The 452,927-nt window shown below is 67.0% G+C and carries 405 protein-coding genes, 18 tRNA genes, 2 other RNA genes, 7 pseudogenes and 2 riboswitches (1 of these 434 running past the window's edge); of the genes and pseudogenes, 291 read left to right on the top strand and 141 right to left on the bottom strand.

Annotation, left to right across the window (positions count from 1 at the left end):
- Positions 1 to 194, top strand: the 3' portion of a protein-coding gene (locus PV764_RS10975) for a winged helix-turn-helix domain-containing protein (protein WP_046273817.1). Its footprint begins 529 nt before the window's first position; the window shows 194 of its 723 coding nt (coding positions 530–723); the start codon falls outside the window, past its left edge; its stop codon occupies positions 192 to 194.
- Complete coding sequence (locus tag PV764_RS10970) at positions 191 to 1,657, top strand: sensor histidine kinase (protein WP_046273818.1); 1,467 nt, start codon at positions 191 to 193, stop codon at positions 1,655 to 1,657. The genes PV764_RS10975 and PV764_RS10970 overlap by 4 nt, the downstream gene beginning before the upstream one ends.
- Before the next feature lie 94 nt (positions 1,658 to 1,751).
- On the opposite strand, the gene PV764_RS10965 is transcribed toward PV764_RS10970, so the two are convergent.
- Both PV764_RS10965 and queD read right to left on the bottom strand, forming a co-directional pair.
- The gene (locus PV764_RS10965; protein WP_346472206.1) at positions 1,752 to 2,117 is read right to left on the bottom strand and encodes a phasin family protein; all 366 of its coding nucleotides are present in this window, start codon (positions 2,115 to 2,117) and stop codon (positions 1,752 to 1,754) included.
- Between the two features lie 199 nt (positions 2,118 to 2,316).
- Positions 2,317 to 2,670, bottom strand: a complete 354-nt coding sequence (gene queD / locus PV764_RS10960) for a 6-carboxytetrahydropterin synthase QueD (RefSeq protein ID WP_046273820.1) — start codon at positions 2,668 to 2,670, stop codon at positions 2,317 to 2,319.
- A gap of 188 nt (positions 2,671 to 2,858) precedes the next feature.
- Between queD and PV764_RS10955 the strand changes: the two genes are divergently transcribed.
- The 4 genes from PV764_RS10955 to PV764_RS10940 all read left to right on the top strand — a co-directional run bounded on the left by PV764_RS10955 (position 2,859) and on the right by PV764_RS10940 (position 11,809).
- Complete coding sequence (locus PV764_RS10955; RefSeq protein ID WP_421116664.1) at positions 2,859 to 5,504, top strand: TonB-dependent receptor; 2,646 nt, start codon at positions 2,859 to 2,861, stop codon at positions 5,502 to 5,504.
- Positions 5,505 to 5,610: 106 nt separating this feature from the next.
- Entirely contained in the window at positions 5,611 to 8,193 is a 2,583-nt protein-coding gene (locus PV764_RS10950; RefSeq protein ID WP_421116596.1) for a M14 family zinc carboxypeptidase, read from the top strand.
- A 286-nt stretch (positions 8,194 to 8,479) separates the two neighbouring features.
- On the top strand, positions 8,480 to 9,331 hold the full coding sequence (locus PV764_RS10945; protein WP_421116595.1) for an EF-hand domain-containing protein: 852 nt from the start codon (positions 8,480 to 8,482) through the stop codon (positions 9,329 to 9,331).
- A gap of 174 nt (positions 9,332 to 9,505) precedes the next feature.
- Positions 9,506 to 11,809 carry a TonB-dependent hemoglobin/transferrin/lactoferrin family receptor gene (locus PV764_RS10940; protein ID WP_284128424.1) on the top strand — a complete coding sequence of 768 codons (2,304 nt, stop codon included), beginning with the start codon at positions 9,506 to 9,508 and terminating at the stop codon, positions 11,807 to 11,809.
- 138 nt (positions 11,810 to 11,947) lie between these two features.
- Here PV764_RS10940 and PV764_RS10935 read toward each other — a convergent pair whose 3' ends face one another.
- Positions 11,948 to 13,336: a DEAD/DEAH box helicase gene (locus PV764_RS10935; protein WP_070426556.1), complete on the bottom strand. Its 1,389-nt coding sequence runs from the start codon at positions 13,334 to 13,336 to the stop codon at positions 11,948 to 11,950.
- Between the two features lie 441 nt (positions 13,337 to 13,777).
- Here PV764_RS10935 and PV764_RS10930 point away from each other — a divergent pair, with 441 nt between their 5' ends.
- The gene (locus PV764_RS10930; protein WP_421116594.1) at positions 13,778 to 14,767 is read left to right on the top strand and encodes a fumarylacetoacetate hydrolase family protein; all 990 of its coding nucleotides are present in this window, start codon (positions 13,778 to 13,780) and stop codon (positions 14,765 to 14,767) included.
- Positions 14,768 to 14,787: 20 nt separating this feature from the next.
- Complete coding sequence (maiA, locus tag PV764_RS10925) at positions 14,788 to 15,441, top strand: maleylacetoacetate isomerase (protein WP_421116593.1); 654 nt, start codon at positions 14,788 to 14,790, stop codon at positions 15,439 to 15,441.
- Between the two features lie 95 nt (positions 15,442 to 15,536).
- Here maiA and PV764_RS10920 read toward each other — a convergent pair whose 3' ends face one another.
- Positions 15,537 to 16,664, bottom strand: coding sequence for a PilT/PilU family type 4a pilus ATPase (locus tag PV764_RS10920; RefSeq protein ID WP_046273783.1), 1,128 nt, complete (start codon positions 16,662 to 16,664; stop codon positions 15,537 to 15,539).
- 97 nt (positions 16,665 to 16,761) lie between these two features.
- Here PV764_RS10920 and PV764_RS10915 point away from each other — a divergent pair, with 97 nt between their 5' ends.
- The 11 genes from PV764_RS10915 to PV764_RS10865 all read left to right on the top strand — a co-directional run bounded on the left by PV764_RS10915 (position 16,762) and on the right by PV764_RS10865 (position 30,792).
- Entirely contained in the window at positions 16,762 to 17,145 is a 384-nt protein-coding gene (locus PV764_RS10915; RefSeq protein WP_037553012.1) for a DUF4398 domain-containing protein, read from the top strand.
- Positions 17,146 to 17,159: 14 nt separating this feature from the next.
- Positions 17,160 to 18,041 (top strand): hypothetical protein, encoded by an 882-nt coding sequence (locus PV764_RS10910; RefSeq protein WP_421116663.1) that lies wholly within the window; start codon positions 17,160 to 17,162, stop codon positions 18,039 to 18,041.
- A gap of 364 nt (positions 18,042 to 18,405) precedes the next feature.
- Positions 18,406 to 18,624 (top strand): YdcH family protein, encoded by a 219-nt coding sequence (locus PV764_RS10905; protein ID WP_019182593.1) that lies wholly within the window; start codon positions 18,406 to 18,408, stop codon positions 18,622 to 18,624.
- 191 nt (positions 18,625 to 18,815) lie between these two features.
- Positions 18,816 to 20,186 carry a pyridoxal-phosphate dependent enzyme gene (locus PV764_RS10900; RefSeq protein WP_019182592.1) on the top strand — a complete coding sequence of 457 codons (1,371 nt, stop codon included), beginning with the start codon at positions 18,816 to 18,818 and terminating at the stop codon, positions 20,184 to 20,186.
- Between the two features lie 118 nt (positions 20,187 to 20,304).
- Positions 20,305 to 21,498: a cystathionine gamma-synthase gene (locus PV764_RS10895; protein WP_421116592.1), complete on the top strand. Its 1,194-nt coding sequence runs from the start codon at positions 20,305 to 20,307 to the stop codon at positions 21,496 to 21,498.
- Between the two features lies 1 nt (position 21,499).
- Positions 21,500 to 22,294 carry an ABC transporter permease gene (locus PV764_RS10890; RefSeq protein WP_046273785.1) on the top strand — a complete coding sequence of 265 codons (795 nt, stop codon included), beginning with the start codon at positions 21,500 to 21,502 and terminating at the stop codon, positions 22,292 to 22,294.
- Positions 22,284 to 23,648 (top strand): ABC transporter ATP-binding protein, encoded by a 1,365-nt coding sequence (locus tag PV764_RS10885; RefSeq protein ID WP_046273786.1) that lies wholly within the window; start codon positions 22,284 to 22,286, stop codon positions 23,646 to 23,648. The genes PV764_RS10890 and PV764_RS10885 overlap by 11 nt, the downstream gene beginning before the upstream one ends.
- Positions 23,645 to 27,205, top strand: coding sequence for a glycosyltransferase (locus PV764_RS10880; protein WP_421116591.1), 3,561 nt, complete (start codon positions 23,645 to 23,647; stop codon positions 27,203 to 27,205). Before PV764_RS10885 ends, PV764_RS10880 begins: the two co-directional genes overlap by 4 nt.
- A gap of 49 nt (positions 27,206 to 27,254) precedes the next feature.
- Positions 27,255 to 29,492, top strand: coding sequence for a hypothetical protein (locus PV764_RS10875; protein WP_421116590.1), 2,238 nt, complete (start codon positions 27,255 to 27,257; stop codon positions 29,490 to 29,492).
- Positions 29,489 to 29,956, top strand: coding sequence for a GtrA family protein (locus PV764_RS10870; protein WP_070426563.1), 468 nt, complete (start codon positions 29,489 to 29,491; stop codon positions 29,954 to 29,956). The genes PV764_RS10875 and PV764_RS10870 overlap by 4 nt, the downstream gene beginning before the upstream one ends.
- Positions 29,956 to 30,792, top strand: a complete 837-nt coding sequence (locus PV764_RS10865; RefSeq protein ID WP_070426564.1) for a glycosyltransferase family 2 protein — start codon at positions 29,956 to 29,958, stop codon at positions 30,790 to 30,792. Before PV764_RS10870 ends, PV764_RS10865 begins: the two co-directional genes overlap by 1 nt.
- A gap of 97 nt (positions 30,793 to 30,889) precedes the next feature.
- Here the strand turns inward: PV764_RS10865 and PV764_RS10860 are convergent, their stop codons facing one another.
- The 4 genes from PV764_RS10860 to PV764_RS10845 form a co-directional block, all read right to left on the bottom strand.
- Complete coding sequence (locus PV764_RS10860) at positions 30,890 to 31,846, bottom strand: glycosyltransferase family 2 protein (RefSeq protein WP_421116589.1); 957 nt, start codon at positions 31,844 to 31,846, stop codon at positions 30,890 to 30,892.
- On the bottom strand, positions 31,836 to 32,531 hold the full coding sequence (locus tag PV764_RS10855; protein WP_046273791.1) for an NAD-dependent epimerase/dehydratase family protein: 696 nt from the start codon (positions 32,529 to 32,531) through the stop codon (positions 31,836 to 31,838). Before PV764_RS10855 ends, PV764_RS10860 begins: the two co-directional genes overlap by 11 nt.
- A 178-nt stretch (positions 32,532 to 32,709) precedes the next feature.
- Positions 32,710 to 33,651: an electron transfer flavoprotein subunit alpha/FixB family protein gene (locus PV764_RS10850; RefSeq protein WP_046273792.1), complete on the bottom strand. Its 942-nt coding sequence runs from the start codon at positions 33,649 to 33,651 to the stop codon at positions 32,710 to 32,712.
- Complete coding sequence (locus tag PV764_RS10845) at positions 33,651 to 34,397, bottom strand: electron transfer flavoprotein subunit beta/FixA family protein (protein WP_070426566.1); 747 nt, start codon at positions 34,395 to 34,397, stop codon at positions 33,651 to 33,653. The genes PV764_RS10850 and PV764_RS10845 overlap by 1 nt, the downstream gene beginning before the upstream one ends.
- 260 nt (positions 34,398 to 34,657) lie before the next feature.
- Here PV764_RS10845 and rfbB point away from each other — a divergent pair, with 260 nt between their 5' ends.
- The 4 genes from rfbB to rfbD are packed head-to-tail and all read left to right on the top strand — an operon-like array spanning position 34,658 to position 38,073.
- Positions 34,658 to 35,713: a dTDP-glucose 4,6-dehydratase gene (rfbB, locus tag PV764_RS10840; protein WP_046273794.1), complete on the top strand. Its 1,056-nt coding sequence runs from the start codon at positions 34,658 to 34,660 to the stop codon at positions 35,711 to 35,713.
- Positions 35,714 to 35,744: 31 nt separating this feature from the next.
- On the top strand, positions 35,745 to 36,632 hold the full coding sequence (gene rfbA, locus PV764_RS10835; RefSeq protein ID WP_046273795.1) for a glucose-1-phosphate thymidylyltransferase RfbA: 888 nt from the start codon (positions 35,745 to 35,747) through the stop codon (positions 36,630 to 36,632).
- The gene (gene rfbC, locus PV764_RS10830) at positions 36,629 to 37,186 is read left to right on the top strand and encodes a dTDP-4-dehydrorhamnose 3,5-epimerase (RefSeq protein WP_019182577.1); all 558 of its coding nucleotides are present in this window, start codon (positions 36,629 to 36,631) and stop codon (positions 37,184 to 37,186) included. The genes rfbA and rfbC overlap by 4 nt, the downstream gene beginning before the upstream one ends.
- Positions 37,183 to 38,073: a dTDP-4-dehydrorhamnose reductase gene (gene rfbD, locus PV764_RS10825; RefSeq protein ID WP_421116588.1), complete on the top strand. Its 891-nt coding sequence runs from the start codon at positions 37,183 to 37,185 to the stop codon at positions 38,071 to 38,073. The genes rfbC and rfbD overlap by 4 nt, the downstream gene beginning before the upstream one ends.
- A gap of 137 nt (positions 38,074 to 38,210) precedes the next feature.
- On the opposite strand, the gene PV764_RS10820 is transcribed toward rfbD, so the two are convergent.
- Both PV764_RS10820 and PV764_RS10815 read right to left on the bottom strand, forming a co-directional pair.
- Entirely contained in the window at positions 38,211 to 39,614 is a 1,404-nt protein-coding gene (locus PV764_RS10820) for a mannose-1-phosphate guanylyltransferase/mannose-6-phosphate isomerase (protein WP_046273797.1), read from the bottom strand.
- Positions 39,615 to 39,629: 15 nt separating this feature from the next.
- On the bottom strand, positions 39,630 to 40,979 hold the full coding sequence (locus tag PV764_RS10815; RefSeq protein ID WP_421116587.1) for a phosphomannomutase: 1,350 nt from the start codon (positions 40,977 to 40,979) through the stop codon (positions 39,630 to 39,632).
- Positions 40,980 to 41,139: 160 nt separating this feature from the next.
- Between PV764_RS10815 and PV764_RS10810 the strand changes: the two genes are divergently transcribed.
- From PV764_RS10810 to PV764_RS10800, 3 genes are read left to right on the top strand one after another with little or no spacing between them, the layout of a single operon-like run.
- Positions 41,140 to 41,874 (top strand): 3-oxoacid CoA-transferase subunit A, encoded by a 735-nt coding sequence (locus PV764_RS10810; protein WP_019182573.1) that lies wholly within the window; start codon positions 41,140 to 41,142, stop codon positions 41,872 to 41,874.
- A gap of 1 nt (position 41,875) precedes the next feature.
- Positions 41,876 to 42,508, top strand: coding sequence for a CoA transferase subunit B (locus tag PV764_RS10805; protein ID WP_019182572.1), 633 nt, complete (start codon positions 41,876 to 41,878; stop codon positions 42,506 to 42,508).
- Positions 42,509 to 42,566: 58 nt separating this feature from the next.
- On the top strand, positions 42,567 to 43,157 hold the full coding sequence (locus tag PV764_RS10800; protein WP_421116586.1) for an alpha-ketoglutarate-dependent dioxygenase AlkB family protein: 591 nt from the start codon (positions 42,567 to 42,569) through the stop codon (positions 43,155 to 43,157).
- Here the strand turns inward: PV764_RS10800 and PV764_RS10795 are convergent.
- From PV764_RS10795 to PV764_RS10780, 4 genes are read right to left on the bottom strand one after another with little or no spacing between them, the layout of a single operon-like run.
- Positions 43,135 to 43,794, bottom strand: coding sequence for an ABC-type transport auxiliary lipoprotein family protein (locus PV764_RS10795; protein WP_019182570.1), 660 nt, complete (start codon positions 43,792 to 43,794; stop codon positions 43,135 to 43,137). The genes PV764_RS10800 and PV764_RS10795 overlap by 23 nt on opposite strands.
- Complete coding sequence (locus tag PV764_RS10790; RefSeq protein WP_019182569.1) at positions 43,791 to 44,717, bottom strand: MlaD family protein; 927 nt, start codon at positions 44,715 to 44,717, stop codon at positions 43,791 to 43,793. Before PV764_RS10790 ends, PV764_RS10795 begins: the two co-directional genes overlap by 4 nt.
- Before the next feature lie 3 nt (positions 44,718 to 44,720).
- On the bottom strand, positions 44,721 to 45,551 hold the full coding sequence (locus PV764_RS10785) for an ABC transporter ATP-binding protein (RefSeq protein ID WP_019182568.1): 831 nt from the start codon (positions 45,549 to 45,551) through the stop codon (positions 44,721 to 44,723).
- A 3-nt stretch (positions 45,552 to 45,554) separates the two neighbouring features.
- On the bottom strand, positions 45,555 to 46,706 hold the full coding sequence (locus tag PV764_RS10780; RefSeq protein WP_421116585.1) for an MlaE family lipid ABC transporter permease subunit: 1,152 nt from the start codon (positions 46,704 to 46,706) through the stop codon (positions 45,555 to 45,557).
- 120 nt (positions 46,707 to 46,826) lie between these two features.
- Here PV764_RS10780 and PV764_RS10775 point away from each other — a divergent pair, with 120 nt between their 5' ends.
- Positions 46,827 to 48,086 carry a threonine/serine ThrE exporter family protein gene (locus PV764_RS10775; RefSeq protein ID WP_019182566.1) on the top strand — a complete coding sequence of 420 codons (1,260 nt, stop codon included), beginning with the start codon at positions 46,827 to 46,829 and terminating at the stop codon, positions 48,084 to 48,086.
- A gap of 90 nt (positions 48,087 to 48,176) precedes the next feature.
- Here the strand turns inward: PV764_RS10775 and PV764_RS10770 are convergent.
- The 3 genes and pseudogenes from PV764_RS10770 to PV764_RS10760 form a co-directional block, all read right to left on the bottom strand.
- Positions 48,177 to 48,551: pseudogene (locus PV764_RS10770) on the bottom strand (H-NS family nucleoid-associated regulatory protein); the annotation flags it as partial.
- Positions 48,552 to 48,703: 152 nt separating this feature from the next.
- Positions 48,704 to 50,395: a proline--tRNA ligase gene (locus PV764_RS10765; protein ID WP_019182564.1), complete on the bottom strand. Its 1,692-nt coding sequence runs from the start codon at positions 50,393 to 50,395 to the stop codon at positions 48,704 to 48,706.
- 96 nt (positions 50,396 to 50,491) lie between these two features.
- Positions 50,492 to 50,863, bottom strand: coding sequence for a DUF4124 domain-containing protein (locus PV764_RS10760; protein WP_421116584.1), 372 nt, complete (start codon positions 50,861 to 50,863; stop codon positions 50,492 to 50,494).
- Positions 50,864 to 50,998: 135 nt separating this feature from the next.
- Here PV764_RS10760 and pssA point away from each other — a divergent pair, with 135 nt between their 5' ends.
- From pssA to rimI, 3 genes are read left to right on the top strand one after another with little or no spacing between them, the layout of a single operon-like run.
- Positions 50,999 to 51,778 (top strand): CDP-diacylglycerol--serine O-phosphatidyltransferase, encoded by a 780-nt coding sequence (pssA, locus tag PV764_RS10755; protein WP_019182562.1) that lies wholly within the window; start codon positions 50,999 to 51,001, stop codon positions 51,776 to 51,778.
- A complete protein-coding gene (locus PV764_RS10750; protein WP_046273802.1) occupies positions 51,775 to 52,257 on the top strand; it encodes a hypothetical protein in 483 nt (160 codons plus the stop codon). Before pssA ends, PV764_RS10750 begins: the two co-directional genes overlap by 4 nt.
- Positions 52,254 to 52,751: a ribosomal protein S18-alanine N-acetyltransferase gene (gene rimI / locus PV764_RS10745; protein WP_070426579.1), complete on the top strand. Its 498-nt coding sequence runs from the start codon at positions 52,254 to 52,256 to the stop codon at positions 52,749 to 52,751. The genes PV764_RS10750 and rimI overlap by 4 nt, the downstream gene beginning before the upstream one ends.
- Before the next feature lie 32 nt (positions 52,752 to 52,783).
- Here the strand turns inward: rimI and PV764_RS10740 are convergent, their stop codons facing one another.
- The 5 genes from PV764_RS10740 to PV764_RS10720 form a co-directional block, all read right to left on the bottom strand.
- On the bottom strand, positions 52,784 to 53,608 hold the full coding sequence (locus PV764_RS10740) for an SMR family transporter (RefSeq protein ID WP_421116583.1): 825 nt from the start codon (positions 53,606 to 53,608) through the stop codon (positions 52,784 to 52,786).
- A 94-nt stretch (positions 53,609 to 53,702) separates the two neighbouring features.
- Positions 53,703 to 56,471, bottom strand: coding sequence for a valine--tRNA ligase (locus PV764_RS10735; protein ID WP_421116582.1), 2,769 nt, complete (start codon positions 56,469 to 56,471; stop codon positions 53,703 to 53,705).
- Positions 56,472 to 56,514: 43 nt separating this feature from the next.
- Positions 56,515 to 56,721: a YqaE/Pmp3 family membrane protein gene (locus tag PV764_RS10730; protein ID WP_421116581.1), complete on the bottom strand. Its 207-nt coding sequence runs from the start codon at positions 56,719 to 56,721 to the stop codon at positions 56,515 to 56,517.
- A 45-nt stretch (positions 56,722 to 56,766) separates the two neighbouring features.
- Positions 56,767 to 57,192, bottom strand: coding sequence for a DNA polymerase III subunit chi (locus PV764_RS10725; RefSeq protein ID WP_046273804.1), 426 nt, complete (start codon positions 57,190 to 57,192; stop codon positions 56,767 to 56,769).
- Positions 57,193 to 57,277: 85 nt separating this feature from the next.
- On the bottom strand, positions 57,278 to 58,756 hold the full coding sequence (locus PV764_RS10720) for a leucyl aminopeptidase (RefSeq protein ID WP_266084195.1): 1,479 nt from the start codon (positions 58,754 to 58,756) through the stop codon (positions 57,278 to 57,280).
- Between the two features lie 104 nt (positions 58,757 to 58,860).
- On the opposite strand from PV764_RS10720, the gene lptF reads away from it, so the two are divergent.
- Entirely contained in the window at positions 58,861 to 59,940 is a 1,080-nt protein-coding gene (gene lptF / locus PV764_RS10715) for an LPS export ABC transporter permease LptF (protein ID WP_046273806.1), read from the top strand.
- Positions 59,937 to 61,046 carry an LPS export ABC transporter permease LptG gene (lptG, locus tag PV764_RS10710; RefSeq protein ID WP_019182553.1) on the top strand — a complete coding sequence of 370 codons (1,110 nt, stop codon included), beginning with the start codon at positions 59,937 to 59,939 and terminating at the stop codon, positions 61,044 to 61,046. The genes lptF and lptG overlap by 4 nt, the downstream gene beginning before the upstream one ends.
- 23 nt (positions 61,047 to 61,069) lie before the next feature.
- Here the strand turns inward: lptG and PV764_RS10705 are convergent, their stop codons facing one another.
- On the bottom strand, positions 61,070 to 61,579 hold the full coding sequence (locus PV764_RS10705; protein ID WP_421116580.1) for an RDD family protein: 510 nt from the start codon (positions 61,577 to 61,579) through the stop codon (positions 61,070 to 61,072).
- A 59-nt stretch (positions 61,580 to 61,638) separates the two neighbouring features.
- Between PV764_RS10705 and xerD the strand changes: the two genes are divergently transcribed.
- Positions 61,639 to 62,616 carry a site-specific tyrosine recombinase XerD gene (gene xerD, locus PV764_RS10700; RefSeq protein WP_421116579.1) on the top strand — a complete coding sequence of 326 codons (978 nt, stop codon included), beginning with the start codon at positions 61,639 to 61,641 and terminating at the stop codon, positions 62,614 to 62,616.
- A gap of 104 nt (positions 62,617 to 62,720) precedes the next feature.
- The gene (locus tag PV764_RS10695) at positions 62,721 to 63,500 is read left to right on the top strand and encodes a thioredoxin fold domain-containing protein (RefSeq protein ID WP_046272725.1); all 780 of its coding nucleotides are present in this window, start codon (positions 62,721 to 62,723) and stop codon (positions 63,498 to 63,500) included.
- Positions 63,501 to 63,590: 90 nt separating this feature from the next.
- Here PV764_RS10695 and PV764_RS10690 read toward each other — a convergent pair whose 3' ends face one another.
- Positions 63,591 to 65,699 (bottom strand): glycosyl hydrolase family 18 protein, encoded by a 2,109-nt coding sequence (locus PV764_RS10690; protein ID WP_421116578.1) that lies wholly within the window; start codon positions 65,697 to 65,699, stop codon positions 63,591 to 63,593.
- 292 nt (positions 65,700 to 65,991) lie between these two features.
- On the opposite strand from PV764_RS10690, the gene purL reads away from it, so the two are divergent.
- The 26 genes and pseudogenes from purL to bcsZ (PV764_RS10560) all read left to right on the top strand — a co-directional run bounded on the left by purL (position 65,992) and on the right by bcsZ (PV764_RS10560) (position 107,506).
- Positions 65,992 to 69,876, top strand: coding sequence for a phosphoribosylformylglycinamidine synthase (purL, locus tag PV764_RS10685; protein WP_343312274.1), 3,885 nt, complete (start codon positions 65,992 to 65,994; stop codon positions 69,874 to 69,876).
- A gap of 450 nt (positions 69,877 to 70,326) precedes the next feature.
- A pseudogene (locus PV764_RS10680) lies at positions 70,327 to 76,224 on the top strand (ESPR-type extended signal peptide-containing protein); the annotation flags it as partial.
- A 27-nt stretch (positions 76,225 to 76,251) separates the two neighbouring features.
- Positions 76,252 to 77,070: pseudogene (locus tag PV764_RS10675) on the top strand (cell surface protein); the annotation flags it as partial.
- Positions 77,068 to 78,954 carry a YadA family autotransporter adhesin gene (locus tag PV764_RS10670; protein ID WP_421116662.1) on the top strand — a complete coding sequence of 629 codons (1,887 nt, stop codon included), beginning with the start codon at positions 77,068 to 77,070 and terminating at the stop codon, positions 78,952 to 78,954. The pseudogene PV764_RS10675 and the gene PV764_RS10670, both read left to right, overlap by 3 nt.
- Positions 78,955 to 79,111: 157 nt before the next feature.
- Positions 79,112 to 80,965 (top strand): S8 family peptidase, encoded by a 1,854-nt coding sequence (locus tag PV764_RS10665; protein WP_026069677.1) that lies wholly within the window; start codon positions 79,112 to 79,114, stop codon positions 80,963 to 80,965.
- A gap of 125 nt (positions 80,966 to 81,090) precedes the next feature.
- Positions 81,091 to 82,818, top strand: a complete 1,728-nt coding sequence (gene gspE, locus PV764_RS10660; RefSeq protein ID WP_019182544.1) for a type II secretion system ATPase GspE — start codon at positions 81,091 to 81,093, stop codon at positions 82,816 to 82,818.
- Between the two features lie 37 nt (positions 82,819 to 82,855).
- Complete coding sequence (xpsF, locus tag PV764_RS10655; protein WP_343312272.1) at positions 82,856 to 84,076, top strand: type II secretion system protein XpsF; 1,221 nt, start codon at positions 82,856 to 82,858, stop codon at positions 84,074 to 84,076.
- A 48-nt stretch (positions 84,077 to 84,124) separates the two neighbouring features.
- The gene (gene gspG / locus PV764_RS10650) at positions 84,125 to 84,556 is read left to right on the top strand and encodes a type II secretion system major pseudopilin GspG (protein WP_421116577.1); all 432 of its coding nucleotides are present in this window, start codon (positions 84,125 to 84,127) and stop codon (positions 84,554 to 84,556) included.
- A 24-nt stretch (positions 84,557 to 84,580) separates the two neighbouring features.
- Positions 84,581 to 85,066, top strand: coding sequence for a type II secretion system protein XpsH (xpsH, locus tag PV764_RS10645; RefSeq protein ID WP_102789000.1), 486 nt, complete (start codon positions 84,581 to 84,583; stop codon positions 85,064 to 85,066).
- The gene (xpsI, locus tag PV764_RS10640; RefSeq protein WP_046272731.1) at positions 85,063 to 85,479 is read left to right on the top strand and encodes a type II secretion system protein XpsI; all 417 of its coding nucleotides are present in this window, start codon (positions 85,063 to 85,065) and stop codon (positions 85,477 to 85,479) included. Before xpsH ends, xpsI begins: the two co-directional genes overlap by 4 nt.
- Complete coding sequence (locus tag PV764_RS10635) at positions 85,476 to 86,114, top strand: type II secretion system protein J (RefSeq protein ID WP_026069676.1); 639 nt, start codon at positions 85,476 to 85,478, stop codon at positions 86,112 to 86,114. The genes xpsI and PV764_RS10635 overlap by 4 nt, the downstream gene beginning before the upstream one ends.
- On the top strand, positions 86,111 to 86,974 hold the full coding sequence (locus PV764_RS10630; RefSeq protein ID WP_046272732.1) for a general secretion pathway protein GspK: 864 nt from the start codon (positions 86,111 to 86,113) through the stop codon (positions 86,972 to 86,974). The genes PV764_RS10635 and PV764_RS10630 overlap by 4 nt, the downstream gene beginning before the upstream one ends.
- Positions 86,971 to 88,119, top strand: coding sequence for a PilN domain-containing protein (locus PV764_RS10625; protein ID WP_421116576.1), 1,149 nt, complete (start codon positions 86,971 to 86,973; stop codon positions 88,117 to 88,119). Before PV764_RS10630 ends, PV764_RS10625 begins: the two co-directional genes overlap by 4 nt.
- Positions 88,094 to 88,837 carry a type II secretion system protein GspM gene (gene gspM / locus PV764_RS10620; RefSeq protein ID WP_019182536.1) on the top strand — a complete coding sequence of 248 codons (744 nt, stop codon included), beginning with the start codon at positions 88,094 to 88,096 and terminating at the stop codon, positions 88,835 to 88,837. The genes PV764_RS10625 and gspM overlap by 26 nt, the downstream gene beginning before the upstream one ends.
- Complete coding sequence (locus tag PV764_RS10615) at positions 88,827 to 89,621, top strand: hypothetical protein (RefSeq protein ID WP_421116575.1); 795 nt, start codon at positions 88,827 to 88,829, stop codon at positions 89,619 to 89,621. The genes gspM and PV764_RS10615 overlap by 11 nt, the downstream gene beginning before the upstream one ends.
- 9 nt (positions 89,622 to 89,630) lie before the next feature.
- Positions 89,631 to 91,832, top strand: coding sequence for a type II secretion system secretin GspD (gene gspD / locus PV764_RS10610; protein WP_070471697.1), 2,202 nt, complete (start codon positions 89,631 to 89,633; stop codon positions 91,830 to 91,832).
- 115 nt (positions 91,833 to 91,947) lie between these two features.
- Positions 91,948 to 92,814: a glycosyltransferase family 2 protein gene (locus PV764_RS10605; RefSeq protein WP_261997659.1), complete on the top strand. Its 867-nt coding sequence runs from the start codon at positions 91,948 to 91,950 to the stop codon at positions 92,812 to 92,814.
- Complete coding sequence (locus PV764_RS10600; protein WP_284128378.1) at positions 92,811 to 93,647, top strand: glycosyltransferase family 2 protein; 837 nt, start codon at positions 92,811 to 92,813, stop codon at positions 93,645 to 93,647. The genes PV764_RS10605 and PV764_RS10600 overlap by 4 nt, the downstream gene beginning before the upstream one ends.
- Positions 93,648 to 93,753: 106 nt before the next feature.
- A complete protein-coding gene (pncB, locus tag PV764_RS10595; RefSeq protein ID WP_019182531.1) occupies positions 93,754 to 94,932 on the top strand; it encodes a nicotinate phosphoribosyltransferase in 1,179 nt (392 codons plus the stop codon).
- Between the two features lie 247 nt (positions 94,933 to 95,179).
- Positions 95,180 to 95,638, top strand: coding sequence for a cellulose biosynthesis protein BcsD (gene bcsD, locus PV764_RS10590; protein ID WP_026069674.1), 459 nt, complete (start codon positions 95,180 to 95,182; stop codon positions 95,636 to 95,638).
- A 24-nt stretch (positions 95,639 to 95,662) separates the two neighbouring features.
- The gene (locus PV764_RS10585; RefSeq protein WP_046272739.1) at positions 95,663 to 96,037 is read left to right on the top strand and encodes a hypothetical protein; all 375 of its coding nucleotides are present in this window, start codon (positions 95,663 to 95,665) and stop codon (positions 96,035 to 96,037) included.
- A 100-nt stretch (positions 96,038 to 96,137) separates the two neighbouring features.
- Entirely contained in the window at positions 96,138 to 98,288 is a 2,151-nt protein-coding gene (gene bcsA / locus PV764_RS10580) for a UDP-forming cellulose synthase catalytic subunit (protein ID WP_019182528.1), read from the top strand.
- A complete protein-coding gene (bcsB, locus tag PV764_RS10575; protein WP_200899493.1) occupies positions 98,285 to 100,630 on the top strand; it encodes a cellulose biosynthesis cyclic di-GMP-binding regulatory protein BcsB in 2,346 nt (781 codons plus the stop codon). The genes bcsA and bcsB overlap by 4 nt, the downstream gene beginning before the upstream one ends.
- A gap of 2 nt (positions 100,631 to 100,632) precedes the next feature.
- Positions 100,633 to 101,796: a cellulose synthase complex periplasmic endoglucanase BcsZ gene (bcsZ, locus tag PV764_RS10570; RefSeq protein ID WP_019182526.1), complete on the top strand. Its 1,164-nt coding sequence runs from the start codon at positions 100,633 to 100,635 to the stop codon at positions 101,794 to 101,796.
- Complete coding sequence (locus PV764_RS10565) at positions 101,778 to 106,259, top strand: cellulose synthase subunit BcsC-related outer membrane protein (protein WP_421116574.1); 4,482 nt, start codon at positions 101,778 to 101,780, stop codon at positions 106,257 to 106,259. Before bcsZ (PV764_RS10570) ends, PV764_RS10565 begins: the two co-directional genes overlap by 19 nt.
- Positions 106,260 to 106,351: 92 nt before the next feature.
- A complete protein-coding gene (gene bcsZ, locus PV764_RS10560) occupies positions 106,352 to 107,506 on the top strand; it encodes a cellulose synthase complex periplasmic endoglucanase BcsZ (RefSeq protein WP_026069670.1) in 1,155 nt (384 codons plus the stop codon).
- A gap of 31 nt (positions 107,507 to 107,537) precedes the next feature.
- Here bcsZ (PV764_RS10560) and PV764_RS10555 read toward each other — a convergent pair whose 3' ends face one another.
- Both PV764_RS10555 and ettA read right to left on the bottom strand, forming a co-directional pair.
- Positions 107,538 to 108,854: an NCS2 family permease gene (locus PV764_RS10555; RefSeq protein ID WP_019182523.1), complete on the bottom strand. Its 1,317-nt coding sequence runs from the start codon at positions 108,852 to 108,854 to the stop codon at positions 107,538 to 107,540.
- A 125-nt stretch (positions 108,855 to 108,979) separates the two neighbouring features.
- A complete protein-coding gene (ettA, locus tag PV764_RS10550; protein ID WP_019182522.1) occupies positions 108,980 to 110,644 on the bottom strand; it encodes an energy-dependent translational throttle protein EttA in 1,665 nt (554 codons plus the stop codon).
- A 235-nt stretch (positions 110,645 to 110,879) separates the two neighbouring features.
- Between ettA and PV764_RS10545 the strand changes: the two are divergent.
- From PV764_RS10545 to PV764_RS10480, 14 genes and pseudogenes are all read left to right on the top strand, one after another.
- A pseudogene (locus tag PV764_RS10545) lies at positions 110,880 to 111,349 on the top strand (RcnB family protein).
- Between the two features lie 202 nt (positions 111,350 to 111,551).
- Positions 111,552 to 112,805 carry a serine hydroxymethyltransferase gene (gene glyA, locus PV764_RS10540; protein ID WP_102789012.1) on the top strand — a complete coding sequence of 418 codons (1,254 nt, stop codon included), beginning with the start codon at positions 111,552 to 111,554 and terminating at the stop codon, positions 112,803 to 112,805.
- Position 112,806: 1 nt separating this feature from the next.
- Positions 112,807 to 113,229, top strand: a complete 423-nt coding sequence (locus PV764_RS10535; protein ID WP_019182519.1) for a hypothetical protein — start codon at positions 112,807 to 112,809, stop codon at positions 113,227 to 113,229.
- Between the two features lie 108 nt (positions 113,230 to 113,337).
- On the top strand, positions 113,338 to 113,859 hold the full coding sequence (gene nrdR / locus PV764_RS10530) for a transcriptional regulator NrdR (protein WP_019182518.1): 522 nt from the start codon (positions 113,338 to 113,340) through the stop codon (positions 113,857 to 113,859).
- Positions 113,860 to 113,929: 70 nt separating this feature from the next.
- The gene (gene ribD, locus PV764_RS10525; RefSeq protein ID WP_421116573.1) at positions 113,930 to 115,012 is read left to right on the top strand and encodes a bifunctional diaminohydroxyphosphoribosylaminopyrimidine deaminase/5-amino-6-(5-phosphoribosylamino)uracil reductase RibD; all 1,083 of its coding nucleotides are present in this window, start codon (positions 113,930 to 113,932) and stop codon (positions 115,010 to 115,012) included.
- A gap of 189 nt (positions 115,013 to 115,201) precedes the next feature.
- Positions 115,202 to 115,341: riboswitch (FMN riboswitch) on the top strand.
- A gap of 75 nt (positions 115,342 to 115,416) precedes the next feature.
- On the top strand, positions 115,417 to 116,019 hold the full coding sequence (locus PV764_RS10520) for a riboflavin synthase (protein WP_046272747.1): 603 nt from the start codon (positions 115,417 to 115,419) through the stop codon (positions 116,017 to 116,019).
- Positions 116,016 to 117,131, top strand: a complete 1,116-nt coding sequence (gene ribB / locus PV764_RS10515; protein ID WP_019182515.1) for a 3,4-dihydroxy-2-butanone-4-phosphate synthase — start codon at positions 116,016 to 116,018, stop codon at positions 117,129 to 117,131. Before PV764_RS10520 ends, ribB begins: the two co-directional genes overlap by 4 nt.
- Positions 117,132 to 117,315: 184 nt before the next feature.
- Positions 117,316 to 117,783, top strand: coding sequence for a 6,7-dimethyl-8-ribityllumazine synthase (ribH, locus tag PV764_RS10510; protein ID WP_019182514.1), 468 nt, complete (start codon positions 117,316 to 117,318; stop codon positions 117,781 to 117,783).
- Positions 117,780 to 118,259, top strand: coding sequence for a transcription antitermination factor NusB (gene nusB, locus PV764_RS10505; RefSeq protein ID WP_019182513.1), 480 nt, complete (start codon positions 117,780 to 117,782; stop codon positions 118,257 to 118,259). Before ribH ends, nusB begins: the two co-directional genes overlap by 4 nt.
- Before the next feature lie 8 nt (positions 118,260 to 118,267).
- Entirely contained in the window at positions 118,268 to 119,230 is a 963-nt protein-coding gene (gene thiL / locus PV764_RS10500) for a thiamine-phosphate kinase (protein WP_019182512.1), read from the top strand.
- A 196-nt stretch (positions 119,231 to 119,426) separates the two neighbouring features.
- Positions 119,427 to 120,161 (top strand): CS1 fimbrial subunit B flags: Precursor, encoded by a 735-nt coding sequence (locus PV764_RS10495; RefSeq protein WP_421116572.1) that lies wholly within the window; start codon positions 119,427 to 119,429, stop codon positions 120,159 to 120,161.
- 109 nt (positions 120,162 to 120,270) lie between these two features.
- Positions 120,271 to 120,765, top strand: coding sequence for a CS1 type fimbrial major subunit (locus PV764_RS10490; protein ID WP_026069669.1), 495 nt, complete (start codon positions 120,271 to 120,273; stop codon positions 120,763 to 120,765).
- Positions 120,766 to 120,927: 162 nt separating this feature from the next.
- A complete protein-coding gene (locus tag PV764_RS10485) occupies positions 120,928 to 123,333 on the top strand; it encodes a TcfC E-set like domain-containing protein (protein ID WP_421116571.1) in 2,406 nt (801 codons plus the stop codon).
- A 34-nt stretch (positions 123,334 to 123,367) separates the two neighbouring features.
- Complete coding sequence (locus PV764_RS10480) at positions 123,368 to 124,555, top strand: hypothetical protein (protein ID WP_421116570.1); 1,188 nt, start codon at positions 123,368 to 123,370, stop codon at positions 124,553 to 124,555.
- Positions 124,556 to 124,599: 44 nt separating this feature from the next.
- On the opposite strand, the pseudogene PV764_RS10475 reads toward PV764_RS10480, so the two are convergent.
- The 3 genes and pseudogenes from PV764_RS10475 to PV764_RS10465 all read right to left on the bottom strand — a co-directional run bounded on the left by PV764_RS10475 (position 124,600) and on the right by PV764_RS10465 (position 126,722).
- Positions 124,600 to 125,010, bottom strand: a pseudogene (locus PV764_RS10475) (hypothetical protein).
- A 416-nt stretch (positions 125,011 to 125,426) separates the two neighbouring features.
- Entirely contained in the window at positions 125,427 to 126,149 is a 723-nt protein-coding gene (locus PV764_RS10470; RefSeq protein WP_046272751.1) for a fimbrial biogenesis chaperone, read from the bottom strand.
- A 57-nt stretch (positions 126,150 to 126,206) separates the two neighbouring features.
- A complete protein-coding gene (locus PV764_RS10465) occupies positions 126,207 to 126,722 on the bottom strand; it encodes a fimbrial protein (protein ID WP_019182506.1) in 516 nt (171 codons plus the stop codon).
- Positions 126,723 to 127,217: 495 nt separating this feature from the next.
- Here PV764_RS10465 and PV764_RS10460 point away from each other — a divergent pair, with 495 nt between their 5' ends.
- From PV764_RS10460 to PV764_RS10445, 4 genes are all read left to right on the top strand, one after another.
- Positions 127,218 to 129,674 (top strand): fimbria/pilus outer membrane usher protein, encoded by a 2,457-nt coding sequence (locus PV764_RS10460; RefSeq protein WP_421116661.1) that lies wholly within the window; start codon positions 127,218 to 127,220, stop codon positions 129,672 to 129,674.
- Positions 129,675 to 129,708: 34 nt separating this feature from the next.
- Positions 129,709 to 130,218, top strand: a complete 510-nt coding sequence (locus PV764_RS10455; protein ID WP_421116569.1) for a fimbrial protein — start codon at positions 129,709 to 129,711, stop codon at positions 130,216 to 130,218.
- Between the two features lie 37 nt (positions 130,219 to 130,255).
- Positions 130,256 to 131,251 carry a fimbrial protein gene (locus tag PV764_RS10450; protein WP_421116568.1) on the top strand — a complete coding sequence of 332 codons (996 nt, stop codon included), beginning with the start codon at positions 130,256 to 130,258 and terminating at the stop codon, positions 131,249 to 131,251.
- 208 nt (positions 131,252 to 131,459) lie between these two features.
- Complete coding sequence (locus PV764_RS10445; RefSeq protein WP_421116567.1) at positions 131,460 to 134,411, top strand: autotransporter outer membrane beta-barrel domain-containing protein; 2,952 nt, start codon at positions 131,460 to 131,462, stop codon at positions 134,409 to 134,411.
- An 87-nt stretch (positions 134,412 to 134,498) separates the two neighbouring features.
- Here PV764_RS10445 and PV764_RS10440 read toward each other — a convergent pair whose 3' ends face one another.
- The 3 genes from PV764_RS10440 to PV764_RS10430 form a co-directional block, all read right to left on the bottom strand.
- Positions 134,499 to 135,884 carry an FAD-binding oxidoreductase gene (locus PV764_RS10440; RefSeq protein WP_421116566.1) on the bottom strand — a complete coding sequence of 462 codons (1,386 nt, stop codon included), beginning with the start codon at positions 135,882 to 135,884 and terminating at the stop codon, positions 134,499 to 134,501.
- Between the two features lie 85 nt (positions 135,885 to 135,969).
- Positions 135,970 to 136,395, bottom strand: a complete 426-nt coding sequence (locus PV764_RS10435; RefSeq protein WP_399618624.1) for a YraN family protein — start codon at positions 136,393 to 136,395, stop codon at positions 135,970 to 135,972.
- Complete coding sequence (locus PV764_RS10430; protein ID WP_046272762.1) at positions 136,344 to 138,065, bottom strand: penicillin-binding protein activator; 1,722 nt, start codon at positions 138,063 to 138,065, stop codon at positions 136,344 to 136,346. The genes PV764_RS10435 and PV764_RS10430 overlap by 52 nt, the downstream gene beginning before the upstream one ends.
- Positions 138,066 to 138,144: 79 nt before the next feature.
- On the opposite strand from PV764_RS10430, the gene rsmI reads away from it, so the two are divergent.
- Positions 138,145 to 138,966: a 16S rRNA (cytidine(1402)-2'-O)-methyltransferase gene (rsmI, locus tag PV764_RS10425; protein WP_421116565.1), complete on the top strand. Its 822-nt coding sequence runs from the start codon at positions 138,145 to 138,147 to the stop codon at positions 138,964 to 138,966.
- Between the two features lie 323 nt (positions 138,967 to 139,289).
- Here the strand turns inward: rsmI and rnpB are convergent.
- An RNA gene (gene rnpB / locus PV764_RS10420) (RNase P RNA component class A) lies at positions 139,290 to 139,640 on the bottom strand.
- Positions 139,641 to 139,666: 26 nt separating this feature from the next.
- Complete coding sequence (locus PV764_RS10415) at positions 139,667 to 140,443, bottom strand: NRDE family protein (protein WP_421116564.1); 777 nt, start codon at positions 140,441 to 140,443, stop codon at positions 139,667 to 139,669.
- Positions 140,444 to 140,767: 324 nt separating this feature from the next.
- Here PV764_RS10415 and mraZ point away from each other — a divergent pair, with 324 nt between their 5' ends.
- The 15 genes from mraZ to lpxC all read left to right on the top strand — a co-directional run bounded on the left by mraZ (position 140,768) and on the right by lpxC (position 157,767).
- Entirely contained in the window at positions 140,768 to 141,214 is a 447-nt protein-coding gene (mraZ, locus tag PV764_RS10410) for a division/cell wall cluster transcriptional repressor MraZ (RefSeq protein WP_019182494.1), read from the top strand.
- A 14-nt stretch (positions 141,215 to 141,228) separates the two neighbouring features.
- Positions 141,229 to 142,197, top strand: coding sequence for a 16S rRNA (cytosine(1402)-N(4))-methyltransferase RsmH (gene rsmH / locus PV764_RS10405; protein ID WP_284128366.1), 969 nt, complete (start codon positions 141,229 to 141,231; stop codon positions 142,195 to 142,197).
- Positions 142,194 to 142,457: a cell division protein FtsL gene (ftsL, locus tag PV764_RS10400; RefSeq protein ID WP_019182492.1), complete on the top strand. Its 264-nt coding sequence runs from the start codon at positions 142,194 to 142,196 to the stop codon at positions 142,455 to 142,457. Before rsmH ends, ftsL begins: the two co-directional genes overlap by 4 nt.
- Complete coding sequence (locus PV764_RS10395; protein WP_019182491.1) at positions 142,454 to 144,298, top strand: peptidoglycan D,D-transpeptidase FtsI family protein; 1,845 nt, start codon at positions 142,454 to 142,456, stop codon at positions 144,296 to 144,298. Before ftsL ends, PV764_RS10395 begins: the two co-directional genes overlap by 4 nt.
- The gene (locus tag PV764_RS10390; protein ID WP_421116563.1) at positions 144,295 to 145,797 is read left to right on the top strand and encodes a UDP-N-acetylmuramoyl-L-alanyl-D-glutamate--2,6-diaminopimelate ligase; all 1,503 of its coding nucleotides are present in this window, start codon (positions 144,295 to 144,297) and stop codon (positions 145,795 to 145,797) included. Before PV764_RS10395 ends, PV764_RS10390 begins: the two co-directional genes overlap by 4 nt.
- Positions 145,794 to 147,188: a UDP-N-acetylmuramoyl-tripeptide--D-alanyl-D-alanine ligase gene (locus tag PV764_RS10385; RefSeq protein WP_421116562.1), complete on the top strand. Its 1,395-nt coding sequence runs from the start codon at positions 145,794 to 145,796 to the stop codon at positions 147,186 to 147,188. Before PV764_RS10390 ends, PV764_RS10385 begins: the two co-directional genes overlap by 4 nt.
- Positions 147,178 to 148,263, top strand: coding sequence for a phospho-N-acetylmuramoyl-pentapeptide-transferase (gene mraY / locus PV764_RS10380; RefSeq protein ID WP_019182488.1), 1,086 nt, complete (start codon positions 147,178 to 147,180; stop codon positions 148,261 to 148,263). The genes PV764_RS10385 and mraY overlap by 11 nt, the downstream gene beginning before the upstream one ends.
- Entirely contained in the window at positions 148,263 to 149,591 is a 1,329-nt protein-coding gene (ftsW, locus tag PV764_RS10375; protein WP_421116561.1) for a putative lipid II flippase FtsW, read from the top strand. The genes mraY and ftsW overlap by 1 nt, the downstream gene beginning before the upstream one ends.
- The gene (gene murG, locus PV764_RS10370) at positions 149,588 to 150,682 is read left to right on the top strand and encodes an undecaprenyldiphospho-muramoylpentapeptide beta-N-acetylglucosaminyltransferase (protein ID WP_421116560.1); all 1,095 of its coding nucleotides are present in this window, start codon (positions 149,588 to 149,590) and stop codon (positions 150,680 to 150,682) included. The genes ftsW and murG overlap by 4 nt, the downstream gene beginning before the upstream one ends.
- Positions 150,683 to 150,719: 37 nt before the next feature.
- The gene (gene murC, locus PV764_RS10365; RefSeq protein WP_019182485.1) at positions 150,720 to 152,156 is read left to right on the top strand and encodes a UDP-N-acetylmuramate--L-alanine ligase; all 1,437 of its coding nucleotides are present in this window, start codon (positions 150,720 to 150,722) and stop codon (positions 152,154 to 152,156) included.
- Positions 152,153 to 153,136: a D-alanine--D-alanine ligase gene (locus PV764_RS10360; protein ID WP_421116559.1), complete on the top strand. Its 984-nt coding sequence runs from the start codon at positions 152,153 to 152,155 to the stop codon at positions 153,134 to 153,136. The genes murC and PV764_RS10360 overlap by 4 nt, the downstream gene beginning before the upstream one ends.
- A complete protein-coding gene (locus tag PV764_RS10355; RefSeq protein ID WP_019182483.1) occupies positions 153,133 to 153,894 on the top strand; it encodes a cell division protein FtsQ/DivIB in 762 nt (253 codons plus the stop codon). Before PV764_RS10360 ends, PV764_RS10355 begins: the two co-directional genes overlap by 4 nt.
- Positions 153,891 to 155,126: a cell division protein FtsA gene (ftsA, locus tag PV764_RS10350; RefSeq protein WP_017355446.1), complete on the top strand. Its 1,236-nt coding sequence runs from the start codon at positions 153,891 to 153,893 to the stop codon at positions 155,124 to 155,126. The genes PV764_RS10355 and ftsA overlap by 4 nt, the downstream gene beginning before the upstream one ends.
- Positions 155,127 to 155,406: 280 nt before the next feature.
- Entirely contained in the window at positions 155,407 to 156,639 is a 1,233-nt protein-coding gene (gene ftsZ, locus PV764_RS10345) for a cell division protein FtsZ (protein WP_019182482.1), read from the top strand.
- A gap of 216 nt (positions 156,640 to 156,855) precedes the next feature.
- On the top strand, positions 156,856 to 157,767 hold the full coding sequence (gene lpxC, locus PV764_RS10340) for a UDP-3-O-acyl-N-acetylglucosamine deacetylase (protein ID WP_019182481.1): 912 nt from the start codon (positions 156,856 to 156,858) through the stop codon (positions 157,765 to 157,767).
- A 295-nt stretch (positions 157,768 to 158,062) separates the two neighbouring features.
- Here the strand turns inward: lpxC and PV764_RS10335 are convergent, their stop codons facing one another.
- Positions 158,063 to 158,503, bottom strand: a complete 441-nt coding sequence (locus PV764_RS10335) for a DUF721 domain-containing protein (protein ID WP_026069663.1) — start codon at positions 158,501 to 158,503, stop codon at positions 158,063 to 158,065.
- Positions 158,504 to 158,515: 12 nt separating this feature from the next.
- Here PV764_RS10335 and PV764_RS10330 point away from each other — a divergent pair, with 12 nt between their 5' ends.
- The 3 genes from PV764_RS10330 (at position 158,516) to PV764_RS10320 (ending at position 163,604) form a co-directional block, all read left to right on the top strand.
- On the top strand, positions 158,516 to 159,466 hold the full coding sequence (locus tag PV764_RS10330) for a M23 family metallopeptidase (protein ID WP_019182479.1): 951 nt from the start codon (positions 158,516 to 158,518) through the stop codon (positions 159,464 to 159,466).
- 168 nt (positions 159,467 to 159,634) lie between these two features.
- On the top strand, positions 159,635 to 162,367 hold the full coding sequence (gene secA, locus PV764_RS10325) for a preprotein translocase subunit SecA (RefSeq protein ID WP_019182478.1): 2,733 nt from the start codon (positions 159,635 to 159,637) through the stop codon (positions 162,365 to 162,367).
- Positions 162,368 to 162,644: 277 nt separating this feature from the next.
- Positions 162,645 to 163,604 (top strand): Nudix family hydrolase, encoded by a 960-nt coding sequence (locus PV764_RS10320; RefSeq protein WP_019182477.1) that lies wholly within the window; start codon positions 162,645 to 162,647, stop codon positions 163,602 to 163,604.
- Here PV764_RS10320 and PV764_RS10315 read toward each other — a convergent pair.
- A complete protein-coding gene (locus PV764_RS10315; RefSeq protein WP_421116558.1) occupies positions 163,594 to 164,160 on the bottom strand; it encodes a hypothetical protein in 567 nt (188 codons plus the stop codon). The two genes, PV764_RS10320 and PV764_RS10315, sit on opposite strands and share 11 nt — an antisense overlap.
- 50 nt (positions 164,161 to 164,210) lie before the next feature.
- On the bottom strand, positions 164,211 to 165,038 hold the full coding sequence (metF, locus tag PV764_RS10310; RefSeq protein ID WP_019182475.1) for a methylenetetrahydrofolate reductase [NAD(P)H]: 828 nt from the start codon (positions 165,036 to 165,038) through the stop codon (positions 164,211 to 164,213).
- A gap of 124 nt (positions 165,039 to 165,162) precedes the next feature.
- On the opposite strand from metF, the gene PV764_RS10305 reads away from it, so the two are divergent.
- The 5 genes from PV764_RS10305 (at position 165,163) to PV764_RS10285 (ending at position 169,534) form a co-directional block, all read left to right on the top strand.
- Positions 165,163 to 166,053, top strand: a complete 891-nt coding sequence (locus PV764_RS10305; protein ID WP_019182474.1) for a TIGR01777 family oxidoreductase — start codon at positions 165,163 to 165,165, stop codon at positions 166,051 to 166,053.
- Positions 166,054 to 166,173: 120 nt separating this feature from the next.
- On the top strand, positions 166,174 to 167,094 hold the full coding sequence (locus tag PV764_RS10300; RefSeq protein WP_421116557.1) for an alpha/beta fold hydrolase: 921 nt from the start codon (positions 166,174 to 166,176) through the stop codon (positions 167,092 to 167,094).
- Positions 167,095 to 167,111: 17 nt separating this feature from the next.
- Positions 167,112 to 168,185, top strand: a complete 1,074-nt coding sequence (locus PV764_RS10295; RefSeq protein ID WP_421116660.1) for a sensor histidine kinase — start codon at positions 167,112 to 167,114, stop codon at positions 168,183 to 168,185.
- Positions 168,182 to 168,922, top strand: coding sequence for a LytR/AlgR family response regulator transcription factor (locus PV764_RS10290; RefSeq protein ID WP_019182471.1), 741 nt, complete (start codon positions 168,182 to 168,184; stop codon positions 168,920 to 168,922). The genes PV764_RS10295 and PV764_RS10290 overlap by 4 nt, the downstream gene beginning before the upstream one ends.
- Positions 168,923 to 168,976: 54 nt before the next feature.
- Complete coding sequence (locus PV764_RS10285) at positions 168,977 to 169,534, top strand: DUF3228 family protein (RefSeq protein WP_421116556.1); 558 nt, start codon at positions 168,977 to 168,979, stop codon at positions 169,532 to 169,534.
- Between the two features lie 171 nt (positions 169,535 to 169,705).
- Here PV764_RS10285 and PV764_RS10280 read toward each other — a convergent pair whose 3' ends face one another.
- Positions 169,706 to 170,221: a hypothetical protein gene (locus tag PV764_RS10280; protein ID WP_421116555.1), complete on the bottom strand. Its 516-nt coding sequence runs from the start codon at positions 170,219 to 170,221 to the stop codon at positions 169,706 to 169,708.
- Positions 170,221 to 170,694: a Cys-tRNA(Pro) deacylase gene (gene ybaK, locus PV764_RS10275; RefSeq protein WP_421116554.1), complete on the bottom strand. Its 474-nt coding sequence runs from the start codon at positions 170,692 to 170,694 to the stop codon at positions 170,221 to 170,223. The genes PV764_RS10280 and ybaK overlap by 1 nt, the downstream gene beginning before the upstream one ends.
- Before the next feature lie 17 nt (positions 170,695 to 170,711).
- Here ybaK and PV764_RS10270 point away from each other — a divergent pair, with 17 nt between their 5' ends.
- Positions 170,712 to 171,614: a tetratricopeptide repeat protein gene (locus PV764_RS10270; RefSeq protein WP_421116553.1), complete on the top strand. Its 903-nt coding sequence runs from the start codon at positions 170,712 to 170,714 to the stop codon at positions 171,612 to 171,614.
- Positions 171,615 to 171,687: 73 nt separating this feature from the next.
- On the opposite strand, the gene ahcY is transcribed toward PV764_RS10270, so the two are convergent.
- On the bottom strand, positions 171,688 to 173,133 hold the full coding sequence (gene ahcY / locus PV764_RS10265) for an adenosylhomocysteinase (RefSeq protein WP_046273657.1): 1,446 nt from the start codon (positions 173,131 to 173,133) through the stop codon (positions 171,688 to 171,690).
- Positions 173,134 to 173,168: 35 nt separating this feature from the next.
- Positions 173,169 to 173,257: riboswitch (S-adenosyl-L-homocysteine riboswitch) on the bottom strand.
- 126 nt (positions 173,258 to 173,383) lie between these two features.
- Here ahcY and PV764_RS10260 point away from each other — a divergent pair.
- Both PV764_RS10260 and ppc read left to right on the top strand, forming a co-directional pair.
- Positions 173,384 to 175,918 carry an alpha/beta hydrolase family protein gene (locus PV764_RS10260; protein ID WP_070426635.1) on the top strand — a complete coding sequence of 845 codons (2,535 nt, stop codon included), beginning with the start codon at positions 173,384 to 173,386 and terminating at the stop codon, positions 175,916 to 175,918.
- 311 nt (positions 175,919 to 176,229) lie between these two features.
- Complete coding sequence (gene ppc / locus PV764_RS10255; protein ID WP_019182464.1) at positions 176,230 to 178,941, top strand: phosphoenolpyruvate carboxylase; 2,712 nt, start codon at positions 176,230 to 176,232, stop codon at positions 178,939 to 178,941.
- Between the two features lie 41 nt (positions 178,942 to 178,982).
- On the opposite strand, the gene PV764_RS10250 is transcribed toward ppc, so the two are convergent.
- Both PV764_RS10250 and metK read right to left on the bottom strand, forming a co-directional pair.
- On the bottom strand, positions 178,983 to 179,501 hold the full coding sequence (locus PV764_RS10250) for an acyl-CoA thioesterase (RefSeq protein WP_026069660.1): 519 nt from the start codon (positions 179,499 to 179,501) through the stop codon (positions 178,983 to 178,985).
- A gap of 275 nt (positions 179,502 to 179,776) precedes the next feature.
- A complete protein-coding gene (gene metK / locus PV764_RS10245) occupies positions 179,777 to 180,988 on the bottom strand; it encodes a methionine adenosyltransferase (protein ID WP_019182462.1) in 1,212 nt (403 codons plus the stop codon).
- A 352-nt stretch (positions 180,989 to 181,340) separates the two neighbouring features.
- Here metK and PV764_RS10240 point away from each other — a divergent pair, with 352 nt between their 5' ends.
- From PV764_RS10240 to PV764_RS10230, 3 genes are read left to right on the top strand one after another with little or no spacing between them, the layout of a single operon-like run.
- Positions 181,341 to 182,183, top strand: a complete 843-nt coding sequence (locus PV764_RS10240; RefSeq protein ID WP_046273660.1) for a UDP-2,3-diacylglucosamine diphosphatase — start codon at positions 181,341 to 181,343, stop codon at positions 182,181 to 182,183.
- A 48-nt stretch (positions 182,184 to 182,231) separates the two neighbouring features.
- A complete protein-coding gene (locus PV764_RS10235) occupies positions 182,232 to 183,308 on the top strand; it encodes a metal-dependent hydrolase (RefSeq protein ID WP_399618555.1) in 1,077 nt (358 codons plus the stop codon).
- Entirely contained in the window at positions 183,305 to 183,745 is a 441-nt protein-coding gene (locus PV764_RS10230; RefSeq protein ID WP_421116552.1) for a hypothetical protein, read from the top strand. The genes PV764_RS10235 and PV764_RS10230 overlap by 4 nt, the downstream gene beginning before the upstream one ends.
- Positions 183,746 to 183,758: 13 nt before the next feature.
- Here PV764_RS10230 and PV764_RS10225 read toward each other — a convergent pair whose 3' ends face one another.
- The 6 genes from PV764_RS10225 to PV764_RS10200 all read right to left on the bottom strand — a co-directional run bounded on the left by PV764_RS10225 (position 183,759) and on the right by PV764_RS10200 (position 189,449).
- Positions 183,759 to 184,586 (bottom strand): methyltransferase domain-containing protein, encoded by an 828-nt coding sequence (locus tag PV764_RS10225; protein ID WP_046273661.1) that lies wholly within the window; start codon positions 184,584 to 184,586, stop codon positions 183,759 to 183,761.
- Between the two features lie 10 nt (positions 184,587 to 184,596).
- Positions 184,597 to 185,589 (bottom strand): tRNA dihydrouridine synthase DusB, encoded by a 993-nt coding sequence (gene dusB, locus PV764_RS10220; protein WP_341986920.1) that lies wholly within the window; start codon positions 185,587 to 185,589, stop codon positions 184,597 to 184,599.
- Between the two features lie 220 nt (positions 185,590 to 185,809).
- On the bottom strand, positions 185,810 to 186,556 hold the full coding sequence (locus PV764_RS10215) for a SagB/ThcOx family dehydrogenase (RefSeq protein ID WP_421116551.1): 747 nt from the start codon (positions 186,554 to 186,556) through the stop codon (positions 185,810 to 185,812).
- A 14-nt stretch (positions 186,557 to 186,570) separates the two neighbouring features.
- On the bottom strand, positions 186,571 to 187,908 hold the full coding sequence (locus tag PV764_RS10210; protein WP_421116550.1) for a YcaO-like family protein: 1,338 nt from the start codon (positions 187,906 to 187,908) through the stop codon (positions 186,571 to 186,573).
- Positions 187,905 to 188,483: a hypothetical protein gene (locus PV764_RS10205; protein WP_046273664.1), complete on the bottom strand. Its 579-nt coding sequence runs from the start codon at positions 188,481 to 188,483 to the stop codon at positions 187,905 to 187,907. The genes PV764_RS10210 and PV764_RS10205 overlap by 4 nt, the downstream gene beginning before the upstream one ends.
- Before the next feature lie 51 nt (positions 188,484 to 188,534).
- On the bottom strand, positions 188,535 to 189,449 hold the full coding sequence (locus PV764_RS10200) for a hypothetical protein (protein ID WP_421116549.1): 915 nt from the start codon (positions 189,447 to 189,449) through the stop codon (positions 188,535 to 188,537).
- Positions 189,450 to 189,525: 76 nt separating this feature from the next.
- On the opposite strand from PV764_RS10200, the gene PV764_RS10195 reads away from it, so the two are divergent.
- Positions 189,526 to 190,110 (top strand): phosphatase PAP2 family protein, encoded by a 585-nt coding sequence (locus tag PV764_RS10195; protein ID WP_019182452.1) that lies wholly within the window; start codon positions 189,526 to 189,528, stop codon positions 190,108 to 190,110.
- Positions 190,111 to 190,491: 381 nt separating this feature from the next.
- Here PV764_RS10195 and PV764_RS10190 read toward each other — a convergent pair whose 3' ends face one another.
- A complete protein-coding gene (locus PV764_RS10190; protein WP_019182451.1) occupies positions 190,492 to 191,457 on the bottom strand; it encodes a ribokinase in 966 nt (321 codons plus the stop codon).
- Positions 191,458 to 191,483: 26 nt separating this feature from the next.
- Positions 191,484 to 192,782, bottom strand: a complete 1,299-nt coding sequence (locus PV764_RS10185; RefSeq protein WP_019182450.1) for a NupC/NupG family nucleoside CNT transporter — start codon at positions 192,780 to 192,782, stop codon at positions 191,484 to 191,486.
- A gap of 248 nt (positions 192,783 to 193,030) precedes the next feature.
- Between PV764_RS10185 and PV764_RS10180 the strand changes: the two genes are divergently transcribed.
- The 3 genes from PV764_RS10180 (at position 193,031) to PV764_RS10170 (ending at position 195,235) form a co-directional block, all read left to right on the top strand.
- Positions 193,031 to 193,999: a potassium channel beta subunit family protein gene (locus PV764_RS10180; RefSeq protein ID WP_421116548.1), complete on the top strand. Its 969-nt coding sequence runs from the start codon at positions 193,031 to 193,033 to the stop codon at positions 193,997 to 193,999.
- A gap of 275 nt (positions 194,000 to 194,274) precedes the next feature.
- The gene (gene hemP / locus PV764_RS10175) at positions 194,275 to 194,472 is read left to right on the top strand and encodes a hemin uptake protein HemP (RefSeq protein WP_019182448.1); all 198 of its coding nucleotides are present in this window, start codon (positions 194,275 to 194,277) and stop codon (positions 194,470 to 194,472) included.
- Between the two features lie 172 nt (positions 194,473 to 194,644).
- Positions 194,645 to 195,235 carry a hypothetical protein gene (locus tag PV764_RS10170; protein ID WP_019182447.1) on the top strand — a complete coding sequence of 197 codons (591 nt, stop codon included), beginning with the start codon at positions 194,645 to 194,647 and terminating at the stop codon, positions 195,233 to 195,235.
- A 92-nt stretch (positions 195,236 to 195,327) separates the two neighbouring features.
- Here PV764_RS10170 and PV764_RS10165 read toward each other — a convergent pair whose 3' ends face one another.
- The 3 genes from PV764_RS10165 to PV764_RS10155 form a co-directional block, all read right to left on the bottom strand.
- Complete coding sequence (locus tag PV764_RS10165) at positions 195,328 to 195,681, bottom strand: DMT family protein (protein ID WP_019182446.1); 354 nt, start codon at positions 195,679 to 195,681, stop codon at positions 195,328 to 195,330.
- A 73-nt stretch (positions 195,682 to 195,754) separates the two neighbouring features.
- Entirely contained in the window at positions 195,755 to 198,241 is a 2,487-nt protein-coding gene (locus PV764_RS10160; protein WP_421116547.1) for an ABC transporter permease, read from the bottom strand.
- Entirely contained in the window at positions 198,238 to 198,912 is a 675-nt protein-coding gene (locus tag PV764_RS10155; RefSeq protein ID WP_399619003.1) for an ABC transporter ATP-binding protein, read from the bottom strand. The genes PV764_RS10160 and PV764_RS10155 overlap by 4 nt, the downstream gene beginning before the upstream one ends.
- Positions 198,913 to 198,960: 48 nt before the next feature.
- Between PV764_RS10155 and PV764_RS10150 the strand changes: the two genes are divergently transcribed.
- The 3 genes from PV764_RS10150 to PV764_RS10140 all read left to right on the top strand — a co-directional run bounded on the left by PV764_RS10150 (position 198,961) and on the right by PV764_RS10140 (position 201,840).
- The gene (locus PV764_RS10150; RefSeq protein WP_026069656.1) at positions 198,961 to 199,611 is read left to right on the top strand and encodes an arylesterase; all 651 of its coding nucleotides are present in this window, start codon (positions 198,961 to 198,963) and stop codon (positions 199,609 to 199,611) included.
- Between the two features lie 77 nt (positions 199,612 to 199,688).
- Positions 199,689 to 200,402: a response regulator transcription factor gene (locus PV764_RS10145; protein WP_019182442.1), complete on the top strand. Its 714-nt coding sequence runs from the start codon at positions 199,689 to 199,691 to the stop codon at positions 200,400 to 200,402.
- 166 nt (positions 200,403 to 200,568) lie between these two features.
- A complete protein-coding gene (locus PV764_RS10140) occupies positions 200,569 to 201,840 on the top strand; it encodes a sensor histidine kinase (protein WP_019182441.1) in 1,272 nt (423 codons plus the stop codon).
- A gap of 31 nt (positions 201,841 to 201,871) precedes the next feature.
- On the opposite strand, the gene PV764_RS10135 is transcribed toward PV764_RS10140, so the two are convergent.
- Positions 201,872 to 202,579, bottom strand: coding sequence for an SGNH/GDSL hydrolase family protein (locus tag PV764_RS10135; protein WP_019182440.1), 708 nt, complete (start codon positions 202,577 to 202,579; stop codon positions 201,872 to 201,874).
- 231 nt (positions 202,580 to 202,810) lie between these two features.
- Between PV764_RS10135 and PV764_RS10130 the strand changes: the two genes are divergently transcribed.
- From PV764_RS10130 to PV764_RS10095, 8 genes are all read left to right on the top strand, one after another.
- Positions 202,811 to 203,191, top strand: a complete 381-nt coding sequence (locus tag PV764_RS10130) for a diacylglycerol kinase (protein ID WP_019182439.1) — start codon at positions 202,811 to 202,813, stop codon at positions 203,189 to 203,191.
- A 42-nt stretch (positions 203,192 to 203,233) separates the two neighbouring features.
- The gene (locus tag PV764_RS10125; RefSeq protein WP_046273668.1) at positions 203,234 to 203,983 is read left to right on the top strand and encodes a TerC family protein; all 750 of its coding nucleotides are present in this window, start codon (positions 203,234 to 203,236) and stop codon (positions 203,981 to 203,983) included.
- A 94-nt stretch (positions 203,984 to 204,077) separates the two neighbouring features.
- Positions 204,078 to 204,728, top strand: coding sequence for a LemA family protein (locus PV764_RS10120; RefSeq protein WP_319624183.1), 651 nt, complete (start codon positions 204,078 to 204,080; stop codon positions 204,726 to 204,728).
- Positions 204,729 to 204,738: 10 nt separating this feature from the next.
- Positions 204,739 to 205,626 carry a TPM domain-containing protein gene (locus PV764_RS10115; protein ID WP_421116546.1) on the top strand — a complete coding sequence of 296 codons (888 nt, stop codon included), beginning with the start codon at positions 204,739 to 204,741 and terminating at the stop codon, positions 205,624 to 205,626.
- Positions 205,626 to 206,114 (top strand): TPM domain-containing protein, encoded by a 489-nt coding sequence (locus tag PV764_RS10110; protein WP_421116545.1) that lies wholly within the window; start codon positions 205,626 to 205,628, stop codon positions 206,112 to 206,114. Before PV764_RS10115 ends, PV764_RS10110 begins: the two co-directional genes overlap by 1 nt.
- 84 nt (positions 206,115 to 206,198) lie before the next feature.
- On the top strand, positions 206,199 to 207,089 hold the full coding sequence (lgt, locus tag PV764_RS10105) for a prolipoprotein diacylglyceryl transferase (RefSeq protein WP_019182434.1): 891 nt from the start codon (positions 206,199 to 206,201) through the stop codon (positions 207,087 to 207,089).
- On the top strand, positions 207,086 to 207,880 hold the full coding sequence (locus PV764_RS10100; protein ID WP_421116544.1) for a thymidylate synthase: 795 nt from the start codon (positions 207,086 to 207,088) through the stop codon (positions 207,878 to 207,880). Before lgt ends, PV764_RS10100 begins: the two co-directional genes overlap by 4 nt.
- A gap of 11 nt (positions 207,881 to 207,891) precedes the next feature.
- Complete coding sequence (locus PV764_RS10095; RefSeq protein ID WP_421116543.1) at positions 207,892 to 208,383, top strand: dihydrofolate reductase; 492 nt, start codon at positions 207,892 to 207,894, stop codon at positions 208,381 to 208,383.
- Positions 208,384 to 208,426: 43 nt separating this feature from the next.
- Here the strand turns inward: PV764_RS10095 and PV764_RS10090 are convergent, their stop codons facing one another.
- The 9 genes from PV764_RS10090 to PV764_RS10050 form a co-directional block, all read right to left on the bottom strand.
- Complete coding sequence (locus PV764_RS10090; protein ID WP_421116542.1) at positions 208,427 to 209,464, bottom strand: symmetrical bis(5'-nucleosyl)-tetraphosphatase; 1,038 nt, start codon at positions 209,462 to 209,464, stop codon at positions 208,427 to 208,429.
- A gap of 13 nt (positions 209,465 to 209,477) precedes the next feature.
- Entirely contained in the window at positions 209,478 to 209,861 is a 384-nt protein-coding gene (gene apaG / locus PV764_RS10085; RefSeq protein WP_046272001.1) for a Co2+/Mg2+ efflux protein ApaG, read from the bottom strand.
- A 120-nt stretch (positions 209,862 to 209,981) separates the two neighbouring features.
- Positions 209,982 to 210,818: a 16S rRNA (adenine(1518)-N(6)/adenine(1519)-N(6))-dimethyltransferase RsmA gene (gene rsmA / locus PV764_RS10080; RefSeq protein ID WP_421116541.1), complete on the bottom strand. Its 837-nt coding sequence runs from the start codon at positions 210,816 to 210,818 to the stop codon at positions 209,982 to 209,984.
- Positions 210,815 to 211,795 carry a 4-hydroxythreonine-4-phosphate dehydrogenase PdxA gene (pdxA, locus tag PV764_RS10075; RefSeq protein ID WP_046271998.1) on the bottom strand — a complete coding sequence of 327 codons (981 nt, stop codon included), beginning with the start codon at positions 211,793 to 211,795 and terminating at the stop codon, positions 210,815 to 210,817. The genes rsmA and pdxA overlap by 4 nt, the downstream gene beginning before the upstream one ends.
- A gap of 3 nt (positions 211,796 to 211,798) precedes the next feature.
- Positions 211,799 to 213,145, bottom strand: coding sequence for a peptidylprolyl isomerase (locus tag PV764_RS10070; protein WP_019182427.1), 1,347 nt, complete (start codon positions 213,143 to 213,145; stop codon positions 211,799 to 211,801).
- Complete coding sequence (lptD, locus tag PV764_RS10065; protein ID WP_019182426.1) at positions 213,142 to 215,595, bottom strand: LPS-assembly protein LptD; 2,454 nt, start codon at positions 215,593 to 215,595, stop codon at positions 213,142 to 213,144. The genes PV764_RS10070 and lptD overlap by 4 nt, the downstream gene beginning before the upstream one ends.
- A gap of 116 nt (positions 215,596 to 215,711) precedes the next feature.
- Positions 215,712 to 216,623 carry a histone deacetylase family protein gene (locus PV764_RS10060; RefSeq protein ID WP_019182425.1) on the bottom strand — a complete coding sequence of 304 codons (912 nt, stop codon included), beginning with the start codon at positions 216,621 to 216,623 and terminating at the stop codon, positions 215,712 to 215,714.
- Positions 216,624 to 216,657: 34 nt separating this feature from the next.
- Positions 216,658 to 217,212, bottom strand: coding sequence for a cob(I)yrinic acid a,c-diamide adenosyltransferase (locus tag PV764_RS10055; RefSeq protein ID WP_070426656.1), 555 nt, complete (start codon positions 217,210 to 217,212; stop codon positions 216,658 to 216,660).
- Positions 217,213 to 217,230: 18 nt separating this feature from the next.
- On the bottom strand, positions 217,231 to 217,815 hold the full coding sequence (locus PV764_RS10050; RefSeq protein ID WP_284128348.1) for a hypothetical protein: 585 nt from the start codon (positions 217,813 to 217,815) through the stop codon (positions 217,231 to 217,233).
- Between the two features lie 94 nt (positions 217,816 to 217,909).
- Here PV764_RS10050 and ubiH point away from each other — a divergent pair, with 94 nt between their 5' ends.
- Complete coding sequence (ubiH, locus tag PV764_RS10045) at positions 217,910 to 219,115, top strand: 2-octaprenyl-6-methoxyphenyl hydroxylase (protein WP_421116540.1); 1,206 nt, start codon at positions 217,910 to 217,912, stop codon at positions 219,113 to 219,115.
- Positions 219,112 to 220,287 (top strand): UbiH/UbiF family hydroxylase, encoded by a 1,176-nt coding sequence (locus PV764_RS10040; protein WP_019182421.1) that lies wholly within the window; start codon positions 219,112 to 219,114, stop codon positions 220,285 to 220,287. Before ubiH ends, PV764_RS10040 begins: the two co-directional genes overlap by 4 nt.
- Before the next feature lie 9 nt (positions 220,288 to 220,296).
- Here PV764_RS10040 and PV764_RS10035 read toward each other — a convergent pair whose 3' ends face one another.
- The 4 genes from PV764_RS10035 to PV764_RS10020 all read right to left on the bottom strand — a co-directional run bounded on the left by PV764_RS10035 (position 220,297) and on the right by PV764_RS10020 (position 224,387).
- A complete protein-coding gene (locus PV764_RS10035; RefSeq protein ID WP_019182420.1) occupies positions 220,297 to 220,692 on the bottom strand; it encodes a hypothetical protein in 396 nt (131 codons plus the stop codon).
- Between the two features lie 112 nt (positions 220,693 to 220,804).
- A complete protein-coding gene (gene rlmM / locus PV764_RS10030) occupies positions 220,805 to 221,851 on the bottom strand; it encodes a 23S rRNA (cytidine(2498)-2'-O)-methyltransferase RlmM (RefSeq protein ID WP_019182419.1) in 1,047 nt (348 codons plus the stop codon).
- 24 nt (positions 221,852 to 221,875) lie between these two features.
- The gene (locus PV764_RS10025; protein ID WP_019182418.1) at positions 221,876 to 222,436 is read right to left on the bottom strand and encodes a nucleoside deaminase; all 561 of its coding nucleotides are present in this window, start codon (positions 222,434 to 222,436) and stop codon (positions 221,876 to 221,878) included.
- A 202-nt stretch (positions 222,437 to 222,638) separates the two neighbouring features.
- A complete protein-coding gene (locus PV764_RS10020; protein WP_019182417.1) occupies positions 222,639 to 224,387 on the bottom strand; it encodes a glutamine--tRNA ligase/YqeY domain fusion protein in 1,749 nt (582 codons plus the stop codon).
- 145 nt (positions 224,388 to 224,532) lie between these two features.
- Between PV764_RS10020 and PV764_RS10015 the strand changes: the two genes are divergently transcribed.
- Both PV764_RS10015 and msrA read left to right on the top strand, forming a co-directional pair.
- Positions 224,533 to 224,799 (top strand): DUF2007 domain-containing protein, encoded by a 267-nt coding sequence (locus tag PV764_RS10015; RefSeq protein WP_019182416.1) that lies wholly within the window; start codon positions 224,533 to 224,535, stop codon positions 224,797 to 224,799.
- 30 nt (positions 224,800 to 224,829) lie between these two features.
- The gene (msrA, locus tag PV764_RS10010) at positions 224,830 to 225,483 is read left to right on the top strand and encodes a peptide-methionine (S)-S-oxide reductase MsrA (RefSeq protein ID WP_026069653.1); all 654 of its coding nucleotides are present in this window, start codon (positions 224,830 to 224,832) and stop codon (positions 225,481 to 225,483) included.
- A gap of 236 nt (positions 225,484 to 225,719) precedes the next feature.
- On the opposite strand, the gene PV764_RS10005 is transcribed toward msrA, so the two are convergent.
- The 5 genes from PV764_RS10005 to ahpC form a co-directional block, all read right to left on the bottom strand.
- Complete coding sequence (locus tag PV764_RS10005; protein ID WP_046271992.1) at positions 225,720 to 226,682, bottom strand: transaldolase; 963 nt, start codon at positions 226,680 to 226,682, stop codon at positions 225,720 to 225,722.
- A 53-nt stretch (positions 226,683 to 226,735) separates the two neighbouring features.
- Complete coding sequence (rnk, locus tag PV764_RS10000; protein WP_421116539.1) at positions 226,736 to 227,143, bottom strand: nucleoside diphosphate kinase regulator; 408 nt, start codon at positions 227,141 to 227,143, stop codon at positions 226,736 to 226,738.
- A gap of 138 nt (positions 227,144 to 227,281) precedes the next feature.
- A complete protein-coding gene (gene oxyR, locus PV764_RS09995) occupies positions 227,282 to 228,238 on the bottom strand; it encodes a DNA-binding transcriptional regulator OxyR (RefSeq protein WP_019182412.1) in 957 nt (318 codons plus the stop codon).
- Positions 228,239 to 228,329: 91 nt separating this feature from the next.
- A complete protein-coding gene (gene ahpF / locus PV764_RS09990) occupies positions 228,330 to 229,922 on the bottom strand; it encodes an alkyl hydroperoxide reductase subunit F (RefSeq protein ID WP_399618493.1) in 1,593 nt (530 codons plus the stop codon).
- Between the two features lie 151 nt (positions 229,923 to 230,073).
- Positions 230,074 to 230,637 (bottom strand): alkyl hydroperoxide reductase subunit C, encoded by a 564-nt coding sequence (gene ahpC, locus PV764_RS09985; RefSeq protein WP_019182410.1) that lies wholly within the window; start codon positions 230,635 to 230,637, stop codon positions 230,074 to 230,076.
- Positions 230,638 to 231,065: 428 nt separating this feature from the next.
- Here ahpC and prmC point away from each other — a divergent pair, with 428 nt between their 5' ends.
- On the top strand, positions 231,066 to 231,914 hold the full coding sequence (gene prmC, locus PV764_RS09980) for a peptide chain release factor N(5)-glutamine methyltransferase (protein WP_421116538.1): 849 nt from the start codon (positions 231,066 to 231,068) through the stop codon (positions 231,912 to 231,914).
- Positions 231,915 to 232,016: 102 nt separating this feature from the next.
- Positions 232,017 to 232,961 (top strand): prolyl aminopeptidase, encoded by a 945-nt coding sequence (pip, locus tag PV764_RS09975; RefSeq protein ID WP_019182408.1) that lies wholly within the window; start codon positions 232,017 to 232,019, stop codon positions 232,959 to 232,961.
- 138 nt (positions 232,962 to 233,099) lie between these two features.
- Here the strand turns inward: pip and PV764_RS09970 are convergent, their stop codons facing one another.
- Positions 233,100 to 233,987 carry a LysR family transcriptional regulator gene (locus PV764_RS09970; protein WP_046271989.1) on the bottom strand — a complete coding sequence of 296 codons (888 nt, stop codon included), beginning with the start codon at positions 233,985 to 233,987 and terminating at the stop codon, positions 233,100 to 233,102.
- 110 nt (positions 233,988 to 234,097) lie between these two features.
- Between PV764_RS09970 and PV764_RS09965 the strand changes: the two genes are divergently transcribed.
- Positions 234,098 to 235,543 (top strand): MFS transporter, encoded by a 1,446-nt coding sequence (locus PV764_RS09965; protein WP_421116537.1) that lies wholly within the window; start codon positions 234,098 to 234,100, stop codon positions 235,541 to 235,543.
- 15 nt (positions 235,544 to 235,558) lie between these two features.
- Here the strand turns inward: PV764_RS09965 and PV764_RS09960 are convergent, their stop codons facing one another.
- The 4 genes from PV764_RS09960 to PV764_RS09945 are packed head-to-tail and all read right to left on the bottom strand — an operon-like array spanning position 235,559 to position 238,451.
- Positions 235,559 to 236,368, bottom strand: a complete 810-nt coding sequence (locus PV764_RS09960) for an N-formylglutamate amidohydrolase (RefSeq protein ID WP_421116536.1) — start codon at positions 236,366 to 236,368, stop codon at positions 235,559 to 235,561.
- Positions 236,361 to 236,912 (bottom strand): NUDIX hydrolase, encoded by a 552-nt coding sequence (locus tag PV764_RS09955; protein ID WP_019182404.1) that lies wholly within the window; start codon positions 236,910 to 236,912, stop codon positions 236,361 to 236,363. The genes PV764_RS09960 and PV764_RS09955 overlap by 8 nt, the downstream gene beginning before the upstream one ends.
- On the bottom strand, positions 236,909 to 237,874 hold the full coding sequence (locus tag PV764_RS09950) for a 5'-3' exonuclease (protein WP_237393507.1): 966 nt from the start codon (positions 237,872 to 237,874) through the stop codon (positions 236,909 to 236,911). The genes PV764_RS09955 and PV764_RS09950 overlap by 4 nt, the downstream gene beginning before the upstream one ends.
- A gap of 1 nt (position 237,875) precedes the next feature.
- Entirely contained in the window at positions 237,876 to 238,451 is a 576-nt protein-coding gene (locus tag PV764_RS09945) for a nitroreductase family protein (protein ID WP_421116535.1), read from the bottom strand.
- Between the two features lie 331 nt (positions 238,452 to 238,782).
- On the opposite strand from PV764_RS09945, the gene PV764_RS09940 reads away from it, so the two are divergent.
- Both PV764_RS09940 and PV764_RS09935 read left to right on the top strand, forming a co-directional pair.
- Positions 238,783 to 241,104, top strand: a complete 2,322-nt coding sequence (locus PV764_RS09940; RefSeq protein WP_284128342.1) for a DUF1631 domain-containing protein — start codon at positions 238,783 to 238,785, stop codon at positions 241,102 to 241,104.
- A 72-nt stretch (positions 241,105 to 241,176) separates the two neighbouring features.
- Positions 241,177 to 242,259, top strand: a complete 1,083-nt coding sequence (locus PV764_RS09935) for an NAD(P) transhydrogenase subunit alpha (protein WP_019182400.1) — start codon at positions 241,177 to 241,179, stop codon at positions 242,257 to 242,259.
- A gap of 89 nt (positions 242,260 to 242,348) precedes the next feature.
- On the opposite strand, the gene PV764_RS09930 is transcribed toward PV764_RS09935, so the two are convergent.
- From PV764_RS09930 to PV764_RS09920, 3 genes are read right to left on the bottom strand one after another with little or no spacing between them, the layout of a single operon-like run.
- A complete protein-coding gene (locus PV764_RS09930; protein WP_019182399.1) occupies positions 242,349 to 242,777 on the bottom strand; it encodes a DUF3106 domain-containing protein in 429 nt (142 codons plus the stop codon).
- Positions 242,777 to 243,112, bottom strand: a complete 336-nt coding sequence (locus tag PV764_RS09925) for a hypothetical protein (protein WP_421116534.1) — start codon at positions 243,110 to 243,112, stop codon at positions 242,777 to 242,779. The genes PV764_RS09930 and PV764_RS09925 overlap by 1 nt, the downstream gene beginning before the upstream one ends.
- A complete protein-coding gene (locus PV764_RS09920; protein ID WP_070426673.1) occupies positions 243,109 to 243,684 on the bottom strand; it encodes an RNA polymerase sigma factor in 576 nt (191 codons plus the stop codon). Before PV764_RS09920 ends, PV764_RS09925 begins: the two co-directional genes overlap by 4 nt.
- Before the next feature lie 130 nt (positions 243,685 to 243,814).
- Here PV764_RS09920 and PV764_RS09915 point away from each other — a divergent pair, with 130 nt between their 5' ends.
- The gene (locus PV764_RS09915; RefSeq protein ID WP_019182396.1) at positions 243,815 to 244,123 is read left to right on the top strand and encodes an NAD(P) transhydrogenase subunit alpha; all 309 of its coding nucleotides are present in this window, start codon (positions 243,815 to 243,817) and stop codon (positions 244,121 to 244,123) included.
- The gene (locus PV764_RS09910) at positions 244,120 to 245,574 is read left to right on the top strand and encodes an NAD(P)(+) transhydrogenase (Re/Si-specific) subunit beta (protein ID WP_421116533.1); all 1,455 of its coding nucleotides are present in this window, start codon (positions 244,120 to 244,122) and stop codon (positions 245,572 to 245,574) included. Before PV764_RS09915 ends, PV764_RS09910 begins: the two co-directional genes overlap by 4 nt.
- 335 nt (positions 245,575 to 245,909) lie before the next feature.
- Here the strand turns inward: PV764_RS09910 and PV764_RS09905 are convergent, their stop codons facing one another.
- Positions 245,910 to 246,329, bottom strand: coding sequence for a hypothetical protein (locus tag PV764_RS09905; RefSeq protein WP_421116532.1), 420 nt, complete (start codon positions 246,327 to 246,329; stop codon positions 245,910 to 245,912).
- 118 nt (positions 246,330 to 246,447) lie between these two features.
- Here PV764_RS09905 and sufT point away from each other — a divergent pair, with 118 nt between their 5' ends.
- The 3 genes from sufT (at position 246,448) to PV764_RS09890 (ending at position 250,474) form a co-directional block, all read left to right on the top strand.
- Positions 246,448 to 246,999 (top strand): putative Fe-S cluster assembly protein SufT, encoded by a 552-nt coding sequence (sufT, locus tag PV764_RS09900; protein WP_019182393.1) that lies wholly within the window; start codon positions 246,448 to 246,450, stop codon positions 246,997 to 246,999.
- Between the two features lie 57 nt (positions 247,000 to 247,056).
- Complete coding sequence (locus PV764_RS09895) at positions 247,057 to 248,154, top strand: branched-chain amino acid aminotransferase (protein WP_019182392.1); 1,098 nt, start codon at positions 247,057 to 247,059, stop codon at positions 248,152 to 248,154.
- 574 nt (positions 248,155 to 248,728) lie between these two features.
- Entirely contained in the window at positions 248,729 to 250,474 is a 1,746-nt protein-coding gene (locus PV764_RS09890) for a S8 family peptidase (protein ID WP_019186093.1), read from the top strand.
- Positions 250,475 to 250,550: 76 nt separating this feature from the next.
- Here PV764_RS09890 and PV764_RS09885 read toward each other — a convergent pair whose 3' ends face one another.
- From PV764_RS09885 to wrbA, 3 genes are all read right to left on the bottom strand, one after another.
- Positions 250,551 to 251,036, bottom strand: a complete 486-nt coding sequence (locus tag PV764_RS09885; RefSeq protein WP_026070231.1) for an asparaginase domain-containing protein — start codon at positions 251,034 to 251,036, stop codon at positions 250,551 to 250,553.
- Positions 251,037 to 251,139: 103 nt separating this feature from the next.
- Positions 251,140 to 251,487: a DUF2069 domain-containing protein gene (locus PV764_RS09880; protein ID WP_019186095.1), complete on the bottom strand. Its 348-nt coding sequence runs from the start codon at positions 251,485 to 251,487 to the stop codon at positions 251,140 to 251,142.
- Positions 251,484 to 252,074 (bottom strand): NAD(P)H:quinone oxidoreductase, encoded by a 591-nt coding sequence (wrbA, locus tag PV764_RS09875; RefSeq protein WP_019186096.1) that lies wholly within the window; start codon positions 252,072 to 252,074, stop codon positions 251,484 to 251,486. The genes PV764_RS09880 and wrbA overlap by 4 nt, the downstream gene beginning before the upstream one ends.
- 132 nt (positions 252,075 to 252,206) lie before the next feature.
- On the opposite strand from wrbA, the gene PV764_RS09870 reads away from it, so the two are divergent.
- Both PV764_RS09870 and PV764_RS09865 read left to right on the top strand, forming a co-directional pair.
- Positions 252,207 to 253,481, top strand: coding sequence for a YihY family inner membrane protein (locus tag PV764_RS09870; RefSeq protein WP_019186097.1), 1,275 nt, complete (start codon positions 252,207 to 252,209; stop codon positions 253,479 to 253,481).
- On the top strand, positions 253,478 to 254,041 hold the full coding sequence (locus tag PV764_RS09865; protein WP_019186098.1) for a TlpA family protein disulfide reductase: 564 nt from the start codon (positions 253,478 to 253,480) through the stop codon (positions 254,039 to 254,041). Before PV764_RS09870 ends, PV764_RS09865 begins: the two co-directional genes overlap by 4 nt.
- A gap of 86 nt (positions 254,042 to 254,127) precedes the next feature.
- Here the strand turns inward: PV764_RS09865 and ppk2 are convergent, their stop codons facing one another.
- The 4 genes from ppk2 to hemA are packed head-to-tail and all read right to left on the bottom strand — an operon-like array spanning position 254,128 to position 259,054.
- Positions 254,128 to 254,907, bottom strand: coding sequence for a polyphosphate kinase 2 (gene ppk2, locus PV764_RS09860; RefSeq protein WP_421116659.1), 780 nt, complete (start codon positions 254,905 to 254,907; stop codon positions 254,128 to 254,130).
- Between the two features lie 50 nt (positions 254,908 to 254,957).
- Positions 254,958 to 256,667 (bottom strand): tetratricopeptide repeat protein, encoded by a 1,710-nt coding sequence (locus PV764_RS09855; RefSeq protein ID WP_421116531.1) that lies wholly within the window; start codon positions 256,665 to 256,667, stop codon positions 254,958 to 254,960.
- Positions 256,668 to 256,692: 25 nt separating this feature from the next.
- Complete coding sequence (gene prfA, locus PV764_RS09850; protein WP_019186101.1) at positions 256,693 to 257,778, bottom strand: peptide chain release factor 1; 1,086 nt, start codon at positions 257,776 to 257,778, stop codon at positions 256,693 to 256,695.
- Positions 257,756 to 259,054: a glutamyl-tRNA reductase gene (hemA, locus tag PV764_RS09845; protein ID WP_019186102.1), complete on the bottom strand. Its 1,299-nt coding sequence runs from the start codon at positions 259,052 to 259,054 to the stop codon at positions 257,756 to 257,758. Before hemA ends, prfA begins: the two co-directional genes overlap by 23 nt.
- Before the next feature lie 65 nt (positions 259,055 to 259,119).
- Here hemA and PV764_RS09840 point away from each other — a divergent pair, with 65 nt between their 5' ends.
- From PV764_RS09840 to ychF, 8 genes are all read left to right on the top strand, one after another.
- Positions 259,120 to 260,808 carry a tetratricopeptide repeat protein gene (locus PV764_RS09840; RefSeq protein WP_174704368.1) on the top strand — a complete coding sequence of 563 codons (1,689 nt, stop codon included), beginning with the start codon at positions 259,120 to 259,122 and terminating at the stop codon, positions 260,806 to 260,808.
- Positions 260,805 to 261,464 carry a lipoprotein insertase outer membrane protein LolB gene (lolB, locus tag PV764_RS09835; RefSeq protein ID WP_284128339.1) on the top strand — a complete coding sequence of 220 codons (660 nt, stop codon included), beginning with the start codon at positions 260,805 to 260,807 and terminating at the stop codon, positions 261,462 to 261,464. The genes PV764_RS09840 and lolB overlap by 4 nt, the downstream gene beginning before the upstream one ends.
- Positions 261,461 to 262,330 (top strand): 4-(cytidine 5'-diphospho)-2-C-methyl-D-erythritol kinase, encoded by an 870-nt coding sequence (gene ispE, locus PV764_RS09830; RefSeq protein ID WP_284128338.1) that lies wholly within the window; start codon positions 261,461 to 261,463, stop codon positions 262,328 to 262,330. The genes lolB and ispE overlap by 4 nt, the downstream gene beginning before the upstream one ends.
- Positions 262,331 to 262,339: 9 nt before the next feature.
- A tRNA-Gln gene (locus tag PV764_RS09825) sits at positions 262,340 to 262,416 on the top strand.
- A 136-nt stretch (positions 262,417 to 262,552) separates the two neighbouring features.
- A complete protein-coding gene (locus PV764_RS09820) occupies positions 262,553 to 263,512 on the top strand; it encodes a ribose-phosphate diphosphokinase (protein WP_026070235.1) in 960 nt (319 codons plus the stop codon).
- Positions 263,513 to 263,624: 112 nt separating this feature from the next.
- Entirely contained in the window at positions 263,625 to 264,239 is a 615-nt protein-coding gene (locus PV764_RS09815; protein ID WP_019186107.1) for a 50S ribosomal protein L25/general stress protein Ctc, read from the top strand.
- A gap of 80 nt (positions 264,240 to 264,319) precedes the next feature.
- Entirely contained in the window at positions 264,320 to 264,898 is a 579-nt protein-coding gene (gene pth, locus PV764_RS09810) for an aminoacyl-tRNA hydrolase (RefSeq protein WP_019186108.1), read from the top strand.
- Between the two features lie 53 nt (positions 264,899 to 264,951).
- Positions 264,952 to 266,043 (top strand): redox-regulated ATPase YchF, encoded by a 1,092-nt coding sequence (gene ychF / locus PV764_RS09805; protein ID WP_019186109.1) that lies wholly within the window; start codon positions 264,952 to 264,954, stop codon positions 266,041 to 266,043.
- Positions 266,044 to 266,532: 489 nt separating this feature from the next.
- Here the strand turns inward: ychF and PV764_RS09800 are convergent, their stop codons facing one another.
- Complete coding sequence (locus PV764_RS09800; RefSeq protein ID WP_421116530.1) at positions 266,533 to 269,280, bottom strand: TonB-dependent receptor plug domain-containing protein; 2,748 nt, start codon at positions 269,278 to 269,280, stop codon at positions 266,533 to 266,535.
- A 168-nt stretch (positions 269,281 to 269,448) separates the two neighbouring features.
- Here PV764_RS09800 and PV764_RS09795 point away from each other — a divergent pair, with 168 nt between their 5' ends.
- From PV764_RS09795 to PV764_RS09565, 47 genes are all read left to right on the top strand, one after another.
- Complete coding sequence (locus PV764_RS09795; RefSeq protein ID WP_421116529.1) at positions 269,449 to 270,465, top strand: cyanophycinase; 1,017 nt, start codon at positions 269,449 to 269,451, stop codon at positions 270,463 to 270,465.
- Between the two features lie 109 nt (positions 270,466 to 270,574).
- Positions 270,575 to 271,585: an isoaspartyl peptidase/L-asparaginase family protein gene (locus tag PV764_RS09790; RefSeq protein ID WP_284128336.1), complete on the top strand. Its 1,011-nt coding sequence runs from the start codon at positions 270,575 to 270,577 to the stop codon at positions 271,583 to 271,585.
- Positions 271,586 to 271,723: 138 nt separating this feature from the next.
- Positions 271,724 to 271,809, top strand: a tRNA-Tyr gene (locus PV764_RS09785).
- 28 nt (positions 271,810 to 271,837) lie between these two features.
- Positions 271,838 to 271,911: transfer RNA gene (locus PV764_RS09780), tRNA-Gly, on the top strand.
- A 47-nt stretch (positions 271,912 to 271,958) separates the two neighbouring features.
- A tRNA-Thr gene (locus PV764_RS09775) sits at positions 271,959 to 272,034 on the top strand.
- 41 nt (positions 272,035 to 272,075) lie between these two features.
- Complete coding sequence (gene tuf, locus PV764_RS09770) at positions 272,076 to 273,266, top strand: elongation factor Tu (RefSeq protein ID WP_019186113.1); 1,191 nt, start codon at positions 272,076 to 272,078, stop codon at positions 273,264 to 273,266.
- 102 nt (positions 273,267 to 273,368) lie between these two features.
- Positions 273,369 to 273,444, top strand: a tRNA-Trp gene (locus PV764_RS09765).
- Between the two features lie 44 nt (positions 273,445 to 273,488).
- Positions 273,489 to 273,896 carry a preprotein translocase subunit SecE gene (gene secE / locus PV764_RS09760; protein ID WP_019186114.1) on the top strand — a complete coding sequence of 136 codons (408 nt, stop codon included), beginning with the start codon at positions 273,489 to 273,491 and terminating at the stop codon, positions 273,894 to 273,896.
- A gap of 10 nt (positions 273,897 to 273,906) precedes the next feature.
- Positions 273,907 to 274,467: a transcription termination/antitermination protein NusG gene (gene nusG, locus PV764_RS09755; protein ID WP_019186115.1), complete on the top strand. Its 561-nt coding sequence runs from the start codon at positions 273,907 to 273,909 to the stop codon at positions 274,465 to 274,467.
- Between the two features lie 243 nt (positions 274,468 to 274,710).
- Positions 274,711 to 275,139, top strand: a complete 429-nt coding sequence (rplK, locus tag PV764_RS09750) for a 50S ribosomal protein L11 (RefSeq protein ID WP_019186116.1) — start codon at positions 274,711 to 274,713, stop codon at positions 275,137 to 275,139.
- A 4-nt stretch (positions 275,140 to 275,143) separates the two neighbouring features.
- Complete coding sequence (gene rplA / locus PV764_RS09745) at positions 275,144 to 275,842, top strand: 50S ribosomal protein L1 (protein ID WP_019186117.1); 699 nt, start codon at positions 275,144 to 275,146, stop codon at positions 275,840 to 275,842.
- A gap of 387 nt (positions 275,843 to 276,229) precedes the next feature.
- Complete coding sequence (gene rplJ / locus PV764_RS09740; protein WP_019186118.1) at positions 276,230 to 276,763, top strand: 50S ribosomal protein L10; 534 nt, start codon at positions 276,230 to 276,232, stop codon at positions 276,761 to 276,763.
- Between the two features lie 62 nt (positions 276,764 to 276,825).
- The gene (gene rplL, locus PV764_RS09735; protein WP_019186119.1) at positions 276,826 to 277,194 is read left to right on the top strand and encodes a 50S ribosomal protein L7/L12; all 369 of its coding nucleotides are present in this window, start codon (positions 276,826 to 276,828) and stop codon (positions 277,192 to 277,194) included.
- 296 nt (positions 277,195 to 277,490) lie between these two features.
- Positions 277,491 to 281,645 carry a DNA-directed RNA polymerase subunit beta gene (gene rpoB / locus PV764_RS09730; protein ID WP_019186120.1) on the top strand — a complete coding sequence of 1,385 codons (4,155 nt, stop codon included), beginning with the start codon at positions 277,491 to 277,493 and terminating at the stop codon, positions 281,643 to 281,645.
- Positions 281,646 to 281,734: 89 nt separating this feature from the next.
- Positions 281,735 to 285,982, top strand: a complete 4,248-nt coding sequence (gene rpoC / locus PV764_RS09725) for a DNA-directed RNA polymerase subunit beta' (protein WP_046272763.1) — start codon at positions 281,735 to 281,737, stop codon at positions 285,980 to 285,982.
- A 346-nt stretch (positions 285,983 to 286,328) separates the two neighbouring features.
- Positions 286,329 to 286,703 (top strand): 30S ribosomal protein S12, encoded by a 375-nt coding sequence (rpsL, locus tag PV764_RS09720; protein WP_017356008.1) that lies wholly within the window; start codon positions 286,329 to 286,331, stop codon positions 286,701 to 286,703.
- A gap of 12 nt (positions 286,704 to 286,715) precedes the next feature.
- Entirely contained in the window at positions 286,716 to 287,183 is a 468-nt protein-coding gene (rpsG, locus tag PV764_RS09715; protein WP_019186122.1) for a 30S ribosomal protein S7, read from the top strand.
- 136 nt (positions 287,184 to 287,319) lie between these two features.
- The gene (fusA, locus tag PV764_RS09710; protein ID WP_019186123.1) at positions 287,320 to 289,461 is read left to right on the top strand and encodes an elongation factor G; all 2,142 of its coding nucleotides are present in this window, start codon (positions 287,320 to 287,322) and stop codon (positions 289,459 to 289,461) included.
- 53 nt (positions 289,462 to 289,514) lie between these two features.
- The gene (gene tuf / locus PV764_RS09705; protein WP_019186113.1) at positions 289,515 to 290,705 is read left to right on the top strand and encodes an elongation factor Tu; all 1,191 of its coding nucleotides are present in this window, start codon (positions 289,515 to 289,517) and stop codon (positions 290,703 to 290,705) included.
- A gap of 333 nt (positions 290,706 to 291,038) precedes the next feature.
- On the top strand, positions 291,039 to 291,350 hold the full coding sequence (gene rpsJ, locus PV764_RS09700; protein WP_010341589.1) for a 30S ribosomal protein S10: 312 nt from the start codon (positions 291,039 to 291,041) through the stop codon (positions 291,348 to 291,350).
- Positions 291,351 to 291,361: 11 nt separating this feature from the next.
- A complete protein-coding gene (gene rplC / locus PV764_RS09695) occupies positions 291,362 to 292,012 on the top strand; it encodes a 50S ribosomal protein L3 (RefSeq protein ID WP_019186145.1) in 651 nt (216 codons plus the stop codon).
- Between the two features lie 12 nt (positions 292,013 to 292,024).
- Positions 292,025 to 292,630: a 50S ribosomal protein L4 gene (rplD, locus tag PV764_RS09690; RefSeq protein ID WP_019186146.1), complete on the top strand. Its 606-nt coding sequence runs from the start codon at positions 292,025 to 292,027 to the stop codon at positions 292,628 to 292,630.
- Entirely contained in the window at positions 292,627 to 292,926 is a 300-nt protein-coding gene (rplW, locus tag PV764_RS09685; protein ID WP_019186147.1) for a 50S ribosomal protein L23, read from the top strand. Before rplD ends, rplW begins: the two co-directional genes overlap by 4 nt.
- Before the next feature lie 10 nt (positions 292,927 to 292,936).
- A complete protein-coding gene (gene rplB / locus PV764_RS09680; RefSeq protein ID WP_017355408.1) occupies positions 292,937 to 293,764 on the top strand; it encodes a 50S ribosomal protein L2 in 828 nt (275 codons plus the stop codon).
- 6 nt (positions 293,765 to 293,770) lie between these two features.
- A complete protein-coding gene (gene rpsS, locus PV764_RS09675) occupies positions 293,771 to 294,040 on the top strand; it encodes a 30S ribosomal protein S19 (RefSeq protein WP_019186148.1) in 270 nt (89 codons plus the stop codon).
- Positions 294,041 to 294,052: 12 nt separating this feature from the next.
- Positions 294,053 to 294,388 (top strand): 50S ribosomal protein L22, encoded by a 336-nt coding sequence (rplV, locus tag PV764_RS09670; RefSeq protein ID WP_017355410.1) that lies wholly within the window; start codon positions 294,053 to 294,055, stop codon positions 294,386 to 294,388.
- Between the two features lie 17 nt (positions 294,389 to 294,405).
- Positions 294,406 to 295,140 carry a 30S ribosomal protein S3 gene (gene rpsC, locus PV764_RS09665; protein ID WP_019186149.1) on the top strand — a complete coding sequence of 245 codons (735 nt, stop codon included), beginning with the start codon at positions 294,406 to 294,408 and terminating at the stop codon, positions 295,138 to 295,140.
- 5 nt (positions 295,141 to 295,145) lie between these two features.
- Positions 295,146 to 295,559: a 50S ribosomal protein L16 gene (gene rplP, locus PV764_RS09660; protein ID WP_019186150.1), complete on the top strand. Its 414-nt coding sequence runs from the start codon at positions 295,146 to 295,148 to the stop codon at positions 295,557 to 295,559.
- Positions 295,559 to 295,744, top strand: a complete 186-nt coding sequence (rpmC, locus tag PV764_RS09655) for a 50S ribosomal protein L29 (RefSeq protein ID WP_019186151.1) — start codon at positions 295,559 to 295,561, stop codon at positions 295,742 to 295,744. The genes rplP and rpmC overlap by 1 nt, the downstream gene beginning before the upstream one ends.
- A gap of 11 nt (positions 295,745 to 295,755) precedes the next feature.
- Entirely contained in the window at positions 295,756 to 296,025 is a 270-nt protein-coding gene (rpsQ, locus tag PV764_RS09650) for a 30S ribosomal protein S17 (protein WP_019186152.1), read from the top strand.
- Positions 296,026 to 296,038: 13 nt separating this feature from the next.
- Entirely contained in the window at positions 296,039 to 296,407 is a 369-nt protein-coding gene (gene rplN, locus PV764_RS09645; protein ID WP_019186153.1) for a 50S ribosomal protein L14, read from the top strand.
- Between the two features lie 16 nt (positions 296,408 to 296,423).
- A complete protein-coding gene (rplX, locus tag PV764_RS09640) occupies positions 296,424 to 296,741 on the top strand; it encodes a 50S ribosomal protein L24 (RefSeq protein WP_017355416.1) in 318 nt (105 codons plus the stop codon).
- An 11-nt stretch (positions 296,742 to 296,752) separates the two neighbouring features.
- On the top strand, positions 296,753 to 297,295 hold the full coding sequence (gene rplE, locus PV764_RS09635; protein WP_019186154.1) for a 50S ribosomal protein L5: 543 nt from the start codon (positions 296,753 to 296,755) through the stop codon (positions 297,293 to 297,295).
- Between the two features lie 18 nt (positions 297,296 to 297,313).
- Positions 297,314 to 297,619 carry a 30S ribosomal protein S14 gene (gene rpsN, locus PV764_RS09630; RefSeq protein WP_019186155.1) on the top strand — a complete coding sequence of 102 codons (306 nt, stop codon included), beginning with the start codon at positions 297,314 to 297,316 and terminating at the stop codon, positions 297,617 to 297,619.
- 262 nt (positions 297,620 to 297,881) lie between these two features.
- Complete coding sequence (gene rpsH, locus PV764_RS09625) at positions 297,882 to 298,280, top strand: 30S ribosomal protein S8 (protein WP_019186156.1); 399 nt, start codon at positions 297,882 to 297,884, stop codon at positions 298,278 to 298,280.
- 18 nt (positions 298,281 to 298,298) lie between these two features.
- Entirely contained in the window at positions 298,299 to 298,826 is a 528-nt protein-coding gene (rplF, locus tag PV764_RS09620; protein ID WP_019186157.1) for a 50S ribosomal protein L6, read from the top strand.
- Between the two features lie 31 nt (positions 298,827 to 298,857).
- Entirely contained in the window at positions 298,858 to 299,211 is a 354-nt protein-coding gene (gene rplR, locus PV764_RS09615) for a 50S ribosomal protein L18 (protein WP_019186158.1), read from the top strand.
- Positions 299,212 to 299,369: 158 nt separating this feature from the next.
- Positions 299,370 to 299,909: a 30S ribosomal protein S5 gene (rpsE, locus tag PV764_RS09610; RefSeq protein ID WP_019186159.1), complete on the top strand. Its 540-nt coding sequence runs from the start codon at positions 299,370 to 299,372 to the stop codon at positions 299,907 to 299,909.
- Positions 299,902 to 300,093 carry a 50S ribosomal protein L30 gene (rpmD, locus tag PV764_RS09605; protein ID WP_019186160.1) on the top strand — a complete coding sequence of 64 codons (192 nt, stop codon included), beginning with the start codon at positions 299,902 to 299,904 and terminating at the stop codon, positions 300,091 to 300,093. The genes rpsE and rpmD overlap by 8 nt, the downstream gene beginning before the upstream one ends.
- Before the next feature lie 4 nt (positions 300,094 to 300,097).
- Complete coding sequence (rplO, locus tag PV764_RS09600; protein WP_019186161.1) at positions 300,098 to 300,541, top strand: 50S ribosomal protein L15; 444 nt, start codon at positions 300,098 to 300,100, stop codon at positions 300,539 to 300,541.
- Between the two features lie 3 nt (positions 300,542 to 300,544).
- Complete coding sequence (gene secY, locus PV764_RS09595; RefSeq protein WP_019186162.1) at positions 300,545 to 301,900, top strand: preprotein translocase subunit SecY; 1,356 nt, start codon at positions 300,545 to 300,547, stop codon at positions 301,898 to 301,900.
- A gap of 345 nt (positions 301,901 to 302,245) precedes the next feature.
- Positions 302,246 to 302,602, top strand: coding sequence for a 30S ribosomal protein S13 (gene rpsM / locus PV764_RS09590; protein WP_019186163.1), 357 nt, complete (start codon positions 302,246 to 302,248; stop codon positions 302,600 to 302,602).
- Between the two features lie 12 nt (positions 302,603 to 302,614).
- Complete coding sequence (gene rpsK / locus PV764_RS09585; protein WP_017355427.1) at positions 302,615 to 303,004, top strand: 30S ribosomal protein S11; 390 nt, start codon at positions 302,615 to 302,617, stop codon at positions 303,002 to 303,004.
- 14 nt (positions 303,005 to 303,018) lie between these two features.
- Complete coding sequence (rpsD, locus tag PV764_RS09580) at positions 303,019 to 303,648, top strand: 30S ribosomal protein S4 (protein ID WP_019186164.1); 630 nt, start codon at positions 303,019 to 303,021, stop codon at positions 303,646 to 303,648.
- Positions 303,649 to 303,702: 54 nt separating this feature from the next.
- Positions 303,703 to 304,701, top strand: coding sequence for a DNA-directed RNA polymerase subunit alpha (locus PV764_RS09575; RefSeq protein ID WP_019186165.1), 999 nt, complete (start codon positions 303,703 to 303,705; stop codon positions 304,699 to 304,701).
- A gap of 201 nt (positions 304,702 to 304,902) precedes the next feature.
- Positions 304,903 to 305,289 (top strand): 50S ribosomal protein L17, encoded by a 387-nt coding sequence (gene rplQ, locus PV764_RS09570; RefSeq protein WP_019186166.1) that lies wholly within the window; start codon positions 304,903 to 304,905, stop codon positions 305,287 to 305,289.
- A 370-nt stretch (positions 305,290 to 305,659) separates the two neighbouring features.
- On the top strand, positions 305,660 to 306,169 hold the full coding sequence (locus tag PV764_RS09565) for a disulfide bond formation protein B (protein WP_399622147.1): 510 nt from the start codon (positions 305,660 to 305,662) through the stop codon (positions 306,167 to 306,169).
- A gap of 111 nt (positions 306,170 to 306,280) precedes the next feature.
- Here PV764_RS09565 and PV764_RS09560 read toward each other — a convergent pair whose 3' ends face one another.
- Positions 306,281 to 308,407, bottom strand: a complete 2,127-nt coding sequence (locus tag PV764_RS09560) for a TonB-dependent receptor (RefSeq protein WP_421116528.1) — start codon at positions 308,405 to 308,407, stop codon at positions 306,281 to 306,283.
- Positions 308,408 to 308,619: 212 nt separating this feature from the next.
- On the opposite strand from PV764_RS09560, the gene PV764_RS09555 reads away from it, so the two are divergent.
- Both PV764_RS09555 and PV764_RS09550 read left to right on the top strand, forming a co-directional pair.
- The gene (locus PV764_RS09555) at positions 308,620 to 310,011 is read left to right on the top strand and encodes a class II 3-deoxy-7-phosphoheptulonate synthase (RefSeq protein WP_019186169.1); all 1,392 of its coding nucleotides are present in this window, start codon (positions 308,620 to 308,622) and stop codon (positions 310,009 to 310,011) included.
- Positions 310,012 to 310,115: 104 nt separating this feature from the next.
- Positions 310,116 to 311,261 (top strand): mechanosensitive ion channel family protein, encoded by a 1,146-nt coding sequence (locus PV764_RS09550; protein ID WP_399622140.1) that lies wholly within the window; start codon positions 310,116 to 310,118, stop codon positions 311,259 to 311,261.
- 191 nt (positions 311,262 to 311,452) lie between these two features.
- Here PV764_RS09550 and PV764_RS09545 read toward each other — a convergent pair whose 3' ends face one another.
- From PV764_RS09545 to typA, 3 genes are read right to left on the bottom strand one after another with little or no spacing between them, the layout of a single operon-like run.
- Positions 311,453 to 313,075 carry an amidase gene (locus PV764_RS09545; RefSeq protein WP_421116527.1) on the bottom strand — a complete coding sequence of 541 codons (1,623 nt, stop codon included), beginning with the start codon at positions 313,073 to 313,075 and terminating at the stop codon, positions 311,453 to 311,455.
- A 55-nt stretch (positions 313,076 to 313,130) separates the two neighbouring features.
- On the bottom strand, positions 313,131 to 313,616 hold the full coding sequence (locus PV764_RS09540; protein ID WP_019186172.1) for a DUF2127 domain-containing protein: 486 nt from the start codon (positions 313,614 to 313,616) through the stop codon (positions 313,131 to 313,133).
- Between the two features lie 12 nt (positions 313,617 to 313,628).
- Entirely contained in the window at positions 313,629 to 315,476 is a 1,848-nt protein-coding gene (gene typA, locus PV764_RS09535) for a translational GTPase TypA (RefSeq protein ID WP_026070244.1), read from the bottom strand.
- A gap of 340 nt (positions 315,477 to 315,816) precedes the next feature.
- Here typA and PV764_RS09530 point away from each other — a divergent pair, with 340 nt between their 5' ends.
- The 5 genes from PV764_RS09530 to PV764_RS09510 all read left to right on the top strand — a co-directional run bounded on the left by PV764_RS09530 (position 315,817) and on the right by PV764_RS09510 (position 321,521).
- Positions 315,817 to 316,311: a peptidylprolyl isomerase gene (locus PV764_RS09530; protein ID WP_319623797.1), complete on the top strand. Its 495-nt coding sequence runs from the start codon at positions 315,817 to 315,819 to the stop codon at positions 316,309 to 316,311.
- Between the two features lie 63 nt (positions 316,312 to 316,374).
- Positions 316,375 to 317,361, top strand: a complete 987-nt coding sequence (locus PV764_RS09525; protein ID WP_019186175.1) for a malate dehydrogenase — start codon at positions 316,375 to 316,377, stop codon at positions 317,359 to 317,361.
- 348 nt (positions 317,362 to 317,709) lie between these two features.
- The gene (prpE, locus tag PV764_RS09520) at positions 317,710 to 319,587 is read left to right on the top strand and encodes a propionate--CoA ligase (protein ID WP_070426694.1); all 1,878 of its coding nucleotides are present in this window, start codon (positions 317,710 to 317,712) and stop codon (positions 319,585 to 319,587) included.
- 305 nt (positions 319,588 to 319,892) lie between these two features.
- Positions 319,893 to 320,387: a hypothetical protein gene (locus PV764_RS09515; RefSeq protein ID WP_046272399.1), complete on the top strand. Its 495-nt coding sequence runs from the start codon at positions 319,893 to 319,895 to the stop codon at positions 320,385 to 320,387.
- Between the two features lie 72 nt (positions 320,388 to 320,459).
- Complete coding sequence (locus PV764_RS09510) at positions 320,460 to 321,521, top strand: suppressor of fused domain protein (protein ID WP_019185844.1); 1,062 nt, start codon at positions 320,460 to 320,462, stop codon at positions 321,519 to 321,521.
- A gap of 80 nt (positions 321,522 to 321,601) precedes the next feature.
- Here the strand turns inward: PV764_RS09510 and PV764_RS09505 are convergent, their stop codons facing one another.
- From PV764_RS09505 to PV764_RS09485, 5 genes are all read right to left on the bottom strand, one after another.
- On the bottom strand, positions 321,602 to 322,213 hold the full coding sequence (locus tag PV764_RS09505; protein ID WP_019185843.1) for a glutathione S-transferase family protein: 612 nt from the start codon (positions 322,211 to 322,213) through the stop codon (positions 321,602 to 321,604).
- 89 nt (positions 322,214 to 322,302) lie between these two features.
- Positions 322,303 to 322,761, bottom strand: a complete 459-nt coding sequence (locus PV764_RS09500; protein WP_019185842.1) for a cell wall hydrolase — start codon at positions 322,759 to 322,761, stop codon at positions 322,303 to 322,305.
- 314 nt (positions 322,762 to 323,075) lie between these two features.
- Positions 323,076 to 325,109, bottom strand: coding sequence for an FAD-dependent oxidoreductase (locus PV764_RS09495; protein WP_019185841.1), 2,034 nt, complete (start codon positions 325,107 to 325,109; stop codon positions 323,076 to 323,078).
- A gap of 105 nt (positions 325,110 to 325,214) precedes the next feature.
- On the bottom strand, positions 325,215 to 325,826 hold the full coding sequence (locus tag PV764_RS09490; RefSeq protein WP_399622123.1) for a YitT family protein: 612 nt from the start codon (positions 325,824 to 325,826) through the stop codon (positions 325,215 to 325,217).
- A 98-nt stretch (positions 325,827 to 325,924) separates the two neighbouring features.
- Positions 325,925 to 326,950, bottom strand: coding sequence for a zinc-binding alcohol dehydrogenase family protein (locus PV764_RS09485; protein WP_421116526.1), 1,026 nt, complete (start codon positions 326,948 to 326,950; stop codon positions 325,925 to 325,927).
- Positions 326,951 to 327,322: 372 nt separating this feature from the next.
- On the opposite strand from PV764_RS09485, the gene PV764_RS09480 reads away from it, so the two are divergent.
- The 4 genes from PV764_RS09480 to PV764_RS09465 all read left to right on the top strand — a co-directional run bounded on the left by PV764_RS09480 (position 327,323) and on the right by PV764_RS09465 (position 330,434).
- The gene (locus PV764_RS09480) at positions 327,323 to 328,414 is read left to right on the top strand and encodes an OmpA family protein (RefSeq protein WP_019185837.1); all 1,092 of its coding nucleotides are present in this window, start codon (positions 327,323 to 327,325) and stop codon (positions 328,412 to 328,414) included.
- A 191-nt stretch (positions 328,415 to 328,605) separates the two neighbouring features.
- Positions 328,606 to 329,115, top strand: a complete 510-nt coding sequence (locus PV764_RS09475; protein WP_046272397.1) for a hypothetical protein — start codon at positions 328,606 to 328,608, stop codon at positions 329,113 to 329,115.
- Between the two features lie 19 nt (positions 329,116 to 329,134).
- Positions 329,135 to 329,986 (top strand): pseudouridine synthase, encoded by an 852-nt coding sequence (locus PV764_RS09470; RefSeq protein WP_070473739.1) that lies wholly within the window; start codon positions 329,135 to 329,137, stop codon positions 329,984 to 329,986.
- A gap of 91 nt (positions 329,987 to 330,077) precedes the next feature.
- Positions 330,078 to 330,434: a hypothetical protein gene (locus tag PV764_RS09465; RefSeq protein ID WP_421116525.1), complete on the top strand. Its 357-nt coding sequence runs from the start codon at positions 330,078 to 330,080 to the stop codon at positions 330,432 to 330,434.
- A gap of 234 nt (positions 330,435 to 330,668) precedes the next feature.
- Here PV764_RS09465 and kbl read toward each other — a convergent pair whose 3' ends face one another.
- Entirely contained in the window at positions 330,669 to 331,880 is a 1,212-nt protein-coding gene (gene kbl / locus PV764_RS09460; protein WP_019185833.1) for a glycine C-acetyltransferase, read from the bottom strand.
- Between the two features lie 193 nt (positions 331,881 to 332,073).
- Here kbl and PV764_RS09455 point away from each other — a divergent pair, with 193 nt between their 5' ends.
- Positions 332,074 to 332,775 carry a TorF family putative porin gene (locus PV764_RS09455; protein ID WP_019185832.1) on the top strand — a complete coding sequence of 234 codons (702 nt, stop codon included), beginning with the start codon at positions 332,074 to 332,076 and terminating at the stop codon, positions 332,773 to 332,775.
- 187 nt (positions 332,776 to 332,962) lie between these two features.
- Here PV764_RS09455 and tdh read toward each other — a convergent pair whose 3' ends face one another.
- Positions 332,963 to 333,985: an L-threonine 3-dehydrogenase gene (tdh, locus tag PV764_RS09450; protein WP_026070190.1), complete on the bottom strand. Its 1,023-nt coding sequence runs from the start codon at positions 333,983 to 333,985 to the stop codon at positions 332,963 to 332,965.
- A gap of 220 nt (positions 333,986 to 334,205) precedes the next feature.
- Between tdh and PV764_RS09445 the strand changes: the two genes are divergently transcribed.
- The 7 genes from PV764_RS09445 (at position 334,206) to PV764_RS09415 (ending at position 342,907) form a co-directional block, all read left to right on the top strand.
- A complete protein-coding gene (locus PV764_RS09445) occupies positions 334,206 to 336,368 on the top strand; it encodes a S46 family peptidase (protein ID WP_070473743.1) in 2,163 nt (720 codons plus the stop codon).
- 281 nt (positions 336,369 to 336,649) lie between these two features.
- Positions 336,650 to 337,294, top strand: coding sequence for a histidine phosphatase family protein (locus PV764_RS09440; RefSeq protein ID WP_019185829.1), 645 nt, complete (start codon positions 336,650 to 336,652; stop codon positions 337,292 to 337,294).
- A 51-nt stretch (positions 337,295 to 337,345) separates the two neighbouring features.
- A complete protein-coding gene (gene folC, locus PV764_RS09435) occupies positions 337,346 to 338,623 on the top strand; it encodes a bifunctional tetrahydrofolate synthase/dihydrofolate synthase (protein WP_421116524.1) in 1,278 nt (425 codons plus the stop codon).
- A 98-nt stretch (positions 338,624 to 338,721) separates the two neighbouring features.
- Positions 338,722 to 339,750: an SPOR domain-containing protein gene (locus PV764_RS09430; RefSeq protein WP_046272392.1), complete on the top strand. Its 1,029-nt coding sequence runs from the start codon at positions 338,722 to 338,724 to the stop codon at positions 339,748 to 339,750.
- Between the two features lie 58 nt (positions 339,751 to 339,808).
- Positions 339,809 to 340,540, top strand: coding sequence for a CvpA family protein (locus PV764_RS09425; RefSeq protein WP_019185826.1), 732 nt, complete (start codon positions 339,809 to 339,811; stop codon positions 340,538 to 340,540).
- A 30-nt stretch (positions 340,541 to 340,570) separates the two neighbouring features.
- The gene (gene purF / locus PV764_RS09420; RefSeq protein ID WP_019185825.1) at positions 340,571 to 342,037 is read left to right on the top strand and encodes an amidophosphoribosyltransferase; all 1,467 of its coding nucleotides are present in this window, start codon (positions 340,571 to 340,573) and stop codon (positions 342,035 to 342,037) included.
- A 9-nt stretch (positions 342,038 to 342,046) separates the two neighbouring features.
- Positions 342,047 to 342,907 carry a ferritin-like domain-containing protein gene (locus tag PV764_RS09415; protein ID WP_046272391.1) on the top strand — a complete coding sequence of 287 codons (861 nt, stop codon included), beginning with the start codon at positions 342,047 to 342,049 and terminating at the stop codon, positions 342,905 to 342,907.
- Here PV764_RS09415 and PV764_RS09410 read toward each other — a convergent pair.
- The 10 genes from PV764_RS09410 to PV764_RS09365 all read right to left on the bottom strand — a co-directional run bounded on the left by PV764_RS09410 (position 342,880) and on the right by PV764_RS09365 (position 357,853).
- Positions 342,880 to 344,367 (bottom strand): phospholipase effector Tle1 domain-containing protein, encoded by a 1,488-nt coding sequence (locus PV764_RS09410; protein ID WP_046272390.1) that lies wholly within the window; start codon positions 344,365 to 344,367, stop codon positions 342,880 to 342,882. The genes PV764_RS09415 and PV764_RS09410 overlap by 28 nt on opposite strands.
- Before the next feature lie 87 nt (positions 344,368 to 344,454).
- Positions 344,455 to 345,198 carry a UDP-2,3-diacylglucosamine diphosphatase gene (lpxH, locus tag PV764_RS09405; protein ID WP_421116523.1) on the bottom strand — a complete coding sequence of 248 codons (744 nt, stop codon included), beginning with the start codon at positions 345,196 to 345,198 and terminating at the stop codon, positions 344,455 to 344,457.
- 85 nt (positions 345,199 to 345,283) lie between these two features.
- The gene (locus tag PV764_RS09400; protein WP_019185821.1) at positions 345,284 to 345,817 is read right to left on the bottom strand and encodes a phosphatase PAP2 family protein; all 534 of its coding nucleotides are present in this window, start codon (positions 345,815 to 345,817) and stop codon (positions 345,284 to 345,286) included.
- Positions 345,798 to 346,937, bottom strand: a complete 1,140-nt coding sequence (locus PV764_RS09395; RefSeq protein WP_046272388.1) for a glycosyltransferase family 4 protein — start codon at positions 346,935 to 346,937, stop codon at positions 345,798 to 345,800. Before PV764_RS09395 ends, PV764_RS09400 begins: the two co-directional genes overlap by 20 nt.
- A gap of 147 nt (positions 346,938 to 347,084) precedes the next feature.
- A complete protein-coding gene (locus tag PV764_RS09390; protein ID WP_421116522.1) occupies positions 347,085 to 349,994 on the bottom strand; it encodes a TonB-dependent receptor plug domain-containing protein in 2,910 nt (969 codons plus the stop codon).
- A gap of 230 nt (positions 349,995 to 350,224) precedes the next feature.
- Positions 350,225 to 351,751, bottom strand: a complete 1,527-nt coding sequence (ppx, locus tag PV764_RS09385; RefSeq protein ID WP_019185818.1) for an exopolyphosphatase — start codon at positions 351,749 to 351,751, stop codon at positions 350,225 to 350,227.
- 122 nt (positions 351,752 to 351,873) lie between these two features.
- Positions 351,874 to 353,955, bottom strand: a complete 2,082-nt coding sequence (gene ppk1, locus PV764_RS09380; RefSeq protein WP_046272386.1) for a polyphosphate kinase 1 — start codon at positions 353,953 to 353,955, stop codon at positions 351,874 to 351,876.
- Positions 353,952 to 355,292 (bottom strand): phosphate regulon sensor histidine kinase PhoR, encoded by a 1,341-nt coding sequence (gene phoR, locus PV764_RS09375; protein ID WP_399622076.1) that lies wholly within the window; start codon positions 355,290 to 355,292, stop codon positions 353,952 to 353,954. Before phoR ends, ppk1 begins: the two co-directional genes overlap by 4 nt.
- 98 nt (positions 355,293 to 355,390) lie before the next feature.
- The gene (gene phoB, locus PV764_RS09370) at positions 355,391 to 356,080 is read right to left on the bottom strand and encodes a phosphate regulon transcriptional regulator PhoB (protein WP_019185815.1); all 690 of its coding nucleotides are present in this window, start codon (positions 356,078 to 356,080) and stop codon (positions 355,391 to 355,393) included.
- Between the two features lie 132 nt (positions 356,081 to 356,212).
- Positions 356,213 to 357,853: a M48 family metalloprotease gene (locus PV764_RS09365; RefSeq protein WP_070426710.1), complete on the bottom strand. Its 1,641-nt coding sequence runs from the start codon at positions 357,851 to 357,853 to the stop codon at positions 356,213 to 356,215.
- 141 nt (positions 357,854 to 357,994) lie between these two features.
- Here PV764_RS09365 and grxC point away from each other — a divergent pair, with 141 nt between their 5' ends.
- The 6 genes from grxC (at position 357,995) to PV764_RS09335 (ending at position 362,526) form a co-directional block, all read left to right on the top strand.
- Positions 357,995 to 358,294, top strand: coding sequence for a glutaredoxin 3 (gene grxC, locus PV764_RS09360; RefSeq protein ID WP_019185813.1), 300 nt, complete (start codon positions 357,995 to 357,997; stop codon positions 358,292 to 358,294).
- Positions 358,291 to 358,683, top strand: a complete 393-nt coding sequence (locus tag PV764_RS09355) for a carboxymuconolactone decarboxylase family protein (protein ID WP_019185812.1) — start codon at positions 358,291 to 358,293, stop codon at positions 358,681 to 358,683. Before grxC ends, PV764_RS09355 begins: the two co-directional genes overlap by 4 nt.
- Before the next feature lie 405 nt (positions 358,684 to 359,088).
- Positions 359,089 to 360,096 (top strand): isocitrate dehydrogenase, encoded by a 1,008-nt coding sequence (locus PV764_RS09350; protein ID WP_019185811.1) that lies wholly within the window; start codon positions 359,089 to 359,091, stop codon positions 360,094 to 360,096.
- A 126-nt stretch (positions 360,097 to 360,222) separates the two neighbouring features.
- Positions 360,223 to 360,657 (top strand): hypothetical protein, encoded by a 435-nt coding sequence (locus PV764_RS09345; RefSeq protein WP_421116521.1) that lies wholly within the window; start codon positions 360,223 to 360,225, stop codon positions 360,655 to 360,657.
- 159 nt (positions 360,658 to 360,816) lie between these two features.
- Positions 360,817 to 361,560, top strand: coding sequence for a cysteine hydrolase family protein (locus PV764_RS09340; RefSeq protein WP_421116520.1), 744 nt, complete (start codon positions 360,817 to 360,819; stop codon positions 361,558 to 361,560).
- A gap of 57 nt (positions 361,561 to 361,617) precedes the next feature.
- Positions 361,618 to 362,526: a LysR family transcriptional regulator gene (locus tag PV764_RS09335; RefSeq protein WP_421116519.1), complete on the top strand. Its 909-nt coding sequence runs from the start codon at positions 361,618 to 361,620 to the stop codon at positions 362,524 to 362,526.
- A gap of 114 nt (positions 362,527 to 362,640) precedes the next feature.
- On the opposite strand, the gene PV764_RS09330 is transcribed toward PV764_RS09335, so the two are convergent.
- Positions 362,641 to 363,399: a Bax inhibitor-1/YccA family protein gene (locus PV764_RS09330; RefSeq protein ID WP_070426714.1), complete on the bottom strand. Its 759-nt coding sequence runs from the start codon at positions 363,397 to 363,399 to the stop codon at positions 362,641 to 362,643.
- Positions 363,400 to 363,577: 178 nt separating this feature from the next.
- Between PV764_RS09330 and PV764_RS09325 the strand changes: the two genes are divergently transcribed.
- The 17 genes from PV764_RS09325 to PV764_RS09245 all read left to right on the top strand — a co-directional run bounded on the left by PV764_RS09325 (position 363,578) and on the right by PV764_RS09245 (position 374,388).
- A tRNA-Pro gene (locus tag PV764_RS09325) sits at positions 363,578 to 363,654 on the top strand.
- A 45-nt stretch (positions 363,655 to 363,699) separates the two neighbouring features.
- Positions 363,700 to 363,776 (top strand) — tRNA-Arg (locus tag PV764_RS09320).
- Positions 363,777 to 363,811: 35 nt separating this feature from the next.
- Positions 363,812 to 363,888 (top strand) — tRNA-His (locus tag PV764_RS09315).
- A gap of 81 nt (positions 363,889 to 363,969) precedes the next feature.
- Positions 363,970 to 364,045: transfer RNA gene (locus tag PV764_RS09310), tRNA-Lys, on the top strand.
- Between the two features lie 161 nt (positions 364,046 to 364,206).
- Positions 364,207 to 364,282: transfer RNA gene (locus PV764_RS09305), tRNA-Lys, on the top strand.
- A 188-nt stretch (positions 364,283 to 364,470) separates the two neighbouring features.
- On the top strand, positions 364,471 to 364,737 hold the full coding sequence (locus PV764_RS09300; RefSeq protein WP_421116518.1) for a hypothetical protein: 267 nt from the start codon (positions 364,471 to 364,473) through the stop codon (positions 364,735 to 364,737).
- Positions 364,738 to 364,843: 106 nt separating this feature from the next.
- Positions 364,844 to 364,928, top strand: a tRNA-Leu gene (locus tag PV764_RS09295).
- A gap of 234 nt (positions 364,929 to 365,162) precedes the next feature.
- Positions 365,163 to 366,455, top strand: a complete 1,293-nt coding sequence (gene tig, locus PV764_RS09290) for a trigger factor (RefSeq protein ID WP_019185805.1) — start codon at positions 365,163 to 365,165, stop codon at positions 366,453 to 366,455.
- Between the two features lie 65 nt (positions 366,456 to 366,520).
- On the top strand, positions 366,521 to 367,147 hold the full coding sequence (gene clpP / locus PV764_RS09285; RefSeq protein WP_019185804.1) for an ATP-dependent Clp endopeptidase proteolytic subunit ClpP: 627 nt from the start codon (positions 366,521 to 366,523) through the stop codon (positions 367,145 to 367,147).
- A 126-nt stretch (positions 367,148 to 367,273) separates the two neighbouring features.
- Positions 367,274 to 368,563, top strand: coding sequence for an ATP-dependent Clp protease ATP-binding subunit ClpX (clpX, locus tag PV764_RS09280; protein ID WP_019185803.1), 1,290 nt, complete (start codon positions 367,274 to 367,276; stop codon positions 368,561 to 368,563).
- A gap of 142 nt (positions 368,564 to 368,705) precedes the next feature.
- Complete coding sequence (gene lon / locus PV764_RS09275; protein WP_421116517.1) at positions 368,706 to 371,180, top strand: endopeptidase La; 2,475 nt, start codon at positions 368,706 to 368,708, stop codon at positions 371,178 to 371,180.
- Between the two features lie 207 nt (positions 371,181 to 371,387).
- Positions 371,388 to 371,660, top strand: coding sequence for an HU family DNA-binding protein (locus tag PV764_RS09270; protein ID WP_019185801.1), 273 nt, complete (start codon positions 371,388 to 371,390; stop codon positions 371,658 to 371,660).
- A gap of 11 nt (positions 371,661 to 371,671) precedes the next feature.
- Positions 371,672 to 371,746: transfer RNA gene (locus PV764_RS09265), tRNA-Val, on the top strand.
- A 28-nt stretch (positions 371,747 to 371,774) separates the two neighbouring features.
- Positions 371,775 to 371,851: transfer RNA gene (locus PV764_RS09260), tRNA-Asp, on the top strand.
- Between the two features lie 107 nt (positions 371,852 to 371,958).
- Positions 371,959 to 372,035: transfer RNA gene (locus tag PV764_RS09255), tRNA-Asp, on the top strand.
- A gap of 90 nt (positions 372,036 to 372,125) precedes the next feature.
- A tRNA-Asp gene (locus PV764_RS09250) sits at positions 372,126 to 372,202 on the top strand.
- Positions 372,203 to 372,414: 212 nt separating this feature from the next.
- Entirely contained in the window at positions 372,415 to 374,388 is a 1,974-nt protein-coding gene (locus PV764_RS09245) for a peptidyl-prolyl cis-trans isomerase (protein WP_070426717.1), read from the top strand.
- 71 nt (positions 374,389 to 374,459) lie between these two features.
- On the opposite strand, the gene PV764_RS09240 is transcribed toward PV764_RS09245, so the two are convergent.
- Complete coding sequence (locus PV764_RS09240) at positions 374,460 to 375,674, bottom strand: transglycosylase SLT domain-containing protein (RefSeq protein WP_421116516.1); 1,215 nt, start codon at positions 375,672 to 375,674, stop codon at positions 374,460 to 374,462.
- Complete coding sequence (gene gloB, locus PV764_RS09235; RefSeq protein WP_421116515.1) at positions 375,671 to 376,438, bottom strand: hydroxyacylglutathione hydrolase; 768 nt, start codon at positions 376,436 to 376,438, stop codon at positions 375,671 to 375,673. Before gloB ends, PV764_RS09240 begins: the two co-directional genes overlap by 4 nt.
- 11 nt (positions 376,439 to 376,449) lie before the next feature.
- Between gloB and PV764_RS09230 the strand changes: the two genes are divergently transcribed.
- The 3 genes from PV764_RS09230 to dnaQ are packed head-to-tail and all read left to right on the top strand — an operon-like array spanning position 376,450 to position 378,294.
- Entirely contained in the window at positions 376,450 to 377,094 is a 645-nt protein-coding gene (locus PV764_RS09230) for a methyltransferase domain-containing protein (protein ID WP_046272374.1), read from the top strand.
- An 11-nt stretch (positions 377,095 to 377,105) separates the two neighbouring features.
- Positions 377,106 to 377,558 (top strand): ribonuclease HI, encoded by a 453-nt coding sequence (rnhA, locus tag PV764_RS09225; RefSeq protein WP_019185795.1) that lies wholly within the window; start codon positions 377,106 to 377,108, stop codon positions 377,556 to 377,558.
- Positions 377,559 to 377,562: 4 nt separating this feature from the next.
- A complete protein-coding gene (dnaQ, locus tag PV764_RS09220) occupies positions 377,563 to 378,294 on the top strand; it encodes a DNA polymerase III subunit epsilon (RefSeq protein ID WP_421116514.1) in 732 nt (243 codons plus the stop codon).
- A 48-nt stretch (positions 378,295 to 378,342) separates the two neighbouring features.
- On the opposite strand, the gene PV764_RS09215 is transcribed toward dnaQ, so the two are convergent.
- Entirely contained in the window at positions 378,343 to 379,047 is a 705-nt protein-coding gene (locus PV764_RS09215; RefSeq protein WP_019185793.1) for a PP2C family protein-serine/threonine phosphatase, read from the bottom strand.
- A gap of 165 nt (positions 379,048 to 379,212) precedes the next feature.
- Between PV764_RS09215 and PV764_RS09210 the strand changes: the two genes are divergently transcribed.
- Together PV764_RS09210 and PV764_RS09205 are read left to right on the top strand one after the other, a co-directional pair.
- Positions 379,213 to 379,303 (top strand) — tRNA-Ser (locus PV764_RS09210).
- Positions 379,304 to 380,009: 706 nt separating this feature from the next.
- A complete protein-coding gene (locus PV764_RS09205) occupies positions 380,010 to 380,417 on the top strand; it encodes a DUF6165 family protein (RefSeq protein ID WP_019185792.1) in 408 nt (135 codons plus the stop codon).
- Here PV764_RS09205 and PV764_RS09200 read toward each other — a convergent pair.
- Positions 380,396 to 381,451, bottom strand: a complete 1,056-nt coding sequence (locus PV764_RS09200) for a glycosyltransferase family 9 protein (RefSeq protein WP_080341564.1) — start codon at positions 381,449 to 381,451, stop codon at positions 380,396 to 380,398. The genes PV764_RS09205 and PV764_RS09200 overlap by 22 nt on opposite strands.
- 21 nt (positions 381,452 to 381,472) lie before the next feature.
- Between PV764_RS09200 and PV764_RS09195 the strand changes: the two genes are divergently transcribed.
- Genes PV764_RS09195 through PV764_RS09185 form a run of 3 tightly spaced genes read left to right on the top strand, consistent with a single transcriptional unit; the run spans position 381,473 to position 383,360 of the window.
- Entirely contained in the window at positions 381,473 to 382,222 is a 750-nt protein-coding gene (locus PV764_RS09195) for a 3-deoxy-D-manno-octulosonic acid kinase (protein WP_019185790.1), read from the top strand.
- Entirely contained in the window at positions 382,222 to 382,989 is a 768-nt protein-coding gene (locus tag PV764_RS09190) for an MBL fold metallo-hydrolase (RefSeq protein WP_019185789.1), read from the top strand. Before PV764_RS09195 ends, PV764_RS09190 begins: the two co-directional genes overlap by 1 nt.
- A 2-nt stretch (positions 382,990 to 382,991) precedes the next feature.
- A complete protein-coding gene (locus tag PV764_RS09185; RefSeq protein ID WP_421116513.1) occupies positions 382,992 to 383,360 on the top strand; it encodes a DUF4440 domain-containing protein in 369 nt (122 codons plus the stop codon).
- Between the two features lie 46 nt (positions 383,361 to 383,406).
- Here PV764_RS09185 and ffs read toward each other — a convergent pair.
- Positions 383,407 to 383,503, bottom strand: an RNA gene (gene ffs, locus PV764_RS09180) — signal recognition particle sRNA small type.
- Positions 383,504 to 383,781: 278 nt separating this feature from the next.
- Between ffs and PV764_RS09175 the strand changes: the two genes are divergently transcribed.
- Entirely contained in the window at positions 383,782 to 384,099 is a 318-nt protein-coding gene (locus tag PV764_RS09175) for a DMT family transporter (RefSeq protein WP_019185787.1), read from the top strand.
- A 90-nt stretch (positions 384,100 to 384,189) separates the two neighbouring features.
- On the opposite strand, the gene PV764_RS09170 is transcribed toward PV764_RS09175, so the two are convergent.
- Positions 384,190 to 384,642: a GNAT family N-acetyltransferase gene (locus PV764_RS09170; protein ID WP_399622035.1), complete on the bottom strand. Its 453-nt coding sequence runs from the start codon at positions 384,640 to 384,642 to the stop codon at positions 384,190 to 384,192.
- 284 nt (positions 384,643 to 384,926) lie between these two features.
- A tRNA-Ser gene (locus tag PV764_RS09165) sits at positions 384,927 to 385,019 on the bottom strand.
- Between the two features lie 136 nt (positions 385,020 to 385,155).
- Between PV764_RS09165 and dnaX the strand changes: the two genes are divergently transcribed.
- The 4 genes from dnaX to PV764_RS09145 all read left to right on the top strand — a co-directional run bounded on the left by dnaX (position 385,156) and on the right by PV764_RS09145 (position 388,656).
- Positions 385,156 to 387,192, top strand: coding sequence for a DNA polymerase III subunit gamma/tau (gene dnaX / locus PV764_RS09160; protein ID WP_421116512.1), 2,037 nt, complete (start codon positions 385,156 to 385,158; stop codon positions 387,190 to 387,192).
- A 6-nt stretch (positions 387,193 to 387,198) separates the two neighbouring features.
- Complete coding sequence (locus PV764_RS09155) at positions 387,199 to 387,519, top strand: YbaB/EbfC family nucleoid-associated protein (protein ID WP_019185335.1); 321 nt, start codon at positions 387,199 to 387,201, stop codon at positions 387,517 to 387,519.
- 96 nt (positions 387,520 to 387,615) lie between these two features.
- Positions 387,616 to 388,215, top strand: coding sequence for a recombination mediator RecR (gene recR, locus PV764_RS09150; RefSeq protein ID WP_019185336.1), 600 nt, complete (start codon positions 387,616 to 387,618; stop codon positions 388,213 to 388,215).
- A gap of 81 nt (positions 388,216 to 388,296) precedes the next feature.
- Positions 388,297 to 388,656: a histidine triad nucleotide-binding protein gene (locus PV764_RS09145; protein WP_019185337.1), complete on the top strand. Its 360-nt coding sequence runs from the start codon at positions 388,297 to 388,299 to the stop codon at positions 388,654 to 388,656.
- 88 nt (positions 388,657 to 388,744) lie between these two features.
- Here PV764_RS09145 and PV764_RS09140 read toward each other — a convergent pair whose 3' ends face one another.
- Genes PV764_RS09140 through PV764_RS09125 form a run of 4 tightly spaced genes read right to left on the bottom strand, consistent with a single transcriptional unit; the run spans position 388,745 to position 393,122 of the window.
- Positions 388,745 to 389,269: a Slp family lipoprotein gene (locus PV764_RS09140; protein ID WP_019185338.1), complete on the bottom strand. Its 525-nt coding sequence runs from the start codon at positions 389,267 to 389,269 to the stop codon at positions 388,745 to 388,747.
- On the bottom strand, positions 389,266 to 391,218 hold the full coding sequence (locus PV764_RS09135) for a transglutaminase TgpA family protein (protein ID WP_421116511.1): 1,953 nt from the start codon (positions 391,216 to 391,218) through the stop codon (positions 389,266 to 389,268). Before PV764_RS09135 ends, PV764_RS09140 begins: the two co-directional genes overlap by 4 nt.
- Complete coding sequence (locus tag PV764_RS09130) at positions 391,211 to 392,167, bottom strand: DUF58 domain-containing protein (protein ID WP_421116510.1); 957 nt, start codon at positions 392,165 to 392,167, stop codon at positions 391,211 to 391,213. Before PV764_RS09130 ends, PV764_RS09135 begins: the two co-directional genes overlap by 8 nt.
- A 1-nt stretch (position 392,168) precedes the next feature.
- On the bottom strand, positions 392,169 to 393,122 hold the full coding sequence (locus PV764_RS09125) for an AAA family ATPase (protein ID WP_046273892.1): 954 nt from the start codon (positions 393,120 to 393,122) through the stop codon (positions 392,169 to 392,171).
- Between the two features lie 40 nt (positions 393,123 to 393,162).
- On the opposite strand from PV764_RS09125, the gene PV764_RS09120 reads away from it, so the two are divergent.
- Positions 393,163 to 395,004, top strand: coding sequence for a glycosyltransferase family 39 protein (locus tag PV764_RS09120; protein WP_046273893.1), 1,842 nt, complete (start codon positions 393,163 to 393,165; stop codon positions 395,002 to 395,004).
- A 16-nt stretch (positions 395,005 to 395,020) separates the two neighbouring features.
- Entirely contained in the window at positions 395,021 to 396,730 is a 1,710-nt protein-coding gene (locus PV764_RS09115) for a hypothetical protein (RefSeq protein ID WP_399622391.1), read from the top strand.
- A gap of 2 nt (positions 396,731 to 396,732) precedes the next feature.
- On the opposite strand, the gene PV764_RS09110 is transcribed toward PV764_RS09115, so the two are convergent.
- Entirely contained in the window at positions 396,733 to 397,305 is a 573-nt protein-coding gene (locus PV764_RS09110; protein ID WP_284128298.1) for a Maf family protein, read from the bottom strand.
- A gap of 114 nt (positions 397,306 to 397,419) precedes the next feature.
- Between PV764_RS09110 and PV764_RS09105 the strand changes: the two genes are divergently transcribed.
- From PV764_RS09105 to PV764_RS09040, 14 genes are all read left to right on the top strand, one after another.
- Positions 397,420 to 397,929, top strand: coding sequence for a YceD family protein (locus PV764_RS09105; RefSeq protein WP_019185345.1), 510 nt, complete (start codon positions 397,420 to 397,422; stop codon positions 397,927 to 397,929).
- A 108-nt stretch (positions 397,930 to 398,037) separates the two neighbouring features.
- The gene (rpmF, locus tag PV764_RS09100) at positions 398,038 to 398,235 is read left to right on the top strand and encodes a 50S ribosomal protein L32 (protein ID WP_017357626.1); all 198 of its coding nucleotides are present in this window, start codon (positions 398,038 to 398,040) and stop codon (positions 398,233 to 398,235) included.
- 88 nt (positions 398,236 to 398,323) lie between these two features.
- Positions 398,324 to 399,301 (top strand): beta-ketoacyl-ACP synthase III, encoded by a 978-nt coding sequence (locus tag PV764_RS09095; protein WP_019185346.1) that lies wholly within the window; start codon positions 398,324 to 398,326, stop codon positions 399,299 to 399,301.
- A gap of 75 nt (positions 399,302 to 399,376) precedes the next feature.
- The gene (locus PV764_RS09090) at positions 399,377 to 400,159 is read left to right on the top strand and encodes a serine/threonine protein kinase (RefSeq protein WP_019185347.1); all 783 of its coding nucleotides are present in this window, start codon (positions 399,377 to 399,379) and stop codon (positions 400,157 to 400,159) included.
- 81 nt (positions 400,160 to 400,240) lie between these two features.
- Complete coding sequence (fabD, locus tag PV764_RS09085) at positions 400,241 to 401,185, top strand: ACP S-malonyltransferase (RefSeq protein ID WP_261997757.1); 945 nt, start codon at positions 400,241 to 400,243, stop codon at positions 401,183 to 401,185.
- Between the two features lie 74 nt (positions 401,186 to 401,259).
- Positions 401,260 to 402,003, top strand: coding sequence for a 3-oxoacyl-ACP reductase FabG (fabG, locus tag PV764_RS09080; RefSeq protein WP_399622395.1), 744 nt, complete (start codon positions 401,260 to 401,262; stop codon positions 402,001 to 402,003).
- A 153-nt stretch (positions 402,004 to 402,156) separates the two neighbouring features.
- Positions 402,157 to 402,396: an acyl carrier protein gene (gene acpP, locus PV764_RS09075; RefSeq protein ID WP_017357544.1), complete on the top strand. Its 240-nt coding sequence runs from the start codon at positions 402,157 to 402,159 to the stop codon at positions 402,394 to 402,396.
- 136 nt (positions 402,397 to 402,532) lie between these two features.
- The gene (gene fabF / locus PV764_RS09070) at positions 402,533 to 403,795 is read left to right on the top strand and encodes a beta-ketoacyl-ACP synthase II (protein WP_421116509.1); all 1,263 of its coding nucleotides are present in this window, start codon (positions 402,533 to 402,535) and stop codon (positions 403,793 to 403,795) included.
- A gap of 95 nt (positions 403,796 to 403,890) precedes the next feature.
- Complete coding sequence (locus PV764_RS09065) at positions 403,891 to 405,246, top strand: aminodeoxychorismate synthase component I (protein WP_261997759.1); 1,356 nt, start codon at positions 403,891 to 403,893, stop codon at positions 405,244 to 405,246.
- 66 nt (positions 405,247 to 405,312) lie between these two features.
- Entirely contained in the window at positions 405,313 to 406,374 is a 1,062-nt protein-coding gene (gene mltG, locus PV764_RS09060; protein ID WP_421116508.1) for an endolytic transglycosylase MltG, read from the top strand.
- Complete coding sequence (gene tmk / locus PV764_RS09055; RefSeq protein ID WP_421116507.1) at positions 406,371 to 407,039, top strand: dTMP kinase; 669 nt, start codon at positions 406,371 to 406,373, stop codon at positions 407,037 to 407,039. The genes mltG and tmk overlap by 4 nt, the downstream gene beginning before the upstream one ends.
- Positions 407,032 to 407,991 (top strand): DNA polymerase III subunit delta', encoded by a 960-nt coding sequence (locus PV764_RS09050; protein WP_019185354.1) that lies wholly within the window; start codon positions 407,032 to 407,034, stop codon positions 407,989 to 407,991. The genes tmk and PV764_RS09050 overlap by 8 nt, the downstream gene beginning before the upstream one ends.
- A complete protein-coding gene (locus tag PV764_RS09045; protein WP_421116506.1) occupies positions 407,988 to 408,341 on the top strand; it encodes a PilZ domain-containing protein in 354 nt (117 codons plus the stop codon). The genes PV764_RS09050 and PV764_RS09045 overlap by 4 nt, the downstream gene beginning before the upstream one ends.
- A 65-nt stretch (positions 408,342 to 408,406) precedes the next feature.
- Positions 408,407 to 408,481: transfer RNA gene (locus PV764_RS09040), tRNA-Val, on the top strand.
- 120 nt (positions 408,482 to 408,601) lie between these two features.
- Here the strand turns inward: PV764_RS09040 and PV764_RS09035 are convergent.
- Positions 408,602 to 410,293, bottom strand: coding sequence for a hypothetical protein (locus PV764_RS09035; protein WP_421116505.1), 1,692 nt, complete (start codon positions 410,291 to 410,293; stop codon positions 408,602 to 408,604).
- An 88-nt stretch (positions 410,294 to 410,381) separates the two neighbouring features.
- A pseudogene (locus PV764_RS09030) lies at positions 410,382 to 410,573 on the bottom strand (transposase); the annotation flags it as partial.
- 265 nt (positions 410,574 to 410,838) lie between these two features.
- On the opposite strand from PV764_RS09030, the gene PV764_RS09025 reads away from it, so the two are divergent.
- Positions 410,839 to 411,750: a CPBP family intramembrane glutamic endopeptidase gene (locus PV764_RS09025; protein ID WP_284128294.1), complete on the top strand. Its 912-nt coding sequence runs from the start codon at positions 410,839 to 410,841 to the stop codon at positions 411,748 to 411,750.
- Between the two features lie 60 nt (positions 411,751 to 411,810).
- Here the strand turns inward: PV764_RS09025 and PV764_RS09020 are convergent, their stop codons facing one another.
- Positions 411,811 to 412,701 carry a LysR family transcriptional regulator gene (locus PV764_RS09020; RefSeq protein WP_070473895.1) on the bottom strand — a complete coding sequence of 297 codons (891 nt, stop codon included), beginning with the start codon at positions 412,699 to 412,701 and terminating at the stop codon, positions 411,811 to 411,813.
- A gap of 112 nt (positions 412,702 to 412,813) precedes the next feature.
- On the opposite strand from PV764_RS09020, the gene PV764_RS09015 reads away from it, so the two are divergent.
- From PV764_RS09015 to PV764_RS08985, 7 genes are all read left to right on the top strand, one after another.
- Positions 412,814 to 413,872 (top strand): alpha/beta hydrolase, encoded by a 1,059-nt coding sequence (locus tag PV764_RS09015; RefSeq protein ID WP_102789132.1) that lies wholly within the window; start codon positions 412,814 to 412,816, stop codon positions 413,870 to 413,872.
- Positions 413,869 to 415,077, top strand: a complete 1,209-nt coding sequence (locus PV764_RS09010; RefSeq protein WP_070473891.1) for an MFS transporter — start codon at positions 413,869 to 413,871, stop codon at positions 415,075 to 415,077. Before PV764_RS09015 ends, PV764_RS09010 begins: the two co-directional genes overlap by 4 nt.
- A gap of 137 nt (positions 415,078 to 415,214) precedes the next feature.
- Positions 415,215 to 415,562, top strand: a complete 348-nt coding sequence (locus PV764_RS09005) for a cyclophilin-like fold protein (protein WP_284128292.1) — start codon at positions 415,215 to 415,217, stop codon at positions 415,560 to 415,562.
- A 158-nt stretch (positions 415,563 to 415,720) separates the two neighbouring features.
- On the top strand, positions 415,721 to 416,389 hold the full coding sequence (locus PV764_RS09000) for a carboxymuconolactone decarboxylase family protein (protein WP_284128291.1): 669 nt from the start codon (positions 415,721 to 415,723) through the stop codon (positions 416,387 to 416,389).
- Positions 416,390 to 416,438: 49 nt separating this feature from the next.
- Entirely contained in the window at positions 416,439 to 416,816 is a 378-nt protein-coding gene (locus PV764_RS08995) for a putative quinol monooxygenase (RefSeq protein WP_284128290.1), read from the top strand.
- A 652-nt stretch (positions 416,817 to 417,468) separates the two neighbouring features.
- Entirely contained in the window at positions 417,469 to 418,494 is a 1,026-nt protein-coding gene (locus PV764_RS08990) for a DJ-1/PfpI family protein (RefSeq protein ID WP_421116504.1), read from the top strand.
- A gap of 14 nt (positions 418,495 to 418,508) precedes the next feature.
- Positions 418,509 to 419,513, top strand: coding sequence for a GlxA family transcriptional regulator (locus PV764_RS08985; RefSeq protein ID WP_421116503.1), 1,005 nt, complete (start codon positions 418,509 to 418,511; stop codon positions 419,511 to 419,513).
- Positions 419,514 to 419,841: 328 nt separating this feature from the next.
- On the opposite strand, the gene PV764_RS08980 is transcribed toward PV764_RS08985, so the two are convergent.
- Together PV764_RS08980 and PV764_RS08975 are read right to left on the bottom strand one after the other, a co-directional pair.
- Positions 419,842 to 420,546 carry a LytR/AlgR family response regulator transcription factor gene (locus tag PV764_RS08980; protein WP_284128287.1) on the bottom strand — a complete coding sequence of 235 codons (705 nt, stop codon included), beginning with the start codon at positions 420,544 to 420,546 and terminating at the stop codon, positions 419,842 to 419,844.
- Positions 420,534 to 422,243, bottom strand: a complete 1,710-nt coding sequence (locus tag PV764_RS08975) for a histidine kinase (RefSeq protein WP_421116502.1) — start codon at positions 422,241 to 422,243, stop codon at positions 420,534 to 420,536. Before PV764_RS08975 ends, PV764_RS08980 begins: the two co-directional genes overlap by 13 nt.
- Positions 422,244 to 422,402: 159 nt before the next feature.
- On the opposite strand from PV764_RS08975, the gene PV764_RS08970 reads away from it, so the two are divergent.
- From PV764_RS08970 to PV764_RS08955, 4 genes are all read left to right on the top strand, one after another.
- The gene (locus PV764_RS08970; protein WP_421116501.1) at positions 422,403 to 423,920 is read left to right on the top strand and encodes an alpha/beta hydrolase; all 1,518 of its coding nucleotides are present in this window, start codon (positions 422,403 to 422,405) and stop codon (positions 423,918 to 423,920) included.
- A 97-nt stretch (positions 423,921 to 424,017) separates the two neighbouring features.
- Complete coding sequence (locus PV764_RS08965) at positions 424,018 to 424,314, top strand: hypothetical protein (RefSeq protein ID WP_421116500.1); 297 nt, start codon at positions 424,018 to 424,020, stop codon at positions 424,312 to 424,314.
- A 121-nt stretch (positions 424,315 to 424,435) separates the two neighbouring features.
- On the top strand, positions 424,436 to 424,819 hold the full coding sequence (locus PV764_RS08960; RefSeq protein ID WP_421116499.1) for a YbjQ family protein: 384 nt from the start codon (positions 424,436 to 424,438) through the stop codon (positions 424,817 to 424,819).
- An 86-nt stretch (positions 424,820 to 424,905) separates the two neighbouring features.
- The gene (locus PV764_RS08955; RefSeq protein ID WP_284128283.1) at positions 424,906 to 425,784 is read left to right on the top strand and encodes an SDR family NAD(P)-dependent oxidoreductase; all 879 of its coding nucleotides are present in this window, start codon (positions 424,906 to 424,908) and stop codon (positions 425,782 to 425,784) included.
- Between the two features lie 73 nt (positions 425,785 to 425,857).
- On the opposite strand, the gene PV764_RS08950 is transcribed toward PV764_RS08955, so the two are convergent.
- The 5 genes from PV764_RS08950 to PV764_RS08930 form a co-directional block, all read right to left on the bottom strand.
- A complete protein-coding gene (locus PV764_RS08950) occupies positions 425,858 to 426,670 on the bottom strand; it encodes a sugar phosphate isomerase/epimerase family protein (RefSeq protein ID WP_421116498.1) in 813 nt (270 codons plus the stop codon).
- Positions 426,671 to 426,758: 88 nt separating this feature from the next.
- A complete protein-coding gene (locus tag PV764_RS08945) occupies positions 426,759 to 426,941 on the bottom strand; it encodes a hypothetical protein (RefSeq protein WP_152663795.1) in 183 nt (60 codons plus the stop codon).
- A complete protein-coding gene (locus PV764_RS08940) occupies positions 426,938 to 428,074 on the bottom strand; it encodes a PepSY-associated TM helix domain-containing protein (protein ID WP_421116497.1) in 1,137 nt (378 codons plus the stop codon). The genes PV764_RS08945 and PV764_RS08940 overlap by 4 nt, the downstream gene beginning before the upstream one ends.
- A gap of 137 nt (positions 428,075 to 428,211) precedes the next feature.
- Complete coding sequence (locus tag PV764_RS08935) at positions 428,212 to 429,582, bottom strand: sensor histidine kinase (RefSeq protein ID WP_152663796.1); 1,371 nt, start codon at positions 429,580 to 429,582, stop codon at positions 428,212 to 428,214.
- Positions 429,575 to 430,258, bottom strand: a complete 684-nt coding sequence (locus tag PV764_RS08930) for a response regulator transcription factor (RefSeq protein WP_046274040.1) — start codon at positions 430,256 to 430,258, stop codon at positions 429,575 to 429,577. The genes PV764_RS08935 and PV764_RS08930 overlap by 8 nt, the downstream gene beginning before the upstream one ends.
- A 177-nt stretch (positions 430,259 to 430,435) precedes the next feature.
- Between PV764_RS08930 and PV764_RS08925 the strand changes: the two genes are divergently transcribed.
- From PV764_RS08925 to PV764_RS08915, 3 genes are all read left to right on the top strand, one after another.
- Positions 430,436 to 431,644, top strand: a complete 1,209-nt coding sequence (locus PV764_RS08925; RefSeq protein ID WP_421116496.1) for an efflux RND transporter periplasmic adaptor subunit — start codon at positions 430,436 to 430,438, stop codon at positions 431,642 to 431,644.
- Positions 431,645 to 431,651: 7 nt separating this feature from the next.
- The gene (locus tag PV764_RS08920; protein ID WP_421116495.1) at positions 431,652 to 434,765 is read left to right on the top strand and encodes an efflux RND transporter permease subunit; all 3,114 of its coding nucleotides are present in this window, start codon (positions 431,652 to 431,654) and stop codon (positions 434,763 to 434,765) included.
- 112 nt (positions 434,766 to 434,877) lie between these two features.
- Positions 434,878 to 435,096: a hypothetical protein gene (locus PV764_RS08915; protein WP_143592064.1), complete on the top strand. Its 219-nt coding sequence runs from the start codon at positions 434,878 to 434,880 to the stop codon at positions 435,094 to 435,096.
- On the opposite strand, the gene PV764_RS08910 is transcribed toward PV764_RS08915, so the two are convergent.
- On the bottom strand, positions 435,093 to 435,503 hold the full coding sequence (locus PV764_RS08910) for a GFA family protein (RefSeq protein WP_421116494.1): 411 nt from the start codon (positions 435,501 to 435,503) through the stop codon (positions 435,093 to 435,095). The two genes, PV764_RS08915 and PV764_RS08910, sit on opposite strands and share 4 nt — an antisense overlap.
- Positions 435,504 to 435,714: 211 nt before the next feature.
- On the opposite strand from PV764_RS08910, the gene PV764_RS08905 reads away from it, so the two are divergent.
- Positions 435,715 to 436,692: a DUF4105 domain-containing protein gene (locus tag PV764_RS08905; protein ID WP_421116658.1), complete on the top strand. Its 978-nt coding sequence runs from the start codon at positions 435,715 to 435,717 to the stop codon at positions 436,690 to 436,692.
- Entirely contained in the window at positions 436,689 to 438,638 is a 1,950-nt protein-coding gene (locus PV764_RS08900; protein ID WP_421116493.1) for an esterase/lipase family protein, read from the top strand. The genes PV764_RS08905 and PV764_RS08900 overlap by 4 nt, the downstream gene beginning before the upstream one ends.
- Positions 438,639 to 438,659: 21 nt before the next feature.
- Here the strand turns inward: PV764_RS08900 and PV764_RS08895 are convergent.
- Positions 438,660 to 440,032: pseudogene (locus PV764_RS08895) on the bottom strand (MFS transporter).
- A 90-nt stretch (positions 440,033 to 440,122) separates the two neighbouring features.
- Here PV764_RS08895 and soxR point away from each other — a divergent pair.
- Positions 440,123 to 440,557 carry a redox-sensitive transcriptional activator SoxR gene (gene soxR, locus PV764_RS08890; RefSeq protein ID WP_172838051.1) on the top strand — a complete coding sequence of 145 codons (435 nt, stop codon included), beginning with the start codon at positions 440,123 to 440,125 and terminating at the stop codon, positions 440,555 to 440,557.
- A gap of 66 nt (positions 440,558 to 440,623) precedes the next feature.
- Here soxR and PV764_RS08885 read toward each other — a convergent pair whose 3' ends face one another.
- From PV764_RS08885 to PV764_RS08875, 3 genes are all read right to left on the bottom strand, one after another.
- The gene (locus PV764_RS08885; protein ID WP_019185382.1) at positions 440,624 to 441,226 is read right to left on the bottom strand and encodes a short chain dehydrogenase; all 603 of its coding nucleotides are present in this window, start codon (positions 441,224 to 441,226) and stop codon (positions 440,624 to 440,626) included.
- 150 nt (positions 441,227 to 441,376) lie between these two features.
- Complete coding sequence (gene proC, locus PV764_RS08880; RefSeq protein ID WP_421116492.1) at positions 441,377 to 442,198, bottom strand: pyrroline-5-carboxylate reductase; 822 nt, start codon at positions 442,196 to 442,198, stop codon at positions 441,377 to 441,379.
- Between the two features lie 27 nt (positions 442,199 to 442,225).
- The gene (locus PV764_RS08875) at positions 442,226 to 442,906 is read right to left on the bottom strand and encodes a YggS family pyridoxal phosphate-dependent enzyme (RefSeq protein ID WP_046274048.1); all 681 of its coding nucleotides are present in this window, start codon (positions 442,904 to 442,906) and stop codon (positions 442,226 to 442,228) included.
- A gap of 108 nt (positions 442,907 to 443,014) precedes the next feature.
- On the opposite strand from PV764_RS08875, the gene PV764_RS08870 reads away from it, so the two are divergent.
- From PV764_RS08870 to PV764_RS08855, 4 genes are all read left to right on the top strand, one after another.
- Positions 443,015 to 444,052: a type IV pilus twitching motility protein PilT gene (locus tag PV764_RS08870; protein ID WP_019185385.1), complete on the top strand. Its 1,038-nt coding sequence runs from the start codon at positions 443,015 to 443,017 to the stop codon at positions 444,050 to 444,052.
- Between the two features lie 51 nt (positions 444,053 to 444,103).
- Entirely contained in the window at positions 444,104 to 445,240 is a 1,137-nt protein-coding gene (locus PV764_RS08865; protein ID WP_019185386.1) for a PilT/PilU family type 4a pilus ATPase, read from the top strand.
- 111 nt (positions 445,241 to 445,351) lie between these two features.
- On the top strand, positions 445,352 to 445,915 hold the full coding sequence (locus tag PV764_RS08860; RefSeq protein ID WP_046274049.1) for a hypothetical protein: 564 nt from the start codon (positions 445,352 to 445,354) through the stop codon (positions 445,913 to 445,915).
- Between the two features lie 276 nt (positions 445,916 to 446,191).
- Entirely contained in the window at positions 446,192 to 447,175 is a 984-nt protein-coding gene (locus PV764_RS08855) for an aldo/keto reductase (protein WP_046274050.1), read from the top strand.
- 103 nt (positions 447,176 to 447,278) lie between these two features.
- On the opposite strand, the gene PV764_RS08850 is transcribed toward PV764_RS08855, so the two are convergent.
- A complete protein-coding gene (locus PV764_RS08850) occupies positions 447,279 to 448,100 on the bottom strand; it encodes an alpha/beta fold hydrolase (protein ID WP_046274051.1) in 822 nt (273 codons plus the stop codon).
- Between the two features lie 204 nt (positions 448,101 to 448,304).
- Between PV764_RS08850 and PV764_RS08845 the strand changes: the two genes are divergently transcribed.
- Positions 448,305 to 449,012 (top strand): YitT family protein, encoded by a 708-nt coding sequence (locus PV764_RS08845; protein ID WP_421116491.1) that lies wholly within the window; start codon positions 448,305 to 448,307, stop codon positions 449,010 to 449,012.
- Between the two features lie 6 nt (positions 449,013 to 449,018).
- Here PV764_RS08845 and PV764_RS08840 read toward each other — a convergent pair whose 3' ends face one another.
- Positions 449,019 to 450,158: a hypothetical protein gene (locus PV764_RS08840; protein ID WP_152663797.1), complete on the bottom strand. Its 1,140-nt coding sequence runs from the start codon at positions 450,156 to 450,158 to the stop codon at positions 449,019 to 449,021.
- Positions 450,155 to 450,691: a DNA-3-methyladenine glycosylase I gene (locus tag PV764_RS08835; RefSeq protein WP_019185392.1), complete on the bottom strand. Its 537-nt coding sequence runs from the start codon at positions 450,689 to 450,691 to the stop codon at positions 450,155 to 450,157. Before PV764_RS08835 ends, PV764_RS08840 begins: the two co-directional genes overlap by 4 nt.
- A 109-nt stretch (positions 450,692 to 450,800) precedes the next feature.
- Here PV764_RS08835 and PV764_RS08830 point away from each other — a divergent pair, with 109 nt between their 5' ends.
- From PV764_RS08830 to PV764_RS08820, 3 genes are read left to right on the top strand one after another with little or no spacing between them, the layout of a single operon-like run.
- Complete coding sequence (locus tag PV764_RS08830) at positions 450,801 to 451,367, top strand: YqgE/AlgH family protein (RefSeq protein WP_019185393.1); 567 nt, start codon at positions 450,801 to 450,803, stop codon at positions 451,365 to 451,367.
- The gene (gene ruvX / locus PV764_RS08825) at positions 451,360 to 451,857 is read left to right on the top strand and encodes a Holliday junction resolvase RuvX (protein WP_019185394.1); all 498 of its coding nucleotides are present in this window, start codon (positions 451,360 to 451,362) and stop codon (positions 451,855 to 451,857) included. Before PV764_RS08830 ends, ruvX begins: the two co-directional genes overlap by 8 nt.
- 16 nt (positions 451,858 to 451,873) lie before the next feature.
- Positions 451,874 to 452,824 (top strand): aspartate carbamoyltransferase catalytic subunit, encoded by a 951-nt coding sequence (locus tag PV764_RS08820; RefSeq protein WP_019185395.1) that lies wholly within the window; start codon positions 451,874 to 451,876, stop codon positions 452,822 to 452,824.
- Positions 452,825 to 452,927 lie beyond the last annotated feature (103 nt).

Here is a 452,927-nt window from a genome sequence, read left to right as displayed (position 1 = left end):
AGGTGTATTCGCGCATGGACCTGCTCAACCAGGTCTGGGGCTACCAGCACGACGGCTACGAACACACCGTCAACACCCACATCAACCGGCTGCGCAACAAGATCGAGCGCGATGCGGCCAATCCGCAGCGCATCCAGACGGTTTGGGGACGGGGCTACAAACTGGTCGATGGCAACGAAGGGGGCGGCGCATGATCCGGCTCACGTTGTCGCAGCGCCTGTCCGCGGTGTTCTTCGCGCTGCTGCTGTTGTGCTGTGGCGCGCTGGTGTGGATCCAGATGCGCAGCACCACGGTGCATGAGCAGGAAACCGTACAGCGCCTCTCGCGCGGGCTGGCCGAACACATCGCGCGCAGTGGCGAGTTGATGGATGGCCGTGGCATGCGCAACGGCGAAGTGCGCGCGCTGTTCGGCAAGCTGATGGCGGTCAACCCGAGCGTGGAGGTATACCTGCTCGACGACCAGGGCCGCATCCTCGGCCACGATGCTCCGGACGGTCATCTCAAGCGCAGCCGGGTCGATCTGGCACCGGTAAAGGCGCTGCTGCGCGACGAGCCGCTGCCGATCCTCGGCGATGACCCGCGCAGCGCCACCGGCCGCAAGGTGTTCAACGCGGCGCCGCTGTGGGTGCAGGGGCATCAGGCCGGCTACATCTACGTGGTGCTGGTCGGTGAACAGCGAGAAGCACTGGCGGCCAACATCGCCGCAAACAGTACGCTGCGCACCACGCTGTGGTCGTTGGCGATCGTCGCGGTGGTGGGCCTGCTGGCCGGCCTGGTCGCGTTCCGTTGGGTCACCCGCCCGCTGCGCCAGCTGACCCGGCGCATCCAGTCCTTCGATGTCGATGCCGCCACTCCCGATGCCGCCCCGCCGCCGGCGCCGCTGCGCAGCGGCGAGCGCGATGAACTGGCCATCCTGCAGCACAGCTTTGGTCACATGGCCCAGCGCCTGGGCGAGCAATGGCAACAGTTGCGCCAACAGGACCTGCAGCGGCGCGAGCTGGTGGCCAATATCTCCCACGACCTGCGCACGCCGCTGTCCTCGCTGCACGGGTATCTGGAAACGCTGGCCCTCAAAGACGCCACGCTGGGCGCCGACGAGCGCCAGCGCTATCTCTCGATCGCGCTGTCGCAGAGCCACAAGGTCGGGCGCCTGGCCCAGGCGTTGTTCGAGCTGGCCCGGCTCGAACACGGCGGTGTCGTACTGGACCGCCAGGCGTTCTCGCTGCCGGATCTGATCCAGGATGTGTTCCAGAAATTCGAGCTGGCGGCCGAGTCCCGCCGGCAGACACTCAGCGCCGACATTCCGCCGGGTATTCCGCCGGTGATCGCGGACCTGGCATTGATCGAGCGGGTGCTGACCAACCTGCTCGACAACGCGATCCGCCATACGCCGGAAGGCGGGCGCATCACGGTCACCCTGCGCGCGGCCGATGGCCAGGTGCAGGTCAGCGTGGCCGATACCGGCCCGGGCATTGCCGCCGAACGCCGCGCCACCCTGTTTACCGCGATGCCGGCGTTGAGCAGCCAGCGGCCGGACAGCGGTGGGCTGGGCCTGCTGATCGTGCATCGCATCGTGCAGCTGCACGGGCGTGAGATCCGCCTGCTGGAGAGCCGGGAAGGGGCGTTGTTCGTGTTCTCGTTGCCGGCAGCGCGGTAACAGCGCCCAAAAAAAAGACCCGACAGAGGGAGGGTTCTGTCGGGTCTGGGATTGCGTGGGGGGAGGGACCCACGCAAATTCGATGTTCTTCGGCTCAGCCGCGGGTCTTGCCCGCGCTGGGCGTGGCGGCCGCGAACGGCTGCCGGGCGAGTTCGCTGAAGGCTTCGGAGGCCTTCAACCCCAGGCCGGCCACTTCCTGGCTGGCGCTGGTCCAACGGGCGAGGTTGTCACGTGCCAGTTGCGCGCCCTTGGGCAGCAGCGACTGCAGCGTGCCGGAATCCTGTGACTGCACGATTTCACCGAAGAATCCGCTGGTGGCGGTGATGTTCTTTTCCAACGTCTTCAACTGCACCCCGAACATGCTTTCGGCATTTTCAAGCGCGAGCCGGTTGGCGCGCGTGGCCGTGGCGGCCAGCTGGCGGGTGTAGTCGCTGAAGGAATCGGTGAACGCGGACGCCATGGTCAGGACGGCTCGAGAACGTTGATGCAATGCAGCATACGCCGAAAATATTGCATTGCAACATTTCGTTGCCAGTTGTGGTCCGGTTTCACCTGAACCGCTTTCCGATCAATGGGTTGCGTGGGTCGGGGGCCGCGATGACTGGCGGGCAGCCGACCAACGGTCGGCTCTACCGCGCTGTGCACCCGCGCGCCGCCAATCAACCGCGGTAGCGGCAGCCGGAGGTGCAGGTTTCGTGCACCGTGACTTCGCTCAGCTCGGGCAGGGCCGGCTTGAGTTCGTTCCAGATCCAGACCGCCAGCCGCTCGCTGGTCGGGTTCTCCAGGCCGGGGATGTCATTGAGGTAGTGGTGGTCCAGGCGGTCATAGATCGGCTGGAAGGCGGCTTTGACGTCGCCGAAATCCATGATCCAGCCGGTCTGCTCACCTGGCTCGCCCTCCACTTTCAGTTCCACCCGAAACGAGTGGCCGTGCAGGCGCGCGCACTTGTGGCCCGGCGGCACATTGGGGAGGTGGTGAGCGGCCTCGAGGGTAAAGACTTTGAAGATTTCCATGGCCGCATTGTAGCGGTGGCCCGGGGGCGCGGCAGCGCCAGGCCGTTAATTGTTGCTAACGAAAACATTTCCATCCGGATGAAGAGATGTTAGTTTCTCTTATATCCGTATGAAGAGATGTTATTGGCCGTGGTTCAGCCAGACATGGACTACTGCGGAACTTGTCGTCCACCACCCCACTGAAGTTCATGCCCAAGCCCACTCTTCTTGTAGCGGCGTTGTCCGTCGCTCTGGCAACGCCTTTGACCGCGTTCGCCGACGCCGCCCCCGATGCCGCCGCCGCCGGCGACAGCAAGACCCTCGCCGCCGTGCGGGTCACCGGGTCCAACATCAAGCGCACCGATACCGAGTCGGCCAACCCGGTGCAGGTGATCGAGCGCCAGCAGTTGGAGGAGACCGGCAAGGCCACCGTCGCCGACCTGCTGCGCTCGATCTCGGCCAACACCGGCAACGCCAACAACGAGACCACCAACAACGGCTGGGCCTCCGGTTCGGCCGGCATCGGCCTGCGCGGCCTGTCGCAGAAGAACACGCTGGTGCTGCTCAACGGCCGTCGCCTGGCCAACTACGGCTTCCCGGCCGGCGGCCTGTCGGACACCTTCGTCAACCTCAACGCGCTGCCGCTGGTGGCCGTGGAACGCATCGAAGTGCTCAAGGACGGCGCCTCGGCGGTGTACGGCTCGGACGCGGTGGCCGGCGTGGTCAACATCATCACCCGGCAGAATTTCCAGGGCGCCGAACTCGGTGGCAGCCTCGGCACCGCCGACCAGGGCGGGTTGGACGAGCAGAACCTGAAGTTCATCGGCGGCATCGGTGATCTGGACACGGATGGCTACAACATCCTGGTCAGCCTGGAAGGCTACAACCGCGAGCGCCTGGACCAGGACCAGCGCGACCTGACCAAGTCGGGCATCTACACCGACAAGCCCGGCGGCCGCTGGAACGGCTGGTCGGCCAAGGGCGCGCGGTATCTGGTCAACGGCACCTCGGTGCCGATGCTCGATGCCAACGGCAACTGCCCGGAGGGCACCACCCTGGTCGCCAGCGCGCCGATCGATGGCCTGGCCGGCAACACCTGCGGCTTCAACCAGGCGCCGTACACCACGCTGATCCCCTCGACCAAGCGTTACCAGGCCTACGTCAACGGCACCTTCCGGGTGAACGACAACGTCGAAGCCTTCGGTGAAGTGCTCTACAGCGACATCAAGGGCGTCTCCTGGTTCGGCAGCAGCCCGTTCTTCACCCTGGAAAGCGGCCGCTTCGCGCTCAACGCCGATACCGGGCTGGCCGAGCCGGTCTCCTCCAATCTGCCGGCGAGCAGCCCGTACAACCCCTACGGCCGCGCCGTGCCAATCGAGTACACCTTCTTCAACCTCGGCGCGACCATCAAGACCAACCGCTCGCAGGCCTACCGCGGCCTGGTCGGGCTGCGCGGCAGTCTGCAGAACTGGGACTGGGAAGTGGGTGCATTCGGTGCGCGCAGCAGTGAGCGCGAGACCGTCTCCGGTGGCTTCGCCAACCGCTATGCGCTGGCCGATGCGCTGGCCACCGGCAGCTACAACCTTCTCAATCCCGCGGCCACCCCGCAGGACGTGCTCAACGCGATCAACATCAGCACGCTGCGCCCGGCCGAGTCGGTGCTGCAGGGCGTGGATGCCAAGATCTCCGGCGCGATCGGCCACACCTGGGCCGGCGAGATCGGCTTTGCCGCCGGTGCCGAGTGGCGCCGCGAGAAACTTGATTCCAACAATCCCTGGCAGATCGATGCGGGCCTGCAGATCCGCCCGGCGATCGCCGAGGTGCACGGTGAGCGCAAGGTGACCGCGGCCTATGCCGAAGTGAACGTGCCGCTGGCCGAGCGCCTGGAGCTGCAGGCCGCTGCGCGCGCCGATCATTACAGCGATTTTGGCGATGCTTTCTCGCCCAAGCTGAGCCTGCGCTGGCAGCCGTGGGACATCCTGCTGGTGCGCGCGGCCGCCTCCAAGGGCTTCCGTGCGCCGTCGCTGTCGGAGAATTCCAACAGCACCAGCATCGCCTACGGCAGCGTGATCGATCCGCGCGATCCGGATGTGCCGGGCTCGCGGCAAAACCCGACCTTCTTCACCGTGGGCAACAACGACCTCAAGCCCGAGCGCACCAAGAGCTTCAACGCCGGCATCGTGCTCTCGCCGTGGTCCAACACCAGCCTGAGCGTGGACTACTACCGCATCGAGCTGGAGAACCTGGTAGGCACCAACAACACCCAGACCCTGGTCACCGACGACGTGCCCGGTGCGGTGCTGCGCGATGAGCGTGGCAAGCTGCTGGCGGTCTACAACCGCTATCAGAATCTGAGCGAGCTGAAGACCTCCGGCTTCGATGTCGAACTGCGCCAGCGCTTCCCCACCGAGCGTGCCGGCAACTTCGGCCTGAGCACTGCCTTCACCCACGTGCGCGACTACAGCCGCCCCACCGTGGTCGGTGGTCCGCTGGTGGATTACGCCGGCAGCAACCTCGGCGCCACCCTGCCCAAGAACAAGGCGACCACCACCTTCGATTGGAGCTATGGCGATTTCCGCACCGCGCTGACCTGGTACTACACCAGCGGCTACGACCAGAAGGCCAGCGCCGCGGCCACCGCCGTGCAGGACCGCGTGGATGCCTACAACCAGTTCGACCTGTACCTGGGTTACACCGGCATCGACAAGCTGACCCTGTACGCGAAGATCCAGAACCTGGCCGATGAGGAACCGCCGTACGACGCCTCGTTCCCGGGCATCCGCGCGCCGTACGACTTCAGTCAGTACGACCTGCGCGGCCGCTACTTCACGGTCGGCTTCGACTACCGCTTCTGAACCTGCGGGCCGGTCGCCTTCGCGCCGGCCCGGCACCTGGCTGCACCGGAGCGTGCGCATCCAACGGGGCCGGCGGAGATGCCGGCCCGCTTCATGGGGAACTGCTGTGTCTTTGCATCGTGTCGTGTCACGTCCCATCACCTGGCTGGTGGGCGCGTTGTGGTTGCTGGCCGCGCCAGCGTTCGCGCAGAGCGCGTATTTCTTCCCGCAGGGCGGCGAGTTCGATCCGTCCATTCCAACCCCGCAGCAGTTCCTCGGCTATGAGATCGGCAGCCGCTACACGCGGCACGACCAGCTGGTGGCGTATTTCAACGAACTGGCCAAACACTCCGACAAGATCAAGGTCGAAGAGATCGGGCGCAGTTACGAGGGCCGCCCGCTGCTGATCGCCACGGTGACCTCGGCACAGAATCTGCAGAACCTGGAGGCGCTGCGCCGCCAGCACGTCACCCTGGCCGATCCGGCGCAGCCGCTGAGTGCGGCCGGCAGCAGCCCGGTGGTGGTGTGGCTGGGCTACAGCGTGCACGGCAATGAAACCTCCAGCGGTGAAGCAGCGATGCTCACCGCCTACTACCTGGTCGCCAGCCGCAGTGCGGAAACCGCGCAATGGCTGCAGCAGGCGGTGGTGCTGTTCGATCCGGCGCAGAACCCGGACGGGCGCGACCGCGCGGCGAGCTGGCACAACGCGTATGCGTCCTCGCCGGCCTCGGCCGATCCGGCCGACAAGGAACATGTCGAACCGTTCCCGCAGGGCCGTACCAATCACTACTTCACCGACCTCAATCGCGACTGGCTGGCGCTGACCCAGCAGGATACGCGGCCGAAGATCGCCTATTTCCACCAGTGGTATCCCAACGTCCAGATCGATTTCCACGAGATGGGCAAGGACAGCACTTACTACTTCGAACCGTCGCCGGCCAGCATGCACAGCCCGCTCATCCCGGCGTCGTCGTATGCGTTCAACAAGACCCTGGCCAAGTACCACGCACAGTCGCTGGATGCGCTGGGCTCGCTGTACTACACCGGGGAGAACTTCGATAATTTCTCGCCGGTCTATGGCTCGACCTACCCGGACTTCCACGGTGCGGTGGGGGTGACCGTGGAGCAGGCCAGCTCGCGCGGCCGCGTGCAGGAATCGGTCAACGGCCTGCTGACCTTCGGCTTCACCATCCGCAACCAGGTGGCCACCGGCCTGGGCACCGTGCGCGGCGCGGTCACCGAGCGCGACGGGCTGCTGAAGCTGCAGAAAGATTTCTTCCAGTCGGCCCTGAAGCAGGCCAACCAGCAGCCGGTGAAGTCGTTCGTGTTCGGCGACGCGGCCGATCCGGGCCTGACCCGGCGCCTGCTGGATCTGCTGCTGCAGCACCAGATCACCGTGCAGGCATTGAGCGCCCCGGTGACGGTGGACGGCCAACGCTTCGAGCCGGGCAGCGCCTACGTGGTCCAGGCCGCGCAGCCGCAGTTCCGCCTCGTCCATTCGATCTTCGCCGACACCCCGCCGATCAAGGGCGATGTGTTCTACGGCAGCACCTCCTATGCGATCGCACCAGCCTACGGCGTCGCATTCGCCGCCAGCCGCAGCCGGATTGCCGGTGGCGAGCGCGTGGCCAGCGTGCCGAACGCGAACGGTGGCGTGGTCGGTGGCCAGGCGGGCTATGCCTACGTGTTTGACTGGCGCGATTACAACGCCAGCCGCGCGCTGTACGCGCTGCAGGCCAAGGGCCTGCTGACCCGCGCGGCCTTCCAGCCGTTCACGGCAGCCACCGCGCAGGGCGAGCAGTCGTTCGGCTACGGCAGCGTGGTGGTGCCGGTGGCGGGCCAGCCGCTGGCCGGTGCAGAACTGCTCGCGGCGGTCGACGCCGCGGCACGCAGCAGTGGCGTGCATATCCAAGCGCTGTCCAGTGGGCAGAGCCGTGGGGGTATCGATCTGGGCAGCGACAGTGTCAAGGCACTGCGCAAGCCGGCGGTCGCGCTGGTGATGGGCGAGGGCGTGAGTGCCACCGAGATCGGCTCGGCCTGGTTCCTGCTTGATCAGCACCTGCAACTGCCGGCCAGCAAGATCGATCCGGCCCAGCTCGGCAAGGTCGCCCTGGATCGCTACACCACGATTGTCCTGGCCGGGGGCACGTACGGTGGCGTCGATGCCACCGCCGTGGCCGCGCTCAAGCGCTGGATCAATGCTGGCGGCACGTTGATCACCTATGGCACCGCCGCGCGTTGGGCGATCGAGCAGAAGCTCAGCGACGAAGTGCTGGGGCCGGAGGAGAAGGAACCGGAGGCGGCACGACGCGCCTTTGGCGATCAGCGCGACATCGCCGCGATCGAACGCGTGAGCGGCAACATCCTCAGCGCCGACGTGGACACCACGCATCCGCTGGGCTTCGGCGTGCCGCGCCGGCAGCTGGCGGTGAACAAGGAAAACGGCCTGAGCTTCCAGCCCAGCCGCAACCCGTTCTCCACGGTGGTACGCATTGACGAAGCGCCCAAGGTCAATGGGTATCTGTCCGAGCGCAACCGCAGCCGCGTCGCTGGTGCGGCCTGGCTGCTGGTCTCGCCGCAGGGGCAGGGCAACGTGGTGCTGTTCGCCGATGACCCGGCGCATCGCAAGTACTGGCACGGCACCGAGCGCCTGCTGTTGAACGCGATCTTCTTCGGCAACCAGCTCAACCCGACCAAGCCGCGCGGCTGACGCCTTCGGCAGCGGTAGTGCCGGCCGCTGGCCGGCTCCCGACCACACCCGGGGTGACACGCCGGCCTCCCCCGCTATGTGTCCGACACAGCCGACCAACGTCGGCTGTGTCGGTTGCTGGACACCATCACACCCCATGTGAAAATTCCGTATTGCGAATCATTCGCAATAAGAATAGGATGGCGCCCGCCGCGATCGCCCGGCTGTTTCCGCGAGAAGCCGCCCGCCTGATCGCTGCGCGTCCACGTTGTCGAACCGTAACCGTCCTTTCTCCAGGGGAACCACCATGAAGATCGTCCCGCTCACCGCGGCCCTGCTGGCACTGGTGCTGGCGCCGGCCGCCCGTGCACAACCGGCCACCAAGGCCACCCCTGTGTCCCCAACCGCGGCCGCCTTCCTGGCGCAGTTCGCCACCGAAGGGACCGACAGCGTCAGCTGGGCCCAGTTCGAGGCCTTCCGCAAGCAGCGTTACACCGACACCGACCGCAACCAGGACGGCCACGTTGACGAACAGGAATACGTCGATGAGTACCTGCAGCGCTTCGATGTGCGCCTGGCCGACGCGCGCGCTGGCCACCTGCGCCAGACCGACACCCGTTTCAAGGCACTGGATCGCGACGGGAACGGGGCGATCAGCCGCGCCGAGTACGATGCCGCCGGCGAACGCACCTGGGCCGGCTACGAGGCCTCGCAGAACGCCACGCAGGAGACGGCCGCGGCGTCTTCGCGCGATCCGCTGAAGATGCCGACCTCGCACACCGCCAACGGCATGCTGGAACTGTACGACCGCAACCAGGATGGCGCGGTGGATCGCGAAGAGTTCGACGCAGTGCGCGCTGCGGGCTTCGCCGCCACCGATGCCGACGGCAACGGTACGCTGTCGCTGGCCGAATACACCGCCGAGTTCAGCGGCCGCCTGGAGCAGCAGCGCCAGCGTGTCCGTGCCGATGCCGCGCGCCAGGCCCGCGTGCGCTTCGCCTCGCTGGACAAGGACACCGATGGCCGCATGACCTTTGCCGAGTACCAGCTCTCGGGCAAGCGCATGTTCGACCGCGCCGACAGCAATGGCGACGGCGTCGTCGATGCACGCGATCCCGAGCCGGTCGCCGGCGCGCATTCGGCCAACGGCAACCGCTAGCGGCCTGGACGTGCCCTGCACGTCGCACGCCTGCACCCACGGATGAACCCGGCGCGCGCCCCCTGCGCGCCCTTGCCCCCCAGCCCCGCTCGATCCACCGATCGCCGCAGCCAGGAACGGCCCGCCGCCACCGCGGCCTCACGCCATTTCTTTCCCCTCCTGCGGAGCTTGATCATGAAGTCGTCCCTCACCCTGCTGGCGCTGGCGGTTGGCGCCAGCCTGTCCGTCACCGTGCATGCTGAAACCGCTGCCGATGCCAGCACGCTCGATACCGTGCGCGTGCAGGCCGAGCGCGCCAAGAAAACCCGTTCGACCAACCAGAACGTCACCGTCCTTACCGCGGCCGATCTCGACAACGAGATGGCCAACACGATGGAAGAAGCGATCCGCTACATCCCCGGTGTCAGCATCGTGGACATGGGCCGATTCGGCGACAACGGCTTCAATATCCGCGGCCTGGAAAGCGACCGCGTCGCGATCACCGTCGATGGTCTGAGCCTGGGCGAATCGGTGGAAACCGCGCGTTCCTACGAGTTCTTTCGCGGTGGCCGCGGCGATGTGGACATCGATACCCTCAAAAGCCTGGCCGTGATCAAGGGCGCCGACTCGATCAGCGCCGGCAGCGGTGCGCTGGGGGGTGCGGTGGTGTTCACCACCAAGGACCCGGCCGACTACCTCACGCGTACCGGCAACGATACCCACCTTGGGTTCAAGGCGGGGTACTCCGGTGCCAATGACGAAACCATGGGCACGCTGACCTTTGCCAACCGTACCGGCATCGTCGAATCGATGCTGGTCTACACCCGCCGCGAAGGCCATGAATCCGAGTCGTGGTATGACACCACCAACGACCGCATCGGGGTCGGTCGCCGCACGCCGGATCCGGTGGACAGCACCCGCGACAATCTGCTGGGCAAGTTCGACCTGCAGCTCGACGAGGCCAACACGCTGGGCTTCCTCTACGAGCGTGGCCGCGCCACCAACGACGTGGACAACCTCTCGCGCGTCTACGCGCCGGGTTACCTGTCGCGCAAAGGTCATGACACCAACGACCGTGACCGCTACGGGGTGAACTACCAGTGGCGCGCTGACAACGCGCTGTTCGATACGCTGGATGCACAGCTGGACCGCCAGGTCACCGACAGCCGTGGCATCACCACCATCGTGGCCGGCAGCGGCTGCCCCGGCGGCACGACGCCATGCCTGCGCAGCGAGAACCGCTCGACCAAGCAGACCCTGGACCGCGCCGCGGCCGACTTCAGCAAGGTCTTCGCCACTGCCGGCGCGCGCCATGACGTGGTCTACGGCCTGGCCTGGCAGCAGCGCGACATCGATTTCACTGCGGTTGATACGCGCTGGAACGCGGCCGGCGCGGTCGCCTCGGTGGAGATCGACCCGCGGCAGGTGCCCAAGACCGACGTGACCGCCTGGAACCTGTACCTGCGCGACAGCGTGCAGCTGCTGGACGAACGGCTGACGCTCAGCGCCGGTGCGCGCTACGACCGTTACGATTACTCACCGCAGGTGGATGCCACCTTCGTGGACCGCACCGGCACCGTGCGCGATGTGAGCTTCGCTTCGCCGAGCTGGCAGCTGGGCGCCGAGTACCGCTTCCTGCCCGATCACGCGCTGTGGGCCCAGGTGGGTCGTGGCTTCCGCGCACCGACCGTGGCGGACATGTATTCGCCGACCAGCGCCACCCAGGTCATCAACGCGCAGAACGGCCAGCCGCTGCTGCTCAACGACACCGTCTCCAACCCGGACCTGGAGGCGGAGAAGAGCCTGAATCTGGAGTTCGGCTACCGCTGGAGCACCGATCGCGCGCAGCTGGGCCTGTCGGTGTTCCGCGACCGCTACGAGAACTTCATCGAGTACACCAACCTGGTCCAGTCGGTACCCGGCGGCTTCCGCACCACCGCCACCGGCCCGGTGCTGTATTCGCGCAACTACACGATGCCGACCAACGCGGGCGAAGTGACGGTGAAGGGCGTGGAGCTGGAAGGGCGCTGGCAGATCAGCGACGCCTGGTCCTCGCGCCTGGCGGCCTCCTACAGCGAAGGCGAGAAGCGCAACGGCGACCCGCTGGAGAGCATCGTGCCGGCCAGTGCGGTACTGGGCGTGCGCTACGCACCGTCGCCGGTGTGGAACCTCACCGCCAGCGTGACCCACGCCGTGGCCAAGAAAGCGAAGGACGCCTACACCACCGACGCCACCGGCAAGGTCATCACGCCCGCCTTCGTCGACAAGGCCGATGGCTACACCGTGCTGGATCTGTACGGCACCTGGAACGTCACCCCGCAGTGGAAGCTCAGCGCCGGTATCTACAACCTGACCAATGAGGAGTACTACCTCTGGCAGCGCGTGCGCAACATCAACAAGGGCACCAACACGCTGTACGGCTACGTCAACGATGAGGGCATCGGCCGCTACAGCGAGCCCGGCCGCAATGCGCGGATCACGGTGGCCTACAGCTTCTGAGTCGGGGCGCCGAGCCACTGCCGGACAGGCGCCAACGACCGGGCCGGTAGTGCCGGCCGCTGGCCGGCTCCCGAGACACACAAAAAAGGGCGACGCAGACGCGTCGCCCTTTTTGCGTTTCAGCGATGCCCGTAGGAATCAGCTGGCGCGACCGCCGCCGCCACCCTGGCTGCGACCGGCACCGCCACGGCGCTGGCCCTGCGGCTGGCCACCGCGCGGTGCACCGCGACCGGCGCCATCACGCTGGCCGCCACCGGCCTTCTTCGGGCCGGCATGGGCGTGGCGCGGGGCCTCGCTGTGCGGACGACGCGCATGCTTGCGCGGCGAACGATCGCCACCCGGCACTTCGGCCTTGCCCGGCGCACTGTTGCCCCAGCGGATCGGGGTCTGCGGCTCGAAGCCCGGCACGTCGCGGATGTCCATGTCCTTGTCGAGCAGGCGCACGATCTGGCGCAGCAGCTTGGCTTCGTCCTGGGCCACCAGCGAAATCGCCTGGCCGGTCGAACCGTTGCGGCCGGTACGGCCGATGCGGTGCACGTAATCCTCGGCCACCATCGGCAGGTCGTAGTTGATGACCTTCGGCAGTTCGTTGATGTCGATACCGCGTGCGGCGATGTCGGTGGCCACCAGCACGGTCACGCGGCCGGCCTTGAAGTCACCCAGGGCACGCAGGCGCTGGCCCTGGCTCTTGTTGCCGTGGATCGCCGCGGTCTTGATGCCGGACTTGTCCAGGAACATCGCCAGCTTGTCGCAGCCATGCTTGGTACGGCCGAACACCAGGGTCTGCTCACGGCTGTCCTGCGCCAGCAGGTGCAGCAGCAGTTCGCGCTTGCGCGCGCCATCGACCGGATGCACGCGGTGGGTGATGGTCTCGGCGACGGTGTTCTTCGGGGTCACCTGGATCTGCGCCGGATCGCGCATGAATTCCAGGGCCAACTGCTTGATGCTCTCTTCGAAGGTGGCCGAGAACAGCAGGGTCTGGCGGTTCTGGCGCGGCAGCTTGGCGAGGATCTTCTTGATCGACGGCAGGAAGCCCATGTCGAGCATGCGGTCGGCTTCGTCCAGGACCAGGATTTCGATGCCGGACAGGTCGACGCTGCGACGCTCGATGTGATCGATCAGGCGGCCCGGGCAGGCGACCAGCAGGTCCACGCCACGGCGCAGCACGTCGAACTGGTTGCCCATGCCGACGCCGCCGTAGATGCAGGCGCTCGGGATACGCAGGTACTTGCTGTAGCCGCGCAGGCTGTCATGCACCTGGGTGGCCAGTTCGCGGGTGGGGGCGAGCACCAGTGCACGCGGCTTGCGCGGGCCATTGACGGCCTGCGGGTTGGTACCCAGGTGCTGCAGCAGCGGCAGGCCGAAGGCGGCGGTCTTGCCGGTACCGGTCTGTGCGCCGGCCAGCAGGTCGCGACCTTCCAGGGCGAGCGGGATGGCCTGCTCCTGGATCGGCGTGGGGGTATCGTAGCCCTGCTCGGTCAACGCGCGCAGCAGGAACGGGGCAAGGCCCAAGGATTCAAAAGACATCGGGTGGAAGCTCCAAAGACAAAGTAACGCCAGGCCGAATGGCCGGACGCGAGGCAGATCAATGTGATCGGCTGACTCGGAGCGTTCCCGTGAACCGCGCTGCGAGAATTGGGTGCAGTCGACGCGGTGCGAAGACTGGAATGCATGACGAATGGCGTCGGAGTGGGGGCGGGCGACGGATCGTTGATCCATATCGCCGGCGATCCCGAAGGGAAACGGACGGCCGCTGCAGACCCAGATAGTCTAACGGATGTTTGAGACCCATACCAAACCCCCCTGTTCAGCTTGGGAGGAGGGCGGAACGATAGAGCCACGCCATGCGTGGCTGCTCCTGCGCGTAGGCAATGCATTACGGTAAGGCGATGCGGCGGTGCAGCTGGTCGGCCCGCCAGCCATTTGATTACACTTGAAACCTATTTTCGCGATCCCGGATACCCACCCATGAAGCTTGGTTCTTTGAAGGAAGGCGGCCGCGACGGCACCCTGATCGTGGTCTCGCGCGACCTGCGCCAGGGCGTGCGCGCCACCGGCATCGCCGCGACCCTGCAGCAGGCCCTGGAAGACTGGAGCCACCTGGCCCCGCGCCTGAATGCCCTGTACGAATCGCTGAACGATGGCGACGCCGACGGCGTGTTCGACATCGACCTGCAGGCGCTGGCTGCGCCGCTGCCGCGTGCCTATGAATTCGTCGATGGCAGCGCCTACCTGCCGCACGTGGCCCGCGTGCGCCGCGCCCGTGGCGCCGAAGTGCCGGAGAGCTTCTACACCGACCCGCTGATGTACCAGGCCACCAGTGCCGGTTTTTACGGCCCGCGCGACGCGGTCAAGGTGATCAGCGAGGAATACGGCATCGATCTGGAAGCCGAGCTGGTGGTGATCACCGACGACGTGCCCATGGCGGTGACGCCGGAGCAGGCCGCCGGCCACATCCAGCTGATCGGCCTGGTCAACGATGTCTCGCTGCGCAACCTGATCCCGGGCGAGCTGGCCAAGGGCTTCGGGTTCCTGCAGTCCAAGCCGCGCTCGGCGCTGTCGCCGGTGTTCGTCACCCCCGATGAGCTGGGTGACGCCTGGCAGGACAGCAAGGTCCACCTGCCGCTGCTCACCCATATCAATGGGGAATGGTTCGGCGCGCCGGAAGCCGGCGTGGACATGCAGTTCAACTTCGCCCAGCTGGTCGCGCACGCCGCCAAGACCCGTCCGCTGGGCGCCGGTGCGATCGTCGGCTCGGGCACCATCGCCAACGAGGACACCAGCAAGGGTGCGTCCTGCTTCGCCGAACAGCGCACCGTGGAAACCCTGCGCGATGGCAAGCCGAGCACGCCGTTCATGTCCTTCGGCGATGTGGTGCGGATCGAGATGTTCGATGCGGCCGGCGAGAGCATCTTCGGTGCGATCGAACAGCGCATCGAGCAGGCGGCCAAGCCCTGAGCAACGGCCGGGAGACCGCCATGGAACCGATCGAGCTGTTCAGTTACTGGCGCTCCAGCGCAGCCTACCGCGTGCGCATCGGGCTGAATCTCAAGGGCCTGCCGCACCGGATCACCCCGGTGCACCTGGTCCGCGAGGGGGGCGAGCAGCACGGCGCGGCCTATGCCGCGCTCAACCCGCAGGAGCTGGTGCCGACCCTGCGCCATGGCGAGCGCGTGCTGCAGCAGTCGATGGCGATCCTGGAGTATCTGGACGAGGTGTTCCCGGCCCCGCCGTTGCTGCCCGCCGATGCGGAGGGCAGGGCACGGGTGCGTGCGCTGGCGCAGCTGGTGGCCTGCGACATCCACCCGCTCAACAACCTGCGGGTGATGCAGTATCTGGAGCGCACGCTGCAGGCCGGCGCCGAGGCACGCACCCAGTGGACGCTGCACTGGATGGCGGAGGGGTTCGCGGCGATGGAAACGCTGTTGGCCCGCGATGCCAGGACGGGCACGTTCTGCCAGGGCGACCAGCCCGGCCTGGCCGATGCCTGCCTGGTGCCGCAGCTGTACAACGCGCACCGGTTCGGGCTGGATCTGGCGCCGTACCCGACGCTGCAGCGGATCGAAGCCGCGTGCCTGGCCCTGCCGGCATTCGATGCAGCCAGGCCCGAGCATCAGATCGACGCAGGATGACGGTGGGCATCGACAGATCGACGCGGGGAGACGGGTAGGCATCGACCGTTGGTCGATGCGCCGTGTCAGATGCCCCCACCAACGGTGGGGAACCGCTAGAACCCGTGCGTGATCGCCGGTGCGGAGGCAGCCGAGTAATCTGCGTACGGATCGTGTTCGCTGCCGCCTTCGGACAGCCGGAATTTCAACGCCAGGCCATCGCGCGAGTCGGCCGCGCGCAGCGCCTCCTCCTGCTCGATGATGCCGTTCTTGGCCATCCGGAACAGGCACTGGTCGAAGCTCTCCATGCCTTCTTCCAGCGAGGCCTCCATCGCCGCCTTGATCTCGTGCACCTGGCCGCGGCGCAGCAGGTCGCGGATCATCGGCGTGTTGATCAGCACTTCGGTGGCCGGCAGGCGGCGCCCGTCCTTGCCCTTGACCAGGCGCTGGGAGACGACCGCACGCAGGTTCAGCGAGAGGTTCATCAGCACGTTGCGGTGCGCGCTCTCGGGGAAGAAGTTGAGGATGCGCTCGATGGTCTGGTCGGCGTTGTTGGAGTGCAGGGTGGCCAGGCACAGGTGCCCGGTTTCAGCGAAGGCGATGGCCGCCTCCATGGTTTCCGCATCCAGGATCTCGCCGATCAGGATCACGTCGGGCGCTTCACGCATCGCGTTCTTCAACGCGTCGTGGAAGGTGTGCGTGTCCAGCCCGACCTCGCGCTGGTTCACGATCGACATCTTGTGTTTGTGCAGGTACTCGATCGGATCCTCGATGGTGAGGATGTGCCCGGTCGTGGTGCTGTTGCGGTGGTCGATCATCGAGGCCAGCGAGGTCGACTTGCCCGAGCCGGTCGAGCCGACCACCAGCACCAGCCCGCGCGGGGTCATGATGACGTCCTTCAGGACCTGGGGCAGGTTGAGTTCTTCGATGCTGGGGATCTTGCTGCGGATCGCGCGGATCACCATGCCGACCTCGCCGCGCTGCTTGAACACGTTGACGCGGAAGCGCCCGGCGTCGGGCAGGGCAATGGCCATGTTGAGCTCGAGCTCGCGCTCGAACTGCGGGGCCTGGCCCTCATCCATCAGCGAGTAGGCGATCTTCTTGACCATCCCGGGCGGCAACCCGGTATTGCCCAGCGGATAGAGTTTCCCCTCGATCTTGATGTATACCGGTGCTCCGGTCGTCAAGAACATGTCCGACGCGTTCTTTTCGGTCATCAGCTTCAGGAAATAGCCGATATCCATGCGAAATGTTTCCCCAACAATCAGCGGCTTGCCATTGCAAGCGCACCGCAGGCTTCCGACAATGGCCGCGCACACAACTCTGGCGACGGCACCCCCAATGAAACCTAGCTTCGCACAAATACGACGGGCCCTGTATGTGACGGTGTGCGCATTCGCGCTCTCTGGTGCCGCACAGGCGCAGGATGGCGCGCTGGAACTGATGCAGGCCCGGCAGGCGGTCGACAAGGCCACCCAGGCCGATGCCGACCAGTACGCCCCGGACCTGATCGCCGTGGCCCGGCAGGGCCTGGAGCAGGCCCAGCGCGCCGCCGGTGACCGCCGCGAGCGCAAGAACGCGCCGATGCTGGCCGTTCGCGCCACGGTCGACGCCGACCTGGCCCGCGCCCGCAGCGAGGAAGCCACCGCTACGGCCCAGCTGCAGCTGCGCCGCAATGAAGTCACCCAGCTGCAGCGCCAGCTCGCCACCGGGGAAGACCGCTGATGATCTCCACCAAGATGCGCATGCCCTGCCTGCTGCTGGCCGCCAGCCTCAGCCTGCCGCTGATGGCCCAGGCCGCCGATGACCCGGCGGTGGCCCAGCTCACCCAGCGCCTGATGGCGATCCAGGCCAACCCGGATGCCGCCCAGCTGGCCGCCTTCGAGCGCCTGCAGGCCCAGCAGGCCGTGGCCGACCTGGCCAAGGCCAAGCGCCGCGATCTGGACCAGGCCCGTTACCTGGCCGAGCGCCGGGTCGAGATCGCCGAGACCAGCGTCCGTGCCGCGTTGGCCCAGCGTGAGGTCGACCAGCTCGAGCGCACCCGCAGCGAGTTGTTGATCGAAGCCAGCCGCCGCGATGCCCAGCGGGCGCGCCAGGAAGCCGAGCGCCTGCGCGTCCAGGCCCAGATCCAGGCCGAGGAAAGCGAGCGCCTGCGCCAGGCGGCCGAGCAGGAAGCGTTGGCCCGCCAGGACGCCGAAACCGCGCTGACCAGCGTGGCCGGCAAGCAGACCGCGCGCCTGAGTGCGGCCCAGCAGAATGCCGCCAAGCTGGTCCGTGAAGAAGCCGAGCTGGTGTCGGGCAGCAAGCTGCCGGGCTCGAAGTTCGAGTCCCGCGGGGAAGTGTTCACCTTCAGCGGCGACGCCTTTGCCGCCGGCAAGGGCAGCCTGTCCGGCGGGGCCAAGGGCCAGGCCAAGGCCCTGGCCGAGTACCTGAACATCGGCAAGAAGGGCCGGGTCCGGATCGAAGCCTATGACGCGGCCGCCGGCGTCGGCCAACAGCGCGCCGAGGCGCTGCGCGATGCACTCGTGGCCGCCGGTGTCAGTGCCAGCCGGCTGCAGGTCAGCGGCAAGAAGGCCGCGGCGACCAAGGCCCGTTCGGCGGAAGTCATCATCGCGCCCTGATGCCGGGCCGGTGTTGCGTCATGACCGCGGGTCATGACGCAACTGGTTGTTTTTGTTTAATTTCCGTTGTTCTGCGCGTTCAGCCTGAACCCTGCCTAGGCGCGGTCGACGATATCGTTTGAAAGGGTTGAACCGGTCCCGAAGCAAGCGTAGGGTCAGTTGTCCGGGTCGCCTTCCGCGGCCTGGACGATTGGAGGGCCGGCAATGCACCAGCGCCACGAACCACAGCAGTCGCAGGTCCAGTACGCACTGGACGCCGCCGCGGGTTCGCAGGTCACGGTTGCCCGGCACTCCGCCCCAAGCAGCGCCCCGTGCCGTCAGGCCGGGGCGTTCTTGTTTCTGCAGAAGCGATAGGAGGTTCATCATGTTTGAAGGTCAGCCCCAGAGCGATATCGACGCACGGCGCAAGCAGGATCCCGAATTCAAGGCGCTCTACGAACGGCACCAGAAGTTGAACAAGAAGTGCATGGATGCCGAGCTGGGTGTGCTCCCGATAGACAGCCTCACCCTGGGACAGATGAAGCGTGAAAAGCTGCTGGCCAAGCAGAAACTGGAACGGATGTACGCCTCCCCCGTGCACTGACCCCTCTTGCCACCCTACGTCGCGGGCGGTTCCGGTCTCCTCGTCGACCGGTGCCGTCCGCGCCGCTCCGGGTCCGTTCCCGCAGCGGCAATCCGGCCGCAGGGCCGATGAACGCGGCAACCTGACTTTCGCCGCCAACCGTCGGATAATCACCGGTCCGGCCGCATTGCGGCGCGAATCGATGTGAACCGATGGCAATCCACTCCTCCGTACTCGAACTCATTGGCCAGACCCCGATCGTCAAGGCCCAGCGCCTGGATACGGGGGTCTGCGAGCTTTACCTGAAGCTCGAGAGTGCCAATCCCGGAGGATCGATCAAGGACCGCATCGGCCTGTCGATGATCGAAGCCGCCGAGAAGCGTGGCGACCTCAAGCCGGGCGCGACCCTGGTCGAGGGCACCGCCGGCAACACCGGCCTGGGCCTGGCGCTGGTCGCCCAGCAGAAGGGCTACAAGCTGATCCTGGTCGTGCCGGACAAGATGAGCCGCGAGAAGATCTTCAACCTCAAGGCGATGGGCGCCGAAGTGCGCCTGACCCGTTCGGACGTGGCCAAGGGCCACCCGGAGTACTACCAGGACATGGCCAAGCGCGTGGCCGAGGAAACCCCCGGCGCGTACTTCATCAACCAGTTCGGCAACCCGGACAACCCGGCCGCGCACGAATTCGGCACCGGCCCGGAAATCCTGGCGCAGATGGACGGCGACCTGGACGCGATCGTGTTCGGCTGTGGCAGCTCGGGCACCATGACCGGCCTGTCGCGCGCCTTCGCCACCCTCTCGCCGAAGACCGAGCTGGTCCTGGCCGATCCGGTCGGCTCGATCCTGGCCGAGTACATCAATGATGGCGTGCTCAACGACAAGTCGGGCAGCTGGCTGGTGGAAGGCATCGGCGAAGACTTCCTGCCCTCGATCGCCGATTTCAGCCGCGTCACGAAGGCCTACGCGATCAGCGATGCCGAGAGCTTCCACACCGCCCGTGAACTGCTGGGCAAGGAAGGCATCCTCGGCGGGTCCTCCACCGGCACCCTGCTGGCCGCGGCGCTGAAGTACTGCAAGGAGCAGACCACCCCGAAGAAGGTCCTGGTGCTGGTCTGCGACACCGGCAACAAGTATCTGTCCAAGATGTACAACGACTACTGGATGCTGGACAACGGCTTCTTGGAGCGCCCGCAGTCGGGCGACCTGCGCGACCTGATCCTGCGCCCGTACGGCCAGCGCGACACTGTCGTGATCGGCCCGAACGACCTGCTGACCACCGCCTACCAGCGCATGAAGCTGTATGACGTGTCGCAGCTGCCGGTGATGGACGGCGACCAGCTGGTCGGCATCGTGGATGAAAGCGACGTGCTGCTGCATGTCTACGGCGATGAAGCCCGTTTCCGCGACCCGGTGGCCACCGCGATGGTCAGCAAGCTGGACCGCCTGGACGTGAAATCCCCGATCGAGGCCCTGCTGCCGGTGTTCGACCGTGGCCAGGTGGCCATCGTGATGGACGGCGCCAATTTCCTTGGCCTGATCACCCGGATCGACCTGCTGAACTACCTGCGTCGCCGCGTACAGTAAGCCGTAGTGTCGCAATGAACCCATGTTTATCCGCGTCAACGGCCGATTAAGCCACCGCTGATAGACTTCCGCTCCTTTTGCGGGGGCCCCCTTGGGGCTCCTCTTGCTGGGAAACAACATGTCCGATCACGCTTCTTCCGGGCACGGCGACCGCTCGCTCGCCCTGGCTACCCTGGCCATCCACGGCGGCCAATCGCCGGACCCGAGCACCGGCGCGGTGATGCCGCCGATCTACGCGACCTCCACCTACGCCCAGTCCAGCCCCGGTGAGCACCAGGGCTTCGAGTACTCGCGTACCCACAATCCCACCCGCTTCGCCTACGAGCGTTGCGTGGCCTCCCTGGAAGGCGGCAGCCGCGGCTACGCGTTCGCCTCGGGCATGGCCGCCAGCTCCACGGTGATGGAACTGCTGGATGCCGGCAGCCACGTGGTGGCGATGGACGACATCTACGGCGGCACCTACCGCCTGTTCGAGCGCGTGCGTAAGCGTACCGCCGGCCTGCAGTTCAGCTTCGTCGATCTGACCGACCTGGCCGCCTTCGAGGCCTCGATCACCCCGCAGACCAGGATGGTCTGGATCGAGACCCCGACCAACCCGATGCTCAAGATCGTGGACATCGCGGCAGTGGCGGCGATCGCAAAGCGCCACAACCTGCTGGTGGTGGTCGACAACACCTTCGCCTCGCCGATGCTGCAGCGCCCGCTGGAGCAGGGCGCCGACCTGGTCCTGCACTCGGCCACCAAGTACCTCAACGGGCACTCGGACATGGTCGGCGGCATGGTCGTGGTCGGTGACAATGCCGAACTGGCCGAACAGATGGCCTTCCTGCAGAACTCCATCGGCGCCGTGCAGGGGCCCTTCGACAGCTTCCTGGCCCTGCGCGGGCTGAAGACGCTGCCGCTGCGCATGAAGGCGCATTGCGCCAACGCGCTGGCCCTGGCGCAGTGGCTGGAAAAACACCCGGCGGTCGAGAAGGTCATCTACCCCGGCCTGACCTCGCACCCGCAGCACGAACTGGCGACGCGCCAGATGAACGGCTACGGCGGCATCGTCTCGCTCGTCCTCAAGGGCGGATTCGATGCAGCCAAGCGTTTCTGCGAGAAGACCGAACTGTTCACTCTGGCCGAATCGCTAGGTGGTGTGGAAAGCCTGGTCAACCATCCTGCGGTGATGACGCATGCCTCGATCCCGGTCGAGCGCCGCGAGAAGCTGGGCATCAGCGACGCGCTGGTGCGGCTGAGCGTGGGAGTGGAGGAACTGGGGGATCTGCAGGTGGATCTGGAGCGGGCCCTGGGTGCCGAGGCCGCTTGAGATGGGCATCCTTTCGGTATTCGGAAAGAACCGCTCGCTTGCCTACGAACTGACTCAGCGTGAAGTGCTGGGCCGGTACCGTGGCGCGAGCTTCGGTCTGCTGTGGTCGTTGATCAGTCCATTCCTGATGTTGCTGGTCTACACGCTGGCCTTCGGCTTCGTGATGAAGGGGCGCTGGCCCGGTTCGAGTGGTTCCACCACGGATTTCGCCCTGATCCTGTTTGCCGGCCTCACCGTGCACGGGTTCTTCGCCGAATGCTTCATCCGCGCACCGCAGCTGATCGTGGGCAATACCGGTTATGTGAAGCGCGTGGTGTTCCCGCTGGACATCCTGGTCTGGAGCATGACGTTCTCGGCGTTGTTCCACCTCGCCATGAACATGGTGGTGCTGCTGATCCTGTATGTGTGCGTGAAGGGCAACATCCATCCCACCGCGCTGCTGCTGCCGGTGGTGCTGGCACCCCTGGTGATCCTGACCGTGGGCGTGGGCTGGGCGGTATCGGCGCTGGGCGTGTACCTGCGCGACATCGGGCAGATCGCCGGCGTCGTCGCCACCGCCATGCTGTTCCTGTCGTCGGCCATCATCCCGGTCGAATCGGTGCCGGAGAGCTACCGCATCGTGTTCGAACTCAATCCGCTGACCTTCATCATCAACCAGGTGCGTGAAGTGGTGATCTGGGGCCGTCTGCCGGATTGGACCGGATTGGCGATCTATACCGTGATTGCCTGCGCGATCGCATTCATCGGGCATCGCATTTTCACCAAGCTGCGCGTGGGGTTCGCCGATGTCCTCTGAAATCACTCCGGCGGAAACCGTCATCGAGGTCCAGGGCGTCGGCAAGGCGTACCACATGTACGAGCGGCCCTCGCATCGCCTGTGGCAGGCGCTGGCCGGCAAGCGCAAGTCGTTCTACAAGGATTTCTGGGCGTTGCGCGGGGTCAGCTTCTCGATCCGTCGTGGCCAGACCGTGGGTATCGTCGGTCGCAACGGCTCGGGCAAATCGACCCTGCTGCAGATGATCGCCGGCACCTTGAACCCCACCGAAGGCCATATCTCGGTCAAGGGGCGCGTAGCTGCCCTGCTGGAACTGGGCAGCGGCTTCAACCCGGAGTTCACCGGGCGCGAGAACGTCCTGCTCAACGCCACCATTCTCGGGTTGCGCCGTGAGCAGATCGAGCAGCGGATGGAAAGCATCCTGGCGTTCGCCGACATCGGCGAGTTCATCGATCAGCCGGTACGCAGTTACTCCAGCGGCATGTCCGTGCGCCTGGCGTTCGCGGTGATTGCCCATGTGGACGCGGACATCCTGATCATCGATGAGGCGCTTGCGGTCGGCGATGCGTTCTTCTCGCAGAAGTGCATGCGTTTCCTGCGCGAGTTCCAGAAACACGGCACCCTGCTGTTCGTGAGCCACGATGCCGCGGCCGTCACCAACCTCTGCGAGAACGCGGTATGGCTGGAGAACGGCAAGATGCGCCTGGCCGGGACCTCGCAGGAGGTGGTCGAGGCCTACATGACCGAACAGCACGTCGTCGGCCGGCGCGAAGCAGCGGCCGAAGACATCGTCGTGGCGGCGAAGAAGAAGCCCCGCCGGCTGTCGACCGATCATGCCGATTTCCGCCAGGACGCCTTCAATGACGCGGGCGTGCAGAATCGCATCGCGTTGTTCGAGTTCGATCCGGAGAATGTGGGCCAGGAGTTCGGTGCTGACGGTGCGCGCATTGTCGATGTGCGCATGACCGATGCCGAAGGCACGCCGCTGTCGATCCTGGAAGGTGGCGAGCTGGTGCGCCTGGAGGTGCGGGTCGCCCTGCGCGAAACCCTGGACAACCTGATCGTCGGCTTCTACGTGAAGGATCGACTGGGCCAGCGCCTGTTCGGCGACAACAGTTACTTCGCCTGCAAGGATGCGCCCGTGTCCGGCGAGGCGGGCGAGACCGTGGTGGGGGCATTCGTCTTCCGGATGCCGATCATGCCGTCCGGTTCCTACATGGTCGATGTTGCCGTGGCCTCAGGCGACCAGCACGACCATACACAGCAGCATTGGATCCACGACGCGCTGGAGTTCCGCGCGCTGGATGAAACCATGCGGTTCGGCCTGATCGGGTTGCCGATGCTGTCCATTGAAGTTTCCAAGGAGTCGCGATGATCGAGTTTACCGGCGAGCGCTTTGTGCCCACTGAGCACGGCGTGATCAGGCAGGAACACCTGCATCGCTATGCGTGGTGCCTGCCGCTGGTGGAAGGCAAGGACGTGCTCGATGTCGCCAGTGGCGAAGGCTATGGCAGCGCCATGCTGGCCTCCAAAGCGCGCTCGGTGCGCGGCGTGGATATTTCCCACGATGCAGTGAACCATGCTGCCGAGCGGTATGCCGCGCTCGGCAACCTGCAGTATCTGCAGGGTTCGGCAGCGGCCATTCCGCTTGCCGATGACAGCGTGGATGTCGTGGTGTCCTTCGAGACCATCGAGCACCTGCTGGAGCAGGATGAAATGATGGCCGAGATCCGGCGCGTGCTGCGCCCGGACGGCATTCTGGTCATGTCCTCGCCGAACAAGGAGGTCTACTCCGACCAGGCCGGCTACCACAACGATTATCACGTCAAGGAGCTCTATCTCAACGAGTTCCGGGCCCTGCTGGAGAAGTACTTCCCGGCAGTGGAACTGTCCGGCCACCGGATGGCGGTCTGCTCCACGATCACGCCCCTGGATGGCGCGCCGGAACAGCAGGTGTTCCAGGCGTTGGCCGATACCGGCGAACGCGTGGAGCAGCGCGTGGCGCGCATGCCGGCGGCGGTCTACTTCGTGGCCATCGCCGCGGCGGACCGTGGGCTGATCCCGGTGCTGCCTGCCTCGGTGCTGTATGCCGAAGGCGAAGATCTTTACAACCACCATCATGAAGTGGCCCGGTGGGCGAAGGCGCAGGATGCGGAAATCGCGTCGTTGCGCGGTCACGTGCAGCGTGAGCAGGCCGAGGTCGCGTCGTTGCGCGGTCACGTGCAGCGCGAGCAGGCCGAGGTCGGGTCGTTGCACGGGCACCTGTCACAGCAGCAGAACGCGCTGGAGAAGCTCGCAGACGAATTCGAGCGGCAGCGACAGACGGTCGAGAGCCTCGCAGGGGAGCTCGAGCATCAGCGCCAATTGATGAACTCACGGGGGATTGAGCTTCAGCAACAGCAGCATCATGCTGAAGTCCTCGAGCGCAACCTGGCGCACGCGCAGAATGTGCTGAGCGCCGAGCGCGATCACGCCCGCCGGCTTGAAAGCGCCATCGCGGCGCTGTGGGAAGCGAAGATCCAGCTGGAAGTCGAACTGTCCACTCTCCTGGGCAGCGCACGGGATGACCTCCACAGGCATCACCTTGATATCGGCCAGTTGATGGCCTCGGCGGGGGGAGTACCCACTGAATCGCCCGCCGCGGACGTGACCGCTGATCGTCGGCGCGAACAGGAACTGGCCGACGTCGTGCAGCGCTATCGTGGTGAGTTGTCGTCGCTGCAGGCGTTCACCAGCACGTTGTTGCAGTCGAAATCGTGGAAGGTCACGCGGCCGCTGCGGTTCCTGTCCCGTGTCGTGCGGGGTGACAGCGATGCGGTGTTGAATTCACTGCGTGCCACTGGCCTGGCACGGCATCGCCTGCTCGCGCCCCTGGTGCCGACGATAAAGCGGTTCTTGATGCGTCGCCGGGACGCTGTCGTGGTTCCGGTAGAGGGCCTCAAGCTGGATCAGATTCTCCAGAATCCCGACCAGGCGCTGCAGGACCTGCGTTTCGAGCCGGTCGAGGCGCCGGTGGTCAGCATCGTCATCCCCACCTACGGCAATTACGAACAGAGCCTGGCGTGCGTCGCATCGATCGCCCGCGCCGGTGCGGAGGTGTCGTTCGAGGTACTGGTCCTGGAGGATGCTTCCGGCGATCAGGACATCAAGAAGCTCGCCCGGATTCCGGGCCTGCGGTTCCACGACAACCCGACGAACCTCGGCTTCCTGCTGTCATGCAATCAGTCCTTGACCCTGGCCAAGGGCGAGTTCATCTACCTTCTCAACAACGACACCGAAGTGACACCCGGCTGGCTGGACGCGCTGGTGCAGGTCTTCCGGACACACCCGGACGCCGGCATGGTCGGCTCCAAACTCGTCTATCCGGACGGGCGGCTGCAGGAGGCCGGTGGCATTGTCTGGGCCGACGGCAGCGCCTGGAATTTCGGCCGTCTGGATGTTCCCGGCAGAGCGATCTATTCCTACCTGAAGGAAGTGGACTACGTCTCGGGTGCATCGATCATGCTGCCGGCGACCTTGTTCCGGACGCTCGGTGGCTTCGATGAGCGCTACGTACCGGCCTACTATGAAGATACCGACCTTGCCTTCCGGATCCGCGAACAGGGGTTGAAGGTCTATCTCCAGCCGGCATCGGTGGTCGTGCATTACGAAGGTCTGTCCAGCGGCACCGATGAAACGACTGGCGTGAAGGCGTTCCAGGCGGTCAACCGCGAGAAGTTCCTGGCACGCTGGGGAAACACGCTGCGCGACGAACAGTTCCCGAATGCCCAGGATGTGTTCCTGGCGCGCGACCGCTCCCGCAACCGCCGACACGTGCTGGTCGTGGACCATTACGTGCCGCAGCCGGACCGCGATGCGGGGTCACGGGCCACCTGGCAGGTGATCCAGACCCTCGTCCGCCAAGGCTGCCAGGTGTCGTTCTGGCCCGCCAATGCGTACGAAGACCCGATCTATACCCCGCCGCTGCAGCAGCTCGGCGTCGAGGTGCTGTGTGGCTCGGAGTATGTCGGACGCTTCGACGCATGGCTGACCGAGCACGGAAGCTACCTTGATGCGGTGGTGCTGAACCGGCCGCATATCTCGGCCGAACTGGTGGGCAGCGTACGCCGGCACAGCCGCGCGAAGGTCGTCTACTACGGGCACGATATCCATCACCTGCGCATGCAGCAGCAGCTGGCGCTGCATCCGGATCGTGAACTGGAGGAAGAGACTCGTCGCTTCCGCGACTTTGAACACGGTCTGTGGAAGCAGGCAGATGTGGTGCTGTATCCATCCACTGACGAAACGGCCCATGTCCGCAGTTGGCTGGCCGAGCATGAGCCGGGTGTCGACATCCGTGCGGAAACCATTCCGCTGTACGCGTATGACCCCGTGCCCGAGGCTGATATGGCCGGGCCGGAGGGCCGCGAGGGCATCCTCTTCGTTGCCGGTTTCGCTCACGCGCCCAACGTCGATGCTGCGTTGTGGTTCGTTCGCGAGGTCCTTCCGCTGGTCCGCCGTGAGGTCCCCGGCGTCCGGTTGAGCCTGGTCGGCTCCAATCCACGGCCGGAGGTCCTGGCGATGGCTTCGGAGCATATCGAGGTTACCGGTTACGTCAGCGATCAGGTCCTGACCCAGCGATACCAGCACGCACGCGTCGCGGTGGCCCCGCTGCGTTTCGGCGGTGGCGTGAAGGGGAAAGTGCTGGAAAGCCTGCAGCATGGTCTCCCCTGTGTCACCACCTCGATCGGCATGCAGGGCCTCGGCGCTGCGTCTTCTTTCATGCCGGTGGGTAATGCGGCGGAGGAAATGGCCGCCCATATTGTCACGCTGCTGCGTGATGACGAGGCTTGGCGGCAGGTCTCTGATGCGGAACGGATGTTCATCCGGAGTTTCTACTCGCACGACGCTCTTTGGCGTGTACTGTCTGCGGCCATCGAGCCGCGCTTGTAACCAACCTGGTCGCATTGGCTGGCCGGGGTACGCGATGTCGCGCTGTGTGATGGCTGACGATCAGTCAGGAATTGATGTGACAGGAGTAAAAATTGGCATGAACAAGGCGACGCGCAACCTCATGGGTGCGGCGACGGTGGCGGTGATCGTACTGGTGGTTGCTGTCGCAAGGTTTTCCGGCATCGCGATCCTGCATGGTCCGGACGCCGACGACGTGCTTGTACCGATGTACTTCGACATCAGTCGATCGATAGGTGAGCACGGGCTGTTTGCCGGCATGTACGACTCCGGCCTGGTGGCAGGCCTGTCGTACTGGGGCAGCCCGAGTTTTCATCCCCTGTATCCGTTCTATTTCAACTGGCTGGGCAGTGATTCTACGATTCTCGATACGCTGGATCGCCTGAAGCTGGTTTTCATTCTCCACATGGGGATCTACGGCGTCGGCAGCTATCTGCTCGGGCGTTGCCTGGGCCTGCGGCAGCTGCTGGCGATCTCCGTTGGCCTCGTCGCTCCCTTCCTGCCTGCGTTCCAGAGCGTCGGAGTGTGGCCGCCCATTTCGGCTTCACTGGCATGGTTGCCGTGGATCCTGTTCTTCCAGGCGCGGATCTACCAGCGAGGTTGGGCGCCCGGGGCGGCCATCGGCCTTGCGGCCACGGTGACGCTACTTATCTATGCGCAGCCAGCGCAGAATCTGGTGCTGGCCTTCATTGGCTCGGCAATCGTCGGGGCGGTCTACAGCGCCGTCGTGCTGAGGCAGCGGGGGTGGCAGGAAGCTCACGTCCACCTTCGGCCTATCTATGCGTCACTGGCGTTGGCCGCGGCGGTGATCGTCGTCGCTTGTTATCCGTACCTGTCCGGGGTGATGGACTTCCACAGCGATTCGATCCGGTGGCTGGGTGATGGTCGGGACATCAGCGGAAAGGACAAACTGCCCCTGTCCGCGCTGACGGCCCATGGGCTGGGCTGGAAGGCTGTTTTTGCACCCTTCGCCTTCGCTCATCAGTACAGCATGGTGGTGGGCAACCTTTATCTGGGCGCTCCCCTTGCACTGGCCTGTCTGTCCTATCCATGGTTGTTCAGGACGAGGCCGCTGATTACTGCCCTGCTTGCATCAATCGCAATCAGCGCCATCTTCTGTTTTGCTGCATTCGGCTGGCTGCTGTATCTGTTGCCGATTGCCAACAAGGTGCGCGAAGTAAACTGGTGGTCGCTGTACGTCGTCATGCTGGCTCTTCCGGTGGGTGCGCTGTGTCTGCAGCGGCTTGTGTCGTTGATCCGCCGCAAACAGCAGCGTCAGTGGATCTGGTGGCCCGAGATCTCGGCAGCGGCCATTGTCGTCATGGCATTGCTGGGCGTGCTGGTCAGTGGCGAGTTCTATTGGCAAATAATCCCTGTGGTGCTGGGCGCTGCGCTGTTGTGGTGGTCGGCCAGCAGAGGTGTCGTGATCAACAAGGCGCTGCTGAGCTTGGTCGTCATTGTTTCGGCTGCGGTACCGGTTGTCGTTGCCAAGACGCCGAGCCTGGGGCAATCGATGATCGTGCGGGGCGAACGGATAGAACAACGCCATTCGATGGCGGCCGTGTTTGCAGCCTTGGAGAGTCCGGAGAACTACCGCGTCGCCGTAAGCGAGAAGCTGCCTGATTTCAAAATCCTTGGCCACCAGCTGGCCAATCTCGGTGCCCGGGGCATTCGCGGGGACCTGAATCCACAGCGACGTTCAAAGTTCGAACTGCTTTACTTCCCCAAGCCTGCGGTGGCCCAGCTGTATGGCGTCCGCTACACGGTGGTTGCGGCAGGCACCGAGGGCGCGCGAGCCATTGATGATCGCTACGCGCTCCTCGACGATCCTGCAGCGCTGCCTCGTCTTTTCGTTGCGGAGGGTGGCCTGGCGGTCGTCCCTTCGCCTGCTGCATCACTTCAGGCAGCGGACGGCGCTCAGGTCGACCACATCTATGCCACCCCCAGGGCGGTCGAGAGACTGGGAGTAGGGCAGACGACGCTTGGCGAAGGGACATTCTCGGCGCGTCCGGTTGCTGCCTGGCATAACTCGGCTGTGATGCTGCAGGCGATCGTGGAGACCAGTGGTCCCGCCCTGCTGGTGTTGAACGAAGACAGCGACGGCAGGTGGTATGCCATCGTCGATGGCGACGTTCGACCAGGGGTGGCCGTGAATGGCTTCCAGACGGCATTCGCATTGCCGGCGGCGGGAAAGCATAGCGTCATCATCCGTCGACCTGCCGGCTTTGCCGATTACTTTGCCGGGCTGCCCGTGGGTGGACAGCAGTGAACGGTGAGCGCTCGCCGCTCGCTGGATCGGGCGCTCCCGGCCCACTGCAGCGCTTCTTCAAGGATCAGCGCGTCCTCTTCCTGATCGTCGGTGGAGCAAATACAGCGTTCAGCACGGCGTTGTTCGCGGGCCTGGTGCTGCTGCTTGGCCCCAGCGTTCCCTCCGTGACCAGCCTGGTGATCGCATGGGTTGTGTCGCTGGTGCTGGTGTTTTTCGTCTATCGCCGTTTGGTGTTCCGGGTATCAGGTCATGCGTGGCGTGACTTCGCCCGCTTCGCCAGTGTCAACCTCGGCAGTCTGATGATCAACATGGCAGCCCTGGCACTCCTCGCGGATGTGCTGGGTCTGCCCCCCATTCCGACGCAGATCCTCATCACGGTGGTCGTGGTGATCTTCAATTATGTCGGTCACAAGTATTTCTCGTTCCGGCGACGCCCGGAGCCTGGTTCCAAGGAGGAACGTTGATGACTCCTCGAGTGTCGGTCGTTGTACCTGCCTACAAGAATGCGGACTACCTGCAGCAGACCCTGGATTCGATCCTGGCGCAGGATTATCAGGATTACGAACTGGTCATTGCCGATCATTCATCCGCTGATGGAACCGAGACACTGTTGGCGCAGTATGCCGAGCACCCGCGCGTACGTGTTCTGTCACCGACCCCACCGGGCGGCGGTGCCAAGGCCAACTGGGACCGGGTAACTCAGGCCGCACGTGGTGAGCTGTTGAAGCTGGTGTGTGGTGACGACCTCATCGCACCGGATGCGCTCAGCAAGCAGGTCGCCGCGCTTGATGCCCACCCTTCTGCGGTGTTCGTCGCCTGTAAGCGGGATCTCATCGACGCGCAGGGGAAGGTGGTGATCGGTGCCCGTGGGCTCGGCGCTCTCAATGGCCTGGTCTCGGGCCGTGACGCCGTGCGCGCTTCGGTGATGGCCGGAACAAATCTGTTCGGCGAGCCCGGGTGCGTGATGTTCCGGCGCGAGCTGCTGCCTGCCAGCGGATGGGACAACAGTCATCCCTACCTCATCGATCAGGCGAGCTACACCAGCGTGATGCTGCAGGGGGACATGGTGGCGCTACGCGAAAGTCTGGCCAGCTTCAGGATCAACGCCGGGCAGTGGAGCGTGCGTCTGATGCATGAACAGGCGAATCAGGCTATCGCATTCCACAACGCGCTGGCTGCGGCAGATCCCACGCTGTTGCCAGGCCTGACGCTTCGCGTGGGGAATCTCAAGGCGCGCTTGATGGCCCATGCGCGCCGCTTGACCTATGTCTGGTTGGGTCGCCGAATGCAGGCCGGTTGAGGCCGGTTGCCGGAGTGAAGCCCCTGAGGGATGAGCGGATGACCTGCTTGCTCTCCAGGGGCGCAGTGGCGACGTTCCGCCGGCAACGTCAACGCGCTCAGCTCTCTGGCGCGTCATCCACGTTGGCGGTTTCGCCAATGATGTACTGGGGGCGATTATTGATGTTCAGCAGGATTCTGCCGGTGTACTCGCCAATCGCACCCAACGCCAGCAACTGCAGACCGCCCATGAAGAGAATGGTGATGATCAGCGAAGGCCACCCGACAGCAACCTGAGGGGAGTGCAGTTTCTGCCACAGGACGATGATCGCAAGCAGAAAGGCGATGCACGAGGCCACGATACCTGCGAGGGATACGAACCTCAGCGGAACGATCGAGAAGCTGGTGGCCATCTGCAACCACAGCGAGATGGACTTGCTGAAGCTGTAACCGGACTGCCCATCCCCACGTGCATGGTGCTGCGCGGTGACTGTTGCGATGCGTTTGTGGCTGGTGCTCTGGATCAGCAGCCCATCAAGGTAGACAAACGGTCCGTTGTACCTCCGTGCCTCTTCGCCGAGTTCGCGGACGAATCCCCGGAACGGAGAGAGGTACAGGCCCTTTGGCTTCTTGAGCAGGCGCGCGGCAACCATGTCGTTGAAGCGGCTGCCGAGCCGCTTCCATAGCGCGTGCTGCTTTTCCGGAAACTGCGCGTAGCACAGGTCTGCGCCTTCACGCAGTTTGGCGACGATCCGAGGAATGTCGGCAGGGTCGTGCTGGAGGTCGTCGTCCATCGTCACGATGTATCGACCGCGCGCTATGCCCAGCCCCGCCATGATCGCATTGTGCTGCCCTGCGTTTCGTCGTAGATCCAGGCCACGCAGCCAAGGGCGTGCCTGGGCCTGCTGCACGATGACCGACCATGCGTCATCGGGGCCGGCGTCATGCACCAGAATGACTTCAAAGCCGCCGTCCCCGAACGCCGGGAACAGTGTCTCCTCCAGTCTGGCCACCAGGTTGGGCAGGATGCCAGCGCTGCCATAGACAGGTATGACGACGGAGATTTCAGGATTCATGGGGCTGGCCGTAGTACTTGTGGATCACGCGGAGAGGGTAGTCTGGACCAAAATCCAGCCCGATGTCGCGCGCCGTGCGCTCGGCCAGCGCGGTATCAATCACCATCTCCTCCCCCCTGTCCACCGCGATGACCTGCGCGCGGCGTCCCAGTACGGACTCGAACAGGCTCACGATCTCCGTCATCGGCAGCGACCATGGGGATGCGATCGAGGCCACCTTGGGCACCGGTCCCGCGCCGGAAAGCAGCTGCGCGGCGATGCGGACGACGTCGTCGATATCGATCAGATTGCGGCAGGCGCGTGTCCAGACGGTCACCGGATCGCCGGCCAGGATGCGGTCACGCAGGAAGTTGGTGAGGGTGTTCGGATTGCGGGTATGCCCGACCACCTGCGGAAGGCGCAGCACGATACCGGCCGGATGCGCGGCGACCAGCGCTTCCATGGCACGTTTGTGCCGGAAATAGGGGGAGTCCTGCAGCGGGTTGACCACATTGCAGCTGCCGAAATAGACCAGCCGGGTGATGTCGCCGGCCAGGTACTGCGCCAGCATGGCACGCTCGCGCGCGAAGGCGGCCGGGTCTGTTTCGCTGGAGTTGGAGACCCCGGAGGCGAATATGACGGTTCTTGCGTCGTCTGCGAACAGGGGCGTGAACGCTCGGGCCACCAGTCCCGAACCGACGATCATCGCAGGTCCCCGGTCGGTAGGCAGTGGCGGAAAGGTACGGGCATATCGAATCACGTCCATGCTGGGCGGCCGGTGGCAGCGCTGTGGCCACCCGGGGGGCTTACCTTACGCGGCCTGGACGGCCCGCGGAAAGAGGCAGGGCGTGAGGGACGAGGCCATCACGCCCTGCGGGGCGGGCTCAGCCCAGCGCCGCTTCCAGCTCCGGCAGCAGGGTGAACAGGTCGCCCACCAGGCCGATATCGGCGATCTCGAAGATCGGCGAGTCCGGATCCTTGTTGATCGCCACGATGGTGCCGGCGTCCTTGATCCCGGTCAGATGCTGGATGGCACCGCTGATGCCCACGGCCACGTACAGCTCCGGCGAGATGATCTTGCCGGTCTGGCCCACCTGCAGGTCGCTCGGCACATAGCCGGCGTCCACGGCGGCGCGCGAGGCACCCACGGCGGCGCCGAGCTTGTCGGCGAGCTGGAAGATCACCTTGAAGTTCTCTTCCGAGCCCACGCCACGGCCGCCGGAGACCACGCGCTTGGCGCTCTGCAGGTCCGGTCGGTCGGTCGCGCCGGCGGCCAGGCCGATGAAGCGGGTGTGGCTCGGCAGGGCCGCATCCACGTTGGCCGCTTCCACGGAGGCGCTGCCGCCCTTGGCCGCTTCCGGCCACGAGGCAGCGCGCACGGTGGCGACCACGATCTGGTCGGCCGGCACCTCGACGGTGATGATGGCGTTGCCCGCATAGATCGGGCGCTTGAAGGTGTGGCTGCCTTCGACGGTCATCAGGTCGGAGACCTGGTTGACGCCCAGCAGGGCGGCCACGCACGGCATCAGGTCCTTGCCGAAGGTGGTGGAGGGGCCGAACACGTGGGTGTAGCCGGTGGCCAGCTGCGCGATCTGCGGGGCCAGGACCTGGGCCAGCGCCTGCGCGTTGGCGGCGTTGGTCACGGTCAGCACCTTGGCGACGCCGGCCAGCTGCGCTGCTTCAGCGGCGGCTGCGGTCGCGTCGGCGGCCAGCACCAGCACGTCGATGCTGGCGCCGCTGATCGCAGCGGCCGCACTGACGGTCTTGGCGGTGGCGGCGTTGAGCTTGCCGTCGTGGTGTTCAGCGACAACGAGGATCTTGGTCATTACAGCAACCCCTTCTGCTTGAGTGCAGCGACCAGTTCGGCCGCGTCCTTGACCATCACGCCCTTGCTGCGCTTGACCGGCGCGGCGTACTGGGTGGTCTTGAAGGTATCGGCGGCTTCAACGCCGAGGTCGGCCAGCTGCAGGGTCTCCAGCGGCTTGGCCTTGGCCTTCATGATGTCGGGTAGCTTGATGAAGCGCGGCTCGTTCAGGCGCAGGTCCGTGGTGACCACGGCCGGCAGGTCCACTTCCAGCGTTTCCAGGCCGGCGTCGACTTCACGGGTCACCGTGGCCTTGCCGTCGGCGATCTCCAGCTTGCTGGCGAAGGTCGCCTGCGGGCGCCCCCACAGCGTGGCCAGCATCTGGCCGGTCTGGTTGGCATCGTCGTCGATGGCCTGCTTGCCGAGGATCACCAGGTCCGGCTGTTCCTTCTCCACCAGCTTGAGCAGGGTGCGGGCGGCCGTCAGCGGCTGGATCGCCTGGTCGGTCACGACGTGGATGGCGCGGTTGGCGCCCATGGCCAGGCCGTTGCGCAGGTGCGCCTGGGCATCGGCCGGTGCGATCGTGGCGACCACGACCTCGGTGGCGATGCCCTTGTCGCGCAGGCGCAGCGCTTCTTCCAGGGCGATTTCATCGAACGGGTTGGGGGACAGCTTGACGCCGTCGGTGACCACGCCGGAACCGTCCGGCTTGACCTGAATGCGGACGTTGTAGTCCACCACGCGCTTGTACGCGACGAGGATTTTCATCTGGTGCTGGATCCTTCAATAACGGGAGAACGTCCGGTTCTTTGAGTAGCAACCGGTTCGGGGGTGGGACCGCGATTCTAACTGGCCCGGGGGGACCATGCGAATGCGTATGGTTATGCTGCATTGCGACATGAAATTGCGGGGTGAGGTCTGTTGTTCACACTGCGCGGGCAGTCGTGAAGACGGCCGCCATGTATCCTGTGGCGCTGAGTCGGGGCGCCATCAGGCCCCTGCGCGCATATCGAACAGGAGAATGGGTAGTGCCCACATGGCTTGTCACCGGCGGAGCCGGATTCATTGGCGGTAACTTTGTCCTCGAAGCGGTCGCCAAAGGCGTGCGCGTCATCAACCTCGATGCGCTGACCTACGCGGGCAACCTCAAGACCCTGGCCACGCTTGAGGGCAATCCGGACCACGTGTTCGTCGAGGGCGACATCGGCGACCAGGCGCTGGTATCGCGCCTGCTGGCCGAGCACCAGCCCGACGCGGTGCTGAACTTCGCCGCCGAAAGCCACGTGGACCGTTCCATCGACGGCCCGGGCGCGTTCATCCAGACCAACGTGGTCGGCACCCTGGCGCTGCTGGAAGCCGTGCGCGATTACTGGAAGGCACTGCCGGCCGACAAGGGCCAGGCGTTCCGCTTCCTGCACGTATCCACCGATGAGGTCTACGGCACCCTCGGCGAGACCGGCAAGTTCAGCGAGACCACCCCGTATGCGCCGAACTCGCCGTACTCGGCGTCCAAGGCGGCCTCGGACCATCTGGTGCGCGCGTTCCACCACACCTACGGGCTGCCGGTGCTGACCACCAACTGCTCCAACAACTACGGCCCGTACCACTTCCCCGAGAAGCTGATCCCGCTGGTGATCGCCAAGGCCCTGGCCGGCGAACCGCTGCCGGTCTACGGCGATGGCAAGCAGGTGCGCGACTGGCTGTTCGTGAGCGACCACTGCGAAGCGATCCGCACCGTGCTGGCCAAGGGCCAGGTCGGCGAGACCTACAACGTCGGCGGCAACTCCGAGAAGCAGAACATCGAAGTGGTGCAGGCGATCTGCGCACTGCTCGATGCACGCCGCCCGCGTGAGGATGGCCAGCCGCGCGCCAGCCAGATCACCTATGTGACCGACCGCCCCGGCCATGACCGCCGCTACGCGATCGATGCCTCCAAGCTCAAGGACCAGCTGGGCTGGGAACCGAAGTACACCTTCGAGCAGGGCATCGGCTTCACCGTGGACTGGTACCTGGACAACCAGGACTGGGTCAACGGCGTACTCGACGGCAGCTACCGCCTGCAGCGCATCGGCACCACCGCCTGAGTGCGGTGATCACCAGACTGAGGACAACCGCATGACTCAACGCAAGGGCATCATCCTCGCGGGTGGTTCGGGCACGCGCCTGTATCCGATCACCAAGGGCGTCAGCAAGCAGCTGCTGCCCGTGTACGACAAGCCGATGATCTACTACCCGCTCAGCGTGCTGATGCTGGCCGGGATCCGCGACGTGCTGATCATCAACACGCCGCACGAGCAGGCGCTGTTCCAGAGCCTGCTCGGCGACGGCTCGCAGTGGGGCATGAACATCGAGTACGCCGTGCAGCCGAGTCCGGACGGGCTGGCGCAGGCCTACCTGATCGGCAAGGAGTTCATCGGCGGCAAGCCGAGCTGCCTGGTGCTGGGCGACAACATCTTCCACGGCCATGGCCTGCGTGAAGTGCTGCGCAATGCCGACCAGCGCGATACCGGTGCCACGGTGTTCGGTTACTGGGTCAATGATCCGGAACGCTACGGCGTGGCCGAATTCGACGCCGCCGGCAAGGTCATCGACCTGGTCGAGAAGCCGGAGAAGCCGCGGTCTAACTATGCCGTCACCGGGCTGTACTTCTACGACGGCAACGCCAGCGATTACGCCGCCGAACTGAAGCCCTCGCCGCGTGGCGAGCTGGAAATCACCGATCTCAACCAGCGTTACCTGCGCGAGGGCAACCTGCATCTGGAAGCGCTGGGTCGTGGCTATGCGTGGCTGGATACCGGCACCCACCAGTCGCTGCTGGAAGCCTCCAACTTCATCGAGACCATCCAGACCCGCCAGGGCCTGCAGGTCTGCTGCCCGGAAGAAATCGCCTTCGGCCAGGGCTGGATCAATGCCGAGCAGCTGGAGAGGCTGGCAGCGCCGTTGATCAAGAACGGCTACGGCCAGTACCTGCACACGCTGGCTGTGCGAGGAGTAGTGCCGTGAAGATTGTCGAAACCAAGCTGCCCGGTTGCGTGGTGATCGAGCCTGCCGTCTTCGGCGACGAGCGCGGGTTCTTCTTCGAGACCTGGAACGCGGCCCGCTTCGGTGAGCATGGACTGCCGACGAAATTCGTACAGAGCAACGTCTCCAGCTCGTCCAAGGGCGTGCTGCGCGGCCTGCACTATCAGTGGCCGCGGCCGCAGGGCAAGCTGGTCAGCGTGCTTGAAGGCGAAGTCTACGACGTGGCCGTGGATATCCGTCGCGGCTCGCCGACCTTCGGCCAGTGGGCCGCCGTGGTGCTGAGCGCGGAGAACAAAAAGCAGTTCTGGATTCCGGAAGGCTTCGCGCACGGTTTCGCCGTGCTCTCCGAACGCGCGATCTTCAGCTATCTGTGCACCGAGGTGTACCTGAAGGACTTCGACGCCGGCGTCCGCTGGAACGATGCCGACATCGCCGTCGACTGGCCGATCAGCGCACCCACGCTGTCGGCCAAGGACGAGTCCGCGCCGTTCCTGAAGGACATCGCCGAGGACCGCCTGCCGGTCTACCAGCCGTGACGATCCTGCTGCTGGGGGCCAATGGCCAGCTTGGCCAGGAACTGCGACGCGCGCTGGCCCCGCTGGGGACGATCGTGGCGACCACGCGCAGCGGCGCGCTGCCCGATGGCAGCGCGTGCGAAGTGGCCGACTTCGACCAGCCCGCCTCTCTGACCGCATTGCTGGACCGCGTCCAGCCGACGGTGGTGGTCAATGCCGCCGCGTACACGGCGGTCGACCGTGCCGAGGGCGACCGCGATGCCGCGTTCCGCGCCAATGCCGAAGCGCCGGGCGTACTGGCGAAGTGGTGCGCGCAGGCCGGCGTCCCATTGGTGCATTACTCCACCGATTACGTGTTCGACGGGCAGGGCACGCGCCCGTACCGGGAAGACGATGCGACCGCCCCGCTGGGCGTGTATGGCGCCAGCAAGCTGGCCGGTGAGCAAGCCATCCGTGCGGCCGGTGGACGCCACCTGATCTTCCGCACGGCCTGGGTATACGCCTCGCACAGCGCCAACTTCCTGCGCACGATGCTGCGGGTGGGGGCCGAGCGCGACGTCCTGCGTGTGGTGGCTGATCAGGTCGGTACGCCGACGCCGGCAGCGTTGATTGCCGATGTGACCGCGCAGGCGCTGCAGCACGACGGCGCACTGTCGGGCACGTGGCATCTGACCGCCAAGGGCGAGACCAGCTGGCACGGCTTTGCCGAAGCGATCTTTGCGGAGGCGGTGGCAACAGGCGTGCTGCCGCGGGCGCCGAAAGTCGAGGCGATCACTACGGCCGAGTACCCGACGCCGGCCAAGCGCCCCGCCTATTCGCACCTGGATGTGGCGAAGCTGGAGCAGGACTTCGGCGTTGTGCTGCCGAGCTGGCAGGACGGCCTGAAGCGGGTCATCGCGGACGGTTGAGCCAGACGTGGAGCCACGCCATGCGTGGCTGACGCGGTGTCAGGATCCCAGGCAGGGCAGCCACGCATGGCGTGGCTCTACCCGCAATAAAAAAACCCGGCCTTGGCCGGGTTTTCTGTTTATCTGCCTGCCGTCGATCAGGTACGGCCGTAGGTATCTTCAAACCGCACGATGTCGTCCTCGCCCAGATAGCTGCCGGACTGCACTTCGATCAGTTCCAGCGGCAGCTTGCCCGGGTTCTTCAGGCGATGGGTCACGCCCAGCGGAATGTACGTGCTCTGGTTCTCGGTGAGCAGCAGCACTTCCTCGCCGCGGGTCACTTCGGCCGTGCCGCTGACCACGATCCAGTGCTCGGCACGGTGGTGGTGCATCTGCAGGCTCAGCGTTGCACCCGGCTTGACGGTGATGCGCTTGACCTGGAAGCGGGCACCGTTGTCGATCGAGTCGTACGCGCCCCAGGGGCGGTACACCTTGCGGTGCCAGGTTGCTTCGGGGCGCCCATCGGCCTTGATCTGCGCGACCACCTGCTTGATCTCCTGCATGCGGTCGCTCTTGCCGACCATCACCGCATCATCGGTTTCCACCACGATCACATCGTCCAGGCCGACCAGGGCGATCAGCCGCTCGCCGTAGGCGAAGGTGTTGCGGCAGTCGATCGCGATCACATCGCCGTGGTGCGCGTTGCCATCCCCATCCTGTTCGGATACATCACGCAGCGCGGTCCACGAGCCCACATCGTTCCAGCCGGCATCCAGCGGCACGACCACGGCATCAGCGGTCTTTTCCATCACTGCGTAGTCGATGGAATCCGAGGGCACGGCGGCGAAGGCGTCCTTGTCCAGGCGGGTGAAATCACTGTCACGACGCGCCTGCTGCCAGGCGGTGCGGCTGCCGGCCAGCATGGCGGGGTGGAACTTCTCCAGCTCGGCCAGGAATCGGGACGCCTTGAACAGGAACATGCCGCTGTTCCAGAAGTACTCGCCCGACTGCACGTAAGCGGTCGCGGTCTGTGCATCCGGCTTCTCGACAAACCGGTCCACGGCGCGGACATCGCCGCCGGAGGCCGCCTTGATGTAGCCATAGCCGGTTTCCGGGCCGGTCGGCACGATGCCGAAGGTCACCAGCTTGCCGGACTCCGCGGCCGGCACCGCACGCAGCACCGCAGCGCGGAACGCATTCTCGTCGGCAATCACGTGGTCTGAAGGCAGCACCAGCAGCAGCGCATCATCACCGTCACGGGTCGCTTCCAGTGCCGCCACCGCGATGGCAGGTGCGGTATTGCGGCCGACCGGCTCCAGCAGGATCGCCTGCGGCTGCACGCCCAGCTGCTGCAACTGCTCGGCGGCCACGAAGCGGTGTTCCTCGTTGGCGACGATCAGCGGCGCGCGCCCAGCGATCGCTGCTACGCGCTGCCAGGTCGCCTGCAGCATGGTCTGTTCGCCGGCCAGGGCCAGGAACTGCTTGGGGTAGGACTCGCGCGACAGCGGCCACAGGCGGGTGCCGGACCCACCGGAAAGGATGACGGGAAGAAGGTTCTGCATGGTGGGGTATTCGCCTCAGGCGTCCTTGAGCAACTGGGAAATTTCGTCGGTGCGTGCGCGCAGCAGCGCTGCGTCGCCGCGGGTTTCAACATTCAGGCGCAGCAGCGGCTCGGTATTGGAGCTGCGCAGGTTGAAGCGCCAGTCGCCGAAATCGGCGCTGATGCCATCGGTGTGGTCCAGCGACGGTGCCTGCGCAGCGTAATGCTCCATCACGCGGGCAACGGAACGCTTGGCGTCGGCCACCTTGAAGTTGATCTCGCCGCTGCACGGGAACTTCTGCATGCGCGCCTCGACCAGGTCGGCCAGCGAGCGGCCGGACTCGGAGACCAGCGCGGCGATCAGCAGCCACGGGATCATCCCGGAATCGGCGTAGGCGAACTCGCGGAAATAGTGGTGCGCGCTCATCTCGCCGCCATAGACGGCATTTTCCGAGCGCATCTTCTCCTTGATGAAGGCATGGCCGCTCTTGCACAGCACCGGCTGGCCACCGGCTTCCTCGACCATTTCCACCGTGTTCCAGGTCAGGCGCGGGTCGTGCACGATCTTGCCGCCGGGCTGGCGCGCCAGGATCGCCTGGGCGAGCAGGCCGACCAGGTAATAGCCTTCGATGAAGCGGCCATTGTGGTCGAAGAAGAAGCAGCGGTCGAAATCGCCATCCCAGGCGATGCCGAAGTCCGCGCCATGCTCGCGCACGGCCTGCGCGGTGACCTCGCGGTTCTCCGGCAGCAGCGGGTTGGGGATGCCGTTGGGGAAGCTGCCGTCGGGTTCATGGCAGATGCGGATGAACTCCAGCGGCAGGTGCGGGGCGAGCAGATCCACGATCATGCCGGCGCCGCCGTTGCCGGCATTGACCACCAGCTTCAGCGGCTTGAGCGCCTTGGGCTCGATGTAGCTCAGCAGGTGGGCGATGTAGGCGCTCTTGTCCGGATGCGACTGCAGGCCGGCGCTCGGCTCGGCTGCGGGGGCCTGGTCGGCCTCGACCGCGTCGGAGATCGCGAACAGGCCGGTATCGGAGCTGATCGGACGGGCCTGCTCCTTGACCAGCTTCATGCCGTTGTAATCCATCGGATTATGGCTGGCGGTGACCATTACCCCGCCGGCCGCCTTCAGGTGGTCCACCTGGAAATAGACTTCTTCGGTCCCGCACAGCCCGATGTCGAGCACCTCGCGGCCGGCGCCGCGCAGGCCGGCTGCCAGGGCATCCTGCAGGGCCCCGCTGGTGAGGCGGACATCGTGGCCCACCACCACCGTGCCGGGCGACAGCTGGGCGGCCAGGGCCACGCCGATGCGGCGGGCCAGATCTTCGTTCAGTTCATCCGGAACCCGGCCGCGGATGTCGTACGCCTTGAATGCGGGGAGCGTCATCTATTCAGTCCTTCTGACAGTCAGCGCACTAGTTTAGCCGCTGCCGTGTATGGGAATCGTTTTCACCGGCGCGGGCCGGGTCAACGCCGGACCCCGGGGGCAGGGAAAGCCCCGGGCAATGGCTACAATGGCCGCTTACATCAACGAGGTGAGGGCGTAGATGAGCAAGTCCCCAGACAACGCCGGGCGACGTGGCAAGCAGTACGCCAGTGCGGCTGAAGCGCTGCAAGGCGCCATCGCCGATGGCCAGACCCTGGCGGTCGGCGGGTTCGGCCTGTGCGGTATTCCCGAGGCCCTGATCGCCGCGCTGCGCGATACCGGTGCCAAGGACCTGACCGTGATCTCCAACAATGCGGGCGTGGATGGCTTCGGCCTCGGCCAGCTGCTGGCGACCCGCCAGATCCGCAAGATGATCTCCTCCTACGTGGGCGAGAACAAGGAGTTCGAGCGTCAGTACCTGGCCGGCGAGCTGGAGCTGGAGTTCAACCCGCAGGGCACCCTGGCCGAGCGGCTGCGCGCCGGCGGTGCGGGCATTCCGGCCTTCTTCACCGCGACCGGCTACGGCACGGTGGTGGCCGAAGGCAAGGAAACCCGCGAGTTCGACGGCAAGCACTACGTGATGGAGACCGCGTTGCGCGCCGACATCGCGCTGGTCAAGGCGTGGAAGGCCGACGAGGCCGGCAACCTGGTGTTCCGCAAGACCGCGCGCAACTTCAACCCGGCCTGCGCGATGGCCGGCAAGCTGTGCATCGTGGAAGTGGAAGAGGTGGTGCCGGTGGGCAGCATCGACCCGGACCAGGTGCATCTGCCGGGCATCTACGTGCACCGCATCGTGCACAACCCGCACCCCGAGAAGCGTATCGAACAGCGTACCGTGCGCCAGGAGGCGAACTGAGATGGCCTGGACCCGTGATGAAATGGCACAGCGCGCCGCGCGCGAGCTGACCGACGGTGCGTACGTGAACCTGGGCATCGGTCTGCCGACCCTGGTGGCCAACCATATTCCCGACGGCGTGGACGTGTGGTTGCAGTCCGAGAATGGGCTGCTGGGCATCGGCCCGTTCCCGACCGAAGCCGAAGTGGATGCCGACCTGATCAACGCCGGCAAGCAGACGGTGACCGCACGCGCGGGCGCCAGCTACTTTGGCAGCCACGACAGCTTCGCGATGATCCGTGGCGGTCATATCAACCTGGCCATCCTCGGCGCGATGCAGGTCACCGACAAGGGCGATCTGGCCAACTGGATGGTGCCCGGCAAGATGGTCAAGGGCATGGGCGGGGCGATGGATCTGGTCGCAGGCGTGCAGCGCGTGGTGGTGCTGATGGAGCACACCGCCAAGAACGGCGAGCACAAGATTCTGTCCGAGTGCAATCTGCCGCTGACCGGTGTTGGCGTGGTCGATCGCATCATCACCGACCTGGCCGTGTTCGATGTCACCGACAAGGGCCTGGTGCTGATCGAGTCCGCGCCGGGCGTGGGTATCGATGAGCTGAAGGAAAAGACCGGCGTGGCCTTCGGCCAGGCCTGATCGCTGTCGCCGCCGTGGTGCCCGTGCGACGGGCACCACGATAGTCGTTGAGGATTCCATGGATCTGCATCTGCGCGAGGCCGAGGTGAGTTGGCACCGCCACTGGCTGCCCCGCGACGCCGCCGACACCCTCCAGCGCACGCTGCGCGAGGATGTCCCGTGGGAGGTACACAGGATCCGCATGTTCGGCCGCCAGGTCGATTCCCCGCGGCTGAGCTGCTGGATGGGCGACCCGGCCGCCCGTTACCGCTATTCCGGTACCGAGTTCGTGCCGCAGGCGTGGCATCCGGCGCTGCTGCCGCTTCGGGATCAGCTGGCCGCATTCTGTGGCCACGCGTTCAACAGCGTGCTGCTCAACCGTTACCGCGATGGTGATGACGGGATGGGCTGGCACAGTGACAACGAGCCCGAGCTGGGGCCGGCGCCGGTGATCGCGTCACTGAGCCTGGGCGCCGGGCGGCGGTTCCTGCTGCGGCGTCGGGACGACCATGCGAAAAAGGCCGAGGTCCTGCTGGACCATGGCGATCTGCTGGTGATGGGTGGGCAGACCCAGCGCCATTACCAGCATTGCCTGCCGAAGAGCGCCCGGCCGCTGGCCGAGCGCCTCAATCTGACCTTCCGCTGGATCAACGCACCCGGGCAGGGGTAACCGCGCTGCGGGCGTGATCCTGCTCGCCGGTCACCAGCGTCCAGCCCACCACGTTCGTGGTCAGTGTCTGCAACCCCTGTTCCAGCGCGGCGGTGACCTGGGCGACGTCGGTGCTGCCGACCGGGTTTTCCTGGCGGAAGGTGCGGTCGGCGACCACGCGCTGGTCGATCACGTGGATCAGTTTGGCGTTCACTTCGATCAGCGCGGTCGGCGTGGCCTGGCCGCGGTAATCGGCTTCGAAACGGCGCACGTCCATGGCCAGTTTGTAGTCGGCGCGGATGCCGGTGGTGACCCGGGCCACGCCGTTGATGCGGCCGGAATCCTCGAAGCCGCGCACCAGCGCGTCGTCGAGCATGTCGGTGGCCGGCTGGGCCCAGCTCACGCCCTTGTAGACCTCCAGCTCGGAGGGGGTCGGACGTACGTTGATGCGCGGGCTGTCGACCACGCGGGCGGCGCTGGGCTTGACCAGCACCAGCTGCCAATCGACGGTCGGCCAGCTCGGGTCGGCCTGGATGCGCACCACGGGCGAATAGATCGTCACCGCGCTGCGTTCGTTGCTGCCCAGCAGCGAGCAGCCGCCAAGCGCGGCGATCAGGGCGATCGGCAGCAGGGGCCGGAAGAAGGTCGCGTGGCTCATTTGGGTTCGAACTCCTTGGGTGCGTCACGGCCGAGCAGATAGCGTGCCGGGTTGTTGTCCAAGCGGTCGCTGACCCGGCGCAGGTCGCGGATCAGGCCGCGCAGCTCGGTGAGGGTCGGGCCGAGCTGGGCCAGGCCATCATTGGCGAAGCTGTTGATCGCGGCACGGTTCTCGCCAAGGATCGAGTCGGCATTGCCGGCGGCCGAGTCCAGCTTGCTCAGCGTGGTTTCCAGCTTGTCCAGGATCGGCGGCAGCTGCTGCACCAGATTCTTGTCCAGCCGCTGGATGGTGCCGTTGGTGCTCTTGAGGGTCACATCCAGGCTGCGGGCGGCATCACGCGCGCTCAGCAGCAGCGCCTGGGTACCCTGGTCGCGGTCGGCCAGGCCGCCGCTGATGGTTTCCAGGTTGGCCAGGGTGGCGTTGATGCTGGCCACGTTGCGGTCGCTGAGCACCTGATCCATGCGCTCGACGATGCGGTTGGCCACGTCGGTGATGTTCTGCAGCGCCGAGGGGGTGGTCGGGATGATCGGCGCCGGATCCTTGTTGACCGCGGTCAGCGCGGGCGACTGCGGCGTGCCGCCACTGAGCTGGATGATCGACGGGCCGGTCAGGCTGGTGATCGCCAGCTTGGCGCGGGTGTCGGTCTTGACCGGCGTATTGGAGTTCAGGCGGATCCGTGCGACCACCTGGCGCGGATCGTCCGGTACCAGGTTCAGTTCGGTGATCGAGCCGACCGCGATGCCGTTGTACTGCACCGGGCTGCCGACCGACAGGCCGGTGACGGCCTCGCGGAACACCACGCGGTACTCGGTCCAGGTGCGATCGGAGGAGTACTTGGCGGCCCACAGGCCGAAGGCCAGCAGCGCCAGGCCCACTATCAGGGTGAAGGCGCCGATCAGGACGTAATTGGCTTTGGTTTCCATGGCTTACTCGCTCTCGTGCTTTGCATCGCGCGCAGCACGCGCGCGCGGTCCGTGGAAGTACTCCTGGATCCACGGGTGGTCCAGTTGTTCGATCTCGTGGAGCGGGGCATTGGCGATGACTTTCTTGTCGGCCAGCACCGCCACCCGGTCACAGATCGCATACAGCGTGTCCAGATCATGTGTGATCAGGAAGACCGTCAGGCCCAGCGCTTCCTGCAGGGTCTTGATCAGGCGGTCGAAGGCGGCCGCGCCGATCGGATCCAGCCCGGCGGTGGGCTCGTCCAGGAACAGCAGCGGCGGGTCCAGCGCCAGCGCCCGGGCCAGGCCGGCGCGCTTGCGCATGCCGCCGGACAGCTGCGAGGGCAGCTTGTTGATCGCATCGGCCGGCAGGCCGGCCAGCTTCACCTTGAGCAGGGCCAGCTCGTAATGCCAGCGCTCGGGCAGCTCGCCGTGGTGTTCCTTCAGCGGCACCTGCACGTTCTCGCCCACGGTGAGCGAGGAGAACAGGGCGCCATCCTGGAACAGCACGCCGGTGTTGCGTTCGATATGCAGGCGGTTGGCCGGGTCACTGGAGCGGGCGTCGACGCCGAGCACCTCGATCTGGCCGTCATCGGGCGTGCGCAGGCCGAGGATGCTGCGCATCAACACCGACTTGCCGGTACCCGAGCCGCCGACCACGCCGAGAATCTCGCCGCGGCGCACGTCCAGGTCCAGCCCGTCGTGCACGACCTGCGCGCCGAAACGGTTGGTCAGCCCGCGCACGCGGATCAGCAGTTCACCATCACCGGTGGCGGCGTCGTCGCGGTCAATGGCCGGGGCGGTATCGGTGCTCATCGGTTACCAGCCCATCTTCATGAACCACAGCGCGGCGAACGCGTCGAGGATGATCACCAGCGAAATCGCCTGCACCACGCTGGAGGTGGTGCGCTCACCGACCGACTGCGCGGTGCCTTCAACCTTGAGGCCTTCCAGGCAGCCGATCAGGCCGATCACCAGCGCGAACACCGGGGCCTTCGACAGCCCGACCAGCATGTTGCGCACTTCCATGGTGTCGTGCATCCGCGCGATGTACATCTGCGGCGGGATGTCCAGATCGAACGCGCCGACGGTGATGCCACCGGCCAGGCCGGCGATCATCGCGATGAAGGTCAGCAGCGGCAGGGTGATCAGCAGGGCGATCAGGCGCGGCAGCACCAGCAGGTCGACCGGGTCCAGGCCGAGCGTCTTCATCGCGTCGATTTCTTCGCGGGCCTTCATCGCGCCGATCTGCGCGGTGAACGCACTGGCGGTGCGGCCGGCCAGCACGATGGCGGTCAACAGCACCGCGAACTCGCGCAGGAAGGCGATGCTGACCAGTTCGACTACATAGATCTCCGCGCCAAAGTCGCGCAGGATCGTGGAGCCGAGGAAGGCGATCACCGCGCCGACCAGGTACGACAGCAGGGCCACCAGCGGCACCGCGTCCAGGCCGACCTGCTCCATCTGCGCGACGGTGGCAGTGAGACGGAAGCGGCGCGGTTCCTTGATCAGGCGCGCGCCCTTGACCAGGTTCTCGCCCAGGAAACTGGCCAGCGCCACGATGTTGTGGCCCATGCCGTGCACGCTGACACCGAGCCGCTCAAGTGCGGCTAGCACGCCGAAGTCGCGCTTGGCCTTGGGCCGGTCGTCGGCGACTTCCTCGATGGTGGAGACCAGCGCGCGATGCTCCTCGCGGAACGTCACCGCGTCCTCGCCCAGGTCGGCGCGGTGCGCGACACGCAGCAGCTGCAGCACGCCGGCCGAATCGAGCAGGGTGATGCCGCTGGCGTCCAGGCCGGTCACTTTCTCCGGAAGGCCGCGCAGCACTTCGGCCGCGTCCAGCGCGGTGCGTAATGTCCAATGGCCAGACAACCGGATCAGGCCGGGGTCCTGGGCATCCTGCTCGAGATGGGGGGCTTGGTCTGAGGTCATGTAGGCGTCCTGCGCGCAGCATACCCTGTCCGGGTGCATGGCTCGCGTATGCGCCGGACCGGTCCGTACACGCCGCTCGGCACTGCCGGGCATGCGCGCGCCAGCATCATGACACCGGGATTCTTCAGGCCGGGGCGTGTTCGGGTAATACTACGGCGCATGTCTGCCGACGCCCCCACCATCGTTGCACCACCGGCCACCTACGCTCAGCGCGTGGCCTTCGTTTCGGAAATGGCCGGGCGCCTGCACAGCTATGGCACCACCGCGCAGCGGCTGGAGGCGGCGGTGGTCGCCCTGGCGCAGCGGCTGGACCTGGATTGCGAGCCGTGGTCGAACCCGACCGGCCTGATCCTGAGTTTCAGCGACCCCACCAAGGCGATCGGTTCGTCGGACATCACCCGCGTGATCCGCCTGGCCCCCGGCGAAAACGATCTGCATAAACTCAGCATCGCCGACCAGATCACCGATGCGGTGGCCAACGGCACCATGAGCATCGCGCAGGGGCATACCGCGCTGCGGCAGCTGGACAAGGACCCCGGGCGCTGGGGCAAGGTCCGCACGATTCTCTCCTACAGCCTCGGCGCGGCCGGCGTGGCCGGGCTGTGGAAACTGCCGTGGCTGGATATCGCCACCGCCGGCGTGATCGGCCTGCTGATCGGCGTCATGGGCATGTACACCGACCGCCGCCCGGCCACGCGCGAGGCCAACGAAGCCCTGGCGGCGCTGCTGGCCGGTTCGGTGGCAACGCTGGTGGCCTCGTTCATCGGCGCGCTCAACCTCAATACGGTGATCATTGCCTCGCTGGTGGTGCTGCTGCCCGGGATGTCGCTGACCAATGCGGTCAACGAACTGGCCAGCCAGCACTGGGTCTCGGGGACGGCACGCTTCGCCGGTGCGGTGACCACGATTCTGAAACTGACGGTGGGCGCGGTGATCGCGGTGACCCTGTCCGGCATCGTCGGGCTGGAACCGCTGGTGCGCGCGTCGCGTCCACAGGCCGATTGGGTCGAGTGGGGTGCGTTGCTGCTGGCCGCCTTCGCGTTCGCGATGCTGTTCAAAGCCAACCGGCGCGATTTTCCGTGGGTGATGGCCGCGGCGGTGGCCGGCTATGCGATTTCAAAATTCGCGGGCCAGGCGTGGGGCATACCGGCCGGCATTTTCATGTCGGCGATGCTGCTCACGGCCGCAGGCAACCTGTTTGGTCGCCTGGCGCAGCGCCCGGGCGCGATCATCCGCTTGCCCGGCATCATCATGCTGGTGCCCGGCAGTACCAGCCTGCGTGGCGTGCTGACCCTGGTCCAGCAGCAGGACATGAGCGCCGGCCAGACCGTGCTGATGACCGTGCTCAACGTGGTGATGGCACTGGTGGCCGGGCTGCTGTTCGGCAATCTGCTGATCCCGGCACGCAAGAATCTTTGACCGCCGCGGCCATCGCGCAGGTGTGCGCCAGGAACGAAAACGCCGGCGCGAGGCCGGCGTTTCCATGTGCGTCAGTAACTGACCGGCTTACTTCTTGATCAGGAACTCTTCGACCTTCTTGCCCTTGGCGGTATGCGCGGCCAGCCAGCGCGGCTGCTTGCCACGGCCGGTCCAGGTTTCCTTCGGGTTGGCCGGATTGCGGTACTTCGGGGCCACCTTGCCAAGCTTGCGCACGGCCTTGGCCGGGGCCTTGGTCGCTTTGCCCGCGGCACGGCCGCGTGCGGCCGGCGCGGCGCCGCCGAACAGTTCTTCCACCGAATAGCCCTGGGCCTTGGCCAGCTTGGTCAGCTGCGCGCGGACCTTGCTGATCGCCGGACGCTTGGCCACGATGGTCTGCTGCTTCTTGGCGTTCTTGATCAGCGCGCCCAGCTCTTTGGCGGACAGGCCGCTCAGGTCAATGCTCATCTACTACTCCGCAATATATTAAGGACAGGGTGAGCCGGTCCTTGGCATCGGAAACAGCATACATTCTCTTTTGCGAAATACACAAACAAAACGGAGATATTGAAACCGGGTCCGCCATTGAAAAGGCCGGGTTATTCACCCGGCCTTTGTCATTACTGCGTCAACTTCGCCAGCAGTGCGTCCTTGTCCAGGACTTCGGCTTCGGCCGCGCTGCGCGCGCGGTACTCGAACGTGCCGGCGGCGACACCGCGTTCGGACACCACGATCCGGTGCGGCACGCCGATCAGTTCCATGTCGGCAAACATCGCGCCCGGGCGCAGGCCGCGGTCGTCCAGGGCCACGTCCAGGCCGGCGGCCTGCAGCTGTGCAAGCAGCTCGGCGGCAGTGGCCGACACGGTCTCGTCCTGCTTCGGGTTGATCATGCAGACCACTACCTGCCACGGCGCCATCGCGTCGGGCCAGATAATGCCGGCGTCGTCATGATTCTGTTCAATCGCCGCAGCCACGATGCGCGAAATGCCGATGCCGTAGCAGCCCATCGCCAATACCGCAGCCTTGCCGTTCTCGTCGAGCACGGTCGCATTCAACGCCTGCGCATACTGGCGGCCGAGCTGGAACACGTGGCCGACCTCGATGCCGCGCGCGATTTTCAGCTCACCCCCATCGGCGGCGCGATCACCGGCCTTGGCGTTGCGGATATCCGCCACTTCCGGTTCGGGCAGGTCACGGCCCCAGTTGACGCCGGCGATGTGGAAACCGGCTTCGTTGGCGCCGACGACGAAATCGGCCAGCGCGGCGACGTCGCGGTCGGCGACGATGCGGATCGGCTGGGCCGGATTGAGCGGGCCGAGGAAACCGGGCTGGCTGCCCAGGTGCGTGGCGATCTCCGCCTCGCTGGCCATGCGGTAACCCTGCAGGCCCTCGACTTTACCGAGTTTGATTTCATTGACGTCGTGATCGCCACGCACCAGCGCCAGCACGAAGCCGCCCTCGCTCATGATCGCGATCGACTTGACCGTGCGCTCCAGGCCCAGGCCGAGCAGGGCGGCCACCGCTTCACAGGTTTTCTGCGTGGGCGTGTCGACCTTGCGCAGTGCTTCGCTGGCGGCCGGGCGCTCGCCCGGGGCCGCGGCGATGGCCGCTTCCATGTTCGCGGCGTAATCCGAGCCGGTGGAAAACACCAGCGCGTCTTCGCCGGACTCGGCGATCACGTGGAATTCCTGCGAGGCGTCGCCACCGATCGCGCCGGAGTCGGCCTGCACCATGCGGAAATCCAGGCCGAGGCGGGTGAAGATGCGGGCATAGGCCGACTTCATGTTTTCGTACTCGCGCACCAGGCACTCATCGTGCAGGTGGAAGGAGTACGCATCCTTCATCAGGAACTCGCGCGCGCGCATCACGCCGAAACGCGGGCGGATCTCGTCGCGGAACTTGGTCTGGATCTGGAAGAAATTGACCGGCAGCTGCTTGTAGCTGGACAGCTCCTGGCGCGCGAAATCGGCAGCGGCCTCTTCGGCCGTCGGGCTGTAGCAGAAGACCTGCTCCTTGCGGTCCTTGATCTTCAGCAGCTGCGGGCCGAACTTTTCCCAGCGGCCGGTGGCTTCCCACAGTTCCTTGGGCTGGATGGTCGGAATCTGGAATTCCACCGCGCCGGCACGCTCCATTTCCTCACGCACGATGCGCTCGACCTTGCGCAGCACGCGCAGGCCCAGCGGCGACCAGGTGTACAGCCCCGAGGCCAGCTTGCGGATCATGCCCGCGCGCAGCATCAAGCGGTGGCTGGTCAGCTCCGCGTCGCTGGGGGTTTCCTTGGTGGTGTGCAGGTGGAACTGGGAGAGGCGCATCGTCGGCTTCGCTGAACGGCAGAAGCCGATATTCTGCCAGTCCGGCCGCCGCGATGGGTGCTGGCGGTGGTTTTGACCCTTGCGGGGACCGGCGGCTCAGGCCTTGGGCGTGCAGTACGCCTGGATGGCGGCCTCGGCCAGGGTCCTCTGGGCGCTGCGCTGCGCGTCGGTCAGGGCGGTATCGGCCTTGCCGTCGCCATCGGTGTCCTGCATGACCTTGCCCGGCCCATCGAGCAGGACGATATTGCCGCGGGCGGTGGTGCAGGCGCTGTTCTCGGCCGGGGCGGCCGCCGCCTCGCGCGGGGCCGGGTCGTGGTGTTGGACCTGGCGGGCCTCGTATTTCTGCCCGGTGGGCGGCTTCTCCGAATACTGGGTCACGCCATGGGCGTCTTTCCACTTATAGACGTTGCCGGCACTGGCCGTCGCACTGGCGAGCAGCAGGGCGCTCAGACGGGACAGGGCACGCATGGCGACTCCGGAGACGGGGCAGAAGCGCGATTGCAGCACCCCGGGCCGGCGCTGGCAAGCCGATCACGGCAGCAATGGCAGGGCGCGGCGCGCTGGCACTGCCCCAAAGGGCACCGCAGCCACTAAACTGGCCGCATGGATCAACTGAAACCCCCGCCGCGCTCGCGCAGCATCTACCTGCTGCCCAACCTGTTCACCACTGCAGGCCTGTTCGCCGGCTTCTACGCGATCATCGCCGCGGCCAACGGCGACTTCGTCAATGCCGCCATCGCCGTGTTCGTCGCGGCGGTCATGGACGGCCTGGACGGCCGCGTGGCCCGGCTGACCGGGACCAGCAGCGAATTCGGCGTGCAGTACGACTCGCTGGCCGACCTGGTCAGTTTCGGCATGGCCCCGGCCCTGGTGATGTACCACTGGTCGCTGTCCTGGCTGAAGTTCGACGACCCGGTACTCGGCCGCGTCGGCTGGGCGGTCGCCTTCCTGTATGCCGCCTGCGCCGCGTTGCGCCTGGCCCGCTTCAATACCCAGGTCACGGTGGTCGACAAGCGCTGGTTCATCGGGCTGGCCAGCCCGGCCGCCGCCGGCCTGATGATGTCCTTCGTCTGGGCCTTCGCCGATGGCAACCTGGGCTGGGACGGCAACCAGCTGCGCTACGTCGCCCTCGGCGTGACCCTGGTCTCGGCCCTGCTGATGGTCAGCCGGATCCGCTTCTGGAGCTTCAAGGGCAGTGGCGAGAAGGGGCCGCGCGCGGATCGCGTGCCGTTCCTGGCGCTGGCCCTGGTGCCGATCGCCATCGCGATCATGGTCATCGATCTGCCGCGCGTGCTGTTCGCGGTGGGCTTGGTGTATGCCCTGTCCGGCCCGTGTTACTGGGTGTGGCAACGCACCCGCAGGCCGGTCGAGCCGAACGCGTGAGCGGGCAGGCGCTGCCGCCATTGTGGTCGCCGGCGCAGCAGTCCTGGCTGCAGGCCATGGGCTACACGGTGTTTGTCGACGGCAGTGTCGCGCCCGAGGCGGTGGTGATGCCGGAGATCGAGCTGCGCGCGGCCCCGGTGGACGAGCCGTCGGTGCCCGTACGCCCCGCACGGCCGGCGCCATCGGCGGACGCGCCCGCACCGGTACGGCGCAGTGCCCCGCGCACGGTGGACGAAGGCGCGCCCAGCAGCCCGCCGGCCGCGACACCCGTGCGCGCGAGCGGTGGCCGCCGCGCCGCGGTGCGGATGCCTGATCGCCTGCAGATCGCGCTGCTGCGTGCCTCCGGCTGCAACCCCGCCGAACCGGATACCCAGGCCTTGATGGCCAGCTGGAACCTGGATGAACTGCGCGGCAGTGCGGCCGCCAAGCGTGCGTTGTGGCCGCAGTTGCGTGCCCTGCGCAGGAAGAACCGCCCGTGAGCGCGGTGAGCTCGCCACGGCCGTTGTCGCTGCGCGCGCTGCGCGAAAGCGACCTCAATGCGGTGATGGCGATCGAGGTGCGCGGGTATCCGTACCCGTGGACCCGCGGCATCTTCCAGGACTGCCTGCGCGCCGGTTATCCCGGCCTGGCGATGGAAGAGGACGGCCTGCTGATGGGCTACGGCCTGCTCAGCATCGCCGCCGATGAAGCCCATATCCTCAATATCTGCGTGGACCCGCTGTGCCAGTCGCGCGGCCACGGCCGGCATCTGCTGCGCGCGCTGGTGAAGCTGGCCCGCGACCACGGCGCGCACCGCGTGTTCCTGGAAGTGCGCCCGTCCAATACCCCGGCGGTGGCGCTGTACCACAGCGAGGGCTTCAACGAGATCGGCCGCCGGCCCCGCTATTACCCCGCCCGCGAGGGGCGCGAGGATGCGCTGGTCATGGCCATCGAGCTGGTCGACGACGATATCCAGGTGATGCCGCCGCTCTGACCGCGTGGTGTAGAGCCACCCATGGGGTGGCCCTACGTGATCCGCAGTACCACTGCGCCCACCACGATCAGGCCTGCAGCGAGCCAGCGCTGGCGGGTGATGCGTTCGCGCAGCAGCCAAGCCGAAATCAGGATCCCGAACAGGATCGAGGTTTCGCGCAGCGCGGAGATCATCGCGATCGGCGCGACCGTCATGGCCCACAGCGCCAGTCCGTAGGAGACCAGCGTGCCGATGCCACCGATGATGCCGTAGCCCCAGTTGCGGCGCGCATAGTCGCGCAGCGCGCTGGCCCGGGTGCACAGCGCCCACAGTGGCAAGGGCAGGCCGGAGAGCAGGAACAGCCACAGCGTGTAGCTCACCGCAGCGCCGGAGTGGCGTGCGCCCCAGCCGTCAACCAGCGTGTAGGTGGCGATGACACCGGCATTGAGCAGCGGCAACCAGAGATGTTGGCGCGAGATGCCGCGTGTCATGCACAGGATGCCCAGGCAGATCAGCCCAATGCCGGCCCAGGCGACCCACTCAAGGCGCTCACCGAGGAACAGTGTGCTGACCAGCGCGACGAGGATGGGCGCGCAGCCCCGCATCAGCGGGTAGGACGCGCTCATCTCGGTCAGCTGGTAGGTGCGGGCGACCAGCAGGTAATACCCGACCTGGAGCAGTGTGGAGGTCGCCAGCCACGGCCAGCTCTGCGGCGCGGGTACGGGCAGGAAGGGCAGGCCGATCGCGGCGATCACCGCCGCCGAGCCGGTGACCAGCAGCGTGGTCATCAGCTTGTCCGTGCCGCGTTTGACGATCGCGTTCCAGCTGGCATGCAGCAGGGCGGCGAACAGCACGATGCAGAAGATGGACAGCGACATCATCGGCCCAAGGTGGAGCCACCCATGGGTGGCTGCGCGTCATCCCGCCCCGGAAGGCAGCCACGCATGGCGTGGCACTACCTCCCCCCAGCGCTTACAGCTTCGCGCGCTGCGAACGCAGGCCTTCCAGCTGCGCGGTCCACTCGACCAGGCGCACGCGCTCCTGCTCGACCACGGCCGCCGGCACCTTGTCGGTGAACTTGGCCAGCTTGGTCCCGCTCTTTTCCTTTTCCGATTCCACCCGGGCGATTTCCTTGTCCAGGCGCGCGCGTTCGGCGCCCAGATCGACCAGGCCCTCCAGCGGCACCAGCAGGGTCAGGTCGCCCACGATCGCGGTGGCGGCTGGCGGCGTGTCGCTGCCGTTGGCCAGCCACTCGATGCGCTCCAGCTTGAGCAGGAACGACAGCGAGGCGGTGAAGCGGGTCATGCGCGCGCGGTCGTCGTCATTGCCGCCCTGCAGCAGCAGCGGCACCAGCTTGGACGGCGGCACGTTCAACTCGCTGCGCACGCGGCGCAGCGCATTGACCATCGACTTCAGCCATTCCACGTCGGCTTCGGCGCGGGCGAAGTCACCAGCGAATTCCTCCGCGGTCGGATACGGGCGCTGGGAGAGGGTGTCATCGGTGATGCCCAGGCGCGGGGCGACCTGGCCCCACAGCTGCTCGGTGACGAACGGAATCAACGGGTGCAGCAGGCGCAGCAGCGCCTCGAGCACGTACAGCAGGGTGTGGCGGGTGCTGTTGGCATCCTCGGCGTCGGCGCCGTTGAGGGCCGGCTTGGTCAGCTCCAGGAACCAGTCGCAGAACTCGTTCCAGGCGAATTCGTACAGGCACTGCGCCAGCAGGTCGAAGCGGTAGTTGGCGAAATGCGTCTGGGCTTCGGCCGAGACCGCGGCCAGGCGCGCGAGAATCCAGCGCTCGGCGTCGGTCCGCGGCTGAGGCACACCGGTGAACGTGCTGCCCTCGGTGTTCATCAGGGTGAAGCGGCTGGCGTTCCACAGCTTGTTGCAGAAATTCTTGTAGCCCTCGGCGCGGTTCATGTCGAACTTGATGTCGCGGCCGTGGGTGGCCAGGGCCGCGATGGTGAAGCGCAGCGCATCGGCACCGTGGGCGATGATGCCCTCCGGGAACTCGCGGCGGGTCGCCTTCTCGATCTTCGGCGCATCCTTGGGCTTCATCAGGCCAGTGGTGCGCTTGGCGACCAGGTCTTCGATGGAAATACCATCGATGATGTCCAGCGGGTCGAGCACGTTGCCCTTCGACTTGGACATCTTCTGACCCTGCGCATCGCGGATCAGGCCGGTCATGTAGATGTCCTTGAACGGAATCTTCCCGGTGAAGCTGTCGGTGGCCATGATCATGCGGGCCACCCAGAAGAAGATGATGTCAAAGCCGGTGACCAGCACCGCAGACGGCAGGTAGCGCTCGAAACCGCGCTCGGCCATCGCCTGTTCGTTCGGCCAGCCCAGCGTGGAGAACGGCCACAGCTGCGAGGAGAACCAGGTCTCCAGCACGTCGCTGTCCTGGTGCAGGGCGAGGTCGGCGGCGAGGTTGTTCTTCGCGCGCGCTTCGGCTTCGTCGCGGCCGACATAGCAGTTGCCCGCGTCGTCGAACCACGCCGGAATGCGGTGGCCCCACCACAGCTGGCGGCTGATGCACCAATCCTGGATGTTCTCCATCCAGTGGCGGTAGGTGTTGATCCAGTTGGCCGGCACGAACTGGATGCTGCCGTTCTCGACCATCTCCAGGCCGCGCTTGGCCAGCACGTCCATCTTCACGAACCACTGGTCGGTCAGGTAGGGCTCGATCACCTGCTGGGTGCGGTCGCCACGCGGCACCTGCAGCTTGTGTGCCTTGGTCTCGACCAGGATGCCGAGGTCTTCCAGCTCGGCCAGGATCACCTTGCGCGCGTCGTAACGGTCCAGCCCGCGGTACTTCTCCGGCGCGTTGTCGTTGATCGCCGCGTCCGGGGTGAACAGGTTGATCATCGGCAGGTTGTGGCGCAGGCCGACCTGGTAATCGTTGAAATCGTGTGCGGGAGTCACCTTGACCACGCCGGTACCGAACTCGCGGTCGACGTAATCATCGGCGATCACCGGAATCTCGCGATCGGTCAGCGGCAGCTTCACCTTCTTGCCGATCAGGTGCGCGTAGCGCTCATCGTCCGGGTGCACCATCACCGCGGTGTCGCCCAGCATGGTTTCCGGGCGGGTGGTGGCCACGGTCAGGGTGCCGCTGCCATCGGCCAGCGGGTAGCTGATCGACCACAGGAAACCGTCTTCCTCCACGCTCTCCACTTCCAGATCGGAAATGGCGGTCTTGAGCACCGGATCCCAGTTGACCAGGCGCTGGCCACGGTAGATCAGGCCCTGCTCGTGCCAGCGCACGAAGGCCTCGATCACCGCTTCGGACGGCTGCGGGTCCATGGTGAAGGTGCTGCGCGACCAGTCGCTGGAGGTGCCCAGGCGGCGCATCTGGCGTTCGATGGTGTCACCGGACTGCGCCTTCCACTCCCACACCTTTTCGATGAAGCCGTCGCGGCCCAGCGAATCGCGGGTTTCGCCCTGGCCGGCCAGCGCCAAGTTGCGCGACACCACCATCTCGGTGGCGATGCCGGCGTGGTCGGTACCCACCTGCCACAGCGTGTCGTAGCCGCGCATGCGGTGGTAGCGCACCAGCGCATCCATCAGGGTCTGCTGGAAGGCATGGCCCATGTGCAGCGTACCGGTCACGTTCGGCGGCGGCAGCAGGATGGTGTACGGCTCGCCCTTGCCGGACGGCTTGAAATGGCCGGCCTTCTCCCACGCGTCGTACAACGCGGTTTCAAAGGATTTGGGGTCGTAGCTGGAGGCGAGTTGGGTCATGCGGGAACCAGGATCGAATACGGAAGGTGGGGGTGCCGGAAGCTCAACGCCCTAAGGCGCGACGGATCTTCTGGCCGGTATGGAACGGTGAGACCGCGCAGGCGGCCCAGATCGCGGCGGGCCGCCTGCCAGACAAGGACAGCCGACTGGTAGTCGGCGCTACCTTCGAGACGTTGAGGATGCCTGCGATCGGGCGGCCGATGGTGAAGAAGGCGGACCAGGGAAAGATCAGGGCGATCAACAGGCGCATCAAGGGTCTCCGGGGGCGGCGGCGACCGGACGGACGCCACGCGGGTTACATGTCGTACTTGTTCAGCTCAAAGCCCAGCGCCTTGTACTGGCGCCAGCGCTCGCGCAGCGGTTCGCGCGCTTCCGGGTCGGCCGGGACCACCTCCAGCACGCGGTCGCAGGCGGCCAGGTAAGGATCGTCACGCAGGTTGATGACCAGCGGCCGGGCCGGGGCCTCGGTACCGGGAACGGCGATCAGCACCAGCGCCTCTTCCTCGTCCATGTCTTCGCCGGCGATCTGGTGCGGGATGTAGGCATCGTTGTCGAACGCCCACAGCAGTTCGTCCAGTTCTTCGGCCTGGGCCTGGTCGCGCGCCAGCACCAGGGTGAACAGCCCGGCGTCGTTGGCCTTGCGGGCCAGCTCACAGACCAGCCGCAACGGCTCGGTCAGGAAGCGGGGCTTGGCGATCAGGTAGAAATCAGCACGGGACATGGCAGGGCCTGGAGCGAAGGGAGAACCCGGCGCCAGGCCGGGCGGGATCGCGGCCACCGATGGGCGGCCGCGATCGGGCAGGGCATCAGGCGCGGGCGACCTGGTCCAGCAGCCACTGGCTCAGCAGGCCGACCGGGCGACCAGTGGCCATGCCGCGCTTGCCTTCATCGCTGGCCACGCCGGCGATGTCCAGATGCGCCCAGCGCTGGCCTTCGGTGAAGCGCGACAGGAAGCAGCCGGCGGTGATCGCACCGGCCCAGCGGCCGCCGATGTTGTAGATGTCGGCGAAGCTGGAATCCAGCATCGGCTGGTACTCGTCCCACAGCGGCAGGCGCCAGGCGCGGTCGAACACGTGCTCGCCGGCGGCCAGCAGTTCGTTGGCCAGGTCGTCGTGCTTGGTCATCAGGCCGGCGGTCTGGTGGCCCAGGGCAACCAGGCAGGCACCGGTCAGGGTGGCCACGTCGATCAGCGCGGCCGGCTCGAAGCGCTGCGCGTAGGTCAGCGCGTCGCACAGGATCAGGCGGCCTTCGGCGTCGGTGTTGCCGACTTCGATGGTCTTGCCCGACATCGAGGTGATCACGTCCGAGGGGCGGTAGGCGTTGCCGTCGATGGCGTTTTCCACCGCCGGCACCACCACCACCAGGTTCAACGGCAGCTTGGCCGTCACCGCCGCGACAAAGGTGCCGATGACGTTGGCGCCACCGCACATGTCGTACTTCATCTCTTCGATGCCGCCCTGGGTCTTCAGGTTGACACCACCGGTATCGAAGGTGATGCCCTTGCCGACCAGCACGTAGGGCTTGGCGTCGCCGCCGTTGCTCCACTTCAGCACCACCAGGCGCGGGCGGTTGGCCGAGCCACGGGCCACGGCCAGCAGCGAGCCCATGCCCAGCGCTTCCATCTGCTGCTCGTCCAGGATCTCCGCTTCGGCGCCGTCATGGGCCTGGGCGAAGGCGACCGAGGACTCGGCCAGGTAGGCCGGAGTGCAGACGTTCGGCGGCAGGTTGCCCAGTTCGCGGGCGTACTGCACGCCGGCGGCGATCGCCTGGCCCTGGGCCAGCGCCTGGGTGTCGGTGCCGGCGATGGCCAGCGTGGTCAGGCCGGGTTCGTCGGCCTTCTTCTTGCCCAGCGTGGCGCTGTAGCGGTAGGCGGCGTGGTCGGCGGTGATGATGGCCTGGCGGATGTTCCAGGCGGCATCGCGGCCCTTGACCTCGATCTCGGTCAGGGTGAACAGCGCGTGGTGGTTGACCCCGCTCTTCAGGGCGCGGCTGGCATCGCCCACGGCCTTGAGGTACTGCGGCACGCCGAACTTGGCCGGCTCACCGAGCCCGACCACCAGCACGCGTGCGGCGGCGACGCCGGGCAGATCGTGCAGTACGGTGGTGTTGCCGGTCTTGCCGCCCACGTCGCCGCGGGCGATCAGGGCCGACAGGCGGCCGCCGGACGCGGTGTCCAGGGCCTGTGCCGCCGGGCTCAGGGTCTGGTCGGCATAGGCGCCGACGATGACGCAATCGCACTCGGCCGAGGCCGGGGCTGCGTGGTTCAGGGTGAATTCCAGGGCCATTGATCAGATTCCGTTGGCAAATCCGTACAATCGCGAGCTGTTTACGTCCCGTCAGTAGACTGGGCAGCACCGCGAACGAATCCGAGAGTTTAAACCACCGCCCCATGTCGAAGCTCGATCGCTATCTCCTGCGTGATTTCGTCCAGAGTTTCCTGGCCACCCTGATCGTGTTGCTGGTGGTGAGCGTCGGTGGTGTCCTGGTGGACATCCTCGGCAACATCGCCGACGGCCGCCTGCCTGCCCGCCTGCTGTTCTCCCAGCTGGGCCTGCAGTTCATCGTCTATATGCCGCTGATCCTGCCGCTGGCGCTGATGCTGGGCCTGCTGCTGGCCACGGCCCGGCTGTACCGGGACTCGGAAATGGCGGTCATCACCGCCATCGGGGTCGGCCCCAAGCGCCTGCTGCGCCCGCTGCTGATGCTGGTGGTGCCCGTGGTCGGGCTGATCGCCCTGTGCTCGCTGTGGCTGGGCCCCTGGGCCGATCGCACCGGGGAGACGATGATCGACGAGGCCAACCGCAGCGTGGTCATGGCCGGCCTGGAGGCGGGCAAGTTCACCCCGCTGCCCAATGGCGGCGTGGTCTACCTCTCTTCGGTCTCCCCGGATGGCACCCAGCTGGGCAAGGTCTTCCTGCAGCGACAGAAGGAGGATCGCCTCGAAGTGATCTCCGCCGATCACGGCCGGATGTACTTCGAAGGCGCCAAGCAGCGCTACCTGGAACTGGACGATGGCCACCAGGTCGAAGGCCCGGCCAATGGCGCGCTGGACTACAAGCTGATGACCTTCGCCCGCAACGACGTGGCCATGCCCGACGGTGCCGAGACCCGCAAGGACGATGACCCCGAGCTGCTGCGCACCACCCAGCTGTTCGGCGATGAACGCCCCGAGGCCCAGGCCCAGCTGCACTCGCGCATCGCCCCGCCGCTGATCGCACTGGCCTTCGCCCTGATGACCCTGCCGCTGGCCCGCAGCTCGCCGCGCCAGCAGCGCTACGGCCGGATGATGCTGGCCTTCCTGGCCTACATGGTCGGCATGAACCTGATGTTCATCGGCACCCGCTGGATCGCCGATGGCAAGATCCCCGCCGTGGCGGGCCTGTGGTGGCTGACCCTGCCGCTGCTGGGCCTGGCCCTGTGGATGTATTTCCGCGACGGCAAACTGTCGCGCCCCCGGAGGACCGCATGAACGTGTTGCGCCCCATGCGGTTTGATCTGTACCTGGGCCGTGCCGTGTTCGGCACCGTCCTGCTGACCTGGGCGGTGCTGGTCGGCCTGGACGTGGTGATGGCCTTCTCCGGCGAGTTCAAGGACGTCGGCAAGGGCAGCTATACCCTTGGCCACGCCGCCGCCTGGGTGCTGTACACCGTGCCCCGCCGTGCCTACACCTTCTTCCCGACCGCCGCCGTGATCGGCGCGCTGATGGGGCTGGGCCAGCTGGCCGCCACCTCTGAGCTGACCGCGCTGCGTGCGCTGGGCCTGTCGCGCAAGCGGCTGAGCGTTTCGGTGGCGATCGCGTTGTCGCTGATGACCGCGGTGATGGTGTTCAGCGGCGAAACGCTGGGTCCGTGGGGCCAAAGCAAGGCCGACGACATCAAGATCAGCGCCAAGTGGGGCAGCAGCCTCAGCGCGGCCCGCTACTCGGGCGTATGGGCGCGCGAAGGCGATACCTTCCTCAACGCCCAGAGCGGCGATGAGCAGTTGCAGGCCGGCGGTGGCACGCGCCTGATCCTGCACGACGTGCGCCTGTACAAGATCGCCGACGACGGCCGCCTGGCCTCGCTCACCTATGCGACCACCGCCGAGCACGGCGCCGACGGCTGGGTCCTGAACAAAGTCCGCCGCGACACGTTCGGTGAGCGTTCGGCCACCCGCGAGACGGCCGAGTCCGAGCCGTGGGATTCACGCCTGGATGCGGCGGCGCTGGCCAGCGGCATTTCCAAGCCGCGCAATCTGACGGCGATGGATCTGCGCACCAGCATCGAGTACCGCAAGCGCAATGGGCTGGACGCGCGCGATTACGAGGATGTGTACTGGAGCCGCTGGTTCTATCCGATCAACGTGCTGGCGCTGTGCCTGGCGGCGGTGCCGTTCGCGTTCGGTTCGCTGCGCAGTGGCGGTATGGGGAAGCGCTTGTTCCTGGGCATTCTGTTCGCGCTGGGCTTCTGGTTGCTGCAGTTGTTCTTCGGGCGCATGGCAGGTGCGTTGAAGTTCGATTACCGGATTGCGTATGCGTTGCCACCGATCGTGATGATGGTGGTATCCGGGTTGTTGTTCCGACGAAAGTCGGGCTGATTTTTCTGCTCGATCGGAAGATGTCAAACGCTGGAAGGGTTGGCGCAGTGCTTCGGCAACCGCACAACCCGTGTCCCGCTGGCCCGGTCATGCCAGGTCAGCCGCTGCCGATCCACCAGCGCCCACCAGAACCCCAGCCCGGCCGCCAGCACCGACAACGTCCCCACTGCATACCGCCGCCACAACTGCCCGCGCGTCGGTACCGTGCCGTCCAACGACACCACCTGCAACCGCCACGGCCGCATTCCCAGCGTCTGCCCACCGCGGCGCCAGCTCATCGTCGCGTACAGCCCCGTCACGCCCCAGCAGCACGCCCACAACGCCCACTGCCACGCACTGAACGGCGCGATGTTTTCCCGCTCCGCGTGACCGCTCAACGTATAGACCGCCACGAACACCGCACCGAGCAGCATCCACAGCGCCAGCGCCGGGAAGAAGTCGTATAACAGTGACAACAGCCGCCACGGCAGCAACGATGCAGGGCGATCAGCAGCGGGGGACGACAGCGCGGTATCGGTCATGACCCGGAGCATACCCGGCCCGCTGCCCCCGTTCGATGGCCCACGCACGGTCTGCTCCGTATGCTGTCCGCATGTCCGACGCCACCACTCCCGCCCTGCGCCGCCAGCTCATCCAGCACCTGCCCGAGCTGCGCGATGACGACACCCTGCGCATCCAGCGCTTCCTCGACACCGCCTGGGCTGAACACGGCCTCGCGCGTGCCAGTCTGGACAGTTACCGGCGCGATCTGGAAGGTCTCGCGCGCTGGCGTGATGGCGCGGCCGGGGGGCTGGCCGGTCTCGATCGCGCTGGGCTGTTCGACTACCTGGCCTGGCGCTCCCGCCATGGCTGGTCGCCGCGCAGCAATGCCCGCCTGCTTTCCGCGCTGCGGGCCTTCTTCGCCGATGCCGTGCGCCGCGGCGAGCGCACGGACGACCCAAGCGCGCTGCTCGACCCGCCCAAGCTGCCCCGGCTGCTGCCCAAGGCGCTGGCCGAAAGCCAGATCGATGCGCTGCTGGCCACCCCCGATATCGAGACGCCGCTGGGGCTGCGCGACCGCGCCATGCTGGAGTTGATGTATGCCGCGGGCCTGCGCGTCAGCGAACTGGTCAACCTGCCGGCCAATGCGGTGAACCTGCGCCAGGGCGTGCTGCGCGTGACCGGCAAGGGCAGCAAGGAACGCCTGGTTCCGCTGGGCGAGGAGTCCCAGCACTGGCTTGAGCGTTATCTGGCCGAATCGCGGCCGCAGCTCACCGGCAAGCGCAACGTGCCGACGCCGCAGGACGGCGCCGTGCCGATGTTCCTGGAGCCCTCCCTGCATCCGCTCAGCCGCCAGCAGTTCTGGGGGCTGGTGAAAAAGTACGCGGTGCTGGCCGGGATCGACCCGGCCCGGATCAGCCCCCACGGCCTGCGCCACAGCTTTGCCACCCACCTGCTCAACCGTGGCGCCGATCTGCGCGCGCTGCAGATGCTGCTGGGCCACAGCTCGCTGTCCACCACCCAGATCTACACGCTGGTCGCCCGCGAGCACCTGCAGAAGCTGCACGCCAAACACCACCCGCGCGGCTGAGGCGGGGCCAAACCCGGCCGCGCGTCACCGTTCCACTGCGGTCCAGCTGCGTGGGCAGGCAGCTGTGCGAGAATCCAGCCTGACCTCTTACACCGGAATGCTCGATGCTCCGTGTTGCCATTGCGGCGCTCTTCGGCGCGCTCAGCCTGACTGCCTGCGCGCAGCAACCGTCCGCTCCGGCGGCCACATCCACTGCCGCCGCCCCGGCCGCCGCCGGTGATGCCGACCAGCGCGTGCGCACCGCGCTGCAGCAGCTGGACCCCAACTTCAAGCCCGATTTCATCGGCGCCGCCCCGTTCCCCGGCTTCCGCGAAGTGCTGGTCGGCGGCCAGGTGCTGTACGTTTCCGATGACGGCCGCTACCTGATGCAGTCCCAGCCGTACGACATCCAGAACAAGGCCCCGGTCAGCAGCCAGGGCCTGCTGAGCTACCGCCGCAAACTGCTCGATGGCGTGCCGCATAACGAGCGCATCGTGTTCGCCGCGCCGAATGCCAAGTACACCGTCAGCGTCTTCACCGATATCGAATGCGGCTACTGCCGCAAGCTGCACCAGGACATCGCCGAGCTCAACCGCAACGGCATCACGGTGGAGTACCTGGCGTTCCCGCGCATGGGCCTGGGCAGCCAGGACTACACCGACATGATCTCGGTCTGGTGTGCGGCCGACCGCAAGCAGGCCCTGACCGCAGCCAAGACCGGCAAGGCCGTCACCCCGAAGAACTGCACCAACCCGGTGGCCATGCAGTACAAGCTCGGCCAGCAGATGGGCGTCAACGGCACCCCGGCGATCTTCGCCGCCGATGGCACCCAGCTCGGTGGCTACCTGCCGCCGGCCCAGCTCAAGGCGGCGCTGGAACGTGTCTCTGCAGGCGGCAGCCGCTGAAACAGAACGCCCCGGCCAGGCCGGGGCGTTTTTTTTTACTCCGCGCGAGCGCCCTGTTCGATCAACGGGGCTGCGTCCGGCGCGACGGCATCACTTCAAACCGTCGCTGATCGCCTTGGTCAGGGTGCCCTGCGCATCATCGCCGCTGAACTCCCAGAAGAACGCGCCGCCCAGGCCCTGGGTTTTCACATAGCCCATCTTCTCGGTGACCATCGCCGGCGTGTCCACGCTCCAGAACGTGGTGCCGTTGGAGATCCACGTGGCCTTGGCGACGCTGTCGGTGTAGACCGGCCAGTTGAGGTTCTTGAGCACCTTCCAGTCTTCGATCCCGGCCTCGTACGTGCCCGGTGCCGCGCCGCTGGCGCTCTTATAGAGCCCGTTGTTGCCACTGGCCACGCCGGTCCAGCCGCGCCCGTAGTAGCCGATGCCCAGGTTCAATTTGCTGGCCGGCACACCGCGGCTGAGGAAGGCCTCCATCGCATCATTGCTGTTGTAGAACTTCTGGTCGCCCGTGGAAGGATCGGCCGGTGAATCGAACAGCGCCGAGTGATGGTTGGTCTGCGGATCCCACGCGCCGTGGAAGTCGTAGGTCATCACGTTGATGAAATCCAGGTACGGGTGGTAGCTGGCCGGATCGGTCACGCGGATCTTGTCCACGCCTGCGCCCACGGCGACCGTCAGCAGCAGGCCGGGCCGCACTGCGTCGAGCTGGCGGCGGAATTCGGCCAGCAGGGCGGTGAAGTTGGCATTGTCGGCCGGTGTGCCGCAGCTCAACCCGCAGGCCACCGGGTACTCCCAGTCGATGTCGATGCCATCGAACACGCCGAGTGCCGCACCCGCGCCGCCGGCACCATCGGCGACCGGCAGGTTGCCCTTGATGTAGGCATCGATGCACGAGGCCACGAACGCCTGCCGGTTGGCCGGCTGCGCTGCGCTGGAGAACCCGCGCGACCAGGTCCAGCCGCCGAGCGAGATCAGCACCTTGATGTTCGGGTGTTTGGCCTTGAGCTGCTTGAGCTGGTTCCAGTTGCCACGCAGCGGCTGGTCCCAGGTATCGCCGACGCCACTCACGCTGGCCCCGGCAGCGAAGGATTTGCCGTAATCAGCGTACGCATCGCCGCCCACGCCGGTGTTCGGGTCCGAGGCCTGGGTCACGCCCACTTCGCAGCGGTTGTTGCGCACATTGCCGAAGGCGTAGTTGATGTGGGTCAGCTTCGCTGCCGAGCCGCTGGTATCGATGTTCTTGACCTGGTAGTTGCGGCCGTAGATGCCCCATTGGGTGAAGTAGCCGATCACCCGCTTGTTGCCGCCGCCCCCGCCACCGGCGGCCGTGGTCACGCTGATCGAACTGCTCTGCGCCGACGCATTACCGGCGTTGTCACGCGCGCGCACCGTGTAGGTGTAGGCCGTGCTCGCGGTGAGGCCGCCGTCGGTGTACTGGGTGGCACTCGGCGAGCCGACCAGGCTGCCGTTGCGGTACACGTCGTAGCCGGCCACGCCGCTGCCGCCGCTGTTGTCGGTGGCGGCATTCCAGGCCAGGTTCACCGTGGTGGCGGTCCTGGAAGGTGAAGCCAGCCCACCCGGCACGCTGGGCGGCGTGGTGTCGTTGCTGGCTGCGGTGACGGTCACGCTGACCGTGGCCGAGGAGGTCACCGCATTGTTGTTGTCGGTGGCCACCGCCTTGAAGGTGTGGCTGCCCGCCGAGGCATTGCTCCAGACCACGCTGTACGGCGCGCTGGTGTCGATGCCCAGCGAGGTGCCGCCGCGGAAGAATTCCACCTTGCTGACGCTGCCGTCGGTATCGCTGGCGTTGGCGCTCACGGTGATGCTGCTGCCGGCGGTGAAGCTGGCCCCGGCGGTGGGCGAGGTCAGGCTGACGGTGGGCGGTTGGTTGCTGCCGCTGCCATCGCAGGCGCCCAGGTTGGTGTAGTAGGGCGCGCCGGCCGGGTGGTCCGGCGGTGCGTTCCAGATGTCCTGGTTGGCGCGGTACAGCACGCCTCCCTTCTGCAGGGTCTGGCCGGCCAGATAAATGGCCGCGCCGTTCCATTCGGGCGCCCCGGTACAGTTCGCGGCCTGCACCAGGGTGGGCGTGCCGGCCGCAGCGGCCAGGGCCAGGGCCAGCAGCCAGCGCCGCGGGCGCAGGGTGGGGGCTGGGGAGGTAAACGATGTCACTGCACGGCGCGCAATCGGGTCTGGCATGGTGGTCTCCGATCAGGTGGTGTGCGCATGCCGCCGGGATGGCGGCATGCGTGCAGCAGTTCCGGACGCCGGTGAGAGAGGCCGGCAACGACATGGGGGACAGACGGCACCTGGCCGTGGGCCAGGTGGTGATAACGTTGTCATGTAATCGGCGGCCAATCCGTGAACCAGTGCATGGTTCGGGTGTGAACTGGGCTGGGCACCGCCTGGGCCTGCCGAACCCCGGGGCCGGGCCGCGGCGGCCGAGTTGGGTACAATAGTGGGCCCCGTTCCCAACCACGGTTCCCCGGACATGATGGTCCTCGAGGGCGCATCCGCCCTTTCGCCGTTCCGCCGCGAACGTCTTGAATCCCGCCTGCAGTCCCTGGCCGCCGATCTGCGCATCACCGGTGCCTGGCATGTCTACTTCATCCAGACCGAGGGCGATGCGGCCCCGGACCCGGCGATCCTGAGCCGGATCCTGGAAGCCCAGCCCGCGCTGGCCGGGCGTGAGGACGGGGCGGTATCGCGCTTCGTGGTGCCGCGGTTGGGCACGCTGTCGCCGTGGTCGAGCAAGGCCACCGAGCTGGTCCGCGGTGCCGGGCAGCCGATCCGCCGGGTCGAACGTGGCCTGCGTATCGATCTGGCCGGATGGCCGGCCGACGCGGCCGCGCAGGAAGCGGTGATCCGCGCGCTGCACGACCCGATGACCCAGTCCGTGCTGGCCGAGACCGCGCAGGCGCAGGCGCTGTTCAGCGCCCCGGCCCGCGGTGAGCTGGAACGGATCGCGCTGGATGACCTGGAAGCGGCCAACACCCGCCTCGGCCTGGCGATGGCCCAGGACGAGATCGACTACCTGCGCCAGCGCTTCGGCGAACTGGGCCGCAAGCCGTCGGACGTGGAACTGATGATGTTCGCGCAGGCCAACTCCGAGCACTGCCGCCACAAGATCTTCAATGCCAGCTGGACCATCGACGGTGCCGAGCAGTCGCACTCGTTGTTCCGGATGATCAAGAACACCCACCAGCAGACCCCGCAGCACACGTTGAGCGCCTACAGCGACAACGCTGCGGTGGTCGCCGGTTTCCCGGCCGCGCGCTATCGCCCGGACCCGGCCAGCGGCCAGTACCGCAGCGAGGCTGTGGTCGATTCGGCGTTCTGCATCAAGGTGGAAACGCACAATCACCCGACCGCGATCGCCCCGTTCCCGGGTGCGGCCACCGGTGCGGGCGGCGAAATCCGCGATGAAGGCGCGACCGGCCGCGGCGGCAAGCCCAAGGCCGGCCTGACCGGCTTCTCGGTCTCGCACCTGCGCATCCCGACCCTGCCGCAGCCGTGGGAAGCGCCGCGCGCGCTGAACCCGCGCATGGCACCGGCGCTGGACATCATGCTGGACGGCCCGCTCGGCGGCGCCGCCTTCAACAACGAGTTCGGCCGCCCGAACCTGCTCGGTTACTTCCGCAGCTTTGAACTGCCCGAAGGGCAGGGCCTGACCCGCGCCTACGACAAGCCGATCATGCTGGCTGGTGGCCTGGGCGCAATCGACCAGAACCAGGTCGAGAAGCTGCGCCTGCAGCCCGGCGATGCGGTGATCGTGCTTGGCGGCCCGGCGATGCTGATCGGCCTGGGCGGTGGTGCCGCCAGCTCGGTGGCCTCCGGTGAGAGCGCCGAAGACCTCGATTTCGCCAGCGTGCAGCGCGACAACCCGGAAATGGAACGTCGCTGCCAGGAAGTGATCGACCGCTGCGTCGCCCTCGGCCTGGACAATCCGATCCGCTGGTTCCATGACGTCGGTGCCGGTGGCCTGTCCAACGCGATTCCCGAACTGCTGCACGACTCCGGCGTGGGTGGCGTGATCGATCTGGGCAAGGTGCCCGCCGATGACCCGTCGCTGTCGCCGATGCAGCTGTGGTGCAACGAATCGCAGGAACGCTATGTGCTCGGCGTGCCGCAGGCGCGTCTGGCCGAGTTCGCCGCGCTGTGCGCGCGTGAACGTTGCCCGTTCGCCGCCGTTGGCGTCGCGACCGCGGAGGAGCGTCTGGTCGTGGCCTATGGCGCGACCGTGGGCAACATTCCGGCCGATGCCCCGATCGACCTGCCGATGGACGTGCTGTTCGGCAAGGCGCCGAAGATGCACCGCGACACCGTGCACCCGCCGGCGCCGCGCTGGCCGGCGCTGAAGACGGCCGGCCTGGACCTGCATGAAGCGGGCCTGCGCGTGCTGGCCCATCCTTCGGTCGCCTCGAAGAACTTCCTGGTCACCATCGGTGACCGCAGCGTCGGTGGCCTGACCGCACGCGAGCAGATGATTGGTCCGTGGCAGCTGCCGCTGGCCAACGTCGCCATCACCCTGGCCGGCTTCGATACCGTCGCCGGTGAAGCGATGGCGATCGGCGAGCGCACCCCGCTGGCCCTGCTGGACGCGGCCGCCTCGGCGCGCATGGCGGTGGGTGAAGCGATCACCAACCTGTGCGCGGCCCCGGTCGACGCGCTGGAAACGGTCAAGCTGTCGGCCAACTGGATGGCTGCGGCCGGTCATCACGGTGAAGACGCGCTGCTGTACGACGCGGTGCGTGCGGTCGGCATGGAGCTGTGCCCGCAGCTGGACCTGAGCATTCCGGTCGGCAAGGACTCGTTGTCCATGCAGGCGCAGTGGCAGGCCGATGGCCAGGCACACAAGTCGGTCTCGCCGGTCTCGCTGGTGATCTCGGCGTTCGCGCCGGTCGCCGATGCCACCGGCCAGCTGACCCCGCTGCTGGACCGTGACGCCGACAGCGAGCTGTGGCTGATCGGCCTGGGCGCCGGCAAGCAGCGCTTGGGCGGCTCGATCCTGGCCCAGGTGCACGCCGACCATTCCGCGCTGCCGGCCTTCGCCGGTGCGGTGCCGGACCTGGACGATGCGCAGCGCCTGCGTGCCTTCTTCGAACTGATCCGTGATGCACGCCAGGCCGGCCTGCTGCTGGCCTACCACGACCGCAGCGATGGCGGCGCGTTCGCCGCGTTGTGCGAAATGGCCTTTGCCTCGCGCCTGGGCCTGGACATCACCCTGGATGCCTGGGGCGATGATCCGTTCCGCAGCCTGTTCAATGAAGAACTGGGTGCGGTGGTGCAGATCGCCAAGGAAGACCGCGCGGCCTTCGCTGATCTGGTCGAGCGTCACGCACTGACCGAATGCGCCCAGCGCATCGCGCGTCCGACCACCGCGCCGGTGGTACGCGTCTCGCTGCAGGGCGAAAGCCTGGTCGAGTGGCGCTGGGAAGCGCTGTTCGATGCGTGGTGGTCGGTCACCCATGCCATGCAGAAGCTGCGCGACAACCCGGACAACGCCGACCAGGAGCGTGCCGTCGCGCGCAACTTCAACGCGCCGGGCCTGAAGCCGAAGCTGACCTTCGATCTCAACGAAGACGTGGCGATGCCCTTCATCAACACCGGTGCGCGCCCGCGCGTGGCGGTGCTGCGCGAGCAGGGTGTCAACGGCCAGATCGAAATGGCGAACGTCTTCGAACGTGCCGGCTTCAGTTCGTTCGATGTGCATATGAGCGACCTGATCGAAGGCCGTGTCGCGCTGTCCGATTTCACCGGCCTGGTGGCCTGTGGCGGTTTCAGCTACGGCGACGTGCTCGGTGCCGGCCGCGGCTGGGCCACCTCGGTGCTGGAGCGCAGCGCGCTGCGCGATGCCTTCGCGGCGTTCTTCGCCCGCGAAGACAGCTTCGCGCTGGGTGTGTGCAACGGCTGCCAGATGATGAGCCAGCTCAAGGACATCATCCCCGGTGCCGAGCACTGGCCGCAGTTCCGCCGCAACCGCAGCGAGCAGTTCGAAGCGCGCACTGCGCTGCTGGAAGTGGTGGAATCGCCGTCGATCCTGCTGCGCGGCATGGCCGGCTCGCGCCTGCCGGTCGCGGTGGCGCATGGTGAGGGCCAGGCGGTATTCGCCAATGCGGTCGATCAGGCGGCGGCGCGCGTGTCGCTGCGTTACATCGATGGCGACGGCAACGTAGCCACCCAGTACCCGCTGAATCCGAACGGCTCGCCCGACGGCATCACCGGCCTGACCACCACCGATGGCCGCACTACGATCATGATGCCGCACCCGGAACGCACCCCGCGTGCGATCAACCACAGCTGGCATCCGGACGAGTGGAACGGCGATTCGCCGTGGCTGCGGATGTTCCGCAACGCAAGAGTATGGTGCGGCTGATACTGCGCATCGCCTCCCAGTCGAGGCAGTGAAAACCGCGTGAAGAAACCGCCGGCTTGCCCGGCGGTTTTCTTTTGTACGCCCGACAACATGATCGGCAGCAATGAGTTACATCGCGTTACAACGTGAAATGACGTTATCGCCGTTACTCACATGCATCTAACAAAATCCTTCAATAACGCGTGGTTTTTGTGACGCACTTCGCGGTCATATGAATTTCAATGTCAAAGTCTTGACGTTGTTCAAACTGTACGTTAACACTGCATCCTCATTTCGACAGCGTTCAGTTCCACAGTAACCGCATGGATGGCGTGCACGCTGTAGGTATCTGCCAGCCATTGCGCACAACGCAGTAAATCAAGCGAAAAAACGCCCCCAGGGGACGTTGGACCACGCGGTCCGGCGTTGGCGTCGCTTTGCCTAAAACCAGCCTAATCAGGAGCCGCATCGATGAATCGGATTTATCGCAAGGTCTGGAACAAAGCACTGGGGCAGATGGTCGTCGCCTCGGAATTGGCCAGCAGCCAGTCCTCGGGTGTCGTCATCGATCAGCGCCGAACCTCTGGCGGACGCAACACCGCACTGCTCTGCGCCGCCATCGCGTTGACGCTGGGAGTGGGCATGGCAGGCGGCGCGCAGACAGCGCGTGCGCAGTCGGTGGAGGTGGGTGGGAACGCGAACTGCGTGGTTCTGAACAGCACGGTCATCGACAGCTGTGTCGTTGATGGCAATGCCACCGCCTCGGGCAGCAATGCGGTGGCGATCGGCAGCAACAGCACGGCCTCCGGGGCGAACAGCGTGGCGCTAGGCGCCGGCTCGAAGACCAACCGCGCCAACACGGTATCGGTGGGTGATGCGGGCAAGGAACGGCAGGTTACCAACGTGGCCGCCGGCACCGCCGCCACGGATGCGGTGAACAGGGCGCAGCTGGACAAGGTTGCGGTGGCAGCCGAAGGCGCGACCCGCTATTTCAAGGCCGACGGTGACGGCAACGATGCCGACGCGGCGAAGATCGATGGCGAAGGTGCACTGGCCGCAGGGGCGAGCGCCAACGCGGACGGTGACGGCGCAACGGCGCTGGGCCACAGCAGCCAGGCCATCGGCAATGCGACCACCGCAGTGGGCAGCGAAGCACTCGCGGTCGGCCTCGGGGCGAGCTCGTTCGGCCAGGGCAGCCTGGCCTTCGGTGATGCGAGCATCGCGCTCGGCCAGAGCGCCGCGGCGTTCGGTCTGGGCGATGTCGCGCTCGGTGCATCGGCAGTGGCGGCCAGTGAAAACGGCGCGGCCACCGCGATTGGCGGTCTTGCCGAAGCCAGCGCCGATGGCGCGACCGCGATTGGTGGCGGCGCACTGGCTATCGGCCCGGGCAGCACCTCGCTGGGCCGCGGTGCGGCCAGTGCCGGCGAAGCGTCGGTGGCGGTCGGTGCGTTCAGCGTTGCGGTCGCCGATTTCAGTGCGACGCTGGGTGCGAATTCCGCTGCGGTTGCGGTAGGCAGCGTGGCGCTCGGCGCCGGCTCGTACGCCGATCGCGTCGACACGGTGTCGGTCGGCAATGCGCAGAACGGGCTGCGCCGCCAGATCACCAATCTCGCCGACGGCACCGATGACAGCGATGCGGTGAACAAGGCGCAGCTCGATGCCGTCGGCGGCGTCGCCGCCAACACGGACAAGTACTTCCAGGCCACCGGCAGCAGCGACAGCGATGCCGGTGCCTTCGCGGCAGGCGACAACGCTACGGCGATCGGTGAAGCATCCAACGCGCTGGCCGACGGTGCGACCGCGCTCGGCAGCGGCGCCACGGTGACCGCGCAGAACGCGACGGCGGTCGGTTACAACGCCAGCGCCACCGGCCAGAACAGTGCGGCCTTCGGCACCAATGCGCAGGCCAACGGCCCGGGCAGCGTGGCGGTCGGCGGTGCTGCGGTGGATGCCGATGGCAATCCGCTGATCACCAATGGCGGCGTACCGGTTGATACCGGCGCGACCAGCGCCGGCGTGGGCGGCACGGCGGTCGGTGCAAGTGCGGAAGCCTCCGGGTTTGCCGCGTCGTCCTACGGCGTCGGCGCGTACGCAGCCGGTGCACAGGCGTCGGCCTTCGGCGCGGTGGCCAACGCCACCGGTGACTATTCCACTGCGGTCGGTACGCAGAGCGTGGCGACCGGCAACAGCAGCACGGCCATCGGTGGTCCGGCGGATCTGCTGCCGGGGCTGGGCTTCTTCGTACAGACCCAGGCCAGCGGCGAAGCCGCCACGGCCGTCGGCGCAGGTGCGATCGCCAGCGGCGATTACGCCGTGGCCAACGGCACCCTGAGCGAAGCCTCGGGCACTGAAGCCACCGCCGTGGGCTACTTCGCCTATGCCCCGGGTGAGGGCGCCACTGCACTCGGCGCGGAGACCTGGGCCAGCGGTGAGCTGAGCACGGCGGTCGGTTTCTACAGCACCGCGCGCGGTGCCAACAGTGTCGCGCTCGGCGCCAACTCCACTGCCACCCGTGACAACACCGTCTCTGTCGGCGACGTTGGCAATGAGCGGCAGATCACCCATGTCGCGGCCGGTACCGAAGCGACCGATGCGGTCAACAAGGCACAGCTCGATGCCGTCGCGACGTCGGCCTCGGCCACATCGGCGCAGTTCAAGGCGAACGGTGCGGCCGGCGGTGCGGTCGGAGCTTACGCGCAGGGTGAGGATGCGCTGGCGGCTGGTGAGGCCAGCAACGCATTGGGGGCCGGTGCAACGGCAGTGGGTGGCGGCGCGGCCGCCGTTGGCGATGACACCGTCGCGCTGGGCCGCAACAGCAGCGCCACCGGCAACGGCAGCGTCGCCATCGGTGGGCTGGGCCAGGCCTATGACGAATACAACCAGCCGCTGGTCGATGAACAGGGCAATGCGATCCTGATCGGTGCGACCGCGGCGCCGGACAGCGTGGCGGTCGGTGCCGGTGCACAGGCTACCGGCACCACCAGCAACGCCTTCGGCAGCGGCGCGCAGGCCACCGGCAGCAACAGCCTGGCCAGCGGCTACAAGGCGCGCGCGACCGGCGACTACAGCGTGGCGCAGGGCGACAACGCCTTCGCCAGTGGCGAAGAAACCACGGCCACCGGTGCCTATGCATGGGCTACTGCCGATGGCGCCACCGCCTTCGGTTCCAGTGCATGGGCGACCGAAGCCAACGCGACCGCAGTCGGCCAGTCGGCCTGGGCCAGCGGCACCGGATCGACCTCGATCGGCTACAACAGCTGGGCGCGCGGCAGCAGTTCCACCGCGCTCGGCCGTGGTGCCTTCGGCTACGGCGACAACAGCGTCGCCGTCGGCTTCCAGGCCCTGGGCAACAGCATCAACACCATCGCCATCGGCACCAATGTGGTGGCCGGCGGTGAAAGCGCGATCGGTATCGGCGCCGGCAGCAATGCCAGTGCGTCCAACAGCGTGGCGCTCGGCGCGGGTGCGGTCGCTGATCGTGCCTACACCGTCTCGGTCGGCAACGATGGCCGGCAGCGCCAGATCACCCAGGTCGCCGCCGGTACCGAAGGCAGTGATGCGGTCAATCTCGATCAGCTGAGCGCAGCCACCGATCAGTTCCAGGCCAGCGGTGACGGTGTTGCCGTCGCCGGTGGCGAGGAGAGTGTGGCCGCCGGTGCAAACGCGGCGACCGATGGCGATTACGCCACCGCAGTCGGTTCGAGCAGCTTCGCAGCCGGCACCGGTGCAGCGGCGATCGGCAGCGGCGCGTTTGCCCTGGCGGACAACGCCAGTGCCGTCGGCTTCAACGCCGTCGCCAGCGGTGCCAACGCAAGCGCAACCGGTGCCAACGCACAGGCGACCGCCGAATACGCAACAGCCAGCGGTGCCGAAAGCTTGGCCTCGGGTGAGCAGAGCACTGCGACCGGTGCGGCCAGCGTCGCCTCCGGCGCCGGCAGCCTGGCCGGTGGCGCGCTGTCCGACGCGGCCGGTGAAGAGTCCGTGGCGTTGGGCTACTTCAGCACTGCCAGTGGCGACGGCGCGACCGCGGTAGGTGCCGAAAGCGTGGTCAGTGGCACGTTATCGGCCGGTTATGGCTTCGCCTCCGAAGCCACCGCCAACTACACCACCGCGATCGGCGGGTATGCCGTGGCCTCGGCTTTCAACGCCACCGCGCTGGGCAGCTTCGCGCAGGCGACCGGCTCCAACAGCGTGGCCCTCGGTGGTGATGCCGAAGCGTCCGGTGCGTACAGCACCGCCACCGGCCAGGGCAGCCTGGCCAGTGGCATCAACAGTGTGGCCGTCGGTGGTGCGCTGTTCGGCCTGCTGCCTACCGAAGCGTCGGGCAATTACTCCACGGCTGTCGGTGGTGGAGCATGGTCGCCCGGCGTGAACAGCACCGCGCTCGGCAACGCAGCAACCTCCACCGGGGCCAACAGCGTTGCGCTGGGCGCGGACTCGATCGCCGACCGCGATGACAGCGTCTCCGTCGGCAGTGCCGACGCGCAGCGCCAGATCACCCACGTCGCCGCCGGTACCGACGGCACCGATGCGGTGAACGTGAACCAGTTGAATGCGGTGGCCGATGCGGCCGCCACCACCAGCAAGTACTTCCAGGCCAGTGGCAGTGCCGACAGCGATGCCGGTGCCTACGTGGAAGGTGACAACGCGCTGGCGGCAGGGGAGGCCGCCAATGCCATCGGCAACGGCGCCACCGCGCTGGGCAGTGGCAGCACCGTGATCGCCAATGAATCCACCGCCCTGGGCTTCAACGCCACGGTCACCGGGGACAATGCCGTGGCGATCGGCAGCAACGCCAGCAGCAGTGCTGCCGGGGCAGTCGCCATCGGCGATCTGAGCGCGGCATCCGGTGCAGCCTCCGTCGCCATCGGCGGGGGTTCTTTGTCGCAGGGCTTCGGTGCAGTCGCGATCGGCGCTGGCTCGGAGGCGGCAGGTCTGGCCGCGACGGCGGTCGGGTACGGTGCGTGGGCGCTGGGCCGCGAGTCCACCGCGATCGGCAACTTCGCCACCGCCGACGGCTGGCAGGCCAGCGCGTTCGGCGCCAATGCCAGCGCCGCCTTCTTCGGCACCGCGCTGGGCAGCAATGCGCAGGCGGGCGAGGTCGCCACGGCGGTCGGCCAGGGCACGCGTGCGGACATCGCCGGCGCCGCCTTCGGCGTGCAGGCCAACGCGGGCCAGTATGGTGTGGCGGTCGGCAACAACGCCGCCACCGCCGAGGACGGCGTGGCCGTAGGCTTCAACGCGTTGGCCGGTGCGGATGCAGGCAGCGTCACCCAGGGCATCCAGACCACGGCCATCGGCAGCGAAGCCTGGGCAACCGAAGACGGTGCCACCGTGGTGGGCTACAACAGCTACGCGCAGGCGCTGAACTCCACCGTGGTCGGCAGCAACACGTGGACCACCAAGGACGCCGACAACAGCGTCGCGCTCGGTGCCGGTTCGCTGGCCGACCGTGCCAATGCCGTGTCGGTCGGCGCCGCAGAAGCCTGGACAGACGCCGCAGGCGTGGTGCATGCGGCCATCGACCGGCAGATCACCAATGTGGGTGCCGGTACCGAAGACACCGATGCGGTCAACGTTGCGCAGTTGAAGGAGGTGGCGGCCACCGCCGAAGCCACCAGCAAGTACTTCCAGGCCAGCGGCAGCGACGACAGCGACGCCGGTGCCTACGTGGAAGGCGACAATGCGCTGGCTGCCGGTGAGGCCGCCAACGCCATCGGCAACGGCGCCAGCGCACTCGGCAGCGGCGCCACCGCCATCGCGGACAACGCCACGGCCGTCGGTTTCAATGCCCTGGCCAGCGCTGACGGCGCCGCGGCCCTGGGCAGTGACGCCCAGGCGACCGGCGAAGACAGCGTGGCGATCGGCAACGGCGCCAGTGCCAGCGAGATCGGTGCGAGCGCCACCGGCGCCGGCGCGCAGGCCGGCGGTGCATACGCCACAGCGACCGGCAGCCAGTCCACGGCGGCGGGCCAGCAGGCCACCGCCAATGGCTTCCGCGCCAATGCCTCCGAAGCCGGTGCATCGGCCTTCGGCAGTTACAGCGAAGCGACCGGCCAGCTGTCGTCCGCGCTGGGCTACGGGGCGGTCGCCTCCAACGCCTACGCCGTGGCGGTGGGTGCGGCCTCGACGGCCTCCGGCGCTGGTGCGGTGGCGGTGGGTGAGTACTCCGAAGCCACCGGCGATGAAAGCGTGGCGATCGGTGGCACGACCTTCTTCGGTCTGCTGCCGTCGCGCGCATCGGGTACCGGTGCCTCGGCCTTCGGTGCGGGCGCGTGGGCAACCGATGATTACGCCACGGCGATCGGCTGGAACTCGTGGGCCGATGCGGGCAATGCCACGGCACTGGGTGCCAGTGCCAGCGCGGAAGGCGTGAACAGTGTTGCGCTCGGCGCCGGTTCCACCGCGGATCGCGACAACTCGGTCTCGGTCGGCACCGCCACCGCGCAGCGGCAGATCACCAACGTTGCCGCTGGTACGGAAGGCACCGACGCGGTGAACGTCGATCAGCTCAGTGCGGTCGCCGATGTGGCCGAAACCACCAGCCGGTTCTTCCAGGCCTCGGGCAGCGGCAACGGCGATGACGTCGGCAGCTTCGTCGACGGGGCGTATGCCACTGCGGCGGGTGAGGCGGCCAATGCGTTCGGTACCGGGGCCTCGGCCTACGGCAGCGGCGCGCTGGCGTCGGGGCGCCACGCCTCTGCGTCGGGCTTCAACGCCTCGGCCACGGCCGACTCGGCGACCGCCATCGGTGGTGCGTTGTATTACGAAGATGAGAACGGCAACGTGTTGCTCGACAAGGCCACCAGCGCCAGCGCCGTCGGTGCCACCGCGCTCGGTGCGGGGGCGCAGGCCGACGGAAGCTTCAGCACTGCGACCGGTGCCGGTGCCACGGCGGCCGGGCTGCAGTCCTCGGCCTTCGGCTACAGCGCCGAAGCCGGCAGTGACTACAGCACCGCCGTCGGTACGTTCAGCGCGGCCAGCGGCGCGCGCACCACGGCGTTGGGCTACGGGGCCGAAGCCAGTGGCGATTACGCCTCCGCACTGGGCTGGGGCAGCGCCGCCTCGGGCAGCTACGCCAATGCGATCGGCTACGCATCACAGGCCAGCGGCGACAACAGTGTGGCTGCCGGTTCCAACGCCTGGGCAACCGCGGCACGCACCACGGCGGTCGGGCAGCTGGCCTGGGCGACCTCGCAGGGGTCCACCGCCATCGGCCAGGACAGCTATGCCTACAGCGGCATCAATGCCACCGCACTGGGCACCAGTTCGTCGGCCAGTGGTGCCGGCAGCGTCGCGCTCGGCGCCGGTGCCCGCACCAGCGAAGCCAACGTGGTCTCGGTCGGTGGCGGTAACGGCACCACCGGCCCGGCGACGCGGCGCATCACCAATGTCGGAGATGCGGTCAATGCCAGTGACGCGGTGACCAAGTCGCAGCTGGATTCGGTCGCTGCCACGGCCGATGCGGTCGGCAAGCACTTCCAGGCCAGCGGCAGCGGCGTGGCCACGGCCAGTGGCAGTGATGCGCTTGCCGCCGGTTCCGGTGCCACCGCCAGTGCCACCCGCAGCAGCGCGCTGGGTACCGCGGCGGTCGCCTCGGCCACTGGCGCCACCGCGGTCGGTGCCGATGCCTCGGCACGCGGTGCCAACAGTACGGTGCTCGGTCGCCAGGCCTCCACCAATGCCACCAACGGCGTGGCGATCGGCAACGGGGCGTTCGCCAGCAACGGGGCCAACAGCATCGCGATCGGGTCGGCGGCAGGCGTCTCCGGTGCCAACGCGGTGGCCTTGGGCGCCGGCTCGCGCGCGGTCGAAGCCAATGTGGTCTCGGTCGGTGGCGGCAACGGCACCGATGGCCCGGCCACGCGCCGCATCGTCAACGTGGGTGCTGGTCGCATCGCGGCGGGCAGCACCGATGCGGTGACCGGCGGCCAGCTCAACACCACCAACCAGCGCGTGGGTGCGGTGGAAACCCAGGTCGGTGACATCGACACCCGGATCGGCTCGGTCGAGAACGTCACCGCCAATGCGCTGACCTACGACGACAGCAGCCGCGACACGCTCACCCTCTCGGGTCTGCAGGGCACCACGCTGGACAACGTCGGCAGCGGTTCGATCGCGTCCGGCAGCCGCCAGGCGATCAACGGTGGGCAGTTGTTCCAGTCGCTCACCGATGTCGCCACCTTCCTCGGCGGCGGGGCCAGCGTCGGCATGCAGGGCGTGTTCGTTGCGCCGAACTATGTGATCCAGGGCGCGACGTACAGCAACGTAGGTGATGCACTGGGTGCGCTGGACCGCAAGGTCAGCGACCTCGATCAGCGTGTTGCCGGTGGCAGTAGTGGCAGTGCACGTGCACGGACTGCCTCGCTGGCGACTGCCAGCGTCGCAGCGGACACCAGCGCTGTGCAGGAGGCCAGCGTCATCAGCGCTGCCAGCGAAACCGCCGTCGCCAACGTGCAGGGTGCGCCGACCGCTGCAAGTGTCGGCAGCAGTCAGCCGATCAACGCGCCGGCCGCCGCACCTTCCCCCGTCAACGCGGTGGCGATGGGTGACGGTGCCGTGGCCAGCGGGGCCTCGGCCACGGCCATCGGCCAGGGTGCGACCGCCTCGGCGGCCAACTCGGTGGCGCTGGGCCAGGGCTCGGTCGCCGATCGTGCCGACACCGTCTCGGTCGGCAGCGTCGGCAACGAGCGACAGGTCGCCAACGTCGCGGCCGGTACGCAGGCCACCGATGCGGTCAACAAAGGCCAGCTGGATGGCGGCATCGCGACCGCCAACAGCTACACCGACCAGCGCTTCACCTCGATGGCCGACAGCTTCGACATCTACAAGGGCGAGATCGACCAGCGCCTGCGTCACCAGGACCGCCGCATCGATCGCCAGGGCGCGATGAGCGCGGCGATGCTCAACATGGCCACCAGCGCCGCCGGCGTGCGCACCCAGAACCGCGTCGGTGTCGGCGTCGGTTTCCAGGGCGGCGAATCGGCCCTGTCGCTGGGCTACCAGCGTGCGCTCAGCGAGCGCGCCACGGTGACCCTGGGCGGTGCCTTCAGCAGTGATGACAGCTCGGTCGGCGTGGGTGCCGGCTTTGGCTGGTAAGCCGTGTCAACGCGGGGCCGTGCGCGGCCCCGCCGCTACGCAATGCAAGGCCTGAGGGGGCGGGTCACGGGAACCCTGGCCAGGGCCGGCCAGGGAGCTCGCATGGAGTGTTGGCCTGAACAGTCGTTTGATCCATGACCTTGAAGAGGACGTCAACGTGACCAGTAAGCAGAACCTTCGCATCAATGTGCTGGCAGCCGCCGTGCTGTCGTTGTCCGCAGGCGCCAGCGCCTATGCCGCGGGCCTGCCGGCCAAGGAGCCGGTGCGCCAGCCGGCTGCCGCCCAGGGCGCAGAGCGCATCATCGTCAAGTACCGCCCCGGCAGTGCCGCGGCCACGGATCGTTCGGCCAAGCTGACGGCCGTGCAGTCGGCGGTCGCCCGCGCCAGTGTCGGTGGCTCCGCCGCCGGGCGTGCCAGCGCGGTGAACCCGCAGATCGTGCGCAAGCTCGGTGTCGGTGCCGATCTGATCCGCCTGCAGGGCCGTCTGAGCCCGGCCGAACTGCAGAAGGTGCTGGCCGAGATCAAGGCCGATCCGTCCGTGCAGTACGCAGAAGTGGACGTGAAGCTGCAGCGCACCGATGTGCGCCCGCGCGACGCGACCCCGCAGCTGGTGCCGAACGATCCGTACTACGCGCAGTACCAGTGGCATCTGAACAGCGCTACCGGCGGCATCAATGCGCCGGCCGCGTGGGACATCGCCCAGGGCGAAGGCGTGGTGGTGGCGGTGCTCGATACCGGCATCCTGCCGCAGCATCCGGACTTCTCCGGCAATCTGCTGGAAGGCTACGACTTCATCAGCGACGCGGAAACCTCCCGCCGCGCCACCGATGACCGCGTGCCCGGCGCGCTGGATTACGGTGACTGGGTGGAGAACGACAACGAATGCTATGCCGGCTCGCTGGCCGATGACAGTTCCTGGCACGGCACCCACGTGGCAGGAACCATCGCCGAGTCCACCAACAATGGCGTCGGCATGGCAGGCGTCGCGTACAAGGCCCGCGTGCTGCCGGTGCGCGTGCTCGGCAAGTGCGGCGGCTACCTCTCCGACATCGCCGATGCGATCACCTGGGCCTCCGGCGGCACCGTAGCCGGCGTCCCGGCCAATGCCAACCCGGCCGAGGTCATCAACATGAGCCTGGGCGGTGGTGGCGCATGCGATGCGCTCTACCAGGATGCCATCAACGGTGCGGTATCGCGGGGCACCACCGTGGTGGTCGCCGCCGGCAACTCGGCCTCCAACGCGGCCAACTTCCGGCCGGCCAGCTGCGCCAACGTGGTGGCGGTCGGCGCCACCCGCATCACCGGCGGCATCGCCTACTACTCCAACTTCGGCCCGGTCGTGGATCTGTCCGGCCCGGGCGGTGGCGGCAGCGTGGACGGCAACCCGGGCGGTTACGTGTGGCAGTCCGGCTACAACGGCTTGACCACGCCGACCTCCGGTGCCTACAGCTACATGGGCATGGCCGGTACCTCGATGGCCTCTCCGCACGTTGCGGCGGTGGCGGCGCTGGTGCAGGGCGCGGTCGCCGCGGCCGGCAAGGATCCGCTCACCCCGGCCGCACTGGAAGCACTGCTCAAGCAGACCGCGCGGGCGTTCCCGGTGACCATCCCGACCGCCACCCCGATCGGCACCGGCATCGTCGATGCCAAGGCGGCCCTGGACAAGGCGCTGGAAGAAGAGTGCACCGAGAACTGCGGTCCGGTGGCGACCCCGCTGACCAACAAGGTCGCCGTGGGCGGCCTGAGCGGCGCCGGTGGCAGCGAAGTGCTTTACAGCTTCGAGGCGCAGGCCGGCAAGGTACTGAGCCTGCTCACCTACGGCGGCAGCGGCAACGTCTCGGTGTATGTGAGCCAGGGCAAGGAGCCCACCGCGACCGCGTTCGATGCCAAGTCCACCCGGCCGGGCAACAGTGAAACCGTGCGCTTCACCGCACCGGTGGCCGGAACGTATTACATCAAGGTGGTGGGCGAGTCCGCGTTCAGCGGCGTGAGCATTCTCGCCAACCAGTAATACGGGTAAAACGCCACGGGAGTCCGTCATGTGACGGGCTCCCGTTTTTGCATCTGGACGGTGTGGAATCCCGCGTACGATCGCGGTGAACTGCTAAAGTCGCAGCGGTTGCCAGGAGAAGCTTCTTGAACGCGGTTGCCCAGGACCCCACTGCAGAATCCACCGCTGAATCCCGCATCGTCGGGGTATTGCTGGAGAAAGGTCGGCTCAAGGACAGCGATCTGGCCCGCGCGCGTCCGCTGCACCGTGAATCCGGTGGCAGCCTGCTCGGCCTGCTGGTCCGCCTGGGGCTGGTATCAGAGCGCGACCATGCACAGACCTGCGCCGAGGTTCTCGGGCTGCCGCTGCTCGACGCCAAGGCCGTGCCGGAATCGCCGCCCGAAGCGCTGCTGGACGGGCTGCCGCTGACGGTGCGATTCCTCAAGCAGTTTCATGTCTGCCCCCTCGCATTGCAGGACGACGCGCTGGATCTGTGGCTGTCCGACCCACAGGACCCGTATGCGGCCGACGCCGTGCAGCTGGCGATGGCGCTGCCGGTCCGCCTGCATGTCGGCCTGCGCTCGGAAATCGATGATCTGATCGAGCGCTGGTTCGGCCAGGGCCGCAGCGCGATGGGCGCGATCATCGAAACCGCGGACGGTGAAGGTGCGGCGGTCGACGACATCGAACACCTGCGCGACCTGGCGTCCGAAGCGCCGGTGATCCGGCTGGTCAACCTCGTGATCCAGCGGGCAGTGGAACTGCGCGCCTCCGATATTCATATCGAACCGTTCGAGAATCGCCTGAAGGTGCGCTACCGCGTAGACGGCGTGCTGATCGAAGGGGAAAGCCCGCCGGTGAATCTCACCGCTGCGGTGATCAGCCGCATCAAGATCATGGCGCGGCTCAACATCGCCGAACGTCGCCTGCCGCAGGACGGCCGCATCATGCTGCGCGTGCAGGGCAAGGAACTGGACCTGCGCGTGAGCAGCGTACCGACCGCGCACGGCGAAAGCGTGGTAATGCGTCTGCTCGACCGCGACACCGTTGTGTTCGATTTCCATCGGTTGGGGTTCACCGAGGCGTTCCTGCCGCAGTTCCGCAAGGTGCTGGAACAGCCACACGGCATCCTGCTGGTCACCGGCCCGACCGGTTCGGGCAAGACCACCACGCTGTACACCGCGCTGAGCCAGCTCAATACCGCCGACGTCAAGATCATCACCGTCGAAGATCCGGTGGAGTACCAGATCGAAGGCATCAACCAGATCCAGGCCAAGCCGCAGATCGGGCTGGATTTCGCCAATGCGCTGCGCAGCATCGTGCGCCAGGACCCGGACATCATCATGATCGGTGAAATGCGCGACCTGGAAACCGCGCGCATCGCGATCCAGTCCGCGCTCACCGGCCACCTGGTGCTGTCCACGCTGCACACCAACAACGCCGCTGGCGGCATCACCCGCCTGCTCGACATGGGCGTGGAAGATTATCTGCTCACCTCCACCATCAACGGCATCCTGGCCCAGCGCCTGGTGCGCAGGCTGGAGCCCCAGCACGCCCAGCGCTATCGCGCATCGCCCGAAGAGATCGAGAAATTCGGCCTGCGCCGGCTGCAGCCAGAGGGCGAGATTTTCCTGTATCGCGCGCAGCCCTCGGCGATCGCACCGACCGGATACCTGGGTCGGACCACCATCGTGGAATTCCTGGTGATGAACGATGCGCTGCGCAGTGCGGTGATGCGTCGGGCCGGGATGGGCGAGATCGAGCAGATCGCGCGTGCCGCGGGCATGCGCACCATGTACGAAGACGGGCTGTCCAAAGCCCTGCAGGGCCACACCACGCTGGAAGAAGTGCTGCGCGTGACGGAGGATGCCTGATGCGTGCCGGCGGCCAACACCGGGTGGGCGGCTGAGCATGCCCCAGTACCGCTACAAGGCGCTCAATGCCCACGGCGAACTGTTCGATGGCCAGATGGAGGCAGCCAGCGAAGCGGAGGTCGCCGCGCGGTTGCAGGACCAGGGCCACATGCCGATGGAGGCACGTCTGGCCAGCGAGGGTGTCGCTGGGGCGTCGTCGTGGCTGGCGCTGCTGCGCCGCAAGCCGTTCGATGGCGGCGCGCTGGTGCAGTTCACCCAGCAGCTGGCCACGCTGCTCGGTGCCGGCCAGCCGCTGGACCGCGCGCTGAGCATCCTGCTGGAACTGCCCGAAGACGAGCGTACCCGCCGCGTCATCACCGACATCCGCGACATCGTGCGCGGTGGCGCACCACTCTCGACCGCGCTGGAACGCCAGCACGGATTGTTCTCCCGGCTGTACATCAACATGGTGCGCGCCGGTGAGGCCGGCGGCAGCCTGCACGACACCCTGCAGCGGCTGTCGGATTACCTTGAGCGCAGCGCCGAGCTGAAAGGGCGCGTGATCAACGCGCTGATCTACCCGGCGATCCTGCTGGCGGTAGTTGGCGGTGCGCTGCTGTTCCTGCTGGGTTACGTCGTGCCGCAGTTCGCGCTGATGTACGAGAGCCTGGATGTCGCGCTGCCCTGGTTCACCCAGTGGGTGCTCACCGCCGGGCTGGTGGTGCGCGAAGGCTGGCTCATCATGATCGTGGTGCCGGCCGTGATCGCGCTGGTGGTGGAGCGGCGGCTGCGGCAACCGGCCGCGCGTCTGGCCGTGGATGGCTGGCTGCTGCAGCGCAAAGGCATCGGCCCGCTGCTGGGCAAGCTGGAGACCGCACGCCTGGCCCGCACGCTGGGCACGCTGCTGCGCAACGGCGTGCCACTGCTGTCCGGCCTGGGCATCGCGCGCAATGTGTTGAGCAACCGCGCGCTGGCTGCCGACGTGGATGCCGCCAGCGACGAGGTCAAGAATGGCAACGGGCTGTCGGCCTCGCTGTCGCGGGGCAAGCGGTTTCCGCGGCTGGCACTGCAGATGATCCAGGTCGGCGAGGAATCCGGTGCGCTGGATACGATGCTGCTCAAGACCGCCGATACGTTCGAGCAGGAAAGCGCGCGCGCGATCGACCGTCTGCTGTCGGCACTGGTGCCGGTGATCACCCTGGTGCTGGCCTCGGTGGTCGGCCTGGTGATCGTGGCCGTGCTGGTGCCGCTGTACGACCTGACCAATGCCATCGGCTGACCGGCCGCTGGTCAACACCCCTACGATTCGATGCAAGGAGCCTGCCACATGCAACGCCGCCGCCTGTCCCGCTTCTCTTCCGCGCGCCACCAGTCCGGCATGAGCCTGCTGGAAATCATCATCGTCATCGTGCTGATCGGCGCGGTGCTGACCCTGGTCGGCAGCCGAGTGCTCGGCGGCGCCGACCGCGGCAAGGCCAACATCGCCAAGGCGCAGGTGCAGACCATGGCCGGAAAGATCGACAACTACCAGCTGGACACCGGCAAGCTGCCGGCCAAGCTGGAGGATCTGGTCACCCAGCCCAGCGGCAGTGCCGGCTGGCTCGGTCCGTACGCCAAGCCGGCCGATCTCAACGACCCGTGGGGCCACGCGCTGGAGTACCGCGTCCCGGGCGAAGGCCAGCCGTACGACCTGATCAGCCTGGGCAAGGATGGCAAGGTGGGCGGCAGCAGTTACGACGCGGACATCCGGTACGAGTAATCGGCATTGGGAGCACTGTGGTCCATGCCGAGCAGACCGCCGCGCCGCGTGCCCACGGGCATGCATGCGCGTGGCCTGTCGTTGCTGGAAATGCTGCTGGTGGTCGCGCTGATCGCCATCATCGGCGTGGTCACCGCCACCGCGATGAACGGCGGCATCGACGGCATGCGCCTGCGCAATGCCGGCAAGGAAATCGCCACCCAGCTGCGTTACACGCGTACCCAGGCGATCGCTACCGGGCAGACCCAGCGCTTCGTGATCGACCCGCGTGCGCGGACGTGGCAGGCGGCCAACGGCCGCCACGGGCAGATTCCGGCCGCGTTGGATGTACGGTTCCGTGGCGCCGGCCAGCTTGGTGCCGCACCCGGGCAGGGCGCGATCGCCTTCTTCGCCGACGGCGCCGCCAGTGGCGGCACCATCGAAGTGAGCACGCGGGGCGCAGCGTGGGACATCCACGTGGGCTGGATCACCGGCGAAGTGCGTGCCGGCCCGCGCCGGGAGGGCCGATGAAGCGCCAGCGTGGCTACTCGCTGCTGGAGGTGATCATCGCCTTCGCGCTGCTGGCGCTTGCGCTGACCCTGCTGCTGGGCAGTCTGTCCGGCGCGGCGCGCCAGGTCGGGCAGGCCGACGTGCGCAGCCGCGCGACACTGTATGCGCAATCATTGCTGGCCAGCACGGGGGTGGAAAGCCCCTTGCAGGAAGGCAGCACGCAGGGAGAGTGGGAGCAGGGCAGGTACCGCTGGCAACTGCAGGTGGCGCCCTACCAGGAGCCCCGCAGCGCTACCGGTCCGGTCACGGTGGACCTTGGCGGCCCGACCCTGGCACAGATCACCCTGCAGGTACGCTGGGGCGAGGGCAATGGCGAGCAGCTGCAATGGCGCAGCCTGCGCCTGTTGCCGCCGGTGCCGGGCGCACCACGATGACAGCACGCGCACGCCGGGCCGCCGGCTTCACCCTGATCGAAATCCTGCTGGCGACCGCCTTGCTCGTCGGCGGCCTGGCGTTGGCCTTCGCCACCGTGCGTTCGGCCATGGCGATCAGCCAACGCGGCGAGCGCATGGCCGCGCAGAACGAGCGCATGCGCGCGGTGGAAGGTTTCCTGCGGCGGCGCCTGTCCACTGCACTGGTGATCGCGACCACCCCGCCGGACCCGACCCGCGATCCGGTGTATTTCATGGGCGAGCCGCAGCGCATGCTGTTCGTCTCGGATCTGCCGGGCTATCTGGGTCGCGGCGGGCCGTATGCACACGAGCTGCAGGTCCGCCACGCGGCGGGCGCCGAGCAGCTTGAGGTCGCGCTGACCCTGCTGCAGAACGGCGAGGCGATCGAGGAAGATCCGCCACGCCCGCCGGAAATGCTGGCCGATCAGCTGCGCGAGGTGCGCTTCCGTTATCGCGGCACCGACCCGCGCACCGGTCAGTTGACGCCGTGGCTGGACCGCTGGGATGACACCCGCCGCCTGCCGTTGCTGGTCTCGATCGAGATCGTGCCGCTGCAGGGGCCGGCCTGGCCGCCGATGATCGCCGCACTGCCACCGTCACGTGGGGATCGCCCATGAGGCCGGTACGTGGCGCCGCGCTCGTCCTGGTGTTGTGGCTGATCGCCCTGCTGACCGCGGTGGTCGGCGCGTTCGCCCTGAGCGCGCGCGTGGAGCATATGCAGCAGCGCGTGATCGGTGACGATGCCATCGGGCAGGAGTACGCGCGCGCAGGGCTGGAGTACGCGCTGCACCGCCTGCAGCCGCGTGCCGCCCAACCGGCCTGGGTTGCCGATGGCCGCCGCTACCGGTGGACGTTCGATACGCGCCGGATCGATCTGACGATCCTCGATGAAAACGGCAAGATCAATCTGAACCTGGCTGACGTGAGCCTGCTCAACGCGTTCCTGCGTGCGATGGGGGAGGAGCCCGGGCGCGCCCAGCAGTTGGCCGGCGCCATCGTCGACTGGCGTGACGCGGACAGCCTCAAACAGCCCGGTGGCGGCGCGGAGACGCCCGATTACCTCGCCGCCGGGCTGCCCTACGGCGCACGCAACGCGCGCTATGAGACGGTCGGCGAGCTGCAGCGCGTGCTCGGCATGGAGGCGGACCTGTATGCGCGGATCGAGCCGATGCTGACCCTGTACAGCCGCCAGGCACGGCCTGACCCGCGCGTTGCCGCAGGCCCGGTGCTGACCGCACTGGGGCTGGATGCAGAGCGCCTGCTGGCCGAACGCGAACGGGCGGCTGCCGCTGATGAAGCTGGATTGCCGGTCGCGCCGCTTGCAGGTGGCAGTGGCACCTATAGTATCGAGAGTCGCGCCACAGACGAACGCGGCCGGGTATCGGTACTGCGCGCCGTGGTGAGGATGGGGTCGGCAGGCACGCCGGGAACGGCATACACAGTACTTCGCTGGGAACAGGGAATGGCAGCAAGATGACGGCATGGCGTGACAGTCTGGTGCGGGCCCGCGGGCGCGTGTCGCCCGGCGTGGGCAGCAGCCTGCGCTGGTGGCGGCAGTCGTTGCTGGCCTGGCTGCCGGTGCGGTGGCAATGGGCGATGGGCTGGTCGCGTTCGCGCCTGCTGCTGCTGCACGAGGGCGAGGTACTGCGCCTGCAGCGACAGACCGGCGAGCAGATCGAGGCCATCGCGGAGCTGCCGTGGCCCGTCCCGCCCGCCGCGCTCGATGGCGTGCTCGATGCGCGCCTGCGCAGCCTGCCCCGGCACTGGTTGCTGCCGGTCGGGAGCGTGCTGCGCCGTCCGCTGCGCTTGCCGGCGGCCGCCGCCGAGCGGTTGCGCGATGTGGTCGGATTCGAAATCGATCGGCAGACCCCGTTCGATGCCAGCCAGGTCAGCTATGACGTGCGCGAGCTCGGCGCCTTGCCGGATGGCCAGCTGCAGGTCGAGCTGGTGGTGATCCCGCGCGCGCAGCTGGACCAGTGGGCGCAGCAGGCCGGGCCATGGGCACAGGCGGTGGCCGGCGTCGATGCAGCGGATGCCGCTGGCCGGCCGCTCGACGTCAACCTGCTGCCGCTGGCGCAGCGGCAGCCCTATCGCGACCCGATGGCACGCTGGAACTGGCTCCTGGCCGCGAGCACGATCGTGCTGCTCGCGTTGGCCGGCCACCAGCTGCTGGACAACCGCCAGGCCGCGGCGGACCAGCTGCGCGCGCAGGTGGATGACGCCGCGCGTGATGCGCGCCGGGTCGCGGCCGAGCGCCAGCAGTTGCAGAGCCTGGTCGAAGGCGCCGCGTTCCTGGAAGGCCGGCGCGGCGAGCACGCCAGTACCGTGGAACTTTGGAACGAGCTGACCCGCCTGCTGCCCGATGGCACCTATCTGGAAAAACTCTCGATCGATGGCAACACACTGCAGTTGATCGGGCTCAGCCGCGAAGCCTCGCAGCTGGTGCCGCTGCTGCAGGACTCGCCGCTGTGGCGCAAGGTCAACCTGACCGGCGTGCTGCAGGCCGATGGGGCAACCAGCGGCCGCGACCGTTTCACGCTGACGGCCGAGCTGCAGCCGCTGCCCGGTGCGGCCCCGCCCGCGAAGGAGGTTGCCGATGGCAGCACAACCGACGCGCCGTGATCGCTGGCTCGCGCTGGGCCTGCTGCTGGCGGTGATCGCCGTGGCATACCTGGTGCTCGTGCACCCGTGGTTGACCCGCCCCCTGCTGGCGATCAATGCCGACATCGCCGCCGTGCAGGAGCGCCAACAGCGCGTGGATGCGCAGCTGGCGCAGCGCGGGCAGATCGCCGCCCAGCTGCGCGAGGTGCAGGCCGCCCTCGAGGGCCGCCCCGGCTTCCTGCGCGAGGCCACTGCCGAATCGGCCGCCGCGGCGCTCTCCAGCCGCCTGCAGGATGCGGTGGCGTCGGCCAGCCCGGGTAACCGCAGCTGCACGATCAGCAATCGCACCCCGCTGCCCGATGCCAACCGCGAGGCTGCTTTCCCGCGTGTGGCCCTGCAGGTGCGCCTGCGCTGCGGCGTGCCGGAAATGGCGGCCGTGCTGCACACACTGGAGACCGGCAGCCCGCGCCTGTTCGTGGAGAACCTCAACCTGCTCGCGCAGCGCTTCCAGCAGTCGCCCAGCGAAACCGGCACCGGCCTGGATGTGTCCTTCGAACTGGTCGGTCATCTGCGCCCCGGCGCAGCGCTGGCGCCTGACGCACCCGCGCCGGCCCCACTGCCACCGCCGTCCGGGCAGGACGGCGGGCAGGACGTTGGCCCGGATGCGGCCCCACCCAGCGATGCAGCCGAGCCCGCGCCCGCACCCGACGCTGCCGGGGAGGCCCAGCATGAAGCTTGAAGCAGCTGGCCTGCGGACCTGGTGGCTGGGCGGCATCGCCCTGTGGGCGCTGGCGATCTGGATCGCCACGCTGTTCGGCCTGGGCCAGCGCATCGCGCCGGCCACGGACGGCGATATGGGCCCTGCGCCGCTGCCCCACCTGGCTCCCGCCGCGCCCGAGCGGATGAGCTCGGCCAGCACCTATGCCCAGATCGGCGCCCGCCCGCTGTTCGCCGAAGATCGCCAACCGCGCCCGTACCTGCTCGGTGGCACCGAACAGGGCACCGCCAGCAGCGTGTCACTGACCGGCGTGCTGCTTACACCGGGTTTCGGGATGGCGATCCTGACCACCGACCAGCGCCAGTCGCTGCGACTGCGCCTGAATGGTGAAGCGGTGAACGGCTGGCAGCTGCTGGCGCTGGAACCGCGCCGCGCCACCGTCAGTGGCCCCGGTGGCACGCAGGTCCTGGAATTGCCTGTGTTCAATGGGCAGGGCGGTGAACCACCGACGGTGCTGGGCGCTACGCCGCTCACCGCGGTGCCTCCGGCCGGTGCCGGCGCGCGCCCGATCAATGGCGCCGCAGCGATGCTCGCACCGGCGCCGGGCGCATCACCTGCGCCGCAGGCAGCGACGCCATCGAATGCGGGGGCCCCCCCGCAGAACGCGCAGGGTCCCAGCGAAGCCGACATGAAGGCGATCCGCGAGCGCATCCAGGCGCGTCGCCAGCAATTGCAGCAGCAACAGCAACAACAACAGCAGCAGTCGCAGCAACCGCCCGCGGGCGGCTCCGGCCACAACCCTTAGAGTGACAGCATGACCCTGCGCCTTTTTCCCGTGTCTTTCCTTGTCGCCCTGCTGGTGGGCTGCACCACCGTGCCCGCGCCCGAGGTACGCCGCGATGCGGTGCTCGACAGCCACCAGGTGGTCGCCGGCGACGGATCCCGTGAAGGCGTCGAGGCCGAGCCGCTGGGCAGCGCCGGCACCCCGCAGGCGGTGATCCGCCGTGGCACCGGCACCATGATCAACCGCAGTGCCGCGGCCGCGCCGCAACCGTCGCTGGGCAATGCCTCCACCGGCAACGCCACCTTCAACTTCGAAGGCGAATCGGTGCACGCGGTGGTCAAGGCGATCCTCGGTGACTTCCTGGGCCAGAACTACGTGATCGCGCCGGGCGTGCAGGGCACCGTGACCCTGGCCACGCCCAAGCCGGTTTCCTCGGCGCAGGCGTTGAACCTGCTGGAAATGGTGCTGGGCTGGAACAACGCGCGCATGGTCTACAGCGCCGGCCGCTACAACATCGTGCCCGCCGACCAGGCACTGGCCGGTACGGTCTCGCCGAGCACGGCGTCGCCGGCCAATGCGCGCGGCTTCGAAGTGCGCGTGGTGCCGCTGCAGTACATCTCGGCCACCGAAATGAAGAAGGTGCTGGAGCCGTACGCGCGCCCGAATGCCATCGTCAACGTCGACAACGGCCGCAACGTGATCACCCTCGGCGGCACCCGCAGCGAGCTGGAGAACTACCTGCGCACGGTGGAGATCTTCGACGTGGACTGGCTCTCGGGCATGTCCGTGGGCGTGTTCCCGATCCAGTCCGGCAAGGCCGAACAGGTTGCCGCCGATCTGGAGAAAGTGTTCGGCGAGGAGAGCAAGACGCCCAGCGCCGGCATGTTCCGCTTCCTGCCGCTGGAGAATGCCAATGCGGTGTTGGTGATCACCCCGCAGGCGCGCTACCTGGACCAGATCCAGCAGTGGCTGGACCGCATCGATACCGCCGGCGGCAATGCGCGGCTGTTCTCCTATGAACTGCGTTACGTCAAGGCCAAGGACCTGGCCGAACGCCTGGCCGAAGCCTTCGCCAACGAGAATGGCCGCAGTGGCCGTGGCAGCAGTTCGCTGGCGCCGGGCGCCTCGCCGATGGATATCGGCAGCCGCGATGGCAACAACAACACCAACGGCAATTTTTCCAACACCGGCAGCAGCACGGGGAGCAGCCGCGGCGGGCTGGGCGATGGCACGATGAACCTGCCGCAGCGCCAGTCCGGCAACGCCAGCTTCAGCCTGGAAGTGCAGGGCGATACGGTCGGCGTCTCGGCGGTGGAGGAAACCAACACCCTGCTGGTGCGCTCCACCCCGCAGGCCTGGCGCTCGATCCGCGAAGTGATCGAGAAGCTCGACGTGATGCCGATGCAGGTGCACATCGAAGCGCAGGTCGCCGAGGTCGCGCTGACCGGCGACCTCAGCTACGGCGTGAACTGGTTCTTCGAACAGGCCGTGACCACCGGCAAGACCGAGAGTGGCATCGACCTGCCCAGTGCTCTGGGTCGCTCGATCTGGGGCAGCATCTCCGGCACCGTCGGCGATGGCGGGGTGGGCTGGACCTTCCTCGGCAAGAATGCCGCCGCCGTGGTCAGCGCACTGGACAAGGTCAGCAACCTGCGGCTGCTGCAGACGCCGTCGCTGTTCGTGCGCAACAACGCCGAAGCCACCCTCAACGTCGGCACCCAGATCCCGATCAACTCGGTCTCGGTCAATACCGGCATCGGCGGCGACAACACCTACAGCCAGGTCCAGTACCTGGACACCGGCGTGATCCTCAAGGTGCGCCCACGCATCACCCGCGATGGCGTGGTGTTTCTGGATATCGTGCAGGAGGTGAGTTCGGCCGGCGCGATCCCGAGCGGCTGCGACCCGACCCGCACCACCTGCAACCCGCCGATCAATACCCGCAAGATCTCCACCGAAGCGGCCGTGCAGAGTGGCGACACCATCATGCTTGCCGGGCTGATCACCAATTCCGACGATGATGGCGCCAATGGTGTGCCTGGCCTGAGCAGGATCCCGGTCATCGGGGCGCTGTTCGGCAGCAAGACGAAGAAGTCCGGGCGTTCCGAAGTGATCGTGCTGCTGACCCCGACCATCGTGCGCAACGCGCAGGAGTCGCGCAACCTGACCGACGAGTACAGCAGCCGCTTCCGCGCGATGGAGCCGTTCCCCGAGCACAAGGGCAAGCGCTGAGTGCTGCCCGGCCCCGGCTGTCACCGCAGGGGCCGATCTTGCTACGCTGGCCCCGCCCAGGGGAGCCCGCGATGACACAGCGACACGGCGAAGACGGCAGTACGCAGAGGTCCGCATGAGCACGGTCGTCCTGCTGCCGATCGGGGTCGACGATGCCGCGCTGGACCGTTGCCTGGCTGCCCTGGACGCCGGTACCGCGCCGGGGACCGCCATCTGGCTGGCCGATGATGGCCAGGCCGGGCCGCGGGCCCAGGCCGTGATCGAGCACTGGCTCACGCACACCCCGCTGCAGGCCGAGTACACCCGCCGTGCCCGCGCCATCGGCGAAGTGGCCCATCTGGATGAAATGCTGGCTGCCTGCGCCGGGGCCGATGTGGTGGTGCTGGCGCCGGACGCGATTCCGGCACCGGGCTGGCTGCAGCAGCTGCAGGCCTGCCTGGCCCGCGATGCCTCGATCGGCTCGGCCACGCCGTGGTGCAACGCCGGCGAGACGGCGGCCTGGCCGCGCCTGGGGGAAATCAACCCATTACCGGATGACCTGGATCTGGCCCCGTTGGCGCAGGCCTGCGCGGCGATGCCGCCGCTGCATCCGGAGTTGCCGTGTGCCGTGACCCATGCAGTGCTGTTGCGCGGCAATGCGCGGCGCAGGGCCGGCGGGCTGGACATGCACAGCTATGCCTCGTGGAATGCCGCGCTGATCGACCTGAGCCTGCGCATGGCCGGGCTTGGCTGGCGCAACGCGCTGTGCGAGACCGCCTTCGTCGCCCGCGTGGCCGAAGGCGTGACCGGCGAGGGCGACATGGACGCGCTCGCCACGCGCTGGCCCGGTTGGCCGCCGCGGTTGGCGGGCTTCCTGATGGCTGATCCACTGCAGCAGGCACGCCACGATCTGCAGCAGCATCACCGGCAGGCGATAATGCCCAAGGCGCAGGGCGATCTGTTCGCGCCGCCTGTCACTGCCGCCCCGGAGCCGCCCGTTTGAGTCCTGCCATCGCCGCCATCATCGTCAGCTACCAGAGCGCCAGCACGCTGGATGCCTGCCTGCTGCGCCTGCGCGAGGCGCGCGACATCGCCGAGATCCGCGTGGTCGACAACGATTCCACCGATGGCACCCTGGAGATCGTGCAGCGCCACGCCAGCGCCGATCCGCGGGTGCGCTTCATCGCCAACCCGGACAACCCCGGATTCGCCGCCGCCAACAACCAGGGCGTGGCCGACAGCCAGGCACCGTGGCTGGCCTTCATCAATCCGGACCTGATGGTCGGTCCCGATACCCTGGCCCTGTTGCGCGAACGCGCGCTGCCGCTGGGCGACTGCCTGCTGGGCGTGGAACAGGTCGACGAAGACGGCCGCCCGGACGATGCGGTGCGCCGCCGTGACCCGGATTTCGCCGCGATGCTGCGCCGCCCGGGGCAGGGCGGCAAGCTGGCGATCCCGGTCGATCGCCGCCAGCCGCTTCAGGTCGTGCCGGCCCTGTCCGGCGCGCTGCTGCTGATGCCGCGTGCGCTGTTCGAGCGGATCGGCGGCTGGGATGCCGGCTATCGCCTGCACGCCGAGGACCTGGACCTGTGCCGCCGCGCGCGTGAGGCCGGCGCGGTGATCGCGATCGCCAACGACCTGCAGGTCACCCATGTCCGCGGCGTCTCCAGCCGCTCGCGGCCATTCTTCGTGGAGTGGCACAAGCATCGCGGGTTGTGGCGGTACTTCCAGAAATTCGAGGCACCACAGCGTGCCTGGCCGGTGCGTTGCGCGGTGTGGGGCGCGATCTGGGCGCACGCGCTGGTGCAGGTCCCGCGCCTGCTGCGCCGCCGGTAGCGCCCGCGCACCGCATGCGCCCAGGCGCGATGCGTGCCGTGAACGCATTCCATCCCGAGGGGGCCGGGCGTTGGTCGGACCCCCTGGCAGGCGCATAATCCCCTGCATGATCATCCAGTCCCTGCTCGACACCGACCTGTACAAATTCACCATGATGCAGGCGGTGCTGCATCAGTACCCCGGCGCGCAGGTGCAGTACCGGTTCAAGTGCCGGACCCCAGGCATCGACCTGGCGCAGTTCATCGACCAGATCAACGCCGAGATCGACCACCTGTGCAGCCTGCGCTTCAGCCCCGAAGAGCTGGACTACGTGCGCGGCCTGCGTTTCGTCAAACCGGACTTCGCCGATTTCCTCGGCCTGTTCCACCTGGACCGCAAGTACATCGCGCTGCGCCCCTCGGCCACCGTCCCGGGTGAGATCGAGCTGGACATCACCGGCCCCTGGCTGCACACCATCCTGTTCGAGGTGCCGCTGCTGGCGATCATCAACGAGGTCTGGTTCCGCAATACCACCGATTCGGACTTCAGCGAGGGCGAGCGCCGCCTGCAGGCCAAGACCGCGCTGCTGCGCGATACGCCCGGTTTCGAGCTGTGCCGGATCGCCGATTACGGCAGCCGCCGGCGCTACTCGCGCGAGTGGCACGGGCGCATGCTGCCGATGCTGCGCGATGCGCTGGGCGCGCAGTTCGTAGGCACCAGCAACGTGCACTTCGCCCGCCTGTACGGCATGACCCCGCACGGCACCATGGCCCACGAGTACCTGCAGGCCTTCCAGGCGCTCGGCCCGCGTCTGCGCGATTCGCAGGTGGCGGCGCTGGAATCGTGGGCACGCGAGTACCGCGGCGACCTGGGCATCGCGCTGTCCGATGTGGTCGGCCTGGAGGCCTTCCTGCGCGACTTCGACATGTATTTCTGCAAGCTGTTCGATGGCGTCCGGCATGATTCCGGCGACCCCTTCACCTGGGGCGACCGCATGCTGGCGCACTTCCACAGCCGCCGCGTGGACCCGCGCAGCAAGGTGCTGGTCTTCAGCGACGGGCTGAACATCGAAAAGGTCATGCAGCTGTTCGATTATTTCCGCGGCCGCTGCCAGGTGGCCTTCGGGGTGGGCACCCACCTGACCAACGACCTGGGCCCGACCCCGCTCAACATCGTGATCAAGATGGTCCGCTGCAACGGCCAGCCGGTCGCCAAGCTGAGCGACTCGCCCGGCAAGAGCATGTGCGATGACCCGGGGTACCTGGCCTACCTGCGGCAGGTGTTCGAGCTGCCGGCCGAGGCCTGACCCCGGCACCGGGTGGCACCCTTGGCCGCCGTCCGGCTCCGGCGCCGGGGCGGCCCGGTACGCACATCCGTTCAGCGAAGCGGTGGCGGGTGACGCGGCGGGTCAGGAAGCGACGCAGGGCGCTCGCTATGCAGGAAAGCCAGATGTGCCACAATATTGTGAGGCGTAGTTCACACTTTTGACCGACATCGATGCCGGTAATTGCCCGTATACCGCCTCTGCATCGTGGTTCGTCTAGGCTTTCCACATGAAGTCATCAGCATTGCTCGATTACTACCGGACCCACGCGTGCTCACGCCAGTGGCGCGGCTTCCTGCTGGCGCTCTGCGAAGAGTTCGACAGTGCGTTGCCCGATGCCGAACTGTCGCGGTTGATGGCGCGTATCGGTGAGCGCTTCGGCCGTGACCATGCGCTGCCGGCGGTCGCCACACTGGACGAACTGCAGCAGGCGGCCAATGCGGTGTGGTCCTCGACGGAATGGGGGCAGGTCGTGTTCGAGGAAGCCCCCGAACAGGTCCGCATCCACCACGCCGCCTCGCCGCTGTCAGCCGTCCTCGGCGCCCGGGCCGGGTGGGACACTGGGTTTCTGGAAGGTGTGTACCGCCAGTGGTTCCGGGCCGCCGGGATGATGTCGGTGCTGGATGTGCGCTATCTGCAGAGTGATCATCCCGATGTAGCTACCTACACGCTGTCGCGTGTGTTCTGACCCTCTCCCCCTTTCGATGGTGCCATGAGCAAGTTTCAGCAACCTGCCGATGCCGAGAGCCACGACGACGTGGCTGGTCTCTTCAACCGCCTGGGGGATCGCGATGACACGCGCGCTTACCGGGATTTCTCCCACAGCCAGTCCCGCGTGAGCACGGTGGCCAAGCCGCGCGATGAGGTGCCGCCGCCGATTCCGGCCGCGACGAACCTGCCGCCCGCGGTCACTCTCGCGCCGGTGACCACGTCGGTGACCACGCCGGTCCAGGCGACCACCGTGGAGACGCCGGCCACGGCCGCACCGGGGCGCAAGACCCCGCTGGAGCAGTTGTTCCAGCGCCTGGCGGAGGCACGTAGCGCCACGCCGGGGCACAGCCCGCTGAGCCGGCTGCGCCAGGGTTGAAACGTAGTCGGTGATCGTCCGTCGCGCCCAGCCGGGTGCGGCAACGGGACCGGCTGATGCAAGGGGATGCCGCGATCTGCGGCCGTGTTGGGGGAACATCATGAGCAAGTCATCCACCCCGAGAGGGGATGCCATTCTGGCCCGCCTGGCGCTGCTCGCGCTGGCGGTCGGCGGCGCCGTGCTGCTGGCCTTTGTGGTTACCGTCCCGATGGAGATCGGCCAGCAGTTCCTGTTCTCGGCCGTGGTGTTCCTGATCGCCCTGTGCCTGCGCAACCGCGAGAACCGGTTGATCCCGCTGGTGCTGATGGGGCTGTCGCTGGTGATGTCCACGCGCTACATGTACTGGCGCCTGACCGACACCATGGGCATGAGCAGCTTCGTCGACCTCACCCTGGGCCTGGGCCTGGTGGCCGCCGAGGTGTACTCCTTCATCGTGCTGGTGCTGGGCTACTTCCAGGTGGCATGGCCGCTGCATCGCAAGCCGATGCCGCTGCCCGAAGACCAGTCGCTGTGGCCGAGCGTGGACGTGTTGATCCCCACGTACAACGAGCCGCTTTCGGTGGTGCGTACCACCGTGCTCGCCGCGACCGTGCTGGACTGGCCGGCCGACAAGCTCAACATCTACCTGCTCGATGACGGCCGCCGCGACGAGTTCCGCGCGTTCTGCGAAGAAGTCGGGGTGCAGTACATCACCCGTACCAACAACAACCACGCCAAGGCCGGCAACATCAATGCGGCGTTGAAGAAGACCAGTGGCGAGTACGTGGCGATCTTCGACTGCGACCACATGCCGACCCGCTCGTTCCTGCAGATGTCGATGGGCTGGTTCCTTCATGACGAGAAGATGGCGGTGGTGCAGACCCCGCACTACTTCTTCTCGGCCGATCCGTTCGAACGCAACCTGGGCAACTTCGGCCGCGTGCCCAACGAGGGCGAGCTGTTCTACGGCCTGCTGCAGGACGGCAACGACCAGTGGAATGCGACCTTCTTCTGCGGTTCCTGCGCCGTGATCAAGCGTGCCCCGCTGGAGGAAGTGGGCGGTGTGGCGATCGAGACGGTGACCGAGGATGCGCATACCGCCATCCGCCTGCACCGTGCCGGCTACCGCAGCGCCTACATCCCCGTGCCGCAGGCGGCCGGCCTGGCCACCGAGAGCCTGTCGGCGCACGTCGGCCAGCGCATCCGCTGGGCACGCGGCATGGCGCAGATCCTGCGGGTGGACAACCCGATGTTCGGCAAGGGCCTGAGCTTCGTGCAGCGGCTCTGCTACACCAACGCGATGCTGCACTTCTTCTACGGCCTGCCGCGGATCATCTTCCTGACCGCGCCACTGGCCTTCCTGTTCTTCGGTGCGCACGTCATCCACGCCTCGGCGCTGATGATCCTCGCCTACGCGCTGCCGCACATCGTGATGGCCAACCTGACCAACCTGCGCGTGCAGGGCAAGCACCGCCATCTGCTGTGGAACGAGGTATACGAGACCACGCTGGCCTGGTACATCCTGCGCCCCACCCTGATGGCCGTGATCAACCCCAAGTTGGGCAAGTTCAACGTCACCGCCAAGGGCGGCCTGGTGCAGCGCAGCTACTTCGATGCGCAGATCGCCCGCCCGTACCTGTTGCTGCTGCTGTTGAACCTGGCCGGCGTGATCGCCGGCATCGTGCGGATGGTGATGGCCCAGACCAGTGGCGAGGTCAATACGATCTGGTTGAACCTGGGGTGGACCGTCTACAACATGATCATGCTCGGGGCGGTGATCGCCACCTCCAGCGAGCAGCGCCAGATCCGCCGCGCGCACCGGGTGCCGCTCAACATGCGCGCCGTGCTGCACCTGCCTGATGGCCAGGCGCTGCCGTGCCGCACGCTGAACTTCTCCACCGGTGGCATGGCGATCCGCCTGGACCAGGCACAGCCGGTGCAGCCGGGCACGCGCGTGGAGGTCGAGCTGGCTCATCGCCAGCGCAGCCAGCGGCTGCCGGCCGAAGTGCGGCATGACCGCGACGACCAGGGCATCAGCATCCAGTTCGGTGAGCTGAGCCTGGAGCAGGAGCGCTGGCTGGTCACGTCCACCTTCGCCCGTGCCGACATCTGGGTGAAGCTGTGGGGCCGCCACGACCGCGACACCTTCCTGCGTTCCACCACTGACGTCCTCAAGGCCAGCATGCGCGGCTTCCACCGCCTGGGCCAGTTCGTTTTCGCGGGCGGCCGCAAGGATGCCCCCACGCCGCCGCGCACCGGAGATTCCGCATGACCCGTCGTCACCGTTCCCTGTTCCGCCCGGTGCGCCTGCCGCGCCCGTCCGCCGCAGCGGTGGCGTTCACCCTGACCCTGCTGTGCGGGGCGGTCTATGCGCAGAGCCCGCCCGTGCCCGCGACAGCGCCCGCTGCCGTGCCAGCGACCACCCCGGCCGACGCTGCGCCGGCGGCGATGATGCCCGCCACGCCGGCTGCAGGGACCCGGCAGAGCCGCTCCACGCTCAAGCAGCTCGGCATCGACTATGAGATCACCCTGCGCGGCATCCAGGGCACGGCCGGCGTGCCGTTCTCGATCCGCAACGACCAGGTCGTGGACCGCGCATCGCTGCATCTGAAATACAGCTATTCGCCAGCGCTGCTGCCAGACCTGTCGCACCTGAAGGTGACCGTCAATGACGTCACCGTGGCGACCCTGCCGACGCCGGTGGACCAGGCCGGCCGGATGATCGAGCGCGATATCGATATCGACCCGCGCATGATCATCGACTACAACCGCATCAACCTGCAGTTGATCGGCCACTACACACGCGAGTGCGAAGATCCCGATCACACCAGCCTGTGGGCCAACATCGACAGCGCCAGCTACCTGGAGCTGGGCTGGGCGCCGCTGCAGCTGACCAATGATCTGTCGCTGCTGCCGGTGCCGTTCTTCGACGCACGCGACACCAACCGGCTGGAACTCCCGTTCGTGTTCACCGGCCAGCCGGGGCAGGGCCTGCTGCAGTCGGCCGGCATCGTGTCGTCGTGGTTCGGCGCACTGGCCGGTTACCGCGGCGCGCTGTTCCCGGCCTCCATCGATACGGTGCCCATGGAAGGCAATGCGGTGGTCGTGGCCACCCCGCGCAATCCACCGGCCGGCCTGGTGCTGCCCGACATCAGCGGGCCGACCCTGGCCGTGATCGCCAACCCCAACGATGCCAACGGCAAGCTGCTGCTGGTGCTGGGTCGCGATGATGCCGAACTGCGCATCGCCGCCACCGCGTTGACCTTGGGCGCGCCGCTGTCCGGCCCGACCGCAAGCATCGGGGACTTCAAGGAGATCGCGCCGCGCAAGCCGTACGACGCGCCGAACTGGATTCCCAGCGACCGGCCCGTGCGCGTGTCCGAACTGGTGCGGCAGACCAGCGAGTTGAACGTCGTCGGCTACCACCCGGACCTGATCCGCATCGGCCTGCAGCTGCCGCCGGATCTGTTCGTGTGGCGCCGCGACGGCATTCCACTGGACCTGCGTTACCGCTATACGCTGCCCGAAGGGGCGGACAAGTCGGCGCTGAACATCAGCATCAACGACGCCTTCGTTACCACCCTTCCGTTGAATGGTCGGCCGGCACCGCGCTCGGTCTCGGACATGGTGTGGAACAAGCTCAAGGCACCCGGCGCGATGCCGATCCAGCAGAAGGTGATGCTGCCGACCGGCCCGTTCTCGTCCAACAGCCAGCTGCGCTTCCACTTCTTCTTCGACCGCCCCCAAGCCGCCGAGTGCAAGAACACCTTCCCGGATGTCTCCGCGGCGATCGATGGCGACACCAGCATCGACCTGAGCGGTTTCGACCATTACATGGCGATGCCCAACCTGGCCGCCTTTGGCAACGCCGGTTACCCGTTCACGCGCCTGGCCGATCTGTCCGAGACCGTGCTGGTACTGCCGGACAACCCCAACGCCGATGACGTCGGCAATGTGCTGACCCTGCTCGGCCGCATGGGTGCCTCGACCGGCTACCCGGCGCTGCGCAACCGCATCATCGCCGCGCGCCAGGTCGGCGAGCACGCCGACCAGGACCTGGTGGTGCTCGGCTCGCGCCGCAGCCAGCCGCTGTTCGGCGAATGGGCGGCGCACCTGCCGATCGGCGAGGCGGGGCAGTCGCGCCGCGTGCAGCTCTCGGACTGGGTGTTTGAACGCATGCCCTCGTTCCTGTCGCCGGATGCGCGCCGCACCGATCTGCCCACCACGGCCGAAGTCTCCGTGCGTCCCGATGCCGGCGACGTCGTGTTGATGGGCTTCGAGTCGCCCCTGCGCAAGGGCCGCAGTGTGATCGCGGTGATGGCCGACGACCCGGCCCAGGTCAACCGCCTGTTCGAAGCATGGTTTGATCCGGACCGCCTGCGCGATTTCCAGGGCAGCGTGGTGCTGCTGCAGAAGGACAAGGTGCGCAGCTTGGCCGGCAACCAGAGTTACTACGTCGGCCACCTGCCGCCGCTGACCTGGCTGCGCTGGTACTTCTCGCAGAGCCCGCTGCTGCTCGGCGCCCTCGTCGGCCTGGCCTGCCTGTTGTTGGCGCTGATCGCGCGCTGGCTGCTCAAGCGCAACGCCAGGGCACGCATCGGGATGTCCGGCTGAGCATGCGCGACCCGTCCGTCCCCGCGCCGGCGCCTGCGCGCCGTCGCTTCCTGCAGGCGATGGCGGCCGCTGGTGCTGCCGCCGTGCTGCCGCTCGACGTTCTGGCACAGGCCTGCGGCACGCCGTGGCGTGAGTGGCGTGCGTTTGTCGATCGGCATATCGAGCCGGATGGCCGCGTGGTCGATCATCTCAATACCGACCTGCGCAGCACCTCCGAATCGCAGTCCTACGGATTGTTCTTCGCACTGGTGGACAACGATCCAGTGCTGTTCGACCGTATCCTGGCCTGGACCCGCCGCCACCTGTGCCGCGGCCGTGCCGACCTCAATCTGCCTGCGTGGTTGTGGGGGCGTGCCGCCGATGGCCAGTTCCGCGTGCTCGACCCCAACACCGCCGCTGATGGCGAGCTGTGGATCGCCTACGCGCTGCTTGAAGCGGGCCGCTTGTGGAAACGGCCGGGGCTGGTCGAAGCCGGCCGGCAGACGCTGGCGCTGATGCGCACGGCTGAAGTCGTCGAGCTGCCCGGCTTCGGCCCGATGCTGCTGCCCGGCAACCGCGGGTTCGTGCAGGCCGACCGCTGGACGCTCAATCCGAGTTACCTGCCGTTGTTCGTGCTGCGTCGTTTTGCCGCCGTCGATGCACGTGGCCCGTGGGCGCGGCTGGCCGAACGCAGCGTGGCGATGACGCGTGCCAGTGCGCCGGTCGGGTTCGCGCCGGACTGGATCGCCTGGAACGGCAAGGCTTTCGTAGCCGACCCGGGCAAGGGCGCGATCGGCAGCTACGACGCGATCCGCTGCTATCTGTGGGCAGGCATGACCGATCCGGCCGATCCGTTGCGGCGCACCTTGCTTGATGGCCTGTCTGGGCCGGCATCGATGTTGCGCGCGCAGAGCGGCTTTGCCGAAAAGATCGACACACGGCTTGGTGTGGGCACCGGTACGCCGTCACCGGGCTTTGCCGCGGCCCTGCTGCCGTATCTCAGTGCACTTGGCCAACCCGCATTGGCCAAGGCGCAGCTGGCGCGGATTCCCGCCGCCGGCACCCTCAACTATTACGATCGTGCCCTGGTGCTGTTCGGCAAGGGCTGGATGGATCGCCGCTACCGTTTTTCTGCCGATGGGCGACTGCTGCCCGCGTGGAGTTCGCCATGTTCCGCAAGACCCTGACACCTCTTTGCCTGGTTGGCCTGTGCGTGCTGACCGTGCCGGCCTTCGCGCAGAACGCGTCGTCGACGCAGCAGCTGGTCAGCCAAGGCAACTACTGGCAGGACCAGGGCCGCGAGGATCTGGCCGCCGATGCCTGGCGCAAGCTGCTGGCCACCGACCCCAACCAGGCCGATGCACTGCTCGGCCTGGGCCTGATCGACCTCAACCAGGGCCGCCGTGCCGAGGCGCAGAAGCGGCTGCAGCAGCTGCAGGCACGCCACCCGTCCTCGGCGCAGACCACGCGCCTGCGCATGGCGCTCGGCGGTGGCGGTGGCGGGAACCAGCTGCAGACCGCGCGTCGCGCAGCGGCGGCCGGGCGCTATGTCGAAGCGGTACGTGCCTATGACGAGGCCTTCGGCGCAGGCGGTCCGCCCAATGATCTGGCGCTGGAGTACTACCAGGTGCTGGCCGGTACGCCGGAAGGCTGGACGCGCGCGCGCGATGGCCTGCGCCGCATCGCCACCGGCAACAACAACCCGGCCAAGTTGGCGCTGGCCCAGGTGCTGACCTACCGCGAACCCACCCGCCGCGAGGGCATCGCCCAGCTGCGTACGCTAAGCCAGGCCACCGATACCGCCGGCCCCGCGCGTGCGGCCTGGCGCCAGGCGCTGCTGTGGCTCAACGCCACCACCGCCGATGCACCGCTGTACCAGGCCTTCCTGGACGTGGTGCCGAACGATCGCGAGGTGGCGGCCAAGCAGGCGCAGCTGCGTGAACAGGCCATCGCCAACCGTCCGGTGCCGCAGGACCCGAACCAGCGGCTGCTGGGCGAGGGCTTCCGTGCCCTGGACAGCAACAACCTGGCCCAGGCCGAAGCCCGTTTCGCCCAGGTGCTGCGCGCGCGTCCGCGCGATGCCGAGGCACTCGGTGGCCTGGGCTCTGTGCGTCTGCGCCAGGAGCGCTTCGGCGAAGCCAATGAACTGCTGCGCCCGGCGGCTGCGATCAACGGCAAATGGCGCAGCGCGGCCGATGCCGCGCGCTACTGGCTGACCCTGCAGGAGGTGCGTCGCCAGCCCAGCGGCGATGCCATCGCCCGGGTGCAGCAGGTCATCGCGCTGCAGCCGAAGGAGCCTGCGGGTTACGTCGCGCTGGCCGACCTGCAGAGCGGGAGCGATCCGGCCGCGGCCGAACGCGGCTACCGCAAGGCACTGGAACTGGATGCCGGCAATGCCGGTGCGCTGCAGGGCCTGGTCGGCCTGCTTGGTCGTCTTGGCCGCGCCGATGAAGCGGCCGCACTGTTCGACCGGCTGACCCCGGCCCAGCAGGAAAGTGCCGGCGGCCAGTCGGTGCTGCGTGCCAACCTGGCGCGTGCCCGCGCGCAGCAGGCGCTGGCCGAGGGCAGCATCGAGATGGCGCAGATCGAGCTGGAAGATGCATTGCTGGTGCAGCCGCGTGACCCATGGCTGCGGTTGGAACTGGCGCGCCTGTACACGCGCGCGGATCGTCCGGACCAGGCCAACGGTGTCATCGAAGGGCTGCGCGCGCTGGACGACAGCTCGGCGACCTCGCTGTATGCGCAGGCCCTGTTCGCTCAGGAGAACAGTGACTGGCCGCGCGCGTATGCGTTGCTGGAACGCATTCCCACCGCTTCGCGTGATTCGGAAATGACCGCGTTGCACGACACCGCGTGGGTACAGGTGCAGGCCGCCCAGGCGCGTTCGCTCATGCAGCGCCAGCGCAGCGGCGAAGCGCAGCTGTTGCTGGCCCGCGCCGAAGCCGCACTCGGCGACCGGGTCAAGAACCCGGCCATCGTGGCCGCGTTGGCCGGTGCCTACGCCGACATCGGCAGCCAGCAGCGCGCCCTCGTGCTCGCGCAGCGCCTGATCGAAGGCGGTTCGCCCAGCGTCGACAACCGCCTGGAATATGCCTCGGTGCTGCTGCGCGCCGGTCGCGATGGCGAGGTCGCCGCGATCCTGCGCCAGCTCGCCGACGTGCCGCTCTCGGCCAGCCAGCAGATCCGCTTGAACGATCTGCGCAGCGGTTACGTGCTGCGCCAGGTCGATGCCCTGCGGGAGCTTGGCAATCTTGAAGGCGCATACGCGGTGTTGGCCCCGGCATTGGCCGAGCGCCCGCAGGACCCGCGCAATATCGCCGCGCTGGCACGGCTGTATGCCGCCGCGGGCGACAACGGTCAGGCCCTGGCGCTGTATCAGCAGCAGCTGCAGTTGGCACCGGGCGATCTGGATGCGATGGTTGCCGCCGCGGGCAGTGCCGCGGCGATGCGTGACATGGATCTGGCCGAACAGTATCTGGAGCGCGCGCTGAAGCAGGCCCCGGAATCGCCGGATGTGTTGGCGGCGGCAGGGCGCGTGTATCGCGCGGCCGGCAAGAACCGCCGCGCCGAAAGCTACTTCCGCGCGTCGCTGGCCGCCGCCGCGAAGAGCAGCGGCCAACTCGACAATGGCTACCCGCAGGCCAGCACCGCGATGCTGGCCAGCGGTGGCAGCTTCAATCCGTTCGCCGGTCTCAACCGTGGCGGTGGCACCCGTACCGCAGCGCTGCGCGATGGTGGTCTGCCACTGCCGGCCGCGACTGCCCGCCTGGCTGCCCAACCCCTGCCGATGGACGCCGGCCCGGCGATGGGCATGAGCCTGGGCCCGGCAAGCGTCACTCCAGTAATCGATGCCGATGGCCTGCCGGAACCGGTCATGGCGACGGCTGCGGCCAGCGGCGGTGTCGCCCTGCCGTTGCCGGTGCCCGGCTCGCGCCAGGTGCCCAGCCAGGCGAGTGCGCCGCGCGCCTCGCGCAATACCGCGCTAGGTCCGCTGCCGCCAGCCACCACCGGCAACGGCGTGCTCGACGAACTGCGCGCGCTCAAGGCCGAGAACAGCAGCAGCCTGGCGGTCGGCGCGGCGTATCGCACCCGCGCTGGCGAAGCCGGCATGGGCCAGCTCGATGACCTGCAGGTGCCGCTGGAAGGGCAGTTCGCGGTCGGCGACGGCAAGCTCAAGGTGGCAATCACCCCGACCGTGCTCGATGCCGGGCGCCCCGATCCGGAATACACCAGTGCCAGCCGCTTCGGCGGTGGCCCGCAGGCCGCTTTGGCCGGTGCACTGGCCGCTGACCGCACACCGGTCGATGACCTGGTCGGCTCGTCGCTGTACCAGACGCTGCTGACCCGTGGCGAGAGCAACGCGACCCGCAATCTGATCTACGACCGCGCGCTGGACAACGGTCGTTACCAGGAACTGTTCAACCAGACCGACGGTTCGCTCACCCAGGCCGAACGGGCCGCTGCCGCACGTGCGCTGCTGTTCGCCGATCCGCTGCCGAGTTACATCCTCAGCCGCGATCTGGCCAATACCCCGATCAGCGACATCGCCACCCAGGTACTGGGCAATGCCGGCCTGGTGCGCGGGCTGAGCGCGGCCGAGCAGGCCCAGCTCAAGACGCTGGCCCAGGGCGGCGGTGGCTCACAGACACCGCAGGCGTTCCAGGACACTTTGTACGCGATGGTGGCCAATGCCGCCGGTGCCCGCCGCATGAGCTCCCAGGATGCCAGCGGCGCCGGTGTTTCGGTGGGCTATGAGCGGGGTGGCTTCCGCGCCGATGTCGGCAGCACGCCGCTCGGCTTCGATGACACCCAGATCGTCGGCGGCATCGGCTACCGCGGTCAGATCGGCGATGCGCTGACCTGGTCCGGTGAGGCCTCGCGCCGTGCGGTGACCGACAGCCTGCTGTCCTTCGCCGGCGTGGAAGACGGGCGCAACGGGCTGCGCTGGGGCGGGGTGACCGCGAGCGGCGCCAAGCTCGCCGCGACCGTCGACAACGGTCAGTTGGGCGGCTACGCCAGCGCGTCCTGGCATCGCCTGGAAGGCGAGAACGTGGCCGACAACGATCGCCAGGAAGTTGGCGTGGGCGTCTACGTGCACGCCCTGGAGACCGACAACCAGTCGCTGACCGCCGGCCTCAACCTGACCGCGATGCAGTACGACCGCAACCTCAGCGGCTTCACCTACGGACATGGCGGTTACTTCAGTCCGCAGCGCTATGTGGATGTCGGCTTCCCGGTGCACTGGAACGGGCGTACTTCCAGCGGCCGCGTGGCGTGGCAGCTGGATACCAGCGTCGGCGTACAGCACTTCAAGGAAGACGCTGCGCCGTACTTCCCGACCGATCCGGCGATGCAGCAGGCTGCTTACGAGGCCGCCTCGATGGCTGCGTTGCTGGGACTGACCACCGAGTACGTGGACCCGGTCTATACCGGCCAGACCAAGACCGGCGTGTCCTACAACCTCAGCGCCGCGGCCGAATGGCAGCTGTCTTCGCAGCTGTTCCTGGGCGGGCGCATGGAGTTCAACAACGCGCGTGACTACCGGCAGTTCGGTACCAGCCTGTACCTGCGCTTCCTGCTCGACCGCCTCGGCGCCGGGCTGGGCAAGCAGCCGCAGCCGCTGCGCTCGCCGTACGCGTCGGGTGAATGATTACCGTCATGCGTTGATGACCGGCCCGCTGCCAGGCTTTACCTGGCCGCGGGCGTCCCGCAGGCTTCCCAGGTCCCGCTGCGAAGAGGCTGATGTCCGTGACTGAATCCCCATCGTTCCATCGGATGCGCCGCCGCCTGCTGCAGGCGCTGGCCGTTACTCCGCTGCTGGCCTGCTCGGCCAACGGCCCGGCGCGCGGGCCCGGCCCGTGGACGGCGTGGCAGGTGATGCGTGCCTCCAGCGTGACTCCGGACGGGCGCATGGTCGACCACAACAACGCCGACCAGCGTTCGACCTCCGAAGGCCAGTCCTACGCGCTGTTTTTCGCGCTGGTGGACAACGATCAGCCGCTGTTCGATCGCCTCCTGCGCTGGACCGAGGACAACCTCGCCGGCGGCAGCATGGCCCAGCGCCTGCCCGCCTGGCTGTGGGGGCGCGACACCACGGCCAATGCATGGAAGGTGCTGGACGACAATCCCGCCAGCGACTCGGATGTCTGGCTCGCCTATACCCTGCACGAGGCAGCGCGGTTGTGGAAACGGCCGGCGCTGCGGCAGACCGCCGAAGCGATGCTGGCGGCGATCCAGGTGCAGGAGCTGGTCGATGTTCCGGGCCTGGGCACGATGTTGATGCCTGGGCCCAAAGGATTTGCGACGGAAGACACGTGGCGGTTCAACCCCAGCTACCTGCCGTTGCCGCTGCTGCGCCGCTTCGCCGCGCTTGATCCGAGCGGGCCGTGGACCACCGTGATCGGCAACAGCGTTCGCCTGCTGCGCGATACCGCACCCCACGGCTTTGCGCCGGACTGGACCGCGTGGCGCGACGGCGGCTTCATCGCTGATCCGGACAAGGGTCCGCTCGGCAGTTACGACGCCATCCGCTGCTATCTGTGGGCAGGCATGACCGCCGTGAACGATCCCAGTTTCCGCTCGGTTCTGGATGCGCTGCACGGCCCGCTGAGCACCCTGCGCGAGGGCCAGCCGATGCCGGAGAAGGTCAACACGCTCACCGGCATACGCGAAGGCACCGGCAACTACGGTTTCCAGGCGGCCCTGGTGCCGTACCTGCAGGCGCAGGGCGAGGCCGAACGCACCAAGGCAATGGTCGCTGCGCTGCCGACACCGGAGCAGCAGCGCGCCGCGCCGCCGCGCTATTACGAGCAGGTGCTCAGTCTGTTTGCCCTGGGCTGGTACGAAGGCCGCTATCGCTTTGCCGCCGACGGCCAACTGCGCCCAGCCTGGGCCTGACCAGCACCGGCACACGGCCGGTGCCGGTCGATCATTCCAGCGCGTAGCGCAGCACGAACAACCCGGCCACCAGCCACACCGCCGGATGCACGTCGCGCCAGCGCCCGGTGCCGGCCTTGAGCACCGCATAGGCGATGAAGCCGAAGGCCAGGCCGTTGGCAATGGAGTAGGTGAACGGCATCGCCAGCGCGCACAGCGCGGCCGGCACCGATTCGGTCAGGTCGCCCCAGTCCACATCGACCAGCTCGCGCAGCATCAACCCGGCCACGAACAGCAGGGCAGGGGCGGTGGCATAGCCGGGTACCATCGCCGCCAGGGGCGAGAACAGCAGCGCCGCCAGGAACAATGCCGCCACCACCAGCGCGGTCAGACCGGTACGGCCACCGGCCTGCACGCCCGAGGCGCTTTCAGCGAAGGCGGTGGTGCTGCTGGTCCCGAGCAGCGAACCGGCCACGATCGCGGTGCTGTCGGCCAACAAGGCACGGCCAAAACGCTTCTGCGCACCGGGCAGTTTCAACAGGCCCGCACGACCGACCACACCGTACAGCGTGCCGGTGGCATCGAACACTTCCACCAGCACGAACACCAGCACCACCTGCAGCAGCACCGCGATCGGCGCGCCACCGTCGTGGTGCAGCAGGCCCGGCAGGTCCAGCTGCAGGAACGTCGGCGCCAGGCTCGGCGGCAGCGAGATCAGGCCATGGAACTGTACGTCTCCGAGCAGCCAGGCCGCCCCGGTCACCGCCAGGATGCCGATCAGGATTGCGCCGCGCACCTTGCGTGCCTCCAGGATCGCGATCAGCAGAAAGCCAGCCAGCGCCAGCAGCGGTGGGGCGGTATTGAGCGGCCCAAGCGCGACCAGGGTGTCGGTGTTGGCGATGATCACGCCGGATTTCTGCAGCGCGATGATCGCCAGGAACAGGCCGATGCCGGCCACGATCGCCGCGCGCAGCGAAGCGGGGATACCCGCCACCAGCCAGGCGCGTACGCCGGTCAGTGACAGCACCAGAAAGACCAGGCCGGAGATGAACACCGCCGCCAGCGCCTGCTGCCACGGCAGGCCGGCCGCGCCCACCACGGTGAAGGCGAAGAACGCATTCAAGCCCATGCCTGGGGCCATGCCGACCGGGAAGTTGGCCGCGAACGCCATCACCAGCGAGCCCAGCGCGGCGGCCAGGCAGGTGGCGACGAACACCGCGCCCGGGTCCATGCCGGTGGTGGCCAGGATGTCCGGGTTGACGAAGACGATGTAGGACATCGTCAGGAACGTGGTCAGGCCGGCCAGCAGTTCGGTGCGCACGGAGGTGCCGTGCTGCTGCAGCTGGAACAGGCGTTCGGGGAGGGACATCGCGAAATCTCAAACCGTTGGTGGTGGGTACTGACCGTTGGTCGGTACGCTTCAAAGCGTCACCAGCAACGGTGGTGACCTACCGAAATGAGAAAGGCCGCGCGAGCGCGGCCTTTCCGGTTGCCTTATTTCAGCGCCTTGAAGCGCAGGCGCTTCGGCGCAGCGTCGTCGCCCATGCGGCGGCGCTTGTCTTCTTCGTACTCGCGGTAGTTGCCCTGGAAGAACTCCACGTGCGAATCGCCTTCGAACGCCAGGATGTGGGTTGCGATGCGATCCAGGAACCAGCGGTCATGCGAAATCACGAAGGTGTTGCCCGGGAACTCCAGCAGCGCATCTTCCAGCGCACGCAGGGTTTCGATGTCCAGATCGTTGGACGGTTCATCGAGCAGCAGCACGTTGCCACCCTGCAGCAGGGTCTTGGCCATGTGCAGGCGGCCACGCTCACCACCGGACAGCGAACCGACCAGCTTCTGCTGATCCTGGCCCTTGAAGTTGAAGCGGCCGATATAGGCGCGCGACTGGATCTCGATGCCGTTGATGTTGAGGATGTCCAGGCCGCCGGCGATTTCCTGGAAGACGTTGTGGTTGCCTTCCAGCGCGTCGCGGCTCTGGTCCACGTAGGACAGCTTGACGGTCGGGCCGACGGTGATTTCGCCCGAATCCGGCTTTTCCTGCCCGGTGATCATCTTGAACAGGGTCGACTTACCGGCACCGTTGGGGCCGATGATGCCCACGATCGCGCCGGCCGGCACCAGGAAGCTCAGTTCGTCGAACAGCAGGCGGTCGCCGAACTTCTTGGAGACGTTCTTGAACTCCATCACCGAGTTGCCCAGGCGCTCGCCCGGCGGGATGAAGATTTCATTGGTCTCGTTGCGCTTCTGGTAATCCACCGACTGCAGCTCTTCCAGGCGGGCCAGACGGGCCTTGCCCTTGGTGCGGCCACCCTTGGCGTTCTGGCGCGACCACTCCAGTTCCTTCTGGATCGCCTTCTGGCGGGATTTTTCCTGGTTGTCTTCCTGCTTCAGGCGCTCGTCCTTCTGCATCAGCCAATCGGTGTAGTTGCCCTTCCACGGAATGCCGCGGCCGCGATCCAGTTCCAGGATCCACTCGGCGGCGTTGTCCAGGAAGTAGCGATCATGGGTGACCGCCACGACGGTGCCGGTGTAGCGCGCCAGGAACTGTTCCAGCCACTCGACGGACTCGGCGTCCAGATGGTTGGTCGGTTCGTCGAGCAGCAGCATGTCCGGCTTCTGCAGCAGCAGGCGGCACAGTGCCACGCGGCGCTTTTCACCACCGGAGAGCTTGCCGATCACCGCATCCCACGGCGGCAGGCGCAGCGCATCGGCGGCCACGTCCAGCTGGTTTTCCAGGGTGTGCGCATCGCCGGCGGCGAGGATCGCCTCCAGGCGCTCCTGTTCCTTGGCCAGCTTGTCGAAGTCGGCACCTTCCTCGGCATAGGCCAAGTAGACCGCGTCCAGCTGGGCCTGCGCCTGCAGCACTTCGCCGACGCCTTCCTCGACTGCTTCACGCACGGTCTTGGTCGGGTCCAGCTCCGGTTCCTGGGCCAGGTAGCCGACCTTGATGCCGGGCTGCGGGCGGGCTTCGCCCTCGAAATCGGTGTCCACGCCGGCCATGATCTTGAGCACCGTGGACTTGCCGGCACCGTTCAGGCCCAGCAGGCCGATCTTGGCACCCGGGAAGAACGACAGCGAGATGTCCTTGATGATCTGCCGCTTGGGCGGGACCACCTTGCTGACGCGGTTCATGGTGTAGATGTATTGCGAGGACATGAGCTCTCCGAAGGCGCAACCCTGCGCCCGTTCCGGACGGAACAGGAACAGAGGAAGAAAAGGATGCCCCGATTATAGCCGGAAGCGATCAATGCCGCCGGGAGCCAAGGGCGCCGGGGCTTGCCGCCGCCTGAATGCGGGGTCAAAGCCCTTGAATTGGAAACCGTTTCCAGCCGGAGACCGTTCAGATGGGGTCCGCATGATGGAGCCATCAACCCACCAAGCGAGGCCAGTCATGCGCATGAATCGATTTGTGGTCGGGGCCGTTGCCTCGCTGCTGGCCTTGGGCACCGTGGGCGCGGTCACGACCGCCGCGAGTGGCGTGATGACCGCCGTGACAACCGCCACGATCGCCATGACCGGCACGATCGTCATGACCGTCGCGATCGTCATGACCGTCGCGAAGTCCGCCATGACCGCCGTTACGACCGCCGCTATGACAACCGCGGCTACTACCGCCCGGGCCCGCCGCCGCCGCGGGTGGTCTATCGCCCGGCGCCGGGCTATGGCTCCTACGGCTGGGCCCGCGGCCACCGCTACCGTGAGTACTACGGCGGCCCGGTCTATGTGGTCAACGATTACAGCCGCTACTCGGTGCGCCGCCCGCCCCGCGACCATCACTGGATCCGCGACGACCGCGGCAACCTGCTGCTGGTCGCCATCGCCACCGGGATCATTGCCGACTACGTGATCAACAACCGGTAAGACCGGGTCCAATCGCGGCGGTACCTCACACGGACGGCGCCCTTCGGGGCGCCGTTCTGGTTTCCGGGGCGGGCCGCTGCGGCTGGCGCCCTGGGCAGCATGCGGTGGTGCCGGCGATCGGCGGCACAATTGGTCAGCCCCGCGCCCGGGGACTACAATCCAAGGCTCGCGCTGTACCCCCTCTGCCTGCCTGGAGTAAACGATGTTCCCGCGTGACGTCCGCATCGAAACCTACGATCCCGAACTGGCCAAGGCCATCGCCGCCGAAACCCAGCGCCAGGAAGACCATGTCGAGCTGATCGCCAGCGAGAACTACACCAGCCCGGCCGTGATGGAGGCCCAGGGCAGCCAGCTGACCAACAAGTACGCCGAAGGCTATCCGGGCAAGCGCTACTACGGTGGCTGCGAATATGTGGACATCGCCGAACAGCTGGCGATCGACCGCCTCAAGCAGCTGTTCGACGCCGACTACGCCAACGTGCAGCCGCACAGCGGTTCGCAGGCCAACCAAGCGGTGTACTTCGCGCTGCTGCAGCCCGGTGACACCATCCTGGGCATGAGCCTGGCCCACGGCGGTCACCTGACCCACGGCGCCAAGGTCAATGCCTCGGGCAAGCTGTTCAACGCTATCCAGTACGGTGTCGACGAAGCCGGCCTGATCGACTATGACGAGGTCGAGCGCCTGGCCCTGGAGCACAAGCCGAAGATGGTCGTGGCCGGTTTCTCGGCCTACTCGCAGGTGGTGGACTGGGCACGCTTCCGCGCCATCGCCGACAAGGTCGGTGCCTACCTGTTCGTGGACATGGCGCACGTGGCCGGCCTGGTCGCCGCCGGCGTCTACCCGAGCCCGCTGCCGCACGCCCACGTGGTCACCTCCACCACCCACAAGACCCTGCGCGGCCCGCGTGGCGGCATCATCATCGCCAAGGGGGCAAGCGAAGAACTGCAGAAGAAGCTGCAGTCCATCGTGTTCCCGGGCATCCAGGGCGGCCCGCTGATGCACGTCATCGCCGGCAAGGCCGTGGCCTTCAAGGAAGCGCTGGAGCCGGGCTTCAAGGCCTACCAGCAGCAGGTGGTCAAGAACGCCCAGGCGATGGCCAACACGCTGATCGCGCGTGGCTACAAGATCGTGTCCGGCGGCACCCAGAACCACCTGATGCTGGTCGACATGATCGGCAAGGATGTCTCGGGCAAGGATGCCGAAGCCGCGCTCGGCCTGGCCCACATCACCGTCAACAAGAACTCGGTGCCCAACGACCCGCGTTCGCCGTTCGTGACCTCGGGCCTGCGCCTGGGCACCCCGGCGGTCACCACGCGCGGTTACGTGGAACAGGACTGCGTGGACCTGGCCAACTGGATCGCCGACGTGCTCGATGCCCCGGCTGACGAGGCCGTGATCGCCCGCGTGCGCGATGCGGTCAGCGCGCAATGCCGCAAGTACCCGGTCTACGGCTGATATGGACGAGGGCCGGCAACGGCGTATCTACGCCGTGCTGGCCCTGGTCTGCGGCATCGTGGGGATGGCTGGCGGTGGCACCTTCGCCGCCATCGGGGTCTGGGTCGCATGGGTCGAGCCGGCCTATCTGGACCGGGCCTCGCGCCTGGTGATTGGCGGCTGGGGGGCGGCCGGCCTGATCGGGATCGTGGGCTGGCTGTGGTTGAGTGGCCGCTATCTCCGAAAGGGACGCACCGGCCTGCGCGATGCCGGGCCTTGGCCGTGGGCTGCATTGGGCCTTGGCGTCCTTGCCGCCCTGGCGGTGGTCGGCATGGCATTCTGGCAGGCCGTCGCGAGTCCGATGGCACTGGTTCTGCTGCTGGCCGGGCCGCCGATGCTCTCCTGCGCGGCGCACCTGCTGTGGCTGCGCCGGCAGCCGGCCTAGGCTGGGCTGGCCTCTGCCCCCTGCCATTTGCTGTTGCCTGTCTCTCTCAGGTACCGTTGCGACGCTGCCGTGACCGCGGCATGACGTTTTCCCGATGCAAGGCGTTCCATGTACTGTCCGTTCTGCCAGCATGCCGATACCCGTGTGATCGATTCGCGCGTCTCTGAAGACGGCGCGACGATCCGGCGTCGCCGCGAGTGCGAGGCCTGCAACGAGCGCTTCAGCACCCTGGAAACCATCGAACTGAAACTGCCGGCGATCGTCAAAAGCGACGGCAGCCGCGAGGCCTTCGATGCGCGCAAGGTCCGCAGCGGCTTTGATCGCGCGCTGCAGAAGCGTCCGGTGCCTGAAGACAAGATCGAGCTGGCGGTGCGCGCGGTGATGCAGCAGGCGCGCATCTGTGGCGAACGCGAAATCCCCTCGATCAAGGTCGGCGAGTTCGTGATGAACGAACTGCGCAAGCTGGACCATGTGGGTTACGTGCGCTTTGCCTCGGTGTACCGCAGCTTCGAAGACGTGGCCGATTTCCGCGAGGAGATCGAGAAGCTCGAACGCGAGCTGCCCTCCAGCACCGAGCAGTTGCAGTTGCTCGGCGATGTGATCGCGCTGACCAAGAAGAAAAAGGGCTGAGCCCCGGCCGCATCGCGGCCACCCCGGCTGGGCTACCATCGCGGCTGCACGCCGCCAGATGATCCCCGCCATGACCGATTTCTCCGCTCTCGACCATCAGCACATGGCGCACGCGCTGCGCCTGGCCGAACGTGCCGCGTACACCGCGCGGCCCAATCCCATGGTGGGGTGCGTGATTGCCCGCGATGGGGTCGTGGTGGGCGAGGGCTGGCACCAGCGCACCGGCGGCCCGCACGCCGAAGTGTTCGCGCTGCGCCAGGCCGGTGAGCAGGCCCGCGGCGCCACCGCCTACGTCACCCTGGAGCCCTGCGCGCACCACGGGCGCACACCGCCGTGTGCACTGGCCCTGATCGACGCCGGTGTCAGCCGCGTGGTGGCCGCGATGCGTGATCCCTTCCCGAAGGTCGACGGGGGCGGCTTCGTGCTGCTGCGCGAGGCCGGCATCGAGGTGGCCGAAGGCCTGATGGCCACGCAGGCGCGCGAGCTCAACAGGGGCTTCCTGTCGCGCATCGAGCGCGGCCGGCCGTGGCTGCGGGTGAAGCTGGCCGCCAGCCTGGATGGCCGCACCGCGATGGCCGACGGGACATCGAAGTGGATCACCGGCGCGGCCGCGCGCGAGGATGTGCAGCACTGGCGCGCGCGTGCGGGTGCGATCCTGACTGGCGCCGACACCGTGCTGACCGACGACCCGATGCTGACCGTGCGCCTGGCCGACACCGACGTCGTGCCGCCGCTGCGCGTGGTGCTCGATTCACGCCTGCGTTCGCTGGAATGCGCGCGGGTGCGCGAGGGTGGGGCGCCGACACTGTATGTGCATGACGCCGCGGTCAGCCCACCGGATGCGGCTGATGCCGAATTCGCCACTGCGCCCAGCGTCGATGGCCGCCTGGATCTGGGGGCGGTGCTGGCGCTACTGGCTGAGCGTGGCATCAACGAAGTGCACACCGAAGCCGGTGCGACGCTGGCCGGTGCATTGCTGGCCGGCGGTTGGGTCGACGAACTGCTGCTCTACCAGGCGCCCACGCTGCTCGGCGAACATGGCCGGCCGCTGCTGTCCGGCCTGGGCATCCACGCGATGGAGCAGCAGCGTCGGCTGCGGGTGGTGGACCAGCGGCAGGTGGGGGCAGACGTGAGGCTGTTGATGCGCCCATAAAAAACGGGCCCCTTGCGGGACCCGTTCGATCATGGCGCGGCGCGGACGCTGCAGCTCGATCAGTAACCGACGTGTGCGCCGTCATATCCACGCGGCGCAGCACTCAGTCGCGTAGCTTAACACTTATTTAACTTAAAGCCCCCAGTCAGGGTGCCCTGTTACACTAGCCGGGCCGGTTCGCCGGTACATAAACGTCTTCAGGGCGGGGTGCGATTCCCCACCGGCGGTAGGTGCGCAAGCACGAGCCCGCGAGCGCTTCCCGGCCCCCGGTCAGCAGATCCGGTCCAATGCCGGAGCCGACGGTATAGTCCGGATGAAAGAAGACGGTGCGGCCGGGCCTTGTGCCCGGCGTGCACCTATATGCCTTGCGGCGTTTTTCGCTCACTTTCCGCGGAGAACGTTACGTGTTTACTGGAATCATCGAAGGCGTCGGCCGTCTGGCCGCACGCGAGTCCCTTGGCGGCGATGTCCGCTTCACCTTCAACGTGGGCACCCTGCCGTTCGAGAACGTGCAGATGGGCGAGAGCATCGCCATCAACGGGGTCTGCCTCACCGTCATCGCATTCGACGCCAGCAGCTTCCAGGCTGACGCCTCGACCGAGACTCTGGGCCTGACCACGCTGGGTCGGCTGGCCGACGGCGCCGTCATCAACCTCGAACGCGCGATGCGCCCGACCGACCGCCTCGGCGGCCATCTGGTCAGTGGCCATGTTGATGGCCTGGGCCAGGTGTTGTCGGTGCATGACGACGCGCGTGCCCAGCGCTGGCGTTTCGCCGCGCCGGCCGCGTTGCTGCGCTACATCGCCAAGAAGGGCTCGATCTGCGTGGACGGGGTCAGCCTGACCGTCAACGAGGTGGACGAGCAGGGCTTCGAGGTCGCGCTCATTCCGCACACCGTCGCCAACACCGCCTTCGCTGCCACCGCCGTGGGCAGTGCGGTCAATCTTGAAATCGATCTGGTCGCCCGCTACGTCGAACGTTTGCTGGGTGCAGGAGCACGCGCATGAATTTCGCCCCGATTCCCGAGATCCTCGAGGACATCCGCCTCGGCCGCATGGTCGTCATCGTCGATGACGAAGACCGCGAGAACGAAGGCGACCTGATCATGGCCGCCGAGCTGGTCAAGCCGTCGGACATCAACTTCATGGTAACCCATGGCCGTGGCCTGGTGTGCCTGCCGCTGACCCGCGAGCGCGCTGCCGATCTCGGCCTGGCGCCGATGGTCCAGGCCAACACCGCGCAGTTCCAGACCAACTTCACGGTCAGCATCGAGGCCGCCGAGGGTGTCACCACCGGCATCTCGGCCTACGACCGCGCGCACACCATCCGCACCGCGGTGAAGCCGGACGCCAAGCCGGCCGACCTGCACCAGCCGGGCCACATCTTCCCGCTGATCGCCCAGCCGGGCGGCGTACTCACCCGCGCCGGGCATACCGAGGCGGGCGTGGACCTGGCCATGCTGGCCGGGCTGGAACCGGCCGGCGTGCTGGTGGAGATCCTGAATCCGGACGGCAGCATGGCGCGCCGCCCGGAGCTGGAGGTGTTCGCCCGCGAGCACGGCCTGAAGATGGGTTCCATCGCCGACCTGATCGCCTACCGCCTGGCCACCGAGAAGACCGTCGAGCGGGTGGACGAGCGTGAGATCGAGACCGAGTTCGGCCCGTTCACGCTGGTCACCTACCGCGACCGGATCGCCCACGACCTGCACTTCGCGCTGGTCCGCGGCACCCCCGATACCGAGCCGACCCTGGTCCGGGTGCAGGTCGAAAACCCGCTGGCCGATCTGCTGCACTGGCGTCGCGACGATTTCGGCGTGGCCTCCACCGATGCCCTGCGCGCGATCGCGGCTGCCGAGCGTGGCGTGATGGTGGTGCTGTCGGCCCCGCGCGACACCAACAGCCTGCTGGCCCGCCTGCGCCAGCAGCCGCAGCCGGTGGTGCCGGGCAAGGACAAGGATGTGAGCCAGTGGCGCCGCAACGGCGCCGGGGCCCAGATCCTGTCCGATCTGGGCCTGGGCAAGCTGCGCGTGCTGGGCACCCCCCGCCGCCAGATCGGTCTGGCCGGGTATGGCCTGGAAGTGGTCGAGACGGTGGGGAACACGTCATCGCATTCGCGCTGACGCCCCACGATCTGCTTTGCAAACTGCGGGTCCTTCCTGGCCTCATCCAGACTCCCGCCGCTTCGCGGCAGCCCCCTGACCCAGGGGGGCTGCTGCACCCGACCCGTCCCGTAACGCGCAGCGGCCCGGCTACACGCGGCCATGCGCTAGAATATTCACCTATTAAATGGACCCCACGCCGAACATGAGCCATTACGAAGGCGACCTCCGTACTCCGGAAAAGGCCCGTTTCGCCATCCTCGCCAGCCGCTGGAATGCCCGCATCACCGACGTGCTGGTCGCCGGTGCGCGGCAGAGCCTGGCCGGCAATGGGATCGACGAGTCCGCCATCGACGTGATCCGCGTGCCCGGCGCGTGGGAACTGCCGCTGGTCGCCGCGCGCCTGGCCGCCGCCCATCAGCATGCCGCGATCATCACCCTGGGCTGCGTTATCCGGGGCGATACCCGTCATTACGAACACGTCGCCGACCGCTGCGCGGAAGGCCTGATGCGCGTGCAGCTGGATTTCGGCGTGCCGGTGCTCAATGGCGTGCTGGCGGTGGAGCGGGTCGAGGATGCCGAAGCCCGCGCGGGTGGCAGCCACGGCAACAAGGGTGAGGAAGCCGCACTGACGGCGTTGGAAATGGTCAATCTTCTGGAGCAGCTGCCATGAACAAGTCAAACCCGGGCAAGCCCTCCGGTAAGCCCGTCCGCCGTGATGGCGTCGATCCGGTGCTGCGTTCGCGCGCCCGCCGTCGTGCGCTGCAGGCAATCTATGCGTGGCAGATCTCGGGGGGCAACGCGCAGAGCGTGATCGCCCAGTTCGCCCACGAACAGGCCCGCGAGATCGCGGATCTGGCCTACTTCGAAGCGCTCGTGCACGGCGTGCTCGACAACCGCAAGGACCTGGACGCGGCGATCGATCCGTACCTGGACCGCGGCATCGAGGAAGTGGATGCGATCGAACGCGCCGCGCTGCGCGTGGCCGCTTATGAAATGCGTTACCGCCTGGACGTGCCGTACCGCGTGGTGATCAACGAAGCGATCGAATCGGCCAAGCGCTTCGGTTCCGAGCACGGCCACACCTACGTCAACGGGGTGTTGGATCGCGCCGCCGTGGAATGGCGCAAGGTCGAAAACGGGGGCTGATCGGCCCCATGTCCCTGGCTGAATTTGCCCTCATCGACCGCATCCGGGCGCGCACCGTCGAGCGCGACGACATCGTGCTCGGCATCGGCGATGACGCTGCACTGCTGCAGCCGCGCCCGAACGAACAACTGGTGGTCACCGCCGACACCCTCAACAGCGGGGTGCATTTTCCGGCGGAGACCCCGGCGTTCGACATTGGCTGGAAGACGCTGGCCGTCAACCTGTCCGACCTCGCCGCGATGGGCGCACGCCCGGCCTGGTGCACGCTGGCGCTGTCGCTGCCCGAGGCCAGCGAAGACTGGATCGATGCGTTTGCCGATGGCTTCTTCGCCCTGGCCGACCAGCACGACATCGCGCTGATCGGCGGCGACACCACGCGTGGCCCGCTGTCACTGTCGGTCACTGCGATGGGGCAGGTGTCACGCGGCCAGGCACTGCGCCGCGACCGCGCACAGGTGGGCGATGACATCTGGGTGAGCGGCACACTCGGCGATGCCGCCGGTGCGCTGCGCCTGTGGCAGCAGGGCGCATTGAACGTGGCCACCGCCACCTTGCTGGCCGACTACGAATGCCTGCGCCTGCGCCTGCTGCGGCCCACCCCGCGCGTCACCCTGGGCCTGCGCCTGCGTGCATTCGCGCACGCAGCCGTGGATATCTCCGATGGGTTGCTGGCCGATCTGGGCCACATCGCGGCGCGCAGCGGTGTCCGCGCCGACGTCGATGCCGATACGCTGCCCATCTCACCGGCGTTGCGTGAACTGCTGGGCCGCGACGCGGCCCGCGAGTGCGCGCTGCGCGGCGGCGATGATTACGAACTGTGTTTCACCGCCGCCGCCGACCAGCGCGACGCGCTGCACTTCGTGGCCGAATCGCTGGACCTGCCGATCACCCGCATCGGCCGTATCGCCGAGGGGCAGGGCGTGCACACCGAAGGCCACGACGGCCCGAGCGGATACGAGCACTTCGCCTGAGTGCGGCAGGGATTGGTGTCCTGCCGGTACGCGGCTGCGGGCAAGGGGCCATGGTGGCCGGCCATGCTGGCAGCACGGGCGATGAGCATTTAGGAATTCTCCGAATTCGCCGCTGCGCGCTTCGGCTTACAACTATTTTCATAGCCGTGCGTTTGACGCGACGACACACTTCACGCTCCTGAAAACGAGCGGTCCCATGTCACGTGTCGTCCACGTCCTGCTGCTGTGTGCGCTGGCGTTCCCCAGTCACGCCAGCGCACCGCAGATCAATGTCGGCGTCCTCTTCGACTACCTGCAGCCCGGCAGCAGCAACCTGCTCAAACGCATCCGCAATACCGGCGCCGGCACCGCCTACGTCCGGGTGGAAGTGGCAGAGATCGTTTTCGATGCCGATGACAAGCCCGTCGAAGTTCCGGTGGATGCGCCATCGCTGGTGCGCAACGCGCCTGGGGCGCATGGGGTCATCGCCAGTCCCAGTCGCCTGATCATCGCAGGCAACGGCCAGCAGGCCACACGACTGGTGTATCGGGGCCTGCGCGACGAGGAACGCTACTACCGCCTGCGCTTCGTGCCGGTGGCGCCGAGTGCCGAGGAATTCTCGCTCAGCGAGGAACAGGCACAGCAGGCCGCAGAGCTTTCCTCGGCCATCCGCGTGTTCACCGGCTTCGGCACCGTGCTGTTCATCGCGCCACAACACCCGCGCTATGACACCCGCATCGAATCCGGCCAGATCCACAACCACGGCAACGCCACCATTGTTCTGGAAAACCTGCGCCAGTGCGAGCGGGCCAAGGTCGACGCCTGTACGCCCGGAATCATCGTGCACGTACGCCCCGGTCACTCTCACGTGCTGGCGTCTGACGATACGCATTTCATCCGTTACGACCTGAAGGAGGGCGAACACCAGCGCAGCATCGACAGCCGCCGCTGACCGTCCTTTCCCCACCAACGCCATTGTCCCGCCCGGGCCCGCCAGGAGTCCGATGGGACAGCTTTGCCCTTGTCCTGGCTTTTTTACCCACTCACCCAGGAGTATCTGAATGTCCTTCTTGAAACACGCGATGGCGGCTGCGGCAGTCCTGCTCATCGCCCCGGCCGTCAGCTTTGCGGCTACCGAAACCAAATCGATCACCGTCAATGTGTCGGCTGACGTGCCCAACGTTGCCGGCCTGCAGGTGTCCACGCCGGACGGCTGGGAAGGCCTGCCGCAGAATCTGCCGTGGGATACCGCACGCCAGGTGCTCGGCGAACTGACCGGTCGCGTGATCAACGTGAAGTCGCCGGCTGCCATCACCGCCTATCTGTCCGCGCCGGCGCAGATGGCCTCGGCCGCGGATGTCGTAGATCTGGCGGTGAAACTGGACAACGTGGTCGTGCCGGCAACGGCCGCCGCCAAGATCACCGTTGCCAACGCAGCCCAAGCTGCATCCGGCAAGTCACTGGCCTTCGCCATCGCGCCTACCGAACCGGGCGGCGGTTACAAGCAGGGTACTTACGGCGGTCAGTTCCACATGATCTTCGAAAGCGACATCTGACGCCTGCCGAGCTATGTGCCTTCCTGCCCCACCGCGCGTGCGGCAGGAGGGCCAATGCCATCTATGCGCCTTTCACGCCTACATCCGCGACCGGTTCCGCTGCGACTGGCGGTTGCCATTGCCGCCATGCTTGCTGCTGCCTCGGCGCAGGCGACAGCAGGCGTGCCAGACGCACAGGTCAGCCTGCTGGAGCAGCGCGACCGCATGCCTGCGGAGTTCCGCGAGCATCTGTTCGGCAATCCGCTGACCGTGCGCGTGGAACTGGACGGGCAGTACCTGGGCGACGCCGAAGTACTGCTGCATGAAGACAACCGCGTACAGCTGATCGGCTTCGTCGAAAGCATCGACAGCCCGTGGCCGCAGAGCGAGCGCACGCGCTGGGCCGAGCAGCTGGCCGAACCGCTGCCGCTTGGCATATGCGCGCCGCAGTGCCGTGGCCTGGCCGCGCTGCACTACAGTCTGGCCAATTCGCTGCTGAGCCTGTTGACGCCGGCAACTGCCAGTGCGGAACAACGCAACATTGCCCTGCCGGCGTCCGGCAGCCACGGCTTGATCGTACGTAACAGCCTGGCCGTGCATGGCGGCCAGGACCAGCCGGCCAGCGCACGCTACAGCGCTGAACTGAGTGGCAGCATCGGTCTGTGGAGCACGGTTGGCAGCTACCAGTATTACGCCCAACCCGGCAGCACGGAGCACTATCTCAGTGCGCTGTATGCACAACGCGAGCTCGGCGATCATTTCGTCCGCGCGGGCTATTTCCTGCCCACGTTCGAGGGCATCATCCGCCAGCCACGCGCGCCGGGTACGCAGAATGACACCGCGCTGGGAGTGATGTTCGGTTCGTCGGATGTACTGCTGGCCGATACGCGCAGCGCCAGCGTCTATCCGGTCTATGTCACCGCCAACCGCGAGGGTGTGGTGGAGATTCTGCGCGACGGCAACCTGCTGGCCACACAGGCCGTGAAGCCGGGCGTGCAGGAGATCGACACGCGTCGCCTGCCAGGCGGCATCTACGATGTGGTACTGCGGGTCATTGAAGACGGCCAGGAGGCCTCGCGCGAAACCGCCTCGATCCACAAACCCAGCCGTTGGCGTGATCCCACTCGACGCTGGCGCTACAGCGCGTTCGCCGGCCAGCAGCGCAGCCTGCTCGACAGCGATCGTTCAATGCAGGAGGGCGAGATCGCCGCCGGTGCGGTGGTCAACTACCTGTTGCACCCGCGCGCAGTGGCCGGTGCCACCGTGCAGCAGATCGGCACGCGCCGCGCCACCGGCCTGTCGATGGACTGGCAGGCCAGTGATCGCTTCAGCGCCTACACCAATTTCTACACCTCCAGCGATGCCGGGCGCGGCGTGGATCTGCAGGGACTGTATCGCTACCGTGCCGGTTCGGTGGTCGCCAACCATGCGCGCAGCTGGGCAGAGCAGCGTCATCGGCTGCCCGCCAGCGAGGGTGCGCCGCCACGTTGGGAAACCCGGGGAGGCTGGCAGGACACCACGGCCGTATCGATCACCCATCGCTTCAGTCACCGCGACAATGCCAGCCTGCGCGTGGCCCGCAGTTCCGGCTTCACCCGTGGCACCGGCATCGACGTTTCCTACGGTCGCCGCGAGACCCTGTTCGGCAGGCATGACGTCAACTGGCGTGTCTCGGCCTACGACCGTCCGGGCAGCCGCTTCACCCACTATCGCCGCCAGCGCGGCATCGATCTGACCGTCAGCGTGTCTCTCGGCAGCGAGCGTCGCAGCTACAGCGGCAGCCTGGGCAGCCGGACCGGCGAAGCCGGCCAGCGCGACGGCTACGTCACCGCGGTCGCCACCCAGCGTGTGGATGGGAAGATCCTGCGCAGCGTCAATGGCATGGTCACAGCTGAACGCAGCGGCATTGGCGCGGGCGCCGGTGCCTATCTGCAGAGTCCACTGCTGGAAGGCGATGTACAGCTGTATCGCGGTGCCGGTTCTGGCCACGTTGGCGGCAGCGCCAACCTGGACAGCACCGTGGTGATCGGGGGAGGACATGCTGCCGTGCTGGGCCAAGGACGCAGCGGCAGCGTGGACACCGGCATCATCGTCGACGTGCGCAGTGACTTCCGCGATATCACGTTGCGTGCCGACGACAGTCGTGGCGGTGGCGTGCAGCTGCGCCCGGGACGCAACTTCGTTCCGGTCACCGCCTATCGTGCGGGACAGGTGCAGTTCGACTTCCACGGCCGGCACGCGCCTGCGGCGGCGCTGCAGCCGTCGACCATCAGCTACCACCTCAACAAGGGCGGCGTGGTGCACACCACGGTGGATGTACTGCGCACCTTCACCGTGATGGGTCAGGTACTGGATGCCGATGGCAACGGCATGCGCGGTGTGCAGGTGATCAACCACGCCGGCCGCAGCGTCAGCCAGGAAGAAGGCTTCTTCACCCTTGAACTCAGCGCACGCGCGCCGGTGGTCGAGTTGCGCTATCCGAACCGGATCAGCTGTGTGCTGACCATGGAGGAGGGCCGTCACCCGCGCGAAGGCGATGTACTGATGGTGGGCGGCATCGGTTGTCCGCCGTCGGTGGTCGCGCACTAGCCCATTGTTCCGAAAAACCAGGCAGGTCTAAAGCATGACTATTGGAATCCGGCTGTTCCCGTTGCTGGCCGTAATGGCGGCGTTGCCTGCTACCGCACAGGTGGTGGACGTCAACGTCACCGGCGAATTCAGGCCCAACGCCCTGGATCCGGGCGATACCACATTCCGCAACACGACACCCCGGGGCAGCTTCTGCAACTGGAGGCCGGCCGAATGCGATAGAAACGGGGCCTATATCTTCGATCTCGGCAACCGTGAGTACTGGCGCAAGGAGGGGCCGAGCGACGACACATCAAGGCGTGATACCACCTACATCCGCTTCCCGCCGCCGCGTACGATCACCCTGCAGGAGGTGTCGAGCGGACGCACCTTCGAGGCGACCATCAGCTTTGCGGCGCTGTCCATGCGCATCAACTTCGGTGGTGGCGCCGATCCCTGGTACTACGGCGTCAGTGGAGGTTGCACGGCCATCCGCGGCGCCGGTGGGCGTGGATGGTCGCTGGGCGGTTGGGCGGTGCGGACGCCAGCCAGCCCCACCGAGTGCTACAGCACCAACACGCGGTATGCCCGCAGCTACTCCTACAGGAACGTGGGGCTCGGCATCCACGTTACCCTGCCCAATGCAATGACGCTGCAGGATGGCCGTTACATGGCCCAGGAAACCTGGACCACCGGCGGCGCCGGGGCCGACATCGATCTGGGCGACAACATCACCGGTGTCGAGGCCGTGCGCATGAACTTCGTGTTCGATGTGATCCACGATTTCCAGGTGCGCTTCGCCACCGAAGCGCCGCGCGTACAGTTGGCGCCCGAAGGGGGCTGGTCGCCCTGGATCGATCATGGCACTGCTCCGGCGAGGCTGCGCCAGGAGCTGCCGTTTCATCTGACCACGTCGATGGACTTCAGCATGAAGCTGCGCTGCCAGCACCACGTCGGCGACCAGTGCGGCATCCATGATCCGCAGGCGGACAAGCAGGTGCCGGTGGAGGTGGACGTCACCCTTCCGGGCATGAACAATCTGCGCGATGGTCGTCCGGCGCAGAACACCGTACTGCTGGCCGATGACGGTCAGGCACCGCGCTTCACGCCCGACGGTTACCTGATGCAGCGCCGTTCGACCCTGCGCTTCACCGCCGGGCGTGACGCGGTGCTGGAGATGGTGAAGACACCGGGCTCGCGCTGGGAAGGAGACATGACCGTGTTGTTCGACGCCAATCCCTGAGCCTGGGGCAGGGATTGGCGTGGTCGAGGTGCCGCGGAAGCTGGCTACGCTACCCGCAACTGCACATCCACATACTCGGCCAGCCCACGGCAGGCCAGCAGCAAGCCTTCGCGCACGTCATCGCCCACCTGCTGGTCGGCATCGCCGTCCACGCGCACACGCTCGATGGCGTGCAGCAGTTCCAGCAGCAAGGTCAGCCCGGCATTGGCGCGGTCGATGCGTGCCATCGCGAAACCAAAGCACTGCTTGCGTCCTTTGTCCGGCCAGGGCTGGCCATCGGCAGCGTCCACGTGGCGGATGCGCTGCAGGCAGCCGAGCAGGGTGATGCCTTCGTCGGCGTGGGCGCGCATCGTGCTGCCCAACGTGGTTTCCAGTGCTTAGGCCAGATCATCCGGCAGGCGTTCGACGGCGTCGCCCAATGTGGCGAACAGATAGGGATAGAGCGAAGAAGTCATGGCGGCGTCCTTGAGTGTGAAGCAAGGGGCCGCCCTCGCGCTGGGCGAGGGCGGCGGACGGTGCGTGGTTGCAATACCGGGGACCAACGCGTGTTAGCCGGCGGGCGCAAGGCCCCCACGCACCGCCCGCCATAGGGCACGGACGGATTGTCTGCCGACGCCGCCCAACAGGAAGGAGCGACGCCGGCAGACAAGCGTAAACAACGCGATAGTCCTACGGGATTGCAAGCCCGTGCCACCCGTTGTCGGTGGCGCGCCATGATGTGCACGCAGGTGCTGTTACACCAATCAGAAAACTTTCAAATTCGAAAACGTTGCAGATGCGTGTCGCATGCGCTGCGCTGAACCAGGCGCACATGCGCGTGCCAGTTGCGACATTCCTGCATGGCAGATGTCGAACGCATGCCCGGCTGCGTTCAACGCGCGACCGCGGCCTCGGCATCGCGCGGGGTGCCGTAATCGTCCAGCCACTGGAACGTCACCGACGACGGCATCGCCGCACCGCTCGGCAGCGGCAGCCGCACCTCGGCCCCCGGCGCGATCATGTCCGTCTCCACCGTGCGGCCGTCCGGCAGCGTCAACGTGCTGAGGGTCACGTGGTAGGCGCTGGGGTTGCTCACCTGCAGAGCGCCGCCCTGTGCTCGCCACTGCAGCTGGCCTGCGGCATCACGGGCATTGCCGGGCAGGCCAGCCGGGCGATGGAACAGCTTCACCCGGGTGCGCACGGCGAACTGCAGCAGGTTCTTGCCGGCGGCATCGGTGGGCTTGGGGGGAATATCCAGCAGATTGAAATAGAACACCGATTCGCGATCGGTGGGCAGCGGCGCTTCCGACGGCCGCGGCGCGTACGTCACGCGGTAGGCCTGGCCCTGGTGTGCCTGGAGCAGGCGCGGGTCGGCCGGGGTCAACCGGAAGGGGGTGCGCACATTTTCCGGCCGCGCATGGCTGTCGCCATCGTCGATCCAGACCTGCACCATGGCGGGCTGATCACCGCTGTTGGTCGCCTTTACGGTCACGTCGCGTCCCTTGCCGGCGTCATGCACGATACGCGTGCCCTGCAGGGTCACCGCCGCCGATGCGGGCAGCGCCACTGCGCCAGCCAGCAGCGCGGTCATCCACGTCATTGCACGAATCTTCATCGTCATTCCTCATCGGGTGGGAAGTGCCGGCCCGCTGACGGGCCGGCATGGCAGTGCTCAGTCGTACAGAACGACAAAGTCGCCAGTGGCGTTGGCGGAACCGGCAGTGGCGTTGCGGCCCGGCGACGAATACCAGGCGCTGTAGTCCAGCTGGCCCGTGCCGGCGGCCGGAATGTCGACCCACTGCAGCGGGTCTTCGCCCAGCTTCTGCTGGTTGCCGCTGGCGTCATACAGTGCAACGCCCACATTGGTGGCAACAGACGTCGCATCCAGGGCCAGGTTACCGGTGCTGCCATCGGGGGTGCCGCCGAAGCGCACGCCCACCTTCTGGGCTGCGCCGGAACCGGTGCAGTCGAGCAGGATGCTGAAATTCTTCATGCCGGCGCGGTCGGCGGCATTGACGGACGCCACATCCACTTTGCCCATCGGCACGGTGACGGTGCCGCCGGTGGCATCCACGGAACAGGTGCTGGTCATCAGTTCACCGGTGATCTCCAGCTTTTCGGCGAAGGCGGCGGGGGAAACAGCCAGTGCGAGCGCACTGGCAACGAGCAGATTCAATCGGTTCGACATGGGAATGTCCTTGGTTGGGTAAACAGGAGATCCGCACCGGCCGGGCCGGCGGATGCGCACAGTGTTCCCGGGCATGCTCGGCGGGAACATGCAATTAGTTGCAAGGTGCTTGTGCGATGCGTCGGTTCGTGCTTGCGGTAAAGCGCGCGGTCAGGAAACGACTTCAGCCCTGCGACAGCCGGTTGCAGGCAATCGGTGCGACAACCGCAACACATTCGATTGACTCTCTTTGCACCGCGAAAACAAGCCTGAATTGCCCTGAAACAGTCAGTGCATGGAAAGTCGCGTCTTTTCGTGCTTCGGTGTCGCTTTGCAACAAATTGCATGGGAAGGCGGAGGGGGGCTGTCTACGCTTCGGCCCACTTCGACTACGAGCGATGTCGGCTTCGGCCTCATCGAATGACGTTTTCCATGCAGAAGCGCCCTCTCCATCACCGCACACAGCGTCCTCTCATCAGCCGTCCGCTGGGAGCGGCCATCGCCCTTGCCATGGCGATGACGCTCAGCAGCTATGTCCGTGCTGATGCCGGCGGGCCACTGCAATTCAGCGAAGGGTTCCTGATCGGCGGCAAGTCCATCGACATGCAGCGCTATGCACAGGGTAACCCGATGGAGCCGGGCGTCTATCCGCTGGACGTAGTGGTGAATGGCCAGTTCCTGGAGAACCGCGACATCCGCTTTGTCGAGGCACCCGCACCGGTGGGCGCCACGCCATGCCTGCCCGTGGCCCTGTTGCGTCGATTGAATCTGAAAGACAGCTACCTGGCGGATCTGGAGCAGGACGACGATGCCTGCATTGCATTGGCTGCGCTGGTGGAAGGCGCAACGGTGGAGTACGACGCGGGCAACCTGCAGTTGCTGGTGAACGTGCCGCAGGCCGCGCAGGCGCGCAATGCGCGCGGCTACGTGGCACCGGACCAGCGCGACCATGGCGTTACCGCGGCGTTCTTCGACTACAACATCAACCACAACCGTGCGCAGGGCCAGAACGCCACGTACCTGGGCTTGAACACGGGCGTGAACCTCGGCGCTTGGCGCCTGCGCCATCGTTCCTCCTTCAGCCAGAGCAGCTACGGCTCGCGCCACGACGTCATCAGCAGCTACCTGCAGCGCGACCTGCCGGCGTGGAACAGCCAGCTGCTGCTGGGGCAGGGCAACACGGGCGGCGAGCTGTTCGAGTCGCTCTCGTTCACCGGCGTGCGCGTGGCCAGCGATGAACGCATGCTGCCCGATTCGCTGCGCGGCTTCGCGCCGGTGGTGCAGGGCATCGCCGAAGGCAACGCGATGGTGACCATCCGCCAGAACGGCAACATCATCCATGAAGTCAGCGTGGCCCCCGGCCCGTTCTCCATTGAAGACCTGTACCCGACCAACTTCGGCGGCGACCTCGATGTCACCGTCACCGAAGCCGACGGTCGCCAGCAGACGTTCACGGTCAACTTCTCCGCCGTGCCGCAGGCCCTGCGACCGGGGGCCAGTCGCTTCAGTGCCACGGCCGGTGAACTGCGCGATGCCCGTGGCGTGCGCGAATCGCTGCGCTTTGCCGAAGGTACCTATGCGCGTGGCATCAGCAACCACTTCACCGCCCTGGGCGGCATGCAGGTGGCAGAGGATTTCCAGTCCGCGCTGTTCGGTGGGGCGATCAACACGCCGCTGGGCGCGTTCGGCGCCGACGTCACCCACTCGCGCGCGCGCCTGGCCAATGGCGAGCAGATCACCGGCAACAGCTTCCGGCTGAACTACCAGCGCTACGTTGCGGCCACCGGCACCAACTTCGGCCTGGCCGCGCACCGCTACAGTACCCGCGGCTACCTTTCGCTCAACGACTTCGCGCAGGCGCGTGCGGACGATTGGGGCTACAGCAGCCGCGCCCGCCAGCGCTTCCAGTTGAATTTCTCCCAGCGCATGGGTGAGCGCAGCACGCTGTCGCTCAGTGGTGGCCACGTCCGCTACTGGGATGGCGCTGCAACGCAGAACGACCTGCAGCTGCGCTTCCAGAGCACGCTCGGCCGCGCCAATTACAGCCTCTCGGCGATGCGCTACCGGCAGGGCGATGGCCGCCAGGACACCCGCTACTCGGCCACCTTCAGCATCCCGTTGGGCAAGGCGCCCAGCGCACCCCGCCTGAGCACGCAGCTGGCGCAGTCGGCCCGCGGCGAGCAGGCGCAGCTGGGCGTGAGTGGCACGCTGGGTGCAGACCAGCAGCTGAACTACAACGTGTCCGCCAACGCTGCCAGTGAGGGCGCGAGCGGCGCCAGCGCCTATGCCTCCTACCGCGGTGGGCATGGCACCGTCACCGCCGGCTACAGCCGTTCGGGTGATTACAACGCTTTCAACGCCAGTGCGGCCGGCAGTGTGGTGCTGCATCGCGATGGCATCAACTTTGGTGCGCCGGTGGGCGATGGCTTCGCCCTGATCCAGGCCGACGGTGCGCAGGGCGCGCGCATCGGCTATGGCAGCGATGTGCGCATCGGCCGCAACGGCTACGCGCTGCTGCCGCATGTCAGCCCCTACCGCTGGAACCAGATCGAGCTGGATCCGTCCGGCTTGTCGATGGACGTGGAGCTGCTGCAGACCTCGCAGCGGGTGGCACCGACCGCAGGCAGCATCGTGCGCGTGGCCTTCAACGCCACGCGGGAGCGCACGCTGTTCATCGATGCCACCGATGCGCTGGGCCAACCGCTGCCGTTTGCCGCACGCATCGAAGATGAGACCGGCCGCAGCTATGGCGCGGTGGGTCAGGGCGGTGTGATCCAGCTGCGCGGTGCGCCCGAACAGGGGCAGTTGATCGTCGACCCCGATGGCCCGCAGCGCTGCCGCCTCGAATACACCACGCCCGCCGCACCGGATGCCTACGGGCTGTCCTGGAGCCAGGCGGTGTGCACGCCCTTGCCGCCGCCCAGCCCCGGGTTGCAGGCCGCCTTGACCGCGGTCGATGCCACCTCGCTCTGAATCCTTTCCCTTACGTCACTTGCAGGAGTTTTCCATGAAGCTGTTCAACCGCATCGCCCTTTCTACCGCTCTGCTGGCCGCCGCGCCGGTGGCTCTGGCCGACAGCGCCACTCTCACCATCACCGGCCGGGTGCTGCCCGGCACTTGCACGCTCACCGCCGCGCCGATCGACCTGGACCCGGTGAAGGCCAGCGACCTCACCCCCGGCGCGGACAGCCAGATCAAGGCCGGCGCGCTGGAGTTCAACGGCTGCGTGGGCGTGAACAAGGCCGTGCTGTCCTTCGCCGGCACGCCCGCCGATGGCGATGCCGAGCGCTGGAAGAACACCGCCACCACCGATGAGGCCAGCGGTGTGTCGATCTCGCTGCTGGCCGGCACCACCGGCACCACTTATCTGAAGGACGGCGACACCGGCATCGATGTGCCGGTGACCGGCGCCACCGCGCGCTACGACCTGCGCGCGGCGTACTACGTGCCCACCGGTGCGGCGTTGAGCGCCGGTGACGTGTCCACCGAGATCGTGGTTACCGCTGACTACGAGTGAGCCGTTTCCGGCTCGAACGTGACCACAGGAGACAGATATGAATGCCCACACCTCGACCCACACGCCCCCCATCCAGCGCCGGGCCCGCAGGCTGCTGGCGACGCCGCTGCTGGGGCTGCTGTTCTGCGCAGGCAGTGCAGTTGCCTGTGTCGAGTACGGCATCAACCGCGACCTGGTACTGGACAAGATGTATGACACCTATCCTGAAGCGGGCAGGGTGGAGTTTGACCGGAAAAGTGCTGGACGTGCCTTCAGGGACTGCCCGGAAAAGCGGGACGTGCCGGTGTTCATGACGCTGGAGATGCCTGGCCTCACCTACCAGGGCGAGGTCACTTTCAAAGGAGCTACCTATCCTGCATATGCGGCGGCACCCGACGCCCCGCTGGTGATGTTCTACCACCACGTCGCCCATTCTGCAGACGGTGCGCTCCGCGTTGGCGAGGAGGTGCCCGGACTCTTCGAGATGAGCGGGCCAGGAGGAATTGAAGCGGCAATCCAGTACTGGGCAGTTGTCTTCTCCCGCGGTGGGCGCATGCGGACGCCACCGACCATGACCGGTACGATCACGTTGCGGGCGCCATCGGAACCCTCACTTGATCATCAGTCGATCGTGCAGTTGGATCTGAAGTTCCCCGCCGCGACCTGCCCACTGCAGGACAAGGCCGAAACCCTGCAGGACGTGCAGACGGCGGAGCTTGCCGTCCCCGGTTCCACCGCGAAAGAGAAGCTGGTCGCGATACGCATGGACTGCGGCGTGGATCCGCCGCGCGCGCGCATGACCCTCAGCGACGCCGGCGATGCGGGCAACACCGGCAGCCAGCTGACCCCCACCGCCGATTCCGATGCCGAGGGCGTGCGCGTTCAGTTGCTGCGCGGTGGTGCCGAAGTGCAGTTCGGCCAGACCTGGGATTTCGATCCGGGCGTGGGTGGCGTGCACGATCACCAGTTCACCGCGCGCTACATCCGCACCAACGATGTGCTGGTACCCGGAACCATCAAGGGCGAGGCCGTGCTGAACGTTGATTACTGGTGACGTTGAAGTGGCTGCACTGCGTCCCCCCGGCACCTGCGCCGGGCAGCTGGGCGTTCGCGCAGCGCGGTAGTGGGCGCTGCCCAGGCGCACTGCGGCCCCTTGCCTCGCGAGGTCGCTGCCATGCCGCTAGCGAGATTACAACTAATTGGATGGTGGGTGCGCAACACGACATCCACCATGCCGCTCCCGACAAAAAGAGACCCCCCACATGCGACCCCATCACATTCACTACTCAGCGCTGGCCATGGCCCTCGCCGCCGTACTCGCTGCAGGCATTCCCGGGCAGGCACACGCGCAGCAGGTCATTGCCGACGGTGATGAGCAAACCCCTGCAGCGGGTGATTACAGCGCAACCGGCGTGGGCAATCATGCCTTCCATGCGCTCAACGGCGGCAGCATCGTGCCGCTGGGTGCGGTCAACGTGAGCGCCAGCGGCGGTGGCGCATCCGCCGCCCGTGCCGAAGGAACTGGCAGCCGTATTGAACTGAACGGCTCGACCTTGGTCACCACCGGCTTTGGTGCCACCACGGCGCTGGCGACGACGGGAGGTGAACTGCATCTGACGGCGACCGACGTCATCAACAAGGGCACCGGCATGGGCGTTGTGGCGCATACCGGCAGCCAGGCCACGCTGCAGGATGTAAACATCCGCATGGAGGGTGTGTCGTCGGTCGGCCTCGCCGGTGGCGGTGACATCACCATGACCGGTGGCTCGATCTCGGCGATGGGGCTGGGTAGCCGCGCGGTGTCGGCCACCGGTGCGAACATGGTGCTGTCCGATGTGGCGATCGAAGGTGAATCGGGTATCTGGCTGCAGGACAACAACCAGCTTGAACTTGCAGGAAGCACGGTGAGTGCCAAGGGCATTGCGCTGGACATCAATGGTCGCGGCAACACGGTCACCGTGGCCGACTCCACACTGCACAGCACCGGCAACGGGGTTGGAACCGTGGTCATGTTTGCCGATTCGACACTGGCGATGTCACGCAGTGCGATCATCAGCGAGGGAGATCGTGCGGTCGGCATCGATGTGCGAGCCGGCACCGCGGATCTGGAACGCGTGGATGTGACCACGTCCGGCGAGAGCAGTCATGGGCTGTATGCCGACTTCACCGCCTTCGGCGCGAGGGCGACCATCAACGCACGCGCTGCCCAGGTCCACACCTCTGGTAGCGGTGCGATTGGCGCGGTGGCGCGCCAGGGCGGCAACCTCCACCTGCAGGACAGTGTCATCCTCACTGAAGGACAGCAGGCGCACGGCGTACTGACCGGTGGCGGCGGTGGGATGACATTGACCAACACGCACGTCCGCACCGAAGGCGAAGGCGCGTGGGCCGCGGTGATCAACGACAGCGGCAGTCTGGGCATCGACGGTGGTTCGCTGGCAAGCGCGCAGCATGGCGGCGTATGGGTGCGCAGCAGCCGTGATGCAGGGCTGACCCTGGCCAACGGTGCATACGTATCGGGTGGCAACGGCATTGCCATCGCGCTGGATGCAGCAGTGGCCGGGCGTTTTGACGTGGTGTTGGATGTTCACTCGCAGATGGTCGGCGACATCGTCATCACGCCCGAGGACGAGGACGCCGGCCTGGTGCCGCAGTCCGATGTGCACGTGCGCCTGGCGGACGGATCGCTGTGGCAGGGGTCTTCCGACCTGGTGCAGACGATGGCGATTGAACGCGGCAGCCAGTGGACGCTGACCAGCGATGCCACGGTGGGTGAACTGCAGGTGCTCAACAGTGGCGTGGCGTTGTCCGACGGCAGTGGTCGATTCAACACGCTCACCGTGGACGGTGACCTGCACAGCGAAGGTGCGACGTTCCTGTTCCAGGGGGCGCTGGGCGGTGACCACAGCGCCTTTGATCGCCTGCATGTGCGTGGCGATACCTCGGGAGACGCGAGGATCGCGGTGAAGAACATGGGTGGTGTCGGCGGCCAGACGACCGACGGCATCCAGCTGATCGAGGTGGACGGCGCATCGCTGGCGACCTATGCGCTGGCCGGGCGTGCAGTGGGTGGTTCCCATGAGTACTTCCTGTTTCAGGGCGGGCTTGCCGATCCTTCCGATGGCAACTGGTACCTGCGCTCGCAGTGGTTCGATGTCTGCAAGGACGATCCGGGTGCGCCGGGCTGCGCGGTCGATCCGGGCCCGGGTCCGGGGCCTGACCCGGGTGAAGGCGGCGAAGAAGGTGAGGGCGGCGAAGAAGGCGAAGGTGGCGACTCCCCGGTGATTCCGGCGCCGGTGCTGCGCCCGGAGGCAGGTGCCTACCTGGCCAATCAGTCGGCCGCCATCAACATGTTTGCCCATCGCCTGAACGACCGTGTTGGCGCGGTGTCGCTACAGGACGGCCCCACTGCCTGGGCGCGCGTGGGCCGCCAGCAGGCGGATTTCAGCGCGGTGGGCGGTCAGCTGTCGGTGGATGGCAATACGTCGGTACTGCAGATCGGCAGCGACGTGCTGCGCCGGGGTAACGCGGCCTTTGGCGTGATGCTGGGCAGCGGCCGCACCGACAGCACGGTAGTGTCCGGGCTGACCGGCTACAGCGCCAAGGGTCGCGTCCGCGGTAACGCGGCAGGGGTGTACGGCACCTGGATGCAGGATGCCGATGGCACGCAGGGTGCCTACATCGATGCAAACCTGCAGTACGGCCGTTTCGACAACCGGGTGCAGGGCATCGGCCTGGAGCCGGAGCACTATGATTCGCGCGTGGCCAGTGCGTCGCTGGAGACCGGCTACACCTTCAATGTGTGGCAGGGCGCCGCCAGTGCGCTGTATGTGCAGCCGCAGTTGCAGCTGACGTATGCAGACTACCGCGCCGACCGCCATGTGGAGAGCAACGGTACAGTGATCGACCGTGCCGAAGCCGGTGGCCTGAGCGGGCGTTTGGGCGCGCGCGTGTTCGGCCATGGCACCGCAGCCGGCAACATCGTGCAGCCGTACCTGGGCGTCAACTGGCTGCGTGGCAGTGGTACCAGCACGCTGCAGTTCAACGGTGACACGCTGGGCGCGGAGGTGCCGCGCAACCGCTACGAGGTGCAGGCCGGTGCCGAGTTGAAGCTGGGCCAGCGCTGGGGCGCATGGGGTGGCATGACCGTGCAGCGCGGCGACCACGGCTACCGCAACGTGGGTGGCCAGGTGGGTCTGCGCATGGCCTGGTAAGCAGTGTGGGTGGGGTCGGATCCCAGTGCTTGGCAGTGGGATCCGACGCCGGGCAATCGGTAGCGCCGGGCCATGCCCGGCGGATCGTTAAGCCGGCGGCAGCACCTTGCCCGGGTTGAGGATGCCATCCGGGTCCAGCGCGGCCTTGATCGCGCGCATCGCCGCCAGCGTTTCCGCGGTGAACGCCTTGGCCATGAAGTCGCGCTTGGCCAGGCCGATGCCATGCTCGCCCGACAGCGTGCCGCCCAACGCCAGCGTCAGTTCGAAGATCTTCGGCAGCGCGGCATGCGCGCGTGCGTTCTCGTCGGCGTCGTCGGGGTGGTAGAGGATGTTGACGTGCAGGTTGCCGTTGCCGGCATGACCGAAGGTGACGATGGTCAGCGTGTACTCGTGCGCTAGTGCCTGCACGCCGGCCACCAGCTCCGGAATGCGCGATACCGGCACCACCACGTCTTCGTTGATCTTGCCCGGGGCGATGCTGCGCAGCGCGGGCGACAGCGCCTTGCGTGCAGCCCACAGTTTTTCGCGCGCGGCCCCTTCCATGGCCACGTCCAGCGCGATCATGCCGTCACCCTCGGCAGCAGCAGCCAGCGCCTGCAGCAGATAGGGCAGGGTGTCGTGGTCGCCATCGGCCTCGACCAGCAGCATCGCACCGGCCTCTGGCACGTCGGCGCCATTGAGCCGCAGCAGTTCAAGGCTGCGCGCGTCCATGAATTCCAAGCGCGTGGGAACGACCGGCTGCGACATCAGGCGTGACACGGCAGCGGCGGCCGCGTCGGCATCGCGGTACAGCACACGCAGCCCGGCTTGGCTGACCGGCAGTGGGGTAAGCTTCAGCGTGGCTTCCACGATCAGCGCCAGCGTGCCTTCACTGCCCACCAGCAGGTGGGTCAGGTCGTAACCGGTGGCGTCCTTGGTGTAGGCGCCACCGCAGCGGATCACCTCGCCGGCACCGGTCACCGCCACCAGGCCCAGCACGTTGTCGCGGCTGGTGCCGTACTTCACCGCGCGCGGACCGCCGGCATTGCAGGCCAGGTTGCCGCCGATGCTGCAGATCTCGGCGCTGGAAGGATCCGGTGCCCAGAACAGGCCGTGCGGTGCCAGTGCCTGCTGCAGCGTTCCGTTGAGCACGCCCGGCTGCACCACCGCGCAGCGGTCACCGGCGCGGATCTCGACGATGCGGTCCATGCGGGTGAACGACAGCACGATGCTGCCGGGCGACGGCACCGCAGCGCCGGTGGTGCCGGTACCCGCGCCGCGCGCGACCAGGGCCACGCCATGCACGCGGCAGGCACGCACCAGCGCCTGCACCTGTTCGATGTCTGACGGCAGTGCCACCGCAGCCGGGCGCTGGTGCCGCCAGGAGTTGTCCTGCGCATGTGCGTCCAGTGCGCTGTCATCGGTGCGCCAGCCGTCCTCGCCAAGCAGGGCATGCAGGGTGGCAGCGAACGCAGCGGGCAGGGCGGTGGTCATCATCGGGTCCGGGTATCGGCTGGGGCACATCGGCGCGGCGCACCCCGACGGCGGTGGAATGAGGCGCGGGTAACGCTCGCCGGCATCAGCAGTCTTCCAACCGGAACGCGTCGCGCAGCCAGTTCAGCTGCGGCGGCTCGCCACTGGCTTCAACCACGTCGAAGCGGCAGGGCTGCTCGGCCAGCCAGGGATGCGATTGCAGGAACAACTGCGCGGCGATCACCAGCTTGCGTCGCTTGCGCAGGTCCACCGAGGCCGCGCCGCCGCCAAAGCGGGCACTGGCGCGGTAGCGCACTTCCACGAACACGACGACATCGCCGTCGCGCATGATCAGGTCGATTTCACCGCGGCGATAACGCGCGTTGGTGGTGACCGGGCGCAGCCCGGCCTCACGGAGATGGTGCTGCGCGGCGGCTTCCACCGCCGCGCCACGTAGCGCGCGCCCTGTCGGCACGCCGATCAGTTGCTGCTGGCGATCGGCATCGGCCGGCCGCCGCTGAAGGTCGACCATGCCGGTACCCGCAGCACGTTGCCGTTGCTGTCCAGGAACAGGGTGCCGGTGGCGCCGGCCAGGCCGCCTTCGGTGGCGACCTTGTCCAGGTAGGCGCTGATCTTCCAAGCGTCGAAACCAAACGCGAACAGCCGACCGGAGGCGCCACGTGCCGAGGGCAGGATCTGCCCGGCGGTGGACGCGGCTGGCAGGCCGGGCACGCCGCGCACGTTCCAGGCTTCGTTCGGGTAGACGATGCCGTCCAGCGCCATGTCTTCTTCGGGCTTGCCGGCGCCGACGGTGAGCTGGGAGGTGCCGACGCGGGTGGCGCCGCCCGCACCGGCCAGTGCGAGTTGCGGCGTCAGCGCACGCGCCTGCGGTGCCTTGACCGCCAGCAGCACGCCGTCGATGGCACCGGCTGCACGCACCTGCGCGCCGATATCACCGACGGTGTCGCTGACGCCGATCGTCGCCACCACCTGGCCACCACGCTGCGCGAAGCGCTCGCGGAAGGCGGCAGCGGCACGGCGGCCGTTGTCATCGTTGCTGTGGATCACCAGCACCTTGCTGCGCTCGCGGCCGCGAAGATACTCGGCGGCGATGATGCCGTCGTCTTCCGGGGCCAGCGAGAAACCGGCGCTGCCGGCCGGCGGGGTGTCCTTGCCGCGGTTCAGCGCCAGCACCGGCACCGGCAGCTCGCGGCGGCCGAACACGGCATCCACTTCGTCGCGGCCGAGCGGGCCGACGATGAAATCGGCGCCGGCGGTCACGGCCTTGTCGTAGGCCGCAACGGCCCCGGCCGCGGTGCCGGCGGTATCGATGAACTGGATGTCCGGGCGGCGGCGGGTTTCACCGTAGTAACCGCTGAGCAGGCCATCGCGGACCGGCTGCGCAGCGGTGGCCAGGCGGCCGCTGAGCGGCAGCAGCACGGCCATCTTCACCGGTGGCCGGTAGCCATCGCTCATGGCCGGCGGGCGCTTGCTGGTATCGAACTGCGAGGCGGCTTCGCGATCGAACGGACGCGGCAGAGGCAGGCCGCGGGCGATCAGCGCACGGCCGGCGAAGTTGTACAGCGGCTCATTGGCCGGCAGGGCGGCGGCGCGGGCGCGCAGGGTGGCATCGTCCAGCGTGCCGAGCAGCCCGGCGATGGCCTGCTGGTTGTCGCTGCGCGCCTTGCCGGTCAGTGCGGCGTGCGCACGGGCGCGCTCAAGCGCGGCACCGAGGTTGTCACCCGTGGCCTGCAGCGCGTTGGCGCGGGCCAGCTGCCAGCGCGTGCGCAGCGAGGGGGTGACCGCATCGGCCGAATCCTTCAGCGCGGCCAGCGCCTGCGCCGGCTGCTTGTCGGCCAGCGCCAGTTCGGCGGTGGTCAGCTGGTAGCGCTGCAGGCTGGCGCCGCTGAGCTGGCGCGCGGTGACCTGGGCCAGCAGGGTGCGGGCACGGGTGGCATCGCCGGCTTCGTGCCAGGCAAAGGCGGCATCGGCCAGGGCAGCGCTGCGGGCACTGCCGCGCAGGGTGTTGGCCAGCGCTTCAAGCTGGAGCGCCGCATCGCGCGGCTTGCCCTGCTCGATCAAGGCCAGGGCCTGGCTCTGGGCCGGCGATTCCGGCGCGCTGGTGAAGCTGGTCGTGGCGCAGCCGGCAAGCAGCATCAGCGACAACGAAAGGGCGGAGATCCTTACGACGGGCTTGTTCATGATCAGGTCCATTCGATGGGGGCAGCGGCCGTGGCCGGGGAACGGTACGATTCTACCCTTGACCACGGAAGAGCCGCTGATGAGTGCTGTCCCCACGCTGTATGTCGTTGCCACCCCGATCGGCAACCTCGCCGATCTGACCCCGCGGGCACAGGACGTGCTGCGTTCGGTGGCCGCGATCTGCGCCGAGGACACCCGCCGCAGCGGCCAGCTGCTGGCCCACTTCGGCATCCAGCAGCCACTGGTGGCGCTGCACGATCACAATGAGGAAGCGCTGTCGCAGCGGATCGTGGCGCGCCTGCTGGCCGGTGAGTCGCTGGCGCTGGTCAGCGACGCCGGCACCCCGCTGGTGAGCGATCCGGGCTACCGCCTGGTCCGCGCCGCGCGCGAAGCCGGGATCAAGGTCAGCCCGGTGCCCGGCGCCTGCGCCGCGATTGCCGCACTGAGCGTGGCCGGGCTGCCCAGCGACCGCTTCACCTTCGAAGGGTTCCTGCCGGCCAAGGCCTCCGGCCGCCGCGAGCGCCTCAACGCGCTTGCCGGTGAGACCCGCACCCTGGTGTTCTACGAATCCTCGCACCGGATCACCGAATCGCTGGCGGACATGGTCGCCGCGTTCGGGCCCGAGCGGCCGGCGGTGCTGGCCCGCGAACTGACCAAGCTGTTCGAGACCGTGCTGGACGGCGACCTGGCCTCGCTGCTGCAGCAGGTCGAGGCGGATGACAACCAGCGCAAGGGCGAGTTCGTGGTGATGGTGCAGGGCGCGGCCGACAATGAGGAGGCTCAGTTGGCCGCCGGCCGCCGCATGTACGCCAAGCTCAGCGAACACCTCCCGCCGTCCACCGCAGCCAAGCTCGCCGCCGAACTCACCGGTGCCCCCAGAAAAGCCCTGTACGGCGGTTGATCGGCCGGTCGCGCCACCCCATGGGTGGCTGCACGCGGTGCCAAAGAAGGTAGAGCCACCCCATGGGTGGCTGCACGCGGTGCCAAAGAAGGTAGAGCCACCCCATGGGTGGCTGCACGCGGTGCCAGAACGTGAGGCAGCCACCCATGGGGTGGCTCTACCGCGCGGGCAGATTGAATGCCGGCCCACGCCAACCGTCTGGATGCACAGCCCCCTTTAGTAAAGGGGGGCGCAGCGACAGCCGCGGGGAATGGGGCGCTGGTGGCCCGGGGCCCCAGGTTTGCGCTGCAAACCTTGGGGCTTTTTCGTCATGACGAAAAAAGCGGCGGAGCCGGCCGATAAGCCGGGTTTTGTCGTGGACAGTCATTCTTCTAGGCGCTGCGTCACCGCAGCGCTCAAGCAACCTACCCGGACCCGACGCGGGCCACGCCATTAGGTCCCTATTTGGTCTTGCTCCAGGTGGGGTTTGCCGTGCCGGTCTGTTACCAGACTCGCGGTGCGCTCTTACCGCACCATTTCACCCTTACCGGCTTCCCGAAGGAAACGTAGGCGGTATCTTTCTGTTGCACTTTCCGTCGGCTCGCGCCGCCCAGGCGTTACCTGGCACCTTGCCCTGTGGAGCCCGGACTTTCCTCGGCATCCGCAAGGGATGACGCGACTGTCTGGCCGACTCCGCCGCGCGCATTGTCCCACATTCACGTCACCTCGGCGCAGACAGCCGCGTGGTCGTCAGCCGGGTCTCGCCGATGCAGTCACCCTCCGCATCGAACCGGCGCTCGGCGATGAAGCCGTGGCCGTTGGCGTCCAGCGCGATGATCGTGCTGGCGCGGGTGCCGTACTCGGGGCTGCGGATGAAGGCGGAGGACAGCCAGCGCTCGCGCGCCAGGCCGATGCCGGTGTCGGGCAGGGCGCGGTCGTCGGCGCGGGTCTCATCGCGCAGGGCGTCCCACAGCGGGGTCAGGTCCTCGCTGCCGGCGTCCACCCACGCGCGCAGCGCTGCGTTCAATGTCACGGTTTTCGGCCACGGCGCGTCCAGCGGCCCGTTGGACACGCCATGGATGCCCGGGGCCAGCGGTTGGCGGTGCAGGGGATGGTTGCCCAGGAACTGGCAGCTGTCGCGGTCGGCCAGCACCAGGTTGAAGGGGGCGAATTCCACCGCGCGCGCGGCGAGCTGGTCGGCGAAGACGGCGGCCGGCGCGTCGTCGCGCAGGTAGCCGGCCACCAGGGCGCCGCGCGAGGGGCCGGCCTGCCGGGCCAGCGGGTCGCGGACGTTGGTCACCACCGCCATCCGGCCCTGCCCGCCGATCCCGGCCCAGGTCCCGCCCGAGCGCAGGTCGCGGCCGGCGGCCACGGCCTCATCCGGCGGAGACCAGCGTGCCAGCGCGGCAGTGGGCCGCGCGTGGAACTCATCGCGGTTGCCGGCCATCACCAGCTGCCAGAGGGGGTGTGTTTTCCATGCGAGGGCGAGCAGACACATGCCTCACATTGTGCCGGTTCTGCGCAGCGGCGAGACGATGCCGACCGCGTCAGGACTGAATACGCGGCGATGTTTCACGCCGTCTCCACAGGCCTGAACTTCGGCGAAATCTCAAAAAATGAGACGAAACAGCAACTTGTGGATAAGCCTTGAACAAGTCTCTAAACATTGCTGCAAGCCCTTGATGTTCAAAGTGATTTCCCCTTCGCAAAGTTGTTGACAACCCAGTCGGCACTGCTAAGGTGGGCATCAGAGGGGAAACCGGGTTTTTTGTGGTTTTTCGTGGTTCAATGTTTCACCAGGCGAAGGAAAGGTGAAAACGTCGTGTTTCAAGGCGAGACGGCCATCACTGTTGACGACAAAGGGCGCATGGCGGTTCCGACCGCGCATCGCGACCTTGTCGCGCGTGTGAGCAACAACCGTCTGGTCCTGACCTACAACCCGTTCGAGTCCGGCTGCCTCTGGCTGTACGCCGAACAGGAATGGGAACGCGTCCGTGATGACGTCATGTCCAAGCCCAACACACAGCGCGTCGTGCGCCTCCTGCAACAGAAGCTGGTCGGTTCGGCCGCGCATCTGGAGCTGGACGGCAACGGCCGCATCAGTATTCCCGCCAGCCACCGTGGTGCCGTTGGCATTGAAAAGAAGGCGGTGCTGCTCGGTATGGGCGACAAATTCGAATTGTGGAGCGAGCAGGCTCATCGCGCGTTGATCCAGCAGACGTTGTCTGACGAGGATCTCGGCGATGGGTTGCTCGACCTGAAGTTGTGAGCCGGGGTGCCCGGATGCGCGGAGCAGCGCAGACCGGTCACCTTCCGGTGTCGCAGTCGCCGGCAGGCCACCTGCCGGTCCTGTACACGCAGGTCCTGGATGGCCTGAAGGTGATCGAAAACGGAGTGTATCTCGATGGCACGTTCGGTCGTGGCGGTCACGCCCGCGGCGTGCTCGAGCAACTCGGTCCCGGAGGCCGGCTGCTGGTCATGGACAAGGATCCCGAGGCGATTGCGGTAGCCGAGCGTGATTTCGCGCCGGACCCGCGCGTCTCGATCTTCCGTGGCAGCTTCGCCGATCTGCTGCACTGGGATGCCACCGCGCAGGGCCTGGATGGCGTGCTGTTCGACCTGGGCGTGTCCTCGCCCCAGCTGGATGTCGCCGAGCGCGGCTTCAGCTTCGGCAAGGACGGCCCGCTGGACATGCGCATGGACCCGGACAGCGGCGAAAGCGCGGCGCAGTGGCTCAACCGTGCCGAAGAGCGCGAAATCGCCGATATCCTGTGGACCTATGGCGAAGAGCGCCAGAGCCGGCGCATCGCCCGCGCGCTGGTGGCCCGCCGCGAGAAGCAGCCGTTCAGCCGCACCGCCGAACTGGCCGATGCCATCGCCGCCGTGATGCCGCGTGGCAAGGACAAGATCAACCCGGCCACGCGCAGCTTCCAGGCGATCCGCATCCACATCAACCGCGAACTGGCCGACCTCGAGGCCGGCCTGGATGCCGCCCTGGCGCGCCTCAAGCCCGGTGGCCGCCTGGCCGTGATCAGCTTCCATTCGCTGGAAGACCGCATCGTCAAGCAGTTCATGAACCGCCATGCCAAGGCCCCGCCGAGCAACCGCCGGTTGCCCGAGGCGCAGCCGTTCGTGCCGACCCTGGTGCTGCACGGCGGCGCCATCAAGGCCGACGATGACGAGCTGGCGGTCAATCCGCGCTCGCGCAGCGCCGTGCTGCGCGTCGCCGAGAAGTGCGAGGTGGCCGGATGAGCCGCCTGCTGTTGATCGTGCTGCTGGCCTGCACCGTCGCCTCGGCGATCGGCGTGGTGTTCATGCGCCATCGCCACCGCCAGACCTTCGTGGAGCTGTCCCGGGTCGAGCGGGCGCGCGATGAGATCAACATCGAGTTCGGTCGCCTGCAGCTCGAGCAGGCCACCCTGGCCGAGGCCACCCGGGTCGACCGCGTCGCCCGCGAGCGCCTGGGCATGAAGTTCCCCGAAGCGGCCGATGTCGTGGTGATCCGGCCATGAACAAGTCCGGGCGCAACCGTGCGCGCAACAGCTTCAACCTCCGCCAGCGCCTGAAGTGGGTGGGGCTGGCGCTCGGCTTGTGCTCGGTCTCGCTGGTCGGCCGCGCCGCCTACGTGCAGATCATCAACAGCGAGTTCTACCAGCGCCAGGGCGAAGCCCGTTACCTGCGCGAGCTGCCGATCAACACCTCGCGCGGCATGATCACCGACCGCAACGGCGAGCCGGTGGCGGTCTCCACGCCGGTCGCCTCGATCTGGGTCAACCCGCAGGAACTGCTGCGCGCGCCGGACCGCATCCCGGAGCTGGCCACCGCGCTGGGCATGCCGCTGGACGAGCTGACCTCCAAGCTCTCGCAGAAGGCGGACAAGGAATTCATGTACCTGCGCCGCCGGATCAATCCGGACGACGCGGAGAAGGTGGTCGCGCTGAAGATCCCGGGCGTGGCCTCGCAGCGCGAGTTCCGTCGCTTCTACCCGCAGGGTGAGGCGATGGCGCACGTGCTGGGCTTCACCAATATCGACGACCGCGGCCAGGAAGGGCTGGAACTGGCCTTCGACGAATGGCTGCGCGGCAAGGCCGGTGCCAAGCGCGTGATCCGCAACCGCAAGGGCGACACTGTCGAAAGCGATCTGCTGCGCGCCGCCGAGCCGGGCAAGGACCTTACCCTCAGCATCGACCGCCGCATCCAGTTCCTGGCCTTCAAGGAGCTGCGCAACGCGCTGATCGCCAACAAGGCGGCCGGCGGCTCGATGGTGATCATGGATGTGGCCACCGGTGAAGTGCTGGCCATGGTCAACCTGCCGACCTACAACCCCAACGCCGTCGGCGGCGCGGCACCGGACACCCGTCGCAACCGCGCGGTGACCGATCTGGTCGAGCCCGGCTCGACCATGAAGCCGCTGACCATCGCCTCGGCGCTGCAGTCCGGCGTGGTCACCAAGGACACCACGGTGGATACCAACCCGGGCTACATGGCCGTGGGCCGGTTTACCATCAAGGACGTGCCGCGCAACAACGGCGTGCTCAACGTCACCGGCGTGATCACCCGCAGCTCGAACATCGGCGCGGCCAAGATCGCGGCCAAGATGCCGGACCAGGTCTTCTACGACCACGTGCACAGCTTCGGCTACGGCGTGTCGCCGCACAGCGGCTTCCCCGGCGAATCGGCCGGCGTGCTGCCGCGCCCGGCACGCTGGAGCGGCTCGTCCAAGACCACCATGTCCTACGGCTACGGCCTGAATGTCACCCCGCTGCAGATCGCCACGGCGTACTCGGCGCTGGGCAACGGCGGCAAGTTGATCGCGCCGACCTTCGTCAAGGGCCAGCGCAACGAAGGCAAGCAGATCATCGATGAGAACATCGCCAAGGAAGTGGTGGCGATGATGGAAACCGTGGTCACCCAGGGCGGCGCCAAGCAGGCCGCGGTGCTGGGCTACCACGTGGCCGGCAAGACCGGTACGGCCCGAAAGGCCGGCCCGGGCGGGTACGAGCGCGGGCATTACAACGCGCTGTTCGCCGGGGTGGTGCCGGCCACCAACCCGCGCTTTGCCACGGTGATCGTCATCAACGACCCGCAGGCCGGCAAGTACTACGGCGGCCTGGTGTCCGCACCGGTGTTCCACAACGTCATGGAAGGCGCCCTGCGCCTGATGGACGTGCCGCCGGATGACATCGAGTCGTGGCTGGCCGCGCAGCAGTCCGGAAAGATGGGTCACTCGGCCTCGGTGCTGCCGATGCCGCCGCCGGAAACGGTGATCGCTCCCGACGCCGCCGCAGAATTCGATGCCGCGCTGCCCAGCGCGCACGCCACGGTGCCGCCCGCGCAGGGAGGCACCCAATGAGCCAGACGATGTTGCTTTCGCAGTTGCTTCCCGATGTGGCGCTGAGCCACGATCCGACCCTCACCGGCCTGGTGCTGGACAGCCGCGCGGTGCGCCCGGGCAACGCCTTCGTGGCGATCGCCGGTTTCGGCGCGCACGGGCTGGGGTTTGTCGACCAGGCGCGCGCCAATGGCGCTGCAGCGATCCTGTTCGACCCGCCGGCCCCGGCCGAACTGCCGGCGCCGGCCGATGCGATCGCCGTGCCGGGCCTGCGCAACCGCATGGGTGCGATGGCCGACCAGTTCCACGGCCATCCCTCGCGCGCGATGACGATGGTCGGAGTGACCGGCACCAACGGCAAGACCTCCACCGTGCAGCTGCTGGCCCAGGCCTGGCACCTGCTCGGCACCGCCAGTGGCAGCATCGGCACGCTGGGCGTGGGTCTGTACGGCGACGTCGTGCCGACCGGGTTCACCACGCCGCTGGTGCTGCAGATGCATGAGGTGCTGGCGCAGCTGCGCGATGCCGGCGCCCAGGCCGTGGCGATGGAAGTCAGCTCGCACGCGCTCGACCAGGGCCGCGTGGACGCCGTGCATTACGACGTGGCGGTGTTCACCAATCTCACCCGCGACCATCTCGACTATCACGGTGACATGGCGCAGTACGGTGCGGCCAAGGCCAGGCTGTTCCACCGCGATGGCCTGAAGGCTGCCGTGGTCAACCTCGATGACAGCTTCGGCAGCGAGCTGCTGCGCACCGTCGGCGCGAGCGTCCGCCCGATCGGCGTCAGCTCGCGCGGTGCCGCACAGGCCAGCCTGCGTGCCGATTCGCTCACCCTGGATGGGCGCGGCATCGCCTTCGACCTGGTGGTCGACGGCCAGCGCCATCCGGTGCAGTCGCCGCTGCTCGGCCGTTTCAACGTGGACAACCTGCTGGCCGTGGCCGGTGCGCTGTATGCACTGGACCATGCCCCGGCCGCGATCGCCGCGCTGCTCTCGCAGCTGCAGCCGATTGCCGGCCGCATGAACCGCCTGGGCGGCGAGGGTGGGCTGCCCACCGTGGTGGTCGATTACGCCCACACCCCGGATGCGCTGGAACAGGCCTTGACCAGCGTGCAGGGCCATCTGGCCGGCCGCCTGGTCTGCGTGTTCGGCTGCGGCGGCGAGCGCGATACCGGCAAGCGCCCGCAGATGGCCGCCATCGCCGAACAGCATGCCGACGTGGTGATCGTCACCGACGACAATCCGCGCGGCGAAGACGGCGACGTGATCGTGGCCGACATCCTCAAGGGATTTGACGCACCCGCGGCCGTCACCGTGCAGCGCGACCGTGCCGCCGCGATCGCTGCTGCGATCGGCCAGGCCGGCACGGGCGACATCGTGCTGATCGCCGGCAAGGGACATGAGCCCTACCAGGAGATCCACGGGGTCAAGCACGCCTTCGACGACACCGAGGTGGCCGGCCGAGTGCTGGCCGCGCGCGTAGACAACGCGGGCACGCTGCGCAGGGAGGCCCCATGAAGCGCACACCGCTGTCGCTGATCGCCCATTGGGCCGGTGGCGAGATCCATGGCGAAGACACCGCCATCGATGCGATCAGCAATGACACCCGCACGCTTGCCCCGGGCAGCCTGTACGTGGCGCTGCGCGGCGAGCGTTTCGATGGTCATGATTTCGCAGCCGACGCCCTGGCGCGCGGTGCTTCGGCGATGCTGGTCGAGCGCCTGCTGGATGTGGCCCTGCCGCAGATCGTGGTTGCCGACAGTGAGCACGCCCTGGGCCGCATCGCCGCCGGCATGCAGCGCGACCGCGGCACCGAGGTGTTCGCGATCACCGGCAGCAACGGCAAGACCAGCGTCAAGAGCCTGCTGCTGGCGATCCTGGAGCAGGTGGCACGGGACGACCGCAAGGTGGTCTACGCCAACCCGGGCAACCGCAACAATGAGATCGGCCTGCCGCTGGCGGTGCTCGATGCGCCGGAAGATGCCGACTACGCCGTCTACGAGATGGGCGCCGGCAAGCCGGGCGATATCGCCTATCTCACCGAGATCGTGCGCCCGCACTACGCGCTGGTGAACAACATCGCCCCGGCGCATCTGGAGCGCATGGGCAGCCTGCAGGGCGTGGCCACCACCAAGGGCGCGATCTATGCGGCGCTGCCCTCCGATGGCGTGGCCGTGATCAATGCCGATGACGCCTTCGGGATCTGGTTCGAACAGCACATCGTCGGCCAGCCACCGCGCTGCCGCGTGCTGCGGTACGGCCTGGACCACAGCGCCGATGTCAGCGCGCGTGCGATCCGCCCGGCCGCGCAGGGCAGCCAGTTCGTGCTGTCCACGCCGCAGGGCGATGCAGAGATCACGCTGGGCCTGCCGGGCCGGCACAACATCAGCAACGCGCTGGCCGCCGCCTCGCTGGCGCTGGCCGCGGGCATCACGGTGGCGCAGATCGCCGCCGGGCTGGCCCGCGCCGAGCCGGTCCCGGGCCGCCAGATCGCGCACCAGCTGCCGAGCGGTGCGGTGCTGGTCGATGACAGTTACAACGCCAACCCGGGCTCGCTGGCGGCCGCCATCGATGCCCTGGCCGGCGCGAAGGAAGAAGGCTGGCTGGTGCTCGGCGACATGCGCGAACTCGGCCCGGACGGCGAGGCGCTGCATGCGCAGGCCGGCCGCCGTGCGCGCGAGGCTGGCCTGGCGCGGCTGTACACGCTCGGTCCGCTGAGCGCCGCCGCCTCGACCGCCTTCGGTGAAGGCGGCCAGCATTTCCAGAGCCACCAGGCCCTGGCCGCCGCGCTCGCCACCGAACTGCATGCCGGCGTGCGCTGCCTGGTCAAGGGCTCGCGTGGCAGCGCCATGGACACGATCGTCAAAGCGCTGCTCGCGCAAGGAGAGGAAACCCCCAATGTTGCTTGAACTGGCCCGATGGCTGCAGCAGTTGGAGAGCCTGTTCGGGCTGTTCGGCTACCTGACCCTGCGCGGCATCCTCGCGGCGCTGACCGCCCTGTTCCTGTCGCTGTGGCTCGGCCCGGCGATGATCCGCAAGCTTGCCCAGTTCAAGGGCGGCCAGCCGATCCGCAAGGACGGGCCGCAGACCCATTTCTCCAAGGCCGGCACGCCGACCATGGGCGGTTCGCTGATCCTGCTGACGATCACGCTGTCGGTGCTGCTGTGGGCCGACCTGCGCAACCGCTATGTCTGGCTGGTGCTGGCGGTGATGCTGTGCTTCGGTGCGATCGGCTGGTACGACGACTGGATCAAGATCGTCCGTCGTGATCCCAACGGCCTGAAGTCGCGCTGGAAGTACCTGCTGCAGTCGATCTTCGGCCTCGCGGCGGGTCTGTTCCTGTTCTACACCGCCGATGTCCCGGCGGCGATGACGTTCTACATCCCGATGTTCAAGTCGATCGCGTTGCCGCTGGCCGGCATCAGTTTCGTGGCCATCGCCTACTTCTGGATCGTCGGCTTCTCCAACGCGGTCAACCTGACCGACGGCCTGGACGGGCTGGCGATCATGCCGACCGTGCTGGTCGCCTGCGCGCTGGGCGTGTTCGCCTACGCCTCGGGCAACGTGGTGTTCTCCAGCTACCTGCAGATCCCGCAGATCCCGGGCGCCGGTGAGCTGGTCATCATCTGCGCGGCGATCGCCGGCGCAGGGCTGGGCTTCCTCTGGTTCAACACCTATCCGGCCATGGTCTTCATGGGCGACATCGGCGCGCTGGCGCTGGGCGCGGTGCTGGGCACGATCGCGGTGATCACCCGCCAGGAACTGGTGCTGGTGGTGATGGGTGGCGTGTTCGTGATCGAGACGCTGTCGGTGATGATCCAGGTCGCCTCGTTCAAGCTGACCGGCAAGCGCGTGTTCCGCATGGCGCCGATCCACCACCACTTCGAACTGAAGGGCTGGCCGGAGCCACGCGTGATCGTGCGCTTCTGGATCATCTCGGTCGTGCTGGTCCTGATCGGCCTGGCCACGTTGAAGGTCCGCTGATGAACGACCTCTCGCGCCAAGCCACCCGCCTTGAAGCCATCGGAGGCCACTTCGACAAGTGGCTGCTGGGCGCGATCATCGCGCTCACCGGGCTGGGCGTGGTGATGGTCGCGTCGAGCTCGATCGCGCTGATGAGCAGCCCGTTCTACTACCTCAACCGCCACCTGATCTTCCTGGCGGTGGGTATCGGCCTGGCGATCATCGCCATGCGCACCGAGCTCAAGAGCATCGAGCAGTACAACCAGATCCTGCTGCTGGGCTGCTTCGCGCTGCTGGTGGTGGTGTTCATCCCGGGCCTGGGCAGCAGCGTCAACGGTGCCCGCCGCTGGATCAACCTCGGCATCTCCAAGTTCCAGACCGTCGAAGCGGTCAAGGTGCTCTACATCGTGTGGCTGTCCAGCTACCTGGTCCGCTTCCGCGATGAGGTCAATGCCACCTGGCCGGCGATGCTCAAGCCGCTCGGCGTGGCCGGCGCGCTGGTGGTGCTGCTGCTGCTGCAGCCGGACTTCGGTTCGTCCACGCTGCTGCTGGCCATCACCGCCGGCATGCTGGTGCTGGGCGGGGTCAACATGCCGCGCATGTCCATGCCGGTGATCATCGGCATGGTGGGCATGAGCGCGCTGGCGATCATCGAGCCGTACCGCATGCGCCGCATCACCTCCTTCCTGGACCCGTGGGCCGACCAGCAGGGCGACGGCTACCAGCTGTCCAACGCGCTGATGGCCGTGGGCCGCGGCGAGTGGACCGGCGTGGGCCTGGGCAACTCGGTGCAGAAGCTCTATTACCTGCCCGAAGCGCATACCGACTTCATCTTCTCGGTCACCGCCGAAGAGCTGGGCTTCCTCGGCACCTGCCTGATCATCTCGCTGTACGCACTGCTGGTTGGCCGCACCTTCTGGCTGGGCATGCGCTGCGTGGAAATGAAGCGCCACTTCTCCGGCTACATCGCCTTCGGCATCGGGCTGTGGATCAGCATGCAGAGCTTCGTCTCGATCGGGGTCAACCTCGGCATCCTGCCGACCAAGGGCCTCACCCTGCCGCTGATCTCCTCCGGCGGCTCGAGCGTGCTGATGACCTGCGTGGCGATGGGCCTGCTGCTGCGCGTCTCCTACGAACTGGATCGCGCCGAGCGCCGCCAGGCCGTGCGCATGGGTGCCGACCAGGAGGGTCCGCTGCCGGGGGATGCGCCCAGGGCCGAGAGCGCCAGTGCGGTCGCTGCCGCGATGCAGGACAGCGGCAACCGTGATGCCGCACCGCGCGACAGCTCCACCCGTGGCACCAGCCGCATGCAGCAGCGCATCGAGCCGACGCTGGGGAGGATGGGATGAGCACGCCTCGCCTCGATCCGTCCCGTCGCCCGGTCATGATCATGGCCGGTGGTACCGGGGGGCACATCTTCCCGGGCCTGGCCGTGGCCAAGGTGCTGCGCGAGCGCGGCGTGCCGGTGACCTGGCTGGGTGCCGATGGCGCGATGGAAACGCGCCTGGTGCCGCAGCACGACATCCCCATCGACACGCTCGCCATCGGCGGCCTGCGCGGCAAGGGCAAGCTGGCCCTGCTCGGCGCGCCGCTGCGGCTGCTGCGTGCGATCCGCGCGGCCGGCTTCCTGATCCGCGATCGCCAGCCGCGTGCGGTGATCGCCTTCGGTGGCTTCGCCTCCGGCCCCGGCGGCATCGCCGCGCGCCTGCATGGCCTGCCGCTGCTGGTGCACGAACAGAACCGCGCCCCGGGCATGACCAACCGCGTGCTGTCGCGCGTCGCGCGCCGCGTGCTGGCCGGTTTCCCGGGCAGCTTCGCCAAGCGCGAGGAAGCGGTCGGCAATCCGGTGCGTGCCGAGATCGCCGCGATCACGCCGCCGGATCTGCGCCTGGCCAATCGCCAGGGCCCGTTGCACCTGCTGGTGCTCGGTGGCAGCCAGGGCGCACGCGTGCTCAACAACGCGGTGCCCAAGGCGCTGGCTGCACTGGGCGCCGGCATGCCGGTGCAGGTGCGTCACCAGAGCGGCGAGAAGCTGCATGCCGAAGCGCTGCAGGCCTATGCCGATGCCGGCGTGCAGGCAAGCGTGGAACCCTTCATCGCCGATATGGCCGAGGCGTTCGCCTGGGCCGATCTGGTCGTGTGCCGCTCCGGTGCCTCCACCCTGGCAGAGCTCTGCGCGGTCGGTGTGGGCAGTGTGCTGGTGCCGTTCGCGGCGGCCGTCGACGATCACCAGACCCGCAATGCGGAGTATCTGGTCGAGCGCGGCGCGGCCGTGTTGCTGAAGCAGGGTGAAACGCTGGCGACGCAGTTGGAAGGCGTGCTGCGCGATCTGTCCGAAAATTCCGCCCGACGCATGCAGATGGCCAACGCCGCGCGTGCCCTGGCCAAGGTCGATGCCGCCGAGCGCATCGCCGACATCATTCTCGAGGAATCCAAATGAACACCGCTACGCGCGCCAGCCTGGCGCGAGGCCGCGCATGATCCGCCGCCTCCACGACACCAACGACCTGGTACGTGCGTTCCCGCGCGTGCACTTCGTCGGCATCGGCGGCACCGGCATGAGCGGCATCGCCGAAGTGATGCTGACGCTGGGCTATGAAGTGTCCGGTTCGGACAACGCCGACAACGCCGCGACCCGTCGCCTGGCCGGCCTGGGTGCGCGCGTGATGCGTGGCCATTCGGCTGCCAACGTGCTCGGCACCGACTGCGTGGTGGTCTCCAGCGCGATCCGCGATGACAACCCCGAGCTGATGGAAGCGCGCAGCCAGCGCATTCCGATCATGCCGCGCGCGGCGATGCTGGCCGAACTGATGCGCTTCCGCCGCGGCATCGCGGTGGCCGGCACGCACGGCAAGACCACCACCACCAGCCTGACCGCCGCGGTGCTGAGCGAAGGCGGGCTGGACCCGACCTTCGTGATCGGCGGCCAGCTGCTCGCTGCCGGTGCCAACGCCAAGCTCGGCAGTGGCCAGTGGCTGGTGGCCGAAGCCGATGAAAGCGATGGCAGCTTCCTGCGCCTGAACCCGCTGGTCTCGGTGATCACCAACATCGATTCGGACCACCTGGAAAACTACGGCAACGATTTCGCCCGGGTCCAGGCTGCGTTCGCCGAGTTCCTGCAGCGCCTGCCGTTCTACGGCCTGGCGGTGCTGTGCATCGATGATCCGGAAGTGGCCGCGCTGGCCGCGCAGACGCCGCGCCATGTCATGAGCTATGGCATGAGCAGCAACGCCGACGTGCGCGCCGAGGATGTGGTCCAGGATGGCCCGCGCATGCGCTTCACCCTGCGCCTGCCCGAAGGCAGCAGCCACCCGGTGACGCTGGCCCTGCCGGGCGCACACAACGTACTCAACGCCCTGGCCGCCGCGGCCGTGGGCTGGCAGCTGGGCGTGGCGCCGGAGGCGATCGCACGCGCGCTGGAAAGCTTTGCCGGCATCGGCCGCCGCTTCAACGATCTGGGCATCGTCACCACGCACACCGGTGCCAAGGTGCGTGTGATCGATGATTACGGTCACCACCCGCGCGAACTGGCCGCCGTGTTCGCCGCCGCCCGCGGCGGCTGGCCGAGCCAGCGCCTGGTCGTGGCGTTCCAGCCACACCGTTACAGCCGTACCCGCGATCAGTTCGACGCCTTCGCGGCGGTCCTCTCCGAAGTGGACGCACTGGTGCTGAGCGAGGTCTATCCGGCCGGCGAGGCGCCGATCCCGGGGGCCGATTCGCGTTCGCTGGCGCGCGCCATCCGCGCGCGTGGCCGCAGCGAGCCGGTCGTGGTCGGCAACGCCGCCGAACTGGCGCACGTGCTGCCCGACGTCCTGCAGGACGGTGACCTGCTGCTGATGATGGGCGCAGGCGACATCGGCTACATCGCCCAGCAGATCGCCGGCGAAGGCTTCCAGGAGGCCCCGGCGGCATGAACGCGCTGACCTTCCCGCCCCTGCGCCTCACCGATCCGGCCATGTTCGGCCGCGTCGCCGTGCTGCTGGGTGGCACCTCCAGCGAGCGCAACGTCTCGCTGGATTCGGGCCGCAACGTGATCGAAGCGCTGCGCGCGCGCGGCGTCGATGCGATCGCCGTCGATGGCATCCCGGCCCTGGCGCTGGCGCTGGTCGAGAAGCGTTTCGACCGCGTCTTCAACATCCTCCACGGCCACAACGGCGGTGGTGAGGACGGCATCGTGCAGGGCCTGATGGAGGCCTTCGGGGTGCCGTACACCGGCTCGGACGTGCTCGGCTCGGCGCTGAGCATGGACAAGATCCGCACCAAGCAGGTGTGGATCTCGCACGGCCTGCCGACCCCGCGCTTCATCGCGCTGGACCAGGCCTCCGATGTCCATGCCGCCGCGGCCGAGCTCGGCCTGCCCGTGGTGGTCAAGCCGGCCAACGAAGGCTCCAGCGTCGGCATCAGCCGCGTGGTGGAAGAGGCCGGCCTGGATGAGGCGGTCGCACTGGCGGTGCGCTATGACGGCCAGCTGCTGATGGAGCAGATGGTGGTCGGCGACGAGTTGACCGTGGCGATCCTGGGCGACCAGGCGCTGCCGTCGATCCGCATCGTGCCCAAGGGCCAGTGGTACGACTACAACGCCAAGTACATCGCCGAGGACACCCAGTACCTGTGCCCGGGGCTGGAAGGTGAGGACGAGATCGAGATCCGCCGCCTTGCACTGGCCGCGTTCCGCGCTGCCAGTTGCCGCGGCTGGGGCCGGGTGGACGTGATGCGCGACCGCAGCACGGGCCGCTTCTACCTGCTGGAAGTGAACACCGCGCCGGGCATGACCAGCCATTCGCTGGTGCCCAAGGCGGCCAGCCAGGCCGGGATCGGCTTTGAAGAGCTGGTCTGGCGCGTACTGGAACAGACCCTGCCGGGTCACGCAGCGCAGGAGAACCGCCACGCATGAACGCGGTGCTGCGCATCTTCGTCTGGTTGCTGGCCCTGTCGGTCGTGGCACTGCCCGTGGTGGCGGTGCTCAACGGCTGGGTCGGTGCCGAGCGGTGGCCGTTGGCCAAGCTGCGTGTGCACGGTGAGTTCAAGCGGGTGCCGGCCGAGCAGCTGCAGCAGGTGGTGCTGCCGTATGCGAAGTCCGGCTTCTTCGCGGTCAAGCTGCAGGATGCGCAGGACGCCATCGAAACGCTGCCGTGGGTGGAAAGCGCGCAGGTCCGCAAGCAGTGGCCCGACGTGCTGGAAATCACCCTGGTCGAGCACAAGCCGTTCGCGCGCTGGGGCCATGACCGCCTGCTCTCCGAGCAGGGCAAGCTGTTCGCCACGCCCAAGAAACTGCAGGACCTGGAACTGCCCGACCTGGATGGTCCGGACAGCCAGACCGAAGAAGTGGTGGCGCTCTACAACGATGCGCGCGCGCTGTTCGCGCCGGCCGGGGTGGACGTCAAGCGGGTCACCATGGACGCACGCGGCAGCTGGTCGCTGGTGCTGAGCAACGGCACCGAAGTGGTCGTGGGCCGCGACGATGCCCGCTCGCGCCTGCAGCGCTTCGTGCGCGTGCTGCCGCAGCTGGCCAACCAGGCGGCGCCGATCGAGCGCGCCGACCTCCGATATACCAATGGTTTCACACTGAGCTGGGGTACCCCGGCTCCGGCGACGCCGGCCGCACCGGCCGCGCCGGCCAATGTGGCGCACAGGACGCAGGACAGGACATGAATCGCAAGGGTGACAAATCACTGATCGTCGGTCTGGATATCGGCACCTCCAAGGTGGTGGCGCTGGTCGGCGAGTATTCGCCGGGCAATCCGATCGAGGTCATCGGCATCGGCTCGCACGAATCGCGCGGTCTCAAGCGCGGCGTGGTGGTGGATATCGAATCGACCGTGCAGTCCATCCAGCGTGCGGTCGAAGAGGCCGAGCTGATGGCCGGCTGCGAGATCCGCTCGGTGTACGCTTCGATCTCCGGCAACCACGTGCAGTGCAAGAACTCGCCCGGCATCGTGCCGATCCGCGACGGCGAAGTGACCTGGGGCGACCTGGACCGCGTGCTGGACGCAGCCAAGGCGGTGGCCATCCCGGCCGATCAGAAGATCCTGCATGCGATCCCGCGCGAGTACGTGCTGGATGATTCGCAGGAAGGCATCCGCAACCCGGTCGGCATGACCGGCGTGCGCCTGGAAGTGCACGCCCACCTGGTGGTGTGCGCACAGTCGGCCGCCGCCAACATCTCCAAGTGCGTGCAGCGCTGCGGCCTGCAGGTCGATGACCTGGTGCTGTCCTCGCTGGCCTCCAGCGTGGCCGTGCTGACCGCCGACGAGCGCGAGCTGGGCGTGGTGCTGGTCGACATGGGCGCGGGTACCACCGACCTGGCCGTGTTCGTGCAGGGCGCGATCTGCCACACCGCCTCGCTGCCGATCGCCGGCGACCACGTCACCAACGACATCGCGCACATGCTGCGCACGCCGACCCCGGAAGCCGAGCAGATCAAGGTGCGCTACGCCTGCGCCCTGGCCCAGCTGGCCACCGCCGAGGAAAGCATCCAGGTGCCCAGCGTCGGTGATCGTCCGCCGCGCCGGATGCCGCGCCATGCACTCGCCCAGGCGGTGCAGGGCCGCTACGAAGAGATCTTCGAGATGGTGCAGGCCGAACTGCGCCGCTCCGGTTTCGAGGAACTGGTGCGCGCCGGCATGGTGCTCACCGGCGGCGCTTCGAAGATGGAAGGCGTGGTCGAACTGGCCGAGGAAATGCTGCAGATGCCGGTACGCGTGGGCATCCCGCAGCACGTCACCGGCCTGGGCGAAGTAGTGGGCAACCCGGTGCATGCCACCGGCGTGGGCCTGCTGCTGATGGGCAGCCAGATCGAACACCCGCGTCGCCCGTCGCTGCCGACCGGCCGCGCCGGCAGCATGTTCAAGAAGCTCAAAACCTGGTTCCGCGGCGAGTTCTGATCGCGGCCCGCAACACGCAGTACACATGCAATAAGCGATAAGCAGTTCCCGAAAAATCCACACACCGTCCACGCAACGCCGCAACACCCCGCATCACGACGTACACAGCAAGCGCATTACCCGGCCACCTGGCCGACCATTGAAGCAGGCAACACCGTCGCGGTTGGCTCTATCCAGCCCGGCATACCAACTACAACTCGCCGGCACGACGGTGGGGAGGACAGGAGAAGGATTCTCCGAAGCCCCCGTCCCGCGTAAACGGCAACACGAGGACACGGACATGGCGCATTTCGAACTGATTGAAAAGATGGCACCCAATGCGGTGATCAAGGTGATCGGCGTGGGCGGCGGCGGCGGTAACGCCGTGGCGCACATGGTCAGCACCAGTGTGGACGGCGTGGAATTCATCACCGCCAACACCGATTCGCAGGCCATCAAGAATTGCGGTGCCAAGCTGCAGCTGCAGCTGGGTACCAACGTCACCAAGGGCCTGGGCGCAGGCGCGAACCCGGAAGTCGGCCGCCAGGCCGCGCTGGAAGACCGTGAGCGCATCATGGATGCCCTGCAGGGTGCGGACATGGTGTTCATCACCGCCGGCATGGGCGGCGGCACCGGCACCGGTGCAGCCCCGGTCGTGGCGCAGCTGGCCAAGGAGATGGGCATCCTGACCGTCGCCGTGGTCACCAAGCCGTTCCCGTTCGAAGGCCGTCGCCGCATGCAGGTCGCGCTGAAGGGCATCGAAGAGCTGAGCCAGCATTGCGATTCGCTGATCACGATCCCGAACGAAAAGCTGATCACCGTGCTGGGCCGCAACGCCACCATGATCCAGGCCTTCCGTGCCGCCAACGACGTGCTGCAGGGCGCCGTGCAGGGCATCGCCGATCTGATCGTGCGTCCGGGCCTGATCAACGTCGACTTCGCCGACGTGCGCACCGTCATGTCCGAAATGGGCCTGGCGATGATGGGTACCGGCACCGCGCGTGGCGATGACCGCGCCCAGGCCGCGGCTGAAGCCGCCATCCAGAACCCGCTGCTGGACGATGTGAACCTGGCCGGTGCCAACGGCATCCTGGTCAACATCACCGCCGGCGCCGACTTCACGATGGCCGAGTTCGACGAGATCGGCCGCACCATCGATGGCTTCGCCTCCGAAGATGCCACCGTGGTCGTGGGTACCGTGCTGGACCCGGACATGCAGGACGAAGTCCGCGTGACCGTGGTCGCCACCGGCCTGAATCGTGCCGTCACCGCCAAGACCCAGCGTCCGGGCGAGCGCGCACCGATCAAGCTGGTCCGCAACGCCACCACCGGCCAGCCGGAGTTCGGCGAATTCGACAACGGCGGCGATGCGGTCTCCAAGGCCGTCGGCGGGATGGGCATGGGCATGGGCCTGCGTCGTCCCAGCGCCGACACCGTGGCACCGTCGGCTCCGAGCGCTTCGGGTCCGGCCGCCGCTGAACTGCCCAACGATTACCTGGACATCCCGGCGTTCCTGCGCCGCCAGGCGGACTGAGTAACGCTGGCCGGGGCCTTGTCCTCCCCGGTAAGCACCTCCATGTCCCATGCTGCCGGGCCAGGATCGGCCCGGCAGTCTGACCGCCTTCGTGCATCGCGCACGTCCGGGCAGTGCTGTCGACGCACCACGGTTCACGGAAGGGACAGCGGTAGTGCGTGTTATTCTTGTTTGTCACAGCCGCGCTGACCGCGCGCTTTCTGGTCCTGCCCCCCGATGATCCCGCAACGCACCCTCAAGAACACGATCCGCGCCACCGGCGTCGGCCTTCACAGCGGTGACAAGGTCTACATGACCCTGCGCCCGGCCCCGGTCAACCATGGCATCGTGTTCCGCCGCGTCGATATGGACCCGGTGGTGGAAGTGCCCGCGCGTGCGGACCTGGTCACCGAAGTCACGCTTTGCACCGGCCTGACCTACCACGAGGCCAAGATCCAGACCGTCGAACACCTGATGTCGGCCCTGGCCGGCCTGGGTGTGGACAACATCATCGTGGAGCTGTCCTCGGCCGAGCTGCCGATCATGGACGGTTCCTCCGGCCCGTTCGTGTTCCTGCTGCAGTCGGCGGGCATCGCCGAACAGGACGCGCCGAAACGCTTCATCCGCATTCTCAAGACGGTGGAAGTCACCGATGGCGACAAGGTCGCCCGCTTCGAGCCGTACGAAGGCTACAAGCTCGGCTTCACCATCCAGTTCAACCACCCGATGATCCCGGCCAAGCAGTCGCGCGCGGAAATCGAGTTCTCGACCCTGGCCTACACCAAGGAAATCTCCCGCGCCCGGACCTTCGGCTTCATGCGGGATCTGGAATACATGCGCGAGCGCAACCTGGGCCTGGGCGGTTCGATGGACAACGCCATCGTGCTCGACGAGTTCCGCGTGCTCAACGACGACGGCCTGCGCTACGCCGACGAGTTCGTGCGCCACAAGATCCTCGACGCGATCGGCGATCTGTACCTGGCCGGTGGCCAGGTGCTCGGCGCTTACGAGGGCTTCAAGTCCGGCCATGCGCTCAACAACAAGCTGGTACGCGCCCTGCTGGCCGATGCCAGCGCGTGGGAGTGGGTCAGCTACGAGTCGCCTGCGGTCGAGGCCCCCGTCGTCTATGGTCTGCCGGCCTACGCCTGAGCCAAGTGCTGGCCAACCCATTGATCTGAAAGAAAATAGAACGGCGCCCAAGGCGCCGTTTCTGTTTCAGGGGGTCAGGACGGGCTCAACACCGCGTGATCTTGACGTCAATGAACCGTAGGGGTGCACAGCGCACAGATTTGTGAACCTCATCAAGGTTTGTGCCGAATTTAACGTTAATTTAATAAAACACTAACGACTGGCGGCACCGACGCCGCTACAGTGCAGACCGGCTCCCAGCCAAAGTTCACGTGATCGTGACGCGGCCGGGAAGGGGCGGGATGCCCCGATGGCTTCACGACTTGGAGGAATCCACGTCGCGCAGACAAGCCAACGCGTCGCGTAGCCCTTTGTGCGTGGCGGCTGAAACAGCGTGGGGGCCATTCCTGTTGTCGATCGCTGGGGAGCGTGGGGGAGGGGCGGACGCTGTTTTGACGGTCACCTTGGTGACCTTCAGCCCGATGGACCGGGCCGCGTCGATCAACTGTGCTTCGGCAAGCCGGACCTTGGCGTGCCACACGGGAGATTCGACGAGAAAAACGAGGTGCTCGCCGTTTACATTCGCCAGCCGGCAACGGGTGGCCAGTGCAGGCGGCAAATGGGGGCGCAATTGACGGTCCAGCGCGTCGAGCCACAAGGCACGACGCAGCGGGTTACCGGCTTTGTCCGCCATGACCGCATCCAGCGCCGGCTTCGGCGTGGATGGGGAACGGGCACTGGATTTCGGCTCAGACATGAAAACTCACTGATGGCATTCAAAAAGATCGTAATCAAAACGCGTGAAGGACAGGCCAAGACGCCGCTGGCGCGTTTGCGTTTCTACTTCGAAGATTCCCCCCGTGCCCTGCTGGGCAGTGTGCTGGGGGTGGGCTGCCTGATCGGCTTCGGTGCCGGTATCGGTGGCAGCATGTTCAACGATTCCCGGCTCCACGCCAAGGTCGCACAGCAGGAACGCGAACTGGCGCAGGCTCAGAAGGACGCTCAGACCCAGGTCAACGCGCTGGCAGCGCGGATGGGCGAGCTGCAGGCGCAGGCCACCCGTCTCAACGCCCTGGGCGAACGACTCACCCAGATGGGCAAGCTGGAAGACGGCGAATTCGACTTCAACGAGACCCCCGGCCTCGGTGAAGGCGAGCCCGGCCCGACCCAGGACATCCCGGTCAGCGCGGTCAACGCCGACTTACAGGTGCTGGAGCAGCGCTTTGCTGCTTCAGGCCGCCAGCTGTCGGTGATGGAATCGCTGATGTTCGACCACCAGCTCGAACAGAATGCCGTGCCCTCGCGCATGCCGATCCGCAACACCTACATCACCTCCAACTTCGGTACCCGCAGCGATCCGTTCGGTCGCGGTGCGGCCACCCACAAGGGCATGGATTTCCACGCCAAGGTTGGTGACCCGGTGATGTCGGTGGCCGATGGCGTGGTCAGCTTCGCCGGCGTGAAGGGCGGTTACGGCAACGTGGTCGATGTGGACCATGGCAACGGCTATGTGACCCGCTATGCGCACAATTCGCGCCTGGTGGTGAAGCCGGGCGATCTGGTCCGGGCCGGCCAGGAAGTGGCCAAGGCCGGTTCCACGGGCCGTTCCACCGGTGCCCACGTGCACTTCGAGGTCTGGGAACGCGGCCAGGTGGTCAATCCGCGCAAGTTCCTCGGTGATGGCGGCAACACCCCGGTCGGCCGCGTTTCGCGGGGCTGATCACGGTAACGAACTTGAACGGGGGTGCTTGAAACGCCGGACCCCCGTCCCAAGCTACAATGGGTGTTGCCATAGACAGGGCGCGGTGCGCCCTGTTTCGTTTGCGGCGTGCGCATCCCCCGGGGAGAGCGCCGCCGTTGGGGCGTCTCATTCCAACCGGTTCCTTCAATGATCAACAGCCTGCTTACCCGCGTCTTCGGCAGTCGTAATGAACGACAGCTGCGCCAGCTCAACCGCATCGTCGCCAAGGTCAATGCGTTGGAGCCGGAAATCGAAAAGCTCTCCGACGAGCAGCTCAAGGCCAAGACCCCGGAGTTCAAGCAGCGCATCGCTGACGGTGAAGCCCTGGACAAGGTGCTGCCCGAAGCGTTCGCGGTCTGCCGAGAAGCCAGCCGCCGCGTGCTCGGCATGCGCCATTACGACGTCCAGCTGATCGGCGGCATGGTCCTGCACCTGGGCAAGATCGCCGAAATGCGCACCGGTGAAGGCAAGACCCTGGTCGCCACGCTGCCGGTCTACCTCAACGCGCTGGAAGGCAAGGGCGTCCACGTGGTCACCGTGAACGACTACCTGGCCCGCCGTGACTCGGCGCAGATGGGCAAGCTCTACAACTGGCTGGGCCTGAGCGTGGGCGTGGTCTACCCGGGCATGCCGCACGGCGACAAGCGCGAGGCGTACGCCAGCGACATCACCTACGGCACCAACAACGAATTCGGCTTCGATTACCTGCGCGACAACATGGCGCTGTCCCGTGCGGACCGCTACCAGCGCGGCCTGCACTACGCCATCGTCGACGAAGTCGACTCCATCCTGATCGATGAAGCCCGTACCCCGCTGATCATCTCCGGCCCGGCCGATGACTCCCCGGAGCTGTACATCCGCGTCAACCGCGTCGTCCCGCACCTGATCAAGCAGGATGCCGAGGAAGGCGAGGGCGATTTCTGGGTGGACGAGAAGGGCAAGCAGGTCCATCTGTCCGAAGCGGGCATGGAGCATGCCGAGGCGCTGCTGGTCGAAGCCGGCATCCTCAATGCCGAAACCGAAGGCCTGTACGCCGCGCAGAACCTGACCGTGGTGCATCACCTCAATGCCGCCCTGCGCGCGCATGCTATCTACCAGCGCGACGTGGATTACATCGTGCGCGATGGCGAAGTGGTGATCGTCGATGAATTCACCGGCCGTACCCTGGCCGGCCGCCGCTGGTCCGATGGCCTGCACCAGGCGGTGGAAGCGAAGGAAGGCGTGCCGGTCCAGCGCGAGAACCAGACCCTGGCGAGCATCACCTTCCAGAACCTGTTCCGCATGTACAAGAAGCTGTCCGGCATGACCGGTACGGCCGATACGGAAGCCTACGAATTCCAGAGCATCTACAACCTGGAAGTGGTGGTGATCCCGACCAACCGCCCGACCATCCGCAAGGACGGTTCGGACCAGGTGTTCCTCAACCGAAACGGCAAGTTCAATGCCGTGCTGGCCGATATCCAGGCCTGCAACGAGCGCGGCCAGCCGGTGCTGGTGGGTACCACCTCGATCGAAACCTCGGAGATGCTGTCCGAGCACCTGACCAAGGCCGGTGTGCACCACGAAGTGCTCAACGCCAAGCAGCATGACCGCGAAGCGACCATCATCGCCAACGCCGGCATGCCGGGCGCGGTGACCATCGCCACCAACATGGCCGGCCGTGGTACCGATATCGTGCTCGGTGGTTCGCTGGAAGCGCAGCTGCATGAGCTGGGCGAAGACGCCACCGACGAGCAGCGCGCCCAGGTCAAGGCCGAGTGGCAGAAGCGCCATGACGCGGTCAAGGCGGCCGGTGGCCTGCACATCGTCGGTACCGAGCGCCACGAATCGCGCCGTATCGACAACCAGCTGCGTGGCCGTTCGGGCCGCCAGGGCGATCCGGGTTCGTCCCGTTTCTACCTGTCGCTGGAAGACAACCTGATGCGCATCTTCGCCTCGGACTGGGTCCAGAAGGCGATGCGCATGATGGGCATGAAGGAAGACGACGTCATCGAGGATCGTCTGGTCAGCCGCCAGATCGAGAAGGCGCAGCGCAAGGTCGAAGCGCACAACTTCGACATCCGCAAGAACCTGCTGGACTTCGACGACGTCAACAACGATCAGCGCAAGGTGATCTACAGCCAGCGCGACGAACTGCTGGATGCGGAGTCGGTGAAGGAGAACGTCGATGGCATCCGCGGCGACGTGATCTTCGATGTGGTGGCGCGCTTCGTGCCGCCGAACTCGATCGATGAGCAGTGGGACCTGCAGGGTCTGGAAGCGACGCTGGCCTCGGACTTCGGCATCGACATGTCGCTGACCGAGCTGGTCAAGGCGCACGAGGAACTGGACGCCGAAGGCATCGCCGAGAAGGTGCAGGCCAAGGTGGACGAGCACTTCGCCGCGAAGGAAGCCGGCGTGGGCGACGAGACCATGCGCGCGCTGGAGAAGCACGTGATGCTGACCGTGCTGGACCAGAGCTGGAAGGAGCACCTGGCGCGCATGGATTACCTGCGCCAGGGCATCTACCTGCGCGGTTATGCGCAGAAGCAGCCGAAGCAGGAGTACAAGAAGGAAGCCTTCGAGCTGTTCTCGGAAATGCTGGAGAACGTGAAGCGCGAAGTGGTGACGTTGCTGGCGCGCGTGCGCATCCGCAGCGAAGAGGAAGTGGCGGCACTGGAGCAGGCCGAGCGTCAGCAGGCCGAAGCACGCCTGCTGCAGTCGCAGTTCCAGCACCAGGACGCCGGCGGCTACGGTGCCGACGAAGAGGCCGCGCAGGTGGAGGCCGCCCAGAACGGCGTGCCGCAGGTCACCCGCGACGAGCCGAAGGTCGGCCGCAACGATCCGTGCCCGTGCGGCAGCGGCAAGAAGTACAAGCACTGCCATGGTCAGCTGAGCTGATCGGTTGATCGGTTGATTGGCTGATCGACTGATCGGCTGCTTGGAAGTGCTGAAGAAGCCCCGCCTTGTGCGGGGCTTTTTTTGGTTCCTCTTACACCCGTGTGGCAGGCATGCAGCGCGGTCCGACCTGCTCCAGGGCGGCGGTGGCTGGGTCGGCGCTGGGGCCCTTACGCTCGCGGCAACCCCGAGCGGAGACACCACGACGATCCACACTGCGCCTCCACAACTACCCGCAGGGGCATTGCGTCACCGGGGCCGCTTTGGGCATCCTCCGGGTATGTCATCTCCCCTTCGTTCGATCCATGTCGTGGCCGGCGTCATCACCGATGCCCGCGGCCGCATCCTGCTCAACCGTCGTACCGAGAACCGCGATATGGCCGGCCTGTGGGAGTTCCCGGGCGGCAAGCGGGAGCCCGGCGAGACCTCCGAGCAGGCCCTGGTGCGGGAACTGCGCGAGGAGCTGGGGATCGAGGCGGAGGTCGGTGAGTGGATCATGGACGTGCCGCAGATCTACCCGGACAAGCGGCTCCGCCTGGAGGTGCGCCGGATCCAGGGCTGGAAGGGCTCGCCGCGTGGGCGGGAAGGGCAGGCGATCACCTGGGTGGCCCCGGACAAACTGCACCGGTACTCGATGCCGCCGGCGGACCTGCCGGTGGTGGCGGCGTTGCGCCAGCCGGATCGGTATCTGATCACCCCGGAGCTGGAGGGCGAGGAGGACAGTGTCCACCAGGCATGGCTGGGGCGCCTGGCGCAGGCGCTGGAGAGTGGCGTGCGCCGGGTGCAGCTGCGCACGCCATCCAGTCCGGCGCGGGTGGCGCTGGCCGAGCGCGTGATCCAGCAGCATGGGCCGCGCACGCAGTGGCTGGTGAACCGGGATATCGACCTGGCCGGGCGGCTGGGCGTCGGGGTGCATCTGGGCAGTGAGCAGCTGCTGGCGCTGGGCGAGCGGCCGCTGCCGGCCGGTCAGCTGGTGGCGGCCTCCTGCCACGATCTGGCGCAGCTGCAGGCGGCGCAGCGGCTGGGCTGTGATTTTGCGGTGCTGGGACCCGTGCAGGCGACGGACAGCCATCCCGGCATCGCGCCGCTGGGCTGGGACGCGTTCGAAGCGCTGCGCGAGCAGGTCTCGCTGCCGCTGTACGCGCTGGGCGGGATGACCCCCGGCGATATCGAGCAGGCGCGCCGCCACGGCGCGCAGGGCATCGCGGCGATCCGCTCGCTGTGGCCGGCTACAGCGTGATCCAGAAGCAGCCGTACTGACGCCGCAGGCCGAACACGGTCCGGGCCGGGGTGGCGGTGCTGCCCAGGGTCTGTTCGATGCGCAGGCCGATGGGGCGGGGGCGCGAAGGCGCCGATTCAGGACCTGCAGCGGCAAGCGCCGGGTCCACCATCACCGGCGCGCTTTCGGGGTAGACCGGGGCGATGTCGACCAGGGGGCGCTGCACCACCGATTCCAGCCGCCCGATGATGTGGTTCGCGGTCGCGTTGGAGACGTTGCTCCACAGGTAGATCGAGGACAACCGGTTCACGTCCTGCGCGCTGACCGCGTCGCGGATCTGGCCGGTCAACTCGCTGAGCCGGCGCGCGCAGCCGGCGCGATAGATGCCGGTGTTGCCCACGCTCGCGGTGCGCGGGGGCAAGCGCGACGTAGCACCCACTGCATCGCAGCGGCGGTCGGTGAAGACGGTTTCGCCCTGCGCGTTGGTACAGCGGTTCACGCGCTGCGGCGCCTGCGCCAGGACGGGCGGCGAGGCCAGGCACAGCGCACACAGCAGGAGCCACACGAGCGGTTTCATCGCAGCAGCGTAGCGGCGCCGGCGTTATCTGCAAGCGATGCGCAACCGCCTCAGCTGCGCAGCAGTTTCAGCACCTGGGTGGTCGGCTTGGCCAGGTTGAGCGTGTAGAAGTGCAGGCCCGGGGCGCCGCCGGCGACCAGGCGTTCGCACAGGCTGGCCACCACCTCGGCACCGAACGCGCGGACCGATTCGGCATCGTCGCCATAGGCCTGCATGCGTTTGCCGATCCAGCGCGGGATTTCCGCACCGCACTGCTCGGAGAAGCGGCGCAGCTGGCTGAAATTGGAGATCGGCATGATGCCCGGCACGATCGGCACGGTCACGCCCAGCGCGCGCACGGCATCGACGAAGTGGAAGTACGCGTCGGCGTTGAAGAAGTACTGGGTGATCGCCGCATCGGCGCCGGCGTCGATCTTGGTCTTGAAGTGCTTCAGGTCGAGCAGGGCGTCGCTGGCCTGCGGATGGGTCTCCGGATACGCGCCCACTTCAATGCGGAACGCATCGCCATGCTCGGCACGGATGAAACTGATCAGTTCGGAGGCATAGCGCAGATCGCCGGGATGGCCCATGCCGGAGGGCAGGTCACCGCGCAGGGCGACGATCCGCCGGCAGCCGATCGCGCGGTACAGCTTGAGCAGCTCGCGGATCTCCTCGCGGCTGCCACCGACGCAGGACAGGTGCGGGGCGGCTTCGAAACCATGGTGCTGCTTGAGGTGGCGCACGGTTTCGGAGGTATAGCTGAGGGTGGAGCCGCCGGCACCGAACGTACAGGACACGTACTCCGGCGCGAACGCCTTCAGCTTGGCCGCGGTCCGGTCCAGCTGGGCACGCTGGTCGTCGGTCTTGGGCGGGTAGAACTCGAAGCTGATGGCGGTCATGGGCGGGGCGCGTCGGCGGGTGTGGCTCAATCATATCTCTTCATCGAGATGAATGTGAAGTGCGTCGATGCGCCGTGCACGCCGCGCCGGGTACAGTGAGCGCTGATCTTCCGGAGCAATCGCCATGCAGATTCTCGTGACCGGTGGCACCGGCTTCATCGGCAGCCGCCTGTGCGCGCGCCTGCTGGCCGAGGGCCATGACCCCATCGTGTTGACCCGCCGGCCCGGGCGGAACCCGCAGCCGGGGATCCGCAGCGTTGCCACGCTGGACGAGGTCGGCCCGGTCCAGGCGGTGGTCAACCTGGCCGGCGAGCCGCTGATGGATGGCCGTTGGAGCGATGCGCGCAAGCAGGCGCTGCGCGACTCCCGGATCGGCACCACCCAGGCGCTGCTCGCCTGGATCGCTGCGCTGCCCGAACGGCCCCGGGTGCTGGTGTCCGGTTCGGCGATCGGCTGGTACGGCCCGCGTGACAGCACACCCCTGGATGAAACCGCCTCGCCCGGGCATGACTTCGCGGCGATGCTGTGCCGGCAATGGGAGGCGGAGGCCCTGAAGGCGGAAGACCTCGGCGTGCGTACCTGCGTGCTGCGAACCGGCATCGTGCTCGACCGGGACGGCGGGGCCCTGCTCAAGATGCTGCCCCCGTTCCGGATGGGCGTGGGCGGCCCGATGGGCGACGGCCGGCAGTGGATGAGCTGGATCCACCGTGAGGACCTGGTCGGCATGATCCTGTGGCTGCTGGGCAACGGGCAGGCGCGCGGTGCCTACAATGGGACCGCGCCGGGTACCGTCACCAACCGCGTGTTCGCCACCACGCTGGGCGAAGCGCTGCATCGTCCTGCGCGGCTGACCACCCCGGCCTTCGCGCTCAAGGTGGCGTTCGGCGAGATGGCCGGGCTGCTGTTGACCGGGCAGAACGTGCAGCCGGTACACGCGCTGGCCGAAGGCTTCACGTTCCAGTACCCCTCGCTGCCGGGCGCCCTGCAGGCGATCGTGGGCGCGCCGGAGCGCTGAGGTCGCATTTCCATCCCCGCCTGGCGACCGCTCATGGCCCGCTGCGGCCGCTGCTCATGTCATCGCCCCGGCCGTGCCTGCATGCGGCAGTCTGCAGGCTTACCCCAGCCGGAGCCTGCCATGTCGACCCGCCGCAACCGCCGCATCCACTCCCTTGCGCCATTGGCCGCACTCGCGCTCACCGCCTGGGCCACCTTGGTCAGCCCCGCCCACGCAGCGACCGAAGCGTTTCAGGATCTGCAGTTCGAGGTGATCGGCACCGGCCGGCCGGTGCTCATGATCCCCGGCCTCAACAGCGGCGCGCAGGTCTGGCGCGAGACCTGCGCCGCGCTGCAGCCGCAGGTGCAATGCCACCTGATCCAGCTGCCCGGCTTCGCCGGTGCGCCCGCCGTGGCCAGCGATGATTTCCTCAGCGCCATGCGGGACCGCCTGCTGGCCTACAGCGCCGACCGCAAGCTCGATCATCCGGCGGTGATCGGCCACAGCCTCGGCGGCGTCCTGGCCCTGCAGATGGCGATCGCGGCGCCGCAGAAGATCGGCCCACTGGTGATCGTCGATGCCTTGCCCTACTTCGGCGCGGTGCAGAACCCGGCGGCGACACCGGCTACGCTCAAGCCGATGGCCGAGCAGATGCGGGCCGGCATGCTCGCCGCCGACGCCACCCGGTACGCGGCGCAGACCGATGCCGCGGTGGCCGGGATGGCGCATGCACCAGAACGTGTTGCAACGTTGAAGCAATGGGGACGCGACAGTGACCGCGCCACCACCGCCAACGCGATGTATTCGATGACCATGACCGACCTGCGCCAGCCGATCGCCGGCATCACCGCCCCGGTGATGGTGCTAGGTGCCTGGGCGGCTTACCAGCCGTTCGGTGCGACCGAAGCCAGCACGCGCCAGGTGTTCGCGACGCAGTACGCCGCGCTGCCCGGGGTGCGGATCGAGATGAGCCGCGCCGGCTACCACTTCCTGATGTGGGATGATCCGCGCTGGCTGCAGACGCAGGTCCGGGACTTCCTCGATCTGCCTGCGGCGCCCTGATCGATAGCGGCATGGAGATGATGAGCACGACGCAGGCAGCACGCAGTTCCGGCTTCTGGTGGCGCAACAGCGCGGTCTGGCTGGTCTACCTTGGGGTGAGCCTGGTGCTCGGGTTTTCCTATGGAGGCCACTGGTCCGGCATCGTCCTGATCTCGCTGATGGTGTCGCTTTGCTTGTGGGTGGGCAGCGCGTTCATCCGCCGCTGGGCGCTTGGCCATGACTGGTTGCAGCGCGATCTGCTTGGGTTGACGTGGCGGCTGCTGCTCGCGGTGGTGATCGTGGCAGCGGCTACCCAGGTGCTCACCGCCGCTGTGCTACTGCCCGCTTTGGCCTGGGACTGGGTGCAGCTGCCGGGGCAACGTGCTAACTATCGCCCGGCCGCTGTCTTCGGCTACTGGTTCAATACCGCCATCGTCCTGAGCGTGTGGTGCGCACTGTGGACCGGCCGCCGCGCGCTGCAGCGGGCCCGGCACAGTGAAATGGCACAGCTGCGCGCCGAAGCACAGCGGGCAACGCTGGAGCACCAGGCACTGCGTGCGCGGCTCAATCCCCACTTCGTGTTCAACGCGCTCAACAACCTGCGTGCACTGATCAATGAAGACCCGGCGCGCGCACGCGACATGGTCACCCATCTGTCCAGCACGCTGCGCCACGCCCTGGTGCATACCGATGGCGATTGGGTCACCGTGGCCGAGGAGTGGCGCGTGGTGCAGGACTACCTCGCGGTGGAGGCGATCCACTACGAAGACCGCCTGCGGGTGCGCACCGATAGCGACCCCGCCGCGCTGTCCGCACGGCTGCCGCCGATGGCCCTGCAGCTGCTGGTGGAAAACGCGATCAAACACGGCATCGCGGTCCACCCGGGCGGTGGCGAGCTGACGATCCGCGTGCAGCTCGATGGCGGCTGGCTGCGGGTGGAGGTGGACAATCCCGCCCCGCACGACGCCAGCAGCGCAGGCCACGGTATCGGGTTGACGTATCTGCGCGCCCAGCTCGGCTTGGACGAGTCGCGTTCCGCATCCGGCCGCGGCACGTTCCTGCTGGAGCGTCAGGGTGAGCGCATGATGGCCCGATTGCAGGTGCGGCAATGAGCCCCTCCCTGCGCGTGCTGATCGTGGACGATGCGCGGCTGGCGCGCAGTGAACTGCGCACGCTGCTGGCGGCGATCCCGTGGGTGGACTGTGTCGGTGAGGCGGACGATGTACCCGCCGCGCGCGATGCGATCCTGCGCGAGCAGCCCGACCTGGTGCTGCTGGATGTGCAGATGCCCTCGGGTGAGGGGTTCGATGTGCTGGATGGACTGGAGACCGTGCCGATGGTGGTGTTCGTCACCGCCTACGACCAGTACGCCGTGCGCGCCTTCGACACCAATGCGCTCGATTATCTGGTCAAGCCGGTGGAGGCCGACCGCCTTCGGGCGGCGCTGGAACGCGGCCGGGCGCGCCTCCCGGTGCCGGCCGCGCCTGTAGCGCCGCACGCCACGCGTGACCTGCTGGGCGCCGACGATCAGGTGTTCCTGCGCGATGGCGAGCGCTGCTGGTTCGTGGCACTGGGCGAGATCCGCAAGATCGTGGTCGACGGCAACCATGCCCGGCTCTGGTTCCGTGACCAGAACGCGGTGCTGGCACGCAGCCTCAGTACCCTGGAAGCACGACTGTCGCCGGCGATGTTCTTCCGCGCCAACCGCAACACCCTGGTCAACCTGCGCCGCGTGCGGGCGATCGAACCGTCGCTCGGCGATGGCTACGACCTGACCCTCGACGACGGCAGCCAGGTCGAGGTCTCGCGGCGACAGGCGCGCGAGCTGCGTGAGCGGTTGGCGCTGTAGGGCACGCGCCGCACACGCTACCCTGTGCGGGATCTCCATCGCCTGACTGTGCCCATGTCCATCGTCCTCACTGCATTCGCCCGTCCCCGCCTGTTCCCCCGCGTGCCGCGCGGCAACACCATCCAGGACTGCAGCGCCGAGCAGTTCGAACAGCACCTCAACACGCACGCGCCGTTCAAGGTGCTCGATGGCTACGCGCCGTTCTGCAAGCTGCATGTGTACGAAAACTGGACCTCCACGCGCTGCCTGACCGTGCCGATCACCGAGGCCAACCGTCACCAGCTGCGCAGTGGTTATGAAGCGCGCAACCGCGAGGAGCTGCCGGTGCTGGTGCGCTGGTTCGAAGGCGTGGAATCCCCGCGCGCGAACTACCTGGTGGTGATCCTGTACAGCGCCGAGCAGCTGGCCAAAGAGGGCTCACCCATCGATGCGGAGTGGGGCATCGTGGGCTGCATCTACACCGCCGAGCCGGAGGAAGTGCCGATGGCCCCGATCACCATGATGCGCAATGCGCTGGGCGTGGAAGAAGGCGGCTCGGGTGTGCCGCTGGATCGCGAGGCGTATCAGCGCGCGGTGACGTTCTGGGACCGCAACGCCAACTGGCGTCCCTGAGGCGCCCAGGCTCGCTGCACGCCTCCCCTGTAGAGCCACCCCATGGATGGCTGCACGCGGACCGGGGCGAACGCAGCCATGCATGGCGTGGCTCTGCAGGTCCATGAAGCGTCCGGCTGGATGCCCATGCGCAGTAGCGTCGCGCCAGTACGATGTGCAGCGGCGATGCAATCACGCATGCGTTGGGGTTCCCTCCACGGTGGGACGCGTCAGTTTCCACTCCCACCACGGGTAGTGATACTCGCGGTCGGTGGCCAACCAGTGCGTTGCGCAGTCCACGCAGGTGACGGCATGCGCCTCGCCCCAGCCGTCCTCGGCTTCCCCCACGGCATCGATGACCACATGCCCGCGCGTGGCCTCGCAACGCGGATCGAAGAACGGGTAGTGCGGGTAAAGCGCACACAGGCAGCCGGCCCGGTCCCGCCAGAAGCGCAGCCGGCGCAGGGCGAACTGCAGGTGATGGTTGTTGGCGAAGAGGGCGCCACCCAGCGCGATGTCCGCGGTGGCGCGCTCGATCCGTTCGACCCACGGCGAAAGCGCGTCCAGTTCGGCCGGATCACGGAGCTGGGCGATGGCGCAGGCTGCGCTGTAGATGCGGTCAGGCTCGGATGACAGCAGCGCCTGCAGGTGCTGCGCGCCAGGTCCCTCAGTGGGGGCGACTGAGTCCCGGTTGAAAGGCCAGCGCATCACCGGGCCTTGCCGATGGCGGCATAGCATCCGCCGGTGAGCCGCAGCAGATCGGCCGGTGCCAGCGCCACCTCCAGCCCACGCCTACCCGCACTGACATGCACGGTCGCCAAGGCCTGCGCGCTGGCATCAAGAAAGGTGCGGTGCTTTTTCTTCTGCCCCAGTGGGCTGATCCCGCCGACCAGGTAACCGGTCGCGCGCTGCGCCGCTTCGGCGTTGGCCATCCCGCACTTCCGGCAGCCGGCCGCGGCGGCGAGTGCCTTGAGGTCCAAGGTGCCGCTCACCGGCACGATCGCCACCAGCAGCTCATGTGTCTCGGTGTTTGCCAGCAAGGTCTTGAACACCTGGGCCGGATCCAGTCCGAGCTGCTGCACGGCCTCGCCACCGTAGGATTCGGCGGCGGCGTCATGGTGATAGGACAGCACGGTGTGCGCGATGCCGGAGGTCTTCAGCAGGTTGATGGCGGGGGTCATGGCGGCATCGTAACCCGGTGCGTACCGGCTGCCTTGACCGAGGCTACTGTGGTCGCTGCGATAATGGTGGCGTTCCCGTCTGGAAAGATCCCATGCGCCTCTCTGGCCAATTCAACGCGCTCACCTTCGACAGTGACGTGGCGCGTGGACCGTATCCCCCTCAGGGGTTTGTATCGATCGCAGAAGGCGCGCTCGGCAACGGCGATTGTTTCGGGCTGTACTGGCCGTTGGGGCGTGAGGGAGATGCGCCCTTCGTCTGCGAGATGTTCCATGACGAATGGCGTATGGAACTGCGCCATTCCTCGGTGCAGGTGTTTTCGCACTGGCTGGAGCTGAACGAAGGCGAGTATGGCGAGCTTGAGGTCGAAGATCCCGGTTCGCCAACCGCGCAGTTGCAGCAGGCGCGCGCGCAGGTGCTGGCGGGGCAGGTCGAGCAGGCGGTTGAACTGCTGCGTGCAGCGTGCACCGCCTTCCCGGAGCTTCAGCAGGGCTGGGCGCTGCTGGCAAGCCAGTACATGCGGCAGGGGCAGCGCGATGCGGCGATCGATGCAGCGCGCTCGGCCGTGATTGCCAACTGGGCGTTTGGCATTCCCGAGGCCGGTGTGCTGCGCATTCTGCGCGCTGCCCCGGCCAGCACTGACCCGGTGATCGCGTTGGTGCAGCGGATGGGCTTCGCCTTTGGCGGGGCCAAGACCAATCCGGATTACGCGCTGATGCAGGCCTGCATCGATGACTGCTGGGCGGCCGGTGACGTGCTGACCGCGCTGCGACTGTCGCAGAACCGCTGCTACGTGCTTGCGGGCGAAACGGTGTCTTTCCAGGAACGGGAAGGGTTCACGCTGTCGCGCTGGCAAGCCGAATTCGCCGCGCAGTGCCAGGCCGTCCTGAACGACGACCGCAGGTGTTTCGGCCAGGATTGAAGGGCCTTCCGCCACGAAAACGGGCGCCTTTCGGCGCCCGTCTGTGTTCAACGCAACTGGACCGGCAGGCCGATCAGTAGCGGTAATGCTCCGGCTTGAACGGACCGTCCACCGGCACGCCGATGTAATCGGCCTGTTCCTGGCTCAGGGTGGTCAGCTTCACGCCGATCTTTTCCAGGTGCAGACGCGCCACTTCCTCGTCCAGCTTCTTCGGCAGCAGGTACACCTTCTTCTCGTAGCTGTCCTTGTTCGCCCACAGGTCGATCTGTGCGAGCGTCTGGTTGGCGAACGAGTTGGACATCACGAAGCTCGGGTGGCCGGTGGCGCAGCCCAGGTTCACCAGGCGGCCTTCGGCCAGCAGGAAGATCGCGTTGCCGTTCGGGAAGACGTACTTGTCCACCTGCGGCTTGATGTTGATGTGCTGCACGCCCGGGAAGCCGACCAGCGCATCGACCTGGATCTCGTTGTCGAAGTGGCCGATGTTGCAGACGATGGCCTGGTCCTTCATCGCGCTCAGGTGCTCGATGCGGATGATGTCCTTGTTGCCGGTGGTGGTGACGTACAGGTCGGCACGGCCCAGGGTGGATTCGATGGTGTTGACCTCGAAGCCTTCCATCGCGGCCTGCAGGGCGCAGATCGGGTCGATCTCGGTGACCACCACGCGCGCGCCGTAGGCACGCAGCGAAGCGGCGCAGCCCTTGCCCACGTCACCGTAGCCGCAGACCACGGCGACCTTGCCGGCCAGCATCACGTCCATCGCGCGCTTGAGGCCATCGGCCAGCGACTCGCGGCAGCCGTACAGGTTGTCGAACTTGCTCTTGGTGACCGAGTCGTTGACGTTGATCGCCGGGATCAGCAGGGTGCCGGCCTGGGCCAGCTGGTACAGGCGATGCACGCCGGTGGTGGTCTCTTCGGAGACGCCCTTCCAGTCCTTGACCACGCGGCCCCAGTAACCCGGGCGCTCGGTGGCCACGCGCTTGAGCAGGTTCTTGATGACCTGCTCTTCGTGCGAGGCGGCCTTTTCATTGACCCAGTTGCTGCCGTTTTCGAGCTCGTAGCCCTTGTGGATCAGCAGGGTCACGTCGCCGCCATCGTCCACCACCAGCTCCGGGCCGGTCAGGGTGCCGTCGGGCAGGGTGAAGGTCAGCGCGTCCAGGGTGCAGTCCCAGTATTCCTCCAGCGACTCACCCTTCCAGGCGAACACCGGGGTGCCGGACTTGGCGATCGCGGCGGCAGCGTGGTCCTGGGTCGAGAAGATGTTGCACGAGGCCCAGCGCACGTCGGCGCCGATGTCCTTCAGGGTCTCGATCAGCACCGCGGTCTGGATGGTCATGTGCAGCGAGCCGGTCACCCGCACGCCCTTCAGCGGCAGGGTGGCGGCGTGCTTGCGGCGGATCGACATCAGGCCCGGCATTTCATGCTCGGCGATGTCCAGCTCCTTGCGGCCCCAATCGGCCAGGGAGATGTCGGCAATCTTGTAATCGCCTTCGGTGGAGAAGGTCTTGGCAACAGCGTTCATTCAAAGCTCCGGTGTAATGACGAGTCGGTACTCGTGTTCGCCGGGCGCCGTTGGAACCAATCCTGGCCACCGAGCCTGGCCGCCCCCGGAAAGGTCCGGAACGGTCGCAGCGCCCCTCGGTGGAGGGTCGCCCATTATATCGCGGCCCGCTGCGTTGGCATGAATCGGTCCCCGCCCCCAACCATCGGCAGGGGGGCGATCGGCGCCCGGCTGTTAAGGTCGGGGGTTTGTATCAGCATAGGGACGGAACATGACACGCAACCATGGTCGACGCGCACCGCAATGGCGCCATACCTTGATCCTCGGCCTGGCCCTGCTGGCGGTGCCGCCGTTGGCGCTGGCCGCCGCGCCGGCCGCGAAGACCTCCGCGCAGGCCGTGGCCGCCGCCAAGGGTGACCCGAGCGGCTATGAGCTGCCCTCGCCGGCGCTGCAGGCGGTGGTCGACGCGCCGCGTGCCCCGACCCTGAGTCTGTCCCCGCGCCGCGACCTGGCCGCGCTGCTGCAGACCCCGCCGCTGCCGTCGATCAACGACGTCGCCCAGCCCGAACTGAAGCTGGCCGGCCTGCGCATCAACCCGGCCACGCATTCGGCCAGCCGCTTCAGCTTCGCCGACAAGCTGTGGCTGATGAACGTGGCCGATGGCAAGGAGCGCCAGATCAGCGGGCTGCCGCAGCCGTTGTCGATCGCCACCTTTGCGTGGTCGCCGGACCAGAAGTACATCGCCTTCAACCAGGTGCATGCGGCCACCAACACCAATGAACTGTGGATCGTTGATGTGGACGCCGGTTCGGCGCGGCGCCTGGTCGGCGATCTGAACACGGTGATGGGCGATGGCTACAGCTGGCAGCCCGACAGCCGGGGCCTGCTGGTGATGCAGCAGCTCAAGGGCCAGGGGCCGGCACCGTCCGCCGGCGGCATTCCGACCGGCCCGGCGATCCAGCAGACCGAGGCCGACGCCGGCGTCCGCACCATCCGCACCTACCAGGACATGCTCAAGAACGAGGCCGATGCCCGCCTCTTCGATTATTACGCCAGCGCGCAGCCGGCCAAGGTCGCGCTCAACGGCGTGACCACGCCGCTCTCCACGGGCGGGGTGTACTGGGACGTCACGCTCTCCCCGGATGGCCGTTACCTGCTCAGTGAACGGGTGGTGCGTCCGTATTCCTATCTGGTGCCGGCCAGCGCATTCGCGCGTCGCATCGAAGTGCTGTCCGCCGTGGACGGCAAGCTGGAGCACACCGTAGCCAACCTGCCGTTGAAGGAAGGCCTGCCGACCGGCAACGATGCGGTGGCCACCGGCGTGCGCCGGATCGACTGGCGCGCCGATGCCCCGGCGACCCTGGTCTGGGCCGAGGCGCAGGATGGCGGCGACCCGAACCGCGAGGCCAAGGTGCGCGATGCCGTGCTGATGCAGGCCGCCCCCTTCGACAAGCCGCCGGTGACCCTGGCGCAGCTGGGCAGCCGCTATGCCGGCATCCAGTGGGGCCGTGGCGATCTGGCGCTGCTCAACGAATCGTGGTGGAAGAACCGCGAGGTCAAGCAGTGGCGGATCGCGCCCGACCAGCCGGAGAAGGCAGCTGAACTGTTGTCCGCACGTTCCTCGCAGGACCGCTACAACGATCCCGGTCGCCCGGGCCTGGTGCGCGACGTCAACGGGCGCGCGCGCCTGCAGGTGAGTGCCGATGGCCGCAGCATCTTCCTGTACGGGCTGGGCGCTTCGCCGGAAGGCGATCGTCCGTTCGTGGATCGCTTCGATCTGGACAGCAAGCAGACCACGCGCCTGTTCCACTCGCAGGCCCCGTCCTATGCCGCGCCGGTGGCGCTGCTCGACCAGGAAGGCACCTCGCTGCTGTTGACCCGTGAATCGCCCGATGAGCCGGCCAACTTCTACGTGCAGTCGCTGGGTGATGCCACGGCTGCACCGAAGGCGCTGACCCACTTCCAGCACCCGCTGCCGCAGCTGCGTGGGGTGAGCAAGGAGCAGATCCGCTACAAGCGCAACGACGGCGTCGACCTGACCGCCACGCTGATGCTGCCGCCGGGTTACAACGCGAAGAAGGACGGTCCGTTGCCGCTGCTGATGTGGGCCTACCCGGGGGAGTTCAAGACCGCCGAAGCCGCCAGCCAGGTCACCGATTCGCCGTACCGCTTCAACGCGATCAGCTACTGGGGTCCGCAGGCGTTCCTGGCCAAGGGCTACGCGGTGCTGGTCAGCCCGTCGATGCCGATCATCGGTGAGGGCGACAAGGAGCCGAACGACACCTACCTGCCGCAGCTGATCGCCAATGCCGAGGCCGCCGTGAATGAAGTGGTGCGGCGTGGCGTGACCGACCGCGAGCACATCGCGATCGGTGGCCACTCCTACGGTGCGTTCATGACCGCCAACCTGCTCGCGCATACCCGCCTGTTCAAGGCCGGCATCGCGCGCAGCGGCGCCTACAACCGCACGCTGACCCCGTTCGGCTTCCAGGCCGAAGAGCGCAACTACTGGCAGGCGCAGGACGTCTACCAGAAGATGTCGCCGTTCAACTACGCCGACAAGATCAAGGACCCGATCCTCTTCATCCATGGCGTGGACGACAACAACTCCGGCACGTTCCCGATCCAGAGCGAGCGCATGTTCGCCGCGGTGAAGGGGCTGGGCGGTACCTCGCGGCTGGTGATGCTGCCCAATGAATCGCACGCTTACCGGGCACGCGAATCGATCATGACCATGCTGGCCGAGAGCGAGCGCTGGCTGGAGCAGACCGTGGGCGAGGGCAAGCCAGTGAAGAAGAAGCGCTGAAACAACCGATGTGTACCGGCCGTTGGCCGGTACCTCGCGATGAAGGTGACCGGTAGTGCCGGCCGCTGGCCGGCTCCCCGCGATGCACGCGACCGGTAGTGCCGGCCGCTGGCCGGCTCCTCGGAATGCACGCGATCGGTAGTGCCGGCCGCTGGCCGGCTCCTCGCGATGCCCGCACTGGCACCTGTCAGATCTGCATGGAGCCGGCCAGCGGCCGGCACTACCAGATGTAACTATTTGCGCGACGCAGCAACGACGCGATTGTGGGTTAGGCTTGAGCGGATTCCGTTCCCGAGGCCAGTGCGTCGCAGATGAACGAGTACCGTAGCAGCATCGTTTTTGCCACTCCCGATATTCCCCTGCGCGACGATGTACGCCGACTCGGCGCACTGGTCGGCGACCTGCTCGCCGAGCAGGTCTCCACGCAGTTTTTCGATGATGTGGAACAGGTGCGTACACGCGCCATCGCCCGCCGCGAAAGCGACGCCCCCCTGTCCGATCTCAACGATGCGCTGACCGGCCTGCCACCGGCACGCGCCGAAGCGATGGTGCGTGCGTTCAGTACCTATTTCCAGGTGGTGAACATCGCCGAGCGGGTGCACCGCATCCGCCGCCGCCGCGACTACCAGCGCGCCGGTACCGCCACGCCGCAGCCCGATGGCCTGCAGGACGCACTGGTCAACCTCAAGGCACAGGGCGTCACCCTGGACGAACTGGCCGAGTGGCTGCCGCGCATCGACATCGAGCCGGTGTTCACCGCGCACCCGACCGAGGCGGTCCGCCGCGCGCTGCTGGAGAAAGAGCAGTTGATGGTGGCCAGCCTGGTCGACAACCTCGACGGCCAGCGCACGCCGGGCGAAGCGGCCGCTGACGCCGCGCGTTTCCGCATGGCGCTGACCGCCTCGTGGCAGACCACCGATTCCTCGCCCGTGCGCCCGACCGTGGAAGACGAGCGCGAGCATGTCGGCTTCTATCTGGTGCAGGTGCTGTACCGGGTGATTCCGGTGCTGTACGAATCGCTGCAGCAGGCACTGCTGGATACCTATGGCCAGGAACTGCCGCTGCCGCGCCTGCTGCGCTTCGGCACGTGGGTGGGCGGCGACATGGATGGCAATCCGAACGTGGATGCCGGCACCATCCGCAACACCTTGGATGCGCAGCGCCAGGCCGTGCTCGGCCGCTACCAGAAAGACCTGCTGCAGTTGGCCAGCCTGCTCAGCCAGTCCACCGAGCGCGTGGCGGTCAGTGATGAACTGCAGGCCCGCGTGGACCATTACAAGGCGTTGCTGCCCAAGGTCACCTCGCGCCCGCGTCATGCCGACATGCCCTATCGCCTGCTCAACGACCGCATGCGCGCGCGGGTACAGGCGACGATGGACGATGCGGAAGGCGCCTACGCGTCGCCGCAGGAGCTGACCGACGACATCGAGCTGATCCTGCGCAGCCTGCACGAGAACAAGGGCGACCATGCCGGCGGCTTCGCGGTGCGTCGCCTGCTGTGGCGGGTGCGCACCTTCGGCTTCCATCTGGCGCGCCTGGACGTGCGTCAGGAATCGAGCGTGCATGGTCGCGCGCTGGCCAGCGTGCTGGATGGGCAGGAGGCCTGGGACGCCGCCGATGCGGTCACGCGCGCGGCACGGCTGGCCCCGTTCGCCAGTGGCGAGCAGGCGCTGCCGGTGAGCAACGAAGAGGGCGGTGAGCGCCTGGACGCGGTGTTCGCGGCGCTGGCCGATGCCCATCACCGGCATGGGGCCGATGCACTGGGCAGTTACATCATCTCGATGGCGCATGACCGCAGCGATGTCCTCGCCGTGCTCGCCTTGGCACGTCGTGGCGGCCTGGTGGATGACGCCGGTGCGGTGCCGCTCGACATCGCCCCGTTGTTTGAAACCGTGGACGATCTCAAGCGCGGTACCGACACGCTGCGCGATCTGCTGGCCGATCCGGTCTACCGCACGCACCTGGCCTCGCGCGGCGATGTGCAGATGGTGATGCTCGGCTACTCGGACAGCGGCAAGGATGGGGGCATCGCGGCGTCGCGCTGGGGCCTTCAGCGCGCCCAGGTAGAACTGTTGGAGGTCGCTGCCGAGAACGACATCCGCCTGACCTTCTTCCACGGCCGCGGCGGCTCGATCAGCCGCGGTGGCGGCAAGACCACGCACGCCGTGGATGCCTCGCCACGTGGCAGCATCGACGGCCGCCTGCGCGTGACCGAGCAGGGCGAAGTGATCCACCGCAAGTACGGCATCCGTGCGCTGGCGCTGCGCTCGCTGGAGCAGTCCACCGGTGCGGTGCTGCGCTCCAGCCTGCGCCCGCGTGCACCGGAACCGCGCGAGGAACAGTGGCGCCCGGTGATGGACCTGATCGCGCAGAAGAGTGCGGAGGCCTACCGTGCCTTCGTCGGCCAGAAAGACTTCATGCAGTACTTCCGCCTGGCCACGCCGATCGATGTGATCGAGCGGATGACGTTGGGCTCACGGCCCTCGCGCCGGTTGGGCGAAGATGCCGCGTTGAGCAACCTGCGCGCGATTCCGTGGGTGTTCGCCTGGAGCCAGGCGCGTGCCGTGATTCCGGGCTGGTATGGCGTGGGTAGCGGCCTGCAGGCGGCGATCGATGCCGGCCACGAGGACATCCTGAAAGAAATGGCGCGCGACTGGCCGTTCTTCAGCACCTTCCTGGATGACATCGCGATGGTGCTGTCCAAGGGCGACCTGACCATCGCCGAGCAGTTCTCGCAGCTGTCTGGTGCGTTGCATGGCCGTTTCTTCCCGCAGATCCAGCGTGAGCTGGAGCTCACCGCGCAGTGGATCCTGGCGCTGACCGGGCAGGATGCACTGCTTCAGCACGATCAGCGCCTGGCGCTGTCGATCCGCCTGCGCAATCCCTACATCGATCCGATCAGCGTGCTGCAGGTGGACCTGCTGCGCCGCTGGCGTGAAAGCGGTGGCGAAGACGATGACGTGCTGCGCGCGCTGGTGGCCTGCGTGAACGGTGTTTCGCAGGGCGTACAGAACACCGGGTAGGCCATGAAGGGGGAGTGCCGGCCGCTGGCCGGCAGCGCTTCTCAGACCCGCTCGACCAGATCACCTGGTGCAGGCGGATTGGATGCCAGCAGCTCCAGGTGGCGCTGCTCCATCTCCTCGCGCAGCTGGCGGCGGATCAACGCGGCGGCATGCCGGCGGCGTTCGTCGGCGGTCTCCAGCACGAGCGGCGGCACCGGGGTCGGCTTGCCCTCGTCATCCACCGCGACCATGGTGAAGAAGCAGCTGTTGGCGTGGCGCACGCTGCGCTTGAGGATGTCCTCGGCCACCACCTTGACCCCGATCTCCATCGAGGAGGTGCCGGTGTAGTTCACCGAGGCCAGGAAGGTGACCAGCTCGCCGACCGCGATCGGCTGGCGGAACATCACCTGGTCCACCGAAAGGGTGACCACGTAGCTGCCGGCATAGCGGCTGGCGCAGGCGTAGGCAACCTGGTCGAGCAGGCGCAGCACCGCACCGCCGTGCACCTTGCCGGAGAAGTTGGCCATGTCCGGCGACATCAGCACCGTCATGGAGAGCTGGTTGGATTTGAATTCGGGCATGGCAAGAGTGTAGCGCCGCTTGACCCATTGGTAGAGCCGACCGTTGGTCGGCTGTTCGTGCGCGGCGCGACGATGGGTCAAGGCGCCCAAACGACGACGGGCCGCTTTCGCGGCCCGCCGTTTGTTTCGCCGATCATTGCCGCGCTGCGCGCGGCCAGCCGACCAACGGTCGGCTCTACCCGCCGCCAGCCGACCAACGGTCGGCTCTACCCGCCGCCAGCCGACCAACGGTCGGCTCTACCCGTAAGAAAAGGGCCGCTTTCGCGGCCCATTTCTTACTTCAACTTCGCATCCGCGCGCAGGGCGGCGGCGCGATCGGTCTTCTCCCAGGAGAAGGCGGTCGCGTTGACCTGTTCGCCAGCACCGTTGGTGTAGCTGAACTCCTTGGCCTTGCGGCCGAAGTGGCCGTAGGCCGCGGTCTGCTGGTACATCGGGTGGATCAGGTCCAGCATCTGGATGATGCCGTACGGGCGCAGGTCGAAATGCTTGCGGATCAGCTTTTCGATCTTGTCATCGCTGATCTTGCCGGTGCCGAAGGTGGTGACCGAGATCGAGGTCGGCTCGGCCACGCCGATGGCGTAGGAGACCTGCACTTCGCAACGGTCGGCCAGGCCGGCGGCCACGACGTTCTTGGCAACGTAACGGGCAGCATAGGCAGCCGAACGGTCGACCTTGGACGGATCCTTGCCCGAGAACGCACCACCACCGTGACGGGCCCAGCCGCCGTAGGTGTCGACGATGATCTTGCGGCCGGTCAGGCCACAGTCGCCCACCGGGCCGCCGATCTCGAACTTGCCGGTCGGGTTGATGTGGAACTTGGTGCCCTTGTGCAGCCACTTGGCCGGCAGCACCGGCTTGATGATCTCTTCGCGGACGGCCTCGATGAGGTCCTTCTGCTTCACGCCCGGGGCGTGCTGGGTCGACAGCACCACCGCGTCGATGGCCGAGACGGCGCCGTTTTCATAGCGCAGGGTGACCTGGCTCTTGGCATCCGGGCGCAGCCAGGACAGCGGCGAGTTCTTCTTCTTGCGGATCTTGGCCTGCTGCTCGACCAGGCGGTGCGACAGGTGGATCGCGGCCGGCATGTAGCTGTCGGTCTCGTTGGTGGCATAGCCGAACATCAGGCCCTGGTCGCCAGCGCCCATTTCTTCGGGCTTCTTGCGGTCCACGCCCTGGGCGATGTGCGGCGACTGCTTGCCGATCAGGTTCAGCACGCCGCAGGTCGCGCCGTCGAAGCCGACGTCGGAGCTGTCGTAGCCGATGTCCAGGATCACCTTGCGGGTCAAGGCTTCCAGGTCGATCCAGGCGCTGGTGGTGATTTCACCGGCGACGATTGCCACGCCAGTCTTGACCATGGTTTCGCAGGCCACGCGCGCACGCTTGTCCTGGGTCAGGATCGCGTCCAGCACCGCATCGGAGATCTGGTCGGCAATCTTGTCCGGATGGCCTTCGGAGACCGATTCGGAGGTGAACAGGTAGCTGGACATCAGGCGTAATATCCTTTGATTCGGATGGAAAGATGGGCGCGAATGATACACGGCAAGTCGCGCGCTTGCATTGTGCGCCAGCGAGGGTTGCCCGTGGTTAAGCCTGCGTGCCCGTCGCAGGGCCCGGTGTGACGGGATTGAGGCCCAGCGTCACCGCCCAGTGTTCCACCAGCGTGACAAACGGCCGCCCGCAGCGGCACCTGCCCCGACAGGCACGCAAGCCGCACGCGCCCTCACGATGGGCGCGACGGGCGCCGCGAGCGTCATCGGCGCGTCGTCAAACCGCCATCGGGCTGTCGTCGACGCAGGGCAGGCTTCGGCGCATCCGGCCGCCGGACCTGAGGAGCACGCCATGCATGACGTCGAGCAGCGCGACGCGCGGGAGGCCGCCAAACGGCCCGTGACGACCCTGGCGCCCCACCGGCGGGCCGTCTTCCTTTCCGACGTCCACCTTGGCTCACGCCACTGCCATGCCGCCGAACTGGCCAGGTTCCTGGCCGGGCTGCGCTGCGAGCGCCTGTATCTGGTGGGCGACATCATCGACCTGTGGTGGATGGCGCACCGCCGGGCCAGTTGGCGGCCGGCGCACAGCGAGGTGATCCAGGCCCTGCACGCGCTGCAGCGGGCCGGCACCCGGATCATCTACATCCCGGGCAACCACGATGCTTCGCTGCGCAAGGTCTGCGGGCTGATGCTGCCGGCCATGCAGGTACGCCGGCGGGCGATCCACGTGACCGCCGACGGACGGCGGCTGCTGGTCGTGCATGGTGACGACTACGACGGCATCACCCATTTCGGTGGCCTGCAGGAGCGCTTCGGCGACTGGCTGTACTACCGCATCCTGACCGGCAACCACCTGCTCAACGCGGTCCGGCGGCGGCTGGGTCAGCGCTACTGGTCTCTCTCTGAATTCCTCAAGAAGCGCAGCGGCGCGGCCGAACGCTACATCGAACGCTTCGTCCAGGCCGGGCTCGAGGATGTGCGTCGGCGTGGGCTGGACGGGATCGTCTGCGGGCACATCCACCGCGCCGCACTGGTGGAGCGCGACGGGCTGATCTATGCCAACGACGGCGACTGGGTCGAGAGCCTGACCGCGCTGGCCGAGGATCCGGACGGCAGCCTGCGGCTGCTGGATCACACCGGGCAGACCCTGGCGGCGCTGCCCGGCAACGCCGCACTGGCCAGAGCTGCCTGAGCAGAACGGCATCAACGCAGCGCCAGGCCCGGCTGCTAGCATCGGCCGATGGACTCCCTGACCCAGATCGTACTCGGCGGCGCGGTCGCCGCCGCCATCGCACCGGCCGGCCATCGCCGCGCCGCCCTGTTGGCCGGTGCCGCGCTCGGCACCCTGCCGGACCTGGACGCGCTGCTGCTGGCGTTCACCGCCGCCGATCCGGTGGCGCTGATGGTCGAGCACCGCAGCTACAGCCACTCGCTGCTGGTGTTGCCGTGGGTGGCCGCGCTGATCTGGTGGCTGTTCAAACGCTTTGGTCACGGCCGGGTGGCGCAGGCGCCGGGCCGCTGGTTCTGGGCGATCACGCTGGCGCTGATCACCCATCCGCTGCTGGATGCCTTCACCGTCTACGGTACCCAGCTGTGGTGGCCGTTCACCCCGCACCCGACGATGTGGGCCAGCGTTTTCATCATCGACCCGCTCTACACCGTGTGGCTGCTGATCGCCTGTGCAGTGGCGTGGTTCGCGCGGGCGCGGCCGTTGGCGCAGAAGGCGCTGGTGGCCGGGCTGGTGCTAAGCAGTGGTTACCTTGGCTGGTCGCTGCTGGCCAAGCACACCGTCGACCGCGAGGCCGACCGCGCCCTGGCCGCGATGGGGCTGGGCGATGCGCCGCGCTTCTCGGTGGCGATGCCATTCAACACGCTGCTCTGGCAGGTGGTGGCGATGACGCCCAACGGGTATGTGATTGGCGAGCGCTCGCTGATCGCCGACCGCGGCCCGATGACCTTTGAAGGCCATCCCTCCAACGTGCAGGCCCTGCGCCAGGCGGCCACGCTGCCGGCCGTGCAGCGCCTGAACTGGTTCAACCGCGGCTTCATGCGCGCGCAGGTGGTCGATGGCGAGCTGCGGCTGAGCGATCTGCGCATGGGCCTGGAGCCGGACTACACCTTCACCTTCGCGGTGGCCCGGGCCGAGGGCGGGGGCTGGGCCGCGATCACGCCGCGGCAGCTGCGCCCGGCGTATGAAGGGGAGCAGGGCAGGGCGATGGTGAAGCGCCGGTTCTCGGCGATGTGGCAACGCATCTGGCATGCACCGGCGAGCACCGAGGCGATCGCACCCAAGGCAGGTTGGACGGAGGCACCGTGACCGAACGGTTTGAAATGGAGATCAATGGCACGCGCTACACCCGGCTGGCCGATGTACCGCCGGAGTACCGCGCGCTGTTGCTGGATGTGACCCCGGGCCGCTCCGCCGAGCAGCCGGCGGTGCCGTTGCGCGAGATCCTGCACAAGGCCAGCGCTCAGCCGGACCGCGCGCGTCAGCAGCAGGTGCTGCTGGAGGAACTGCACAAGGTCGACCCTGAGCGGGCGCGGCGCATGCAGAACAAGCTCACCGAGCGTAATCAGCGGCCCGCCACCGGCACGCTGGAAGTAGGCCACACGCCCACCGCGCGTCCGCGCGAAGGTGCCCGTCTCACCGCCGGCAGTGCGACGGTCGCCCCGGGTGATCGGGGCGGACTGGGCCTGTGGTTGCTGCTGGCCGCAGCGGTGGTGGTGACCGTGATCGCCTGGGCGACGCGCTAGCGCCGCCCCCAGGTCAATACACCGTCGCGCGCGCCTGCACGAAGGAGAAGAAGAACACCGCGTTGGGGTCGTTCTGGACCAGGCTGAACTCGCGGCGCATCCCGTCCACCGTCTCTTGGTCGACCAGGCCGGCTTCCAGCAGCGGATCGGCCGCCGACAACAGCAGTTGCTCCCAGAACGCGATCATCGTCTTGCGACGCGCCGGCTCGCGGTTGTCCAGGTGGATGGTCTTGATCTCGGTGTGCACGTCGCGGAAGCCGCCAGCCAACAGCAGGTTGCCGAGCTTGGCACCGACGAACGGATCGCCGCCGTGGTCGTACTGGAAATCGTTGAACGCCATCCAGTAGCGCCAGATGTGCGGCGAGTAAGGATCGAGCAGGAACGAGGCGTTCATCACTTCGGTGACATACACCGGCGAACCCGGGACCAGCACGCGTCGCACTTCGTTGAGCACCCGCGCCGGCGAAGGCACATGCTCCAGCACCCAGCACAGGAAGGCCGAATCGAACTCGCGCGCACCGAACGGCAGATTGCCGGCGTCGGCCTGCAACAGGGTGTAGCGCTCGCGGCACCACGGGGTCTTGGCCAGGTTGGTGGCGGCAGTGGCCAGCTGCGCTTCGCTCAGGTCCACGCCGGTGACGTGCAGGTCCGGGAACCGCCGCAGCAGGATGTCCGTTTGTGCGCCCACGCCGCTGCCGACTTCCAGCAGGCGCGTTGCGCCGCCGTAGTCGATGCCGCTGAAGATGCTCGATTCGAACAGGCGCGACTGGGTGACCAGGCGATGCTGCTCGGTATCGGAAAAGCCGTGGAGATAGGTCGGTGCGGTGATCGGCGGGTTCATGACAGAAGGCTCAGGCAGCGGACGACAACGGCTCGCCGGCGGCGAGGGCGTCGAAATAGTCGGTGGTCAGGGCGACCTGGCTGGCGGCATCCTCGGCGCGGTTGACCACCGCACGGAAGGCGGCGTTCTCCGGCCGGTCCTTGGCGTACCAGCCCAGGTGTTTGCGCGCGATGCGCACCCCCTGCTGCTCGCCATAGAAATCGTGCAGCGCGCGCAGGTGGCCCAGCAGCAGATCGCGGACCTCGGTGACCGAGGGCGGCGCCAGCAGCTCGCCGGTGGCCAGGTAGTGCGCCACCTCGCGGAAGATCCAGGGCCGGCCCTGGGCGGCGCGCCCGATCATCACCGCGTCCACGCCAGTCTGTTTCAAGACCTGCGCCGCTTTCTGCGGTGAATCGATGTCGCCGTTGGCGACCACCGGAATGCGCAGCGCCGCCTTGATCGCGGCGATGGTGTCGTACTCGGCGGTGCCGGTGTAATGCTGGTCGCGGGTACGGCCATGCACGGCCAGCGCGGCGATGCCGCTGTCCTCGGCGATGCGCGCGATCAGCGGGCCATTGCGGTGGTCGCAGTCCCACCCGGTGCGGATCTTGAGCGTGACCGGCACGTCCACCGCATTGACCACCGCGCCCAGGATGCGCGCGACCAGGTCTTCATCGCGCATCAGCGCCGAGCCGGCCCACGCGTTGCAGACCTTCTTGGCCGGGCAGCCCATGTTGATGTCGATGATCTGCGCACCGTTGTCCACGTTGTAGCGTGCCGCCTCGGCCAGCTGCTGCGGCTCGGTCCCGGCGATCTGCACGCTGATCGGGTCCGGCTCGCCGGCATGGTCCATGCGGTGGAGCGACTTGCGGGTGTTCCAGAAGCGCGGGTCGGAGATGGTCATCTCCGAGGCGGCCAGGCCCGCGCCCAGCTGTTTGCACAGCAGGCGGAAGGGCTTGTCGGTGACACCGGCCATCGGTGCCAGCACCACGTTGGGCTGGATGTTGTAGGGGCCAATCTGCATGTGCGCATTGTAGTGCCGGCCGCTGGCCGCCAACCACGCAGGTACCGCTACCTGTTCAGGCCGATCCGGAAGGGACTGATGCGCTCCGGTCATGAGCATATGCTTGACGATTGGTTCCGCCGCCCCCAGCAGCGGCGGATGCTGGGTGGTTACCGGTCGTGCCGGCCCCTGGTCTGGAATCGCATGATCAGGTAGGGCCTGCCGCGATTCCGGCGATCGTTCAGGGCGCCGGACCGCACGCATAGGCCAACACCGCCAGATGCCGCTGCGGGTCGAGCCCGAGCAGGGCCAGGAGGGCGGCGTCGTCGAACGAGCCGATCGCGCAGCCGGCGGCGTTCATCGACGCCACCTGCTGCCCCAGCGCCCCCAGCCAGACTCCAGCCTCGATCAACACGAAGCGGCCGCCGCGCTCGCCGTACTTGGCCAGCGTCCCACCTGGCTCGGCGATCAGGAACAGCACGGCCGCCGGCCGCTCCGGCCAGTCCACGCCCAGCAGCCCGGACAGCGCCGGCCATGCGGGGCAGGGCGCCACCGGTACCAGCGCGTGCTCGAGCGGGTCGTACCAATGGATGCCCGGCGCTGATGCGATCGCATCGTCGATGCCGTACAGCGCGGCATAGGCCTGGATCGGGTACTTGGCCCCACCGGACGGCAGACGCCGCGTGTCACTGTCGCCGGGCCGGGCCCGCAGCGGGGCCAGCACGCGCCCCAGTTCCTGCGCGCCCCACTGTGCATCACCGAAACGGCGGCCACTGCGGCGCTGCGCGAGGGCATCGTCGGGGCGTACCGGGTCCGGCAAGGCGACGCCGGCTGCTGCATGCAACGGCCGTGGCGGCGACCAGGCGCGTGCGGCATCTTCGGCGATGCGCGCGCGCATCACGTCTGCGCGCGCGGGATTGAGCTCGCCGTTGTGCCAGAACAGATGGAACAGCGGGGCATCGTCCCAGGGGGAAGGCGGTGACGGCATGCGGTCCTCGGGGATCAGCCCAATGGATGCGGGAAGGGGTTGGGAAACGCGCCGCCGTGCGGCACGCCGGGATAGCGCCATGCCACGTCCCGGCAGCGGCCACCAAGGAACGGCGCACGTTCGTCGGCATGCAGACCGCTGAGCTGTGGCGACAACACCCGCATCACCCGCAGGCCAGCCGCGGCCACATCGGCGGTGGTCAACTCGCGGTAGTACAGCGCGATGCCGGCACGGCCCAGCCGGCGCCGCAGCTGATCCAGCTCGCCCATCGCGCGCGGCGCGGCCGGGCGATCCGCTGCGCCGGGTGGGGGCAACTGCAACGTGCTGCGGCCCGCCTCCCGCAGCAGCGCCAGCTGCGGCCACAGCTCCGGGCGCAGGGTGTAGAAGGCGGCATGCTCGTCGAAGCTGCGCAGCGCTGCGGGTTCACGTGGCAGCCGGGCGCTTTCGCGGCCACACAGATGCGCGGCAAAGGTCAGTGCCTGCTGCCATTCCAGCAGCGCCTTGTGCAGTGCCTCGCCCGGATCGGCGCGGCAGGCGATGCCGAGGACGTAGCGGGGGCGGCCTTCGAAGGGAATGCCACCGGCGACCGCGATGACCGGGTGCGGATTCCAGTACTGGGTCAGGTCGAACGCCTGCAGTTCACCACCGCGCGCGTCCACATGGGCGTGCCATTGCGCCGGCAGCGCGATTCGCCGGCCGGCCACGCCATTGAGCCATGTCACTGCCAGCGCATCGCGCTCCAGCAGTTCCTGCGCCGCGCGCAGCAGCGCCAGCCAGGCGCCATCGCGCCCATCCCGCCAGGCCGCCAGACCACTGGACGTCGATGGCAATCGCGCCTGGCCGCTGCGCGGCCCCAGTCCAACCAGCTCTTGCGGCACCCAGGCGACCCGGTTGTCGTCCAGCGCATGCACCGCTGCGAACAGGTCCTCGTCGCGTTCGGGCATCGGCCACGGGAAGTCCGGCATGGCGCGTTGGCTCGCCGAGAACAGCGCGAACGCCGATTCGTCCAGACGTTGTGTGGGCGCCAGCGCATCGCGACGACGCACTTCCAGGCTCGCCTGCGCCGCCGCCAGCCGCTCCAGCGCCTCGGCGACCGCGCCGTCGGCGGCCGCAGCGGCCTCCAGCGCAACCGCGCCCGAGACGCCCTGCCAGACATTGGCCGGGTCGGCCGGCGTGGCGGCATTGTGTACGCGCCGTCCCTCGAACAAGGGGCCGGTTGCATCGCACGGGTTGGCCTCGATCGGTTGGGCCGGGCGCACCAGGCCACAGCGCGGACGCGCTGCGCCGTGCAGCAGGTGCGACGACAGCGTGGGCGTTTCCGGCTCTGCCGCCTGCACGGCGGCGCGGCTCATTTCATCACGCTCAGCCAGAGCATCATCTCGAGCGCGCCCACGGCGAACAGGCCCAGCAGCAGCCCGATGGCGATGCCGATGCCGCGCCCGAGCGAACGCCCCGCGCGCTCATAGACCAAGGCATAAATGCCGAGATACAGCCCGACGGCGACGAACAGCCCGAATATCGGGTTGGAGGTGCTGATGAAAATGCCGCCGCCGATCGCGGCCAGCGGCAAGGCGAACAGCCCCAGCAGTATCCGGCTGGTGCGGCTCAGGCCGGTTGCCGGCATCACCGGTGCCGGTGCCGCCGGGTGATCGGGAGTGACGGCACTGGGCGGTTCCTGCGGCAACGCAGGTGGCTGGCCGTGGCGCTCGGTGGGGGTATCGACGGTGACGGGGGGGATGTCTGCGGCGCTGCTGATGGCGGCGGGCGCGACGGGTTCCAGCTTGCCCAGCACCACTGCCGACAGTACCGAGGTGCCGAGCAGGGTGACGACGCAGGAACTGCAGGTAGTCGATGTCGAGCCGCCACCTGCCGCGGCAAGGTCCTGGCGCGAGGCACTGGCATCGAACTGGGTCGGCAGGCGATACATGGGGTCACTCCGTTGACCGAGGCGGAAACGCCCGGCGCACGCCCCACATTATCACGGGCGCCCGGTGTCCCAAGGCAGCGGCAGCGGTGCAGGCATCGACATCTCACCGCCCTGGCAGGCGGGGCACCATGGCAGCCGCAGCACCCGGTCGCGTTCCCCATGCAGGCGATGCAGGTCGAGCCAGACGCTGCGTTCGAGATAGCCGAGCAACAGGTGCAGCTGATCCAGCAACGGCGCGACCAGCGCCGCGATCCGTGCCGGTTGCGCTGCGACTTCCGGCCGCGCGGGCACCACCGCTTCGCCCCAGCGGCGCAGTACGCGGTTGCCCAGGCAATACACACAGGCAGTCTGGCCGGGCACCACATAGGGTCCAAGCGCGAGGGTGTGGTGATAGCTGAGGTCCAGCAGCAGATGCGGCTGTCCCGGCATATGTGACACGTAGCGGGCCAAGGCCTGTTCCCAGCCGAGCCCGTGGCGGACCAGCACGAGGAGATCAGCATCGGCGGCGGCATCGACGCGCTGCAGGTCCGCACCAGCATGCTGGTCGAAGGCCTCGGCCAGCCCAGGCAGCGGTTCCCCGAGCCAATCCAGTGCATAGCGGCGCACAGGGCGCGCCGCCTGCGACGGCACCAGTACGCCGAGGCGCATCAACTGGCGGACCGCCGGGCCACAGTCGGCATCGTCCTGCAGAAGCGTCAGTGTGTCGTCCTGCCAATGGCCGAGGATGCGTTCGATGACCGTCGGGGTATCGGCCTCGTCGACCACATACAATTCGTCGGCGCCACCGGACACTAGCAGCAGCGGGCGCTGCGAATGGGTCTGCGAAAACAGGGCCCAGGCCGGATTGCGCGTCCAGCGCGGTGTGTCCGCGTGCGTACGTGCGTGTTGCTGACTGCCTGCTGCTGCCACTGCGTACAGTCCCGGTATCCGCGAAAGCGCAAGGATAGCGGCAAACACGCTTGCCACGTTCTGCTACGGTGCGCGCGTGCCCACCCCGCCTCATGCCCGCGCTCCGCTCCCGCATCCGCCCTGGCGCGAGGCCATGCTGTGGATGCTGCTGCTCGGCGCGATGTTCATCCATGGCTACAGCTGGACCAATCAATGGGCCGCCAGCCAGGCCCATACCTACAGCCTGCACGGTCGCTGGGACGAGGCGATCCCGTTCTGGCCATGGACGATCTGGCCGTACCTGGCGCTGAACCTGCTGTACCCGCTGACGTTCTTCCTCTGTCCGACCCGATCGGCGCTGCGCCGCCATGCGATGGCCATCGCGCTGGTGCAGGCCGCCTGCATGCTCGCCTTCGTGTGTTGGCCGACCGGCAACGTGCGCGTTTTGCCCCAGCCGGATGGCGCGAGCGGACTGGTGTTCGCCCAGCTGCGCGCGTTCGAGGCGCCGTTCAACATGGCGCCGTCGCTGCATGCCGCGGTACTGATGGTGGTCTGGCAGGCATGGCGGCGCTGGCTGCTGGCCGATACGGCGGCGTTGCGCTGGCTGTGGCACGGCGCCTGTGGGCTGATCCTGGTCTCGACGCTCACCACCTGGCAGCACGATCTGCTGGACGTGCTTGCCGGCCTCCTGGTGGGCGCGCTGGCGCTGTGGATCACCGCGAGCTCAAGGGCCCCGTAGCGACCGGTAGGCCCCTCGGCAAATGTCCCCCGGCCGCCGCCTCACAGCGACGACCTCCTCCTTGATTTTGCCCAGGGGCCTACCGGCCGCTACGGCGCTCCGGCTCGCGGTAGGCAGAAGAGAAGCCGTGCTTTCCATGCAGCGCAAGTGGTCTGGACACGTGGGGCGCGATGCCCTTGTGGGCGAAATAAAGGAGGAGGGGGCGGCCGCAGGCCGACGCCGGGGGACATTCGCCGGCAAGGGCATCGCGCCCCAGCGCTCGACCTACTCGAGGCCTCGCCCGGAAAGGCTCAGAGGGCGCTTCTTGATTTCACCCAGATGGAGCAGAACAAAAAAAGGCCAGCGCGAACGCTGGCCTTCCGATATCCACACCGGTGACGCTTACTTGTTCTCGGCATCACCCGGGGTGAAGTGCGGCATCGCCGCAGCGGCGCCTTCCTTCTCGGTCGAACGACCGGCGAACTGGTTGGCGAACCGCACGTGACGGGCGAAGGCCGCCTCCGGGTCCTGCGCGATCGAGGCCACCAGCGCACCGTTGAACGCATCGCCGGCACCGGTGGTGTCCAGCACCTGCACCTGCTCGGCGCCCACGCGGTAATACGGCTGGGTATCGCCACGCAGGTTCTCTTCGGCGTGCGACACGAACACACCCACCGAACCCAGCGTCACCACCACGGTGCCGTTGCCGACCAGCTTGCGGCACAGCGCATGCAGGCTGGCGCCATCCAGCGCGGCGACATCGTTGGCATCCACGCGCTCGCCGACATGACGGCCGAGCAGGGCGGCGAACTCGGTCTCGTTCGGGGTCAGCACATCGGCCAGCTTGAGCAGGCCGATGCTGGACGGCGCATCGGCAGGCGCGACGTTGAGCACGGTGGTGGCACCGGCCTCGCGTGCGATGGCCAGGGCCGCCTCGATCGTTTCCACCGGTGATTCCAGCTGCGCCAGCACCACCTTGGCACCGGCCAGCAGCGCACGCTGCTGGTCAACGAAACCCAGGCTCAACGCGGCGTTGGCGCCCGGGCCGATCACGATGGTGTTGCGGCCGCGGCTGTCGACATAGATGCCGCCGGTGCCGGTCGGCTCGCTGCTGGCCTCGGCGGTCAGCGCGAAACCGTCCTGCTCGGCCAGGCCGCGGGCCATCGCACCGCCGGCGTCATCGCCCAGCGCGCACAGGAACGTGGTCGGGGCGCCGGCACGGCGAGCGGCCACGGCCTGGTTGAAGCCCTTGCCGCCGGGACCGGTGCTGTAGCGGCCGGCAATGGTCGCACCCGGGGCCGGGAGCGACTCACAACGCCAGACATGATCCACATTGAAGGAACCGATTACGACGACACTGCTACTCATAAAGACTGTTTCTCAGGGAACGGATATCAGCTGAAATGCGTCAGCACGCCGGCGATGGTCGCCGTCATGAAGGTGGCAATGGTACCGCCCAGCACCGCACGCAGGCCGAACTTGGCCAGATCGTGGCGGCGCTCCGGTGCCAGACCACCAATACCACCGATCTGGATCGCGATGGAGCTGAAGTTGGCAAAACCGCACAGCGCGTAGGTGGCGATCAGGCGGCCCTCGTCGGAGAGCACCATGCCCGGCACCTGGCCGTTGACGATCTTGGACAGCTCCGAGTACGCCACGAACTCGTTGATCACGACCTTCTGGCCGATCAGCGAGCCGACCGTGGTGGCATCGGCCCACGGGGTACCGATCACCCAGGCGATCGGAGCCAGCAGGTAGCCGAACAGGGTGGACAGGTCGGTCGGGCGGCCGATGATCGCGGCCAGGCCGGTCACGTCACCCAGCCAGGTCAGCGGGGCGTTCAGCAGCGCGATCAGCGCGATGAAGGCCAGCAGCATCGCACCGATGTTCAGCGCCAGCTTCAGGCCGTCGCCGGCACCGGCCGCGGCGGCGTCGATGATGTTGCTGGAGGTCTTCTCCACTTCCATCTTGACCGTGCCGCGGGTCAGCGGGGTGCCGGTTTCGGGCACCAGCAGCTTGGCCACCACCAGGGTCGCCGGGGCGGCCATGATGCTCGCCGCCAGCAGATGCTTGGCGTAGAAGGCCTGCTGGGCCGGATCGCTGCCACCGAGCATGCCCACGTAGGCGGCCAGCACGCCGCCGGCGATGTGCGCCATGCCGCCGATCATCATCGTGATCAGCTCGGACTGGGTCATCTTGGCGATGTACGGGCGCACCGTCAGCGGTGCTTCGGTCTGGCCGATGAAGACGCTGGCGCAGACGCTGGTGGTTTCCGCACCGGACACGCGCATGATCTTGGTGATCGCCCAGGCCATCGCACGCACGATCGTCTGCATCACGTTGAGGTGGTACATGACCCCCATCAGCGCCGAGAAGAAGATGATGGTCGGCAAGACCTGGAAGGCGAAGATGAAACCGAACTGCTCGGTGTTCATCAGGCTGCCGAAGATGAAGCCCGAGCCCTCGTTGACGAAGCTCAGGATCTTGACGAAGCCCTTGCCCAGCGCATCGAACACATCACGGCCACCCGGCACCAGCAGCACCACCGCCGCGAAGGCGATCTGCAGTGCGATACCGGTGACCACCAGGCGCCAGTCGACGGCCCGCTTGTTGTTCGAGAACAACCAGGCAATGCCGATCAGCACTGCCAACCCGAACAGGCCGAAGCCAATCCTGCCCAAACCTTCGACCATGAGACTTCCCTTGGGGCGCCGCGAAAAACGGGAAGCCTAGAGCAGCGGCAAGGGCGGGGCAAGGAAAAGCAGCGTCTGCGAGCCGATCGGTCGTGATCGGGCCTGTATCGACAAGGCATGGCTGGCTTGGCGCGTGGTGTGTCACGGGCCGTGAGATCGCCGCGGCCGGCCTGCGCGCGCTGTGCGCCACCCTCTACACTTACCGGCATCGATCCGGCCCGGTTGCGGGCGCGCAGCAGGAGAATCACATGCTCTATCGCCGTCTTGGCTCCACCGGCCTGAAGCTTTCGGCCCTGTCCTTCGGGGCCTGGGTGACCTTCGGCGACCAGATCGGCCGCGATGAGGCCCGCAAGCTGATCGCCACCGCCTGGGATGCCGGGGTCAACTTCTTCGACAACGCCGAGGGCTATGCCCGCGGCCGCGCCGAGCAGGTGATGGGGGATGTGATCGCCGACCTGCGCCTGCCCCGTGATGGCTTCTGTGTCTCCAGCAAGGTGTTCTTCGGGGCGGTCGACGACCCGCGCCCGACCCAGCAGGGCCTGTCGCGCAAACACGTCACCGACGCCTGCCACGCCGCGCTCAGGCGCCTGCGGGTGGACTATCTGGACCTGTACTACTGCCATCGTCCGGATCCGGACACCCCGATCGCCGAGACCGTGCAGGCCATGGATACCCTGATCCGCCAGGGCAAGGTGCTGTACTGGGGCACCTCGGAATGGTCGGCCGCGCAGATCCAGGAAGCGGTCGATATCGCCCGCGCACGCCATCTGCATGCCCCGTCGATGGAGCAGCCGCAGTACAACCTGCTGCACCGCGAGCGGGTCGAGCGCGAGTACGCGCCGCTGTATGCCGAGGCGGGGCTGGGCACCACGATCTGGTCGCCGCTGGCCTCGGGCCTGCTGACCGGCAAGTACAACGCCGGCGTCGACCCGCAGTCGCGGCTGGGCCAGGAACAGCTGGGCTGGTTGAAGGCGCAGGTGCTCGAGGACGGCAGCGACCGCCTGGAGCGGGTCCGCCGCTATACCGCGCTGGCCGCGCAGCTGGGGGTCTCCCCGGCGCAACTGGCGATCGCCTGGTGCCTGCGCAATCCCAACGTGTCCAGCGTGATCCTCGGCGCGAGCCGGGTCAGCCAGCTGGAAGAGAACCTGGGCGCACTGGCGCTGTTCGAGCAGCTCGATGAAAGCGTCTGGCAGCAGGTGGACGCGGTCTTTGGTTGATCGATCGGTTGGGAAGCAGGGGCGCCGGCCAGCGGCCGGCACTATCGATCCCGGTGCGACAGGGACATCGAGGTACCCGACCGGTGGAAGCTCGTGCCGGCCGCTGGCCGGCTCCGCAATCCCCTTGAGCGGCACACTTCTCCGCTGTGCCATTGACAAAATCTATTGATATATGAAGTTCGATCATTAATGCCATCTATCAAATTGAGAATGGTTGTTGATTGTCAACTGAGAATCATTATCATTTGACTCGCCCCTCGCAACGAGTCCAGACGATGAACACTCAAGCTGCTGTACTGCTGCGCCCCGAAACGCTGACCCTCCGCGACCGTCCGGTCCGCGTGGTCCCGCCCGAAGAAGTGATCGACAGCGAAGCCCTGCTCAAGGGCCGCCGTGAAATCCTGATCCAGCACGGCGACCGCTTCTATCGCCTGCGCCATACCAGCAACGACAAGTTGATCCTGACCAAGTAACGGCGCTGCCTCCCCCGCGGGGAGGCACCGATGACCGCGTGGCTACGCGATCCGTGCCTTCCCTGGCCAGGCCGTTATCCCAGCTCTCTCCCCCTCGACACTCCGCCGTCGGCTCCGGCCCGCGGCGTGGGTCGAGGGTCTCCCCCGCAACCGCCGATTGCAGGTAGATCCCATGAGCCGCGCCCTTTCCGTCGGCCGCCCACCGGGCCGCCATCCCATCGCCGGCCTGCCATCGGCCGCACAGTTGGCCTCACTGGGCACCGTGCTGTGCCTGTACCGCCCGGACAGCAGTGAACTGGGCGGTTGGAAGCACGCCGTGTCTGCCCACGCCTGCCAGGGCATGGACAGCGAAGGCATCCGCGAAAGCCTGTGCTTCGTCGATGCCCGCGGCCGCTGCTGCTGGCGGCTGTACCTGCTGCCGGACAGCGATTTCCTCGCCTGGGACCGCCTGGTTTCCGCCTTCCCCGCACGCCCCGAGCCGGTCAACGACGCCGGCGTCGCCGAGCGCCTGTGGCGGCGCCTGGCCGTGCGCCTGGGCAACGACGCCTGGCGCATGTGCGCACTGCGCCTTCAGGTCGGCGAAGGCCGCGAACTCGCCGCCAGCCTGGCCTCGTTGTCGGCCCTGGGGGCGACAACCGCACGCCGGATCGGGCACGTCGAAGGGGCCGAAGGCGAGCTCTGGGTCGACGACTGCTGCTGCGCCACCGCCGCTCGCCGCGGCGGTGCGTGGGCAGCCGACGGCATGCCGGTGATCCAGCTGTAATCTGAAACGACGGGCCGGCCCGGCGACGATGCCGCGCCATCGCAGCTGTCACCGACTCGCAGCCGGTGGCGGCCCGAATGCGGGCGTCGCCCTCATTCCTTGAACATCAGGAATGCCGCTACCAGGATCAGCCCGAACGCGGCCCAGTGGTTCCACTTCAGCGGCTGATCCAGGTAGAACGCCGAGAAGGCCGCGAACACCACCAGGGTGATCACCTCCTGCATGCCCTTCAACTGCGGCGCCGAATACACCGCACTGCCCAGGCGGTTGCCCGGTACCTGCAGGCAGTACTCGAAAAACGCGATGCCCCAGCTGACCAGGATCACCGTCATCAACGGCGCACTCTTGTACTTCAGATGCCCGTACCAGGCGAAGGTCATGAAAATGTTGCTGCCCAGCAGCAGCAGTACGGGATACAGATAGGCAGTGAACGGGGTGCCGGGCATCCGGGCGATCTCAGGGGGGTAGGGGCGTGCAGCATACCGAGGCACGCCCCGTGCCTGTGTCATCGCCGCGTGCTCATGCCTCCCGCAGGGCCAGCGCCGGCGGGGTATGCAGGATCCGCCGCGTGCCCCACCAGCCGGCCAGCATGCTCAACAGCACGCCCAGCCCACCGCCAAGCAGCAACGGCCCCCAGGGCGGACTCAGCGTCAACTCGAACACCTGCCGCGCCACCACGCTGCCCAGCAGCGCCGCCGTGCCCACCGCGAGCAACGCCGACAACAGGCCCAGCGCCCCGAACTCGACCAGCACCGCGCCCCGCAGCTGGCGCCGCGTGGCCCCCAGCGTGCGCAGCACCGCACTGTCATAGCGGCGCTCGCCGGCCGTGGCCTGCAATGCCGCCAGCAGCACCAGTAGACCGGCCAGCAGGCTGAAGCCCATGACCAGCTGCACCGCCTGCGTCACCCGGTTGATCACCTCGCGCACGCGCTCGAGGATGCCGTCGATGTCCAGCAGCGAAATGTTGGGGTACGCCCGGGTCAGCCCGGCCAGCGCCGGTGCCTGCGCGCGCGGCAGGTGGAAGGCGGTGATCAGGTTGTAGGGCGCATCGGCCACCGCACCTTCGTTGAGCAGCAGGAAGAAATTGACCCGGAACGAATCCCAGTCCGCCTTGCGGATGCTGGTGACCGTGAAGCTGCGCTCCTGATCGCCCATCTGCAGCGTGACCGTGTCGCCCAGCTTCATCCCGTAACGCTCGGCCCAGCCCTGTTCGATCGAGGCTTCCGCCGCGGTACTGCCGGCCTTCCAGAAGGTTCCGCCGAGCAGCGTGTTGGCCGGCGGGAAATCATGCCGCCACGAGAAGTTGACCGGGCGGTTGGCATCGTCGTCCTCGTTGCTGTTGTCCTCGCGCGCCTGCCGCTGCGGCGGCCGCGCGTTGACCGCCAGCAGACGACCGGTACTGAACGGCTCGATGCCCGGCGAGACCACGCCCAGCCCGGCCAGGGTCGAGAGCACCGCATCGCGCTGCTCCGGCTGGATGTTCATCAGGAAGTAGTTCGGCGTATCGGTCGGCAGGCGGTCGCGCCACTGCGCCAACAACCCCGGGCCGATCACCGACAGCAGCAGCAGCGAACACAGCGACAGCGACAGGCCGACCAGCTGCATCACCGCCAGCCCGCGCCGCCGCGTCAGCGAGGCCAGGCCCAGTTTCCAGCGCCCGCGCAGGCGCGGTTGCACGCCACGCAGCAGCCACAGCAGCAGCGCACCGAGCGCACCGGCCAGTGCCGCCAGCGCGGCCAGCCCGCCCAGCACCCACGCAGCCAGCTTGACGTCGCCGGTGGCCTGCACCGTGAGCGCGACGGTGGCCGCCAGCGCGGCCGCATAGACCAGCATGGAACTCGGCGGCAACGCCGCGAAGCTGCGGTTGAGCACGCGCATCGGCGGCACGCTGCGCAGGCGCAGCAGCGGCGGCAGGCCGAAGCCGAGCAGCAGCACCAGGCCGATGCCGGCACCACTCAGCGCCGGCGTGGCCTGCGGCAGGGGCAGGCGGTTCGGAATCAATCCACCCAGCGCCTGCACCAGCCCGGCCTGCGCGGCCATGCCCAGGCCGATGCCGACCAGGCAGGCGGGTACGGCCAGCATGACCAGCTGCAGGGCCATCGCCGCGAGAATGTCGCGCTGGCGCGCGCCCAGGCAGCGCAGGATCGCGACCTGGTCGATGCGCCGCATCGCGAAGCGGTTGGCGGCCAGTGCCGTGGCGACACCGGCCAGCAGCACCGCCAGCAACGCGGCCAGCGACAGGAAACGGCCGGCCAGATTGAATGCGCCGCGCACCCCGCGCTGGGTATCGTCGATGCCGACGATCCGGTAGCCCTTGGCCTGCGGCGTCAGCCACTCGCGGAAGGCGGCGATCTGCGCCGGCTCGCCCGCGAACATCATTCGGTACGAGGCGCGGCTGCCCGGGCCGAGCAGGCCGGCACGGTCCACATCCATGCGATTGACCAGCAGCGGCGGCGACAGCTGCATCAGCTCACCGGAGGTATCCGGCTCGGCCTGCAGCACCCGCGTCACGGTCAACGTGCCTGCGCCGAATTCCAGGGCATCGCCCACCTGCAGGCCAAGCGCCTGCATCAGCCGCGGATCGGCATAGGCCTGGCCGGGCGGCGGCGTGCCCGCGGTCTCGCTGGCGGTGTCATGCGGGGTGCGGCTGACCCGTAGTTCGCCGCGCAGCGGATAGCCGTCGGCGACTGCCTTGATGTTGGCCATCTGGCTGTCATCGCCATGGAACAGCACGCTTGGGAAACTGACCATGCGCGTATGGGCCAGGCCGCGTTCGCGCGCTGCCTCGGCGAAATTCTGCGGCACATCCTCGCGTCCGCTCAGGCCCAGATCACCGCCAAGCATTTCCGCCGCGCTGCTGGTCAGTGCCAGCGTCACCCGGTTGACCAGCGTGCCCACCGCGGTCATCACCGCCACGCCCAGCACCAGCGCGGCGAACACGGTCAGCAGATCCCCCGCCAGGAACTCGCGGCGCAGCGCACGCGCCGCGTGGCGCACGACGTTCATGCGCCCACGCCGGCAACGGTATCGGCCAGGCGGCCACCGTCGAGCTGGTAGATGCGCTCGCAGCGCTGGGCCAGGCGCAGGTCATGGGTGACCAGCACCAAGGTGGTATCACTGGTGGCATTGAGCGCGAACAGCAGGTCGCTGATCTGCTGCCCGGTGGCCTGGTCCAGGCTGCCGGTGGGCTCATCGGCGAACAGGATGCGCGGCCGTGCCACGAAGGCGCGGGCGAGCGCCACACGCTGCTGCTCGCCACCGGAAAGCTGGCGCGGGTAGTGACGCGCACGGTGGCCCAGGCCGACCTGCTCCAGCACCTCGCGTACCCGCGCGGCATCCTCGCGGCCGGCCAGCTCCAGCGGCAGCGCGATGTTCTCTTCGGCGGTCAGGGCCGGCAGCAGATGGAAACTCTGGAAGACGAAACCCACTTCGCGCGCGCGCAGCTGCGCGCGGGCTTCCTCATCGAGCGTGTTGAGATCGGCACCGGCCAGCGCGATGCTGCCGTGGCTCGGCAGGTCCAGCCCGGCGAGCAGGCCGAGCAGGGTGGTCTTGCCCGAACCTGAAGCGCCGACGATGGCCACGCTCTCGCCTTCATGGACGGTCATGTCAATGTTGTCCAGTATGTGGACTTCACCCTCCGGGCCACGTGCGGACTTGCCCACGTTGTGGGCGGCGATGGCGACGGGCGCGCTGCGGGGGGACAGGCTGTCGATGAGGATTCTCCAATGAACCAAGCAAGTGGAAAGGGCCGTGCGGCCCCGATGGGCTGGCTGCTGGCATGGTTGCTGCTGATGCCGATGCTGGCCTGTGCCAAAGGTCCGGACACCCGTGCAGCGGTGCTGGTGGTCGGCGACAGCCTCAGTGCCGCCCACAATATCCCGGCCGCGTCGGGCTGGGTAAACCTGCTTCAGCAGCGGGTCAAACAACAGATCAAGCCGCCGCCGGCGATCATCAATGCCAGCATCAGTGGCGAAACCACCGCCGGCGCGCTGACCCGCCTGCCGGGCCTGCTGGAGAAGCACCGCCCTTCGGTGGTGGTGATCGAGCTGGGTGGCAACGATGCGCTGCGCGGGCTCACTCCGGCCCAGCTGCGCGGCAACCTGGAAAAGATGATCGTGGCCAGCCAGAAGGCCGGCGCCAAGGTGCTGCTGCTGGGCATCGACGTGCCGCCCAACTACGGGCCGGCCTACCGCCAGCGGCTGAAGCAGACCTACGCCGAGCTGGCCAGCCAGTACAAGGTGCCACTGCTGCCGTTCCTGCTCGAGGGCGTGGCGCTGAAGCCCGACCTGATGCAGGCCGACGGGCTGCACCCCACCGCAGCTGCGCAGCCGCAGGTGCTGGACAACGTCTGGCCGCTGCTCAAACCCCTGCTTTGATCGGTGTGTGAGGAACTTCACGCCGCGTCCACTGGCGATGCGGCATGTTTCACAAAGCTGAAGAAAGAGGGAATCCCATGCGTCAGACAAAGGAGACCTCCGGCCTGGTGCTGGTGGTCGAAGACAACCGTAATATTTCCGAGATGATCGGCGAGTACCTGGAAGGGCGCGGCTTTGAAGTCGACTACGCCCAGGACGGGCTGGACGGTTATCGTCTGGCGGCCGAGAACAGCTACGACGTGGTCGTGCTGGACCTGATGCTGCCGCGTCTGGACGGCATCGAGGTCTGTCGCCGCCTGCGCAACGACGCCCGCAAGTCGACGCCGGTGCTGATGCTGACCGCGCGCGACACGCTGGACGACAAGCTCACCGGCCTGGGGTTCGGCGCCGATGACTACCTGACCAAGCCGTTCGCGATCCAGGAACTGGAAGCCCGCCTGCGCGCGCTGATCCGCCGCGAGCGTCGCCAGGTCGGCTCGGAAGTGCTCAAGGTCGCCGACCTCGTGCTCGATCCGGTCAGCATGCGCGCCACCCGTGCCGGGACCGAACTGCAGCTCTCGCCGATCGGCCTGCGCCTGCTGACGATCCTCATGCGCGAATCGCCGCGTGTGGTGACCCGCCAGGAAATCGAACGCGAGATCTGGGGCAATGGCCTGCCCGACTCGGACACCCTGCGCAGCCATCTGTACAACCTGCGCAAGATCATCGACAAGCCGTTCGACCGCCCGCTGCTGCACACAGTGCAGAGTGCCGGTTACCGCATTGCCGATATCGCCCAGCCGATGAGCTGACAGGGGATCCATCGCCGCTCGGCCACCTGCCGGTGACCTGGGCGGCGATCCTCCGGCACCCTCTGGAGCATGACGGCCCGGCGCTTGCCGGGCCGTTGTCATGGTTTGCACGATGGAATCACGGCAAGCTTTCCTATAATCGCCGCGAACCGCCCTGGACCCCGTAATGCCGCACGGTCTGCCGCGCAAGATCCGCATCGTCTTCATCCTCCAAGCCGTGCTCGCCAGCCTGGGCATCCTGCTGGGCGCATGGCTGGTGTCGTTGGTGATCAAGCACAGCCTCGTCAGCAGCGCGCTGCAGGAAGAGGCCAGCTATTACTGGCAATTGCACGAGGCCTCGCCGGTGCAGCCGCCGCCCAACACCCAGAACATCCGCGGGTATCTGCTCGAGACCGGGCAGTCGCCGCTGAGCCTGCCAGCCAACCTTCGCACGCTCCCTCCCGGCTTCCACGAGCTCAAGGACGACGACCAGCTGGTGCTGGTCGATGCGCGTCCGGAAGGCCGCCTGTACCTGGTGTTCCTGCGCTCGCGCGCGGAGATGCTGGCGTTCTGGTTCGGCGTGGTGCCGGTGCTGCTGACCCTGCTGGCCGTCTATGGCGCCTCCTGGATCACCTACCGCGCCTCCAAACGCCTGGTCTCGCCGGTCAACTGGCTGGCCAGGCGCGTGTCGCGCTGGGATCCCGGGCACCCGGAGGCGGCCGATCTGGCGCCGGCCAAACTGCCGGCCGACATGCAGGGCGAGACCCGCCAGCTGGCCGCCGCGCTGCACTCGTTGGCGACCAAGGTCACCGCGCACGTCGCGCGCGAACGCAACTTCACCCGCGATGCCAGCCACGAGCTGCGCACCCCGCTCACCGTGATCCGCGTGGCCAGCGACATGGCACTGGGCGACCAGGACATGACGCCACGCCTGCGCCGTGGCCTGCAGCGCATCCAGCGCGCCGGGCGTGACATGGAAGCGGTGATCGATGCCTTCCTGATCCTGGCCCGCGAGGCCGATGTCGAGCCGCAGGTCGAGCTGTTCGACGTCAATGAGATCGTCCGCTACGAGGTCGACAACGCCCGCGAGCTGATCGCCGGGCGACCGGTCGAGATCCACCTGCACAGCCACGGCCCGGTGATGCTGCACGCCCCGCCGCGGGTACTGCAGGTGGTGGTCAGCAACCTGCTGCGCAACGCCTGCAGTTACACAGACGAAGGCCGGATCGATGTCGATGTCGAAGACGACCGAGTGGTCGTGCGCGATACCGGCATCGGCATGTCGCCCGAAGCGCTCAGCCGCGCGTTCGAGCCGTTCTACCGTGCCGAACCCAGCCGCCCGCAGGGCACCGGGCTGGGGCTGTCGATCGTGCGCCGGCTGTGCGACCGCTTCGGCTGGAAGATCGGCCTGAGCAGTGCGCCCGGGCAGGGCACCCAGGCCACGATCCACTACCGTTGAGTCGGGGAGGCGTGGCGCCTCCCCGCCTGGTTCAGTCGCACTGCACCTTGGGCGCCAGCGCCTTGCGCCAGATCGCATAGCCTTCCGGGGTCATGTGCAGCATGTCCTCGCGGAACAATGCGGCGCGTGGCTGGCCATCGGCACCGAGCATCGGCGTGTAGACATCGGTGTAGCCGGTGTTGGGCAGCGAGGCCAGGGCCTTCTGGATCAAGCCGTTGGCTTCCACCACCGCGGGCAGCAGGTTCGCGCGCGACGGGCTGGGCTTGATCGAGATGATCTCCACCGTCGTCTTGGGCAGGTCGCGGTGCACGCGCTGCACGAAGGCCACCACGTCATCGCGGACCTGGGCGGGGCTGCGGCCGCTGTTGAGGTCGTTGTCGCCGGCGTAGAAGAACACCTTGCACGGCGCATATGGAATCACGATGCGGTCGGCATACCAGGTGCTGTCGCGCACTTCCGAGCCGCCGAAGCCGCGGTTGAACACCGGCTGGCCCGGGAAATCGGTGGCCAGGCTCTCCCACATGCGTACCGAGGAGCTGCCGATGAACTCGATGCCGCCGCGCGGCGGTGGGCTGGCCGCGTCCTGCGCCGCGAACTGCGCCATGTCGCCGGCCCACGCCACGTTGGAGACCTGGGTCGGCACCTGCGGTGCGGCAGGGGCGGGGGAGCGCGCCAGCGCGGGCAGGGCGGCCCCCAGGGCAAGAGCGAGCAGAAGGGGGCGGGCACGACGGTGCAGCATGGACGACTCCTGTGGTGGGGCGCCTGGGGCGCCCGGACGGGTAGACGTTCATCATAGAAGTTGCGGCCCGGCCGCGCTTTACCACGGACGGGCGTTGGCCGCCTTCGACAATGCCCCGACCGGCTTATGGCAAAATGAGGGATTGCCTGCCCCATTCAGCGATGCCCATGACTGTCTGCCGTGTGCTGTTCCTGCCGTTCCGGCGTGCGTTGCCGACCGGGGTGCCTGCCCATGGCCGATGAAATCGGCCACCTGCCGCGCGGCCCCAAGCGCATCTTCAAGGCCGCGGTGTGGTCCTGGCAGGGGTTGCGTGCAGCCTGGCTGCACGAGTCCTCGTTCCGGCTGGAGGTCTACCTGCTGATCGTGCTCGCGCCGCTGGCACTCTGGCTCGGCCAGACCCCGGTGGAACGCGCGCTGATGATCGGCTCGGTGCTGCTGGTGCTGGCCATGGAACTGGCCAATTCGGCGATCGAGGCGGTGATCGAGCGCTACGGCGCGGAGTTCCACGAGCTCGCCGGTCGCGCCAAGGACATGGGCTCGGCCGCGGTCTTCGTGCTGATGATGAACGTACTGGTGTGCTGGGTCCTGATCCTGCTGCCGCAAATCTTCTGACGCGGGCCTGCCGCGTCATCCCCCCTGTAAGGATGGAAGTCCATGTTCCTTGAGTTGTTGTCCGACCCCAATGTCTGGTTGACCCTGTTCACGCTGAGCGCGCTGGAAATCGTGCTGGGCATCGACAACCTGGTCTTCATCTCGATCGCGGTGAGCAAGCTGCCCGAAGCGCGCCGCCCGTTCGCGCGCAAACTCGGCATCGCGGTGGCCTGCATCACCCGCATCCTGCTGCTGGTCTCGCTGGCCTACCTGGCCCACATGGAAGCGAACCTGTTCACCATCGCCGGCATGGGCATCTCCATCCGCGATCTGGTGCTGATCCTCGGTGGCCTGTTCCTGATCATCAAGGGCACCATGGAGATCCGCGAGCTGATCACCGGCGGCGAAGACGAAGACCCGACCACCACCAAGGCCTCGGCCGTGTTCGGCATGGTGATCGCGCAGATCGCCGTGATCGACATCGTGTTCTCGCTGGACTCGGTGATCACCGCCGTCGGCATCGCCGACCACATCCCGGTGATGGTCGCCGCGATCCTGCTGTCGGTGGCCGTCATGCTGCTGGCCGCCAACCCGCTGGGCCGCTTCATCGACGCCAACCCGACCGTGAAGATGCTGGCCCTGGCCTTCATCCTGCTGATCGGCGTGGTGCTGATCCTGGACGGCCTGGGCGTGCACGTGCCCAAGCCCTACATCTATGCCGCGATGGGCTTCTCGGTGCTGGTGGAATGGCTGAACCTGCTGATGCGCCGCCGCGCCGTGGCGCACAACGTGCCGGGTGCCGGCAACTGGTAAGGGGGTAGGTGCCGACCTTTGGTCGATACCCACATCCGCTTTACCCGGAACATGGCATGCTCCGGATCCCGTTCATCGAGATCCGGAGCCGGCCATGCGATCGTTCTCCCGTTTGTTGTGCCTGGCCGTGCTGGCCTCCCTGTTGTCCGGTTGCGGCTACAACGCCATCCAGCAGAAGGATGAGCAGGTCAAGGCGGGCTGGGCCGAGGTGCTCAACCAGTACAAGCGCCGCGCCGATCTGATCCCCAACCTGGTGCAGACCGTGGAAGGCTATGCCAACCAGGAACGCCAGGTCCTGACCGACGTCACCAACGCCCGTGCACGCGTGGGGCAGGTCAACGTCAACGCCGACGATGCCGACTCCCTCAAGCAGTTCCAGCAGGCCCAGGGTGAGTTGAGCGGTGCGCTGTCACGCCTGCTGGTGGTCACCGAGAATTACCCGAACCTGAAGTCCGACCAGGGTTTCCGCGATCTGCAGGCCCAGCTGGAAGGCACCGAGAACCGGATCACCGTGGCGCGTGGCCGCTATATCCAGATGGTGCAGGACTACAACACCTACATCCGCCAGTTCCCGCAGGTGATCACTGCCAAGCTGTTCGGCTATGCGACCAAGCCGAACTTCACGGTGGAGAACGAAGCGCAGATCTCGCAGCCGCCGGCGGTCAAGTTCGGTTCGCAGCAACCGGCCCCCGCGCCGCAGCCGCAGCCGCAGGCCCCGCAGCAGCAGCCACAGCCGGCGAACTGAGCCCGTGACCATGCGCCTGCTGCGCTGCCTGTTGCTGCTCTGCCTGGCGCTGGCGCTGCCTGCCTGGGCGCAGACCCAGGCGGCGATCCCGGAGATGTCCTCGCCGGTGGTGGATACCACCGGCACATTGGATGCGGCGCAGATCCAGGCGCTGGAGGCGCAGGCGCTGGCGTTGCAGCAGCGCAAGGGCAGCCAGCTGCAGATCCTGATGGTCCCGACCACCGCGCCGGAAACCATCGAGCAGTACACCCAGCGTGTGTTCGAGCAGTGGTCCATCGGCCGCAAGGGCGTGGACGACGGCGTGCTGCTGGTGGTGGCCAAGGACGACCGCCGGGTCCGCATCGAGCCGGGCTACGGCCTGGAAGGCGCGATTCCGGATGCGATCGCCAACCGGGTGATCCAGGAATACCTGGCCCCGCGGTTCCGCAGCAACGACTACGCCGGTGGCCTCACCGATGCCAGCGCTGCACTGGTCAAACTGATCGACGGCGAGGCCTTGCCCGCGCCGGTCAGCACGCATCGCGCCCAGGACGCCCCGGCGGGGGGCAAATGGACGATGGCGCTGGGCATCGGCCTGTTTGCCGGCCTGTTCCTGCGCGGCATCCTGGGCTGGCTGCCGCGACCGCTGCGCGCGCTGGCCAGCGGTGCCGGGGCCGGGGTGGCCGCGTTCCTGTTCACCTCGCTGGTGGTCGCCAGTGGCGCGGCCGCCGTGGTGGGCCTGCTGGTCGGCCTGACGTCGGCCGGTCGCGGCGGCGTGTTCGCGCGCAGTGGCGGCTGGGGTGGCGGTGGCTGGGGCGGTGGCGGCGGGTTCGGTGGTGGCGGTGGCTTCGGCGGCGGTGGTGGCTGGGGCGGTGGTGGTGGGCGTTCGGGAGGCGGTGGCGCCTCGGGAGGCTGGTGATGCGCTGGCTCCGGCACGTGTTTTCTCCTTCGGTGCGGCGCGCCTTCCCAGCCGCACATCTGCAGGCGATCACCGATGCGATCAGCGCCGGCGAGCGGCGCCACGGTGGCCAGGTGATGTTCGCGGTGGAAGCGGATCTGCCGCTGGCCGCGTTGTGGCAGGGCGTCTCGCCCCAACAGCGCGCCGAACATGCCTTCGCCCAACTGCGCACCTGGGATACCGAACACAACAACGGTGTACTGATCTACCTGCTGCTGGCCGACCATGCCATCGAGCTGGTCGCTGACCGCGGCCTGCGCGGGCGCATCGGCGAGGCGCAGTGGCAGGCGATCTGCGCGCACATGCAGCAGCGGCTGCGTGAGGGGGCCCTGCAGGCGGGCGTGCTGCTGGCGATCGAAGAGGTGTCGGACCTGCTGGCCGGGCACTATCCGCCCCTTCCGGGGTCACAGGATGACGGCCTGCCGGACACGCCGCAGATCCTGGGCTGAAGCCTGGCAATCGCACGGTCGGGGCCGCCGCGAGGCCGCTCCCGGGCGGCGCTAGAATATCGGCATCCCTGCAAGGCGCCCTTCATGATCTATTTCCACGACATCGACCCCATCGCCATCTCGCTCGGGCCGATCAAGGTGCATTGGTACGGCATCATGTACCTGCTCGGCTTCACCGCTGCCTGGTGGCTGGGGCGCAAGCGGATCGCCGCCGGTCGCCTGCCCGGGGTCGATGCCAACGGCTTCTCCGACCTGCTGTTCTACGCGATGCTCGGCGTGGTTGTCGGTGGCCGCGTGGGCTACATGCTGTTCTACGCGACCGCCGAATTCCTGCACAACCCGCTGCTGTTGTTCAAAGTGTGGGACGGCGGCATGAGCTTCCATGGCGGCCTGCTCGGCGTGCTGTTCGCCTCGTGGTGGTGGTCGCGCAAGCACCGCCTGCACCTGTTCGACACCCTCGATTTCATGTCCCCGCTGGTGCCGCTGGGCCTGGGCTTCGGCCGCATCGGCAACTTCATCGGCGCCGAGCTGTGGGGCAAGTACACCGACGGCACCTGGGGCGTGGTGTTCCCGAGCGGCCTGCCGGCGCCGTTGAACGGTCTGGACCTGGCCACGCTCAAGGCCGAGTTCGCCACCGGCGCGCTCAACCAGTACGCGCGCCATCCTTCGCAGCTGTATGAAGCGCTGCTGGAAGGCCTGGTGATGTTCGTGGTGCTGTGGGCGGTATCGGCCAAGCCGCGCCACCGCTACGTGATCGCCGGCCTGTTCGCGCTGATGTACGGCATCTTCCGCTTCGCAGTGGAGTTCGTGCGCATGCCCGACAACGGCGTCTACCTCGCCTTCGACTGGTTCACCCGTGGCCAGCTGCTCAGCCTGCCGCTGGTGGCCTTCGGCCTGGTCCTGCTGGCGCTGTCGCGTCGCGCGCCGGTGCTGCAGCCGGTGCTGCCGGTCGCCCCGGCAGGAGCCAAGGCATGAAGGCCTACCTGGCGCTGCTCGAGCACGTGCTGGAGCACGGCACGGAAAAATCCGACCGCACCGGCACCGGCACGCGCAGCGTGTTCGGCTGGCAGATGCGCTTCAACCTCAATGACGGCTTTCCGCTGGTCACCACCAAGAAACTGCACCTGCGCTCGATCATCCATGAGCTGCTGTGGTTCCTGAAGGGCGATACCAACATCGGGTACCTGAAGGACCACCAGGTGCGGATCTGGGACGAATGGGCCGATGCCAACGGCGACCTCGGCCCGATCTACGGCAAGCAGTGGCGCAGCTGGGGCACTGCCGATGGCGGGGCGATCGACCAGATGCAGTGGCTGGTGGACGAGATCAAGCGCAACCCCGATTCGCGCCGGCTGGTGGTCAGTGCCTGGAACGTGGGCGAGCTGTCGCAGATGGCGTTGATGCCGTGCCACAACCTGTTCCAGTTCTACGTGGTGGACGGCAAGCTCAGCTGCCAGCTCTACCAGCGCAGCGGCGACATCTTCCTGGGCGTGCCGTTCAACATCGCCAGTTACGCGCTGCTGACCCACATGGTGGCGCAGGCCACCGGTCTGGGCGTCGGCGATTTCGTGCACACGCTGGGCGACGCGCACCTGTATTCGAACCACTTCGAACAGGCCCGCGAGCAGCTGTCGCGTGAACCACGCGCGCTGCCGACGCTGTGGTTGAACCCGGAGGTGACCGATCTGTTCGGCTTCCAGTTCGATGACATCCGCATTGATGGCTACGATCCGCATCCGGCGATCAAGGCGCCGGTGGCGGTGTGAGTGGCCCGCGCATGAAGCTCTCGCTGATCGCCGCGCTCGACACCGGGCACGGTATCGGTCGTGACAATGACCTGCCGTGGAAGCTGCCCGATGATCTCAAGCGCTTCAAGGCGCTGACCGTCGGCAAGCCGATCCTGATGGGGCGCAGGACCGCGCAGTCGCTCGGTCGCGCCCTGCCGGGCCGCCTGAACCTGGTGCTGACCCGCCGTGGCCAGGTGCCGTTCGAGGGCATGCAGGCGGTGGCTTCGATCGAGCAGGCGCTGCAGGCTGCAGGCGATGCGGGGGCACAAGAGCTGTGCGTCATTGGTGGCGGCGAAATCTATCGCCTGGCCATGGACCAGGCCACCGATCTGCACCTGACCTGGGTGCACACCACCGTCCCGGCCGATACCCACTTCCCGCCGGTCGATCCGGCGCTATGGGTGGAAGTGGCGCGGGAACACCACGCGGCCGATGAGCGGCACGCGTTCGCGTTCGATTTCGTGGATTACCGCCGCGCCTGAGCCGGCCGTGCAGGCAGGCCGGTCGTGTTGACCGGCCTGCGGATCACTCCGCGTCGCTGGTGACGTCGCTGTGCTGCGGCTGCGGCTGCGATTGCGGCTGTGTGCTTTGTGCGGGCTTGGTGCCGCCGCCTTGGCGGCCTTGGTCGCCCCGGCCACGGTCGCGCCCCTGGCCTTGGCCCTGGCGCGGCGGGCGCCCGTTCGGCGGCGTGCCTTCGGCGGCCGGCCGGCGTGCCGGCGGACGCGGCGCGGAGACCGGCTTGGGCACGTCGCGGCCCGGCACCTGCACCACGCGCAGCTCGTCGGTATCCAGCTGAAGGGCGGTGAGCTTGCCGCCCCAGACCGCGCCGGTATCGATGGCGTGCACGCCCTGGGTGATGGTCAGGCCCAGGGCGGACCAGTGCCCGCAGACGATCTTCAGATCGCGCTCGGCGCGGCCCGGCACTTCGAACCAGGGATACAGCCCCTGTTCCTGCGTACCCGGCGTGCCTTTGTCCTCGATCCCGATCCGGCCACGCGGCGTGCAGTAGCGCATGCGGGTGAACAGATTGATGATCGCGCGGGAGCGGTCGTAGCCGGCCAGGCCGGGCGACCAGCTCGGCTTGTCGCCGTACATGTTGCGGAACAGCTTGCGGTAGCCGCTGCCATGCAGCTGCTGCTCGACCTCGCGGGCGTGCTTCTCGGCCAGCTGGGTGGTCCATTTCGGGGCCAGGCCGGCGTGGATCATCATCCAGCCCAGCTCACGGTCCACATGGGCCAGCTTCTGCATGCGCAGCCATTCCAGCAGCTCGTCGCGGTCCTCGGCCTGCACGATGCGCAGCAGGTCCGGGTTGACCTTGCGCTGCTCTTCCTCGGTGCGTGCACCGACCGCGAGCAGCGACAGGTCATGGTTGCCCAGCACGATCACGCTGCTGTCGCGCAGCGAATGGACCAGGCGCAGGGTTTCCAGCGACTGCCCACCGCGGTTGACCAGGTCACCGCAGAACCACAGTTTGTCGACCGCGGGGTCGAAGTTGATCTTTTCCAGCAACCGCTGGGTGACGTCGTAGCAGCCCTGCAGGTCGCCGATGGCCCAGACACTCATGCGTGCGCCTCCATCAGTGCAGTGTGCGCGGAACGGTCAGGACGAACGGCGCGATGGGGGCGGCGAACTCGGTGCCATCATCGGCCACCATGTCGTAGTGCCCCTGCATCGTGCCGTGCTCGGTCTCCAGCATGACACCGGAGGTGTAACGGAAGTCTTCACCGGGACGCAGCCGCGGCTGCTCGCCGATCACCCCGTCGCCGTCGACCCGCTCGGTGCGGCCATTGGCATCGGTGATCCGCCAGTGGCGGGCCACCAGGCGTGCGGCGACGCGCCCCTGGTTGAGGATGCGGATCGTGTAGGCGAACGCGTAGCGCCCGTCCTCCGGCGTGGACTGGTCATCGAGGAAGCGGGGGGCAACCTCGACGGAGATCGCGTAATTTGCAGCGTCGTTCATGCAGGCAGTGTAGTAAAAGTTGTGCACGATGAGATGAGTGCTGCCCGGCCGGCAGCGCCCCGTCATGAAGGTCAGGCGGTTCCACGTGCGCGCGGCGCCCGGGGGCCGCGGGCGAGGCGCTCATCCCTGCGCGGCGTCGTCAACGTCGGTGTACGGCACGTTCGCCAGCGCGATGAACTGCGCCACGTCCAGCTGCTCGGCACGGGCATCGCTGCGCACCCCGGCTGCTTCGAACTGCTCGGGCGTGCATACGTTCTGCAGTGCATTGCGCAGCGTCTTGCGGCGCTGCCCGAAGGCGGCCTTGACCACGTGGGCAAATCGCTTGCGGTCCAGGATGCCGACCATGGCCGGATCGCGCGGGACCAGCCGCACCACGGCCGAATCGACCTTCGGCGGCGGCCGGAACGCACCCGGCGGCACCACGAACAGCGAGGTCACCTTGCAGAACGCCTGCAGCATCACGCTCAGCCGGCCGTAGACCTTGCTGCCCGGATCGGCGGCCATGCGGTCGACCACTTCCTTCTGCAGCATGAAGTGCATGTCGGTGATCACCGCCGCGTGGTCCAGCGCATGGAACAGGATCGGCGAGGAGATGTTGTAGGGCAGGTTGCCGACCAGGCGGATCGGACTACCAGCGGCCAGCTCGGTGAAATCCACCTGCAGCACGTCGCGGTGGATGATGGTCATCTCACCCAGCGGTTCGGCGGCGGCCGCCAGCGGCCCGACCAGGTCGCGATCGAACTCGATCACGGTCAGTTTCGGGTGGCGGCGCAGCAGCGGCAGGGTGATGGCGCCCTGGCCGGGGCCGATTTCGACCAGGCGGTCGCCGTCCTTCGGGTTGACCGCCAGGACGATCTTGTCGATGTAGCTGCGGTCGGCGAGGAAGTGCTGGCCAAGCTGCTTCTTGGCGGGGCCGGAGAAACCGGGCGCGCCGGAGGAGGAATACGAAGAAGTCATGGCACCAGTGTACGTTGGCGCGCCAGCCGGGCACACAGCGCGGTGGCAGCGAGGAGGCTGGAGGGGTCGGCGATGCCGCGGCCGGCCAGGTCCAGGGCGGTGCCGTGGTCGACCGCGACGCGCGGGTAGGGCAGGCCCAGGGTGATGTTGACGGCCTGCTCGAAGCCGCTGTACTTGAGCACCGGCAGGCCCTGGTCGTGGTACATGGCCAGCACCGTGTCGAAACCGGCCAGCTTGGCCGGCAGGAACGCGGTATCGGCCGGCAGCGGGCCGACCAGGTCCATGCCCCGGGCGCGCAGGCGCTCCAGCAGCGGGATGATCAGGTCGAGCTCTTCGCGGCCCAGATGGCCGTCTTCGCCGGCATGCGGGTTGAGCCCGAGCACGGCGATGCGCGGCGAGGCCAGGCCGAAATCGCGCTGCAGGGCGTCGTGGACGATCTGCAGGGTCAGGGCCAGGCCCTCGGCGGTGATCGCATCGGCGACCGAGCGCAGCGGCAGGTGGGTGGTCGCCAGGGCGACCCGCACGATCTCGTTGGCCAGCATCATCACCACCGGGGTGCGGGCCTGGTCGGCCAGCAGTTCGGTGGTGCCGCTGTAGGCGATGCCGCCTTCATTGATGACCGCCTTGTGCACCGGGCCGGTGACCACGCCCGCCAGTTCACCGGTCAGGCAGGCCTGGCCGGCCTGGCGCAGGGCGCCGATCACCGCGCCGGCATTGGCCGGGTCGGGGGTGCCGAAACGGGATGCCACCGCATTGGGCACCACCCGCAACGGCAGATCGCCCGGCTGGCGGGCGATCGCGTCTTCAGGCAGGAGCTGCAGCGGCAGCGACAGCGCCGCGGCGGCGGCGTGCAGGGTATCCGGGTCGGCGAAGGCCAGCAGCCGGCAATCGGCGCGCGGCTGCTGGATCAGGCGGAGGCAGAGCTCCGGGCCGATCCCCGCCGGCTCGCCCGGTACCAGCGCGAGCTGCGGGAGCATGGATCAGGACTGCGGCGGCGTGGTCGCCGCGGCACCCGGCGCATAGCCGCGCATGTCCACGTAGGCTTCGCCACGCAGTTCCTGCAGGAAGCGGTTGTACTCTTCCTCCAGCTTGCGACGGCCGATCGTTTCACGGATCTGGGCACGCTGGTTGTCGGTGGTGGCATCGGTCTGGCGCGTGGCAACGCGCTGGACGATATGCCAGCCGGCATCGGTGCGGAACGGCTGGCTCACGCCGCCGTCGGCCACGCCTTCGACCTGCTTGCCGAAGTCCGGGCCGAATGCATCGACCGGGAACCAGCCCAGATCGCCGCCCTGGCCCTTGCTGTTGTTGTCTTCCGAGGATTCCTTGGCGACCGCGTCGAACTCGGCGCCACCGGCGATGCGGGCGCGCAGCGTGTCGATCTTGGCCTTGGCCGCCGCGTTGTCCTGCTGGTCGGTGATGCGGACCAGGATGTGACGGGCGTGGTACTCGGTGATGGTGTGACCGCCGGCGGCGGCCGCGCTGGCATCACGCACCTCCACCAGCTTCAGCAGCTGGAAGCCGCTGGGGCCACGCAGCGGACCGACCACGTCGCCGGTCTTCATTTCCTTCATCATCTGCGCGAAGGCATTGGGGATCTCATCCAGCGAACGCCAGCCCAGGTCGCCGCCTTCCAGCGCGTTCGGGCTGTCCGAATAACGGACCGCCGCGGCGTTGAAGTCGATCTCACCCTTGTCCAGCAGTGCCTTGACGCCATCGGCCTTCTTCTGGCCGGTGGTGATCTGCTCGGCGGTGGCACCTTCGGGCAGGCCGATCAGGATGTGGGCCAGGTGATACTGGGTGCCCACGGTGGCCTGCTGCTTGAGCGCGCCGTCCACTTCGCCTTCGCTGACGGTGATGCGGCTCTGCGCGAAGCTCTGGCGCAGGCGCTGGACAGTGATCTCGTCACGCACCGAATTGCGGAAATCGTTGAAATCCAGACCGTCGCTGGCCAGACGCTGGCGCAGGGCATCCAGGGTGGAGCCGTTCTGCTGGGCGATGGCGTTGATGGCCTGGTTCAGTTCCTGGTCGCTGACCTTGATGCCGCTGCTCTCGGCACGCGCCACCTGCAGCTTGACCAGGACCAGACGCTCCAGCACCTGGCGGCTGAGCACATCATCGGGCGGCAGCTGGTTTTCGCGACCGGCGTACTGCGCCTTGATGTTCTGGACGGCACGGTCCAGTTCGCTCTGCAGCACGACGTCCTCATCGACGATCGCCGCGATGCGGTCCAGCGGCTGACTCTGCTGGGCCAGCACCTGCAACGGGGCCGTCGCGGAGGAGACCGCCAGCAGGGAGGCGAGGAGTACGGGAAGGGTCTTGGTCATGGGATCTGATTCGGATCGTAGTCGTCGCGGGCTGCACCGGTGTTGCTGGGCGGCACCAGATAGAGGTCGTCTCGGTAGTACCCGAGAATAGCACGGCGCAAGGTGCGGTCCGTGTTCTGGCCGATGGAGCTCAGGCCCTTGAGCACGAACTCGATCTGGAAGGAGTTGTTGAGTTCACCCTCGCGGTTGCGCACGTAGCGGCGGGCAATGGCGCGAACGGCGAGGCAGCAGCTGTCCCACTGCACACCGCCGATGATTTCCAGCGGGGCGCGGTCCTGGATGGAGTAGTAATAGCGGCCGACCAGGCTCCAGCGCTCATTGAGCGGGTACAGGAAGGACAGGTCGGCCTGCTCCAGCAGGGTCCGGTCACGGCGGGTCGCCGTGGTCGAGGCCTGCGGATTCAGACGGCTGCGGTAGGTCAGATTGACAATGCCGTCGTTGGACATCAGGTAGCGCGCGCGCACGCTGGCCAGGTCCTCACGCTTGTACTTGGGGTCCCACTGGTAGGTGGCGCCCAGCGTCCAGCGGTCGTTGATCATGTAGTTCGTATCGGCGATCCAGGCCGACTTGCCCTGCTCGACTGGGGTTTCACTGCTGTTGAGCGTGACCCGCGAATCATCGAAGTACAGGATCTGGCCAATGCTGCCCGAGAAGCGCTCTTTGCCGGTGTCCTGGTCGATGAAACGGGTGCTCACCGCCATGGTCAGCTGGTTGGCATCGTTCTGCCGATCGGCGCCGGAATAGCGCGAATCGCGGAACAGCTGGCCCCAGCTGAAGGTGAAGTCACGCGTATCGAACACCGGCAGATCGCTCTGGTCGCGGTAGGGCGTGCGCAGGTAGAACAGGCGCGGTTCCAGGGTATGCAGGAAGCGGGTATCGCCGATTTTGGTCTCGCGATCGAAGAACAGGCCGGCGTCGATGGTGCCGATCGGCAGGCTGCGGCTTGGCGAGGTATTGCCGCGCAGCTGGTCCGGGGTGGCGGTGGCCGGATCGATACCGGCGGCGATCAGGTTCTGCCGGCGGATGTCGTCGGCCAGGCCGCGCTCCAGGTCGTACCCGGTGTAGCGGTAGGCCAGGGTCGGGGTGACGTACCAGGCCGCGCCACTGAAGGGCATGGACACATACGGCTTCACGTCCAGGCGCGAACCGCCGTCCATGCTGCGTGACACGCCGGTGCGCTCGTACTCCTGGTCGGCGCCGAATTTCTCATGCACATCCAGATGCGTGAAGTTGACGGCTTCGGCGTACACGCCGGTTTCCAGCCAGGGCAGCAGCGGCTTGTCCCAGTTGACGAACAGGCGCGGCTGGCGGGCGTAGGGCAGGGACGCTTCGGTCAGGGTGTAATCGGTGAGCTGCCAGTAATCGGCCATCAGGCCGCCGGTCCAGTTCTCGCCGGTGCCGTAGATGCCGATCTGGCTCTGCAGGTTGGAGGTGGTCACGCCGAGCAGCCGGTTGGAGAAATCCTCCAGATAGCGCTCATCGCTGACCCAGGCCAGGCTGGCACGGGCCTGCCAGTTGGCGTTGATATTGTGGTACCCGCTGAACTCCACGCGGCCGCGATCCTTGTCGCGCAGCTTGTCGTTGGGCAGGTAGGCGGTCAGCAGTTCGCCGCGGCCACCGTCGTAGAGGTAGCGGAATTCGTTGTCGAGCATGAAGCCGCGCTTGCTCATGTAGCGCGGCATCAGGGTGTCGTCGAAGTTCGGCGCCAGGTTCAGATAGATCGGCTGGGTGTAATCGAAGCCGTTGCGCCCGGACAGGCCCACCTGCGGATAGAGGAGGCCGGTCTGGCGGCGATCATCGATCGGGAACTTGAAGTAGGGCGCCCACAGGATCGGCACCTTGCCGATCCGCAGCACCGCGTTGCGTGCGGTGCCGAAACCGGCGTCGTTATCGACCTCGATCTGCGGTGCCGACAGCTTCCATACCGGCTGCGAGGGATCGCAGGTGGTGTAGGTGGAGCGGTGCATCTGGCCGACCGCACCCTGCAGGTCGATCGACTCGGCGCCGCCATTGCCGCGGCGGGACACCAGCTGATACTGGATATCGCTGATCTTGTGGGTGTCGCTTTCCTGGTTGCCCTCGGCGCGACGGGCCTTCATCCGGATCGAGGAGTCCTGGTAACGGACATTGCCCTCGGCGATGTAGTTGCCGCTTTCGGTATCGAAGCTCAGGTTGTCGGTGCCCAGGAACTGGTCGCCGCGTTTGAGCGCGACATTGCCCTGGTAGTTGGGCACCACGGAGGTACCGGTCAGTTGGTCGCCTTCGATGTCCGTCGGCTGCTGGTCACGCGTCGCGGCCGCGGCTTTGTCGGCCTTGGGCGCGTCGTCGAACACGGGCAGCACGTCGGTCACCGGGCACAGGCCCCAGTTCACCGGCTTGTCGTCGGCCAGGGCCGGCAGGCAGATGGCGATACTGAGGGGGAGGGGCAGCAGGCGGAGGGCTCGGCGCACGCGGTATCGGATTCGGACGAAAACGGATCGTAGCTTGCCCCATCCCTTGCATAGGGGCAATGAAGGTCCGGCCCAGGCAGGGGGCCGGGTTCATTCGCCGGGCGGCCCCGCGCGGCTCAGCGCAGCTGGCCGACGTGGGCCACGCTGCACTCGGCCAGGGCCTGCAGGTCGTAACCGCCCTCGAGCATGGAGACGATCCGGCCGGCCCCGTGGCGCCGGGCCAGGCCGCGCAGCTCGGTGGTGATCCAGGCGAAATCCTCGGTTTCCAGCATCAGGTCGGCCTGCGGATCGCGCATGTGCGCATCGAAGCCGGCCGAGATCAGCAGCAGTTGCGGGCGGAAATCATCGATGGCCGGCAGCATCTCGTCGGCCCAGGTGTTGCGGAAGCGGAAGCCGCCGCTGCCCGGCGGCAGCAGGATGTTCATCAGGTTGCCGGCCCCGCGGTCGCGGCGCAGGCCGGAGTTGGGGAACAGCCCGGCCTGGTGGGTGCTGTAGTAGGCCACGCCGGGATCGGCGATGAAGATGTCCTGGGTGCCGTTGCCGTGGTGCACATCGAAATCAACGATGGCGATCCGCTCCAGCCCATAGCGGTCACGCGCGTAGGCCGCGGCGATGGCGATGTTGTTGAACAGACAGAAGCCCATGGCGGTGCTGGCGCTGGCGTGGTGGCCGGGCGGGCGCACCGCGCAGAAGGCGACCGGGTCGTCGCCGAGCATCACCGCATCCACGGCGGCGACGCCGGCACCGGCTGCATGCAGGGCCGCGCTGGCCGAGCCGGGCGAGGTCATGGTGTCCATGTCGATCAGGCGCAACGGCTCGGTCTGCGGCTTGAGCACCAGATCGATCAGTTCGCTGTCGTGGACCCGGGCCAGCTCGCCGAGCTTGGCGGGCGGTGCTTCGCGCCAGTCCAGCTGGTCCGGATAGGCCGCCTTCAGCGCATCAAGTACCCCCTGCAGGCGCGCCGGGCATTCGGGATGGCCGCGGCCGGGATCGTGTTGCAGACAGGCGGGGTGGGTGAAAACCAGCATGCGGGCAGGATATCCGGTGGGGCGGCGGGGCCGCTCAGGCGTGGCGGCGCTCGTGGCGCCAGAGCACCTCGCCGTGGCCGTCGGCACGGGCCAGTACGCGCGCGAGCACGAACAGCAGGTCCGACAGGCGGTTGAGGTAATGCAGCGCTTCCGGGCGGACCGTCTCCCGGCGCGCCAGGGTGACGGTCTCGCGCTCGGCGCGGCGCACGATGGTGCGGGCCAGGTGGCAGCGCGCAGCGGCTTCGCCACCGGCGGGCAGGATGAACTCCTTGAGGACCGGCAGATCGGCGTTGTAGTGATCCAGCTGCTGCTCCAGCGCCTGGATATCGGCGGCGTGGATGGCGGCATGGCCGGGGATGCACAGCTCGCCGCCCAGATCGAACAGCTGGTGCTGGATCACCGTCAGCAGGGTGCGCACATCGGCCGGCAGCGGCACCGCAAGCAGCACGCCCAGCGCCGAGTTGGCTTCATCGACGGTGCCGTAGGCGGCCACCCGGGCGTCGTCCTTGGCCACGCGGCTGCCATCGCCCAGGCCGGTGCTGCCGTCGTCACCGGTGCGCGTATAGATGCGGGACAAGCGGTTGCCCACGGTCGCCTCCGGCCGCGGTCAGCGCAGCACGTCGCGGCGCGCCTGCAGCAGCTTGCCGACCTGTTCGGTCGCCAGCTGCAGGGCGGCGGCCAGACCGACGTAGACCGCGGCGGTACGCAGGTAGGGCAGGAACCAGTCGCCGTAGTTCTTCGCCCAGCCGCTGAAGGTGGGCGTGGCGACGTTGTCGCTGGTCCAGTAGAAACCGCCCTGGGCGAACAGGTGGCAGACCGCTACTGCCGCGACCAGCAGCAGCGCGCCCTTGCCCAGCGCGGCCCAGCTGGCGCCGTGATAGCCGGCGCGCAGGAGCATGCCGCCGCTCCACATGGCGAAATAGGCCGGCAGCAGCATCCAGTAGCCCGGTGACACGCAGTAGTGCTGCCAGAAGTCCAGGCCGCTGCGGCGGATGACGATCCAGTCGACCAGCACCGCCACCGCCATCAGCAGCGGAAACGCCCCGCGGGTCCACGCGCGCAGGTAGAAGCCGCCGATGAAGAATACCGCCCAGGACGCATCCGGAATCGCCGCGAAATGGTTGACCCGCGTGGCCGCCATCAGCAGCACGAGCACGGACAGGACGAAGGCGCGGTGGGCAGTGGAGGTCATGGCGGTGACGGGTGGGGGCAGGCATTCATTCTAGCGCCTGCTGCGGCACCCCGCCGCACGCCGCCCGAACGGGCGAACCCTTATCATGGCGGGCATGAGTGAACGACATGATGTAGTGATCGTAGGCGGCGGGCTGGTCGGTGCCAGCCTGGCCATCGCCCTGGACCGTGCCGGCCGTGATGTCGGCCTGGTCGAGGCTTCGCCGCTGGGCACGCTGCCGGCAGTGTTCGACCAGCGCAACCTCAGCTTCGCGGCCGCCACGGTCAACGCGCTGACCGCACTGGGCGTGATGCAGAAGCTGGCTACTGCGCCCGGCCCGATCACCCGCATCCATGTCAGCCGCGCAGGCGATTTCGGTCGGGTGCAGATGGCGGCCGCGCAGTACCAGCGCCCGTGGTTCGGCCAGGTCGTGGTCGCCCGCGATTTCGGCCAGGCGCTGGAGGCGCGGCTGGACACGCTGGCCCACCTGACCCGCTATCGCCCGGCCCGGTTCGTGCGCCTGGGCGCCACGGTGGACGGGTATCGCCAGGTCTTCATCGCCGATGACAGCGGTGAGCGCTGCCTGCTGGCGCGCCTGGTGGTCGGTGCCGACGGCACCCGCAGCGGCGTGCGCGAGGCGCTGGGGATCGAGGTGGACGAGCATGATTTCGAGCAGACCCTGTTCGTCTCGCGGGTGCGCGCCGCACGTGCGCCGGACGGCGCCGCGTACGAGCGCTTCACCGACACCGGCCCGACCGCGTTGCTGCCGCGTGGCGACCGCCACTTCGGTGCGGTGCACGGCGTTGCCCGCGAGCAGGCCGAGGCGGTGATGGCGCTGGACGATGCGGCCTGGGTGAGCCGGCTGCAGGGGGCCATCGGCTGGCGTGCCGGCCGCCTGCTGGAGAGTGGGCCACGCAGCGCGTACCCCTTGATGCAGGTGCTGTCGCGCGCGCTGGTCGGTGAGCGCACGGTCCTGCTGGGCAATGCCGCGCAGACCATCCATCCGCTGGGCGCACAGGGCTTCAACCTGGGCCTGCGCGATGCGCTGACCCTGGCCGAACTCGTGGCCGACGCCGACGATGCCGGCAGCGATGCGCTGCTGCGCGAACACGTGGCCCGACGTCTTGAAGACCGCGAGCAGACCATCGCCTTCTCCGGTGGGCTGGCGCGCCTGACCAGCAACCCGGCGCCGCTGATGCGGCCGCTGCGGTCGCTCGGCCTGCTGGCGGCACAGGCGACGCCGATGCAGTCGATGCTGGTGGGGGGCGCGATGGGCTTCCGTGGTCAGGTGCCGGCGCTGTGCCGCGGAGCCGGCCTGTGAGCCGGCGCCCGCAGGACGTGGTGGTGGTCGGCGGCGGCGTGGTCGGTGCGGCCTGCGCCCTGGCCTTGGCCGATGCCGGATTGACGGTGACGCTGGTCGAAGGCCGCGAGCCCGCCGCGTGGCAACCGCAGCAGCCGGACCTGCGCGTGTATGCGTTCGCGCCGGACAATGCGCAGCTGCTGGCCTCGCTCGGCGTGTGGCCGGCGGTGAGCACGGCGCGGGCGTGTGCCTACCGCCGGATGCGGGTCTGGGATGCGGCCGGTGGCGATGAACTGCGCTTCGATGCCGACACGCTCGGCCGCGAACAACTGGGCTGGATCGTGGAGAACGATCTGCTGGTGGACCGCCTGTGGGCGGCGCTGCCGGCGGCCGGCGTGCAGCTGTGCTGCCCGGCGCGGGTGGAAGCCCTGGAGCAGGACGCCAACGGGGTGCGCCTGCGCCTGGATGACGGCCGCAGGCTCGAGGCGTCGCTGGCGATTGCCGCGGACGGGGCCGAATCCACCCTGCGCCGGCTGGCCGGGCTGGAGGTCACGCGCCAGGAGTACGGCCAGCGTGGCGTGGTCGCCTACGTGGATACCGAAAAAGCCAACGAAGCCACGGCCTGGCAGCGCTTCCTGGTGACCGGCCCGCTGGCGGTGCTGCCGATCGGCACGCACCGCAGCTCGATCGTGTGGACCCTGCCCGACGCCGAGGCCGAGCGCGTGCTGGCGCTGGATGATGCGGCGTTCGGTCGCGAGCTGACCAACGCCTTTGCCGGCCGCCTGGGCGCGATGACGCTGGCCTCCAGGCGCGCGGCCTTCCCGCTGCGCCGACAGCTGGCGACCGGTTACGTCGCCGGCCGCGTGCTTGCGCTGGGGGATGCGGCCCACGTGGTGCATCCGCTGGCCGGGCAGGGCGTCAACCTCGGCCTGCGTGATGTGGCTGCGTTGCGGGCAATGGTGCTGGCTGCACAGCAGCGCCGCCAGGACTGGATGTCACCGCACCGCCTGCAGCGCTGGGCGCGCGAGCGCCGCAGCGAGAACACCGTCGCTGCGTACAGCTTCGATGCGATCAATACGGTGTTCTCCAACGATGAAATGCACCTGACCCTGGCGCGCGGGCGCGCGCTGGGCTGCGCCGGCAAGCTGCCGCCGCTGGTGTCGATGTTCTGGAAGCGCGCCGCGGGGCTGTGACCCGCGCGCTCAGTCGATCAGCCAGCCGGCCAGGTCGGCGCGGTCCAGCTTGCCGCGCCGCTTCACGTCCAGCGCGTTGAACTCATCGGCCAGGGTCGGGTTGGCCTGCGCTTCGGTACGGCTGATGAAGCCGTCGCCGTCGACATCCAGCGCCGCGAACGCGATCCGGTACTGACCGACCACGCTCACCGGCTGCACCGAACGCACCGTTACCGCAGCTTCGCCTGCCGGCGCCGCCAGGGTGACCTGATGGGTCACCTCGCCCTGCGACAACGGCTGTGCGCGCACGCTCGCGGGGACCTCGCGCAGCGGTTCGCTGACCGCCGGTGACGGCGGGCGGACCTGGGCCAGGGCAAGCGTGGGCAGCAGCGTCAGCAGCAGGATGAGGTTTGATCGGCGTCGCATGGAATCTCCGTTCTTGACGTAGTGGCGCCGGGCGACCGGCGCGTGCTTCGATCATTGCCGCGCGTTGCGCGCCAGCCGGGCATGGCCCGGCTCTACCGGCGGTGCGCGTGGGTCAGCGCAGCGGCGAGGCCAGCACCGTGATTTCTTCGCGGTCGTGGTACAGCTGCTTGGCGCGTAGATGCAGCGGCCTGCCGGCCTGTTCCTGGAACAGCTCCAGGCACATGCGGGTTTCATCCCAGCGCTTTTTCATCGGCAGCTTGAGGTTGAAGATCGCATGCTTGCACCAGCCCTCGCGGAACCAGGTGGCCATGCGTTCGGCCACGCGGCGGGGCTGTTCGACCATGTCGCAGACCATCCAGTCCAGCGGGGTCTCCGGCTGCCAATGGAAGCCATCGGCGCGCAGATGCTCAACCAGCCCGGTCTCCAGCACGTGCTCGCGCAGCGGGCCGTTGTCCACGCTGATCACCTTCAGGTGCTGGCGGGTCAATACCCAGGTCCAGCCGCCCGGCGCAGCGCCCAGGTCGGCCGCGCGCATGCCCGGCTTGACCAACAGTTCGCGCTCTTCGGGCGTCATCAGGGTGAGCAGGGCTTCATCGAGCTTCAGCGCCGAGCGCGAGGGCGCGTCGGGCAGCAGCTTCAGGCGAGGAATGCCCAGCGGCCAGGGCGCGCTGTCGCGGGTGTCGGCCACGCACACGAAGGCATGACGGCCATCCACGAACACGATGTGCAGGCGCGGCAGGCCGGTGTTCGGCTTGTCGGTCAGCAGGCCGGCCTTGCGCAGCGCCGGGCGCAGCGCATTGCCGAACGCGCGGGCCAGGCCGGCCAGCGGCTTGCCTTCGTCCGAGTCCGGATGTTCGACCCACATGTCGCCGAAGCGTTGCTGCCCCTGCAGGGCGGCGAGGATCGGGGTGATGCGGTCGGCAGCATCCAGCTGCGGCAGTTCGGCCAGCACCTGCAGCTTCTGCCGGGCGAAGATCAGCGAGCGCCAGGACAGGGCCTTGGACAGCGCCGCACCTTCGTCGGTGACGAACACCACGTAACCGTCATTGCGCTGGGTGCGCACATAGCCGGCCACGTTGGCATAGGCCGCACGCTCGGACAGCTCGGCGGCCAGTTCCGGTTCAAACCCCTGGCGGCACAGACACAGCAGGCCGCTCATCGCATCGCGCCCGAAGCGCGGATATCAGTAATGGGCACCGTTGATCTCTCCGTACTGGCGCAGCACCGCGCGCGCGGCGTCGCGCTCGATGTCGCGCACGACCTCGATGCCACGCTTGTTGAGTTCGCCGATCCAGTCCGCCGGCAGCGGGCCTTCATCGAACGGGGTTAGTTCTTCCACGTCCTGTGCGCTGGCACCGATCAGCAGCCGATCGATGCCGGCCCAGATGGTGGCGCCGTAGCACTGGCAGCACGGCTGCGAGGAGGTGGCCAGGGTGATCGGTGACAGCACATCGTTCAGGCGCGGGGTCTGCAGGCGCTGCTGGGCCAGCATGTAGGCCATGTTCTCGGCATGCGCCAGCGAGGTCGTATGCGGCACCACGCGGTTCACGCCGGCGGCGATCACGCGATGATCCGGCCCAAACACCACGGCGCCGAACGGGCCGCCGCTCTGTGCCTCGACATTCAGGCGCGACAGTTCAATCGCCAGCGCGACCTTGTCGGCGTCCTCGGGATAGACACGGCCCAGATCGATCTGGTCGTGGATCCAGGCGGGCAGGGTGAGATGGACTTGCGCGTACAGCATCGGGACATGAACCTCTTCAAAGATGGAGCAGCGGCAGTGTATCGGGCCGCGCCCGGGGATGCCGTGCCCGCGCTGAACGCGGCCACGCGCACGCCGGCGCAGGGCTGCGCCGGTCGCAGGGAATCTGGAGCGCAGGCCCTGCCGATGCAGGGCCGCGCCGGGGTCACGCGGTGGCCGGTGCCTGGCACCGGCCGGGTGCAGCTTACGCCGACCAGGTATCGCGCAGGGTCACGCTGCGGTTGAACACCGGCTTGGCGGCGGTGTGGTCGCGGCGGTCGGCCACGAAGTAGCCGGTCCGTTCGAACTGGAACGACTGCTCCGGCGCGGCGCTGGCTGCGGCCGGCTCGACATAGCCGGTGACGGTGCGGCGCGAGTCCGGATTGAGGTAATCGCGATAGGTCCTGCCGTCGGTTTCGTCGTCCGGGTTCGGCACCGAGAACAGACGGTCGTACAGGCGGATCTCGGCGGGCACCGCATGCACGGCGCTGACCCAATGGATGGTGCCCTTGACTTTGCGGTTGGCGCCTTCCATGCCCGGGCGCGATTCCGGATCCAGCCAGCCGCGCAGTTCGGTGATGGTGCCGTCGGCGTCCTTGATCACTTCATCGCAGCGGATGATGCCGGCGCCGCGCAAGCGCACTTCGCCGCCCGGCACCAGGCGCTTCCAGCCCTTGGGCGGAACCTCGGCGAAATCCTCGCGCTCGATCCACAGCTCGCGGGCGAACGGCACCTCGCGGGTACCGAAGGCCTCATCCTTGGGATGGTTGGAGAAGGTCAGGGTTTCTTCGTGGCCATCGGGCAGGTTGGTCAGCACCAGCTTGACCGGATCGACCACCGCCATGCGGCGCGCGGCGGCGCTGTCGAGGTCTTCGCGCAGCGCGCCTTCGAGCACGCTGAAATCGATCAGCGAATTCTGCTTGCTGATGCCCACACGCTCGGCGAACAGGCGCATCGCCGCCGGGGTGTAGCCACGGCGACGCAGACCCTGCAGGGTCGGCATGCGCGGGTCTTCCCAGCCATCCACCAGCTGCTCGGTGACCAGCGCCATCAGCTTGCGCTTGCTCATCACCGTGTAGTTGATGTTCAAACGCGAGAACTCGATCTGGCGCGGCTTGGCCGCCTCACGCGGCAGGCCGCGATCGACCAGCGGCTGGGTCAGCGCGTCGTTGTGGGCGAAATCGACGTTGTCCACGCACCAGTCGTACAGCGGGCGGTGGTCTTCGAACTCCAGCGTGCACAGCGAGTGGGTGATGCCCTCGATGGAATCGCCCAGTGCATGCGCGAAGTCGTACATCGGGTAGATCGGCCATGCATTGCCGGTGTTCTGGTGTTCAACGTGCTTGATCCGGTACAGGGCCGGGTCGCGCAGGTTGATGTTGCCGCTGGCCATGTCGATCTTGGCCCGTACGGTGCGCGCACCATCCGGGAACTCGCCCGCGCGCATGCGGCGGAACAGGTCCAGGTTTTCCTCGACGCTGCGGTCGCGGAACGGCGACGGGCGACCCGGTTCGGTCAGGGTGCCGCGGTAGGCACGCACTTCCTCGGCCGAGAGGTCGCACACGTAGGCCTTGCCGTCGCGGATCAGCTTTTCGGCAGCCAGATAGTACGCATCGAAATAATCCGAGGCATGGCGCAGCTCGTTCCACTCAAAGCCCAGCCAGCGCACATCGTCCTGGATCGCGGCCACGTACTCCGGGTCTTCCTTGGCCGGGTTGGTGTCGTCGAAACGCAGGTTGCACACGCCGTTGAACTCGCCGGCGATGCCGAAGTTCAGGCAGATCGATTTGGCGTGGCCGATGTGCAGGTAGCCGTTGGGCTCGGGCGGGAAGCGCGTCTTGATCGCGGCATGCTTGCCGCCGGCCAGGTCCTCGCGGACGATCTGACGGATGAAATCCCGTTTTTCCTGGGTTTCCGGAAGGGCGTCGGTGGGGGCGGCGGTAGACTCGGACATGATGCGCGGTCGCAGTTAAAAGGTAGAAAGACCAACAGTTTAGCCTGTCGTAAGGCGACAGGCTAAACGGGTAGGTGCCGACCGTTGGTCGGCACGCCTTCAGCCCCCGGGCGTATGCTGGCCCCATGCCCTCCGGAGCCCGCCCATGCACGTGATCTACCAGGCCGACAACCTGTTCGACGCCCATCTGGTCAAACACGCCCTGGAGGATGCGGGAATCCCCGCGTTCGTCTTCGGCGAATCCCTGCTGGGCGGCATGGGCGAACTTCCGTTGTTCGGCGTCCTGCGCGTGTGCGTTCCCGACCTGGCCCGTCCCGAAGCCGAAGACATCGTCGCCCAGCTGGACTTGGGCGCGGCCCCGGACGCCCCCATGTTCGATGGAGACGAAAGCGCCGGCCTGTTGCCGGCCTAGGAGAACGCCATGTTGGGTATTGGAAACGGTCTGTTGGGCATCGGCGCCTTCAAGCAGCGCCTGCCGCGCCCGGAAGAGGCGTTGCCAGGCCGCGAGCACCCGCTGCCACTGCTGCACAACCAGCATTACGTCAACAGCCACCCGCTGAAAGACAGCTTCACCGGCCTGGAGCGCATCCGCTTCGCCATGGGCTGCTTCTGGGGCGCTGAACGCAAATTCTGGACGATCCCCGGCGTCTACTCGACCTCGGTCGGCTACGCCGGCGGCGTCACCCCTAACCCCACCTACGAAGAAGTCTGCTCCGGCCTTACCGGGCACACCGAAATCGTCGAGGTCGTCTACGACCCGGCCATCGTCCCGCTCGAGCGCCTGCTCCAGGTCTTCTGGGAAAGTCACGATCCCACCCAGGGCATGCGCCAGGGCAACGATACCGGCACCCAGTACCGCTCCGCGCTCCACGCCACCACCCAGGCCCAGCTCGACGCCGCCCTGGCCAGCCGTGATGCCTACCAGCAGCGCCTGAACGACAGCGGCTACGGCGCGATCACCACCGATATCGTTTTTCCGGCGCCCGAGTACTACTACGCCGAGGATTACCACCAGCAGTACCTCGCCAAGAACCCCAACGGCTACTGCGGCATCGGTGGCACCGGCGTCAGTTGCCCGATCGGTGTGGGTGCCTGATCACGTGGGAGCCGACCAACGGTCGGCTCTACCCGGTCCAATAGACGGCCTTGGGTTCACTGCTGTACTGCGCACCCGGACGCACCCGCCATGTGTCGACGGCGCGTCCAGCAATCGCGCCCACATCGCGCCAACCCCGACGAAAGTGAGCGGTTGCAGTTGCAGTTGCCGCAAGCGCCAAAAACGAAAGGCCCCGCAGTGCGGGGCCTTTTGTATAGCGAGCCAGCGGCCAGCGCTTACAGGCGCTCGCGGATCGTCTGGCGCAACGCCTCCAGATCCTTGGCGAACGCATCGATACCGCTTGCCAGCTTCTCCGTCGCCATCGGGTCGGCCGCCAGATCCGCCGCGAAGCGCGCCGCATCGATCGGCGTCACCTGCACCGGCTCCGCCGCACCGGCCACCAGCTTGCGCGGCAGCTCGCCATGATCGGCGTCCAGCTTCTCCAGCAGGTCCGGCGAAATCGTCAGGCGATCGCAGCCGGCCAGCGCCTCGATCTGCGCCGTCGAACGGAACGAGGCACCCATCACCACCGTCGGCGAACCACGGCGCTTGAACTCGGCATACACGCCGCGCACGAACACCACGCCCGGGTCTTCATCGATGCTTGCCGGCGCCTGTCCGTTGGCCACATACCAATCCAGGATGCGGCCCACGAACGGCGAAATCAGGAACGCACCGGCCTCACTGCAGGCCAGCGCCTGGGTGGGATTGAAGATCAACGTCAGGTTGCAGTCGATCCCTTCGGCCTGCAGCTGGCGCGCTGCCTCCACGCCTGCCCAGGTCGCTGCGATCTTGATCAGCACCTTGCTGCGCGGCACGCCGGCCGCCTCGTACATGGCGATGAACTGGCGCGCCTTGGCGACCGTCGCTGCGGTGTCGTGCGCCTGGTCGGCATCGACCTCGGTCGAGACCCGGCCCGGCACCAGGGTGCTGAGCAGGGTGCCCACGCCCACGGTCAGGCGATCGGCCACCGCGTGGACAACCGCCTCGCGCTCGCCACCCTGCTCGCGGCCCCAGGCCAGCGCGCTCTCGATGAGATCGGCGTACACCGGCAGGTCCAGCGCTTTCTTCACCAGGGTGGGATTGGTCGTGCAGTCGACCGGCTTCAAGCGCTTGATCGCCTCGTAATCGCCGGTATCGGCAACCACCACGGACAGATCACGCAGCTGGGAGAGTTTGGACAGCGAAACGGTGCTCATTGCAACTCCTGGGACGAAACGGTGGAACCTGCGCGACGACGCAGCAGGCGGGGTCAGGCGTGGGGCTGGTGATGGACGGCGGTCACCCGCAGGCGCAGCTTGCGGCCGCCCGGTGCCACCCAATCCATGGTCTGGCTGATCGACAGGCCCAGCAGGGCGGTGCCCACCGGTGCGAGGATCGATACCTTGCCCTGTTCAACATCGGCCTCGCGCGGATAGACCAGCGTCAGAACGTGCTTTTCGTTCTGCAGCTCATCTTCGCACTCCACGCGCGAATGCATCATGACGGTGCCCTCGGGAACCTGGTCCGGCGCCACAACGGTCGCCCGGTTGAGTTCTTCGGCCAGGGCGATCCCGGCGGGGGTCTGGCTGACAGCGGGAGACTCGAGCATGGCGTCCAGGCGGTCCATGTCGTGGCTTGAAACAATGATGGAAGGGGGCAGTCCGCTGGAAGTGGACATGGTGTAGCTCCTTGCGTTTGTGGAAGACCCATGCAAAAAGGCGGCGCCTGCTGGCACCGCCTCGTCCTATTGTGCTGACAATCGTGGACGGATGCGACCCGTCCGGCGTATCGGCCCCGCCGGCCGGTTCAGCCAGGCTCAGCCAGCGCGTTGCAGCGGCGTGGCCGTGGCACCCGGAACGTCGGTGGACTCCAGCGCGAGCAGGCCCTGCGGCAGCCGTTTGAACTGCTGGGCCAGCTGTTCCAGGAACCCGGTCATCGCCGAACTGCGCCGCCAGGCCATCGCGATGCGGCGGCTGGGGCGGTCATCGCCGCTGAAGTCCAGCAGGCGGATGTTGTCCGAGCGCGGCACCGGGGGCTTGACCGACAGCGTCGGCAGCAGGGTGATGCCCACATCGGCAGCCACCATCTGCCGCAGCGTCTCCAGGCTGGTGGCGCGGAACTCCGATTTCTCGTTGGCGCCAAACAACCGGCAGACGGCCAGCGCCTGGTCGCGCAGGCAGTGTCCATCCTCGAGCAGCAGCAGCTTCTGCGACGAGAGCTCCTGCACGTCCAGATGCTGGCGGCGTGCCAGCGGGTGCTGCTGGGAAACCGCCAGCAGGAAGGGCTCTTCGAACAGGAACTCGGCGTGCAGCTGGTCATCGTCCAGCGGCAGTGCCAGCAGGGCGGCATCGAGCTTGCCCTCGCGCAGCCGGGTCAGCAGCTCATCGCTCTTTTCCTCGACCAGCAGCAGTTCCAGCTGCGGGAAACGCTCGCGGATGTTGGGGATCACATGCGGCAGCAGATACGGGCCCAGCGTCGGGAAGATGCCGAGCCGGACGGTGCCGGCTTCGGGATCGCGGCTGCGCCGTGCGGCTTCCTTCATCTGCTCCACCTCGGCCACGATGGTGCGCGCGCGCGCGGCCGCTTCCACCCCGGCCGGGGTGAGCATGACCTTGCGCGGGGCACGTTCCACCAACGGCAACCCCAGCTCGTCCTCGAGCTTGCGGATCTGGGTGGACAGGGTGGGCTGGCTGACGAAGCAGGCGGCGGCCGCCTTGCCGAAATGGCGGTGGTCGGCCAGCGCCACCAGATACTTCAAATCACGTAGGTTCATTTCCTTGGACCTCTTGCGGCAATGGACCGGGTGATGGCGTGGCTACCCAGCAGACAGACAAGGTTCCCGGCGAACCGGGAACCGAAACGTTTCAGGCAGCTTCGGCGACAGCGCCGCTGCTCTTGGGAACGGAGGTGCGGATCAGGTGATCAAAGGCGCTCAGTGCCGCAGTGGAACCGGCGCCCATCGCGATGACGATCTGCTTGTACGGAACGGTCGTGCAATCGCCTGCGGCGAAGACACCCGGCACGCTGGTCTGGCCGCGGTCGTCGATCAGGATCTCGCCACGCGGTGACAGCGCCACCGTGTCCTTCAACCATTCGGTATTGGGCAGAAGACCGATCTGCACGAAGATGCCTTCCAGTTCCACCCGGTGCGAATCGCCGCCGACGCGGTCCTGGTAGACCAGGCCCGTCACCTTCTGGCCATCGCCCAGCACTTCCTGGGTGAGGGCGCTGGTGATGATGGTGACGTTGCCCAGGCTGCGAAGCTTCTTCTGCAGTACTTCATCGGCACGCAGTTTGTCATCAAATTCCAGAAGGGTCACATGCGTCACAAGGCCCGCCAGATCGATCGCAGCTTCCACGCCGGAGTTGCCGCCACCGATCACCGCCACGCGCTTGCCCTTGAACAACGGACCGTCGCAATGCGGGCAGTACGCCACGCCCTTGTTGCGGTACTGATCTTCGCCGGGCACGTTCATCTGGCGCCACCGTGCACCGGTGGAAAGGATCACCGAACGCGATTTCAGCGATGCACCGTTTTCCAGTTTGATTTCGACCAGGCCATCATCGCCGGCGGGCACCAGGGCGGTGGCGCGCTGCAGGTTCATGATGTCCACCTCGTACTCGCGCACGTGCTGTTCCAGCGCGGCGGCCAGCTTCGGACCTTCGGTTTCCTTGACCGAGATGAAGTTCTCGATCGCCATGGTGTCCAGCACCTGGCCACCGAAGCGTTCGGCGGCCACACCGGTGCGGATGCCCTTGCGTGCGGCGTAGATCGCTGCCGCTGCGCCGGCCGGACCACCGCCCACCACCAGCACGTCGAACGGTGCCTTGCTGCTGAGCTTTTCGGCATCGCGCTTGGCCGCGCCGGTATCGAGCTTGGCCACGATCTGTTCCAGCGTCATGCGGCCCTGGTCGAACACTTCGCCGTTGAGGTACACGGTCGGCACGGACATGATCTGGCGCGCTTCCACCTCGGCCGGGAACAGGCCGCCATCGATCGCCACGTGCTGGATGCGCGGATTCAGCACCGCCGCCAGGTTCAATGCCTGCACCACGTCCGGGCAGTTCTGGCAGGACAGCGAGAAGTAGGTTTCGAAGCGGTACTCGCCTTCCAGGTTGCGCACCTGCTCGATCAGCTCGGCCGTGGCCTTGGACGGGTGGCCGCCGACCTGCAGCAGGGCCAGCACCAGCGAGGTGAACTCATGGCCCATCGGCAGGCCCGCGAACACCAGATGGATGTCCTGGCCGGGCGTGGTCAGCGCGAAGGAGGGCGTGCGCTCGCTGCTGTCGCGACGCACGTCCAGGCTGATCTGCGCCGACAGCGTGGTCAGCGTGTTCAGCAGCTCGAGCATCTCCTGCGACTTGGCGCCGTCATCCACGTGCGCCGTGATCTGGATCGGACGGGTGACACGTTCCAGATAGGTCTTCAGCTGGGACTGGAGGTTGGCATCCAACATCGAAAAACTCCTTGATTCAGGCAAGGGAACAGCGTCGACGAACCCCGCGGGTGCATCTGCGCGACATGGGGGTGAACCGAAACCGGCGCGTGGGGCACCGGCTTGGGTTCACCCCCATCCCCGGCGGGCGGGGATGGGGATGGGATACGGCTTAGATCTTGCCGACCAGGTCCAGCGACGGGGTCAGGGTCTTCTCGCCTTCCTTCCACTTGGCCGGGCAGACCTGGTTCGGGTTGGCGGCGGTGAACTGGGCAGCCTTCAGCTTGCGCAGGGTCTCGGAGACGTCACGGGCGATCTCGTTGGAGTGGATCTCCAGAGTCTTGATCACGCCTTCCGGGTTGATGATGAAGGTGCCGCGCAGGGCCAGGCCTTCTTCTTCGATGTGCACGCCGAAGGCGCGGGTCAGCTGGTGGGTCGGATCGCCGACCAGCGGGAACTGGGCCTTGCCGACGGCCGGCGAGGTTTCGTGCCACACCTTGTGCGAGAAGTGCGTGTCGGTGGTGACGATGTAGACCTCGGCGCCAGCCTTCTGGAACTCGGCGTAATGGTCGGCGGCGTCTTCAATCTCGGTCGGGCAGTTGAAGGTGAACGCGGCCGGCATGAAGATCAGCACGGACCAGTGACCCTTCAGGGTGCTGTCGGAGACCTTGATGAACTCGCCGTTCTGGTAGGCGTTGGCTTCGAACGGCTGGATCTGGGTGTTGATGAGCGACATCGTTGTTCCTCTTGGTGAAGGGGGTGGGTGAAGCGACCAACACAGGTTAGCGGCTCCGTTCCCATAAGGACAATCCATTGATTGCATCTATGCGATAGTCATAGGCTATCAAAAAGGTCTGATCCTGCGATGAATGTTGATGGCCATGGCCGTCAAAAGCGTTGCAGCGCAATGACCAGCGGGCGGTGGCGAATGATCGCTTCAATAGCTTCTGCATATGCGCCGCGGTGGGAACCTGAACGGTGCGGGGCGCCGCGGTGCCGGAACGACCGGTTTTTCGACGGAACTCGATAGCGCCTACGAATCTATATATGTAGTGGCGATGCGTAGTTTCAATCGCGTTGCTGCCGCCGAAGGCCCCTGGCGCACGCCTGGCCGACCGCTGCCGGTGCACTACACTGCGCGCCCCGACGTTGCTCCGATCCGCCATGACTGCCGCCCCGCCAGACGTCCGCCAGCTGCTCGCCGATGCCGCCACCCGCCTGCCCGGTGTGGAGGGCAGGCACGACGCCGAACTGCTGCTGCTGGAGGTGCTGGAGCGTGAGCGCAGCTGGTTGTTCGCCCATGCCACCGATCCGGTCGCGCCCGCGCAGGTGGCCGCGTTCGAGGCCCTGCTCGCCAAGCGCCTGGCCGGCGAACCAGTGGCCTACCTGCTGGGCCGCCGCGGCTTCTGGACCCTGGAGCTGGAGGTCAGCCCGGCCACCCTGATCCCGCGCCCGGAGACCGAACTGCTGGTCGAGCTGGCGCTGGCGCGGTTGCCCGCGGATACCCCGCTGCGGGTCGCGGATCTGGGCACCGGCAGCGGCGCGATAGCGCTGGCCCTGGCCAGCGAGCGGCCGTTGGCGCAGGTGATCGCGACCGACCTCAGTGAGGCGGCCCTGGCCGTGGCAGCGCGCAACGCGCAGCGCCACGCACTGGACAATGTCAGCTTCCGGCAGGGGGCGTGGTACGCGCCGCTGGCGGGCGAGCGCGTCGAGCTGATCGCCACCAACCCGCCGTACATCGCCAGCGACGACCCGCACCTGGCGCAGGGCGACCTGCGTTTCGAACCGGCCACCGCGCTGGCCTCCGGCCCCGATGGGCTGGACGACATCCGCCTGATCATCGACGGCGCGGCAGCGCACCTGCTTCCCGGCGGCTGGCTGCTGATCGAACACGGCTGGGACCAGGGCGAGGTGATCCGCGCGTTGTTGCAGCAGGCCGGTTTCCAGTCGGTCGCCACCGAGCGCGATCTGGAGCAGCGCGACCGGGTGAGCCTGGGCTGTCTGGTGGCCTGACCGAGTGCCGGCCCCGCGCCGACCCCGGGGCTAGAATGACCTGTCCACCGGGCCGCCGCGCAGCGTGATGCGGCGACTGTCATTCCACATGGAGTTCCTGTCATGCGTACGCTGTATCCCGCCATCACCCCTTACGACGTCGGCACCCTGAAGGTCGATGACCGCCACACGCTGTATTTCGAGCAGTGCGGCAATCCCGATGGCAAGCCGGTGGTGATGCTGCACGGTGGCCCGGGCGGCGGCTGCAGCGACAAGATGCGCCAGTTCCACGACCCGGCCAAGTACCGGATCATCCTGTTCGACCAGCGCGGTGCCGGCCGTTCCACGCCGCATGCGGACCTAGTCGACAACACCACCTGGGACCTGGTGGCCGACATCGAGACGCTGCGCGAGCACCTCAAGGTGGATCGCTGGCAGGTGTTCGGCGGCAGTTGGGGCTCGACCCTGGCACTGGCCTACGCGCAGACCCACCCGCAGCGCGTGACCGAACTGGTCCTGCGCGGCATCTTCATGCTGCGCCGCTGGGAGCTGGAATGGTTCTACCAGGAAGGCGCCAACCGCCTGTTCCCGGATGCGTGGGAGCACTACCTCAAGCCGATCCCGGCGGTGGAGCGCCACGACCTGATCTCGGCCTTCCATCGCCGCCTGACCAGCGATGACGAGGCCACCCGCCTGGCGGCAGCCAAGGCGTGGAGCGTATGGGAAGGGGCAACAAGCTTCCTGCACGTGGACGACGACTTCGTGAACAGCCACCAGGACCCGCAGTTCGCGCTGGCCTTCGCCCGCATCGAGAACCACTACTTCGTCAACGGCGGTTTCTTCGAGGTGGAAGACCAGCTGCTGCGCGACGCGCACCGCATCGCCGACATTCCGGGCGTGATCGTGCACGGCCGCTACGACGTGGTCTGCCCGCTACAGAGCGCGTGGGAACTGCACAAGGCGTGGCCGAAATCGACGCTGGAGATCAGCCCCGCCTCGGGGCATTCCGCGTTTGAAGCGGAGAATGTCGACGCACTGGTGCGTGCGACCGATCGCTTCGCGGGTTGATGGAGACGTGCCGACCAACGGTCGGCACCTGCCGGGTCACCCCCTGACGTCGCGCGGTGGATCACGACCGTTGGTCGTGATCGCCATCGCCCCGTGCACCATGCGGTAGATCACGACCGTTGGTCGTGATCCGGCGGGTTACCAATCACCACCCAACAACGCCTCCGCCAACACCTGCAGCTTCGGTGAGGCCTGCCGCGAGGGCGGGTAGACCAGCGACAGCACCCGGCTGCGGCCCTCGAACGGTTGCAGCACCCGCTGCAGCCGGCCGTCGGCCAACGCATCGGCCACCGCGAAATCCATCACCTGCACGATGCCGATCCCGGCCAGGGCGCCCTCGACCAGCGGGTCGCCGCTGTCGAACACCATCCGCGCCGGCGGGGTGAACTCGCGCAGCTGGCCCTCGGCCTCGCGGAACTGCCAGTCCACCAGCCGCCCGCTGCGCAGATTGCGCACCGCCAGGCAGGCGTGATCGTGCAGCGCATCCACCGTGGCCGGTTCACCGTGCTGCGCGAGGTAGGCGGGGGAGGCGACGGTGACCCAGTTCAACGGCCGCAGGGGGCGCGCCACCATGCGCACATCGCTGATCGGCCCGGTGCGCAATGCGGCGTCGAAGCCTTCCTCGACCAGATCGACCAGCCGGTCGTTGAGCACCAGCTCGAACTGCAGTTGCGGGTGTGCCGCCATCAACTGCCCGGCCAGCGGCACCAGCACCTTGCGCCCGAACATCGACGGCGCCGTCAGTTTCAGCACGCCCGACGGCGTGGAGGGGCGATCACCCAGCCGACGCTCGGCATCCTCCAGCCCACTCAGCAGCGGCGCGCAGTGCTCGACGAATTGGCGGCCATCCGGGGTCAGGCTGACGTTGCGGGTGTTGCGGTGAAGCAGGCGCACGCCAAGCGCGCTCTCCAGCCGTCCGATCGCCCGCGACAACCCGGATTGACTGATCCCCAGCTGACCGGCGGCGAGGGTGAAACTGCGCGCCTCCGCCACCTGCACCAGCATGCGCACGGCGTTGAGATCCATGACGTCCTCCGATTCATGCGGATATGCATGACAGATATCGAAGTATCCGGGTTTATTTATGAAGCGTCATCAATGAGACTGCCCACCTTCTTACGCAGTACCGAGTCGGCATGACCTCCCCCCTGTCTCCCGCTGGCGCGCCGGCGCCCGCATTTCCACGCCTTGCCCTGGCTTTGCTGGCGATGGCCCAGCTGATCATCGCGCTGGATTCCACGATCATCTTCGTCGCGCTGCACGAGATGGGCACGCAGCTGCAGATCAATGCCCAGCAGCTGCAGTGGATCGTCAGTGGCTATACGGTGGCCTTCGGCGGCTGCCTGCTGCTTGGCGGCCGCGCGGCCGATCTGCTGGGCCGACGCCGTATCTATCGGCTTGGCATGGCGCTGTTCGCGCTGGCCTCGCTGGTGGGTGGGTTCAGCAGCAGTGCGTGGCTGCTGATCGCCGCCCGCGCGGTGCAGGGCATCGGCGCGGCGCTGCTGTTCCCGGCCACGCTGGCGCTGATCAACACGATCTACGCCGAAGGCGCGCCGCGCAACCGCGCGCTGGCGATCTGGTCGATGGCCAGCGCCGGCGGCCTGGCCTTGGGCACCCTGCTCGGTGGCGTGCTCACCCAGAGCTTCGGGTGGGCCTCGGTACTGCTGGTGATCGTCCCCTTCGCCAGTGGCTGCGCGCTGCTGGGCGGCTGGTGGCTGCCGCGCGATCCCGCGCCGCTGGCGGGCCGCTCGTTCGATCTGGCCGGCTGTGTCACGGTGACCCTCGGCGGCAGCCTGCTGGTGACCACGCTGGTGCAGGGCCCGGAGTGGGGCTGGCTGGCGCCGCGCACGCTGATCTGTCTGGTGGTATCGGCGGTGATGCTGGCCGCCTTCGTGCAGATCGAACGCCGCAGCCGCGACCCGCTGATGCAGTTCTCGCTGCTGCGCCTGCGCAGCCTGCGTGCGGCGATGCTGCTGACCATGCTGTTCATGAGCAGCTACGGCGTGCAGTACTACTTCCTGGCGCTGTATTACCAGGATGGCTACGGCTGGAGTGCGCTGCAGGCTGGCCTGGCGTTTCTGCCCCCCACCCTGGTGTGCACCTTCGGCATCCGCATCGCCGAGCGCATGCTCGCGCAGCGTTCGCCGCGCCAGGTGCTGGCGGTGGGCATGCTGGCCGGAGCGATCGGCATCGCCGCGGTCGCCGTTGCGTTGCCGTATGGCGCGACCTACTGGGCGCTGCTGCCGGGCATCGTGGTGCTCAGCCTCGGCCAGGGCATCACCTGGACCTCGATGTGGATCGTGGCCGGGCAGGGCGTGCCGGCCGCGCAGCAGGGCGTGGCCTCGGGCATGGCCGCCACCGCGCAGCAGATCGGCGGTGCGCTGGGCCTGGCGCTGCTGGTGATGGTGGCCAACGCCGGTCGTGGCAGCGCCGGTGCCAGCAGCGACGCGGCCCTGCAGGGCATGATCCACGCGCAGTACGGTGCGGCACTGTTCGCGTTGCTGGGCGTGGGCGTGGCGCTGTGGCTGCGGCCGCAGCAGGACCGTGCAGCGCCCACGCCGGTGTGCGCGGGCGAAGGGTGAATCGATCACCAAGCCTTACGCAGGCGGCAGTGCGTCCAGTTGCGGCTGCAGGGCGGTGAAGATCCGCGCCAGGCGCTGTGCCCACGCCTGCTGGCCAGCGGCAGCGGCAATCAGGTCCTGGCGGATCTCCAGCTCCACGTGCACCAGCCCGCGGCCTTCGCCATGCACCGGCACGGCGTAGTCGCTGGTGCTGCTGACGGCGTAGGGCTGGTTGTCGCCCACCACCAGGTCGCCTTCATCGCGCAGCGCCTGCAGCAGGGGAAGCGCGAATCGCGTGTCGCGGTGGTACAGCACGCCGGCATGCCAAGGCCGCGCAGCGTCATTCATCACCGGGGTGAAGCTGTGCATCATCACCAGCACCGTCGGCCGGGCCTGCGCGTGGCGGGTATCGAGCTCGGCGTCTATGCGCGCATGGTAGGGCGCGTGGATCGCGTCGATGCGCTGCTGTCGCTGCGCCGCTGTCAGGCGCTGATTGCCGGGAACGACGGTAAGGTCACTGACCGCCGGCATCAGCGTGGGCGAAGCCAACGGCCGGTTGCAGTCGATCACCAGCCGCGAATATGTCTGCGTGATCGCCCAGGCATCCAGCAGCCGTGCCAGTTCCACGGTGACCCCGGCGATGCCGATGTCCCAGCCGATGTGGCGGTCCAGCTCGGCCTGCGGCAGGCCGAGATCGTCCAATGCGGCCGGCACCTGCTGGCCGGCGTGGTCGGCGATCAGCACGAAGGACGAACGGCCCTGCGCCTGATGCACCGTGAACGGAGCCGGGTCGGCCGGCCCGAGCAGTGATGCGCCGGTATGTGGATGGAACAGCGAATCAGCCACGCGGGGTCCCGTCCAGGTGGTGTTCGATCATCCACAGCCCGGCCCACAGCTTGGCATCCAGCTCGTAGCCCTGGCCCATCTTTTCGACCAGCCACGCCGCGGCGCGGGCGCGGGGAATCTCGTGCACGGTGATGTCTTCGCTGGCATCGCCGCCGCCTTCACCGACCTTGCGCAGGCCGGTGGCACGCACGAAGGCGATCTTCTCGCTGCTGGCACCGGAGGAGGTCGGGCCGATCATCAGCACTTCAGCGTGGTCGGCGGTCCAGCCGGTTTCTTCCTCCAGCTCGCGCACCGCCGAGACTTCGATGGATTCACCGGCATCGATGTCGCCGACCAGGCCGGCGGGCATCTCGATGGTCCTGGCCTGCAGCGGTATGCGGAACTGCTCGACGAACAGCACGGTGTCTTCGGGGGTGACCGCAATGATGATCGCGGCCAGGCCACCGGCGTGGGTACGCTCGCTGTATTCCCACGTGCCGCGCACGACCATGCGCTGGTACTTGCCTTCAAAAACGACCTTGGGGGCTTGCGTATCGGGGCTCATGCGAACTCGCTGGCAACGGAAGAGGAATCGGACAGGCCGGCGGCGGCGAACAGGCGGCGCCGGGTCAACGGGCCGAAACGCAGCGCATCGCACAGGCCCTGCAGCATCTGTGCATCGGCCACGCCCCGGCTGAAATCGGCAGCGGCGCCCTCCAGCGGCGCATCCAGCGCGATGGTGGTCAGCTGACGCCACAGCAGCGCATGCTCGCGTTGTTCGCGCAGGCGCACGGCCATCTGCGCGGCACCGCGCAGGCGCAGGAACGGCACTTCATCCAGGCGCTCATACAGCACGTCCAGGCTGCCGAAGTGGGCCAGCAGCACGGCGGCGGACTTGGCACCCACGCCGGTCACGCCAGGGATGTTGTCGACCGCATCGCCGCACAGCGCCAGGTAGTCGGCGATCTGGTGCGCATGCACCCCGTGGCGCGCCTTGACCCCGGCCATGCCCCAGCGCTGGTTGCGTGCGTAGTCCCACTGTTCGTCATGCTCGAACAGCAGCTGCGAAAGATCCTTGTCGGCGGAGATGATCACCCCGCGCATGCCGGCGTCGCGGCGTGCGTGCAGGGCGCTGCCGATCAGGTCATCGGCCTCGTATTCGTGGTGGGCCAGCACCGCCAGGCCCAGCGCGGTGCACAGCGCCTTGCAGTGCGCGAACTGGCGGCGCAGCGCATCGGGCGCGGGATCGCGGTTGGCCTTGTAGGCAGCGTAGATCCGGTGGCGGAAACAGCTGTCCAACGCTTCATCGAAGGCGATGGCGATGTTGGCCGGGCGCTCGCGTTCGAGCAGGTCGAGCAGGAAGCGCGCGAAGCCGTGCACGGCATTGGTCGGCCAGCCCTGCTGGTCCTGGAATTCGTCGGGCATCGAGTGCCACGCGCGGAACACATACAGGCTGGCATCGACCAGATACAGCGGCGCACGCAGCGGCGGCGGGGGCATGCCCGGGCCGGCGGGAAGGGCGGACATCTCAGCCCTCCCAGTCCTGCAGCAACGCGGCCGCGTCCGGACGCTCACGCTCGGGCACCTCGGTTTTCGGGGTGCCTATATGGATGAAGCCGGCGATCTGCTCGCCCTCGGCCAGGCCCAGGCGGGCATGCACGGCTGGGTCGAACGCCATCCACGCGGTCAGCCACTGCGCCCCGAAGCCCAGCGCCTGGGCGGCCTGCAGCAAGGCAAAGCAGACGCAGCCGGCGGTCATCAGCTGCTCTGCCTCGGGCACCTTGGGGCTCGGGCGCGGGCTGGCGATGACGGTGATGATCAGCGGGGCATGGGAGAAACGCTGGCGATCCTTGTCCAACTGGGCCGGCGAGACCTGGGGGTCGCGCTCGACGGCGCGCTCGGCCAGGAACGCACCCAGACTGTGACGCGCATCGCCGGCGATCCGCAGGAAGCGGTAAGGCACCAGCTTGCCGTGGTCGGGCACCCGCACGGCCGAGGTCAGCATCCGCAGCAGGGTGGCCGGGTCGGGGCCGGGTTCACCCAGTTGCTTGGCGGGGACCGAACGGCGTGCATCCAGGGCGTGCAGGGCGGAGGAGACGGACATGGGTTCTCAATCAGACTTAACGATGCCCCGATTATAGTCGCGACCGTTTGTGACACGGCCTCGGACGATCTCGGTGCAATTTGCGACAAAACGTGATGAACATCACCTAATCAGCGGACTTCCTTCACGTGGCTGTACTCGCTTCCACGGCCTGCTGCGCTTACGATACAAAGCCTGCCGGGCCACCGGTGATGAGGTTTAAAGTGTCGACTGCTTCACTGTCTTTGATCGGTCGGCCGGCCTACCATCCGAGCGTGGGCGCATGGGGTGCGCCGGCGTTCGTTGTATCCATGTTGTACTCAGTGCCTGCGAGGGTGGGGAGCCTTTTCGCATGATCGCCACGCCCAATGTAGGGGGGCACCCGGGCCGTGACCCGGCGTTGTTGAAGATGGCCCGCGAGGCCGTGCTGCCAGGGCTGGTCGAGTCGTTCTCGACGGTGCTGGCGCGCTTTGACGATGTGTTGTTCGACCGTGCCGGTGACGCCGGCGCGTCGCAGTTGCTGTTCCTGGATGGCATGCGCGAGCTGCGCCGCCGCCGGGACGACATCGTGGCCGGCTTCAGCACCCACCTGGCCCAGGCCTGGGAAGCGCTGGAGCGGGGTGAACCGCTGTCGGCCGAGGCCACCCTGGCCGGGCAGGTCGAGGACGGGCTGAGCCTGGTGCCCGAGCATGTCCTGGAATCCCGGTTGGCGGTGCGCAACTTCGCCACCGTGCTGCTGCGTGACTTCAAGCCGGTGCTGTCGCGGCTGGACCGCCGCCTCGGCCTGATCGCCGGCGCGCTGGAGCTGCAGGCCGATACCAACCCGATCAGTCCCGAGCATCTGGGCGTTGCCATCCATGAGGCCTTCGCCGACTGTGAACTGGCCCCGGAAGTGCGCCTGGTGTTGATCAAGCTGTGCGAGCGCGATCTGCAGCAGCCGATCGGCAAGCGTTACGAGTACCTGGATGAACAACTGGCCGCTGCGGGCGTGATGCCGCAGATGGCCGCGCGCCGGCCGGCGCCGCGCGCACCCTCTCCGCCGCCGCGCGACGAGCGCGATGCATTTGATGGCTTCCAGGCCGAGGCCGGCATGGGATCGGCAGGCGAAGAAAGCCAGGCACCGGCCTGGGCGCGTCGCTTCGCCGACCGCTGGGCCGAGAGCCGGGGCCGCCTCCAGGGTGGCGGACAGGCCGGGTACGAAGGGCCGGGCGAGGGCGGTGACAGCCTCGGCGGCAACCAGGGCATGCTGCTTGATGCCCTGCACGAACTGTTGCAGCAGACCCGCCATGTGCGCGAGGACGCCACCTCGGCGGCCAGCGTCGCGGTGGGCCAGCAGCGCCCGTTGAGCCAGCGCGAGATGATGTCGGTGCTGTCGCTGCTGCAGGCCACGCCGAGCGCGACCCTGCGTGCGGCGATCGGCGAAGACGGCGAATCGCTGGCGCAGCGCCTGAAAAGTGAAGTGCTGTCCGGTGCGACCCGGCTGGGGGTCGACCCCGCGCAGGCCCGGCTGGACCCGCAGGACGAGGACGCGATCGATCTGGTCGGCATGCTGTTCGATGTGATGCTCGACGAGCGCGACCTGGAGGGCCGCTCGCGCGAGCTGATCGGCCGGCTGGTGGTGCCCTTCGTCAAGGTCGCCATGCTCGATCGCCGCATGTTCGTGCAGAAGACCCACCCGGCGCGCAAGCTGCTCAACTCGCTGGCCGAAGCCTGCGAGGGCAATACCGGCGAGAGCCAGGCCGAGCGCGTGCTGATGGGCAAGGTCGAAGAAATCATCGAGCGGCTGGTGGCCGAGTTCAATGAGAACCTGGCGATCTTCCTGACCCTGGAAGAAGAATTCCGCGAGTTCCTGACCCAGCATCGTCGCCGGATCGAGATCGCCGAGCGCCGGGCCGCCGAGACCCAGCGCGGCCAGGAAAAGCTGGAGATGGCGCGCCAGCGCGCCACTACCGAACTGGACCGCCGTATTGGCGATACCACGTTGCCGCAGGCCATCGGCGAGTTCCTGCGCCAGCCCTGGCAGCACCACCTGACCCTGACCGTGCTGCGCGAAGGCGAAGACGGGGCGTCGGTCGGTGAGGCGCTGAGCCTGGCCGATGGCATGCTGGAGGAAGTGGCCGAGGCCCGCCGCCATATCGTCGGCAAGCCGTGGCTGCAGGCCTGGCATCCCGCGCTGCGCAAGGTGTTTGCCAGCGTGGGGGTACACGCCGATGCAGCCACCAGTGCCATCGACGCGCTGCACGACACCCTGCAGGGCATCGCCGAATCGCGCCCGGAGCTTGAGCGCGCGCTGCCCGAACTGCCGCAGGTCGCGCTGCCCTCGCCACCGGCCCAGGAATCGCCGTCGGTGGAGCTGGGCAGCAAGGTGGATGTCAGCGATTTCGACAATGCCGATGCCGACCGCTTCCGCGGCCTGGAGATCGGCAGCTGGCTGGATTTCATCGACAAGGACGGCAAGGTCCAGGCCGGCAAGCTGTCCTGGGTGAGCCCGATTTCCCAGCGCCTGCTGTTCGTCAACCGGCGCGGGGTGCGCTTCTGCGTGGCCTCGCCGGAAGAACTGGCCGTGATGGTGCGCTTGGGTCGCCTGCGTGCGCATATCGACGATGGCGCCTTCGACAGTGCCATGCAGGGCGTGATCGATCGGCTGGATACCAGGAAGGCCACCGTGCATTGAGCCCGGAGGGCCACCTTGGCCTGACGATCAGGTTACGATCAGCCCACAATCCGCTGATCGTCGGGGACAGGCATGGCTGTCGAGGTGTTGGTGGTAAAGGAGCACGCGCCGGGGGAACGGCGCGTGGCGATGACGCCGGAAACGGCGCGCAAGCTGATCGCGCTCGGCGCTGGCGTGTCATTCGAACCGGGTGCCGGGTTGTCGGCCGGCTTCCCCGATGCGCTGTATCAGGAGGTGGGCGCGCAGCCCGCCGATGACACCCGCCTGGCCCAGGCCGACCTCGTGCTGTGCGTGCAGCCACCCGCCAATGACCGCCTTGCCCGGTTGAAACCGGGCGCCAGCCTGATCGGCATGCTGCATCCGCAGGCCGATGCCGAGCGCGCCGGGCTGATCCAGTCGCGCGGCCTGCAGGCGTTTCCGCTGGAGCGCTTGCCGCGTACCACGCGGGCCCAGTCCATGGACGTGCTCAGTTCGCAGGCCGGCATGGCGGGCTACAAAGCCACCCTGATCGCGGCGCAGCGTGCGCCGCGGTTCTTCCCGATGCTGACCACCGCCGCGGGCACGATCCGCCCCTCGAAGGTACTGGTGGTCGGCGCCGGCGTGGCCGGCCTGCAGGCCATCGCGACCGCCCGCCGTCTCGGCGCGCAGGTGGAAGGCTTCGATGTGCGTCCGGAAACCCGCGAGCAGATCGAATCGCTGGGCGGCAAATTCCTTGACCTGGGCGTGAGCGCGGTCGGCGAGGGCGGTTACGCGCGGCCGTTGACCGATGAGGAACGCGCCGAGCAGCAGCGCCGCCTCGGCGAGCACCTGCGCACGGTGGACGTGGTGATCTGTACCGCCGCCGTGCCCGGCCGCCCCGCGCCGAAAATCGTCAGCACCGCGATGGCGCGTGGCATGAAACCGGGCAGCGTGATCGTCGATCTGGCCGCGGAAACCGGCGGCAACTGCGAAGCCACCCAACCGGGCGAGGTGGTGGATCTGGACGGCGTGCTTATCGACGGCCCGCTCAACCTGGCCAGCCAGGGCGCGGTGCATGCCAGCGAGATGTACGCCCGCAACGTCTACAACTTCGTCGCGCTGTTCCTGAAAGACGGCGCCGTCACCTTCGACTGGGACGACGAACTGCTCGCGAAAACCCGCTGGGTCGCCGCCTGAAAAAACGGGGACGGGGGTAATTGATGACGACTCCCGTCCCCGTTGTTGGTCGTTGCTCCAGTGCTTCGGCGCTTCGGCGCTTCAGCGCTTCAGCGCTTGGACGGCGGCGCAGCAGGGGCGGGATTGGCCTTCAGCCATGCCTTGCGTTCGTCCGGCGTCATCCGCGCCCAGCGGTCGCGCAGCTCCTGCCGTTGCGCCGGGCTCATGCTGCGCATCTGACCGAACAATGCGCGCGCCTGCTCGCGCTGCTCCGGCGTCATGTTCTCGAAACGGTGGCGGCCGCGGTGCGCCTGCGCGCGCTGCTCCGGGGTCATGGTCAGCCAGCGCTGGCCGTGCTGCAGCATGCGCTCGCGCTGCGGGGCAGGCGCATCGTTCCAGCGGTCACGCACGGGCGCGATCAACGCCTCGCGCTGCTGCGGGCTGAGCGCGTCCCAGTCCGGCAGCGGGGCGGTCTGCGCCCAGCCCGCCGCACTCAAGGTCAGCCATACCAGCCCCAGGGACAGTCGCAGTTTCATCATCACTCCATTGCCAGGTCGGTGCCGCCCAGCCACAAATACAGATCGGGATTCTCGTCGAGGACATCGCTGCTGTCATCGGTGGCGCTCGCCATCACCGGTGCCGGCGGGGCGCTCGATTCGCCCAGGAGGAAACTGTAGCCCAAGGCGAGGGCGACCACTGCCGAACAGGCCGTCGCCATCCACCACGACGGCGCATGCCGCTTGGCCGGTGAGGCCGCATGGCGCGCGCTGCGCAGCCGCGCCAGCGTGGTCGGCGAGAGCGTATCCAGCGCCTGCGCATGCAGCTGCCGCAGGGCGGCATCGTCAGGCATCGAAGGGGGCAGGGGGCGGTTCACAGGGCGATCTCCAAAGACTGCTGCAGCGCTTGGCGGGCGCGCGAAAGATGGGTTTTGACCGCGCCTTCGCTGCAGCCCATGGCCTTGGCCGTGGTGGCGCCATCCAGGTCCTGCAGCACGCGCAGGGTGAAGGCCTCACGCTGGCGCGCGGGCAGCTCCCGCAGCGCCTGCACCAGTTGCGCGTACTGGTCGCGCTGCTCATGGGCCTGGGCCGGACCGGGGGCGCTGTCGGCCCAGTCGATATCGTGGTCGCTGCCGGCCTCGTCGCTGCTGCGCCAGAACTTCAGGCGGAAGCCACGGCGGCGCTGCAGGTCGACCACGCGGCGGCGCAGGATGCTCCAGAACAACGGCGCCCATTCGGCGGCGGGTTTGTCGCGATAGCCGAGCATCTTCAACATGCTGTCCTGCACCGCATCCAGCGCGTCCTCGCGCTGGCGCAGGCCCGCTTCGGCGAAGCGGAACGCGCGCGGGCCGATGCCGGCCAGGAAGGCGTCCAGCGACACCGGCAGCGCCACCTCGGGCGTGGCGGGCAGGTCGGCATCCGTCGACGGTAGTGGAGAGCTCACCAGCACAGGGTAGCGTTCCGGCAGGGGGATACCGTGAGAACGCCCCAGGGCGGGCGCGGTTGACCGGCCTGCCCGATTGGTTCAGCGCATGGTTATGATGCAGGGGACGGGATGACCGCCTGGGAGAGTGACTGCAATGAGCGACGGGTTCGTGGCGTTGTATATCTTCATGCTGGCCGCCATTGCCGGCCACGTGATCATTTCGCGGGTGCCGGTGATCCTGCATACCCCCCTGATGTCCGGGTCCAACTTCATCCACGGCATCGTGCTGATCGGCGCGATGGTGGTGCTGGGGCACGCGCAGACGCCGCTGGAGAAGATCATCGGGTTCATCGCGGTGGTCCTGGGCGCCGGCAACGCAGCCGGCGGCTACGTGGTGACCGAACGCATGCTGGACATGTTCAAGCCCAGCGCCAAGCGCGACGCCGGGGAGAAGGCGCCTTGAACGTGACCACCGCGCAGCTGCTGCAGTGGCTGGTCCAGGTGATCTACCTGGTCGCCGCGACCCTGTTCCTGCTTGGCCTGCAGCGCATGGCCTCGCCGATGACCGCGCGCAGCGGCATCCGCTGGGCCGGGCTGGGCATGCTGATCGCCACGGTAGCCACGTTCTTCCTGCCCGAGCTGCACAACATTCCGCTGATCCTGGCGGCGGTGGCGATCGGCACCGGCGTGGCCTGGTGGTCGGCCAAGCGCGTGGCGATCACCGACATGCCGCAGATGGTGGCCCTCTACAACGGCATGGGCGGCGGTTCGGCGGCAGCGATCGGTGCGGTTGAACTGCTGCGTTTCTCCTTCCTGGCCAACCGCGATACCACCCATTGGAGCGAGCAGGCGCTGGCCGATCTGGCCGCGCGCCAGCCGTCGGCGACGGTGCTGGCGCTGGCCGTGATCGGCTCGGCGATCGGTGCGGTGTCGCTGTCCGGCTCGATCATCGCCTGGGCCAAGCTCGACGGGCGATTGGACCGCCGCGTCACCTTCCCGGGGCAGCAGGTGTTCAACTTGCTGGTCGCGCTGGCGATGGTGGTGCTGGGCATCTGGGCGGCAGTCACGCTGAGCCCGGTGGCGATCATCAGCTTCTTCGTGGTCGCACTCGCACTGGGCGTGCTGATGACGCTGCCGATCGGCGGCGCCGACATGCCGGTGGTGATCTCGCTGTACAACGCGTTTACCGGCCTGGCGGTGGCGTTCGAAGGCTATGTGCTCGGCAACGAGGCGCTGATCATCGCCGGCATGATGGTCGGCGCGGCCGGCATCCTGCTCACACGCCTGATGGCCAAGGCGATGAACCGGCCGATCAGCGGCGTGCTGTTCTCCAACTTCGGCGGCGGCGGTGTCGCGCAGGAAATCAGCGGCGCGCAGAAGCCGATCGAGGCCAGCGACGTGGCCGCGATGCTGGCCTTCGCCGAGCGCGTGGTGATCGTGCCCGGCTACGGCATGGCCGTGGCCCAGGCGCAGCACAAGGTGTGGGAGTTGGCGCAGCGGTTGATCGATCGCGGCATCAAGGTGAAGTTCGCGATCCACCCGGTGGCCGGGCGCATGCCGGGGCACATGAACGTGCTGCTGGCCGAAGCGGGCGTGCCGTACGACCTGATCGCCGACATGGACGACATCAACCCCGAGTTCCCGAACACCGACGTGGTGCTGGTGATCGGCGCCAACGACGTGGTCAACCCGGTCGCGCGTACGGATCCGGCCAGCCCGATCTACGGCATGCCGATCCTGGACGTGGTCAACGCCCGCAACGTGGTGGTGATCAAGCGCGGCAAGGGCACCGGCTTTGCCGGCATCGAGAATGCGCTGTTCTATGCCGACAACGCCCGGATGCTGTACGGCGATGGCGCCGGTGCGGCGAGCGCGCTGGTCAGCGAACTGAAGGCCCTCGACGGCGGCCATTGAACACAGAGGTAGTGCCGGCCGCTGGCCGGCTCCCGCGATGCATCAGTAACCCGGTAGTGCCGGCCGCTGGCCGGCTCCCGCGATGCATCAGCAACCCGGTAGTGCCGGCCGTTGGCCGGCTCCACGCAACGCGTGAATACCAATGCGTTTCCGCCCAGGCGTCATGAAGAGCCGGCCAGCGGCCGGCACTACCAATACCCGGGATGAGGCGACCCGGAGCATCCGTCGATACCCGGTATGCGGCGACACGAAGCATTCGCCGATACCCGGGATTCAGCGACCCGGAGCATCCGTCGATACCCGGGATGCGGCGACCCGAAGCAGCCGTGGGGCGGTTACTTCGCCACCCACCAGCCGGTCACCAGCGCCACGCCCAGCCACAGCCATTCCACCGCGCCGTTGGCCAGGCCGCTCAGGGTCCAGGCCAGATAGGGCCCCATGCGCAACGCTGATTCCCACGGGGTGAGCCCCATCGAGCCGCCCAGGTAGGCCGAAGCGATCCCCCAGTTGGCCGCCAGCGCAACCAGCACGGTGGCCAGCACGGTCAGCACCACCCGGGGGGCACCGGCGCGCAGGGTGCCCAGGCGCAGCATGAACGCGATCTCCAGCGCGGCTACAACCGCCATCCAGCTGGCCTGGCGGCCGGTGAGCAGGGCGATGAACAACCAGGCCAGCGTGGCCGTGACAACACCAAGCAGAAACAGCGGGGGCCAGAGCCAGTGGCGGCTCCGGACAGGCACGGACGTGGGCGACATGCAATCTTCCTGTAAGTCCCCACAGGATACCGGCTTGCGGGGTGACCGGCGCGTGGGCGGCCACTGGGCTAAAATGGTCGCCTTGCGGGAATTGGCCGCGACCCCCATATCGATCCACATGTATTCCCGTAGCAGTGAACCTGTCCACTTCGAACGCGACTGCGAGGCCGTCATGGTCCCGCAGGGCGAAACGGTCACGCTGCCCGCTGGCAGCTATGGCTATATCACCCAGGCCCTGGGTGGCAGCTATACCGTCTTTGTCGAAGGCAATCTGTTCCGCATCGCCGGCAAGGATGGCGATGCCATCGGCAAGGAAGCGCCCCCGGCGCTGGAACTGCCCGCCGATGCCTCCGACGAGGAGGTCGAAAAACTGGTGTGGCAGCAGCTCCGCACCTGCTTCGATCCGGAGATCCCCTTCAACATCGTCGATCTGGGGCTGGTCTATGAAGTGGACCTCAAGCACCTGGACGACGGCCAGCGCGAGGTCGACATCAAGATGACCCTCACTGCGCCCGGCTGCGGCATGGGCGAGATCCTCGTCGATGACGTGCGCAGCAAGCTGGAAATGATCCCGACGGTGGCCGAGGCCGACGTCGAGCTGGTGTTCGACCCGCCGTGGGGCCGTCACATGATGTCCGAGGCCGCCCGGCTCGAAACCGGCATGCTGTAACCGCCCATCGCCAGCCGGCGTCACGGCGTTCCCCGTAACCAGAACAGGAAATATCCGGTGTCCCAGTCTTCCGTGAGCTTCAACACCACCCGTTCCGCCCAGCCGCGCAGCAGCGAGGAGCGTGAGCGCATCCTGGCCGCCCCCGGTTTTGGTCTGCACTTCACCGATCACATGGTGGAAGTGCGTTGGGACAAGGACACCGGCTGGCACGATGCCGTGGTGCGCCCGTACGGTCCGCTGCAGCTGGACCCGGCCGCCGCGGTGCTGCATTACGGCCAGGAAATCTTCGAAGGCATCAAGGCCTACCGCCACGCCGACGGCTCGATCTGGACCTTCCGCCCGGAGGCCAACGGCCGCCGCCTGCAGCGTTCGGCCCAGCGCCTGGCGCTGCCGGAACTGCCGGTGGAGATCTTCGTCGAATCGCTCAAGCAGCTGATCGCCGTGGATGCGTCGTGGGTGCCCTCGGCCGACGAATCCAGCCTGTACTTCCGTCCCTTCATGATCGGCGATGAAGCCTTCCTCGGCGTGCGCGGCGCGCACAAGGCCGGCTACTACGTCATCGCCAGCCCGGCCGGCCCGTACTTCGCCAAGGGCGTGGCGCCGGTCGCGATCTGGCTGTCCACCGAGTACGCGCGCGCAGGCAAGGGCGGCACCGGCGCGGCCAAGTGCGGTGGCAACTACGCCGCCTCGCTGCTGCCGCAGCAGAAGGCGCAGGCGCAGGGCTGCTCGCAGGTGCTGTTCCTGGACCCGGTCGAGGGCAAGTACCTGGAAGAACTGGGCGGCATGAACGTGTTCCTGGTCTACAAGGACGGCACCCTGGTGACCCCGGCGCTGTCGGGCAGCATCCTGGAAGGCATCACCCGTGAAAGCATCCTGCAGCTGGCCCGCGACCGCGGCATGAAGGTCGAAGAGCGCAAGGTCACCCTGGAGGAGTGGAAGGATGGCGTGACCTCCGGCGAGATCGTGGAAGCGTTCGCCTGCGGTACCGCTGCGGTGGTCACCCCGATCGGCCAGCTCAAGGGCGAAGGCTTCTCGGTGGGTGACATCAACGCCCCGGCCGGCGAAGTGACGATGTCGCTGCGCAAGGAACTGACCGACATCCAGTACGGCCGCCTGCCGGACCGTCACGGCTGGCTGGTCCGCCTGGACGCCTGAGTCCTCGGGGTCTGAGCGGAAGCATCGAAAACCCGCCTGGCGACAGGCGGGTTTTTTGTTGCCCGTTCGCCACCGCGCCGGTGGTGCTCCCCAAGACAGGCCGCGCAGCGTTCGACATCGGTAGTGCCGGCCGCTGGCCGGCTCTGCAGCATTCCGCGGAGCCGGCCAGCGGCCGGCACTACGGGATGGTCGGGGCCGGCCAGCGGCCGGCACTACTGTCCTGCGGTGGCAGTGGCGTAAGTGATTGATGCGCAAGTGTTGTCCCGGATTTGTCGGTCGCGACAGCCATTTCAGACAATCCGTGGCGCAATCGGACCACCCGAAAGGCCGTGAGCGCCTTCACTTTCACAAACCCTCGACCCGGAAAGTCTCAGATCCGACATTTCATGTCACTGAAGTGCAGCTGAAACATTGTTGATCGGCCAGTCAGCCACTAGCGTCGCGATGGGCGGTTTGATTCAGGGGAACCGATCCACTAACCGGGCCGATCCGCGCCATCGATTGCAGCAGCCCCCGGATCGGACCTGGATTCTCCGCCGCGACGACGGCATTCACTGTCTGAAAGGGAAATCCGATGTCTCATGTCTCGCAACACCGTTTGCGTCAGCGTGCATTGGTTGTACTGGGCGCGTCTGTTCTGTCGACCCTGCTGCTGGCCACCCCGGCCTTCGCCGGCGATGTGCAGTTGAGCGGCCTGTCCTCGGCGCCGACCCATCAGCGCTTCATCGTGAAGTACAAGGATGGCAGCACCGAGGTCGCCACCCCGACCGCGCTGGCCAGTTCGCTCAAGGCCGCCGCGGCGGCGGTACCGGCCGCCCAGGGCCGCGCGCTGGGGCTGCAGAAGCTGCGCCAGCTGGCGATCGGCCCGACCGTGGTCAAGGCCGACCGGCCGCTGGACCGTGCCGAAGCCGAGCTGCTGATGCGCCGCCTGGCCGCCGACCCGAGCGTGGAATACGTCGAGGTCGATCAGCTGATGCAGGCCACCCTGGTGCCCAATGACACCCGGTTCTCCGAACAGTGGGGCTTTGGCACCAGCAATGCCTCGATCAACGTACGCCCGGCCTGGGACAAGGCCACCGGCGCCGGCGTGGTGGTGGCGGTGATCGACACCGGCATCACCAACCACCCCGACCTCAACGCCAACATCCTGCCCGGCTACGACTTCATCAGCGACGCGGCGATGGCGCGCGACGGCGGTGGCCGCGACAACAACCCCAACGACGAAGGCGACTGGTACGCCGCCAACGAATGCGGCTCGGGCATTCCGGCCTCCAATTCGAGCTGGCACGGCACCCACGTGGCCGGCACCGTCGCGGCGGTGACCAACAACAGCACCGGCGTGGCTGGCACGGCCTTCAATGCCAAGGTCGTGCCGGTGCGCGTGCTCGGCAAGTGCGGCGGCTACACCTCCGACATCGCCGACGCCATCGTCTGGGCCTCTGGCGGCACCGTCAGCGGCGTCCCGGCCAACGCCAACCCGGCCGAAGTGATCAACATGTCCCTCGGCGGCGGTGGCAGCTGCTCCACCACCTACCAGACCGCGATCAACGGCGCCGTCTCGCGCGGCACCACGGTGGTCGTGGCGGCCGGCAACAGCAACACCAACGTCTCCTCCTCGGTACCGGCCAACTGCGCCAACGTCATCGCGGTGGCCGCGACCACCTCGGCCGGCGCCCGCGCCAGCTTCTCCAACTACGGCACCGGCATCGACATCTCCGCGCCGGGGCAGGGCATCCTCTCCACCCTCAACAGCGGCACCACGGTACCGGGCAGTGCATCGTATGCCTCCTACAATGGCACCTCGATGGCGGCACCGCACGTGGCCGGCGTGGTTGCGCTGATCCAGTCCGTCGCGCCCACCGCGCTGAGCCCGGCCGCCATCGAAAGCCTGCTCAAGAGCACCGCACGGCCGTTGCCGGGCGCCTGCTCCGGCGGCTGTGGCGCGGGCATTGTCGATGCCGATGCGGCGGTGACCGCGGCCCTGGGCGGGACCAACCCGAACCCTGGCACTGGCAACGTGCTGCAGAACAACGTGCCGGTCACGGGCCTGGGCGCTGCCAGCGGTGCCTCGCTGGCCTACACCGTGACCGTGCCGTCGGGCAGCAGCCAGTTGAAGGTCACCATCGCCGGCGGCAGTGGCGATGCCGATCTGTACGTCCGCAACGGCAGCGCGCCGACCGATACCGTCTACACCTGCCGCCCGTACCTGAGCGGCAACAACGAAACCTGCACGATCAGCGCCCCCGCGGCCGGCACCTGGCATGTGCGGGTGAAGGCCTACTCGACCTTCTCCGGGGTCACCCTGACCGCGCAGTACTGATCGTTTTCCCATCGCACCAACGCAGAACGCCCCGGCATGCCGGGGCGTTCGTTCGATCAACACGCTGCGCCAGGGGTTACGCCGCTTCGAACCGGTTCGCGGCGACGTTCTTGCGCACCTGCTCCGGATTCCAGATCCGGCCGTTCATCGCGATGTACACACCGCTCGGCAAGGACTGCACCGCACCGATCGCGCAGCCGATGTTGAACTCGGCATCCGAACCGCGGAACCGTGCCGGGCTCAGCGCGCCGGTCATGACGATGGTCTTGTCGGTGATCGACTTCAGCACCTGGCCCGTCTGCACCATCGAGTCGGTGCCGTGGGTCACCAGCACATGCCGGGTCGGCTGCGCGGCGATCGTCGCCCGGATCAGCTCGCGGTCCTCGTCGGTGATGTGCAGCGAATCCTTGCGCAGGATCGGAATCACGTTGAAACGGAAGGTCACGCCCAGCTCGCGCAGGATCATCCCGATCTGCGGATCACCGATCTGATAGTCCGACTTGTCGTCGAAGTAGATCTTGTCGATCGTGCCACCGGTGGTGATGATCAGTAGTTCTTCCATTGCAAGCATCCTGGGTACCAGACAGAAGGGCACGGAACCGCCGCGCCGACCGGTAGATGATACGGCTGACGCCCGCCCGATGCAGGCTTGCGACGCCACACGGTCAGCCGGTTGTGCTCTTGCGCCCGAAGCGCCGCCGCAGCCCCGGCGTGCTCGCCACCCCGATCACCGCCAGCGCCAGCGCCAGCTCGAGCCACCCCCACAACGCGACCTCCGGGTGGCTCCAGGCGCTCATCACCCCGTGGCTGAACCAGAACAGCGCCAGCACCCCGGCCCAGAACATTGCCTTGCCCCGCCGCACCAGCACGCCCAGCGCCAGCAGCAGCGGCGGCAGGGTGAAGACCAGCTGGGTGGCCAGCCAATGCTTGTCCTGCGCGAACCAGACCGCGAACAGCACCGCCAACGCCACCAGCAGCAGGGCCAGCACGATCTCCTGCGCCCGGGTGCTCACGCCAGCCGCCGTGCGATATCGGCCACCCGCCGCCCCAGCGCCCGCGCCAGGATGCTTTCATCCTCGCTCGGCACCGGGTTGTCGTCCGCTCCGGCCACATGGCTGGCGCCATACGGCGTGCCCCCGGTCGTGGTATGGCTCAGTGCCGGCTCGGTGAAGGGGATGCCCACGATCAGGCAGCCGTGGTGCAGCAACGGTACCTGCATCGACAGCAGCGTCGACTCCTGCCCGCCGTGCAGCGAGGCCGTGGAGGTGAACACCCCGGCCGGTTTGCCGGCCAGCGTGCCGTTGACCCATTCCGCGCCCAGCCCGTCCAGGAAGTGCTTCACCGGCGCGGCCATGTTGCCGAACCGGGTCGGGCTGCCCAGCAGCAGCCCCGTGCACTCGGCCAGATCGGCCACGCTCACATATGGCGCACCGTCTTCGGGCACCGGGGGCAGGGCCGTCTGTGTCACCGCGGCCACCGGCGGCACCGTGCGCAGCCGCGCGCTCATGCCCGGCACCTCGCCGATGCCGCGCGCAATCTGGCGGGCAAGCCGTGCCACTGAACCGCCACGGCTGTAATACAGCACCAGGATCTCCGCCATTTCGCTTTCATCTCGTTGCGTCCGATGCAGGCAGTATGGCAACGCAGCCCGCTCAGGGCGAGGTCCGTGGCGGGCCGGCCGCCGTGAGCAGGCGTGCATGCCGCACACCCGTCATCGGGTACCCTTGCGCCGATGGAACCTCTCGATACGATCAACCTGTGGATCGAACGCGTCCGGGACCGCGCGCGCACGATCAGCTTCGGCCGCTTCCTGTGGCGCCGTTTCCTTGATGACCGTCTGTTCCAGGCGGCCGCCTCGCTGGCCTACACCACGGTGTTCGCGCTGGTGCCGCTGGCCATCGTGGTGTTCGGGGTGCTCTCCGCGTTCCCGGTGTTCGACCGCTGGAGCGACACCCTCAGCGACTACGTGTTCTCCAACTTCGTGCCCAACGCCGCGCGCGCCGCCGAAGGCTACCTGCGCCAGTTCTCGGCCAGCGCCGGGCAGCTCACTGCCGCCGGCTTCATCGCGCTGGTGGTGTCGCTGCTGATCACTCTCAACAGCGTGGAGGAAACCTTCAACCAGATCTGGCGGGTGAGTTCGACCCGACCGAAGCTGACCCGCTTCCTGGTCTACTGGACCGTGCTCACCCTCGGCGCCATGCTGGCGGCGGCGTCGCTGGCGGTCTCGGCGCGGGTGTTCGCGTTGCCGCTGTTCGGCACCAGCGAAGGCCGCTGGCTGGCCAACGTGTCACTGACCGTCGCCCCGATCCTGATCGAATTCCTCTGCATCATGCTGGTCTACCGCGTGGTGCCGCACCACACGGTCAAATGGCGGCATGCCATTCCCGGCGCGATCCTGGCCGCGATCATGCTCGAGCTGGTGAAGTGGGGCATGGGCGCCTACCTGGGCAGCTTCCAGTCCTACCAGAAGCTCTACGGCACGGTCGCCTTCGTGCCGATCCTGCTGCTGTGGATCTACCTGTGCTGGGTCTCGGTGCTGCTCGGCGCCTCGCTGGCCTCCTCGATCGCCGCGTTCCGCTACCAGCCGGCCGACCTGCGCCTGCCGGTGGGCTACGAGATCTACGGCCTGCTGCGGCTGATCGGCCGCTTCCACCAGGCGCGCGCCGATGGCCGCAGCCTGGATGACGACGAGATCCTGCGGCTGGAGCCGATGCTGACCGATTCGCTGCTGCATACCCTGCTGTGCGATCTGGAAGCGATCCGCGTGGTCCGCCGCGACGAGCAGGGCGAATGGCTGCTGGCGCGCGACCTGGACAAACTCACCCTGGCCGACCTGTACGAGACCACGCAGATGCGGATCCCGATCAAGGAAGCCTACCTGCCGTATCGCGACGACAGCCTGGGCACGGCCTCGGTGGCCGCACTGGACACGCTGCGCCTGCCGCTGCGCGAACTGCTCAAACGCCGCGTCAGCGATATCTATTCGACCCCCGGAGACAAACCATGACCGCCAAGCCCCTGCTGCTGGCCCTGGGCCTGCTGACGCTGGCCGCCTGCAACAAGCCCGCTGCACAGAGCGAGGCCACTGCGCCCGCCGCCCCGGCCCCGATCGATGAACCGGCTGTGCCGCCGACCGACGCGGTGCCGGCCACCGAGCGCAGGACCGTCGAACAGCCAACGCTCAAGGCCAAGGCGCTGGATGGCACCGACTACGATCTGGCCGCGCACCGTGGCAAGTGGGTGGTGGTGAACTTCTGGGCGACCTGGTGCGCGCCGTGCCGCAAGGAAATGCCCGAGCTCTCCGCGCTGCATGCCATGCGCAATGAGATTGAAGTGGTCGGGCTGGCCTTCGAGGACATCGAGCCGGCCGAAATGAAGGCCTTCCTGGAGAAGCGGCCGGTCACCTACCCGATCGTGATCGTGGACACCTACAACCCGCCGGAAGACTTCGCGATCCCGCGCGGCCTGCCGATGACCTACCTGATCGCACCGGACGGCAAGGTCGCCAAGGAATTTCTCGGCCCGGTCACCGCGCATGACATCGAGGCGCGGATCAAGGAAGGCTGAGCCTGACGGGCGTGCCGGTGGATGGTCGGCACGCCTTTGCCCCGTTGCGCGCGGTAGACCCAAAAGCATCCACGCATGGCGTGGATCTACGTGGTGACGAACGCCTCGATCGGCTTCAGCACGCCAAAGTGCTCCTTGTGCAGCTTGCCCTTCAACGGTGGCAGCGCCAGTACCGGTTCGTCCACGCGGGTATCGGGCAGGCGGTCGAGCAGGTTGCGGATCAGACCCAGCCGCCCGCGCTTCTGGTCATTGAAGTCCACCAGCGTCCACGGCGCATCGTCGTTGTGGGTGGCGCGCAGCATCGCTTCGCGGCTCTCGGTGTAGGCGCTGTACTTGCTGCGCGATTTCAGGTCCACCGGTGAGAGCTTCCAGCCCTTGAGCGGATCGAGGTGGCGTTCGGCGAAACGCTTTTCCTGCTGCGCCTGGTCCACGCTGAGCCAGTATTTGAACAGCACGATGCCGTCATCGATCAGCAGCTTTTCGAACACCGGCGCCTGCGCCAGGAAGCTGCGGTACTGCGCCTCGGTGCAATAGCCCATCACGTGCTCGACCCCGGCACGGTTGTACCAGCTGCGGTCCATCAGCACGATCTCACCGGCCGCCGGCAGGTGCGAGACGTAGCGTTGGAAATACCATTGCGTGCTCTCGCGGTCGGTCGGCTTGGGCAGCGCGACCACCTTGCACTGGCGCGGATTGAGATGCTCGGCGATGGCCTGGATCGCGCCGCCCTTGCCGGCGGTGTCGCGGCCTTCGAACAGCACCAGCACGCGCTGCCCGGTGTGCTGCACCCAGCGCGCCATTGCCGCCAGTTCCAGTTGCATCGGTTCCAGCAGGGCCTGGTAGTCCTTGCGCTTGAGCTTGCCCATCAGCGTGCCTCGGTCATCCACGGGAGGCCCGAGCCTAGCGCAGCCGATGCTCAGGCGATGTGTGGGCCCTGCCAACCACGCTCGCGTGCGAGCGCCTCGACCACCGCACTGAAATCGCGCGCGAAGCCGGCCATGTCGAACAGCCCGCTGTCCTCACGACGCTGGGCCAGCGTCGCGCGCGCGGCCTGCAGCGCGGCCGGGTCATTGCCCAGGCGCACTGCGGTGGCCACGAACGCGGCATCATCGGCGACGTTGAAATCGTGCATGCCCAGGTGATGATTCAGGCTGCCGGCCACGCGCGAGGCGAACGTCGTGCCGGGGCAGGTCAGTACCGGGCAGCCGGCCCACAGCGCATCCGATGCGGTGGTGTGGGCGTTGTAGGGATGGGTGTCCAGGAACAGGTCGGCGTGCTGGTAACGCGCCAGGTAGTGCGGGTGGGGCAGGCGCGGCATGAACACCAGCCGCGCCGGATCCAGCTGCGCCTGGCGTGCCGCGCTGCGCAGCCGCGCGTCGGCATTGCCCGGGCCGGAGAGCAGCCACAGCACGCTGCCCGGTATGCCCTGCAGCACCGCCAACAGCCGCTGCATGCTGCGCGGGTTGAGCTTGTAGCTGTTGTTGAAGCAGCACAGCACCATGCCCTGCGCCGGCAGGCCGCAGTCCTCGCGCGACGGTGCCGGTTCCAGCACACGGGTGTTGTCCGAGGGCTGGAACGCGCGCGGCAGGCGCCGCACGTTCTCACTGAAGGCCGGCGCCAGCGCTTCGGGCAGCACGAAGGCATCGGCCAGCACATGATCGATCCACGGCGCGCCGGAGGTGCCCGGGTAGGCGAGCCAGTTGACCTGCACGGGCGCCGGCCGCATCGCCAGCACCTGCGGCGTTCCGCCACCGCCCCAGCCGCGCAGATCGAACAGCACATCGATGCCCGCCTCGCGGATGCGTCGGGCGATGTGCTGATGCGGCTGCGCGCTGACATCGTGCAACGTGTTTGCCGCCTGCTGCAGGCGCTGGCGGATGGGGCTGCCGTCGTCCCCGGTGAGCGCGAACAGATGCAGCTCCAGCATGCCCTGCGCGCGCAGCTGTTCGAACAGCGCCACGGTCAACAGGCCGGTGGGATGTGCGCCGAAGCCGTTGGAAAGAAAGCCGACCCGCAACCTGCCCGCGTGGCGCACCCCGGAAGGCGCCAACCGCGCGATTCCCTCGGCCAGCGCCGCCGCACGTTGCCGCGCACAGGCGAGCTGCTCGGCGGCGCTGCTGTCTTCGCTGAGGAAGGCGAACGGCTCGACCACGGCCTGGCCCTGGGCGACGGCCTGGCGTACCCGCGTCGATAGCCGATCCAGGTCGCGCCAGTCGCACAGGCGGCGTTGCCAGTTGAGCAGCTGCGCGGTGATGTAGGGCTCGCTGGGCAGCAGACGGTGCGCATGGCGATACGCATCGGCGGCCGCTTCGGGCTGACCGGCGTCTTCCAGTGCGTGGCCAAGCCACAGCGTGATCCCGGGGTGCTGCGGCGAGCGATCGGCGGCCTGGCGCAGCAGGGTGGCCGCTTCATCATGGCGACCCTGCATCCAGCGTGCGCGACCGAGCCGGGCCAGTGCCTCGGGATGGTCGCCGCGCAGCTGCAGCGCGCGCGCTGCAGCCTGCTCGCCGGCACGCACGTCGCCGGCCTCCAGCTCGGCGTCGGCCAGCATCACCCAGGCAATGAAATCCGTCGGTTGGCGCTGGACGGCCTGACGCAGCTGCAGACGCTGCGGATCGGCACTCATCGTGGCCGCTCCGCGGCGGGCATGCTCAGCTGCCTTCCGCGAGCCGGGCCAGCTCGTCGGCCTGGTGTTCGTGGGTCAGGCGGCTGACCAGTGCATCCAGATCGCCGGTCAGGATGTTGGGCAGGTCGTACAGGGTCAGCCCTTCCACGCGGTGGTCGGTGATCCGGCCCTGCGGGAAGCTGTAGGTCCGGATGCGCTGGCTGCGGTCGCCACTGCCGACCTGCAGCCGGCGGCTTTCGGCCTGGGCGGCGGCCTGCTTGCTGCGTTCGGTGTCCAGCAGCTGCGCTTTCAGGCGCTTCATCGCCTTGTCGCGGTTGGCGTGCTGGCTGCGCTCGGTCTGGCACTCCACCACCACGCCGGTCGGCAGGTGGGTGATGCGGATCGCCGATTCGGTCTTGTTGACGTGCTGGCCGCCGGCGCCGGAGGAGCGGTAGGTGTCCACGCGCAGGTCGGCCGGGTTGATCACCACGTCCTCCACGTCGTCTGCCTCGGGGATGATCGCCACGGTCGCCGCGGAGGTATGGATGCGCCCCTGCGACTCGGTCGCCGGCACGCGCTGCACGCGGTGCGTGCCCGATTCGAACTTCAGCCGCGAGAACGCCCCCCGGCCGACCACGCGCGCCACGACTTCCTTGTAGCCGCCATGTTCGCCGGGGTTGTCCGATTCGATCTCGACCTTCCAGCCCTGGCGCTCGGCGTAGCGGGCGTACATCCGGAACAGATCGCCGGCGAAGATCGCCGCCTCGTCACCGCCGGTGCCCGCGCGGACTTCCAGGAACAGGTTGCCGTCGTCGCGCGGATCGCGTGGCACCAGCAGCAGGGCCAGTTCCTCGTCCAGCTGCTGCAGGCGCTGCTGGGCGGCCGTGATTTCCTCGTCGGCCAGCTCGCGCAGGTCCGGGTCTTCGCGCATCGCTTCGGCGGCGGCGAGATCGGCCTTGGCACGGGCTTCGTCGGCCAGCGCGTTGGCGACCGGCTCCAGCTGCGAAAACTCGCGCGAGAGCGTGCGGAAGCGGTCGTTGTCGCCGACCACGGCCGGGTCGGACAACAGGCGTTCCAGTTCTTCGCGGCGCTCGGCCAGCGCTTCCAGCTTACGGCGCAGGGTCGGCGTCATCATTCCTCGCTACATCGGTACGCACGGCAGGGTGCTGGTAACCCGGCTTGGCCGGGAACAGGCGCTCGGCGGCGCGGGTGAGTTCAGTATCGCCGCTGAGCGCGGCCGCGCGCAGGGCGGCGGTCGGCGGGTGCAGCAGGCGGTTGGTCAGGCCGTGCGCGAGCAGTTCGAGCACTTCCTCGGGTGATTTGCCATGGGCCAGCTGCTGGCGGGCTTTCTCCAGCATCTCCACCCGGGTCGCTTCGCCGTAGGCGCGCAGCTGCCGCAGCGGGGCCTGGTGCACGCTGGCCTGCAGGGTTTCCACGAACCGGGCGACCTGCAGCTCGATGATCGCTTCGGCCTCGGCCGCGGCTTCCCGGCGGCTGCGGCGGTTGTCTTCGACCGCCCGCTCCAGATCGTCCACGGTGTACAGGAAGGCATCGGCCAGTTCACCCACGCCGGCCTCGATATCGCGGGGCACGGCCAGATCGAACAGCAGCATCGGCTTGTGCTTGCGCGTCTTCAACGCGGCAGCGACGTGCGCACGGGTGATCACCGGCTCGCGCGCGGCGGTGGCCGAGAACACCACGTCGGCCTCGCCCAGGTGGCGGTCCAGTTCGCTCAATGGCAGGGCGACGCCGCCATGCCGGCTGGCCAGCTCCTGCGCATGGGCGAGGGTACGGTTGGCGATCAGCAGCCGGCGCACGCGCCCTTCGCTGAGATGGCGTGCGGCCAGTTCGATGGTCTCGCCGGCGCCGACCAGCAGCACGGTGGAATCTTCCAGCCGTGCGAACGAGTTCTGCGCCAGCCGCACCGCGGTGGAGGCCACCGAGACCGGGTTGGCACCGACGCGGGTATCGGTGCGGGCGCGCTTGGCCACCGAGAAGGTCTGCTGGAACAACCGGTCCAGGCGCTGGCCGAGCAGGCCGTGGTCGCGGGCGAGCGCCCAGGCGTCCTTCACCTGGCCCAGGATCTGCGGCTCGCCCAGCACCATGGAATCCAGCCCGGTGGCCACCCGGAACAGGTGGCGCACCGCATCGGCGTCGGCGTGCTGGTAGAGATACCCATGCAAGGTGCCGGCGTGCGACTCCAGCCACTGCGCCAGCGCATCACCGGATTCGGCCACCGCATACAGCTCGGTGCGGTTGCAGGTGGAGAGCAGGACCGCCTCGGCCACCTGCGGGGTATCGCGCAGCGACGCCAATGCCTGGGGCAGGGCGTCGCCGCCAAAGGACGCGCGTTCGCGCAGTTCCACCGGCGCGGTCTGGTGATTCAGTCCGAGCACCCACAGGGTCATTGTTCAGTTGCTTGCGATAAGCTGCTGGCCATTCAAGTCGTCATTTTAAGGCTCAGATGCCCCCGATGCCCGCATTGATTCGCATCTCCAGCGTTCTGCTGCTGTCTTTGTTCACCGCCAACGCCCTGGCCGCCCCCCCGGCAGCCCCGGCCAAAGGCAGGAACAGCACGGCCGAGGCGGTCCCCCTGGCCCCGGTCATGGCGGGCGAATTCGCCCTGCAGGCAGGCAAACTGGGCGACGCCGCGCGCTGGTACCTGGAGGCGGCGGAGGCCAGTGAAGGCGATGCCGGCCTGGCCGAGCGCGCCTCCCGGATCGCCATGCTGGCCAACGATGACAAGCGCGCCGCCCGCGCGCTGGCCCTGTGGGAGCAGCGTGCGCCGCGCTCACTGGCCATGCGCAGCAGCACCGCCGCGCTCGACATGCGCCAGAACAAGGTGAAGGCCGCCCGCACCGAACTGCAGGCGCTGCTCAAGGACCCGGACCCCACCGCCTGGAAGTTCGCGATCGGCGCCCTGATCAGCGGCGGCAGCGATCCCAAGGTGCCGGCCCAGGTGCTGGGCGAGCTGGTCGATGCCAACGCGATCCCCGACCGCCTGGAGGTCTGGCAGGAGTTCGGCCGGCTGGCGATGCGCATGGAGCAGCCCGAGCTGGCCCGGCGCATGGTCGACGAGGTGGTCAAGCGCTTCCCCGATGAACCACGCGTGGCCCTGCTGCATGCCAGCCAGCTCAACCAGGCCGGCAAGACCGATGAGGCCCTGGCCCTGCTGAAGGGCGTGGAGCCCAGGACCACCCAGGACCCGGAGCTGCGCAATGCGGTCGCGATCTCCTACGACCTGATGGGCCAGCCTGCTGCGGCCGAGCGCGTACTGGCGGTCGGTCCACAGGATGTGCAGACCTACGGCATGCGTGCGTCGCTGCTGGCCAAGCAGAAGGACGACCCGGGCCTGCTGGCCCTGTATACCGACATCTCCCGGCAGGCGACCAAGCCGGACCCGGCCCAGCGCCTGCTGCTGGGCAAGATCGCCGAGTACCTCAAGCGCTACGAGGAAGCGGTCAACTGGTACCACAGCGTGCCCGGTGGCCCGGAGCGCGATGAGTCGCGGCTGCGGGCGGCCAATGCGCAGAACGAGCTGGGCCGCACCGACAAGGCGCTGGCCGAAGTGCACGCCATCCAGTCCGATGCCACCGTCGATGACGATGCCCGCCGCGATGCCTATCTGCTCGAGGCCGAGCTGCGCCAGCGTGGCAACGACGATGCCGGTGAACTGGACGCGCTGGCCCGTGGCCTGGCGGCGTATCCGGATGAGAACGCGCTGTTGTATGCCCGGGCACTGGCCTGGGAGCGCCGCGATGACATCCCGCGCGCCGAGGCCGACCTGCGCAAGGTGCTGGTCACCGATCCGGAGAACATCGCCGCGCTCAACGCGCTCGGCTATACCTTGGCCGACCGCACGCAGCGTTATCAGGAAGCCTTGGAACTGATCGACCGCGCGCGCGTGGCCGAGCCGGACAACGCCGCCATCGTCGACAGTTACGGCTGGGTGCTGTATCGCCTGGGCCGCAACGAAGAAGCACTGGTGCAGCTGCGCCGCGCCTGGACGCTGGCCAAGGATGCGGAGATCGCCGCGCATGTGGGCGAGGTGCTGTGGGTGTTGAACAAGAAGGACGAGGCGCGCCATTTCTTTGAAGAGGCGCGCAAGCTGGACCCGGACAACCGCGCCCTGCAGCGCGTGATCGAGAAATACGGCGTATGAATCTGCTCTCCCTGAAGGCCGCGTTTGCCGCGGCCGTGGCGTTGTCGCTCTCCGCCTGTGTATCCCTGGATGAGCGCAAGGCGCCCTCCGCCCCGACCGTGGTCACCGCTGTTTCGCCCGCTGCGCAGCAGGCCGAGGCCGAGCGCGTCGCCGCCGTGCGCGCCTCGCCGGCCTGGTCGTTCCAGGGCCGGGTGGCGATCAGCAAGGGCAAGAACGGTGGCAACGGCCGCATCGACTGGCAGCAGCAGGCCCAGGGGTACGTGGTCGAACTCAGTGCCCCGGTCACCCGGCAGAGCTGGAAGCTGACCGGCGACAGCCAGCACCAGGGCGGGCGGTTGGAAGGCCTGGAGGGCGGCACGCGCGAAGGCGAAGACGCCCAGCAGGTTCTGCTGGAGGCCACCGGCTGGGATATCCCGGTCAACCAGCTGCCCGAGTGGGTACGCGGCCTGGTGGCCGACGCCGCGCCGGCGGGGCTGATCGAGCGCGACGGCGAAGGTCGTCCGCGCCGTGTGCGGCAGCTCGGGTGGGAGATCCAGTATCTGGACTGGTACCCGGCCGACGCCGGTCGTCCGGTGCTGCCGCGGCGCATCGAAGCGGTCAATGGCGACGCCAAGGTCCGTCTGGTGGTCGACAGCTGGGTGCTGGCCAGCCCATGAGTACGTTGGATGCGCGCGAGGGTTGGTCGAACTGGCCAGCCCCGGCCAAGCTGAACCTGTTCCTGCACATCACCGGCCGCCGCCCGGACGGTTACCACGCGCTGCAGACCGTGTTCCGCCTGCTCGACTGGGGTGACCGGATCCGGCTGCGGGTCCGCGAAGACGGCCGGATCCGCCGCGAAGGCACCTCGGTGGCGGGGGTGGCCGAAGCCGATGATCTCGCCGTGCGCGCGGCGCTGTTGTTGCAACGTGCCGCGAACGTCGCCCAAGGCGCTGATATCGGCATCGAAAAACATGTGCCTGCCGGCGGTGGTTTCGGGGGAGGGTCGTCCGATGCCGCCACCGTCCTGGTCGCCTTGAACCGTCTCTGGAACGCCGGCCTGGACGTGGATGCGCTGGCCGCGCTGGGGCTCCAGCTGGGCGCGGACGTGCCGGTCTTCGTCCGCGGGCACAACGCCTGGGCCGAAGGCGTGGGCGAACTGCTCACCCCGATCGCACTGCCGCCGGCCTGGTTCGTGCTGGTCCACCCGGGCGTTCACGTGCCCACCCCCGCACTTTTCGCATCACCGGATTTGACGCGGGATGCCCCAGTGGCGAAAATAGCGGACTTCGCTTCCGGGTCTTTGCTCGGGAATGCGTTCGAGCCGGTCCTGCGCCGCCGCGAACCTGCCGTAGAGGCAGCGCTCGCAGCGTTGAGCAGTATCGGCCGGGCACGACTCACCGGGTCGGGAAGCGGTTGTTTCGTCGAATTCGCCACGCGCGCTGCTGCAGAGCAGGGCCTGGCGCAATTGCCGAAGGAACTGCAGGCATGGGTGGCTGCGGGCATGGAGCGCTCGCCACTGCTTGATGTACTCGAGCGTTACTGATTTTGATGCAGGGGCGTCGCCAAGAGGCCCAAGGCACCAGGTTTTGATCCTGGCATTCGGAGGTTCGAATCCTCCCGCCCCTGCCACTAGCGGATATCTGCCGCGACTCCATGCGCATGTCTGCGCGGGCGCGGTGCATACGCCGCGGTGTTGTCACCGCAGACACCTCCCGGTGCCAGCGGCCCAGTTCTCCGCCAATCGCTCCCGCCCGAGACCGTCATGATGCAAGAACACCCCAACCTGCTGGTATTTTCCGGCAACGCCAACAAGCGCCTTGCGCAGAGCATCTGCAAGGAACTGGGGGTGCGGCCTGGCAAGGCGTTGGTGTCGCGCTTCTCCGATGGTGAAGTGCAGGTCGAGATCGAGGAAAACGTCCGCAAGCAGGACGTGTTCGTGATCCAGCCGACCTGCGCGCCCAGCGCAGAGAACCTGATGGAACTGCTGGTCCTGATCGATGCGCTCAAGCGCGCCTCGGTCAACAGTGTCACCGCCGTGGTGCCGTATTTCGGCTACTCGCGCCAGGATCGCCGCATGCGTTCCTCGCGCGTGCCGATCACCGCCAAGGTGGCGGCAAAGATGTTCAGCGCTGTCGGGGCTGACCGGGTACTGACGGTGGATCTGCATGCCGACCAGATCCAGGGCTTCTTCGACATGCCGGTGGACAATGTGTACGCCTCGCCGCTGCTGCTCGCCGATATCTGGCGCGCCTACGGCACGGAGAACCTGATCGTGGTGTCCCCGGACGTGGGTGGTGTGGTGCGTGCGCGCGCCGTCGCCAAGCGCCTGGATGATGCCGATCTGGCGATCATCGACAAGCGCCGGCCGCGCGCCAACGTCTCCACCGTGATGAACATCATCGGTGACGTCGAAGGCAAGACCTGCGTGATGGTCGATGACATCGTCGATACCGCCGGCACCCTGTGTGCGGCCGCTGCAGCCCTGAAGGCGCGTGGCGCCCTCAAGGTCGCCGCGTACTGCACCCACGCCGTGCTCTCGGGCCCGGCGGTGGACAACATCAACAACTCCCAGCTCGATGAGCTGGTGGTGACCGACACCATCCCGCTGCGTGAAGAGGCGCGGGTGTGCAGCAAGATCCGCCAGCTCAGCGTGGCGGAAATGCTGGCCGAGACGATGCGCCGCATCGCCTTCGGTGAGTCGGTCAGCTCGCTGTACGTGGATTGATTTTTTCCGCCCGCCGGCAACGGTGGGTGGTTTCCCGGGGACATCTGGTCGCGGATGTCCCCTCATCGCTTCGCCATCACGGCGTGGCAAACAACGAAGGTAGTAAACCAGCATGGCCAAGAATCATGAAATCAAGGTCGTCCAGCGCGAACTGCAAGGCAAGGGTGCGAGCCGCCGCCTGCGTGGCGCTGGCCAGATCCCGGCGATCATCTACGGCGGCGACGTCGAGCCGAGCGTCATCCAGCTCAACCACAACGAAATCTGGCTGGCCCAGCAGAACGAGTGGTTCTACTCGTCCATCCTGGACCTGAACCTGGACGGCAAGGTCACCAAGGTGCTGCTGCGTGACATGCAGCGCCACCCGTTCAAGCAGCTGATCCTGCATCTGGATTTCCTGCGCGTGAACGAGAACGAAGCGCTGACCGCCAACGTCCCGCTGCACTTCATCAACGAAGACAGCTCGCCGGCCGGCAAGGCTGCCGACGTCGTGGTCACCCACGAACTGAAGGAAGTGAGCATCACCTGCCTGCCGAAGGACCTGCCGGAGTCGATCGACGTCGACCTGGCCGACCTGAAGGCTGGTGACGTGATCTACCTGTCGGACATCAAGCTGCCGAAGGGCGTCGAGATCCCGGCCCTGGCCCAGGGCAAGGACCATGACGACGCGATCGTCACCGCCAAGCTCGGCAAGGAAGAAGCTGCCGACGAAGCGCCGGCTGCAGAGTAAGTGATTGCGGCGCCTGTCCTTCGGGGCAGGCGCCGTTTCTGTATGTACCGGCACAGGGCGGGTACCGACGAAGAAGAGTGATGACAGGATTGCGATTGATCGTTGGCCTGGGCAACCCCGGACCCGAGCACGCCCAGACCCGGCACAATGCCGGGTTTCGTTTCATTGACGCCCTGGTGGAACAGGCCGGCGCGCGCTGGAGCGTGGACAGCAAGTTGTTCGGCGAGACCGCCAAGGTCGACATCGCCGGCCAGCCGGTGTGGCTGCTCAAGCCCGCCACCTTCATGAACCTCAGTGGCAAATCGGTCACCGCCGCACAGCGCTTCTGGAAGATCGAACCGGAACAAACCCTGCTGGCGCACGACGAGCTGGACCTGCCGCCCGGCGTGGCGCGGCTCAAGTTCGATGGCGGCCACGGCGGCCAGAATGGCCTGCGCGACACCATCCGCCTGCTCGGCCATGGCAGATTCCATCGCCTGCGCATCGGCATCGGCCATCCCGGTCACAAGGACCGCGTGGTCCCGTGGGTACTGGGCCGTGCCGGCAAAGACGATGATGTGCTGATCGGTCGTGCCATCGAAGATGCGATCGACGTGCTGCCGCTGGCGGTATCCGGCGATTACAGTGAGGCGATGAAGCGCCTCCACACCCCGAAATAACCACGGTGTACCGACCAACGGTCGGTACCTACCACCCCCAGAGGTTGTCAAAGATGGGTATCAAATGCGGCATCGTCGGTCTGCCCAATGTCGGCAAATCGACCCTGTTCAATGCGCTGACCAAGGCGGGCATCGCGGCGGCCAACTTCCCGTTCTGCACGATCGAACCGAACGTCGGCATCGTGCCGGTGCCCGATCCCCGCCTGAACGAGCTGGCCGCGATCATCAACCCGCAGAAGGTCATCCCGACCGCAGTGGAGTTCGTGGACATCGCCGGCCTCGTCGCCGGCGCGGCCAGCGGTGAAGGCCTGGGCAACAAGTTCCTGGCCCACATCCGCGAAGTCGATGCGATCACCCATGTGGTGCGCTGCTTCGAGAACGCCGACGTCATCCACGTCAACAACAAGGTCGATCCGCTTTCGGACATCGACACCATCGATACCGAACTGGCCCTGGCCGATCTGGACAGCGTCGAGAAGGCACTGAACCGCGCCGAGCGCGCGGCCAAGGGCGGCGACAAGGATGCGGCCGCCCGCAAGCCGGTGCTGGCCAAGCTGCAGGCCGCACTGGCCGATGGCAAGGCAGGCCGCACCGCCGGCCTGGACGAGGAAGAGAAGGCGCTGGTCCGTGACCTGTTCCTGCTGACCCTCAAGCCGGTGATGTACATCGCCAACGTGCTGGAAGACGGCTTCGAGAACAACCCGCACCTGGATGCCGTGCGCGCCCGTGCCGCCGAAGAAGGTGCGCAGGTGGTGCCGGTGTCGGCGGCGATCGAAGAAGAGCTGTCGCAACTGGATGACGAAGACCGCGATACCTTCCTGGCCGATCTCGGCCTGACCGAGCCGGGTCTGAACCGCGTGATCAACGCGGCCTACAGCCTGCTCGGCCTGCAGACCTACTTCACTGCTGGTGTGAAGGAAGTCCGCGCATGGACCGTACGCAAGGGCGCCACCGCCCCGCAGGCCGCCGCCGTGATCCACACCGACTTCGAGAAGGGCTTCATCCGCGCCGAAACCATCGCGTATGACGACTTCATCAAGTACAAGGGCGAAGCCGGTGCCAAGGAAGCCGGTCGCCTGCGCCTGGAAGGCAAGGAATACCGCGTCCAGGAAGGCGACATCCTGCACTTCCGCTTCAACGTCTGAGTCGCTCGCACGTTCATGCCCGCAACGCCCCGCCCCGCGCGGGGCGTTTGCGTTTCCGGCGCGCGTGATCCGCGCCTTTGGACAGGCTGGACAAAAAATGACCAGGCCTCGAAACGCTTGCCTGGTATGCCTCCGCCTCACTTGTCCACAACAAACTCCCACGCCTCTCCACGTACCGTGTGGAAAACCCCTGGGCGGTAGTGCCCGCCGCTGGCCGGCAACCCGTCAGACCCGCCCGCAAGCGACGTGGACAATTTCTGACCACCACTGAAAACCGTTGCAGTGCATCGCTCACCCGGGGTTGTCCACAGCAAACCCCCATCGCTTTCCACGGTGTGTGTGGAAAACCGCGATCCGCGGCTGGACAAAATATCGCCACGCCCTGAAGGCGTTGCGCTGCATGGCTCGCATGCACTTGTCCACACCAAACCCCCATGGGTTTCCACGGGGTGTGTGGAGAACACGAAGGGCGTCCCGGAGAAACCGGGCTTACAGCGCCGTACCACCAAACTTGTGCGTGTACTGCAGGTTAATAGTGCGGCCCACCGTGTCGAACCAGGAGACGTCGTAGTACGGGTACGGCGTATACGTCGCATCCTTCGGCGGCATCTTGTTGGCGATGTTGACCACCGACAGCGACAGGCGCGAATGATCATCGAAGCGGTACTGCAGCGACACGTTGTAACGGTACGTGGCGCCGATCCACGGGCTGTCGCCGCTGTCCGGATCGAAGCTCTGGTCGTAGCTGTCGTAAGTCGGCAGCCTGCCCAAGCGCGAGCCGTACAGCGTGGCCGACCACGCCGCGTTCTCCCAGGTCACGCTCGCACTGGTCTTGGTGCGCGGGATATCGAAACCGCTGTTGACCGCGAACTGGTCTTCGACCACATCGCCCTCGAACTGCTGGAAATCGTGCGTCTTCACCCAGGTGTGGTTGCCGCTGAAGATGAAGTCGCCGATCCCGGTGCCCAGGCGGTAGCGCAGGCCCACATCGATGCCGCGCGTGGTTTCGCGCGCGATGTTGATCGGGCTCACATGCACGCCGTAGAGGCGGCCATCGCTGGTGCGGGTGACCCGGCTGATCGCATCCACGCAGGTCGGCGAGGCCGCATCGGCGCCGCCCAGGCGGCAGGCCGCCTCATCGCGCAGGATCGTGCTCACGTCCATGTCCTGCACCTGGTCGCGCATGTCGATGTCGAACCAGTCCACCGACAGGTCCAGCCCCAGTGCAGGCGACCACACAACGCCGGCACTCCACGAGGTGCTGGTTTCCGGATCCAGCCTGCGGTTGCCCTCGCGGGTGCGGATCAGGTTCTCTTCGTAGTTCGAGCAGTCATCGCCGCCGTCCACCGCGCAGGTGTAATAGTCGTTGGCACTGGTTTCGTCGTTGCCCGGGCCGGCATACACGTAATGCAGGTCCGGCGCGCGGAAGGCGGTGCCGTAGGAGCCGCGCACCAGCAGGGTCTCGATCGGGCGCCATTCCAGGCCACCGCTCCAGGTCGCCTTGCCGATCGTGTTGCCCGAGTAGCGGTACTGGTCGAAGCGGCCGGCCACGCTGAGGTTGAACGTGTCGTGCAGCGGCAGGCGCAGCTCGGCCGCGGTCGCCCAGCGGTTGCGGCTACCGTGGCCGTCCGAGTCCTTCCAGCTGTAGTAGTAGTACTGCGTCGCCAGCGGGTCCGGATTCAGCGCGTAGGACTGGTTGCCGAACTCGGCCGTCGCCGCGAAGCCGGCCTTGCCGCCCGGCAGCTCGAACAGCTCGCCGTTGGTCAGGGTCAGCGCGGCGGTATCGGTGCGCGACTTCGGCGTATAGGTGGTGCGTGCGGCGATCGAGTCGTACTCGCTGCGGCTCAGCGGCCGGTACAGGCGCGCCGGGTCGGCGTTGAACACCGGGAACACGTTGTCATCGTCATCGGTGTACTCGCCCAGCTGCTCGCCCAGGAACAGGGCATTGGCCTTGGCGGCGATGATCTGCGGCCAGCGGATGCTGGACTGGTACTGCGAGTGGCTCAACGAGGCCTCGTATTCCCAGTCCGCGCCGAGCGCGCCCTTGAAGCCAGTGGTCACGCTGAAGGTCTTCTGCGTGCTGCGCACCATGCCGTTGTTGAGCCCGCCCATTTCTTCCGGGGAGAACTGGCGCTGCCAGAACTCCACCTGGTCGGTGGCCTGGTTGTAGAAGTAGCCGTCCTCGTTGCCATCGGCGGCCATGCGGCCCCACTGGGTCACATCGCGCATCAGCGCCAGGTCGTGGTAGCCCATCTGCACATCGGCGAACCATTCGGCGCCATTGTCGAAGGCATAGCGCAGCGAGGCGTAGCCGTTGGCGCCGCGGCGCTTGCTGAGGATCGTGCCGTAGCCGATCGACCGGTCGCTGCCGCAGTAGAAGCCGTAGCGCGCACGCTCGGCGTACCGGGTGCTGCCGTTGTTCTGGCCGGCCAGCGCATCGCAGGTGGCCTGGCCCGGATCGAGGTAGTCGTCGTTGTAGTCGGTGCGCAGGTAGGCGCGGCGCGCGGCGCGGGCGCTCTCGGTGGGCGCGTCGAGGGTGGAATCCTGCTGGCTGCGCTCATACGCCCACAACGGCGTCTGCGACTGCAGTTCCAGGCTGTAGACCGCGCTGAAACGGCCCGCATCGAAACCGCTGGCGATGCTCATGTCGAAGGACTCACCGCCGCCTTCGCTGGTGGTGCCCATGCGCATGTCCACAGTGGTGCCATCGACCTGCTTCTTCAGGATGAAGTTGACCACCCCGGCGATCGCGTCCGAGCCGTAGATCGCCGAGGCGCTGCCGGTCAGCACTTCGATGCGCTCGATCATCCCGATCGGGATGTTGGAGACATCGGTGAAGTTGCTGCGGCCCTGGAACGGCATCGGGAAATCGGCGATGCGGCGGCCGTTGACCAGCACCAGCGTGTGGTTGGGGCCGAGGCCGCGCAGGTCGACCTGCTGCGCACCGGGCGAGAAATCAGCGCCGCTGGAGGACTGCTGGCTCTGGGTCTCACCGCCGTTCTGGGTCATCGACCGCAGCACGTCGGGCACGCTGGTGAAGCCGCTGGCCTGGATCTGCTCGGCGGTGATGACGGTCACGGGCGCCGGCCCTTCTACCTGCGCGCGTGGAATGCGCGAGCCGGTGACCTGCACCGTATCCAGTTGCTGCACCCCGGGGGCGGGCGTCTGGGCACCCGCGGTCGCGGCCACACCCATCAACGCCAGCTGGATCGACCACGCCATCGCCTGTTTACGCATGAGAATTCTCGAGAAGAAAGTGTCGGCCTCGAGGGAGGCCTGTCCCCCATTCACATTTCGCGAATGGACGGCGCGCATTTAACGCCTTTTTTACGGGGTTGACCACTGCCAGTTTCTCTGGCAAAGAGTGGAAGCGCTTACACCCGCGTTTCATTCAGGGAGGTCAACGTGCACAAGGGTTTCCGGCCGCTCCACGCCTTCCTGTCGCTGCTGCTGGCAGCGCTCTCGATGCCCGGCCACGCGCAAGGGATGCGCAGCCTGGAGGACCCGGGCTATCGCTATTACGAGATAGGTGCGGTGGGCGCCCCCCGGGCAGCCCGCACCGAGCCGGCGATGATGCTGATGGGCGGCGGCGAGTGGGTGCCCGCTGCCTTCCAATGGTGGCTGGGGCGCGCCGGCCATGGCCGGGTGGTGATCCTGCGCGCTTCCGGCGCCGATGAGTTGCAGAACCGCCTGTACCGGGACGTCGGCGGGGCGGTCTCGGTCCAGACCCTGGTGTTCAACAGCCGGCGTGCAGCCGATGACCCCGCGGTGCTGGGCGTGATCGCCGCCGCCGATGCGATCTTCATCGCCGGCGGCGACCAGTCGCGCTATATCCGTTTCTGGAAAGGCACGGCGGTGAACGAGGCACTCAACGCACATGTACGTGCTGGCCGGCCGATCGCCGGCACCAGCGCCGGGCTCGCCATACTGGGCGGCTACAGCTATGGCGCGCTGGATGGTGGCAGCGTCACCTCCCGTCGTGCCCTGCGCGACCCCATGGGCAGCGCGGTGACCCTGGACAGTGATTTCCTGGCCATGCCGTACCTGGCCAACGTGGTCACCGATACCCATTTCGGCAAGCGCGACCGGCTCGGGCGCCTGATCGTGTTCGTGGCCCGGGCGGCACAGCGCAGCGGGCAGCAGGACATGGTCGGCCTGGGCGTGGACGAGGACACCGCGCTGTGCGTGGAGGCGGACGGCACCGGCCAGGTGTTCAGTCGGGACGGCGGTTACGCCTGGCTGGTGATGCCGCAGCGCGCCGCCGATCGCCTGCGCGGCGGCAGCCCGCTGGAGTTCCGCGCCATTCCGGTGACCGGGGTGGGCGAGGGCAGCCGCCTGCATCTGGATGGCTTCCGGGTGGACGATGCTGCCTTCCGGATGACGGCCGATATCCGGGAAGGCCGCCTGCAGGTGCACCCGTAGACCCACGCACGCCAGGGGCGTGCGGGCGCTGTCGCGTGCGGGTCACGCGCGCGGGTGATCCGTGGCGCATGCCATGATGCGGGCACCTCCGGATCCGAGTGCGTTGCCCATGTCCCGTCCACGCGCATTGCTGCTGTCCCTGTGTCTGCTGAGCCCGCTTGTCCATGCCGCCGAACCGGTGCTGGTCATCCATGGCGGCGCCGGCGTGGAGCGCAAGGATCTATCGCCGGCCGAGGAAAAGGCGGCGCGCGCGGCCCTGCAGCAGGCCCTGGTGAAGGGGCATGCCGCCCTGGCAGCCGGGAAGCCGGCGCTGGAGGCCGTGACCGCGGCGATCACCGTGCTCGAGGACGATCCCACCTTCAATGCAGGCAGGGGCGCGGTGTTCACCCACGATGGCCGCAACGAACTGGATGCCTCGCTGATGGATGGCGCCACCCTCAAGGCCGGCGCGGTGGCCGGCGTGCAGCGCGTGCGCAACCCGATCCTGCTGGCCGAGGCCGTGATGCAGCATTCCCCGCACGTGATGATGGTCGGGCAGGGCGCCGAAGCCTTCGCCACGGACCAGGGCATCACCCTGGTGGACCCGTCGTACTTCCGCACCGACAAGCGCTGGCAGCAGCTGCAGAAGGCTCTCAAGGAAGAAGCCAGCGGCCAGGCCCATGCGGATCTGGAAACGGCGCGCCACTTCGGAACGGTGGGTGCGGTCGCACTCGACAAGGACGGCAGGCTCGCTGCAGGAACCTCCACCGGTGGCATGACGAACAAGCGCTACGGACGTGTCGGCGATTCGCCGATCATCGGTGCCGGCACGTATGCCGATGCCGGTTGTGCGGTATCGGGCACGGGCTGGGGCGAGTACTACATCCGCACCGCGGCCGCGCACGATATCTGCGCGCGCATGCGCTACCTCAAGCAGGGCCCGGAGGAGGCGGGACGCGCGGTGATCAACGAGCGCATTCCCGCGCTCGGGGGCGATGGCGGTGCGATCGTACTCGCGGCCGACGGCCGCGTGGCGACACCGTTCAACACGCAGGGCATGTATCGCGGCTGGATCGGCGCCGATGGCGTGCCGCATGTGGCGATCTTCGCCAGCGAAACCCTGCCGTTACCGGGCCAATAGCCTGTCCCGGCAAGGCAATTCGAAATTCGTGTGAAAAAATTCAAAAAGGTTGTTGACAGAACCCCCGTTTATCCCCAAAATTCACGGCTCTTCCACCCCACACCGAAAACGCTTCGGCGCCACGGGACAGGGTGGTAAGGAGGGATACCCAAGCGGCCAACGGGGGCAGACTGTAAATCTGCTGGCTTACGCCTTCGGTGGTTCGAATCCACCTCCCTCCACCAGTTTCATGTTGTGGCAAGAGCTTCCGATGCGGGAGTAGTTCAATGGTAGAACCTCAGCCTTCCAAGCTGATGGTGCGGGTTCGATCCCCGTCTCCCGCTCCATTGAATGAATTTGAATATATTCAAATTCGTGCCATAATACAAAACTCGCTCACGTAGCTCAGTCGGTAGAGCACCTCCTTGGTAAGGAGGAGGTCGAAGGTTCGATTCCTTTCGTGAGCACCATCTAAGTGCTACCAATTCAGACGATTTCGAGATAAGCAGCCATGGCCAAGGGTAAGTTCGAGCGCACCAAGCCGCACGTCAATGTCGGCACCATCGGTCACGTTGACCACGGCAAGACCACGCTGACCGCCGCACTGACCAAGATCGGTGCCGAGCGCTTTGGCGGTGAGTTCAAGGACTACTCCGCGATCGACGCCGCGCCGGAAGAAAAGGCACGTGGCATCACGATCTCGACCGCGCACGTCGAATACGAATCCACCGTTCGTCACTACGCCCACGTCGATTGCCCGGGCCATGCTGACTACGTCAAGAACATGATCACCGGTGCTGCCCAGATGGACGGCGCGATCCTGGTCTGCTCCGCTGCTGACGGCCCGATGCCGCAGACCCGCGAGCACATCCTGCTGTCGCGTCAGGTCGGCGTGCCGTACATCGTCGTCTTCCTGAACAAGGCAGACATGGTCGATGACGCCGAGCTGCTGGAACTGGTTGAAATGGAAGTCCGCGAGCTGCTGAGCAAGTACGACTTCCCGGGCGACGACACCCCGATCATCTCGGGTTCGGCCCGCCTGGCGCTGGAAGGCGACCAGAGCGAGATCGGCGTGCCGGCCGTGATCAAGCTGGTCGAAGCTCTCGACAGCTGGATCCCGACCCCGGAGCGTGACGTCGACAAGCCCTTCCTGATGCCGGTGGAAGACGTGTTCTCGATCTCGGGCCGCGGCACCGTGGTGACCGGTCGTATCGAGCGCGGCGTGATCAAGGTCGGCGAAGAAATCGAAATCGTCGGTATCCGTCCGGTCCAGAAGACCACCGTGACCGGCGTGGAAATGTTCCGCAAGCTGCTGGACCAGGGTCAGGCAGGTGACAACGCCGGTCTGCTGCTGCGCGGTACCAAGCGTGACGACGTCGAGCGTGGCCAGGTCCTGGCCAAGCCGGGTTCGATCAAGCCGCACACCAAGTTCGACGCCGAAGTCTACGTCCTGTCCAAGGATGAAGGCGGCCGCCACACCCCGTTCTTCAAGGGCTACCGTCCGCAGTTCTACTTCCGTACCACCGACATCACCGGCGCTTGCGAACTGCCGGAAGGTGTGGAAATGGTGATGCCGGGCGACAACGTGAAGATGGTTGTCACCCTGATCAACCCGGTGGCAATGGACGAAGGTCTGCGCTTCGCCATCCGTGAAGGCGGTCGTACCGTCGGCGCCGGCGTGGTCTCCAAGATCCTCGAGTAACAGCGTTATACCGGCGGTTGCATTGCGCTGCCGGTCTCGCGAGTGGCGGGCCGGGAACCTCGGTCCGCCTTCGCCGTCTTAGGGAAGGCAAGTTTTTTCAGTACGCCAGTAGCTCAATTGGCAGAGCAGCGGTCTCCAAAACCGCAGGTTGGGGGTTCGAGTCCCTCCTGGCGTGCCACTTCTCCCTTCCAGCGGCTATGCCGCCACAGCAGCCAGAGCCGGATGAACAGCAAGATCGAGCATTCCAAAGACAACGCCTCCACTGGAGGTGACATCGTCAAGTACGCCGCCGCAGCGATCCTCGTGCTGGCGGGTCTTTTTGCTTGGTATTGGTTCGGTGCTCCTGAGCACGCCTCACAGAGTGCATGGGCCGGTCCGCTTCGCGGTCTGGCCGTTGTCGTTGGCCTGGTGGCCGGCCTCGGCGTGTTCCTGCTGACCGGCAAGGGTCGCGACACGCGGGAATTCCTTTCCGAATCGCGTTTCGAACTGCGCAAGGTGGTCTGGCCGACGCGCCAGGAAGCCATTCGCATGACCTGGGTGGTGATCGTTGTGGTGATCATCCTCAGCCTGCTGCTGGGCGGATTTGACTTCGTGATTCAGAAATTGACCCAGTGGTTCCTGGGTCGATAAGGAGAAACCAGTGAAGCGTTGGTACGTCGTTCACGCCTATTCGGGCTTCGAAAAGTCGGTGGCGCAGGCTCTGCGCGATCGCATCGTGCGTGACGAGATGCAGGAGCGCTTCGGTGACGTCCTGGTCCCGACCGAGGAAGTGGTTGAAATGCGCGCCGGCCAGAAGCGCCGTTCCGAGCGCAAGTTCTTCCCGGGTTACGTGCTGGTCCAGATCGAGACCCACGAAGAAAACGGCATTCCGCGCATCGACAACGAAAGCTGGCACCTTGTGAAGGATACGTCCAAGGTGATGGGCTTCATCGGCGGCACCGCCGACCGTCCGTTGCCGATCCGTGACGAGGAAGCTGCCGCCATCCTGGACCGCGTTCAGGAAGGTGTCGAAAAGCCGCGTCCGAAGGTGCTGTTCGAGCCGGGCCAGATGGTCCGCGTCACCGAAGGCCCGTTCAACGATTTCAACGGCGTGGTCGAGGAAGTCAACTACGAGAAAAGCCGTCTGCGCGTCTCGGTGCTGATCTTCGGTCGTGCCACCCCGGTCGAGCTCGAGTTCGGCCAGGTCGAAAAGGCCGTCTGAGCCTGAGGGCAGTGGGTTCCGGGCGGCCGCCCGGAACCTGAACAGCCCGGTACCCTCTGCCATGCGGCAGGGGAAGAAAAAACCTGATATAGTGCGCGGCTTCCTGCCAGGAAGCTGGCAAAAAGCAAGGGCCGCCGCAAGGTGGCCTTCTGCGTGAATTCAAAACGCGATGCCGGGACGCGTGATTCCCGGTCCGATGGGGAGCCTGTTGTCGCAAGGCGCTAGCACCCGGAGAGCATACTCATGGCAAAGAAAGTTGTCGGTTATATCAAGCTGCAGGTGAAGGCCGGTCAGGCCAACCCCTCGCCGCCGGTCGGTCCTGCGCTGGGTCAGCGTGGCCTGAACATCATGGAATTCTGCAAGGCCTTCAATGCCGCCACGCAGAAGCTGGAGCCGGGTCTGCCGGTGCCGGTCATCATCACGGCCTACTCGGACCGTACCTTCACCTTCATCACCAAGAGCACCCCGGCTGCCGTGCTGCTCAAGAAGGCTGCAGGCATCTCGTCGGGCTCCAAGCGTCCGAACACCGAGAAGGTGGGCAAGGTGACCCGCAAGCAGCTCGAAGAGATCGCCAAGACCAAGGAAGCAGACCTGACGGCTGCCGATCTGGATGCCGCGGTGCGCACCATCGCCGGTTCTGCCCGTTCCATGGGCCTCGTGGTAGAGGGTTAAGAAGATGGCACAGACCAAGCGTGAGAAGGCCATCAAGGCCGCCGTCGTCCCGGGCAAGGCATATGCCTTCGAGGACGCCATCAAGATCCTGAAGACCGCTACCAAGGCCAAGTTCGTCGAGTCCTTCGACGTTGCTGTGCGCCTGGGCGTGGACGCCAAGAAGTCTGACCAGCAGGTGCGCGGTTCCACCGTGCTGCCGGCCGGTACCGGCAAGAGCGTGCGCGTTGCCGTCTTCGCCCCGGCCGGTGCCAAGGCTGACGAAGCCCTGGCCGCTGGCGCCGAAGCCGTTGGCATGGACGATCTGGCCGAGAAGATGCAGGCCGGCGATCTGAACTACGACGTCGTTATCGCGACCCCGGATGCCATGCGCGTCGTGGGTAAGCTGGGCACCGTGCTCGGCCCGCGCGGCCTGATGCCGAACCCGAAGGTCGGCACCGTCTCGGCCAACCCGGGCGAAGCCGTCAAGAATGCCAAGTCGGGTCAGGTGCGTTACCGCACTGACAAGGCCGGCATCATCCATTGCACCATCGGCAAGGCCGACTTCGCCGAAGACGCGCTGAAGTCGAACCTGCAGGCGCTGCTGATGGACCTGATCAAGGCCAAGCCGGCCACCTCGAAGGGCACCTACCTGCAGAAGGTTTCGGTCAGCTCGACGATGGGCCCGGGCGTCACTGTCGACCAGTCGTCGCTGTCGCTGAAGTAATCGTTTCAAGCGGGTACCGGGCTCCGGTCCGGTATCCGCGATATTTGAAGGCAATCCGAGTGGGGTCCGCCCCGCGAAGATAGCCGTCAAAGACCGCAGGCGCGGTCAGTACATACCGGCGACGGGCAGGGATGCTCGCATTGGCAGGGAGTCGCCGCCGGCGCAGTACCGAACGCTTAATCGATTCCCCCGGGAATCACCCTGCGTAGATGGTGCCCTTCTGGAGTTTTTCTGGTTTACGCACGTCTGGGTTCTCCCAGGTTGGCCATCCAGGTCTAGAACGGCCCACCCTTGGAACATCACCTGATGTTCCCGGCGTCCAGGACGGATGCCGCCCAGGACCGCACACGGCAGGAGCCGTAAGCGGAGTTCAATTGGAGGAGTGCAATGGCTCTCAATCTGTCCCAGAAGCAAGAAGTAGTCGCCGAGCTGGCAGACGTCGCCGCCAAGGCTCACTCCTTGATCGCAGCCGAATACGCTGGCACCACGGTCTCCCAGATGACCGCGATGCGCAAGCAGGCACGCGAAACCGGCGTTTTCTTGAAAGTTGTCAAGAACACGCTGGCGGCACGTGCAGTGGAAGGTACCGAATACGAATGCGCCAAAGACGCACTCGTCGGTCCGCTGCTGTACGCGTTCTCGCTCGAGGAGCCCGGCGCAGCCGGTCGCCTGATCAAGGATTTTGCCAAGACCAACGACAAGCTGCAGGCAAAAGTCGTGGCCATCGGCGGGGAACTGTTCCCGGCCGGTCATGTCGACGTGCTGGCCTCGCTGCCGACCCGTGATCAGGCCCTGGCCATGCTGGCCCGCGTCCTGTCCGAGCCGGCTGCCATGTTCGCCCGCGCCGTCAAGGCCGTGGCCGACAAGCAGGATGGCGGTGAAACCGCTGACGCTGCCGAGCCGGTCGCCGAAACCGCCTGAGTCGACGTTTCCGTGGTTCCGAACGGAACCTCAACCCAGAAAATTATCCAAAGGTAATCAAAATGTCCCTTACCAACGAACAGATCGTCGACGCCATCGCCGAGAAGTCCCTGATGGAAGTGATGGAGCTGGTCAAGGCCATCGAAGAGAAGTTCGGCGTCTCCGCCGCTGCTCCGGTCGCCGCAGCTGCTGCTGCTGGCCCGGCTGCCGCTGTTGAAGAGCAGACCGAGTTCGACGTCATCCTGAAGTCGGCCGGCGACAAGAAGGTCGAAGTCATCAAGGCTGTCCGCGCCATCACCGGCCTGGGCCTGAAGGAAGCGAAGGATCTGGCAGAAGCCGGCGGCATGATCAAGGAAGCCGCTTCGAAGGACGACGCTGCCAAGTTCAAGAAGGACCTGGAAGCTGCTGGCGCGACTGTCGAAGTCAAGTAAGCAGTTCCTTGCCTCGCCATCGAAACACGGCGATGCAGCCAAGGCTGGGGGCGTAAGCCCCCGGCCTTTGGTCGTTTCACGCAACACCCGAAGTACGAGCCCAACACGGGCTGCGGTCATCCCCCGTCACAGCGGCGCACAAGCGCGCGGGCAGGGGAGTGGATGCAGACGAGTTGGCAGTTGGAAGTAGCGGGAGAAGGCGTGCTGGTGCCGGCAATACCAGCGACTTCCAACTGACAATTTCAGTTTCCCCTCGGGTCGTGGACGCACGATCCGCACAGCCAAGGTGATACCTCATGACGTCTTATTCGTTCACCGAAAAGAAGCGTATCCGCAAGGATTTCGGCAAGCAGCGCTCGATCCTCGAAGTGCCGTTCCTGCTTGCCATCCAGGTCGATTCCTACCGTGAATTCCTGCAGGAAAACGTCGATCCGGCCAAGCGCACGGACCACGGCCTGCATGCGGCCCTGAAGTCGGTGTTCCCGATTTCCAGCTACAGCGGCAATGCCGCCCTGGAATACGTCGGCTACAAGCTCGGCGACCCGGTGTTCGACGAGCGCGAGTGCCGCCAGCGTGGCATGAGCTACGGCGCGCCGCTGCGCGTGACCGTGCGCCTGGTGATCTACGACCGCGAGTCGTCGACCAAGGCCATCAAGTACGTGAAGGAGCAGGAAGTCTATCTCGGCGAAATCCCGCTGATGACCGACAATGGCACCTTCATCGTGAACGGTACCGAGCGCGTGATCGTCTCGCAGCTGCACCGTTCGCCGGGCGTGTTCTTCGACCACGACCGTGGCAAGACCCACAGCTCGGGCAAGCTGCTGTACAGCGCCCGCATCATCCCGTACCGCGGCTCCTGGCTGGACTTCGAGTTCGACCCGAAGGACGCCCTGTTCACCCGTATCGATCGTCGCCGCAAGCTGCCGGTGTCGATCCTGCTGCGTGCGCTGGGTTACAGCAACGAAGAGATGCTGGCCGAGTTCTTCGAGATCAACACGTTCCACATCAACCCCGATGAAGGCGTGCAGCTGGAGCTGGTCTCCGAGCGCCTGCGTGGCGAGACCCTGAACTTCGACCTGGCCGACGGTGACAAGGTCATCGTGGAAGCGGGCAAGCGCATCACCGCGCGCCACGTCAAGCAGCTGGAAGCCTCGGGCATCGCTGCCCTGGCCGTGCCGGACGAGTACATGGTCGGCCGCATCCTGTCGCACGACGTGGTCGATGCGAACACCGGCGAACTGCTGGCCCAGGCCAACGACGAAATCACCGACGAGCAGCTGCAGGCCTTCCGCAAGGCCGGCGTGGATGCCGTGGGCACCCTGTGGGTGAACGATCTGGATCGTGGCCCGTACCTGTCCAACACCCTGCGCATCGATCCGACCAAGACCCAGCTCGAAGCCCTGGTCGAGATCTACCGCATGATGCGTCCGGGCGAGCCGCCGACCAAGGACGCCGCGCAGAACCTGTTCCACAACCTGTTCTTCACCTTCGAGCGCTACGACCTGTCCACGGTCGGCCGCATGAAGTTCAACCGTCGTGTCGGCCGCAAGGAAGTCACCGGCGAAGCCGTGCTGTACGACCGCAAGTACTTCGGTGAGCGCAACGACGAAGAGTCCAAGCGCCTGGTCGCCGAGCACGCCGACACCTCCGACATCCTGGACGTGATAAAGGTCCTGACCGAGATCCGCAACGGTCGCGGCGTGGTCGATGACATCGATCACCTGGGCAACCGTCGCGTGCGTTCGGTCGGTGAAATGGCCGAGAACGTGTTCCGCGTGGGCCTGGTCCGCGTCGAGCGCGCGGTCAAGGAACGCCTGTCGATGGCCGAATCCGAAGGCCTGACCCCGCAGGAACTGATCAATGCCAAGCCGGTCGCTGCGGCCATCAAGGAGTTCTTCGGCTCCTCGCAGCTGTCCCAGTTCATGGATCAGAACAACCCGCTGTCGGAAGTGACGCACAAGCGTCGCGTCTCGGCCTTGGGCCCGGGCGGCCTGACCCGCGAACGCGCCGGCTTCGAAGTGCGCGACGTGCACCCGACCCATTACGGCCGCGTCTGCACCATCGAAACGCCGGAAGGCCCGAACATCGGCCTGATCAACTCGCTGGCCGTGTACGCCCGCACCAACCAGTACGGCTTCCTCGAGACCCCGTACCGCAAGGTTGCCGACGGCAAGGTCTCCGACGAGATCGAATTCCTGTCGGCCATCGAAGAAAACGAGTACGTCATCGCCCAGGCCAACGCCCTGACCGATGCCAAGAGCATGCTCACCGAGCAGTTCGTGCCGTGCCGCTTCCAGGGTGAGTCGCTGCTCAAGCCGCCGGCGGAAGTCCACTTCATGGACGTCTCGCCGATGCAGACCGTGTCGATCGCTGCCGCGCTCGTCCCGTTCCTGGAGCACGATGACGCCAACCGCGCACTGATGGGCGCCAACATGCAGCGTCAGGCCGTGCCGACCCTGCGTGCCCAGAAGCCGCTGGTGGGTACCGGTATCGAACGCGCCGTGGCCCGTGACTCGGGTGTGACCGTGAACGCCCGTCGTGGCGGCGAGATCGTGCAGATCGACGCCGGCCGCATCGTGGTCAAGGTCAACGAAGTGGAGATCACCGACGCGACCGACGCCGGCGTGGATATCTACAACCTGATCAAGTACACCCGCTCCAACCAGAACACCTGCATCAACCAGCGTCCGCTGGTGGAAGTGGGCAACGTGGTGGCGCGTGGCGACGTGCTGGCTGACGGTCCGTCCACCGACATCGGCGAACTGGCCCTGGGCCAGAACATGCTGATCGCCTTCATGCCGTGGAACGGCTACAACTTCGAAGACTCCATCCTGCTTTCCGAGCGCGTGGTGGAAGAGGATCGCTACACCACGATCCACATCGAAGAGCTGACCTGCGTTGCGCGTGACACCAAGCTGGGGCCGGAGGAAATCTCCGCCGACATCCCGAACGTCTCCGAGCAGGCCCTGAACCGCCTGGACGAGAGCGGCGTGGTGTACATCGGTGCCGAAGTCCGCGCCGGCGACATCATGGTCGGCAAGGTCACCCCGAAGGGCGAAAGCCAGCTGACCCCGGAAGAGAAGCTGCTGCGCGCGATCTTCGGCGAGAAGGCCTCGGACGTGAAGGACAGCTCGCTGCGCGTGCCGCCGGGCATGGACGGCACCGTCATCGACGTGCAGGTCTTCACCCGCGATGGCATCGAGAAGGACAAGCGCGCCCGTCAGATCGAAGAGTCTGAAATCAAGCGCGTCAAGAAGGACTTCGACGACCAGTTCCGCATCCTGGAAGGCGCCATCTACGCCCGTCTGCGTTCGCAGATCGTGGGCAAGGTGGTCAACGGCGGTGCCAACCTGAAGAAGGGCGACACCGTTACCGACGCCTACCTGGACGGCCTGAAGAAGGCTGACTGGTTCGTGCTGCGCATGAAGGACGAGGACGCCTCCGAAGCCATCGAACGCGCCCAGAAGCAGATCCAGGCGCACGAGAAGGAATTCGAGCGTCGCTTCGCCGACAAGCGCGGCAAGATCACCGCGGGCGATGATCTGGCCCCGGGCGTGCTGAAGATGGTCAAGGTGTTCCTGGCCGTGAAGCGTCGCATCCAGCCGGGTGACAAGATGGCAGGCCGCCACGGCAACAAGGGTGTGGTCTCCAACGTGGTGCCGGTCGAAGACATGCCGTACATGGCCTCGGGCGAAACCGTGGACATCGTGCTGAACCCGCTGGGCGTGCCGTCGCGTATGAACATCGGCCAGATTCTGGAAGTGCATCTGGGCTGGGCCGCCAAGGGCCTGGGTCGCAAGATCCAGGGCATGCTGGAAGCCCAGGCCGCGATCAACGACCTGCGCAAGTTCCTGGACGACGTCTACAACCACGACAAGACCCAGCACGCCAACCACGTCGACCTGACCCAGTTCAGCGACGAGGAGCTGCTGCGCCTGGCCACCAACCTGACCGACGGCGTGCCGATGGCAACGCCGGTGTTCGACGGTGCGACGGAAGCCGAGATCAAGCACATGCTTGCCCTGGCCGACCTGCCGCTGAGCGGCCAGACCCAGCTGTATGACGGCCGCACCGGTGAGGCATTCGATCGCCACACCACCGTGGGCTACATGCACTACCTGAAGCTGAACCACCTGGTCGACGACAAGATGCACGCCCGTTCGACCGGCCCGTACTCGCTCGTCACCCAGCAGCCGCTGGGCGGCAAGGCGCAGTTCGGTGGCCAGCGCTTCGGTGAAATGGAAGTCTGGGCGCTGGAAGCCTACGGCGCGGCCTACACCCTGCAGGAAATGCTGACGGTGAAGTCCGATGACGTGCAGGGCCGCAACCAGATGTACAAGAACATCGTCGACGGTGAGCACGAGATGGTCGCGGGCATGCCGGAATCCTTCAACGTGCTCGTGAAGGAAATCCGCTCGCTGGCCATCAACATGGAACTGGACGGCAACTGATCGCGCAGGCGCGGCTGCCCCGGCAGCCGCGCCGCCACATCTGAACCGACAGCCCCATCGACAAGATTTCCTCCTTTCGGAGAAACACCATGAAAGACTTGCTCAACCTCTTCAACCAGCAGCGTCAGACGCTGGACTTCGACGCGATCAAGATCGCGCTGGCCTCGCCGGACCTGATCCGTTCGTGGTCCTTCGGCGAAGTGAAGAAGCCGGAAACCATCAACTACCGTACGTTCAAGCCGGAACGTGACGGCCTGTTCTGCGCCGCCATCTTCGGACCGGTCAAGGACTACGAGTGCCTGTGCGGCAAGTACAAGCGCATGAAGCACCGCGGCGTGGTCTGCGAAAAGTGCGGCACCGAAGTCACCCTGGCCAAGGTGCGCCGCGAGCGCATGGGTCACATCGACCTGGCCTCGCCGGTCGCGCACATCTGGTTCCTCAAGTCGCTGCCGTCGCGCATCGGCCTGATGCTGGACATGACCCTGCGTGACATCGAGCGCGTGCTGTACTTCGAAGCCTACGTGGTGACCGAGCCGGGCCTGACCGCCCTGGAGCGCCGCCAGCTGCTGACCGAAGAACAGTACCTGCAGGCCCGCCAGGAACACGGCGACGACTTCGATGCCGCCATGGGCGCCGAGGCCGTGTACGAACTGCTGCGCACCATCGACCTGCAGTCGGAAATGACCCGCCTGCGCGAAGAAATCGCCAGCACCGGTTCGGAAACCAAGCTCAAGCGACTGACCAAGCGCATCAAGCTGGTCGAGGCCTTCCTCGAGTCGGGCAACCGTCCGGAGTGGATGGTCATGACCGTGCTGCCGGTGCTGCCGCCGGACCTGCGTCCGCTGGTGCCGCTGGACGGTGGCCGCTTCGCGACCTCCGATCTGAACGATCTGTACCGCCGCGTCATCAACCGCAACAACCGCCTGCGCCGCCTGCTCGAGCTGAACGCGCCGGACATCATCGTGCGCAATGAAAAGCGCATGCTGCAGGAATCGGTCGATGCGCTGCTGGACAACGGCCGTCGCGGCCGTGCCATCACCGGCACCAACAAGCGCCCGCTCAAGTCGCTGGCCGACATGATCAAGGGCAAGCAGGGCCGCTTCCGCCAGAACCTGCTGGGCAAGCGCGTGGACTACTCGGGCCGTTCGGTCATCGTGGTCGGTCCGTACCTGCGCCTGCACCAGTGCGGCCTGCCGAAGAAGATGGCGCTTGAGCTGTTCAAGCCGTTCGTCTTCGCCAAGCTGCAGCGTCGTGGCCTGGCCACCACCATCAAGGCCGCCAAGAAGCTGGTCGAGCGCGAAGAAGCCGAAGTCTGGGACATCCTGGAAGAGGTCATCCGCGAGCATCCGGTGATGCTGAACCGTGCGCCGACCCTGCACCGTCTGGGCATCCAGGCCTTCGAGCCGGTCCTGATCGAAGGCAAGGCCATCCAGCTGCACCCGCTGGTCTGCACCGCGTTCAACGCCGACTTCGACGGTGACCAGATGGCCGTCCACGTGCCGCTCTCGCTGGAAGCCCAGCTGGAAGCGCGTGCGCTGATGATGTCCACCAACAACATCCTGTCGCCGGCCAACGGCGAGCCGATCATCGTGCCGTCGCAGGACGTCGTGCTGGGTCTGTACTACATGACCCGCTCGCTGGTGAACAAGAAGGGCGAGGGCATGGCCTTCGCCAACATCGCCGAAGTCAAGCGCGCCTACGACAACCGCGTGGTGGAACTGCACGCACGCGTCAAGGTCCGCATCACCGAAGTGGTGACCGACGAGGAAGGCAACAAGCAGAACAAGACCTCGATCGTGGACACCACGATCGGTCGCGCCCTGCTGGCTGAAATCCTGCCGGAAGGCCTGCCGTTCGCGCTGGCCAACACCGAGCTGACCAAGAAGAACATCAGCCGCCTGATCAACTCCAGCTACCGTCAGCTGGGCTTGAAGGACACGGTCGTGTTCGCCGATAAGCTGATGTACACCGGCTTCGCCTACGCAACCCGCGCGGGCGTGTCGATCGGCATCGACGACATGCTGATCCCGGACGAGAAGCGCGGCATCCTCACCGAGGCCGAAGCCGAAGTGCTGGAAATCCAGGAGCAGTACCAGTCGGGCCTGGTCACCGCCGGCGAGCGCTACAACAAGGTGGTCGACATCTGGTCGCGCACCAATGAACGCATCGCCAAGGCGATGATGGACACCATCGGTACCGAGAAGGTGGTCAATGCCGAAGGCGAGACCATCGACCAGAAGTCGATGAACTCGCTGTACATCATGGCCGACTCCGGTGCGCGTGGTTCGCAGGCGCAGATCCGTCAGCTGGCCGGTATGCGCGGCCTGATGGCGCGTCCGGATGGCTCGATCATCGAAACGCCCATCAAGGCGAACTTCCGTGAAGGCCTGAACGTGCAGGAGTACTTCAACTCCACCCACGGTGCCCGTAAGGGTCTGGCCGATACCGCGCTGAAGACGGCGAACTCGGGTTACCTGACCCGCCGTCTGGTCGACGTGGCGCAGGACGTGGTCATCACCGAAGTGGATTGCGGTACCACCGAAGGCCTGACCATGACCCCGATCGTGGAAGGCGGCGACGTCGTGGAGCCGTTGAAGGACCGCGTGCTGGGTCGTGTCGTGGCCGAGGACGTGTTCCTGCCGGGCAACGACGAAGATCCGATCGTGACCCGCAACACCCTGCTCGACGAGCAGTGGGTGGCCAAGCTGGAAGACGCCTCGGTGCAGTCGGTCAAGGTCCGTTCGACCATCAGCTGCGCCTCGCCGTTCGGCGTCTGCGCACACTGCTACGGTCGCGATCTGGCCCGTGGCCACATCGTCAACATCGGCGAAGCGGTCGGCGTCATCGCCGCGCAGTCGATCGGTGAGCCGGGTACCCAGCTGACCATGCGTACGTTCCACATCGGTGGTGCGGCGTCGCGAGCTGCTGCGGTCGACAACATCACCGTCAAGACGACCGGTTCGGTGAAGTTCAACAACCTGAAGTCGGTCGAGCACGCCAGCGGTTCGCTGGTGGCGGTCTCGCGTTCGGGTGAAATGTCGGTGCTCGATGCCCACGGTCGTGAGCGTGAGCGTTACAAGCTGCCGTACGGTGCGACCATCACGTCCAAGGACGGCGATGCGGTCAAGGCTGGCCAGACCGTGGCCAACTGGGACCCGCATAACCACCCGATCGTGTCGGAAGTGGCCGGTTTCATCCGCTTCATCGACTTCATCGACGGCGTCACCGTCATCGAGAAGACCGACGAACTGACCGGCCTGGCATCGCGTGAAATCACCGATCCGAAGCGTCGTGGTTCGCAGGCCAAGGATCTGCGCCCGATCGTCCGCATCGTGGACAAGAACGGCAACGATCTGACCATCCCGAACACGGATCTGCCGGCCCAGTACCTGCTGCCGCCGCGCTCGATCGTCAACCTGCAGGACGGCGCCGCCGTCGGCGTGGGTGACGTGGTCGCCAAGATCCCGCAGGAAGCGTCCAAGACCCGTGACATCACCGGTGGTCTGCCGCGCGTGGCCGATCTGTTCGAAGCGCGCAAGCCGAAGGATCCGGCGATCCTGGCCGAGCGTTCGGGCATCATCAGCTTCGGCAAGGACACCAAGGGCAAGCAGCGCCTGATCATCAAGGACACCGATGGTTCGGAACACGAAGAGCTGATCCCGAAGTACCGTCAGGTGATCGTCTTCGAAGGCGAGCACGTGACCAAGGGCGAAACCATCGTGGACGGCGAGCCGAGCCCGCAGGACATCCTGCGTCTGCTGGGTGTCGAACCGCTGGCGGCCTACCTGGTCAAGGAAATCCAGGACGTGTACCGCCTGCAGGGCGTGAAGATCAACGACAAGCACATCGAGGTGATCACCCGCCAGATGCTGCGCAAGGTCGAGATCACCGACCAGGGCACCAGCAAGTTCCTGAATGGCGAGCAGGCCGAGCGCCAGCGCGTCATCGAGGAAAATGCCCGCCTGGCGACCCGCAACGAGCTGCCGGCCCGTTTCGATCCGGTCCTGCTGGGTATCACCAAGGCATCGCTGGCGACCGAATCGTTCATCTCGGCGGCGTCGTTCCAGGAAACCACCCGCGTGCTGACCGAAGCGGCCGTTCGCGGCACCTCGGACAACCTGCGCGGCCTGAAGGAAAACGTCATCGTCGGCCGTCTGATCCCGGCCGGTACGGGCCTGGCTTACCACGCCAACCGTCGTCGCAACGCCTCCGGGCTGACCGACTCGGAAATGCAGACCCTGTCCGGCAGCGCGCCGGCCGTGGCTGAGGTGGCCCCGGTGGCCGCCGTGGCGGTGGAATCGACCGACGCCGACCAGGCGCCGGGCAGCGACGAGTAATACGCAGGCCCGGCTCCGGCCGGGCCCGCGGCAGGGCAGGGCGCCGACTCCGGTCGGTGGCCCTCCCGGCAAATCAGCAGGCACCGGCCACTGGCCGTCCGCCTGCCGATGAGGTAGGATGCCCGCCGGTCTTTCAACGGACCGGCTTGACAACCTGAACGGGGGGCATGGAAAAGGCTCCCCTGTAACGGCCCGGGATCAGGGCTGGCTTGGCGCGTGCGCATTTGACTGCGTTTTCGCCGGGTTGCTACAATCGTCTGTCTCAGCAGGCCGGTCTTTCGCCTGCTCGCACATTTCCGCATTCATGGCCAGTCTTTTCATTGGCCTCTCTCAGAAGAACATACTGATGGCGACGATCAATCAGCTTGTCCGCAAGCCGCGGCAGGCAACCACTTATAAGAGTGCCTCCCCGGCCCTCGATAAGTGCCCCCAGCGCCGTGGCGTCTGCACGCGCGTGTACACCACCACTCCGAAGAAGCCGAACTCGGCGCTTCGCAAGGTTGCCAAGGTTCGCCTGACCAACCAGGAAGAAGTGATTAGCTACATCGGCGGCGAAGGCCACAACCTGCAGGAGCACTCCGTGGTCCTGATCCGTGGCGGTCGCGTCAAGGATCTGCCGGGTGTGCGTTACCACACCGTGCGTGGCTCGCTGGACGCCTCCGGCGTTGCCAAGCGTCGCCAGGGCCGTTCCAAGTACGGCGCCAAGCGTCCGAAGAGCTAAGGGAAAGTACACATGTCTCGTAAAGGTAATACGCCGCAGCGCTCTGTCCTGCCGGATCCGAAGCACGGAAGTGAAACCATCGCTCGTTTCATCAACATGGTGATGCTGAGCGGCAAGAAGTCGGTCGCTGAAAAGATCGTCTACGGTGCCATGGACGTGATCGGCGAAAAGAACCCGAATTCCGTCGAGCTGGTTCAGAAGGCTCTGGAAAACGTGGCTCCGTCGGTCGAAGTCAAGTCCCGCCGCGTCGGTGGTGCCACCTACCAGGTGCCGGTCGAAGTGCGTTCCTCGCGCAAGATGGCGCTGGCGATGCGTTGGCTGATCGACTCGGCGCGCAAGCGTGGTGAGAACACCATGCCGAAGAAGCTGGCTGCCGAACTGCTGGACGCCTCGGAAAATCGTGGTGGCGCCATCAAGAAGCGCGAAGAAACCCACCGCATGGCCGAAGCCAACAAGGCCTTCGCGCACTACCGCTGGTGAGTTTGACGGCCTTGCAAAACAGGCACGGCAGCACCATCTAGGTGCTGCCCCGCGGCACCTGGGGTGCCGCGCCAATCCGAAGGCCGCCGAAAGGCGGCGTTCGGCCATCCGAATTCCAAGAAATTGAGAGGCTCCCGTGGCCCGCACCACTCCCATCGAGCGTTACCGCAATTTCGGCATCATGGCCCACATCGATGCCGGCAAGACCACCACGTCCGAGCGCATCCTGTTCTACACCGGCAAGAGCCACAAGATCGGTGAAGTGCACGACGGCGCTGCCACCATGGACTGGATGGAGCAGGAGCAGGAGCGTGGCATCACGATCCAGTCCGCTGCCACCACCGCGTTCTGGAAGGGCATGGACAAGTCCCTGCCGGAGCACCGCTTCAACATCATCGACACCCCCGGGCACGTCGACTTCACCATCGAAGTGGAGCGCTCGCTGCGCGTGCTCGACGGTGCCGTCTTCGTGCTGTGCGCCGTCGGTGGCGTGCAGCCGCAGTCGGAAACCGTGTGGCGCCAGGCCAACCGTTACAAGGTGCCGCGCATCGCGTTCGTCAACAAGATGGACCGCACCGGCGCGAACTTCACCAAGGTCGTTGGCCAGCTGAAGGCCAAGCTGGGTGCTGTCGCCGTCCCGATGCAGCTGCCGATCGGCGCGGAAGACAACTTCAAGGGCGTGGTCGACCTCATCAAGATGAAGGCCATCCATTGGGATGAAGCCTCGCAGGGCATGAAGTTCGAGTACCTGGAGATCCCGGCGGACATGCAGGCGGAGGCCGAAGAGGCCCGCACCTACATGATCGAAGCTGCGGCTGAAGCCAGCGAAGAGCTGATGGAAAAGTACCTGGGCGGCGAAGAGCTGACCGAGGCCGAAATCGTCGAAGCCCTGCGCGTGCGCACCCTGGCCACCGACATCGTGCCGATGTACTGCGGCTCGGCGTTCAAGAACAAGGGCGTGCAGGCCATGCTGGACGGCGTGGTGCAGCTGCTGCCGTCGCCGATCGACGTGCCGGACGTGACCGGTACCGACGTCGACGATGAAACCGTTGCGCTGAGCCGCAAGTCCGATGACAAGGCGCCGTTCTCGGCCCTGGCCTTCAAGATCATCACCGACCCGTTCGTCGGCGCGCTGACCTTCTTCCGTGTCTACTCGGGCACGCTGAACGCCGGCGACCAGCTGCTGAACTCGGTGAAGGGCAAGAAGGAGCGCATCGGCCGCATCCTGCAGATGCACTCCAACGATCGCGAAGAAATCAAGGAAGTGCTGGCCGGTGACATCGCCGCGGCGGTGGGTCTGAAGGACACCACCACCGGCGACACCCTGTGCTCGCAGGACCACCCGATCATCCTGGAGCGCATGGTGTTCCCGGAGCCGGTGATCTCGATGGCCGTCGAACCGAAGACCAAGTCCGACCAGGAAAAGATGGGTTTGGCCCTGGGCCGTCTGGCGCAGGAAGATCCGTCGTTCCGCGTCAAGACCGACGAAGAATCCGGCCAGACCATCATCTCGGGCATGGGCGAGCTGCACCTGGACATCATCGTGGACCGCATGAAGCGCGAGTTCAACGTTGAAGCCAACGTCGGCAAGCCGCAGGTGGCCTACCGCGAAACCATCCAGGCCGCGGACGTCAAGTCGGACTACAAGCACGCCAAGCAGTCCGGTGGTAAGGGTCAGTACGGTCACGTCGTGATCGAGCTGTCGCCGATCACCGCCGAAGATCGTGCCGACCCGAAGATCGGGCCGCTGATCAAGGACGACTTCCTGTTCATCAACGACATCACCGGTGGCGTGATTCCGAAGGAATTCATTCCGTCGATCGAAAAGGGTCTGCGCGAAACCATCACCAGCGGTCCGCTGGCGGGCTTCCCGGTCGTGGACGTCAAGGTCAAGCTGGTGTTCGGCTCGTACCACGACGTCGACTCCTCGGAAATGGCGTTCAAGCTGGCCGCCTCGATGGCCTTCAAGCAGGGCTTCTCCAAGGCCAAGCCGGTCCTGCTGGAGCCGATCATGAAGGTCGAGATCGTGACCCCGAGCGATTACCAGGGTGACGTGATGGGCGACGTGAGCCGTCGTCGCGGCATGCTGCAGGGTTCGAGCGTGACCGGTGACGGTTCGGCTGAAATCATCAATGCGATGATTCCGCTGGGTGAAATGTTCGGCTACGCGACCTCGCTGCGTTCGCAGACCCAGGGTCGTGCAACGTTCACGATGGAATTCGACCATTACGAGCCGGCTCCGTCGAACATCGCCGAAGCCGTGGTCAAGAAGTCCTGAGCATAAGCTCAGGACTCCACCTCATTCTTTTCTGATATCCAAGGTATACAACAATGGCAAAGGGTAAGTTCGAGCGCACCAAGCCGCACGTCAACGTCGGCACCATCGGTCACGTCGATCACGGCAAGACCACGCTGACCGCTGCACTGACCAAGATCGGTGCCGAGCGCTTCGGTGGCGAATTCAAGGATTACTCCGCGATCGACGCCGCGCCGGAAGAAAAGGCACGTGGCATCACGATCTCGACCGCGCACGTCGAATACGAATCCACCGTTCGTCACTACGCCCACGTCGATTGCCCGGGCCATGCTGACTACGTCAAGAACATGATCACCGGTGCTGCCCAGATGGACGGCGCGATCCTGGTCTGCTCCGCTGCTGACGGCCCGATGCCGCAGACCCGCGAGCACATCCTGCTGTCGCGTCAGGTCGGCGTGCCGTACATCGTCGTCTTCCTGAACAAGGCAGACATGGTCGATGACGCCGAGCTGCTGGAACTGGTTGAAATGGAAGTCCGCGAGCTGCTGAGCAAGTACGACTTCCCGGGCGACGACACCCCGATCATCTCGGGTTCGGCCCGCCTGGCGCTGGAAGGCGACCAGAGCGAGATCGGCGTGCCGGCCGTGATCAAGCTGGTCGAAGCTCTCGACAGCTGGATCCCGACCCCGGAGCGTGACGTCGACAAGCCCTTCCTGATGCCGGTGGAAGACGTGTTCTCGATCTCGGGCCGCGGCACCGTGGTGACCGGTCGTATCGAGCGCGGCGTGATCAAGGTCGGCGAAGAAATCGAAATCGTCGGTATCCGTCCGGTCCAGAAGACCACCGTGACCGGCGTGGAAATGTTCCGCAAGCTGCTGGATCAGGGTCAGGCAGGTGACAACGCCGGTCTGCTGCTGCGCGGCACCAAGCGTGACGACGTCGAGCGTGGCCAGGTCCTGGCCAAGCCGGGTTCGATCAAGCCGCACACCAAGTTCGACGCCGAAGTCTACGTCCTGTCCAAGGATGAAGGCGGCCGCCACACCCCGTTCTTCAAGGGCTACCGTCCGCAGTTCTACTTCCGTACCACCGACATCACCGGCGCTTGCGAACTGCCGGAAGGTGTGGAAATGGTGATGCCGGGCGACAACGTGAAGATGGTTGTCACCCTGATCAACCCGGTGGCAATGGACGAAGGTCTGCGCTTCGCCATCCGTGAAGGCGGTCGTACCGTCGGCGCCGGCGTGGTCTCCAAGATCCTCGAGTAATCTGCTAGAATCTGCGCCCCGATGTTGCCTGGGTAGGGCATCGGGGCGTAATTAAATGGGAAAAGAGGCGCAGGATGCTCCTCGTGTTCCCCAGACCAGGAAGGGTCGCGCCATTCAGGCTTTGTCAACAGTGACCCTGTTGACTGCCAACTTGTATGCGCGCTATACTTTTTGTCTGGGCAGATCGGGAAACCGGTCTGCCTCGATTTTTGAGGTCTACGGAAAGATCTTGTCGCCGCGCAGGAATGTGCGGCGTCTGCATTCAGGATATTCATGGGACAAGGCAACCCAGAGGCCTTGTCCGTCGCTCTTTTAACGAAGGAACCCACCGTCATGGCGGACCAAAAGATCCGGATTCGGCTGAAGGCGTTCGATCATCGTTTGATCGACCGTTCGGCCAGCGAGATCGTAGAAACGGCAAAGCGGACCGGCGCGCAAGTGCGTGGCCCGATCCCCCTGCCGACCAAGATCGAGCGTTACACCATTCTCGTCTCCCCGCACGTCGACAAAGACGCGCGTGACCAGTACGAGACCCGCACGCACAAGCGCGTGCTCGATATCGTTGACCCGAACGACAAGACCGTGGACGCGCTGATGAAGCTCGAACTGGCTGCCGGCGTCGACGTTCAGATCAAGCTGACCTGAGGACTACGACCATGACGAAGAAATATTCGTTGGGCTTCGTGGGCCGCAAGGCTGGCATGAGCCGCGTGTTCACCGAAGATGGCCAGGCCATCCCGGTAACCCTGATTGAAGCCACCCCGAACCGCATCGCGCAGATCAAGACCGTCGAAGCTGACGGCTACAGCGCCGTGCAGGTGACCGTCGGCGCGCGTCGCGCTGCCCTGGTCAACAAGCCGGAAGCCGGTCACTTCGCCAAGGCGAAGGTCGACGCGGGCCGTGGCCTGTGGGAATTCCGCGTTGAAGACGCGCAGCTCGGCGATTTCGCCGTCGGCGGCGAAGTCAAGGCGGACATCTTTGAAGTTGGCCAGAAGGTCGACGTCCAGGGTGTCACCAAGGGTAAGGGCTTCCAGGGCACCATCAAGCGCTACAACTTCCGTATGGGCGATGCAACCCACGGTAACTCGCTGTCGCATCGCGCGCCGGGTTCCTTGGGCCAGCGCCAGACCCCGGGTCGCGTTTTCCCGGGTAAGAAGATGTCCGGCCACATGGGTTCGGTGCAGCAGAGCACCCAGAACCTGGAAGTGGTGAAGGTCGATGTCGAGCGTGGTCTGATCGCGATCCGTGGTGCCGTTCCGGGCGCAGCGGGTGGTGACGTGATCGTTCGTCCGGCTAGCAAGGCATAAGGAGAGATGACGATGGAACTCGTTATCACGGGTAGCAACAACAAGGTCTCGGTCTCCGATGCCGTGTTCGGTCGCGATTTCAGCGAAGATCTGGTTCACCAGGTCGTCGTTGCTTACCGCAACGCCGGTCGCGCCGGCACCAAGGCACAGAAGACTCGCTCTGAAGTGGCTGGTACCACCAAGAAGTCGAAGAAGCAGAAGGGCGGCGGCGCGCGTCATGGCGCACTGACGGCTCCGATCTTCATCGGCGGCGGTGTCACCTTCGCGGCCAAGCCGCGCAGCTTCGAGCAGAAGGTCAACCGTAAGCAGTACCGTGCCGCCATGTGCGCGATCCTGTCCGAGCTGAACCGCCAGGGCCGTCTGACGATCGTGGAGTCCTTCGATGTCGAAGCGACCAACACCAAGTCGTTGATCGCCAAGCTGGCCGGCCTGGAAGTGGGCAAGCGTCCGCTGATCGTCACCGAAGATGCTTCCGAGCACCTGTACCTGTCGGCCCGCAACATTCCCTACGTGGAAGTGCGTGACGTGCAGGGCCTGGACCCGGTGTCGCTGGTCGGTGCCGACACGGTCGTCATCACCGCTGATGCGGTCAAGAAGGTCGAGGAGTGGCTGGCATGAGCAGCAACGAAAAAGTCTTCAGCGTGCTGCGCGCTCCGCGAGTCTCCGAAAAGACCGCGCGCCTGCAGGAACATTCCAACCAGTATGTCTTCGAAGTTTCGAACGAAGCCACCAAGGCCGATGTAAAGGCCGCGGTCGAGCAGCTGTTCGACGTCAAGGTCGAGTCGGTCAACGTGCTGAACGTGAAGGGCAAGAACAAGTCCTTCCGTAACCGCACCGGCCGCCGCGGCGATTGGCGCAAGGCGTACGTGCGTCTCGCCGATGGCCAGTCCATCGATGTAACGGCCAAGGCCTGAGGTACATCCCATGCCATTGATGAAATTCAAACCCACTTCTCCCGGCCGTCGTTCGGCCGTGCGCGTGGTCACGCCCGATCTGCACAAGGGCGCGCCGCATGCCGCGCTGCTGGAGCCGCAGAGCAAGTCTGGTGGTCGTAACCACCACGGCCGCATCACCACCCGTCACGTGGGTGGTGGTCACAAGCAGCACTACCGTGTCATCGACTTCAAGCGCAACAAGGAAGGTATTCCGGCGCGCGTGGAACGCATCGAATACGATCCGAACCGCACCGCCCATATCGCCCTGCTGTGCTACGTCGACGGCGAGCGCCGCTACATCATCGCACCGAAGGGCCTGAAGGCCGGTGACCAGGTGATCGCGGGTTCGGATGCGCCGATCAAGACCGGCAACACCCTGCCGCTGCGCAACATCCCGGTCGGTACCACTGTCCACGGCATCGAACTGAAGCCGGGCAAGGGTGCACAGATCGCGCGTGCCGCCGGCGCTGCCGTGCAGCTCGTCGCTCGTGAAGGCATCTACGCCACCCTGCGCCTGCGCTCGGGTGAAATGCGCAAGGTGCCGGTCGAGTGCCGCGCCACCATCGGTGAAGTCGGTAACGACGAACACAACCTGGAAAAGCTGGGCAAGGCTGGCGCCAAGCGCTGGCGTGGTGTCCGCCCGACCGTTCGTGGTGCTGCCATGAACCCGGTTGACCATCCGCACGGTGGTGGTGAGGCGAAGGCCGGCCAGGGCAACCCGCATCCGGTCACCCCGTGGGGTGTCCCGACCAAGGGTTACAAGACGCGCCATAACAAGCGCACCCAGCAATTCATCGTCCGCGATCGTAGGGGCTAATCGACCATGGCACGTTCACTCAAGAAGGGCCCGTTTGTCGATCACCACCTCATCAAGAAGGTGGAAGCCGCTGCGGGTAGCAAGAAGCCGATCAAGACCTGGTCGCGCCGTTCGATGATCCTGCCGGAAATGGTAGGCGTCACCATCGCCGTTCATAACGGTAAGAACCACGTTCCGGTGCTCGTCAACGAGAACATGGTCGGCCACAAGCTCGGCGAATTTGCCATCACCCGGACCTTCAAGGGTCACGGTGGTGACAAGAAGTCGGGCAAGTAAGGAGAGATGACAATGGAAGCGAAAGCAATCCTGCGCTCCGCGCGCATCTCTGCGCAGAAAGCCCGCCTGGTCGCTGACCAGGTGCGTGGCCTGCCGGCCGAGCGTGCGGTCAACCTGCTGAAGTTCTCGGACAAGAAGGCTGCCCACCTGATCAAGAAGGTGGTGGAGTCGGCTATTGCAAACGCCGAGAACAACCAGGGCGCCGACGTCGACGAGCTGAAGGTACAGACCATCATGGTAGATGAAGGTCCGACCCTGAAGCGTTTCATGGCGCGGGCGAAAGGCCGCGGCACCCGCATCCTCAAGCGCACCAGCCACATCACTGTGGTTGTGGGCGCCGGCAAGTAAGCGGAAAGGAAAACACCATGGGTCATAAAGTTCATCCGATTGGTATCCGCCTCGGCATTTCCAAGGACTGGAACTCCAAGTGGTACGCCAACAAGGCCGAGTTCGCTGGTTATCTGGCAGCCGACCTGAAGGTGCGGGACATGCTGCGCAAGAAGCTTGCGCAGGCCGGCATCAGCAAGATCCTGATCGAGCGTCCGGCAAAGACCGCTCGCGTGACGATCCACACCGCCCGTCCGGGCGTGGTGATCGGCAAGCGCGGTGAGGACATCGAGAAGCTGCGCAAGGAAGTGAGCGAAATGATGGGCGTCCCGGCGCACATCAACGTCACCGAAGTGCGTAAACCCGAGCTGGACGCACAGCTGGTTGCCGAGTCGATCGCGCAGCAGCTGGAGCGTCGCATCATGTTCCGCCGCGCAATGAAGCGCTCGGTCGGCAACGCGATGCGCCTCGGTGCCCTGGGCATCAAGGTCAACGTCGGTGGCCGCTTGAACGGCGCAGAAATCGCCCGTTCGGAGTGGTACCGCGAAGGCCGCGTGCCGCTGCATACGCTGCGTGCCGACATCGACTATGGCTTCGCTGAAGCCAAGACGACCTACGGCATCATCGGCATCAAGGTCTGGATCTACAAGGGCGAAGTCTTCGATTTCTCCCAGGTTGGCCAGGAAAAGCAGGACGACTCCCCGCGCAACGATCGTAACGATCGCGGCGACCGCGGTGACCGTCCGTCGCGCCCGGCTCGTGAAGCGAGGTAACGACAATGTTGCAACCCAAGCGAACCAAATACCGCAAGGTACACAAGGGCCGTAACGATGGTCTGAGCTGGAGCGGCAACGCCGTCAGCTTCGGCGAGTACGGCCTGAAGGCAACCGCTCATGGTCAGCTGACCGCGCGTCAGATCGAAGCGGCCCGCCGCTCGATCAGCCGCTACGTCAAGCGCGGCGGCAAGATGTGGATCCGAGTGTTCCCCGACAAGCCGATCACCAAGAAGCCCATCGAAGTCCGAATGGGTTCTGGTAAGGGCAACGTGGAGTACTGGGTAGCCCAGATCCAGCCCGGCCGCATGATCTATGAAATCGAAGGCGTCGCAGAAGACGTGGCACGTGAGGCGTTCCGCCTGGCTGCCGCCAAGCTCTCCGTGACCACCACTTTCGTGACCCGGACGGTGCTCTGATGGATATCAAACAACTTCGCGAAAAGTCGGCTGACGACCTGAAGAGCCACCTGATCGACCTGCGTAAGGAGCAGTTCTCGCTCCGTATGCAGCAGGTCACTGGCCAGCTGCCGAAGACCCACGAAACCCGCCGGGTTCGTCGCGAGATCGCTCGCGTCAAGACCCTGCTCGGCAGCACCAAGTAAGGATGGCCGCGATGAGCGATAACAACGACAGCAAGACGCTGCGCACGGTCGAAGGCCGTGTCGTCAGCAACAAGATGGACAAGACGGTCACCGTGTTGGTGGAGCGCCTGGTCAAGCACGCCCTGTACGGCAAGTACATCAAGCGTTCGACCAAGCTGCACGCACACGACGCCGACAACACCTGCAACGAAGGTGATGTCGTGCGCGTGGCCGAGATTGCTCCGATGTCCAAGACCAAGAACTGGCGCGTGGTGGAAGTCATCACGCGTGCGGCTGAATAAGGAGATCTGAATCATGATCCAGATGCAGAGCTACCTCGACGCCGCGGACAACTCCGGTGCCAAGGAACTGATGTGCATCAAGGTGCTGGGTGGTTCCAAGCGCCGTTATGCCCACATCGGCGACATCATCAAGGTCACCGTGAAGGACGCAATCCCGCGCGGCAAAGTCAAGAAGGGTGAAGTGTATGACGCCGTCGTGGTGCGTACCCGCAAGGGTGTGCGTCGCGCCGATGGCTCGCTGATCCGTTTCGACGGCAACGCCGCGGTCCTGCTCAACAACAAGCAAGAGCCGATCGGCACCCGCATCTTCGGACCGGTGACCCGTGAACTTCGTTCCGAGAAGTTCATGAAGATCGTCTCGCTCGCTCCCGAAGTTCTGTGAGCGCCAGGAGATAATCATGGCTAACCGTATCAAGAAGGGCGACCAGGTCGTCGTCAACACCGGCAAGGACAAGGGCAAGCAGGGCGAAGTCGTCCGCGTCGACGGCGATCGTGTGATCGTCGCCAACGTGAACATCGTCAAGCGCCACACCAAGCCGAACCCGCAGGCAGGCGTTGCCGGCGGCGTGGTCGAGCGTGAAGCGTCGATCCATATCTCCAACGTGAATGTGCTGAACCCGGCTTCGGGCAAGGGCGAGCGCGTTGGCTTCAAGGTGCTGGAGGATGGACGCAAACTGCGTGTGTTCCGCTCCAGCGGTGAGGCGCTCGACGCCTGAGGAATGAGCTGATGAATTCCCGTCTCGAAAAGTTTTACAAGGAAGAAGTGGTGCCGGCGCTGATGAAGCAGTTCGGCTACACCAATCCGATGCAGGTTCCGAAGCTGGTCAAGGTCACCCTGAACATGGGTGTCGGCGAAGCAGCCACGAACAAGAAGATCCTGGAAAATGCCGTCGCCGATATGGCCAAGGTCTCCGGTCAGAAGCCGATCGTGACCAAGTCCCGCGTCTCGGTGGCATCGTTCAAGATCCGCGATGGTTGGCCGATCGGCTGCAAGACCACGCTGCGTCGTGAAAAGATGTACGAGTTCATGGACCGTCTGATCAACATCTCGTTGCCGCGCGTGCGCGACTTCCGTGGTGTCTCGGGTCGTTCCTTCGACGGTCGCGGCAACTTCAACATGGGTGTGAAGGAACAGATCATCTTCCCGGAAATCGACTTCGACGCTGTCGACGCGATCCGTGGCATGGATATCGCCATCACCACCACCGCCAAGACCGATGCGGAAGCGAAGGCGCTGCTCGCAGCGTTCAAGTTCCCGTTCCGTAACTGATACGTCGAGGAATCCGAAATGGCAAAGACCTCCATGGTCAACCGCGACCTCAAGCGTGCGAAGCTGGCCGTCAAGTACGCCGGCAAGCGTGAAGAGCTGAAGAAGATCATCTCCAGCACGACCGCGTCGTACGACGAAAAGGCCGAGGCCGTCATCAAGCTGCAGAAGCTGCCGCGCGACTCGTCGCCGAGCCGTCACCGCAACCGTTGCGAGCTCTCGGGCCGCCCGCGTGGCGTGTACAGCAAGTTCGGCCTGGGCCGTAACAAGCTGCGTGAAGCCACCATGCGTGGCGACGTGCCTGGCCTGCGCAAGGCCAGCTGGTAAGGGATTCGTCCCTTCCACTGCCTCGCGCCTTCACGGCACGGGGCAGGGGAGAGGGTCGGTTTTCCGGCCCTGATCCCGGATTAAGGGAGCCCGACGCAAGTCGGGCTCTTTTTGCCGTATACTCCCGCGTCTTGCTCCGTCACGGGGGCTGGCGTAGAGCGGGCCGTTGGTCCGCTGAACAGGCAACAAGGGCCCTGGCCCATCCCAGGTAGACACAAGATTTTCGCGAAAGCGGATATCGGTGCACTCAAAGGTATCGACTATGAGCATGACTGATCCCATCGCCGACCTGCTGGTACGCATCAAGAATGCGGCCGCGGTTGGCAAGCAGACGGTGAAAGCACCGTCGTCCAAGATCAAGGTGGCAATCGCAGAGGTGTTGAAGGCCGAAGGCTACATCACCGATCTGCGCGTGACCAAGATCGAGAACAACAAGGCCGAGCTTGAAATCGTCCTGAAGTATTTCGAAGGCAAGCCGGTCATCGAGACCCTGAAGCGCTTCTCGCGTTCGGGTCTGCGCCAGTACCGTGGCAAGTCCGAGCTGCCGAAGGTCCTCAACGGCCTGGGTATCTCCATCATCTCCACCTCCAAGGGCATCATGACTGATGCGCAGGCGCGCCAGTTGGGCGTCGGCGGCGAAGTCCTGTGCTTCGTGGCCTAAGGCGAGAAGGAAACAACTATGTCCCGCGTAGCCAAGAAGCCAGTCAACCTGCCCAAGGGCGTTGAACTGAACATCCAGCCGGAATCCGTCAGCGTGAAGGGCCCGAAGGGCACCCTGTCGCTTGCCAAGGTTGCTGGCGTTGAAATCACTGTCGACAACGGCGTTGCCACCCTGGCCGCCAACGATGCCTCGCTGGTCGCCCTCACCGGCACCGTGCGCGCCATCCTGGCCAACATGGTCCACGGCGTGACCGAAGGCTTCGAGCGCAAGCTCGAGCTGGTCGGCGTCGGTTACCGTGCCGCCATGCAGGGCAAGGACCTGAACCTGTCGCTCGGGTTCTCGCATCCGGTCCTGTTCGTGGCGCCGGAAGGCATCACCATTTCGACCCCGACCCAGACCGAAGTGCTGGTCCAGGGCACCGACAAGCAGCGCGTTGGCGAAGTTGCCGCCAAGATCCGTGGCTTCCGTCCGCCGGAGCCCTACAAGGGCAAGGGTGTGAAGTACGCCGGCGAAGTCATCATTCGTAAGGAAGCCAAGAAGGCGTAACTCACGCCCTCAGCTTTCAAGGAAAAAGATCATGAACAAGAACATCGCTCGTCTGCGTCGTGCCAAGTCGACCCGTGCCCACATCCGTGTGCTCGGCGTGCCGCGTCTGTCGGTGCTGCGCACCGGTCAGCACCTGTACGCCCAGGTCTTCACCGCCGACGGCTCCAAGGTGCTGGCAGCTGCCAACACCACCCAGGCCGACGTCAAGGAAGGCCTGAAGAACGGCAAGAACAGCGACGCCGCCGCCAAGGTTGGCAAGCTGGTCGCCGAGCGCGCCAAGGCTGCGGGCATCGAGAAGGTCGCTTTCGACCGCTCGGGCTACCGCTACCACGGCCGCATCAAGGCACTGGCTGATGCAGCCCGCGAAGGCGGCCTGCAGTTCTAAGGGATAAGGAAGCGGGGCTGGTCCCCGCTTCCGCCTGCCTGCCGGCGCGGGTTGCGCCGGGCGACGTCCTTCTTCTGCAGGGGCGCTCGAATCACCGCTCCATCTCACAGCTATAAGCGGCCCTGAGCCGTACATACTCAATCAATCAAGGAATCAACATGGCAGAAGAACGTCAGCAGCGGGGTCGCGATCGCGATCGCCGCGAAGAGAAAGTCGACGACGGCATGATCGAAAAGCTGGTCGCGGTCAACCGCGTCAGTAAGACCGTCAAGGGCGGCCGCCAGTTCACCTTCACCGCACTGACCGTGGTCGGTGACGGCGCAGGCAAGGTCGGCTTCGGTTACGGCAAGGCGCGTGAAGTGCCGGTCGCGATCCAGAAGTCGATGGAACAGGCTCGCAAGAACCTGGCCACCGTCGATCTGAACAACGGCACCCTGTGGCACCCGGTGAAGTCCGGCCACGGCGCAGCCCGCGTGTTCATGATGCCGGCCTCCGAAGGTACCGGTGTGATTGCCGGTGGTGCCATGCGCGCCGTCCTGGAAGCCGTTGGCGTCAAGAACGTGCTGGCCAAGGCCGTCGGTTCGCGTAACCCGATCAACCTGGTTCGCGCCACGCTGAAGGGTCTGACCGAAATGCAGTCGCCGGTCCGCATCGCGGCCAAGCGCGGCAAGAAGGTGGAGGATCTCAACCATGGCTAATGAAACCGTCAAGACCGTCAAGGTCCGCCTGGTGGCTGGCCTGCGTGGCACCCAGTCGCGTCACCGCCTGTCGGTGCGTGCCCTGGGCCTGAACAAGCTCAACGATGTGCGTGAACTGAAGGACAGCCCGCAGGTTCGCGGCCTGATCAACAAGGTCCACTACCTCGTCAAGGTTGAGGAATAATCCAATGACCATGCATCTGAATGAATTGAGCCCGGCACCGGGCGCTCGTAAAGAGCGCACCCGCGTCGGTCGTGGTATCGGCTCCGGCCTGGGCAAGACCTGCGGCCGCGGCCACAAGGGTTCGTTCGCCCGTAAGGGTGGCGGCAAGATCAAGGCAGGCTTCGAAGGCGGCCAGACCCCCATGCAGCGTCGTCTGCCGAAGGTCGGTTTCCGTTCCAAGATCGCCAAGGACACCGCTGAAGTGCTGTCCTACCAGCTGGAACGCCTGGAAGCCGGCGAGATCGACTTTGCCGCGCTGCGCGCTGCCAAGCTGGTCCCGAGCACCGCCAAGCGTGCCAAGATCGTCATGAAGGGTGACCTGACCAAGGCCTTCACCCTGAAGGGCGTCGCTGCAACGGCCAGTGCCAAGGCCGCGATCGAAGCTGCCGGCGGCAGCGTACAGGAGTAAGACATGGCGCAAGCTGGCATTGGTAACCTCGGCGGCGGGCTCGGCAAGTTCACGGAACTCCGCCAGCGCCTGCTGTTCGTCATCGGGGCATTGATCGTCTACCGCATCGGCTGTTATGTGCCGGTGCCTGGCGTCAATCCCGATGCCATGCTTGCGCTCATGCAGGCGCAGGGCGGCGGCATCGTGGACATGTTCAACATGTTCTCGGGCGGCGCCCTGCACCGTTTCAGCATTTTCGCGCTGAACGTGATGCCGTACATCTCGGCATCCATCGTGATGCAGCTGGCGGTCCACATCTTCCCGGCATTGAAATCGATGCAGAAGGAAGGTGAATCGGGTCGTCGCAAGATCACCCAATATTCCCGCATCGGCGCCGTGTTGCTGGCGGTGGTGCAGGGCGGCAGCATCGCGCTGGCGCTGCAGAACCAGGTCTCCCCGGGCGGTGCCCCGGTCGTCTACGCACCGGGCATGGGCTTCGTGCTCACCGCCATCGTCGCGCTGACCGCCGGTACCATCTTCCTGATGTGGGTCGGTGAGCAGGTCACCGAGCGCGGCATCGGCAACGGTGTCTCGCTGATCATCTTCGCCGGCATCGTGGCCGGCCTGCCGGGCGCGGTCATCCACACCGTGGAAGCCTACCGCGACGGCAACATGAGCTTCATCGCCCTGCTGCTGATCGTGCTGGTGGTGCTGGCCTTCACCTACTTCGTGGTGTTCGTCGAGCGGGGCCAACGCCGCATCACGGTGAACTACGCACGTCGCCAGGGTGGCCGCAACGCGTACATGAACCAGACCTCGTTCCTGCCGCTGAAGCTGAACATGGCGGGCGTGATCCCGGCCATCTTCGCCTCGAGCATCCTGGCGTTCCCGACGACGCTGGCGATGTGGTCCGGCCAGGCCAGCTCGGCCACGTGGCTGCAGAAGGTCGCCAACGCCCTCGGCCCGGGCGAGCCGCTGCACATGATCGTGTTCGCTGCGCTGATCAGTGGCTTTGCGTTCTTCTACACCGCGCTGGTGTTCAACTCGCAGGAAACCGCCGACAACCTGAAGAAGTCGGGCGCGCTGATTCCGGGCATCCGTCCGGGCAAGGCCACCGCCGACTACGTGGATGCCGTGCTGACCCGCCTGACGGCTGCCGGTTCGCTGTACCTGGTGATCGTCTGCCTGCTGCCGGAAATCCTGCGCACCCAGCTGGGCGCCTCGTTCTACTTCGGCGGCACCTCGCTGCTGATCGTCGTGGTGGTGGTGATGGACTTCATCGCCCAGATCCAGGCGCACCTGATGTCGCACCAGTATGAGAGCCTGTTGAAGAAGGCCAACCTGAAGGGCGGCAACCGCGGCGGTTTTGCCCGCGGCTGATTGACCTGTTACACTAGTCTTCTTGTTGTGAAGGCCCTCCGGTTCCCGGACTGGCCTTCCAAATCGAAGGGCGGCCCCTGCAGCGGTTTCGGGTGGGGGTGTGATGTGGTGGTCCCGCGCGGGAGTAGCGCGGGCGGCGGCGAGGGCAACCTCTGCAGTCAACGACATCCGGCGCCGGAGCATGGGCACACTCCCCACGCCGGGTCCATGGAACCTCAAGGTTCCACGGGCTTCCCAGTAAACCGAGACCTTGATAGAATCGCTAGTTCACTTTTTTGATCCATCCTGCCGGATTGGCGCGCCCATGGTGCGCTGTCGGCCATCACTCAGCTGGAGAACCGCGTCATGGCGCGTATTGCAGGCGTCAACCTGCCAGCCCAGAAGCACGTCTGGGTCGGGTTGCAAAGCATTTACGGCATCGGCCGTACCCGTTCGAAGAAGGTCTGCGACGCCGCAGGCGTGACCTCGACCACCAAGATCCGCGATCTGTCGGAGCCGGAAATCGAGCGTCTGCGTCTCGAAGTCGGCAAGTACATCGTGGAAGGCGATCTGCGCCGTGAAATCGGTATCGCGATCAAGCGCCTGATGGACCTGGGCTGCTACCGCGGTCTGCGTCACCGTCGCGGTCTGCCGCTTCGTGGCCAGCGCACCCGTACCAACGCCCGCACCCGCAAGGGCCCGCGCAAGGCGATCAGGAAGTAAGGGACCTAAGAAATGGCTAAGCCCGTCGCTAAGACCAAGAAGAAGATCAAGCGCGTCGTCACTGACGGCGTCGCCCACGTCCATGCTTCTTTCAACAACACCATCGTGACCATCACCGACCGTCAGGGCAACGCTCTGTCGTGGGCGACCTCCGGTGGCGCTGGCTTCCGCGGTTCGCGTAAGTCCACCCCGTTCGCTGCCCAGGTGGCTGCCGAGAAGGCCGGCCGTGCCGCGCTCGACTACGGCGTCAAGTCCCTGGAAGTCCGCATCAAGGGCCCGGGTCCGGGTCGTGAGTCGGCCGTGCGCTCGCTGAACAACGTGGGCTACAAGATCACCAACATCATCGACGTGACGCCAATCCCGCACAACGGGTGCCGTCCGCCGAAGAAGCGTCGCGTCTAAAGGAGCGATAAGAAATGGCTCGTTATATCGGTCCTACCTGTAAGCTCGCCCGCCGCGAAGGCGCCGACCTTTCCCTCAAGAGCCCGGCCCGTGCGCTGGACTCCAAGTGCAAGCTGGAGCAGAAGCCCGGCCAGCACGGCGCCACTGCCCGTAAGGGCAAGCTGTCCGACTACGCTACCCAGCTGCGCGAAAAGCAGAAGGTCAAGCGTATCTACGGTCTGCTGGAGCGTCAGTTCCGCAACTACTACAAGAAGGCCTCGACCAAGAAGGGCAACACCGGCGAGAACCTGCTGCAGTTGTTGGAAACCCGTCTGGACAACGTCGTCTATCGCATGGGCTTCGCTGTGACCCGTCCGGCTGCCCGTCAGCTGGTCTCGCACCGCGGCGTCACCGTGAACGGCAAGTCGGTCAACCTGGCTTCGTACCAGGTCAAGGCTGGCGACGCCGTCGCTCTGTCCGAGAAGGCTGCCAAGCAGCTGCGCGTTCAGGAAGCCCTGACCGTGTCTGCCACGCATGACCTGCGTCCGTCGTGGGTTGAAGTTGATTCCGGCAAGTTCGCCGGCATCTTCAAGGCCGTGCCGGATCGTTCGGACCTGCCTGCGGATATCAACGAAGCGCTGATCGTCGAGTTGTATTCGAAGTAATTCACATTGGAGAACCTCCGGGTCACACCGGAGGTTCGCAGGAGAACCCGCAACATGACGGTTACCGCCAACCAGGTTCTGCGTCCTCGCGGTCCGCAGATCGAACGCCTTACCGATACCCGCGCCAAGGTCGTCATCGAACCCTTGGAGCGTGGTTACGGGCATACGCTGGGCAACGCCCTGCGTCGCGTGCTGCTGTCGTCCATCCCGGGCTTCGCCATCACGGAAGTCGAAATCGATGGCGTACTGCACGAGTACACCACGCTCGAAGGCTTGCAGGAGGACGTGCTGGAAGTCCTGCTCAACCTGAAGGACGTGGCCATCCGCATGCATACCGGTGACAACGCTACGTTGTCGCTGTCCAAGCAGGGTCCGGGTGTCGTGACCGCTGCTGATATCAAGCTGGACCACAACGTCGAAGTCCTCAACAACGACCATATCATTTGCCACCTGACCAAGGACACGGCAATCAATATGCGTCTGAAGATCGAGCGTGGTTTCGGCTACCAGCCGGCGGCCGCGCGTCGTCGTCCGGATGAAGAAACCCGTGCCATCGGCCGTCTGGTCCTGGACGCCTCGTTCTCGCCGGTCCGTCGCGTCGCCTATTCGGTGGAAGCGGCCCGCGTTGAACAGCGTACCGATCTGGACAAGCTGGTGCTGGACATCGAAACCAACGGCACGATCGATGCCGAGGAAGCCGTGCGCACTGCCGCCGACATCCTCAGCGATCAGCTGTCGGTCTTCGGTGACTTCACCCACCGCGACCGCGGTGCGGCCAAGCCGGCCAACAACGGCGTGGATCCGGTGCTGCTGCGCCCGATCGACGACCTGGAACTGACCGTGCGTTCGGCCAACTGCCTCAAGGCAGAGAGCATCTATTACATCGGCGATCTGATCCAGAAGACCGAAGTGGAGCTGCTCAAGACCCCGAACCTCGGCAAGAAGTCGCTGACCGAGATCAAGGAAGTCCTCGCACAGCGCGGCCTTTCGCTCGGCATGAAGCTGGAGAACTGGCCGCCGGCCGGTGTCGCCCAGCACGGCATGCTCGGCTGATCCAGCGCTACGCAAGATGCTTGACCCCGCACCTTCGGGTGCGGGGGCTTCACCGGCAACACCCCGCACCGACAGGTCGATAGCCTGCGGTGACGGCCAGCCAGGACGGCTGGCACCGGACCATCCGCAGTCCAAGCAGCAACGCCAGGATGGCGACAGCGATACCCAACCGATCCAACATTCACTTCAGGAATCACCGTCATGCGTCATATGAAGTCCGGTCGCAAGTTCAACCGCACCAGCGCCCATCGCGAAGCAATGTTCAAGAACATGGCCGCGTCGCTGTTCAAGCACGAGCTGATCAAGACCACCCTGCCGAAGGCCAAGGAACTGCGCCGCGTTGCCGAGCCGCTGATCACCCTGGCCAAGGTTGATTCGGTTGCCAACCGTCGTCTGGCGTTTGCTCGCCTGCGCGACAACGAAGCCGTTGGCAATCTGTTCACCACCTTGGGCCCGCGTTACGCGAACCGTCCGGGCGGCTACCTGCGTCTGCTGAAGTGCGGTTTCCGCGCTGGCGACAATGCGCCGATGGCCTATGTGGAGCTGGTCGATCGCCCGGCTGCTGTGGCTGAAGCCGTCGAAGAGTAATCTTCGAGCTGTACCTGTTATTCGGTGAAGAACCCGGCCTTGTGCCGGGTTTTTCCGTTTCTGGGGTTTGATGACGGCAAGAGCGTGGCGCTGCGGGTGGGGGTGGGGCGTTGGCGCGGGCAGGTTGGCGGGAACGCCTGCACACCGGATCGGTGCGCATGGGGGTAAAGCGCAGCACGTGCCGGTCTCGACGCGTGGGTAGTGCCGGCCGCTGGCCGGCTCCTCGGCACCATCGCCACGTTCGTGTGGTTCGGCGTGCTGCACGGAACTCGCTGTCCGGCCGGTGGCGCCGATGGTCGGCAGCTGCGCATGGACGTGGGCGGTCACGGCCCTGTTAATCTTGGCGCCTGGACTTTCACGAGTGTTGGCAATGAATCCATTGCGTTGGAGTTTCCGCGCCCAGTTCCTGCTGGGGTTCCTGGTCTGCGCGGCGCTGTTGGGGTATGCGATCTTCCTGCAGCTGAAGATGGGGCTGGAGCCGTGCCCGTTGTGCATCTTCCAGCGGATCGCGTTCGCGGCGCTGGGGCTGCTGTTCCTGATCGGGGCGCTGCACGGTCCGGGTGATCCGGCCGGGCGGAAGACGTATGGCGTGCTGGCCTTCATCGCGGCGGCTGTCGGTATCGGCATTGCCGGGCGCCATGTGTATGTGCAGTTGCTGCCGCAGGACATGGGCTCGAGCTGCGGGCCACCGTTGAGCTTCCTCAGCGAGACGATGGGGCCGTTCGAGGTGTTCCGCACGGTGCTGACCGGTACCGGCAACTGCGGCAACATCGATTGGCAGTTCCTGGGCCTGACGATGCCGATGTGGAGCCTGGTGTGGTTCGCGGCATTGGCGCTGTGGGCGCTGGTGACGGCGTTCCGTGCGCGTCGCCGCCACTGAGGTCGCATCCGGCCGTCCCCGGCCTGGCACGCGTTGCGCGGCCAGGTCGGAGGCTGCGGTCAGGTCTGGATGTTCCCGGCCTGATCCGGTCGCAAGGTGTCAGGGCACCGCTCAGAAGTCCTGCTGCAGGCTGAGGTAGGCGCCACGGCGCGGGCCCCACTGCGGGGCGAAGACGCCGATCCCGCCGCCGTCGCGCAGCTGGTAGCTGCGGTCCAGTGCGTTGACCAGGGCCAGCTGTGCGTGCAGCGGGTGGCCGCTGTCGGCGTTGAAGTCGTGGCCGGCGCTCAGGTTGAGCTGGAGGTAGGCGGGGAGTTCGCCACCGTTGGGGACGCCGTCGGCGTCCGAGCGCAGGCCGCTACCGAAGACGTAGTCGGCGCCAAGACGATTGTGGCCGGCGAAGGCGTAGCTGATGCCGCCGGAGGAGGTCAGTTTCTGGTCGTGGTCCAGGTGGATCCAGTTGTCCTGGACATAGGCCAGTGCTTCCGGATCCAGGTTGTACTGGCCGGTGATGACCTGCTTGCCCATGGCCTTGTTGTAGGCCGCGTTGACGTAGGCGCTGAGCGGGCCATTGCTGTAGTCGGCGCTGAATTCCACGCCGTGGATATGCCCGTAGCGATAGTTGAAGGTCGAGTAGATATAGGCGGCGCCGAACTGGCCTTCGTCCTGCAGCCGGTCGACCTTGCGGTCATAGGCGTCCAGGCCGAGGGTGAGGTGATCGCCGATCTGCTGGGAGACGCCGATGTCGTAGTAATCGCTGCGCTCGGACAGCGGGATCGTGCTGCCGCCGGCCGGTTGCTGGTTGGTGGTGCCCTCATAGAGGGCGATGTCGCTGCTGGCCACCAGTTCGCTGGCCGGTGGGGTGAAGTAGCGCGAGTAGCCGGCGTGCACGGTGGTGCTGTCGCTGGCGTTCCAGACCACGCCCAGGCGCGGGCTGAGCTGGCCCTCGGTGCCACTGAAGGCCTTGTAACGGTCGCCGCGCAGGCCGTAGTTGATCGTCCAGTCGTCGCCCAGGCGCCATTCGTCCTGCAGGTAGACAGCCGTGGTGGTGGCGTTGAAGGCATTGGCGTCGAGGATGCGCAGCGGCGTCGTGCTGGCCTGCTGGCCGTCGGCATCGACCGGGAAGACCCAGGTGTCGCTGCCGGCGCGGGCGCGCTCGGCGTTGACGTACAAGCCATAGCGCAGCGTGTGGTTCTCACCCAGCGGCGTGGAGAAATCGGCCTGCACGCTGTTGGCGCGATTGCTGCGCTCCACCTGCGAGGCCACGCCGTTGAAGATGAGGTCGCCGGCGAGGTCCGGGTCGAAGGACAGGTCGCTGTAGCGCTGGCCGGCCGAGACCTGGTAGGCGGTGTCGCCCACTGTTCCCTGCAGCACCAGCATGCCGAAGCGGGTGGTCTCGCGCTGGTTTTCGTCCAGCGCGGCCGAGTCGGCGTTCACCGTATCCAGGTAGCCGAACTGCGGGCTCTGGCCGGGGTTGACCGGAATCTGGAAGCGGTTGTTGGAGAAGCCGGCGAACAGGCTCAGGCGGGTGGCGTCGTTGACCAGGTAGGTCAGGTCGGCGAACGCCTTGCCCTGGTGGGTGTCATCGTGGTCCGGCCGGCGCGAGGCGGTGGGATTTTCCATGCCGATCTGGTTCTGGTCGTAGTTGCCGGTCAGGTACCAGCTCCAGGGGCCCTGGCTGCCCCACCACGAGGCGTTGGGGTTGACCTTGCCGTAGGAGCCGGCGGTGAGGCCGGCGCTGCCGCCATTGCCCAGCTCGGCGCCGCTGCGGGTGGTGATGTCGACCACGGCGGCGGTGCGCTCGCCAAACTGTGCCGGCAGGGCGCCATCCATCAGGCGGAGGCTCTTGATCGCGCGGGCGTCCAGGGTCTGGCCGAAGCCGGAGATCGATTCGGGCAGCAGCACGCCGTTGAGCCGGTACTGCAGGTTGGCGTGGTCGCCGCGCACGTGCACGCCGCCGTACGAGTCTTGGACCACGCCCGGTGCCTGCAGCAGCACCTGGTTCAACGGGGTGGAGGCGCCCAGTGGCAGGTTCTGGATGTCTTCGGCGGTGATCTGGTACTGGCTGCTGCCGATATCCGGCGACAGGGCGTTACGCGCCTGGTCGAGCTGGGCGCTGACGGTGACGGCATCCAGATCGGTGACGGCGGGGGTGGCGTTGGCAGGGGCGGCGGCGAGGGCGGGCAGGCTGGTAAAGGCCAGGGAAACAGCAATACCGGTAGCAAGCAGGGAGCGCTTCATGAGGATGGCTTGGCTGGGCAAAGGGGGAGGGGCCGGCCTGGCAAGTGTTACTCCATAACAAATCATGCGCCTGTCCGCGGCCGCTGGACCATGCGCGATCTGGCCGATCGCCGCGCCTGTTGACCGGTGTTCAGCCACGCAGGCCGGCCCAGCCCTTTGCGGCGGCGGCGCGCTCTGCGACCATGACCGGCCCCACACCCCGGAAGTCCGTGATGAGCCTGTCCGCCCCCCCCGTAGCCGATCCCGCCGCGACCGCCGTCGACGCTGCCTGGTCGCCGGAGAGCTGGCGTGGCAAGCCGGCGCTGCAGATGCCGACCTACCCGGACCCGCTGGCGCTGGATGCCTCGCTGCACGAGCTCAAGCGGCTGCCGCCGCTGGTGACCTCCTGGGAGATCCTGGCGCTCAAGCAGCAGCTGGCCGATGCCCAAGAAGGCAAGCGCTTCCTGCTGCAGGGCGGTGACTGCGCGGAGAACTTCAGCGACTGCGAATCCACCACCATCTCCAACCGGCTCAAGGTGCTGCTGCAGATGAGCTTGGTGCTGGTGCACGGCATGCGCAAGCCGGTGATCCGGGTCGGGCGTTTCGCGGGGCAGTACGCCAAGCCGCGCTCGGCCGATACTGAAACCCGCGACGGCGTGACCCTGCCCAGCTACCGCGGCGACGTGATCAATGCGCCGGAATTCACCGAAGCTGCCCGTCTGCCGGACCCGCGCCGGATGCTGCAGGCGCATGCGCATTCGGCGATGACGATGAACTTCGTGCGGGCGCTGATCGATGGCGGCTTCGCCGATCTGCACCACCCCGAGTACTGGAACCTGGAGTGGGTGCGGCATTCGCCGCTGGCCACCGATTACCAGAAGATGGTGTCCTCGATCGGCGACGCGGTGCGCTTCATGGAAACGCTGTCCGGCACGCAGGTGTACAACCTCAACCGGATCGACTTCTACACCTCGCACGAAGCGCTGCTGCTGCCCTACGAGCAGGCGCTGACCCGGCAGGTGCCGCGCCAGCAGGGTTGGTTGAACCTGAGCACGCACTACCCGTGGATCGGCATGCGCACCGCGGCGCTGGATGGCGCTCACGTGGAATATCTGCGTGGCGTGCGCAATCCGATCGCGATCAAGGTCGGCCCGTCCGTGCAGCCGGACCAGCTGCTGCGCCTGATCGATGTGCTCAACCCCGATGACGAACCGGGCCGCCTGAGCTTCATCCACCGCATGGGCGCGGCTCAGATCGCCGAGAAGCTGCCGCCGCTGTTGAATGCGGTCAAGCGCGATGGCCGACGCGTGCTGTGGGTGTGCGATGCGATGCATGGCAATACCGAGAGCACCAGCAATGGCTACAAGACGCGCCGTTTCGACAATGTGCGTGGCGAGGTCGAGATGTCCTTCGATCTGCATGCCGCGGCCGGCACGCGGTTGGGCGGCGTGCACCTGGAGCTGACCGGGGAGGACGTGACCGAATGCACCGGCGGCGCCCGCGAGCTGACCGAACGCGACCTGGAGCGTGCATACCGCTCCTCCGTCGATCCGCGCCTGAACTACGAGCAGTCGCTGGAGATCGCGATGGCGATCGTGCGCAAGCAGGCGCATTACGCCGACTGACCCGGGGGCGTGTCCTCGACACGCACCTTACATTCGTCTGACACCCTGGTCATGGTGGTACCGGCATCCTGTGGACTTCCTTGCGAAGAACACAGGAGCGTGCAGTGACCGTGGACTGGCAGCAGGCAGCGCTGTATCTATGGCCGATCTCGATCGCACTGGTGATCGGCATCACGGGCTGGTGGTTGCTGATGGCGTTGACGCGGCGCTTGAAAAACCGCGATTACCGCCGCGCCCGCATCGCGCGCGTGATCAGCCGGCCGCTGGCGTTCGCGCTGCCGCTGCTGCTGCTGATTCCCGCGCTGGAAGCCACGCCGCTGCACGGGCGTTGGCTGGATCAGTCACTGCGCCTGCTGCACATTGGCCTGACCGGCTGCTTCATCTGGCTGCTGGTGCGCGCGGTCGCTGCCGGCGAGCAGGCGATCCTGCGCGACCACCCGATGGAGGTGGCCGACAATCTCGAAGCGCGTCGCATCCAGACCCAGACCCGGGTGCTGAGCCGCGTGCTGATGGGCGCGATCATCCTGGTCGGCGTCTCGCTGATCCTGCTGACCTTCCCGATGGTGCGCCAGATCGGCACCGCGCTGCTGGCCTCGGCCGGCATCATCGGCCTGGTCGCCGGTATCGCGGCCAAGCCGGTGTTCGGCAACCTGATCGCCGGCCTGCAGATCGCCTTGACCCAGCCGATCCGGCTGGACGATGTGGTGATCGTGGAAGGTGAGTGGGGCCGGGTGGAGGAGATCAACAGCAGCTACGTGGTGGTGCGGATCTGGGATGCGCGGCGGATGGTGGTGCCCCTGACGTGGTTCATCGAGCACCCGTTCCAGAACTGGACACGGCGCAGTGCGGACCTGCTTGGCACTGCCTTCCTGTGGCTGGATTACACCGCGCCGATCCCGGCGATCCGCGCTGAACTGGAGCGGATCTGCAAAGGCGAGGCACTGTGGGACGGCCAGGTCTGCGTAACCCAGGTGACCGAAACCAGCGAGCACACCCTGCAGGTGCGCCTGCTGGTGAGCGCGCGCAACTCCGGCGATGCATTCGATCTGCGCTGCATCGTGCGCGAGCGGATGCTCGATTTCCTGGCGCGCGAGCATCCGCAGGCGCTGCCGCGCACCCGTGCCGAGCTCAACCAGGAAGTGACGCCGACGCGCCGGCCGCGCTCGCAGCCGGCCGAGGATGTGCGCTCGCCCGGGGCCGAGGATGGTGAGCCGGCGATCCTGCCGGACCCGGGCGATGCATCCCGGTAGTGCCGGCCGCTGGCCGGCAAACGCATGGACCCTGTGCCGGGATTGCGTGGTTGCCGGCCAGCGGCCGGCACTACCGAGGCGGGGCGCACGAACGGCCGGAATCACCGAGGCGGGGCATGCCAAGGCCGGGATTGCCTGGGCAGGGGCGTACGTTATCGGGTAGGTACCGACCGTTGGTCGGTACACGCCCGTCAGGGCGCGACGGCGTTCGTCAGCAGACTGTCGGTCTGGAAGCGTGGTGGGCGGCGCGCCCGCGTGCGCTGCTCGTAGGCGTAGCCCAGTTCGATCAGGCGCGGCTCGCTCCACGCGGTGCCCATGAACAGCAGGCCCAGCGGCAGGCCGTTCACGTGCGCCATGGGCACGGTCAGGCTCGGGTAGCCGGCCACGGCGGCAGCGCTGTAGCTCTCGCCCGGGAAGTCATCGCCACTGCCCGGCCGGATCGGCCAGGCCACGCCGGTGGTCGGGGCCACCAGCGCATCCAGTTTCTGCTCGCGCAGCACCGCATCGATGCCCTCGGGGCCGGCCAGGCGGCGTGCGTCACTGCGTGCGCGGATGTACGCCGGGGTGCCCGGCCCGCCCATGGCGGCAGCGGTTTCCATCAGGTCCTGGTCGAACAGCGCCAGCTCCTTGCCCGCGTGCTGCCGGTTCCAGGCGATCACGTCCTCCAGGCTGCGCACCGGGGCCTGGTAGGTGGTGAAGTAGCGCTGCAGCCCCGCCTTGAACTCGTGCATCAGCACGATGCGTTCGGCGTCCTGCCACTGGCCCTGGGTCGGCAGCTGCACCGGTACCACGGTGGCGCCGGCGTCGCGCAGCACGGCCACGGCATGCTGCAGGGCCGGGGCGATGCCTGGCTTCTGCATCAGGTCGCCATACAGCACGCCGACCCGCGCGCCGCGCAGGCCATCGGCGTTCAGGCGGGAGGTGTAGTCGTAGACCGCGCGCCCGGGCATGGTCGCGGTGGCCGGGTCGGCCTCGTCGCGGCCGGCCATGGCGGTCAGCAGGGCCGCCGCATCGGCGACGCTGCGCGCCATCGGGCCGGCGGTGTCCTGGCTGAAGGAGATAGGCAGGATGCCTTCGCGGCTGACCAGGCCGACGGTCGGTTTCAGCCCGACCACGCCGTTGACGGCGGCCGGGCAGACGATGCTGCCATCGGTTTCCGTGCCGATCGCAGCCACCGCCAGATTGGCCGACACCGCCACCGCGCTGCCGCTGCTGGAGCCGCAGGGGCTGTGGCTGAGTCGATACGGGTTGCGGGTCTGTCCGCCACGCGCGCTCCAGCCAGAGACCGATTGGCTGGAGCGGAAGTTGGCCCATTCGCTCAGGTTGGTCTTGCCCAGGATCAGCGCGCCGGCCGCGCGCAGCCGCTTGACCAGGAACGCATCGTCGGGGCGGAAGCCTTCCAGTGCGAGCGAGCCGGCGGTGGTACTCATGGGGCTGGCGCCGATGTTGTCCTTGAGCAGCACCGGGATGCCGTGCAGCGGGCCGCGGAGCTGGCCCCGGCGGCGCTCGGCATCCAGTTGGGCGGCCTCGCGCAGTGCGTCCGGATTGAGCTCGATGACCGCGCGCAGGCGCGGGCCGGCGCGGTCGAGGCGGGCGATGCGGTCCAGGTAGGCGCGGGCCAGGGTGACGCTGTCCAGCTCGCCGCTGGCCATGCGCGCCTGCAGATCGGCGATGTCGGCTTCGGCGTAGGCGAAGGGAATCGGCGCGCTGGTGGGCGGTGCCGCGGCAGGCGACTCATGGGCGTGCAGGGGCGCCGGGCCCGGGCTGCAGCCGGCCAGTGCGATGAGCATCAGTGATGTCAGTGTCAGGCGCATGCCTGTCCCCCCGAACCGGCCGACAGGCTAACCAGCACAGACGGCGCTTGGCAACTCAAGCCGCGTTGGCGGCCTTGCCATGGCGTTTGCGGATATCGCGGGCGAGCACGCCGACCACGATCAGATTGATCACCAGCACCGACCACGAGGCCCAGCCCGGGTGACGGAGAATGGCGTAGATATCGAACGGCAGGTAGATGCCGGCGGTGACGCAGCCCAGCCAGGAGGCCCAGGCTTTGGCGCGCCAGAGGCCCCAGGCCTCGAAAAGGTGCAGGACGCCATAGGCGACCATCGCAGCCGCCGCCAGATGCACGGCATCGGGGCTGATCATGTTGAGCAGCGAGGGCAGGGTGCCGTGATCCGGGTCCAGACTGAACCGGCGGATCAGGGCATTGACCGCATCGCGCAGGGGCTGCGGGCCGAGCATTTCCAGCCCGGTCGCAGCCAACAGCGCCAGAACCGCCTTGCTGGCTTCCAGCAAGGCGATCAGGTGAAGCCCCGGATGCTTGTGAGGATCCGGGTTGTAGGGCTTGTCGGTCACGACAGGGTCCTATCAGCCGCCGCGCGATGCCTTCTTGCGGTCGCTTTCGGTCAGGCCCTTCTTGCGCAGGCGGATTTCCTTCGGGGTGATCTCGACCAGCTCGTCGTCTTCGATGAAGTCCAGGGCCTGCTCCAGCGAGTACTTGATCGCCGGGGTCAGCTGGATCGCATCGTCTTTGCCCGAAGCGCGCATGTTGGTCAGCGGCTTGGTCTTGATCGCGTTGACGGTCAGGTCGTTGTCCTTGGAGTGGATGCCGACCAGCTGGCCTTCATACACGTTGTCGCCTTCAGCAGCGAACAGCTTGCCGCGTTCCTGCAGCGGGCCCAGGGAGTACGCCGGGGTGGCACCCGGAGCATTGGCGATCATCACGCCGTTCTGGCGCTTGGCGATCGAACCCTGTTCCTTCGGGCCGTAATGATCGAACACGTGGAACAGCAGGCCCGAACCCTGGGTCAGGGTCTTGAACTCGTTCTGGAAACCGATCAGGCCACGGGCCGGGATCTGGTACTCCAGGCGCACACGGCCCTTGCCGTCCGGCTCCATGTTCTTCAGCTGGCCCTTGCGGGTGCCCAGCTTTTCCATGACGCCGCCCTGGTGCTGTTCTTCGATGTCCACCACCAGCTGTTCGATCGGCTCCATGGCCTGGCCGTCGATCTGCTTGATGATCACTTCCGGGCGCGACACGGCCAGCTCGTAGCCTTCACGACGCATGTTCTCGATCAGCACCGACAGGTGCAGTTCGCCACGGCCGGAGACCAGGAACTTGTCGGCGTCTTCCAGCTGTTCCACCTTCAGGGCCACGTTGTGGACCTGCTCGCGGTCCAGACGGTCCTTGATCTGGCGGCTGGTCAGGAACTTGCCACCGGACAGGTCCTTGTTGCCGGCGAACGGCGAGTTGTTGACCTGGAAGGTCATCGAGATCGTCGGTTCATCGACGGTCAGCGCCGGCAGTGCTTCCGGGGTATCCGGGTGGCACAGGGTGTCGGAGATGGTCAGCTCCGGAATGCCCGAGATGGCGATGATGTCACCGGCCTCGGCGGTGTCCTGCTCGATGCGCTCCAGGCCCAGGAAGCCCAGCACCTGTGCGACCTTGCCGTTGCGCTTCTTGCCTTCGCGATCGATCACCGCGACCTGCATGTTCTTCTTCAGGGTGCCGCGCTGCACGCGACCGATGCCGATCACGCCCACGAAGTTGTTGTAGTCCAGCTGGCTGATACGCATCTGGAACGGACCTTCCGGGTCCACTTCCGGCTTCGGCGCGTGCTGCATGATCGCTTCGTACAGCGGGGTCATGTCGCCGTCGCGCACGGTGTCTTCCAGGCCGGCGTAGCCGTTCAGGGCCGAGGCGTAGACGATCGGGAAGTCCAGCTGCTCATTGGTGGCGCCGAGCTTGTCGAACAGGTCGAAGACCTGGTCGATCACCCAATCCGGACGCGAGCCCGGACGGTCGACCTTGTTGACCACGACGATCGGCTTGAAGCCCATCGCGAAGGCCTTCTGGGTCACGAAGCGGGTCTGCGGCATCGGGCCGTCCATCGCATCGACGAGGATCAGCACGGTGTCGACCATCGACAGCACGCGCTCCACTTCGCCGCCGAAGTCGGCGTGTCCCGGGGTGTCGACGATGTTGATCCGGTTCTTGATGCCGGTCTTCTTGTCTTCCCAGGTGATGGCCGTGTTCTTGGCCAGGATGGTGATGCCGCGTTCCTTTTCCTGGTCATTGCTGTCCATCACGCGCTCGGCGAGCACGGTGCGCTCGGAGAGGGTGCCGGACTGCTTGAGCAGCTGGTCGACGAGGGTGGTCTTACCGTGGTCGACGTGGGCGACGATGGCGATGTTGCGAAGATTTTCGATAGACATGCGAAAGGGGGCCAGTCGGCGCCGGATTTGGAAAAAGAAGTCCAACATTATACGGCCAAGATGACCAATCGCGAAAAGTGCCTCGCAAGCCTTGCCGGACGGGCATTCAGGTAGTGCCGGCCGCTGGCCGGCAACCCCGTGATCCCCGGCAGGTTTTGCCTGGCTGCTGGCCAACGGCCGGCACGACCGCCGTCCCTGAGGCATTCAGCAAAGCGTGTCCGTGCCGGCGCGGAGGTGCCTGGGCGCGTGGCGACGCGTTTGTCCAGCAGGCGCCCGTTGGTCAGGGGGCGCGGTGTATCCTATGGGGCTAACGACAAACCCCCGTACCCCAAGGATTTGCATGTCCCTCATCGCCACTTTCGACACCACCCAGGGCCCGATCAAGGTCGAGCTGTTCGCCGACAAGGCCCCGCTGACGGTCGCCAACTTCGTGAACCTGGTCAAGCGCGGGTTCTATGACGGCCTGATCTTCCACCGCGTCATCCCCGACTTCATGATCCAGGGCGGCTGCCCGCAGGGTCGTGGCACCGGCGGCCCGGGCTACAAGTTCGAAGATGAAAAGAATGGCGTGAAGCATCAGGTCGGTTCGCTGTCGATGGCCAATGCCGGCCCGAACACCAACGGCAGCCAGTTCTTCATCACCCACATCAAGACCGATTGGCTGGACGGCAAGCACACCGTGTTCGGCCAGGTCCTGGACGGCCAGGCCATCGTGGACTCGGTCAAGCAGGGCGATGTGATCCATTCGATCACCCTGGAAGGCGACACCGACGCCGTGCTGGCCGCCCAGGCCGAGCGCGTGGCGGAGTGGAACAAGCTGATCCCCAGCGCCTGATCCGATCCCGACGGCCCCCTGTGAAGGGGGCCGTTTTTACGATTCTTAGCAGAGGAAATCCCCATGAAAGCACCTGTTCGTGTTGCCGTGACCGGCGCCGCCGGCCAGATCGGCTACGCCCTGCTGTTCCGCATCGCCTCCGGCGACATGCTGGGCAAGGACCAGCCGGTCATCCTGCAGCTGCTCGAGCTGCCGGTCGACAAGGCCCAGGCCGCCCTGCGCGGCGTGATGATGGAACTGGAAGACTGCGCCTTCCCGCTGCTGGCCGGCATGGTCGGTACCGATGACGCCGAAGTGGCCTTCAAGGATGCCGATATCGCCCTGCTGGTCGGCGCGCGTCCGCGCGGCCCGGGCATGGAGCGCAAGGATCTGCTGCTGGAAAACGCGAAGATCTTCACCGCCCAGGGCGCGGCGCTGAACAAGGTCGCCAAGCGTGACGTCAAGGTGCTGGTGGTCGGCAACCCGGCCAACACCAACGCCTACATCGCCATGAAGTCGGCGCCGGACCTGAACCCGCGCAACTTCACCGCCATGCTGCGCCTGGACCACAACCGCGCGCTGAGCCAGCTGTCGACCAAGCTCGGCAAGCCGGTCGGTGGCATGGAAAAGCTGATCGTGTGGGGCAACCACAGCCCGACCATGTACCCGGACTACCGTTTCGCCACCGCCGATGGTGCCTCCATCGCCGAGGCGATCAACGACCAGGAATGGAACGCATCGACCTTCATCCCGACCGTGGGCAAGCGCGGCGCGGCGATCATCGAAGCGCGTGGCTCGTCCTCGGCAGCCTCGGCCGCCAATGCCGCCGTCGACCACATCCGTGACTGGGTGCTGGGCAGCAACGGCAAGTGGGTCACCATGGGCGTGCCGTCCGACGGCTCCTACGGCATTCCGGAAGGCGTGATCTTCGGCTTCGCGGTCACCACCGAGAACGGCGAGTACACCCTGGTCAAGGATCTGCCGGTCGACGACTTCAGCCAGAAGTACATCGACAAGACCCTGGCCGAGCTGGAAGAAGAGCGCGCCGGCGTCGCCCACCTGCTGGGCTGATCGCACGCCGCGACAGGTGCTGGCCGTTGGTCGGTGCCTGATGGAAGAAACGCCGGGCATTGCCCGGCGTTTTTTTTTGGTTCTTCGCCCATGGGCGGTGCAGGTAGAGGCGCGTGCTGAGTCTTTTCCTCCGCGGCGGTCGGTGGGTCGGGCGCTGGGCCCCCATACCCTTGTAGGCGAAATAAAGGAGGAGGGGGCGGCCGCAGGCCGACGCCGGGGGACATTCGCCGGAAAGGGTATGGGGGCCCAGCGCCCGACCCACCGATCGGCCCTACGACCAAGGTCGGACGGCCCGTGCCTCACCATCGGACTATGCTCGATCCCATGACTTTGTCTGGGAGGGCTGTCATGCGTTACGAAGATGTCTATCGACGTTCGGTCGATGAACCCGAGGCGTTCTGGGGCGAAGAGGCCCAGCGCATCTACTGGCACACGCCGCCGCAGCAGATCCTCGATTACAGCAACCCGCCGTTCCGGCGCTGGTTCGTGGGCGGGGAAACCAACCTCTGCTACAACGCGGTGGACCGCCATCTGGTCGATCGCCCCGACCAGCTCGCGCTGGTCGCGGTCTCCAGTGAAACCGGCGTCACCCGCGAGATCACCTACCGCGAGCTGCACCGCGAAGTAAATGCCTTCGCCGCCGTGCTGCTGCGGCTGGACGTGCAGCGCGGCGATCGCGTGGTGATCTACATGCCGAACATGGCCGAGGCAGTCTTCGCGATGCTGGCCTGCGCGCGCATCGGTGCCATCCACTCGGTGGTGTTCGGTGGCTTCGCCGCGCACAACCTGGCACTGCGCATCGACGACGCCGAACCCAAGCTGCTGATCGCCGCCGATGCCGGCAAGCGCGGTGGCAAAGTGATTCCCTACAAGGCGATGGTCGATGCCGCCTGCGCCGAAGCCGCTTCGCCGCCGCCGCACGTGCTGATCGTCTCGCGCGGGCTGGACCCGGCCGAGCCGAAGGTGCCCGGCCGCGACGTGGACTACGCCACGTTGCGCGCCGAGGTGGGCGACCAGGATGTGCCGGTGGTGTGGCTGGAATCCAGCGAGCCGAGCTATCTGCTGTATACCTCCGGCACCACCGGCAAGCCCAAGGGCGTGCAGCGCGACGTCGGCGGCTACGCGGTGGCGATGGCGCAGTCGATGGAGACCGTGTTCGATTGCAAGCCCGGCCAGGTGATGTTCTCCACCTCGGATGTGGGCTGGGCGGTCGGGCACTCCTACAACGTGTACGGCCCGCTGATCGGCGGTTGCACCTCGCTGCTGTACGAAGGGCTGCCGACCAGTCCCGATCCGGGCATCTGGTGGGCGCTGTGCGAACAGTACGGCGTGCGCACGCTGTTCTCCTCGCCCACGGCGATCCGCGTGCTCAAGAAGCACGATGCGGACTTCATCCGCCGCCACGATCTGGCCTCGCTGAAGTACGTCTTCCTTGCCGGTGAACCGCTCGATGAACCCACCGCGCACTGGATCAACGACGCACTCGGCAAGCCGATCATCGACAACTACTGGCAGACCGAAACCGGCTGGCCTGCGTTGACCCTGCTTCCGGGCGTGGACATGAAGCCGGTCCGCTTCGGTTCGCCTGGTTTCCCGAATCTCGGCTATCGCATGAAGGTCATCGACGAGAACACCGGTGACACCGTCGCGCCGGGGCAGAAGGGCGTGCTGGTGATGATTCCGCCCCTGCCGCCGGGCTGCATGACCACCGTGTGGAAGGACGATGCGCGCTTCATCCAGAGCTATTTCAGCCACTTCAAGGAACTGCTCTACAGCTCGCTCGACTGGGCGATCCAGGACGAGGATGGCTACACCTTCATCCTTGGCCGCACCGATGACGTCATCAACGTGGCCGGCCACCGGCTGGGCACGCGTGAGATCGAAGAGTGCATCGCCGGGCATCCGCTGGTGGCCGAGGCTGCCGTGATCGGGGTCAAGGACGAACTCAAGGGCCAGGTACCGCTGGTGTTCGTCACCCTCAAGCAGGCCCTTCAAGGCGACGGCAGTGCCGTGGTGGCCGAGATGATGCAGCGGGTGAGTGGCACGCTGGGCGCGGTCGCACGGCCGGCGCACATCCATATCGTCAACGCGCTGCCCAAGACGCGCTCAGGCAAGCTGCTGCGGCGCTCGCTGCAGGCACTGGCCGAGGAACGTGACCCGGGCGATCTGTCGACCCTGGACGACCCGGCGGCCCTGGACGAGATCCGGCGCGCGCTGGGCAACTGACCGGCCGTCGTCCTGGCGTGCCCCACGCGTCCCCACGGTCCGCCTTCCCCCGAGGGCGGGCCTTCAACGCCTACCGTGCCACCGCTCAGGACCATGCTGCAGCGCATTACCGGCAAGCGGAGCGCTCCGGTAAGCTGCGCAGGCGATCGTTGCAGGCCTCACCGGCCCGACGCCGCGCGCTGGGGACACGGCGCGCCACGCGCGGCCCGTGATGCGCATCGGCCTGGAAGATCGCAAGGGGGCGCGTACGCATCGGCGAATGGCCGGGTGCCACGCGCGGTGATGCACCACGTGAGGGGGAACACATGGCGTATATCCATGCCAAGACGGCCGCTGGCCGTCAGGAAATCGAGGACCGTGCACGGCGCCTGCCGCCGTCGCTGCGCTCCATTCTGCTGATGGTGGATGGTCAGCGCGATGACACTGCGCTGACCGCTCTGTTGCCGGGCCTGCGTGCACCGGAGGACGCGCTCGCGCAGTTGTCCGCGCAGGGCCTGATCGAGATCGTCGGCGGCAGTGTCGCGCCGGTTGTTGCTGCGGCCCTGACCGCCGGACGCGAGCAGGATCCGGACCTGTACAGGCGACTGTACGACTGGATGAGCGAATCGGTGCGCAGGCATCTCGGTCTGAAGGGCTATTTCATGCAGTTGAAAGTGGAGCGCTGTACCGATGCCGGCAGCCTCGAGAAGCTGTGGCCGGACATGGCCGCCGCGATCAGCAAGGCGAAAAGCCCGGCGTTGGCCAACCGTTGGCTCGACGAAACGCGCGCGCTGGTGCAGGCCGATCCCGTGGTCGCCTGAGCCGAGGCCTCCACGGCAGTCAGCCAGCGCGGTGTTTAGAATGCGCGCTGATTCTGTGGCTGGAGAGCGGTGATGGTGGATGAGATCGAGGACGACGGCGCACCCGGGTGGGATGCCATCGATGCGGCGTTGAAGGCGGTGTATCCCACGCAGGCGCCGCAGCATTACGGCCCGGTGCTGCGCTCGCTGCTGGGCGGTGAGGACCCGTTGGACGGCATCAGCGCGTACTGGAACGATGCGCCGCTGCCGCACTGGCACTTCGTCAGCTACGGCTTCTCCGAACTGTATGAAAAAGAGAGCGATGATCCGGCCACCAGTGGCTACGGGTTCGAGCTGAGCTTCCGGGTGGCCGCCGAAGCGGGCAGCGAGCCACCAGCGTGGGCGATGAACTTCCTGCAGAACCTGGCGCGCTACGTGTTCGCCAACGGCAAGGTGTTCCAGCAGGGCCACTACCTCAACGCGGGCGGGCCGATCGCCGCCGATACCGATACGCTGCTGCGGCACGTCGCCTTCATGCGCGACCCGCAGCTGCCCCCGCGCGAGACGCCCAACGGTTCGCTGGAGTTCCTGCAGGTGATCGGGCTGACCGATGACGAGATGGAGGCGGTGAAGCGCTGGTCGACCACCGGCGTGCTCGAGACGCTGCTGCCCAGGATGCCGCTGTGGATCACCGACATCGCGCGTGGCTCGCTGCTGGGCGACCCGGCACTGGCTGCCGCCGTGGCAGAGGGGGCGGCACGCGAGGGCTCGCAGACGGCCTATCTGTTCCTGGAAAAGCTGGCCTGGTCGGTGCAGGGCGAGGGCGCTGGGCAGCAGTTGACCCTGACGCTGGGCGCGCGCCAGGTGGAATCGCTGCTCGCGCTGCTGCCAGCGCGGTTGCTGTTCGGGCAGCCGTTGACGCTGGTCGGCAATGACCGGCAGATCACGCTGTCGCCAGCGGCGGTCAATGCGCTGGTGGTCGACGCCGATGCGCTGGACTGCCAGTTGGCCCCGGCCACGGTGCAGGCGCTGGTTGCCACGGTCATGCCACGCCGCGGGACCTATGCGATCCCGGGCTGGCCGGCGCTGCAGGTAGTGGTGGAGCCGAGCGAACTGCGCGATGCCGAGGGCACTGTGGTACGTACGATCGGGTAGAGCCACGCCATGCGTGGCTCCTTGTCCGGCCGGACGCGTCTGTTCTGGCCGGACCGCCTGCAGCCACCCATGGGGTGGCTCTACAGGAGGCCTTCGGCCTTCAGCACCGCCTGCACGCCGGTATCAGCCTCCATGCGCTGGTTGAAGGCGGCGAGGTTGTCCAGGCCGCTCAGGTCGATCTTTGCGCCCGCAGCCCAGCGCAGGGTGATGTAGAAGTAGGGGTCGGCGAAGCTGCGGAACCCGGCCAGCCAGGGGCGATCGGCCAGCTGCGCATCGGCGCGCTCGAACAGGCCACGCAGGCGCTTGCGGGCGGCGGCGCGGAGCGCGTCGTACTGGGTGTCGTCTTCGATGAAGGCGCCCGGCGCGAACAGCGGCTTGAACGCCGGGTGCAGGTCGGAGTTGACGAAGGACAGCCAGCGGGTGGCTTCGGCGCGCTGCTTGGGGCTGCCATCGCCGGTCAGGCCGGCCTGCGGGTGGGTATCGGCGATATAGCCCATGATTGCCGCGTTCTGGGTCAGCACGAAATCGCCATCGACCACCACCGGGACCGAACCGGCCGGATTGATGGCCAGGAACGGCGGTGCCTTCAGGGTGTCCTTGTCGAGCAGTTCCACCTCGAACGGCTGGCCGGTCCACTGCAGGGCGATGTGGTCGGCGGTGGAGCAGGCTCCGGGCTTGCTGTACAGCTTCATCGGAACTCCGTTGCGGATCGGTGGAAGGTGAGCCGCCCACTATTCCAGAGCTGGCCCTTCATCCTCAACGGTATGGCCGTAACAGATCGTTACGACGCGCGCGGCTTGAGTTTCTGCACGCGGTAGAACGTGTGGTCGCCGATGGTGGCCACCTGGTAGGCGTTGCGCCAGCTCGGGTTGGCGATCGCCATGGCGGCGAAGTGGCTCGCGCCGGGCACGATCTCCTTGCGCTCACCGGCGGGCAGGGCCCAGTTGCGCTCGGCATCGAAGGCCACGGTCATCGCTTCCTGCCAGGCATCGGCGTTGCCGAGCTGGGTGCCGGGCGCGACGATGGTCGGGGCGAACTGCTTGCGCGCGGTCACCACCTGGCACATCGAGTCGCCCCACAGACCGCTGTCCAGCCGGCGCAGGGCCACCTCGGCAACGGCTTGCTGGCCGCGCAGGGTCTGGTCACGCGCTTCGAGGTAGACGGTCGTGCTCAGGCACAACGAATCGGCGGCAGGCTGCGGCAACAACTGTGACAGCCAGAGAATCCAGGCCAGTTTCATAAATCTCCTTGCTCCGTGTGGGCCGCACCTGGCTGTCCATCCGATCGTGCGGACGGGGCGTGGGATACGACTTGGCGTCATGGGGAGGCGGCCATCGGGGCCGCCCGGGGGCGGACCCGAACAAGACGTGGGGTCCGCGCGCTCACTCGAACTGGGTGGTGAGCGGGAAAGTTGGCGCACGATAGGGGGGGATTTCCCAATACATCCTGAACCCGAAAGCTTGACATTCAGGTTGGGAGGTGGGGCTGAATCGGCGGTTCAGCCCCGTATTCAGGTCCGCTCGGACCGGCATCAGACCCTGATCCAATCCCGGCTCAGAGTGCAGCGGCGACCCGGCTGCCCTGATTGATCGCGCGCTTGGCATCGAGTTCGGCGGCGACATCGGCACCGCCGATCAGCTGTGCGGTGATGCCGGCGGCCTGCAGCGCGGCGTGCAGATCACGGCGCGGTTCCTGCCCGGCACAGACCACCACATGGCTCACCGGCAGCAGCTGTTCTTCGCCCTCCACGCGGATACGCAGGCCGCTGTCGTCCACGCCCAGGTACTCCACGCCGCCGAGCATGCTCACGCCCTTGGCCTTGAGCGTGGCGCGGTGGATCCAGCCGGTGGTCTTGCCCAGGCGGGCGCCGGGCTTGCCCGGGCTGCGCTGCAGCAGCCACACCTTGCGCGCGGGGGGCTCCGGCGCCGGCCTGGCCAGCGCGCCACGGCCCTCGAAGCTGGGGTCCACGCCCCATTCGGCCATCCAGCGTGCCGGGTCCAGCGCCGAGGAGGGGCCCTCGTGGACCAGGAACTCGCCGACATCGAAGCCGATTCCGCCGGCGCCGATGATCGCGACCTGCTCGCCCACCCGGACCCGGCCGAGCAGCACGTCCAGGTAGGTGACCACCTTGGGATGGTCGGCGCCGGGGAAATCGACCCGGCGCGGGGTGATGCCGGTGGCGATGACCACCTCGTCGAAGTTGGCCAGCGCGGCCACGTCGGCCACGGTGTCCAGCCTCACATCGACACCGGTCTCGTCCAGCTTGTGGCGGAAGTAGCGCAGCGTCTCGTGGAATTCTTCCTTGCCCGGGATGCGCTTGGCGACGTTGAACTGCCCGCCGATCTCGCTGCCGGCATCGAACAGCGTGACCGCGTGGCCGCGCTCGGCAGCCACGGTCGCGCAGGCCAGCCCGGCCGGGCCGGCACCGACCACGGCAATCCGGCGCGGCGCGGTGGTCGGGCGGTAGACCAGCTCGGTCTCGTGCACGGCGCGCGGGTTGACCAGGCAGCTGGCCGTCTTGTTCTCGAACACGTGGTCCAGGCAGGCCTGGTTGCAGGCGATGCAGGTGTTGATCGCCTCCGGGCGGCCGGCGCGCGACTTGTTGGCCCACTGCGGGTCGGCCAGCAGCGGCCGCGCCAGCGAAACCATGTCGGCGCCGCCCGCGGCGAGGATGCGCTCGGCCACGTCGGGCATGTTGATGCGGTTGGTGGCGATCACCGGCACGCGCACATGCGGCTTGAGCTTGGCGGTGACCCCGGCGAAGGCGCCGCGCGGCACCGAGGTGGCGATGGTGGGGATGCGCGCCTCGTGCCAGCCGATGCCGGAGTTGATCAGGGTCGCGCCCGCCGCCTCGATGGCCTGGGCCTGCTGCACGATCTCGGCCCAGTTGCTGCCGTCGGGCACCAGATCCACCAGCGAGAGCCGGTAGATGATGATGAAGTCCGGCCCGCAGGCCTCGCGGATGCGGCGCACGATCTCCACCGCAAAGCGCATGCGCTGCGCCGCGTCGCCGCCCCAGCGGTCGTTGCGCTGGTTCGTGCGTGGCGCGATGAATTCGTTGATCAGATAGCCTTCCGAGCCCATCACCTCGACGCCGTCGTAGCCGGCCTCGCGGGCCAGCCGGGCGCTGCGCGCGTAATCGGCGATGTGCCGGTCCACGCCGCGCGCGGACAGCGCCCGCGGGGTGAACGGGTTGATCGGTGCCTTCAGCTTGGAAGGCGCCACCGACAGGGGGTGGTAGGCGTAGCGGCCGGCATGCAGCAGCTGCAGGCAGATCCTGCTGCCGTTGTCGTGCACGGCCCGGGTGACCTGGCGATGCGGTCGCACCTCCCACGGCCAGGACAGCTTGCCGCCGAACGGCTTGAGCCAGCCGACCACGTTGGGGGCGAAGCCGCCGGTGACGATCAAGCCGACGCCGCCGGCCGCCCGCTCGGCGAAATACGCCGCCAGGCGCGGGAAATCGCGCGCGCGGTCTTCCAGACCGGTGTGCATGGACCCCATCAGGACCCGGTTGCGCAGTTGGGTGAAACCCAGGTCGAGCGGGGCGAACAGATGCGGATAGGCGGCGGATTCAGCGGCTGGCGACATGTGGATACGCTTGCGTACGGAAGCCCGCAGGGTGCCGCGAAAGCCCCTGAAGAGCAAGCGCATGTGTCCTGCCACGCACCGACCGCCGGTCGGTGCGGAGGCCCGTTATGGGGTGACGGTTGCCGGGGCGGGCTTGCGGATGCCGAACAGCGGCAGCGTGATGCCGCACAGCGGGCCGATCAGCAGGGCGAAGGCGAGGGTGCCGACACCGACATTGCCGCCCAGCCACCAGCCGATCAGCAGCACGGTGCCTTCGATCGCGCTGCGCACGATCCAGATCGGCCAGCCGCTGCGGGCGTGCAGGCCGGTCATCAGGCCATCGCGCGGGCCCGGGCCGAAGCGCGCGCCGATGTACAGGCCGGTGGCCAGCGCGACCAGCAGCAGGCCACACAGGAACATGGGGATCTGCCAGGCCAGGCCGTGCACCTCCGGCAGCAGCCACAGCCCGAACTGCGCGCTGGGGCCGATCAGCAGCACGTTGAGCACGGTGCCCAGGCCCGGCTTCTGCCGGATCGGCCACCACAGCAGCAGCACCAGCGCGCCGATCACATTGGTGGCCACGCCGAAGGAGAGCGGTGTCTGCAGCGCGATGCCCTGCGAAAGCACATCCCAGGGCGCCACGCCGATCGCGGCGCGGATCATCACCGCCGCACCGAAGCCATACAGGAACAGACCAAGCAGGAGTTGCAGCAGGCGCAGGGGCAGGGAAGTGGGCATGGCGATGTCACCGGAAGGGCCACTGAATGTAGGCGGCGCCGGGCCGCGCCGACAGATACAGATGACCGCGAATGTGCGCTGACACGTTGCCGCGCCGGTTACGCCCAGCCCGACAGCACCAGCTTGCCGATCACCCCGCCGCCTTCCAGCCGCCGGTGCGCCTCGCGCAGGTTCGCCGCATTGATCGTACCCAGGTGCGTGTGCGCGGTGGTGCGCAGCTCACCGGCGTCGATCAGGCTGGCGGCGCGGCCCAGGATGCAGTGCTGCTCGATCATGTCGGCGGTCTGGAAGCGCGAGCGCGCGAACATGAATTCCCAATGGATGCCAATGCACTTGGCTTTGTAGGGATCGCCGATCCGCAGGGGTCCACGGGGTTCGACGATCAGCCCCACATGCCCCTGCGGGGCCAGCAGTTCGCCCAGCGCGTCCCAGTAGTGGTCGGTGTCGGCCAGGTTCAGCGCGACCTGCACCTGCGTGATCCCCAGCGCCTGCAGCTGCGCCGCCAATGGCTGGCGATGATCGATCACGTGGTCGGCGCCCATCTGCAGGCACCACGCACGGCTCTGCTCGCGCGACGCGGTGGCGATCACGGTGAAGCCTGCATGGCGCGCGAGCTGGATCGCCATCGAACCGACGCCGCCGGCACCGCCGATGATCAACAGATGCTGGCCGCGATGGCGGCGATCTTCGAACTGCAGCGGCATGCGCTGGAACAGCAGCTCCCAGGCGGTCAGCGTGGTCAATGGCAACGTCGCGGCCTCGGCGAAATCCAGCGTGGTGGGTTTGCGCCCGACCAGGCGCTCATCCACCCACTGGTACTGCGCATTGCAACCGGGGCGGGTGACATCGCCTGCGTAATACACCTCATCGCCGGGCGCGAAAGCGCTGACTTCCGGGCCGACGGCTTCCACGACACCGGCCGCGTCGTAGCCCAGGATCCGCGGCGGGTTTTCGTGCTGCGCGCGCGGCGCGCGCTGTTTGGTATCCACGGGATTGACGGAAACAGCGTGTACCCGCACCAGCAGGTCGCGCCCCTCTGGCGCGCCGGGGGGCGCCACATTCACGTCCTGCAGCGCGGCGGGGTCTTCAATCGGCAGATACTGGGTCAATCCCACGGCTTTCATGTCGGCTCCGGAACGGGGGAATCCTCCCCATCATACGGATCACGCCGTCCCTGTTTTTGCGCTGAATCAAGGCGCCATCGCGATTTGAACCCTAACGTGAAAAATGTGTCGCGACGTCGCCTGAATTAGGCAAAACCCTTGTCATTGCTGGGTCTTGCGGAATTTCATCAACCTGTATAGGGTGCCACCAGCTGGACCCGGTAGAGGTCTGGCGGTCGTCTTCACATGTTACGTGACTGTTAACATCACCTTCACTCGCCTGAGCATAATGTTCGCGGCGGTGGCGTGCTGAATCGGCAGTCTGAAAACGACGCAGTAGTGCTGGCCCATGCCTCTACCGGTTTCATACCCCCGAAATAGGAGCTGTACTCAATGAACAAGAAGATCCTTACTGCCGCGCTGCTGGGCGGTCTGGCTTTCGCCCAGGCTGCATCGGCGCAGGATTTTGACGACCGCTGGTACCTGACCGGTTCGGCCGGCTTCAACTTCCAGGATAGCGACCGTCTGACCAACGACGCTCCGTTCGTTACCCTGGGCCTCGGTAAGTTCATCAGCCCCAACTGGTCGCTGGACGGCGAGCTGAACTACCAGAACCCGAACTTCGATGCCAACCAGGATCTGAACTGGAGCCAGTACGGCGCGTCGCTCGACCTGCGTCGCCACTTCATCCAGGAAGGCCGCGGCTGGAACCCGTACCTGCTGTTCGGTCTGGGCTACCAGAAGTCGGAAGAAGAGTACGCAGCGCTGAACACCAACGGTCCGCGTGAGCGCAAGGACGGCAACTTCGCCGCCAAGCTCGGCGTCGGTCTGCAGACCACCTTCGAAAAGCGCGTCGCCGTGCGTGCCGAAGTGGCCTACCGCGCTGACTTCGACGACCAGAGCGTTGCTGCTCCGAGCGAAGACTGGTTCGGCGACGTGCTGGCTTCGGTCGGCGTCGTGATCCCGCTGGGCCCGGCCCCGGTTGCTGCCGTGCCGGCTCCGGCTCCGGTTGCCCCGAGCTGCGCCGACCTGGATGACGACGGTGACGGCGTCAACAACTGCGACGACAAGTGCCCGAACTCGCAGCCTGGCCAGACCATCGGTCCGGACGGTTGCCCGGTCCCGGTGTCGATCGATCTGAAGGGCGTGAACTTCGACTTCGACAAGTCGAACCTGCGTCCGGACGCGGTTGCGATCCTGAGCGAAGCTTCGGAAATCCTGAAGCGTTACCCGGATCTGCGCGTTGAAGTGGCCGGTCACACCGATTCCAAGGGTACCGACGCTTACAACCAGAAGCTGTCCGAGCGTCGTGCTACCTCGGTGTACAACTACCTGACCCAGAACGGCGTTGACGCTTCGCGTCTGGTCGGTCCGATCGGTTACGGCGAGAGCCGCCCGATTGCGCCGAACACCAACCCGGATGGTTCGGATAACCCGGAAGGTCGCGCCAAGAACCGTCGTACCGAGCTGAACGTCCAGAACTAATCCTTCTGGCAGTACAGTCTCATCAGCAGGGCCCGGCATTGCCGGGCCCTGTTTTTTTTTGCCTCTGGTTGGCCAGAAACAGAGAAATCAACAATAAATCCAACAAGTTGCCGTATTCATTGAAGGTGGCGCTTGAAAGACGTTGTGGCGCTGTTAAACTCGCCGCGTCGACCCCTTCCTGGATGCATCCCATGCAGCGTTTTGCACTGGCCGCCGCGCTTGGCCTGGCCCTGGTTCCCACCGCCCACGCTGCCGTGGACTGTTCGGCACCTGTCAGCGCATCACCGCTGCCGCTGCCAGCCACCGCGATCGCACCGGTGGCCGAAGAGCTGTACATCCGCAACGTGCAACTGGGCATGCCTGCCGGCGTGCTGACCTCCAACTTCGACCAGGAACAGTCGCTGGACCGCGTGCTGCAGCGCCTGCGCATCGACGGCTGCCAGAACATCGCCAAGGCGATCCCCAGCGCACCGGTGATCAACCCGAACGATCCGGCCGCCTACAAGCCGCAGACCGAGTTCGACAACACGCCGTGGCGCTTTGACATGAGCCAGAACGGCAAGCGCATGACCGCCGAAGAGTTCGACGCCTGGATGAAGGCGCGCGGTGTGCGCGTGGTCAAGGCGCGCCCGGTACCGGCTGCCGTCCCGGCCGCCGCCACCGAAGCCCCGGCTGAGACCAAGCCGGCGGACAAGAAGTAAGCCGCCTGAGCGGAGCACGATGACGACACGCCGGCCACCCGCCGCGAACGCGTCCCGACCACGCCGCCCCGAGCGGCGTGCGAGCCCCGCAACAGGCAGCCGCAGCACCGCCTCCAGCGCCACCCCGACCGCACCGCGCCATGGCCTGGCGCGGGTACTGTCCAAAGCCGGGCTGTGCTCGCGCACGGAAGCCGCGCGCTGGATCGCCGAGGGCCGGGTCACGGTCGATGGCCGTGTCATCAACAACCCCGAATTTCCCATCATCGACGGCCGCCACCACGTGCGCGTCGATGGTCAGCCGCTGGACGCCCCCAAGCGCGTGTACCTGCTGTTGAACAAGCCGCGCGGCCTGGTCACCACCGCGCAGGACGAGCGCGGCCGCGACACCGTCTACCGCTGCTTCGACGATGCCGGGCTGCCGTGGATTGCGCCGGTCGGGCGCTTGGACAAGGCCAGCGAAGGCCTGTTGCTCTTCAGCAATGATCCGCAGTGGGCCGCGCGCCTGACCGATCCGGCCACCGGTCCGGACAAGACCTATCACGTCCAGATCGATGCCATCCCCGACGCCGCGCAGCTGCAGGCGTTGTGCGCCGGCATCGAGGACGAGGGCGAATGGCTGCGCGCGCGCCGCGCCACGCTGCTGCGCAGCGGAGACAAGACCGCTTGGCTGGAAATCGTGCTGGAGGAGGGCCGCAACCGGCATATCCGCCGGTTGCTGGCCGCCTTGGACATCACCGTGCTGCGCCTGGTACGCGTGGCGATCGGCCAGCTGCCGCTGGGCGAGCTGGGCAAAGGCGCCTGGCGCGAGCTCAGCCAACACGATCTGGATCTGCTTCATGCCGTGGCCGACAGCGCCGCGGCGACACCGTGACCTTGTGGCCTGCCGGCAGGTGGCAGGCCAGTCGACCCGGGCAATGGATGGCCTTCGAAGGGACGTTCCGTTCAACACCGGGAGTAAGACCATGCACGTCAGTACCCTCAACCGTTCCCTGTTCCGTGGCGCCTGCCTGCTGTTGCCGGCCGCGCTGCTGACCGCGCTGCTGACCGCCTGCGGCGGACACAAACAGATCGCCAAGCAGGATCCGCCGGTGACCGACAAGGTGGTGGAGATCAAGATTCCCGAGCTCGATGGCCGCGGCAGCTACCGCTTCCTGATGAGCGATGGCGACAAGCGCATGAGCGCCGACGAGTTCGATGCCTGGATGAAGGCCAACGGTATCCGTGTGGCCAAGGGCAACGGCCAGGATGGCCCGGTCGCGGCACCGGTGGTGGTGGCCAGCAAGGAAGAGGCCAAGGACCAGAAGAAAAAGAAGAAGTAACCCGCCGCGCGCGTCACCCCAACGGTAGAGCCGACCGTTGGTCGGCTGGGCACGCAAGGCGAGCCCCCGCATCCGATGTCCACACCCCCCCAGCGGTAGAGCCGACCGTTGGTCGGCTGGAGCACGCAAGGCGTGCCCCCATGCCGGAGGTTCATGACCTGCGACGAGAGGCAGCCGACCAACGGTCGGCTCTACCTCCGCAATGCGCGGGTGCGTGTGGGTCGGCTGGGGCCCTCAGCCCTTGATCACGCCCAGCTCGACGCCGATGCGGGTGAACGCATCGATGGCGCGGTCCAGGTGCGCACGCGTGTGCGCGGCGCTGATCTGGGTGCGGATGCGGGCCTGGCCCTTGGGCACCACCGGGAAGAAGAAGCCGATCGCGTAGATGCCTTCTTCCAGCAGGCGCTCGGCGAACTTCTGCGCGAGCGGCGCGTCGTACAGCATCACCGGGCTGATCGGGTGCACGCCCGGCTTCACGTCGAAGCCGGCAGCCGTCATCTTCTCGCGGAAGTAGGCGGTGTTCTCGGCCAGCGTGCTGCGCAGGTCGTCGGCGGCGGCCAGCATTTCAAAGGCCTTGATGCCGGCGGCGACCACGTGCGGCGGCAGCGAGTTGGAGAACAGGTACGGGCGCGAGCGCTGGCGCAGCAGCTCGATCACTTCGGCGCTGGCGCAGGTGAAACCGCCCAGTGCGCCGCCCATGGCCTTGCCCAGGGTGCCGGTGATGATGTCGATCTTCTCCAGGACGCCCTTGACCTCGGCCGAGCCGCGGCCGGTCGCGCCGAGGAAGCCGGTGGCATGGCATTCGTCGATGTGCACCAGCGCGTTGTACTTCTTCGCCAGCGCGGTGATCTCATCCAGCGGGGCGATGAAGCCGTCCATCGAGAACACGCCGTCGGTGGTGATCAGCTTGGTCTTGCAGCCGGCCGCATCGGCGGCCTGCAGCTGGGCTTCCAGATCGGCCATGTCGCAGTTGGCGTAGCGGAAGCGCTTGGCCTTGCACAGGCGCACGCCGTCGATGATCGAGGCGTGGTTGAGCGAATCGGAAATGATCGCATCGTGCTCGCCCAGCAGCGGCTCGAACAGGCCGCCGTTGGCATCGAAGCAGGCCGCGTACAGGATGGTGTCCTGCTTGCCGAAGAACCCGGCGATCTGCTTTTCCAGCTGCTTGTGCAGGTCCTGGGTGCCGCAGATGAAGCGCACCGAGGCCATGCCGAAGCCGTGGGTATCCAGCGCGTCCTTGGCCGCCTGGATCAGGTCGGGGTGGTCGGCTAGGCCCAGGTAGTTGTTGGCGCAGAAGTTCAGCACGGTACGGCCGTCGTCCAGGGTGATCTCGGCCGACTGCGGGCTGGTGATGATCCGTTCGGACTTGAACAGGCCCTGGGCGCGGATCGCCTCGAGTTCTTCAACGTAGTGCTGGGTCAGCGAGGCGGTGGTGGCGTCGGTCATGGCAGGCAGTCTTCGGCACGGGAAACCCGGGATTTTACCTGTCGCAGGCGGCCGCCGGGTTGCACGTCCGGTCGATCGCGCCGGGGCCGGCGGGGAACCGTTGCAGACGTGATTGTTGCATCGCAATATCAATCAGGTTAAAAAACTGTAAACCGCACCGTTCCGCCCACCCCCACGTCTGGAGAGACCCCGCATGAACCACGCCACGCGCTGTACCGCCGCCGTTGTGCTCTGCGCCGCCCTGCTTGCCCCGTTTGCCGCCAGTGCCCAGGACGAGGCCGCCTCTCCCTTCAGCTGGAACGTGACCGGCGTGTCGGACTACGTGTTCCGAGGTGTGTCCCAGACCGATGAAGATCCGACGATCCAGGCCGGTTTCACCTATACCTCGCCGGTCGGCCTGTACGCCGGTGTCTGGGGCTCGGGCGTGGACTTTGGCGATGGCGGCCCGGATGCCGAGGTCGACTACCTGATCGGCTACGCCTTCGACGTGACCGACACCGTCAACCTGGACCTGCTGCTGAACCGCTACACCTACCCGGGTTCCAGCGAACTGGCGTACAACGAGTTCATCACCAAGACCACCTTCGCCAAGCAGTACAGCCTGACCGTGACCTACACCAACGACGTGTTCAATTCGGGCACCGATGCGTGGTACTACGCCGTGGGTGGCGAGTGGGCGCTGCCGCAGGACTTCACGCTGAGCGCCAACGTCGGCCGCAGCACCTTCGAAGAAGGCATCTCCAAGGATTACACCGACTGGAACGTCGGCGTCAGCCGCCAGTTCGGCCTGTTCAATCTCGGCCTGGGCTACTACGGCACCGACGGCAACGGCCGCGACAACTCCGGCAAGCTGGCCGACAGCCGCGTGGTGTTCACGGTCGGCATCGGGCAGTAACCGGCGCCCGACACCGCCGACCACCTCGCGAACCAGAAAAGGCGCCCGGATGGGCGCCTTTTCAATATTGGCCTCACACGGGACCCCTTGCTGGAGCGCAGCCCTCTTGTTGTTCAAGGGGGCGCGCCAACGGCGCCGGGATAAGGTGGAATGGACCATTGATCATCTGTGCCGAAGGCGCAGGTGATCAATTCCAGCTCAACACCACCTTGCCGGCCTTGCCCTGTTCCATCAGGTCGAAGCCCTTCTGGAACTCATCGATCGGCAGCTGGTGGGTCATCACCTTGCCCAGCGGGAAGCCGGACAGCACCAGCTGGGTCATCTTGTACCAGGTCTCGTACATCTTGCGGCCGTAGATGCCCTGCACGGTCAGGCCCTTGAAGATGATCTTGTCCCAGTCGCAGCCCGCGCCCTTGGGCATGATGCCAAGCATGGCGATCTTGCCGCCGTGGTACATGCAGTCGAGCATGTCGTTGAACGCGCGTGGGTTGCCGCTCATTTCCAGGCCCACGTCGAAGCCCTCCATGTGCAGCTCCTTCATCACGTCCTTGAGCGAGGTGTTGGACACGTTGACCACGCGGGTGGCGCCCATGTCGGCGGCCAGCTTCAGGCGGAAATCGTTGACGTCGGTGACCACCACGTTTCGCGCGCCGATGTGCTTGCAGATGCCCGCGGCGATGATGCCGATCGGGCCGGCGCCGGTGATCAGCACGTCCTCGCCGATCACGTTGAACTCCAGCGCGCAGTGCGCGGCGTTGCCGTACGGATCGAAGAAGGCGGCCAGCTCGGACGGGATCTGGTCCGGGATCGGCCACAGGTTGCTGGCCGGCATCACCATGTATTCGGCGAAGGCGCCGTTGACGTTGACGCCGATGCCCACGGTGTTCGGGCACAGGTGCTGGCGGCCGCCGCGGCAGTTGCGGCAATGGCCGCAGACGATGTGGCCTTCGGCCGAGACGCGCTGGCCGATTTCATAACCGGTGACGCCCGGGCCGATCTCGGCGATGCGGCCGACGAACTCGTGGCCGATGGTCAGGCCCGGCTTGATCGTGCGCTGGCTCCACTCGTCCCACAGGTAGATGTGCAGGTCGGTGCCGCAGATGGCGGTCTTTTCCAGCTTGATCAGGACCTGGTTCGGGCCGGGGGTGGGGACCGGAACCTCTTCCAGCCAGATGCCCTTGGCGGCTTCGCGTTTGACCAGGGCCTTCATTGTTTGCTGCGCCATCGGGGTGGAACTCATCTGGGGGAAAACGCGGATTATAGAGCCGCTGGCGTTTTTCCCATGTTGCAGCGCGGGTGGGCCGGGAGGTGGCCATGCCCATCATGGCCGCACTGCGTGCGGCCAGCCGACCATGGGTCGGCTCTACCCGGCTTCGGGCCGGGGCAGCGGCTGGGCTAGAATCGGCGGTTCTTTCACCAGGGGCTGCTCAATGCGCTCGAACCTGCTTGCCTTCTCCGTCGTCGCCAGCCTTGGGCTGGTCCAGGTCGCCCATGCCGCTGAAGGCATGTGGGTGCCGCAGCAGCTGCCGGAAATCGCCGGCCCGCTCAAGCAGGCCGGCCTGAAGCTGTCCCCGGAGCAGATCTCCAACCTGACCGGCGACCCGATGGGCGCGGTCGTGGCATTGGGTGGCTGCACCGCCAGCTTCGTCTCCCCGCAGGGCCTGGTGGTCACCAACCACCACTGCGCCTACGGTGCGATCCAGCTGAATTCGACGGCCGAGAAGAACCTGATCAAGGACGGCTTCAACGCCCCGACCCTGAAGGACGAACTGAGCGCCGGCCCGAACGCCCGCGTGTTCGTGCTGGACCAGATCACCGACGTCACCGACCAGGCCAAGGCCGCCATCGCCGCCGCCGGCAAGAACCCGCTGGCCCGGACCCGCGCGCTGGAGGCGTTCGACAAGGCCCAGACGGCCGCCTGTGAAGCCGATGCCGGCTTCCGCTGCCGCCTGTACAGCTTCTCCGGCGGCAACACCTACCGCCTGTTCCGCAACATGGAAATCAAGGACGTGCGCCTGGTCTACGCGCCCCCGGGCAGCGTCGGCAAGTTCGGTGGCGACATCGACAACTGGATGTGGCCGCGCCACACCGGCGATTTCTCGTTCTACCGCGCCTACGTGGGCAAGGACGGCAAGCCGGCCGCCTTCTCGGCCGACAACGTGCCTTACCAGCCCAAGCACTTCCTGACGTTCGCCGACCAGCCGCTGGGCGCCGACGACTTCGTGATGGTGGCCGGCTACCCGGGGCGCACCAACCGTTACGCCCTGGCCGGCGAGTTCAATGAAACCGCCAGCTGGACCTACCCGACCATCGCGCGCCACTACAACGCGGTGCTGAAGATGATCGACGAGGCCGGCAAGGCCGACCCGGACGTCAAGGTGAAGTACGCCGCCACCGCGGCCAGCATGAACAACGTGGCCAAGAACTACGCGGGCCAGTTGGAAGGCTTCAAGCGCATCGACGCGGCCGGCCAGAAGCAGGCCGAAGAAGCCGCCGTGCTGGCCTGGCTGAAGAAGCGCGGTGCCGCCGGCAAGCCGGCCCTGGCCGCACATGCGCAGCTGATCCAGCACCTGGACACCAGCAAGGCCACGCGTGAGCGCGACCTGTTCGTCAGCCAGTTCAACAGCACCTCCGCAGTGGGCTCGGCGATCACCCTGTACCGCCTGTCGATCGAACGCAGCAAGGCCGATGCCGAGCGTGAGGTCGGCTACCAGGAACGTGACCTGCCCTCGATCGAAGGCGGCCTGAAGCAGATGGACCGCCGTTACGTGCCGCGCATGGACCAGCAGCTGCAGACCTACTGGCTGAGCCAGTACGTGGCCCTGCCGGCCGCGCAGCGCAGCAACGAGGTGCTCAACCAGTGGCTGGCCGGCAGCGACAAGGCCGCCGTGGATGGCCTGGTCGGCAAGCTCTCGGGCACCAAGCTGGGCAGCCTGGATGAGCGCCTGAAGTGGTTCAAGGCCGACCGTGCCGCCTTCGAAGCCAGCACCGACCCGGCGATCCAGTACGCGGTGGCAGTGATGCCGGCGCTGCTGCAGCAGGAAGAGCAGAAGAAGACCCGCGAAGGCGAGTCGCTGGTATCGCGCCCGCTGTACCTGCAGGCCGTGGCCGACTACAAGAAGAGCAAGGGCGAGTTCGTCTATCCGGACGCCAACCTGTCGCTGCGCATCACCTTCGGCAACGTCATGGGCTACGGCAAGGACGGCGTGAACTACACCCCGTTCACCACCCTGGAAGGCGTGGCGGCGAAGGAAACCGGTGAAGACCCGTTCGATTCGCCCAAGGCGCTGCTGGAAGCGGTCAAGGCCAAGCGCTATGGCGGCCTGGAAGACAAGCGCATCGGCTCGGTGCCGGTGAACTTCCTGTCCAACCTGGACATCACTGGTGGCAACTCCGGTTCGCCGGTGCTCGATGCCAACGGCAAGCTGGTCGGCCTGGCCTTCGACGGCAACTGGGAATCGGTGAGCTCCAACTGGGTGTTCGATCCGGTGATGACCCGCATGATCGCGGTCGACAGCCGTTACATGCAGTGGATCATGCAGGAAGTGGCGCCGGCGCCGCAGCTGCTGAAGGAACTGAACCTCAGCAAGTAAGCCGACACGTCGGTTTCGATGACCCCGCAGCGAAATCTGCGGGGTTTTTTTATGTGCGACGTATAGTCAAGCGCGTGGCGCCTTGTTTTCCCCCGTGCGAGCGCGCCGGGCAGGGCAGGGCAGGCCAGGGTAGGCCAGCAAGCCAGCATGCCCGCAAGCAACGAAGCGCAAAGCGCCGCGCAGCTTCACCGCCGCGACCGGGTATGATCCCTGTTCGGTGTGGTTTCACAGGATGTGAACGAAACGCCGCAACCTCCTCCCCCCAAGGACCCCTTGTCCGCATGCGCATCCTGCTTGCCCGTCACGGCGAAACGCCGTGGAATGCCGAAGGCCGCTACCAAGGCCAGATCGATATCCCGTTGTCGCCGATCGGCGAAGCCCAGGCCAAGGCCTTGGGGGAACGCCTCAACTCGGTCGACATCACCCGTGCCGTCGCCTCACCGCTCGTGCGTGCCCAGCTGACCGCCCAGCTCGCCCTTGGCGCCGAGCGGGCCCCGATGCTGCTGACCGAGCCGGACCTGCAGGAAATCGCCCACGGCGAATGGGAAGGCCTGCTGGCCAGCGAAATCCACGAGAAGGATCCCTCCCGCCTGCGCGCCTGGCGCGAAGAGCCGGATACCGTGCTGATGCCCGGCGGCGAATCGCTGCGCCTGGTGCTCGAGCGCAGCTGGCGCGGCCTGGCCCGTGCCGCCGAAGGCCTCGGCGAGCATGACACCCTGCTGGTGGTCGCCCACGACGCCGTCAACCGCGTGATCCTGTGCCGCATCCTCGGCCTGCCGATCTCGCGCCTGTGGACCTTCCGCCAGGCACCGACCACCCTCAACCTGCTCGAAGGGCCCGACCTGGACCAGCTGGAAGTGGTCCGCCTCAACGACTGTGCCCACCACACGCCGTTCTTCGGCGAAGCCAAGCACCGCGCGCTGTAACGCACTGCGTCCCATCCTGCCGTCCGCCCCAACGATTCCGATCCAACGACCATGACCACCACCGCCCGCCCGCAGACCCTCTCCGACTGGCTCGGCTACATCGAGCACCAGCACCCCGCCACCATCGACATGGGGCTGGACCGGGTGCGTACCGTGGCGCAGGCGATGGGGCTGGGCGCACCGGCCGAGCGCAGCATCGTGGTCGGGGGCACCAACGGCAAGGGCTCCACGGTTGCCTTCATCGAGGCGATCGCCCGTGCGGCCGGCTGGAAGGTCGGCGCGTACACCTCCCCGCACCTGCTGCGCTACAACGAGCGTGTGCGCATCGATGGGCACGACGCCAGCGATGACGAACTGATGGCCGCCTTCAACGCCATCGAAGACGCGCGCGGCGATACCACGCTCACCTATTTCGAGTACGGCACCCTGGCCGCGCTGCATCTGTTCGCACAGGCCGGGCTGGATCTGGCCGTGCTTGAAGTCGGCCTCGGCGGGCGCCTGGATGCGGTGAACATCGTCGATGGCGACGTGGCGGTGATCACCACCGTGGACATCGATCACAGCGATTGGCTGGGCGAGGACCGCGAAGCGATCGGCACCGAGAAGGCCGGCATCATCCGGGGCTGGAAGCCGGTCATCCTGGGCGAAATCGATCCGCCCTCGAGCGTGCTCGCGCGCGCCTACCTGCTCGGGGCCAATGCCATCCGCGGCGGCAGCGACTTCTTCGCCGAGGCCATCGATGGCGAACGCTGGCGTTGGCGTGATGTCGGCTTCCGGCTTGAACTGCCGCACCCGGCCCTGCGTGGCCCGATCCAGCGCGCCAATGCCGCCACCGCGATTGCCGCGCTGCGTGCCCTGGATCGCCCGCTGCCGCGCACCGCCTTCATCGAGGGCGTGGCGGCCGCGCGCATCCGTGGCCGCCTGCAATCCTTCGATCGTGATGGTGTGGAGGTGCTGGTCGATGTCGGCCACAACCCGCAGGCTGCTCGTGAGCTGGCGGCGGCGCTGAAGGCCAGTCCCGTCACCGGCAGCACCATCGCCGTGTTCGCTGCCCTGCAGGACAAGGATGCTGCCGGTGTCGTGGATGCCTTGGCCGATCAGGTCCAGCAGTGGCATCTGGCCGGCCTGGAGGGCGCGCGTGCGCAGAGTGCCGCGGAACTGCAGGCACGCCTGGCTGGTACCGGTGCGGCCGCCGCAACGCCGCACGCGACCGTCGTGGAGGCCCTGCAGCATGCCGTGACGCAGGCCAACGCCGGCGACCGCGTGCTGGTGTTCGGCTCCTTCCATACCGCCGCACAGGCGCTGCAGACGCTCGACCCCGGCGCCTGAGGGCGCTTTGCGGTGCCGTTCAGCCGCATCAGCCGCCGCACACGCGCGCACCCGTATAATCGCCGTGGCATTCCGCCGCGCCGCCTGCCTGCCTTCACGTGGATACTCCTCTGAAACAGCGACTGATTGGTGCCATCGTCCTGGTGGCGTTGGCCGTGATTTTCCTGCCCATGCTGGTCAAGGGTCCCGCACCTGATAGCGGTGTCGCCAACGTGCCGATCAGCGCACCGGCCGCGCCATCGGATGGCCAGTTCGAAACCCGCGAGCTGCCGCTGGTCGCACCGACCGGTGGCGCCACCGGCCTGCAGAGCGGGGCATCGACCACCCAGCCGTTGGCCGACAGCGCTGCCGTCGCCGCCGATCCGGCCGCGGCCGATACCTCGCCGGCCGTGGCCGCCGGCAACTACGCCGTGAGCTTTGGCGCCTACGCCAGCGAAGCCGATGCCGACCGCGTCATCGCCTCGCTGAAGAGTGCCCAGCTGGCGGGCTTCCGCGAGCCGGCCACGATCAACGGCCGCCAGGCCTGGCGCGTGCGCGTGGGCCCCTACGCCGACCGCGCGCTGGCCGAAGCGGGCCGCCTGCAGGCGGTCAAGGTGCGCAACGACGTCAAGGCCGAGGTGATCACCCTCGATGCGCGCGCCGACACCGCGGTTGCCGCGACCCCGGCCGCCACCGCACCGACTCCCTCGGCTGCACCGCCGGCCTCCAGCGCCGCCGCCGCGCCATCGGGCAACACGGTGAAAACCGAGTCCCTGCCGGCCGAACCGGTCGCGGCCGCCAAGCCGGAACCGAAGCCGGCCGCGCCCAAGCCCGAACCCAAGCCGGCACCGGCGCCCAAGCCCGAAGCTGCCGCTGCGGCGCCTGCTGCCCCGGCGGCCCCGGCGGCCAGCAGCGTCGGCTTCGCCGTGCAGCTGGGTGCCTTTGGCCAGGCCACCGAAGCCAACGCGCTGCGCGACAAAGTCCGCGCCGCCGGCTTCAGCGCCTTCGTGGAGCAGGTCCGTACCGACAAGGGCACCCTCAACCGGGTCCGCGTCGGGCCGGTCGCCAACCGCGCCGATGCCGAGAACCTCAAGGCCCAGGTCGCCGCCAAGGTCGGCGTGGCCGGCATGGTCCGCCCGCATCCCTGATGCCTGACCTGCGCCGCCCTGCATCTGCTGGACGGCGCCTGCCGCGCGGCCTGACGGCATGATCGACATCGTCCTGCTGGTCCTGATCGGCGCCTCGGTCCTGCTGGGGCTGATGCGCGGCTTCGTCGGGATCGTGGTCGGCACGCTGTCCTGGCTGCTGGCCGGCTGGGCCGCGTTCCTGTTCGGCAACGACGCGGCGCACTGGTGGGCCGCCCCCCTGGAACCGGGCACCGGCCACTATGTTGCCGGCTATCTGGGGGTGTTCCTGATCGTCATGATCGCGGTGGGCCTGATCGGCATGCTGATCAAGGCCGCCGTGAAGGTCACCTGCCTGACGGGCGCCGACCGCGTGCTGGGCGGCGCGCTGGGCCTGGTCCGGGGCGCCTTCCTGGGCTGCGTGCTGCTGATGCTGGCCGCCTTCACACCGTTGCCGCAGGAGCCGGCCTGGCAGACTTCGCAGGTGCGCCCGCTGCTGCAGCCGGGTGTGCGCTGGATGCAGGCGCAGCTGCCCGAGATGGCGTTGCCGGAGGTGAATCTGCCGCAACTGCCGACGATGGATTTGGGCAAGCCGCTCGCGACAGGCGATAATGGCGTCCTTGGCGAGGTAGTGGCAGGGCGCGGATGGCCGCGTCCCGTTGACGAGGGGAGGGAGACGGCACCTGCCGACGCTGCGGCGCGCGGGCCGGCTTCCACACTGCCAGTCAATATCGAGCCGGCGCACCCGCGTCCGGACGACACCGCTCCGGCACGGAACGGTACCCCCGGCCAGGCACGGCCACCTTCACTGTAGATGGGCGCAGCCCAGCGGAGAACTCGCACCATGTGTGGCATCGTCGGAATCGTCGGCAACCAGAACGTCGCCGGGCAGTTGTATGACGGCCTGACCGTCCTCCAGCATCGTGGCCAGGACGCGGCCGGCATCGCCACTGCCGATGGCACCCGCCTGCGCGTGCAGAAGGCCAATGGCCTGGTGCGTGATGTGTTCGATGCCAAGCGGATGTCCACGCTGGAAGGCCGCGTCGGCATCGCGCACGTGCGCTATCCCACCGCCGGTTCGGAAGGCATGGACGAGGCGCAGCCGTTCTACGTGAACTCGCCGTACGGCATCGCGCTGGCCCACAACGGCAACCTGATCAATACCGAAGCCCTGCGCCAGCAGGTGTTCGAGCAGGACCGCCGCAACGTCAACACCGATTCGGACAGCGAAGTGCTGCTGAACGTGTTCGCCTTCGAACTGGACGCGCAGCGCCAGCTGACCCCGGAAGCGGCGATCCGCGCCGTGGCCGCCGTGCACCGCCGGGTCAAGGGTGGCTATGCGGTGATCAGCGTGGTGCTGGGCCTGGGCCTGGTGGCCTTCCGCGATCCGCATGGCATCCGCCCGCTGGTACTGGGCAAGCGCGCCCACGCCGAAGGCGATGAATACATCGTGGCCTCCGAATCGGCCGCCCTGGACGTGCTCGGCTTCCAGCGCGTGCGCGACGTGCGCCCGGGTGAAGCGCTGGTCATCACCGCGCGCGGCGAGCTGTTCTCCGAAGTCTGCGCCGAGCCGGTCGAGCACAGCCCGTGCATCTTCGAGTACGTGTACTTCGCGCGCCCGGATTCGATGATCGACAACGTGTCGGTGCACAAGGCGCGCATGCGCATGGGCATCAAGCTGGGCGAGAAGATCCTGCGCCTGCGCCCGGACCACGACATCGACACCATCATCCCGATCCCGGATACCTCGCGCGATGCCGCGCTGGAGATCTCCAACACCCTCGGGGTGAAGTACCGCGAAGGCTTCATCAAGAACCGCTACATCGGCCGCACCTTCATCATGCCGGGCCAGGGCGAGCGCGTGAAGTCGGTGCGCCGCAAGCTCAACCCGATCCACCTGGAGTTCCGCAACCGCGTGGTGCTGCTGGTGGATGACTCGATCGTGCGCGGCACCACCAGCCAGCAGATCGTGCAGATGGCGCGCGACGCCGGTGCCCGCAAGGTCTACCTGGCCAGCGCCGCGCCGCCGGTGCGCTATCCGAACATCTACGGCATCGACATGCCGGCGGCCGAAGAACTGGTCGCGCACAATCGCAGCATCGAGGAAATCGAGAAGCACCTGGGCTGCGACTGGCTGATCTACCAGGACATCGAGGACATGGAAGCGGCGGTGAGCGAAGGCAATCCGGAGCTGAAGTCGTTCGATTCCTCGTGCTTCAACGGCGTCTACCCGACCGGGATCGAGCCGGGCTATTTCGAGCGCATCCAGCAGCTGCGTTCGGACGATGCCAAGCACAAGCGTCGCGCCTGAGGGCCGGGCATGAGTGATGTGTTGGACAGCGCGGCCGGCGATCTGCTGCAGGCCGCGCAGCAGTGCCTGGCCGAGCCGGATCCGCTGCGCAAGGTTGCCTTGACCCAGCACTATGCCGTGCAGTTCCGCGCCGGTCGCCTGAAGGCACCGGCCGATGCGCCGCCACCGGCGCCGATCCGGATGCCGGGGCGCCCGGCCAGGCCGACCCTGGTCCACCCGCGCGATCTTCCGCGGCGTGGCCTGGGCAGCGTGGAGGGGCGTGCCGCGTTCGTGCATGCCATCGCGCATATCGAACTCAATGCGATCGACCTGGCCTGGGATGCGGTCTACCGATTCCGCGGCCTGCCGACGTCGTTCCATGCCGACTGGGTCAGTGTGGCCGATGACGAATCGCGCCACTTCATGCTGCTGCACGATCGGCTGCAGGCCAATGGCTATGCGTACGGCGATTTCGACGCACACAACGGCCTGTGGGAAATGTGCGAGAAGACCGCGCACGACGGGCTGGCGCGCATGGCGCTGGTGCCGCGCGTGCTCGAAGCGCGCGGGCTGGATGTCACCCCGGGGATGATCGTGAAGCTGCGTGCCGGTGGCGACCATGCCACCGCCGATGTGCTGGAGATCATCCTGCGCGAAGAAGTGGCGCACGTGGCCGCCGGCTCGCGCTGGTACCGCTGGTACTGCACGCGTGAAAACGTCGAGCCGCGACCGCGGTTCATGGCGCTGCTGAAGGAATACGCCGGCGGCTATCTCTATGGCCCGTTCAATCTCGAAGCGCGCCTGCTGGCTGGCTTTGATGAGGAAGAACTGGCCGAGCTGATCGAACAGACCGAGCTGCGCGGTCAGGTGTTGGCCAGCACCACGCGCTGACCGCTCGCGGTCGGCCGGTTGACGTAGAACAGGCCCGGCCCGGGTCGATACGGCAACTCCCGGGTGCCTTCATCGGCGGCGTAGAGCAGCGCGGTATCGCCCAATGCATCGAAGTTCCAATGTGCTGACTGCATCAGGTAGCGCTGGCGCAGCAGCAGCTCCTGCGCGGCGTCCAGCGGCTGGCCGGCCAGCAGCCGCGCTGCGATCGGTTGCAGCTCCATCGGCAACGCCAGCGCAGGCAGCTGATCGGGCGAGGTCGTCCACGCCACGCCCGCCGCGGCGGCGCGCTGGTGCAGCAGCCGCAACGCGATGAACTGGTAGCGCGCATCGATCTCGCGGCGCAGGACGACCGCCGCGTACCCACGCAGGGTGAGTTGCGGCAGCACGCTGCGGCTGCCGGCGATGCGCTGCTGCTGCCACTGGTGCCAGACATCGACCCAGATCGCGTCATCGCCCAGGCCGAGCGTGCGCTGCCAGCGGCGGCAGGTTGCCTGCGCGGTGCGGTAGACCGTGCTCGCGCGCAGCAGTGCCAGCGGCGGCACCGCGCCTGGCGCCAGCCCGGTACCGCGCAGCAGCTGACCCTGGGGCCGGCTGAGCAGCTTGGGCCCTTCGATACGCTGGTCGTAGCCGCCGCCAATGTTGGCGTGCACGCCCGGCAGGGCGATCTCTTCGTGCTCGGGCGCCACGCTGGTGAGCGCGAAATGCTCGCGGTGTTCATCGCGGGCGACCAGCTGCACCACCTTGTCCGCACAGCCGGGGCGCAGCGCGAGCGCCGGCATCTCATCGCGGTGCTGGCGGCCGATCGCCACCACGGTATCGAGCAGCCCCACGAAGCGTACCGGCCGCGCGGTGGCGGGGAATCCCGGCGCCAGCGCCCAGCCCGAGCGCACCAGCTGTTCGCGCAGCCACGCGGCACCGGCGGGTGCATTGAGCACGTTCACCACGTCGCGTGCACTGGCCGCGCCACGCGAGTAACCGAACAGATCCACCCGCACGCTGCCCAGGGTATGACCGGGCTGCGCGCGGGCCAGCTGGCGCAGCGCCTCCGGCAGCAGCTGCTCCAGCGCGCGCCGTCGTTTGGCGCGTACGCCGGTGCGCCCGATGCCGAACGCCAGCCCCATCAGGTCGTCTTCCTCGCCGGTACGCGTGCCCACGCCTTCGATGTAGATCGACAGCGCGAGGGTGCTTCCGGCCGGCGGCAGCTGCCGATGGTCCGGGTACAAAGCGTGCAGCCGCGCGATGTTGGTCAGGCCGTTGCTGTAACTGCTGGTCAAGCGGCTCTGGTACGGCGAGGCATCATCGGCGACCACCGCAGGTGGGCGCGGCGCAGGCGTGGTGGCACCGGGCGGGCGCGAGGCGCGCTGCAGGTTGTCGGCGTTGTTGCGGGTGCCGTCGAAGAACAGGCCGATGTGCAGCGACACCGTCGGCGCCGTCGTCGGTTGGGTAGCTGCCACCGCCATATCGTCCCTGTTCCCCGAGGATGCCCGGCTAAGGTAGCGCGGAAGCCCCGCGCCGGAACAGCACGGCAGGCAGGGCCGCTGCCGGCGTCAGCTCGCCAGCGAATCCAGGGTCCAGCCGTCCGGGGTGACGCGCAGCACCGAGCCCTGTTCGTACCAGTCGCCCAGCACGATACGCGTGCAATCGCGGCCCCCGGCCTGCAGCGCATGGATGGCGGGGCGGTGGGTATGGCCGTGGATCATGGTGTCCACGCCGTAGCGGCCGAAGGTGGCGTCCACTTCTGCCGGCGCGACATCGGTGACGGTCTCGAACTGGGCACGGTCCCCCTGCTTCATTTCCGACTGGCGCGCCTGGCTGGCATCGCGGGCCTTCTGCGCGAAGGCAATGCGCGCGGCCAGCGGCTGCGACAGGAACTGCGCCTGGAACACCGGGTCGCGAGTCTGCGCGCGGAACTGCTGGTAAGCGATGTCGTCGGTGCACAGCAGGTCGCCATGCTGCAGCAGCACCGGGCGGCCGTACAGATCGATCACACTCGGGTCGGGCAGGATCGTGAATCCCGCGCGGCGCGCATAGTCCTCGCCGACCAGGAAATCGCGGTTGCCTCGGATGAAGTACACCGGCACGCCGGCGTCGACCACGGCATGCAGCGCGACCGCGACCGCATCGGCGGCCGGGGAGGGCGTGTCATCGCCGATCCAGGCTTCGAACAGATCGCCCAGGATGTACAGGGCATCGGCCTGCATCGCTTCATCGCGCAGGAACGCCAGGAACAGGTCGGTGATGGCTGGACGACTCGGGTCCAGGTGCAGATCGGAGATGAACAGCGTGGTCATGCACGCATTGTAAAACGGGATCACGGGCGAGGCATCGCTGCAGGGTGAAGCGCCTGGCTGCGTCAACGCAGCACGGCCATGGCCGCTACAGCGGCAGCCACTGCAGGCTGGCCGCCGCCAGCAGGGCGGCAATCCCGGTCGCGGCCAGCACATCGCTGGGGTAATGCAGCCCCAGCACGACCCGCGACAGCCCGATCAGCATCGTAAAGGGCACGAGCACCGGGGCCAGCCACGGGTAATAGGCCAGTGCCACGATCGTGAAGGACACCGCGTGCAGGGTGTGCCCGGACGGGAAACTGAACTCGTCCAGCGGCGCCACCCAGGCGCGGATGCGCAGGTCGGCGGCGTAGGGCCGCGGGCGTCGCGTCCAGCGTTTGAGGCCCTTGTACAGCAGCAGGGCCATCAAGCCGGTGGCGGCCATGTGCAGCGAGGCACGCAGGCCGTCCAAGCCATCCAGCAGCACCAGCGCACCCATCAGTGCGTACCAGAAGGCGCCGTCGCCCAGGCGGCTGATCACCGCGAAGGCATGGCGGATCCGGCGGTGCCGGCAATAGTGGTTGGCGCGGCGGCACCAGCGCGTTTCGCGGCCACGCAGGGCGTCAAGCGGCGTGGTCGGCATGTGCCCTCCGGGCGTGGGCCAGTTCAGCGAGCAGCGCATCGAACTCGGCGACCACGTGCTGCGGATGCAGGCGCTTCATCGCCGTGGCGGCATTCCGGCCGAGCCGGTGGCGCAACGTATCGTCGCCGGCCAGCTGCACGGCGGCCGTCACAAACTCGCTGTCGTCATTTACGGCGATGCCGTTCTCATCGGTACGCAGGTATTCGCGGGCGGCGCCGTAGTCGAAGGCGACCGTGGCCAGTCCGCTGGCCATGGCTTCAAGGGTCACGTTGCCGAAGGTCTCGCTGCGGCTGGGGAACAGGAACAGATCGCCGCTGGCGAAATGCCGCGCCAGCGCGTCGCCGCGCTGCACGCCGCAGAAGATGAAGTCCGGGTTGTCGTGGGCCAGCCTGGCGCGCGCTGGGCCATCGCCGACGAAGATGAAGCGCGCCTTCGGGCGTACCTGCTGCAGGCGGCGGAACGCTTTGACCGCCAGCCCGAGATTCTTCTCCGGGGCGATGCGGCCGACATGGATCGCCGCGAATCCGTTGCCGTCGATGCCCCATTCCTCGCGCAGCGCCGGGTCGCGCCGCTCGGGTTCGAACTGGCTGCTGTCCACCGCGCGCGCCAGCAGACGGACGCGGTCGAAGCCCTGTTCGCCGAGGAACTGCTGCAGCTCCTGGGTCGGCACCAGCGTCGCATCGGCCTGGTTGTGGAAGCGGCGCATCCAGCGCAGCGCGGCGGCCTGCAGCCAGGCCACGCCGTAGTCGGGCAGGTACTCGTCAAAGCGGGTATGGAAGCCGGTCGCGACCGGAATGCCGAGGCGTCGCGCGGTGCGCAGTGCCGACCAGCCCAGTGGGCCTTCCGTGGCGATGTAGATCGCGTCCGGCCGCTGCTGCTGCCACTGGCGGCTCAAACGGGCGGGCGCGGGCAGGCCGAAGCGCAGGCCGGGGTAGCGCGGCAGGTTGGCGCCGGTGACCAGGACGGTGCCTTCGGCGGCGTCCACATCGGACGGTTGCCGGGGCCGGACCAGATCCACCTGGTGGCCGGCGGCACGCAGCCCCAGTTCCAGGCCCTGCACGGTCAGGGCGACGCCGTTGACTTCCGGGGGATAGGTTTCGGTGACGATGGCATAGCGCATGGCGGGCCTCCGGTATGCCACGCATGCTGGGGCCGGGCGATGTAGCCGACATGACCGCCGTATGACGCCGGCATGACGCGCACGCCGGCAGAAAAACACCACGGCCCCGAAGGGCCGTGGTGATCGAGCGAGGTTACCGGGCGGCGATCAGAAACGCTGCTGGTACTTCATGTACAGGAAGCGGCCGATGTCGTAACCGCCGTAGTACGAGAAGGCCGAGTTCGGCTGGGTGTACATGATCGGGCCGTACTTCTCGAACACGTTGTTGGCACCGACCGAGACGGTCGCGTCCCAAGGCAGGGAGTAGCGGAACTGCACGTCGTGGAAGGTGACCGAGCCGCGCTCGTTGTAGTCACGCGAGCCGGCATACCACGGGGCCTGCACGCCGGGGTCGGAGCACTCGTCCGGTCGGGCTCGTGCGTTGATGCAGCGTTCCTTGACGCCGGAGTAGTAGCGGGCGGTCCAGCTGGCGCCGAAGTTGCCCACGTCCCAGCCCAGGGTCAGGTTGGAGCGCACGCGGAAGCCGCTGCCGATGCCGTTTTTCGTTTCGGGCACCACGTCAGCGTCGTTGGTGGTGCGCTCGAGGTAGGAACTGACATAGGTCGTCGTCCACCCGGTGCTCAACTTGCCATGGCGGGTATCCAGGTGGTGGCTCAGCTCCAGGTCGTAACCTTCGGTTTCCAGGAAACCGGAGTTGCGCCTGCCGTACGTCAACTGGTCCACGATGCCGGTGACCGGGTCGCGGGTGAAGCCGCTGCAGCGCGAGGTGATGCCCTGCTCATAGCAGTCGCGCAGCATGTCGTTGGGGTGATCGTTGACGATGGTGTTGTCGATGCGGACCTTCCACCAGTCCAGCGCCACGTTGAGGTGGGGCACGAAGGACGGGCTCCAGACCAGGCCCAGCGTGCGGCTGGTCGAGGTTTCCGGCTGCAGGTCAGGGTTGGAGCCGTTGGTGAACGGCACCGGGGTCTGGTCGCTGCTGCTGGTGATCGGCACGCCGCCCTGGCGCAGCTGGCGGTAGGCGTCGGCATTGGCGATGTCGGCGGCGCACCGGGCGCGCACCTCGGCACTGCTGGCCGAGGCCCCGTAGACGGTGTCGCAGGGGTCACGGTAGCCGGTGGTGAAGGTTTCCGAACCGCCGCCATACAGATCGGAGATGGTCGGCGCGCGGAAGCCCTGCGCCCACGTGCCGCGCACCAGCAACTGCTCGATCGGCTTCCACTTGAAGCCGAACTTGCTGTTGAGGGTGGTGCCGAAGGTGCTGTAGTCCGAGTGGCGGGTGGCGGCGCTCAGGCTCAGCTCGCGCGCACCCGGCAGGTCGGCCAGGATCGGCACGCTCAGCTCCAGGTAGGCCTCATTGACCTTGTAGCCGCCCCCGGTCGGGCCGGCGGCCAGGTTGGTGGTGGCACCGCTCTGGGCCAGCGCATCGGGGATGAACTCACCGGCCTCCTTGCGCGTTTCCACGCCGAAGGCGAAGCCCAGATCACCGGCCGGCAGGGTCATCACCGTACCGGCGATGCTGGCGAACGCATTGCGGGTGGTGGTCTTGCCGCGCGTGATTTCCGGCGGGAACAGATGGTCGATCAGGGCCTGGTTGCCGCTCAGCCCATTGGGGTCGTTGCTGCCATACGGCGCCAGCGGGTTCCACGGCATGCAGCCCGCGATCGGTGCGCCCGGGACGCCACATTCCACCTTGCCGGTGGCCTCGTTGTAATACGACGGGCCGACCGCGTTCTTGACCCGTTCCTTGTGCAGATTGCCGGTCGACCGCTGCAGCAGTTCGCTGCGGTTGTACTGGTAGCCCACTTCCCAATCGAAGTAGCGCTCGCCCACCTCGAAGCTGCCTTCCAGCGCGGCCACGGCGCGCCAGGTGGTCAGCTCGCTGGTGCTGACCCGCGGAACCTCCCAGGCGCGGCGGTTCCAGGCGATGTCGGTGGGGGTGTCATAGCCGTGGTGGTTGCCGAACGGATTGAACCAGCTGTCGGCCGACATCCGCCCGATACCGGCGGTGGCGGACTGCAGCGGGTAGCCGGCCACCTGGCGCGTGGAGGTGCGCTTGTTGTAGCCCAGCTGGGTGGTCAGGCGGATGTCATCGGTCAGGTCCAGGCGGCCATCGAGGAACAGCGAATCGCGCTTGAGCGGCGAGATCAGGTGCATCTGCTCCTGTGCGTTGCTGACATCACCGGTGAACGGGGTCAGATCGCTGAGATGGTAGTTGGCCGGGTTGGTCGGGTCGGCGCCGCGATCCAGCGAATAATTGCAGCCCGCCGCGGCGGTGCAGCCCGGGCCCCTCAGGCCAGTGATCTGGCCCCACTGGCTGAGCTGGGTCCAGTTGTCGCCGGGGTGGCGGGTGGTGTTCGGGAATTCGCTGAACCAGCGGTTGCGTGCCCAGACGCCCTTCTCTTCGGTGTGCTCGGCCGAGAAGGTCAACGAGGCGCGGTCGTTGGACCAGCCGGCCACCACATCGACACTGGTGCGCGCGCCATCACCCTCGCCGTACTGGCCCTGGTAGACGTTGGCGGTCACGCCGCTGACGTTGCTGCGGGTGATGATGTTGATCACGCCGGCCATGGCGTCCGAGCCATAGATCGCCGAGGCGCCATCCTTCAGCACCTCCATGCGTTCGATCGCCGAGACCGGCACGCTGGAGATGTCCTGGTAGCCGCCGGTATTGATGCCCAGACGCTTGCCGTTGATCAGCACCAGAGTGCGTTGCGCGCCCAGGTTGCGCATGTCGATGTAGGTGCCGCCGGCATTTTCGCCGGCAGCGAGCACGTTGGAGCGGCTCAGCGCCGGGCTGCCGACCGCGGTCAGGTTCTGCAGGATGTCGGCAACTGAACTGAAGCCCTGCCGCTCGATGTCGGCGCGGCTGATCGCGAGCACCGGCTGGGCGGACTCGACATCGACCTGGCGGATGCGCGAGCCGGTGATCTCGATGCGGTCCAGGGTGGTCGGGGTGGCGTCCTGGGCGAGGACGGCGGTGGAAGCCAGGCCAGCGGTGCCGGCGACCAGGGCCAGGCGGATCGCCTGCCCCAGCGGGGTAGTGGATGAAGACATGATCGACTCTCTCTCTAATCGGAACGACGTCCAAGAAGTCGGCGGACCCAAGTACCGCCTTCTTCAAAAATCCAGCCCAATGAAGGCCGGTGTCCCGAGAGTAGATCGATTCGTTAAGCGTTCATGAAGGACATGTGAGGGCGTTCTCACAAATACGTCATGGGCCGTGCGTTCTGCGAATTCAGTCCACGAATTGCTGCAGACGCACGTTTGGAAGCGGGCAGAAAGCGTCAGGCAACAAAGGGGCGGAACTGCACACCAAGCCCGGCCATGCCTTCGGTTTCCCCGATCAGGTCCGCACGCAGCAGCGGACGCGCATCGATGTACGCCTGCGGCAGGATCAACGACAGGCGCGCGTCCTCTGCGGTCAATTCCAGCTTCGGCATCGGCGTGTCTTCGTGCGCGCGGTTGAGCAGCACTGCCAGGCGCAACAGGGCGGTCATGCGCCGTGCCGGTTGCAGCAGACGCTCGGGCAGCGCATCGAAGGCGGACTTGGAAATATTGCGGCGATGGCTGCGCACGAGCGCGGCGAGCAGCTGCTGTTCCTGCCGCGAGAAGCCGGCGATGTCCGAGTTCTCCAGCACGTAGCTGCCATGCACGTGGTAACCGCTGTGCGCGATCATCAGGCCAAGCTCGTGCAGGCGCGCGGACCAGCCGAGCATGCGCGCATCGTCCGGGTCCAGCTGCCAGCTTTCCTCGACCTGGGCCAGCAGGTTCATCGCGGTGTTCTCCACGCGATCGGCCTGGACGGTATCGATGCCGTAGCGCTGGGTCAGGGCCGCGACCGACTCGTCGCGCAGGTCGTTCTCGCTGGCGCGGCCGAGGATGTCGTACAGGATGCCTTCGCGCATCGCCGCCTTGCTCACCAGCAGCTTCTGCAGCCCCAGCGCCTGGAAGGCCGCCTCGAGCACCAGGATGCCGCCGGCGATGATCGGGCGGCGATCGGCGGACAGCCCCGGCAGATTGATGTCTTCGATGCGCTTGGCCTTGAGCAGCTCATCGCGCAGCTGCGGCAAGGCCTCGGCGGTGATCGCGCCTTTGCTGAGCTTCATGGTGGCGCAGATTTCGCTGATCGCCTTGTGCGTGCCCGACGAGCCCAGCGCTTCGTGCCAGCCCAGCGCGCGGTACTTGTTGGCGAACTGCTGGAACTCCGCGCCGATCTCGGTCAGTGCGTCCTTCCAGCGCTTCTTGCTCAGCTTGCCGCCGGGGAAGAAGCGCCGCGTGCTGGCGATGCAGCCGGCCTGCAGGCTTTCGCGCTCCAGGGTCTGCATGCCCTGGCCGATGATGAACTCCGTGGAGCCGCCACCGATGTCGATCACCAGCCGGCGCTGGTCCGGCTTGGGCGGCTGCGCATGGGCCACGCCCAGGTAGATCAGGCGGGCCTCCTCGCGGCCGCTGACCACTTCGATGGCATGCCCGAGCGCGGTTTCGGCCGGCATCAGGAAGGCCTGCGGCGAGCGCAGCTGGCGGACCGTATTGGTGGCCAGGGCGCGGACCCGCACCGAGGGGATCGCGCGGATGCGCTGGCCGAACCGGGCCAGGCATTCCAGCGCGCGCTGGCGGGCTTCGGCGGACAGGCCGCCCTTGCCATCCAGGCCGTCGGCCATGCGTACGGTCTCGCGCAGGCGGTCGACCACCCGCAACTGCCCGAGGGTGTATCGCGCGATGACCATGTGGAAGCTGTTGGATCCCAGGTCGATAGCGGCGAGCAGGTCGCCATCCTGCAGGGCGGGCGGTGTCGTGGAGGTATGCGGCATTTGCGAATGTTAGCCGAACGGTGGGTCGCGAAGTCACCGCGCGCCCTTCACATGGGCAGGCTGCGACGACCGGTCGCATCGAAGGGGCAGGCAATGACCGCGTACCGACCAACGGTCGGTACCTACAGACCCTGCAGCAAGGCCATCTGCGCCGCATGCGGCGGCTCGTCATGGCCCGGCGTGCACTTGATGTAGCTGCCGTCGGCCTGCAGCTCCCAGGCGTTGAGGTTGTCGTCGAGGTAGTTCTGCAGCACATCGCGGTAGACCTTGCGCGCCAGCTCCGGGTCCAGGATCGGGAAACAGGTCTCGACCCGGCGCAGCAGGTTGCGTTCCAGCCAGTCCGCGCTGGCGCAGAACAGCTCCGAGGCGCCGTCATTGCCGAACCAGTAGACCCGGCTGTGCTCCAGGAAACGGCCGACGATCGAGCGCACCCGGATGTTGTCCGAGACGCCGGGCACCCCGGGGCGCAGGGTGCAGGCGCCGCGCACGATCAGGTCGATCTGCACGCCGGCCTGCGAAGCGGCATACAGTGCGCGGATCATCTGCGGTTCGTTGAGGGCGTTCATCTTGGCAATGATCCGCCCGGGGCGCCCGCTGGCCGCCAGCCGCGTTTCGCGCTCGATCCGCTGCAGCAGGCCCGGGTGCAGGGTGAAGGGCGACTGCAGCAGGCGCTTGAGCTTCATCCGCGGGGCCAGCCCGGACAGCTGCTGGAACAGCAGGTGCACATCGTTGCCGATATCCGCATCGGCGGTGATCAGGCTCAGGTCGGTATACGCGCGTGCGGTGCCGCTGTGATAGTTGCCGGTACCCAGGTGGACATAGCGGCGCAGCTTGCGGCCTTCGCGGCGCACGATCAGCAGCATCTTGGCGTGGGTCTTGAACCCGACCACGCCGTAGACGACCTGCACGCCGGCTTCCTGCAGACGGTCGGCGAGGCCGAGGTTGGCCTCCTCATCGAAGCGCGCGCGCAGCTCGACCACCACGGTGACGTCCTTGCCGTTGCGGGCCGCCTGGATCAGCGCGTCCACGATCAGCGAGTCCTTGCCGGTGCGGTACAGGGTCTGCTTGATCGCCAGCACGTTGGGGTCGACGGCGGCCTGCTTGATCACATCCAGCACCGCGGTGAACGCATCGAAGGGATGGTGCAGCAGCACGTCCCGGCGCGCGACGATCTCGAAGATCCCGTCGCTGTCGCGCAGCGTGCGCGGGCTCAGGGCGGGGTACTTCAGTTCCGGCCGCTGGATCACGTCGTACAGCTGGATCACGCGGTTGAGGTTGACCGGGCCGTCGATACGGTAGACCGCGTTTTCGGTCAGCCCGAAGTTCTGCAGCAGGGTGCGCACGATGTCGCGCGGGCAGTCCTGCGCGATCTCCAGCCGGACTGCCGGGCGGTAGCCACGGTCGACCAGTTCATCGCGCAACGCCAGGGCGAGGTTCTCGACCTCTTCCTCGTCCACCACCAGCTCGGAATTGCGGGTCACGCGGAACTGGTAGGCCCCCTGGACTTCCATGCCCGGGAACATCTCATCGACGAAGGTCGACAGCACCGAGGACAGGAACACGAAGGTCTGCGGGCCGCCGAGTTGCTCCGGCAGCTGGATGATGCGCGGCAGCGAGCGCGGTGCACGCACGATCGCCAGGTGCCCGGCGCGGCCAAACGCGTCGGTGCCCTTGAGCACCACCACGATGTTCAGCGATTTGTTGAGGATCTTCGGGAACGGGTGCGAGGGATCCAGGCCGAGCGGGGACAGCACCGGCATGATCTCGTTGCGGAAATACGCGCGCAGCCAGCGTTTCTGCCGGTGGTTCCAGGAGTGCCGGCCGAGTACGTCGATGCCTGCCTCGTGCAGCGCCGGGCGCAGCGTTTCGTTCCAGCAGCGGTACTGCTGGTCCACCAGCTGTGCGGCGCGGTCGTGGATCGCATTGAGGATCGCCTGCGGCGTCATGCCATCCGGCGCCGGCGGCAGGCCGAACTCCTGCGCATGGCGCACGGCGGCGGCGCGGATCTCGAAGAACTCGTCCAGGTTGGTGCAGGAGATGCACATGAAGCGCAGGCGCTCCAGCAGCGGCACCTGCGGGTCCATGGCCTGGGCCAGCACGCGGAAATTGAAATCCAGCTGCGACAGTTCACGGTTGATATACAGCGCCGGGTCGCGCAGCGGATCGCCGTCCACGGGTACGGCGACGGGAACAGGAGTACTCATGCGGAAAAGTCTTCGGCGGAAGGAAGGGAGGCGACCTCGGTGCGCGCACGCACCTGGTCGGCATCGAAATGGCAGGAGAACGTGCTGCCCTTGCCGACTTCGCTCTGTATGTCCAGGCGGGCATGGTGCAGGCCCAGGATGTGTTTGACGATCGACAGCCCCAGGCCGGTGCCGCCGCTCTCGCGCGAGCGGCTGCTGGACACCCGATAGAAGCGTTCGGTCAGGCGCGGCAGATGATTGGCCGGGATGCCGTAGCCGGTGTCACGCACCGACAGCACTACGCCATCCCCTTCGCGGGCGAACTCCACTTCCACGCGGCCACCGGCCGGCGTGTAGCGCACGGCGTTGGTGACCAGGTTGGAGAACGCGCTGTGCAGTTCCTTGTTGGAGCCCTGCAGGTCCACCCCGGCCGTATCGATGATGCTGATCTGGTGGCGGCCCTGGCTGTGCGCTTCGGCTTCACGGCGCAGCGTGGCCAGCATCGGCGTCATCGCCACGGCCTCAGCTTCGGTGTGCTCCTGCGATTCCAGCCGCGACAGGGTGAGCAGGTCTTCGACCAGCTGCGCCATGCGCTGGGACTGCTTGCGCATTTCCTCCAGCATCGGGCCGGTGCCGGGGAAGTCCTCCGGGTCCATCATGTCCAGGTAGCCATGTACCACGGTCAGTGGCGTGCGCAGTTCATGCGAAACGTTGGCGACGAAGTCGCGGCGGACCTGTTCCAGCCGCAGCAGCTTGCTGACGTCACGCGCGATCAGCAGCCAGTAGTCCGGCGAGTAGGGAATCAGGCGCAGGTTGAGGCGGATCGCCGGATCGACCGGCGAGGGCACGTCCAGGATGGGTTCGGCATTGCGGCCACCGGCCAGCCAGTGGGCCAGCGGCATCGGCTGCAGGCGTTCGACCAGCGCCTCGCCGAGATCGCCTGGATGATGCAGGCCGAGCAGCGAGGTGGCCGCTTCGTTGAACCACTGCACGCGCTGGCTGTTGCGGTCCACCACCACCACGGCATCGGGCAGTGCCGCGGCGGCGGCGCGATAACTGCGCAGCATGTCGAGCAGGCGGCGCTTGCGTGTGCGCATTTCCCACTGATTGCGGTAGAGCAGGCGGTCCAGCTCGTTCCACACGCCGGTGCCGTCGCCCATGTCCCAGCGATGGCGCGCGGTGAGCCCACGCAGCACCCGGCGCAGACGCCAGTAATGCCAGGCCAGCGCGCCGATGGAGGCCAGTGCGATGCACATCCACACATGTCCCACTGCCAGCCCCAGCAAGCCGGCCGCGAGCAGCAGGGCGGCGAGGGTGGCCAGCGTTTTCAACCAGGCAGAACGGATGTGGCGCGGCATTGCGGTCTCGCAGAAGGTGCGGTCCTCGGACTCGATCCAAGGTTATAGCAGGAGTGGCCGGAACCAGGCATGCGCGCCAGGTCCCGGCCCGACGAGACTCAGGTCGAGGTCGAGAACCGGTAGCCGGCGCCGCGCACGGTCTGCACCATGTTCTCCGCGCCGAACGGCTCCAGCGTCTTGCGCAGGCGGCGGATGTGCACATCGATGGTGCGCTCCTCCACGTACACGCTGCCGCCCCACACGTGATCCAGCAGCTGGGCACGGGTGTACACGCGCTCAGGGTGGGTCATGAAGAAATGCAGCAGCCGGTACTCGGTCGGACCGATCGGCACCGGCTGATCGCCGGCGAAGACGCGGTGCGCGGCGCCGTCGATGCGGATCGTGCCGACCGCCACGCTGCCGTCTTCGTCATCGTCGCGGGCACGGCGCATGACCGCACGGATGCGGGCCAGCAGTTCGCGCGCCGAGAACGGCTTGACCACGTAGTCGTCGACACCGGCCTCCAGGCCACCGACGCGGTCGTTCTCTTCCCCGCGCGCGGTCAGCATGATGATCGGCACCTCGCGGGTGAGGGCTTCTTTGCGCCAGCGCCGGGCCAGGTCCAGGCCGCTGGTGCCCGGAAGCATCCAGTCCAGCAGGATCAGGTCCGGAACGCGGTCGGCGATGGCGGTCTGCGCCTCGCGGGCGTCGCCGGCATGGATCGGGTCATAGTCGCCCTTGCGCAGGGCAAAGGCGACCATTTCGCGGATCGCGGGTTCGTCATCGACGATCAGGATGCGTTTCTGCACGTGCCCACCGTATTGCTCATCAGATCGGGATTGAGCCCAGTAGACTACGGTTTCATGACAGGTTTGTGACGAGGGGGCCGTTCCCGTCGTTGACCGCCATCCCACCGTCATCCCGACCCCTTGAACGGCGCCTCAGCGGCGGTCCAGTTCCGGGTCGTCGATGCCTTGGCGGCGCATTTCCAGCACGGTCGGGGTGATGCTCTCGATCCGGGCATCGACCCGGGCCCGGCCCACATAGTCCAGGTCCGGTTGCCGCTTCAGGGCCTGCAGCTGGATCAGGGCCTGCTCCGGCCGGCCGCTGAGGAAGGCCGCCTCGGCATAGGCCTCGCTGGCCCGGGTGGTATCCCCGGCCAATTCGCTGGCGCGGGCGAAGCGCTGCTGGAAGACCGGATCATTGCCGCTTTGCGACAGCATCGGGCGCAGCATCGCCTGCGCGCGCTGGCCGGCCTCGCGCCCGCCCTGTTCATTGAGGATGGTGGCGTAGGTCAACGCGACCGGGCGGCTGCCGGGGTGCTGGCGCATCAGGGTCTCGAAACGGGCGTTGGCCTGGGCCTGCTGTCCGCTGCGCGACTCCGCCTCGCCCAGCGCCAGTGCCACCCAGACGTTGTCCGGGTGGTCGCGCAGCAGCTCGGCCAGGTCGCGGCTGGCCTGAGCGGCGGCACTGTTGCGCAGCCGGCCCAGGGCCAGCCCGTAGCGCTGCGGTTCGGTCAGCCCGTTCTTCTGCGCGCGCTGCAGGCTCTCGTATTCGCGGATGACATCGCCCGGGGTGTCGGCGCTGAGCACCCGCAGCCGCTCGCGCGCCCATTCGAACTGACCGGTGCTGCCGCGGCTGAGCGAGTTGACCGAAATCTGCATCGAGGCCGGCAGCAACGGGTTGCTCCGCCGCACCAGCGGATCGGACAACGCCGGGTCGGACGGGTTCACCCGTTCCTGGCGGACGCCGCCGGGCACCTCGGTGGTCAGCAGCACCGTGTCTTTCTTCATCTGTTCGGCGCGGGCCTTGGCCTCGCTGATGCGGGTGGTGGTGACCGGGTGGGTCTGCAGGAAGTCCGGGACGCTGTAGCCCCCCTGGTTGCCACGCATCGAGGCGGACATGCGCTCGAAGAAGCCGGCCATGGCATCCACGTCATAGCCGCTGCGGGCCAAGGTGCGGATGCCCAGGCGGTCGGCCTCGGATTCGTTGGAGCGGGTGTAATTGATCTGGCGCTGCTGCATCAGCCCCATGCCCGAGGTGATGGCGGCCATGGTGGCGTCACCGGAGGAGTTGCCGCCGGCCTGCTGCGCGGCCACGATCGCGGCAAGCATGCCGAGCAGGATCGGGATCTGGTCGCGCTGTGCGCGCTCGACGCCGCGCAGCACGTGCTGCTGGGTGACGTGGGCGATTTCGTGGGACAGCACCGCGGCGACCTCGTCCTCGCGCTCGGCGGTCAGTACCAGGCCCGCATTGACCCCGATGTAGCCGCCCAGGGTCGCGAAGGCATTGATCTGCCGGTCCTTGAGCATGAAGAAGGTGTAGGACTGGCGTGGCTGGGCGCTGTTGGAGCCCAGCCGGGCACCCATGGTCTGCAGCCAGTCATCGACCAGCGGGTCATCGAGCAGGTACCCGTAGTTGCGCAGTTCGCGCAGCATCATCCCGCCGTATTCGGCCTGCCGTGCCGGGGTCAGCAGCTCGCCGGCCGAAGAACCGATGTCCGGCAGCTTGCTTTCCTGGGCCCCGGCCAGCGGTACGGCCAGGGCCAGGGTCAAGGCGGCAGAGAGCAGCAGAGGGCGCAAACGGAGCTCCTGGAGGAAGGCGGACGACAGCGTGACAGGGCCAGTGCAACCTGCAGTTAAACCACAGTGTTGCGACGGTGACGTGGAAAATCCAGCGGACCGCTACCATATACAGACCAACGTTCCGCTGTGGAGTTTCCCGTGAGCCAAGATGCTGTTTCCACCCCCGGTGGCGCTCCCGCCATCACCATCTACTCGACCGCGGTGTGCCCGTACTGCGTGGCCGCCAAGAACTTCCTGAAGAGCAAGGGCCGCGACTGGACCGAGGTCCGGATCGACCTGGACCCGGTCGAGCGCGAGAAGATGATGGCCAAGACCCGCCGCACCAGCGTGCCGCAGATCTTCGTCGGCGAGGTCCATGTGGGCGGCTACGACGACATGATGGCGCTGCACCGTGCCGGCAAGCTGGAGCCGTTGCTGGCCGGGCAGGACCCGGCATGAGCGCGGCCGACGACGGCAGCAAGGACCGCATCGCCGAATTCACCGAGTTCCGCCAGCGCATGAACCAGCGCATCCTGGGCGAACCCAACCAGGTCGTGCGCCGCTTCTTCGCGCTGGACACCCAGACCTACCAGGCCGGCGCACTGGATGTGAAGACCAAGGAGCTGCTGGGCCTGGTCGCCTCGATGGTGCTGCGCTGCGATGACTGCATCAGCTACCACGTGGCCCAGTGCAAGGACGCCGGCGTGACCCGTGAGGAGTTCTTCGAGACCTTCTCGGTCGGCCTGGTGGTCGGCGGCTCGATCGTGATCCCGCACCTGCGCCGCGCGGTCGATTTCCTGGACCAGCTCGAAGGCGGCGCCGAAGCGCCGGCCGTTCACGAGCATTGAGGTCGGGGCCGACCCGGCCCCACCGAGGTAGAGCCGACCGTTGGTCGGCTGCTTGGGCGCCCCGACGATATCGGCGCCCGGCAGTGCGCCGTTCATGTTCGAGATCCCGTTCCCACCGACCAACGGTCGGTGGCTACCCATCTTTCAGCCCACCCCAGGTTGCCGGCCAGCGGCCGGCATTACCGATCGCGTGTCTGGAGCACAGCCCCTTCTGTTGAAGTGGCGCGCCAACGGCGCGGGGGAGAGGGGGAATGCGCGGGCAATGCTGCCTTGCCCGCCTAAGACCAATGGCCCATTTGGGGTCCATCGGGCGGGTAAGGCATAATTGCCGATGAAACTTCCCTTGCGCCCGCGCTTCGCGCACCTCACGGATGGCGCTCCCCCCTCGGTTCGGAATACACATCAATGACGCAGAAAATCACGGTCATCCGCGGTGACGGCATCGGCCCGGAGATCATGGACGCTACCCTGTTCGTGCTCGGCAAGCTGGACACCGGCTTTGAATACGAAGACGCCGACGCGGGCCTGGTCGCGCTGGAGAAGCACGGCGATCTGATGCCGGCGGCCACGCTGGAGTCGATCGCACGCAACAAGATCGCGCTGAAGAGCCCGCTGACCACGCCGGTCGGTGGTGGCTTTACCTCGATCAACGTCAGTCTGCGCCGCCACTTCGACCTGTACGCCAACGTGCGTCCGGCGGTGTCCTTCCCGAACACCAAGTCGCGTTTCGGCGACGGCGTGGACCTGATCACCGTCCGTGAGAACACCGAAGGCGCGTACCTGGCCGAAGGCCAGGAAGTGTCGGCCGATGGCGAGACCGCCTTCTCCGGCACCCGCATCACCCGCAAGGGCTCCGAGCGCATCGTGCGCTACGCCTTCGAGCTGGCCCGCAGCACCGGCCGCAAGAAGGTCACCGCCGTGCACAAGGCCAACATCATCAAGTCGACCTCGGGCCTGTTCCTGGCCGTGGCACGTGAAGTGGCCGCCAAGTACCCGGACATCGAGTTCCAGGAAATGATCGTCGACAACTGCTGCATGCAGCTGGTGATGCGTCCGGAACAGTTCGATGTGATCGTGACCACCAACCTGTTCGGCGACATCATCTCCGACCTGTGTGCCGGTCTGGTCGGCGGCCTGGGCCTGGCCCCGGGCGCCAACATCGGTGAGAACGCGGCGATCTTCGAAGCCGTGCACGGCACCGCGCCGGACATCGCCGGCCAGGGCAAGGCCAATCCGTGCGCGCTGCTGCTGGCCGCCGCACAGATGCTGGACCATGTCGGCCAGGTCGAAAACGCCGAGCGCCTGCGCAAGGCCATCGTGGCCACGCTGGAAGCCAAGGACTCGCTGACCGGCGACCTGGGTGGCACCGGCAACACCATGGGCTTCGCCCAGGCCATCGCCAGCCGCCTGTAAGCGGCCGGCGCTCTTGCTGGATGCTGTCCCAGGCGGTATCCAGGCAACGCTGCGCATTGTTGAAGACGGGCCGTCCTTGTACGGCCCGTCTGCGTTTTAAAGTGTGGCTTTTCACCGAAAGGGTTTTTGCAGATGCCTGATTCGGCTGTGTGGGTGGTGGCGGCTGTTGCCGTCTATGCGATCGGCGTAGGCATCTACTTCGTCTTCTGCTGGCCCTGGTCCCGTTCCCAGCGCGCGTTGCGTCGCCTGCGCAAGCACGGGGTCTGCATCCGCAACCTGCGGCACAGCGAAGCGCGCGCGCTGCAGTTGATCGAATGTCCGGCGGGGGCGCCGGTGTACCGGCTGGAGGGCGCCTGCGCGGAGTTCATCATCAGGGGCAAGAATGGGGCAGAGCATGTGCAGACCCTCGCAGGGGTGCCGGTGAAGTACCCGGCGGGCCTGGAACGTGCCGTGCGCGCTGGCAGCAACGCTGCCGAAGTGGTGCCAGGGCGAAAGGACGCGGTGATCGTGCGGCTCAATGGCGTCACGCTGGCGTCGTCGAGTCGAACCCTGCGCGGCTGATCGTTTACGGGCGCCCAAACGAAAAGCAGTCGCGCCTGGCGCGACTCCACATGATCGGTCTGTTCGAAATCTGCACAGATCATGTGTCAATCCATGGCTGGTTCGTGCGCCATCCGCCTCGCATCCTGTGCCCACTTTCCATCGCACAGGAGTCGTCCCATGAACCTCACGGCCTTCGGCCTGGCCAGCCTGATCGGCATGGCTGCCACCGCCCCGGTTGTTGCCACTGAACCGTCCCATCCCACCATCCGCCACATGGCGGGTGCCCCGGCGCCCGCCTCGCTCGACGCGGCGAAGACCGCGGTGCTGGTGATCGACTTCCAGAACGAATACTTCGATGCCCGTGCCGCGCCAGGTTTCGTCGGCGGCCGCATGGTCATTCCCGACGGCATGGCCGCACTGCGCCAGACCCGCCGCGTGGTCGACTTCGCCGATGCCCACGGCATCCGCGTCATCCACGTGCAGCATGTGCTGCCGGCGGGCGCACCGCTGTTCGCGCAGGGGAGTGTCAACGTCGCCTTCCATCGCGACATGCAGCCGCGCAGTGGCGAAACCGTCATCCAGAAGGACAACGTCAGTGTGTTCGCCGGCGCCTCGGCTGCGGCGCTGGATACGGTGCTCAAGCAGGCCGGCATCGACACGTTGATCATCACCGGCCTGCAGACCCATGCCTGCGTCGTCGGGGCCGCCCGCGACGCGGCTGCCGCGCCGCGCGGCTACCGTGTCCTCGTGGCGTCCGATGCCAGCGCCAGTCGCGACCTCGACCTGGCCGATGGCACGCGCATCGGCCACCGCGCACTGCACGAGGCGTCCCTGGCGCAGATCGAGGATGCATTCGGCGATGTCATGGCCACCGACGCGATCCTGGCCCTGACGGTCCGCGAGGCGGGCGAGGGCGCTTGATAAGCTGGGCAGGCCCGCATCCGGCGGGTCCTGCCACTCGCCTGGAGCTGACTGCCGATGGATCACTTCGCCGCCCTGCGCGCGCTGCGCGCCATCGTCGAGGACGGCAGCTTCAGTACGGCCGCAGAGCGGCAGGGAACCACCCACTCCTCCCTGTCGCGGCAACTGCGGCAGCTGGAAGAGCACCTGCAGGTCCGGTTGCTCGATCGCACCACCCGGCGGCTTTCGCTGACCGAGGCCGGACGCGACTACTACCGCGATGCCGTAGCCCTGCTTGAGCGGCTGGAACTGGCCGACGACCGCGCCCGCGCGGGCCAGGCAGCGCCGAGCGGGCGCCTGCGCATCAGCGTGCCGCAGGTGGTGGCCAGCCAGGAATTGCCGCAGTGGCTGTCGGGGTTCCTGGCCCGCTATCCGCAGGTAAGCCTGGATCTGTCGGCCAACGACCAGCTGGTGGACGTGGTCGGGGGTGGTTTCGACATGGCGCTTCGCATTGCCGCCAGCCTGCCCGACAGCCAATTGGTGGCCCGCGAACTGGCGTGCTGCCCACGCATCCTGGTCGCCGCGCCGGCTTACCTGGCCCGGCACGGCCTGCCGCGCCAGGTGGCGGACCTTCCGGCGCACACGCTGCTGGCGTTCCAGCCCGGCGCGGCCAGTACCGCTTGGCACCTGCAGGGCCCGCGGGGCGCGCAGGCCAGCGTGGAGGCCGGCCAACGGCTGCGCGTGGACGCCACGCCCGCCCTCTATGCCGCAGTGCGGGCCGGCATGGGCATCAGCCTGTTTACCGCGTTGACCGTGCAGGACGATCTGCGCGCCGGTCGCCTGATCCATGTGTTGCCCGGCTGGCATGCCGGGGAGCGCCGCTACTTCGCGCTGTATCCGCACGCCCGTTCGCTGGCGCCAAAGGTGCGCGCGCTGGTGGAGCATCTGGCTGCGCATTACGCAGGGCAAGCCGGCGCGGCGGTCTAGTACCCTGCCAGGCGCTCCGGCCGGAGCTTGCCGGGGCGCCATGCGGGCGCATGAAAAAGGGCGCCCGAAGGCGCCCCTGATGCTTGCCTGGCCAGTGGCTCAGCGCTGCTGGATCTAGCGCTGCTGGATCTTGGAGAGCAGGCGCAGGAATTCCACGTACAACCACACCAGCGTGACCATCAGGCCGAACGCGCCGTACCACTCCATGTACTTCGGGGCGTGTGCGGCGGCACCGGTTTCGATGAAGTCGAAATCCAGCACCAGGTTCAGCGCGGCCACGGCCACCACGAACAGGCTGAAGGCGATGCCCAGCAGGCTGGCATCGTGGATCACCGGCACGTTGATGTTGAAGAAGCTCAGCACGAAGGAGGCCAGGTACACCAGCGCGATGCCACCGGTGGCGGCGAACACGCCCATCTTGAACTTCTCGGTGACCTTGATCACGCCACTGCGGTACAGCATCAGCAGCGCGAACAGGGTGCCGAAGGTCAGCAGCACCGCCTGGAACACGATGCCTGGGAACTTCATGTTGAACACGGCCGAGATCGCACCGAGGAAGAAGCCTTCCACCAGGGCATACATCGGCGCAGTGACGGGCGACCATTCCTTCTTGAACACGGTGACGAGTGCCAGGATCAGCCCGCCCACCGCGCCGCCGATGGTGTACATCATCGCGCTGGAGGACACCTGCCCATAGGCATCGACCGACTGGCTCCACGCGAACGCGGCCGTCAGCACGGTGAGCAGCAACAGGATGCCGGTCTTGTTGACGGTGCCGTTGATGGTCATCGCCTGGTCGGGGCGGGCCACGACCGAGCCGCTGGCCAGGTCGAGGAAGGTCGACTCGGAAAGTGCGGGATTGCCGCTGCGCATTGCCAATCTCCTTGATGGGGTAGGGGGCTGGCCATCCGGCCACTGACCCGAGCATAGCCGAAGCGACCCTCGCCAATGGCGACAGGTGAATTGATGTGTGAAAACCGTTGACAGATGCCACGCCGATTCCCACAATAGGCGGCTCTTTCGGGGGGAACCCCGGAGGGAAACAAACCGCCGGGGTATAGCGCAGTCTGGTAGCGCGCCTGCTTTGGGAGCAGGATGTCGGGGGTTCGAATCCCTCTACCCCGACCAAGCCCGCTGCTCAAACCGGGATTGGAATGCGACAATCCGGATCGAGCGCCCGTAGCTCAACTGGATAGAGCACCGGCCTTCTAAGCCGGCGGTTACAGGTTCGATTCCTGTCGGGCGCGCCATTCGGTGCAAGCGGTAGGAAGCAAAGTTTTCAGTGGTGGCTGTAGCTCAGTTGGTTAGAGTTCCGGATTGTGATTCCGGTGGTCGGGGGTTCGAGTCCCCTCAGCCACCCCACTGATTCAAACTGGTTCATCGAAAGTGAACCAGGGTTGCAAAAGGCAGCACACACGCTACAATGTGCGCCTGAGTTTTTCAGGGCTGTTAGCTCAGTTGGTAGAGCAGTTGACTCTTAATCAATAGGTCCAAGGTTCGAATCCTTGACAGCCCACCAAGACAGAAGCCATCGGGTCCGCCCGGTGGCTTTTTTCTTGTTTGCTACCCTACGTTGAACCGGTGGCGCATTGGCGGTCCACTGCCGCCATTGGCCATCCATTCAAATAAAACGCTTGCGTCGCGCGCAGGAAACCCTGCATAATTCGCCTCCCGATTTTCGGGCTGTTAGCTCAGTTGGTAGAGCAGTTGACTCTTAATCAATAGGTCCAAGGTTCGAATCCTTGACAGCCCACCAAGACAGAAGCCGCCTGGTCGCCAGGCGGCTTTTTTCTTTTCCGGGCGTGCGTATCTGAAAGCCTCCTGAAACCGGGGTCGAACGCGACACGCAGCGTTTCCAAGCTGCGCGACAGCGCACGGATCGCAACCGGCAATCAGGTTCCACTCGACGGACCGCGCTTAGGCGCCCATCGAGGTACGCCCATCATGATTCTCCGGATCCTTGCCGCCGTGGCGTTGACCGCCTGCGCGGCCACGGCCGCCACGGCTGCCGAAACGCCCGCCCACGCATCGCTCGAGCCGGTCCTGGCCGGTTATGCCACGACCGTGATCCGCCACACTCTTCCTCCTGGCGGTTTCCAGCCGGCCAAGCCACTGGCCCGTGTCTCCATGCAGGATGCGCCCCAAGGCGAGGAACGCCAGGCGTTGGCGAAAGCGCCACTGCTTCCCGGCGTGGCGCTGCCGGCGCGATAGCTGCTGATCCGCGGGGTGGGGCACGCGCTTCACCCCGTTAAGCGACATGACGACCTTCCGCTTTCCGGCCCCGCCTGCAACAATGTGCGCCTGGGCTTTCAGGCTCGCGAAAGTGGCGGAATTGGTAGACGCCCTGGATTTAGGTTCCAGTGCCGCAAGGCGTGGGGGTTCGAGTCCCCCCTTTCGCACCAGTGCAGGGCGTTTTCGCCGGCACCATGACCATGGGCACGTCCCGGAACGGGGAGACGGCCACATGCTGGGCCCTTGGCGGCCCCCGGACGTTCTCGGCCCGCGCTGGCGGCGCTGGCGTTTATCGGCGAAACTACAGGGCTGCGGCGGGCATGCGCGTCCACGACCCCGCGTCCAAAACCCGTTTCATCCATCACATCGTGCCGGGGCCCATGCCGCCGGTGGCAGGAGTCAACATGCAAGCTTCGATCGAATCCACTGGCAATCTGGAACGCCGCCTGACCTTCTCGCTGCCGGAAGACCGCCTGCAGACGCACATCAGCGGCCGTCTGGGCGAAATCGCCCGCACCACGCGCATCAAGGGCTTCCGCCCGGGCAAGGTGCCGGCCAAGGTGATCGAGCAGCGTTTCGGCCAGCAGGTCCGCAGCGAAGCCGTCGATGGCCTGCTGCGTGAGACCTTCGATGCCGCCCTGCGCGAGCATGAGCTGCGCATCGCCGGCACCCCGCGCATCGACAAGGGCGAGGGCGAGCTGTCCTTCGTGGCCACCGTCGAGCTGGTGCCGGACTTCGGCGACGTGGATGTCAGCAAGCTGACCGTGGTGCGCCACACCGCTGAAATCAACGACGCCGACATCGACCAGATGATCACCAACCTGCGCGAACAGCGCCGCAGCTGGAGCCCGGTCACCCGTGGCGCCCAGGACGGCGATCTGGTCGCGCTGGAAACCTGGTCGCAGGCCGGCGATGAGCGCCTGCCGGCCGAAGGCACCGAAAAGGGCAGCGTGATCGTGGGCCAGGGCATGATGTTCGAGCAGATCGAACAGGGCCTGGTCGGTCTGACCGCCGGTGAAGAAAAGACCCTGGACGTCGAGTTCCCGGCCGATTGGCGCGTCCCGGCACTGGCCGGCAAGCAGGTCAAGGTCACCGTCAAGGCGGTGGACGTGTCCGCGCCGGTGCTGCCGGAGGTGGATGCCGAGTTCATCAAGAGCTTCGGTGTGAAGGGCGGCGACGTGGAGCAGTTCCGCAAGGACATCCGCGCCAACCTGGAGCGCGAGCTCAAGGGTGCCCTGATGAACCGCCTGCGCCGCGAAGTCGGTGAGCAGCTGATCGCCGCCTACGCCTCGGTGGAAATGCCGCCGCGCCTGGTCGAGAACGAAGCCCGCGCCATGCTGGACCAGCAGCTCGAGCAGATCCGCCGCAGTGGCCGCAACCCGGGTGACGTCCCGGCCGACGCCCACGAAGGCTTCAAGGACGCCGCCGCCAAGCGCGTGCTGGTCGGCCTGCTGGTCGGTGAAGTGGCCCGCAAGAACGACCTGCGCCTGGATCCCAAGCGCCTGAATGAAACCATGCGCCTGATCGCCTCGACCTACGAAGAGCCGGAGCAGGTCATTGAGATGTACCGCAACGACCCCCAGCTGATGAGTGGGCTGCAGAATCGTGTGATGGAAGAGCAGGTGATCGACTGGATCGCCGAGCGCGCCCAGCACACCGAAGAGAAGCTGTCGTTCCAGGACGCGATCCGCCAGTAAGCGGTCGTGTTTTACGCCCCGCGCCCTGGCGCGGGGTCGTTCCCCCCAAAATAGGTGCCTCACTAATGGACAACCGAACCACAGCCCTGAACATGGTTCCGATGGTGGTCGAACAGACCAGCCGCGGCGAGCGCGCCTATGACATCTATTCGCGACTGTTGAAGGAGCGCCTGATCTTCCTCGTGGGCCCGATCGACGATCACATGGCCAACGTGGTGGTGGCGCAGCTGCTGTTCCTGGAAGCGGACAACCCGGAAAAGGACATCAGCATCTACATCAACTCGCCCGGTGGCGTAGTCACCGCCGGCATGGCGATCTACGACACCATGCAGTACATCAAGCCGGACGTGAGCACCATCTGCGTCGGCCAGGCGGCCTCCATGGGCGCCCTGCTGCTGGCGTCCGGCGCGGCCGGCAAGCGTTACGCGCTGCCGAATTCGCGCGTGATGATCCACCAGCCGCTGGGCGGCTTCCAGGGCCAGGCCACGGACATCGACATCCATGCCCGTGAAATCCTGACCCTGCGTTCGCGCCTGAACGAAGTGCTGGCCAAGCACACCGGCCAGTCGCTGGAGACCATCGCCCGGGATACCGAGCGTGACAACTTCAAGAGCGCGGCCGATGCGGTGGCCTACGGCCTGGTCGACCAGGTCCTGGAGCGTCGTCCGGAAGAGTCGATCCAGCCGGCATAACGTTGTACCAGGCCGGGAAACCGGCCTGTTTCCACCGGGTCAGGCGGGACTGGCGTCCTCCTGACCCTGTGCTATTCTCGAATCGAACCCCCGTTCAGTCGGGTGGGGTAACTGGGTAAGCGAAGCATGAGCGAAGACCGCCAAGGTCGTTCCACGGACACCGGCAAGATCCTCTACTGCTCTTTCTGCGGAAAGAGCCAGCATGAGGTGCGCAAGCTGATTGCGGGTCCGAGCGTGTTCATCTGCGATGAATGCGTCGAGCTGTGCAACGACATCATCCGTGAGGAGCTGGAGGAGAAGGCGCAGTCGGCCCGCAGTTCGCTGCCCAAGCCGCGCGAGATCCTCGAGGTCCTGGACCAGTACGTGATCGGGCAGAACCGCGCCAAGCGGACCCTGGCCGTGGCCGTATACAACCACTACAAGCGCATCGAGAGCCGCCAGAAGAACGACGAGGTCGAACTGGCGAAGTCGAACATCCTGCTGGTCGGTCCGACCGGTTCGGGCAAGACGCTGCTGGCCGAAACCCTGGCCCGCCTGCTCAACGTGCCGTTCACCATGGCCGACGCCACCACGCTGACCGAAGCCGGTTACGTGGGCGAGGACGTGGAGAACATCATCCAGAAGCTGCTGCAGAAGTGCGACTACGACGTCGAGAAGGCACAGCAGGGCATCGTCTACATCGATGAAATCGACAAGATCTCGCGCAAGAGCGAGAACCCGTCGATCACCCGCGATGTGTCCGGCGAAGGCGTCCAGCAGGCCCTGCTGAAGCTGATCGAAGGCACCGTGGCCAGCGTGCCGCCGCAGGGCGGTCGCAAGCATCCGCAGCAGGAATTCCTGCAGGTGGACACCAAGAACATCCTGTTCATCTGTGGCGGTGCGTTTGCCGGCCTGGACAAGGTGATCCAGCAGCGTTCCAACGATTCGGGCGGCATCGGGTTCGGTGCCAAGGTGAAGAGTTCCGAGCGCAAGCAGGAAGTGGGTAAGATCCTGGCCGAAGTCGAGCCGGAAGATCTGATCAAGTTCGGCCTGATTCCGGAGTTCGTCGGCCGCCTGCCGGTCGTGGCGACCCTGGAAGAGCTGGACGAGGCCGCCCTGGTGCGCATCCTCACCGAGCCGAAGAACGCCATCACCAAGCAGTTCAAGAAGCTGTTCGAGATGGAGCACGTCGAGCTGGAGTTCCGTCCGGACGCGCTGGCCGCCATTGCCCGCAAGGCGCTCAAGCGCAAGACCGGTGCCCGTGGCCTGCGTACGATCGTCGAATCGGTCCTGCTGGACACCATGTATGACCTGCCCTCGGCAGAGAATGTCAGCAAGGTGGTGGTGGACGAATCGGTGATCGAACACAAGTCCGAACCGTACCTGATCTACCAGACGCCACCGGCGCCTGAACAGAAGGCGGCTGGCGCTGAATAATCAGTTCAAGTAATTGAATTGAAAGAAATTTTTCAGAACAGCTTGCATCTAGAAGCTGATGGCCCCATAACGAGGCCATCGGCTTTTTTTGTATCCGGGCGAGGCGCCCGGAGGCCATCCCCACTGTTCCACTGGAGCCCACATGGCCCGTTCCCCAACTGAGACTCTCGACCTGCCGGTACTGCCGCTGCGTGACGTGGTGGTGTTCCCGCACATGGTCATTCCGCTGTTCGTCGGCCGTGACAAGTCCATGCATGCGCTGGAGCAGGCGATGGAAGCGGACAAGCGCATCCTGCTGCTCGCGCAGAAGTCCGCCGAGACGGATGATCCGTCCGCCGCCGATCTGTACCAGGTCGGCACGCTCGCCCAGGTCCTGCAGCTGCTGAAGCTGCCCGACGGCACCATCAAGGTGCTGGTCGAAGGCCTGTCGCGCGTCAACGTCACCGACGTGACCGAGCGTGATGGCTCGCTGCACGGCGTGGGCATGGAAATCGAATCGGACGAATCGCGTGAGCCGCGCGAGATCGAGGCGATCGCCCGCTCGCTGATGTCGCTGTTCGAACAGTACGTCAAAACCAATCGCAAGCTGCCGCCGGAGCTGCTGCAGACCCTGGCCGGCATCGATGAGCCCGCGCGCCTGGCCGATACCATCGCCGCGCATATCAGCGTGCGCCTGGCCGACAAGCAGCGCCTGCTGGAAACGCTGCAGATCGGCGACCGCCTGGAAATGCTGGTCGGCCTGGTCGATGGCGAGATCGACGTGCAGCAGATGGAAAAGCGCATCCGCGGCCGCGTGAAGTCGCAGATGGAAAAGAGCCAGCGCGAGTACTACCTCAACGAGCAGATGAAGGCCATCCAGAAAGAACTGGGTGACCTGGATGACGCGCCCGGCGAGATGGACGAGCTGGCGCGCAAGATCGCCGAGGCGGGCATGCCCAAGCCGGTGGAGAGCAAGGCCAAGGCCGAGCTCAACAAGCTCAAGCAGATGTCGCCGATGTCCGCCGAAGCGGCGGTCGTGCGCAATTACCTGGAGTGGCTGCTGGGCGTGCCGTGGAAGAAGCGCACCAAGGTCCGCAAGGATCTCAAGGCCGCGCAGGACACGCTGGACGCCGATCACTTCGGTCTGGACAAGGTCAAGGACCGCATTCTGGAATACCTGGCGGTGCAGTCGCGCGTGAAGCAGATGAAGGGCCCGATCCTGTGCCTGGTCGGCCCGCCCGGCGTGGGCAAGACCTCGCTGGGCCAGTCCATCGCCAAGGCGACCAACCGCAAGTTCGTGCGCATGAGCCTGGGTGGCGTGCGCGACGAGGCCGAGATCCGTGGCCATCGCCGCACCTACGTCGGCTCGATGCCGGGCCGCATCGTGCAGAACCTCAACAAGGTGGGCAGCAAGAACGCGCTGTTCGTGCTCGATGAGATCGACAAGATGTCGATGGACTTCCGTGGCGATCCGTCCTCGGCGCTGCTGGAAGTGCTCGACCCGGAGCAGAACAACGCCTTCAACGATCACTACCTGGAAGTGGACCTGGACCTGTCCGAAGTGATGTTCGTGGCGACGTCCAACTCGCTCAACATCCCCGGCCCGCTGCTGGACCGCATGGAAGTGATCCGCATCCCCGGCTACACCGAGGATGAGAAGCTCAACATCGCCATGCGCTACCTGGTGCCCAAGCAGATCAAGGCCAACGGCCTGAAGCCGGAAGAGCTGGAGATCGAGGCCGATGCGATCCAGGACATCGTGCGTTACTACACGCGCGAATCCGGCGTGCGCAACCTCGAGCGCGAAGTGGCCAAGATCTGCCGCAAGGTGGTCAAGGAAATCGCGCTTGCCGGTCCGGTAGCGCCCGCCAAGGCGGCCAAGCCGGCCAAGGCCGGCAAGAAGGCCAGCGCGAAGAAGAAGGCGCTGGTGGTGGTCAACGGCAAGAACCTGGACAAGTACCTGGGGGTTCGCCGCGTCGATTTCGGGCGTGCCGAAGAGCAGAACGAAGTGGGCCTGGTCACCGGCCTGGCCTGGACCGAAGTGGGCGGCGATCTGCTGCAGATCGAATCCACCCTGGTGCCGGGCAAGGGCCAGCTGATCCTCACCGGCCAGCTGGGCAACGTGATGAAGGAATCCGCCTCGGCGGCCCTGTCGGTGGTGCGCTCGCGTGCCGAGCGGCTGGGCATCGACAACGAGTTCCTGCAGAAGCACGACGTGCACGTCCACGTGCCCGATGGCGCCACCCCCAAGGATGGCCCGAGTGCGGGTATCGCCATGGTCACCTCGCTGGTGTCCACGCTGACCAAGGTGCCGATCCGGGCCGAAGTGGCGATGACCGGCGAGATCACCCTGCGTGGCCGCGTCACCGCCATCGGCGGCCTCAAGGAGAAGCTGTTGGCGGCGCTGCGCGGCGGCATCACCACGGTCATCATTCCCGAGGAGAACCGCAAGGATCTGGCCGATATCCCCGCCAATGTCACCCGCGATCTGAAGATCGTGCCGGTGAAGTGGATCGAGGAAGTGCTCGACCTGGCCCTGGAGGCCCCGCTGACCGCACCGAAGCCCAAGAAAGATGGGCAACGTGTCACGGTACGCGGCAAGTCCAAGACAGCTTCCACAACGCGCGTCAAGCACTGACGCGTCCTGTGGAAATGCCCGAAACCCGCGTCGTTATTGGCTTTTCAGCTTGCGCGGGTAGGGGGGCACTGGTATAAAAGCACCACTCGCGAGTCAGCGTAAATCTGAATTCGGCGAACAGAGAACTTCACTGGCATCCGACGGCGTATCGTCGTCGGGTGTCTCAATGTTGAATCCGCGGAATCCCCGCCAAAGGAGCTGTAGAGAATGAACAAGACCGAATTGATCGACGCCGTTGCTGAAGCCGCCGACCTGACCAAGGCCGAGTCCAGCCGCGCCGTTGATGCCGTCATCGCTTCCGTCACCAAGGCCCTGAAGGGCGGTGACGCGGTGACGCTGGTGGGCTTCGGCACGTTCCAGGTCCGCGACCGCGCTGCCCGTACCGGCCGCAACCCGAAGACCGGCGACACCATCAAGATCGCTGCGTCGAAGAATCCGTCGTTCAAGGCTGGCAAAGCCCTGAAGGATGCCGTAAACTAAGCGGCTTGCTGGGGTGCTTAGCTCAGCGGTAGAGCGTCTCCTTTACACGGAGAGGGTCGGGGGTTCGAAACCCTCAGCACCCACCAGGCACTGCCAGTAAAAGTTTTGAAATGTGGAGCGGTAGTTCAGCTGGTTAGAATGCTGGCCTGTCACGCCGGAGGTCGCGGGTTCAAGTCCCGTCCGCTCCGCCAGTTTCAAGAAGGCCCCTGAGCAATCGGGGGCCTTGTTTTCTCCGCCGACGCATGTCGCGGTGAAGGCGGTAGAGCCGACCGTTGGTCGGCTGAAAGAATTAAAACATGGAGCGGTAGTTCAGCTGGTTAGAATGCTGGCCTGTCACGCCGGAGGTCGCGGGTTCAAGTCCCGTCCGCTCCGCCAGTTTTAAAAAAACCTCGAAAAAAGCAGCATTTCGGGGTGGGCAATCTGAATATCTTCGGATAGAATGAGCGCCTGCAAAGTTTCAAGTGCGGAGCGGTAGTTCAGCTGGTTAGAATGCTGGCCTGTCACGCCGGAGGTCGCGGGTTCAAGTCCCGTCCGCTCCGCCAATCTTTGAAGAGCCCTTGGTGAAAGCCAAGGGCTTTTTTTTTGTTTCCAATCCAGCAGATTGATCGGCAGCGCGGCGCACACCGTTTGCCCGCCGCGATCCGCGGGTGCGGCACCGGGCAGATCGCGCGCAGGGGCCGGCGCGGGCACTTTTGGAGCCTGCCGCGAAGCGGGTTACACTGCCGGGCTCGCCAATCAGGCCTTGATTTTTCCCATGCTGCAGAAACTTCGCGACAAGACCTCGGGCTGGATCGTTACCGTGATCCTGGGGCTGCTGATGATTCCGTTCCTGTTCGTGATCGACTCCAGCTACCTCGGTGGCGTCGGCTCGCAGAACGTGGCCAAAGTCGCCGCACCGCCGACCTGGTGGAAGTCCGCCCCGTCGTGGTGGCCGGTCTCGTTCCTGTGGCAGCACCATGAGATCAGCTCCAACGATTTCCGCGTGCGCTTCGAGCAGGCGCGCCAGCAGGCACGCCAGGAGCAGGGCGAGGACTTCGATCCGCGCCAGTTCGAAAGCACGGAGAGCAAGCTGGCCGTGCTCGATCAGATGATCGATGAGCAGGTCGTGCGCCTGGCCGGCGAACAGTCCGGCATCGTGATCGGCGATGCCGCCGTGCGCGAGTACATCGCCTCGATCCCGGCCTTCCTCGGTGCCGACGGCAAGTTCAACCAGGACAACTACCGCATCGCGCTGGCCAGCGGCAATCCGCCGCGCACGCCGACGCAGTTCGAAGCGCTGGTGCGCGAGAGCATCCAGCAGTCGATCATTCCGTCGGCCCTGCAGCGTTCCGGGTTCACCACCCAGAGCGAAGCCGAGCGCCTTATGAAGCTGCTCGGTGAAACGCGTGACGTCGAACTGGCCGCGCTGCCGGAAACCCCGGCCGACACCGCCGAAGTGACCGACGCACAGATCAAGCAGTGGTATGACAGCCACACCAAGGATTTCCGCCAGCCGGAAACCGTGTCGCTGGAATACGTCGAAATCAACGGCGCGAACCTACCTGCGCCGGCGGCCGCCGACGAAGCCACGCTGCGCAAGCGCTATGACGATGAGAAGGCGCGCTTTGCCACGCCGGAACAGCGTCTGGCCTCGCACATCCTGATCACCGCCGATGGCAGCGATCCGGCCAAGCTCAAGGCGGCTGAAGAGAAGGCAACCCGCCTGGCCGCCGAAGCCAAGGCACCGGGTGCCGACTTCGCCGCACTGGCCAAGGCCAACTCCGAAGATCCCGGTTCCAAGGACACCGGTGGTGACCTGGGCTGGGTGGAACGCGGCGCGATGGTGAAGCCGTTCGAAGATGCCCTGTTCGCCATGAAGGCGGGCGAGGTGACCGGTCCGGTCAAGACCGACTTCGGTTTCCACGTGCTCAAGCTGCGCGAGACCAAGGGCGGCGAAGGCCGTTCCTTCGACGAGGTGCGTGACCAGCTGGCTGCCGAGCAGCTCAAGGCGGACACCGACCGCGTGTTCACCGAGCTGAGCGGCCGCCTGGTCGATCTGGTCTACAAGAACCCGACCTCGCTGGAAGGCCCGGCCAAGGACATGAGCCTGCCGGTGCAGACCATCGGTCCGTTCACCCGCACCACCGCCAGTGGCATCGCCGCCAACCCGGCCGTGCTGCGCGCGGCGTTCTCCGACATCCTGACCCAGGACGGCACGGTGAGCGACCCGATCGAGCTGGGTCCGAACCACAACGTGATGATCCGCGTGACCGAGCACAGCCCGGAACAGGCGCTGCCGCTGGACAAGGCCCGTGAGCAGGTCATCGCCGCGATCCATGCCGACCGCACCCGCCAGGCGTCGGAGAAGGCCGTGGATGCCGTGCTGGCCAAGCTGAAGGCCGGTCAGACCCTGCAGGCGCTGGCGACCAGCGAGAAGCTGCAGATCAGCCCGCTGCCGGGCCTGCCGCGCACCCAGCCGGTGCCGACCCCGGAGATCAACCGCGCCGTGTTCAGCGCGCCGTTGCCCGCCGAAGGCAAGCCGAGCTACGGCAAGGTCGCCGTGCAGGGCCGCTACGTGATCTACGCGGTGACCAAGGTCACCCCGGGCAACGTTGCTGAAGTGGACGCGGCCCAGCAGCAGCAGCTCAAGGAGCAGCTGAGCCAGATCGACGGCATGGCCGCCGCCAAGGCCTACGTGGAAGCGATGCGCAAGCATTTCAAGGTGCAGACCGAAGAAGCCAACCTCTAACCGGGGCGGCTTCTGCTGGACAACAAAAAGCCCGGCGATGCCGGGCTTTTTGCGTTGGGGTTGGGCGCCGCTCAGTCTTCGACGCGCAACACCGCTCCCGGCTTGAGCACACTGCTGCCACTGAGGCCATTGAGCGACAGCAGGGCCTTCAACGGCATCCCGTAACGGCGGGCGATGGTCCAGGGCGATTCGCCATCGCGCACGGTGTGGCGGCGGCTGCGCGGACGATCCGCGCTGGCCACCGTGCGGGTGGCGGCCGGCGCAGGCGCCGTACGGGCCGCCGGGCTATCCACCGGTGCGCTGGGAGCCACCGCAATGGCGGCCACGCTGGCGCTGGCATCCACCGGCGCATGCGCGGTCGGGGCCAGAACCGTCACCTGGCCGGCCGGGCGGCCCTTGCCGCTGGCCAGGGCCGGGTTGAGCCGGGCGATCCGGGCCGGATCCAGGTCGCGCTGCTGGGCCCACTGCTGGACGCTGGTGCCCGCCGGCAGGGTATGCCCCTTCAGCACGGGCACGGTGCGGTCCAGCGAGGCCATCACCGCTGGCTCGGTTTCTGCGTCTTCCAGCACGCAGGCCAGCGCGTGCAGCTTCTCGACATAGGCATAGGTGACCGGCGACAGGCCGGGCAACTCCGCCGGACGCGCGTTCTGCGCGTTCATGCCGGCCTTGCGCAGCGATTGCAGGACCCGGTACTCGCCGGCGTTGTAGGCCATGGTGGCCAGGCGCCAGTCGCCGCCGAACATGCCGTGCAGGGTCTTGAGGTAACGCACCGCGGCCTGGGTGGAATCCACCGCCGAGAGGCGGCCGTCGTAGCCCGGGGTCATCTGCACGCGGTGGTTCTTGGCGGTGGTGGCGATGAACTGCCACAGGCCGGCCGGGCCGCCGCCGTTGCGGGCGTTGGGCCGGTAGCCGCTTTCCACGAAGGGAATCAGCGCAAATTCGGTCGGCAGGTCGGATCTGCGCAGCTCTTCCACCACATAGCCGAACAGCACCAGGGCGTCATCATCCTGGTTGGCCAGGCGCGAGGGGGCATGCGCGAACTGCTTCTGCCAGCGCGGGCTGGTCGCCTCGGCGTCGCAGGTAGGTTCAGCCAGGCCATCGCGGAAGCTGGCGAAGATGTCCTGCCCGTTGCGCACCGAGGCCGGCGGCAGCGCCGCAGCGGTCAGGGGGAGGGAGGACAGGCCGGCCACGTTCTGCGACATGCCGGCGGTCAACGACTGGGCGCCCGCGCTGCCGGCCACGGCCATCGCCAAGCCCAGCGCGAGCGGCAACAATCGCCGACTCATGTTCGGAATCCGTCTTTCCAGTGTCGCAGCCCTGCGACAACATCGACTTCATCGGTAACGGGACGCCCGAGATGGGCGCTGACGGCCGCCTGGATGGCGGGAGTACTCGTACGCAGGAACGGATTGCATTCCAGCTCGCTTGCCAGTGAAACCGGCAGCGTGGGCAGGTCATCGCGGCGCATGGCCAAGGCCTCCTCATGGCGCTGCGACAGCGCAGCGTTGGTGGGGTCTACATGCCGCGCGAAGACGGCATTGGACAGGGTGTACTCGTGGGCGCAACAGACCATCAGTTGCGCTGGCAGGGACGCCAGCTTCCGCAGGGATGCCAGAAGCTGGGGAGGCGTACCTTCGAACATGCGCCCACAGCCCAGGCTGAACAACGCATCGCCACTGAAAAGGTGTTCAGCGGTGTGAAACGCGATATGGCTCCGGGTGTGCCCGGGCACGGATACTACGTGGAACCCCAGCCCCAATGCCTGAACGCATTCACCTTCAGCGACCCGATGGGCAGCCACCGGGATGCGCGGTTCTTCTGGCGCGTAAACCTCCACCGCCGGAAAACGCGCCTGCAGTTCTGCCACGCCGCCGATGTGATCATCGTGGTGATGGGTCAGCAGAATGCTGTGGGGAGCCCATCCCTGCTGCGCTGCGGCAGCCAGAACGGGGTCGGCCTGGCCGGGGTCGATGACCACGGCGCGGCCGTCGTCGGCGACCAGCGCCCAGATGTAATTGTCCGCAAACGCGGGTAGGGCGGTCAGTCTCATAGAATTGGACCATGCCCCCCGCGCCAAGCCCCCGTCAAGCGACAGTCGCATCCTGGTTTGATACTGAACCGGCACAAGCCTTGTGCCGTCTGGAATCCGAGCGGTTGCGCAGCCTGCTCGCCGAGCGCCCGGTGAACCCCTGGCTGTGGGTGGCACCGACGCCCGGCTGGCTGGAGCGTGTCGAACTGCCCGGTCGCGGCCTGCGGCTGTTCCGCGACGGAGCGAGCTACGCCGGGGACGTGCACTGCGGGCTGCCGTTGCCGCTGCCGGACGAGAGCGTCAACGCGATCATCCTGCAGCACGTCACCGCGCGCGATGCCGAGCAGCTGATCGACGAGTGCGCGAGGGTGCTGATGCCGGGCGGCCGCCTGTGGTTGTCCACGCTCAACCCGTTCAGCCCGTACCGCCGGCAGTGGCGCCACCACGGGCTGGTGGTGCGCAGCCCGCAGCGGCTGCGCCATACCCTCACGCAGGCCGGTCTGAGCTGCGAAGACCTGCACTACCTCGGCCCGATGTGGCGCGACCGCTCGCCGGCCCGGCGCGACCTCGCTCCACTGCGCGCGGCCTGCCTGTTCACCGCTGAAAAACGCACTCTGGCCCTGCCGGGACCGACGCCCGTGGCCCTGCCACGCTGGCACGGGACCGTGGCCACCTGATCTGGAATGGAATGAAGACGATAGAAATCCACACCGACGGTTCCTGCCTCGGCAATCCCGGCCCGGGCGGCTGGGCGGCGTTGCTGCGCTACAACGCGCACGAGCGTGAGCTGAGCGGTGGTGAAGCGCATACCACCAACAACCGCATGGAACTGATGGCGGCCATCTCGGGGCTGGAAGCGCTCACCGAGCCATGCAACATCGTCCTGTACACCGATTCGCAGTACGTACGCCAGGGTCTGACCGAGTGGATGCCCGGCTGGATCCGCAAGAACTGGAAAACCGCGGGCGGCTCGCCGGTCAAGAACCGCGAGCTGTGGGAGCGCCTGCACGCGGCCACGCTCAAGCACACCATCGACTGGCGCTGGGTCAAGGGGCATTCCGGCGATCCGGACAATGAGCGCGTGGACCAGCTGGCGCGCGACGCCGCGATCCGGATCCGTGCCGCCGGCCCGGTACACTGAGCCCATGCGTCAGATCATCCTTGATACCGAAACCACCGGTCTGGAGTGGCGGAAGGGCAACCGCATCGTCGAAATCGGCTGTGTGGAACTGCTCGAGCGCCGCCCCAGTGGCAACAACTACCACCAGTACCTCAAGCCGGACTGCGAGTTTGAGCAGGGCGCGCAGGAAGTCACCGGCCTGACCTTGGAATTCCTGGCCGACAAGCCGGACTTCGCCCAGGTCGTCGACGAATTCCTGGCCTACATCGACGGCGCCGAGCTGATCATCCACAACGCGGCGTTCGATCTGGGCTTCCTGGACAACGAGCTGTCGCTGCTTGGCGACCACTACGGCAAGATCACCGACCGCTGCACGGTGATCGATACGCTGAATATGGCGCGCGAGCGCTTCCCCGGCCAGCGCAACTCCCTGGACGCGCTGTGCCGGCGCCTGGGCGTGGACAACGCCCACCGCCAGCTGCACGGCGGCCTGCTCGATGCCCAGATCCTGGGCGATGTGTACATCGCGCTGACCTCGGGCCAGGAAGAAATCGGCTTCGGCGCGGCCGACGACCGCAAATCCGGCAGCGCCCACGTGCAGACCTTCGACACCTCGCGCCTGCTTCCACGCCCGCGCGTGGTCGCCACCGCCTCGGAGCTGGAAGCACACGAAGCGCGCCTGGCCAAGCTGCGCAAGAAGGCCGGCCGCGCGATCTGGGATGGTGAGCCTGAAGCGGTGGAAGCCGTCAGCGCCTGAGGGCACAACCCCGGCGGTAGATCCCGACCGTTGGTCGGGATGCCTGCCTCAATGGCACCGCACCAGGATCACGGTGATGTTGTCCGAGCCGCCGCCATCCAGCGCGGCGGCGACCAGGGTATCCACGCATTCCTGCGCACTGGCATCGTCGAAGGCGAGGGTACGGGCAATGCCCTTGTCCTCGACTTCCTCGGTGAGCCCATCACTGCACAGCAGCAGCTGCATGCCCGGGCGCAGTTCACCGGTGGTGGTCGCCACATTCAGGTGCGCCGGATCGGTCACGCCCAGCGCCTGGGTCACCACATTGCGGTGCGGGTGCGCGCGTGCCTGTTCGGCGGTCAGATTGCCCTGCGCGACCAGCTCCTGGACCACGCTGTGATCCTGACTGAGCTGGGCCAGCTTGCCGTCGCGCCACAGATACGCGCGGCTGTCGCCCACCCACGCCACCTCGTAGCGATTGCCCTGGACCCGCGCGGCCACCACCGTCGTGCCCATCGGCAGGCTGTCATTGCGGCGGCGCGAGGTGCGGATGATTTCCTCATCGGCGATCCGGATGGCATGCGCCAGCGTCGCCCCGCGGCGGATCTCGCGCACGATGGTCTCGCGCGCCAGCGCACTGGCCACCTCGCCACAGGCGTGCCCGCCCATGCCATCGGCGACCAGCCACAGCGCCAGTTCGCCATCGCCGTAATACGTATCCTCATTGAGGTCACGGCGCAGGCCGGGGTGGGTCAGGTGTCCGAATTCGATCATGAAGGCGCGTGCCGGTAAGGATTGCGGGGGATAACGGCATGATCGCGGCCCGCCGGACATCCGGCAAGGCATCCATACAGAAGAAATTCACTTCTTTGCCCGCAATGACTTGTCGCCAGCGCGTCCTACCCGTATCATTCGCGTCCCGGTTCGCCGGGACCATCTGGAGAGGTGGCAGAGCGGTTGAATGTACCTGACTCGAAATCAGGCAGGCGTTTATAGCGCCTCGGGGGTTCGAATCCCCCCCTCTCCGCCAGATACATGAAAAAGGCCGCCCATTGGGCGGCCTTTTTCATGACCGAGATCGGGCGTTTTCCGACCGCTGCGAAATGAGCGGCGCCCAATTGCGGGGGGATGAGAACCCCCGACGGGGGTTCGACGGATTCGCCAGGAGCGAATCCGGACAGACGAACGTCTGGCCCTGGAGCGCGCAAGCGCGGAAGGGCTGGGTGCATGGATGCACCCAGCAATCCCGGCAATGAAGCGGCCACCCTGCTCCCGGAGCCCCAAGCGTCATCACCGACATACCCGGGCGCGTGGCGACGCGTTCATCGCCAACGGCGTCTCCAACTCCAGGAGGCGCGGCCCTGGAGCGCGCAGCGCGGAAGGGCTGGGTGCATGGATGCACCCAGCAATCCCAATGAAGCGGCCACCCTGCTCCCGGAGCCCCAAGCGTCATCACCGACGTACCCGGGCGCGTGGCGACGCGTTCATCGCCAACGGCGTCTCCAGCTCCAGGAGGCGCGGCCCTGGAGCGCGCAAGCGCGGAAGGGCTGGGTGCATGGATGCACCCAGCAATCCCAATGAAGCGGCCATCGCGCAGCCACGCATGGCGTGGCTCTACCCGGCCGCTCTCGCGCAGCCACGCATGGCGTGGCTCTACCCGGGGCCCGCACCCCCACCCCACACCCCGCCAACCTGCGCTCCGCTAAACTGCCCACCTCACGTAACGGATCTCCCCCATGACCGCTGAAATCCTTGTCCCCGTGTCCTTCGGTGAACTGCTCGACAAGATCTCGATTCTGCAGATCAAGTCCGAGCGCATCAGCGACGAGGCCAAGCTGGCCAACATCCGCACCGAACTGAGCGCGCTGGAAAAGACCTGGATGGCGCACCCGGCCGGGGTCAAGGACATCGCGCGCCTGCGTGCCGAGCTCAAGGCGGTCAACGAGCGCCTGTGGGACATCGAAGACAACATCCGTCTGCAGGACAAGGCGCAGGCCTTCGACGACCATTTCGTCGAGCTGGCGCGCAGCGTCTACCAGCAGAACGATGAGCGCGCCCGCATCAAGAAGGACATCAACCTGGCGCTGGGCTCGCTCTACGTGGAAGAGAAGTCGTACAAGGATTACGCGCCGCGCGGCGCGTAATCGGCGACATACCGTTCGAAGGCGGCGATGCCGTCCTCGACGGTGATCAACTGCATCACGTCGTCGAACTCGACCTTCGCGCCCCACTTCAGTTCGCTGGCCGGTTTGCCCAGGAACTTGCGCGCGGCATCGTCGTAACGGTCCACGCAGTAGCGGCGGTCGGAGTAGGGGCCGCTGCGGTGCGGGTTGCTCGCTGCATGCAGGCCGAGCACCTTGGTGCCCATCGCGTTGGCGATATGCATCGGGCCCGAGTCGGGCGTCATCACCAGCGCGGCGCGCGCCAACAGCGCCGGCAGCTGCTTGAGCGTGTCCTTGCCGACCAGGTCCAGCGCCGGCGTGGCCAGCTGGGCCTGGATCGCATCGGCCATGCCGCGCTCCAGTTCGCTGCGCCCACCGCACAGCACCACCCGCCAGCCGCGTGAGGTGGCGTGGTTGGCCACGGCCGCATAGCGGTCGGCATACCAGTTGCGGCGCACATGGCTGGAGCAGGGCGAGATCATCAGCACCGGGCGGCCATCGTCGGTCCACTGGGCGTTGGCCCACTCGACCGCGGCCGGCGGCACGGCCAGGTCCCAGCTGACCTCGGTCTGCTTCAGGCCGAGCGGTTCGCAGAAGCTGCCGATCGCATCCAGCACATGGATGCCGGGGCGGTCGGGGATGCGCTCATTGATAAACAGCCCGTGAAGATCCTTGGAGCGGGCCTTGTCGTAGCCAATGCGGCGCTTGGCCGGCACGAAGGCGGACAGCACGTTGGCACGGAAAGCCACCTGCATCTGCAGCAGCGCATCGAAGCGCCCGGCGGGAAGGCTGTCGCGCAGGGCACGCATGCCGGCCAGGCCGGTCTTCTTGTCGTAGCTGTGGAAGGTCACGCCTGGCAGGCCATCGAGCAGCTTGTGGCCTGCCTTGTCGATGATCCAGTGCAGCGACACCCCGGGATCGGCCTGCTGCAGGGTGCGTACCAGCGGCACCACATGGGTCACGTCCCCCAGCGCGGACAAACGCAAAAGACACAAGGAAGAGGACGTTGGTGCCATGGTGTTGTTAGACTCGAAGGAATGGTCGCATTCGACGCCACTGAAGCGCTGACGCCCTGCCGCGATGGACGCGGTATCGGTGCCATTCTGTTCGACCGCGAAGCCTTGCGGCAAGCCGAGATGAGCCTGTTCGCACCGGCCCACTGGGGCGAGCGGGCACGGCCGGTCGGCGATGGCGGCCGTGGTGGCGCCTGGTTCGTCGATGCCCCCTTCGGTCATGCCGTGCTGCGCCAGTACCTGCGTGGCGGCCTGGCGGCCAAGCTCAGCCGGGACCACTACATCTGGCGCGGGGCCAACCGCACCCGCAGTTTCGCCGAGTTCCGGCTGATGCGTGCCCTGCGCGCGCAGAAGCTGCCGGTGCCGCGACCGATCGCCGCGTTCTACATGCGCGAAGGCCTGCGCTACAAGGCGGCGATCCTGATGGAGCGCCTGGAGGGCGTGCGTTCGCTGGCCGACCGCGCGCTGGTCGCCGGGCGCGGCGCGCCCTGGGAAGAGACCGGCCGGCTGATCGCGCGGTTCCATCGCGTCGGGCTGGACCACGCCGATCTCAACGCCCACAACATTCTGTTCGACGCCAACGGCCACGGCTGGCTGATCGATTTCGATCGCGGCGTGCTGCGCATCCCTGCCACCCGCTGGCGCGAGCGCAATCTCAAGCGGCTGCTGCGCTCGCTGATCAAACTGCGCGGTGAGCGCAGCCAGGATGACGTCGAGAAGGACTACGCACGGCTGCGCCGCGCCTACGATCTGGCCTGGAACCGGGGTTACTGATGGACTGGGCACTGCGTTTCATGGGGGTCGGCAATGCGTCGGCCGTGCAGCTCGGTTCGCCGATGGCGGTGATCGAACGCGATGGACGCCCGTGGCTGACCATCGATTGCGGCGGGGAAGGGCTCACTGCGTTCCAGGCTCACTACGGCCATGTGCCGCAGGCATTGTTCGTCACCCATGTGCACCTGGACCACGTCGCCGGTTTCGAACGCCTGTTCGTCGATGCGTATTTCTCGCCGCAGCGTCGTGGGCGTATTCGCGTGTACGTGCCGGCGACGGTCGTGCCGCTGCTGCACAAGCGCGTGGCCGATTACCCGAACGTGCTGGCCGAGGGCGGTGCGAATTTCTGGGATGCGTTCCAGCTGATCGTGGTCGGCGATGCGTTCTGGCATGACGGCGTGCGCCTGGAAGTGTTTCCGGTCCGGCATCACTGGCCGGAAACCGCCTATGGCCTGCGTCTGAAGGGTGCGGTCACCTGGAGTGGCGATACCCGGCCGATTCCGGAAATGCTGGCGCGCTACGCCGACGACAACGAACTGATCGCCCACGATTGCGGCCTGCATGGCAACCCGTCGCACACCGGTGTGGATGACCTGGAGCGTGAATACACGGCCGAGTTGCAGGCGCGGATGATGCTCTACCACTACGCCAGCGAGGCTGACGGCGAGGCGCTGCGCCAGCGTGGTCACCGCGTGGCCGTGCCTGGCGAACGTGTGGCGCTGGCGTCTCCCACCGCCATGCACGTGCTGGCGCAGGATCCTCCCTGAGCATGGACGACGCGCTGGCCGCTCATCTGCAGGCGCTCGAACGCGCGTTGCACGAGCCTGCGGTCCGTGGCGATGTCGCGCAGCTGGCGGCATTGTTGGATGACGACTTCAGTGAGATCGGCAGCTCGGGTGCGTGTTTCGATCGGGCTGCTGCGCTGGCGGAGATTCCGCGCGAGCGCGCACAGGTCGAGATCGTGTCCACCGACTACCAGGTCGTGTTGTTGGCGCCCACCTTGGCACAGGTGCGCTATCGCAGCTGCTACGTGGTCGGCGGCGAGCGCCAGCGCGAGGTGTTGCGCAGTTCGATGTGGCGGCTGCACGGTGCGGCATGGCGGGTGGTGTTCCATCAGGGCACGCCTGCGGCGCCTTGAGCGGCAGCATCACTGAGGGGGAAGCCTGGCGCCCAAAAAGGTGGCGGCCCCGCCGGCTGACCTCGGCGCCCGCGTCGATCGATACCGTTGCTGCCTTCCGGCCCTGGCGGGATTTTCGACCTAGCGTCGCGAGGGGCCGACGGGGCCACCATAGAGACGTTCCGGCTGCAGGGCGATCGAGGATCAGCCGGCCGCAGGCGGAAGGTGCAACGCAGGAACAGGTCCGGCAGTGCAGTCGCGCATTCTAGCGCATGCACGGCCTGCAGTGCCAGACGCGGAGGCTGAATCCCGTGTAGCCCGGTGCCGCCGGAATCGGCCATCCGGCGAGTGGGTTGCTAAAATGCGTGGCACAGGAGGAACGGCCTCCCCCATTTCGGGAACCACTGACCAGGACGGCCTGGCCCCCATCAAGGAGGGCCGCATGGCCTGGATCTATCTGTTGGCAGCCGGTGTGCTGGAAATCGTCTGGGCGTTCTCGATGAAGCAGTCCGAGGGGTTCAGCAGGCTGACCCCGTCGATCATCACCCTCGTCACCATGATCGCCAGCTTCTGGCTGCTGTCGCTGGCGATGCGCACGTTGCCGCTGGGCACTGCGTACACGATCTGGACCGGCATCGGCGCGGTCGGCGCGTTCGTGATCGGCATTACCTTCCTCGGCGAGCAGGTCAGCGCGATGCGGATTGCTGCGGCGGTGTTGATCGTGAGTGGGTTGGTGTTGATGAAGTTGAGCAGCAGCTGAGGCGTTCAAAACGCACGCTGCGCGCTCGGGCGTAGAGCCACGCCATGCGTGGCTGACGCACTGCTGACCCGATCAAATCACTGGCGCCGCTCAACGCGGCGCCAGTTCGAGCACCATCTCCACCGCATCCAGCCCGGGGCCGTGCCCATCGGGGGTGATGTGGGTGACGGCGAAGCCGAGTCCGGCGTAGAAATCCTGCGTGTGCTGGCTGGTGCTGAGCGTGACGCGCTGGGCGCCTAGCGCTTTTGCGTGGGCGAGGCGTGCGTGGGAGAGCTGCTTGCCCAGGCCTTGGCGATGTTGGGCGTTATCGACCATGCCCCAGCAGAAGGCCGCCGTGTGTTCGTTGTCCAGGGCGAGGCCGCCGCAGGCGGCGACGTGGCCGTTGTGTTCGATGACCAGATAGTCGTGGGCGCGGTCTGGGTGAAGTAGATAGTTGGCGAAGTCGTGGCGTTCGTGTGGGCCGAAGTAACGCGGCACGTTGGTGTCGAACAGTGCCAGGCAGGCGGGGGCGTCTGTTGGGGTGTAGGGGCGCAGGGTGGGCATGGGGGGACTTTGGCATGCTCCGCGTTGGGGTGGTCGGCTTCGGATGCAGGCTTGCCGCTTCATTGGGATTGCTGGGTGCATCCATGCACCCAGCCCTTCCGCGCGGATGCGCTCCAGGGACAGCCGTTCGGCTGTCCGGATTCGCTCCTGGCGAATCCGTCGAACCCCCGGTCGGGGGTTCTCATCCCCCTCTCCATGGTTTCGCGCACTGCTACCGGAGCCGGATGAATGACGAACGTGAGAAACGCAAAAGGCCGCCCGAGGGGCGGCCTTTTGCGTTTGTCTGGCGGAGAGAGGGGGATTCGAACCCCCGAAGCGCGGTTTAGACGCTTACACACTTTCCAGGCGTGCTCCTTCAACCACTCGGACACCTCTCCGGACCTGCCGCACACAACCCGCTGCAGGGGCGCAGATTCTAGCGGGGGAATCGGAATCGCACAAGCGGTTCGTCACGGGGGCAGGGGGGCTGGACAGGCGTGGCACAATGGTCGTCCCGATGAAGACGGTGGCCTGATGTCCTATCTCGTCCTTGCCCGCAAGTGGCGTCCGAAGCGTTTTGCCGAGCTGGTGGGCCAGGAACACGTGGTCCGTGCGCTCAGCAATGCGCTGGACAGCGGCCGGGTGCACCATGCGTTCCTGTTTACCGGCACCCGCGGGGTCGGCAAGACCACCATTGCCCGTATTTTCGCCAAGTCGATGAACTGCGAGCAGGGCACCAGCGCCGATCCATGCGGCCAGTGCCCGGCATGCCTGGATATCGACTCCGGCCGTTACATCGATCTGCTCGAGATCGATGCCGCGTCCAATACCGGTGTGGATGATGTCCGCGAGGTGATCGAGAACGCCCAGTACATGCCCTCCCGGGGCAAGTACAAGGTCTACCTGATCGACGAAGTGCACATGCTGTCCAAGGCGGCGTTCAATGCGCTGCTCAAGACGCTGGAAGAGCCGCCGGAGCACGTGAAGTTCCTGCTGGCCACCACCGATCCGCAGAAACTGCCGGTGACGGTCCTTTCGCGCTGCCTGCAGTTCAACCTGAAGCGGTTGGACGAGGAACAGATCCAGGGCCAGATGACCAAGATCCTGGCCGCCGAGGAGATCGAGTCCGATCCGACTGCGATCGTGCAGCTGGCCAAGGCCGCCGATGGCAGCCTGCGTGATGGCCTGTCGTTGCTGGACCAGGCGATCGCCTATGCCGGCGGTGCGCTGCGCGAGGATGTGGTGCGCGCGATGCTGGGCACGGTGGACCGCACCCAGGTGGCGGCGATGCTGGATGCGCTGGCCGATGGTGATGGTCCGCGCCTGCTGCAGACCGTGGCCCTGCTGGCCGAGTTCTCGCCGGACTGGAGCGGGGTGCTCGACGCCCTGGCCGAAGCCCTGCACCGGATCCAGGTGCAGCAGCTGGTGCCGGGCGCCGCGACGGCGGGCGAGGGGATCGATGCCGAGGCCTTCGCCCAGCGCCTGCGTCCGGAAGTGGTGCAGCTCTGGTACCAGATGGCCCTGGGCGGTCGCCGTGACCTGCACCTGGCCCCAAGCCCGCGTGCTGGATTCGAGATGGCGGTGCTGCGCATGCTGGCGTTCCGCCCGGCATCGGCCGTCCCGCCCGTGCCCCGCGATCCGGGCACAGGTACCGAAGTGAACAGTGGCGGCCAGGCCAGTGGCCAGGGCGCCGGCATGGCCGCTGCGGCAGCGGCTCCGGCTCCGGCTCCGGCTCCGGCTCCGCCCGTGGCGCCCGCCAAGGCCAGCGCGCCCGTCGCTCAGGCAGCCCCGGTGGCGCCTGAGGCGCCGGTCGCCGCCCCGGTCGTCGCGCCCCCCGAGGCCGCAGCCCCGCCGCTGAAACAGGTTGCTCCCGCCCCGACAGCCGCCGAGCCGGTCAAACCGGTCAAGCCGGCCAGGCCGAACGCGCCTGCCCCCGCTGCTGACGACGATCTGCCGCCGTGGCATCAGGAGAACGATGCGGCCGATCGCGACGAAGCGCTGGCTGCTGAAATGGCCACCCCGGATGCGGCCATGGTCGCTCCATGGGAAGCGCCGCCCGAGCGGACCGTGGCACCGGCTGCTCCCGCGCCTGTGCGGGAAGCCCCCGCCCCGGTGGCTCGCCCGGAGGGTATCGCCATCGCACCCTCAGTGGCCGACGCCGCGCCGTCAGGGGCGAGCGCTGAGCTGACCGCCGATGCCTGGCTGGAACTGGTCGCCGGCAGCCAGCTCAATGGCCCGTCCAAGCAGCTGGCGGCCCACTCGGCGTTCATCAGCTACCAGCACGGTGTCTTGAAACTGGCGATTTCGCCCGGATTTGAGTACTTGAGTTCGGACCGCTCGCAGGCGGCGCTGATCGCGGCATTGACCGGCCCCCTGGGGCAGGCTCCGCGTCTGGTGATCGATACCGGCGCGGCCGGTGCCGAGACCCTGCATCAGCGCGCTGACCGCCAGCGAGGCGAACGCCAAACGGCGGCGGAAGCCGCTTTCATGGCCGACCCGTCGGTGCAGTTGCTGATCCAGCAACACGGTGCCCGGGTCGTGGCCGATTCCATTCGTCCTTTTGAAGAGTAAAGAACCATGCGCGGCAATATCGCCCAACTGATGCAGCAGGCCCAGAAGATGCAGGAAAACCTGCAGAAGGCCCAGGAAGACCTCGCCAAGCTGGAAGTCACCGGCAGCGCCGGCGGCGGCATGGTCAGCGTGACCCTGACCGGCACCAAGGAATGCCGCAAGGTGCGCATCGATCCGTCGGTGCTCTCCGATGCGGAAATGACCGAAGACCTGGTGGCCGCAGCGTTCAACGATGCCTCCAACAAGATCGATGCCGAGTCGAAGAACCGCATGGGTTCGGCGACCGCGGGCATGCAGCTGCCCCCGGGCATGAAGCTGCCGTTCTGAGCCACGTCTGCGCCGGGTCGAGGCCTGGCGACGGTGGTGACCGCGCCGCGAAGCCTCCGGGCTTCGCGCGCTTGTTTCTGAGATGAGCGATCCGCCATGAGCCTGCCCCTGCTCGAACAATTGATCGAGGCCTTCCGCGTGTTGCCGGGCGTGGGCCAGAAGACCGCCCAGCGCATGGCCTACCACGTGCTCGAACGTGAGCGCGAGGGCGGCCAGAAGCTGGCCGAGGTGCTGGCCAAGGCGATCGAGCGGATCGGGCATTGCGCGCAGTGCCGGGATTTCAGCGAGACCGAGGTCTGTGCGGTCTGCGCCAACGGCAGCCGCGAGCGCCAGCAGCTGTGTGCGGTGGAATCACCGGCCGATCGCCTGGCGATCGAAACGGCTACCGGCTACCGCGGGGTCTATTTCGTGCTGCAGGGGCGGCTGTCACCGCTGGACGGCATCGGTCCGCGCGAGCTGGGCCTGGATCAGCTGGAGGCCCGCCTGAAGCAAGGCGAAGTGACCGAGTTGATCATCGCCACCAGTGCCACCGTGGAAGGCGAAGCGACCGCGCATTACCTGGCCCAGATGGCGCGCAGCCACAAGGTCCGCCCGAGCCGGTTGGCGCAGGGCCTGCCGCTGGGCGGCGAGCTGGAATACGTGGATCGCGGCACGCTGTCGCACGCCTTCGGTACGCGTACCGAAGTGCAGGAATGATCCCGCGCAACCCGCGCCGGTGATCGAAACCGGGCGTGCATCCGCGCTACTCTCCAAGGCCCTGTTACACGAGGTGCCCTCATGAGCCACGACACCCTGTTCGGCAAGATCATCCGCCGCGAAATTCCCGCCACCATCGTCTACGAAGACGAGGAGGTGCTCGGCTTCAAGGACATCGCGCCGCAGGCGCCGGTGCACGTGTTGTTCATTCCCAAGCACGAAGCGATCCCGACCCTGGATGACGTGCGGCCGGACCAGGCGCACCTGATCGGCAAGCTGGCCATGGCCGCCGCCGAGTACGCCCGCCGCGAAGGGTTCGCGCAGGACGGCTACCGTATCGTCATGAACTGCCGCGAGCACGCCGGGCAGACCGTGTTCCATATCCACCTGCACCTGCTGGCCGGCGCGCAGCTGGGTCACTTCGGCACGCCGAACGGCTGAGCGGGCCGGGGCAACAAAAAACGCCGCCCGAAGGCGGCGTTTTTTTCAGCGCGTCCGCATCAGCGACGGGGACGCGCCACCTCCGGGCTTACCACCAGCCCCAGCCGCGGTAGCCCCAGCCCGGACCCCAGCCCGGGCCCCACGGGCCGTACGGGTAGGCGGGCACCACGTCGACCTGGCGCTGTTCTGGCCACAGGTAGATCACATCGGCGTCCAGCTTCGGCAGGCGATAGTCGTACTCGCCAATACGGGTGTTCTCGTAGCCGCCGATCTTGCCGATGAAGGTCACGTCCCGGCCCGGCTCGAACACCGCCGGATCGTAGAAGCCGGCGCGGCACGCGATGAAGCGACCGTCACTGGCGTCGGCCGAGGTGGTGCTCGGGCGGCCACTGCCGTTGAGCGGACGCGAAATCATCTGGAAGCAGGTCTGGCCCTGGCCCGGGTTGGTTTCGATGATGCGGCCACCCCAACGCACCGGAGTGCCCACCTGCTGGGTGGGAACCGCGTCACGCGGGCTGACCATACTGAACTGCCCCTGCAGCGGCTTGGGCGCGGTGGCGCAGGCAGCCAATGCCAGAGAGGCAGCAAGGGGAAGCAGGATTTGAATCTTCATGGGGATGCTCCGGAGGTCGGGCGATGCCTGCGCAGGTCGCGCAATAATGAAGTGAGGTCGACGTCAGCGCCAGCGTAGCGCGCCTGGACGAAACGCGCGCTGAGCGACAACAACGCCGGATCGGGCCGTTGCCGGTCCACCCGGCGGGCCCACTCGCTGGCCGGTTCGGCGCTGGCGCGTTCCAGCCCATGGCGTGCATAGCGGCGTCCCAGCCGGTGCCACGCCCGCAGCAGCGGGTCGCGTTCGCGTTCGCCCCGGGCCAGCAGCCACGCCATCCACCCTAGCGCGGCCAGCGCGAAGACAGTGAAAATTCCCACCAGTCGGGTCGGATCCAAGCGCTCGAAACCAAACGGTTCAAGAAGCCGTTGCTGGCGGTTGGCATCGAAGGACAGGATCAGGTCGTTCCAGCCCCGGCGCAGCCAGTCCCCCATCTGCCCGAACTGCAGCCAACGGCTGTTGAGGATCGCACCGGCGTCGCCCGCCGCCAGCCGGTCGTCGATCGTGTCGTAGATGCGTTCGGGGGCGACGGCCGCGGTCGGGTCGACCCGCACCCAGCCGCGCCCGGGCAGCCAGACCTCGGCCCAGGCATGGGCATCCATCCGGCGCAGCACCCAGTAGTCACCATAGGGATTGTGGACGCCACCGGCGAAGCCGGTCACGACCCGCGCCGGGATGCCGGCGTTGCGCATCAACACAACGAACGATGAGCTGAAGTGCTGGCAGAAGCCGGCCTGCTGGTCGAACAGGAACTCGTCCACGCCATCGCGGCCCGGCTCGGGCGTGTCCAGGGTGTAGACGAAGCGCGCACGTACCCACTCGAGTGCGCGCTGCACGATCGCCGCATCGTTGCTGCCAGCCTCCTGCCGCCACTGCCGCGCCAGCACCGCCGTGCGCGGGTTCACGCCGTCGGGCAGCTGCAGCGCAAGGCGACGCTCGTAAGGCGTCAATGGGTCGGTGTAGGCCACGGCCGGGGCGGAACGCAGCCGCCAGCGGGTCAGGGCATTCAGTGCTGCGTGGCTGCGCAGGCTGTGGTTGGCATCCAGATCGCTGCCGGCAGGGGCCTGCAACGGCAGATCCAGCGCGACCAGCTGGCGGCGGTCGGTCGGCTCATAGTCGATCTGGTACTCCCACTGTGTGCTGGCGTGGGTCACCGCGGCGGGCGCGCGCTCGATCAGATGCCTGTCCTGTTCCCAGCGTTTGCCGTCGAACAGGCTGAGCACCGGGCCGCGCCAGTAGCGCTGCTGCGGTTCCGGAACCGCGCCAAAAAACTGCACGCGCAGCGCCGGTGTGTCATCGGCCATCAGATCCAGCCACTGCCCGGGCTCCATCGTGTCGGACAGGCCGGGCTTGCCGACCGCGCGATCGGGGATCCCCCACAGGGGTTCACTCAACCGCGGGAACAGCCAGAAACCGGCCAGCGCCAATGGCAGGCCGAGCATGACCAGCCGGCCGATCCCGCGCAGCTGGCGTTTGAGCGGCGCCGGCGGTGCCTGGCCCTCCAGGTGCGCCAGCCGCTGCAACGCGAGCAATGCGACCAGGCCGGCCAGTACCGCCAATGTCATCGTCAGCGGTCCTTGGTCGAGCAGGAACGCCGCGAACGGGCCGAACAACCCGAAGCCGACCAGGCTGCGGGCATCGCGCAGGCTGCGCAGCTCGCTGGATTTCAACGCGAGCATCGCCGCCAGCAGCGCGCAGCCGGTATCGCGGCCCGGGCGCGGGCCCATCTGCCAGTAGATGGCGCCCAGCATGGCGAGCACCAGCAGCAGGCGCAGTGCCCCCGGCAGCAGCCGCTGGCGCGAAGCCAGGGCGGTCAGCAGTGCAACGCCGGCGATGACGGCCGCCAGCACGGTGGGCAGCTGCAGCAGCAGCGGCAACAGGCCCAGGGCCGCACTGGCCAGGGTCCAGTAGCGCGCACCGGGACTGAGCGGGGCGACGGCGCGGTCAGTCATGGGGCAACAGCGCCAACGCGCGCTGACACAGATGGTGATGGGCACTGCCATTGCCGGGGCCGAGCACCGGCTGGCCGGGCAGCGTGAGGGTGTAGCGGCGCCCTTCGCGTTCGGCCAGGTCGACCCAGCGCGCCAAGCGCGCGATCCGCGCCTCGGTGCCCAGCGGGGCCAGGCGCCACCAGTCCAGCACGACCTCCACGCCGATCGGCTTTTCGTACTCGCGCACCAGCAGGGTGTCGCGCCGCGCAGAGTGCTTCCACGCGATGCTGCGCGTCGGGTCGCCGGGGCGATACGGACGCAGCTGATGCAGCTCGTCGCCGCTGGCATGCACACGGGTATGCAGCGGATCGCCGCCGCTCTCGGGCAATGCAGGGGCGTGCGCTTCCGGTGCGGCATAGACCAGCAAGGGTGTCTCCGGCCACACCCACGACCAGGCGCGTACCAGGCCCAGTGGCTGTGTGGTGGCGATGCGGATCCGGGAGAGATCGAACCAACCGCGCTGATGCGTGGGCAGGTCGAGATCCACTTCGATCTGGTCGCTGTCCACCAGGTGCCCGAACGCTGCCACGCCGTCGTGCTCCACGTGCAGGCCGCGACGCGCGCGGGTATCGGTGCGCGACAGGCTGATGCGCAGCCGCAGCGGCGCGCCTGCGGTGACCGGTTCGGCGGATACCGCATCCACCTGCAACGCGGACAACTGCAGGTGCGCGCTGATCGCACTGGCGATGCTGACCGTGGCCAGCAGCAGCGCCAACAACAGGGCAGGGTTGTTGTTGTAGTTCAATGCACCGAGCAGCATCGCCGAGAGCAGCGCGGCGACGAACAGACCGAAGCGCGTCGGCAGCACATAGATGCGGTGCCGGTCGAACCGGCTGGGCAGGTGCTCCGGTCGGCGCGGTCGCGCCAGATGCTGCAGGTGCTGCCAGCGGGCTCCCCAGCCGCGGCGCATCTCAGTCGACCTGCACGGTCTGGAGGATGGCGCGGGCCAATGCCGGCCCATTGCCGGCTTCTGCCTCCGGCACCAGCCGATGCCCGGCCACTGCAACGAACAGCGTCTGCACGTCTTCAGGCACGACATGTGCGCGGCCCAGCAGCAGGGCATGCGCCTTGGCGGCGCGCAGCAACGCCAGGCCCGCGCGCGGTGACAGGCCGACGCGCACCCCAGCGTGCTGGCGGCTGCGGGCCAGCAGCGCCTGCACGTAGGTGATCAAAGCTTCACTGGCGTGCACCTGGCCGACCGCCTCGCGCAGCGTCCGCACCTCCACCTCGCTCAGCCGCGCGGTGGCCTGTGCGATCAGGTGGCGGCGATCGGTGCCGCGCAGCAGCTCGCGCTCGGATTCGGGATTGGGGTAGCCCAGCGCCAACCGCAGCAGGAAGCGGTCCAGCTGCGAGTCCGGCAACGGGAAGGTACCGGACAGGTCGACCGGGTTCTGGGTGGCGATGACGAAGAACGGGTCCGGCAGCGGGTGGGTCACGCCATCCAGGGTCACCTGCTGCTCGGCCATCGCCTCCAGCAGCGCACTCTGGGTACGCGGCGGGGCGCGATTGATCTCATCGGCAAGCAGCACATGGGTGAAGACCGGGCCGGGGTGGAACTGGAACTGACGGCTGCCGGCGTCGTAAACGGAGACGCCAAGTACATCGGCAGGCAGCAGGTCGGAAGTGAACTGCACCCGCTGGAAGCCCAGCCCGAGGCTGGATGCCATGGCGTGGGCAAGGGTGGTCTTGCCCAGGCCGGGCAGATCCTCGATCAGCAGATGGCCGCCGGAGAGCAGCGCCACGAAGGCCAGTCGTACCTCCTGGGCCTTGCCCAGCACCAGCCCGTTGACCTGATCCTGGGCGGCGCGGAGAGACTGTCGCAGTACATCGGTTAGCATGGCTGGCACGGGGGGCGAATGATCCATGTCCGTCTCGTATCGATGATTCCACTGATTCTATAGAGCAATGCAGGGCGAACAACGCGCACGCACCATATTCCTGTTGTTGTGGACGCTGGTCACCGCCGTCAAGCTGGTGGTGGCCGCACGTCTGCCCTTGTTCGTGGACGAAGCTTTTTACTGGCAGGAAGGCCAGCACCTGGCGGCGGCCTATTCGGACCTGCCCGGGCTGACCGCATGGCTGGCGCGCCTGGGCGTGGAAGTGGGCGGCAACCATGTGCTCGCGCTGCGCCTGCCGTTCCTGGCGATCGGTGCGTGGCTGCCATGGCTGGTCTCGCGGATCGCCACGCGCTGGTTCGGCGCGGTGGCCGGTTGGCAGGCCGGCAGCCTGACCCTGCTGATGCCGCTGTCAGCCACGCTGGGCATGCTGGCCGTGCCGGATGTGCCGATGGCGCTGGCCGCAGTGCTGTGCCTGGACGCCGGTGCACGCCTGCTGCGCAACGTGGATGCGGCGGCGGCGGTGAAGCTGGCCGCAGGCCTGGCGATCGGCGCACTCAGCCATTACCGCTTCATCGGGGTGATCGTGGTCGGCTTCATCGCGCTGCTGGTGCTGCCGCAGGGCCGGCGCATGCTGCGCGATCCGCGCGTCTGGGTGGCCCTGACGGTCGGTGTGGTGGCGTGGCTGCCGCTGCTGTCGTGGAATGCCGACAACCATGATGCCGGCCTGAAATTCCAGGTGGTCGAGCGCCACCCGTGGGCGTTCGAGTGGAGCGGGCTGTGGTTCCTGGTGATCCAGCCGATGCTGGTCACCCCGATCCTGTGCATCGCGATGTGGAAGGTGGCCCTGGCCGGTACCCGCTCCGGTGGAGGCGCACGCGCCCAGTGGCGGTATTTCGGTCTGATCGGCGCGGTATCGACCCTGTCCATCTTCGCCCTGGGCTTCTTCACCGATGTGGAGCGCATCAGTTTCCACTGGCCGTTGCCGGGCTATCTCGCATTGCTCATCGCCGTGCCGGTCGTGCTCAATGGCTGGCCGCGCTGGCTGCGCCGCACCGGCTGGTGGCTGGCCGGTGCCGGGTTGGCACTGGCCTTCGGCTATTACCTGATGGCGTCCGTGCCGAGCGTGCGCGAGCAGCTGGCCGGCTACAAGTATTACCCGCGCAACTTCGCCGGCTGGGAGCCCTTGGCAGGCGCCGTGCGCGAAGAATTGAAGGGCATGCCACCGGGCACGCGCGTGCTGGCCGGCAACTTCAAGGTCGGCGCGGAACTGGGCTTCCAGTTGCGTGATCCCTCGATCGAGGTGCTGCGCCATCCGTTGAACGACAAACACGGCCGCAGTGCGCAGCTGGGGCTGTGGGGGTTGCTGCACGATGGTCAGCGCGACACGCCGATGCTGCTGGTGCTGTCCCCCAGCGACCAGCGCTATCGCGATCTGCTGGAGCGCTATCACGCGGTCTGCGGCCAGGTGGGCCCGCTGCCGCCGCCGCGCGTGGTCAGCAACGATCATGGCTATCAGCGCTTCCTGCTGTTCAAGCTGCCTGCCGGGCGGGTGGACGGGCCCTGCGTCACCCCGGCGATGGCCTGGGTGGATGCGCCGCAGCCGGATGCCAAGGTGGGCGACACGCTGGATGTGCGCGGCTGGGCCTTCAAGGACGGTGCCGGCATCGAACGCGTCCAGCTGTTTGTCGATGGGAAGCCGGTCGGCGATGCGGTCTACGGGCGCGCCTACGACATCACCAGCGCCTGGAAGATCTCCACCGATCCGCAGCATCCCAACGTGGCCTTCGATGCCACGCTGAACACCGCTCACCTCGCGCCCGGTCGCCATTGGCTGGGCATGACGCTGTACGGCAAGGACGGCAGCGTGGAGCAGTGGCAGGAACAGGCCTTCACCGTCCCCGCGCGCTGAGTGCGCGTGTTTTTTCATGGATGACACCCTCATGCGCAATGCCTCGCCGGAAACGGCTTCCGTGTCGGTGTCCCGTCCGGTCTCCGCGCCGGTGCCGCCCGCGCTGACGCGCCTGCTGTGGCTGGCGGTGGCTGCGGTCGTCGCGGTGGGCGTGGCGGCGATGCTGTGGCTCGCGCCGCGCGTGCTGTACGCCGATCCGTGGCGCTTCACCCAGAAGCTGCTGGAGATGCCGTGGCCATCGAACGTGCTGGTCTCGGACAACGGCCACCGCGAGATTCTGCCGAACCTGGTGCGGCATGCCGAGCTGTCCTGGCTGCATGGCAACCAGTGGCTGCAGATAGGCACAGGCGTGCTGCTGGCCCTGGCCACGGTGTGGCTGCTGGCCCGGATCATCAAGGCCGATGCGCTGGCGCCACCGGTACGCGCGGCCGCGACCCTGATCGGGGCGCTGTCGATCTTCTGGCTCGGCAGCCAGCGCGCGCTCACCCATGGCAACGAGTCGGTGCATGCGTATCTGATCACTGCGGTGCTGATGGCCGGGGTGGCCATGCTGCTGCGTGGGGATCGCCGCGGTGCGGTGCTGGCGGCGCTGTGCGGTGTCGCCGCGACGTTCTCGTTCGGAAGCGGCGTAGCGGTGTTCGTCGGGCTGGCGGCGGTGCTGGTGGTGCGCCGTGCGCCGCTGTCGCACTGGGTACCCTTGATGCTGGGGCTGTTGGTGGCGGTTGGCCTGCACCTGGGCATGGGCCGCACCGGCATGCCCTCGCAGATGGCGCTTGCGCCATTGGCGCAGCTGGACGTGCTGCTGCGCTGGCTGGCCTCGCCCTTCATCTACCTGGCCTGGCCTGCGCTGGATCCGGCGGCGGCACAGCAACTGCCGTTCGCGCCCGTGCGCGACGCGGTCCATTCGCTGGCGAGCGGGTACCAGTCGCTGTTCGGCCCGGTGATGACCTCGCGCTGGCCGCATCTGCTGGTGGGCGCGGTTGGGCTGGGCGGAGTGCTCGGAATGACCCGTTGCAGCTGGCAACGCGGGCGCAGCGCCGGCGCCGGGGAGTCGGTGGCGTTGGCGATGGCGTGGTTCGGGCTGGCTGTGGGCGGGCTGGTCGCGCTCAGTCGCTGGACCTATTTCGCCGATTACCCCACGCAGCTGGCCGCACCGCGGTATGTGCCGTGGTCGTGGCTGTTCTGGTGCGGCCTGCTGCTGTGGGCGACGGTCCGCGTGGGTCTGCGCCGCCCCCGGCCGGTGGTCTGGGGGGCACTCCTGCTGGCCCTGGTGGCCGTGCCGAGCACTGCGTGGATGGCCTACCTCGGCGCCAGCATGCAGCGCGTGGCCAACATGACGGCCACCGCGGCCGCGGCGGGGGTGGTCGATCCGGACCAGACCCATGGCGAGAGCGTACCCGGCGAAGTGCAGGCGGCACTGCCAAGCCTGCGCGCGCACGGGAGCGCGATGTTCGCCTGGCCCGAAACGCGCTATCTGCAGGGCAAACCCACGGCAGCCACCGCCTCGGGGGTGCCGCTCAGTGCGGTCTCGGTGGTCGCCGTGCGCAACCTGCTGGGCGGGCCCGCGTGGCGCGTGGAATTTGCTGCCCGGAGCCCGGCGCCGCGGCTGGTCCTGCAGTGCGCGGGACGCCCGGTGGGCCTGGCGATGCCGCTGGCCGGGCGCTGGGTCGGCTGGGCCACCGGGCCGCTGGATGCCGGCTGCCTGGAAGCGCTGCAGCTGCGCTGAGCTCAGGGCAGGGTGTAGCCGGCCTGGCGCAGCAGCTGGCTCACCGCGATCAGCGGCAGGCCGATCAGTGCGGTCGGGTCGCGGTTCTCGATCGCCTCGAACAAGGTGATGCCCAGCCCCTCGCATTTGAAACTGCCGGCGCAGTCCAGCGGCTGCTCGGCGGCCACGTAGCGGACGATTTCGGCATGATCCAGCGTGCGGAAATGGACCCGGGTCCGGTCGCAGGCGGCCAGGACCTCGCCGTCGCGCACCAGGCTCACCGCCGTGTGGAAGTCGACCACCTGGCCGGACATCGCCGCCAGCTGCGACTGCGCACCCTCGACCGTGCCGGGCTTGCCCAGCGCGGCGCCGTTCAGTTCCGCCACCTGGTCCGAGCCGATCACCCAGTGACCCGGGTGCAGGCGGGCCACAGCCTCCGCCTTGGCCTGCGCCAACCGCACGGCCACGGCCCGTGGGGCCTCGCCGGGGGCGGGGGTCTCATCCACCTCGGGGCGGGCGGTCTGCAGGGGCAGGCCAAGCCGTTCCAGCAGTTCACGGCGGTAGCGGGAGGTGGAGGCAAGCAGCAGTGGGGTCATGCGACAATACCGGGCACGGAAGGGCGGCAGTCTGGCCCCTCGGGGCGGGGATCGGCAACCTGACTGCGCAGGCATTTGACAGCAGCCCGGGCGATCCTTAACATTCAGCGGCTTATGTCCGCAAACGTGCCCGAAATGCTGGATGCTTGGCGGATGGTCGCAGCGCGCAGGCGCTTCGATGGCCAGGTGGATCTAGCGAAATTGACCCGCCTGCAAGGCCTTGTTGCCGATACCGAAGGTCAGTGCACCTATGCACTGGAATTCGCGCACGACGACATCCTGCGGGTATCCTATGTTGAACTGTCCATCGACACCGCGCTGCCGCTGATCTGTCAGCGCAGCCTGCAGCGTTTCCTGTTGCCGGTTTCGATGGTGCAGCGGCTCGGTCTGATCCGCAGCGAAGAGGAAGAATCCTCGCTGCCGGAAGGCTGGGAGCCGTGGCTGGTGCCCGAAGACGGCATGCTGCGACCGCTGGAACTGGTCGAGGACGAACTCGTCCTGGCCGTGCCCGTCGTGCCGTTGTCTCCCGATGGCGAGGCAGTGGACAAGGACTGGGCACCGACCGAAGAAGAAATCAGCAAGGCCAATCCGTTCGCGGCGTTGGCGGCACTGAAAAAACAATAGCAGCCGGATTGTCGTCGGCGGCTGCGGCGAAAGCGAAAACTGTGCTGGGCGCTGGCGTCCTGCGCGACGATACGACGAAGCAAAACGAACCGAGTTTGGAGCAATCCCATGGCTGTGCAGAAATCCCGTGTCACCCCGTCCCGCCGCGGTATGCGCCGTGCGCATGACGCCCTGAGCGCCAAGCAGCTGTCCACCGATCCGACCACCGGTGAAGTGCACCTGCGTCACCACATCACCGCTGACGGTTTCTACCGCGGCAAGAAGGTGATCACGACCAAGTCGAACTCGGCCGTCGAAGAAGATTGATTTGTGAAGGCCGCTGCCCGGTCGGGCGGCGGCCTTTACCCCATTCTTCCCGATCACCACGTTTGGTGATCGTGCTACAGGACATGCAATGAGCAAGCGGATCTACTCGAGGATCGCGGGCACCGGTAGTTATTTGCCCGAAAAAGTGTTGACCAACCAGGATCTGGAGAAAATGGTCGACACCAGCGATGAGTGGATTCAATCGCGCACTGGTATCCGCGAACGGCACATTGCGGCCGAAGGCGAGACCACCAGCGACCTCGGCTACCACGCCGCGGTACGTGCGCTTGAAGCGGCCGGTATCGACGCTTCGCAGCTCGACATGATCGTGGTGGGTACCACCACGCCTGACCTGATTTTCCCGTCCACCGCGTGCCTGATCCAGGCCAAGCTCGGTGCGAGCGGTTGCCCCGCCTTCGACGTCAACGCCGCCTGTTCGGGCTTCGTGTTCGCGTTGAGCGTGGCCGACAAATTCATTCGTTCCGGTGATGCACGCCATGTGCTGGTCATCGGTGCGGAAACCCTGACCCGTATCGTCGACTGGACCGAGCGCACCACCTGCGTGCTGTTCGGCGATGGCGCGGGCGCCGTCGTGCTCAAGGCCGACGAAGACACCGGCATCCTCAGCACCCACCTGCATTCGGATGGCAGCAAGAAAGAACTGCTGTGGAACCCGGTGGGCGTCTCGGCCGGTTTCGGCGAGGGCGACAATGCCCGCGGCGCGATCCTGATGAAGGGCAACGACGTGTTCAAGTACGCCGTCAAGGCGCTGGACTCGGTCGTCGATGAGACCCTGGAAGCCAATGCACTGACCAAGGCCGACCTGGACTGGCTGATCCCGCACCAGGCAAACCTGCGCATCATCGAAGCCACCGCCAAGCGCCTGGAGATGTCCATGGACCAGGTGGTGGTGACGGTCGACAAGCACGGCAATACGTCCTCGGCCTCCGTGCCGATGGCGCTGGACCACGCGGTCCGCTCCGGCCGTGTGGAGCGCGGCCAGCTGCTGCTGCTGGAAGCCTTCGGCGGCGGCTTCACGTGGGGTTCTGCTCTGCTGCGCTATTGATAGTGTCAGTTACGACAACGTGACGCTGTCGTTACGGCCCCATTACGGGGCCGTAAGCATTTCAGGAGAACTGTCATGGTTGAGCCCATCGTCATCGAAGGGCAGCGCGCCTGGCTGAAGCAGTACGGCGAAGGAAGCCGCGTGGTCGCGCTGGGGCTGCTGAACTTCATCGCCCGCCGCTTCCAGCTTGATGCCCTGCGCCCACCACCGCACCGCGGGGGCGATGCCGCCCGCGAAACCGAAGCCCGCCGCCTGGCCGAACTGCAGGCCCAGGGCGTCAACGTCCCCAGCGTGATCGGCAGCGGCCACGCCGCCCTCGTGCTGGGCGACAACGGCTCCTCGTTCAACACCTGCCTGCGCGAAGCCGACGATGCCGGCCGCGACCGCCTGGTGTCCGCGGCGATGAACGCCATCGCCCAGGCCCACCGCAAAGGCGCTTATTTCGGCCAGCCACTGCCGCGCAACCTGACCTGGGACGGCAACGAGATCGGCTTCATCGATTTCGAAGAAGACCCCCTGGAAGTCATGGACCTCGCCCAGGCCCAGGCCCGCGACTGGCTGATGTTCGGCTACGGCGTGGCCAAGTACTACGAAGATCGGCCGCAGCAGCTGCAGAGCCTGATGGCGCAGGCCATGGACGGCGCCGAAGCGCCGGTCCTCGCCCATGCCCACGATGTCACCGGTCGCCTCCAGGGGCTGGCCCGTTACAGCATGAAAATGGGCCGCTCGGCCCGCGCGCTGGCCCACTCGATCCTGATCGTCCACGGCGCCACGACCCTGGGCGTGCTGATGCTGGCCGTGATCTGCATCGACTTCTTCAGCGACGGCGACCTCGACATCCTCCAGCTGTTCACCTGAGCCCACATACGCGGCAGTACAGACGAAGGGCGACGTTCCCCTTTATCATTCGCCGTTCGATTTTTGCAGGCGGATGATCGCGTGACCGATACCAATCTCGCATTCGTGTTCCCGGGCCAGGGCTCGCAGTCGCTGGGCATGCTGGCCGAACTGGCCGAGCTGCACCCGCAGATCCGCGAGGCCTTCACCGAGGCCTCCGACGGCGCCGGTGTCGACCTCTGGGCCCTTTCCCAGGGCGGCCCGGAGGAAATGCTCAACCGCACCGAGTACACCCAGCCGGCCCTGCTGGCGGCCAGTATCGGCGTCTGGCGCGCCTGGAACGCCGTTGGCGGCGCCAAGCCGGCCGTCCTGGCTGGCCACAGCCTGGGCGAGTACACCGCCCTGGTCGCCGCCGGCGCGCTCTCGCTGCGTGACGGCGCCCATCTGGTGCGACTGCGCGGCCAGTTGATGCAGGAAGCCGCCCCGACCGGCGTGGGGGCCATGGCCGCCGTCCTCGGCGCGGAAGACGCCCTCGTCGTAGAGGTCTGCGAACAGGCCGCCGGCAGCCAGGTGGTCGTCCCGGCCAACTACAACTCGCCCGGCCAGATCGTCATCGGTGGCGACGCCGCCGCCGTGGACCGCGCGCTGGCCCTGTTGGCCGAGAAGGGCGTCCGCAAGGCCGTCAAGCTCGCCGTCAGCGTGCCCTCGCACACCCCGCTGATGCGCGAAGCCGCCAACCGCCTGGCTGAAACCATGGCTGGCCTGGACTGGCGCGCCCCGGCCCTGCCGGTGGTGCAGAACGTCGATGCCCGCGTGCATGACGGCGTGGACGCCATCCGCCAGGCGCTGGTCCAGCAGCTGTACCTGCCTGTCCAGTGGACCGGCTGCGTGCAGGCGCTGGCCGCCCGCGGCGTCACCCGGGTGGCCGAATGTGGCCCGGGCAAGGTGCTGAGCGGATTGATCAAACGCATCGACAAATCGCTGGACGCGCGCACACTGTCCACGCCCGCCGATTTCGAGACGGCCCGCGAGACCTGGGCCGCCTGATGTCTTCCGATCGTGCCCGCGCTGGACTGGCCTCGCGCCAGACCGGCCAGGCCGATCCCGTTCGAGGAAATGAGATGAGCAAGCCCCTTCAGGGTGAAATCGCACTGGTCACCGGCGCCAGCCGGGGTATCGGTGCCGCGATCGCCGACGCACTGGCCGCGCAGGGCGCGACCGTCATCGGCACCGCCACCACCGACGCCGGTGCCGCCGCCATTGGTGAGCGCCTGGCTGCCGTGGGTGGCCACGGCCGCGCGCTGAACGTCACCGACGCTGCTGCGCTGGAGGCCGTGCTGGACGGCATCGCCAAGGAATTCGGCGCCATCAGCATCCTGGTCAACAACGCCGGCATCACCCGCGACAATCTGTTGCTGCGGATGAAGGAAGAAGACTGGCAGGCGATCCTGGACACCAACCTGACCAGCGTCTTCCGCACCTCCAAGGCCGTCATGCGCGGCATGATGAAGGCGCGCAAGGGCCGCGTCATCAACATCGCCTCGGTGATCGGCGTGACCGGCAATGCCGGACAGGCCAACTACGCCGCGGCCAAGGCCGGCATCATTGCCTTCTCCAAGTCGCTGGCCAAGGAAATCGGCTCGCGCGGGATCACGGTCAACGTGGTCGCGCCGGGCTTCATCGACACCGACATGACCAAGGCCCTGCCGGAAGAGCAGCGCACCGGCCTGGTCAAGTCGATCGCCCTGGAGCGGCTCGGCGAGCCGTCCGATATCGCCAACGCGGTGGCGTTCCTGGCCGGTCCTTCAGCCAGCTACATCACCGGCGAAACCCTCCATGTGAACGGCGGCATGTACATGCCGTAAGCATGTGGCGCAAGGAGTGCGCCGCAAGTGGTTGATCCGTTTGATGTTTTGCTGCAATGCAAGGTGTCGCTGGTTTCCACTACACTATCCCACGGTCATCCCTCACCGGATGGCGTCATTTTTGAACCACTACTCCATCTGGAGCGATATCCAATGAGCACCATCGAAGAACGCGTCAAGAAAATCGTCGTCGAACAGCTTGGCGTCAAGGAAGAGGAAGTCACCAACAGCGCATCGTTCGTCGATGACCTGGGCGCTGACTCGCTGGACACCGTTGAACTGGTGATGGCGCTGGAAGAAGAGTTCGAGTGCGAAATCCCGGACGAAGAAGCCGAAAAGATCAGCACCGTGCAGGCTGCGATCGACTACATCAACGCCCACGTCAAGGCTTGATGTCAGGCGGCTCGCGCGCGGCCGTGGCGATTGCTGCGACCGCGTGCGGCAAACCCATGGGGCCGCGCTTGCGGCCCTGTGCTTTTGAGCGTTATACCGCGTGATACCCGCAACACCCGGGTCAGGAGAATCTGCAATGAAGCGTCGCGTCGTCGTTACCGGCATGGGCATGGTCTCGCCATTGGGCAATGATATGGCCAGCAGTTGGAAGGGCATCACCGAAGGCCGTTCCGGCATCGGTCCGCTGACCAACGTTTCGCAGTCCTACCTGGACCGTTTCACCACCAAGATCGCAGGTGAGGTCAGGGACTTCGACATCACCGCCGACAACGAACAGTTCGGCAAATTCCGGGTCACTGGCAAGGATGCCAAGAAGATGGACCCGTTCATTCATTACGGCCTCGGTGCCGCCTTCATGGCCTTGAACGATTCGGGCCTGGAGATCACCGACGGCAACGCCGAGCGCGTCGGCGCCATCGTGGGCGCGGGCATCGGCGGCCTGCTGGGTATCGAAGAGCAGACCATCGATTTCCACGAGGGCAAGAAGATCTCGCCCTTCTACGTGCCCAAGACCATCATCAACATGCTCCCGGGCCAGCTGAGCATCATCACCGGCCTGAAGGGTCCGTCGTTCTCGGCGGTCTCCGCCTGCGCGACCTCCAACCACTCCATCGGCACCGCGATGCGCATGATCCAGTACGGCGATGCGGACGTGATGGTGGTCGGTGGTGCCGAGCGCGGCTCCTCGCCGACCGCCCTGGGCGGCTTCTGCGCGATGAAGGCGATGAGCACCCGCAACGATGCACCGGCGGAAGCCTCGCGCCCGTGGGACAAGGAGCGCGACGGCTTCGTGCTGGGCGACGGCGCCGGCATCCTGATCCTGGAAGAGTACGAGCACGCCAAGGCACGTGGCGCGCGCATCTATGCCGAGCTGGCCGGTTTCGGCGCCAGCTCGGACGCGTACCACATGACCGCCCCGAGCGAGAACGGCGAAGGCGCGGCACGCTGCATGACCATGGCGTTGAAGGACGCGGGCGTGACCCCGGACCAGGTCGGTTACCTCAACGCGCACGGCACCTCCACGCCGCTGGGCGACCTGGGCGAAACCATGGCCATGAAGACCGCCTTCGGCGACCACGCCTACAAGATGATGGTCAGCTCCACCAAGTCGATGACCGGCCACCTGCTCGGCGCGGCCGGCGGCGTGGAGGCGATCTTCTCGGTGCTGGCGCTGCGCGACAACATCATCCCGCCGACCATCAACCTGCATGAAGCGGGCGAGGGCTGCGACCTGGATTACGTGCCCAACACCGCACGCGAGGCCAAGGTCGATGTGGTGATGTCCAACGGCTTCGGCTTCGGCGGCACCAACGGCACGCTGGTGTTCAAGCGCGTCTGACCGCCCGTTCCGTGCGCTCCCACCCGGGCCGCCATCATGGCGGCCTTGGTGTATCTGGCCCCCGCGCACGCTGCGCGCCCTTCCGGTGTCCTGTCATGTTCCAGACGCTTCCGCTGCCCGCCACCACCGACCTGCTGGCCCTGCAGCGCCTGGCCCCGCAGCGCTACCCGCTGCTGATGGAGTCCACCGCCTCGGGCACCGCGCAGGGGCGCTGGGACCTGCTGCTGATGGGCAGCGGCGAAGCGCTTGCGCTGCACGCCGACGGCGTGGTGCGTGATGCCGATGGCGTGGCGCAGGACGGCCGCTTCCTGGACGTGCTGGACGCGCACTGGGCCGCCCTGCGGTTGCCGCGCGAGGAGACGACACTGCCGTTCCGCGGTGGCTGGGCACTGATGCTGGATTACGAACTGGCCGGGCAGATCGAAGACGTGCTGGCCTTGCCGGCGCGCGCCGATGGCCTGCCGTCCGCGCTGGCGCTGCGCTGCCCGGCGGCGGTGCTGCACGACCGCGTACTCGGCCAGTTCCATGCCGTGTGCGAGAGCGGTCAGGTCGCGCTGCTGCAGACCCTGCAGGACGACCTTGCCGCGGCCGCCGCGCTGGCCCCGTTGCCAACCTGGCAGCCCCCGGTGGCGATCGGCGAAGACGCGCCACCGCGCTTCACCGACGGCGTCGGCAAGGTGATCGATTACCTGCGCGCGGGCGACGTGTTCCAGGTGAACCTCTCGCGGCGCTGGAGCGCGCAGTTCACCGAGGCGCTCTCGCCGCAGGCGCTGTACGCGCAGCTGCGCGTGGCCAACCCGGCGCCGTTCGCCGGGCTGTTCATGGCGCAGGGCAGGGCGGTGGTCAGCTCCTCGCCCGAGCGGCTGGTCTCGGTGCATGGCGATGACGTGCAGACCCGCCCGATCGCCGGCACCCGCCCGCGTTTCGCTGGCGACGACGATGCCGCGCGGATCCAGGAACTGGTCGGCCATCCCAAGGAGCGCGCCGAGCACGTGATGCTGATCGACCTGGAGCGCAATGACCTCGGCCGCATCTGCGCACCGGGCAGCGTGGAGGTGGATGAACTGATGACCGTGGAGAGTTACGCCCACGTGCACCACATCGTCAGCAACGTGCGTGGCCGCCTGCGCGAGGACGTCAGCCCCGGCCAGGTGATCGCCGCGACCTTCCCCGGCGGCACCATCACCGGCTGCCCGAAGGTGCGCTGCATGCAGATCATCGCCGAGCTGGAGCAGACCGCGCGCGGTGCCTACACCGGCGCGTTCGGCTGGCTGAACCGCGATGGCGACCTGGACCTGAACATCCTGATCCGCACCGCCGAAGTGGCCGGCGATACCGCCAGCTTCCGCACCGGGGCCGGGATCGTGGTCGATTCGGTGGCCGACAAGGAACTGGACGAAACCCGCGCCAAGGCCCGTGGCCTGCTGCGGGCGCTGGGCAGCGATGCCTGAGTCGTTTGGCGGTGTGCAGTACCCGCGCGGTATGCTGCGCGGCGAAGAATTTGATTCGAGGTGACCATGGCGGGTGCGAAACGGGGATGTCTGGCCGTACTGGCCGTGTTGCTGGTGCTGGCCCTGCTGGTCGCGGCCGCAGGCGCATGGTTCTGGCATCGCCAGGGCGCGTTCGCCGATGCGCCGGTCACCCCCAGTGCGGAGAGCGTGGTGATCGCCTCGGGGGACGGCTTCAGCACCGTGCTCGGCAAGCTGCGCCAGGCCGGCGTGGACGAAGGCAGCGACACCCAGTGGCAGCTGCTGGCACGCCAGCTCGATGCCGCCGGCAAGCTCAAGGTGGGTGAATACGCGCTCGATCCGGCGCTGACCCCGCGCGAGCTGCTGACCCGCATGCGCCAGGGCCGCGTCCTGCAGCACCGCGTCACCATCGTGGAAGGCTGGAACATCCGGCAGCTGCGCGCTGCGCTCAAGCGTGCCGATCCGCTGGTGCATACCACCGATGATCTGGACGATGCCGCCCTCATGAAGGCGGTCGGCTTCCCCGGCGAACACCCGGAAGGCCGTTTCCTGCCCGAGACCTACGTCTACCAGCGAGGTGACAGCGACATCGACGTGCTCAAGCGCGCGCATGCCGCGATGGAAAAAGAACTCACCGCCGCGTGGGACAGCCGCGTGGACGATCTGCCGCTGAACTCGCCGTACGAGCTGCTGATCCTCGCCTCGATCATCGAGAAGGAAACCGCACTGCCCAGCGAACGCCCGCAGATCGCCGGGGTGTTCATGCGCCGCCTGAAGATCGGCATGCGCCTGCAGACCGACCCCACCGTGATCTACGGCATCGGCAGCAGCTACGACGGCAACATCCGCAAGCGCGACCTCACCACCGATACGCCGTACAACACGTACACGCGCGCCGGCCTGACCCCGACCCCGATCGCCATGCCCGGGCGTGACGCGCTGCATGCCGCCGCGCAGCCGGCCAAGGGGGACGCGCTGTACTTCGTGGCCGTGGGCGATGGCAGTGGCGCGCACATCTTCTCGGCCAACTACACCGACCACAACGCCGCCGTTGCCCGCTACCTGCAGCAACTGCGCAGCAAACGCACCAACGAGGCCGCCCCCCAATGAGTCCCGCGCTGCACCGGCACCCGCATTTCGTCAGCCTGGAAGGGGGCGAGGGCGCCGGCAAGACCACCGCCATCAACGCGATCCGCGAGGCCCTTCACGCCCGTGGCCATGAGGTGGTGCTGACCCGCGAGCCCGGCGGCACCGCGCTGGCCGAGCGCATCCGCGCGCTGGTGCTCAAGCCGGACGCGGAGATCGCCGCCGAGCCGCTCTCGGCCGAAGCCGAGCTGCTGCTGGTGTTCGCCGCCCGCGCCCAGCACGTGCGCCAGGTGATCGCCCCGGCGCTGCAGCGCGGCGCCTATGTGCTGTGCGACCGCTTCACCGATTCCAGCTACGCTTACCAGGGCGGTGGCCGCGGCCTGGACCCGGCGTGGATCGCCGATCTGGAGCGCCGCGCCGTCGGCCTGCTGCCCGGCCTGACCCTGCTGCTGGATGTGGACGTAGCGGTCGGCCGTGCGCGCGCCAACGGCCGCGATCTGTGGCCGGACCGCATTGAAAGCGAGCACGATGATTTCTTCCAGCGGGTGCGCGCGGTGTTCCGCCAGCGTGCCAGCGAGGACCCCGCACGTTACCGCCTGATCGATGCCAGCCAGGACCAGGCCGGCGTCGCCGGCGCGGTGGTGGCGGCCGTGGCGGCATGGTTGGCACAGGAGCCGGAACGTGGCTGAACCCTTTTCCCCCTGGCAGCAGCGCGCCTATGACCAGACCGTGGCCGCGCTCGACGCCGGTCGCCTCGGCCATGGCCTGCTGTTCTGCGGCCCGGCCGGCCTGGGCAAGCTGGGCGTCGCGCTGCGGCTGGCCGAGCACGTGCTGGGGCAGGGCGAACCTGCCGCGGCCAAGCGCAGCGCCCAGCTGCTGGCCGCGGGGACCCACCCGGACCTGCAGCGGATCTCGTTCATTCCCAACAAATCCGGCGACAAGCTGCGCACCGAAATCGTGATCGAGCAGATCCGCGAGGTCTCGCAGAAGCTCTCGCTGACCCCCCAGTACGGCGTGGCCCAGGTGGTGATCGTCGATCCTGCCGACGCCATCAACCGCGCCGCCTGCAACGCCCTGCTCAAGACCCTGGAAGAGCCGCAGCCCGGACGTTACCTGTGGCTGATCAGCGCCGACCCCGCCCGACTGCCGGCCACCATCCGCAGCCGCTGCCAGCGCCTGGAGTTCAAGCTGCCGCCGCGCGAGGAAGCGCTCGCCTGGCTGCAGACCCTGGGCCACAGCGAGGCCAGCGCCCGCGAAGCGCTGGACGCCGCGCGTGGCCATCCCGGCCTGGCCGACCAGTGGCTGCGCGAGGACGGCCTGGCCCTGCGCCGCCAGGTCGCTACGGATCTGGAAGCGCTCGTCGCCGGCCGCGCCGGCGCGGTGGAACTGGCCCAGCGCTGGACCGCCGACGACAACGCCGCCCTGCGCCTGCGCCACGCCGCCGATCTCGCCCTGGCCCAGGCCACCGGCGGTGGCTTGACCGATCCCGATCGATTGCACAAGCTGGCCGCCTGGTTCGATGCGGCCAACCGCACCCGCGACCTGCTGCGCACCACGGTGCGCGCCGATCTTGCGGTGGTTGAGCTGCTGCTGGCCTGGGGAAAGGTCAACGAACGGCACGCCAAGGGGAATAGAGCATGAGCGCCACCAACGCCCGACAGGGCATCCTGTCCCTTGCCGTCAAGGACAAGGCCGCGCTGTACGGCGCCTACATGCCGTTCGTGAAGAACGGCGGCATCTTCGTGCCCACGCCCAAGCGCTACTTCCTGGGCGATGAGGTGTTCCTGCTGCTCACCCTGCCGGACTCCGGCGAGCGCCTGCCGGTGGCCGGCAAGGTGATCTGGGTGACCCCCGCCGGGGCCCAGGGCAACCGCGCGGCAGGCATCGGCGTACAGCTGGCCGATGGTGCGGAAGGGGAGACCGTCCGCCATCGGATCGAGACCCTGCTGGCCGGCATCCTGACCGCGGACAAGCCCACGCACACGATGTGAAGAAATTTCGGCGAAACCGTTGACGTCGAAATTTGCCGCCCTATAATGAGCGGCTCAGCAGCATCGGGCGGTTAGCTCAGCGGTAGAGCATTGCCTTCACACGGCAAGGGTCACAAGTTCGAACCTTGTACCGCCCACCATGATTCAGTCGAAAAAGCCTCCGGAAACGGGGGCTTTTTTGTTGGTTGTGCGCTCCACCTGCCGCTTATCGCGGAGCTGATCGTCAATGCGTTGGCTGCCAGCGCTCTCCGCTATCAGCGCTATTCCCCCGCACCATCGGCCAGGCTGTCCCAGATGCGCCCGTCACGTTGCGCTTCCGTGGTGATGTTGACCACCGCCTGTTCGCCCAGACGATCACGCAACTGCTGCAGATACAGGCTGCGAGGTGTCACCACCTGGCCCATCGACTGCACGATCCCCGCTGGCTCCTCCGGCGGGAATTTCCCGGGTGCAACAGCGCCCACCTGTCCCACGCTCCAGTTCATCGCGAAGGGCGGCGCCTGGACCACGTAGATGTCGTGCTCGGTGTTCCAGAACATCTGCTGTGCGCCTGCCCACCCGTGTCCCGTGCCGCTGTACCGGCGGTTCTGCGCCCGCAGCATGTATCCCTTGGTGTTGTCGTACAGCGTGCCAGTGGACCAGCGGTGATGGGGGCCGCTGTCGTTGCTGTCGCCCACGGCCAGGCAGTCCAGAAACACGTTGGGGCCGGGCACCCGTGCACCGATGACGAAGGTATGCCGGCCGCCCTGGTTGTAGCAGCGCTGGATCAGATTGAAGGCGGCGTTGCCCTCGTACAGGAACACATAGCGGCGGGCGCCCTGGGTCTCGCCATACCTCGGGTCGAGATAGGCGATGTCCTGCAGGGTATTGAACTGCGCGCCATTACGGGTCACGAAGCCATGCGATACATAACGCACGGTTACATCGCGAACCCATGAGTTGTGGGTTGCACCCAGGCGGAGTGCGGTAAAGGGGCCGGCATCGGCGGTGCCGCTGACCGTACCGGTCTGGGGGTCACCTTCAAGGCGGAGGTCTTCGATGCCAACCTGCGAGATACGGATCGGATCCGTGCGATAGACGCTGCCGCCACCAAAGCGGGACTCGATGGCATCCATGATCGGGGCATCGAGAGTGATGGTGTCATGGTCTACCGCGGTGACGACGCGTTCGCTGTACATGGCGTAGTCGCTGGCCGTCCACCGGTATCGCGCGGTATCGATGCCCTCTGGGCCGACCCAGCGCGCGTTGGGTTCCCTCGCGATCGACACCGTATCGCCCACGCGATAGCCGGCTGCGGACGTTAACTTGATCCGCATCGCCCCCACCGGGACGTAGTCCATGTTGATTGCGGTACGGCGTGCGTCCAACGCTGCGCGGGGGACCGCAGATTCGCTGTTCCCCACTTCAAGAATTCTGCCCTGCCGATCGCTGATTTCGGAGCGGATCACCGTGCCGTCTGCACCTCGTCCTTCACCGCGCAGCACTACGCCGCCTGCACGGATGGTCAGCGTCCTGCTCACCGTGTAGTGGCCGCGCCGCAGCAGGACCGCGCCGCGCAGGCCCCGGCTGTCCGTGGCACGTAGGGAGACCGCATCGATCGCTGCCTGGATGCGGGGATAGTCATCCTCCGCGCTGGATGGCTCAAGGATCTCGATGACAGGAATGCTGGAGCGGGTGGGCAGACTGACTCCGCCTCCCTGGTAGCCGGCGCGGGAGAAGTCCGGGACGATGTTGCGGGCCTGATCGCCACCGCGCTCGGTATACACGCCATAGCGAAGCAATCCATCGCTGCCCAGGCTTGCCAAAGGGGCGTCTTTGGCACGGTTGATGGGGTGGGTGAAGGCGCTGGTCTGATAATCCGGCTCCGCCGCTGACAGGGTAGCGAATGGGCAGACTGGCAAGGCCACGACCGTCAGCATGGCGACTCGCCAAAACGCCAGGGGCAAAGGCATGCGGGCGACTTCCTTCGAGGAGGCGTGGCCTGCAATGTTAGCAACTGCTACCATACCTTCAGTCCGTGCAGCGGGTCCGGCAGGTCTGCTATTGGCCGAAAGCGGAAGCTTGTTGATGTCGCTCGATCGGTGTCTGGAAGTCCAGGGTCTTGCGTGGCCTCTCGTTTAGTTGCCTGGCCACGCTGTTGAGCTTGGCTTGGGAGAAGCTCGACAGATCAACGCCTTTCGGGAATTACTGACGCAGCAGCCCGTTCGTGTTTTCGTTCGAGCCGCGCTGCCAAAGACGCTCGCGAATCGACGCGGTGTCGCTGATGCGGCCGTGGTCCGCCTCCGCAACACTCCTGCTGCTTGGGCAGCTGTCTGTGTTTCATCGAACATATGAAACCGCCACCCAAAGCGGACACCACGGGCGACGACTCAGCGCCATCTCGTCGGCGATCCGGGTGATTCATCGGCGGCTTCTGTGGCTTGGTCGCAAACGGGTTGCCACGCCCCCCGCGCGGACGGCACCTTGCAGCGACGATCACGTCGACCTGGTGCCCTGCATGACCCCCGTTGCCCTGTATTCGCCCGATCCGGCCCGCGGCTGGCTGCCCTGGGCCTGGCTGACGCCGATCCTGATGATCCTGTTCAACGCCGTACCGGTGATCGCGCTGGACGGGTGGATGCAGTCACAGCATTGGTCGACGCCGAGCGGCGATCCGATCGGCCTCGCTGGCTTGTATGCGCTGCTGTGGATCGGCTTCGCGCCGACGCTGGCGGCCGTGCTCGCCTGGGTACGCTTCGTCGAAGGGCGCTCGCTGGCGAGTATCGGACTGACCGGTCCGGCACCGCTGAAAACCTTCCTGCGCGGATTGGCCGTTGGATTCGGCACGATCGCGCTGGTCGTAGTCGCGATCTGGATGGCTGGCGGCATGCAGGCGGCGGGCGTGGGGCAGGCCTGGCGGTCGCCCGTCAGCCTGCTGCACATCGGTCTACTGCTATTGAGTTTCATGTTCCAGGCGAGCGTGGAGGAAGTCATCTTCCGCGGTTGGATGCTGTCCGTGGTGGCGCGCAAGACCAATGTCACGGTGGCAGTGCTGCTGGTGTCGCTCGCTTTCTGCTTCCTGCATTTCAGTCCGCACCAGCCGCCCCGGGTCATGCTCGGCACGTTCCTGTTCTCGCTGTTCGCCTGCGCCTGGGCGCTGCGGACCGGCAATATCTGGGGCGTGATGGGCTGGCACGCGGGGTGGAACTGGTTGCTCGCGACCGGCTTCGAACTGCCCGTCACTGGCATCGATACGCACTTGCCGGCGCTGCTGGTGGCGCTGCGCCCCCAAGGCCTCGACACCCTGACCGGTGGCGCGCAAGGGCCGGAAGGCAGTTACCTGTGCAGCGTCTTCTTCGTCGCCGCGATCGCGTGGATCCAGTGGCGAAAGACGCGTGGAGCTCAGAACTTCTCGCCGACCAGCAGGTAGCGCCACTGCCCGGGCGGTATCGACACACTGGGCGATTCAATCCGAGCTTTCTGCTCCTCCTCATTCCAGCCTCAGCCACCCAACCAGCGCCGTAAATGCGGGCGAGGGCTGCCGGCGGTTTGGGTAGTAAAGGTGGTAGCCGGGGAAGGGTAAGCACCACTTATCGAGCACGGCAACCAGCCTGCCCGCCGCGATATGCTCGGCGACCATCGGCTCGGGCGCATAGGCCAAACCCAGGCCGTCCATGGCGGCATTGATGACGTGGGTCATGCTGTTGAAGACCAACGGTCCATCGCCGCGCACCGTGAACTCCTTGCCCTTCTCCTCAAACTCCCACGCGTAAATTGCGCCGTTTGGGCGATGCCGGATGTGTACGCAACGGTGTCGGGTGATGTCGGCGGGCTTCCTGGGCTTGGGATGTTTCTGGAAGTAGCCGGGGGATCCAACCACCACCAGCCGCCAATCCGGTCCGACCCTGACAGCGATCATGTCCTTGCTCAGCGCTTCCCCGAGCCGGATGCCAGCGTCGAAACGCTGCTCCACCACGTTGGTAAAGCCGTAATCCACGTAGAACTCAAGCGTGATGTCCGGGTACTCGGCCAGGAACCCGGCAAGCCGTGGTCGGATGATGGTCTCCATCGAATCATCCGTGCAGGAGATCCGTAGCGTTCCCGCCGGCCGGTCGCGCAGGTCCCCCAATGCTTCCACGCTGGCACCGATAGCCTCGAAGTGCGGTGCGATGGAGCGCATAAGGCGCTCGCCGGCTTCAGTGGGGGAAACGTTGCGGGTGGTGCGGGCCAGCAGGCGAATGCCCAGGCGCTCTTCCAGCAACCGCATCGAATGGCTCAGCGCAGAGGGCGTCACCCCAAGGCGAACGGCGGCCTTGGTGAAGCTCTGCTCCTGGGCCACCACCAGAAAGGCTTGCAGATCATTGGTCTTCACGGCGCTCATGGACCAATTGTGAGCTCAACTCAACAATGCATCAACTTTCAGCCGGCTTATCGCAGTAGCGGGCGGAGCCTATCGTGGCGACCTCAGTCCCCCCAACCGAGGCCGCACTCGCATGAAACCGACCACGTTGCTGCTGGCGCTGCTTGCCAGCTACGTACTTCCGCTTCCCGCCATGGCTGCCGAAACGCCTGGGGCAGCCCGTCCGGCCGGGGCAGACAACTTCTACCGCAGCCCCACGGTCACGGGTGAGCGCGTCAGCTTCCACAACCAGTACCAGATGGAAGTGGTAGGCACGCTGTACCGCCCTCATGGCTTGCCTCGCGGCGGCCGCGCGCCCGCCGTGGTGGTTGGCCACCCGATGGGCGCGGTGAAGGAGCAGAGCTCGCAGCTCTACGCGCAGAAGCTGGCCGAACAGGGCTTCGTTACGCTGGCGATCGATCTTTCCTTCTGGGGAGAGAGCGGCGGCGCCCCGCGGCACATGGTGGCGCCGGAAATCTATTCAGACGACATCAGTGCGGCCGTCGACTTCCTGAGTACGCAGGCCTATGTGGACCCGGATCGGATTGGCGGCCTGGGCATCTGTGGCAGCGGCAGCTTTGTGATCAGCGCCGCCAAGATCGACCCGCGCATCAAGGCCATTGCTACGGTGAGCATGTACGACATGGGTGCGGCGGCACGGCAGGGGCTGAACAACGGGCAATCGCTGGAGCAGCGCAAGACGATGATCCAGTCCGCAACGGGCCAGCGCCTGGCAGAGTTCAAGGGCGGGGCGGCAGTGTACGTGCCAGGCACGGTGAACAAACTCGATGCTGACACCCCTGCCATCCAACGCGAGTTTTTCGACTTCTACCGTACCCCGCGCGGCGCCTACACGCCAAAGGGCGATACGGCAGAGCTGACGACCCAGCCGCTCTTCAGCAGCTTGGTCAAATTCATGAACTTCTATCCCTTCAATGACATCGAGACCATCTCACCCCGGCCGATGCTGTTCGTCTCCGGCGACGCCGCACATTCACGCGAGTTCAGCGAAGACGCATACCAAAGGGCCGGCCAACCGAAGGAACTCTACTGGGTGAAGGGTGCGGGTCACGTGGACCTGTATGACCGCGCCAACCTGATTCCCTTCGAGAAACTGACGACGTTCTTCCAGCGCGGCCTGGCCGGGAAATGAGCCGCACACACGCGATTGCAGATCGCGCCAACTGGGGGGGCGTGCTCGCGATGACGTTGTGCGTCTTCGCGTTGATAGCCTCGGAATTCATGCCGGTGAGCCTGCTTACTCCCTTGGCGGCAGATCTGGGCGTGACCGAAGGGCTTGCCGGGTACGGCATTGCCATTTCGGGAGCCTTTGCGGTGCTGACCAGCCTGTTGATCTCCCGGTTGGCGGGCAACATGAATCGACGAACGTTGCTGCTGATCCTCACCGCATTGATGGCAGTGTCGGGTGTGGTGGTGGCCCTGGCTCCGAACTATCCGGTCTACATGATGGGGCGTGCACTGATCGGCGTGGTGATCGGTGGGTTCTGGTCACTGTCTGCCGCAACGGCAATGCGGCTGGTTCCGGCTGCGAAGATTCCGCGAGCCTTGGCAATATTCAACAGCGGCAACGCGCTTGCAACGGTAGTTGCGGCGCCATTGGGCAGCTACCTGGGCGGCATGATCGGATGGCGCGGCGCTTTCTTGTGCCTTCTGCCGGTGGCTGCCATAGCTCTCGCATGGCAGTGGGTTTGTCTGCCCTCCATGCCCGCGGAGAGCGGGCAGTCACAAGGCGGCTTGGTCGCGCTGTTCCGGCGGCGTGTGGTGGCACTTGGCATGCTTGCCTGCGGTGCCTTCTTCATGGGGCAATTTGCCCTGTTCACCTACGTGCGGCCGTTCCTGGAGCGGGTGACCAGTGCAGGAGCGTCTGCTGTACCACTGGTGCTGCTGGCCATCGGCATAAGTGGCTTCGTGGGCACGCTCGTCATTGGCGCGTTCATCAGGCGTGGGCTTTACCGAACGCTGGTGACCATTCCAGCCTTGATGGCGCTCATTGCTGTGGCCTTGGTTCCACTGGGGCACCAGCTTTGGCCGACCGCCGCACTGCTCTCGGCATGGGGCCTGCTGGCAACGGCCGCGCCGGTGGGCTGGTGGAGCTGGCTGGCCCGCACTTTCACCAACAACGCAGAGGCCGGCGGCGGGCTGATGGTGGCGGTGGTGCAGTGCTCCATCGCACTTGGCTCGACCGTGGGCGGACTGCTGTTTGACAGTCTCGGCTTTGCCAGTACGTTCCTGGCCAGTGCTGGCCTGTTGCTGTGCGCCGCGCTGCTCGCTTATGCCACGGCGTCCGACCGGGCGACCACGCCCGGGCCGGTGGTCGCTGTGGAGGCACGGGGCTGATGAGGCGCGTTACGTCGTTCACAGGAAAGCTACTTTGCCTCCTGCTTGCATTCGGGGGAATAGCGGCATGCTCTGCCGAGCCCGCTCATCACGCCATTGCAGCCAGGAAGGTAGAGTCAAACCCGGAAGTTCATTCCATGAAGATTCGACTGATCATCAACGATCAGGTGCTGTCGGCCACCATGGAAGACAGTATCCCGGCGCGCGAGTTCATCGCCCAGTTGCCGCTGACGCTGCAGCTTGAGGACTACGCCGCGAACGAGAAAATCGCGCAGCTTCCGCGCCGTCTCAGTGTGGCGGGTGAGCCGGAGGGATTCACGCCGGCGGCGGGCGACATCGCCTTTTATGCGCCGTGGGGAAATCTGGCGATTTTCCACAGGCCATTTGCGTACTCGAAGGGTTTGATCCGACTGGGTCGAATTGAAGGAGGACTGCAGGTCCTTCGCACGGACGGTCCGCTCGCGGTTCGGATTGAGTCCGACTAGCCGTTGGTTGCATGCCCAACCACACCACAAATGGGTGAGCTACATGGAAATCAACCGCCATGGCGCCCAAGCGTCCACCAAAGGATCGACGGACTGGTTTACGGGCACGGTCCGCATCGATCCGCTCAATGCCGCCTTTCGCACACGAAGGGGAAGCTATGAACGTCAACTCAGACGGGGGTTCTACCACCGAACTGGATTCCCGCCAGCAAGCCATCATTCCGATCAGCGCCTCCGCAGCTGCCGGCAACATGGATAGCCTTCGGGAGGCGCTGAATCAAGGCTTGGACGCGAGGCTGAGTCTTGCCGAAGCGCGAGAAATCCTCGTCCAGGTTTACGCCTATGCGGGCTTTCCGCGCAGCCTGAACGCGTTGACCGGACTGATGAAGGTGGCGGAGGCGCGCAGGCAGAGGGGCATCCAGGATGAAGCTGGCCGCGAACCTGCCAAGCCGATCCCCAAGGGCGACGCGTTGCTCGCTGCAGGCACCGCGAATCAGACCAAGCTGGCTGGTGGTCCGGTCTCAGGGCCATTGTTCGATTTCGCACCGCAGGCAAACGACTATCTGCGTACGCACCTGTTTGGCGACATCTTCGAGCGCGACAACCTGGATTGGCAGAGCCGTGAATTGGCCACGGTCAGCATGCTGGCGGCGATGTCCGGGGTGGGTCCTCAGTTGCAGTCTCACATAGGCATGAGCATGAACATCGGACTGCGGCCAGAGCATTTGTACCAGCTGGCTGATGTGCTCGAAGCGCACGTCGGCGTGGAGGCCGCGGAACGTGTTCGCGTCGGCATTCAAACTCAGCTGGAAGTGCGGAAAGAATGATGCCTACGCGAAAGACTTCTTTACTGTCATGCGCACCCGGGAGAACCAAGTGAACAAGATCATCATGGCCACGTTGTTCAGTATGTTGGCGTGCTCCTTCCGTGTTGGAGCGGAGGAGGCACAGATGACACGACTATCAAAGATCACCGTTGATGCAGACCATCTGCCCGCCTATCGAGACGAGTTGGCGGAAGAAGTTCGCGCCTCAATGGCGCTTGAGCCAGGCGTGCTGTCGTTGTATGCGGTTTTTGACAAGGAAGATCCTACTCGGCTGACGATCCTTGAAATCTATGCGAGTCGTGAGGCTTACGAGCAGCATCTGAAGAGCCCGCACTTCCTCAAGTACAAGAACGGGACGCTGCACATGGTCAAGTCCCTGGAGCTGGTTGATGTTGACCCTCTTCTGCCGGAGCTGAAGATCAAGTAGCAGTGAGCCTGGCTGGACGGACACGTGGGCCCGTCAGCTCTGCATTCACAGATGTGCTGACAGTGTTCGGAGTCCGCTCCTGGTCAGGAGCAGACGTGCACGGAGATTTCGCAAAGAGCACCTGGGCCAAGGCGACCTCGGTCTGCAGGAGCGGGAAGATCCGCTCGATGACCCGACGGATCGCAATGGATGTTGGCCAGTGAGGAGATCGCGCTCCACCGCTGTCCCTCGGCCTGCATGAGCAGGAAGGAAGGTTGGTGGTCACCTGCGCTGCTTGGCCCTGCTGCGGATGTCACGGCGCCAAAGCTTCACTATCTCAGCGCTGTGCACCCACGCTGCGCGTGAGCCGGACCTGCTCAAGGCGGACTTCGCGGCAGGCATCGAAGCGTAGCTGGCGGTTTCTCCTCAACCGGAAGGACAGGGTCATGGCAGGAAATGACGCAACCGCGACATTGTTGCCGTGGCGGAGGGAGCAAAGAATGCACGCACATCACTTACCTATGGCAGCACCATGGCACCTCGCACTTTCCCTGGACGCATTCTGTATGCCGCGTGGGCTGTATCTGTGGTGCTGGCCGGATGTGCAGGGCCGCCAGCCAGAACGACGCGACCCGCCGAGCAAGCGCCGAGTGCCTCTTCCACCCAGGAGTCGGTGATCCCCGCCTATCGTCCACGGCCCGGCCGCGCCCGGGCCGTGATCGCGGTAGTGGGGGAAAACATCGGCGTGGAGGTCAGCGACTTCCTGGTGCCGTTCGCGATCCTGTCCCGTGCCGGCACCCTCGATGTGTCCGCGGTGACGCTCGACCCGGGGCCGCTGTCCACATTTACCGATCTCGGGCGGCCAGGGTTCCGGATCGCGACGGACACGACGGTGTCGCAGTTCGATGCGATCCATCCAGAGGGGGCCGACTACATCATCGTGCCCGCGCAGGCCGCCACGCCGCGCCTCATCGCGTGGCTGAAGCGGCAGTCCGGCCAAGGGGCGACGATCGTCACCATCTGCAACGGTGCCCTTGTCGCCGCGCAGATGGGGACGTTCGATGGGCGGCGCGCCACAGCGCATTGGTCGACCGCTGCGACGCGGGGAAAGCAGTACCCCGGGATACGCTGGTTGCCGAATCGACGGTATGTTGCCGATGGAAACTGGGTGTCGACCGCGGGCGTAAGCGCTGCCATCCCCGCGTCCATCGCGCTCGTGGAGGCCATCAGCGGGCGTGAGCAGGCCCAGCACGTTGCCCGGGCGGTGGGCGTCATGGCGTGGTCGGCGGAGCATGACAGCGATGCCTTTTCCCCCCGGTTGGGCACAACGGCGGTGCCGCTGGCAAAAGTGCTTTACACCAATCGATGGCTGCACGGCCGCGATCAGATCGACGTGATGGGGGTACCGGGAATCGATGAGGGCGCGCTCGCGTTGACCATCGATGCGTACTCGACCACCGGCCGCAGCCAAGCCTATCTTGTGTCCACCACTGGCGAACCCTTCGTGACACGCCACGGACTGCGCATCCTGCCTGATCGCCAGCGCATGACTGACAGTGACGCCCCGTTGGTGATTGCCGCCGACCTGGCGCCAGTGATGGCACTGGATGCTGCACTCGATGGCATCATGCATCGATATGGCCGCGCAACGGCCACGGGCGTCGCGCTGGCGTTCGAGTACCCCGACTTTCCGCGTTGAACGCACAGGGCCCCATGTCCGACCCATCCGCAACGCGTCACGTTGTACTGCTCGCCCACGAGAACATGAACGTGCTTGATCTCACCGGGCCGCTCCAGGCGCTGCACACGGCCAATCAGTGCAGGCCGCTGGACGAGGGCAGGCTGCGCTATGAGATTACCGTCGCATCCGAACATGGCGGTCTGGTGGCCACCAGCGCCGGGCTGCAGGTGATGTCGAAGGCACTGGCCAGCCTGGAGGACGTCGCGATCGATACGTTGATGGCGCCAGGTGGCTGCCGCGGTGACGTGTACGAGGCATCCGCAGCACTGGTGGCGTGGGTGGCAGCGCGGGGCCAGACAGTGAGGAGGTTGTGCTCGATCTGCACGGGCGCGTTCCTGTTGGCCGCCGCAGGGCAGTTGGAGGGGCGGCGCGCGGCAACGCACTGGGACTGGGCAACGCGGCTATCGAGCCTGTACCCCGGCGTACACGTGGATGCTGACCGGATCTTCGTGCGGGATGGCAATGTGTGGTCCTCGGCAGGTGTCACCGCAGGCATCGATCTGACGCTTGCGTTGATCGAGGATGATCACGGACACCGGCTCGCCATCGACGTGGCGCGACAGCTGGTCGTGTTCGTCAAGCGTTCGGGCGGGCAGTCGCAATTCAGTGCGCCGCTGTCGGCGCAGTCCAGCACCGGTGGCGATTTCGCCGAGCTTCACGGCTGGATGGCGGCTCACCTGCACGAGGATCTGCGCGTGGAGGTGCTGGCTGACTGGATGAACATGTCGCCGCGCACTTTCGCCCGTGTCTACCGCAGCAGATGTGGCGTCACGCCTGCCAAGGCAGTGGAAATGTTGAGGCTGGAAGCCGCACGGCGCCTGCTCGAGTCCGGCACATTGCCGATCAAGCGGGTTGCGGCGCTGACGGGGCTGTCAGACGAACAGACCCTGCGTCGTGCCTTCCTTCGTGTGCTCGGCGTGGCACCCGGCGACTACCGGGAGCGCTTTCGCAGCAGCGCTCCTGTCCAAACGGGTTGACGGCGGAAGCGGCGGCGCGTCAATCGTGCTGATACCAAGAACATGGCAGATCCGGACAGCGTCAGTCTCGTCACAAACCCGAGCCTCACCGTCGTTGGTGCGAGCCATGGTTGATCATGCTGAGAGCCGTGGATATGAGGCGCAGTACAATTGCCAGTGTGACAACGTCGCATCGAATGCGCTTGCACAGTCGCTCGGGCTGACGCCGTACGGCAAGTGGGAAACTGCATTCGCGCCGTAGCCTTGCCGGTCACTGGTGCATGAAGTGAAACCAGCGTCCCACGGGCAAACAGTGCTTGTGTTTTACATGCCGGTTCTGGACTGGGATTCAACCAGTCGACCCGATGTCCCTACGAATCTCTTCAACAAACGCCCGCCCCACCGGCACCTCAGCCCCATCATTCAACATCAACCAATACCGGCTCCCCGAAGCCGCGTGCAGCGTCCGCACATGCTTCAGATTGACCATATACGACCGGTGGCAGCGCACAAAGTCCGGCGGCAGAACGGCAGTAAGACTCGCCAGCGATTTGTCATGCAGTTCACTGCGCCCATCACGCATGCGCACCTCGCTGTAATCCCCATCAGCGCGAATCCACAGAACATCCGCGAGTTCCACCATCGCCGTCCCCTGTGCATGCCAGACGCCCAGGTAACGCGCGGCGCCAGACCGATACCGCCCGACATCCAGCAGTCGCTCCAGCGCCTGCCCCAGCCGTTCGCGTGAGAAGGGCTTCGGCACGAAATCCAGCACGCCATGCTCAAACGCCTGCAGCGCCCGCTCCCGATGCGCGGAGACCACCACGCAGTGGTATCGGCCAGCCACCACGCGCTTCAGCAGGTCGAAACCATCCTCCCCACCCAGATTCAAATCCAGCAGCAGGCCGTCATACACGCTGCGCTGCAGCCGGTCACCCGCGGCGTCCAGGTCGGCCACGGCGTCGAATCGGGCGCGGCTGCCAGCCAGTTCGGTGCACATCCGCAGCAGCCTCTGGCGAACCAGCAGTTCATCCTCGACGATCAGGATGCGCATGTCAGCTCCATGCGGCCGTACCAGTCGTTGCCATCGGCGCCCTGCTCAAAGTGCCAGCCCTCCGGCCAGGTGGCGGCCAAGCTTGCCTCGATGTAGCGGGTGCCCGTGCCTTGCCCGCGATGCGGCGCGGTACCACGTGCGCTGCGCAGTTCCAGCATCCAACCGTTGCCGTCGCGCTGGATACGCAGGCGGAACGGATGCTCGGCACACGCCACCGCCCCCGCATGGGTGAGCGCATTCTCGACCTGCGCATGCAGCACGCCGGGAGGCAGCCAGAGGCCGCTGTGTTCGCCCTCGACCTCGAAACCGATGTGGCGATCCAGAGCCAGGCCGACGATGTCCAGGTGGTTGCGGCACAGCGCCAGCTCTTCTTCCACCGGTACGCTGGGGCGGGTGCTGCTTTCACGCAGGCGGTCGAACTGCTCAGCCAACGATTCGACCAGGCGGCTCGCGCGCATCGGCGCCTGTTCGATCAGTTCCTGCAGGCCGGTGAGGGTGTTCATCAGCCAATGCGGGTGAATCCCTCGCTGCAGCAACTGCAGCGAGAGGCGAGTGCGCTCTTCCCGTAAAAGCGCGTTGTGATGGTCCAAGGCGCGCAGCTGGGCGGCGTGACGGATCAGCAGAAAGCCCATCAGCACGGCCAGGAACAGGAAGTAGGGACCATCCAGGAAGATGCCGCGGGCGAAGGGCACGGCCAGCGCGCCTGCCACGACCAATGTGAGGATCGGCCAGCGTTCGTCAGGCTCGCTATGGGCGCGCAGCAGCACGCAGGCGGAGGTCAGCAGGCTCAGCAGCAGCAGCGCGGCACCGCGGCCGTCGAAGCTGGGCAAGAAGGCGGCCAGCGCCAGCAGGGTGGCGAGATAGGCGACGCGGGCGGGCTTCGGCACCGCGACGCCGAAACGGCGCGCCAGGTAAGCCGGCAGCAGGATCGCCGCGGCGAGGTGCAGCACAAGCAGCATCAACAGTCGCGGGCCGTGCCACGGATATACATAACCGACCAGCGGACGCCATGCTTCGACGACGGGCAGCGCAAGGCCGACGAACCCCAAGGCGAGCAGCAGGCGCGCACCGGGCACACGCGGCCGGCCGCGCTGTGCGGCGAGGAAGTACAGGCACGCCGCGCCGAGTGCACCTGTGGCGAGGGCGGCGATCAACCACGCTCCGATGCCGTGGCCGTAGATCGAGGCGGCTGGCCCGACGGCAACGAAGGCATCCGCGCCGCGCGGCTTGAGCCACTGATGATGGCTGGAGGCGAGCAGCACCACCTCATCGGTGCCGCTGCGCGAGGAGGGCGGCAGCACACGGATGATGTCCACCTGTCCGGGCTGCTCTTCTTCCGCGCTGCGGCCGACGATGCCGTTGGCGGCCAACGGCTGGCCGTTCCAGAAGGGCTGGCTGGCGGCGCGCACCGAGACGCGCAGTGCGCGGTCGGCCGCGTGCTGGTTTGCCGGCGCGGGCAGGCGCCAGCGCAGCCAGTAAGGACCGCGCCACTGCACCAGTTCGCGTTGGTTGGCCGGTTGCCAGGCCAGTATCTTCGGCGGCGCGGTGGGCAGCGCGCCATCGGCCCCCAGCGTAGCGGGCGCCATCTCTTGGGCTTCGTAGTAGCGCACCCCCGGTGCGGGCGCGACCAACAGCAGCCACGCGGCGATTGCGATGAGCAGGACGGCGAGGGCGGCCAGGGTGCGTGGGATCTGCATGGGCCCATCGTATCGGTTGCATGGAGCTGCTGGACCCCCGTCTGGAGCTGTTCGGCGGACGGGCCATCCTCGGCCGCCGTGGGGACGGCGATGCTGCAGGCGTGGTGCACGCGCTGTCACTCGCCGCTCGATTCCCTTATCGCCCAACCGGAGGCCGTCATGTCCAACGTCCCGCTGTCCCTGTTCCGTTCTCTTCTTCCCGGCCGGCACCTGCGGATCACACGGTGGGCGGCGCTGTGCCTCGCCCTTGCTGGCGCGTCGCCCGCGCTGGCCAGTGGGGCGCCGGCGCCGCTGGTGTTCACTCCCTATGCGTTCGAGACACAGAAGCACGGCACCATCGCGGCCGAAGCGGGCTACCTGGAGGTGCCGCGTCGGCATGCAGACCCCAACGGACCGCGCATGCGCCTGCGGGTAGTGCGCCTGCCGGCGACCGGCGGCGAGGGTCGCGCGGCACCGGTGGTGTACCTGGCCGGCGGCCCGGGTGGCTCGGGAATCGGGACCGGGCGCGGTCCGCGCTGGCCGGTGTTCGATCAGGTCCGGCGCGAGACCGACGTGCTGCTGCTCGACCAGCGCGGGGCGGGCGAGTCCGAACCGCCGCCGCCGTGCCCGCACCAGCACACGTTCGACGATGCACAGCCGCTGCAGCACGACGCCGCGCTCGACGCGCTGCGCGGGGTGGCCGCCCGCTGCGTGGCGTACTGGCGGGAGGCCGGCGTGGACCTGGGGGCCTACACCACCGCCGAGAGTGCCGGTGACCTGGAGGACCTGCGGCGGGCGTTGAAGGTGCCGAAGATCAGCCTGTGGGGCATGAGCTACGGCACCCATCTGGCGCTGGCCACGGTGCGCCTGCACGGTGCTGGTCTCGACCGGGTAGTGCTGATGGGCACGGAGGGACCCGATGACACATTGAAGCTGCCGCTGTCGGCCGATGCGCTGCTGGCGGAGTTGAGCGGGGCGGCCAAGGAGGCGGGCTTCGATGACCTGACCGGCTCGGCCACGCGGGTGCTGGCAGCACTGCGTGAGCAGCCGCGCCAGGGGCGCAGTGTCATGCATGGCGGCAAGCCGGTGATGATCGGCGAGTACGACGCGCAGCTTGCGATCAGTGCCAGCCTGGGACGGCGCATGACGCAGCAGTGGCTGCCGCTGATCCTGCGCGATGCCGAAAATGGCGACTACGATCTGCTGGCGGCAATGGTGCTGCTGCTGCGCAGTGAGTACGGCAGCTACGGCGCGATGTCGCTGGCGATGGACGTGGCCTCCGGGCAGAGCCCGCAGCGCCGGGCACTGGCCGAGGCGCAGGCCCGCGAGAGCCTGTTCGGCGATGCGCTGAACTTCCCGTTCCCGGCGCTCGGCGATGGCCTGGGGCTGGTCGATCTCGGCGACGCCTTCCGTGGGCCGCTGCGCAGCAACGTGCCGGTGCTGTTCATCAGTGGCACGTTGGACGGGCGTACGCCGCCGGCCAACGCCGCAGCGCTGCGGCCGGGTTTCCGAGACAGCCGCACGCTGTTGGCACGCGGCGCCAGTCATGACAACGAGATGTGGCTGGGGAATCCGGCCATCGCCGCGGGCATCGCCGATTTCCTGGCCGGACGGGCGGTGGGTGATGCCGAGCTCGACGTGGGCGCACCGGTGTTCGCGCGGAGCAAGCGCGATCTGGTCGATCCGCGGGGTCGCTGAGGGCAGCCGGACGTTCCGCGGTGTGCAGGCGCCGGGAACCGGCCGAGGTGTATGGTTTCGGCTGGCCTTGGCGCTTGCGCCCACACAGGAGGACGCGATGACCGATTCAGCGGTGGCATCCGTGCACGGCACGCCCGACGATTACGGCGACACGCTGTACCGGGTGTATTTCGAAGTGGGCGAGTGGGAGGGCATCGCGCGCGATGCAATCACCACGTTCCTGGTCGAGCGCGCCAGCGACCACCCTGCCTTCGATTTCGACGCCTCGCTGCTGCACGCGCGTCCACACGGGTACGAAGTGGACCTGCCGATGCAGCTGATTCCCGAGGTGGCGCGGGCGCTGGCCGAGCAGAATGTGGCGGTATACCAGGTGGTCAGGCTCGGTGGCGTCTAGGGGGCACTGGAAGGTCACCCGGCATCGCATCCGCGTTCTGCTTGGCGCTATCCTTCGGCCAGCTCCAGCCGCACCCTGCGCGCTGGCCGGATCGATACTCTCACCCTGGATAGAGGCAGCAATGGCGGATCCTTACAACAGCGGTGGCCGCGCAGGCCCCGCAACCCGGCTCGACGATGCGATGGTGACCACGGCGATGGAACTGCCCGGTTTCCGCGTGGTGCGCAGCCTGGGCGTGGTGCGTGGCATCACCGTGCGTTCGCGTTCGATCGTGGGCAATTTCCTCGGCGGGCTGCAGACCATCTTCGGTGGCAACATCACCATCTACACGCAGCTGTGCGAGCAGGCGCGCGAAGAGACCTATCGGGACATGTCCAATCATGCGCGGATGTTGGGCGCCAACGCGATCATCGCCATGTGCTATGACGCCACCGACGTGATGACCGGCCTGACCGAAGTGCTGTGCTACGGCACGGCGGTGATCGTCGAGCCCACGCACGTCTAGGCATCCTGCGTGCGATATGCCCTGAGTATCGCTGCAAGCTGTCATCGGTATTGGCATCCGCGCTGCGCAAGGCGGATGCTGTCTGCATGACGATCAACGACACACTTTCTTTTGCCGGGCAGGTTGCCCTGGTCACCGGTGCCGCTGGCGGACTGGGACTCGCTTACAGTCGATTGCTGGCACAGCGCGGTGCACACGTGGTGATGCAGGATGTGGGCGCCGCCCTGGACGGCACCGGCACCGATCCGCGGCGGATCGATCAGGCGGTGGCGCGCCTGCATGCACAGAGCCTTTCTGTCGAGGCCAGCCACCATGGCGTCGATACCCGCAGCCGGGCGGCAGCGCTGGTCGCCGATATCCTGCAGCGGCACGGCCGCCTGGATGCGATCGTGCACAACGCCGGCTGGGTCGAGTACCAGCGTATCGATGCGGTGGACGAGGATCGTTTCGATCACATGATGGCGGTCGCGGCCAAGGCGCCGCTGTGGTTGGCGCAGGCCGCATGGCCGGCCATGCAGGCGCAGGGCCACGGCCGCATCGTGCTCACCACCTCCGACCGTGCGCTGTATCCGCAGTACGTGCAGCACGGGCTGGCGGCGTATGCGGCGGCGAAGTCGGCCGCGGTCGGGATCGTCAACGTACTGGCAGCCGAGGGCGCGGCGCATGGCATCGTGGTCAATGCGGTATCGCCGGTGGCCAAGACCCGCATGTGGGGCGTGGAGGGCGAACCGGATGAACTGCATCCGGAGGGCGTGGCGCCGGGTGTCGTGTTCCTGGCTTCACGTGCCTGCATCGAGGGCGGCTGGATCCTGCGGGCCAGCAACGGGCAGTTCCATGCGACCCGACTGACCGAGGCCGAGGGCGTGCATTACCCGCGTGATCTGCGGGCAGTTTCCGCCCGCAGTATCGAGGACGTCGCCGCGCAGTGGCAGGACATGGCAAGGCCGGCCGTCGAGCCGCGCTGACGCCACGCACGTGCCTCCTTGAGCGCTTGGCGCGGCACCCTGGTGCCGTCGCATGAGGGCAGCCGGAAACACATCAGTGCGCCAGCACCGCCTCCAGCGCCGCCATGGCCTCGCGCGCCACCTCATGGGGATCACGGGCCTTCAGCGCGTCATTGAACACCTCCAGCCCGATCGGCCCGCTGTAACCCATCTCGGCCAGCGCATCGATCAGCGTCTCCAGCGGCCAGAGGCCATCGCCCGGCAGGCAGCGGTGATGCCGCGCCTGCGTGGTCACCTGCCCGGGCAACGGCTGAGCCAGTACATCCGACAGCTGCACCAGCGCGATGCGCTCCACCGGGATGTCGCGCAGGTCATCGGCCGTACGCCCGGCGGCGAACAGGTGGAAGGCATCGACCACGATATCCAGGTTCGGCGCCCCGACCTGCTCGATCTGCTGCCACGCCGAGGGCAGGGTGGAGTGCAGACGACTCCAGGCCATGCCTTCGTAGGCGATACGCAGGCCGTGCTCAGCGGCACGCAGGCACAGCCAGCGCAGGTCGTCGGCAACCCGCTCGGGCGCGTAGTCGGTTGCCGTGCAGGCAGGCACCAGCACAGTGCCTGCACCGACGTCGTTTGCCAGCGCGAGCAACGACATCGCCTCGGCACGCTTGCTCTGGCGAGTGGCGGCTGAAGCGCCATCAAAATCCAGCAGCACCTGCACGTCGGTGAGCTGCAGGCCGGTGCGCGCCAGGGCTGTACGCACGTCGGCGACGGATGAGGACGCGACATCCTCACGCCACAGTTCGACCTGCGCGAATCCTGCCGCGGTGGCGGCCTCGAGTTTGTCGACCGTGTCGCCGCCAAGCAGGATCGTGTTGAGGAAGCGGGGGCCGGGCAATCGGTTCATCGGGACAACGCCTTTGCACGCAGTGGATCTCGCGCTCCATGCTATCGACCCGGGCATCGGCGTCCTGTGCAGATGTGCCCGCGCCGCGTCAGCGCGTGCGTTTCACCCACGCACGCACCACCAGCGCGATCAACGCGGTGAACACGAGCCAGGAGATGAGGTCCAACAGCCCGTCGCCGATCAGCGCGCTGACCAGGCCGACCACACTGGCCAGTGCAAGCCACGCCGGGGCGATGAAGGGGCTGCGCGGTGGTTTCACCGGTGCGCTCATGCGGCACCCCCATGCTGCGCGGCGCGCTCGATCTCGGTGACGCGTGCGTCGGTACTGCCACGCTTCACCCACAGATACAGGCCGCTGATCAGCACCGCGATGGTGAGCAGGTCCAGCAGGGCCCACAACACCTTCAGCGGCAGCTTGCCGTAGTCGCCGAAATGCAGGGGCTGGCTCAGCAGCAACACGCTCATGTTGGCCGGCAACTGCGGTTGCGCGGTGAGCTCGCCGGTCTTGGCATCGATCAGCACCGGGCGGTACAGGCGCTCGGTGAGGGCGGTGTTGCCCTGCATGAACACGCCATAGTGGTGGTCACCGCTGTAGCCGGTGCCGGGGAAGCTGACGAAGGCCGGGCGCATGCCGGGCTCGGCGGCACGTGCGGTTTCCACGGCGGCCTGCAGCGAGGCCAGCGTGGCCGGCCGTGGCTGGCCAGCATAGCGGGCCGCGAACTCGCCGAGCTGCTCGCTCTGCCAGGCCTGTTCCAGCGGCTTGGCGATGGTGTTGATGGCGCCGGTGACGCCCACCACCAGTGCCCAGCCGAGGGTGACCACGCCCAGCACGTTGTGCAGGTCCAGCCAGGCCAGCCGGCGGTTGCGGCCGGTGCGCAGCGTGCCGAAGCGCTGCTTGCGCATGAACGGGCCATACAACACCAGGCCGGAGATGATCGCCACCGCGAACAGCAGCCCCATCGCGCCCATGAACAACATGCCGGGCAGGCCGAGGAAAAGATCGGTGTGCAGGCGGTACAGGAAGTACATCACGCCTTCGTTGAACTGCGCGGCCGGCAGCACCTCGCCGGTGGTCGCGTGCAGCAGCGCGGTGTGCATCTGCGGTGGCGGGGTGTCCGGGCGTGCACCGGTGTTGACGTACACGGTGGGTGCGTCCGGATCCCAGCCGACGAACAGCGGCACATCGCCGGGATACTGCGCCAGTGCGGTGCGCACCTGCGCGTCCAGATCACGCGGCGTGGCATCGGCCGCCGTGGTGGCCACCTCCGGCTCGCTGAGGTGGGCGATCTCCTCGCCGAACACCAGCGGCAGGCCGGTCAGGCACAGCAGCAACAGGAACAGGGTACAGACCAGGCTGGTCCACTTGTGGATCAGGAACCAGGCTTTGATGGTGGCACGTTGCATGAAGGCTCTCGGGCGATGGCTGGAGGCACGCGGTGTCGCGACCGGCGGGCAGGTCGCGACGGATTATCCGGATGCCGGGTGGGAATACAAAAAGAATCCCACCCCGGCCAGACCGGCCAGACGCGATGCGCCCTCGTTCAGCGAAGGCCCTCGGCCGCACAGCGGATGCTCAACCACGCCCCGCCCCCGGGGGCATCCCCGGCGCGGACCCGGAAGCCGTGCAGGCCGGCAATCGCGGCCACGATCGACAGCCCCAACCCGAACCCCTCGGTGGACTCGCCGCCACTGCCGCCGCGGAAGAAGCGCTGGTAGATCAGGGTGCGGTCCTGCGGTGGAATGCCCGGTCCGTTGTCGATCACATCGATCCGCGGTGTGCCGCGGTCGTCCACCGCGCGCAGCACGATCCGGCCCTGCGTGGGGGTGAAGTGCAGCGCGTTGGAGAGCAGGTTGGCCAATGCTTCGAACAGCAGCTCGCGGTCGCCCCACAACGTGCCCGCCTGCGGGTCGATCTCCAGCAGCAGCTGCTGGTCCTTCTCCTCGGCCAGTGGCAGGTAGAACGCATGCAGTTCCCGCAGCAGCTCGCCCGCATCCAGTTCGACGAAGGCGGAGCGGCGCTGGTGGCTTTCCAGTTCGGAAATGCGCAGCAGCGCCCCGAAGCGCGCCATCAGCCGGTCGGTTTCGTCCAGCGCCTTGTCCAGCTGCGCCGCGCGCGGGTCATCTTCCTCCAGCCCGACACGGGTGCGGTACAGATGCGCGCGCAGGCGGGTGAGCGGGGTACGCAGATCGTGGGCGATGCTGTCGCACACGCCTTTGACTTCGGTCATCAGCTGCTCGATGCGTTCGAGCATGGCGTTGACGATGCTCGACAGGCGGTCGATCTCATCCGGGCGCCCGGACACCGGCAGGCGCTGGCCGAGATCGCCGGCGATGATCCGCTTGGTCGCGGCCTCTATCTCCTGGATCCGCTTCAGCGGGCGCCGGCGCAGGATGTGCCAGCCGGCCAGGCCGGGAATGATGGTCAGCGAAACGCCCCACAGCAGCGCATCGAGGATGATGCTGTTGACCGCGGTGAGCTTGCCGCTCTGGCGCACGAACACCAGCAGCCGGCCATCCTGGGTTTCCACCCCGAGCGCGCGCCCGGGGGCATTGATCGGGCCGCTGCGCAATGACCAGCTATCCACTGCCTGGGCATGTCCATCCATGCGCAGGTCGCCGGGAATCGCCAGCAGCGGGCCGGCCAGCGGCTCCCCGGCGCGGCTGAAGATCCCATAGGCATACGCCCCGTGCAGGTCGTAGCGCAGGCTGTCGCGCAGCGCATCGTCCAGCGCCTGGCCGTTGAACTTCTCGAACAGGTGGGCGCGCTGCTGCAGGCCGGATTCGGCGAGGTCGTTGAGATAGTCCGAGACGCGCCAGTACATCACGCCCAGCAGCACGCTGGACCAGGCGACGAACAGCACGCAGTACAGCCCAAGCAGCCGGCTGCTGGAGGAACGCCATTGATCAGACATGGTCGTCCAGGACATACCCGGTGCCACGCACGGTACGGATGGGCTGGGCACGGCCTGGCTGGTCGATGCGCTTGCGCAGGCGGCCGATGTGGACATCGATCAGGTTGGTGCCGGGATCGAAGTGATAGCCCCACACCTCCTGGAACAACATGGTACGGGTGACCACCTGGCCGGCGTTGCGCACGAGGAACTCCAGCAGTTTGAACTCGGTGGGCAGCAGGGGGATCTCCTCGCCCGCCCGGCGCGCGGTGCGGGTCATCAGGTCCAGCTCCAGCTCGCCGGCGCGCAGCTGGTTGCCGGTCACGGCAGGCTGCCCGTGGCGGCGGATCAGCACCTCCACGCGGGCCGCCATCTCGTCCGAGGCGAAGGGTTTGGTCAGGTAGTCATCGCCGCCGGCGCGCAGGCCACGGACCCGCTCATCCACGTCGGAAAGGGCACTGATCATCAGTACCGGGGTGGTGATGCCCTGGCGGCGCAGGGAGGTGACCAGGGCCAGGCCATCGATGCCCGGCAGCATGCGGTCCAGGGTGATCACGGCGTAGTCCCCGCGGGCGGCCATCGCCAGCCCGTCCTCGCCGTTGCCCACCCGGTCCACCTCGAAGCCGTGGCTGCGCAGTTCCGTGGCGATTTCCTCGGCGGTGACGAGGTCGTCCTCGATAGTGAGTACGCGCGGCATGGGCCACTTTGACGATTGGGACGGGTGCATCGTCGCAACCCCCTGTGGGGACTGCAAATGAAAAATGTTTCATGCGGTTTTCGCCGGATCCTCGCCCCGGTTCTCCTATATTCGCCCCGAGCAGTAGCCCTGCCATCCGGGCCGCCTGCCCCGTTCTCGCCTGGAATCCCGCCCCCCATGACCGACCCGCTCCCGTCCTCCCCGGCTTCTGGCCCGTTGCCCGGCCCCTGGCGTCTGCCGCTGCTGGGGTTGGCGGTGGTGGCGTTGGCGCTGGGTGCCTGCAGCAAGCAGACGCCCAAGGCGCCCGGCGCGGCGCCGGAGGTGACGGTACTGACCCTGCAGGCCCAATCGCTGGCGCTGGCCCAGGAGCTTCCCGGTCGCACCGTGGCGTCGCAGGAATCGGAGGTGCGCCCGCAGGTCTCCGGGGTGTTGCAGGCGCGGTTGTTCGAGCAGGGCGAGAGGGTGAAAGCCGGGCAGCCGCTGTTCCAGATCGAACCGGCGCTGTACCAGGCTGCGGTGAACGAAGCGCAGGCCAACGTGCGCACCGCGCAGGCCACTGCGGTGGCGGCACGGCTGCGTGCCCAGCGCATGCAGCAGCTGGGCGCGGGCCAGCTGGCAGCGCAGCAGGATGTGGATGACGCGGTGGCCACCCACCAGCAGGCGGAGGCGGCGGTGCAAGCGGCGCAGGCAGTGCGCGATACCGCACGTACCAACCTGGGCTTCGCCCGGGTGACCGCGCCGATCAGCGGGCGGATCGGCCGCGCGCTGTTCACCCCGGGCGCGCTGGTGACCGATGGACAGGCCGAGCCGCTGGCGCGGATCCAGCAGGTGGACCCGATGAACGTGGATATCACCCAGTCCAGCAACGAATACCTGGCGCTGCGCCGGGCGATCGCCGCCGGTGGCGTGGAGGCGACCCGCGCGCCGGTGCAGCTCAAGCTCTCCGATGGCACCGCCTACCCGCTGGCCGGCACGCTGGAATTCGCCGACATCGATGTCGATCAGGAAACCGGCAGCATTACCCTCCGTGCGCAGTTCCCGAATCCACAGGGACAGCTGCTGCCCGGCATGTACGTGCGCGCCCAGGTCGGGCAGGGCACGCGCCAGCAGGCCTTGCTGGTACCGCAGGCAGCGGTGGACCGCAGCCCGAAGGGCGAGGCGCTGGCGTGGGTGGTGGGGGCGGATGGCCGCGTGCATCAACGCACCTTCACCACGGCGCGTGCGGTGGGCGACCAGTGGCTGGTGCTCGAGGGCCTGCGTGCCGGTGAGCAGGTCGTGCTCAGTGGCCGCCAGGGGCTGAGCGAAGGCGCGACGGTACGGATCAAGCCCGCCACCGCAGCCGCACCGGCCGCGGCGCCTGCCGCCGCGCCGGCCGGCGAAGGCTGAGCGGCCGATGCTGCCGCGCTTTTTCATCCACCGCCCGGTCTTCGCCTGGGTCCTGGCCATCTGCATCATGGCGCTGGGCACCATCGCGGTGACCCAGTTGCCGGTGGAGCAGTACCCGGACATCGCGCCACCGCAGGTCAACATCACCGCCAACTACACCGGCGCCTCGGCACAGACGGTGGAAGACAGCGTCACCCAGGTGATCGAGCAGCAGATCAAGGGCATCGACCACCTGTTGTATTTCTCTTCCACCAGTTCGTCTTCGGGCCAGGCGCGGATCACGGTCACCTTCGACCAGCGCGCCAACCCGGACATTGCCCAGGTGCAGGTGCAGAACAGCGTCAACCAGGCGATCAACCGGCTGCCGCAGGAAGTGCAGCAGCAGGGCGTGACCGTGGCCAAATCGCAGGGCGATTCGCTGATGGTGGTGTCGCTGTATGACACCCACCGGCGCATGGAACGGGTGGACGTCTCCGATTTCCTGGTCAGCAATGTGCAGGACCCGATCAGCCGCATCCCCGGCGTGGGCGAAATCAACGTGTTCGGCTCGCCCTATGCGATGCGCATCTGGCTGGACCCGCACAAGCTGCGCGCGTTCGATCTGATGCCCTCGGATGTGCGCACCGCGATCCAGGCGCAGAACACCCAGGTCACCGCCGGTGAACTGGGCGCATTGCCGACCGGGCCGGAGCAGGCGCTCAACGCGACCGTGACCGCACAGTCGCGGTTGCAGACCGCCGAGCAGTTCCGCGCGATCATCCTGCGCACCCTGCCCAGCGGCGCGGCCGTGCACCTGGGCGATGTGGCGCGGGTGGAGATCGGCGCGGAGAACTACCAGACCAGCAGCTTCCTCAACGGCTATCCCGCGGCCGGTTTCTCGGTGACGCTGGCCTCCGGCGCCAACGCGCTGGAAACCGCCGATGCGGTGCGCGCGGAGATCGAGCGCCTGCGTCCCAGCTTCCCGCCGGGGCTGGAAGTGGCCTACCCGCGCGACAGCACGCCCTTCGTGCGGGTCTCCATCGAGGGCGTCATCCACACCCTGATCGAGGCGATCGTGCTGGTCGTGGTGGTGATGTTCCTGTTCCTGCAGAACCTGCGCGCCACCCTGATCCCGGCGATCACCGTGCCGGTGGTCCTGCTGGGCACGTTCGGCGTGCTGGCGGTGGCCGGGTTCACCATCAACACCTTGACCCTGTTCGCGATGGTGCTGGCGATCGGCCTGCTGGTGGACGATGCGATCGTGGTGGTGGAGAACGTCGAACGCATCATCCATGAGGAGCACCTGCCGCCGCGCGAGGCAACCGAGAAATCGATGGGCGAGATCACCGGTGCGCTGGTCGGCATCACCGTGGTGCTCGGCGCGGTGTTCCTGCCGATGGCCTTGTTCGGTGGTTCCACCGGCATCATCTACCGGCAGTTCTCGATCACGATCGCCTCGGCGATGGCGCTGTCGGCGCTGGTCGCGCTGACGCTGACCCCGGCGCTGTGCGCGACCCTGCTCAAGCCGTCCAGCGCGCAGAAGCCGCCGGGCCGTTTCTTTGCCTGGTTCAACCGCGGCGTGGAGCGCAGCCAGAACGGGTATCGCGGCAAGCTGGGCGGGATCGTGGCGCATCCGCGGCGCTGGATGGCCTTCTATGTGCTGCTGGTGATCGGGGTGGTCGCGTTGTACGCGCGCATGCCGACCGGGTTCCTGCCGGTGGAAGACCAGGGCCAGGTGACGTTCCAGTTCTCTACCCCCGAAGGCACGCCGATGGCGCGCACCGAGGCGCTGGGCGAACAGATCAGCCGCTATTTCATGGAGCATGAAAAAGACAGCCTGGACGTGGTGTTCGTGGTGGTCGGCCGTAACAACGCCGGCACCGGCCAGAACGCGGGGCAGGGGTTCATGGCGCTCAAGCCGTGGTCCGAGCGCGATGCCGAGCACAGCGCCGGGGCCATCATTGCCCGTGCCAACGCGCACTTCCGCAACCTGCCCGATGCGAAGGTCAACGTGCTGGCGCCACCGGCGGTGCGTGGGCTGGGGCAGTCCAGCGGGTTCGAGTTGTGGCTGCAGGACAACAGCGCGGCCGGGCGTCCGGCGCTGCAGGCGGCGCAGGAAAAGGTGGTGCAGGCCGCCAGCGACGACGACCGGCTCACCTCGGTGCGGTTGAATGGCCTTGGCGACAAGGCCGAGCTGCATCTGGACATCGACCAGGCGCAGGCCAGTGCGCTGGGCCTGGCCCAGGCGGACATCAATTCAACGCTGTCTTCTGCGTGGGGCGGCACCTACGTCAACGACTTCCTCGACCGCGGCCGGGTCAAGCGCGTGTACGTGCAGGGCGACCAGCCCTACCGCAGCGTGCCCGATGACATCGGCCAATGGTACGTACGCGGCAGCAACGGGCAGATGGCCTCGTTCGCCAGTTTCGCCAGCAGCCACTGGTCGCGCGGGCCCCAGCTGCAGCAGCGCTTCAACGGCCTGCCGGCGATGCAGATCCAGGGCAGTGCCGCCGAAGGGCGCAGCTCGGGCGAAGCGATGCAGACCATGCAGTCCCTGGTGGCCGATCAGCCCGGGTTCGCGTTGCAGTGGAGCGGACTGTCCTACCAGGAACAGCTGTCCAGCAACCAGACGTTGTGGCTGTATGCGGCCTCCATCGCCTTCATCTTCCTGTGCCTGGCCGCGCTCTACGAGAGCTGGACCGTGCCGGTGGCGGTGATGCTGGTGATCCCGCTGGGCGTCATCGGCACGGTGATCGCCACCACCGCGGCGGGCTTCGTCAACGACATCTACTTCCAGGTGGGGCTGCTGACCACGATCGGTCTGTCGGCCAAGAACGCGATCCTGATCGTGGAATTCGCCGAGGCCGAGTACCGCGCGGGCAGTTCGGCGGTGGATGCGGCGCTGAAGGGCGCCCGTCTGCGCCTGCGGCCGATCGTGATGACCTCGCTGGCGTTCGTGGCGGGCGTGATCCCGCTGGCCCTGGCCACCGGCGCTGGCGCCGTGAGCCGGCGCGAGATCGGCGTCAGCGTGATCGGCGGGATGCTCTCCGGCACGCTGCTGGCGATCGTGCTGGTGCCGCTGTTCTTCGTGCTGGTACGGCGGCTGGGCAAGGCCCGCCCGGATCGGGCGGCAGAACACTGAACGGCGGGGCGCCCCGGACCCCGGATTTCATCTTCTTGACCCATTCCGTTCACGGTCTCCATGCCGGCGGGCCATTAGCGTAGATCGTCCCCACAGCGCTTGGAGACATGCCATGAATCCCCTGCAGACGGTCGCTCGGACCATGCGAAACGGGTTGGAAGAAGTGGCGGCCCTGCTGGTCGGCCAGCGCGCCGAGTCACTGCGTCAGGACGATACCGCCGCGCCCGGGGTCGGCATCCCGATGCCGCGCCGGTTGCCGCTCAAGCGCCCGCTGTTGCATGGGCGCAAGGGCATGGCCCCGTGGCAGAAAATCGGCCCGGGTCGCCGTTAGGGGCGTTTGGCATCGGCGGGGTGGTTGACCCCGTCGTTGACCGGCACCTCGCCGATAGCAAACGGATTGATCCCGTCCAGACAGCCGACGTTATAGCCGAACTCATCCGGTGAAGAGCGGCGCTGATGGTGTGTGTAGATGCCGCACACGCTGCAGAAGTGGTGGCGGGCGACGTGCGTGTTGAACTGATACAGCCGCAGTTCGTCATGCCCCTGCACGATCTCCAGATCCGCCAGCTTCACCGAGGCCACGATCGCGCCGCGGCGCCTGCACATCGAACAATCGCAGCGGCGGGGCGAGACCACGCCGTCCGGCAGGTGCAGGCGCAGCACGACCGCCCCGCAATGGCAGCGCAGCAGATGGTGGCGCTGGATGGGCACCCCCCCGATGGTGGTCAGTCCCTGCATGGGTGGTGCGTCCCTGGTAGCCATGAGTGGCCCCAGTATGCGATCGCGCGGGGCGGCCATGCCAGGCCCTGACGGCGTCGGGGGTGAACGCCGGGTCGAAGCTGAACAGGCTCGACATGCGGCGAACACAGGGGTTATGGCTAACTAGCGCCCCGGACAGACGACGGATCGATGCGTGAAGAAGGCAGGACGATGGGGGCTGGCGCTGCTGATGCTGCTGGCGGCGCTGTGGATCACCGGTTTGCTGGCCTACCAGCTGCCGGGGCCCGGCTGGTTGCGGTATCTGCTGGTCGGCCTGTGGGCGGTGTTCGCCGTCACCGGGGCGGTGGGCGTCGCGCGCGCGCGCGCCGGGCGCTGGCCGGGCGTGCTGTACGGCGTGGCACTGGTTGCCTCGGGCATCTGGTGGCTGCTGCTTACGCCGCGCCAGGACCGGATCTGGGCCGACGATGTCGCCCAGCGCCTGAAGGTGGTCGAGGTGGATGGCCCACGCGTGGTGCTCGACAACGTCCGTGACTTCACCTGGCGCAGCGAGACCGACTACGACGCGCGCTGGGTACGCCGCGAGTACAACCTGGACCAGCTGCGCTCGGCCGATCTGATCCTGTCCTACTGGATGGGCCCGGCGATCGCGCACACGCTGATTTCCTTCGGCTTCGACGACGGCCGCTACCTCGTGTTCTCGCTGGAGATCCGCAAGGAGCGCGGCGAGTCGTTCTCCGCGCTGGGCGGGTTTTTCCGCAAGTTCGAGATGACCCTGGTCGCTTCGGAGGAAACCGACATCGTGCGCACCCGCACCAATGCGCGGGGCGAGGATGTGTATCTGTACCGCCTGCACGGCATGACCCAGGAGCAGCTCAAGGCGCTGTTCGTGTCCTACCTTGGCGAGGCGCGCAAGCTCGACGCCGCGCCGGCGTTCTACAACACGTTGACCAGCAACTGCACCACCATCGTGTACGAACTGGCCAAGCAGATCGCGCCGGGCCTGCCGATGGATTACCGGCTGCTGGCGTCGGGCTACTTCGCCGAATACGCGCGCGATCTGGGCGTGCTCACGCCGGGCGTGCCGTTCGAAACGCTGAAGGCCCGCGGGCGGATCACCGAACGTGCGCGGGCGAGCAATGAAAACGATGATTTTTCACGGGTGATCCGCCGGGACGTCCCGGGGACAGGGCAGGGAAGCGTTCCATGATGTCCATAGTGAAGTTGTTCCCGCACCGCGCGTTGCCGCTGCTGGCCGTGGTGCTTTCGCTGCTGCTCTCCAGCGGCTGCGCGATGGTCACCATGAAGCAGGTGGCCCCGACCGAGTACCTGGCCAACAAGCGCGGCGACGTGCTGACCTCGGGCAAGCTCAGCGCGGCCTCGCAGGAAACGCTGAGCGTGATCGGCATGGACGTGGCGCAGTGCGAAAAGGACGTGGCCACCTGCCAGAAGACGCTGGAAGACACCGATGTCCTGCCCGAGGAGCAGCGGCTGTCGGCGCAGTCCGAGCTGTGGGTGAAAACCGCGCTGGCGCTGACCCCCAAGCCCAAGGACCGCGAGAAAACGCCGATGTCCGACGCGGCGCTGGATGCGTGGCTGGAAGCTGCGCGCTATGCGTACGCCTACCTGTTCTTCAGCGGGCGAACGCCTTCGGACCGTGCCTTCGAGGATCGCCAGACCCAGGTTCGCGATTACTACAACTACGCTGCCGAGCAGACCGCCTCGGTGGTGTTCAAGCGCAGCCGCGAGAGCGCGCTGGAAGGCGAGGACTACAATGCCGCGGTGGCCGGTGAGCGCTGGACGCTGACCTCCGATTTCGATGAGCTGCGCATGCAGAGCATCCCCACCCGGATGGTGTCCGCCTCGGCGGTGAGTTTCGCCGGCCTGCGCAGCACCTATCGCCGCGATGGCTTCGGCGCCGAGCTGGTGGTGATCATGGACCCGCCCAAGCTGGTCGCCCCGGCCGATGGCGAGAAAGCGGAGATTCCGCAGTACAGCGAGATGTCGGCGATCAATGCCACCGCGCTGCTGCGCTTCAAGGGCGACAACCTGCAGCAGGTGCTCGATACCACCCAGGTGCTGTTCGATGTGTACTCGCCCGAGTCCACCGAGAGCGTGGACCTGCACGGTGAGAAGGTGCCGCTGGCCGGCAACTTCACCGCGGCCTACGGCTTGTGGCTGGCGCAGTCCGGCTTTGCCACGCAGTCGCTGCGCACGCTGTTCGGCATGAGCGAAGGCATCGGCGCGCCGCACATGTACCTGATGCAGCCGTGGGACCCGAACCGTCGCATCATCTTCATGCTGCACGGCCTGGGCAGCAGCCCGGAAGCCTGGGTCAACGTGGCCAACGAGATCATGGGCGATCCCCAGCTGCGCCGGCACTTCCAGGTCTGGCAGGTGTATTACCCGACCAATGCCCCGATCGCGCTGAACCGCTACGAGATCAACCAGGCCTTCAACAACACGCTCAAGCACTTCGACCCGACCGGCAGCACGCCAGCGGCCAAGGACATGGTGTTCATCGGGCACAGCATGGGCGGCGTGCTCGCGCGCCTGTTGGTGACCTCTTCCGGCGATGTGCTGTGGAACGACCTGCTGGCCAACTACGACCTCAAGGGCGAACGCCTGAAGCGGGTCGAGGCCAAGCTGGGCCCGCTGCTGCATTTCACCGCCGAACCGAACGTGGAGCGGGTGATCTTCATCGCCGCCCCGCACAAGGGCACCGACATCGCGGGCAACCGGCTGGGGCGGCTGATAGGCCGGCTGGTGCGGTTGCCGATCACGATCCTGGGCAAGTTCGAGGACGTGTTCCTGACCCTGCAGGAATCCGAGTCGGCCAACAGCACCACCAAGCTGCAGATTCCCAACAGCATCGACAACCTCAAGGCCAGCGATCCATTCGTGAAGGCCGCCGGCGCGCTGCCGATCACGCCGGGCCTGAAGTACCACTCGATCATCGCCCAGCGCAAACCGGAGGTGCCGTTGCAGCAGTCCGACGATGGCCTGGTGCCGTACTGGAGTGCGCACCTGGACGGTGCGGTATCGGAGAAGGTGATCATCTCCGGGCACAGCGTGCAGGAAACCCCGCAGGCCGTGCTGGAGATCCGCCGCATCCTGCGCGAGGACCTCAAAGAGGTTGGCGACACGCATCCGTGAGGATGCGTGGCAGCCTCTGCTTCAGATGCGCCGCGCCACCACCACGCTGAGCATCGCCAGCACCAGCATGATCGCGAAGGTCAGCAGGTAGCCCAGCGCCTCACGGCCCTCCAGGAACAGCGCGAACAGCGAGCCGGAGACGGCCAGCGTGGTCGCCACGCCGAGGGCCTCGCTGAGCTGCAGGGCGGAGGTGTTGGCGCCCTGCTGCGCTGGCGGTGACAGCGACAGCGTGAGCACCGACAGGCTGGGATAGATCAGCCCATGCCCAGCCCGGTCAGTACCCAGCCGGCCATGGCCGTCCACAGCGGCACGCCGGGCTGGATCGCCAGCGAGGTGGCCAGGATGCCCGTGCACATCAACAAGGCACCGGCCTGCAGCAGTTGCCGGCGCGACCAGCCACGCTGCTGGTGGCCCTGCAGCCACGAGCCGGAGAACCAGCCCAGCGCCCCCAGGCTCAGTGCCACGCCGGCGACGACCGGCGTCAACCCGCGCTCGCGCTGCAACAGCAGCGGCAGGAACGCTTCGCAGCCGAAGAAGGCCGAGGCCGCGATCCCGCGCAGGGCGATTACGCTGGGCAGGCCGCGGCGCAGGCGCAGCGTGCCGGTCGGCAGCAGCTTCCAGCTGCACAGGGCGAGCAGGGCGAGGGCGGGCGCCAGCAGCGCCACGGCGAGCCATCCCTGCTGCTGGCCGCCGATGTACAGCGCAAGCGCGCCGAAGGCGGCCCCTACCGCCCAGGGCACCACGTTGCGGCTGCTGGTGCCGGTGGCGACCGTGCCCACCTGGCGCAGGGCCGGGCGCAGCAGCAGTGCCGCCGGGATGGCCAGCAGCGGCACGATCAGGAACACCCAGCGCCAGCCCAGGTGCTGCACGATCAGGCCGCTGATGCTGGGGCCGACCAGCGAGGGCACCACCCAGCCGGCCGAGAAGGCGGCGAACACGCGCGGCCGCATCGGTTCGGGGAAGGAGCGTCCGACCAGCACATACAGCGCCACGGAGATCGCGCCGGCCCCCAGGCCCTGCATCAGCCGCCCGAGCACCAGCACCGGCATGTGCTGGGCGAAGCCGGCCACGAGCAGGCCGGCAACGAAGCAGGCCAGGCCCAGCCACAGCGGCCGTGCCGGGCCACACTGGTCGCTCCAGCGGCCGGACAGCGTCATCCCGATCACGCTGGTGGCCAGGGTGCCGCCGAACGCCAGCGCGTACAGGCGCAGGCCGTCCAGGTCATGGGCAACGGTCGGCATCGCCGCAGCCACTGCCAGCGCTTCGAAGCCATGCAGCGAGACCAGCGCGACCATGCCGATGGTGGTCGCCCGGTAGGCCGGCGACAGGATCGAGGGGATCGGGGCATCCTCCACCGGAGCGGTGGCGGGCGGAGTGGAGGCGTCAGCGGACATGCGGATTCCAGACATCGGGGGGAGGGCCGGGGTTGCAGTGCACTCCGGCGGCGCGCAGGATGCCACCTGAACCAAGGTTGAGGTCAAGCAGTGATCGCGCAGGAACTGAGTGTAGGCGAAGTCGCCAAACGGAGCGGCGTGGCCGTCTCGGCGTTGCATTTCTACGAGCGCAAGGGCCTGATCCGCAGTCTGCGCACCGCCGGCAACCAGCGCCGCTTCGCCCGCGACGTGCTGCGCCGGCTGGCGGTGATCCGGGTCGCCCAGCGGGTCGGGATGCCGCTGGAGGCGGTGGCGACCGCTTTTGCCGCCCTGCCGGAGAACAAAACGCCGACCAAGGCCGAGTGGGCCAGGATGTCGGCGCTGTGGCGCAGTGAGCTGGACCAGCGCATCGAGCAGTTGCTGCTGCTGCGCGACCAGCTCACCGACTGCATCGGCTGTGGCTGCCTGTCGTTGAAGCGTTGCCGCCTTACCAATCCCGGCGACACGCTGGGCGATCAGGGCGACGGCCCGCGCCGCTGGGAGTAGAGCCGGCCAGCGGCCGGCGGGGGGCCCCGCTTGCCACCTGTAGAGCCGGCCGCTGGCCGGCTGCCCTCACCAGACGGTGAACACCTGCCCGCTCTGGATGCCTTCCACGCTGCGCTGGTAGGCCAGCGACGCGCGCTGCGCCGTCACCGGTTCAAAGCCCGGGAAGTAGGCGCCGTAGTCGTCCATCGATTCGGCCAGCACGTTCGGGCTGACTGCATTGATGCGCAGCCCACGCGGCAGCAGCTCGCAGGCTGCGGCGCGCACGAAACCTTCGAGCGCGGCGTTGGCTGCCGTGGCGTTGGCGCCGTCGCGGATCGGCTGGGCGCTGATGATGCCGCTGGTCAGGGTGATCGAGCCGCCGGTGTTGAGGTGATGCTGGGCGGCCAGGCTCAGCCGCACCTGGCCCAGCAGTTTGTCCTGCAGCCCCAGGTTGAAGTCGGCCGGCCGCATCTGGGCCAGTGGACCGAAGTGGACCTGGCCGGTGGTGGCGATCACCGCGTCGACCTTGCCCACCTTCTCGAACAGCGCCTGCACGCTGGCGTCGTCGGTGAGATCCACCTGCACGTCGCCGCCGTGGCGGCCGGCGCGGATCAGTTCGTGGTGCACGCCGAGCGTACTGGCGACCGCCTGGCCCAAGGTGCCGCTGGCACCGACAAGCAGGATCTTCATGTGCATGTCTCCCGTAAACGTAGGGGTAGAGCCACGCCACGCGTGGCTGCTTCTTGTTCCGGCATCGCGGGCCAGCCACCCATGGGGTGGCTCTACCCGGTCAGGGGGCGGCCAAGGTAACGCCACGCCATGCGTGGCGACGCTTGGTCCTCAGTCATTCGCCGCCGACAATGCCTGCCCGCGCGTGGTCGCCGCGTCGATCGCGCGCGCCACGATCGCCTCGAAGCCATCGCCTTGGAAACTTTCGATCGCCGCCTGGGTCGTGCCGTTCGGCGAGGTCACCCGGCGACGCAGTTCGGCCGGCGCTTCGCCGGATTCATCCAACATGCGCGAGGCACCGAGCAGGGTCTGCACCACCAGTGTGCGGGCCGCCTCGGCCGGCAGGCCTTGCGCGATCCCAGCCGCCTCCATCGCTTCGGCCAGCAGGAACACGTACGCCGGGCCGCTGCCGGAGACCGCGGTGACGGCATCCATGCGCGCTTCGTCGTCGATCCACACGGTGCGCCCTGCCGTGGCCAGCACGGTATCGGCCTGGGCGCGTTGCGCGGCGCTGACCGTGGCAGTGGCGAACAGGCCGGTGACACCGGCGCCGAGCAGGGCGGGCGTGTTGGGCATCGCACGGACCACGGCGTGGCCGCCGCCCAGCCAACGGTCCAGCTGACTGCTGGTGATGCCAGCGGCGATGGAGACCACCAGCGGTTGCTTGCCGTGGGCGATGGCGGTGAGCGAGGCGCAGACATCGCGCAGCACCTGCGGCTTGACCGCCAGCACCCACACGGTGCCCTGTGCGGCAGCTTCGGTCGCGCTGGCGTAGGTCCTGACGCCGAATTCGGCCGTGAGCGCATCACGCAGCTCGGTCACCGGCTCGGCGACATGGATGCTGGCCGGGGCCACGCCCCGGCGGACCAGGCCGGCGATCAGGCTGCGGGCCATGTTGCCGCCGCCGATGAAGGTGATGGGGGACGTGCTCATGAACTCTCCTTGGAACGGGCGGGGCGCTCAGGCCGGTCGCGGGCGTGCGCCGAACAGCGCGGTGCCGACGCGGACCAGGGTGGCGCCATGGGCGATGGCCTCAGGGTAATCGCTGCTCATGCCCATCGACAGCGTATCCACCTGCGGGTGCGCTGCCGCCAGCTTGGCAAACAACGTGGCCATGCGGGTGAAAGCGGCCTGTCGGCGTTCAGCGTCAGGCCACGGGGCCGGGATCGCCATCAGCCCGCGCAGGCGCAACTGCGGCGCGGCAGCGATGGCGGTGGCGAGGGCATCGATGTCCTCCGGCGCGCAGCCGTGCTTGCTGTCTTCGTCGTCGATGTTGACCTGGATCAGCACGTTCAGCGGTGGCTGGCCGGCCGGGCGATGCGTGGCCAATGCGGTGACCAGCTTGAGGCGGTCCACGCTCTGCACCCAGTCGAAATGGCGGGCGGCGAGCTCGGCCTTGTTCGACTGCAGGTGACCGATCAGGTGCCACTCCAGGCCCAGCGATGCCAGTGCCTCGATCTTGGCGACCGCCTCCTGCACGTAGTTCTCGCCGAAAGCGCGCTGCCCCTGCGCGGCCAGGGCCTGCACGGCCTCGGCCGGCTGGGTCTTGGAGACCGCCAGCAGGACCGGATCTGGCCGCCCGGCGGCCGTGGCCGCGTTGTGCAGGTTCGTCAGGAGGGTGGGCAGAGGCTGGGGGGTCACGGCGGGTCCGGTGGATCAGGGGCTGGCGCGTATTGTGCACATCTCGCTCTATACTGCCGCCCGGGGAAAGAACCTTCCAGTCGCAGCAGTCATGGGGAGTAGCAGCGCATGGATATCGCCGAACTGTTGGCGTTTTCCGTAAAGAACAAAGCGTCGGATCTTCATCTGTCGGCCGGCCTGCCGCCGATGATCCGCGTTGACGGCGATGTCCGTCGCATCAATATTCCGGCCCTGGACCACAAGCAGGTCCACGCGCTGGTGTACGACATCATGTCGGACAAGCAGCGTCGCGATTACGAAGAGTTCCTCGAGGTCGATTTCTCGTTCGAGATTCCCTCGCTGGCGCGCTTTCGTGTCAACGCTTTCAACCAGAACCGCGGTGCGGGTGCGGTGTTCCGTACCATTCCCTCCGAGGTGCTCACCCTGGAAGACCTGGCCTGCCCGCCGATCTTCCGTGAGCTGATCGATCAGCCGCAGGGGCTGATCCTGGTCACCGGCCCGACCGGTTCGGGCAAGTCGACCACGCTGGCGGCGATGATCGACCACATCAACAAGAACGAATACGGCCACATCCTCACCGTCGAGGATCCGATCGAATTCGTGCACACCTCGCAGAAGTGCCTGATCAACCAGCGCGAAGTGCATCGCGATACGCACGGCTTCAATGAAGCGCTGCGCTCGGCACTGCGTGAGGATCCGGACATCATCCTGGTCGGCGAACTGCGCGATCTGGAAACCATCCGCCTGGCGCTGACCGCCGCGGAAACGGGCCACCTGGTATTCGGTACGCTGCACACCAGCTCGGCCGCCAAGACCATCGACCGCATCATCGACGTGTTTCCCGCCGGCGAAAAGCCGATGGTGCGCTCGATGTTGTCCGAGTCGCTGCGCGCGGTGATCTCCCAGGCCCTGCTGAAGAAGGTCGGTGGTGGGCGTACGGCTGCATGGGAAATCATGGTCGGCACCCCGGCCATCCGCAACCTGATCCGCGAAGACAAGGTCGCGCAGATGTACTCGGCGATCCAGACCGGCCAGCAGATGGGCATGATGACCCTGGACCAGCACCTGCAGGACCTGGTCAAGCGCAGCCTGATCACCCGCAACCAGGCACGCGAGTACGCCAAGGACAAGCGGATTTTCGAATAGTGGTAGTGCCGGCCGCTGGCCGGCTCCTGAAAACCTCCGGAGTACACCGCGATGAGCACCACCACCATCGACTTCACCTCGTTCCTCAAGCTGATGGCGCACCAGAAGGCCTCGGACCTGTTCATCACCGCGGGCATGCCGCCGGCGATCAAGGTCAACGGCAAGATCTCGCCGATCACGCAGACACCGTTGACGCCGCAGCAGAGCCGCGACCTGGTGTTGAACGTGATGACGCCGGCGCAGCGCGAAGAGTTCGAAAAGACCCACGAATGCAACTTCGCCATCGGCCTGTCCGGTGTCGGCCGCTTCCGCGTGAGCTGCTTCTACCAGCGCAACCAGGTCGGCATGGTGCTGCGCCGGATCGAAACGCGCATTCCCACCGTGGAAGAGCTGAGCCTGCCGCCGATCGTCAAGACGCTGGCGATGACCAAGCGCGGCATCATCCTGTTCGTCGGCGCGACCGGTACCGGTAAATCGACCTCGCTGGCGGCGATGATCGGCTACCGCAACCACAACTCGACCGGCCACATCATCACCATCGAAGACCCGATCGAATTCGTGCACAAGCACGAAGGCTGCATCATCACCCAGCGCGAAGTCGGCATCGATACCGACAGCTGGGAGGCGGCGCTGAAGAACACCCTGCGCCAGGCCCCGGACGTGATCATGATCGGCGAGGTGCGTACCCGCGAGGGCATGGACCACGCCATCGCTTTTGCTGAAACCGGCCACCTGGTGCTGTGCACGCTGCACGCCAACAACGCCAACCAGGCGATGGACCGCATCATCAACTTCTTCCCGGAAGACCGTCGCAACCAGCTGCTGATGGATCTCTCGCTGAACCTCAAGGGCGTGGTCGCCCAGCAGCTGATCCCCTCGCCGGACGGCAAGACGCGCAAGGTCGCGATGGAAATCATGCTGGGTACGCCGCTGGTGCAGGATTACATCCGCGACGGTGAGATCCACAAGCTCAAGGAAGTGATGAAGGACTCGGTCCAGCTGGGCATGCGCACCTTCGACCAGAGCCTGTTCGAGCTGTACCAGGCCGGCGAGATCAGCTACGAAGACGCCCTGCGCTACGCCGATTCGCAGAATGAAGTGCGCCTGCGCATCAAGCTCTCGCAGGGCGGCGACGCACGCACGCTGTCGCAGGGGCTGGACGGGGTGGAGATCTCCGAGATCCGCTGAGCGGGGGCTGTAAAAGCCGGCGCGGCTCTGCGATAGTCTCGCGGTCGCGGGCCACCGCGATGCAGGGGGCGCCGGCACCTCGCCGGTATCAACGCATCAGGTGATGGGCATATGGACATGCACGATCCGTACCGCGCGCCGGCGGCGTCTTCCGCACTGCCGGCGGCGACTTTCGCCACCAACGGCGTCGCAACGTACTACGCACCACCCACGCTGAAGATCGCGGCGTTGTCGCTGGCCACGCTGGGTCTCTATCCGGTGTACTGGTTCTGGCGCAACTGGCGCGCGATCAAGCGCGAAACCGGTGGAGATCAGTGGCCGTGGGCGCGCGCGTGGTTCTCACCGCTCTGGTCGTTCCTGTGCTTCAGCGACCTGCGCGATGTGGCCGCCAATCGCCGCCGCACGCTGGCGATCGCACCGGGCCTGCTGGGCGTGGCCTACTTCCTGCTGTATGTGGCCAGCCGACTGCCCGATCCCATGTGGCTGGTCGCGCTGTTCACCTTCGTCCCGCTGTTGCCGGTCAACAGCCTCCTGCGGCGCTACCATCGCGACGAAGGCATGGACACGCGGGCGCTGGACCGCTTCGGGGTGTGGCACATCCTTGCGGTGGTCGTGGGCGGTCTCTTCCTGCTGCTCACGGTGGTTGGCACCCTGCGCGGCGATGGCGTCTCCTGAGGGCTGGATGATGGTGGCAGTGCGCAACTGATCCTGATCGACGACGAGCACGTGCAGCTGAAGACCTTGGATCCAACAGCTGCAGCAGCGCCGATGCATCACGATCAAGGCTGAAAAGGTCACCTGCACACTGCCGGCATGATGCGTATCTGCCTCGTGCATTGATTGATTAGCCACGCTCATGACCGACAGCACTCCACACCCTCCAATCCCGGCAGCGGCAGGGCTATGGTGGCACTCCCCCATGACGCCGGTCCCACCGGCAGGAGTACCACCATGCAGACACGTGAACTGGGCCGCAGCGGCCTGCGGGTTTCGGCCCTCGGGCTCGGCTGCATGGGGCTGAGCTACGGCTATGGCCCGGCCACCGACCGTACCGAGGCGATCGCCTTGCTGCGCGCGGCGGTCGAGCAGGGGGTCACCTTCTTTGATACGGCCGAAGCCTATGGGCCGTTCCTCAACGAGGAACTGCTGGGCGAAGCGCTGGCGCCGTTCCGTGACCAGCTGGTGATCGCCACCAAGTTCGGCTTCAAGGATGGCCACGCCGACGCCGGCCTGGACAGCCGCCCCGAGCGCATCCGCGCGGTGGCCGAGGCCAGCCTGTCGCGTTTGAAGACCGACCGCATCGACCTGTTCTACCAGCACCGGGTCGACCCGAATGTGCCGATCGAGGACGTGGCCGGTACGGTCAAGGACCTGATCGCCGAGGGCAAGGTGAAGCACTTCGGGTTGTCCGAGGCCGGCGTCGATGCCATCCGCCGGGCGCACGCCGTGCAGCCGGTGGCGGCGCTGCAGAGCGAATACTCCCTGTGGTGGCGCGAGCCGGAACAGGCCGTGCTGCCGGTGCTGGAAGAACTGGGTATCGGCTTCGTGCCGTTCAGCCCGCTCGGCAAGGGCTTCCTGACCGGGGCGATCAACGTAGGCACGCAGTTCGCGGCCGATGACTTCCGCAACAGCGTGCCGCGGTTTGCGGCCGAAGCCCGCCAGGCCAATCAGGTGCTGGTGGACCGCATCAGCGCGATAGCCGCCGACAAGCGGGCCACGCCGGCCCAGATCGCCTTGGCCTGGCTGCTGGCGCGCGAACCGTGGATCGTGCCGATTCCCGGCACGACCAAGCTGCATCGCCTGACCGAGAATCTGGGCGCGGCTGCGGTGGTGCTGAGTGAGGCCGACCTGCAGCAGATCGGTGCGGCGCTGGACAGCATCGCCATCGTCGGGGATCGCTACAACGCCGAGCGGCAGAAGCTGGTCGCGCACTGAGCGGGGCGCTGGGCGCACGACACCGGCCAACGCAGCCAGGATCGGCACGCGCGATACCGTCCCACACATTCGGGTAGGTGCCGACCGTTGGTCGGCACACACCTCACCCGCGAATGAACGCCAACAGATCGACGTTGATCACGTCCGCATGGGTGGTACACATGCCATGTGGGTAGCCTTTGTAGACCTTCAGCGTGCCGTGCCTGAGCAGCTTGATGGCCAGCTCCGCCGAATCGGCGATCGGCACGATCTGATCGTCGTCGCCGTGCATCACCAGCACCGGCACGTCGATCTTTTTCAGGTCGTCGGTGAAGTCGGTTTCCGAGAAGGCCTTGATGCAGTCGTAGTGCGCGTTGATCGCGCCCATCATCCCCTGCCGCCACCAGTTGTCGACGATGCCCTGTTGCGGCGGCGTGCCCTCGCGGTTGAACCCGTAGAACGGAATCGGCACGTCGCGGTAGAACGCCGCACGACCCGCGACCAGTGCCTGCCGGAAGCCGTCGAAGACCGCCTTCGGCGTGCCGCCGGGGTTGGCCTCGCTCTTGACCATGATCGGTGGCACCGCACCGATCAGCACCGCCTTGGCCACGCGCCCGGGCTTGGCCTGCGCGACGTAGTGCGCGACTTCGCCACCGCCGGTGGAATGCCCGATGTGGATCGCATCGCGCAGGTCCAGGTGATCGGCCAGCGCATTGACGTCGGCAGCGTAGGTGTCCATCTCATGCCCCCCGCTGGTCTGCGAGGAGCGGCCATGGCCGCGGCGGTCGTGCGCGATCACGCGATAGCCCTGCAGCAGGAAGAACTGCAGCTGGCTATCCCAGTCATCGGCGCTGAGCGGCCAGCCGTGATGGAACACAAGGGGCTGACCCTTGCCCCAATCCTTGTAGAAGATCTCGGTGTTGTCGGCGGTGGTGACGTAGGGCATGGCACGGAACTCCTGAGGGAGGGGAGGGCACGGCGGGGTACCCACACATGCTGCGGCTGGGGGGTGTTCAGCGGGGATGAACGGCGGATGTCGGTCCGGCGTCGGTGGCCCGGCACCTCCGCCGGCGGCGGCTGAATCAATTTCACCAGCAACTGTCACGCCGATCGTGTCTAATACCGCTCCCCACGTCACACCCCCACCCCCATGTCCCTTGAATCCCATGGCCCCGCGCCGTGCGACGACGCTGACGGCCACCTGGTCACCGCAGGCCCGCTGACCCCGCCCCCCGACAGCGCCGGCACCGTGGCCGACGAGAAAGCCCTGCGCCATTCCGTGGCCGAGGACGTGCAGGGCATGATCCTGGCCACGCTGGTGGCGTCGCTGGGCCTGGCCATCTTCGCCAAGGGCGGGCTGATGATCGGCGGCATGGCCGGGCTGGCCTTCCTGGCCCACTACGCCTTCGGCTGGAACTTCGGCCTGGTGTTCGTGCTGGTCAACCTCCCTTTCTATTGGGTGGCCGTGCGGCGCATGGGCTGGGAATTCACCCTGAAGACCTTCGCGGCGGTAACCGCCTGCGGTGTGCTGACCGACCTGCTGCCGCGCTGGGCCGACTTCGCCCACATGAGCTCGCTGTACTCGGCGATCGTCGGCGGCGCGCTGGCTGGCCTGGGCATCCTGTTCTACATCCGCCACCGGGCCAGCCTGGGGGGCATCGGCATCCTGGCGGTGTACCTGCAGCGCACGCGGGTCTGGAGCGCCGGCAAGGTGCAGATGTCGTTCGACACGCTGCTGATGTGCGTGGCGTTCTCGGTACTGTCCCCCTCCAAGGTGATGTACTCGGCGATCGGTGCGGTGGTGCTCAGCCTGGTGCTGATGTTCAACCACCGCCCGGGCCGCTACATGGGCGTCTGACGCCGGTTACTCACCCTGCGGCGGCACCGGCACGACGCTCACGCCGGAGACCCAGCGGCGGCTGCGCAGGTCCAGCGTCGCCGCCTGCTGGCCCGGGCCGCGGTACAGCCACAGCTGGCAGCACAGCGCGTGGTCGCCGGCATAGCTGCTGCGCAGGGCGATGAGCGAAGCGCTGTAGCACTGGCCTCCCGAGCGGATCACGGTGTCGGCGGCGGTATCGAAGGTATAGCTGCCGGCGCCGCGCCAGGGCCACGCGCCGGTCTCGTCCGGGTCGGTCCCGGCCGGCATCGGGCAGCGCCCCTGCTCATCGCCGAAATGCGCGACGCCCTCGCCATCGATGCTCAGCGCGGCCAACAACTGGTCGATGTGCTTGAGCAGGCGCCGGTCCGCTGCGATCGCCGCGGCATCGGCATCCAGCGGTTCGCCATCGACATGCATCACCGGGTCGGCCAGCCAGTGCTCGCGGCCGTAGCGCACCTGCAACTGCACCGCCGGGCTGCGCTCGCGGGGGTCAACCGACAGCGGCCGGTTCAGCAGCAGGGTGTCGCCGTAGTAGTCGCCATCGCGGTAGGCGATGTAGCTGACCCCATCGATGCGCAGCCAGTACAGGCCCTGGTCGCTGCCGCGCCCGCTGATGCCGTACTGCCCCTGTGCCCAGGGGCGCTGCGGGTCGAGACTGTCGGGTACCACGAAGCCGCGCTGCGGATCGCGCCGCAGCATCTCCACCTGCGTATACAGGCCGGTGCCGCCGCTGTAGGCGCTCTGCACCAGGTCGCGCTTGCCGTCCCCATCCAGATCGAGCAGGGAGAGCGACAGCTCACCCATCTCCACCGGTACGGTGTGCCGGGCGTCGGTCTCGCGCAGATAGCGGGTCACCGCCGCCCAATCGGCCGGGGTGACTGTGGGCGGGCGCACCAGCGCGGACAGTGGCGCATCACTGTCGCCGGCCACCGGGATCTGCAGGTCCACGCCGGTTTCGTCGCGGTAGCGGGCCAGCACCGTATCGATCGGGGCCGGGTCGTCGGCCGCCACGGCGGCGATCTCCGCGCGAAGGCGCTCCAGCACGTTGTCCAGGTCGCTTGCGGCAGCCAGCGGGGGCAGGCTCAGGGCAGCGAGCAGCACAGCCCGCACGACGGGGTGCGTCACGCCTGGCGCCAGGCCGGCTTGAGCGTGTCGATGCGCTTGAACACCGGGCAGTCCGGGCTGTGCGCGCCGGGCAGGTAGCCCAGGCTCATCAGGAACTCGCCGGTGATCTCCCCGCCGGTGAAGCGGAAGGTCTTCTTGAACAGCTTCACCCAGGCCGCCTTGTCCAGCGGATGGTGGGCATCCAGCCACCCGGCGAAGCTGCCGTGGCTGGCCCGCAGCTGCTGGATCACCTGGGCATTGTGGACGGCCGCGTGCACCTTGAGCCGGTTGCGGATGATCCGGGCATCGTTGAGCAGGCGCTCGATATCGCGCTCGCCATACGCGGCCACGGTGTCCACGTCGAAGCCGTCATAAGCGGCGCGGAAGCCCTCGCGCTTCTTCAGGATGGTCTCCCAGCTCAGGCCGGCCTGGTTGATCTCCAGAATCAGGCGCTCGAACAGCTCGCGCTCTTCGCGCTGCGGGAAGCCGTACTCGTGGTCATGGTAGTGGCCGTGGACCGGATGGCCGGGGGCGATGAGGCAGTAACCGGACACGTGCAGCTCCTTGCGATGGCGGATCAGGCGCGCGGGTCAGGGCACGCGCGCAGGCCTGCATTATGTCAGCGCGAAAGCGCACATCACGGCCAGCGGCTAGAATGGGGCCATGTCTGAACTGTCCACTTCGCTTGCCCACCACCTGCTGGTCGCGCTGCCGTCGCTGACCGACCCCACCTTTGCCCGTACCGTGGCGCTGATCTGCCAGCACGACGAGAACGGCGCGATGGGCGTGCTGGTCAACCAGCCCTCCGAGTACACCCTCGGCGAGGTGCTGGCCCAGATGGAGATCACGACCACCAGTGACACCCTGCGCGGCCAGGTCGTGCTCAACGGCGGCCCGGTGCACCCGGAGCGTGGCTTCGTGATCCACGATGATGCGCGCAGCTGGGATTCCAGCCTGGCCGTGGGCGAGGGCGTCTTCCTCACCACCTCGCGCGACATCCTCGAAGCCATGGCGCGCGGCGAAGGCCCGCGCAATGCGCTGGTCACCCTGGGCTGTGCCGGCTGGAGCGAAGGGCAGCTGGAAACGGAAATCGCCGAAAACAGCTGGCTGGCCGTGCCGGCCGATGCCGAACTGCTGTTCAGCACGCCGCTGGACGAGCGCTGGCAGGGCGCGGCCGCGCGCATCGGCGTGGACCTGTTCCGCCTTACCGATTACAGCGGCCATGTCTGAGCCGGCCACGCCAGCGCCCGCCGCGGCCGCACCGCCGACGATCCGCCGTGATGGCACGGTGCTCGGTTTCGATGTCGGCTCGCGCCGGATCGGCGTGGCCATCGGCAGCTCGTTCGGCACCCATGCGCGTGCGATCGCGGTGGTCGATGTACATGGCAACGGGCCGGACTGGACCGCCGTGGAGCGCCTGATCAAAGAGTGGCGGCCGGACGGCCTGGTGGTGGGCGATCCGCTCACCCTGGATGGCCAGGACCAGCCCAACCGCAAGCGCGCGCAGGGCTTTGCCCGCCAGCTGCGGGAACGTTTCAAACTGCCGGTGGTGCTGGTCGACGAGCGCTCCAGCTCGGTCGAGGCCGCACGCCGGTTCGCGGTCGAGCGCGCCGAAGGCCGCAAACGCCGCCGCGATGCCGCCGCCCTGGATGCAGTGGCTGCGGCGGTGATCATCGAACGCTGGCTCTCCTGCCCGGATGACGCCACCCCCGTTTCCTGACCCTCAGACCCTGCCCATGACCGCCTCGCAACTCGATTCCGATGGACGCCTGCGCCACCTGCTGACCCTGGAAGGTCTGCCCCGCGAAACCCTGCTGCAGCTGCTCGACCGCGCCGGCCAGATCCGCGATGCGGCCGTCGGGCGGGTGGGCAACAAGCGCCACGTGCTCGGCGGCTCGGCGGTCTGCACGTTGTTCTTCGAACCCTCCACGCGCACCCGCAGCTCGTTCCAGCTGGCCGCGCAGCGGCTGGGCGCGGACGTGCTGAACTTCGATGCCTCCACCTCGTCCACCCGCAAGGGCGAGACCGCCTGCGACACGCTCAAGAACCTGGAAGCGATGGGCGTGCGCGGCTTCGTGGTGCGTCATCCCGATGATGGTGCGGTGGCGGCGCTGGCTGCCGCAGCGGGCGAGGGCACGGCCCTGGTCAACGCCGGTGACGGCCGCAGCTCGCACCCGACCCAGGGCCTGCTGGACATGCTGACCCTGCGCCAGGCCAAGGGCAGCGATTTCTCGAAGATGAAGGTCATCATCGTGGGTGACGTGAAGCACTCGCGCGTGGCCCGCACCGACCTGCATGCCCTGCGCACGCTGGGCGTCGGCGAGATCCGCGTATGCGGCCCGCAGTCGCTGCTGCCGGACGATGACACCCTGAAGGGCTGCATCGTCGGCGACGATTTCGACGCGATGCTGGAAGGCGCCGATGCGCTGATGATGCTGCGCCTGCAGCGCGAGCGCATGGAAGAAGGCCTGGTGCCCTCGCTGGAGCAGTATCACGCGCAGTACGGCCTGGATGCGACGCGCCTCAAGCGCGCCGGCACCGATGCCGCCGTGTTGCACCCGGGCCCGATCAACCGCGGCGTGGAGGTCACCGACGAGGTGGCCGATGGTCCGCAGTCGTGGGTGCTGCGCCAGGTCGCCAACGGCGTGGCCGTGCGCATGGCGGTGCTGGAAACGTTGTTGGGGTGAGCGTCCGTTTAACACGGTAGGCATCGACCGTTGGTCGATGCATGACCGGTAGTGCCGGCCGCTGGCTGGCTCCCGATGTCTGTTGCGGAGCCGGCCAGCGGCC

It is taken from the genome of Stenotrophomonas sp. AS1 (assembly GCF_048957655.1).
GTDB lineage: Bacteria > Pseudomonadota > Gammaproteobacteria > Xanthomonadales > Xanthomonadaceae > Stenotrophomonas > Stenotrophomonas bentonitica_A.
The sequence above is the reverse complement of the archived record's forward strand: the minus strand, read 5'-3'. Positions and strand labels throughout refer to the sequence as shown.

What these genes read in the sequence shown, in the direction of transcription:
- PV764_RS10970 (WP_046273818.1), top strand. Translation starts at nt 191, where the DNA reads ATGATCCGGCTCACGTTGTCGCAGCGCCTGTCCGCGGTGTTCTTCGCG.
- PV764_RS10965 (WP_346472206.1), bottom strand. Translation starts at nt 2,117, where the DNA reads ATGGCGTCCGCGTTCACCGATTCCTTCAGCGACTACACCCGCCAGCTG.
- queD (WP_046273820.1), bottom strand. Translation starts at nt 2,670, where the DNA reads ATGGAAATCTTCAAAGTCTTTACCCTCGAGGCCGCTCACCACCTCCCC.
- PV764_RS10955 (WP_421116664.1), top strand. Translation starts at nt 2,859, where the DNA reads ATGCCCAAGCCCACTCTTCTTGTAGCGGCGTTGTCCGTCGCTCTGGCA.
- PV764_RS10945 (WP_421116595.1), top strand. Translation starts at nt 8,480, where the DNA reads ATGAAGATCGTCCCGCTCACCGCGGCCCTGCTGGCACTGGTGCTGGCG.
- PV764_RS10940 (WP_284128424.1), top strand. Translation starts at nt 9,506, where the DNA reads ATGAAGTCGTCCCTCACCCTGCTGGCGCTGGCGGTTGGCGCCAGCCTG.
- PV764_RS10935 (WP_070426556.1), bottom strand. Translation starts at nt 13,336, where the DNA reads ATGTCTTTTGAATCCTTGGGCCTTGCCCCGTTCCTGCTGCGCGCGTTG.
- PV764_RS10930 (WP_421116594.1), top strand. Translation starts at nt 13,778, where the DNA reads ATGAAGCTTGGTTCTTTGAAGGAAGGCGGCCGCGACGGCACCCTGATC.
- maiA (WP_421116593.1), top strand. Translation starts at nt 14,788, where the DNA reads ATGGAACCGATCGAGCTGTTCAGTTACTGGCGCTCCAGCGCAGCCTAC.
- PV764_RS10920 (WP_046273783.1), bottom strand. Translation starts at nt 16,664, where the DNA reads ATGGATATCGGCTATTTCCTGAAGCTGATGACCGAAAAGAACGCGTCG.
- PV764_RS10915 (WP_037553012.1), top strand. Translation starts at nt 16,762, where the DNA reads ATGAAACCTAGCTTCGCACAAATACGACGGGCCCTGTATGTGACGGTG.
- PV764_RS10910 (WP_421116663.1), top strand. Translation starts at nt 17,160, where the DNA reads ATGCGCATGCCCTGCCTGCTGCTGGCCGCCAGCCTCAGCCTGCCGCTG.
- PV764_RS10905 (WP_019182593.1), top strand. Translation starts at nt 18,406, where the DNA reads ATGTTTGAAGGTCAGCCCCAGAGCGATATCGACGCACGGCGCAAGCAG.
- PV764_RS10900 (WP_019182592.1), top strand. Translation starts at nt 18,816, where the DNA reads ATGGCAATCCACTCCTCCGTACTCGAACTCATTGGCCAGACCCCGATC.
- PV764_RS10895 (WP_421116592.1), top strand. Translation starts at nt 20,305, where the DNA reads ATGTCCGATCACGCTTCTTCCGGGCACGGCGACCGCTCGCTCGCCCTG.
- PV764_RS10890 (WP_046273785.1), top strand. Translation starts at nt 21,500, where the DNA reads ATGGGCATCCTTTCGGTATTCGGAAAGAACCGCTCGCTTGCCTACGAA.
- PV764_RS10885 (WP_046273786.1), top strand. Translation starts at nt 22,284, where the DNA reads ATGTCCTCTGAAATCACTCCGGCGGAAACCGTCATCGAGGTCCAGGGC.
- PV764_RS10880 (WP_421116591.1), top strand. Translation starts at nt 23,645, where the DNA reads ATGATCGAGTTTACCGGCGAGCGCTTTGTGCCCACTGAGCACGGCGTG.
- PV764_RS10875 (WP_421116590.1), top strand. Translation starts at nt 27,255, where the DNA reads ATGGCTGACGATCAGTCAGGAATTGATGTGACAGGAGTAAAAATTGGC.
- PV764_RS10865 (WP_070426564.1), top strand. Translation starts at nt 29,956, where the DNA reads ATGACTCCTCGAGTGTCGGTCGTTGTACCTGCCTACAAGAATGCGGAC.
- PV764_RS10860 (WP_421116589.1), bottom strand. Translation starts at nt 31,846, where the DNA reads ATGAATCCTGAAATCTCCGTCGTCATACCTGTCTATGGCAGCGCTGGC.
- PV764_RS10855 (WP_046273791.1), bottom strand. Translation starts at nt 32,531, where the DNA reads ATGATCGTCGGTTCGGGACTGGTGGCCCGAGCGTTCACGCCCCTGTTC.
- PV764_RS10850 (WP_046273792.1), bottom strand. Translation starts at nt 33,651, where the DNA reads ATGACCAAGATCCTCGTTGTCGCTGAACACCACGACGGCAAGCTCAAC.
- PV764_RS10845 (WP_070426566.1), bottom strand. Translation starts at nt 34,397, where the DNA reads ATGAAAATCCTCGTCGCGTACAAGCGCGTGGTGGACTACAACGTCCGC.
- rfbA (WP_046273795.1), top strand. Translation starts at nt 35,745, where the DNA reads ATGACTCAACGCAAGGGCATCATCCTCGCGGGTGGTTCGGGCACGCGC.
- PV764_RS10820 (WP_046273797.1), bottom strand. Translation starts at nt 39,614, where the DNA reads ATGCAGAACCTTCTTCCCGTCATCCTTTCCGGTGGGTCCGGCACCCGC.
- PV764_RS10815 (WP_421116587.1), bottom strand. Translation starts at nt 40,979, where the DNA reads ATGACGCTCCCCGCATTCAAGGCGTACGACATCCGCGGCCGGGTTCCG.
- PV764_RS10810 (WP_019182573.1), top strand. Translation starts at nt 41,140, where the DNA reads ATGAGCAAGTCCCCAGACAACGCCGGGCGACGTGGCAAGCAGTACGCC.
- PV764_RS10805 (WP_019182572.1), top strand. Translation starts at nt 41,876, where the DNA reads ATGGCCTGGACCCGTGATGAAATGGCACAGCGCGCCGCGCGCGAGCTG.
- PV764_RS10800 (WP_421116586.1), top strand. Translation starts at nt 42,567, where the DNA reads ATGGATCTGCATCTGCGCGAGGCCGAGGTGAGTTGGCACCGCCACTGG.
- PV764_RS10795 (WP_019182570.1), bottom strand. Translation starts at nt 43,794, where the DNA reads ATGAGCCACGCGACCTTCTTCCGGCCCCTGCTGCCGATCGCCCTGATC.
- PV764_RS10790 (WP_019182569.1), bottom strand. Translation starts at nt 44,717, where the DNA reads ATGGAAACCAAAGCCAATTACGTCCTGATCGGCGCCTTCACCCTGATA.
- PV764_RS10785 (WP_019182568.1), bottom strand. Translation starts at nt 45,551, where the DNA reads ATGAGCACCGATACCGCCCCGGCCATTGACCGCGACGACGCCGCCACC.
- PV764_RS10780 (WP_421116585.1), bottom strand. Translation starts at nt 46,706, where the DNA reads ATGCACCCGGACAGGGTATGCTGCGCGCAGGACGCCTACATGACCTCA.
- PV764_RS10775 (WP_019182566.1), top strand. Translation starts at nt 46,827, where the DNA reads ATGTCTGCCGACGCCCCCACCATCGTTGCACCACCGGCCACCTACGCT.
- PV764_RS10765 (WP_019182564.1), bottom strand. Translation starts at nt 50,395, where the DNA reads ATGCGCCTCTCCCAGTTCCACCTGCACACCACCAAGGAAACCCCCAGC.
- PV764_RS10760 (WP_421116584.1), bottom strand. Translation starts at nt 50,863, where the DNA reads ATGCGTGCCCTGTCCCGTCTGAGCGCCCTGCTGCTCGCCAGTGCGACG.
- pssA (WP_019182562.1), top strand. Translation starts at nt 50,999, where the DNA reads ATGGATCAACTGAAACCCCCGCCGCGCTCGCGCAGCATCTACCTGCTG.
- PV764_RS10740 (WP_421116583.1), bottom strand. Translation starts at nt 53,608, where the DNA reads ATGTCGCTGTCCATCTTCTGCATCGTGCTGTTCGCCGCCCTGCTGCAT.
- PV764_RS10735 (WP_421116582.1), bottom strand. Translation starts at nt 56,471, where the DNA reads ATGACCCAACTCGCCTCCAGCTACGACCCCAAATCCTTTGAAACCGCG.
- PV764_RS10730 (WP_421116581.1), bottom strand. Translation starts at nt 56,721, where the DNA reads ATGCGCCTGTTGATCGCCCTGATCTTTCCCTGGTCCGCCTTCTTCACC.
- PV764_RS10725 (WP_046273804.1), bottom strand. Translation starts at nt 57,192, where the DNA reads ATGTCCCGTGCTGATTTCTACCTGATCGCCAAGCCCCGCTTCCTGACC.
- PV764_RS10720 (WP_266084195.1), bottom strand. Translation starts at nt 58,756, where the DNA reads ATGGCCCTGGAATTCACCCTGAACCACGCAGCCCCGGCCTCGGCCGAG.
- lptF (WP_046273806.1), top strand. Translation starts at nt 58,861, where the DNA reads ATGTCGAAGCTCGATCGCTATCTCCTGCGTGATTTCGTCCAGAGTTTC.
- lptG (WP_019182553.1), top strand. Translation starts at nt 59,937, where the DNA reads ATGAACGTGTTGCGCCCCATGCGGTTTGATCTGTACCTGGGCCGTGCC.
- PV764_RS10705 (WP_421116580.1), bottom strand. Translation starts at nt 61,579, where the DNA reads ATGCTCCGGGTCATGACCGATACCGCGCTGTCGTCCCCCGCTGCTGAT.
- xerD (WP_421116579.1), top strand. Translation starts at nt 61,639, where the DNA reads ATGTCCGACGCCACCACTCCCGCCCTGCGCCGCCAGCTCATCCAGCAC.
- PV764_RS10695 (WP_046272725.1), top strand. Translation starts at nt 62,721, where the DNA reads ATGCTCCGTGTTGCCATTGCGGCGCTCTTCGGCGCGCTCAGCCTGACT.
- PV764_RS10690 (WP_421116578.1), bottom strand. Translation starts at nt 65,699, where the DNA reads ATGCCAGACCCGATTGCGCGCCGTGCAGTGACATCGTTTACCTCCCCA.
- purL (WP_343312274.1), top strand. Translation starts at nt 65,992, where the DNA reads ATGATGGTCCTCGAGGGCGCATCCGCCCTTTCGCCGTTCCGCCGCGAA.
- xpsF (WP_343312272.1), top strand. Translation starts at nt 82,856, where the DNA reads ATGCCCCAGTACCGCTACAAGGCGCTCAATGCCCACGGCGAACTGTTC.
- gspG (WP_421116577.1), top strand. Translation starts at nt 84,125, where the DNA reads ATGCAACGCCGCCGCCTGTCCCGCTTCTCTTCCGCGCGCCACCAGTCC.
- xpsH (WP_102789000.1), top strand. Translation starts at nt 84,581, where the DNA reads ATGCCGAGCAGACCGCCGCGCCGCGTGCCCACGGGCATGCATGCGCGT.
- xpsI (WP_046272731.1), top strand. Translation starts at nt 85,063, where the DNA reads ATGAAGCGCCAGCGTGGCTACTCGCTGCTGGAGGTGATCATCGCCTTC.
- PV764_RS10635 (WP_026069676.1), top strand. Translation starts at nt 85,476, where the DNA reads ATGACAGCACGCGCACGCCGGGCCGCCGGCTTCACCCTGATCGAAATC.
- PV764_RS10630 (WP_046272732.1), top strand. Translation starts at nt 86,111, where the DNA reads ATGAGGCCGGTACGTGGCGCCGCGCTCGTCCTGGTGTTGTGGCTGATC.
- PV764_RS10625 (WP_421116576.1), top strand. Translation starts at nt 86,971, where the DNA reads ATGACGGCATGGCGTGACAGTCTGGTGCGGGCCCGCGGGCGCGTGTCG.
- gspM (WP_019182536.1), top strand. Translation starts at nt 88,094, where the DNA reads ATGGCAGCACAACCGACGCGCCGTGATCGCTGGCTCGCGCTGGGCCTG.
- PV764_RS10615 (WP_421116575.1), top strand. Translation starts at nt 88,827, where the DNA reads ATGAAGCTTGAAGCAGCTGGCCTGCGGACCTGGTGGCTGGGCGGCATC.
- gspD (WP_070471697.1), top strand. Translation starts at nt 89,631, where the DNA reads ATGACCCTGCGCCTTTTTCCCGTGTCTTTCCTTGTCGCCCTGCTGGTG.
- PV764_RS10605 (WP_261997659.1), top strand. Translation starts at nt 91,948, where the DNA reads ATGAGCACGGTCGTCCTGCTGCCGATCGGGGTCGACGATGCCGCGCTG.
- pncB (WP_019182531.1), top strand. Translation starts at nt 93,754, where the DNA reads ATGATCATCCAGTCCCTGCTCGACACCGACCTGTACAAATTCACCATG.
- bcsD (WP_026069674.1), top strand. Translation starts at nt 95,180, where the DNA reads ATGAAGTCATCAGCATTGCTCGATTACTACCGGACCCACGCGTGCTCA.
- PV764_RS10585 (WP_046272739.1), top strand. Translation starts at nt 95,663, where the DNA reads ATGAGCAAGTTTCAGCAACCTGCCGATGCCGAGAGCCACGACGACGTG.
- bcsA (WP_019182528.1), top strand. Translation starts at nt 96,138, where the DNA reads ATGAGCAAGTCATCCACCCCGAGAGGGGATGCCATTCTGGCCCGCCTG.
- bcsB (WP_200899493.1), top strand. Translation starts at nt 98,285, where the DNA reads ATGACCCGTCGTCACCGTTCCCTGTTCCGCCCGGTGCGCCTGCCGCGC.
- bcsZ (WP_019182526.1), top strand. Translation starts at nt 100,633, where the DNA reads ATGCGCGACCCGTCCGTCCCCGCGCCGGCGCCTGCGCGCCGTCGCTTC.
- PV764_RS10565 (WP_421116574.1), top strand. Translation starts at nt 101,778, where the DNA reads ATGTTCCGCAAGACCCTGACACCTCTTTGCCTGGTTGGCCTGTGCGTG.
- bcsZ (WP_026069670.1), top strand. Translation starts at nt 106,352, where the DNA reads ATGTCCGTGACTGAATCCCCATCGTTCCATCGGATGCGCCGCCGCCTG.
- PV764_RS10555 (WP_019182523.1), bottom strand. Translation starts at nt 108,854, where the DNA reads ATGTCCCTCCCCGAACGCCTGTTCCAGCTGCAGCAGCACGGCACCTCC.
- ettA (WP_019182522.1), bottom strand. Translation starts at nt 110,644, where the DNA reads ATGTCCTCGCAATACATCTACACCATGAACCGCGTCAGCAAGGTGGTC.
- glyA (WP_102789012.1), top strand. Translation starts at nt 111,552, where the DNA reads ATGTTCCCGCGTGACGTCCGCATCGAAACCTACGATCCCGAACTGGCC.
- PV764_RS10535 (WP_019182519.1), top strand. Translation starts at nt 112,807, where the DNA reads ATGGACGAGGGCCGGCAACGGCGTATCTACGCCGTGCTGGCCCTGGTC.
- nrdR (WP_019182518.1), top strand. Translation starts at nt 113,338, where the DNA reads ATGTACTGTCCGTTCTGCCAGCATGCCGATACCCGTGTGATCGATTCG.
- ribD (WP_421116573.1), top strand. Translation starts at nt 113,930, where the DNA reads ATGACCGATTTCTCCGCTCTCGACCATCAGCACATGGCGCACGCGCTG.
- ribB (WP_019182515.1), top strand. Translation starts at nt 116,016, where the DNA reads ATGAATTTCGCCCCGATTCCCGAGATCCTCGAGGACATCCGCCTCGGC.
- ribH (WP_019182514.1), top strand. Translation starts at nt 117,316, where the DNA reads ATGAGCCATTACGAAGGCGACCTCCGTACTCCGGAAAAGGCCCGTTTC.
- nusB (WP_019182513.1), top strand. Translation starts at nt 117,780, where the DNA reads ATGAACAAGTCAAACCCGGGCAAGCCCTCCGGTAAGCCCGTCCGCCGT.
- thiL (WP_019182512.1), top strand. Translation starts at nt 118,268, where the DNA reads ATGTCCCTGGCTGAATTTGCCCTCATCGACCGCATCCGGGCGCGCACC.
- PV764_RS10495 (WP_421116572.1), top strand. Translation starts at nt 119,427, where the DNA reads ATGTCACGTGTCGTCCACGTCCTGCTGCTGTGTGCGCTGGCGTTCCCC.
- PV764_RS10490 (WP_026069669.1), top strand. Translation starts at nt 120,271, where the DNA reads ATGTCCTTCTTGAAACACGCGATGGCGGCTGCGGCAGTCCTGCTCATC.
- PV764_RS10480 (WP_421116570.1), top strand. Translation starts at nt 123,368, where the DNA reads ATGACTATTGGAATCCGGCTGTTCCCGTTGCTGGCCGTAATGGCGGCG.
- PV764_RS10470 (WP_046272751.1), bottom strand. Translation starts at nt 126,149, where the DNA reads ATGAAGATTCGTGCAATGACGTGGATGACCGCGCTGCTGGCTGGCGCA.
- PV764_RS10465 (WP_019182506.1), bottom strand. Translation starts at nt 126,722, where the DNA reads ATGTCGAACCGATTGAATCTGCTCGTTGCCAGTGCGCTCGCACTGGCT.
- PV764_RS10460 (WP_421116661.1), top strand. Translation starts at nt 127,218, where the DNA reads ATGACGCTCAGCAGCTATGTCCGTGCTGATGCCGGCGGGCCACTGCAA.
- PV764_RS10455 (WP_421116569.1), top strand. Translation starts at nt 129,709, where the DNA reads ATGAAGCTGTTCAACCGCATCGCCCTTTCTACCGCTCTGCTGGCCGCC.
- PV764_RS10450 (WP_421116568.1), top strand. Translation starts at nt 130,256, where the DNA reads ATGAATGCCCACACCTCGACCCACACGCCCCCCATCCAGCGCCGGGCC.
- PV764_RS10445 (WP_421116567.1), top strand. Translation starts at nt 131,460, where the DNA reads ATGCGACCCCATCACATTCACTACTCAGCGCTGGCCATGGCCCTCGCC.
- PV764_RS10440 (WP_421116566.1), bottom strand. Translation starts at nt 135,884, where the DNA reads ATGACCACCGCCCTGCCCGCTGCGTTCGCTGCCACCCTGCATGCCCTG.
- PV764_RS10435 (WP_399618624.1), bottom strand. Translation starts at nt 136,395, where the DNA reads ATGGTCGACCTTCAGCGGCGGCCGGCCGATGCCGATCGCCAGCAGCAA.
- PV764_RS10430 (WP_046272762.1), bottom strand. Translation starts at nt 138,065, where the DNA reads ATGAACAAGCCCGTCGTAAGGATCTCCGCCCTTTCGTTGTCGCTGATG.
- rsmI (WP_421116565.1), top strand. Translation starts at nt 138,145, where the DNA reads ATGAGTGCTGTCCCCACGCTGTATGTCGTTGCCACCCCGATCGGCAAC.
- PV764_RS10415 (WP_421116564.1), bottom strand. Translation starts at nt 140,443, where the DNA reads ATGTGTCTGCTCGCCCTCGCATGGAAAACACACCCCCTCTGGCAGCTG.
- rsmH (WP_284128366.1), top strand. Translation starts at nt 141,229, where the DNA reads ATGCGCGGAGCAGCGCAGACCGGTCACCTTCCGGTGTCGCAGTCGCCG.
- ftsL (WP_019182492.1), top strand. Translation starts at nt 142,194, where the DNA reads ATGAGCCGCCTGCTGTTGATCGTGCTGCTGGCCTGCACCGTCGCCTCG.
- PV764_RS10395 (WP_019182491.1), top strand. Translation starts at nt 142,454, where the DNA reads ATGAACAAGTCCGGGCGCAACCGTGCGCGCAACAGCTTCAACCTCCGC.
- PV764_RS10390 (WP_421116563.1), top strand. Translation starts at nt 144,295, where the DNA reads ATGAGCCAGACGATGTTGCTTTCGCAGTTGCTTCCCGATGTGGCGCTG.
- PV764_RS10385 (WP_421116562.1), top strand. Translation starts at nt 145,794, where the DNA reads ATGAAGCGCACACCGCTGTCGCTGATCGCCCATTGGGCCGGTGGCGAG.
- mraY (WP_019182488.1), top strand. Translation starts at nt 147,178, where the DNA reads ATGTTGCTTGAACTGGCCCGATGGCTGCAGCAGTTGGAGAGCCTGTTC.
- ftsW (WP_421116561.1), top strand. Translation starts at nt 148,263, where the DNA reads ATGAACGACCTCTCGCGCCAAGCCACCCGCCTTGAAGCCATCGGAGGC.
- murG (WP_421116560.1), top strand. Translation starts at nt 149,588, where the DNA reads ATGAGCACGCCTCGCCTCGATCCGTCCCGTCGCCCGGTCATGATCATG.
- murC (WP_019182485.1), top strand. Translation starts at nt 150,720, where the DNA reads ATGATCCGCCGCCTCCACGACACCAACGACCTGGTACGTGCGTTCCCG.
- PV764_RS10360 (WP_421116559.1), top strand. Translation starts at nt 152,153, where the DNA reads ATGAACGCGCTGACCTTCCCGCCCCTGCGCCTCACCGATCCGGCCATG.
- PV764_RS10355 (WP_019182483.1), top strand. Translation starts at nt 153,133, where the DNA reads ATGAACGCGGTGCTGCGCATCTTCGTCTGGTTGCTGGCCCTGTCGGTC.
- ftsA (WP_017355446.1), top strand. Translation starts at nt 153,891, where the DNA reads ATGAATCGCAAGGGTGACAAATCACTGATCGTCGGTCTGGATATCGGC.
- ftsZ (WP_019182482.1), top strand. Translation starts at nt 155,407, where the DNA reads ATGGCGCATTTCGAACTGATTGAAAAGATGGCACCCAATGCGGTGATC.
- lpxC (WP_019182481.1), top strand. Translation starts at nt 156,856, where the DNA reads ATGATCCCGCAACGCACCCTCAAGAACACGATCCGCGCCACCGGCGTC.
- PV764_RS10335 (WP_026069663.1), bottom strand. Translation starts at nt 158,503, where the DNA reads ATGTCTGAGCCGAAATCCAGTGCCCGTTCCCCATCCACGCCGAAGCCG.
- PV764_RS10330 (WP_019182479.1), top strand. Translation starts at nt 158,516, where the DNA reads ATGGCATTCAAAAAGATCGTAATCAAAACGCGTGAAGGACAGGCCAAG.
- secA (WP_019182478.1), top strand. Translation starts at nt 159,635, where the DNA reads ATGATCAACAGCCTGCTTACCCGCGTCTTCGGCAGTCGTAATGAACGA.
- PV764_RS10320 (WP_019182477.1), top strand. Translation starts at nt 162,645, where the DNA reads ATGTCATCTCCCCTTCGTTCGATCCATGTCGTGGCCGGCGTCATCACC.
- PV764_RS10315 (WP_421116558.1), bottom strand. Translation starts at nt 164,160, where the DNA reads ATGAAACCGCTCGTGTGGCTCCTGCTGTGTGCGCTGTGCCTGGCCTCG.
- metF (WP_019182475.1), bottom strand. Translation starts at nt 165,038, where the DNA reads ATGACCGCCATCAGCTTCGAGTTCTACCCGCCCAAGACCGACGACCAG.
- PV764_RS10305 (WP_019182474.1), top strand. Translation starts at nt 165,163, where the DNA reads ATGCAGATTCTCGTGACCGGTGGCACCGGCTTCATCGGCAGCCGCCTG.
- PV764_RS10300 (WP_421116557.1), top strand. Translation starts at nt 166,174, where the DNA reads ATGTCGACCCGCCGCAACCGCCGCATCCACTCCCTTGCGCCATTGGCC.
- PV764_RS10295 (WP_421116660.1), top strand. Translation starts at nt 167,112, where the DNA reads ATGATGAGCACGACGCAGGCAGCACGCAGTTCCGGCTTCTGGTGGCGC.
- PV764_RS10290 (WP_019182471.1), top strand. Translation starts at nt 168,182, where the DNA reads ATGAGCCCCTCCCTGCGCGTGCTGATCGTGGACGATGCGCGGCTGGCG.
- PV764_RS10285 (WP_421116556.1), top strand. Translation starts at nt 168,977, where the DNA reads ATGTCCATCGTCCTCACTGCATTCGCCCGTCCCCGCCTGTTCCCCCGC.
- PV764_RS10280 (WP_421116555.1), bottom strand. Translation starts at nt 170,221, where the DNA reads ATGCGCTGGCCTTTCAACCGGGACTCAGTCGCCCCCACTGAGGGACCT.
- ybaK (WP_421116554.1), bottom strand. Translation starts at nt 170,694, where the DNA reads ATGACCCCCGCCATCAACCTGCTGAAGACCTCCGGCATCGCGCACACC.
- ahcY (WP_046273657.1), bottom strand. Translation starts at nt 173,133, where the DNA reads ATGAACGCTGTTGCCAAGACCTTCTCCACCGAAGGCGATTACAAGATT.
- PV764_RS10260 (WP_070426635.1), top strand. Translation starts at nt 173,384, where the DNA reads ATGACACGCAACCATGGTCGACGCGCACCGCAATGGCGCCATACCTTG.
- ppc (WP_019182464.1), top strand. Translation starts at nt 176,230, where the DNA reads ATGAACGAGTACCGTAGCAGCATCGTTTTTGCCACTCCCGATATTCCC.
- PV764_RS10250 (WP_026069660.1), bottom strand. Translation starts at nt 179,501, where the DNA reads ATGCCCGAATTCAAATCCAACCAGCTCTCCATGACGGTGCTGATGTCG.
- metK (WP_019182462.1), bottom strand. Translation starts at nt 180,988, where the DNA reads ATGTCCAGCTACCTGTTCACCTCCGAATCGGTCTCCGAAGGCCATCCG.
- PV764_RS10240 (WP_046273660.1), top strand. Translation starts at nt 181,341, where the DNA reads ATGCATGACGTCGAGCAGCGCGACGCGCGGGAGGCCGCCAAACGGCCC.
- PV764_RS10235 (WP_399618555.1), top strand. Translation starts at nt 182,232, where the DNA reads ATGGACTCCCTGACCCAGATCGTACTCGGCGGCGCGGTCGCCGCCGCC.
- PV764_RS10225 (WP_046273661.1), bottom strand. Translation starts at nt 184,586, where the DNA reads ATGAACCCGCCGATCACCGCACCGACCTATCTCCACGGCTTTTCCGAT.
- dusB (WP_341986920.1), bottom strand. Translation starts at nt 185,589, where the DNA reads ATGCAGATTGGCCCCTACAACATCCAGCCCAACGTGGTGCTGGCACCG.
- PV764_RS10215 (WP_421116551.1), bottom strand. Translation starts at nt 186,556, where the DNA reads ATGCCGTCACCGCCTTCCCCCTGGGACGATGCCCCGCTGTTCCATCTG.
- PV764_RS10210 (WP_421116550.1), bottom strand. Translation starts at nt 187,908, where the DNA reads ATGAGCCGCGCCGCCGTGCAGGCGGCAGAGCCGGAAACGCCCACGCTG.
- PV764_RS10205 (WP_046273664.1), bottom strand. Translation starts at nt 188,483, where the DNA reads ATGTATCGCCTGCCGACCCAGTTCGATGCCAGTGCCTCGCGCCAGGAC.
- PV764_RS10195 (WP_019182452.1), top strand. Translation starts at nt 189,526, where the DNA reads ATGCTGTGGATGCTGCTGCTCGGCGCGATGTTCATCCATGGCTACAGC.
- PV764_RS10190 (WP_019182451.1), bottom strand. Translation starts at nt 191,457, where the DNA reads ATGAGTAGCAGTGTCGTCGTAATCGGTTCCTTCAATGTGGATCATGTC.
- PV764_RS10185 (WP_019182450.1), bottom strand. Translation starts at nt 192,782, where the DNA reads ATGGTCGAAGGTTTGGGCAGGATTGGCTTCGGCCTGTTCGGGTTGGCA.
- PV764_RS10180 (WP_421116548.1), top strand. Translation starts at nt 193,031, where the DNA reads ATGCTCTATCGCCGTCTTGGCTCCACCGGCCTGAAGCTTTCGGCCCTG.
- hemP (WP_019182448.1), top strand. Translation starts at nt 194,275, where the DNA reads ATGAACACTCAAGCTGCTGTACTGCTGCGCCCCGAAACGCTGACCCTC.
- PV764_RS10170 (WP_019182447.1), top strand. Translation starts at nt 194,645, where the DNA reads ATGAGCCGCGCCCTTTCCGTCGGCCGCCCACCGGGCCGCCATCCCATC.
- PV764_RS10165 (WP_019182446.1), bottom strand. Translation starts at nt 195,681, where the DNA reads ATGCCCGGCACCCCGTTCACTGCCTATCTGTATCCCGTACTGCTGCTG.
- PV764_RS10160 (WP_421116547.1), bottom strand. Translation starts at nt 198,241, where the DNA reads ATGAACGTCGTGCGCCACGCGGCGCGTGCGCTGCGCCGCGAGTTCCTG.
- PV764_RS10150 (WP_026069656.1), top strand. Translation starts at nt 198,961, where the DNA reads ATGAACCAAGCAAGTGGAAAGGGCCGTGCGGCCCCGATGGGCTGGCTG.
- PV764_RS10145 (WP_019182442.1), top strand. Translation starts at nt 199,689, where the DNA reads ATGCGTCAGACAAAGGAGACCTCCGGCCTGGTGCTGGTGGTCGAAGAC.
- PV764_RS10140 (WP_019182441.1), top strand. Translation starts at nt 200,569, where the DNA reads ATGCCGCACGGTCTGCCGCGCAAGATCCGCATCGTCTTCATCCTCCAA.
- PV764_RS10135 (WP_019182440.1), bottom strand. Translation starts at nt 202,579, where the DNA reads ATGCTGCACCGTCGTGCCCGCCCCCTTCTGCTCGCTCTTGCCCTGGGG.
- PV764_RS10130 (WP_019182439.1), top strand. Translation starts at nt 202,811, where the DNA reads ATGGCCGATGAAATCGGCCACCTGCCGCGCGGCCCCAAGCGCATCTTC.
- PV764_RS10125 (WP_046273668.1), top strand. Translation starts at nt 203,234, where the DNA reads ATGTTCCTTGAGTTGTTGTCCGACCCCAATGTCTGGTTGACCCTGTTC.
- PV764_RS10120 (WP_319624183.1), top strand. Translation starts at nt 204,078, where the DNA reads ATGCGATCGTTCTCCCGTTTGTTGTGCCTGGCCGTGCTGGCCTCCCTG.
- PV764_RS10115 (WP_421116546.1), top strand. Translation starts at nt 204,739, where the DNA reads ATGCGCCTGCTGCGCTGCCTGTTGCTGCTCTGCCTGGCGCTGGCGCTG.
- PV764_RS10110 (WP_421116545.1), top strand. Translation starts at nt 205,626, where the DNA reads ATGCGCTGGCTCCGGCACGTGTTTTCTCCTTCGGTGCGGCGCGCCTTC.
- lgt (WP_019182434.1), top strand. Translation starts at nt 206,199, where the DNA reads ATGATCTATTTCCACGACATCGACCCCATCGCCATCTCGCTCGGGCCG.
- PV764_RS10100 (WP_421116544.1), top strand. Translation starts at nt 207,086, where the DNA reads ATGAAGGCCTACCTGGCGCTGCTCGAGCACGTGCTGGAGCACGGCACG.
- PV764_RS10095 (WP_421116543.1), top strand. Translation starts at nt 207,892, where the DNA reads ATGAAGCTCTCGCTGATCGCCGCGCTCGACACCGGGCACGGTATCGGT.
- PV764_RS10090 (WP_421116542.1), bottom strand. Translation starts at nt 209,464, where the DNA reads ATGAGTGTCTGGGCCATCGGCGACCTGCAGGGCTGCTACGACGTCACC.
- apaG (WP_046272001.1), bottom strand. Translation starts at nt 209,861, where the DNA reads ATGAACGACGCTGCAAATTACGCGATCTCCGTCGAGGTTGCCCCCCGC.
- rsmA (WP_421116541.1), bottom strand. Translation starts at nt 210,818, where the DNA reads ATGACTTCTTCGTATTCCTCCTCCGGCGCGCCCGGTTTCTCCGGCCCC.
- pdxA (WP_046271998.1), bottom strand. Translation starts at nt 211,795, where the DNA reads ATGCTCCCGCAGCTCGCGCTGGTACCGGGCGAGCCGGCGGGGATCGGC.
- PV764_RS10070 (WP_019182427.1), bottom strand. Translation starts at nt 213,145, where the DNA reads ATGACCAAGACCCTTCCCGTACTCCTCGCCTCCCTGCTGGCGGTCTCC.
- PV764_RS10060 (WP_019182425.1), bottom strand. Translation starts at nt 216,623, where the DNA reads ATGCTGGTTTTCACCCACCCCGCCTGTCTGCAACACGATCCCGGCCGC.
- PV764_RS10050 (WP_284128348.1), bottom strand. Translation starts at nt 217,815, where the DNA reads ATGACCTCCACTGCCCACCGCGCCTTCGTCCTGTCCGTGCTCGTGCTG.
- ubiH (WP_421116540.1), top strand. Translation starts at nt 217,910, where the DNA reads ATGAGTGAACGACATGATGTAGTGATCGTAGGCGGCGGGCTGGTCGGT.
- PV764_RS10035 (WP_019182420.1), bottom strand. Translation starts at nt 220,692, where the DNA reads ATGCGACGCCGATCAAACCTCATCCTGCTGCTGACGCTGCTGCCCACG.
- rlmM (WP_019182419.1), bottom strand. Translation starts at nt 221,851, where the DNA reads ATGAGCGGCCTGCTGTGTCTGTGCCGCCAGGGGTTTGAACCGGAACTG.
- PV764_RS10025 (WP_019182418.1), bottom strand. Translation starts at nt 222,436, where the DNA reads ATGCTGTACGCGCAAGTCCATCTCACCCTGCCCGCCTGGATCCACGAC.
- PV764_RS10020 (WP_019182417.1), bottom strand. Translation starts at nt 224,387, where the DNA reads ATGTCCGAGTCTACCGCCGCCCCCACCGACGCCCTTCCGGAAACCCAG.
- PV764_RS10015 (WP_019182416.1), top strand. Translation starts at nt 224,533, where the DNA reads ATGCACGTGATCTACCAGGCCGACAACCTGTTCGACGCCCATCTGGTC.
- PV764_RS10005 (WP_046271992.1), bottom strand. Translation starts at nt 226,682, where the DNA reads ATGAGCACCGTTTCGCTGTCCAAACTCTCCCAGCTGCGTGATCTGTCC.
- rnk (WP_421116539.1), bottom strand. Translation starts at nt 227,143, where the DNA reads ATGTCCACTTCCAGCGGACTGCCCCCTTCCATCATTGTTTCAAGCCAC.
- oxyR (WP_019182412.1), bottom strand. Translation starts at nt 228,238, where the DNA reads ATGAACCTACGTGATTTGAAGTATCTGGTGGCGCTGGCCGACCACCGC.
- ahpF (WP_399618493.1), bottom strand. Translation starts at nt 229,922, where the DNA reads ATGTTGGATGCCAACCTCCAGTCCCAGCTGAAGACCTATCTGGAACGT.
- ahpC (WP_019182410.1), bottom strand. Translation starts at nt 230,637, where the DNA reads ATGTCGCTCATCAACACCCAGATCCAGCCGTTCGAAGCCAACGCCTAC.
- prmC (WP_421116538.1), top strand. Translation starts at nt 231,066, where the DNA reads ATGACTGCCGCCCCGCCAGACGTCCGCCAGCTGCTCGCCGATGCCGCC.
- pip (WP_019182408.1), top strand. Translation starts at nt 232,017, where the DNA reads ATGCGTACGCTGTATCCCGCCATCACCCCTTACGACGTCGGCACCCTG.
- PV764_RS09970 (WP_046271989.1), bottom strand. Translation starts at nt 233,987, where the DNA reads ATGGATCTCAACGCCGTGCGCATGCTGGTGCAGGTGGCGGAGGCGCGC.
- PV764_RS09965 (WP_421116537.1), top strand. Translation starts at nt 234,098, where the DNA reads ATGACCTCCCCCCTGTCTCCCGCTGGCGCGCCGGCGCCCGCATTTCCA.
- PV764_RS09955 (WP_019182404.1), bottom strand. Translation starts at nt 236,912, where the DNA reads ATGAGCCCCGATACGCAAGCCCCCAAGGTCGTTTTTGAAGGCAAGTAC.
- PV764_RS09950 (WP_237393507.1), bottom strand. Translation starts at nt 237,874, where the DNA reads ATGTCCGCCCTTCCCGCCGGCCCGGGCATGCCCCCGCCGCCGCTGCGT.
- PV764_RS09945 (WP_421116535.1), bottom strand. Translation starts at nt 238,451, where the DNA reads ATGTCCGTCTCCTCCGCCCTGCACGCCCTGGATGCACGCCGTTCGGTC.
- PV764_RS09940 (WP_284128342.1), top strand. Translation starts at nt 238,783, where the DNA reads ATGATCGCCACGCCCAATGTAGGGGGGCACCCGGGCCGTGACCCGGCG.
- PV764_RS09935 (WP_019182400.1), top strand. Translation starts at nt 241,177, where the DNA reads ATGGCTGTCGAGGTGTTGGTGGTAAAGGAGCACGCGCCGGGGGAACGG.
- PV764_RS09930 (WP_019182399.1), bottom strand. Translation starts at nt 242,777, where the DNA reads ATGATGAAACTGCGACTGTCCCTGGGGCTGGTATGGCTGACCTTGAGT.
- PV764_RS09915 (WP_019182396.1), top strand. Translation starts at nt 243,815, where the DNA reads ATGAGCGACGGGTTCGTGGCGTTGTATATCTTCATGCTGGCCGCCATT.
- PV764_RS09905 (WP_421116532.1), bottom strand. Translation starts at nt 246,329, where the DNA reads ATGTCGCCCACGTCCGTGCCTGTCCGGAGCCGCCACTGGCTCTGGCCC.
- sufT (WP_019182393.1), top strand. Translation starts at nt 246,448, where the DNA reads ATGTATTCCCGTAGCAGTGAACCTGTCCACTTCGAACGCGACTGCGAG.
- PV764_RS09890 (WP_019186093.1), top strand. Translation starts at nt 248,729, where the DNA reads ATGTCTCATGTCTCGCAACACCGTTTGCGTCAGCGTGCATTGGTTGTA.
- PV764_RS09885 (WP_026070231.1), bottom strand. Translation starts at nt 251,036, where the DNA reads ATGGAAGAACTACTGATCATCACCACCGGTGGCACGATCGACAAGATC.
- wrbA (WP_019186096.1), bottom strand. Translation starts at nt 252,074, where the DNA reads ATGGCGGAGATCCTGGTGCTGTATTACAGCCGTGGCGGTTCAGTGGCA.
- PV764_RS09870 (WP_019186097.1), top strand. Translation starts at nt 252,207, where the DNA reads ATGGAACCTCTCGATACGATCAACCTGTGGATCGAACGCGTCCGGGAC.
- PV764_RS09865 (WP_019186098.1), top strand. Translation starts at nt 253,478, where the DNA reads ATGACCGCCAAGCCCCTGCTGCTGGCCCTGGGCCTGCTGACGCTGGCC.
- ppk2 (WP_421116659.1), bottom strand. Translation starts at nt 254,907, where the DNA reads ATGGGCAAGCTCAAGCGCAAGGACTACCAGGCCCTGCTGGAACCGATG.
- PV764_RS09855 (WP_421116531.1), bottom strand. Translation starts at nt 256,667, where the DNA reads ATGAGTGCCGATCCGCAGCGTCTGCAGCTGCGTCAGGCCGTCCAGCGC.
- prfA (WP_019186101.1), bottom strand. Translation starts at nt 257,778, where the DNA reads ATGACGCCGACCCTGCGCCGTAAGCTGGAAGCGCTGGCCGAGCGCCGC.
- hemA (WP_019186102.1), bottom strand. Translation starts at nt 259,054, where the DNA reads ATGACCCTGTGGGTGCTCGGACTGAATCACCAGACCGCGCCGGTGGAA.
- PV764_RS09840 (WP_174704368.1), top strand. Translation starts at nt 259,120, where the DNA reads ATGCCCGCATTGATTCGCATCTCCAGCGTTCTGCTGCTGTCTTTGTTC.
- lolB (WP_284128339.1), top strand. Translation starts at nt 260,805, where the DNA reads ATGAATCTGCTCTCCCTGAAGGCCGCGTTTGCCGCGGCCGTGGCGTTG.
- ispE (WP_284128338.1), top strand. Translation starts at nt 261,461, where the DNA reads ATGAGTACGTTGGATGCGCGCGAGGGTTGGTCGAACTGGCCAGCCCCG.
- PV764_RS09820 (WP_026070235.1), top strand. Translation starts at nt 262,553, where the DNA reads ATGCAAGAACACCCCAACCTGCTGGTATTTTCCGGCAACGCCAACAAG.
- PV764_RS09815 (WP_019186107.1), top strand. Translation starts at nt 263,625, where the DNA reads ATGGCCAAGAATCATGAAATCAAGGTCGTCCAGCGCGAACTGCAAGGC.
- pth (WP_019186108.1), top strand. Translation starts at nt 264,320, where the DNA reads ATGACAGGATTGCGATTGATCGTTGGCCTGGGCAACCCCGGACCCGAG.
- ychF (WP_019186109.1), top strand. Translation starts at nt 264,952, where the DNA reads ATGGGTATCAAATGCGGCATCGTCGGTCTGCCCAATGTCGGCAAATCG.
- PV764_RS09800 (WP_421116530.1), bottom strand. Translation starts at nt 269,280, where the DNA reads ATGCGTAAACAGGCGATGGCGTGGTCGATCCAGCTGGCGTTGATGGGT.
- PV764_RS09790 (WP_284128336.1), top strand. Translation starts at nt 270,575, where the DNA reads ATGTCCCGTCCACGCGCATTGCTGCTGTCCCTGTGTCTGCTGAGCCCG.
- tuf (WP_019186113.1), top strand. Translation starts at nt 272,076, where the DNA reads ATGGCCAAGGGTAAGTTCGAGCGCACCAAGCCGCACGTCAATGTCGGC.
- secE (WP_019186114.1), top strand. Translation starts at nt 273,489, where the DNA reads ATGAACAGCAAGATCGAGCATTCCAAAGACAACGCCTCCACTGGAGGT.
- rplK (WP_019186116.1), top strand. Translation starts at nt 274,711, where the DNA reads ATGGCAAAGAAAGTTGTCGGTTATATCAAGCTGCAGGTGAAGGCCGGT.
- rplA (WP_019186117.1), top strand. Translation starts at nt 275,144, where the DNA reads ATGGCACAGACCAAGCGTGAGAAGGCCATCAAGGCCGCCGTCGTCCCG.
- rplJ (WP_019186118.1), top strand. Translation starts at nt 276,230, where the DNA reads ATGGCTCTCAATCTGTCCCAGAAGCAAGAAGTAGTCGCCGAGCTGGCA.
- rplL (WP_019186119.1), top strand. Translation starts at nt 276,826, where the DNA reads ATGTCCCTTACCAACGAACAGATCGTCGACGCCATCGCCGAGAAGTCC.
- rpoB (WP_019186120.1), top strand. Translation starts at nt 277,491, where the DNA reads ATGACGTCTTATTCGTTCACCGAAAAGAAGCGTATCCGCAAGGATTTC.
- rpoC (WP_046272763.1), top strand. Translation starts at nt 281,735, where the DNA reads ATGAAAGACTTGCTCAACCTCTTCAACCAGCAGCGTCAGACGCTGGAC.
- rpsL (WP_017356008.1), top strand. Translation starts at nt 286,329, where the DNA reads ATGGCGACGATCAATCAGCTTGTCCGCAAGCCGCGGCAGGCAACCACT.
- rpsG (WP_019186122.1), top strand. Translation starts at nt 286,716, where the DNA reads ATGTCTCGTAAAGGTAATACGCCGCAGCGCTCTGTCCTGCCGGATCCG.
- tuf (WP_019186113.1), top strand. Translation starts at nt 289,515, where the DNA reads ATGGCAAAGGGTAAGTTCGAGCGCACCAAGCCGCACGTCAACGTCGGC.
- rpsJ (WP_010341589.1), top strand. Translation starts at nt 291,039, where the DNA reads ATGGCGGACCAAAAGATCCGGATTCGGCTGAAGGCGTTCGATCATCGT.
- rplC (WP_019186145.1), top strand. Translation starts at nt 291,362, where the DNA reads ATGACGAAGAAATATTCGTTGGGCTTCGTGGGCCGCAAGGCTGGCATG.
- rplD (WP_019186146.1), top strand. Translation starts at nt 292,025, where the DNA reads ATGGAACTCGTTATCACGGGTAGCAACAACAAGGTCTCGGTCTCCGAT.
- rplW (WP_019186147.1), top strand. Translation starts at nt 292,627, where the DNA reads ATGAGCAGCAACGAAAAAGTCTTCAGCGTGCTGCGCGCTCCGCGAGTC.
- rplB (WP_017355408.1), top strand. Translation starts at nt 292,937, where the DNA reads ATGCCATTGATGAAATTCAAACCCACTTCTCCCGGCCGTCGTTCGGCC.
- rpsS (WP_019186148.1), top strand. Translation starts at nt 293,771, where the DNA reads ATGGCACGTTCACTCAAGAAGGGCCCGTTTGTCGATCACCACCTCATC.
- rplV (WP_017355410.1), top strand. Translation starts at nt 294,053, where the DNA reads ATGGAAGCGAAAGCAATCCTGCGCTCCGCGCGCATCTCTGCGCAGAAA.
- rpsC (WP_019186149.1), top strand. Translation starts at nt 294,406, where the DNA reads ATGGGTCATAAAGTTCATCCGATTGGTATCCGCCTCGGCATTTCCAAG.
- rplP (WP_019186150.1), top strand. Translation starts at nt 295,146, where the DNA reads ATGTTGCAACCCAAGCGAACCAAATACCGCAAGGTACACAAGGGCCGT.
- rpmC (WP_019186151.1), top strand. Translation starts at nt 295,559, where the DNA reads ATGGATATCAAACAACTTCGCGAAAAGTCGGCTGACGACCTGAAGAGC.
- rpsQ (WP_019186152.1), top strand. Translation starts at nt 295,756, where the DNA reads ATGAGCGATAACAACGACAGCAAGACGCTGCGCACGGTCGAAGGCCGT.
- rplN (WP_019186153.1), top strand. Translation starts at nt 296,039, where the DNA reads ATGATCCAGATGCAGAGCTACCTCGACGCCGCGGACAACTCCGGTGCC.
- rplX (WP_017355416.1), top strand. Translation starts at nt 296,424, where the DNA reads ATGGCTAACCGTATCAAGAAGGGCGACCAGGTCGTCGTCAACACCGGC.
- rplE (WP_019186154.1), top strand. Translation starts at nt 296,753, where the DNA reads ATGAATTCCCGTCTCGAAAAGTTTTACAAGGAAGAAGTGGTGCCGGCG.
- rpsN (WP_019186155.1), top strand. Translation starts at nt 297,314, where the DNA reads ATGGCAAAGACCTCCATGGTCAACCGCGACCTCAAGCGTGCGAAGCTG.
- rpsH (WP_019186156.1), top strand. Translation starts at nt 297,882, where the DNA reads ATGAGCATGACTGATCCCATCGCCGACCTGCTGGTACGCATCAAGAAT.
- rplF (WP_019186157.1), top strand. Translation starts at nt 298,299, where the DNA reads ATGTCCCGCGTAGCCAAGAAGCCAGTCAACCTGCCCAAGGGCGTTGAA.
- rplR (WP_019186158.1), top strand. Translation starts at nt 298,858, where the DNA reads ATGAACAAGAACATCGCTCGTCTGCGTCGTGCCAAGTCGACCCGTGCC.
- rpsE (WP_019186159.1), top strand. Translation starts at nt 299,370, where the DNA reads ATGGCAGAAGAACGTCAGCAGCGGGGTCGCGATCGCGATCGCCGCGAA.
- rpmD (WP_019186160.1), top strand. Translation starts at nt 299,902, where the DNA reads ATGGCTAATGAAACCGTCAAGACCGTCAAGGTCCGCCTGGTGGCTGGC.
- rplO (WP_019186161.1), top strand. Translation starts at nt 300,098, where the DNA reads ATGACCATGCATCTGAATGAATTGAGCCCGGCACCGGGCGCTCGTAAA.
- secY (WP_019186162.1), top strand. Translation starts at nt 300,545, where the DNA reads ATGGCGCAAGCTGGCATTGGTAACCTCGGCGGCGGGCTCGGCAAGTTC.
- rpsM (WP_019186163.1), top strand. Translation starts at nt 302,246, where the DNA reads ATGGCGCGTATTGCAGGCGTCAACCTGCCAGCCCAGAAGCACGTCTGG.
- rpsK (WP_017355427.1), top strand. Translation starts at nt 302,615, where the DNA reads ATGGCTAAGCCCGTCGCTAAGACCAAGAAGAAGATCAAGCGCGTCGTC.
- rpsD (WP_019186164.1), top strand. Translation starts at nt 303,019, where the DNA reads ATGGCTCGTTATATCGGTCCTACCTGTAAGCTCGCCCGCCGCGAAGGC.
- PV764_RS09575 (WP_019186165.1), top strand. Translation starts at nt 303,703, where the DNA reads ATGACGGTTACCGCCAACCAGGTTCTGCGTCCTCGCGGTCCGCAGATC.
- rplQ (WP_019186166.1), top strand. Translation starts at nt 304,903, where the DNA reads ATGCGTCATATGAAGTCCGGTCGCAAGTTCAACCGCACCAGCGCCCAT.
- PV764_RS09565 (WP_399622147.1), top strand. Translation starts at nt 305,660, where the DNA reads ATGAATCCATTGCGTTGGAGTTTCCGCGCCCAGTTCCTGCTGGGGTTC.
- PV764_RS09560 (WP_421116528.1), bottom strand. Translation starts at nt 308,407, where the DNA reads ATGAAGCGCTCCCTGCTTGCTACCGGTATTGCTGTTTCCCTGGCCTTT.
- PV764_RS09555 (WP_019186169.1), top strand. Translation starts at nt 308,620, where the DNA reads ATGAGCCTGTCCGCCCCCCCCGTAGCCGATCCCGCCGCGACCGCCGTC.
- PV764_RS09545 (WP_421116527.1), bottom strand. Translation starts at nt 313,075, where the DNA reads ATGCGCCTGACACTGACATCACTGATGCTCATCGCACTGGCCGGCTGC.
- typA (WP_026070244.1), bottom strand. Translation starts at nt 315,476, where the DNA reads ATGTCTATCGAAAATCTTCGCAACATCGCCATCGTCGCCCACGTCGAC.
- PV764_RS09530 (WP_319623797.1), top strand. Translation starts at nt 315,817, where the DNA reads ATGTCCCTCATCGCCACTTTCGACACCACCCAGGGCCCGATCAAGGTC.
- PV764_RS09525 (WP_019186175.1), top strand. Translation starts at nt 316,375, where the DNA reads ATGAAAGCACCTGTTCGTGTTGCCGTGACCGGCGCCGCCGGCCAGATC.
- prpE (WP_070426694.1), top strand. Translation starts at nt 317,710, where the DNA reads ATGCGTTACGAAGATGTCTATCGACGTTCGGTCGATGAACCCGAGGCG.
- PV764_RS09515 (WP_046272399.1), top strand. Translation starts at nt 319,893, where the DNA reads ATGGCGTATATCCATGCCAAGACGGCCGCTGGCCGTCAGGAAATCGAG.
- PV764_RS09510 (WP_019185844.1), top strand. Translation starts at nt 320,460, where the DNA reads ATGGTGGATGAGATCGAGGACGACGGCGCACCCGGGTGGGATGCCATC.
- PV764_RS09505 (WP_019185843.1), bottom strand. Translation starts at nt 322,213, where the DNA reads ATGAAGCTGTACAGCAAGCCCGGAGCCTGCTCCACCGCCGACCACATC.
- PV764_RS09500 (WP_019185842.1), bottom strand. Translation starts at nt 322,761, where the DNA reads ATGAAACTGGCCTGGATTCTCTGGCTGTCACAGTTGTTGCCGCAGCCT.
- PV764_RS09495 (WP_019185841.1), bottom strand. Translation starts at nt 325,109, where the DNA reads ATGTCGCCAGCCGCTGAATCCGCCGCCTATCCGCATCTGTTCGCCCCG.
- PV764_RS09490 (WP_399622123.1), bottom strand. Translation starts at nt 325,826, where the DNA reads ATGCCCACTTCCCTGCCCCTGCGCCTGCTGCAACTCCTGCTTGGTCTG.
- PV764_RS09485 (WP_421116526.1), bottom strand. Translation starts at nt 326,950, where the DNA reads ATGAAAGCCGTGGGATTGACCCAGTATCTGCCGATTGAAGACCCCGCC.
- PV764_RS09480 (WP_019185837.1), top strand. Translation starts at nt 327,323, where the DNA reads ATGAACAAGAAGATCCTTACTGCCGCGCTGCTGGGCGGTCTGGCTTTC.
- PV764_RS09475 (WP_046272397.1), top strand. Translation starts at nt 328,606, where the DNA reads ATGCAGCGTTTTGCACTGGCCGCCGCGCTTGGCCTGGCCCTGGTTCCC.
- PV764_RS09470 (WP_070473739.1), top strand. Translation starts at nt 329,135, where the DNA reads ATGACGACACGCCGGCCACCCGCCGCGAACGCGTCCCGACCACGCCGC.
- PV764_RS09465 (WP_421116525.1), top strand. Translation starts at nt 330,078, where the DNA reads ATGCACGTCAGTACCCTCAACCGTTCCCTGTTCCGTGGCGCCTGCCTG.
- kbl (WP_019185833.1), bottom strand. Translation starts at nt 331,880, where the DNA reads ATGACCGACGCCACCACCGCCTCGCTGACCCAGCACTACGTTGAAGAA.
- PV764_RS09455 (WP_019185832.1), top strand. Translation starts at nt 332,074, where the DNA reads ATGAACCACGCCACGCGCTGTACCGCCGCCGTTGTGCTCTGCGCCGCC.
- tdh (WP_026070190.1), bottom strand. Translation starts at nt 333,985, where the DNA reads ATGAAGGCCCTGGTCAAACGCGAAGCCGCCAAGGGCATCTGGCTGGAA.
- PV764_RS09445 (WP_070473743.1), top strand. Translation starts at nt 334,206, where the DNA reads ATGCGCTCGAACCTGCTTGCCTTCTCCGTCGTCGCCAGCCTTGGGCTG.
- PV764_RS09440 (WP_019185829.1), top strand. Translation starts at nt 336,650, where the DNA reads ATGCGCATCCTGCTTGCCCGTCACGGCGAAACGCCGTGGAATGCCGAA.
- folC (WP_421116524.1), top strand. Translation starts at nt 337,346, where the DNA reads ATGACCACCACCGCCCGCCCGCAGACCCTCTCCGACTGGCTCGGCTAC.
- PV764_RS09425 (WP_019185826.1), top strand. Translation starts at nt 339,809, where the DNA reads ATGATCGACATCGTCCTGCTGGTCCTGATCGGCGCCTCGGTCCTGCTG.
- purF (WP_019185825.1), top strand. Translation starts at nt 340,571, where the DNA reads ATGTGTGGCATCGTCGGAATCGTCGGCAACCAGAACGTCGCCGGGCAG.
- PV764_RS09415 (WP_046272391.1), top strand. Translation starts at nt 342,047, where the DNA reads ATGAGTGATGTGTTGGACAGCGCGGCCGGCGATCTGCTGCAGGCCGCG.
- PV764_RS09410 (WP_046272390.1), bottom strand. Translation starts at nt 344,367, where the DNA reads ATGGCGGTGGCAGCTACCCAACCGACGACGGCGCCGACGGTGTCGCTG.
- lpxH (WP_421116523.1), bottom strand. Translation starts at nt 345,198, where the DNA reads ATGACCACGCTGTTCATCTCCGATCTGCACCTGGACCCGAGTCGTCCA.
- PV764_RS09400 (WP_019185821.1), bottom strand. Translation starts at nt 345,817, where the DNA reads ATGCCGACCACGCCGCTTGACGCCCTGCGTGGCCGCGAAACGCGCTGG.
- PV764_RS09395 (WP_046272388.1), bottom strand. Translation starts at nt 346,937, where the DNA reads ATGCGCTATGCCATCGTCACCGAAACCTATCCCCCGGAAGTCAACGGC.
- PV764_RS09390 (WP_421116522.1), bottom strand. Translation starts at nt 349,994, where the DNA reads ATGTCTTCATCCACTACCCCGCTGGGGCAGGCGATCCGCCTGGCCCTG.
- ppx (WP_019185818.1), bottom strand. Translation starts at nt 351,751, where the DNA reads ATGCCGCATACCTCCACGACACCGCCCGCCCTGCAGGATGGCGACCTG.
- ppk1 (WP_046272386.1), bottom strand. Translation starts at nt 353,955, where the DNA reads ATGAGTACTCCTGTTCCCGTCGCCGTACCCGTGGACGGCGATCCGCTG.
- phoR (WP_399622076.1), bottom strand. Translation starts at nt 355,292, where the DNA reads ATGCCGCGCCACATCCGTTCTGCCTGGTTGAAAACGCTGGCCACCCTC.
- PV764_RS09355 (WP_019185812.1), top strand. Translation starts at nt 358,291, where the DNA reads ATGAGCGCGGCCGACGACGGCAGCAAGGACCGCATCGCCGAATTCACC.
- PV764_RS09350 (WP_019185811.1), top strand. Translation starts at nt 359,089, where the DNA reads ATGACGCAGAAAATCACGGTCATCCGCGGTGACGGCATCGGCCCGGAG.
- PV764_RS09340 (WP_421116520.1), top strand. Translation starts at nt 360,817, where the DNA reads ATGAACCTCACGGCCTTCGGCCTGGCCAGCCTGATCGGCATGGCTGCC.
- PV764_RS09335 (WP_421116519.1), top strand. Translation starts at nt 361,618, where the DNA reads ATGGATCACTTCGCCGCCCTGCGCGCGCTGCGCGCCATCGTCGAGGAC.
- PV764_RS09330 (WP_070426714.1), bottom strand. Translation starts at nt 363,399, where the DNA reads ATGCGCAGCGGCAATCCCGCACTTTCCGAGTCGACCTTCCTCGACCTG.
- PV764_RS09300 (WP_421116518.1), top strand. Translation starts at nt 364,471, where the DNA reads ATGATTCTCCGGATCCTTGCCGCCGTGGCGTTGACCGCCTGCGCGGCC.
- tig (WP_019185805.1), top strand. Translation starts at nt 365,163, where the DNA reads ATGCAAGCTTCGATCGAATCCACTGGCAATCTGGAACGCCGCCTGACC.
- clpP (WP_019185804.1), top strand. Translation starts at nt 366,521, where the DNA reads ATGGACAACCGAACCACAGCCCTGAACATGGTTCCGATGGTGGTCGAA.
- clpX (WP_019185803.1), top strand. Translation starts at nt 367,274, where the DNA reads ATGAGCGAAGACCGCCAAGGTCGTTCCACGGACACCGGCAAGATCCTC.
- lon (WP_421116517.1), top strand. Translation starts at nt 368,706, where the DNA reads ATGGCCCGTTCCCCAACTGAGACTCTCGACCTGCCGGTACTGCCGCTG.
- PV764_RS09270 (WP_019185801.1), top strand. Translation starts at nt 371,388, where the DNA reads ATGAACAAGACCGAATTGATCGACGCCGTTGCTGAAGCCGCCGACCTG.
- PV764_RS09245 (WP_070426717.1), top strand. Translation starts at nt 372,415, where the DNA reads ATGCTGCAGAAACTTCGCGACAAGACCTCGGGCTGGATCGTTACCGTG.
- PV764_RS09240 (WP_421116516.1), bottom strand. Translation starts at nt 375,674, where the DNA reads ATGAGTCGGCGATTGTTGCCGCTCGCGCTGGGCTTGGCGATGGCCGTG.
- gloB (WP_421116515.1), bottom strand. Translation starts at nt 376,438, where the DNA reads ATGAGACTGACCGCCCTACCCGCGTTTGCGGACAATTACATCTGGGCG.
- PV764_RS09230 (WP_046272374.1), top strand. Translation starts at nt 376,450, where the DNA reads ATGCCCCCCGCGCCAAGCCCCCGTCAAGCGACAGTCGCATCCTGGTTT.
- rnhA (WP_019185795.1), top strand. Translation starts at nt 377,106, where the DNA reads ATGAAGACGATAGAAATCCACACCGACGGTTCCTGCCTCGGCAATCCC.
- dnaQ (WP_421116514.1), top strand. Translation starts at nt 377,563, where the DNA reads ATGCGTCAGATCATCCTTGATACCGAAACCACCGGTCTGGAGTGGCGG.
- PV764_RS09215 (WP_019185793.1), bottom strand. Translation starts at nt 379,047, where the DNA reads ATGATCGAATTCGGACACCTGACCCACCCCGGCCTGCGCCGTGACCTC.
- PV764_RS09205 (WP_019185792.1), top strand. Translation starts at nt 380,010, where the DNA reads ATGACCGCTGAAATCCTTGTCCCCGTGTCCTTCGGTGAACTGCTCGAC.
- PV764_RS09200 (WP_080341564.1), bottom strand. Translation starts at nt 381,451, where the DNA reads ATGGCACCAACGTCCTCTTCCTTGTGTCTTTTGCGTTTGTCCGCGCTG.
- PV764_RS09195 (WP_019185790.1), top strand. Translation starts at nt 381,473, where the DNA reads ATGGTCGCATTCGACGCCACTGAAGCGCTGACGCCCTGCCGCGATGGA.
- PV764_RS09190 (WP_019185789.1), top strand. Translation starts at nt 382,222, where the DNA reads ATGGACTGGGCACTGCGTTTCATGGGGGTCGGCAATGCGTCGGCCGTG.
- PV764_RS09185 (WP_421116513.1), top strand. Translation starts at nt 382,992, where the DNA reads ATGGACGACGCGCTGGCCGCTCATCTGCAGGCGCTCGAACGCGCGTTG.
- PV764_RS09175 (WP_019185787.1), top strand. Translation starts at nt 383,782, where the DNA reads ATGGCCTGGATCTATCTGTTGGCAGCCGGTGTGCTGGAAATCGTCTGG.
- PV764_RS09170 (WP_399622035.1), bottom strand. Translation starts at nt 384,642, where the DNA reads ATGCCCACCCTGCGCCCCTACACCCCAACAGACGCCCCCGCCTGCCTG.
- dnaX (WP_421116512.1), top strand. Translation starts at nt 385,156, where the DNA reads ATGTCCTATCTCGTCCTTGCCCGCAAGTGGCGTCCGAAGCGTTTTGCC.
- PV764_RS09155 (WP_019185335.1), top strand. Translation starts at nt 387,199, where the DNA reads ATGCGCGGCAATATCGCCCAACTGATGCAGCAGGCCCAGAAGATGCAG.
- recR (WP_019185336.1), top strand. Translation starts at nt 387,616, where the DNA reads ATGAGCCTGCCCCTGCTCGAACAATTGATCGAGGCCTTCCGCGTGTTG.
- PV764_RS09145 (WP_019185337.1), top strand. Translation starts at nt 388,297, where the DNA reads ATGAGCCACGACACCCTGTTCGGCAAGATCATCCGCCGCGAAATTCCC.
- PV764_RS09140 (WP_019185338.1), bottom strand. Translation starts at nt 389,269, where the DNA reads ATGAAGATTCAAATCCTGCTTCCCCTTGCTGCCTCTCTGGCATTGGCT.
- PV764_RS09135 (WP_421116511.1), bottom strand. Translation starts at nt 391,218, where the DNA reads ATGACTGACCGCGCCGTCGCCCCGCTCAGTCCCGGTGCGCGCTACTGG.
- PV764_RS09130 (WP_421116510.1), bottom strand. Translation starts at nt 392,167, where the DNA reads ATGCGCCGCGGCTGGGGAGCCCGCTGGCAGCACCTGCAGCATCTGGCG.
- PV764_RS09125 (WP_046273892.1), bottom strand. Translation starts at nt 393,122, where the DNA reads ATGGATCATTCGCCCCCCGTGCCAGCCATGCTAACCGATGTACTGCGA.
- PV764_RS09120 (WP_046273893.1), top strand. Translation starts at nt 393,163, where the DNA reads ATGCAGGGCGAACAACGCGCACGCACCATATTCCTGTTGTTGTGGACG.
- PV764_RS09115 (WP_399622391.1), top strand. Translation starts at nt 395,021, where the DNA reads ATGGATGACACCCTCATGCGCAATGCCTCGCCGGAAACGGCTTCCGTG.
- PV764_RS09110 (WP_284128298.1), bottom strand. Translation starts at nt 397,305, where the DNA reads ATGACCCCACTGCTGCTTGCCTCCACCTCCCGCTACCGCCGTGAACTG.
- PV764_RS09105 (WP_019185345.1), top strand. Translation starts at nt 397,420, where the DNA reads ATGTCCGCAAACGTGCCCGAAATGCTGGATGCTTGGCGGATGGTCGCA.
- rpmF (WP_017357626.1), top strand. Translation starts at nt 398,038, where the DNA reads ATGGCTGTGCAGAAATCCCGTGTCACCCCGTCCCGCCGCGGTATGCGC.
- PV764_RS09095 (WP_019185346.1), top strand. Translation starts at nt 398,324, where the DNA reads ATGAGCAAGCGGATCTACTCGAGGATCGCGGGCACCGGTAGTTATTTG.
- PV764_RS09090 (WP_019185347.1), top strand. Translation starts at nt 399,377, where the DNA reads ATGGTTGAGCCCATCGTCATCGAAGGGCAGCGCGCCTGGCTGAAGCAG.
- fabG (WP_399622395.1), top strand. Translation starts at nt 401,260, where the DNA reads ATGAGCAAGCCCCTTCAGGGTGAAATCGCACTGGTCACCGGCGCCAGC.
- acpP (WP_017357544.1), top strand. Translation starts at nt 402,157, where the DNA reads ATGAGCACCATCGAAGAACGCGTCAAGAAAATCGTCGTCGAACAGCTT.
- fabF (WP_421116509.1), top strand. Translation starts at nt 402,533, where the DNA reads ATGAAGCGTCGCGTCGTCGTTACCGGCATGGGCATGGTCTCGCCATTG.
- PV764_RS09065 (WP_261997759.1), top strand. Translation starts at nt 403,891, where the DNA reads ATGTTCCAGACGCTTCCGCTGCCCGCCACCACCGACCTGCTGGCCCTG.
- mltG (WP_421116508.1), top strand. Translation starts at nt 405,313, where the DNA reads ATGGCGGGTGCGAAACGGGGATGTCTGGCCGTACTGGCCGTGTTGCTG.
- tmk (WP_421116507.1), top strand. Translation starts at nt 406,371, where the DNA reads ATGAGTCCCGCGCTGCACCGGCACCCGCATTTCGTCAGCCTGGAAGGG.
- PV764_RS09045 (WP_421116506.1), top strand. Translation starts at nt 407,988, where the DNA reads ATGAGCGCCACCAACGCCCGACAGGGCATCCTGTCCCTTGCCGTCAAG.
- PV764_RS09035 (WP_421116505.1), bottom strand. Translation starts at nt 410,293, where the DNA reads ATGCCTTTGCCCCTGGCGTTTTGGCGAGTCGCCATGCTGACGGTCGTG.
- PV764_RS09025 (WP_284128294.1), top strand. Translation starts at nt 410,839, where the DNA reads ATGACCCCCGTTGCCCTGTATTCGCCCGATCCGGCCCGCGGCTGGCTG.
- PV764_RS09020 (WP_070473895.1), bottom strand. Translation starts at nt 412,701, where the DNA reads ATGAGCGCCGTGAAGACCAATGATCTGCAAGCCTTTCTGGTGGTGGCC.
- PV764_RS09015 (WP_102789132.1), top strand. Translation starts at nt 412,814, where the DNA reads ATGAAACCGACCACGTTGCTGCTGGCGCTGCTTGCCAGCTACGTACTT.
- PV764_RS09010 (WP_070473891.1), top strand. Translation starts at nt 413,869, where the DNA reads ATGAGCCGCACACACGCGATTGCAGATCGCGCCAACTGGGGGGGCGTG.
- PV764_RS09005 (WP_284128292.1), top strand. Translation starts at nt 415,215, where the DNA reads ATGAAGATTCGACTGATCATCAACGATCAGGTGCTGTCGGCCACCATG.
- PV764_RS09000 (WP_284128291.1), top strand. Translation starts at nt 415,721, where the DNA reads ATGAACGTCAACTCAGACGGGGGTTCTACCACCGAACTGGATTCCCGC.
- PV764_RS08985 (WP_421116503.1), top strand. Translation starts at nt 418,509, where the DNA reads ATGTCCGACCCATCCGCAACGCGTCACGTTGTACTGCTCGCCCACGAG.
- PV764_RS08980 (WP_284128287.1), bottom strand. Translation starts at nt 420,546, where the DNA reads ATGCGCATCCTGATCGTCGAGGATGAACTGCTGGTTCGCCAGAGGCTG.
- PV764_RS08975 (WP_421116502.1), bottom strand. Translation starts at nt 422,243, where the DNA reads ATGCAGATCCCACGCACCCTGGCCGCCCTCGCCGTCCTGCTCATCGCA.
- PV764_RS08970 (WP_421116501.1), top strand. Translation starts at nt 422,403, where the DNA reads ATGTCCAACGTCCCGCTGTCCCTGTTCCGTTCTCTTCTTCCCGGCCGG.
- PV764_RS08965 (WP_421116500.1), top strand. Translation starts at nt 424,018, where the DNA reads ATGACCGATTCAGCGGTGGCATCCGTGCACGGCACGCCCGACGATTAC.
- PV764_RS08960 (WP_421116499.1), top strand. Translation starts at nt 424,436, where the DNA reads ATGGCGGATCCTTACAACAGCGGTGGCCGCGCAGGCCCCGCAACCCGG.
- PV764_RS08955 (WP_284128283.1), top strand. Translation starts at nt 424,906, where the DNA reads ATGACGATCAACGACACACTTTCTTTTGCCGGGCAGGTTGCCCTGGTC.
- PV764_RS08950 (WP_421116498.1), bottom strand. Translation starts at nt 426,670, where the DNA reads ATGAACCGATTGCCCGGCCCCCGCTTCCTCAACACGATCCTGCTTGGC.
- PV764_RS08945 (WP_152663795.1), bottom strand. Translation starts at nt 426,941, where the DNA reads ATGAGCGCACCGGTGAAACCACCGCGCAGCCCCTTCATCGCCCCGGCG.
- PV764_RS08940 (WP_421116497.1), bottom strand. Translation starts at nt 428,074, where the DNA reads ATGCAACGTGCCACCATCAAAGCCTGGTTCCTGATCCACAAGTGGACC.
- PV764_RS08935 (WP_152663796.1), bottom strand. Translation starts at nt 429,582, where the DNA reads ATGTCTGATCAATGGCGTTCCTCCAGCAGCCGGCTGCTTGGGCTGTAC.
- PV764_RS08930 (WP_046274040.1), bottom strand. Translation starts at nt 430,258, where the DNA reads ATGCCGCGCGTACTCACTATCGAGGACGACCTCGTCACCGCCGAGGAA.
- PV764_RS08925 (WP_421116496.1), top strand. Translation starts at nt 430,436, where the DNA reads ATGACCGACCCGCTCCCGTCCTCCCCGGCTTCTGGCCCGTTGCCCGGC.
- PV764_RS08920 (WP_421116495.1), top strand. Translation starts at nt 431,652, where the DNA reads ATGCTGCCGCGCTTTTTCATCCACCGCCCGGTCTTCGCCTGGGTCCTG.
- PV764_RS08915 (WP_143592064.1), top strand. Translation starts at nt 434,878, where the DNA reads ATGAATCCCCTGCAGACGGTCGCTCGGACCATGCGAAACGGGTTGGAA.
- PV764_RS08910 (WP_421116494.1), bottom strand. Translation starts at nt 435,503, where the DNA reads ATGCAGGGACTGACCACCATCGGGGGGGTGCCCATCCAGCGCCACCAT.
- PV764_RS08905 (WP_421116658.1), top strand. Translation starts at nt 435,715, where the DNA reads ATGCTGCTGGCGGCGCTGTGGATCACCGGTTTGCTGGCCTACCAGCTG.
- PV764_RS08900 (WP_421116493.1), top strand. Translation starts at nt 436,689, where the DNA reads ATGATGTCCATAGTGAAGTTGTTCCCGCACCGCGCGTTGCCGCTGCTG.
- PV764_RS08885 (WP_019185382.1), bottom strand. Translation starts at nt 441,226, where the DNA reads ATGAAGATCCTGCTTGTCGGTGCCAGCGGCACCTTGGGCCAGGCGGTC.
- proC (WP_421116492.1), bottom strand. Translation starts at nt 442,198, where the DNA reads ATGAGCACGTCCCCCATCACCTTCATCGGCGGCGGCAACATGGCCCGC.
- PV764_RS08870 (WP_019185385.1), top strand. Translation starts at nt 443,015, where the DNA reads ATGGATATCGCCGAACTGTTGGCGTTTTCCGTAAAGAACAAAGCGTCG.
- PV764_RS08865 (WP_019185386.1), top strand. Translation starts at nt 444,104, where the DNA reads ATGAGCACCACCACCATCGACTTCACCTCGTTCCTCAAGCTGATGGCG.
- PV764_RS08860 (WP_046274049.1), top strand. Translation starts at nt 445,352, where the DNA reads ATGGACATGCACGATCCGTACCGCGCGCCGGCGGCGTCTTCCGCACTG.
- PV764_RS08855 (WP_046274050.1), top strand. Translation starts at nt 446,192, where the DNA reads ATGCAGACACGTGAACTGGGCCGCAGCGGCCTGCGGGTTTCGGCCCTC.
- PV764_RS08850 (WP_046274051.1), bottom strand. Translation starts at nt 448,100, where the DNA reads ATGCCCTACGTCACCACCGCCGACAACACCGAGATCTTCTACAAGGAT.
- PV764_RS08845 (WP_421116491.1), top strand. Translation starts at nt 448,305, where the DNA reads ATGTCCCTTGAATCCCATGGCCCCGCGCCGTGCGACGACGCTGACGGC.
- PV764_RS08830 (WP_019185393.1), top strand. Translation starts at nt 450,801, where the DNA reads ATGTCTGAACTGTCCACTTCGCTTGCCCACCACCTGCTGGTCGCGCTG.
- ruvX (WP_019185394.1), top strand. Translation starts at nt 451,360, where the DNA reads ATGTCTGAGCCGGCCACGCCAGCGCCCGCCGCGGCCGCACCGCCGACG.
- PV764_RS08820 (WP_019185395.1), top strand. Translation starts at nt 451,874, where the DNA reads ATGACCGCCTCGCAACTCGATTCCGATGGACGCCTGCGCCACCTGCTG.